Origin of the sequence: Rhodobacter lacus (assembly GCF_042683065.1) — a bacterium.
GTDB classification, from domain to species: Bacteria; Pseudomonadota; Alphaproteobacteria; order Rhodobacterales; family Rhodobacteraceae; genus Rhodobacter; species Rhodobacter lacus.
Genome location: NZ_JBHUIX010000005.1, coordinates 109,250 through 515,678, shown reverse-complemented (window position 1 = coordinate 515,678; position 406,429 = coordinate 109,250). Strand labels below are relative to the sequence as shown.

Annotated in this window: 386 protein-coding genes, 6 tRNA genes, 2 other RNA genes, 1 pseudogene and 2 riboswitches; of the genes and pseudogenes, 216 read left to right on the top strand and 179 right to left on the bottom strand. The window is 65.7% G+C overall.

Features of this window, described 5'->3' with window-relative positions; all coding sequences use genetic code 11:
• Positions 1-56 precede the first annotated feature (56 nt).
• From polA to cydX, 4 genes are all read left to right on the top strand, one after another.
• The gene (polA, locus tag ACFSM0_RS07540; protein ID WP_377388861.1) at positions 57-2,912 is read left to right on the top strand and encodes a DNA polymerase I; all 2,856 of its coding nucleotides are present in this window, start codon (positions 57-59) and stop codon (positions 2,910-2,912) included.
• 380 nt (positions 2,913-3,292) lie between these two features.
• Positions 3,293-4,876, top strand: a complete 1,584-nt coding sequence (locus ACFSM0_RS07535; protein WP_377388859.1) for a cytochrome ubiquinol oxidase subunit I — start codon at positions 3,293-3,295, stop codon at positions 4,874-4,876.
• Between the two features lie 4 nt (positions 4,877-4,880).
• Positions 4,881-6,038 carry a cytochrome d ubiquinol oxidase subunit II gene (gene cydB / locus ACFSM0_RS07530; protein ID WP_377388857.1) on the top strand — a complete coding sequence of 386 codons (1,158 nt, stop codon included), beginning with the start codon at positions 4,881-4,883 and terminating at the stop codon, positions 6,036-6,038.
• Positions 6,039-6,050: 12 nt separating this feature from the next.
• Positions 6,051-6,170: a cytochrome bd-I oxidase subunit CydX gene (gene cydX, locus ACFSM0_RS07525; RefSeq protein ID WP_377388855.1), complete on the top strand. Its 120-nt coding sequence runs from the start codon at positions 6,051-6,053 to the stop codon at positions 6,168-6,170.
• 327 nt (positions 6,171-6,497) lie between these two features.
• On the opposite strand, the gene ACFSM0_RS07520 is transcribed toward cydX, so the two are convergent.
• Positions 6,498-7,169: a glutathione S-transferase family protein gene (locus tag ACFSM0_RS07520; protein ID WP_377388853.1), complete on the bottom strand. Its 672-nt coding sequence runs from the start codon at positions 7,167-7,169 to the stop codon at positions 6,498-6,500.
• 186 nt (positions 7,170-7,355) lie between these two features.
• Between ACFSM0_RS07520 and ppk2 the strand changes: the two genes are divergently transcribed.
• The 5 genes from ppk2 to ACFSM0_RS07495 all read left to right on the top strand — a co-directional run bounded on the left by ppk2 (position 7,356) and on the right by ACFSM0_RS07495 (position 11,830).
• Positions 7,356-8,438 (top strand): polyphosphate kinase 2, encoded by a 1,083-nt coding sequence (ppk2, locus tag ACFSM0_RS07515; RefSeq protein ID WP_377388851.1) that lies wholly within the window; start codon positions 7,356-7,358, stop codon positions 8,436-8,438.
• A 74-nt stretch (positions 8,439-8,512) separates the two neighbouring features.
• Positions 8,513-9,133: an SAM-dependent methyltransferase gene (locus ACFSM0_RS07510; protein ID WP_377388849.1), complete on the top strand. Its 621-nt coding sequence runs from the start codon at positions 8,513-8,515 to the stop codon at positions 9,131-9,133.
• A 140-nt stretch (positions 9,134-9,273) separates the two neighbouring features.
• Positions 9,274-9,723, top strand: a complete 450-nt coding sequence (locus ACFSM0_RS07505) for a c-type cytochrome (RefSeq protein ID WP_377388847.1) — start codon at positions 9,274-9,276, stop codon at positions 9,721-9,723.
• 62 nt (positions 9,724-9,785) lie between these two features.
• Positions 9,786-10,373, top strand: coding sequence for a cytochrome b/b6 domain-containing protein (locus tag ACFSM0_RS07500; protein ID WP_377388845.1), 588 nt, complete (start codon positions 9,786-9,788; stop codon positions 10,371-10,373).
• A gap of 41 nt (positions 10,374-10,414) precedes the next feature.
• Entirely contained in the window at positions 10,415-11,830 is a 1,416-nt protein-coding gene (locus tag ACFSM0_RS07495; protein ID WP_377388843.1) for an MATE family efflux transporter, read from the top strand.
• Here ACFSM0_RS07495 and ACFSM0_RS07490 read toward each other — a convergent pair.
• From ACFSM0_RS07490 to ACFSM0_RS07480, 3 genes are all read right to left on the bottom strand, one after another.
• Positions 11,787-12,917: an NAD(P)/FAD-dependent oxidoreductase gene (locus ACFSM0_RS07490; protein ID WP_377388841.1), complete on the bottom strand. Its 1,131-nt coding sequence runs from the start codon at positions 12,915-12,917 to the stop codon at positions 11,787-11,789. The two genes, ACFSM0_RS07495 and ACFSM0_RS07490, sit on opposite strands and share 44 nt — an antisense overlap.
• A gap of 94 nt (positions 12,918-13,011) precedes the next feature.
• Entirely contained in the window at positions 13,012-13,437 is a 426-nt protein-coding gene (locus ACFSM0_RS07485; RefSeq protein WP_377388839.1) for a hypothetical protein, read from the bottom strand.
• 48 nt (positions 13,438-13,485) lie between these two features.
• The gene (locus ACFSM0_RS07480; protein WP_377388837.1) at positions 13,486-14,688 is read right to left on the bottom strand and encodes a pyridoxal phosphate-dependent aminotransferase; all 1,203 of its coding nucleotides are present in this window, start codon (positions 14,686-14,688) and stop codon (positions 13,486-13,488) included.
• A gap of 170 nt (positions 14,689-14,858) precedes the next feature.
• Here ACFSM0_RS07480 and ACFSM0_RS07475 point away from each other — a divergent pair, with 170 nt between their 5' ends.
• From ACFSM0_RS07475 to ACFSM0_RS07460, 4 genes are all read left to right on the top strand, one after another.
• On the top strand, positions 14,859-15,155 hold the full coding sequence (locus ACFSM0_RS07475) for an FAD assembly factor SdhE (RefSeq protein ID WP_377388835.1): 297 nt from the start codon (positions 14,859-14,861) through the stop codon (positions 15,153-15,155).
• 107 nt (positions 15,156-15,262) lie between these two features.
• Positions 15,263-15,775: a MarR family winged helix-turn-helix transcriptional regulator gene (locus ACFSM0_RS07470; protein ID WP_377388833.1), complete on the top strand. Its 513-nt coding sequence runs from the start codon at positions 15,263-15,265 to the stop codon at positions 15,773-15,775.
• Between the two features lie 128 nt (positions 15,776-15,903).
• Complete coding sequence (locus ACFSM0_RS07465) at positions 15,904-17,067, top strand: serine hydrolase domain-containing protein (protein WP_377388831.1); 1,164 nt, start codon at positions 15,904-15,906, stop codon at positions 17,065-17,067.
• A gap of 4 nt (positions 17,068-17,071) precedes the next feature.
• Positions 17,072-17,440: a DUF2237 family protein gene (locus tag ACFSM0_RS07460; RefSeq protein ID WP_377388829.1), complete on the top strand. Its 369-nt coding sequence runs from the start codon at positions 17,072-17,074 to the stop codon at positions 17,438-17,440.
• Here ACFSM0_RS07460 and epmA read toward each other — a convergent pair.
• Positions 17,428-18,477: an EF-P lysine aminoacylase EpmA gene (epmA, locus tag ACFSM0_RS07455; protein ID WP_377388941.1), complete on the bottom strand. Its 1,050-nt coding sequence runs from the start codon at positions 18,475-18,477 to the stop codon at positions 17,428-17,430. The genes ACFSM0_RS07460 and epmA overlap by 13 nt on opposite strands.
• A 100-nt stretch (positions 18,478-18,577) precedes the next feature.
• Between epmA and efp the strand changes: the two genes are divergently transcribed.
• A complete protein-coding gene (efp, locus tag ACFSM0_RS07450) occupies positions 18,578-19,147 on the top strand; it encodes an elongation factor P (protein WP_377388827.1) in 570 nt (189 codons plus the stop codon).
• Positions 19,148-19,469: 322 nt separating this feature from the next.
• Here efp and irrA read toward each other — a convergent pair whose 3' ends face one another.
• Positions 19,470-19,886, bottom strand: a complete 417-nt coding sequence (gene irrA, locus ACFSM0_RS07445; RefSeq protein ID WP_377388825.1) for an iron response transcriptional regulator IrrA — start codon at positions 19,884-19,886, stop codon at positions 19,470-19,472.
• 151 nt (positions 19,887-20,037) lie between these two features.
• On the opposite strand from irrA, the gene fabA reads away from it, so the two are divergent.
• Genes fabA through ACFSM0_RS07430 form a run of 3 tightly spaced genes read left to right on the top strand, consistent with a single transcriptional unit; the run spans position 20,038 to position 22,602 of the window.
• Positions 20,038-20,547 (top strand): bifunctional 3-hydroxydecanoyl-ACP dehydratase/trans-2-decenoyl-ACP isomerase, encoded by a 510-nt coding sequence (fabA, locus tag ACFSM0_RS07440; protein WP_377388823.1) that lies wholly within the window; start codon positions 20,038-20,040, stop codon positions 20,545-20,547.
• Positions 20,548-20,568: 21 nt separating this feature from the next.
• On the top strand, positions 20,569-21,798 hold the full coding sequence (gene fabB, locus ACFSM0_RS07435; RefSeq protein WP_377388821.1) for a beta-ketoacyl-ACP synthase I: 1,230 nt from the start codon (positions 20,569-20,571) through the stop codon (positions 21,796-21,798).
• Positions 21,799-21,813: 15 nt separating this feature from the next.
• Entirely contained in the window at positions 21,814-22,602 is a 789-nt protein-coding gene (locus ACFSM0_RS07430) for an enoyl-ACP reductase FabI (protein WP_377388819.1), read from the top strand.
• 42 nt (positions 22,603-22,644) lie between these two features.
• Here ACFSM0_RS07430 and ACFSM0_RS07425 read toward each other — a convergent pair whose 3' ends face one another.
• The 5 genes from ACFSM0_RS07425 to ACFSM0_RS07405 form a co-directional block, all read right to left on the bottom strand.
• Complete coding sequence (locus tag ACFSM0_RS07425; RefSeq protein WP_377388817.1) at positions 22,645-23,241, bottom strand: hypothetical protein; 597 nt, start codon at positions 23,239-23,241, stop codon at positions 22,645-22,647.
• An 85-nt stretch (positions 23,242-23,326) separates the two neighbouring features.
• Complete coding sequence (locus tag ACFSM0_RS07420) at positions 23,327-24,955, bottom strand: FAD-dependent oxidoreductase (RefSeq protein ID WP_377388815.1); 1,629 nt, start codon at positions 24,953-24,955, stop codon at positions 23,327-23,329.
• A gap of 113 nt (positions 24,956-25,068) precedes the next feature.
• The gene (locus ACFSM0_RS07415; RefSeq protein ID WP_377388813.1) at positions 25,069-26,562 is read right to left on the bottom strand and encodes a tripartite tricarboxylate transporter permease; all 1,494 of its coding nucleotides are present in this window, start codon (positions 26,560-26,562) and stop codon (positions 25,069-25,071) included.
• Positions 26,559-27,020 (bottom strand): tripartite tricarboxylate transporter TctB family protein, encoded by a 462-nt coding sequence (locus tag ACFSM0_RS07410; RefSeq protein WP_377388811.1) that lies wholly within the window; start codon positions 27,018-27,020, stop codon positions 26,559-26,561. The genes ACFSM0_RS07415 and ACFSM0_RS07410 overlap by 4 nt, the downstream gene beginning before the upstream one ends.
• A 3-nt stretch (positions 27,021-27,023) precedes the next feature.
• Entirely contained in the window at positions 27,024-28,007 is a 984-nt protein-coding gene (locus ACFSM0_RS07405) for a Bug family tripartite tricarboxylate transporter substrate binding protein (RefSeq protein WP_377388809.1), read from the bottom strand.
• A gap of 197 nt (positions 28,008-28,204) precedes the next feature.
• On the opposite strand from ACFSM0_RS07405, the gene mtnA reads away from it, so the two are divergent.
• Positions 28,205-29,308: an S-methyl-5-thioribose-1-phosphate isomerase gene (mtnA, locus tag ACFSM0_RS07400; RefSeq protein ID WP_377388808.1), complete on the top strand. Its 1,104-nt coding sequence runs from the start codon at positions 28,205-28,207 to the stop codon at positions 29,306-29,308.
• A gap of 28 nt (positions 29,309-29,336) precedes the next feature.
• On the opposite strand, the gene ACFSM0_RS07395 is transcribed toward mtnA, so the two are convergent.
• Positions 29,337-30,308 (bottom strand): sugar-binding transcriptional regulator, encoded by a 972-nt coding sequence (locus ACFSM0_RS07395; RefSeq protein WP_377388807.1) that lies wholly within the window; start codon positions 30,306-30,308, stop codon positions 29,337-29,339.
• Between the two features lie 85 nt (positions 30,309-30,393).
• On the opposite strand from ACFSM0_RS07395, the gene ACFSM0_RS07390 reads away from it, so the two are divergent.
• A complete protein-coding gene (locus tag ACFSM0_RS07390; RefSeq protein ID WP_377388805.1) occupies positions 30,394-32,433 on the top strand; it encodes a bifunctional aldolase/short-chain dehydrogenase in 2,040 nt (679 codons plus the stop codon).
• Between the two features lie 23 nt (positions 32,434-32,456).
• Here the strand turns inward: ACFSM0_RS07390 and ACFSM0_RS07385 are convergent, their stop codons facing one another.
• From ACFSM0_RS07385 to ACFSM0_RS07365, 5 genes are all read right to left on the bottom strand, one after another.
• The gene (locus ACFSM0_RS07385) at positions 32,457-33,266 is read right to left on the bottom strand and encodes a DeoR/GlpR family DNA-binding transcription regulator (RefSeq protein ID WP_377388803.1); all 810 of its coding nucleotides are present in this window, start codon (positions 33,264-33,266) and stop codon (positions 32,457-32,459) included.
• A gap of 98 nt (positions 33,267-33,364) precedes the next feature.
• On the bottom strand, positions 33,365-34,423 hold the full coding sequence (locus ACFSM0_RS07380) for an ABC transporter permease (RefSeq protein ID WP_377388801.1): 1,059 nt from the start codon (positions 34,421-34,423) through the stop codon (positions 33,365-33,367).
• Positions 34,420-35,955 carry a sugar ABC transporter ATP-binding protein gene (locus ACFSM0_RS07375; RefSeq protein WP_377388799.1) on the bottom strand — a complete coding sequence of 512 codons (1,536 nt, stop codon included), beginning with the start codon at positions 35,953-35,955 and terminating at the stop codon, positions 34,420-34,422. Before ACFSM0_RS07375 ends, ACFSM0_RS07380 begins: the two co-directional genes overlap by 4 nt.
• Positions 35,952-36,599 carry a DUF2291 family protein gene (locus tag ACFSM0_RS07370; RefSeq protein WP_377388797.1) on the bottom strand — a complete coding sequence of 216 codons (648 nt, stop codon included), beginning with the start codon at positions 36,597-36,599 and terminating at the stop codon, positions 35,952-35,954. Before ACFSM0_RS07370 ends, ACFSM0_RS07375 begins: the two co-directional genes overlap by 4 nt.
• 62 nt (positions 36,600-36,661) lie before the next feature.
• A complete protein-coding gene (locus ACFSM0_RS07365) occupies positions 36,662-37,603 on the bottom strand; it encodes a D-ribose ABC transporter substrate-binding protein (protein WP_377388795.1) in 942 nt (313 codons plus the stop codon).
• 352 nt (positions 37,604-37,955) lie between these two features.
• On the opposite strand from ACFSM0_RS07365, the gene ACFSM0_RS07360 reads away from it, so the two are divergent.
• From ACFSM0_RS07360 to ACFSM0_RS07350, 3 genes are read left to right on the top strand one after another with little or no spacing between them, the layout of a single operon-like run.
• Positions 37,956-39,422, top strand: coding sequence for an L-fucose/L-arabinose isomerase family protein (locus tag ACFSM0_RS07360; protein WP_377388793.1), 1,467 nt, complete (start codon positions 37,956-37,958; stop codon positions 39,420-39,422).
• A gap of 10 nt (positions 39,423-39,432) precedes the next feature.
• Positions 39,433-40,257, top strand: coding sequence for a transketolase (locus ACFSM0_RS07355; RefSeq protein WP_377388792.1), 825 nt, complete (start codon positions 39,433-39,435; stop codon positions 40,255-40,257).
• Complete coding sequence (locus ACFSM0_RS07350; RefSeq protein WP_377388790.1) at positions 40,257-41,219, top strand: transketolase family protein; 963 nt, start codon at positions 40,257-40,259, stop codon at positions 41,217-41,219. Before ACFSM0_RS07355 ends, ACFSM0_RS07350 begins: the two co-directional genes overlap by 1 nt.
• 110 nt (positions 41,220-41,329) lie before the next feature.
• On the opposite strand, the gene ACFSM0_RS07345 is transcribed toward ACFSM0_RS07350, so the two are convergent.
• The 5 genes from ACFSM0_RS07345 to ACFSM0_RS07325 all read right to left on the bottom strand — a co-directional run bounded on the left by ACFSM0_RS07345 (position 41,330) and on the right by ACFSM0_RS07325 (position 46,894).
• On the bottom strand, positions 41,330-41,767 hold the full coding sequence (locus ACFSM0_RS07345; protein ID WP_377388788.1) for an RbsD/FucU family protein: 438 nt from the start codon (positions 41,765-41,767) through the stop codon (positions 41,330-41,332).
• Positions 41,768-41,843: 76 nt separating this feature from the next.
• Complete coding sequence (locus ACFSM0_RS07340) at positions 41,844-44,177, bottom strand: nitric oxide reductase activation protein NorD (RefSeq protein ID WP_377388786.1); 2,334 nt, start codon at positions 44,175-44,177, stop codon at positions 41,844-41,846.
• On the bottom strand, positions 44,143-44,946 hold the full coding sequence (locus ACFSM0_RS07335; RefSeq protein ID WP_377388784.1) for a CbbQ/NirQ/NorQ/GpvN family protein: 804 nt from the start codon (positions 44,944-44,946) through the stop codon (positions 44,143-44,145). Before ACFSM0_RS07335 ends, ACFSM0_RS07340 begins: the two co-directional genes overlap by 35 nt.
• A 48-nt stretch (positions 44,947-44,994) precedes the next feature.
• A complete protein-coding gene (locus ACFSM0_RS07330) occupies positions 44,995-45,351 on the bottom strand; it encodes a ribulose bisphosphate carboxylase small subunit (protein WP_377388782.1) in 357 nt (118 codons plus the stop codon).
• Positions 45,352-45,463: 112 nt separating this feature from the next.
• Entirely contained in the window at positions 45,464-46,894 is a 1,431-nt protein-coding gene (locus ACFSM0_RS07325; RefSeq protein ID WP_377388939.1) for a form I ribulose bisphosphate carboxylase large subunit, read from the bottom strand.
• A 112-nt stretch (positions 46,895-47,006) separates the two neighbouring features.
• On the opposite strand from ACFSM0_RS07325, the gene ACFSM0_RS07320 reads away from it, so the two are divergent.
• From ACFSM0_RS07320 to ACFSM0_RS07295, 6 genes are all read left to right on the top strand, one after another.
• The gene (locus ACFSM0_RS07320; protein WP_377388780.1) at positions 47,007-47,894 is read left to right on the top strand and encodes a LysR family transcriptional regulator; all 888 of its coding nucleotides are present in this window, start codon (positions 47,007-47,009) and stop codon (positions 47,892-47,894) included.
• 96 nt (positions 47,895-47,990) lie between these two features.
• A complete protein-coding gene (locus tag ACFSM0_RS07315; RefSeq protein WP_377388778.1) occupies positions 47,991-49,124 on the top strand; it encodes an acetoin utilization protein AcuC in 1,134 nt (377 codons plus the stop codon).
• Positions 49,109-50,143, top strand: coding sequence for a radical SAM protein (locus ACFSM0_RS07310; RefSeq protein ID WP_377388776.1), 1,035 nt, complete (start codon positions 49,109-49,111; stop codon positions 50,141-50,143). Before ACFSM0_RS07315 ends, ACFSM0_RS07310 begins: the two co-directional genes overlap by 16 nt.
• Positions 50,140-51,261, top strand: a complete 1,122-nt coding sequence (locus ACFSM0_RS07305; protein WP_377388774.1) for a geranylgeranyl reductase family protein — start codon at positions 50,140-50,142, stop codon at positions 51,259-51,261. The genes ACFSM0_RS07310 and ACFSM0_RS07305 overlap by 4 nt, the downstream gene beginning before the upstream one ends.
• Positions 51,258-52,538 carry a radical SAM protein gene (locus ACFSM0_RS07300; RefSeq protein WP_377388772.1) on the top strand — a complete coding sequence of 427 codons (1,281 nt, stop codon included), beginning with the start codon at positions 51,258-51,260 and terminating at the stop codon, positions 52,536-52,538. Before ACFSM0_RS07305 ends, ACFSM0_RS07300 begins: the two co-directional genes overlap by 4 nt.
• Positions 52,531-53,628, top strand: a complete 1,098-nt coding sequence (locus ACFSM0_RS07295; protein WP_377388770.1) for a lipoate--protein ligase family protein — start codon at positions 52,531-52,533, stop codon at positions 53,626-53,628. The genes ACFSM0_RS07300 and ACFSM0_RS07295 overlap by 8 nt, the downstream gene beginning before the upstream one ends.
• Here ACFSM0_RS07295 and ACFSM0_RS07290 read toward each other — a convergent pair.
• On the bottom strand, positions 53,625-54,506 hold the full coding sequence (locus tag ACFSM0_RS07290; protein WP_377388768.1) for a LysR family transcriptional regulator: 882 nt from the start codon (positions 54,504-54,506) through the stop codon (positions 53,625-53,627). The two genes, ACFSM0_RS07295 and ACFSM0_RS07290, sit on opposite strands and share 4 nt — an antisense overlap.
• 9 nt (positions 54,507-54,515) lie before the next feature.
• Positions 54,516-55,499: a YeiH family protein gene (locus ACFSM0_RS07285; RefSeq protein WP_377388766.1), complete on the bottom strand. Its 984-nt coding sequence runs from the start codon at positions 55,497-55,499 to the stop codon at positions 54,516-54,518.
• A 195-nt stretch (positions 55,500-55,694) separates the two neighbouring features.
• Here ACFSM0_RS07285 and ACFSM0_RS07280 point away from each other — a divergent pair, with 195 nt between their 5' ends.
• The 12 genes from ACFSM0_RS07280 to ACFSM0_RS07225 all read left to right on the top strand — a co-directional run bounded on the left by ACFSM0_RS07280 (position 55,695) and on the right by ACFSM0_RS07225 (position 64,423).
• The gene (locus ACFSM0_RS07280; RefSeq protein WP_377388764.1) at positions 55,695-56,372 is read left to right on the top strand and encodes a type 1 glutamine amidotransferase family protein; all 678 of its coding nucleotides are present in this window, start codon (positions 55,695-55,697) and stop codon (positions 56,370-56,372) included.
• Between the two features lie 131 nt (positions 56,373-56,503).
• Positions 56,504-56,884: a DsrE family protein gene (locus ACFSM0_RS07275; protein WP_377388762.1), complete on the top strand. Its 381-nt coding sequence runs from the start codon at positions 56,504-56,506 to the stop codon at positions 56,882-56,884.
• Between the two features lie 50 nt (positions 56,885-56,934).
• A complete protein-coding gene (locus tag ACFSM0_RS07270) occupies positions 56,935-57,681 on the top strand; it encodes a 4Fe-4S dicluster domain-containing protein (RefSeq protein ID WP_377388760.1) in 747 nt (248 codons plus the stop codon).
• A 46-nt stretch (positions 57,682-57,727) separates the two neighbouring features.
• Positions 57,728-59,092, top strand: coding sequence for a heterodisulfide reductase-related iron-sulfur binding cluster (locus ACFSM0_RS07265; protein WP_377388758.1), 1,365 nt, complete (start codon positions 57,728-57,730; stop codon positions 59,090-59,092).
• 3 nt (positions 59,093-59,095) lie between these two features.
• Positions 59,096-60,151, top strand: coding sequence for an FAD-dependent oxidoreductase (locus tag ACFSM0_RS07260; RefSeq protein WP_377388756.1), 1,056 nt, complete (start codon positions 59,096-59,098; stop codon positions 60,149-60,151).
• Entirely contained in the window at positions 60,151-61,026 is an 876-nt protein-coding gene (locus tag ACFSM0_RS07255) for a hypothetical protein (protein ID WP_377388754.1), read from the top strand. Before ACFSM0_RS07260 ends, ACFSM0_RS07255 begins: the two co-directional genes overlap by 1 nt.
• Entirely contained in the window at positions 61,013-61,759 is a 747-nt protein-coding gene (locus ACFSM0_RS07250; protein ID WP_377388752.1) for a 4Fe-4S dicluster domain-containing protein, read from the top strand. The genes ACFSM0_RS07255 and ACFSM0_RS07250 overlap by 14 nt, the downstream gene beginning before the upstream one ends.
• A complete protein-coding gene (locus tag ACFSM0_RS07245; protein WP_377388750.1) occupies positions 61,759-62,700 on the top strand; it encodes a CoB--CoM heterodisulfide reductase iron-sulfur subunit B family protein in 942 nt (313 codons plus the stop codon). The genes ACFSM0_RS07250 and ACFSM0_RS07245 overlap by 1 nt, the downstream gene beginning before the upstream one ends.
• Complete coding sequence (locus ACFSM0_RS07240) at positions 62,700-63,113, top strand: hypothetical protein (RefSeq protein WP_377388748.1); 414 nt, start codon at positions 62,700-62,702, stop codon at positions 63,111-63,113. The genes ACFSM0_RS07245 and ACFSM0_RS07240 overlap by 1 nt, the downstream gene beginning before the upstream one ends.
• A 13-nt stretch (positions 63,114-63,126) precedes the next feature.
• On the top strand, positions 63,127-63,570 hold the full coding sequence (locus ACFSM0_RS07235; RefSeq protein WP_377388746.1) for a biotin/lipoyl attachment domain-containing protein: 444 nt from the start codon (positions 63,127-63,129) through the stop codon (positions 63,568-63,570).
• A gap of 125 nt (positions 63,571-63,695) precedes the next feature.
• On the top strand, positions 63,696-64,187 hold the full coding sequence (dsrE2, locus tag ACFSM0_RS07230; protein ID WP_377388743.1) for a sulfur carrier protein DsrE2: 492 nt from the start codon (positions 63,696-63,698) through the stop codon (positions 64,185-64,187).
• A gap of 11 nt (positions 64,188-64,198) precedes the next feature.
• Positions 64,199-64,423 (top strand): sulfurtransferase TusA family protein, encoded by a 225-nt coding sequence (locus tag ACFSM0_RS07225; protein WP_377388741.1) that lies wholly within the window; start codon positions 64,199-64,201, stop codon positions 64,421-64,423.
• Between the two features lie 2 nt (positions 64,424-64,425).
• On the opposite strand, the gene ACFSM0_RS07220 is transcribed toward ACFSM0_RS07225, so the two are convergent.
• Both ACFSM0_RS07220 and ACFSM0_RS07215 read right to left on the bottom strand, forming a co-directional pair.
• Positions 64,426-65,277, bottom strand: a complete 852-nt coding sequence (locus tag ACFSM0_RS07220; RefSeq protein WP_377388739.1) for a universal stress protein — start codon at positions 65,275-65,277, stop codon at positions 64,426-64,428.
• Between the two features lie 96 nt (positions 65,278-65,373).
• Positions 65,374-66,090, bottom strand: coding sequence for a GntR family transcriptional regulator (locus ACFSM0_RS07215; RefSeq protein ID WP_377388737.1), 717 nt, complete (start codon positions 66,088-66,090; stop codon positions 65,374-65,376).
• Between the two features lie 95 nt (positions 66,091-66,185).
• On the opposite strand from ACFSM0_RS07215, the gene uxaC reads away from it, so the two are divergent.
• From uxaC to ACFSM0_RS07150, 13 genes are all read left to right on the top strand, one after another.
• Positions 66,186-67,592 (top strand): glucuronate isomerase, encoded by a 1,407-nt coding sequence (gene uxaC / locus ACFSM0_RS07210; protein WP_377388735.1) that lies wholly within the window; start codon positions 66,186-66,188, stop codon positions 67,590-67,592.
• A gap of 25 nt (positions 67,593-67,617) precedes the next feature.
• On the top strand, positions 67,618-68,595 hold the full coding sequence (locus tag ACFSM0_RS07205; protein ID WP_377388733.1) for a TRAP transporter substrate-binding protein: 978 nt from the start codon (positions 67,618-67,620) through the stop codon (positions 68,593-68,595).
• Between the two features lie 142 nt (positions 68,596-68,737).
• Positions 68,738-69,283, top strand: a complete 546-nt coding sequence (locus tag ACFSM0_RS07200; protein WP_377388731.1) for a TRAP transporter small permease — start codon at positions 68,738-68,740, stop codon at positions 69,281-69,283.
• A gap of 1 nt (position 69,284) precedes the next feature.
• Entirely contained in the window at positions 69,285-70,565 is a 1,281-nt protein-coding gene (locus ACFSM0_RS07195; protein ID WP_377388729.1) for a TRAP transporter large permease, read from the top strand.
• Between the two features lie 11 nt (positions 70,566-70,576).
• Positions 70,577-70,888, top strand: a complete 312-nt coding sequence (locus ACFSM0_RS07190) for a cupin domain-containing protein (RefSeq protein ID WP_377388727.1) — start codon at positions 70,577-70,579, stop codon at positions 70,886-70,888.
• Positions 70,889-70,899: 11 nt separating this feature from the next.
• The gene (kduI, locus tag ACFSM0_RS07185) at positions 70,900-71,724 is read left to right on the top strand and encodes a 5-dehydro-4-deoxy-D-glucuronate isomerase (protein ID WP_377388725.1); all 825 of its coding nucleotides are present in this window, start codon (positions 70,900-70,902) and stop codon (positions 71,722-71,724) included.
• Positions 71,721-72,464 (top strand): 2-dehydro-3-deoxy-D-gluconate 5-dehydrogenase KduD, encoded by a 744-nt coding sequence (kduD, locus tag ACFSM0_RS07180; protein ID WP_377388723.1) that lies wholly within the window; start codon positions 71,721-71,723, stop codon positions 72,462-72,464. The genes kduI and kduD overlap by 4 nt, the downstream gene beginning before the upstream one ends.
• Complete coding sequence (locus ACFSM0_RS07175) at positions 72,442-73,890, top strand: mannitol dehydrogenase family protein (protein WP_377388937.1); 1,449 nt, start codon at positions 72,442-72,444, stop codon at positions 73,888-73,890. The genes kduD and ACFSM0_RS07175 overlap by 23 nt, the downstream gene beginning before the upstream one ends.
• Positions 73,890-75,065, top strand: coding sequence for a mannonate dehydratase (gene uxuA, locus ACFSM0_RS07170; RefSeq protein WP_377388721.1), 1,176 nt, complete (start codon positions 73,890-73,892; stop codon positions 75,063-75,065). The genes ACFSM0_RS07175 and uxuA overlap by 1 nt, the downstream gene beginning before the upstream one ends.
• On the top strand, positions 75,058-76,575 hold the full coding sequence (locus tag ACFSM0_RS07165; RefSeq protein WP_377388719.1) for a UxaA family hydrolase: 1,518 nt from the start codon (positions 75,058-75,060) through the stop codon (positions 76,573-76,575). Before uxuA ends, ACFSM0_RS07165 begins: the two co-directional genes overlap by 8 nt.
• 7 nt (positions 76,576-76,582) lie before the next feature.
• Positions 76,583-77,449 (top strand): sugar kinase, encoded by an 867-nt coding sequence (locus ACFSM0_RS07160; RefSeq protein ID WP_377388717.1) that lies wholly within the window; start codon positions 76,583-76,585, stop codon positions 77,447-77,449.
• Positions 77,450-77,516: 67 nt separating this feature from the next.
• The gene (selD, locus tag ACFSM0_RS07155) at positions 77,517-78,584 is read left to right on the top strand and encodes a selenide, water dikinase SelD (RefSeq protein ID WP_377388715.1); all 1,068 of its coding nucleotides are present in this window, start codon (positions 77,517-77,519) and stop codon (positions 78,582-78,584) included.
• A 129-nt stretch (positions 78,585-78,713) separates the two neighbouring features.
• Positions 78,714-79,889 carry an acyl-CoA dehydrogenase family protein gene (locus ACFSM0_RS07150; RefSeq protein ID WP_377388713.1) on the top strand — a complete coding sequence of 392 codons (1,176 nt, stop codon included), beginning with the start codon at positions 78,714-78,716 and terminating at the stop codon, positions 79,887-79,889.
• A 17-nt stretch (positions 79,890-79,906) separates the two neighbouring features.
• Here the strand turns inward: ACFSM0_RS07150 and ACFSM0_RS07145 are convergent, their stop codons facing one another.
• Positions 79,907-81,733, bottom strand: a complete 1,827-nt coding sequence (locus ACFSM0_RS07145) for a sugar phosphate isomerase/epimerase and 4-hydroxyphenylpyruvate domain-containing protein (RefSeq protein ID WP_377388711.1) — start codon at positions 81,731-81,733, stop codon at positions 79,907-79,909.
• Between the two features lie 224 nt (positions 81,734-81,957).
• On the opposite strand from ACFSM0_RS07145, the gene ACFSM0_RS07140 reads away from it, so the two are divergent.
• The gene (locus tag ACFSM0_RS07140; RefSeq protein WP_377388709.1) at positions 81,958-82,998 is read left to right on the top strand and encodes a LacI family DNA-binding transcriptional regulator; all 1,041 of its coding nucleotides are present in this window, start codon (positions 81,958-81,960) and stop codon (positions 82,996-82,998) included.
• Positions 82,999-83,124: 126 nt separating this feature from the next.
• Positions 83,125-84,345, top strand: a complete 1,221-nt coding sequence (locus tag ACFSM0_RS07135; protein ID WP_377388707.1) for a CaiB/BaiF CoA transferase family protein — start codon at positions 83,125-83,127, stop codon at positions 84,343-84,345.
• On the opposite strand, the gene ACFSM0_RS07130 is transcribed toward ACFSM0_RS07135, so the two are convergent.
• Both ACFSM0_RS07130 and aroQ read right to left on the bottom strand, forming a co-directional pair.
• Positions 84,342-85,256 (bottom strand): AEC family transporter, encoded by a 915-nt coding sequence (locus ACFSM0_RS07130; protein WP_377388705.1) that lies wholly within the window; start codon positions 85,254-85,256, stop codon positions 84,342-84,344. The two genes, ACFSM0_RS07135 and ACFSM0_RS07130, sit on opposite strands and share 4 nt — an antisense overlap.
• 4 nt (positions 85,257-85,260) lie before the next feature.
• Positions 85,261-85,701, bottom strand: coding sequence for a type II 3-dehydroquinate dehydratase (gene aroQ, locus ACFSM0_RS07125; protein ID WP_377388703.1), 441 nt, complete (start codon positions 85,699-85,701; stop codon positions 85,261-85,263).
• Between the two features lie 220 nt (positions 85,702-85,921).
• Between aroQ and ACFSM0_RS07120 the strand changes: the two genes are divergently transcribed.
• A complete protein-coding gene (locus ACFSM0_RS07120; protein ID WP_377388701.1) occupies positions 85,922-86,779 on the top strand; it encodes a shikimate dehydrogenase family protein in 858 nt (285 codons plus the stop codon).
• Positions 86,780-86,962: 183 nt separating this feature from the next.
• On the opposite strand, the gene ACFSM0_RS07115 is transcribed toward ACFSM0_RS07120, so the two are convergent.
• The 4 genes from ACFSM0_RS07115 to ACFSM0_RS07100 form a co-directional block, all read right to left on the bottom strand.
• Positions 86,963-88,474, bottom strand: coding sequence for a tripartite tricarboxylate transporter permease (locus tag ACFSM0_RS07115; RefSeq protein WP_377388700.1), 1,512 nt, complete (start codon positions 88,472-88,474; stop codon positions 86,963-86,965).
• On the bottom strand, positions 88,474-88,986 hold the full coding sequence (locus tag ACFSM0_RS07110) for a tripartite tricarboxylate transporter TctB family protein (protein WP_377388698.1): 513 nt from the start codon (positions 88,984-88,986) through the stop codon (positions 88,474-88,476). Before ACFSM0_RS07110 ends, ACFSM0_RS07115 begins: the two co-directional genes overlap by 1 nt.
• Before the next feature lie 66 nt (positions 88,987-89,052).
• Positions 89,053-90,051, bottom strand: coding sequence for a Bug family tripartite tricarboxylate transporter substrate binding protein (locus ACFSM0_RS07105; RefSeq protein ID WP_377388696.1), 999 nt, complete (start codon positions 90,049-90,051; stop codon positions 89,053-89,055).
• Positions 90,052-90,209: 158 nt separating this feature from the next.
• The gene (locus ACFSM0_RS07100; protein WP_377388694.1) at positions 90,210-90,674 is read right to left on the bottom strand and encodes an Lrp/AsnC family transcriptional regulator; all 465 of its coding nucleotides are present in this window, start codon (positions 90,672-90,674) and stop codon (positions 90,210-90,212) included.
• A gap of 112 nt (positions 90,675-90,786) precedes the next feature.
• On the opposite strand from ACFSM0_RS07100, the gene putA reads away from it, so the two are divergent.
• The 7 genes from putA to ACFSM0_RS07065 all read left to right on the top strand — a co-directional run bounded on the left by putA (position 90,787) and on the right by ACFSM0_RS07065 (position 99,117).
• The gene (putA, locus tag ACFSM0_RS07095; protein WP_377388692.1) at positions 90,787-94,140 is read left to right on the top strand and encodes a bifunctional proline dehydrogenase/L-glutamate gamma-semialdehyde dehydrogenase PutA; all 3,354 of its coding nucleotides are present in this window, start codon (positions 90,787-90,789) and stop codon (positions 94,138-94,140) included.
• Positions 94,141-94,252: 112 nt separating this feature from the next.
• On the top strand, positions 94,253-95,401 hold the full coding sequence (locus tag ACFSM0_RS07090; RefSeq protein WP_377388690.1) for a CaiB/BaiF CoA transferase family protein: 1,149 nt from the start codon (positions 94,253-94,255) through the stop codon (positions 95,399-95,401).
• A gap of 63 nt (positions 95,402-95,464) precedes the next feature.
• The gene (locus ACFSM0_RS07085; RefSeq protein ID WP_377388688.1) at positions 95,465-96,589 is read left to right on the top strand and encodes an aminodeoxychorismate synthase component I; all 1,125 of its coding nucleotides are present in this window, start codon (positions 95,465-95,467) and stop codon (positions 96,587-96,589) included.
• Positions 96,529-97,179 (top strand): aminotransferase class IV, encoded by a 651-nt coding sequence (locus ACFSM0_RS07080; RefSeq protein ID WP_377388686.1) that lies wholly within the window; start codon positions 96,529-96,531, stop codon positions 97,177-97,179. Before ACFSM0_RS07085 ends, ACFSM0_RS07080 begins: the two co-directional genes overlap by 61 nt.
• A 60-nt stretch (positions 97,180-97,239) precedes the next feature.
• Entirely contained in the window at positions 97,240-98,286 is a 1,047-nt protein-coding gene (locus ACFSM0_RS07075; RefSeq protein WP_377388684.1) for an aldo/keto reductase, read from the top strand.
• On the top strand, positions 98,264-98,611 hold the full coding sequence (locus ACFSM0_RS07070) for a hypothetical protein (protein WP_377388682.1): 348 nt from the start codon (positions 98,264-98,266) through the stop codon (positions 98,609-98,611). The genes ACFSM0_RS07075 and ACFSM0_RS07070 overlap by 23 nt, the downstream gene beginning before the upstream one ends.
• On the top strand, positions 98,599-99,117 hold the full coding sequence (locus tag ACFSM0_RS07065; protein WP_377388680.1) for a lipocalin: 519 nt from the start codon (positions 98,599-98,601) through the stop codon (positions 99,115-99,117). The genes ACFSM0_RS07070 and ACFSM0_RS07065 overlap by 13 nt, the downstream gene beginning before the upstream one ends.
• A 9-nt stretch (positions 99,118-99,126) precedes the next feature.
• On the opposite strand, the gene ACFSM0_RS07060 is transcribed toward ACFSM0_RS07065, so the two are convergent.
• Positions 99,127-99,804: an NUDIX hydrolase gene (locus ACFSM0_RS07060; RefSeq protein WP_377388677.1), complete on the bottom strand. Its 678-nt coding sequence runs from the start codon at positions 99,802-99,804 to the stop codon at positions 99,127-99,129.
• 173 nt (positions 99,805-99,977) lie between these two features.
• Here ACFSM0_RS07060 and ACFSM0_RS07055 point away from each other — a divergent pair, with 173 nt between their 5' ends.
• The 4 genes from ACFSM0_RS07055 to ACFSM0_RS07040 all read left to right on the top strand — a co-directional run bounded on the left by ACFSM0_RS07055 (position 99,978) and on the right by ACFSM0_RS07040 (position 102,420).
• On the top strand, positions 99,978-100,727 hold the full coding sequence (locus ACFSM0_RS07055) for an EF-hand domain-containing protein (RefSeq protein WP_377388675.1): 750 nt from the start codon (positions 99,978-99,980) through the stop codon (positions 100,725-100,727).
• An 80-nt stretch (positions 100,728-100,807) separates the two neighbouring features.
• Positions 100,808-101,392 (top strand): RNA polymerase sigma factor, encoded by a 585-nt coding sequence (locus ACFSM0_RS07050; RefSeq protein WP_377388673.1) that lies wholly within the window; start codon positions 100,808-100,810, stop codon positions 101,390-101,392.
• Positions 101,385-101,819, top strand: coding sequence for a hypothetical protein (locus ACFSM0_RS07045; protein ID WP_377388671.1), 435 nt, complete (start codon positions 101,385-101,387; stop codon positions 101,817-101,819). The genes ACFSM0_RS07050 and ACFSM0_RS07045 overlap by 8 nt, the downstream gene beginning before the upstream one ends.
• A 10-nt stretch (positions 101,820-101,829) precedes the next feature.
• Positions 101,830-102,420, top strand: a complete 591-nt coding sequence (locus ACFSM0_RS07040) for a periplasmic heavy metal sensor (RefSeq protein WP_377388669.1) — start codon at positions 101,830-101,832, stop codon at positions 102,418-102,420.
• Between the two features lie 58 nt (positions 102,421-102,478).
• On the opposite strand, the gene ACFSM0_RS07035 is transcribed toward ACFSM0_RS07040, so the two are convergent.
• Positions 102,479-103,891, bottom strand: coding sequence for a diguanylate cyclase (locus ACFSM0_RS07035; RefSeq protein ID WP_377388667.1), 1,413 nt, complete (start codon positions 103,889-103,891; stop codon positions 102,479-102,481).
• A gap of 104 nt (positions 103,892-103,995) precedes the next feature.
• Between ACFSM0_RS07035 and ACFSM0_RS07030 the strand changes: the two genes are divergently transcribed.
• The 7 genes from ACFSM0_RS07030 (at position 103,996) to dacB (ending at position 110,677) form a co-directional block, all read left to right on the top strand.
• Positions 103,996-104,262 (top strand): DUF3572 family protein, encoded by a 267-nt coding sequence (locus ACFSM0_RS07030; RefSeq protein WP_377388665.1) that lies wholly within the window; start codon positions 103,996-103,998, stop codon positions 104,260-104,262.
• A gap of 9 nt (positions 104,263-104,271) precedes the next feature.
• Positions 104,272-104,976 (top strand): HAD family hydrolase, encoded by a 705-nt coding sequence (locus ACFSM0_RS07025; protein ID WP_377388663.1) that lies wholly within the window; start codon positions 104,272-104,274, stop codon positions 104,974-104,976.
• A gap of 57 nt (positions 104,977-105,033) precedes the next feature.
• The gene (locus tag ACFSM0_RS07020) at positions 105,034-106,761 is read left to right on the top strand and encodes a hypothetical protein (RefSeq protein ID WP_377388661.1); all 1,728 of its coding nucleotides are present in this window, start codon (positions 105,034-105,036) and stop codon (positions 106,759-106,761) included.
• A 133-nt stretch (positions 106,762-106,894) separates the two neighbouring features.
• The gene (locus ACFSM0_RS07015; protein ID WP_377388659.1) at positions 106,895-107,494 is read left to right on the top strand and encodes a heme NO-binding domain-containing protein; all 600 of its coding nucleotides are present in this window, start codon (positions 106,895-106,897) and stop codon (positions 107,492-107,494) included.
• On the top strand, positions 107,481-108,515 hold the full coding sequence (locus tag ACFSM0_RS07010; RefSeq protein ID WP_377388657.1) for a GGDEF domain-containing protein: 1,035 nt from the start codon (positions 107,481-107,483) through the stop codon (positions 108,513-108,515). Before ACFSM0_RS07015 ends, ACFSM0_RS07010 begins: the two co-directional genes overlap by 14 nt.
• A gap of 81 nt (positions 108,516-108,596) precedes the next feature.
• Positions 108,597-109,202: a nicotinate-nucleotide adenylyltransferase gene (locus ACFSM0_RS07005; RefSeq protein ID WP_377388655.1), complete on the top strand. Its 606-nt coding sequence runs from the start codon at positions 108,597-108,599 to the stop codon at positions 109,200-109,202.
• Between the two features lie 26 nt (positions 109,203-109,228).
• Positions 109,229-110,677: a D-alanyl-D-alanine carboxypeptidase/D-alanyl-D-alanine endopeptidase gene (gene dacB / locus ACFSM0_RS07000; protein ID WP_377388653.1), complete on the top strand. Its 1,449-nt coding sequence runs from the start codon at positions 109,229-109,231 to the stop codon at positions 110,675-110,677.
• Between the two features lie 96 nt (positions 110,678-110,773).
• Here the strand turns inward: dacB and ACFSM0_RS06995 are convergent, their stop codons facing one another.
• Positions 110,774-111,823: an ornithine cyclodeaminase gene (locus ACFSM0_RS06995; RefSeq protein WP_377388651.1), complete on the bottom strand. Its 1,050-nt coding sequence runs from the start codon at positions 111,821-111,823 to the stop codon at positions 110,774-110,776.
• A gap of 131 nt (positions 111,824-111,954) precedes the next feature.
• Between ACFSM0_RS06995 and ACFSM0_RS06990 the strand changes: the two genes are divergently transcribed.
• Positions 111,955-112,395: an Lrp/AsnC family transcriptional regulator gene (locus tag ACFSM0_RS06990; RefSeq protein WP_377388649.1), complete on the top strand. Its 441-nt coding sequence runs from the start codon at positions 111,955-111,957 to the stop codon at positions 112,393-112,395.
• Positions 112,396-112,604: 209 nt separating this feature from the next.
• Here ACFSM0_RS06990 and ACFSM0_RS06985 read toward each other — a convergent pair whose 3' ends face one another.
• Positions 112,605-113,027, bottom strand: coding sequence for a tellurite resistance TerB family protein (locus ACFSM0_RS06985; protein WP_377388647.1), 423 nt, complete (start codon positions 113,025-113,027; stop codon positions 112,605-112,607).
• Between the two features lie 102 nt (positions 113,028-113,129).
• Between ACFSM0_RS06985 and ACFSM0_RS06980 the strand changes: the two genes are divergently transcribed.
• On the top strand, positions 113,130-114,734 hold the full coding sequence (locus tag ACFSM0_RS06980) for a lysine--tRNA ligase (protein WP_377388645.1): 1,605 nt from the start codon (positions 113,130-113,132) through the stop codon (positions 114,732-114,734).
• On the opposite strand, the gene ACFSM0_RS06975 is transcribed toward ACFSM0_RS06980, so the two are convergent.
• The gene (locus ACFSM0_RS06975; protein WP_377388643.1) at positions 114,735-115,613 is read right to left on the bottom strand and encodes a CHAD domain-containing protein; all 879 of its coding nucleotides are present in this window, start codon (positions 115,611-115,613) and stop codon (positions 114,735-114,737) included.
• Positions 115,614-115,797: 184 nt separating this feature from the next.
• On the opposite strand from ACFSM0_RS06975, the gene ACFSM0_RS06970 reads away from it, so the two are divergent.
• From ACFSM0_RS06970 to ACFSM0_RS06925, 10 genes are all read left to right on the top strand, one after another.
• Positions 115,798-118,089: a glycosyl hydrolase family 28-related protein gene (locus ACFSM0_RS06970; RefSeq protein ID WP_377388641.1), complete on the top strand. Its 2,292-nt coding sequence runs from the start codon at positions 115,798-115,800 to the stop codon at positions 118,087-118,089.
• A 99-nt stretch (positions 118,090-118,188) separates the two neighbouring features.
• On the top strand, positions 118,189-119,832 hold the full coding sequence (locus tag ACFSM0_RS06965) for a SulP family inorganic anion transporter (protein WP_377388639.1): 1,644 nt from the start codon (positions 118,189-118,191) through the stop codon (positions 119,830-119,832).
• Positions 119,833-120,167: 335 nt separating this feature from the next.
• On the top strand, positions 120,168-122,138 hold the full coding sequence (gene acs, locus ACFSM0_RS06960) for an acetate--CoA ligase (RefSeq protein ID WP_377388637.1): 1,971 nt from the start codon (positions 120,168-120,170) through the stop codon (positions 122,136-122,138).
• Between the two features lie 13 nt (positions 122,139-122,151).
• Positions 122,152-122,844: an adenylate kinase gene (locus ACFSM0_RS06955; RefSeq protein ID WP_377388635.1), complete on the top strand. Its 693-nt coding sequence runs from the start codon at positions 122,152-122,154 to the stop codon at positions 122,842-122,844.
• 63 nt (positions 122,845-122,907) lie between these two features.
• Positions 122,908-123,165: a DUF4212 domain-containing protein gene (locus ACFSM0_RS06950; RefSeq protein ID WP_097068308.1), complete on the top strand. Its 258-nt coding sequence runs from the start codon at positions 122,908-122,910 to the stop codon at positions 123,163-123,165.
• A gap of 17 nt (positions 123,166-123,182) precedes the next feature.
• Positions 123,183-125,054: a sodium:solute symporter family protein gene (locus ACFSM0_RS06945; protein WP_377388632.1), complete on the top strand. Its 1,872-nt coding sequence runs from the start codon at positions 123,183-123,185 to the stop codon at positions 125,052-125,054.
• 87 nt (positions 125,055-125,141) lie between these two features.
• Positions 125,142-126,968 (top strand): DUF294 nucleotidyltransferase-like domain-containing protein, encoded by a 1,827-nt coding sequence (locus ACFSM0_RS06940; protein WP_377388631.1) that lies wholly within the window; start codon positions 125,142-125,144, stop codon positions 126,966-126,968.
• Positions 126,969-127,475: a hypothetical protein gene (locus tag ACFSM0_RS06935; RefSeq protein WP_377388629.1), complete on the top strand. Its 507-nt coding sequence runs from the start codon at positions 126,969-126,971 to the stop codon at positions 127,473-127,475.
• Position 127,476: 1 nt separating this feature from the next.
• Positions 127,477-127,860 carry a response regulator transcription factor gene (locus ACFSM0_RS06930; RefSeq protein ID WP_377388627.1) on the top strand — a complete coding sequence of 128 codons (384 nt, stop codon included), beginning with the start codon at positions 127,477-127,479 and terminating at the stop codon, positions 127,858-127,860.
• The gene (locus tag ACFSM0_RS06925) at positions 127,860-129,959 is read left to right on the top strand and encodes a 3'-5' exonuclease (RefSeq protein ID WP_377388626.1); all 2,100 of its coding nucleotides are present in this window, start codon (positions 127,860-127,862) and stop codon (positions 129,957-129,959) included. The genes ACFSM0_RS06930 and ACFSM0_RS06925 overlap by 1 nt, the downstream gene beginning before the upstream one ends.
• Positions 129,960-130,100: 141 nt before the next feature.
• On the opposite strand, the gene ACFSM0_RS06920 is transcribed toward ACFSM0_RS06925, so the two are convergent.
• Positions 130,101-131,159, bottom strand: coding sequence for a quinone-dependent dihydroorotate dehydrogenase (locus ACFSM0_RS06920; protein ID WP_377388625.1), 1,059 nt, complete (start codon positions 131,157-131,159; stop codon positions 130,101-130,103).
• Positions 131,156-131,494 (bottom strand): DUF952 domain-containing protein, encoded by a 339-nt coding sequence (locus ACFSM0_RS06915; RefSeq protein ID WP_377388624.1) that lies wholly within the window; start codon positions 131,492-131,494, stop codon positions 131,156-131,158. Before ACFSM0_RS06915 ends, ACFSM0_RS06920 begins: the two co-directional genes overlap by 4 nt.
• A gap of 139 nt (positions 131,495-131,633) precedes the next feature.
• Here ACFSM0_RS06915 and ACFSM0_RS06910 point away from each other — a divergent pair, with 139 nt between their 5' ends.
• Positions 131,634-133,217, top strand: a complete 1,584-nt coding sequence (locus ACFSM0_RS06910) for a bifunctional metallophosphatase/5'-nucleotidase (RefSeq protein WP_377388623.1) — start codon at positions 131,634-131,636, stop codon at positions 133,215-133,217.
• Between the two features lie 52 nt (positions 133,218-133,269).
• Here the strand turns inward: ACFSM0_RS06910 and ACFSM0_RS06905 are convergent, their stop codons facing one another.
• Positions 133,270-134,100 carry a bifunctional allantoicase/(S)-ureidoglycine aminohydrolase gene (locus tag ACFSM0_RS06905; protein WP_377388621.1) on the bottom strand — a complete coding sequence of 277 codons (831 nt, stop codon included), beginning with the start codon at positions 134,098-134,100 and terminating at the stop codon, positions 133,270-133,272.
• Positions 134,097-135,512 carry an allantoinase PuuE gene (gene puuE, locus ACFSM0_RS06900; protein WP_377388619.1) on the bottom strand — a complete coding sequence of 472 codons (1,416 nt, stop codon included), beginning with the start codon at positions 135,510-135,512 and terminating at the stop codon, positions 134,097-134,099. The genes ACFSM0_RS06905 and puuE overlap by 4 nt, the downstream gene beginning before the upstream one ends.
• 124 nt (positions 135,513-135,636) lie before the next feature.
• Here puuE and uraH point away from each other — a divergent pair, with 124 nt between their 5' ends.
• A complete protein-coding gene (gene uraH, locus ACFSM0_RS06895; RefSeq protein ID WP_377388617.1) occupies positions 135,637-135,993 on the top strand; it encodes a hydroxyisourate hydrolase in 357 nt (118 codons plus the stop codon).
• Positions 135,994-135,999: 6 nt separating this feature from the next.
• On the opposite strand, the gene ACFSM0_RS06890 is transcribed toward uraH, so the two are convergent.
• Both ACFSM0_RS06890 and ACFSM0_RS06885 read right to left on the bottom strand, forming a co-directional pair.
• Positions 136,000-138,645 (bottom strand): methyl-accepting chemotaxis protein, encoded by a 2,646-nt coding sequence (locus tag ACFSM0_RS06890; RefSeq protein WP_377388616.1) that lies wholly within the window; start codon positions 138,643-138,645, stop codon positions 136,000-136,002.
• A 19-nt stretch (positions 138,646-138,664) separates the two neighbouring features.
• Positions 138,665-139,234 carry a PDC sensor domain-containing protein gene (locus ACFSM0_RS06885; protein WP_377388615.1) on the bottom strand — a complete coding sequence of 190 codons (570 nt, stop codon included), beginning with the start codon at positions 139,232-139,234 and terminating at the stop codon, positions 138,665-138,667.
• A gap of 204 nt (positions 139,235-139,438) precedes the next feature.
• Between ACFSM0_RS06885 and ACFSM0_RS06880 the strand changes: the two genes are divergently transcribed.
• The 5 genes from ACFSM0_RS06880 to ACFSM0_RS06860 all read left to right on the top strand — a co-directional run bounded on the left by ACFSM0_RS06880 (position 139,439) and on the right by ACFSM0_RS06860 (position 142,846).
• Entirely contained in the window at positions 139,439-140,068 is a 630-nt protein-coding gene (locus tag ACFSM0_RS06880; RefSeq protein WP_097068285.1) for an ATP-dependent Clp protease proteolytic subunit, read from the top strand.
• A gap of 120 nt (positions 140,069-140,188) precedes the next feature.
• Positions 140,189-141,460, top strand: coding sequence for an ATP-dependent Clp protease ATP-binding subunit ClpX (clpX, locus tag ACFSM0_RS06875; protein ID WP_377388614.1), 1,272 nt, complete (start codon positions 140,189-140,191; stop codon positions 141,458-141,460).
• Positions 141,461-141,602: 142 nt separating this feature from the next.
• On the top strand, positions 141,603-141,977 hold the full coding sequence (locus ACFSM0_RS06870; RefSeq protein WP_377388613.1) for an NADH:ubiquinone oxidoreductase subunit NDUFA12: 375 nt from the start codon (positions 141,603-141,605) through the stop codon (positions 141,975-141,977).
• Positions 141,978-141,998: 21 nt separating this feature from the next.
• A complete protein-coding gene (mlaD, locus tag ACFSM0_RS06865) occupies positions 141,999-142,481 on the top strand; it encodes an outer membrane lipid asymmetry maintenance protein MlaD (protein WP_377388612.1) in 483 nt (160 codons plus the stop codon).
• Positions 142,478-142,846 carry a DUF2155 domain-containing protein gene (locus ACFSM0_RS06860; protein ID WP_377388611.1) on the top strand — a complete coding sequence of 123 codons (369 nt, stop codon included), beginning with the start codon at positions 142,478-142,480 and terminating at the stop codon, positions 142,844-142,846. The genes mlaD and ACFSM0_RS06860 overlap by 4 nt, the downstream gene beginning before the upstream one ends.
• On the opposite strand, the gene aat is transcribed toward ACFSM0_RS06860, so the two are convergent.
• Complete coding sequence (gene aat / locus ACFSM0_RS06855) at positions 142,810-143,442, bottom strand: leucyl/phenylalanyl-tRNA--protein transferase (protein ID WP_377388935.1); 633 nt, start codon at positions 143,440-143,442, stop codon at positions 142,810-142,812. The two genes, ACFSM0_RS06860 and aat, sit on opposite strands and share 37 nt — an antisense overlap.
• A gap of 70 nt (positions 143,443-143,512) precedes the next feature.
• Between aat and ACFSM0_RS06850 the strand changes: the two genes are divergently transcribed.
• The gene (locus tag ACFSM0_RS06850; RefSeq protein WP_377388609.1) at positions 143,513-144,223 is read left to right on the top strand and encodes a class I SAM-dependent methyltransferase; all 711 of its coding nucleotides are present in this window, start codon (positions 143,513-143,515) and stop codon (positions 144,221-144,223) included.
• A gap of 31 nt (positions 144,224-144,254) precedes the next feature.
• Here the strand turns inward: ACFSM0_RS06850 and accC are convergent, their stop codons facing one another.
• The 7 genes from accC to ACFSM0_RS06815 all read right to left on the bottom strand — a co-directional run bounded on the left by accC (position 144,255) and on the right by ACFSM0_RS06815 (position 152,867).
• Positions 144,255-145,601, bottom strand: a complete 1,347-nt coding sequence (gene accC / locus ACFSM0_RS06845) for an acetyl-CoA carboxylase biotin carboxylase subunit (RefSeq protein WP_377388607.1) — start codon at positions 145,599-145,601, stop codon at positions 144,255-144,257.
• A 7-nt stretch (positions 145,602-145,608) separates the two neighbouring features.
• Positions 145,609-146,106 carry an acetyl-CoA carboxylase biotin carboxyl carrier protein gene (gene accB, locus ACFSM0_RS06840; protein ID WP_377388605.1) on the bottom strand — a complete coding sequence of 166 codons (498 nt, stop codon included), beginning with the start codon at positions 146,104-146,106 and terminating at the stop codon, positions 145,609-145,611.
• A gap of 332 nt (positions 146,107-146,438) precedes the next feature.
• On the bottom strand, positions 146,439-146,999 hold the full coding sequence (locus tag ACFSM0_RS06835) for a hypothetical protein (protein ID WP_377388603.1): 561 nt from the start codon (positions 146,997-146,999) through the stop codon (positions 146,439-146,441).
• Positions 147,000-147,127: 128 nt separating this feature from the next.
• Entirely contained in the window at positions 147,128-148,099 is a 972-nt protein-coding gene (locus tag ACFSM0_RS06830; protein ID WP_377388933.1) for an NAD(P)-dependent oxidoreductase, read from the bottom strand.
• Positions 148,006-149,124 carry an ABC transporter permease gene (locus tag ACFSM0_RS06825; RefSeq protein ID WP_377388602.1) on the bottom strand — a complete coding sequence of 373 codons (1,119 nt, stop codon included), beginning with the start codon at positions 149,122-149,124 and terminating at the stop codon, positions 148,006-148,008. The genes ACFSM0_RS06830 and ACFSM0_RS06825 overlap by 94 nt, the downstream gene beginning before the upstream one ends.
• 3 nt (positions 149,125-149,127) lie before the next feature.
• The gene (gene rbbA, locus ACFSM0_RS06820; RefSeq protein ID WP_377388601.1) at positions 149,128-151,845 is read right to left on the bottom strand and encodes a ribosome-associated ATPase/putative transporter RbbA; all 2,718 of its coding nucleotides are present in this window, start codon (positions 151,843-151,845) and stop codon (positions 149,128-149,130) included.
• A gap of 5 nt (positions 151,846-151,850) precedes the next feature.
• Positions 151,851-152,867 carry an HlyD family secretion protein gene (locus tag ACFSM0_RS06815; protein ID WP_377388599.1) on the bottom strand — a complete coding sequence of 339 codons (1,017 nt, stop codon included), beginning with the start codon at positions 152,865-152,867 and terminating at the stop codon, positions 151,851-151,853.
• A gap of 275 nt (positions 152,868-153,142) precedes the next feature.
• Between ACFSM0_RS06815 and ACFSM0_RS06810 the strand changes: the two genes are divergently transcribed.
• Genes ACFSM0_RS06810 through ACFSM0_RS06795 form a run of 4 tightly spaced genes read left to right on the top strand, consistent with a single transcriptional unit; the run spans position 153,143 to position 156,338 of the window.
• A complete protein-coding gene (locus ACFSM0_RS06810) occupies positions 153,143-153,418 on the top strand; it encodes a FeoA family protein (RefSeq protein WP_377388598.1) in 276 nt (91 codons plus the stop codon).
• On the top strand, positions 153,415-153,672 hold the full coding sequence (locus tag ACFSM0_RS06805) for a FeoA family protein (RefSeq protein WP_377388597.1): 258 nt from the start codon (positions 153,415-153,417) through the stop codon (positions 153,670-153,672). The genes ACFSM0_RS06810 and ACFSM0_RS06805 overlap by 4 nt, the downstream gene beginning before the upstream one ends.
• Positions 153,669-156,002: a Fe(2+) transporter permease subunit FeoB gene (feoB, locus tag ACFSM0_RS06800; protein WP_377388595.1), complete on the top strand. Its 2,334-nt coding sequence runs from the start codon at positions 153,669-153,671 to the stop codon at positions 156,000-156,002. Before ACFSM0_RS06805 ends, feoB begins: the two co-directional genes overlap by 4 nt.
• Before the next feature lie 9 nt (positions 156,003-156,011).
• The gene (locus ACFSM0_RS06795) at positions 156,012-156,338 is read left to right on the top strand and encodes a FeoC-like transcriptional regulator (RefSeq protein WP_377388593.1); all 327 of its coding nucleotides are present in this window, start codon (positions 156,012-156,014) and stop codon (positions 156,336-156,338) included.
• On the opposite strand, the gene ACFSM0_RS06790 is transcribed toward ACFSM0_RS06795, so the two are convergent.
• Genes ACFSM0_RS06790 through ACFSM0_RS06770 form a run of 5 tightly spaced genes read right to left on the bottom strand, consistent with a single transcriptional unit; the run spans position 156,269 to position 162,018 of the window.
• The gene (locus tag ACFSM0_RS06790) at positions 156,269-157,051 is read right to left on the bottom strand and encodes a heme ABC transporter ATP-binding protein (RefSeq protein WP_377388591.1); all 783 of its coding nucleotides are present in this window, start codon (positions 157,049-157,051) and stop codon (positions 156,269-156,271) included. The two genes, ACFSM0_RS06795 and ACFSM0_RS06790, sit on opposite strands and share 70 nt — an antisense overlap.
• Before the next feature lies 1 nt (position 157,052).
• Positions 157,053-158,147, bottom strand: coding sequence for a FecCD family ABC transporter permease (locus ACFSM0_RS06785; RefSeq protein WP_377388589.1), 1,095 nt, complete (start codon positions 158,145-158,147; stop codon positions 157,053-157,055).
• Entirely contained in the window at positions 158,119-158,955 is an 837-nt protein-coding gene (locus ACFSM0_RS06780; RefSeq protein ID WP_377388587.1) for a heme/hemin ABC transporter substrate-binding protein, read from the bottom strand. Before ACFSM0_RS06780 ends, ACFSM0_RS06785 begins: the two co-directional genes overlap by 29 nt.
• Complete coding sequence (locus ACFSM0_RS06775) at positions 158,952-160,001, bottom strand: hemin-degrading factor (protein WP_377388585.1); 1,050 nt, start codon at positions 159,999-160,001, stop codon at positions 158,952-158,954. The genes ACFSM0_RS06780 and ACFSM0_RS06775 overlap by 4 nt, the downstream gene beginning before the upstream one ends.
• 19 nt (positions 160,002-160,020) lie before the next feature.
• Complete coding sequence (locus ACFSM0_RS06770; RefSeq protein WP_377388583.1) at positions 160,021-162,018, bottom strand: TonB-dependent receptor domain-containing protein; 1,998 nt, start codon at positions 162,016-162,018, stop codon at positions 160,021-160,023.
• 210 nt (positions 162,019-162,228) lie between these two features.
• On the opposite strand from ACFSM0_RS06770, the gene hmuQ reads away from it, so the two are divergent.
• The gene (hmuQ, locus tag ACFSM0_RS06765; protein ID WP_377388581.1) at positions 162,229-162,558 is read left to right on the top strand and encodes a heme-degrading protein HmuQ; all 330 of its coding nucleotides are present in this window, start codon (positions 162,229-162,231) and stop codon (positions 162,556-162,558) included.
• Here the strand turns inward: hmuQ and ACFSM0_RS06760 are convergent.
• Both ACFSM0_RS06760 and ACFSM0_RS06755 read right to left on the bottom strand, forming a co-directional pair.
• A complete protein-coding gene (locus ACFSM0_RS06760; protein WP_377388579.1) occupies positions 162,555-162,872 on the bottom strand; it encodes a hypothetical protein in 318 nt (105 codons plus the stop codon). The two genes, hmuQ and ACFSM0_RS06760, sit on opposite strands and share 4 nt — an antisense overlap.
• On the bottom strand, positions 162,865-163,248 hold the full coding sequence (locus ACFSM0_RS06755) for a cysteine-rich small domain-containing protein (RefSeq protein ID WP_377388577.1): 384 nt from the start codon (positions 163,246-163,248) through the stop codon (positions 162,865-162,867). Before ACFSM0_RS06755 ends, ACFSM0_RS06760 begins: the two co-directional genes overlap by 8 nt.
• A 96-nt stretch (positions 163,249-163,344) precedes the next feature.
• Positions 163,345-163,536, bottom strand: a riboswitch (cobalamin riboswitch).
• Between the two features lie 87 nt (positions 163,537-163,623).
• A riboswitch (cobalamin riboswitch) is annotated at positions 163,624-163,818 on the top strand.
• A gap of 126 nt (positions 163,819-163,944) precedes the next feature.
• Between ACFSM0_RS06755 and ACFSM0_RS06750 the strand changes: the two genes are divergently transcribed.
• The 6 genes from ACFSM0_RS06750 (at position 163,945) to ACFSM0_RS06725 (ending at position 171,390) form a co-directional block, all read left to right on the top strand.
• On the top strand, positions 163,945-165,804 hold the full coding sequence (locus tag ACFSM0_RS06750) for a TonB-dependent receptor plug domain-containing protein (RefSeq protein ID WP_377388575.1): 1,860 nt from the start codon (positions 163,945-163,947) through the stop codon (positions 165,802-165,804).
• Positions 165,805-165,865: 61 nt separating this feature from the next.
• Positions 165,866-166,678: an ABC transporter substrate-binding protein gene (locus ACFSM0_RS06745; protein ID WP_377388573.1), complete on the top strand. Its 813-nt coding sequence runs from the start codon at positions 165,866-165,868 to the stop codon at positions 166,676-166,678.
• Positions 166,675-167,661: a FecCD family ABC transporter permease gene (locus ACFSM0_RS06740; RefSeq protein ID WP_377388571.1), complete on the top strand. Its 987-nt coding sequence runs from the start codon at positions 166,675-166,677 to the stop codon at positions 167,659-167,661. Before ACFSM0_RS06745 ends, ACFSM0_RS06740 begins: the two co-directional genes overlap by 4 nt.
• Positions 167,658-168,401: an ABC transporter ATP-binding protein gene (locus ACFSM0_RS06735; protein WP_377388569.1), complete on the top strand. Its 744-nt coding sequence runs from the start codon at positions 167,658-167,660 to the stop codon at positions 168,399-168,401. Before ACFSM0_RS06740 ends, ACFSM0_RS06735 begins: the two co-directional genes overlap by 4 nt.
• Before the next feature lie 85 nt (positions 168,402-168,486).
• Complete coding sequence (locus tag ACFSM0_RS06730) at positions 168,487-170,415, top strand: FUSC family protein (RefSeq protein ID WP_377388567.1); 1,929 nt, start codon at positions 168,487-168,489, stop codon at positions 170,413-170,415.
• 168 nt (positions 170,416-170,583) lie between these two features.
• The gene (locus tag ACFSM0_RS06725) at positions 170,584-171,390 is read left to right on the top strand and encodes a hypothetical protein (protein WP_377388565.1); all 807 of its coding nucleotides are present in this window, start codon (positions 170,584-170,586) and stop codon (positions 171,388-171,390) included.
• A 27-nt stretch (positions 171,391-171,417) separates the two neighbouring features.
• Here ACFSM0_RS06725 and ACFSM0_RS06720 read toward each other — a convergent pair whose 3' ends face one another.
• From ACFSM0_RS06720 to ACFSM0_RS06710, 3 genes are read right to left on the bottom strand one after another with little or no spacing between them, the layout of a single operon-like run.
• On the bottom strand, positions 171,418-172,362 hold the full coding sequence (locus ACFSM0_RS06720; protein WP_377388563.1) for an ABC transporter substrate-binding protein: 945 nt from the start codon (positions 172,360-172,362) through the stop codon (positions 171,418-171,420).
• A complete protein-coding gene (locus ACFSM0_RS06715) occupies positions 172,359-173,177 on the bottom strand; it encodes an ABC transporter ATP-binding protein (RefSeq protein ID WP_377388561.1) in 819 nt (272 codons plus the stop codon). The genes ACFSM0_RS06720 and ACFSM0_RS06715 overlap by 4 nt, the downstream gene beginning before the upstream one ends.
• 3 nt (positions 173,178-173,180) lie before the next feature.
• Complete coding sequence (locus ACFSM0_RS06710; RefSeq protein ID WP_377388559.1) at positions 173,181-173,975, bottom strand: ABC transporter permease; 795 nt, start codon at positions 173,973-173,975, stop codon at positions 173,181-173,183.
• A gap of 318 nt (positions 173,976-174,293) precedes the next feature.
• On the opposite strand from ACFSM0_RS06710, the gene ACFSM0_RS06705 reads away from it, so the two are divergent.
• From ACFSM0_RS06705 to efeO, 22 genes are all read left to right on the top strand, one after another.
• Positions 174,294-175,352, top strand: a complete 1,059-nt coding sequence (locus ACFSM0_RS06705; RefSeq protein ID WP_377388557.1) for a LacI family DNA-binding transcriptional regulator — start codon at positions 174,294-174,296, stop codon at positions 175,350-175,352.
• Positions 175,353-175,476: 124 nt separating this feature from the next.
• Positions 175,477-177,708, top strand: a complete 2,232-nt coding sequence (gene hypF / locus ACFSM0_RS06700) for a carbamoyltransferase HypF (protein ID WP_377388555.1) — start codon at positions 175,477-175,479, stop codon at positions 177,706-177,708.
• Between the two features lie 197 nt (positions 177,709-177,905).
• Positions 177,906-178,982, top strand: coding sequence for a hydrogenase small subunit (locus tag ACFSM0_RS06695; protein WP_377388553.1), 1,077 nt, complete (start codon positions 177,906-177,908; stop codon positions 178,980-178,982).
• 3 nt (positions 178,983-178,985) lie between these two features.
• Positions 178,986-180,779 carry a nickel-dependent hydrogenase large subunit gene (locus tag ACFSM0_RS06690; RefSeq protein ID WP_377388551.1) on the top strand — a complete coding sequence of 598 codons (1,794 nt, stop codon included), beginning with the start codon at positions 178,986-178,988 and terminating at the stop codon, positions 180,777-180,779.
• A 10-nt stretch (positions 180,780-180,789) separates the two neighbouring features.
• Complete coding sequence (cybH, locus tag ACFSM0_RS06685) at positions 180,790-181,578, top strand: Ni/Fe-hydrogenase, b-type cytochrome subunit (RefSeq protein ID WP_377388549.1); 789 nt, start codon at positions 180,790-180,792, stop codon at positions 181,576-181,578.
• 281 nt (positions 181,579-181,859) lie between these two features.
• Positions 181,860-182,492, top strand: coding sequence for a HyaD/HybD family hydrogenase maturation endopeptidase (locus tag ACFSM0_RS06680; protein WP_377388547.1), 633 nt, complete (start codon positions 181,860-181,862; stop codon positions 182,490-182,492).
• Positions 182,492-182,812 carry a HypC/HybG/HupF family hydrogenase formation chaperone gene (locus ACFSM0_RS06675; RefSeq protein ID WP_377388545.1) on the top strand — a complete coding sequence of 107 codons (321 nt, stop codon included), beginning with the start codon at positions 182,492-182,494 and terminating at the stop codon, positions 182,810-182,812. Before ACFSM0_RS06680 ends, ACFSM0_RS06675 begins: the two co-directional genes overlap by 1 nt.
• A 7-nt stretch (positions 182,813-182,819) precedes the next feature.
• Positions 182,820-183,236, top strand: a complete 417-nt coding sequence (locus ACFSM0_RS06670) for a thioredoxin domain-containing protein (RefSeq protein ID WP_377388543.1) — start codon at positions 182,820-182,822, stop codon at positions 183,234-183,236.
• A 3-nt stretch (positions 183,237-183,239) separates the two neighbouring features.
• Complete coding sequence (locus ACFSM0_RS06665; protein WP_377388541.1) at positions 183,240-184,070, top strand: hydrogenase expression/formation protein; 831 nt, start codon at positions 183,240-183,242, stop codon at positions 184,068-184,070.
• A complete protein-coding gene (locus tag ACFSM0_RS06660; RefSeq protein ID WP_377388539.1) occupies positions 184,067-184,918 on the top strand; it encodes a [NiFe]-hydrogenase assembly chaperone HybE in 852 nt (283 codons plus the stop codon). Before ACFSM0_RS06665 ends, ACFSM0_RS06660 begins: the two co-directional genes overlap by 4 nt.
• Complete coding sequence (locus ACFSM0_RS06655; RefSeq protein WP_377388537.1) at positions 184,915-185,799, top strand: HupK protein; 885 nt, start codon at positions 184,915-184,917, stop codon at positions 185,797-185,799. Before ACFSM0_RS06660 ends, ACFSM0_RS06655 begins: the two co-directional genes overlap by 4 nt.
• The gene (hypA, locus tag ACFSM0_RS06650; RefSeq protein ID WP_377388535.1) at positions 185,792-186,133 is read left to right on the top strand and encodes a hydrogenase maturation nickel metallochaperone HypA; all 342 of its coding nucleotides are present in this window, start codon (positions 185,792-185,794) and stop codon (positions 186,131-186,133) included. The genes ACFSM0_RS06655 and hypA overlap by 8 nt, the downstream gene beginning before the upstream one ends.
• Positions 186,133-187,182 (top strand): hydrogenase nickel incorporation protein HypB, encoded by a 1,050-nt coding sequence (gene hypB, locus ACFSM0_RS06645; RefSeq protein ID WP_377388533.1) that lies wholly within the window; start codon positions 186,133-186,135, stop codon positions 187,180-187,182. The genes hypA and hypB overlap by 1 nt, the downstream gene beginning before the upstream one ends.
• Positions 187,182-188,660, top strand: coding sequence for a sigma-54-dependent transcriptional regulator (locus ACFSM0_RS06640; protein ID WP_377388531.1), 1,479 nt, complete (start codon positions 187,182-187,184; stop codon positions 188,658-188,660). The genes hypB and ACFSM0_RS06640 overlap by 1 nt, the downstream gene beginning before the upstream one ends.
• Complete coding sequence (locus ACFSM0_RS06635) at positions 188,660-188,950, top strand: HypC/HybG/HupF family hydrogenase formation chaperone (protein WP_377388529.1); 291 nt, start codon at positions 188,660-188,662, stop codon at positions 188,948-188,950. Before ACFSM0_RS06640 ends, ACFSM0_RS06635 begins: the two co-directional genes overlap by 1 nt.
• Entirely contained in the window at positions 188,947-190,080 is a 1,134-nt protein-coding gene (gene hypD / locus ACFSM0_RS06630; protein WP_377388527.1) for a hydrogenase formation protein HypD, read from the top strand. Before ACFSM0_RS06635 ends, hypD begins: the two co-directional genes overlap by 4 nt.
• Before the next feature lie 134 nt (positions 190,081-190,214).
• Entirely contained in the window at positions 190,215-191,237 is a 1,023-nt protein-coding gene (hypE, locus tag ACFSM0_RS06625) for a hydrogenase expression/formation protein HypE (protein ID WP_377388525.1), read from the top strand.
• Positions 191,238-191,394: 157 nt separating this feature from the next.
• Complete coding sequence (locus ACFSM0_RS06620; protein ID WP_377388523.1) at positions 191,395-194,400, top strand: CheR family methyltransferase; 3,006 nt, start codon at positions 191,395-191,397, stop codon at positions 194,398-194,400.
• A 160-nt stretch (positions 194,401-194,560) separates the two neighbouring features.
• Positions 194,561-195,394, top strand: coding sequence for an iron uptake transporter permease EfeU (gene efeU / locus ACFSM0_RS06615; protein ID WP_377388521.1), 834 nt, complete (start codon positions 194,561-194,563; stop codon positions 195,392-195,394).
• 1 nt (position 195,395) lies between these two features.
• Positions 195,396-196,556, top strand: a complete 1,161-nt coding sequence (locus tag ACFSM0_RS06610; RefSeq protein WP_377388519.1) for an imelysin family protein — start codon at positions 195,396-195,398, stop codon at positions 196,554-196,556.
• Position 196,557: 1 nt separating this feature from the next.
• Positions 196,558-197,853, top strand: coding sequence for an iron uptake transporter deferrochelatase/peroxidase subunit (gene efeB, locus ACFSM0_RS06605; protein ID WP_377388517.1), 1,296 nt, complete (start codon positions 196,558-196,560; stop codon positions 197,851-197,853).
• Positions 197,854-197,868: 15 nt separating this feature from the next.
• A complete protein-coding gene (gene efeO, locus ACFSM0_RS06600; protein WP_377388515.1) occupies positions 197,869-198,672 on the top strand; it encodes an iron uptake system protein EfeO in 804 nt (267 codons plus the stop codon).
• Between the two features lie 96 nt (positions 198,673-198,768).
• Here the strand turns inward: efeO and ACFSM0_RS06595 are convergent, their stop codons facing one another.
• The 8 genes from ACFSM0_RS06595 to xdhA form a co-directional block, all read right to left on the bottom strand.
• A complete protein-coding gene (locus tag ACFSM0_RS06595) occupies positions 198,769-200,052 on the bottom strand; it encodes an NAD(P)/FAD-dependent oxidoreductase (protein ID WP_377388513.1) in 1,284 nt (427 codons plus the stop codon).
• 173 nt (positions 200,053-200,225) lie between these two features.
• Positions 200,226-201,308, bottom strand: coding sequence for a BMP family ABC transporter substrate-binding protein (locus ACFSM0_RS06590; RefSeq protein ID WP_377388511.1), 1,083 nt, complete (start codon positions 201,306-201,308; stop codon positions 200,226-200,228).
• A 68-nt stretch (positions 201,309-201,376) separates the two neighbouring features.
• Complete coding sequence (locus ACFSM0_RS06585; RefSeq protein WP_377388509.1) at positions 201,377-202,306, bottom strand: ABC transporter permease; 930 nt, start codon at positions 202,304-202,306, stop codon at positions 201,377-201,379.
• Positions 202,303-203,382, bottom strand: a complete 1,080-nt coding sequence (locus ACFSM0_RS06580; protein WP_377388507.1) for an ABC transporter permease — start codon at positions 203,380-203,382, stop codon at positions 202,303-202,305. Before ACFSM0_RS06580 ends, ACFSM0_RS06585 begins: the two co-directional genes overlap by 4 nt.
• Positions 203,379-204,899 (bottom strand): ABC transporter ATP-binding protein, encoded by a 1,521-nt coding sequence (locus ACFSM0_RS06575; protein ID WP_377388505.1) that lies wholly within the window; start codon positions 204,897-204,899, stop codon positions 203,379-203,381. The genes ACFSM0_RS06580 and ACFSM0_RS06575 overlap by 4 nt, the downstream gene beginning before the upstream one ends.
• Entirely contained in the window at positions 204,896-205,837 is a 942-nt protein-coding gene (gene xdhC / locus ACFSM0_RS06570; RefSeq protein WP_377388503.1) for a xanthine dehydrogenase accessory protein XdhC, read from the bottom strand. Before xdhC ends, ACFSM0_RS06575 begins: the two co-directional genes overlap by 4 nt.
• The gene (gene xdhB, locus ACFSM0_RS06565) at positions 205,834-208,134 is read right to left on the bottom strand and encodes a xanthine dehydrogenase molybdopterin binding subunit (protein WP_377388501.1); all 2,301 of its coding nucleotides are present in this window, start codon (positions 208,132-208,134) and stop codon (positions 205,834-205,836) included. The genes xdhC and xdhB overlap by 4 nt, the downstream gene beginning before the upstream one ends.
• Positions 208,131-209,537, bottom strand: a complete 1,407-nt coding sequence (gene xdhA, locus ACFSM0_RS06560; protein WP_377388499.1) for a xanthine dehydrogenase small subunit — start codon at positions 209,535-209,537, stop codon at positions 208,131-208,133. The genes xdhB and xdhA overlap by 4 nt, the downstream gene beginning before the upstream one ends.
• Positions 209,538-209,742: 205 nt before the next feature.
• Between xdhA and dnaE the strand changes: the two genes are divergently transcribed.
• A complete protein-coding gene (gene dnaE / locus ACFSM0_RS06555; RefSeq protein ID WP_377388497.1) occupies positions 209,743-213,252 on the top strand; it encodes a DNA polymerase III subunit alpha in 3,510 nt (1,169 codons plus the stop codon).
• A 30-nt stretch (positions 213,253-213,282) separates the two neighbouring features.
• Here dnaE and ACFSM0_RS06550 read toward each other — a convergent pair whose 3' ends face one another.
• Positions 213,283-213,489 carry a SlyX family protein gene (locus tag ACFSM0_RS06550; protein WP_377388495.1) on the bottom strand — a complete coding sequence of 69 codons (207 nt, stop codon included), beginning with the start codon at positions 213,487-213,489 and terminating at the stop codon, positions 213,283-213,285.
• 73 nt (positions 213,490-213,562) lie between these two features.
• On the opposite strand from ACFSM0_RS06550, the gene hisS reads away from it, so the two are divergent.
• Genes hisS through hisG form a run of 3 tightly spaced genes read left to right on the top strand, consistent with a single transcriptional unit; the run spans position 213,563 to position 216,839 of the window.
• Complete coding sequence (gene hisS / locus ACFSM0_RS06545; RefSeq protein WP_377388493.1) at positions 213,563-215,062, top strand: histidine--tRNA ligase; 1,500 nt, start codon at positions 213,563-213,565, stop codon at positions 215,060-215,062.
• On the top strand, positions 215,062-216,135 hold the full coding sequence (locus ACFSM0_RS06540; protein ID WP_377388491.1) for an ATP phosphoribosyltransferase regulatory subunit: 1,074 nt from the start codon (positions 215,062-215,064) through the stop codon (positions 216,133-216,135). Before hisS ends, ACFSM0_RS06540 begins: the two co-directional genes overlap by 1 nt.
• A complete protein-coding gene (gene hisG, locus ACFSM0_RS06535) occupies positions 216,132-216,839 on the top strand; it encodes an ATP phosphoribosyltransferase (RefSeq protein ID WP_377388489.1) in 708 nt (235 codons plus the stop codon). Before ACFSM0_RS06540 ends, hisG begins: the two co-directional genes overlap by 4 nt.
• Positions 216,840-216,994: 155 nt before the next feature.
• Here hisG and ACFSM0_RS06530 read toward each other — a convergent pair whose 3' ends face one another.
• From ACFSM0_RS06530 to ACFSM0_RS06490, 9 genes are all read right to left on the bottom strand, one after another.
• Positions 216,995-217,933, bottom strand: a complete 939-nt coding sequence (locus tag ACFSM0_RS06530) for a 2-hydroxyacid dehydrogenase (protein WP_377388487.1) — start codon at positions 217,931-217,933, stop codon at positions 216,995-216,997.
• A gap of 2 nt (positions 217,934-217,935) precedes the next feature.
• Complete coding sequence (gene rodA, locus ACFSM0_RS06525; protein ID WP_377388485.1) at positions 217,936-219,075, bottom strand: rod shape-determining protein RodA; 1,140 nt, start codon at positions 219,073-219,075, stop codon at positions 217,936-217,938.
• A gap of 12 nt (positions 219,076-219,087) precedes the next feature.
• Entirely contained in the window at positions 219,088-221,022 is a 1,935-nt protein-coding gene (gene mrdA / locus ACFSM0_RS06520) for a penicillin-binding protein 2 (RefSeq protein WP_377388483.1), read from the bottom strand.
• Between the two features lie 8 nt (positions 221,023-221,030).
• Positions 221,031-221,570 carry a rod shape-determining protein MreD gene (locus ACFSM0_RS06515; RefSeq protein ID WP_377388481.1) on the bottom strand — a complete coding sequence of 180 codons (540 nt, stop codon included), beginning with the start codon at positions 221,568-221,570 and terminating at the stop codon, positions 221,031-221,033.
• Positions 221,563-222,477 (bottom strand): rod shape-determining protein MreC, encoded by a 915-nt coding sequence (mreC, locus tag ACFSM0_RS06510; protein ID WP_377388479.1) that lies wholly within the window; start codon positions 222,475-222,477, stop codon positions 221,563-221,565. The genes ACFSM0_RS06515 and mreC overlap by 8 nt, the downstream gene beginning before the upstream one ends.
• Positions 222,478-222,533: 56 nt before the next feature.
• Positions 222,534-223,568, bottom strand: coding sequence for a rod shape-determining protein (locus ACFSM0_RS06505; RefSeq protein ID WP_097068199.1), 1,035 nt, complete (start codon positions 223,566-223,568; stop codon positions 222,534-222,536).
• A gap of 282 nt (positions 223,569-223,850) precedes the next feature.
• Positions 223,851-225,410 carry a 2-isopropylmalate synthase gene (locus ACFSM0_RS06500; protein ID WP_377388476.1) on the bottom strand — a complete coding sequence of 520 codons (1,560 nt, stop codon included), beginning with the start codon at positions 225,408-225,410 and terminating at the stop codon, positions 223,851-223,853.
• Positions 225,411-225,747: 337 nt separating this feature from the next.
• Positions 225,748-227,187, bottom strand: coding sequence for a sensor histidine kinase (locus ACFSM0_RS06495; RefSeq protein WP_377388474.1), 1,440 nt, complete (start codon positions 227,185-227,187; stop codon positions 225,748-225,750).
• Between the two features lie 302 nt (positions 227,188-227,489).
• Positions 227,490-228,947, bottom strand: coding sequence for an MORN repeat-containing protein (locus ACFSM0_RS06490; RefSeq protein ID WP_377388472.1), 1,458 nt, complete (start codon positions 228,945-228,947; stop codon positions 227,490-227,492).
• A 161-nt stretch (positions 228,948-229,108) separates the two neighbouring features.
• Between ACFSM0_RS06490 and ACFSM0_RS06485 the strand changes: the two genes are divergently transcribed.
• The 3 genes from ACFSM0_RS06485 (at position 229,109) to ACFSM0_RS06475 (ending at position 234,061) form a co-directional block, all read left to right on the top strand.
• The gene (locus tag ACFSM0_RS06485; protein ID WP_377388470.1) at positions 229,109-230,770 is read left to right on the top strand and encodes an NAD+ synthase; all 1,662 of its coding nucleotides are present in this window, start codon (positions 229,109-229,111) and stop codon (positions 230,768-230,770) included.
• Positions 230,771-230,883: 113 nt separating this feature from the next.
• Positions 230,884-232,851, top strand: a complete 1,968-nt coding sequence (locus ACFSM0_RS06480; protein WP_377388468.1) for a putative bifunctional diguanylate cyclase/phosphodiesterase — start codon at positions 230,884-230,886, stop codon at positions 232,849-232,851.
• A gap of 592 nt (positions 232,852-233,443) precedes the next feature.
• Positions 233,444-234,061, top strand: a complete 618-nt coding sequence (locus tag ACFSM0_RS06475; protein WP_377388466.1) for a class I SAM-dependent methyltransferase — start codon at positions 233,444-233,446, stop codon at positions 234,059-234,061.
• An 18-nt stretch (positions 234,062-234,079) separates the two neighbouring features.
• Here ACFSM0_RS06475 and ACFSM0_RS06470 read toward each other — a convergent pair whose 3' ends face one another.
• Entirely contained in the window at positions 234,080-234,274 is a 195-nt protein-coding gene (locus ACFSM0_RS06470; RefSeq protein ID WP_377388464.1) for a hypothetical protein, read from the bottom strand.
• A 403-nt stretch (positions 234,275-234,677) separates the two neighbouring features.
• Here ACFSM0_RS06470 and ACFSM0_RS06465 point away from each other — a divergent pair, with 403 nt between their 5' ends.
• On the top strand, positions 234,678-236,612 hold the full coding sequence (locus ACFSM0_RS06465; protein ID WP_377388462.1) for a methyl-accepting chemotaxis protein: 1,935 nt from the start codon (positions 234,678-234,680) through the stop codon (positions 236,610-236,612).
• A 21-nt stretch (positions 236,613-236,633) separates the two neighbouring features.
• Here the strand turns inward: ACFSM0_RS06465 and ACFSM0_RS06460 are convergent, their stop codons facing one another.
• From ACFSM0_RS06460 to ACFSM0_RS06440, 5 genes are all read right to left on the bottom strand, one after another.
• Positions 236,634-237,317, bottom strand: a complete 684-nt coding sequence (locus ACFSM0_RS06460) for an NnrU family protein (protein WP_377388460.1) — start codon at positions 237,315-237,317, stop codon at positions 236,634-236,636.
• Positions 237,318-237,472: 155 nt separating this feature from the next.
• The gene (locus ACFSM0_RS06455; RefSeq protein WP_377388458.1) at positions 237,473-238,177 is read right to left on the bottom strand and encodes a hypothetical protein; all 705 of its coding nucleotides are present in this window, start codon (positions 238,175-238,177) and stop codon (positions 237,473-237,475) included.
• A gap of 65 nt (positions 238,178-238,242) precedes the next feature.
• Positions 238,243-239,526 carry a PucC family protein gene (locus tag ACFSM0_RS06450; protein ID WP_377388456.1) on the bottom strand — a complete coding sequence of 428 codons (1,284 nt, stop codon included), beginning with the start codon at positions 239,524-239,526 and terminating at the stop codon, positions 238,243-238,245.
• A gap of 186 nt (positions 239,527-239,712) precedes the next feature.
• A complete protein-coding gene (locus ACFSM0_RS06445; protein ID WP_377388454.1) occupies positions 239,713-239,892 on the bottom strand; it encodes a light-harvesting protein in 180 nt (59 codons plus the stop codon).
• A 20-nt stretch (positions 239,893-239,912) separates the two neighbouring features.
• Positions 239,913-240,062, bottom strand: a complete 150-nt coding sequence (locus tag ACFSM0_RS06440; protein ID WP_097068188.1) for a light-harvesting protein — start codon at positions 240,060-240,062, stop codon at positions 239,913-239,915.
• 812 nt (positions 240,063-240,874) lie between these two features.
• Here ACFSM0_RS06440 and ACFSM0_RS06435 point away from each other — a divergent pair.
• From ACFSM0_RS06435 to ACFSM0_RS06425, 3 genes are all read left to right on the top strand, one after another.
• A complete protein-coding gene (locus tag ACFSM0_RS06435; protein ID WP_377388452.1) occupies positions 240,875-242,206 on the top strand; it encodes an NAD(P)-dependent oxidoreductase in 1,332 nt (443 codons plus the stop codon).
• A gap of 1 nt (position 242,207) precedes the next feature.
• Positions 242,208-243,527, top strand: a complete 1,320-nt coding sequence (gene preA / locus ACFSM0_RS06430; protein WP_377388450.1) for an NAD-dependent dihydropyrimidine dehydrogenase subunit PreA — start codon at positions 242,208-242,210, stop codon at positions 243,525-243,527.
• A 223-nt stretch (positions 243,528-243,750) separates the two neighbouring features.
• Entirely contained in the window at positions 243,751-244,917 is a 1,167-nt protein-coding gene (locus ACFSM0_RS06425; protein WP_377388448.1) for an MFS transporter, read from the top strand.
• Here the strand turns inward: ACFSM0_RS06425 and ACFSM0_RS06420 are convergent.
• Positions 244,908-246,071 carry an alpha-hydroxy acid oxidase gene (locus ACFSM0_RS06420; RefSeq protein ID WP_377388446.1) on the bottom strand — a complete coding sequence of 388 codons (1,164 nt, stop codon included), beginning with the start codon at positions 246,069-246,071 and terminating at the stop codon, positions 244,908-244,910. The genes ACFSM0_RS06425 and ACFSM0_RS06420 overlap by 10 nt on opposite strands.
• A gap of 218 nt (positions 246,072-246,289) precedes the next feature.
• Positions 246,290-247,081 (bottom strand): tryptophan synthase subunit alpha, encoded by a 792-nt coding sequence (gene trpA / locus ACFSM0_RS06415; RefSeq protein WP_377388444.1) that lies wholly within the window; start codon positions 247,079-247,081, stop codon positions 246,290-246,292.
• 137 nt (positions 247,082-247,218) lie between these two features.
• Here trpA and ychF point away from each other — a divergent pair, with 137 nt between their 5' ends.
• Complete coding sequence (gene ychF / locus ACFSM0_RS06410) at positions 247,219-248,316, top strand: redox-regulated ATPase YchF (protein WP_377388442.1); 1,098 nt, start codon at positions 247,219-247,221, stop codon at positions 248,314-248,316.
• Positions 248,317-248,319: 3 nt separating this feature from the next.
• Here the strand turns inward: ychF and ACFSM0_RS06405 are convergent, their stop codons facing one another.
• Positions 248,320-249,891, bottom strand: coding sequence for a helix-turn-helix domain-containing protein (locus ACFSM0_RS06405; RefSeq protein WP_377388440.1), 1,572 nt, complete (start codon positions 249,889-249,891; stop codon positions 248,320-248,322).
• A 132-nt stretch (positions 249,892-250,023) separates the two neighbouring features.
• Between ACFSM0_RS06405 and ACFSM0_RS06400 the strand changes: the two genes are divergently transcribed.
• Positions 250,024-250,182: a hypothetical protein gene (locus ACFSM0_RS06400; protein WP_377388438.1), complete on the top strand. Its 159-nt coding sequence runs from the start codon at positions 250,024-250,026 to the stop codon at positions 250,180-250,182.
• Positions 250,183-250,205: 23 nt separating this feature from the next.
• Here ACFSM0_RS06400 and ACFSM0_RS06395 read toward each other — a convergent pair whose 3' ends face one another.
• Positions 250,206-251,558: a hypothetical protein gene (locus tag ACFSM0_RS06395; RefSeq protein ID WP_377388436.1), complete on the bottom strand. Its 1,353-nt coding sequence runs from the start codon at positions 251,556-251,558 to the stop codon at positions 250,206-250,208.
• A gap of 237 nt (positions 251,559-251,795) precedes the next feature.
• Here ACFSM0_RS06395 and ACFSM0_RS06390 point away from each other — a divergent pair, with 237 nt between their 5' ends.
• Together ACFSM0_RS06390 and pth are read left to right on the top strand one after the other, a co-directional pair.
• A complete protein-coding gene (locus tag ACFSM0_RS06390) occupies positions 251,796-252,401 on the top strand; it encodes a 50S ribosomal protein L25/general stress protein Ctc (RefSeq protein ID WP_377388434.1) in 606 nt (201 codons plus the stop codon).
• Between the two features lie 190 nt (positions 252,402-252,591).
• Positions 252,592-253,299 (top strand): aminoacyl-tRNA hydrolase, encoded by a 708-nt coding sequence (gene pth / locus ACFSM0_RS06385; RefSeq protein ID WP_377388432.1) that lies wholly within the window; start codon positions 252,592-252,594, stop codon positions 253,297-253,299.
• A 3-nt stretch (positions 253,300-253,302) separates the two neighbouring features.
• Here pth and ACFSM0_RS06380 read toward each other — a convergent pair whose 3' ends face one another.
• From ACFSM0_RS06380 to ACFSM0_RS06370, 3 genes are read right to left on the bottom strand one after another with little or no spacing between them, the layout of a single operon-like run.
• Positions 253,303-253,731, bottom strand: a complete 429-nt coding sequence (locus ACFSM0_RS06380; RefSeq protein ID WP_377388430.1) for a VOC family protein — start codon at positions 253,729-253,731, stop codon at positions 253,303-253,305.
• A 57-nt stretch (positions 253,732-253,788) separates the two neighbouring features.
• The gene (locus ACFSM0_RS06375) at positions 253,789-255,132 is read right to left on the bottom strand and encodes a hypothetical protein (RefSeq protein WP_377388428.1); all 1,344 of its coding nucleotides are present in this window, start codon (positions 255,130-255,132) and stop codon (positions 253,789-253,791) included.
• A gap of 1 nt (position 255,133) precedes the next feature.
• The gene (locus tag ACFSM0_RS06370; protein ID WP_377388426.1) at positions 255,134-255,994 is read right to left on the bottom strand and encodes a hypothetical protein; all 861 of its coding nucleotides are present in this window, start codon (positions 255,992-255,994) and stop codon (positions 255,134-255,136) included.
• Between the two features lie 214 nt (positions 255,995-256,208).
• Between ACFSM0_RS06370 and thyX the strand changes: the two genes are divergently transcribed.
• Positions 256,209-257,123 carry an FAD-dependent thymidylate synthase gene (gene thyX, locus ACFSM0_RS06365; protein WP_377388424.1) on the top strand — a complete coding sequence of 305 codons (915 nt, stop codon included), beginning with the start codon at positions 256,209-256,211 and terminating at the stop codon, positions 257,121-257,123.
• Positions 257,120-257,815, top strand: a complete 696-nt coding sequence (locus ACFSM0_RS06360) for a hypothetical protein (RefSeq protein WP_377388422.1) — start codon at positions 257,120-257,122, stop codon at positions 257,813-257,815. The genes thyX and ACFSM0_RS06360 overlap by 4 nt, the downstream gene beginning before the upstream one ends.
• 54 nt (positions 257,816-257,869) lie before the next feature.
• Here the strand turns inward: ACFSM0_RS06360 and ACFSM0_RS06355 are convergent, their stop codons facing one another.
• Entirely contained in the window at positions 257,870-258,904 is a 1,035-nt protein-coding gene (locus tag ACFSM0_RS06355) for an NAD-dependent epimerase/dehydratase family protein (RefSeq protein WP_377388420.1), read from the bottom strand.
• Positions 258,905-259,093: 189 nt separating this feature from the next.
• On the opposite strand from ACFSM0_RS06355, the gene ACFSM0_RS06350 reads away from it, so the two are divergent.
• The 5 genes from ACFSM0_RS06350 to ACFSM0_RS06330 all read left to right on the top strand — a co-directional run bounded on the left by ACFSM0_RS06350 (position 259,094) and on the right by ACFSM0_RS06330 (position 264,423).
• On the top strand, positions 259,094-261,697 hold the full coding sequence (locus ACFSM0_RS06350) for a putative bifunctional diguanylate cyclase/phosphodiesterase (RefSeq protein WP_377388418.1): 2,604 nt from the start codon (positions 259,094-259,096) through the stop codon (positions 261,695-261,697).
• On the top strand, positions 261,694-262,686 hold the full coding sequence (locus ACFSM0_RS06345; protein WP_377388416.1) for a sugar-binding transcriptional regulator: 993 nt from the start codon (positions 261,694-261,696) through the stop codon (positions 262,684-262,686). Before ACFSM0_RS06350 ends, ACFSM0_RS06345 begins: the two co-directional genes overlap by 4 nt.
• A 130-nt stretch (positions 262,687-262,816) precedes the next feature.
• A tRNA-Asp gene (locus ACFSM0_RS06340) sits at positions 262,817-262,893 on the top strand.
• Positions 262,894-263,014: 121 nt separating this feature from the next.
• Positions 263,015-263,091: transfer RNA gene (locus ACFSM0_RS06335), tRNA-Asp, on the top strand.
• Positions 263,092-263,157: 66 nt separating this feature from the next.
• Positions 263,158-264,423, top strand: a complete 1,266-nt coding sequence (locus ACFSM0_RS06330; RefSeq protein ID WP_377388931.1) for a glutamate-5-semialdehyde dehydrogenase — start codon at positions 263,158-263,160, stop codon at positions 264,421-264,423.
• A gap of 78 nt (positions 264,424-264,501) precedes the next feature.
• Here ACFSM0_RS06330 and ACFSM0_RS06325 read toward each other — a convergent pair whose 3' ends face one another.
• Positions 264,502-265,131: a histidine phosphotransferase family protein gene (locus ACFSM0_RS06325; protein WP_377388414.1), complete on the bottom strand. Its 630-nt coding sequence runs from the start codon at positions 265,129-265,131 to the stop codon at positions 264,502-264,504.
• 25 nt (positions 265,132-265,156) lie between these two features.
• Here ACFSM0_RS06325 and ACFSM0_RS06320 point away from each other — a divergent pair, with 25 nt between their 5' ends.
• The 3 genes from ACFSM0_RS06320 (at position 265,157) to olsA (ending at position 267,125) form a co-directional block, all read left to right on the top strand.
• Positions 265,157-265,336, top strand: a complete 180-nt coding sequence (locus ACFSM0_RS06320; RefSeq protein ID WP_377388929.1) for a DUF3553 domain-containing protein — start codon at positions 265,157-265,159, stop codon at positions 265,334-265,336.
• Between the two features lie 135 nt (positions 265,337-265,471).
• Complete coding sequence (gene olsB / locus ACFSM0_RS06315; RefSeq protein ID WP_377388412.1) at positions 265,472-266,257, top strand: L-ornithine N(alpha)-acyltransferase; 786 nt, start codon at positions 265,472-265,474, stop codon at positions 266,255-266,257.
• Between the two features lie 10 nt (positions 266,258-266,267).
• Complete coding sequence (gene olsA, locus ACFSM0_RS06310; RefSeq protein ID WP_377388410.1) at positions 266,268-267,125, top strand: lyso-ornithine lipid O-acyltransferase; 858 nt, start codon at positions 266,268-266,270, stop codon at positions 267,123-267,125.
• Here the strand turns inward: olsA and ACFSM0_RS06305 are convergent.
• Complete coding sequence (locus ACFSM0_RS06305; RefSeq protein ID WP_377388408.1) at positions 267,092-267,325, bottom strand: ribbon-helix-helix domain-containing protein; 234 nt, start codon at positions 267,323-267,325, stop codon at positions 267,092-267,094. The genes olsA and ACFSM0_RS06305 overlap by 34 nt on opposite strands.
• On the bottom strand, positions 267,322-267,516 hold the full coding sequence (locus ACFSM0_RS06300; protein ID WP_377388406.1) for a DUF4169 family protein: 195 nt from the start codon (positions 267,514-267,516) through the stop codon (positions 267,322-267,324). Before ACFSM0_RS06300 ends, ACFSM0_RS06305 begins: the two co-directional genes overlap by 4 nt.
• 111 nt (positions 267,517-267,627) lie before the next feature.
• Between ACFSM0_RS06300 and ACFSM0_RS06295 the strand changes: the two genes are divergently transcribed.
• Positions 267,628-268,071, top strand: coding sequence for a GNAT family N-acetyltransferase (locus tag ACFSM0_RS06295; protein ID WP_377388404.1), 444 nt, complete (start codon positions 267,628-267,630; stop codon positions 268,069-268,071).
• Between the two features lie 207 nt (positions 268,072-268,278).
• Here the strand turns inward: ACFSM0_RS06295 and fumC are convergent, their stop codons facing one another.
• From fumC to bchF, 20 genes are all read right to left on the bottom strand, one after another.
• Complete coding sequence (fumC, locus tag ACFSM0_RS06290; RefSeq protein WP_377388403.1) at positions 268,279-269,673, bottom strand: class II fumarate hydratase; 1,395 nt, start codon at positions 269,671-269,673, stop codon at positions 268,279-268,281.
• Between the two features lie 98 nt (positions 269,674-269,771).
• On the bottom strand, positions 269,772-270,353 hold the full coding sequence (locus ACFSM0_RS06285) for a hypothetical protein (protein WP_377388401.1): 582 nt from the start codon (positions 270,351-270,353) through the stop codon (positions 269,772-269,774).
• Positions 270,354-270,377: 24 nt separating this feature from the next.
• A complete protein-coding gene (locus tag ACFSM0_RS06280; RefSeq protein WP_377388399.1) occupies positions 270,378-270,845 on the bottom strand; it encodes an SspB family protein in 468 nt (155 codons plus the stop codon).
• Between the two features lie 119 nt (positions 270,846-270,964).
• Positions 270,965-271,390: an ester cyclase gene (locus ACFSM0_RS06275; protein ID WP_377388397.1), complete on the bottom strand. Its 426-nt coding sequence runs from the start codon at positions 271,388-271,390 to the stop codon at positions 270,965-270,967.
• A gap of 63 nt (positions 271,391-271,453) precedes the next feature.
• Positions 271,454-272,206: a phytochelatin synthase family protein gene (locus tag ACFSM0_RS06270; protein WP_377388395.1), complete on the bottom strand. Its 753-nt coding sequence runs from the start codon at positions 272,204-272,206 to the stop codon at positions 271,454-271,456.
• Positions 272,207-272,315: 109 nt separating this feature from the next.
• Positions 272,316-272,669: a transfer-messenger RNA gene (gene ssrA, locus ACFSM0_RS06265) on the bottom strand.
• Positions 272,670-272,768: 99 nt separating this feature from the next.
• Positions 272,769-274,091: an ABC1 kinase family protein gene (locus ACFSM0_RS06260; RefSeq protein WP_377388393.1), complete on the bottom strand. Its 1,323-nt coding sequence runs from the start codon at positions 274,089-274,091 to the stop codon at positions 272,769-272,771.
• Between the two features lie 42 nt (positions 274,092-274,133).
• Positions 274,134-274,616, bottom strand: a complete 483-nt coding sequence (locus ACFSM0_RS06255) for a NifB/NifX family molybdenum-iron cluster-binding protein (RefSeq protein WP_377388391.1) — start codon at positions 274,614-274,616, stop codon at positions 274,134-274,136.
• A gap of 24 nt (positions 274,617-274,640) precedes the next feature.
• Positions 274,641-275,147: a lysozyme inhibitor LprI family protein gene (locus tag ACFSM0_RS06250; RefSeq protein WP_377388389.1), complete on the bottom strand. Its 507-nt coding sequence runs from the start codon at positions 275,145-275,147 to the stop codon at positions 274,641-274,643.
• A gap of 256 nt (positions 275,148-275,403) precedes the next feature.
• Entirely contained in the window at positions 275,404-276,318 is a 915-nt protein-coding gene (gene puhE / locus ACFSM0_RS06245; RefSeq protein WP_377388387.1) for a putative photosynthetic complex assembly protein PuhE, read from the bottom strand.
• A gap of 169 nt (positions 276,319-276,487) precedes the next feature.
• Entirely contained in the window at positions 276,488-276,970 is a 483-nt protein-coding gene (puhC, locus tag ACFSM0_RS06240; protein WP_377388385.1) for a photosynthetic complex assembly protein PuhC, read from the bottom strand.
• Between the two features lie 10 nt (positions 276,971-276,980).
• Positions 276,981-277,634, bottom strand: a complete 654-nt coding sequence (puhB, locus tag ACFSM0_RS06235) for a photosynthetic complex putative assembly protein PuhB (RefSeq protein ID WP_377388383.1) — start codon at positions 277,632-277,634, stop codon at positions 276,981-276,983.
• 70 nt (positions 277,635-277,704) lie between these two features.
• Positions 277,705-278,472: a photosynthetic reaction center subunit H gene (gene puhA, locus ACFSM0_RS06230; protein WP_377388381.1), complete on the bottom strand. Its 768-nt coding sequence runs from the start codon at positions 278,470-278,472 to the stop codon at positions 277,705-277,707.
• A 15-nt stretch (positions 278,473-278,487) separates the two neighbouring features.
• Positions 278,488-279,921 carry a PucC family protein gene (locus ACFSM0_RS06225; RefSeq protein ID WP_097068151.1) on the bottom strand — a complete coding sequence of 478 codons (1,434 nt, stop codon included), beginning with the start codon at positions 279,919-279,921 and terminating at the stop codon, positions 278,488-278,490.
• Positions 279,918-280,592, bottom strand: coding sequence for a magnesium protoporphyrin IX methyltransferase (gene bchM, locus ACFSM0_RS06220; protein ID WP_377388379.1), 675 nt, complete (start codon positions 280,590-280,592; stop codon positions 279,918-279,920). Before bchM ends, ACFSM0_RS06225 begins: the two co-directional genes overlap by 4 nt.
• A gap of 1 nt (position 280,593) precedes the next feature.
• Entirely contained in the window at positions 280,594-281,496 is a 903-nt protein-coding gene (gene bchL / locus ACFSM0_RS06215) for a ferredoxin:protochlorophyllide reductase (ATP-dependent) iron-sulfur ATP-binding protein (protein WP_097068827.1), read from the bottom strand.
• Between the two features lie 28 nt (positions 281,497-281,524).
• Positions 281,525-285,094 carry a magnesium chelatase subunit H gene (locus ACFSM0_RS06210; RefSeq protein WP_377388377.1) on the bottom strand — a complete coding sequence of 1,190 codons (3,570 nt, stop codon included), beginning with the start codon at positions 285,092-285,094 and terminating at the stop codon, positions 281,525-281,527.
• A 4-nt stretch (positions 285,095-285,098) separates the two neighbouring features.
• Entirely contained in the window at positions 285,099-286,664 is a 1,566-nt protein-coding gene (gene bchB, locus ACFSM0_RS06205) for a ferredoxin:protochlorophyllide reductase (ATP-dependent) subunit B (protein WP_377388375.1), read from the bottom strand.
• Entirely contained in the window at positions 286,661-287,938 is a 1,278-nt protein-coding gene (locus ACFSM0_RS06200; RefSeq protein WP_377388373.1) for a ferredoxin:protochlorophyllide reductase (ATP-dependent) subunit N, read from the bottom strand. Before ACFSM0_RS06200 ends, bchB begins: the two co-directional genes overlap by 4 nt.
• Positions 287,935-288,453 (bottom strand): 2-vinyl bacteriochlorophyllide hydratase, encoded by a 519-nt coding sequence (gene bchF / locus ACFSM0_RS06195; protein WP_377388371.1) that lies wholly within the window; start codon positions 288,451-288,453, stop codon positions 287,935-287,937. The genes ACFSM0_RS06200 and bchF overlap by 4 nt, the downstream gene beginning before the upstream one ends.
• A gap of 424 nt (positions 288,454-288,877) precedes the next feature.
• Between bchF and ACFSM0_RS06190 the strand changes: the two genes are divergently transcribed.
• The 17 genes from ACFSM0_RS06190 to ACFSM0_RS06110 all read left to right on the top strand — a co-directional run bounded on the left by ACFSM0_RS06190 (position 288,878) and on the right by ACFSM0_RS06110 (position 307,497).
• Positions 288,878-289,633, top strand: a complete 756-nt coding sequence (locus ACFSM0_RS06190; RefSeq protein WP_377388369.1) for a cobalamin B12-binding domain-containing protein — start codon at positions 288,878-288,880, stop codon at positions 289,631-289,633.
• Between the two features lie 75 nt (positions 289,634-289,708).
• Complete coding sequence (gene ppsR, locus ACFSM0_RS06185) at positions 289,709-291,118, top strand: transcriptional regulator PpsR (protein ID WP_377388367.1); 1,410 nt, start codon at positions 289,709-289,711, stop codon at positions 291,116-291,118.
• 381 nt (positions 291,119-291,499) lie between these two features.
• The gene (gene bchE / locus ACFSM0_RS06180) at positions 291,500-293,242 is read left to right on the top strand and encodes a magnesium-protoporphyrin IX monomethyl ester anaerobic oxidative cyclase (RefSeq protein ID WP_097068145.1); all 1,743 of its coding nucleotides are present in this window, start codon (positions 291,500-291,502) and stop codon (positions 293,240-293,242) included.
• A gap of 18 nt (positions 293,243-293,260) precedes the next feature.
• Complete coding sequence (gene bchJ / locus ACFSM0_RS06175) at positions 293,261-293,899, top strand: bacteriochlorophyll 4-vinyl reductase (RefSeq protein WP_377388364.1); 639 nt, start codon at positions 293,261-293,263, stop codon at positions 293,897-293,899.
• 37 nt (positions 293,900-293,936) lie between these two features.
• Positions 293,937-294,851 carry a chlorophyll synthase ChlG gene (chlG, locus tag ACFSM0_RS06170; RefSeq protein ID WP_377388362.1) on the top strand — a complete coding sequence of 305 codons (915 nt, stop codon included), beginning with the start codon at positions 293,937-293,939 and terminating at the stop codon, positions 294,849-294,851.
• Entirely contained in the window at positions 294,848-296,134 is a 1,287-nt protein-coding gene (locus tag ACFSM0_RS06165) for a BCD family MFS transporter (protein ID WP_377388360.1), read from the top strand. The genes chlG and ACFSM0_RS06165 overlap by 4 nt, the downstream gene beginning before the upstream one ends.
• A gap of 2 nt (positions 296,135-296,136) precedes the next feature.
• A complete protein-coding gene (locus ACFSM0_RS06160; protein WP_377388358.1) occupies positions 296,137-297,312 on the top strand; it encodes a geranylgeranyl diphosphate reductase in 1,176 nt (391 codons plus the stop codon).
• Between the two features lie 5 nt (positions 297,313-297,317).
• Positions 297,318-297,848, top strand: coding sequence for an isopentenyl-diphosphate Delta-isomerase (idi, locus tag ACFSM0_RS06155; protein WP_377388356.1), 531 nt, complete (start codon positions 297,318-297,320; stop codon positions 297,846-297,848).
• Between the two features lie 69 nt (positions 297,849-297,917).
• Positions 297,918-298,367: a hypothetical protein gene (locus ACFSM0_RS06150; RefSeq protein WP_377388354.1), complete on the top strand. Its 450-nt coding sequence runs from the start codon at positions 297,918-297,920 to the stop codon at positions 298,365-298,367.
• Positions 298,368-298,467: 100 nt separating this feature from the next.
• Positions 298,468-298,623 carry a hypothetical protein gene (locus tag ACFSM0_RS06145; protein WP_377388352.1) on the top strand — a complete coding sequence of 52 codons (156 nt, stop codon included), beginning with the start codon at positions 298,468-298,470 and terminating at the stop codon, positions 298,621-298,623.
• 160 nt (positions 298,624-298,783) lie between these two features.
• Positions 298,784-300,112 carry a short-chain fatty acyl-CoA regulator family protein gene (locus ACFSM0_RS06140; protein WP_377388350.1) on the top strand — a complete coding sequence of 443 codons (1,329 nt, stop codon included), beginning with the start codon at positions 298,784-298,786 and terminating at the stop codon, positions 300,110-300,112.
• 83 nt (positions 300,113-300,195) lie between these two features.
• Positions 300,196-300,591 (top strand): response regulator transcription factor, encoded by a 396-nt coding sequence (locus ACFSM0_RS06135; protein ID WP_377388348.1) that lies wholly within the window; start codon positions 300,196-300,198, stop codon positions 300,589-300,591.
• Complete coding sequence (locus ACFSM0_RS06130; protein ID WP_377388346.1) at positions 300,591-300,884, top strand: hypothetical protein; 294 nt, start codon at positions 300,591-300,593, stop codon at positions 300,882-300,884. The genes ACFSM0_RS06135 and ACFSM0_RS06130 overlap by 1 nt, the downstream gene beginning before the upstream one ends.
• A gap of 3 nt (positions 300,885-300,887) precedes the next feature.
• Positions 300,888-303,584: an ATP-binding protein gene (locus ACFSM0_RS06125; protein ID WP_377388344.1), complete on the top strand. Its 2,697-nt coding sequence runs from the start codon at positions 300,888-300,890 to the stop codon at positions 303,582-303,584.
• Positions 303,585-303,712: 128 nt separating this feature from the next.
• Positions 303,713-304,960, top strand: coding sequence for a FliM/FliN family flagellar motor switch protein (locus tag ACFSM0_RS06120; protein WP_377388342.1), 1,248 nt, complete (start codon positions 303,713-303,715; stop codon positions 304,958-304,960).
• Positions 304,961-305,047: 87 nt separating this feature from the next.
• Positions 305,048-305,401, top strand: coding sequence for a TraR/DksA family transcriptional regulator (locus tag ACFSM0_RS06115; protein ID WP_377388340.1), 354 nt, complete (start codon positions 305,048-305,050; stop codon positions 305,399-305,401).
• Positions 305,402-305,478: 77 nt separating this feature from the next.
• Positions 305,479-307,497, top strand: coding sequence for an enoyl-CoA hydratase-related protein (locus ACFSM0_RS06110; protein WP_377388338.1), 2,019 nt, complete (start codon positions 305,479-305,481; stop codon positions 307,495-307,497).
• Here the strand turns inward: ACFSM0_RS06110 and ACFSM0_RS06105 are convergent.
• The gene (locus ACFSM0_RS06105) at positions 307,484-307,699 is read right to left on the bottom strand and encodes a hypothetical protein (RefSeq protein ID WP_377388336.1); all 216 of its coding nucleotides are present in this window, start codon (positions 307,697-307,699) and stop codon (positions 307,484-307,486) included. The genes ACFSM0_RS06110 and ACFSM0_RS06105 overlap by 14 nt on opposite strands.
• Before the next feature lie 151 nt (positions 307,700-307,850).
• Here ACFSM0_RS06105 and ACFSM0_RS06100 point away from each other — a divergent pair, with 151 nt between their 5' ends.
• On the top strand, positions 307,851-308,099 hold the full coding sequence (locus tag ACFSM0_RS06100; protein ID WP_377388334.1) for a DUF2312 domain-containing protein: 249 nt from the start codon (positions 307,851-307,853) through the stop codon (positions 308,097-308,099).
• A 237-nt stretch (positions 308,100-308,336) separates the two neighbouring features.
• Here ACFSM0_RS06100 and ACFSM0_RS06095 read toward each other — a convergent pair whose 3' ends face one another.
• Positions 308,337-309,224, bottom strand: a complete 888-nt coding sequence (locus ACFSM0_RS06095; RefSeq protein ID WP_377388332.1) for a hypothetical protein — start codon at positions 309,222-309,224, stop codon at positions 308,337-308,339.
• Positions 309,225-309,338: 114 nt separating this feature from the next.
• Here ACFSM0_RS06095 and ACFSM0_RS06090 point away from each other — a divergent pair.
• Positions 309,339-309,414, top strand: a tRNA-Thr gene (locus ACFSM0_RS06090).
• A 583-nt stretch (positions 309,415-309,997) separates the two neighbouring features.
• On the opposite strand, the pseudogene ACFSM0_RS06085 reads toward ACFSM0_RS06090, so the two are convergent.
• Positions 309,998-310,231: pseudogene (locus ACFSM0_RS06085) on the bottom strand (transposase); the annotation flags it as partial.
• A gap of 78 nt (positions 310,232-310,309) precedes the next feature.
• On the opposite strand from ACFSM0_RS06085, the gene ACFSM0_RS06080 reads away from it, so the two are divergent.
• The 6 genes from ACFSM0_RS06080 (at position 310,310) to ACFSM0_RS06055 (ending at position 315,634) form a co-directional block, all read left to right on the top strand.
• Positions 310,310-310,459: a hypothetical protein gene (locus tag ACFSM0_RS06080; protein WP_377388330.1), complete on the top strand. Its 150-nt coding sequence runs from the start codon at positions 310,310-310,312 to the stop codon at positions 310,457-310,459.
• A gap of 222 nt (positions 310,460-310,681) precedes the next feature.
• Positions 310,682-310,888 (top strand): hypothetical protein, encoded by a 207-nt coding sequence (locus ACFSM0_RS06075; RefSeq protein WP_377388328.1) that lies wholly within the window; start codon positions 310,682-310,684, stop codon positions 310,886-310,888.
• 102 nt (positions 310,889-310,990) lie between these two features.
• Positions 310,991-312,289: a homoserine dehydrogenase gene (locus ACFSM0_RS06070; RefSeq protein ID WP_377388326.1), complete on the top strand. Its 1,299-nt coding sequence runs from the start codon at positions 310,991-310,993 to the stop codon at positions 312,287-312,289.
• Between the two features lie 291 nt (positions 312,290-312,580).
• Entirely contained in the window at positions 312,581-313,546 is a 966-nt protein-coding gene (glpX, locus tag ACFSM0_RS06065) for a class II fructose-bisphosphatase (protein ID WP_377388324.1), read from the top strand.
• A 115-nt stretch (positions 313,547-313,661) separates the two neighbouring features.
• The gene (gene recJ / locus ACFSM0_RS06060) at positions 313,662-315,404 is read left to right on the top strand and encodes a single-stranded-DNA-specific exonuclease RecJ (RefSeq protein ID WP_377388322.1); all 1,743 of its coding nucleotides are present in this window, start codon (positions 313,662-313,664) and stop codon (positions 315,402-315,404) included.
• A 155-nt stretch (positions 315,405-315,559) separates the two neighbouring features.
• Positions 315,560-315,634: transfer RNA gene (locus ACFSM0_RS06055), tRNA-Glu, on the top strand.
• Positions 315,635-315,639: 5 nt separating this feature from the next.
• Here ACFSM0_RS06055 and ACFSM0_RS06050 read toward each other — a convergent pair.
• The 7 genes from ACFSM0_RS06050 to ACFSM0_RS06020 all read right to left on the bottom strand — a co-directional run bounded on the left by ACFSM0_RS06050 (position 315,640) and on the right by ACFSM0_RS06020 (position 321,935).
• Entirely contained in the window at positions 315,640-316,740 is a 1,101-nt protein-coding gene (locus ACFSM0_RS06050) for a tyrosine-type recombinase/integrase (RefSeq protein ID WP_377388320.1), read from the bottom strand.
• A gap of 175 nt (positions 316,741-316,915) precedes the next feature.
• Positions 316,916-317,533 carry a hypothetical protein gene (locus ACFSM0_RS06045; protein WP_377388318.1) on the bottom strand — a complete coding sequence of 206 codons (618 nt, stop codon included), beginning with the start codon at positions 317,531-317,533 and terminating at the stop codon, positions 316,916-316,918.
• Positions 317,534-317,691: 158 nt separating this feature from the next.
• Entirely contained in the window at positions 317,692-317,907 is a 216-nt protein-coding gene (locus tag ACFSM0_RS06040) for a phage head-tail joining protein (protein ID WP_377388316.1), read from the bottom strand.
• Positions 317,907-319,646, bottom strand: a complete 1,740-nt coding sequence (locus tag ACFSM0_RS06035) for a prohead protease/major capsid protein fusion protein (protein WP_377388314.1) — start codon at positions 319,644-319,646, stop codon at positions 317,907-317,909. The genes ACFSM0_RS06040 and ACFSM0_RS06035 overlap by 1 nt, the downstream gene beginning before the upstream one ends.
• Before the next feature lie 18 nt (positions 319,647-319,664).
• Positions 319,665-319,997, bottom strand: a complete 333-nt coding sequence (locus tag ACFSM0_RS06030) for a DUF2190 family protein (RefSeq protein WP_377388312.1) — start codon at positions 319,995-319,997, stop codon at positions 319,665-319,667.
• Between the two features lies 1 nt (position 319,998).
• A complete protein-coding gene (locus tag ACFSM0_RS06025; protein WP_377388310.1) occupies positions 319,999-321,345 on the bottom strand; it encodes a phage portal protein in 1,347 nt (448 codons plus the stop codon).
• Positions 321,342-321,935: a MerR family transcriptional regulator gene (locus tag ACFSM0_RS06020; RefSeq protein ID WP_377388308.1), complete on the bottom strand. Its 594-nt coding sequence runs from the start codon at positions 321,933-321,935 to the stop codon at positions 321,342-321,344. The genes ACFSM0_RS06025 and ACFSM0_RS06020 overlap by 4 nt, the downstream gene beginning before the upstream one ends.
• 171 nt (positions 321,936-322,106) lie before the next feature.
• Here ACFSM0_RS06020 and ACFSM0_RS06015 point away from each other — a divergent pair, with 171 nt between their 5' ends.
• Together ACFSM0_RS06015 and ACFSM0_RS06010 are read left to right on the top strand one after the other, a co-directional pair.
• A complete protein-coding gene (locus ACFSM0_RS06015; protein ID WP_377388306.1) occupies positions 322,107-322,325 on the top strand; it encodes a hypothetical protein in 219 nt (72 codons plus the stop codon).
• 10 nt (positions 322,326-322,335) lie between these two features.
• Positions 322,336-322,560 (top strand): hypothetical protein, encoded by a 225-nt coding sequence (locus ACFSM0_RS06010; RefSeq protein WP_377388304.1) that lies wholly within the window; start codon positions 322,336-322,338, stop codon positions 322,558-322,560.
• Between the two features lie 3 nt (positions 322,561-322,563).
• On the opposite strand, the gene ACFSM0_RS06005 is transcribed toward ACFSM0_RS06010, so the two are convergent.
• The 7 genes from ACFSM0_RS06005 to ACFSM0_RS05975 form a co-directional block, all read right to left on the bottom strand.
• Entirely contained in the window at positions 322,564-324,342 is a 1,779-nt protein-coding gene (locus ACFSM0_RS06005; RefSeq protein WP_377388302.1) for a phage terminase large subunit family protein, read from the bottom strand.
• Positions 324,329-324,820 (bottom strand): DNA packaging protein, encoded by a 492-nt coding sequence (locus ACFSM0_RS06000; protein ID WP_377388300.1) that lies wholly within the window; start codon positions 324,818-324,820, stop codon positions 324,329-324,331. The genes ACFSM0_RS06005 and ACFSM0_RS06000 overlap by 14 nt, the downstream gene beginning before the upstream one ends.
• A 97-nt stretch (positions 324,821-324,917) precedes the next feature.
• Positions 324,918-325,190, bottom strand: a complete 273-nt coding sequence (locus tag ACFSM0_RS05995; RefSeq protein ID WP_377388298.1) for a hypothetical protein — start codon at positions 325,188-325,190, stop codon at positions 324,918-324,920.
• Positions 325,187-325,510: a hypothetical protein gene (locus tag ACFSM0_RS05990; RefSeq protein WP_377388296.1), complete on the bottom strand. Its 324-nt coding sequence runs from the start codon at positions 325,508-325,510 to the stop codon at positions 325,187-325,189. The genes ACFSM0_RS05995 and ACFSM0_RS05990 overlap by 4 nt, the downstream gene beginning before the upstream one ends.
• Positions 325,503-326,465: a helix-turn-helix domain-containing protein gene (locus tag ACFSM0_RS05985; RefSeq protein WP_377388294.1), complete on the bottom strand. Its 963-nt coding sequence runs from the start codon at positions 326,463-326,465 to the stop codon at positions 325,503-325,505. Before ACFSM0_RS05985 ends, ACFSM0_RS05990 begins: the two co-directional genes overlap by 8 nt.
• A gap of 34 nt (positions 326,466-326,499) precedes the next feature.
• Positions 326,500-326,985 carry a tyrosine-type recombinase/integrase gene (locus ACFSM0_RS05980; protein WP_377388292.1) on the bottom strand — a complete coding sequence of 162 codons (486 nt, stop codon included), beginning with the start codon at positions 326,983-326,985 and terminating at the stop codon, positions 326,500-326,502.
• The gene (locus ACFSM0_RS05975) at positions 326,985-327,809 is read right to left on the bottom strand and encodes a site-specific integrase (RefSeq protein WP_377388291.1); all 825 of its coding nucleotides are present in this window, start codon (positions 327,807-327,809) and stop codon (positions 326,985-326,987) included. Before ACFSM0_RS05975 ends, ACFSM0_RS05980 begins: the two co-directional genes overlap by 1 nt.
• Positions 327,810-327,860: 51 nt before the next feature.
• Between ACFSM0_RS05975 and ACFSM0_RS05970 the strand changes: the two genes are divergently transcribed.
• A complete protein-coding gene (locus tag ACFSM0_RS05970) occupies positions 327,861-328,448 on the top strand; it encodes a TetR/AcrR family transcriptional regulator (RefSeq protein WP_377388290.1) in 588 nt (195 codons plus the stop codon).
• A 16-nt stretch (positions 328,449-328,464) separates the two neighbouring features.
• On the opposite strand, the gene ACFSM0_RS05965 is transcribed toward ACFSM0_RS05970, so the two are convergent.
• From ACFSM0_RS05965 to ACFSM0_RS05955, 3 genes are read right to left on the bottom strand one after another with little or no spacing between them, the layout of a single operon-like run.
• Positions 328,465-329,088 (bottom strand): hypothetical protein, encoded by a 624-nt coding sequence (locus ACFSM0_RS05965; protein WP_377388289.1) that lies wholly within the window; start codon positions 329,086-329,088, stop codon positions 328,465-328,467.
• Between the two features lie 6 nt (positions 329,089-329,094).
• Complete coding sequence (locus ACFSM0_RS05960) at positions 329,095-329,619, bottom strand: hypothetical protein (protein ID WP_377388288.1); 525 nt, start codon at positions 329,617-329,619, stop codon at positions 329,095-329,097.
• 52 nt (positions 329,620-329,671) lie between these two features.
• Positions 329,672-331,348 (bottom strand): pilus assembly protein TadG-related protein, encoded by a 1,677-nt coding sequence (locus tag ACFSM0_RS05955; RefSeq protein WP_377388287.1) that lies wholly within the window; start codon positions 331,346-331,348, stop codon positions 329,672-329,674.
• A 332-nt stretch (positions 331,349-331,680) separates the two neighbouring features.
• Between ACFSM0_RS05955 and dnaG the strand changes: the two genes are divergently transcribed.
• The 4 genes from dnaG to ACFSM0_RS05935 all read left to right on the top strand — a co-directional run bounded on the left by dnaG (position 331,681) and on the right by ACFSM0_RS05935 (position 338,193).
• Positions 331,681-333,603 (top strand): DNA primase, encoded by a 1,923-nt coding sequence (gene dnaG, locus ACFSM0_RS05950; protein WP_377388286.1) that lies wholly within the window; start codon positions 331,681-331,683, stop codon positions 333,601-333,603.
• Between the two features lie 131 nt (positions 333,604-333,734).
• Complete coding sequence (gene rpoD / locus ACFSM0_RS05945; protein WP_377388285.1) at positions 333,735-335,741, top strand: RNA polymerase sigma factor RpoD; 2,007 nt, start codon at positions 333,735-333,737, stop codon at positions 335,739-335,741.
• A 131-nt stretch (positions 335,742-335,872) separates the two neighbouring features.
• Positions 335,873-336,139, top strand: a complete 267-nt coding sequence (locus ACFSM0_RS05940; protein ID WP_377388284.1) for a hypothetical protein — start codon at positions 335,873-335,875, stop codon at positions 336,137-336,139.
• A 203-nt stretch (positions 336,140-336,342) separates the two neighbouring features.
• A complete protein-coding gene (locus tag ACFSM0_RS05935) occupies positions 336,343-338,193 on the top strand; it encodes a heavy metal translocating P-type ATPase (protein ID WP_377388927.1) in 1,851 nt (616 codons plus the stop codon).
• Here ACFSM0_RS05935 and ACFSM0_RS05930 read toward each other — a convergent pair whose 3' ends face one another.
• Positions 338,194-339,672 carry an alpha/beta hydrolase gene (locus ACFSM0_RS05930; protein ID WP_377388283.1) on the bottom strand — a complete coding sequence of 493 codons (1,479 nt, stop codon included), beginning with the start codon at positions 339,670-339,672 and terminating at the stop codon, positions 338,194-338,196.
• A 162-nt stretch (positions 339,673-339,834) separates the two neighbouring features.
• Entirely contained in the window at positions 339,835-341,670 is a 1,836-nt protein-coding gene (gene ilvD / locus ACFSM0_RS05925) for a dihydroxy-acid dehydratase (RefSeq protein WP_377388282.1), read from the bottom strand.
• A 177-nt stretch (positions 341,671-341,847) separates the two neighbouring features.
• Between ilvD and ACFSM0_RS05920 the strand changes: the two genes are divergently transcribed.
• Together ACFSM0_RS05920 and ACFSM0_RS05915 are read left to right on the top strand one after the other, a co-directional pair.
• The gene (locus ACFSM0_RS05920; RefSeq protein WP_377388281.1) at positions 341,848-342,864 is read left to right on the top strand and encodes a diacylglycerol/lipid kinase family protein; all 1,017 of its coding nucleotides are present in this window, start codon (positions 341,848-341,850) and stop codon (positions 342,862-342,864) included.
• Complete coding sequence (locus tag ACFSM0_RS05915; protein WP_377388925.1) at positions 342,864-343,715, top strand: metallophosphoesterase family protein; 852 nt, start codon at positions 342,864-342,866, stop codon at positions 343,713-343,715. Before ACFSM0_RS05920 ends, ACFSM0_RS05915 begins: the two co-directional genes overlap by 1 nt.
• Here the strand turns inward: ACFSM0_RS05915 and ACFSM0_RS05910 are convergent.
• On the bottom strand, positions 343,712-344,893 hold the full coding sequence (locus tag ACFSM0_RS05910) for an acetyl-CoA C-acyltransferase (protein WP_377388280.1): 1,182 nt from the start codon (positions 344,891-344,893) through the stop codon (positions 343,712-343,714). The genes ACFSM0_RS05915 and ACFSM0_RS05910 overlap by 4 nt on opposite strands.
• A gap of 11 nt (positions 344,894-344,904) precedes the next feature.
• Entirely contained in the window at positions 344,905-345,672 is a 768-nt protein-coding gene (locus ACFSM0_RS05905) for an SDR family NAD(P)-dependent oxidoreductase (protein WP_377388923.1), read from the bottom strand.
• A gap of 149 nt (positions 345,673-345,821) precedes the next feature.
• Between ACFSM0_RS05905 and ybaK the strand changes: the two genes are divergently transcribed.
• The 3 genes from ybaK to ACFSM0_RS05890 all read left to right on the top strand — a co-directional run bounded on the left by ybaK (position 345,822) and on the right by ACFSM0_RS05890 (position 348,511).
• Complete coding sequence (gene ybaK / locus ACFSM0_RS05900; protein WP_377388278.1) at positions 345,822-346,298, top strand: Cys-tRNA(Pro) deacylase; 477 nt, start codon at positions 345,822-345,824, stop codon at positions 346,296-346,298.
• Between the two features lie 100 nt (positions 346,299-346,398).
• The gene (locus tag ACFSM0_RS05895; RefSeq protein ID WP_377388276.1) at positions 346,399-347,334 is read left to right on the top strand and encodes a lipid A-modifier LpxR family protein; all 936 of its coding nucleotides are present in this window, start codon (positions 346,399-346,401) and stop codon (positions 347,332-347,334) included.
• Between the two features lie 112 nt (positions 347,335-347,446).
• Entirely contained in the window at positions 347,447-348,511 is a 1,065-nt protein-coding gene (locus ACFSM0_RS05890; protein WP_377388274.1) for a Hint domain-containing protein, read from the top strand.
• Here the strand turns inward: ACFSM0_RS05890 and ACFSM0_RS05885 are convergent, their stop codons facing one another.
• The 3 genes from ACFSM0_RS05885 to ACFSM0_RS05875 are packed head-to-tail and all read right to left on the bottom strand — an operon-like array spanning position 348,512 to position 351,628.
• Positions 348,512-349,840 (bottom strand): peptidoglycan -binding protein, encoded by a 1,329-nt coding sequence (locus tag ACFSM0_RS05885; protein WP_377388272.1) that lies wholly within the window; start codon positions 349,838-349,840, stop codon positions 348,512-348,514.
• On the bottom strand, positions 349,841-351,034 hold the full coding sequence (locus tag ACFSM0_RS05880) for a biopolymer transporter ExbB (protein ID WP_377388270.1): 1,194 nt from the start codon (positions 351,032-351,034) through the stop codon (positions 349,841-349,843). It abuts the gene before it with no gap.
• Positions 351,035-351,094: 60 nt separating this feature from the next.
• Entirely contained in the window at positions 351,095-351,628 is a 534-nt protein-coding gene (locus tag ACFSM0_RS05875) for a gamma-glutamylcyclotransferase (RefSeq protein ID WP_377388268.1), read from the bottom strand.
• 61 nt (positions 351,629-351,689) lie between these two features.
• On the opposite strand from ACFSM0_RS05875, the gene ACFSM0_RS05870 reads away from it, so the two are divergent.
• Positions 351,690-352,676, top strand: coding sequence for a DUF2125 domain-containing protein (locus ACFSM0_RS05870; RefSeq protein WP_377388266.1), 987 nt, complete (start codon positions 351,690-351,692; stop codon positions 352,674-352,676).
• On the opposite strand, the gene ACFSM0_RS05865 is transcribed toward ACFSM0_RS05870, so the two are convergent.
• The 3 genes from ACFSM0_RS05865 to hisC are packed head-to-tail and all read right to left on the bottom strand — an operon-like array spanning position 352,673 to position 355,785.
• A complete protein-coding gene (locus ACFSM0_RS05865; protein WP_377388264.1) occupies positions 352,673-353,764 on the bottom strand; it encodes an extensin-like domain-containing protein in 1,092 nt (363 codons plus the stop codon). The genes ACFSM0_RS05870 and ACFSM0_RS05865 overlap by 4 nt on opposite strands.
• The gene (locus ACFSM0_RS05860) at positions 353,764-354,690 is read right to left on the bottom strand and encodes a prephenate/arogenate dehydrogenase family protein (protein WP_377388262.1); all 927 of its coding nucleotides are present in this window, start codon (positions 354,688-354,690) and stop codon (positions 353,764-353,766) included. Before ACFSM0_RS05860 ends, ACFSM0_RS05865 begins: the two co-directional genes overlap by 1 nt.
• Positions 354,691-354,693: 3 nt before the next feature.
• Positions 354,694-355,785 carry a histidinol-phosphate transaminase gene (hisC, locus tag ACFSM0_RS05855; RefSeq protein WP_377388260.1) on the bottom strand — a complete coding sequence of 364 codons (1,092 nt, stop codon included), beginning with the start codon at positions 355,783-355,785 and terminating at the stop codon, positions 354,694-354,696.
• A 266-nt stretch (positions 355,786-356,051) separates the two neighbouring features.
• On the opposite strand from hisC, the gene ACFSM0_RS05850 reads away from it, so the two are divergent.
• Positions 356,052-356,456 carry a hypothetical protein gene (locus tag ACFSM0_RS05850; protein WP_377388258.1) on the top strand — a complete coding sequence of 135 codons (405 nt, stop codon included), beginning with the start codon at positions 356,052-356,054 and terminating at the stop codon, positions 356,454-356,456.
• 107 nt (positions 356,457-356,563) lie between these two features.
• Here ACFSM0_RS05850 and rpsD read toward each other — a convergent pair whose 3' ends face one another.
• The 3 genes from rpsD to clpA all read right to left on the bottom strand — a co-directional run bounded on the left by rpsD (position 356,564) and on the right by clpA (position 360,722).
• Positions 356,564-357,184 carry a 30S ribosomal protein S4 gene (rpsD, locus tag ACFSM0_RS05845; protein ID WP_377388256.1) on the bottom strand — a complete coding sequence of 207 codons (621 nt, stop codon included), beginning with the start codon at positions 357,182-357,184 and terminating at the stop codon, positions 356,564-356,566.
• A 193-nt stretch (positions 357,185-357,377) separates the two neighbouring features.
• The gene (locus ACFSM0_RS05840) at positions 357,378-358,304 is read right to left on the bottom strand and encodes a M23 family metallopeptidase (RefSeq protein WP_377388254.1); all 927 of its coding nucleotides are present in this window, start codon (positions 358,302-358,304) and stop codon (positions 357,378-357,380) included.
• A gap of 99 nt (positions 358,305-358,403) precedes the next feature.
• Complete coding sequence (gene clpA, locus ACFSM0_RS05835; protein WP_377388252.1) at positions 358,404-360,722, bottom strand: ATP-dependent Clp protease ATP-binding subunit ClpA; 2,319 nt, start codon at positions 360,720-360,722, stop codon at positions 358,404-358,406.
• 269 nt (positions 360,723-360,991) lie between these two features.
• Here clpA and ACFSM0_RS05830 point away from each other — a divergent pair, with 269 nt between their 5' ends.
• Positions 360,992-362,362 (top strand): chloride channel protein, encoded by a 1,371-nt coding sequence (locus ACFSM0_RS05830; protein WP_377388250.1) that lies wholly within the window; start codon positions 360,992-360,994, stop codon positions 362,360-362,362.
• Here ACFSM0_RS05830 and gloB read toward each other — a convergent pair whose 3' ends face one another.
• Entirely contained in the window at positions 362,363-363,133 is a 771-nt protein-coding gene (gene gloB / locus ACFSM0_RS05825) for a hydroxyacylglutathione hydrolase (RefSeq protein ID WP_377388248.1), read from the bottom strand.
• 60 nt (positions 363,134-363,193) lie between these two features.
• On the opposite strand from gloB, the gene ACFSM0_RS05820 reads away from it, so the two are divergent.
• From ACFSM0_RS05820 to ACFSM0_RS05790, 7 genes are all read left to right on the top strand, one after another.
• Positions 363,194-363,952, top strand: a complete 759-nt coding sequence (locus ACFSM0_RS05820) for a class I SAM-dependent methyltransferase (RefSeq protein WP_377388246.1) — start codon at positions 363,194-363,196, stop codon at positions 363,950-363,952.
• A 315-nt stretch (positions 363,953-364,267) separates the two neighbouring features.
• Complete coding sequence (locus tag ACFSM0_RS05815) at positions 364,268-364,834, top strand: F0F1 ATP synthase subunit delta (RefSeq protein ID WP_377388921.1); 567 nt, start codon at positions 364,268-364,270, stop codon at positions 364,832-364,834.
• Positions 364,834-366,363: a F0F1 ATP synthase subunit alpha gene (gene atpA, locus ACFSM0_RS05810; protein WP_377388244.1), complete on the top strand. Its 1,530-nt coding sequence runs from the start codon at positions 364,834-364,836 to the stop codon at positions 366,361-366,363. The genes ACFSM0_RS05815 and atpA overlap by 1 nt, the downstream gene beginning before the upstream one ends.
• 20 nt (positions 366,364-366,383) lie before the next feature.
• The gene (locus ACFSM0_RS05805) at positions 366,384-367,256 is read left to right on the top strand and encodes a F0F1 ATP synthase subunit gamma (protein ID WP_377388242.1); all 873 of its coding nucleotides are present in this window, start codon (positions 366,384-366,386) and stop codon (positions 367,254-367,256) included.
• 20 nt (positions 367,257-367,276) lie between these two features.
• Positions 367,277-368,695 (top strand): F0F1 ATP synthase subunit beta, encoded by a 1,419-nt coding sequence (gene atpD, locus ACFSM0_RS05800; RefSeq protein WP_377388240.1) that lies wholly within the window; start codon positions 367,277-367,279, stop codon positions 368,693-368,695.
• A 10-nt stretch (positions 368,696-368,705) separates the two neighbouring features.
• The gene (locus ACFSM0_RS05795) at positions 368,706-369,104 is read left to right on the top strand and encodes a F0F1 ATP synthase subunit epsilon (protein WP_377388238.1); all 399 of its coding nucleotides are present in this window, start codon (positions 368,706-368,708) and stop codon (positions 369,102-369,104) included.
• Between the two features lie 117 nt (positions 369,105-369,221).
• On the top strand, positions 369,222-369,572 hold the full coding sequence (locus tag ACFSM0_RS05790; protein WP_377388236.1) for an H-type lectin domain-containing protein: 351 nt from the start codon (positions 369,222-369,224) through the stop codon (positions 369,570-369,572).
• A gap of 2 nt (positions 369,573-369,574) precedes the next feature.
• On the opposite strand, the gene ACFSM0_RS05785 is transcribed toward ACFSM0_RS05790, so the two are convergent.
• On the bottom strand, positions 369,575-370,156 hold the full coding sequence (locus tag ACFSM0_RS05785) for a response regulator transcription factor (protein WP_377388234.1): 582 nt from the start codon (positions 370,154-370,156) through the stop codon (positions 369,575-369,577).
• Complete coding sequence (locus tag ACFSM0_RS05780; protein WP_377388232.1) at positions 370,149-371,525, bottom strand: sensor histidine kinase; 1,377 nt, start codon at positions 371,523-371,525, stop codon at positions 370,149-370,151. The genes ACFSM0_RS05785 and ACFSM0_RS05780 overlap by 8 nt, the downstream gene beginning before the upstream one ends.
• Before the next feature lie 60 nt (positions 371,526-371,585).
• Here ACFSM0_RS05780 and ACFSM0_RS05775 point away from each other — a divergent pair, with 60 nt between their 5' ends.
• The 3 genes from ACFSM0_RS05775 (at position 371,586) to ribD (ending at position 373,658) form a co-directional block, all read left to right on the top strand.
• Positions 371,586-371,930: a hypothetical protein gene (locus ACFSM0_RS05775; RefSeq protein WP_377388230.1), complete on the top strand. Its 345-nt coding sequence runs from the start codon at positions 371,586-371,588 to the stop codon at positions 371,928-371,930.
• Between the two features lie 169 nt (positions 371,931-372,099).
• Complete coding sequence (gene nrdR, locus ACFSM0_RS05770) at positions 372,100-372,567, top strand: transcriptional regulator NrdR (RefSeq protein WP_377388228.1); 468 nt, start codon at positions 372,100-372,102, stop codon at positions 372,565-372,567.
• Positions 372,564-373,658, top strand: a complete 1,095-nt coding sequence (gene ribD, locus ACFSM0_RS05765) for a bifunctional diaminohydroxyphosphoribosylaminopyrimidine deaminase/5-amino-6-(5-phosphoribosylamino)uracil reductase RibD (protein WP_377388226.1) — start codon at positions 372,564-372,566, stop codon at positions 373,656-373,658. The genes nrdR and ribD overlap by 4 nt, the downstream gene beginning before the upstream one ends.
• Here ribD and ACFSM0_RS05760 read toward each other — a convergent pair.
• From ACFSM0_RS05760 to ACFSM0_RS05750, 3 genes are all read right to left on the bottom strand, one after another.
• Positions 373,655-375,694 carry a capsular polysaccharide biosynthesis protein gene (locus tag ACFSM0_RS05760; RefSeq protein WP_377388224.1) on the bottom strand — a complete coding sequence of 680 codons (2,040 nt, stop codon included), beginning with the start codon at positions 375,692-375,694 and terminating at the stop codon, positions 373,655-373,657. The genes ribD and ACFSM0_RS05760 overlap by 4 nt on opposite strands.
• Positions 375,694-376,827: a polysaccharide biosynthesis/export family protein gene (locus ACFSM0_RS05755; protein ID WP_377388222.1), complete on the bottom strand. Its 1,134-nt coding sequence runs from the start codon at positions 376,825-376,827 to the stop codon at positions 375,694-375,696. The genes ACFSM0_RS05760 and ACFSM0_RS05755 overlap by 1 nt, the downstream gene beginning before the upstream one ends.
• Before the next feature lie 89 nt (positions 376,828-376,916).
• Positions 376,917-378,197, bottom strand: a complete 1,281-nt coding sequence (locus tag ACFSM0_RS05750; RefSeq protein WP_377388220.1) for a capsule biosynthesis protein — start codon at positions 378,195-378,197, stop codon at positions 376,917-376,919.
• Positions 378,198-378,416: 219 nt separating this feature from the next.
• Between ACFSM0_RS05750 and ACFSM0_RS05745 the strand changes: the two genes are divergently transcribed.
• The 5 genes from ACFSM0_RS05745 (at position 378,417) to ACFSM0_RS05725 (ending at position 381,708) form a co-directional block, all read left to right on the top strand.
• Complete coding sequence (locus ACFSM0_RS05745; RefSeq protein ID WP_377388218.1) at positions 378,417-379,007, top strand: riboflavin synthase; 591 nt, start codon at positions 378,417-378,419, stop codon at positions 379,005-379,007.
• A complete protein-coding gene (ribB, locus tag ACFSM0_RS05740) occupies positions 379,004-380,137 on the top strand; it encodes a 3,4-dihydroxy-2-butanone-4-phosphate synthase (protein WP_377388216.1) in 1,134 nt (377 codons plus the stop codon). Before ACFSM0_RS05745 ends, ribB begins: the two co-directional genes overlap by 4 nt.
• 1 nt (position 380,138) lies before the next feature.
• Entirely contained in the window at positions 380,139-380,690 is a 552-nt protein-coding gene (locus tag ACFSM0_RS05735) for a 6,7-dimethyl-8-ribityllumazine synthase (protein WP_377388214.1), read from the top strand.
• Positions 380,687-381,187, top strand: coding sequence for a transcription antitermination factor NusB (gene nusB / locus ACFSM0_RS05730; protein WP_377388212.1), 501 nt, complete (start codon positions 380,687-380,689; stop codon positions 381,185-381,187). The genes ACFSM0_RS05735 and nusB overlap by 4 nt, the downstream gene beginning before the upstream one ends.
• A gap of 173 nt (positions 381,188-381,360) precedes the next feature.
• A complete protein-coding gene (locus ACFSM0_RS05725) occupies positions 381,361-381,708 on the top strand; it encodes a hypothetical protein (RefSeq protein ID WP_377388210.1) in 348 nt (115 codons plus the stop codon).
• A 299-nt stretch (positions 381,709-382,007) separates the two neighbouring features.
• On the opposite strand, the gene ssrS is transcribed toward ACFSM0_RS05725, so the two are convergent.
• Both ssrS and ACFSM0_RS05715 read right to left on the bottom strand, forming a co-directional pair.
• A non-coding RNA gene (gene ssrS, locus ACFSM0_RS05720) (6S RNA) lies at positions 382,008-382,165 on the bottom strand.
• A gap of 46 nt (positions 382,166-382,211) precedes the next feature.
• Positions 382,212-382,562 (bottom strand): DUF6404 family protein, encoded by a 351-nt coding sequence (locus ACFSM0_RS05715; RefSeq protein WP_377388208.1) that lies wholly within the window; start codon positions 382,560-382,562, stop codon positions 382,212-382,214.
• A 110-nt stretch (positions 382,563-382,672) separates the two neighbouring features.
• Between ACFSM0_RS05715 and ACFSM0_RS05710 the strand changes: the two genes are divergently transcribed.
• A complete protein-coding gene (locus ACFSM0_RS05710; RefSeq protein ID WP_377388206.1) occupies positions 382,673-383,116 on the top strand; it encodes an MmcB family DNA repair protein in 444 nt (147 codons plus the stop codon).
• On the opposite strand, the gene ACFSM0_RS05705 is transcribed toward ACFSM0_RS05710, so the two are convergent.
• A complete protein-coding gene (locus tag ACFSM0_RS05705) occupies positions 383,100-383,327 on the bottom strand; it encodes a DUF6324 family protein (protein ID WP_377388204.1) in 228 nt (75 codons plus the stop codon). The genes ACFSM0_RS05710 and ACFSM0_RS05705 overlap by 17 nt on opposite strands.
• 127 nt (positions 383,328-383,454) lie before the next feature.
• On the opposite strand from ACFSM0_RS05705, the gene ACFSM0_RS05700 reads away from it, so the two are divergent.
• Positions 383,455-383,531: transfer RNA gene (locus ACFSM0_RS05700), tRNA-His, on the top strand.
• 188 nt (positions 383,532-383,719) lie between these two features.
• Here the strand turns inward: ACFSM0_RS05700 and pdxY are convergent.
• Complete coding sequence (gene pdxY, locus ACFSM0_RS05695; RefSeq protein ID WP_377388202.1) at positions 383,720-384,568, bottom strand: pyridoxal kinase; 849 nt, start codon at positions 384,566-384,568, stop codon at positions 383,720-383,722.
• A 538-nt stretch (positions 384,569-385,106) separates the two neighbouring features.
• A complete protein-coding gene (locus ACFSM0_RS05690) occupies positions 385,107-386,054 on the bottom strand; it encodes a 1-phosphofructokinase family hexose kinase (protein ID WP_377388200.1) in 948 nt (315 codons plus the stop codon).
• A gap of 136 nt (positions 386,055-386,190) precedes the next feature.
• Between ACFSM0_RS05690 and ACFSM0_RS05685 the strand changes: the two genes are divergently transcribed.
• Positions 386,191-386,400, top strand: coding sequence for a hypothetical protein (locus ACFSM0_RS05685; protein WP_377388198.1), 210 nt, complete (start codon positions 386,191-386,193; stop codon positions 386,398-386,400).
• Between the two features lie 12 nt (positions 386,401-386,412).
• The gene (locus ACFSM0_RS05680) at positions 386,413-387,405 is read left to right on the top strand and encodes a DUF6976 family protein (RefSeq protein ID WP_377388197.1); all 993 of its coding nucleotides are present in this window, start codon (positions 386,413-386,415) and stop codon (positions 387,403-387,405) included.
• A 361-nt stretch (positions 387,406-387,766) separates the two neighbouring features.
• Here the strand turns inward: ACFSM0_RS05680 and ACFSM0_RS05675 are convergent.
• Positions 387,767-387,850, bottom strand: a tRNA-Tyr gene (locus tag ACFSM0_RS05675).
• Between the two features lie 124 nt (positions 387,851-387,974).
• Between ACFSM0_RS05675 and rlmB the strand changes: the two genes are divergently transcribed.
• Both rlmB and ACFSM0_RS05665 read left to right on the top strand, forming a co-directional pair.
• Positions 387,975-388,757: a 23S rRNA (guanosine(2251)-2'-O)-methyltransferase RlmB gene (gene rlmB, locus ACFSM0_RS05670; protein WP_377388195.1), complete on the top strand. Its 783-nt coding sequence runs from the start codon at positions 387,975-387,977 to the stop codon at positions 388,755-388,757.
• A 199-nt stretch (positions 388,758-388,956) separates the two neighbouring features.
• Positions 388,957-389,376 (top strand): CoA-binding protein, encoded by a 420-nt coding sequence (locus ACFSM0_RS05665; protein ID WP_377388193.1) that lies wholly within the window; start codon positions 388,957-388,959, stop codon positions 389,374-389,376.
• A 157-nt stretch (positions 389,377-389,533) separates the two neighbouring features.
• Here ACFSM0_RS05665 and ACFSM0_RS05660 read toward each other — a convergent pair whose 3' ends face one another.
• The 11 genes from ACFSM0_RS05660 to ACFSM0_RS05610 form a co-directional block, all read right to left on the bottom strand.
• A complete protein-coding gene (locus tag ACFSM0_RS05660) occupies positions 389,534-390,718 on the bottom strand; it encodes a DegT/DnrJ/EryC1/StrS family aminotransferase (protein WP_377388191.1) in 1,185 nt (394 codons plus the stop codon).
• A 92-nt stretch (positions 390,719-390,810) separates the two neighbouring features.
• Positions 390,811-392,118: an NAD(P)/FAD-dependent oxidoreductase gene (locus tag ACFSM0_RS05655; RefSeq protein WP_377388189.1), complete on the bottom strand. Its 1,308-nt coding sequence runs from the start codon at positions 392,116-392,118 to the stop codon at positions 390,811-390,813.
• A 3-nt stretch (positions 392,119-392,121) separates the two neighbouring features.
• The gene (locus ACFSM0_RS05650) at positions 392,122-393,489 is read right to left on the bottom strand and encodes a glutamine synthetase family protein (protein ID WP_377388187.1); all 1,368 of its coding nucleotides are present in this window, start codon (positions 393,487-393,489) and stop codon (positions 392,122-392,124) included.
• A gap of 36 nt (positions 393,490-393,525) precedes the next feature.
• The gene (locus ACFSM0_RS05645; protein ID WP_377388185.1) at positions 393,526-393,798 is read right to left on the bottom strand and encodes a hypothetical protein; all 273 of its coding nucleotides are present in this window, start codon (positions 393,796-393,798) and stop codon (positions 393,526-393,528) included.
• 1 nt (position 393,799) lies between these two features.
• Complete coding sequence (locus tag ACFSM0_RS05640) at positions 393,800-394,477, bottom strand: type 1 glutamine amidotransferase (RefSeq protein WP_377388183.1); 678 nt, start codon at positions 394,475-394,477, stop codon at positions 393,800-393,802.
• 175 nt (positions 394,478-394,652) lie between these two features.
• A complete protein-coding gene (locus ACFSM0_RS05635) occupies positions 394,653-395,984 on the bottom strand; it encodes a glutamine synthetase family protein (RefSeq protein WP_377388182.1) in 1,332 nt (443 codons plus the stop codon).
• Between the two features lie 3 nt (positions 395,985-395,987).
• Positions 395,988-396,821 carry an ABC transporter permease gene (locus ACFSM0_RS05630; RefSeq protein WP_377388180.1) on the bottom strand — a complete coding sequence of 278 codons (834 nt, stop codon included), beginning with the start codon at positions 396,819-396,821 and terminating at the stop codon, positions 395,988-395,990.
• Positions 396,818-397,699 (bottom strand): ABC transporter permease, encoded by an 882-nt coding sequence (locus ACFSM0_RS05625; protein ID WP_377388178.1) that lies wholly within the window; start codon positions 397,697-397,699, stop codon positions 396,818-396,820. Before ACFSM0_RS05625 ends, ACFSM0_RS05630 begins: the two co-directional genes overlap by 4 nt.
• Positions 397,700-397,759: 60 nt before the next feature.
• Complete coding sequence (locus tag ACFSM0_RS05620; protein WP_377388176.1) at positions 397,760-398,479, bottom strand: transporter substrate-binding domain-containing protein; 720 nt, start codon at positions 398,477-398,479, stop codon at positions 397,760-397,762.
• A gap of 27 nt (positions 398,480-398,506) precedes the next feature.
• Complete coding sequence (locus ACFSM0_RS05615; RefSeq protein ID WP_377388174.1) at positions 398,507-399,283, bottom strand: ABC transporter ATP-binding protein; 777 nt, start codon at positions 399,281-399,283, stop codon at positions 398,507-398,509.
• 132 nt (positions 399,284-399,415) lie between these two features.
• Positions 399,416-399,865, bottom strand: coding sequence for a tellurite resistance TerB family protein (locus ACFSM0_RS05610; protein ID WP_377388172.1), 450 nt, complete (start codon positions 399,863-399,865; stop codon positions 399,416-399,418).
• A 114-nt stretch (positions 399,866-399,979) separates the two neighbouring features.
• On the opposite strand from ACFSM0_RS05610, the gene ACFSM0_RS05605 reads away from it, so the two are divergent.
• Positions 399,980-400,618, top strand: coding sequence for a TetR/AcrR family transcriptional regulator (locus tag ACFSM0_RS05605; protein WP_377388170.1), 639 nt, complete (start codon positions 399,980-399,982; stop codon positions 400,616-400,618).
• A 136-nt stretch (positions 400,619-400,754) separates the two neighbouring features.
• On the opposite strand, the gene ACFSM0_RS05600 is transcribed toward ACFSM0_RS05605, so the two are convergent.
• From ACFSM0_RS05600 to ACFSM0_RS05580, 5 genes are all read right to left on the bottom strand, one after another.
• On the bottom strand, positions 400,755-401,594 hold the full coding sequence (locus tag ACFSM0_RS05600) for a cytochrome c1 (protein WP_377388168.1): 840 nt from the start codon (positions 401,592-401,594) through the stop codon (positions 400,755-400,757).
• 18 nt (positions 401,595-401,612) lie between these two features.
• A complete protein-coding gene (gene petB, locus ACFSM0_RS05595; RefSeq protein ID WP_377388166.1) occupies positions 401,613-402,926 on the bottom strand; it encodes a cytochrome b in 1,314 nt (437 codons plus the stop codon).
• Positions 402,927-402,937: 11 nt separating this feature from the next.
• Entirely contained in the window at positions 402,938-403,498 is a 561-nt protein-coding gene (gene petA / locus ACFSM0_RS05590) for a ubiquinol-cytochrome c reductase iron-sulfur subunit (RefSeq protein WP_377388164.1), read from the bottom strand.
• Between the two features lie 216 nt (positions 403,499-403,714).
• Positions 403,715-404,425: a response regulator gene (locus tag ACFSM0_RS05585; RefSeq protein ID WP_377388162.1), complete on the bottom strand. Its 711-nt coding sequence runs from the start codon at positions 404,423-404,425 to the stop codon at positions 403,715-403,717.
• Positions 404,422-404,922, bottom strand: coding sequence for a MarR family winged helix-turn-helix transcriptional regulator (locus ACFSM0_RS05580; protein ID WP_377388160.1), 501 nt, complete (start codon positions 404,920-404,922; stop codon positions 404,422-404,424). Before ACFSM0_RS05580 ends, ACFSM0_RS05585 begins: the two co-directional genes overlap by 4 nt.
• Positions 404,923-405,070: 148 nt before the next feature.
• Between ACFSM0_RS05580 and ACFSM0_RS05575 the strand changes: the two genes are divergently transcribed.
• Positions 405,071-405,940 (top strand): branched-chain amino acid aminotransferase, encoded by an 870-nt coding sequence (locus tag ACFSM0_RS05575; RefSeq protein ID WP_377388158.1) that lies wholly within the window; start codon positions 405,071-405,073, stop codon positions 405,938-405,940.
• A 258-nt stretch (positions 405,941-406,198) separates the two neighbouring features.
• On the opposite strand, the gene ACFSM0_RS05570 is transcribed toward ACFSM0_RS05575, so the two are convergent.
• The gene (locus tag ACFSM0_RS05570; protein ID WP_377388156.1) at positions 406,199-406,393 is read right to left on the bottom strand and encodes a hypothetical protein; all 195 of its coding nucleotides are present in this window, start codon (positions 406,391-406,393) and stop codon (positions 406,199-406,201) included.
• Positions 406,394-406,429 lie beyond the last annotated feature (36 nt).

The following is a 406,429-nucleotide window of genomic DNA, read 5'->3' as shown; positions in this document are numbered from 1 at the left end:
GTTCCGGGGCGCGGGCGGCTGTGGCACAACAAACCGGCAAGCGAGGGGAGAGGACCATGAGTTTCGGCAAGGGCTGCCATCTGCATCTGATCGACGGATCGGCCTTCATCTTCCGCGCCTATCACGCGCTGCCGCCGCTGACGCGCAAATCCGACGGGCTGCCGGTGGGCGCTGTCGCGGGCTTTGCCAACATGATTTATCGCTATATCGAAGAGGCGAAGGGGGCGGATGCGCCGACCCATGCCGCGGTGATCTTCGATTACAGCTCGAAGACCTTCCGCAACGAGATCTACCCCGCCTACAAGGAAAACCGCCCCCCCGCGCCCGAGGATCTGCGCCCGCAATTCCCGCTTACGCGCGCGGCGACCAAGGCGTTCAACCTCGCCTGTCTCGAGATCGAGGGTTATGAGGCCGATGACATCATCGCCACGCTGGCGCGGCAGGCGCGCGAGGCGGGCGGGCGCGTCACCATCATCTCCTCCGACAAGGATCTGATGCAGCTGGTGGGCAATGGCGTGAGCATGCTCGACGCGATGAAGAACCTCGCGATCGGCCCCGAAGAGGTGGAGGCCAAATTTGGCGTCCGCCCCGAGAAGGTGGTGGATGTGCAGGCGCTCGCGGGCGATTCGGTCGATAACGTGCCGGGCGCGCCGGGGATCGGGATCAAGACCGCGGCCCAGCTCATTGCCGATTACGGCGATCTGGAAACGCTGCTCGCGCGCGCGGGCGAGATCAAGCAGCCCAAACGGCGCGAGACGCTGATCAATTTCGCCGACCAGATCCGGGTCTCGAAACAGCTCGTGACGCTTTGCGATACCGTGCCGCTCGACTTTGGGCTTGAAACACTCGAGGTGAAGGAGCCCGATCCGCAAGCGCTGATGGACTTCCTCAATCAGATGGAGTTCCGCACGCTCACCAAACGCGTGGCGGACAAGTTCGGCCTGGCCGCGCCGCTTGCCACCGAGGTTGCCCGCGGCGATAGTGCCGCCGCAAAATGGGCCGATGGCGCCGCGCCGCAGCCGCGCATTGACCCGCAAGCGGTGCCGGATGCGCCGATCGACCCCGCCGCCTATGCCACCATCCGCGACGCCGAGACGCTGGAGGCCTGGCTTGCCGAGGCGCGCGCCAAGGGCGTGCTCGCCGTGGATACCGAGACCACCTCGCTGGATGAAATGCGCGCCGACCTGGTTGGCATTTCGCTTGCCACCGCGCCAGGCAAGGCCTGTTACATCCCGCTGGGCCACACCGCGGGCGGCGATGACCTCTTTGGCGGTTCGGCGCGCGTTGAAGGGCAGATGGATTTTGAGGCTGCGCTGGCGCTTCTCAAGCCCGTGCTTGAGGATGAAGCGATTCTGAAGATCGGCCAGAACATGAAATATGACTGGAAGATCTTTGCCCGCCACGGCATCCGCGTCGCGCCTTTCGACGATACGATGCTGATGAGCTATGCGCTCTTTTCCGGGCTGCACGGTCACGGCATGGATGCGCTTTCAGAGGAATACCTCGGCCATCGCCCGATCCCGATCAAGGAGCTGATCGGCGCGGGCAAAGCGCAGATCACCTTTGACAAGGTGCCGCTCGACAAGGCCACGCCCTATGCCGCCGAGGATGCCGATGTCACGCTGCGGCTCTGGCGCGCCTTCAAGCCGCAGCTGTCCCGCGCGCAGGTGACGACGGTTTACGAAACGCTCGAACGCCCGCTCGTCCCGGTGCTGGCCGAGATGGAAATGGCGGGCGTGAAGGTTGATACCTCTGTGCTCGCGCGGATGTCGAACGTGTTTGCGCAGCGCATGGCGGGGCTGGAAGACGAAATCCAGACCCTTGCCGGGCAGCCCTTCAACGTGGGCTCGCCCAAACAGTTGGGTGAGATCCTGTTTGACGGCATGGGCGTGCCGGGCGGGCAAAAGGGCAAGACGGGCGCCTATGCCACCGGCGCCGATGTGCTTGAAGACATCACCACGATGGACGATCACAAGGAGGCGGCGGCGCTTGCCGCCAAAGTGCTCGACTGGCGCCAGATCTCGAAGCTGAAATCGACCTATACAGACGCGCTGCAAACCCATCTCAACCCCGATACGGGGCGGGTGCATACCTCTTACAGCATCGCCGGCGCCAACACCGGTCGCCTCGCCTCGACCGATCCGAACCTGCAAAACATCCCCGTGCGCTCGGACGAGGGGCGCCGCATCCGCGAGGCCTTCATTGCGCCCGCGGGGCACAAGATCGTTTCGCTCGACTATTCCCAGATCGAGCTGCGCATCCTCGCCCATGTCGCCGACCTGCCCGAGATGAAGGAGGCGTTCCGGCAGGGCATCGACATTCACGCGATGACGGCGTCGGAAATGTTTGGCGTGCCGGTCGAGGGGATGGACCCGATGATCCGCCGTCAGGCGAAGGCGATCAACTTCGGCGTCATCTATGGCATTTCGGGCTTTGGCCTTGCGCGCAATCTGCGCATTCCGCGCGCCGAGGCGCAGGGCTTCATCGACCGCTATTTCGAGCGCTTTCCGGGGATCCGCGCCTATATGGAGCGCACCGTTGCCTTTGCAAAGGAGCATGGCTTCGTGCAAACGCTCTTTGGCCGCAAGATCCACACGCCCGAAATCAACGCCAAGGGGCCGGGGGCGGGCTTTGCCAAACGCGCCGCGATCAACGCGCCGATTCAGGGCGCCGCCGCCGATGTGATCCGCCGTGCGATGATCCGCATGCCCGGCGCGATTGCGGGGCTGCCCGCGCGGATGCTGCTGCAGGTGCATGACGAGCTGATTTTCGAGGTGGAAGAGGGCGCGGTCGAACCGCTCATCGCCACCGCGCGCGCCGTGATGGAGGGGGCCGCCGATCCGGCTGTGCGCCTTTCCGTGCCGCTTGTGGTCGACGCGGGGCAGGGCGCAAGCTGGGCCGAGGCGCATTGAACGCCCCTTCGGCGTGAGACTCACCTGGATGTGATCGCGCTTTGCTGGCGCGGTGCGCGGGCTTTTGCGCCCGTGCATGCGCCTCGGGAGCTGCGACAAATTGCCATCGGAAACATTTTTTTCGCCGGGCTCTGGCCGTTTTGAACCCGGCTCACGCCTTTCAAGCGACACAAAACAAAGACCTTTCAAGGGGTTCCTTCCCGAAAGTGACGCAGTCACGAATTTTGCCCTCAACCTAAGCAATTGATCGTAGTCACTTTTTCAGGTGGGACATTTTGCCCACCTGCGACAGCCGGCGCAGGCGCGACAGGCCGCCGCAGGGTTCATAGCTCGAAGAACCGCCTGCACGGGACTGGGCGGCGAACCAGTTGGAGAGAACAATGGAGTTCGGATTAGTCGAGCTATCTCGCCTGCAATTCGCAGCGACAGCTATGTACCACTTCCTCTTCGTGCCCCTGACGCTCGGGCTGTCGATCATGCTGGCCACGATGGAGACGGTCTATGTGATGACCCGTCGCCCGATCTGGCGGCAAATGACGAAGTTCTGGGGCACGCTTTTCGGCATCAACTTTGTGCTCGGGGTGTCTACCGGCATCACGATGGAATTCCAGTTCGGCATGAACTGGAGCTATTACAGCAACTACGTGGGCGATATTTTTGGCGCGCCGCTGGCGATCGAGGGGCTGATGGCCTTCTTCCTCGAGGCCACGTTTGTGGGGCTGTGGTTCTTCGGCTGGGAAAAGCTGCGCCCGCGCGCGCATATGTTTGTCGGCTGGTGCGTGGCGATCGGCTCGAACTTCTCGGCGCTCTGGATTCTCATCGCCAACGGCTGGATGCAAAACCCGGTCGGGGCGGAGTTCAACCCGATGACCATGCGCATGGAGCTGGTTGACTTCTATGCCGTGCTCTTCAACCCGGTGGCGCAGGCGAAATTCGTCCACACCGTTTCGGCGGGCTATGTGACGGCCTCGATCTTTGTCGTCGGTGTGTCCTCCTGGTATCTGCTGCGGGGCCGTCATGTCGAGCTGGCGCGCCGCTCCATCGCCATCGCCTCGGCCTTCGGCCTTGCCGCCTCGCTCTCGGTGATCGTGCTGGGCGACGAGTCGGGCTATGAAGCCACCCACAACCAGAAAATGAAGCTCGCCGCGATCGAGGGCATGTGGGACACGGAAAAGGCGCCCGCCTCCTTCAACCTGTTCGGCATCCCCGATCAGGAAGCGCGCGAGACCAAATATGCGGTCAAGATCCCCTTCGTGATGGGGATGATCGGCACCCGCTCGCTGACCGAAGAGATGCCGGGCATCAAGGATCTGGTGAAGGGCTCCGAGCGCCGCATCCGCTCCGGCCTCATCGCTTATGAGGCGCTCTTGCAAATCCGCGCGGCCAAAGGCGATGTCACCCCCGATGTGAAAGCGACCTTCGAGGAGCATTCGGGCGATCTGGGCTACGCGCTGCTGCTCTCGTCGATGGTCGAAGATCCGCTGACCGCGACCGATGCGCAGATCGAAGCCGCAGCCTGGAAAACCGTGCCCGGCGTGCTGCCGATGTTCTGGACCTTCCGGCTCATGGTGGGCTTTGGCTTCTTCATGCTGCTGATGCTGACCTACATGTTCTGGACCACCAACTTCCGCGGCGGGCGTTATCCGCAATGGGCGCTCAAGGTTTCGGTCTGGATTATCCCGATGCCCTGGCTTGCCGCCGAAATGGGCTGGTTCGTGGCCGAATTCGGTCGTCAGCCCTGGACCGTTGACGGGCTCTTGCCCACCGCGCTCTCGGCCTCGCATCTCTCGGTCTTTGATCTCGCGGTGACGTTGGGCGGCTTTGTTGCGCTCTACACCACGCTTTTGATCATCGAGATGAAGCTGATGCTCGCGGCGATCCGCAAAGGGCCGGTGCATGATGTCGAGGCGGTTGCCGCCTGGAACGCGCGCCACGCCCCGATTGCCCCCCAACCTGCGGAGTAAGATCATGATTTTGCATGAACTGCTGAGTTACGAAACCCTGCGCGTGATCTGGTGGGTGCTTCTGGGCGTGCTGCTCATCGGCCTTGCCGCTACCGACGGCTTTGACATGGGCGTGGCCGCGCTCATTCCTTTCGTGGGCAAAAGCGATACCGAGCGGCGCGTGGTGATCAACACCGTCGGCCCGGTCTGGGAGGGCAATCAGGTCTGGCTGATCCTCGGCGGCGGGGCGATCTTTGCCGCCTGGCCGATCCTTTATGCGGTCAGTTTCTCGGGATTCTATCTGGCGATGTTCATCGTGCTGGCCTCGCTGATCCTGCGCCCCGTCGGCTTCAAATATCGCAACAAGCGGGAAGGCTTTGCCTGGCGCACCCGTTGGGACTGGGCACTTGTCATCGGCGGCGCGGTGCCGGCGCTGATCTTTGGCGTGGCGGTGGGCAACGTGCTGCAAGGCGTGCCGTTCTCGCTGCAAGACAACATGATGGCGATCTATCCGGGCAACTTCCTGCTCAAGCTTCTGGGCCTTCTGAACCCGTTTGCGCTGTTTGTCGGTGTGGTCTCGCTTGCGATGCATGTCAGCCACGGCGCCTCCTGGCTGGTGCTGAAAACCGAAGGCGCGGTGCAGGCGCGCGCGCGCCGGATCGGCACCTATGCGGGGCTTCTGGCCATTGCCTGCTTCCTGCTCGCCGGTGTCTGGCTTGCCTTTGGCATCGAGGGTTACCGCTACGTGTCCGAGCCCGACCATTTCGGCCCGTCGAACCCGCTTCTGAGCGAGGTCGTGCGCGGCGGCTCGTGGATCGACGCTTACGCGACGCGGCCCTGGATCATCATCGCGCCGATCATGGGCGTGGTGGGGCTTGCCGGTCAGGTGCTGCTGATGCGGCTCTGGAGCGGTTGGTCGGTGGTGGCGGGCAAGGTGGGGATCTTCGGCATCATCTCGACCGTGGGTCTGACGATGTTCCCCTTCATCCTGCCCTCCTCGCTCAACCCCGATGCCTCGCTGACGGTCTGGGACAGCTCGTCTTCGCATATGACGCTGTTCATCATGCTGGTCTGCACGATCATCTTCCTGCCGATGATCCTTGCCTACACTTCCTGGGTCTACAAGGTGCTCTGGGGCAAGGTCACGCCGGAAGAGGTTTCCTCCAACCCGAACGCTTACTGAGAGGTCTGAACGATGTGGTATTTTGCCTGGCTTCTGGGTCTGCCGGTGGCAGTGATGTTCGGGGTGATCAACGCGATGTGGTTTGAGCTGCAGGAAGATCGCCGTCGCATCGAAGGCACGCTGGACGACTGAAGCTGATCTCCGGCGGTGGCATGGCCGCCGCGGGAAGGACAATTGCGCTTTTGGCGCAGGGCCGCCCGGGTTGTCTCGGGCGGTTCTTGTTTTTCAAGAGTGTTTTCGCCTCGGCAGAGCCGAGGCGACCCGCCGGGGGGCTTCGCCCCCCGGACCCCCCAGGATATTTCTGCAAGGAGAAAGGGGGCCAAGCTGCGGGGCAACCGGCCCGCTGTCTGGCCCCACAGGGCAGAACATTCCACTTCGACTTTGTTTAAATATCCCGGGGGTGCGGGGGCGGAGCCCCCGCCGGGGTCGCTTCGGCCTGGCCGAAGCGAAAGATCCCGCTCACACGGGCTCGGCTGCGCGGGTTTCCCACATCTCGCGGAAGGCGGGCCGCGACTGGCAGAGCTCCAGCCAGCCACTCAGCCTCGGAAAATCCGCCATAAGCGCGGCATGCGGCTGCGCATAGCGCACCACTTCCGCCATGTTGATATCCGCGATCGTGAAGCGCCCGCCGACCATGTGGCTATGCGCGGCCAGATGCGTCTCCAGCGCCTTGAAGGGGCGTTGCAGCCGGGCGCAGGCGGCGATGATCCGCGCTTCGCCCGTTTCGCTCGCCGCATCGCCCCGGGCATAGGCCTGGGAGATGTCGAGCGCCGCCTCCTCGATGGCTGTGGCGCCGTAAAGCGCCCATTGCACCATCAGCGCGTCCTCGCGCAGATCCTTGGGTGCAAGCGGGCCGCCCGCCTTGCGCGCGAGATAGAGGTTGATGGCGAGTGATTCCGAAAGCACGAGCCCGCCATCCTCCATCACCGGGATCGCCCCCGCGGGCGAGAGCTTCAGAAAATCGGGCGACCGGGTGTTGAAGGGCGCCTCCGGGTGGGTGGGCGCGATCCCCTGTGCTTCGAGCCGGTAGGCCTGAATGACCGGCTTCAGCGTCCAGGCGAGGCCAAGCTCCATCAAGGCCCAGATGTTGCGCGTCGCACGTGAGCGATACATGCCGTAAAGCGTGATCATGATCTGTTCCCTCCCGGAACCGCTGCTGCGCCGCCATCCTGCCCGATGCGCGCCGTGAAAGGAAGGGTGGGCGCGGCGGATCTCCCGCCTTCGTCCGCCCCGCAGGTCAAGGCGACGAATTGACCCGTATCAAGGTGCCGTTCACCAAACTGTGGCAGCACGGGGGCAACGATCAGGGAGGACGAGATGGAAGATCAAACCGGCGTGCCGACGCGCCCCGCCGAGCCGGAAAATGTGGCCACAGGCGCCGAGCCGGAAACGGCGGTCACTGGCGCCGAAGTCACGGCAGAACAAACCGCCACGGCCCTGCCTGTCGAGCCCGAACCCGCCCCGGGCGAGGGGGCGCTGCACGGCCCGCAGGCCTTCCCCTCCCTCGATCCGAACGCGATCCGCACCGCTTTCGAGAGCGGCAAATACCCCTATCCGCACCGGATGGCGCGCGCCACCTATGAGAAGGAAAAAGCGAAGCTTCAGGCCGAGCTTCTCAAGGTGCAGCTTTGGGCGCAGGAGACGGGCGAGAAATTCGTGATCCTGTTCGAAGGCCGCGATGCGGCGGGCAAGGGCGGCACGATCAAGCGCTATACCGAACACCTGAACCCGCGCTTCGCGCGCGTTGTCGCGCTCAACAAACCCTCGGATGAAGAGCGCGGCCAATGGTATTTCCAGCGCTATATCCGCTGGCTGCCCACCGCGGGCGAAATGGTTTTCTATGACCGCAGCTGGTATAATCGCGCCGGTGTTGAGCGGGTGATGGGCTTTTGCACGCCGACCGAATACCTTGAATTCATGCGTCAGGCCCCCGAGTTCGAGCGCATGCTGGTGCGCTCCGGCATCCGGCTTTTCAAATACTGGTTCTCTGTTACCCGAGAGGAACAACGCCGCCGCTTCACCGAGCGCGCGACAGATCCGCTCAAACGCTGGAAGCTCTCGCCCATCGACATGGCGTCGCTCGACAAATGGGAGGATTACACCGAGGCGAAGGAGGCGATGTTCTTTTACACCGACACCGCCGATGCGCCCTGGGTGATCATCAAGTCGAATGACAAGAAACGCGCGCGGCTTAACTGCATGCGGCATTTCCTGTCGTCGCTCGACTATCCCGACAAGGATCTTTCCATCGTCACTCCGCCCGATCCGTTGATCGTTGGCCATGCGCGCCATGTGGTCCATTCGGCCGAGCATATTTTGGGCGCCGCGCAGCACCCCGAAGCGCGCCGCCAGCCGCGCGCAAAGGCGCCCCGGTCGGGGCCGCCCGCAACGGCGGGTTGAAACGCGCAAGCGAAGTGCAGCTTGAATCGTCGCGCCGTTGCGGCGATTTTGCCCTCGATACGCGGGGGGATCGCATGAGCTGGGACGAGCGCTTTTCGGGGGCGGAATACTACTACGGCACCGAACCGTCGGCGTTCGTGCGCGCGCAGGCCTGGCGCTTGGCCCGGGGCAGTTCCGTGCTCTCCGTGGCCGAGGGCGAGGGGCGCAATGCTGTGTGGCTGGCCGCACAGGGGCTGTGCGTTCATGCGCTCGACGGCTCGGCCGTGGCGCTCGCCAAGGCGCAGGAACTGGCCTGCGCGCGGGGCTTGACCGTCGCCGTGGAACAGGCGGATCTTGCGCGGTATATCTGGCCGGTCGAGGCGCATGATGCGATCTTCGGCGTCTTCATCCAGTTTGCGCCGCCGCCGCTGCGACAGGCGATGTTTCGCGGCATGGCGCAGGCGCTCAAACCCGGCGGGTATTTGTTTTTGCACGGCTTTTCGCGCCGTCAATTGGGGCGTTCCTCGGGCGGGCCGCCGGTCGCGGAGCAGCTCTGGACGCTCGATGAGCTGCGCGCGGCCTTCCCCGGATGGGAGGTCGCCCATCAGGCCGACTACGAGGCCGCTCTGAGCGAAGGCGCGGGCCATGTGGGGGCGGCGGCGCTGATCGACTTCATCGCCCGAAAACCGTCCGAGGCGCCCGGAGCTGCGCGCTGATGCCGCAGCCCAAAAGCGGCCTGTGACGCTGTCACAGACATTTCATTCCCTATCTCATAGACGGAACGGCAGTAATCGTGCGTAAAGCGGCTACTCACGTTCACGATCTCACCGACCCCAGATCTTCCTAGGAGATATGCATGCGTAAAATTCTTCTCACCCTGCCGGTTGCGGCGATGGTTCTCGGCACTGCGGCTTTCGCCGATGGCATGGAAACCGTGAAAGCCCGTCAAGACTTCTTCAAGGCGCTCGGCGGCTCGATGAAGGCGATGGCCGGCGTGGCGAAAAACTTTGACGCCGAGGCCGCCAAAGCCGAAGCCGCGAAGCTCGAAACGCTGCTCACCACCGACATGGGTCCGCTTTTTGCGCCCGGCACCTCGAGCACCGATTTCCCCGGCGAGAGCGAAGCCAAGGCTTCGATCTGGACCAATATGGACGATTTCGGCGCCAAGGGCAAAGCCATGCATGAAGCCGCTGCGGTGGTGATTGCCGCTGCCAACGCGGGCGATGCCGCGGCCTTCGGGGCCGGGCTCAAGGGCCTCGGCGGCACCTGCAAGGCCTGCCACGACGATTACCGCGAAGAAGACTGATCAACGTGATGCGGGGCGGGGGGAGACCCTCGCCCCGGACCTTGATGCTGAAAGGACGCCCGATGACCGATATGACCGAGACTTCCGCCCCGAACACTCCGATCTGGGATCCGCTGGTGCGGGTCTTTCATTGGGCCCTGTTTGTGTGTGTTGTGGGCGCGTGGCTCCTGGGCGAGTTCGGCCCCTCGATCATGACGCTGCATTTCTGGCTCGGATATGCCATTGGCGGGCTTTTGGTGGTGCGCCTGTTGTGGGGGCTGATCGGCCCCAAAACGGCGCGTTTTGCCAATTTTGTCACCGGGCCGGGGCCGGTGTTGCGCTATGCGCTCACGCTGTTTTCGCGCAAGCCCAGCCACACCCATGGCCACAACCCGATGGGCGGCTGGTCCGTGGTGGTGATGCTCGCGGTGCTCGCGCTGCAGGTCGGCTCCGGGCTTTTCAGCGCCAGCTTTGATGATTTCGTGTTCGGGCCGTTCTCAGACCTTGTGTCGGAGGATGTCAGCGGATGGATGCTGGACCTCCACAAGTTTTTGGCGCCGGTGATCCTTGTGCTTGTCGCGCTGCATGTGGGCGCGATCGGCTTTTACAAGGTCTGGAAGCGCGAAGACCTTGTGACGCCCATGATCACCGGTCGGCGCCCCCGCTCCTGAGGACACTGGACGGACACACGGGCCTCAGCTAGCGTCCGGCCATGAACCAGACAGTCAAATCCCCGGCGGCGCAGCCTTCTGGCCTCGCCGCCAATCTTGTTGCAACGCTGTGGCTCGGCCTGCCGATGGTGGGCTCGAACGTCGCACAGATGCTGCTGCATGTCTCCGACACGATCATGCTCGGCTGGTATGGCGTGCCCGAACTCGCCGCGGTGGTGCTGGGCTCCTCGTTCTTCTTTTTCCTTTTTATCCTCGGATCGGGCTTTTCCTATGCGCTGATGGGCCGGATCTCGACGGCGATCGGGCGCGGCGATGCGGTGCAACTGCGCCGCGATGCGCGCATGGGGCTCTGGATCGCGATCGGCTACGGCCTGGCCGTGATGCCGATCATGGCCGCCGCCGAGCCGATTCTGCTGGCGCTTGGGCAAGACCCCGCGCTTGCGGCACTGGCGCAGGACTATCTGAGCATCGCCATGTGGGGGCTTGTGCCCGCGCTGATCGTGGCTTGCCTGCGCGCCTATCTGAGTGCGCAAGAGCGCGCGCATCTGGTGATGTGGGTGACGCTTCTGGGCGTGGCGCTCAATGTGCTCGGCAACTGGTCCTTCATCTTCGGCCATTTCGGCGCGCCGGAAATGGGCGTGCGCGGGGCGGCACTCGCCTCGGTGCTGGTGCAATTGTCCTCGGCGCTCTTGCTTGCGCTTTATGCGGCCCGGGCGCGCGGCCTGCGCCAGGTCGAGCTGTTCGCGCGTTTCTGGCGGCCGGACTGGGAGGCGCTCTGGGCAGTTTTGCGCCTTGGCCTGCCCGCCGGGCTCACCCATCTCTCGGAGGCGGGGCTGTTTCAGGCCTCGGCGCTGATGATGGGCTGGATCGGCACCACCGAGCTTGCCGCGCACGGGATCGCGCTCGAACTCGCCTCGCTCACCTTCATGATCCACATGGGGATCTCGAATGCCGCGACGGTGCGGGCCGGCCACGCTTATGGCGCGGGCGACGTGGCGCGGCTCAGATCCGGGGCGAAGGCGGCGCTGATCCTCTCGCTCGTCTTCGCGGCGCTGACGATCATCGTTTTCCTTGGCATGCCGCATCGGCTGGTGAGCCTTTTCATCGACAATTCCGACCCGATGGCCCCCGCGATTCTCGCCTTTGGCGCGCGGCTTCTTGCGGTTGCGGCGCTCTTTCAGCTCTTTGATGCGGCGCAGGTGATGGCGCTCGGGCTCTTGCGCGGCGTGCATGACACCCGCGTGCCGATGGTGGTGGCAACAATCTCCTACTGGCTGATCGGCGTGCCAACGAGCTACGTGCTCGCCTTTCCGCTCGGGCTCGGCGGGGTGGGGCTCTGGCTTGGCCTCGTGCTCGGCCTTGCCTGTGTTGGCATCACGCTGATCTTGCGGTTCTGGCGCGGGCCCTGGCTCGTTACCGGAACGCCCTCAGATAGTGGGTCTCGAACGCCCGCTTGAGCCAGTGGAGCGGTCGCATCGCGGGCAGCACAAGGTTGATATTGCCCCGGCGGAACACGATCATCCCCTTGTCGAGGCTGTCCATGATGCAGATGAGTTCGGGCACGAATTCGGTGCGCGGCGGCTTGCCCGCAAGCGCGGCGGCAATATTGGCGGCCACGGCCTGCGCCTGCAAATCGGCCTGATGCGCCTGTTTGGGCAGCCATTCCGGCCCCGGATAGGAGCCCGCGTCGCCCGCCACCCAGATCCCCTCAAAGCCCGGCACGCGGCACAGCGCATCGCCCTCGATCATCTTGCCGGGGCTGAGCGGCAGATCGGTGCCCTCGAACCATTGAAGACCTGTCATGCCGGGCTGAAACAAGATCAGATCGGCGGCAATCTCGCCCCCTTCCGTCACCACCTTGTCAGGCGCGATCCGCACCATCTTGTGGCCAAGATGGGTGGAAATGCCCCGCCGCGCCATGGCCGCAAGCACCCCGTCCACGGCCTTTTCACCGAGCCGCTGTCCGGGGCGCTTGGAGGGGGAAAAGAACACCAGTTCAAACTTCTCGCGCCGGCCCTGACGGCGCAGGAGCGTATCGAGGATGAACAGATATTCAAACATCGGCCCGCCGCGGATCGCACCGGGCTCGGCCGGGTTGGCCGCCATGCCAATGGCGATGGTGCCCCCCTCAAGCTTTTGCAGCCCCGCGGTGATCCGCTCGGCGGCGTCGATCCCCTCGCAGGGGATGATCGCATTCTCGATCCCCGGCAGCTTGCGCAAAAACCGTCCACCAGTGGCGATCACGATATGATCGGCGCGGAGCACCGCGCCGGTGTCCAGCGTCACGCTGCGGTTTGCGCCCGACATCGTCGTTACCGAGGCCTTGATGTGGCGCAGCTTGTGGCGGGCAAAGAAATTGGCGAGCGGCAGCTTCAGCCCTTCGCCGGTGCGCAGCCCTGCCGGGATCCAGATCGTCGAGGGCAGGTAATGGAGCGTATCGCGCGGCGAGACGAGGGTGATCTCGGCGGTCACGCCGCGCTTGCGCAACGCCCGCGCCGCGGTGAGGGCGGCAAAGCCCGATCCGAGAATGAGGACATGCGGCATGGCGGCTCCGATCCGGAAATACACATTCATCTAGCAGAATGTATCATAATCCCGCGCCACACCGCCGCACAAGCGCGGGGGCACGGTTGCACCATCACGCTTCGGTGTTGTCCCCCGCCGGGGCGCTCAAAAGCCGCTCGGCCTTTTTGCGCACCAGCACCGAGCGCAGGTCATGCATCGCCAAGAGCAGCGCATCGGTCACCTCGTCGAGTTGCGCGCCGGTGGCCTTGGACTGTGCCCAATGCGTTGTCAGGTTGAGATGATCGACGGTGCGCAAGATGTCATCGACCTCGCGGGCGGAGAGCTGCGCCGCCCGCTTTGCCATCCAGGCTTCGATCTCGTGCAGATCCGCGGGGGAAAGCTTGCGCTCCCCCTGCGGCTTGACCTCGCCATTGCGGATATTGACGATGGCAATCTGATCCATCTCGATGCGGCGTTGCCGGTTCTCGGTATCCACCTTGAACACGGCCGCGCCATTCTCGCGGATCCGGAAATAATATTCCGGCAGATCGCCAGCCATCCAGTTCTCCCGGGGCGCGCTCGGGCGCGCGCCTCCTCCATCTTGCCCTTATTTCAGCCCTTCGCAGAAGGCCTTGATGCGCGCGCAAGCCTCGGTCAGGGCGGCATCAGAGGTAGCGTAGCTGATGCGGAACGCGGGCGAAAGCCCGAAGGCCGCGCCAAACACCACCGCAACGCCCGCTTCCTCAAGCAGCGCATTGGCGAAAACCTCGTCATCGGTGATCGTCACGCCCGCTTTCGAGGTTTTGCCGATCAGCCCGGCGATCGAGGGATAGACGTAGAACGCGCCCTCGGGCGTCGGGCAGGTGATGCCGGGGCAGGCGTTGAGCGCGGCCACCACGAGGTCGCGGCGGCGCTCAAACGCCACGCGGCTCTCGCCGATGTAGTCCTGCGGCCCGTTCAGCGCCTCAACGGCGGCATATTGGCTGATCGAGCAGGGGTTGGAGGTGGATTGCGACTGCACCTTGCCGATCGCCTTGATCAGCGCCTCCGGCCCGCCCGCATAGCCGATCCGCCAGCCGGTCATCGCATAGGCCTTGGAGACGCCGTTGCAGGTCAGCGTGCGGTCGTAAAGGCCCGGCTCGACCTGCGCGGGGGTGACAAATTCGAAGCCGCCGAACACGAGGTGCTCATACATGTCATCCGACATCACCCAGACATGGGGATGGCGCATCAGCACATCGGTGATCGCCTTCAGCTCGTCGCGCCCATAGGCCGCACCCGAGGGGTTGGAGGGCGAGTTGAAGATGAACCATTTGGTTTTCGGGGTGATCGCGGCTTCCAGATCGGCGGCGGTGATCTTGTAGCCCGCCTCCATCTTGCCCTCGACAAAAACCGGCGTGCCGCCCGCAAGCAGCACCATGTCGGGGTAGCTCACCCAATAGGGCGCGGGGATGAGCACCTCGTCGCCCGGGTTCAGCGTGGCCACGAGCGCATTGTAAAGCACCTGCTTGCCGCCAGTGCCAACCGTGATCTGATTGGGCGCATAGTTCAGCCCGTTTTCGCGCGCGAACTTGGCGCAGATTGCCTTTTTCAGCTCGGGGATACCGTCAACGGCGGTGTATTTCGTTTTGCCCGCGGCAATCGCCGCCACCGCGGCCGCCTTGATGTTTTCGGGCGTGTCGAAATCCGGCTCGCCCGCGCCAAGGCCGATCACATCGCGCCCGGCCTCCTTGAGCTCCCGCGCCTTGTTCGTCACCGCGATGGTGGGCGAAGGTTTCACGCGCGCAAGCGTATCGGACAAAAAGGCCATGACGGGGCTCCTGTGGCTGAACTTCCTGTCCCTTACGCGCGCGCGCACAAGCCTTCAAGCGGTGTCAGGGCGCTTTCGGCGAGGCTCACCGCCCTGTCATCGCCGCGCCGGGCTTGACGTGGCGGGGCGGGAGTGCAAGGCAAAGAAAAACGGCACAGAAGGGACGTGCGATGACCGACACCACCCCCCAAACCGAAACGCCCGACGCGCGGCTCAGACGGATGCGGATGCGCAGCTGGCGGCGCGGCATCCGCGAGATGGACCTGATTCTCGGCCCTTGGGCCGATACCGAGCTTGAGCACCTCGATTCTGTCACACTCGATCTCTACGACCGGCTGCTCGAAGAGAACGATCAGGATCTTTACCCCTGGATTTCGGGGGCACTGCCTTGCCCGCCACATTATGTTGAGATCCTTGACCGGATCGGCAGCTTTGCCCGCAACCGTCATGGCGCAAAAACGTCATGAAATTTCAGCAAATCCGACGAGAGATCGCTTTGGTCGGGTTTGCTTAACTCTATCTTCGGGTTTTTCCGTCAATTTGCCTCAAGGAAGCGAGGATTGCGGAGTAAGGAATGACGTTTCAAACCCCGATGATGGCACCCCCGGCTGACGAGGGTGCTCCCCACGGCATGATGGCGTGCTACCTCGACAGCCTGTCGCTGGTCGAAAGACTGCACCGGCTGCTTCTCGACGTGATCAAGGATGAGTTCGAACGGTTGGGCATCCTCGAGATTAACCCCGTTCAGGCCCTTCTGCTGTTCAATATCGGCGAGAACGAGGTGACCGCGGGCGAGCTGAAGAGCCGCGGCTATTACCAGGGCTCCAATGTGAGCTACAATCTCAAGAAGCTGGTCGAGACCGGCTACATGCACCATCAACGCTGCGAAATCGACCGCCGCTCGGTGCGGGTGAAGCTGACGCCGAAGGGCGTGGATCTGCGCACAGCCGTCACGGCGCTGTTTGAGCGCCATGCCAAGGGCATGGATGATCGCAAGGTGATCACGCTCGACGCGATGGACGAGATGAATCGCACCCTGCGCCGGATGGAGCGTTACTGGTCCGATCAAATTCGCTACATCTACTGATCTAACGGCCGGAATCCGGCTCACTACTCCCGTCTGACGCTGCGGCAACCCGGTGCGCTCTGCCCCGGATCTTGCCCCGGCGCAGGCGGCGTGGTTGTTTTGACAATCGCGCAACGGGGGAGGGGCGGATGCGACGGGTCTTGCGGATTTTGGGGCGAGCTCTCTTCGTCCTGTTGCTTGTTGCGGGCGTTTTCGCGCTGATCAAGCGCGAGGAGATCTCCCGGTTGATGGCGGTCAACGCGCTCTTTTCCGAAGAGCGGATCGTGGCGAATTTCTCGCATATGGACCTGCTCTTTCATTTCCGCGTGCTTGACCGGGGGGCCGGGCCGGTCTCTGCGCTGCCGATGGGGGCCCCGGAGGCGCTCTCCCCCGAGGTGCAGGCGTGGATCACCGCGCGCCATGTGACCGCGCTGGTGATGATGCGCGCAGGCGCGATTGTGCATGAGAGCTATTATCTGGGCACCGGGCCGGAGGATCTGCGGATCTCCTGGTCGATGGCAAAATCGGTTCTCTCGGCGCTGTTTGGCACGCTTTACGAAGAGGGCACGATCCACGATCTGGACCGTCAGGTGACCGAATACGCGCCGACCCTGCAAGGTTCGGCCTATGAGGGGGCAACGCTCCGCGATGTGCTCACCATGTCCTCCGGCGTTGCCTTCAACGAGGATTACATGGATTTTTCAAGCGACATCAACCGGATGGGCCGGGTGCTGGCGCTCGGCGGCTCGATGGACGGCTTTGCCGCCTCGCTCAAGGCGCGGGCCACCGAACCCGGAACGCATATGCATTATGTTTCCATCGACACGCATGTTCTGGGCATGGTGATCGCGGGGGCGACCGGGCGTGACCCGGTCGATTTGATGGAGGAGCGCATCATTCAGCCGATGGGCTTTGAGGCCTCTCCCGAGATGCTGACCGACGGGGAGGGCACGGGCTTCGTGCTGGGCGGGCTCAACATGCGCACCCGCGATTATGCCCGCATCGGCCAGATGATGCTGCAACAGGGGGCATGGAACGGGCGCCAGATCGTGCCTGCGGCCTGGGTCGCCGCCTCAACCTCGCATCAGGCCGCCGATGGGGCCGGCTACGGTTTCCAATGGTGGGTGCCCAAAGACAGCGCCGCACATGGCCATGATTACATGGCGCGCGGCATCTATGGGCAGTATATTTACGTCAACCCCGCGGCGCAGGTGGTGATTGCCGTCAATGCGGCCGACCGGGGGTTTGACGCGGATGGCGTTGAGGATGCCAATCTGGCGCTGTTGCGGCGCATGGCGCGGCCCGAGGGGTGAGGCGATGAAAAAAGACACGTCTGTCAATGTGCTCGGCGGCGCGCTCCAGCCCTGTTCGGTGTCGCCGATGACCGGGTTCTTTCGTGATGGCGCCTGCAACACCTGTTGGGAAGATCACGGGCTGCACACGGTTTGCGTGGTGCTGACCGCCGAGTTTCTCGCCTGGTCGCGCTATATCGGCAATGACCTCACCACGCCGCGCCCGGATTTTGCCTTTCCGGGCCTCAAGCCCGGCGAGCGCTGGTGCCTCTGCGCGGGCCGGTTTCTTGAGGCGCATGACGAAGGCTGCGCGCCGCAGGTGGTGCTCGAATGCACGCACAAACGCACGCTCGAGGTGGTGCCCTTGGAGGTGCTTTCGTCTTACGCGATCTGATCGCTGACCGGGGTCCAGATCACATCGTCAATCCGCGGCGCCGCCGTGGCGAGCATCACGAGCCGGTCAAAGCCCAATGCGATGCCGGAGGCCGCCGGCATCTGCGCGAGGGCGGCGAGAAAATCCTCGTCGAGCGGATAGCGCTCGCCATAAATTGCCGCCTTCTCCGCCATCTCGGCCATAAAGCGGGCGCGCTGGGTCACGGCATCGGTCAATTCGCCAAAGCCGTTCGCCAGCTCGACCCCGCAGGCATAAAGCTCGAACCGCTCCGCAACGCGGGCGTCATCGGGGGCCGGGCGGGCGAGGGCCGCCTCGGCGAGCGGGTATCGGTCAAGGATCGTCGGGCGGCCATGGCCCAGATGCGGCTCCACCCGGGCCACGAGCACTTTCGAGAGCATGAGCGACCAGCTCTCGTCATCGCTCACGGCGAGCCCGGTCGCCCGGCACTGCGCGCGCAAGCCCTCGGCATCGGTCTCTCCGCCACGGCCGCAGGTCGCCAGAAGGTCGATTCCGGCATGGCGCGCGAAAGCCTCCGCGACCGAAAGCCGCTCCGGCTCGGCAAAAGGATCGCATTCACTCTCCCGAAACCGCAGTATCCGGCTTCCCGCCGCTTTCGCCGCAAGCGCGAGCATCGCCGCGCAATCCTGCATCAGCACGGTATAATCCTCGCCCACGCGATACCATTCGAGCATGGTGAACTCGGGGCTGTGGAGCGGCCCGCGCTCGCGGTTGCGCCAGACATGGGCAAAGGCGGCAATCCGCGTCTCGCCTGCGGTGAGCAGCTTTTTCATCGCGAATTCAGGCGATGTGTGCAGATACATCGGATGCGGCTGCCCGTCATTGCCGATCGCTTCGGTGGCAAAGGCGTGCAAATGCGCCTCATTGCCGGGGCTGACTTGCAGCGCCACCGGGTCGACTTCCAGAAAGCCCGCGCCCTCAAGCCAGCGCCGCAGCGCCGATTGGATGCGGGCGCGGGCCAAAAGCGCCGGTCGGCGGTCGGCGTGACGTTCGGGGCTCCACCAGGGGGTTTGGCGCATGTTCAGGGCTTTTTGCTGGAAATCGTGACGGATCTGGTTTAGGCGCTTCGCCATCCGGGCGCTAGAGCCTGCTCACGATCGTATTCAAGGGACCGCAAGAATGGCAAAAGTGATCGCTTCCTCGATCCGCAAGGGCAACGTGATCGACCTCAACGGGGTCCTGCATGTCGTCATCAACGCCGAGAACATCCACCCCGGCAAGGGAAACTCGGTGACTCAGGTCGAGATGCGGCGCATTTCCGACGGTGTGAAGGTGCAAGAACGCTGGCGCACCGTCGACAGCGTGGAAAAGGCGCATGTCGACGAGGAAGAGTTCGACTTCCTCTATGAAGACAGCGAAGGCTTCCACTTCATGAACCCGCAGACCTATGAGCAGGTCGCCGTCGGGGAAGATGTGGTGGGCGATGCCAAGGTGCACCTGCGCGACGGGATTCGGGTCTGGCTTTTGCTGCACGAAGGCGTGGCGCTCTCGATCGAGCTGCCGCAGAAGGTGACGGTCGAGGTCGAGGAGACCGAGCCGGTGGTGAAGGGGCAAACCGCCTCTTCCTCCTACAAGCCCGCGCAATGCACCGGGGGCATCCGCGTGATGGTGCCGCCGCATATCGGGGTGGGCACCAAGATCATCATCAACACCGCCGACAACGCCTATGTGGAACGCGCCAAGGAGTGATCCGGCGCAAGCCTGGGTTTTCAAGGCGCCCTCCGGGGCGCCTTTTTCATGGTCGCTCCCGTGCCTGTCTCCGGGCGGGGGGGGCGATGCCTGGGGTCTGATCTTCGCCGCCTTGGGGGTCCAGGGGGCCCGGCCCCCTGGAACAGCAGGGGGTGCGGGGGGCGGCAGCCCCCCGCCGGGTCGCGTCGGCCCTGCCGACGCGACAGTCCTGTGCTTTGGCCAAAGAAAAAGCCGGAGGTGGTCCCCCGGCTGGTCCTCTTTGCGGTGCTCTGCACTCAGATCTTGTGCAGGCAGAGACTTTGCGCAGTCAGATCTTGCGCGCTCAGATCTTGCGCAGCCGGATCACCACATCAACGCGGCTCACTTCCGTGCCCTCGGGCGCTTTCGGCACCCGCACCAGCTCCAGCTCTTCATTCGGCGCGTCGGAGATCCGGTTTTCTTCTTCCCAGAAGAAATGCGGGTGATCATCCATCCGGGTGTCAAAATAGCTGCGCCCGGCGTCAACGGTGATCTCATGCATGATCCCGGCTTCGCAAAACGCGCGCAGCGTGTTGTACACCGTGGCCAGAGAGACTTTCTCTCCGCATTCAAGCGCAGAGGCATAGAGCCCTTCCGCCGTCACATGGCGGTTGTGTCCGTCGCCCACCAGCAGCGCGGCAAGCGACATTCTCTGACGGGTTGGCCGCAAGCCCCCGGCATTGAGCCATCTGAGGCCGCGTTCCTGAGCAATCGTTTTCATCGTCACGAACCTTCGTCTCTCTGGAACTAATATAAGTCAAGGCTGGCCATAAATTCAATGGAATTCTGACGCACCCGCTTTAGGGGGGCGGCCCTTGCGCGTCAAGCTTGGGCGGTGTTAGAGGGAAGGAACTCAAGAAGGGGGAAAGCCGATGTCAGCCTATCCGACGAGCTTCGGCAAGGAAGATCTGCTCAAATGCGCGCGCGGCGAGCTGTTCGGGCCGGGCAATGCCCAGCTGCCGGCGCCGCCGATGCTGATGATGGATCGCATCACCGATATTTCGGCCGACGGGGGCTTGCATGGCAAGGGCCATGTGGTCGCGGAATTCGACATCACCCCCGAGCTGTGGTTTTTTGACTGCCACTTCCCCGGCAACCCGATCATGCCCGGCTGCCTTGGCCTTGATGGCCTGTGGCAGCTCACCGGGTTCAACCTTGGCTGGCGCGGCTGGCAAGGGCGCGGCTATGCGCTCGGCGTGGGCGAGGTGAAGCTCACCGGCATGGTCCGCCCGGACCGCAAAATGCTGACCTACAAGGTCGATTTCACCAAGGCGCTGCAAACCCGGCGGCTGACGATGGGCGTTGCCGATGGTATCGTCGAGGCCGATGGTGAAGTGATCTATGTGGTCAAGGACATGAAGGTCGCGCTCTCCGAGAGCTGACCCAACCGACAGGAGGCCCCCATGCGGCGCGTCGTCATTACCGGCCTGGGCATCGTCTCGCCCATCGGCAACAACGCCGAGGAAGTCTCGGCCAGCCTGCGCACAGGGCGCTCGGGCATCGTTTTCGCTCCCGAATATGCCGAACGCGGCTTCCGCAGTCAGGTGCATGGCCTGCCGCAGATCGTGCTTGAGGACCATATCGACAAGCGCAACCTGCGTTTCATGGGGCGCGGCGCGGCGTACAACTTCCTGGCCATGCAGCAGGCGATTGCCGATTCGGGGCTGGAAGAAAGCGACGTGTCGAACCCGCGCACCGGGCTGATCATGGGCTCGGGCGGCCCCTCGACCTCGAATTTCTTCGAAGCGCATCAGATCGTCGTGCAAAAGGGCAGCCCCAAGCGCATGGGCCCGTTCATGGTCACGCGCTGCATGTCGTCCACCAACTCGGCCTGCCTGGCGACGCCGTTCAAGATCAAGGGCGTGAACTATTCGATCACCTCCGCCTGCTCGACCTCGGCGCATTGCATCGGCAATGGCGTCGAGCAGATCCAGATGGGCAAGCAGGACGTGGTCTTTGCCGGCGGCGGCGAAGAACTGGACTGGACGCTCTCGTGCCTGTTCGACGCGATGGGCGCGATGTCGTCGAAATACAACGACACGCCGACCACCGCGAGCCGCGCCTTTGACGTGACGCGCGACGGCTTTGTCATCGCCGGCGGCGGCGGCGTGGTGGTGCTCGAAGAGCTTGAGCACGCCAAGGCGCGCGGCGCGAAGATTTACGCCGAGGTCACCGGCTATGGTGCCACCTCGGATGGCTATGACATGGTCGCCCCCTCGGGCGAGGGTGGCGAGCGCTCGATGGGTCTGGCGGTGAGCACGCTGCCCGAGGGCCGCAAGGTCTCCTATATCAACGCCCATGGCACCTCGACCGTCGCGGGCGACGTGACCGAGGTGGAGGCCGTGCGCCGCCTCTTTGGTGAGGGCAATGTGCCGCCGATTTCCTCGACGAAATCGCTCACCGGCCACTCGCTCGGCGCCACCGGCGTGCATGAAACGATCTATTGCCTGCTGATGATGCAGGGCAAATTCATCACCGGTTCGGCCAATGTGACCGAGCTGGACCCGGCGATCCGCCCCGAAGAAATCTGCACCGAAACGCGCGAGAATGTCGAATTCGACTCCGTGCTTTCGAACAGCTTCGGGTTCGGGGGCACCAATGCCTCGCTGGTGATGAGCACCTATCGCGACTGAGCTTGAAGGGCACCGATGGCGGATTTGATGAAGGGCAAGCGCGGGCTTGTCATGGGGGTTGCCAATGAGCGCTCGATCGCCTGGGGCATTGCCTCGGCGCTCGCGGCCGAAGGGGCAGAGCTGGCGTTTTCCTATCAGGGGGAGGCGTTTGGCAAGCGCGTGGAGCCGCTCGCGGCCTCGGTCGGCTCCACGCTCCTCGTCGATGTCGACGTGAATGACGATGCCTCGATGGAGGCGGCCTTCGCGCGGCTCAAGGACGAATGGGGCAGGCTCGATTTCGTCGTTCATGCCATCGCCTATTCCGACAAGACCGAGCTGACGGGGCGGTTCATCAACACCTCGCGCGAGAACTTCAAGAACTCGCTTGCGATCTCCTGCTTCAGCTTCATCGACGTGGCGCGCCGCGCGGCAGAGCTGATGCCCGAGGGCGGCGCGCTGATCACGCTCACCTATGGCGGCTCGAACCGGGTGACGCCGTTTTACAACGTGATGGGCGTGGCGAAAGCGGCGCTCGAAAGCGCCGTGCGCTACCTTGCCAACGACCTCGGCCCGCAGGGCATCCGCGTCAACGCGATCTCGCCCGGGCCGATGAAAACGCTTGCGGGCGCGGCCATCGGGGGGGCGCGCAAGACCTTCCGCCATACCGAGTCAAACAGCCCGATGCGCGCGAATGCCACGCTTGAGAGCATTGGCGGCACCGCTGTTTATCTGTGCTCGGAATATGGCGCCTGCACCACGGGCGATGTGATCATGGTCGATTGCGGCTATCACGTTCTGGGCATGCCGCAGCCGGACAATATCTGAGCTGTCAGCTCAAACGGAAACGGGCGCCTTCGGGCGCCCTTTTCATTCATCCCGATCAAGCTCGCGCAGCGCCCGGCGCAGCTTTGGCGTTTGCTCGCGGAACCCCTCGGCATCGCCGAAATCGCAAAAATTGCCGTAGTAAGGGTGCACGCCCTTCACCCGGCGCGCATGTTTGATCGGGCACCAATATTGCTCGGTGCGCGCCGCCACCTCGCGGACGTAGGAAATCACCCCGTTGCCATAGCCGCAGTAGACGCAGTTGATCTTCTGCACGAGGTTCAGATAGGCGAGCATCTGCCGGTCAATCACCACATGCTCGCGCCGCTTCACCTTCGGGATGCCGTAAACCGGAAAGCAGATCGCCTGATAAAGGCTCACGAACAGATCAAGCAGCACGAAGGGGATGAAGACGGCATAGATGAAGGGGGCGGTCAGCACGACCATTGGCCGGGTGCGGCGCAGAAATTGCCACAGCCGCACACGGGCGAGCCGGTGCGCATCGCGCACGCCCTGATCGAACTCGATCCGCCCTTGCGTGAAGCGGTAGCGCCATTGCGCCCGGCTTTGCTCCCACGCCTCTTCGACTTGCGCCTCAAGCTCGGCCAGACGCGCCTGCAACAGTTCCAGCCGGTCGGCCATGCCCTTCTCCTGCGCCGGTGGTGAGGCGCCCTTTAACGATCTGGCGCGCCGATGACCTAGACCATCGGCGGCGGTTGCGGTGCCCTCAGCCTTCGGTCTTGTCCGAGCCGCCCGGAAGCTTCACCCCGTGCTTTTCCATGTAGGGGCGGAAGTAGTCGCGGAACGGGTCGAGCCCTTCGAACAGCATCAGGAATTCCTCGCGGTTCATCACCAGCACCTTGGTGTCTTCGGCGGCGCGCACGGTGGTGTGGCGGCGCGTGGCGCCCAAGATCATCCGCTCGCCAAAATGCCCGCCCGGGCCGATGGTGCGGGTGGTCTTGGCGCCGGTTTCCGGGTCGGTCCGCTCCATCTCCACCGCGCCCGAGATCACGGTGTAGAACCCGTCTGACCGGTCTCCCGCCTCATAGATCCGGTCGCCCGCGCGGTAATAGATGTAGCGCATCGGCGGTTTTGGGTGCGAGCGGAGCTGCACGAGGCTGCGCGCGCCCAAAAGATCGAGCGTCCAGTTCACCATCACGTTGATCCGCGTGCCCCAGCCGGGCAAGAGCGCGAGATAATAGGAGCGCCAGATGAACCACGCCGGGAAGCCGGTGAAATGGCGCCCCATCACATCGGCGACGCCCCGCTTGGCACCAAGCGAGGCCAGCGCGCCGCGCGATTCATAGGCAAAGGGTTGGGTCGGCTTGCCCTTGATCGCGGCGGCGACATTTTTCGCCAACCGCTTCGCCTCGCGCACGGCAAATTGCGCGGTGGGGGGGGCAAAGTCACCCCGCGCGCTGGCGCCATCTTTCAGCGGAATGAGCGCGCAATCCCCCAGCGCCCAGACATCGGGGCGCCCCTGCACCTGCAGCGAGCGCTCGACAACGATCCGCCCCTTGTCCATCGGCAGCCCCATCCGGGTGACAACGGGCAGCGGCGCATTGCCGATCGTGGCCACCACGGTGCGGGTGTTGATCACCTCGCCATCGGTGGTGACAAGCTGACGATGGGTGCAGCTTTTCACCCCGGTTTTCAGCATCAGCTCGATATCGTGTTTCTGCAGATGCTCGCTGGCGTAATCGGCCAGCTCATCGGGCATCTCGCCCAGAATCCGCGGCGCGAATTCGATCAAAAGCACCCGCACTTCGGAAGGTTTGATCTTCGGGTAGAAGGGCAGCGAGCGGTCGATCATCTCCTTCATCTCGCCCACGGTCTCGACGCCGGAGAAGCCGCCCCCCACAACGGTGAAGGTCAACGCCCCGCGCTTGGTGTCGGGCAGCGCCGTCACCTGCGCATGTTCGAGCTGCTCGATCACATGGGCGCGCAGCCGCCGCGCATCTTCGAGCGTCTTCATTTTCAGCGCATGTTCCTCAAGCCCCGGCATGCGCGAGAAATCGGTGCCCTGGCCCAGCGCGATCACAAGGTGATCATAGGGCACCTCGGTCGGGCGGCGCTGGATGCCCTGAAAGACAATCACCACCTTGCGGTCAAAATCGACGCTGTCGACCACCGCCTTGCGCACCGAGATCCCCTTGAGGATGAAGCGCAAGGGCGTGACCGCATGGGCGGGCGTGATGGAGCCCGCGCCGACCTCTGGCAAAAGCGGCTGGAACACGAAGTAGTTCTCGGCGTTGATCACCTCGATCTCGGCCTTGCGGCCGAGCGTGCGCTTGAGTGCGCGGGCCGCATACATGCCGCCGAAACCACCCCCGAGAACAACAATCCGCTGCGTCATCTGGCTCTCCATCTGGCTGGCGCGTCCTAGCTGCCGCGCAGCATAGACGAAGCGCATCGATCTGCCAGACACTAATCCGGCATGGCCGTTCTTCGGGCGGGGCTGTGGCGCGGTTACGTCTTTTGCCGCGCCCGGCGCAGCACCCCGGCGAGCGAAAGCGCGATCAGCCCGGCGGTTGCCAGCACGAAGACCGCCGAGATCGGCCGCTCCAGAAACACCATCGGATCGCCGCGCGACACAAGGAGCGCGCGGCGCAGGTTGGTCTCGATCAGCGGCCCGAGCACGAAGCCGAGAAGCAAGAGGCCCGGGTTGAAGCGCGCCAGCGAGAGCGCATAGCCCGCAAGCCCGATCCCGGCGACGGCGAAGATGTCAAACACCGAGGCGCGCACCGAATAGACCCCGAGGCAGACAAAGATCAGGATCGCGGGGTAAAGCCAGCGGAACGGAATTCTGAGCATCGAGACCCAGATCCCGATCAGCGGCAGATTGAGAATGAGCAAGAGCAGGTTGCCGATGCCGAAGCTCGCCACGAGCCCCCAGAACATCTCCGGGCGCGCCTCAAGCATCATCGGCCCCGGTTGCACCCCGTGAATGACGAGCGCGCCCAGCATCAGCGCCATGATCGGGTCGCCCGGAATGCCGAGCGTGAGGGTGGGCACGAAGGCGGTGATCGCGGCGGCGTTGTTGGCGGCCTCGGGGGCGGCGATGCCTTCGATGGCGCCAGTGCCAAAACGCTCGGGGCTGCGGCTCACGCGGCGCTCGAAAGCATAGGAGAGGAAGGAGGAAATCGTCGAGCCGGTGCCCGGCAGCGCACCAAAAAAGCTGCCCATCGTGGCGCCGCGGAGTGCGGGGAAGGGCAGGCGGGCCAGATCTTCGCGCCGCGGCAAAAGCTCGCGCAGATGCACTTTGGGCGGCACGCCGGTGCGCTCTGCCGTGCGGATATTGCCGATCACTTCGGAAACGCCAAAGAGCCCCATGGCGAGCGCGACAAGGTTGATGCCGTCGGAAAGCTCGGTCTGCCCGAAGGTGAAACGCTGTGTGCCGGAGTTCACATCGGTGCCGATGCAGCCAAGGATCAGCCCGAGCATCACCATCGCGAGCCCTTTGGCCGGGGCCTCGGCGCCGATGGTGGAGGCGGCGACAAGGCCGAGGATCATCATCGCGGCGTAATCCGCCGCGCCAAAAGCCGTTGCGGCATGGCTCAGCACCCCCGAAAGCGCGACCAGCACGCCGATGCCGAACATCGAGCCCAAAAAGCTCGCGCTCATCGAGGTGAAGAGCGCCACGCCCGCGCGGCCCTGGCGGGCAAGCGGGTAGCCGTCAAACGTGGTCACCGCCGATTGCGGCGTGCCGGGCAGGCGCAACAGGATCGAGGCCACCGCGCCGCCATATTGCGAGCCGTAATAGACGCCCGCGAGCATGATCAGCGCCGCCTCGGGGCTGAGGTAATAGGTGATCGGCAGCAGAAGCGAGATCGTCGCCATTGCGCCGATGCCGGGCAGCACGCCCACGAAGGTGCCAAGCACCACGCCGAAGACGCAATAGACCAGCACACCCGGTTGCGTGACCGTGGCGAGCCCGTGCAGAAACCCCTCCCAGCCGGTCATTGCGCGCCCGTCCCGAAGCCCACGGGCCAGAGCGGCGCGGTCATCTTCAGCCCGAAATGGAACACAAGGACGGAAAGCGCCGTGATCACAAGCGCCAGAGCCAGCCGCCAGGCAATGCGCCGGTCCGGCGCGGCGAGCGTGGCGATGAGCACCGCGGCAAAGGTCACGGCCACAAGGCCCGCGCGCTCAAGCCCCGCGGCAAAAACCGCAATCGAGGTGAGCACGGCGAGCGCTTCTTTCCACGCGAGGGTGAGTGCGCGCGCGCCCCGGCCCCAGGCCGAGAGCGCGATCACCGCGCCCAGCCCCGCAAGCCCCACTCCCAGCACCGTGGGAAAGAACCCCGGCCCCATCCGGCGCAGCGCGCCAAGGTCATAGGTTGCAACGGCATAACCCGCCACGGCGAGGCCAATCAGCGTCAGGATCACCCCGCCGGCGAGGTCGTGCAGGTCGTGGCGCATGGCTCAGGGCTTCGCGTCGATCCGGTCGAGCACGGCGCCCCAGATGGCGGTATCCTCGGCGATCCGGGTGGCGAGCGTCTCGGGCGTGCCGCCCGCCGCCTGCCAGCCCATGTCGATCAGCTTTTGCTGCACCGCCGGATCGGCAAGGATCACGTTGATCTCGGCATTGAGTGCGCGCACCACCTCGGGGGGCGTGCCTGCGGGTGCGATGAACGCATTCCAGAGTTCGGCGCGGAAGTCTGCGGGCAGCCCCGCATGCCCGGCCATCACCGGCACCTCGGGCGTTTGCGGGAAGGGTTTTGCCGAGGTCACCCCAAGGATGCGCATCTTGCCCGCCGCCACATATTGCAGCGCCGCCGAGGGCGCCATGAAGCCCGCGTCGATCTCATGGCCGATGATCGCCGTCGTCACCTCGGAGTAGGAGGTATAGGGCACATGCAGCATCTCCACGCCCGCGCGGTCGGCGAACAGCTCCGCCGTCAGATGCGCGCCCGAGCCCTTGCCAACGGAGCCATAGGCCACCGCCTCCGGTTCCGCCTTGGCGCGCGCGATGAAGCCCGCCAGATCCGCGGCGGGGCTGTCGGCCGCCACGGCAAGAACAAGCGGCGAGGTGGCGATCAGCGCCACCGGTGCAATGTCCTTGGCCACGTCATAGCCCAGATCGGGGGTGAGCCGCGGCGCAGTGGTCAACGGCCCGTTGATCGTGGTGCCAAAAGCGACGCCCGCCGTTTTCGCATGCAGCATCTGCTGCACGCCGATCACCCCGCCGGCGCCGGGTTTGTTCTCGATCACGATCGGCTGGCCAAGCTTGGCGGCGAGCGGCTCGGTGATGATGCGCGCCAGCAGATCGGGCGAGGAGCCGGCGGGAAAGCCCACAAAAACATGCAGCGGCTGATCGGGCCAGCCCTCCGCCAGAACTGGCAGGGCAGAGGTGCCAAGGGCGAGGGCAGCGGCGCCCATCAGGGCCGCGCGACGGGTCAGGGGCATGGAGGTCCTCCGGTCTTGCTCGTTGCGCAGAACAGATACCACCGGGGCGGGGAATGCAATTGCAAAGGGGTGCATGGCAGGGATGCACCCGGACCCATCGTCGCAGTCCCCCATGTGCGGGGCGTCAAATGTCATTTCGGTTTGACATCTGGCGGCTCAGCGGAAATCTTCGGCGCGAACCCGCGCAGGAGGATGACATGAAGATCGACGGAACCCATTATCGCACGATCTGGCAAGATGCTTCCGGCGTGGTGCAGGTGATCGACCAGCGCTGGCTGCCGCATGAGTTGCGCATCGTTCCGCTTGAAAGCCGTGCCGATTTCGCCGTGGCGATCCGCGACATGTGGGTGCGCGGCGCGCCGCTCATTGGCGCGGCGGCGGCTTGGGGTGTGGCGGTGGCGATGCGCGAAGACCCCTCTGATGCCGGGCTCACCGAGACCTGGGAAGTGCTGCACGAGACCCGGCCCACGGCCATCAACCTGCGCTGGGCGCTTGATGAAATGGTGCGGGTGCTGCGCCCCCTGCCGCCCGCCGCGCGCGCCGAGGCCGCGGCCAGGCGCGCCGCCGGGATCTGCGACGAAGACGTGGAGATCAACCGCAACATCGGGCTTCACGGGCTTGAAATCATCAAGGCGATTGCCGCGAAAAAACCGGGCCAGACGGTGAACATTCTCACCCATTGCAATGCGGGCTGGCTGGCCACGGTGGATTGGGGCACCGCCACCTCGCCCATTTATCACGCCCATGAGGCGGGGATTCCGGTCCATGTGTTTGTGGATGAAACCCGCCCGCGCAATCAGGGCGCCCAGCTCACCGCGTGGGAGCTCAATCACCACGGCATCTCGCATGCGCTGGTGGTCGATAACGCGGGCGGGCATCTGATGCAGCATGGCGAGGTTGACATGGTGATCGTCGGCACCGACCGCACCACCGCGCAGGGCGATGTGTGCAACAAGATCGGCACCTATCTGAAGGCGCTCGCGGCGCGTGCCAATGGCGTGCCCTTTTATGTGGCGCTGCCCTCGCCAACGATCGACTGGCGCGTGGTGGACGGGGTGAAAGAGATCCCGATCGAGGAGCGCCCCTCCGACGAGGTGACCCTCGTGCAGGGGCGCGGTGCCGATGGCAAGATCGCGCTGGTTCAGATCTCGCCCGATGGCACGCCCGCGCGCAATCCGGCCTTTGACGTGACGCCCGCGGGGCTCGTGACCGGGCTTTTGACCGAGCGCGGGCTTTGCCCCGCCGAGGCCGGCGCGATGGGCGCGATGTTTGCCGATCTGAAAGCCGCGATGCTCGGCTGAGGCTGATCGGGCCGGGCGCTCTGCGGCGCTACCCCGCCGCGAGCAGTGCCTCCGCCACGCGTGTCGAGGTGGCGAGATGGGTGACATAGCCGCCGCGGATCGCGGCCAGGCTCGGCGCCACCTTGTCGCGCCCCGGCACCACCAAAAGCCCCATCTCGAGCCCGACAAGCCGGGGCAGTTCGATGCCGATCATCCGCGCCTCGGCCGGGCCGGGAAGCGCGCGCCCCTCGGCATCGACAAAGCGCCCGCAGATCACCCCAACCGCGCCCTGCGCCACTTGCGCCGCGAGATCCGCGCGCGAGGCGAGCCCGCTTTCGACCACATGGCTCTCTGCCGTTACCGTGCCGGCGGAGAAGAGGAGCTTGTTGACCTGACCAAGCGCCTCCAGCTGGCGCTTCAATATCGGCTCTTCGCGCAGCTCCGCGGCCAGTTCGGCCCGGCTCAGGATCGCGGGCGCATGCAGGTTGAGGCAGCGCGCCCCGAGCCGTTGCGCAAGCCGGGTCGAGCAGGCCTCGGCGGTAAAGCCGTAGGGCGTTGCCATCGAGCCCACGAGCTGCAGCACGCTCAGATCGGCAATCACCTGCGGCTCGACCAGTTCGGCAAGGTCGTAGACGGTGCGGCCCCAGGCGACGCCGAGCCGGTCGCCCGGCGCGAGGAGGTCCGGCAACCATTGCGCCGCGCCCCGCACCACGCGCGCGAAGGTGCCCTCGGCATCGCAGCCCTCGTCGGGCACGACCCAGGCGCCCGCGATCCCGAACCGGTCGCACAATTCCAGTGCGAGGCGATGCGTGGTGAAGGCCGGCGCGGCAAGGGTGATGCGGATCAACCCGGTCTCCCGCGCCTCTTGCAGATAGTTCACCACCGTGGCGCGCGAGATGCCAAGCGCCTCGGCGATCTCCTGCTGGTTGCGGCCATCGTGGTAATACATCCACGCCACCTCGATCACCGCATTCTCGCCCCGCCCGCGCCCGAGACTGCGTCGTTTCGCGCCTGCCGTCATCGTCGCCCTCCGCTTTCGCCGTTTGACAAAGATAGGTGACAAAAGTAAGGAAATCCAGCCGATATGCCGAGCCGGGAGGGAGACCATGATCCGCAACCTCTGGAACGATGCCGATGCAAAGGCCGCCGCAGGGCAGGGGCTTTTGGCCGAGCGGCTCTACAGCGCAAGGCTGATCGGCTCGGACCCGGAACTGGTGCTCCATGGCGGGGGCAACTCTTCGCTCAAGACCACAGCGCAGGACATTTTTGGCGAGACCGTCGAGGTGCTGCATGTGAAGGGCTCGGGCCATGACCTTGCCACGATCGACGCCGCAGGCATGCCCGCGGTGCGGCTTGCGCCGATGCTGCGGCTGAAGGCGCTCGAGACGCTGGAGGATGACGCGCTGGTGAAGGCGCAGCGGCTGAACTTGCTGGACCCCTGGGCGCCCAACCCCTCGGTCGAGATGCTGCTGCATGCCTGGATGCCGCATCCCTTTGTTGATCACACCCATGCCACGCCCTTTCTCGTGCTGGCGAACCTGCCCGAGGTCGAGGCGGTGCTGCGCGAGCTTTTTGGCGGCAAGATTGCGCTTGTGCCTTTTGTCAAACCGGGCTTCGGGCTGGCCAAGGCCGCCGCCGCGGCGTTTGAGGCGAACCCCTCGTGCGAGGGGCTCCTGCTCAAGAACCACGGCCATTTCACCTGGGGGCCGGATGCGAAGACGAGCTATGACCGGGTGATAGGTCACGCGAATACCGTCGCGGCTTGGCTCAAGGATCGCCGCCCGGCAAAGCTCATCCCCGCCGCCGCGCTGCCGGTGGCCGAGGTGGCGCCGGTGCTCGCCAGCCTGCGCGGTGCGCTCGCCACCGCTTTGCCCGAAAGCGCTGCGCTGCCGGTGCTGGATCTGCGCGCCGATGACGATACCCGCGCCTTCTGCGAACGCCCCGATCTGGAGCGGCTTGCTACGCTTGGCGTGGCCACGCCCGACCATGTGATCCGCACCAAGGGCGAGGTGCTGGTGCTGCGCCGCGCGGCGCAAACCCCCGAGCGGATGCGGCAGGCCGTGGCCGATTGGGGCGCGCGCTATACCGCCGCTTTCGAGGCGCACAAGGCCCGCTTTGGCGGCCCGGTCAAAATGCTCACACCGCTTCCGGGGCTGGTCTGGCTCGAAGGCATCGGTGCTGTCGGCGTGGGCACCGATGCGAAAGCGGCGCGGATCGCGGCGGACATCGGCGATCAATCGGCCCGCGTGAAGGCGGATGGCGTGGCGGTGGGGGGCTTTGCCTCCATTTCCCCCGCCGATCTCTTCGACATGGAATATTGGCCGCTTGAGCTTGCCAAACTCGGCACGGCCAAGCCCAAGCCGCTCGCGGGCCGGGTGGTGCTGGTCACGGGCGGCGCGGGCGCCATCGGCATGGCGACGGCAGAGGCCTTTGCCGCCGAAGGTGCCGCGATCTTCCTCGTCGACCGGCCCGGCGAGGTGCTCGATCAGGCGGTGGCGAAGCTTGGCCGCGATCATGGCGGGTATGGCTGCGACATCACCCGGACCGGCGCGCCCGCGCAAGCGGTTGCGGCCTGTGTGGCGCGCTTTGGCGGGCTCGACATTCTCGTTTCCAACGCGGGCGCGGCGATCAACGGCGATATTGCCACGTTGGACGATGCGGTCCTGCGCGGGAGTTTCGAGCTCAATTTCTTCTCGCATCTGGCTTTCGCGCAGGCGGCCATTGCCACCTATCGCGCGCAAACCGGCACGCGGGGGGGGCGCGGGGCCGAGCCGGGGCAGATCCTGTTCAACGTCTCGAAACAGGCGGTGAACCCGGGCAAGGGCTTTGCCGCCTACGGCCTGCCCAAGGCCACGCTTTTCTTCCTGCTGCGCCAGCTCACGCTCGAACACGGCGCGGAGGGGATCCGGGTGAATGGCATCAATGCCGATCGCATCCGCTCGGGCCTGCTCACCCCCGAGATGATCGCCGCGCGCTCGGCGGCACGGGGGCTTGATGCGGGAAGCTACATGGCGGGCAACCTGCTCAAGGCCGAGGTCGAGGCGCGCCACGTGGCCGAGGCCTTCGTGATGCTGGCAAAGGCCGAGCGCACCACGGGCCATGTGATGACGGTCGATGGCGGCAATATCGAGGCGGCGCTGCGCTGAGGCGCCTAAGCTGAGGCGGCGCCTCAGGTGGCGATCAGAAGCTCTATCCCGCGCGCCTCGAAGGCTTTGGCATCCTTGTCGGAAATGCCGTCATCGGTGATGAAGGCATGCACCACCTCAAGCGCGCCCAATCGGGTGAAGGAGCTTTTGTTGATCTTTGAGCTGTCCGCCACGAGGTAAACGCGCGAGGCGGCGCGGATCATCGCTTCTTTCAGTTGCAGATCGGCAAAGCTCGGGTAGGTGAGCCCGGCATCAAGCGCTACCCCCGCCGTGGCGAGGAAGAGCTTGCCCGCAAAGATGTTGCGGAAATATTCAACCGACTTGTCGCCAGAGAGGGAAAGCGTGGGCGCCTTGAACTGGCCGCCCGGCATATGCACCGCCGTGCCCGGCACCGAGCCGAGGATGATGGCGATGTTGAGCGCATTGGTGATCACCGTAAGATTGCGCCGCGCCGCAAGGCGGGTGGCCACCTCGGTTGTCGTCGTGCCGGCGTCAAGGATGATCGTCTCGCCGTCGCCCACAAGGCTTGCGGCCAGCGCGCCGATACGGCGTTTTTTGTCCATGTTGTCTTGATGATGCAGCACCAGCCCCTCGGCGCGGGAGGACGGCGCGTTGAGAAACGCGCCGCCATGTTCGCGGGTGATGAACCCCTCGGCCTCGAGCTTTTCCAGATCCTGCCGGATCGTGGCCTCCGAGACCTGAAAGGCGCCCGCCAGATCGCGCACCCGCGCCGAGCCCTCCTCCTCGATCCAGTCAAGGATCCGGCGCCGACGCGGTTCGGAAAGCAGGCCGGTCTTGCCGTCGTCACGCATCGGGAGGGGTTTCGGGGGCACGGTTTCGCCTATCTGTTCGGGTCTCTCTGGTCGGGGCAGTTGCTCTGGTTAAGCGCGCGCATCGCGATCGGTCAACGAGGCGTATGCGCGCGTCACTCTTACCGGCTCGCGGCCGCCTCTTGTTGCAGCGCCACACGGGCTTGCAGGCGGCTTTGTGCCTGATCAATGACCACTGCGGCAACGATCACGAGCCCTTTGATCACGGTCTGCCAGAACGACGAGACGCCCATCATCACCAGACCATCGGCAAGGATCGAGATCACGAAGGCGCCGACGATCGTGCCCGAGATCTTGCCGCGCCCGCCCGAGAGCGAGGTGCCGCCAAGCACGGCTGCGGCAATTGCGTTAAGCTCGAAGGTCTCGCCGGTTGCGGGGTGGGCGGCTTGCAGTTGCGAGGCGATGATCAGCCCCACCAGCGCGGCGCAAAAGCCCGAGAACATGTAAACGAAGATCTTCACCCGGTCGACCTTGACGCCCGAGAGCGCCGCGCCGCGTTCGTTGCCGCCCACCGCGTAAATATGGCGCCCGAGCGGGGTGCGCTTGGCGATATAGGCCGCCACGAGCCCCACCACGATCAGCATCCAGATCAGGAACGGCAGGCCGAGGAAGGTGCCCGCACCGATCAGCGGGAAGGTTTGCGAGCCATAGTCCGGGTTGCCCGAAAGGTTCGGGAAGGTGCGCCCGCCCGAGGACAGAAGCGCCGCGCCGCGGGCGATATAGAGCGTGCCGAGCGTGGCGATGAACGGGGCCACATTGAGCTTTGTGATCAATATCCCGTTGATCCACCCGACGAATATCCCCACGCACATCACGATCAGCGCCACTTCGAAGGTGTTGAACTGGATCGACCAGCCAAGGCCGGGGTCAATGCCGTAAAGGATCAGCCAGCCCGAGACCATGGCGGTGAGCCCGACGGTGGAGCCCACCGAGAGGTCGATCCCGCCGGTGATGATGACGAAGGTCATGCCGATCGCCAGAAAGGCCGTGAGCGCTGCGTGTTTGGCGACGATCACCGTATTGGCGAGCGTCATGAAGTTGGGCGCCATCAGTGCGAAATAGCCAAACACGAGGATCAGCGCGAGATAGGTGCGGGCTTGCAAGATCGTGAGCAGGATCGACGAGCCTTGTGCGTCTTTGGGGGCGGGAACGGCGGTCATTCTGCGGCTTCCTTCGGAACTTGCGCATTGGGGGTGGTGGCGGAGATCACCTTCGCGGCATCGGTGCCTGCGGGGAATTCACCGGTCACGCGGCCCTGCGCCATGACAATGATACGGTCGGAGAGGGCAAGCACCTCGTCGAGGTCGGAGGTGACGAAGAGAATGCCCAACCCCTCGGCGGCGAGGCGGCGCATGGTGCGGAACACCTCGGCCTTGGCGCCGATGTCGATGCCGCGCGAGGGCTCGTCCATCAACAGCACCTTCGGCCCGGTCATCAGCGCCTTGCCGATCACCACTTTTTGCTGGTTGCCGCCCGACAGCGACGACACCGGGTTTTCCGGGCTCGCCACCTTGATCGTGAGCCGCTTGATGAAGTCGCGCGCGGTCTGCGCCTCCTTCTTCAGGTTGAGATGGAAAAGCTTGGTGAAGGCGGGCAGCGAAGAGAGTGTCAGGTTCTCCCGGATCGCCATGATCTGAATAAGCCCGTCGCGCTTGCGGTCTTCGGGGATCAGCGCAATGCCGCGGGCGATGCGGCCGGGCACGTCGCGCTCGGTCAGAGGTTTGCCCTCGACCCAGAACTTGCCGCTGGAATGCGGGTGCTGCGCCATCACGCATTCGAGGAACTCGGAGCGTCCCGCGCCCATCAGCCCGTAAAGGCCCACAATCTCGCCTGCGCGGATCGAGAGCGAGACGTGATCGACGGTGAAGCCCCCGCCCATGCGCGGCAGGGTGATCTCTTCGGCGCGGAAGATTTCGGGGCCGAAATTGGCCACTTCGGAGCGGCCATATTCCTTCGAGCTGGAGCCGATCATCGCCTGCACGATCCAGGGGATGTCCACCCCTTCCATCGAGCGCGCGCCGGTGATCGTGCCATCGCGCAAGACGGTGATGTAATCGCCGACCCGGATCAACTCTTCGAGCCGGTGCGAGATATAGACGATGCCCACGCCCTGCGCCGTCAACTCGTCGATGACGCGGAACAACACCTCCACCTCGGCCGCCGAGAGCGCCGAGGTCGGCTCGTCGAGGATGAGGATTCGGGCATCCTGCGCAAGCGCCTTGGCGATCTCGACGATCTGCTGCTGGCCGATCCGGAGGGTGCCCAGCAGGGTGTCGGGGGTGATGTCCTGTTCCAGCCGCTCCATCAGCTTGCGGGTTTCCACGCGCTGCTTTTCGGTGTCGATGTCCACGCCGCCGCGGGTGGGCTCATGGCCGATGAAGATGTTTTCCGCCACCGAGAGGTTGGGGAACAGGTTCAGTTCCTGAAACACGATCCCGATGCCCGCCGCCACGGCATCGGCCTTGGTGCGAAAGCGCACCTCGCGGCCATCCATGGTGATGGTGCCTTCGGTCATGTCTTCAACGCCGGCGATGAGCTTCATCAGCGTCGATTTGCCGGCGCCATTCTCGCCCACCAGCACGTTCACCGCGCCCATGCGCACGTCAAAATCCACGCCCTTGAGCGCGCGGGTGCCGGGGTAGACCTTCACTCCACCCCGGATCGAAAGCCCGATCGGGTGCGCCTCGGTCATGGCAGCACCTCGATGGCAACGGGGGTGATGAGCCATTTTTCCTTGGCGGATTTCAGCGGCACGACGCCGGTGAACCCCACGGTCTTGCCCACCGGATCGCCCTCGGGGAGCGTCAGCCCCTCGGTGGCGCGGTCATTGAGCGCGCGGCCAAGCTTGGCGAATTCGATCTGGTCGCGGAACGCGGTGAAATCATAGATTTCGGGGGCAACATCGCGCAGCGCGGAGCCGCGCACCACCGGGCCAAGCTGGATCGCCAGATCGGCGGCGCCATCGGCATCGGTGTCAATGTCGAGTGTGCGCGCGCGGCTGTCGAGCTTGGCGGCAACGACCTTGCCCTGATCTTTCAGCGCAAAGTTCACCGGCGCCCCCGCCCCGGCGCCCGAGGCGCCATGCGCGGCGCTTGCCGCGGCGAAATCGGCGTCGATCTCGGCGCGCAGCGCGGCCACGGTCTGCGCCTTCTCGGCGATCCGCGGCACAAGTTTCTGGGTGTAGCTTTCCGCCAGCAAAGTGGTGATGCGCGCCGCGTCGCCACTGGCATCGGCGGCGGGGCCGGTTTCATCAGCGGCCTTGTTCGGCACGATCTTGCAACCCGAAAGTGCCATGGCCGAAGCCAGGCAAAGGGCCGTCACGGTGAGGAATTTCATGGCCTTGGTCCCGATAGACTCCGGCGCGCCAGAGGCCCTGGCGCGCCGGTCGTTTTACTCGATCACTCGGAAATCGCGAAGGTTTCGAGCTTGCTGGCGTTGTCGGCGTTGATCAGCACGCAGTCCATGAGCTGCTTTTCATCGACCCCGGTCGCACCGGTTTTGAGGAACGCATCGGCCTGCGCGACCGCCATTTGCGCTTGCGCATAGGCCGGTTGCAGCACGGTGGCCTTGATGCCGCCCTTGATGATCGAATCGCGCACGTCGTTCGAGCCGTCAAAGCCGACGACAATCACATCGGTGCGGCCCGCAGCTTCGAGCGCCGCCCAGGCGCCCATCGCCATCGTGTCGTTACCCGAGATCACGCCCTTGATCTCCGGGTGCGCCTGAAGCATCGATTCCATCACCGTGAACCCCTCGGTCTGCGACCAGTTCGCGGCTTGCTGCGCGACCAGTTTCAGATCCGGGTATTGGTCGATCACGTCGTGATAGCCCTGCGAGCGGATACCGGCATTGGTGTCGGATTCCTTGCCCAGAAGCTCGGCATAGGCGCCTTCTTCGCCCATCAGGCGGACGAATTCCTCACCACCGAGCTGCGCGCCCTGATAGTTGTTCGAAACGATCTGGCTGACCGCGATCCCGGAGGCGGTGATTTCGCGGTCGATCAGGAAGGAGGGGATGCCCGCATCCTTGGCCTTTTGCACGGCGGCAACGGTCGCATCGGCGCCCGCGTTGTCGAGCACGATCGCTTTCACGCCCGCGGCGATGGCGCTGTCGAAGAGTTCGGATTGCTTGTTGGCGTCGTCGTCATGCACGAGCACCATCGTGTCATAGCCGAGTTCCTTCGCCTTCGCGGCGGCGCCATCGGCTTCCGCCTTGAAGAAGGGGTTGTCGTGGCTCGGCGTGATGATGGCGATCGTGTCGGCTGCGGCGGCGAAGCTCGGCATGATCCCGGTCATGGCGACGGCGAAAGCCGACACCAGAAGGCGTCTTTTCACGTTCATGGGTTCCTCCTTGTCGTCGCACCCCGGCGTGGGGGCGACTCCCCGGCTCTGACTCTGCGCCTTGCTCTCGTTTGTCGTCAAGTAATTTCGTTTCGCCTGCGTTTGTTTTCGTTTTCCGGTTGTGTCGCGCGCGTTCAATCCCCTGAATGTTTGCGGTGACGCGGCGATGCAGCGGAAAATGCTGCAATTGCAGCCGATTCTGGCGCGCCCAAATCCGGCGAAGTGACGCGGGCTTTGCTTGCATCGAGAGGGCGACTCGTAGTAAAACGAAAAAGTCGAAAGTAATCGAAAATACCCGCGAAGATTGCGGGCCCCATAAGCGAATGTCGGCCCGCGGGCCAGGAGGAGAGACATGAGCCAGAATATCCGCCGTCCGGTCACCCTCGGCGTGGTCATCGGCAGCCGCGCCTTTTTCAGCCCCGCGCCCTGCAAGGCGGCGCGCGACGAGGTGTTGGCGCAACTGGAAAAAATCGGCGTCAAGGCGGTGATCCTGCCTTTCGAGGCCACGGCCAATGGCGCGGTGCAGTCGATCCCGGATGCCGAGCTTTACGCGCGCCACTTCAAGGCGCATCGCGACGAGATCGACGGGCTGGTGATCTGCCTGCCGAACTTTGGCGACGAGATCGCGGTGGCAGAGCTTGTGAACCGCGCCAAGCTGAACGTGCCGATTCTGTTGCAGGCGAGCAATGACGAGATCGACAAGGTCGATGTGCATTCGCGCCGCGATGCCTTTTGCGGCAAGTTCTCGGTGGCCAACAACTTCTGGCAATATGGCGTGCCCTTCACCGAAACCACGACCCATACCTGTGATGTAGGCGGTGCAGAATTTGGCGCCGATCTGGAGCGGTTCGCACGTGTCTGCCGCACGGTGCGGGGGCTGAAAAACGCCCGCATCGGCTCGATTGGTGCGCGCACCGCGCCGTTCCAGACCATGCGGTTTTCTGAAAAACTGCTGCAGGCGAGCGGGATGACGGTGGTGACCGCCGACCTTTCCGAGCTGCTGCAGGCGGCGGGTGCGATTGACGATGCGGACCCGGATCTGGCGACGAAGCTGGAAAAGCTGAAAGCCTATGGCAAGATTTCGGCGCATATCCAGCCCGGCCAGATCCTCAAGCAGGCAAAATGGACGCTCGCGGTGAACCGCTGGATCGAGGCGAACGGCTGCGATGCCTCTGCCATTCAGTGCTGGCGCTCGCTGCAAGACAATTTCGGCTGCGCCACCTGCGTGACGATGTCGATGATGGGCGAGGAGCTGATGCCCTCGGCCTGTGAGGTCGATGTGATCGGTGCGGTCTCGATGTATGCGCTCGCGCTTGCCTCGGGCCAGCCCTCGGCGCTGTTGGACTGGAACAACAACTACGGCTACGAGCCGAACAAATGCGTCTGCACGCATTGCGGCAACTATCCCAAGAGCTTTATCGGCGACACGCCCGAGATTGGCGAGCTTGACGTTCTGGGCGAAACCATCGGGCGCGCAAAATGCTTTGGCGCGGTCAAGGGCAAGGTGAAAGCCGGGCCAATGACCTATTTCCGGCTTTCGTCGGATGACCGGAACGGCACGCTCAAATGCTACCTCGGCGAGGGCGCCTTTACCGATGACCCGTTCGGCATGGATGGCGGCATCGCCGTGTGCGAAGTGCCAGAGCTGCGCAAACTGATGAAATTCGTGAGCTACAACGGTTTCGAGCATCATGTTGCGATGGTGCGCGGCCATGTGGCCGATGTGCTCAACGAGGCCGTGGTGCGCTACCTCGGCTGGCCGATCTACACCCACGGGGCCGAGCCTGAGCCGCAGCTCCTCACCCCGCACCGTTTCTGACGAGGACCCCATGACACCCAAACCTGAAACCGTGGATCTCATTCGCGAGAAAGCGCTCTGGATGCGCCGCACCGCGTTTTCGATGGTCCACAAGGCGCAGCTCGGCCATCCGGGCGGCGACTTCTCCGCCATCGACATTCTGGCGACGCTTTACTTTGGTGTGCTGCGCTATGATGCCAAGCGCCCCGATTGGGCCGACCGGGACCGTTTCGTGATGTCGAAAGGCCATGCCACGGGGGCGCTTTATTCGGCGCTTTGCGCGGCGGGCTACTTCCCCGAAAGCTGGCTTGCCACCTATATGCAGCCGCGCGCGATGCTCAACGGTCACCCGAACCGCAACTATGTGCCCGGCGTTGAAACCAACACCGGCCCGCTTGGCCACGGCTTCCCGGTGGCGACCGGCATCGCCATTGCCGGGCAGCTCACCGGGGCGGAGTATCGCACCTTCGTGCTCACCGGTGACGGCGAGCAGCAGGAGGGCTCGAACTGGGAAGCGGCGATGACCGCGAGCTTCCGCAAGCTCGAAAACCTGACGCTGATCATCGACCGCAACCGGCTGCAACAGGGCCAGTCGACCGATGTGACGACGGGCATGGACCCGATGGACGAAAAATACCGCGCCTTCGGCTTTGAGGTCGCGGTGGTCGACGGGCATGATCTGGGCGCGCTTTATGACGTGCTCTCGCAAAGCCCCAAGGGCCGCGGCAAGCCGCTGTGCGTGATCGCCAATACCGTGAAGGGCAAGGGCGTCTCCTTCATGGAGAACCAGGCGAAATGGCACCATGCCGTGCCCGATGACGCGCAATTCGCCCAGGCGATGAAGGAGTTGGTGTGATGGCTCACGATGGTCCGATCAAGGTTGGTCTGCAAGACTGCCGCAACGCCTGGGTGGAAACGCTCGAGGCTCTGGCCGCGGAAGATGAGCGCATCGTTGCCGTGGTGAATGACTCGACCGGCTCTTCGAAGCTTGGCGGCTTCCAGAAGAAATTCCCCGACCGGCTCATCAATGTCGGCATTGCCGAGCAGTTGATGGTTGGCGTCGGGGCGGGGCTTGCCAATGGCGGGCGGATTCCCTTCGTGTCGGCGGCCTCGTGCTTTCTCACCGGGCGCTCGCTTGAGCAGGTGAAGGCCGATGTCGCTTATGCCAATTTCAACGTGAAGCTGGTGGGGCAAAGCTCGGGCGTGGCTTACGGCGAGCTGGGCGCGACGCACCATTCGATCGAGGATTTCGCCTGGTTGCGGCCGTTGACGAATATCACCGTGATCGCGCCCGCCGATGCCTGGGAAACCGCGGAAGCGGTGAAATGGGCGGCAGCGCATCAGGGGCCGGTCTATCTGCGGCTTTCGCGTATGCCGGTGCCGGATCTGGATATTCCGGGCCGGGCCTTTACCGCCGGCAAGGCGGAGCTGGTCCGTTCGGGCAGCGATGTGACGGTGATCGCCTGCGGCACCACGGTGCATCTGGCGGCCGAAGCGGCCGATGCGCTTGCCGACAAGGGGCTCTCGGTGCGGGTGCTCAACATGGCCACGATCAACCCGCTCGACGAGAAGGCGGTATTGGCCGCGGCGCGTGAAACGGGCGCCATCGTCACGGTCGAGGAAGCCTCGGTGCGCGGGGGCCTCGGCGGGGCCGTGGCCGAACTCACCTCCGGTGAATGCCCGGTGCCGGTGGAACGGCTCGGCTTTCCGGGCTTTGTGCCGACGGGCTCGACGGAGTGGCTCTTTGAGGAGTTCGGGCTCTCGGTTGCCGGCATCAGCGCCGCGGTGCGCAAGGTGCTTGAGCGCGTGAAACGCTAAAGCGTGCGCGGGGTCTTCCCGCACACAGGGGCCTGCCCGCGACCTCTCCTCCCCAGCTGTGCAGGGCCAGCCCGCCCGCCTCCCTTCCGAGGCGGGCGGTGTCTTTTGGCTCAGGCCGCGGGGCGGATCACGCCCTTTTTCAGGATCAGGCAGCCGTAAAGCCGGGTCTCGCCCGTCGCCACGATGGCAAAGGCTTTTTTCGAGCGATCATAGAAATCGAACCGCTCGACGCGGCCCAGCTTTGCGTCCGGCCCCTCGTGCTTGGCAAGGATCTCGCGAAAATCCGCAAAAATCGGCTGTTCGGCATCGGGCGCCCCCACCACTTCCATGTGGAAGGCGGCTTCGGGCACGAAGTCATCGAGCGGCATCACCGAGAGGATCGCATCCATCACCCGCGTGGCGGTGAGGCCGGGGAGCCGGATCAGCTCCTGTGCGCAGCTCTCGGCCGGAAAGTTCGCGTCGACGATGACGATCTCGTCGCCGTGGCCCATCGCGCGCAGGGTGTAGAGCAGATCCGCCGTCAGGATCGGGTCGATGTTCTTGAGCATGGTCTTCCTCGCTTCCGGGCGCCGCTTCGGGGCTGCCCGGGCGGATCAAAGACCCGTCCTTGCGGGAATGCAAGCGCTAGCGGGTGAGCGCCGCATAGAGCCCCGGCAGCCGCTCGGGGAGGCGCTCGACCTTTTCGAGCACCTGCACCTGCGCGGCGCCAAAGATCCGCCCCGCATAGGCATCGGCGCCGGGGTCAAGCGTGAGGCAGAAGGGGGTGACGCCTGCGCGCCGCGCCGCCTCCACCGCGGCGCGGGCATCGGCCCGCAAGTAATGCGGGTCGTGCACGTCGACATCGGACGGCGCGCCATCGGTGAGCACCAAAAGGAGTTTGCGCGCGGCCTTGAGGCGGGCAAGCTCCGCCGTGGCATGGCGGAGCGCCGTGCCCATCCGGGTGGAAAGCCGCCCCTCCGCCCCGATGATCCGCGCCTTCGGCCCCGCGCCCCACGGCGTGTCGAAATCCTTCAGCCGCGTGTAAAACACATTCTCCCGCCCGTCGGATTGAAAGCCGTGGATCGCAAACCGGTCGCCCACCCGGTCAATGGCTTGGGCCAGGATCAGGCAGGCCGATTGCGTGAGCGAAAGCACCGTCTCGCCGCCCGCCACCGGGTCGTTGGTGGATTCCGAAAGGTCGAGCAACACCAAAACGGCGGTGTCGCGGCTTTTGCGCACCACCCGCATCATCACGCGCGGATCGGGCTCGCGGCCTTGGCGGAGGTCGCTTAGCGCACGGATTGCGGCCTCAAGGTCGATCTCGTCGCCGTCTTCAAGCTTGCGGATGCGGTGCGTGCCCTGCGGGCGCAACGCCTCCATCAGGTGCCGCAACCGCTCTGTCACGGGGCGGTGCCGCTCCAGAATGGCCTCCGCCGCGGCCGGATCGCCAAGGCGGGGCCGGATCTCGCGCAGGGTGGCAAAAGCCGGGCGCAGGCGCTGCAGCCGATGGTCGAATTCCTCGTAAAGCACCGGCGGCGCCAGCGCGGGCTTGCCCTCGCGTGCGTTGAAACTGGTGCCCTCATCGTCAAAGAATTCCGCCGATTGCACCCAGACCTCCTGCGCATCTGCGCCGGCGGTTTCCACCTCCACCTCGTTCACCATCTCGCTCACCGAGACAAAACGGCGCGTTTGCGCGGGGGCGGGGCCGAGGCTCTCCCAGTCGATCTCCTCGAAGGCCCAAAGAAGCCGGTTATCACAGCGATAGGGGCAGGAGGGCAGGTCGCGATGCGCCGAAAAAGCCTTTCCGCGCAGCCGGTTGGCAAGTGCCAGGCCGAGGTCGCGGCTGCCCCCGCGCGGCGCAAGCTCGAGCGCGGCGAACCGCTCGAGCACCCAGCCGGAGAGGGCATCCTCGGCCTTGCCCGTCAGCAGGGCGCGCGCGATGCGGTCGAAATCACCCGCGACCCCCTCTGCCGTGGCGCCGTGAAACCGCGCCCAGAGCGCGCGCAGGTTCGGAAAACGCCGGATCGCCAGCGCCTCGGCGCGGGCATCCTCGATCAGCCCGATGCAGGCGAGATCGAGCGCAGAGCACCCGTCCGTCGCAATTGGCGCGGTGAGGCTTGCGAGATGCGCGGCCAGATGCGCCACCTGCGCGCGGTAAAGATCGAGCCCGCCCTGCCAATCGTCGAGTGCATCGGGCAAATGCAGCATCTGCCCCTCGGCAAAGGGGCGCAGCCCGGCGCGGGCCTCGAAATCGCCCGCCGTGGGCACGAGCACGAAATCGCGCCCCCAGAGCGCGCGCAGATACATGGCAAGGCGGCGCTGCACATCGACCAGAAGCGTGCCTTTGCGTTCCGATTGCAGCGCGGCTCTTGACGCCTCGGAGGTGAGCGCAAACCACGCCTCCAGCGCGGGGGGATCGGTGCGGTGCGCCTCGATCCCGCTGTCGGCCCAGCGGCGCAGACCGCCCAGCGTGAGCACGTCGAAGATCTCGCCCAGATGATCGAGCATCGGGCGGATCGCGCGGGGGGCGCGGGCGAGCAGATGCTCGAGAAAGCGGAAGTAAGCGCGGAACAGCCCGGCATCGCCGAGCCGCCGCGCGGAGAGGGGGGCGGTGTCGAGGATGCGCGCGATCACCGCGCCGGAGGTGCGCGAGGCAAAGCCAAGGCAGGCGGTGGTGGTCTCGGCCAGAACCGCCTCGCCCAGATCGCGCGCAACCGGCACGAGAGCGCGGGTATAGGCGACGATCGGCCCCGGCCCGCGGCCCATCTGCGCCAGCGCCGAGATGCCTCTGAGCCAGGTGTCGAGCCCGCGCGGGGAGAGACGGCGCCGCGCCTCCGGCAGCATTTCTGCGAGGGCCTTCACCGCTTCGGCGGGCAGGGCAGAGGGAAGCCCTGCATGCTCGGCGGGAAGGCCCTCAAGCCCGGGGGAGGAGGGCCCGGGCAGATCAGAAGAAGGTGGCAACGGCCGCGTCGAGAGCATCGCGCATATCCATATCGTCGGTGATCGGGCGGGTGATTGCCATGGTGCAGGCGGCGATGGGGGCAACGCCGCGGGCGATCAACTGCCCGGCATGCACCAGCATGCGGGTCGAGACCCCCTCATCAAGCCCATGGCCCTTGAGATTGCGCGCCCTTGCGCCGATTGCCACAAGTTTCTCGGCGGTTGCCGTCTCGACCCCGGCTTCATGGGCGACGATCTCAACTTCGATTTCTGCCGCGGGCCAGGAGAAATCGAGCGCGCCAAAGCGCTGCTTGGTCGATTGCTTGAGGTCTTTCATCAGCGACTGGTAGCCGGGGTTGTAGCTGATCACGAGATGAAAATCGGGGTGCGCCTTGAGCAATTCCCCTTTCTTTTCAAGCGGCAGCACGCGGCGGCCATCGGTGAGCGGGTGGATCACCACGGTCGTGTCCTGCCGCGCCTCGACGATCTCATCGAGGTAGCAGATCGCACCATGCCGCGCGGCAAAGGCGAGCGGTCCATCCTGCCAGCGCGTGCCATTGGCATCGAGCAGGAACCGGCCCACGAGATCGGAGGCGGTCATGTCTTCGTTGCAGGCAACGGTGACGAGCGGCTTGCCCAATCGCCAGGCCATATGCTCGACAAAGCGGGTCTTGCCGCAGCCGGTCGGCCCCTTGAGCATCACCGGCATCCGCGCCGCATAGGCCGCCTCGAACAGCGCCACCTCCTCCGCGACCGGGCGATACCACGGCTCCGCCGTCACCCGATGATCCTCGATCATGTCTTTCATCGCTTCCTCCCTCGGGGAGACCCGCCGGGGGGGGCGGGCCCGGCATGCTCAGACGGCGGCGCCGCGATAGACGACCATGTTCGCGCCCTGGCTCTGGGTGAAATTGTCGTAGCCAATCAGCCGGACATGATGGCCGGGATTGGCCTCGTGGCAGGCCTTCAGCTCGGCAAGGATCGCATCGACATCGCTTTCGCCAAACATCGGCAGTTTCCACATGTACCAATAAGTGCCCCGCGCGAAGTCCGGCTCGGTATGCTCGATCGCCGGGTTCCAGCCGTGCTGGACGATCCAGGCGACCTGAGCGCGGATCTGCGCGTCATCCATCGGTGGCAGATAGGAAAATGTGCCCATCTTGCGGCTTTCGGGGGTGGAGAGGCGGGAGGGGTAATCCTGAACCTGGGTCATGGTCGATCCTTTCGGTCAAAGGTGCCGGGGTGCTGCTCTGTCGCCCATTGGCGCGCGGAGCCGGGGGGCGCGAAGGGGCGTCTGCCCGGATTTTTGCAGCAAGATGAAGGGGTCAACGGTGCTGCACGTCGAGCTTGTCGACGGTGTCGAATTCGAATTTGATCTCTTTCCAGGTCTCCATCGCCACCTTGAGTTCGGGGCTGTGCCGGGCGGCCTTGGTGAGGATCTCCTTGCCTTCCTGTTCAAGTTGGCGGCCTTCGTTGCGGGCCTGCACGCAGGCTTCGAGCGCAACCCGGTTGGCTGCGGCGCCCGCGGCGTTGCCCCAGGGGTGCCCGAGCGTGCCGCCGCCAAACTGCAGCACCGAGTCATTGCCGAAAATCGCCACAAGGGCGGGCATGTGCCAGACATGAATGCCCCCCGAGGCAACCGGGAACACGCCGGGCATCGAGCCCCAGTCCTGATCGAAGAAGAGGCCGCGGTCGCGGTCTTCCGCCACGAACCGGTCGCGCAAGAGGTCGATCCAGCCGAGCGTTGCGGCGCGGTCGCCCTCGAGCTTGCCCACCACGGTGCCCGAATGCAGGTGATCGCCGCCCAGAAGCCGCAGCAATTTCGCCAGCACCCGAAAGTTGATGCCGTGGTTCGGGTTGCGGTCGATCACTGCATGCATGGCGCGGTGGACATGCAGCAGCATGCCGTTTTCGCGGCACCATTTCGAGAGCGAGTTATGCGCCGCCCAGCCGAGCGTGATGTAATCCGACATGATGATCGGCGTGCCGAGTTCCTTGGCAAATTCGGCGCGGCGGAACATGTCTTCCACCGTCGGCGCGGTGACATTCATGTAATGGCCCTTGCGCTCGCCGGTCTCAGTCTCGGATTTGGTGATCGCTTCCTGACAGAACAGGAACCGGTCGCGCCAGCGCATGAAGGGCTGGGAATTGACGTTCTCGTCGTCCTTGGTGAAATCGAGCCCGCCGCGCAGGCATTCATAAACGGCGCGGCCATAGTTCTTGGCGGAGAGGCCGAGCTTGGGTTTGATCGTGCAGCCCAGAAGCGGGCGGCCGTATTTGTCCATCTTGTCGCGTTCGACCTGAATGCCGTGGGGCGGGCCAAAGCAGGTTTTGACGAACCAGATCGGGAAGCGCACGTCCTCAAGCCGGAGCGCACGCACCGCCTTGAAGCCGAACACATTGCCCACAAGCGAGGTGAAGACGTTGACGACCGAGCCTTCCTCGAAGAGGTCGGCGGGGTAGGCGATAAAGGCATAAAACGCCTCGTCATGGCCGGGCACGTCCTCCACCCGGTAGGCGCGGCCCTTGTAGTGATCAAGATCGGTCAGAAGGTCGGTCCAGACCGTGGTCCATGTGCCGGTCGAGCTTTCGGCGGCGACAGCGGCGGCGGCCTCTTCGCGGCTCACGCCCGGCTGCGGGGTCACTTTGAAAACCGCCAGAACATCGGTGTCCTTCACCGTGTAATTCGGCTCCCAGTAGGTGGCGCGGTATTCCTTGACGCCTGCGTCATAGGTTTTGCGGGGCGGGCTTGTCATCGGCGCGTTCATCTCGGGTTTCCTCCTCCCGTTGCTTGCAAGAACGCTAGCCGGTTGCGAGACTATGCAAAAATGAATAGTTTTTAAGATAAGACTTCATAAGGGAATATTCATGCAGGCGAGCCTGCGGCAGTTGCAGATCTTTGAGGCGGTGGGGCGGGAGCTTTCCTACACCCGCGCGGCGGAGGCGTTGCACCTGACCCAGCCCGCCGTTTTCACGCAGGTGCGCACGCTTGAAGAGCAGATCGGTGCAGAGCTGATCGAGCGGATCGGCAAGCGGCTCTTTCTCACCGAAGCGGGAGAAACGGTGCTCGCCTCGGCGCGCGACGTGCTGGGCGAGATGGCGCGGATGGAGGCGCGGCTGGCCGAGATCCGGGGGCTGGCGACCGGGCGGTTGCGGCTCGCGGCGGTTTCGACGGCGCAATATGATGCCCCGGCGCTTCTGGGCACCTTTTGCCGCGCGCATCCCGGTATCGAGGTGGAACTCAAGGTCGGCAACCGCAGCGAACTGTTGGCCCGGTTTGCCGCGAACGAGGATGATCTCTACATTCTGGGCACCCTGCCGGACGCGCTGGAGGCCGAGCATTTTGCCTTTGCCAAGAACCCTTTGGTGCTGATCGCGCCGCCTGATCACCGCTTGGCACGGGCGCGCGCGATTGCGCCAGACCAGCTCGGGGGCGAGCCTTTCGTGATGCGGGAAAAGGGCTCGGGCACGCGCATCGCCACCGAGCGGTTTCTCTCTGCCCACGGGCTTGCCCCAAAGGTGCGGCTCGAACTGGGGGCAAATGCGGCGATCCGCCATGCGGTGATTGCCGGGCTCGGCATCGCGGTGCTCTCGCGCTCCACCGTTGCACTGGAACTGGAGCTTGGTCGCCTTGTCGCGCTGGATGTCACCGGCTTTCCGATCGAGCGGCTCTGGCATGTGGCCTGGCCACGCGGCAAGCGGCTCTCTCCCGCCGCGCAAGCCTTTTTGGCGCAACTCCGTGCGGCTCGGCCCTGACCGGGGCCTGCACAAATTTATCTTGTCTCATGCGAATTTCTGCATGACACTTTCTGTGCGGGAGGGGAGCCCGCACAGGGAGGGAGGCCATCAGACATGACGGCCCATTTCATTACGGCCGCCTGTTTCAGGCAAACGGGATATTCTGGAAATCATCCGCTGGCGATTCCGCGCGTGGGCACGGTGGAGCGCCTGTGCGCTGCGCTGGACTGGTTCGGGCCGCGGCATTCCCCGCTCGAATGCCTGCCCGCAAGCCGCGCCGAGATCGCGCGGTTTCACACCCCCGACTACCTCGATGCGATCCGCCGCGCCGAGGCGCAGGCGGGCGCCAGCGCCGAGGACCGAGCGCGCTACCATATCGGCACGCTGGAGAACCCGGTGTTCAAGGGGCTCTGGCATCGCGCCGCCGTTTCGGTGGGCGGCGCGATTCTCGCGGCGCGGCTGGCGCATCAGGGGGCGGTTGCCTTTCACCCCGGTGGCGGCACGCATCACGGGCTGCGAGATCGCGCCAGCGGGTTCTGTTTTCTCAACGATCCGGTGTTTGCGATCCTGACATTGCTCGATCTGGGCCGCACGCGGGTGCTTTATGTCGATCTGGATGCGCATCATGGCGACGGGGTCGAGATTGCCTTTGCCGAAGACCCGCGGGTGATGACGCTCTCTTTGCACGAGACCGGGCGCTGGCCCTTTACGGGGCGGATCGGCGATCAGGGGCCGGGCCGATGCAACTTGCCGCTGCCGCCCCGGCTCAATGATTGCGAGTTCGAGGCGGTGATCCATCGCGCCGCGCTGCCCGTCGCGCGCGAGTTCGCGCCCGATGCGGTGGTGATCACGGTGGGCGCGGATGCGCTCAAAGGCGATCCGCTCTCCTCGCTCGCCGTCACCAACAGCCGGCTTTGGGCTGCGACAGAGGCATTTTGTGCGCTCGCGCCTGCGCGCGTGGTGCTTGGCGGGGGCGGCTACAATCCCTGGACGCTCGGGCGTGCCTGGGCCGGGCTCTGGGCGCGTCTGTCCGATCAGGCGATCCCGACGGGGTTGCCGCGCGAGGCGCGCGCGGTGCTGGCAAGCCTCGATTGTGATCTCGTCGAGGAGGAGGATCGCGACCCGGACTGGTTCCGAACACTGGTCGACCCGGAAAACCCCGGCCCGGTGCGGCGCGAGACCGAGGCGCTGATTGCCGCCGTTACGGGGGAGACGGCAGGGAGGAGGACGGCATGGGCAACTGGATGAACGCGCTGGGCCAGATCGAGGCGCTGGAGGATGCGGATTTCGATGCGGACCTGGTGGCGGCGATGGAGGCGCAGGCCGCCCGCGCCCGCGCCCGGGGGCTGCGCTTTTCCACCCCGACCTTCAAGGAATTCGACAGTCAGGAGATCAAGGGCTGCGGCAAGAACGCTTTTCCGGCGTTTTCGATCACCGGCGGCGCCTGTGCGCTTGAGTGCGATCATTGCCGCGCCAAGATCCTTGAACCGATGATCCCCGCCACCAGACCTGAAGAGCTCGACCGCAAGGTGCGCGATCTCGTGCTGTTGCAGGGGTTGCAGGGGTTCTTGCTTTCGGGCGGCTCGAACCGGCGCAACGAGATCCGCTACGAGCGGTTTTACCCCGTGATCGAAGGGCTGAAACGCGACTTTCCGCAGATGCGCATCGCCCTTCATACCGCGCTGACGGATGAGGCGGGCGCCAGGCGGATGGAGGCGGCCGGGGTCGATACGGCGATGATGGATGTGATCGGCGCGGCGGAGACGATCCGCGCGGTCTACCACCTCGACCGCCCGGTGGAGGATTTCGAGGCGACGCTCGCGGCGCTTTCCGCCACGCGCATGGAGGTCTGCCCCCATATCGTGATCGGGCTGCATTACGGGCAGCTCCTGGGGGAGGCGCGCGCGCTTGAGATCGTTGCGCGCTACCCGACACAGGCGCTGGTGCTGGTGGTGGTGATGCCGTTTTACGCCACGCCGGGCCGCTTTGCGACCGTGCCCGCGGCGGATGTCGGGCGGGTGTTTCTCGCCGCGCGCGACAGGCTGCCCGACCGGGATCTGCTGCTTGGCTGCGCGCGCCCGGCAGGTATGCACAAGCGGCTCACCGATGCTTACGCGGTGATGGCCGGGCTCGATGGCATCGCCTTTCCCGCCGAGGGCGCGGTGGGCGTGGCCGAAAGGATCGGGCGGCCCTGGGATCAGGCGCATGCCTGCTGCTCGATCACGCTTGGCGAGGGTGCGCGCCTGCGCGCGGGGTGTGCGGCATGAGCGGGGTGTTTGATGTTTTGATCATCGGGCTCGGCCCCGCGGGCGCCTCGGCGGCGGCGGCGGCGGCGCGCGCGGGCGCGCGGGTTTGTGCCATCGACAAGCGCCCGACGCCCGGCCTGCCGGTGCAATGCGCCGAATTTGTGCCGCACGCGCTTGGCGCCGAAACGCAGGCGCTCCGCACCGCGGCGCTGCAGGAAATTGCGGCGATGGAGACCTATCTTTCCGGCACGCATCTGCGCAGCGCGGAGTTTCGCGGCCAGATGATCGACCGCGCTGCCTTCGATGCCGCACTGGTGGCGCAGGCGCGCGCTGCCGGGGCGGAGATCGTCACCGGCGTTGCCCTTGCCGCGCTCGGCCCGCAAGGCGTGCGGCTTGCCGATGGCCGCGGGCTTGACGCGCGCGTGGTGGTGGGGGCGGATGGGCCGCAGTCGCGCACGGGCGCGGCGGTGGGGCTCAGAAATCGCGCCTTTTGCGAGGCGCGCCAGATCACCGTGCCGCTCCGCGCGCCCCATGATGCCACCGATATTTTTCTCGCGGCAGAGATCCCCGGCGGCTACGGATGGCTCTTTCCGCGCGGGGCGGAAGCAAACCTTGGCCTTGGCGTGGCGCATGAAGAACGGGCCCGGCTCAAACCTCTGCTCGCGGCGCTGCATGGCGAACTCGTGGCCGAGGGGCGGGTGGGGCGCAAGGCGCGCCGCCTCACCGGCGGCACGATCGCGGTCGGCGGGCTGACCGGCCCGCTGGGCTGGAGCGGAGATCTGCCCGTGCTTCTGGCCGGCGATGCTGCCGGGTTGACCCATCCGATCACCGGCGCGGGGATCGCCAGTGCCTGCCTGTCGGGCACAATGGCGGGGGCGGCGGCGGCGGCCATCGCGGCGGGGCAAAGACAGGCCGCCAATGACTATGCCGAGGAAATCACCGATCTCTTTGGACCGAGCCTTGCGCTGGGCGTGGCGCGCCGCACCGCCTTGATGGCGCGCTATGCCCGTGGCGCGCCGGATACGGCGGCGCTGCGCAGCGCCTGGATTGCCTATCCCGACTATCGTGAGGCGCCGCTGCCTGCGGCCTCAAGCATCGACCCTGCCGCCCCGGCGGCACGCATCGAGGAACCCGCATGAGCTGCATCAAGACCGAGAGCCCGGCGCAGGGCGCCGCCACCGGCTTCAACGCGCCCGAGATCATGGCGCCGCGTGCGCCCGCCCCGGTGCCCGAGGCGCGGCGCAACGGGGCGGCGGTAAAACAGGCGGGGCTGCGCCCGGAGGGGCTTTACCGGCCCGATTACCGGGTGATGACGCCCGCGATGCGCTCGCCCGATTATGTGCAGATGTCCACCGCGGCGGCGATCACGCTCGGCCTTGTCGAGGGGCAGATGTATAATTGCGCCTGCACGCGGTGTCTGAACCTGCTCCTGACCTACCCGGAGGGCTGCCGCGCCAATTGCGCCTATTGCGGGCTCGCGCGCCACCGCGAGGCCGAGCGCAATTATGCCGACCGCAACTTCATCCGCGTCGACTGGCCCGCGGTGCCGATGGACGAGGTGATCGAGCGCATCGCCACCACACTCGACACCACCCCGTTCCACCGCATGTGCATCTCGATGATCACGCATCCAAATTCGGATGCGGACACGATCACCGTGCTTGAGCGCTGGACCAAGCGGATCGACCCTGACCGGATTCCGGTCTCGATCCTCTCCAACCCGACCACCATGACGCGCGCCGATGTGAGGCGCCTGCGCGACATGGGAGCGGAGATTTTCACGGTTGCACTGGATGCCGCCACGCCCGCGCTCTTTGAGCGCACCCGCGGCAAGGGCGTGCAATCGCCCCATAGCTGGGCGGGCTACTGGCAGGTGCTCGACTGGGCGCGCGAGATCTTTGGGCCGCAAAAGTTCGGGGCGCATCTGATCGTTGGCATGGGCGAGACGGAAGCCGAGATGCTTTCTCTCGTGCAGCGGCTGGTGGATATGGGCGGGCACAGCCACCTGTTCAGCTTTTACCCGGAAGCAGGCTCGCTGATGGACCATCTGCCCGCCACGCCGCGCGACCAGTGGCGGCGCGTGCAGCTTGGCCGCTATCTGATCGACTATTGCGGGCTGCGGGTGGAGCAGATGCGCTTTGATGCGCAGGGCCGGGTGGACGATTTTGGCCTGCCGGGGGCGGAGCTTGATGCGATCATTGATGCGGGCATCGCCTTTCGCACCTCGGGCTGCCCCGGCAAGGTTGCCGAGGATATCTCCGCCTGTGACCGGCCCTATGGAGACAGCCCGCCCTCCGATATTGCCTCTTATCCGTTCGCGCTGCGGCCGGTGGATCTGAAGCGCGTGCGCCACCAGCTCAACCGCGCGCGGGCCAACGAGTGCTATGAACCGGGCGAGGAATTCGAACATGACTGAGCCCGGCAGCGCGAAAAAGCCGTTCCGGGTGATCGACACCGGGGTGCGCCCCGCGCGCGCGCAAATCGCCTTTGATCAGGCGCTGATCGAGGCGCACAAGGCGGGCGAGATCCCCGACACGATCCGTTTTCTGACCTTTCCGCCAACGGTGCTGGTGGGGCGCCACCAGTTGATCGGGCAAGAGCTGAACCTGCCCGCCTGCCGCGCCGCGGGGGTGTTCATCGGGCGGCGGGTCACCGGGGGCGGCGCGCTTTACCTCGATGAGGGCCAGTTTGGTTGGGAACTCGTGTTCCATCGCGCCACCCTTGGCCTGCCGAGCCTCGCGGATGTCGCGCGCGAGATCTGTGAGGCGGCGGCAGAGGGGCTGCAAAGCCTTGGCCTTCCCGCGCGCTACCGGCCCCGCAACGATATTGAGGTGGAGGGGCGCAAGATCTCCGGCACCGGCGGCTTTTTTGATGGCGACACGATCTTTTATCAGGGCACGATCCTGATGCAGATGGATGGCGCGAAGATGGCGGGGCTGTTGAACATTCCGGCCGCCAAGCTCGCACGCCATGGCGCGACCGATGCCGCCAAGCGGATCGTGACGCTGGCCGAGCTGTTTGCCGGAAATCCCCCGCCGGCCCGCGCCGTGAAGGAGGCCTTGCTCGCGGCCTTCGCGCGCCGGCTCGGCATCACCCCGGAGCGCGGCGAGATCACCCCCGCAGAAGAGGCGCTTGCGCACCGCCTGCATGAGGAAGAGATCGGCACGGATGAATTTGTGTTCGGGCTCGATGCGCCGCGCGAGGGCGCCGATGTGCGCTCGGCCACCCGCTCGGGCCCCGGGGGGGCGATCACCGCGCATCTGCGGCTAGAGGGGGCGGGGCAGGACCGGATTCGGGAAGTGCTCTTTACCGGAGATTTCTTTGTGGCGCCGCCGCGGATCGTGCCCGATCTCGAAGCGGCCTTGCGCGGCGTGGCGCTTGAGGCCGTGCCCGACACGGTTGAGGGTTTTTTTGCGCAGGCGGGCGCGGCGCTGATGTCGGCTCCGGGGGGCGATTTTGCGCGCGCACTCCTCGCCGCGGCCGGGCGCGGGGCGCCGCGGGCTTAGATCTCGGTCTCGGGCAGGGCGAGGCGCAAAAAGGTGCGGGCGGCCTCGGTCAGGTGCCGCTCGGGGTGCAGAAGCAGCCGGAATTCCCGCGTGGCGGGCGGCGCGGTGAGGCGCAGGAGCCGCCCGTCGGCAAGGTCTGCCGCAACGGCGAGATGCGAGATCAGCGTTGCCCCCCCGCCCGCGATCACCGCCGAGCGCACCGCCTCGTTGGACGGAAATTCGAGCCGACCGCCCGGTTGCGCCACGCCCATGTCGGCCAGCGCCTCATCCATCCGCGCGCGCGTGCCCGAGCCTTCCTCACGCATGATCCAGGGGCCCGCGGCAAGATCGGCGGGCGTTGGCGCGCGCTGTGCCCAAGGGTGGGTGGGGGCGACGACGAAGAAAAGCTCGTCCGCCCCGAAGGGCCGGTCGATCAGCCCTTCCTGCACCGCGCCGCCCTCGATGAAGCCAAGGTCAGCCGAAAGCGCGGCGACTTCGCGCGCGACGGTTTCGGAATTGGCGGTGAGCAGGTCCAGCGCGATCCCGGGATGGCGGGCGTGAAAGCGCACGACGAGCGGCGGCAGCCAATAGGTCGCAAGGGTCTGGCTGGCGGCGATCCGCAGCGAGCCGCGCGCAAGCCCCGCGAGATCATCCAGCACCCGCTCGGCGGCGGCGGCGCGGGCCAGCACCGCACGCGCCTCGGGCAAGAAGAGCCGCCCGGCTTCGGTAAGCTTGATGCCGCGGCCGATGCGGTCAAAGAGCTTGGTGCCATGGCGCGCCTCAAGCGACGAGATTGCCGCCGAGACGGCCGATTGCGTCAGATGCAAGGCCTCTGCCGCGCGCGTCACATGTTCGCGCTCGGCCACGGCAAGAAAGATGCGCAACTGCTCAAGGGTCATGCCTCAAGGCTAAAAGAGCCCGGCTCCGATGACCAGCACGAAGGTCAGCCCGGCGATGAAGAGCGAGGCGATGAGGCCGAGCGCAAGCGGGCGCACGCCCTTGGCGCGGAGTTTGGCGACATCGGTTTGCAGCCCCATCGCGGCCAGGCCCATCGCGAGCAACACCTGCGTGAGCGGCCCGGCGGCTTTGGTGAGGGAGGCGGGCACCCAGCCGGTGGAGGCCAGCCCCACCATGGCGACAAACCCCAGAACGAACCACGGGAAGGGCGCGCGTCCGGTCGAGCCGACATGGCGCGCCATGATCAGGATGAGCGGTGCAAGCAGGGCGACGCGGGTGAGCTTGGCGATGGTGGCAAAGGCCGTGGCTTCAGGCCCGCCCTGCGCGCCCGCGGCAACGACCTGCGCAACCTCATGGATCGAGGCCCCGGCCCAAAGCCCGTAATCATGCGCGCTCATCCCCGAACCCAGCATCGGGAACAGGACCATCGCCAGCGTGCCAAAAATGGTGACCGAGGCGATGGCATAGGCAACGTCTTCATCGCATTCGCGGCCCACGGCATTGGCGGCCAGCACCGCCGAGGCGCCGCAGATCGAGGTGCCGGTGGCAATGAGCCGGGTCAGCCCCGCCTCGACGCCCAGCCAGCGCCCGGCGGCAAGCGTGAAGAAATAGGTCGAAAAGAGCGCAATCAGGATCGTGGCGAGCCCGATGCCGCCAACCGAAACCACCTGCCCGAGCGTGAGCTGCAGGCCAAGCACAATGATGCCCGCGCGCAAGAGCCGGCGCAGCGAGAAGGCGAGGCCGGGCACGGCCCCCGCGGGCAAGCCGTAGGTGTTGCGCACAACGACCCCGATCAGGATTGCGATGATCAGCGGGCTGAACATGCCCACGCCGGGCAGAAGCCGGAGCAGGAAGGCCGCCGCCACGATCGCCGCCACCAGCGAGACCCCGGGCCAGATCGAGATATGCGGGGCGGGGCTGGCAAAAGCGGTCATGGCGGTTCCCTGCGCTGGCTTGCAACGGTGGCGTGGCGGTTGGCTCTCTCGCATCGCAATACTCTGATCCCGCCAAATCAATCTTTCAAACGAAATGAAATGAACGAAATAATCGGTAAAACAGAATGAAACCTCTGCCGTTGACTTGCTCTGCTGCCATGCTCTGATGGTTTGGTCCGGCAGGGGGAGCGGGAGATGAAAACGATCTGGGTGATCCAGCACACGCAAGCGGAATATCTGGGGCTGATCGAGGATCATCTTGAGGGGCGCAATCTGCGGTTTCGCTATTTTCGGCCTTTTGCGGCCGGGGGCATGGTGCCCGAAGCGGCGGAGGCGGATGGGCTGATCCTTCTTGGCGCAGGGCCTTACGGGGTGGTTTCGGGGCATATCCTGCCCTCGCTCGGGCCGGAATTGCGGCTCACCCGCGCCTTTCTTGCGGCCCAAAAGCCCGTGCTCGGCTTTGGTCTCGGTGCGGTGATTCTGGCCGTGGCGGGGGGCGGAGGCGCCGCGGATGCCCCGCTGCGATTCGCCGTCGAGCGCGCCGAGATCACCGGGCTCGGCCCCGCCGCGCCGCAGCAAATGCCCCTGGCATGGTATTTGCGTGACCGCCCGGTGCTGGCTCCCGGCATGGTGCCTGTGGCCACAGCGGCGGGGGGAGAGCTGCTGGGCTTCAGCCTTGGGCCAACGAGCCTTGGCCTGCTCGGCCACCCCGGCATGAAGCGCGGCATGGCCGAAGATCTGATCATGGAATTTGCCGAAACCCCGCCCGACACGGTGGCCGCGCTGGAGGCGCTGGGCCTCGCACAGCGCGCCATTGCCGAGAGCCTTGGCCCGCTCATGGTTTCGCTCATGCAGCGCACCGGCTGGATGTGACCGCCGCGGCGCGGCGGAAAATTCTTTTGACATTCCAAAAATTAAATCTGACGATTTACGCATCCAAGCGGCAATGGGAGCGCCGCACGGAACCTTCGAGCAATGTGGTCACGGCCGTTTGGGAGGGCGCCTTGGCAAGCAAGCTTATCATTCTCATGGTCAATACCGATCCGCGCAACGGCGAGGAACTGGGCGCCCCGTTCTTTCAGGCCACCGTCGCCGCGGCGATGGATTACGCGGTGGATGTGGTCTGCACCGCCACCGCCGGGCGGCTGATGAAAAAGGGCGTGGCCGAGAGCCTTGTCGTCAAGGAAGGGTCACCGAAAACGGTCTATGATTTCATCAAGGACGCGCATGAGGCGGGCGCCAAATTCTGGTTCTGCTCGCCCAATCTCGATCTCTTCGACATGACCCAGGACGACCTGATCCCGGAGTGTTCCGGCATCGTCGGCGGCGCCAAGGTGATCGAGGATATCATGGAAGACGACGACGCCAAGGTTCTGACTTACTAAGGAAATTCTAGCCAAAACAGGTTCGCGCCAGCCCGGGGGAGGGGCCAGCCATGACCGCGCATTCGAAGCTGCCACAACCTGAGGTTGCCGATCCGGTGTCGGCAAAGCCGGTGGTGGACTATGAGACGCTCGCAGCGATCTTTGACGATATCCGCGGCCATCCGCTTTACGACCACGAGATCCACGGCTGCCTCAATTGCGGCATCTGCACCGCGACCTGCCCCTCGGCGCAATATTACGACTACAGCCCCCGCGAGATCGTGCAACTGCTCTGGACCGAGAATCTCGAGGGCATCTACGACGCGATGCACGAAAAGATCTGGGCCTGCGCGCAATGCTATACCTGCGCCGCGCGCTGCCCGTTTGAAAACTCGCCGGGCGGGCTTGTGATGATCTTGCGCGAGGTGGCGATCAAGCACGAACTGCCCTCGGTAAAAGAGGTGTTGCGCCCGTTCTCGCGCGTGCTTCTCAAGGTGGTTTCCACCGGCAACCAGCTTGCGCCGAACATGATCACCCGCGAGGCCTTCCCCGATTGGGGGCCCAATGTCGCCAAGGTTGATGCGCCGCTGATGGTGCTGCGCAAGGCGATCCCGATGCCGACGATGCACACGCTCGACACCGCATGGGAGGTGAACCTGCGCACCTCGGTCGAGCTTTACACGATCTGGGAGGCGAGCGGCGTGCTCAAGCAGCTCGAACAGGTCGATGAGAACCTCTTCGACGTGGTCTCCGACGTGATGGAGGAAAAGCGCGACGAATGGGCGGAATGGCTTGAGGAGCAGGACGACGACGACTGACCGTCGCCGCCACCGATCACCGCGACTTTAGGGAGGAGTGCGGAAGATGGCCGAGGACACCGAGGGAAAGGGCGCCTACAGGGGCTTTGGCGCGGATTGGGCGCCCACGCAGCTGAGCGAGACGGAAGCGCGGCGCGCGACCGGCTGGGTTGAGGCAAAGATCGACAAGCGCTTTCTTCTGACCGGCAAGGACCGCAAGGAGGATGTGCGCGCGCTGATGTGGCAGCTTGAGCGCGAGGGCGAGATTGTCGTGCACCGGGTGGGCGCGGCCCAGGCGCCGGAAATGGCCAAAACGCTTTACGGCTGGGACAAGAAGATCCCGACCACGAACCTGTGGCATCACAAATCCTGCGGCCAATGCGGCAATATTCCGGGCTATCCGTCCTCGGTGCTCTGGATCATGAACGAGCTTGGGCTCACTTATCTCGACGAGACGGATCAGACCTCCTGCACGGCGTGGAACTACCACGGCTCGGGCATCGGCAATGTCGTCTCCCTTGCCGCCGTATTCCTGCGCAACATGCATCAGGCCTATGTTTCGGCCAGGGCGCAGGGGCTGCCGGAGGGCACCTTTTACCCGCTCATCCATTGCGGCACGAGCTTTGGCAATTACAAGGAAATCAGGGGCTTCCTGCTGCATTCGGCAGAGCTTCGGGCAGAGGTGAAAGCGATCCTCGGCAAGCTTGGCCGGCTTGTTGATGGCAAGCTCCTGATCCCCGAAGAGATCGTGCATTATTCCGAATGGCTCCATGTGATGCGGCACCGCATCAAGGCGCGCCAGCAGATCGACGTGTCCAACATCCGCACCACGGTGCATCCGGCCTGCCATGTCTACAAGATGGTGCCGGAGGACGTGATCTATGACGACACGGTTTTGAACGGTGATCGCGTCGCGGTGACGACGGGGCTGTTGCAGAGCCTCGGCACGCAGGTGATCGACTATTCGACCTGGTATGATTGCTGCGGCTTCGGCTTTCGCCACATCATCGGCGAGCGGGAATTTACCCGCTCCTATGCCATTGACCGCAAGATCAAGGTGGCGGTCGAGGAGGCGCGTTCGGATGTGATGATCGGCCACGATACCGGCTGCATCACCACGCTCGACAAGAACCAGTGGATCGGCAAGGCGGTGGGCAAGGTCTATGCGCTCCCGGTGATGGCCGATTGCCAGTTTGCCGCCCTCACCATGGGCGCCCACCCCTACAAGCTCGCGCAGCTTCATTGGCATGCGAGCCCGTTCGAGGGGCTTTTGGAGAAGATGGGGATCGACTGGGAAAAGGCGAAGGCCGAGTTCGAAACCTACCTTGGCGAGGTCAAGGAGGGCCGGATCGAAACGCTTTATGACCCGAAGCGCGCGATCACCTCCGGCCCCGGCCACGTCAAACCCCCGAAAAGCCTTCAAGGAGCGTGATGCATGCGTGACAAACCCATCCTGATCGTGGGCGGTGGCCCGGCGGGGCTTTCAGCGGCCCATGCGGTCGCGGCCTCCGGGCGGCAGGCGGTGCTGGTGGACAAGGCCGACCGGCTTGGCGGGGCACCGATTTTGCAAGGCTACGCGAAGCTCGTGCCGAGCCACGAATGGGCGAAGGATGCGATTGGCGCAATGGTGCGCCGGGTGGCGCAGAACAAATCTGTCACCGTTTACACCGGCGCGCAGGTGCAAAGCTTCACCGGCGATCCGGGCGCTTTCACGGCCACGCTGAAGGATGGCACCAGGATCGCCGCCGATGCCGCGATCCTCGCCACCGGTTTTACCCATTTTGACAGCCTCAACAAACCGGAATGGGGGTTTGGCACCTATCCCGACGTGGTGACGACGGTGCAGGTCGAGCAGATGATCTCCTCCGGCAAAGGCATCCGCTGCCCCTCTGATGGCCGGGTGCCGGAGCGGGTGGCGATCCTCCTGTGCGTCGGTTCGCGCGACCGCCAGATTGGCCGCGAATGGTGCTCAAAGATCTGCTGCACCGTTTCGGCCAATCTGGCGATGGAAATGCGGGAGCTTTCGCCCCAGACCAATGTCTATATCTATTACATGGATATCCGCACCTTCGGCCTTTACGAGGGCGAGTTCTACTGGAAAAGCCAGGAGGAGGCGCGGGTCAAATACATCAAGGCGCGCATCGCCGAGGTCACCTCGGACGGCAAAAGGCTGGTGGTGAAGGGCGAGGACACGCTCGTCAAACGGCCGATCACCATCCCCTTTGACATGGTCGTCCATGCGATCGGCATGGACCCGAATGTCGACAACATGACGCTCGCCTCGGTCTTTGGCGTGACGCTCTCGGGCTATGGCTATATCAAGAAGGCCGCCGCCTATACCACCACCGCGCAAACGAGCCGCCCCGGGGTCTATGTGGCGGGGGCTGCCGCCGGGCCGGAAACGATTGACGATTCCATCGCACAGGGGCAGGCGGCCGCGGTTGCGGCGCTTTCGCTTGCGGGTGTCGGCGTGGCCGAGGCGGCGGAGTGATGCGCGGGCGCGCAACACCACCCGGACCTGTGCTCGATCTGTCGGGCGAGCGGTTGCGCCGGGCGATGGCAGACCTTGCCGCCTCGGCGGAGCCCAGCGGCGGCGTGAGCCGCTATCTGACGGCGCTGCATCTGAAATCTGCGCTGTTCAAAGAGGTTTTGGGGCAGGGCGCGGCGGGGCTCAGCGAGACCGAGTTTCTGGATCTCGCCGCCTTCATCGCCCCGGTGCGCCGCCGTATCGGCCCGGTGATCGCGCGCCTCGGGGTTGAGGAACTGGGCCGAAGGATCGAGGCGCTTTTGCACGGCGAGGGCGAGGGGGATGCGCGTCTGGCCCGCTTCATCGCGGCTTTTCCGAGCGGCAAGGACATGCGCTGGGTGCGCGACCTCGGCGCGGAGCTATTGCACTTCACCCAGCCCTCGGTGCCGCTGATGGCGCGCTGGGTCTGGGATGCGCGGGTCTCCACCGGTGTGCTGCGCGAGATCTGGCATGCGGCGGATGTCGATATGGCCGAGATTTCCGTGCCCGATGACCTCGCCACCTTCACCACGCTCTATGCCGAGTTGGAGGGGTTTCTGGAGGGCGAGGGGGTCTGGCGCGACCGGATCTGGATGGTCGATCTGCTGATGGCGCATATTTACGCGGGTTATATCAACGACCGCGGCGGGCAATATCTGCGCTCTGATTTTACCCAGGATGTCGATCCGATGCTGCACACGCGGCGCATGCTCGGGCTTGACGGGGTTGATACCGAGACGGGCCGCACGAGGCTGCGCCTGATCGACGGCCGCGCGCATGAATTTGGCGGCGGACGTGCCGCCCGCCTGGACGTGACGACGGCCGAGGCCACCCCGGAGGACGCAAATGCCGATCCATGAAAAGACCCTGATCCGGCCCGAGAACCTTGTCACGCACGAGAGCCTCGTGATCGACGGGATGGATGTCTCGGGCCATTGGTCCACCTTCATCAAGCCGCGCACGATCACCGATTACAACGAGGCGATGCAGGAGGAGATCGCCGCGCTGCCGGGGGGCGAGAACATCCACCGCTGCTGGCAATGCGGCTCCTGCACCAATGCCTGCACGATCAACGCCGTGAACCCGGAGTTTAACCCGCGCTACTGGATTTATCTGATCCGCCAAGGCCTTGAAGAGGAACTCCTGCGCGACAAGGAGATCATCTGGCAATGCGTGAGCTGCAACAAATGCACCTATGCCTGCCCGCGCGATGTGGTGCCCGAAGCGGTGATGAAGGCAACCGCGCATTGGCTTGAACTCAAGGGCCATACCGGGGAGAGCCCCTCCTCCGTGTTTGACCGCGGCTTCACCGACAACGTGCTTGCCTCCGGCAAGATCGAGGAGGGCCATGTGCTGCGCATTTTCTTTTGGCGCACCGGCCAGCCGCTCGCACCGCCGTGGCTGCGCGATCTGATCATGGGATTGGTGAAGAAGGTCCCGGTTTTCTACCTCTTCAATCTGCTCAGAACCGCCGTGTTCCGCCCGCGCACCCGCGACTGGGGCAAGACCGGCGCTGCAATCGAGGATTACCTGCGCGAGCGCCATGCCGAACAGGCGGCAGCGCTCGGGCTTTCCGGCAAGGGGAGGCACTGATGGCGAAGGATTTTGAACCCCCAAAATCGCTCAAGAAAGTGGCCTATTATCCGGGCTGCGCGCTTGAGGGCACGGGGCATGCCTACAACCGCTCGACCAAGGAGGTCGGCAAGGCGCTCGGCCTTGACCTCGTCGAGGTGAAGGACTGGAACTGCTGCGGCGCGATGGAGGTGAAGAACATCGACCCGCAGGTGCAGACCTATCTTTCGGCGCGCAACCTGACCAAGGCCGAGGAGATGGGCTTTGATGTGGTGATGGCGCCGTGCAACGGCTGTTATCACAACCTCAAAAAGGCCGAATACGATCTGGTGCACAACCGTCAGGCGGTCGCGGCGAATGAGCGGATTGCCGGCAAGGCCGGGCATCACGCCTATCAGCCCGGCGGGGTGGAGACGATCCACGCGCTCGACTGGATCAAGCGCGCGGTGGGCGAAGCGGAGCTGGCGCGGCGCTGTGCGGGCAAGCTCAAGGGCATGAAAATCGCCAATTATTACGGCTGCATGTATACCCGCCCGCGCCACATATTCCCGCAAAACGACCGCGGGCCGGAGAGTGAATCGAGCTACAAGCCGCATTTCATGGATGATCTTCTGGCGGCAGCCGGGGCGGAAAACGTGGATTTTCCGCTCAAAACCGCCTGCTGCGGCGGTGCGCATGCGATGTCGGATGCCGATACATCCACAGAACTCGTGCTCAACATCCTGACCACGGCCGAGGCCTGCGGCGCCGAGGTGATCGCCACCGAATGCCCGACCTGCCACACCTCGCTCGAGATCCATCAATTGCGGGCCGAAAAGCTCCTTGGCCGCAAAACGGCCGTGAAGATCCTTTATTTCACTCAGCTTCTCGGCCTCGCGCTGGGGCTCTCGCAACGCAAGGTGGGGGTGCCGGAAAACATGGCCGATCCACGCGCCTTTCTCACAGAGCGGGGGCTGGGCTGATGGGCGTTTTTCCCGAGATCATCGCTCTTATCGACGCGGGCCTTGAGGATCGCGAGGAGCTGCCGGGCCTCGACCGGCTGTCGTCGATGGCCGAGGAGGTGCTTGTGGCCTGGCTTCTGGCGCAGGGCCAGCCGGTGCCGCGCGAGGAGGTGGAGGGCTCGTGGCTTTTGGGCCTGCACCGGCAGGGCGCGCGCGCCAACCCCTCTTTCAATGCCTGCCGCGAGACCTGCCGTGAAATAGTGTTTCGTCGAAACGTTGCCCTGCTTTACCCTGAAGAGGCCGCCCATGCACATCGCTTGATGGCCATGGTGGTGAAACATCTGGCCCTCTTCGTCGGCGGGAAGCTGGAGCAGACGGGGTTGGGCGAATTTTGTTGTTCTGCAAGGCCGTTACACGCGGCCGAAGTGGAGTAAAGAGGAGAACAAAATGCCTGTTGTGCGCGGATGCAGCCTGCCTGATGACCTTTTTTATGATGTTCCCAACAACCTGTGGTATCGCGCCGAGGCAGACGGCACCTATACCGTGGGGATGACGGTGATCGCCACGGCGATGGCGGGGGCGCTGGTCGCTTTTACGGCCAAGAAAGTGGGCAAAACGATCGACGCGGGCAAGTCGGTGGCCACGGTGGAAAGCGGCAAATGGGTCGGCCCGGCCAAGATCGGCTTTGCCGCGGAGATCGTTGCGGTGAATGAGGCACTCTCCGCAAGCCCGAAGCTTGCCAACATAGATACTTATGGCGCTGGCTGGATGGTGCGGGTGAAGCCCGTTGATCCGGCGGCGGCCGCGGCGGTTCTGGTGCCGGGCTCGGGCGTGGCCGCGCCCTATGAGGCCAAGATGGAAGCCGACAATTTCGCCGGCAGCGCGGCCTGAAGCATGGAATGTCCCCTCTCGGGCGGTGGGCCCGGGAGGATGTGAAACGGGGCGGGGAGGCCTTGCGTGCCGGTCGACTGTGGCGACCGGGCAGGAGAGTGTTTCTCGTGCTCAAGGGAGGGAGCATGACGGAAAATACCGCAAAATCCATGTCGATCATCGTCACCAAGGGCACGCTCGACTGGGCTTACCCGCCGTTCATCCTCGCCACGACCGCGGCGGCGATGGGGCTTGAGGTGACGATGTTCTTCACCTTTTACGGGCTGACTTTGCTCAAGAAAAAACTCGATCTGAAGATCAACCCGCTTGGCAATGCGGCGATGGAAATGCCCGTGGCCGGTATGCATATGGCGATGCCCAACATCCTCGCCGCACTGCCCGGCGCCACCGCGCTCAGCACCACCATGATGAAGGACATGCTGAAGAAAAAGGGCGTCGCCTCGATCGAGGAATTGCGCGAGATGGCGATTGAGGCGGAGGTAAAGATCATCGCCTGCCAGATGACGATGGATCTGTTTGAATACACCAGATCCGACATGATCGACGGGCTCGAACTGGGCGGCGCCGCCACCTGGGTCGATGCCGCAACGCGCTGCGACATCAATCTTTACATCTGAGGAAGAGGGACATGGCCGATCAGATAGTGGATGCGAAAGGGCTCAACTGCCCGCTCCCGATCCTGCGCACGAAAAAGGCGATCAAGGAGATGAGCGCAGGGCAGGTGCTGGAGATTCAGGCAACAGACCCGGGCTCGGTGGCGGATTTCGAAGCGTTCTGCCGCACCACCGGCAATGAAATGCTGGCGCATCGGGTGGAGAACGGCACGTATGTGTTCGAGATCAAGATCGCCTGATTTCAGCGAAACAGCAGGAACGGCACGCGGCAGGCGCGCATTGTGGCGGTGGTGGTCGAGCCGATGAACAAGGACCGGATCCGGGAGTGCCCATAGGCGCCCATCACCAGCATGTCGTACCCCTGCTCCTCCACCATCCGGCCCAGCACCGACTCGGGTTGGCCCTGAAGCAGGGTGGTTTCGGCAATTATGCCCGCCGCGGCGAGCATGGCCTTGGCGTCGGAGAGACGTTTTTCGACCGCCGGGGCCTCGATGTCGATCGCCACCAGATGCACCTCAAGCCCGGCAAAGAGCGGGCTGCGGGAGATGTGATCGACGGCCTTGAGTGCGGAGACGCCGCCGTCATGGGCAACGAGCACGCGCTTGATCGGGCGGAAGGCGCGGTTCGCCACCAGCACCGGCACCCGGCACGAACGCGAGATCCGCTCCAGATTGGCGCCCAGATGCTCCATCGCCTGATCGGCATCCTCGCCGCGCTTGCCGAGCAGGATCGCCCGCGCCTGCGGCTCATATTCGGCGACGATCGACAGCAGATCGCCCTGGCGCAGCTCGGTTGTCACATCGCTGACGCCTGCGGCCTCCAAAAGCGCCTTGGCATCCTCAAGAAGCGCGCGGCCTTGCAGCCCCATCAGCCGGGCGCGCTGGGCATCGAGCGCGGACAGCTCTTCCATCACGCCCGAGCGGCGCCCAAGCGGCGCGGGCGCGCCCACATCGGGGGGCACCACCCCATTGGCGCGCAGCACATGCACAACAACGACCGGCGCACCGGTTTCCTGCGCAATCCACGCGGCATGGTCGCACACGCTCGTGGCATAAATCGAGCCATCGACGAAAGCGATGATCTTGTTGCTCATGAGACCTCCCCGGGCCGCGTTCAGAGCCTTGTCACATTGGCGATTACACCCGTTTCGGGCGCCTCACAAGCGCGGCCATGGCGCGCAGGCACCGGCTCAGAAATCGAGCCGGGCATCGGCGGGTTCTTCGGCGAAATAATCGTGGTTTTGTTGCAAGATCCGGTCGATCTGCTCCTTGATGCGGCTCAGGTGAGCGCGCATCGCGGCGGCGGCGGCCTCGGGTTCCCGCCCGCGCAAGGCCTTGAGGATCTCGACATGGTCCTCCCAGGCGGTGCGGGAGGCAAAGGAGAGCGAGAGCATCCGCACCCGATCCATGTGCCCCTTGTTTTCGGCGATCAGCTCCCAGGTGAAGGCCAGATTCGCCCGCGCGCAGATCTCGCGGTGGAAGGCGTCGTCGAGCCGGTGAAACCCATGCCGGTCATCGGCGCAGATCGCGGCATCCTGCGCCTCGATGATCGCCGCGAGCGCGTCGAGATCGGTCTCGCAAAGGCGCGGCGCGGCGGTGCGGATCGTCTCCACCTCAAGCGCGGTGCGGATGAAGCGCGCACGCATCACGGCAGCGGCCGAGATCAATGTCACGGTCGTCGCGCGTTGCGGCCGGATCAGCAGAAAACCGTTTTTGGACAAGCGGTAAAAGGCATCGCGCACGGGCTGGCGAGAGACCCCCATCGCCTTCGCCACCTCGATCTCCGAGAGCTTCGCGCCGGGCTTGAGTTCCAGCGAAAGCACCTGCCGATAAAGCTCGGCATAAATCTGATCGGCCACCGTGTTGGGGGCGAAATCGAGCTTGGGCAGATGCAATACCTGGGTCATGTCCATCCTCATTGACGGAGCGGTTATACTAGCATATTAGTTTATCAAGGTGGTTCCGTCCACCGTTTGAATATCAAGAGAATGGGGGAGGAACCATGGCTCTGCTTGACGCTGATCGCCTGTTTCCGGTCGAGGAACGGGTGCGGGGCATGGCCCGGGCGCTGTACGAAACCGTCAAGGATGCGCCGATCGTTTCGCCCCACGGACATACCGATCCGCGCTGGTTTGCCGAGAATGCGGCCTTCCCGGACCCGGCCCAGCTCTTTGTGACGCCGGACCATTATGTGTTCCGCATGCTGCACAGCCAGGGCGTGCGCCTTGAAAGCCTTGGTGTGCCGCGTGCCGATGGCGGCCCGGTGGAAACCGATGGCCGCACCATCTGGCGCCGCTTTGCCGAGCATTTCCACCTGCTGCGCGCCACCCCCTCGCGGATCTGGCTCGACCATGCGTTCGAGACCGTGTTCGGGCTCACCGAACGGCTTTCGGCCAAGACCGCCGATGCCTCTTACGATCATATCGCCGAATGCCTTGCGCGCCCCGAGTTCCGCCCGCGGGCGCTGTTCGAGCGCTTCAACATCGACGTGATCGCCACCACCGAAAGCCCGCTCGATGACCTGAAATGGCACCGGATGATCCGCGAAAGCGGCTGGGGCGGGCGCGTGATCACGGCGTATCGCCCCGACCCGGTGGTGGACCCCGATTTTGGCGGGTTTGTGAATAATGTCGAGCAGTTCTGCGGGCTTGCCGGGGAAGACCCGGCAAGCTACGCGGGCTACCTCGCCGCGCATCGCAACCGGCGCGCCTATTTCAAGGCGTTCGGCGCCACCTCGACCGACCACGGCCACCCGACGGCCACCACTCACAACTTCAGCCCGGCGGAAGCGGCAGCGCTTTACGACCGGGTTCTGTCGGGCAAGGCCGATGCCGCGGAGCGCGAGGCGTTCCGCGGACAGATGCTGACGGAAATGGCGAAAATGTCGCTTGATGACGGGCTGGTGATGCAGATCCACCCCGGCGCCTTCCGCAACCACTCGGGCCCGGTGCTGGACCGCTTTGGCCGCGACAAGGGCTATGACATCCCCTCGCGCACCGATTACGTCACCGCGCTCAAGCCGCTTCTCGATGCGGTGGGCGAGGAAACCGGGCTGACGGTGATCCTGTTCACGCTCGATGAAACCACCTATGCGCGCGAACTCGCGCCGCTTGCGGGCGTGTATCCCTGCCTGCGGCTTGGCCCGCCGTGGTGGTTCCACGACAGTTTCGAGGGCATGTGGCGGTTCCGCCAGATGACCACGGAAACCGCGGGTCTCTACAACACCGTCGGCTTCAACGACGACACCCGCGCCTTCTGCTCGATCCCCGCGCGTCACGATGTGGCCCGCCGGGTCGATTCCGCCTTCCTCGCCACGCTGGTCGCCACCGGGCGGCTCAGCGAGGACGAAGCTTTCGAGGTCATTCCCGACCTCGCTCACCGGCTTGCCCGGCAAGCCTATCGGCTCTGAGCCAACTCATGGGAGGAGAAAAACCATGAAACATCTGACGACCCTTGCCGCGCTTCTGGCGGGCGTGGCCTTCGCGGGCTCCGCGATGGCCTGCGAGACGACGCTGCGGTCCTCCGACACCCATCCCGACGGCTATCCGACGGTGGAAGCGGTGAAGGCCATGGCCAAGGAAGTCGAAGCCAAGACCGACGGGCGGATCTGCATCGAAGTGTTCCCCTCCGCCCAGCTCGGCGAAGAAAAGGACACGATCGAGCAAACCCAGTTTGGCGTGATCGACATGGTCCGCGCCTCGTTCGGCACCTTCAACGACATCGTGCCGGAAACCCAGCTGTTCTCGCTGCCCTATCTGTTCCGCTCGACCGAACACATGCACAACGTGCTCGACGGCCCGATCGGTGATGAAGTCGCGACCGCCTTTGCCAGCCATGACCTTGTTGCGCTCGCCTATTATGATGGTGGCTCGCGCAGCTTCTACAACTCCAAGCACCCGGTGACGAAGATCGAAGACCTCTCGGGCATGAAGTTCCGCGTGATGCAGAACGACGTGTTCGTCGACATGATGTCGGCGCTGGGCGCCAATGCCACGCCGATGCCCTATGGCGAGGTTTATTCCTCGATCCAGACCGGCGTTATCGACGGTGCCGAGAACAACTGGCCGTCCTATGACAGCTCGGGCCACTTCGAAGTTGCCAAATATTACACGCTCGACCAGCACCTGATGGTGCCGGAACTGGTGGCAATGTCGCAAAAGACCTGGGACGGGCTCTCGGCCGAGGATCAGGAAGTGATCAAGGCCGCCGCGACGATGTCTGAGGCGGTGGAGCGTCAGCTTTGGGCCGATCAGGAAAAAGCCTCGGAAGAAAAGGTGAAAGCCGCCGGGTCCGAGATCGTTTCCGAGATCGACAAGGCGCCCTTCATCGAAGCGATGAAGCCGGTCTACGACAAATACGTGACCACGCCCGAAGCCAAGGATCTCGTGAAACGGATCCAGGAAACCCAATAAGGGCCCAAACCCCACAGGGGAAAGCGCGGTCCCGGCCTGAAGGCCGGGCCGCCACGGATCGAGATCTGGTCGTCCGCCCGCGCGCCCGCGGTGCGGTCGACCCCATTCACGCCTCGGGAGCCTTCCGCGAATGCGCGATTTCATGGAAAGATTGGCCCTCGCCACGGGGCTCCTGGCACGCGCCGGGCTGTGGCTTTCCGGTATTGGACTGGTGCTGATGACGGCCTTCGTCTTCGCGCAGGTCTTTTACCGCTATGTGCTCGGAACGAGCCTCTTTTGGGCCGAGCCCGCCAGCGTGATGCTGATGGGCTGGTTCATTTTCCTCGGCGCCGCCGTCGGCATCCGCGAAGGGTATCACCTGAGCTTTGACGTGCTGCTTTATGTCCTGCCCGAAAAGGCCCGGCTGGCGCTGTTCACCGTTTCTGATCTGGTGATCTGCGGGTTCGCCGTCGGCATGACGAAATACGGTTGGGAACTGGCGATGAAAACCGCCGGCAACACGATGCCGGGTCTTGGCATCTCCGGGGCCTTCAACTTCCTGCCGATCGTGGGCGGGGGCATTTTGCTCGTGCTGTTCTGCCTTGAGCGGATCTTGCGCCGCGCCGTCGGCCTGCCGACCTCGCGCTTTGGCGATGATCACGAGCCGCTGCCCACCGCGCAAGACGCCCCGGCGACGAAGGAGCGCTGACATGGAACTCTGGATTCTTTTTGGCACCTTTGTCGGGTTGTTGCTGATTGGCACGCCGGTGGCCTTCTGCCTCGGCATCGCCTCTTTCGCGACCGTGCTCTATCTCGGCCTGCCGCCGGTGATCGTGTTCCAGCGCCTCAATTCGGGCGTGTCGGTCTTTGCGCTGATGGCGATCCCGTTCTTCATCTATGCGGGCGACCTGATGGTGCGCGGCGACATCGCGCGCCGCCTCGTGGCGCTTGCAGGCGCGCTTGTGGGCCATATCCGCGGCGGGCTGGGGCAGGTGAACATTCTCGCCTCGGTGATGTTTGGCGGCGTGTCGGGCTCGGCGGCGGCCGATGCCTCAGCGGTCGGCGGGCTGATGGTGCCGCAGATGCGCGAGCGCGGGTATGGCGCGGATTACGCGGTCAATATCACCGTTGTTGGCGCGATCATCGCGCTGATGCTGCCGCCCAGCCACAACATGATCATCTATTCAATCTCGGCGGGCGGCAAAATCTCGATTGCGGATCTTTTCACCGCCGGCATCGTGCCGGGGCTGATCCTTGCGCTTTCGCTGATGGTGGCGGCATGGTTCGTGGCCAAGCGCCGCGGCTATCCGACCGAGGCTTTCCCGGGCCGCAAGGCGCTGGGGCGGCTCTTCCTCAATGCCGTGCCCGGCCTGATCATGATCCTGATCATCTTCGGCGGCGTGCGCTCGGGCATCTTCACCGCGTCGGAAAGCTCCAACATCGCGGTTGTCTATGCGCTCGTTGTGACCGTGTTCCTCTACCGCACGATGACGTTTTCGGAGTTTGTCGAGGCGACCAAGGGCGCGGTGCGCACCACGGCGATGGTGCTGATGGTGATCGGCTGCGCGGCCGCCTTCGGCTGGCTGCTCGCCTTTGAAAAGGTGCCCACGCGGCTCATTTCGGCGCTGCAGGATTTCTCGGACAATCCGATCATCATCCTGCTTTTGATCAACGTGATGCTGCTGGTGCTGGGCACGTTCATGGACATGTCGCCGCTGATCGTGATCTGCACGCCGATCTTTTTGCCGGTGGCGCAGGCTTTCGGGGTCGATCCGGTCCATTTCGGGGTGATCCTCGTGCTCAACCTCGGCATCGGGCTTTGCACCCCGCCGGTGGGGGCGGTGCTCTTTGTCGGCTGCGCGGTCGGCAAGGTGCCAATCGCGGCAGTGATGAAGTCGATCTGGCCGTTCTACCTTGCCGCCTTCGCCACGCTGATGCTCGTCACCTACATCCCGACGCTCTCGCTGTGGCTCCCGAGCGTGTTCCATTAAGGAGGTCCGCCATGACGAAGACCTATCCCATCGTCCAAACCGGCCCTGGCGCAACGCGCCAGGTGCTCAGCGAGGCGCCCGAGCTGATGGTGGTGCGCTTCGCTTTCGAGGCGGGGGCCGAGGGGCTTCTCCACAGCCATCCGCATGTTCAATCCACTTACTGCCTTTCGGGCCGGTTCCGTTTCGAGCTTTCGGGCGAGACCTTCGAGATCGGCCCGGGCGACAGCTTCACCATCCCCTCGGGGGCGGTGCATGGCTGCCTTTGCCTTGACCCGGGCACGCTGATCGACAGCTTTGCCCCCCGCCGCGACGATTTTCTCTGAAAGGGCCTGAAATGCTGACCGTCGAAACCCGCCATGCCGTGCATCAGGACCATGCCAAGACCCTCGACACCGAGGGGCTGCGCCGTCACTTTCTGGCGCAGGATCTGTTCGCCGCAGGCGAGATCCGCCTTGTCTACACCCATTACGACCGGTTTGTTCTGGGCGGCGCGGTGCCCGGCACGGGCACGCTCGTGCTCGACAAGGTCGAGGAGACCCGCACCCCGTCCTTCCTTGATCGCCGCGAGATGGGGATCGTGAATATCGGGGAAACCGGCACCGTCACCGCCGCGGGCGAGACCCATACGCTTGAGCGCGGCGATGTGCTCTATCTCGGTATGGGCTCCGGGCCGGTGAGCTTTGCCGGGGCCGGGCGGTTCTACATCACCTCCGCCCCCGCGCATCGGCGCTGCCCGAGCCGGCTGATCCGCCTGTCCGACGCCAAGGAAGTGCGCCTTGGCGAGACCGCCACCGCCAACAAGCGGGTGATCAACCAGTTCATTCATCCGCTGGTGATGGAGAGCTGCCAGCTCGTGCTCGGCTATACCACGCTTCTGGATGGGTCGGTCTGGAACACCATGCCCGCCCATGTGCATGACCGCCGGATGGAGGCCTATCTCTACTGGAACATGGATGAAAAGGCCCGCGTGCTGCATCTGCTGGGCGAGCCCACCGAAACCCGCCACCTGTTCGTGGCGAATGAAGAGGCTGCGCTCTCGCCGCCCTGGTCGATCCATGCGGGCGCGGGCACCGGGGGCTACACCTTCATCTGGGCGATGGCGGGCGACAATGTTGATTACACCGACATGGACTTCGTGCAGCCGGAGGAACTGCGGTGAGCCCCTTTTCGCTGGACGGGCGGCGCGCGCTGGTGACGGGCGCCAATACCGGCATCGGCCAGGCGATTGCGGTCTCGCTTGCCACGCAGGGCGCGCGCGTCACCTGCGCCGGGCGGCGCAATTGTGACGAAACGCTCGCCCTGATCGCCGCCGCCGGTGGCCACGCCGATTTTCTCGCGCTCGACTTTGCCGATCCGCTGGCGGGGCAGGGGGTGTTTGCGGGCGCGGGCTATTCGATCCTTGTGAACAACGCGGGCATCATCCGTCGTGCCGAGAGCCTCGATTTCACCGAGGCGGATTGGGACGCGGTGATGGATGTGAATCTGAAAGCCGTGTTCTTCACCACGCAGGCCTTTGCCAAGGCCGCGATCGCGGAGGGCAATACCCCGGCCGCCGTGGTCAACATCGCTTCGCTGCTCTCCTTCCAGGGCGGAATCCGCGTGCCCTCCTACACCGCTGCCAAACATGGCGTGGCGGGCATCACCAAGATCCTCGCCAATGAATGGGCGGCCAAGGGCGTGAACGTGAATGCGATTGCGCCGGGCTATATCGCCACCAACAACACCGAGGCGCTGCGTGCCGATGAGGCGCGCAATGCCGCGATCCTTGAGCGGATTCCGGCGGGCCGCTGGGGCGCGCCCGAAGATATCGGCGGCACCGCGGCGTTCCTCTGTTCCCCCGCCGCGCGCTACATCCATGGCGCGGTTCTCAATGTCGATGGAGGCTGGCTTGCCCGCTGACACCCCCGCACCGCGGCTTTACCGCACCACGCCCGCCCCGAAACTGGGCATCGTCCACCTTGGCCTTGGCGCCTTTTTCCGGGCCCATGGGGCGATTTTCACCGAAGAGGCGATCGCCGCCTCGGGCGGAGACTGGGGGATTTTGGGCGTCTCGCTGCAAAGTGCCGGCACGCGCGATGCGCTGGAGCCCCAAGGCGGCGCCTATATCGCGCTCGAACTCGCGCCGGAGGGCGCAAAGGCGCGCCCGGTGCAGGTGATCGCGGGCGTGCTTGTGGCGCCGGAGAACCCGGAGGCGGTGCTGGCCGCGATGGCCGATCCGGGCGTCAAGATCGTCTCGCTCACGGTGACGGAGAAGGGCTATTGCCACGAGCCCGCCACCGGCGCGTTGAACCTTGAGCACCCCGATATCGCGCATGATCTTGCGGCCGCATTGCCGCGCTCGGCGCCGGGCTTTATCGTGCGCGCGCTCGCGCGCCGCCGGGCCGCGGGCCTTGCCCCCTTCACCGTGATGAGCCTCGACAACCTGCCCCATAACGGCCAGGTGCTGCGCGGCGTGGTGCTGGCGCTTGCGCGCGCGATCGACCCGGATCTGGCCGACTGGATCGCCGCCGAAGGCCGCTTCCCGGCGACGATGGTGGACCGGATCGTGCCCGCCACCAAGCCCGAAGACATCGCCGAGGTCGAGGCGCTGATCGGCTGCCATGACGCGGCGCCGGTGATGCATGAACCGTTCCGCCAATGGGTGATCGAAGACAGTTTCGTCAATGGCGAGCGCCCCGGCTGGGGCATGGTCGGGGCGCAACTCGTCGCTGATGTGACGCCCTATGAGCATATGAAACTGCGCATGCTCAACGGCACGCATTCCTCGCTCGCCTATCTTGGCTACCTTGCCGGACATGAGACGATTGCCGCGACGATGGCCGATGCGGTCTTTGCCCGCTTTGTGGCAAAGCTCTGGAAAGACGAGATCATTCCCGCGCTGACCCCGCCGCCGGGCGAGGATCTTGGCGCCTATGCCGAGGCCCTGGCCAGGCGCTATGCCAACCCCGCGATCCGCCACCGCACCTGGCAAATTGCGATGGATGGCAGCCAGAAACTGCCGCAACGCCTTCTGGGCACGCTTGCAGAGAGCTTTGCGGCGGGCCGCCATGCGCCGGGCCTGCAACTCGCCGTTGCGGCATGGATGCGCTACGTTGGCGGCGTGGATGAAACGGGCGCCCCGATCGAGGTGAAAGACCCGCTCGCCGCGCGCCTCAAGGCGCTTTCCGACAGTGCCGAGAGCCCCGAGGGCAAGGTCGCCGCGCTTTTGGGCCTGCGCGAGGTGTTTTCTGAAGAGATGGCCGCGGCGCTTCTGGCCCCGGTCAGTGCAGCCTATGCGCGCCTTGTTGCGGTGGGCGCGCGCAAGGCGGTTGAGGAGATCCTGTAATGGAAGAATGCTGGCGCTGGTACGGCCCCGAGTTTGATCGCATTACCCTGCCCGAAATCGCGCAAACGGGCGCGACCGGCATCGTGCATGCGCTCCATGAGATCCCCTATGGCGAGATCTGGACCCGTGAGGCGATTGCCGCGCGCAAGGCCCAGATCGAAGCGGCGGGCTTTCGCTGGTCGGTGGTGGAAAGCCTGCCGATCCATGAGCGGATCAAGCGCGATGATGGCGATCTGAGCGCGCTCTTTGCCAATTACCGGCAATCGATGGCGAATCTCGCTGCCGAGGGCGTGACAACGATCTGCTACAACTTCATGCCGGTGCTCGACTGGACCCGGACCGACCTGCAGGCCCCCGTGGCCCGCGGCGGCTCGTGCCTGCGCTTTGAGGCCTACCGGATGGCCGCCTTCGAGATCCACATGCTGGGCCGCGAGGGCGCGGAGGATGACTATTCCCCCGAGGTTTGCGGGCGGGCAAAAACCTGGTTCGAGGCAAGCAGCGAGGCAGAGCGCAACGCGCTCTTGCACGCGATCATGTCGGGCCTGCCGGGCGCGTTTGACCGCTATGACATCGCCGGGCTGAAGGCGCAGCTTGCCCTATATGACGGCATTGGCCGTGAGGAAATTCGCCGCAACTACAAGCGCTTTCTGGAAGAGGTGATCCCGGCGGCGGAAGAGCTGGGCATGCGCCTTTGCGTGCATCCTGATGACCCGCCGCGCAATATTCTTGGCCTGCCGCGGGTGGTCTCCAATGCCGAAGACATCGCATGGATCTTGCAAGCGGTGGAAAGCCTCGCCAACGGGCTGACGCTTTGCACGGGCTCGCTCGGCGCCAATCCGGTGAACGACCTGCCCGCAATTGCCGAACGGTTTGCGCCGCGCATTCACTTTGCCCATCTGCGCAACGTGAAAAAAGACCCCGATGGCAGCTTTGAGGAAGCAGCGCATCTGGGCGGCGATACTGATATGGTGGCCGTGGTGAAGGTGCTGATCGCGGAAGAGGCCCGGCGCAAGGCCGAAGGCCGCGCCGATGCCGCCATTCCGATGCGGCCTGACCATGGCCATGAGCTTCTGGCCGATGTCGGGCGCGGCACCTTTCCGGGCTATCCGCTGATCGGGCGGATGCGCGGCCTTGCCGAGCTGCGCGGTGTCATGATGGCGGTGTCCCATGGCTGAGGTGCTGATCCTCAACCCCGCCGATACGGTGGCGGTGCTGACGGCGCGCGCCGCGGCGGGGGCGGATCCGCTCGGCCTTGGCGCCCCCTTGCCCGCGCCGCTTGCCGCGGGCCACAAGATCGCGCGCATCGCCATGGCACCGGGCGACCGGGTGGTGAAATTTGGCCAGATCATCGGTTTGGCGACACAGCCCATCGCCGCCGGGGAGCATGTGCATTCCCACAACTGCGCCTTTTCGGACCATGACCGCGCCTATGCGGTGGGCGCCGATCTCGCGCAGGCGGAGGCCGCGGTTCCCGAGATGGCGCCGCAAAACTTCCTGGGCTACGCCCGCGCCGATGGCCGCGTGGGCACCCGCAACATGATCGCGCTTTGCGCCACGGTGAACTGCTCGGCAACGGTGATCCGCCACGCCGCGCAGGAGCTGCTGGCGGAGGGCGCGCTTGCAGCCTTTCCCAATGTCGATGGCATTGCCGCCTTCGCGCATGGCACCGGCTGCGGCATGGCGGCCACCGGGCGCGGCGCAGACCATCTGGAGCGCGTGCTCTGGGGCACGGCGACCCACCCGAACGTGGGCGCCACGATCTTTGTCGGCCTTGGCTGCGAGGTGATGCAGCTTGCCCGGATGCAGGCCCGCTTTGGCGAGGCCGGGAGCGAGCGCTTCCACGGCCTGAGCATTCAGGAGATGGGCGGCACCCGCGCCACGATCGAGAAGATCAAGGCCGAGGTGCGCCGCCTGCTGCCGCAGGTCAACGCGATCACCCGCACGCCGTGCCCGGTTTCTGCCCTCACCATCGGGCTGCAATGCGGCGGCTCGGATGGCTTTTCGGGCATCACCGCCAACCCCGCGCTTGGCGTGGCTTCCGACATGATCGTGGCGCAGGGCGGCACGGTGATCTTGTCGGAAACGCCCGAGATCCACGGCGCCGAGCAGCTTTTGCTGCGCCGCACCACGCCCGAGGTGGCCGAGCGCCTCACCGCCTGCCTCGACTGGTGGGAAGATTACACCGCGCAGGGCGGGGGCTCGATGGACAACAACCCCTCTCCCGGCAACAAGCAGGGCGGCATCACGACGATTCTTGAAAAGTCGCTCGGGGCGGTTGCCAAGGCGGGGGCAACGCCCTTGCGCGCCTATTACGACTATGCCGAGCAGGTGACGGCCAAGGGCCTCGTCTATATGGACACGCCCGGTTATGACCCGGTCTCTGCCACCGGGCAGATTGCGGGCGGCGCGCAGCTTGTGGTCTTTACCACCGGGCGCGGCTCTGCCTTTGGCTCAAAGCCCGCGCCAACAATCAAGATCGCCACATCGGACCGGCTCTTTGCCGCAATGCCCGAGGATATGGATCTGAATGCGGGCGATGTGCTCTCGGGCGTGAGCCTCGCCGAGAAGGGCGCCGAGATCTATGCCGCGATCTTGCGCGTGGCCTCCGGCGAGGTGACAAAATCTGAGGCGCAAGGCCTTGGCGACAATGAATTCCTGCCCTGGCAGGTTGGCGCGGTGATGTGAGGCGGCCATGAGAATTGCCTGTGTCGGCGAAGCGATGATCGAGCTCAACCCGGACCGTGCTGGCGCCCAGATCGGCTATGCGGGCGATACGCTCAACACCGCAATCTATCTCGCGCGCAACTTTTCTGCGGCAGAGGTCGATTTTGTCACCGTGCTCGGGCGCGATGGCATGTCGGCGCGGATGGAGGCGTTTATCCGGGCCGAAGGCGTGGGCACCGGGCGCATCACCCATCATGCCGAGCGGCTGCCCGGCGTCTATGCGATTGCGACCGACGAAAAGGGCGAGCGCAGCTTCAGCTACTGGCGCAACCAGTCGGCGGCGCGCACCTTGTTTGACGATGGTTTTGCGCAGCTCGACGGGGTGGATGTGATCTACCTCAGCGCGATCACGCTCGCGATCTTGCCGCCTTCGGTGCGCGCGGGTCTGCTCGCTCATATCGGCGCCCATCCGGCGACGGTGGTGTTTGACAGCAATTACCGCCCGCGCCTGTGGGAAGATGCAAAGACCGCGCGCGCCGCCATCACCGCCGCCTGGCAGGTGAGCGATATCGCCTTGCCCTCCGTCGATGACGAGATGGCGCTTTGCGGGGAGGCCACGCCTGCCGAGGTGCTGGCGCGGTTTCGCGCCATGGGCTGCACGCAAGGGGCGCTCAAATGCGGGGCCGCGGGGGCTTTGCCGCTCGATCCGGGTGTGACGGCGCCCGACTTTCCGCCCGCCGCGCGCGTGCTCGACACCACGGCCGCCGGGGATAGTTTCAACGGCGCCTATCTCGCGGCCGTGCTGCAGGGCGCCTCCGAGACGGAGGCACTTGCCCGCGCCCATGCCCAGGCCTGCGCCGTGATCGCCCAACCCGGCGCGATCATCCCGCGTTAGCCTTATCAGGCTTGGCCCGGGCGGGGCGCGGCATTATAACGCTGCGTCACTTGCCCGGAGGCCCGCCATGCCCGAAGAACCTTTCACCCGCTGCGAGCCGCGGCTCACCTCTCTGTCTCATGGTGGCGGGTGTGGCTGCAAGATCGCGCCGGGTGTGTTGGAGCGGATCTTGGCCGGGAGCCTTTCGCCGCTGGTGCCGCCAGAGCTTCTGGTTGGGCTCGGCACGGCAGATGATGCCGCGGTCTGGAAGCTCAATGACACCCAGGCCCTTGTTGCAACAACCGATTTTTTCATGCCGATCGTGGATGATCCGCGCGATTTCGGGCGCATTGCGGCGACCAATGCGCTTTCGGATGTCTACGCGATGGGCGGGCGCCCGATCCTTGCGCTCGCGCTTGTCGGCATGCCGATCAAGACGATCTCCGAGGCCACGATTGGCGCAATTCTGAAAGGCGGCACCGATACCTGCACTGCCGCCGGAATCGCGGTGGCAGGCGGGCATACGATCGACTCGGTCGAGCCGATTTACGGGCTTGTTGCGCTTGGCCTCGTCCACCCCGATCAGGTCAAGACCAATGCGGGCGCGCGACCGGGCGATGTGCTCATTCTGGGCAAGCGGATCGGCGTTGGCATCCTGTCCGGGGCGATGAAAAAGGGGCAGGCCTCGGCGGCGGAAGAGGCGGCGCTGATCGCCTCGGTGACGCAGCTCAACACGCCCGGCGCCGATCTGGGCGCGCTTGAGAGCGTACATGCGATGACCGATGTGACCGGCTTCGGGCTCGGGGGGCATGCGATGGAAATGGCGCGTGGCTCCGGCTGCGATCTCGAGATTGTCTGGGCCGATGTGCCGAAATTTGCGGGCAGTCGCGATGCCGCGGCGGCGGGCCATGTCACTGGCGCCTCTGGTCGCAACTGGGAGAGCTATGGCGCAGGGGTTGATCTGCCCGAGGGCTTCGACCTTCTGGACCGGGGCCTGCTCACCGACCCGCAAACCTCGGGCGGGCTGCTCGTGGCCTGCGCCCCGGAAGCGGCAGATCAGGTGCTCGCGATTTTCCGTGCGCAGGGCTTTGACGCCGCCGCGAAAATCGGCCGGGTCGGTGCCGCGCGCCCGGCGCCGCGCCTGCGCATTCTCTGATGCATCATTTTTTATCGTGATGTGATTTTTGCCCCTCTCGCGCCCGCGCCGGGCCGCGAGGGGGGCTTCTGGCTGGACCCGGTGGCAGGGGCTCCTTAGGCAAGGGAAATCCCAGAGCCGGAGCATGCCATGGACCTGAGCCTTTCTCACGAGCAAAGCCTACTTGTGCAGACCGTGCGCGATTTCATCGCCACCGAACTCGCCCCGCTGGAGGCTGAGGTCGAGGAGACCGGGGCCCTTGCGCCCGAGCATGCCGCGCGGATTTTTGCGCAAAGCCGCGCGCTCGGCCTTTATGCGATGAACATCCCCGAACAGCACGGCGGCGGCGGGCTTTCCGCGCTCGACACGATGCTCGTGGAGGAGCAATTCGGGCGCACCTCCGATATTTTGGTTCGTCGCGCCTTTGGCAATGTTTATGAGGTGCTCCTTGCCTGCGAGGGGGAGCAGATAGAGCGCTGGCTCACCCCCACGGTGCGCGGCGAGCGGGTCTGTTCCATCGCCATCACGGAGCCCGGTGCGGGCTCGGATGCGGCCTCGATCCGCACCCGCGCGGTGGAAGATGGCGCGGGCGGCTGGCGGCTCACCGGCACCAAGCATTTCATCTCAGACGGGCTCGTGTCGGATTTCTTCGTGGTCTCCGCCGTCACCGATCCCGACAAGGGCGCCAAGGGTATCTCCCTGTTTTTGGTTGATAAAGGCGCGCCGGGCTTCACCATCGGGCGCGATCAGCCGATGATGGGGCTGCGCGGCACCTCGCATGTCGAGTTGAGCTTTGACGATGTTCCGCTCGCGCCCGTCACCATGCTTGGCGCGCGCGGCATGGGGTTTCGCATGGCGATGGGGGTGCTTGGCCGGGTGCGGCTCGCGCAGGTGGGCGCGCGCGCGATCGGCAAGGCGACCAAGGTGCTTGATCTGACGCTTGAGTACGCGCGCGAGCGGCGCCAGTTCGGCCAGCCGATTGGCGAGTTCCAGCTTGTGGCGCAGATGCTCGCCGACTCCGCGCTCGAGATCAACGCCGCACGGCTCGCGCTTTGGCAAACCGCGCTGGAAATCGACGCCGGGCGCGACCCGCGCACCCGCATCAGCCTTGTGAAGGTGCAGGCGGCCGAAACGCTTGGCCGGGTGGTGGACCGGGCGGTGCAGGTGTTCGGCGGCATGGGCTTTTGCAAGGATCTGCCGATTGAGCGCTATTACCGCGACGCCCGCATCTACCGCATTTTCGATGGCACTTCCGAGATCCACCGCACCGTGATGGGGCGGGCCTTGATGAAGGGCGAGCCGGGGCTTTACGACCCGTTTGCCTGATGCATCAGGCGCTGCCCTCAGAGCAGGTGCAGCGCCTCTTCTGCCTCGATCTCGCGCAATTGCGCCAGCATCCGCACCGGCGCATTGGCCGCGCCCATGCCGGTATAGCCGCGCCGCTCCACCACTTCGAAGAAGAAGCCGTTGATCGCGCGGGTGTAGAGCTGCAGATAGCTGCCGCCCTCGTCGCGGTCATACATCAGGTTCCCCTCGCGCAGCCGCGCGATGAAATCGGGCGCAAGGTCAAAGCGCAGCGCGAGGTCTTCATAGTAATTGGCCGGGATGGCAAGCACGTCTTGCGGGTCGAGTTTTGCCGCAAGGCCGAAGATGTCATCGCTGGCCAGCGCAATATGGTGGAACGGCGCGAAGCCCGATTTGCCAAGGAACCGCTGCGTGGTCGTGCCCGCTCCGAAGCTTGCGTTGAGCGAGAGCCGGAAGGCGGAGCTGTCGTTGGCGAGGGTGCGCGAATGCACCGTGCCATGCGGGTCGAGCACGTCGCGCAACTCTTGCGCGCGCAGATCGAACGTGGCGCGGTAAAAGAGCAGCCCGGAGAGGAACAGGTTTGGCTGCAAGGCTTGGGCAACGTGGTCGATATGGGTCAAAAGCCCCGCCGTGGGCGCTGTGCCGGTGGGGGCAAAGGCCGGGCCCGGCGCGAAGCCCGCGGGCTGCAAAAACAGCACCGAACCGCCCGGGCCGCGCAGCCGCGGCAGGCCGTAAGGCTCGGCCAGATCGACCGCCTCGCCATGAAAGAGCCCGATCCGGTCCAGCATCAGCGGCATGTCATCCACCACCAGCCCGACGCCCGAAACCGAGGCGCCCTGCACGAGGTAGATGGAATGCGGCAGCCCCTTGGTTGCAGTGTTCAGCGCAAGCGTGATCGCGCCTTGGCTCCAAAGGCTGACGGGGCCGTTTTCATGCGTTTTCACAAAGCCGAGCGCGCGAAAAAGGCGTGTGAACTCCTCTGCATCCTCGCCCTGTGCGGTGAACTCGACAAGCCCCGGTCCGCGCAGGTCCGAGCGCGGGCGGGCGGCGCGGGCGTGGGTTTCCTCGAGCAGGTGGAAGGCGCGCATCGCATCTTCCGCGATCCGTGCGGCAGGCAGCGAGCGGATCTGGTCGTTGAAGGTCTCGATCGACATCGGCCCCTCGTAGCCCTGCACCAGAAGCTGGCTGTAAAGCGCGGCCACAGGCAGCGTGCCCTGCCCCGGAAACAGCCGGAACGAGGCGGCGATCAGCGCCGGGTCGATGCGCGTGGTGGGAGTGTCGGCGAGATGGACGAGAAAGAGCTTTTGCGGGTCGATCTCGCGCAGGGTGGCGAGCGCCTCTTCGAGCGAGCCGCTGGCGGAGGCAAACAGATGCACCGTGCCGATCACGAGGCCAAAGTTATCGCGCCCGACCGCTTGCACCGCGGCATGGGCGGCGGCCACGGTGGGAATGTGGCGCGAGGAGGCCAGCGCCTCATAGCCGATCTTGAGCCCGCGCGCGGCCGCCATGTCGGCGAGCAGGCGCAGGTCTTCCAGCGCGCCCTCGGCGTGGCTGTCGGCGCGGGTGTTGGCGCACAGGATCAGCATCTCGGCGCCGATCCGCGCGGCAAGATCAAGGAATTTCTCGGCCCGCGCCAGCGCCTCGGTGCGCGCGGCGCCCGACAGCCCTTCGAAGTCGCGCAGGCTTTGCAGCGAGAGCACCGCGATCCCGGTCTCTTGCGCAAAGCGGGCGATCTCGTCCGGCGCGCCGTCAAAGCCGATGATGTCTTCGCGGAAGATCTCGATCGCTTCGAACCCGCGCGCGGCGGCGGCCTCGAGCTTGTCTTCAAGCTGGCCGGAGAAGGAAATCGAGGAAATCGCGCGCATCTGAGCCTCCGGGTCTTGCAGCCTTGCGGCAAGCGGTTGTTATTGTTGGAGCAAGGGCCTGCTGGGCCGTTCTGGCGCAGTCTAGTCGATGCCGGGCTGCCCTGGCAAACCGCAAATCGGAGAGAACGGTGAGGCCCGGCGCCGTGCGATCCGGTCTCGCTGAAAATCGCGCATCAAAAGCGGCAAGGCTGGACGGGGCAAATCTGATGCCTCACTCTAGATACATGAGTGATCATGAGTCCTTTCGTCCGCGTATTTCAGATATTGCCCTGATCGCCGGGGTCGGCACGGCCACGGTCGACCGGGTGTTGAACAACCGCCCCGGAGTGCGCGCGGCGACGGTGGAAAAGGTGCGCGCGGCAGAGCGGGAACTGGCGCTCTCGGGCATGCGGCCGCAATTGATCCAACCCGCGCCGGCGGGGCTTTTGCTGCGCGCCTTCCTTGGCGGGCCGCCGGGCTTTGCCAATGAAGTTCTCGCGCGAGAGCTGCGTGCCGTGGCACGGGCGCGCGGGGTGACGCTGCAGGTCGAATTTCCGCGCCGCACCGATCCTGCCGCGCAAGCGGCCGCGCTTCTCGCCTGTATCGAAAACGGCACCGGCGGGGTGATCGTGCAGCCCGCCGAGCATCCGCTGGTGCGCGATGCAGTGGCACGCCTGCAAGCGGCGGGGGTGCCCGTCATCTCGGTGCTGAGCACGCTGCCGGGGCTGCCCGGCCTGCCCTATGTCGGGCTCGACAACCGCGCGGCGGGGCGGCTCGCCGGGCAAATTCTGGCCAATCTGATTGGCAAAAAAGGCAAAATAGCGTACTTCTTCTCGGATGCGATCTACCGCAGCCATGAAGAACGTGAGGCTGGGTTGCGCTCGATCCTGCGCGAAGAATTCCCTGCGGTCGAAGTGGTGGAGACGCTCTCCACCAATGACTCGCCCGACCAGTGCTTCCGGCTTGGCACGGATCTTTTTGCGCGGCGGCGCGACCTTGCGGGGGTGGTGAATTTTGCCGCGGGCAACCGTGGGCTGGAACGCGCCATTGCCGATGCGGGGCTGGCGGGATCGCTCTGCTTTGTCAGCTTCAACCTCACGGCACTCTCGCGCAAGGCGCTGATCGAGCGCACCATGGCGGCGGTGGTGCATCAAGACATGGGGCAGATTGCGGCGCGCGCCGTGGCGGCCTTGATCGCGCAGCGGCGCGGGGAGACGCCGGTGCTGCGCCCGGTTCCTGCGGAGTTGATCCTGCGCGAGAACCTGCGTGATGCCGACGAGGGTTGATGCATCAATGATTGCCTGCGCCTCAAAAAGCCCCTGCCGCGGCGCGGACGGGGGGCGTGCGGCGCGGCGAAGGCTTGGGGCAGGGGGCGCAGGGCGCTAGCAAGGCGGCATCAGGAGGAGCCCGCCATGACAGAGCCCCATGCACCGCTGCCGCTTTCAGGCATCAGGGTGATTGATTACAGCCATTTTCTCGCCGGGCCGTTCCTGTCGCGCCAGCTCGCGGCGCTTGGCGCCGATGTGATCAAGGTGGAGCGCCCCCGCACGGGCGATGCGGGCCGCGCCTCGCCCACGCAGCGCGAGGGTGTCTCGGGCTATTTCCTGCAGCAAAACATGGGCAAGCGCGGGCTCTGCCTCGATCTGCGCCAGCCGGATGCGGCAGAGTTGATGCGCCGGCTTGTGGCGAGCGCCGATATCTTCGTCGAGAACTATCGCCCCGGCGCGTTGAAAAAGCTCGGCCTTGGCTATGAGGCGCTCTCGGCGCTCAATCCGCGGCTGATCTATGCCTCGGTCTCTGCCTTCGGCCATTCCGGCCCGCTGTCGGACCGGCCGGGCTTCGGGCTCATTGCCGAGGCGATGTCAGGGGCGATGTCGATCATCGGCAGCGAGGGGGCGGCGCCGCCGCTCTTCCGCATGCCGCTTGCCGATATGTATACCGGCAGTCAGGGGGCAACGGCGGTGCTGGCGGCGCTTCTGTCGCGGATGCAGACCGGGCGGGGCCAGCACATTGACCTTGCGCTTTATGATTGCATGGTCTCGATGCATGATTACGCGCTGCAGGGCTATCTGATGTCCGATGGCGCCGAGATGCCCAAGCGCTCTGGCGACAACCTGCCCGATTCAACGGTTTATGGCTGCTTTTCCGCGCCCGATGGCGATCTGGTGATCGCTGCGCAAGTGGATGAGAGCTGGCTGAAGCTTGCCACGCTGATGGGCGGCGCGGATCTTGCCGCCGACACCCGTTTTCATGGGGCCGCAAGCCGCAATGCCCATAACGCAGAGGCCATTGCGCTGGTGCGGCGGTGGTGCGCGGCGCAGCCAAGCCGGGCGGCGGCGCTTGCGGCGCTTGATGCGGCAGGCGTGCCCGCGGCCCCGATCCAGACCATCGACGAGGTGGCGAACGATCCGCAGATTGCCGCGCGCGGGATGATCCTTGAGCAGGAGCACCCCAAGCTCGGCCGGGTGAAGGTGCCAAACCTGCCGTTCCATTTTTCGGGGCTCGATCTGGGCACGCCGGAGGCCGCGCCCGCGCTTGGCGCGCACAACCGGGATCTGGCGGCAGAGCTTGGCTTCAGCGCGGCCGAGATCGCAGCGATGGAAGCGGCGGGGGCGCTGGTCTCGGAGGGCTAGACTTCGAGAAAGGCGACCAGCCCCGTCAGCGTGAAAAACGAGACCGCGGTGTTCAGGATCAGCGCGGTCGCCGCAAGCTGGGGGCGACCGTAGTTGAGGCCGAAGAGCGCAAAGCTGCTCATCATTGGCACGGCGGCATTGAGCACGCCCGCCTTTGCCAGCGTCGGGTCCACGGAGAAGAGCACCATCAGCCCCCCCACCAACGCGGGAAACACCACAAGCTTGAGCGGCACAAGCCGGACGGCGGCCCAGCCCATCGCGCCGGGATTGAGTTCGGCCACCGCCGCGCCAATCACCAAAAGCGCCACCGGAGCGGCGACCGGGTTCAGCATCTGGAAGGTGCGCGAGACGGGCTCGGGGAGGGGGAGCCCCGTGGCCGCATAGGCAAGCCCCGCGACCGAGGCGATCAGCAGCGGGTTGCGCAGGGTGGTGGCGGCGAGCCTGCCAAGGCTCACCCGCCCGCCCGCGGTTTCCATCACCCCGATGGCAAGCGGCAGGGTGACGAGGTTCTCCACCAGCAGATGCAGCGCAAAAACGCGAAACGCCGTGTCGGCGCCAAACACCATCGTCACGACCGGCAGGCCGAAATAGGCCGAGTTTGAAACCGAGGCGCCCATCGCTTCGAGCCCGGCATCGGCACGGTTGTTGCCGAGAAGGCGCGAGAGCACGAAGGTGATGCCCCAGATCCCGACCGAGCCGCCGGCATAGGCGGCAAGATAGTCGAGGCGCAGCGTTTCATGCAAAGGCGCGCTGGAGAGCGCATAAAACAGCGTCGCCGGAATGAAGACGCGCAGCACGAGGCGGCCAAGCGAGGCCATCTCGCTGCCCCCGACCCAATGCGTGCGCACCACGCCAAAGCCCATCGCCACAAGCAGATAGACCGGGAGCAGGAGGGAGAGGACCGTCAGCATGGCGTCACTTGGAGAGGAGCGAACAGGCCCGGCGCAGGCAAAGCTCGTAGCCCTCGACGCCGAAGCCCGCCATCACGCCATCGGCGCGCGCGGAGATATAGCTGTGGTGGCGGAAGGGCTCGCGCTTGTGCACATTGGAGATATGGCATTCAAACACGAGCCCCTCATAGGCGTTGAGCGCATCGAGAATGGCCACCGAGGTATGGGTGAAGGCGCCGGGGTTGATGATGATCGCCGCCGCCTTTTCGCGTGCCTCGTGGATCGTGTCGATCAGCACGCCCTCATGGTTGGACTGGAAGCAGGCGATGGTGACGCCGAGGCTTGCCGCGAGCGCGGCGCAGCGCGCCTCGACATCGGCGAGCGTCTCCGCGCCGTAGATTTCGGGCTCGCGCTTGCCGAGCAGGTTCAGGTTCGGACCGTTCAGGATGTAGATGAGTTTTGCCACGGAAGCCTCCTGCTGCACGTTCGCGCCAAGCCTAACCTTTGGCGCGCGCAAGGGCCATGCCCCTCACGAAAACCTGTCTGCGCGGCGCTGCGCAGTGCGGTTGAAAAACTGCACAGATCCGAGCGCTTGCGGCAAAAGCCATGGCCGGGCCGGGCCGGGGCGGCTAGGGTGGCCCCGCCTGCGGCCCGCGAGTCGCTTCGGCCGGAACGGAGCTCGGATCATGAACAGCTATGCAATGCCGCGCAGCCTGCGCCTTGGCCTGATCGGGGGCAATATCACCGCCACCCGCTCGCCCGCGCTCCATGTCACTTGCGGGCTCTCGCTGCGCTGCAATGTCACCTATGACCTGATCATCCCCGAAGAGCGCGGCAAGGGCTTTGCCGCGGTGCTCGCCGATTGCGCGGCGCTGGGGTTTGACGGGGTGAACGTGACCTACCCCCACAAGGAGGAGGCCGCCGCGCTGGTGCCCGCGGGCGATCCGGTGGTGGCGGCAATGGGGGCGGCGAATACGATCAAGTTCACCCCCTCGGGGCCGCGCGCCTTCAACACCGATCACTCGGGCTTCAAGGCGGCCTATCATGCGGCCTTTGGCGCGGTGCTGCCGGGGCGGGTGCTGGTGCTCGGGACCGGGGGCGTGGGCCGTGCGGTGGCCTTTGGCCTGGCCGATCTGCATGCGCGCGAGCTGGTGCTTGTCGATCATGACCCGGCGAAGGTGGAGAGCCTCGCCGCGGCGCTGGCCTGCCATGCGCCGCTTCTGAAAGTGGTCGCGGGGGATGCCGGGACGCCGGCCGATCTGGCCGGGTTCGACGGGGTGGTGAACTGCACGCCGCTTGGCATGGTGGGCCGCCCGGGGTCTGCGCTGCCCGAGGGGGTGACGGGGGCGCCCCGCTGGGCCTTTGATGCCGTTTATACGCCGCTCGAGACACCGTTCCGTGCGCAGGTCACGGCGCTTGGCGCGCAGTTCCTGAGCGGCTACGAGCTCTATTTCCATCAGGGGATCAATGCGTTCGAGATTTTCTCGGATCTGCATGTGACGGCGCCGGACTGGGTGCGCGAGATCATCCAGCGCGGGAGTTGATCTGGGGGGTGTTTCGCCTCGGCAGGGCCGAGGCGACCCGCCGGGGGCGCTGCCCCCCGGACCCCCCGGGATATTTTTCCAAAGTCGAAGGGGCGTATCGCGCCGTTGCGGCACGCCGGGCACGGGCGTCCTGGCGCGGTGTTCCAGACGGCGGAGTGTTTCGGACTGCGGAGCGATCCCCCGTTAATTGCCGGTCCGGGGGGCGCGCGTCAGGCGGCGTTTCAGCATTGGCCAGAGCGGCGTTGCGCTGAAGAAGATGGCCAGCACCGCCACGAACAGCGTCAGTGACAGCGGCGAGGTGACAATCCCGTGCATCAGCCCGCCAAGGCTCTCGCGCTCGGAGAGGATCGCGCGGCGCCAATTGTCGTCGATCAGCCGCGACAGGATCACGCCAAGGATCACCGGGCCGAGTTGATAGCCGTAAAGCTTCATGAAATAGCCCAGCACGCCAAAGCCCAGCATCCAGTAGACATCGGTCAGGGAATTGTTCACCGCAAAGGCGCCGATGATCGACAAGAGCAGGATCAGCGGAAACAGCATCGCGCGCGGCAGCTCCACCACCTTCACGAAGAGCCGGATGCCGGTGAGACCGAACAGCAGCATGAAGCCGACCGCCAGCACCAGCGCGCCGAGGATGAACCAGAACATCTCGGGGCGTTCGATCATCAGCATCGGGCCGGGGTTCAGCCCGTGGATGAACATCGCGCCGATGATGATGGCGGTGACGGAATCCCCCGGAATGCCCAGTGTCAGCATCGGGATGAAAGCGCCGCCCACGGCGGCGTTATTCGCGGTTTCGGGGGCGACGAGCCCCTCTTGCGCGCCTTTGCCAAAGGGCACTTTCGGGTTGCGGGTCACGCGTTTGGCGTGGTCGTAGGCCATCAGGGCCGCGATATCGCCGCCGGTGCCGGGCAATGCGCCAATGATCACGCCGATCGCCGAGCTTTGCAGCGAGAGCGGCAGGAATTTTACCACGGCGCGCCAGGAGGGGATCACGCGCGAGATCTTTTGCTTCACCGCGGGGGTGTCGATGTGCTGGAGCTGCATCAGCGCCTCGGAGACGCCGAAGAGACCGATCATCACCGCAACGAAGGAAATGCCGCCCCAAAGCTCGACATGGCCAAAGGTGAAGCGCTCTTCGGCGGTGAGCGGGTCAAGCCCGACGCAGCCGATGGTGAGGCCAAGCGCGCCGGCAAAGATGCCCTTGATCAGGCTCTCGCCCGAGAGCGAGCCGACCAGCAGAATGCCGAGCACCGCGAGGAGCAGGTAATCGCGCGGCTGAAAGCGGATCGCAAATTCCGAAACGGCGGGGGCCGCAAGACCGAGCACGGCGATGCCGATCAGCCCGCCCAGGGCCGACATCGTGGTCGATAGCCCGATCGCCTCGCCTGCAAGGCCTTTTTGGGCGAGCGGATAGCCGTCGAGTGCGGTGGCGATGGCGGAGGGCGCGCCGGGGATGTTGAGCAAGATCGCCGTGCGCGAGCCGCCGTAAACGCCGCCCATATAGATGCCGATCATCAGCGCGAGCGCGTCATACATCTCCCAGCCGAAGGTGAAGGAGATCAGGATCGACACCGCCATGGTGACCGATAGCCCCGGAATGGCGCCGATATAAATGCCTGCAAACGTGCCAAGCCCGACGAGGCCGAGCAGCCGCGGGTCGATCCAGCTCATGAAGAAATGCGCAAAATCCATCACTTGCTCCCGCCCGAGAAAACCGATCCGAGATAGGCCAGAATTTCGCGCTCGGGCACCACGCCCTCCGGCATCAGCACCGTGAAAACGAGCCGGAACACGACATAGACGAGCACAAGCGAAAGCGCGGCAAAGCCTGCCGCGCGCCACAGCGCGCAGCGCATCATCGCCCAGGTCGAGAGCGTGAGGAACAGGAAGGAAGTGGGCAGAAAGCCCACAGGTTTGAGCGCAAGCGCATAAAAGCCCATCAACACCGCGGTCAGGATCACGAAGCCCGGAAAGATGGCCCGCCAGCCGTGCTCGATGCTGTGCGGCAGCCGGAAGGTGCGCAGCGCAATGATCACGGCGGTGATCGCCATCACCCCGGTCGCGAAAATCGGAAAGCTGCCGGGTTCGGCAAGCCCGGCAAAGCCAGAGATCCCGGTTGCGGTGTGAAACAGGAACAGGCTCGCCGCCACCATCAGAACGGAAAAGAACCGTTCTCCGGGCAGCCTGCGGCTGGGGTCATGCATGGGGATCTCCTCGCAACAGAACACCGCCCTCGTTCAGAGGGCGGTGCCCCGGGTCTTTCTGCAACGTCACGGGCGCGGAATGCCGAACTCTTCGGGCGATTTCTTGGCGATGCCCGCATCCTGCACAAGCCAGGAGGTGACCGATTGCCATCTCGCCATATAGTCCTTGGCCGCATCGCCGGTCAGGTTGATCGGCAGATAGGCACGATTGTCGAGCAGCGCGACAAAGTCAGGGGCCTTGGCGCCCTCAAGGAAGGCGTTGGAGAGTTTGGCCACCACATCCTCGGGCGTGCCCGCCTTCACGAAGACCCCGAAGAACGGCCCCCAGGGCAGATATTTGCCATAGCCCGGAAAGGCTTCGGTGATCGGCGCAACACCGGGGATGGCCGCATTCGGGGTGGAATCGACGAGGGTGAGCACCTTCATCCGGCCGCCCTTGATGCCCTCAAGCGCGGCGCCGAGCACCGCGGGCATCACATCAATCGCGCCGCCTTGCAATGCGGTGAGGGCCGGGCCGTCGCCATCATAAGGCACGAACGTCGCGGGCAGGTCCACTTCGGCGCTCAGCATCGCGGTGATGACCGAGGGCAGGCCGCCCGGGCCGGTGGAGCCGAATTTCACCTCATCGGGGTGCGCGGCCATGTAATCGACAAGCTCGCTGAAGGTGTTGTAGGGCGCATCGGGCCGCGCCACGAGGATCGGCACGCCGCGCGCCAACAGCGCCACCGGCTCGAAATCGCTGTTATAGTCGAATTTTCCGAGCCCCATCACCTTGTAAAGCATCGGGTTTTCCGCGCCCATCAGGAGCGTGTAGCCATCCGCGGCCTGGGTCATGGTGTATTTGGTGGCAATCGCACCGACGCCGCCGGTCATGTTCTGCATCACGACCTTGCCGCCGAGGATCTCTTCGGCATGCGGGGTCACCGCGCGCATCACCGCGTCGGTCGACCCGCCGGCGCCCCACTGGATGATGCCCTGGATTTCTTTCTCCGGATATTCGGCAAGAGCCGCGCCCGCGATCACGAGCGCCGCAACGGAAACCGCCCCGAACAGCTTCAATTTCATGTCTTCTCCTCCCAGAGTCGTCTTGCCCGCAGCGGCGCGGGTGCGCGGAGAGTTTCCGATACGGCCGGGAGCGTCAAATGTTAAAATGGTCGCCATGGCGGCCGCAGTGGCAATTTCCGCCCCGCACCTGCCCAAATGGTCAGGTCGGGTGGCGGGGCTCAAAGCACCGGTGCGCTTTGCTCCACCACCGCCTCCATCGCGACATAGCTCGATGTGGCCGCAACATGTGGCAGGGTCGAAAGCTGCTCCCCCATGATGCGGCGAAAATCGGCCATGTCGCGGGAGCGGATCTTGAGCAGATAATCGAACCCGCCCGCGATCATGTAACATTCTTCCACTGCGTCGATGGCCCGCACCGCGGCGTTGAACTGCGCGAGCGCCTTTTCGCGCGTGTCGGTGAGCCGCACCTCGACAAAGGTGACGTGACTGAGCCCGAGTTTGAGCGGGGACAGGATCGCACGATAGCCGGTGATCAGCCCCATCTCCTCCATCGCCTTGATCCGTGCCGCCACCGGGGTCTTGGAAAGCCCGACCTTGCGGCCAAGCTCGGTGATGGCGATCCGCGCATTGGCGGTGAGCGCGTTCAGGATCTTGCGGTCGGTCGAATCGAGCACGTCACTCATGCCTGCCATTCCGTAAAATTATGTTCTTATCGGCTGCATTATGGCGCAAAATTGGACGCATCGTCCAGATGCTTGCCGCTAAAATCGGGTGTCTGCCCAAGGAGCGCGCCTGATGATCCACCCCGTTCTTTCCCCCCTCGGCCCGGAGGCCAAATTTGCCCCCGAACAGGAGGTTCTCGCCCGTCTGATTGCGGACTGGGGCCCGGAGGAGGCGACGCGCACGGCCTCGGTGCGCCGCGCGATTGCGCTGATCGAGCGGCTGCGGTCGGCGGGGCGGCCCGGCATGATGGAGCAGGTGCTTGCGCAATATGCGCTTTCGAGCCGGGAGGGCGTGGCGCTGATGTGCTTGGCCGAGGCGCTGCTGCGCGTGCCCGATGCCGCCACCATTGATGCGTTGATCGAAGACAAGATCGCGCCTTCGGACTGGAGCCGCCATCTGGGCGCCGCGGCCTCGCCGCTCGTCAATGCCTCGACATGGGCGCTGATGCTGACGGGCAAGGTGCTGGAAGAGGGCGAAGGCGTGGCGGGCACGCTGCGCGGCCTTGTGCGGCGTCTTGGCGAGCCGGTGATCCGCGTTGCCGTGGGGCAGGCGATGAAGGAAATGGGCCGCCAGTTCGTTTTGGGCGAGACCATCGAAAAGGCGCTTGAGCGGGCAAAATCGCGCGAGGCGCAGGGCTATACGCTGAGCTATGACATGCTGGGCGAGGCGGCGCTGACGGCGGGCGATGCGGTGCGCTACCGGGAGGCCTATTCGCGCGCCATTGCCGCCATTGGCGCCGCCGCCAAAGGCGCCACCGTGCACGACAATTCGGGCATCTCGATCAAGCTTTCGGCGCTGCATCCGCGCTATGAGGTGGCGCAGGAGGCCCGCGTGATGGCCGAGCTCGTGCCGGTGGTGCAGGCGCTCGCGCGGCAGGCGGCTGTGGCGGGCATTGCGCTTCATGTCGATGCCGAGGAGCAAGACCGGCTCGCGCTCTCGCTCAAGGTCATGGATGCGGTGATGGCCGATCCGGCCACCGTCGGCTGGGAGGGCTTTGGCGCGGTGGTGCAGGCCTATGGCAAGCGCGCTGCGGCGGCGATCGACACGCTTTATGAAAGCGCGCGCCGCCACGACCGGCGCATCAACATTCGTCTTGTGAAGGGCGCCTATTGGGACAGCGAGATGAAGCGCGCCCAGGTCGAGGGGCATCCGGGCTTCCCGCTCTTCACCTCGAAAGTGGCGACTGACGCGGCCTATATCTGCCTTGCCTCAAAACTGTTTTCGCTCTCGGATCGGGTGTTCCCGCAATTTGCCACGCATAATGCGCATACCGTGGCTGCGGTGCAGGAAATTGCCGCCGGCCGCCCGTTCGAGTTCCAGCGCCTGCATGGCATGGGGGCGCAGCTTCATGACATGGTGCTGGCCGAAACCAAGGGCCGTTGCCGGATTTATGCGCCCGTGGGCGCGCATCGCGACCTGTTGGCCTATCTTGTCCGCCGCCTGCTTGAAAACGGCGCCAACGCCTCTTTCGTGCATCAGATCGTTGACCCGAACGTGCCGCCCGCAGCGATTGCGGCCTGCCCGTTTGACCGGTTGGCAGAGGCTACGGCGCCGCGCGGCCTTGTTGCGCCCGATGCGCTGTTTGGCGCGGGGCGCAAGAACTCCCGCGGCTTCGACCTTTCCGACCCGGCGGTTCTGGCCGCGATCGAGACGGCGCGCGCGGGCGATATTCCCGATGCCGAGCCGCTGACGGCAGGCCCCGCAAGCGGCCCGCGCCGCGCCGTGATCAACCCCGCCACGGGGGCCGAGGTCGCGCAGGTGACAGAGGCGGATGCGGCAACCGTTGCCGCGGCACTCGATGCCGCGCAGGTCTGGGCCGCGCCGGCTGCCGAGCGCGCTGCGGTGCTGCGCCGTGCCGCCGATCTTTATGAGGAAAACTTCGGCCCGATCTTTGCCGTGCTGGCGCGCGAGGCGGGCAAGGCGCTTCCCGATGCGGTGGCGGAGCTGCGTGAAGCCGTTGATTTTCTGCGCTACTACGCGGCGCAGGGCGAACAGGAGACGCGCGCGCCGCGCGGCCCGATTGTGGCGATCAGCCCCTGGAACTTCCCGCTCGCGATTTTCTCCGGCCAGATTGCTGCGGCGCTGATGGCGGGGAATGCCGTGCTTGCCAAACCCGCCGAGCAGACACCGCTGATTGCCGCTTTGGCGGTGCGGCTTCTGCACTTGGCGGGCGTGCCGCGCGCTGTGCTGCAGCTTCTGCCCGGTGATGGTGCGACGGTTGGCGCCGCGCTCACCCGCGATCCGCGCGTGTCGGGCGTGGTTTTCACGGGCTCCACCGAGACCGCGCAGATCATCGCGCGCGCCATGGCCGCGCATATGGCGCCGGGCACGCCGCTCATTGCCGAAACCGGCGGCCTCAATGCGATGATCGTCGACAGCACCGCGCTGCCCGAACAAGCCGTGCGCGACATCGTCGCCTCCGCCTTCCGCTCGGCGGGCCAGCGCTGTTCGGCGCTGCGCTGCCTTTATGTGCAGGACGACATTGCGCCCCGGATCCTCGAGATGCTGAAAGGCGCGATGGACGAGCTCACGCTCGGCGACCCGTGGCAGGTGGAAACCGATATCGGCCCGGTGATCGATGCCGAGGCGCAGGCGCAGATCAAAGCATGGGTCGCCGCGCAGGAAAGCGCGCTCCTGCACCGCATCACCGCGCCCGAAACCGGCCATTTCATCGGCCCCGTGCTTCTGAACGTGCCGGGCATCGACGCGCTCGAGCGCGAGATCTTCGGCCCGGTGCTGCATTTTGCAACCTATGCCGCCGAGGATCTGCCGCAGGTGATCGAAGCGATCAACGCGCGTGGTTTTGGCCTCACTTTCGGGTTCCATTCGCGCATTGATGGCCGCGTCGAAGAAGTGGCCGAACAGGTCCGTGCGGGCAATATTTACATCAACCGCAACCAGATCGGCGCGGTGGTGGGCAGCCAGCCCTTTGGCGGCGAGGGGCTTTCAGGCACCGGGCCGAAGGCGGGCGGGCCGCTTTACCTGAACCGCTTCTTTGCGCCCGATGCGCCGGAGGCGCCGCAGACAGCGGCGGCCCCGGCCGCTCTCGAGATCGTGCTGCCCGGCCCGACCGGTGAGCTGAACCGGCTCAGCTTCCATCCGCGCGAGCCGGTGCTGTGCCTCGGCCCGGGGGTGGAATGTGAAGCGGCGCAGGCAACCGCCGTGATGGCGCTGGGCGGGCGGGCAAGACGCCCGGAGGCTCCGGTGGCGCCCGAGCAACTGACGGAGATGGCGGGCCTTTCTGCCGTGCTCTGGTGGGGCGATGCGGAGCGGGGCCGCGCCTTTGCGCAGGCGCTCGCCGCCCGGCCCGGGCCGATCGTGCCGTTGCTGATGGTGCGGCCCGATGCGGCGCATGTGCTCCATGAGCGGCATCTGTGCGTTGATACCACGGCGGCGGGCGGCAATGCGGCGCTCTTGGCCAGCTGAGCGCCGATCCATGCGTAAAACGCATGGATGCGCATGAAATCGGCGGTCGATCCGGGGCCGCCGACGCGCTAACAAGGGCCTCGGCGCGATATGTGCGCCGAGGGAGACAGAGATGACGGACGCGCCGCTCAAAGGGCTCAAGGTGGTCGAGCTGGCCCGGATTCTGGCCGGGCCATGGATCGGGCAGGTGCTGGCCGATCTGGGCGCAGAGGTCATCAAGGTGGAGGCGCCCGAAGGCGACGACACCCGCCGCTGGGGCCCGCCTTTCATCGAGCGCATCCGCGCAGACGGCACGTTTGAGACCGTTGCGGCTTATTTCCACGCCGCAAACCGCGGCAAGACCTCTGTGACCTGCGATTTTTCCGACCCGGAGGACCTGGCGCGGCTGAAGCGGCTGATTGCCGGGGCCGATGTGGTGATCGAGAACTTCAAGCGCGGCGGGTTGAAAAAGTTCGGCCTCGATTACGAGAGCCTTGCCGCCACCAACCCGGGCCTTGTCTATGTTTCGGTCACGGGTTTTGGCCAAACCGGCCCGCGCGCCGCGCAGCCGGGCTATGATTTCCTCGTGCAGGGCATGTGCGGGATCATGGATCTGACCGGGGCGGCAGGCGGCGAGCCGCAAAAGGTCGGCGTGGCGTGGATCGACATTTTTACCGGGCTTTATGGCGTGATCGGGGTGCAGGCGGCGCTCGCCGAGCGGGCGCGCTCGGGCCGTGGCCAGCAGGTGGACATGAGCCTTCTCGATTGCGGCGTCGGGGTGCTGGCCAATCAGGCAATGAACCATCTGCTCGGCGGTCTGGTGCCGCACCGGCTTGGCAATGCACATCCGAATATTGTGCCCTATCAAGTGTTTCCGGCGTCTGACGGGCATTTCATCATTGCTTGCGGCAATGACCGGCAGTTTGCCGCCCTGTGTCAGATGCTCGGTTTCCCGGAGCTGGCGCAGGCGCCCGATTATGCCACCAACCCGGCCCGCGTTGCGCATCGCGACGCCCTTTGCGCGCGCATAGCGGCAGAAACTTCGGCGCGCTCGAAAGCGGATCTGATTGCCGCGCTGGAGGCGGCGGGCGTGCCGGGCGGGCCGATCAACGATGTGGCCGAAGCTCTGGCCGAGCCGCAGGTGATTGCGCGCGGCATGCAGATCGCGCCCGAAGGGATCGCCGGGCTGCGCACGCCGATTGCCTTTTCACGCTCGGATCTGACGCTTGAGAAGGCGAGCCCGGCGCTTGGTGACGGAGATTGGCATTTTTCCGTCGGTTGAGGCGTTGCCGGAGGGCGCGCGCACCGCATATCTGGGCAAAGCGCGCGGGAACGAGTGACCAAGATGCCGATATTCGACTTCGACCGGGGGCCGGAAGGCGCCGGGCAGCGCTTCGCGCAGCCCGAGGCAGTGATCCGGGTCGAGCGGCCGGAGGAGGTCGCGCCCGCATTCACGGCGATTGCCGCGGCGCAACGGGCAGGCAAATGGCTCGCGGGGATGATGAGCTATGAGCTGGGCTATCTCTTCTCGCCCAAACTCGCGCCGCTTTTGCCGGAAAACCGGGATCTGCCGCTGATGCTGTTTGGCGTTTACGATGCGCCCGCGCCGTTGCCCCCCGAGGGGACGCCGTGCCTGGAGGCGCCCGCCTTTACCCCGATGATGTCGCAGGCAGAGTATCTGGCCGCATTTGGCCGGGTGCAGAACTATATCGCGGCGGGAGACTGCTATCAGATCAATCTGACCTTCCCGCTTGGCGCGCGTTTCAATGGTGATCCGCGCGCGCTTTATGCGCGCCTCAAGGCGGTGCAGCCGGTCGGGCATGGCGTTTTCGTCGCGGCGGAAGATTTCACGTTGCTCTCGCGCTCGCCGGAACTCTTCTTTGCCATTGATGCGGATGGCCGGGCCACGGTGCGGCCAATGAAGGGCACCGTGCCGCGCGGCAGTGACCCTGCCGCAGACCGCGCCGCGGCGGACTGGCTCCGCGCCTCGGAAAAGAACCGCGCCGAGAATTTGATGATCGTCGATCTCTTGCGCAACGATCTGAGCCGGATTTCGGCGCTGGGGTCGGTCAGGGTGCCGCGGCTCTATGAGATCGAGAGCTATCGCACGGTGCATCAGATGACCTCGACCGTCACCGCGCAAATCTTGCAAGGCACGGACTTTCGAGCCATTTGCGAGGCGCTCTTTCCCTGCGGCTCGATCACCGGCGCGCCGAAGATCCGCGCCATGCAGATCATCCGCGAACTGGAAATCACGCCTCGGGGTGCGTATTGTGGCGCCATCGGCTGGATCGCCCCCACAGGCGCGATGGCGTTCAACGTGGCGATCCGCACCATCACGCTGCGGGGCGCAGAGGCGGTGCTGAATGTCGGCGGAGGGCTGGTGCATGACAGCGAGGGAGCGGCAGAATGGGCGGAAGCGCTGAGCAAGGCCGCCTTCGTGCGCGCGCCCCTGCCGGATTGCAGCTGATCGAGACAATGCGCTGGGCGCCGGGGGTGGGGGTCGAGCTGATCCTTGGCCATATGGCACGGCTCGGCGCGGGCTGCGCGGCGCTGGAGATCGCATGCGATCTGTGGCGGGTCGAGCAGATGATTGATGCGGTCCGCGGCGAAGAGCCCTTGCGCCTGCGGCTCACGGTGGGGCTTGATGGCACGGCAGATCTCACGCAGGCGCCGCTTCCCGAGCCAAAGCCGATGTGGCGCGTGGGCGTGGCGAAGCCGCGCGTTGATGCGTCAGACCCGTTCCGGCAGATCAAATCGACCGAGCGCGCCCTTTATGACGAAACCCGCGCCGCCTTGCCCGAGGGCTGGGATGAGGCGGTGTTCCTCAACGAGAGAGACGAGCTGGTGGAGGGCACGATCAGCACGCTCTTTTTATGGGCGGACAATGCGCTCCTGACGCCGCCGCTCGCTTCGGGGGCGCTGCCGGGTGTCTTGCGCGCCGAGCTGATCCGGGCGGGCCGCGCGCGCGAGGCCCGGCTCAGCTTTGCCGACATCATGGATGCGCGCATGTATATGGGCAATGCGCTGCGCGGGCTCATTCCCGCGGTGGTGATCTGAGGGGCATTTCCATCGCGGCAGGGCTGTGGCAGGGTGCGGGCGCTAACATGAGAGGACCGAATGCGGAAAGTGGAACTGGGCCGGACCGGCGTGATGGTAACGGAAATCTGCCTTGGCACGATGACCTGGGGGACACAGAACACCGAGGCAGAGGGGCATGCGCAGATTGATTGCGCGCTCGACCGTGGCGTGAATTTCATCGACACGGCAGAGGTTTACCCGGTCAATCCGATCAGCGCCGAGACCGTCGGGCGCACCGAAGAGATTATTGGCACCTGGTTTGCCAAAACCGGGCGGCGCAAGGATGTGGTGCTCGCCACCAAGATCGCGGGCAATGGCATGAAGGCGGTGCGCGAGGGCGGGCCGATCTCGCCCAAGGAGATCCGCGCCGCGGTCGAGGGCTCGCTGAAGCGGCTGCAGACCGACCACATCGACCTTTACCAGTTCCACTGGCCGAACCGCGGTGGCTATCATTTCCGCCAGAACTGGAAATATGACGCCACGAAGCAGCCCGGAAAGGCGGAGATCGAGGCGGATATGATCGCCTGCCTTGAAACCCTCGCGGCGCTGCGCGGCGAGGGCAAGATCGGGCATTTCGGGCTTTCGAACGAAAGCGCCTGGGGCACGATGCAATTTGCCCGCCTTGCGGACGCCGGGCACGGGCCGCGCGTCGCCGCGATCCAGAACGAATATTCGCTGATGTATCGGCTCCACGATACCGATCTGGCCGAGACCTGCGTGCATGAGGGGGTGACGCTGCTCGCCTATTCGCCGCTCGCCACCGGCATGCTGAGCGGCAAATATTCGGGCGGGGCGGTGCCGGAGCGCTCGCGCCGTTCGATCAACCGCGAGCTTGGCGGGCGCTCGAACCCGCGCGCGTTTGACGTGGCCGATCTTTATGTCGGGCTTGCCCGCGAAGCGGGGCTCGACCCGGTGACGATGGCGATTGCCTGGATCATGGGGCGGCCCTTCCCGGTGGTGCCGATCATCGGCGCGACCTCGGTGGCACAGCTCGAAAAATCGCTCGATGCCGCCGGGACGGCGCTCGACAAGCCCCTCCTCGACGCGATCGACCGGGTGCATCATGCCCATCCGATGCCGTTCTGAGCTGGCTCTTCTGGGGCTTGTCGCCCTGCTTGCCGCCTGCAAACCGGGGGGCGAGCCAGAGGCGGCACTGCCCCCGGTGGGGGAAGCCGCGCTCGCGCAGCAACAGGCGCTTTGCGAAAAGGATGGCGGCCAATGGGCGCGGCTTGGCGGGGCCTTCACCTGTGTCCGGCGCCCCAAGGATGCGGGCAAGGCGTGCCACACCGCGCTTGACTGCGACGGCGCCTGCCTTGCACGCTCGATGACCTGTGCGCCTGCGCGCCCGCTTCTGGGCTGCAACGAGGTGTTGTCCGAAACCGGGATCAGGGGGACCGAATGCATCGACTGAGCACTGCCGGGGCCGGGCTTTTGATGGCAGCCGCGCTTGCGGCCTGTTCGCCGCCCCCGCCGCCCTTGGCGCCTTTGCGCAACAGCGGGGCGCGCATCTCTTCAGCGGCGCTTTTTGATCCGGCCCGCTTTGGCGGCGACTGGCTCGTGGCACAATCGGGCACGCCGGGCTGCATGCGCGCCAAACAGAGCTGGCGCTGGGATGAAAAGCACGGGCGCTACCACCTTTCGGGCATCGACTGCACCGATCGCGTGCCGCGGGTTCTGGATGGCGAGGCCGTGCTGACCGGGCCGGGCGGGCGGCTCAGCGCCGAAAAGGGCTACGGCCAAGAGGCAATCTGGGTGCTCTGGTTCGATCAGGATTACCGCGTGGCCGCGCTTGGCACGCCGTCCGGTTCGTGGGGGGTGATCTTGCTGCGTCCGGGGTATGACCGGCTTGACCTGATCAACGCCGCGCGCGAGGTGATGGAGTTCAACGGCTACGACACCAGCCGCATCGGCCCCTGAGCGCGGCTCTTAGAGCCGTGCAAAAGTGGCGCGCGGCCCGCGATTGTCAAAAAACGGAATCGTTGCGGGCTCGGCGCCCGTGGTCAGTTGCGCCTGAACCTCGGCCAGCACCACCTCGGTGATGAAGGGCAGGTTCAGCTCACGCGCAAGCGCCAGCGGCACCCATTGCAAAAAGCTCAATTCGTCGCTTGCGCGGCTGAAATCGTCCGGGTCGCAGGCGAGTGCCTCCGCCGCGACGAGAAAGAACCGCGCATCAAAGCGCCGCGGACGGCCGGGGGGCGTGATGGCGCGGAAGATGAAGCGCAGCCCCGCGGCCGAGGGCAGATGGCCGGTGGCGGCAAAACTGCGCCAGTCCTCGGGCACCGGGCCCGCCCACGCGCCGGGCAGGCCAAGGATCAGCCCGGTTTCTTCCCAAAGCTCGCGGATTGCCGCCACCGCCAGTGCCGGGGCGATGCCTGCGGGCGCATCTTGCACAAGCCGCGTGGCCGAGGCTGCGGGCAGCGGTGCGGCGAGCGGCACGCCCGCATCGCCCGGATCGAGCGCGCCACCCGGAAACACATATTTCGAGGGCATGAACGCCGCCCCGGCCCCGCGTTGGCCCATCAGCACCGCCGGCCCCTCGGGGTGATCCTTGCGCAAGATGATCAGGGTTGCGGCATCGCGCAGGGCGGATTTGTCACTGTTCATGGAGCCTCGGTCGGGCGGCGGGGGCATCGGCTTGGGAAAGACTAGCGACCGCCCCGACGGGTGAAAAGGAAAACCGCGCGTCACGCTGCCGTGAAGGCGCGACGGAATGTCCGCGCCGGGGCGTTTGGTCTGCACATACGGACGATGAGCCGTGCGCGAACAGGAGAATGAAAATGACCTCTGCTCTCACCAAAACGATGATCGCTGTGCTGGCGACGAGTGTCGCCCTGGGGGCAATGCCGGTGCTGGCACAACAGGCCGCGCCCGCCGGAGATGCCGCCAATCCGCCGGCGATGATGCCGGGCGGGGCGGGGCCGATGGGCCCGGATGGCATGGGACCGGGCGGCATGGGCCCGCAAGACGGGATGGGCCCGATGAGCGACGCCTGCGACAGCCCGATGGGGCCGATGGCGGGCGGTTGGGCAAAGCCGGATCTGACCCGCTTCGATGCGGATGGCGATGGCAAGGTGACGCTGGCCGAGATCCGGGCCAAGCGCGCCGAGATGACGAAGAGCATTGACGCGGATGGCGATGGCCTGCTCAGCGCCGATGAGTTGGTGGCCGCCGAACTGGCACGGATGAAGGAGCGGGTCGAGGCGCGCGTGAAGGCGCGGATCGCGGCGCAAGACGCCGATGGCGATGGCAAGCTGTCTGCCGCGGAACTGGCGAGCCCGCCGATGCCGGTGCGGATGTTCGAGCGGCTGGATGCCAACAACGACGGTGTGCTCAGCGCGGACGAAATCGCGAATGCACCGCAGATGATGCCGCATCGCGGCCATGGCCACGGTGGCCGTATGGGCCCGATGGGTCAGGGCCCGCAAGGCATGGGGCCTGCGGGCGATCAGGGGCCCGGCAAGGGCTGTGACCGCGCCGATCGCGGCGGGGACCGGGGTCATCGCGGCTGGTTCAACTTTGGCAACTGACGCCAGGCAGGTGCGGCCCCGGGCAACCGGGGCCGGGCCGATGATTGCGATGCGGCGCGATCCGCGCTAGCCATGAGGCGATGGAGATGGCATTCGACGCGCAGAGCGAGCTTTCCGACGAGGCCCTGCTGGTGCTTTACGGCAACGGCGACGGGGCGGCGGCGCGTGCGCTGGTGACCCGGCTTGGTCCGATTGCCTACCGGGTGGCGCTGCGGATGCTGAACGACCGCGCCGAGGCCGAAGACCTCGCGCAAGAGGCGATGCTGCGGCTGTGGCGGATCGCGCCGGACTGGCGCTCGGGCGAGGCGAAGCCCTCCACCTGGATCTATCGTGTCACCACCAACCTCGCCACGGACCGGTTGCGGCGGCGGCGGGGTGTGGGGCTCGACGAGGCGCCGGAAGTGGCCGACGGGGCGGCGTCGGCGCTGGAGACGATGATCGAGACGGATCGCGCGGCGGCGCTGGAGCTGGCCTTGGCGCAATTGCCCGCGCGGCAGCGTCAGGCGGTTGTGCTGCGCCATCTCGAGGGGCTGTCTAACCCCGAGATTGCGGCGGCAATGGAGATCGGGGTCGAGGCGGTGGAAAGCTTGACCGCGCGCGGCAAACGGGCGCTGGCGACCCTTCTGGCCGAACGGCGGGAGGACCTTGGCTATGGGCATGACTGAGATGAATGACGAAGACGACATCCGGCTCGAAGATTTCCTCTCCAGTGCACGGCGCGCGGCGCCTGACCCCGCGCCCGCGCTCTTGGCGCAGATGGCGCTTCAGGCCGAAGTGATCCTTGCCGAGCGGCAGGCTGCCGAGGCGGCAGCGCGCGATGCGGCGCGGGCCGCACAGGCGCCGCGCCCGCGCGGGCTGATGGCAACGCTGGCGGGCGCGCTCGGCGGATGGAGCACCTTGGGCGGTATGGCGGGGGGCATGGCAACGGCGACGGTTGCCGGGCTCTGGATCGGCATGGCGCAGGCTCCGTCCTGGCTGCCGACGACGGCGGCGATGGGAACGGGGGCCACGGTGGTTGCAACAACCGCAGCAGACGACGGGCAAAGTTATCTCAACGATGCCGATATTCTGGCGCTGGCGCAGGTGGATTGAGGAGAAGGCGATGAACGACGACACCCGAGCGAGCGATCCGCGCCCCGCCTCAGATCCGCGCCCCGAAAGCCGGATGCGCGGAGGCGTGAAAGTGCTGTTCATCCTTTCGCTGACGCTGAACTTTCTGGTTTTGGGGGTGGTTGCCGGGGGGGTGATCGGGCATTTCCGGCATGCGCCGCCGCCGGAGGCGATGGAACGCCGCGGTGGGCCGGATGCCTTTGCCTTCGGGCCGCTTGGCGGGGCCTTCACCCGCGAAGACCGGATGGAGATGCGCCGCGCCGCCGAAGGGGCGGGCAACGATCTGAGGGCGATGCGCACACAGATGCAGTCGGATTTCGCGCAGCTCGATGCCGCGCTCCGGGCGCAGCCCTATGACGGGGCCAGATTGCATGCGGTTCTGGGCGAGATGCGTGCGCGCACGCAGACGCGGATCGAACTGGGCGAGCAGGTGATGCTGCGCCGGATCGCCGCGATGAGCGATGCCGAACGCGCCGCCTTTGCAGACCGCATGCAACAGGGCGTGGAACGCTTCCAGCGCCGGCTGGACGATCATCGCGGTGATCGACATGAGGGCACGCACCGGGGCGGCGCCCGAAACTGAACAAGCCGTGCGGTTTCGGAGGGGCGCTTCGGGGGGGGGGCGCGGTGTGCCGCGCGGGTCAGGCCGCGCCGCGATGAAACACCGTGACCTGATTGCGGCCCTCGGCCTTTGAGCCCAGAAGCGCGCGGTCCGCCTGATGGATCAACTGCTCGATTGCCGCGGGGTCGGTGCCCGGATCGTTCAGGCCGCCGCCGATTGCAAGACCGATCGAGACCGTGATGTCGATCCGCAGCCCGCTCGGCAGCTCGAAAGGCGTTTGCTCCATCACCCGGCAGAGCCGCTCTGCCGCGTTGCGCGCCGCTTCGAGCGAGGTTTCGGGCATCGCAACCAGAAATTCCTCCCCGCCGATGCGCGCGACCAGATCCACCTGCCGCAGGTTCATCGTCAGCCGCCGGGCCACTTCGATCAAGACCGCATCGCCTGCCGGATGGCCGTAGGTGTCATTGACCGATTTGAACCGGTCGAGATCAAGCGCCATCAGCGCAAAGCTGCGCCCCGACTGGCGGGAGCGCTCGGCCAGCCGCGCCAGATGCGGCATCGCATAGCGGCGGTTGTAGAGCCCGGTGAGCGGATCGACGAGCGCGAGCCGGAGCCCGTCGGCGACCCGTTCGCGCTGCCGGTCATGGCGGCGCTTGCGCCCGATATGAGCGCGCAGGCGGAGCGCGGCCTCTTCGGCCAGCGCAGGGTCCGTCAGCCGGCCCGGCGTGACATCGGAGGCGCCGAGATCGAGCGCCACGGCAGAGGTCTCGCGCGCGGCATCGGGCACGCCGACACAGATCACGGCATGGCGCGAGCCGGTGCGCGAGCGCAGTTCGGACATCAGCCGCAGCCCCTCGCCGGGGCGGGTCAGGTCGGCGGCGATCACATAGGCGTCGAGCGGCGGGGTCTCGGCCGCGGCCGAGAGCGCGCCCTGATAGTCGAGCACGCGCAGCATGTCATGCGGCAAGAACCGCGCCATCGCGTTTTTCCAGCCGACGCAGGTTTCACGATCGGGCGCGACGAGGCCGATCCGGGCGGGCGGCTCGATTGCCGGGGCCATGGCTTCGGCAAAGCCGAGTTCCTGGCAGGTGCTTTCGCGCAGCCGCAACTCCTCGTCGGTCTCGCGCATCCGCATCAGCGCGCGCAGCCGCGCGAGCAGGGTCAGTTCCTCGAAGGGTTTGGTGATGAAATCATCCGCGCCCACGCGCAGCGCCTCGAGCCGCAGCCCCGGCGTCGGGAAGGCGGTGACGACAATCACAGGCAGATGGCGGGTGGCGGGGTCGGCTTTCAGGCGATGGCAGACATCAAGCCCGCTCATGTCGGGCAATTGCACGTCGAGCAGAACCAGATCGGGGCTCTCCTGCGCCACAAGGCGCAGAGCCTCCGCTCCGGTGCCGGCCTGGATCGTCTCGTATCGGGCGCCCGCAAGCTTGACCTTCAACACGATTCGATTGGTCGCGACATCGTCCACGATCAGGACTTTCCCCGCCATGAACTTTCTGCTCCTTCCACCTGCTTAACATGGAAGCTATCATTGCTTAGGAAAGGTTAACAAATCCTTTAACGATGCGAAGGGACAGTGGTTTGGAGCGGGATTTGGCACAAATTCTTGCGATTCGGGCCTTGGGCTGGATGGCGGGAGAAGCGCCCGTCTGGGAGGCTTTTCTGGCCGCGAGCGGGGCCGATGCCGGTCAGGTGCGGGCCGAGGCGGCGCAGCCTCACATGCAACGCGCGGCGCTGGCGCATGTGATGCGCGAGGATGACTGGGTGCGGGCCTGTGCGCAGGCGCTTGGCGTGCCCCCCGAGGAACTCGTGCTGGCCGCGGCGCGGCTGGAAGGGCGCAGCGGCGCCCATTGGACCTGAGAGGCCAAAATGACCGATATTGCCGCGATCCTGTTTGACAAGGATGGCACGCTCTTCGACTTCGAGGCGACCTGGGGCGCTTGGGCGCGCGGGCTGATTGCCGATCTCGCCGCGGGCGACAGCGGCTGCGAGGCGCGGCTGGCAGAGGCGATCGGTTATGAGCTTGGGCCGGGGCGGTTTGCGCGCAACTCGCCGGTGATTGCGGGCACGGTGGCCGAAGCGGCGGCCTTGATGCTCCCGCATCTGCCGGGGCGCGACCTTGCCGGGCTTGTCGAAACGCTCAACCTGGCCGCGCTGCGGGCGCCACAGGTGCCCGCGGTCGATCTGCCGCGCTGTCTGGGCACGCTGCGCGGGGCCGGGCTCAGGCTCGGTGTGGCGACGAATGACAGCGAGGCCTCGGCGCGCCATCAGCTTGTGCGCGCAGGGGTTGAAGACCAGTTCGATTTCGTGGCGGGGTATGACAGCGGCTTTGGCGCGAAGCCGGAGCCGGGGCCGCTGCTGGCCTTTGCCGCGCGGGTCGGCATTGCCCCCGCCCGGGTGGCGATGGTCGGCGACAGCCTGCATGACCTTGCCGCGGCGCGCGCGGCGGGCATGGTTGCGGTGGCGGTGCTCACCGGCCCGGCCGGGCGGGACATGCTCGCGCCGGCGGCCGATCTCGTGCTCGAGACGATTGACGGGCTCGCCCCCTGGATCATCGGGTCCGGCCCCGTCTGAACCCGCTGGAAAACCGGCGAGCCGGGCGTTAGCCTGCCGCATCGGCAGGAGAACATCATGACGGAACGGCTCATTTTCATCTTTATCGGCCTGCTTGGCGGGCTCGCCTTCTGGGGGCTCTCCGAGGCGCCCGAGGCGTTCCGGCAGACAGCCCTGTGGGTGCCGTTCTGTGTTGCCGCTGCGACGTTTTTCTTTGCGCTGCTCTCCTTGCTGTCCGAGATCGGGCTGCGCCGCGCAGTCGCGATGGCGGCGGGCATTGCGCTTGTTCCCGCGGCACTGTCGGCGCTGGAGCGGCTCTCCTTCGAGAGTGCCGCGCAGATGCTCGATACCGGGCACGATCTCGCTGCGCTGATCGTGCTGGCGGCGCTGCCGGTGCCCTTTGCGCTTGCCTTCGGGCGCGACGGGGCGCGCGGTCTGACCAATTACTGCGTTCTCTTTGTCGAGAGCTGGAATATCGTGGTGCGCCAACTGGCCGCCTGGCTCTTTGTGGGCGTGGTGTTTGCCGTGCTCTGGCTGATGGGCGCATTGCTGGACCTTGTCGGCGTGCGTGTTCTCAGCGCGCTGCTTGAGGAGTCTCTGGCGATCTGGCTGATCCTTGGCGGCACGCTCGGGCTTGGCCTCTCGGTGGTGACGGAAATGCCCGACATGGTCTCGCCCTATCTGCTGCTGCGCTTCTTGCGGTTGCTGACGCCGCTGGTGCTGGCGGTGGTGGCCGTGTTCATCGCGGCCTTGCCGCTGCGCGGGCTTGGCCATCTGTTCGGGGATCTTTCGGCAGGGTCTGCGCTTCTGGCCACGGCGATTGCGGTGATTGCGCTGGTCTCGGTCGTGGTGGATCAGGACGAGGTCGAGGAGACGCATGCGCTGGTGCTGACCTGGTCGGCGCGCGGACTGATGCTGCTGCTGCCGGTGCTGGCGGGGCTGGCGCTCTGGGCGCTGGCGGAGCGGGTGCGCCAATATGGCTGGACGCCCGATCGGGTGACCGCTGCCGCCGTGGCCGTGGTGGTGGCGGGCTATGCGCTGGGGTATCTGGGCGCGCTTTTCGCGGGGCGGCGCTGGATGGAAAAGCTGCGCCAGGCCAATGTGGCGATGGCCCTGGTGATGATCGGCCTTGCCGCCGCGTGGCTCACGCCGCTGATCTCGCCGGAGCGGATCGCGGCGCAGTCTCAGCTGGCCCGCTTTGCGGCGGGGACGGTGCGCGCCGACACCTTGCCGCTTTGGGAGCTTGCGCATGACTGGGGCCGCCCGGGCGCCGCCGCGCTCGCGACGCTGCGCGGGCAGGCGGCGCAGGATGGCGCGCTGGCGGCCCGTCTGGCCGAGCTTGATGCCGCGGCGGACCGGTTCAGTTTTGCCAGCACCGCGCGGGCCATTCCGCCCGCCGAATGGCCGGCGGGGCTCGCGCTCTGGCCCGCCGGGCAGGCGCTGCCCGAGGGGCTTGAGGCCGCCGTGCGCGCGGCGCTCGATGCGAAAGAACAGGCCCAATGCGCCGAGCCCGCGGCCTCCCCCGAAGCCGCGCCGCCCTGTGCGCTGGTGGTGGCGGATCTGGACCCGGCTGTGCCGGGGCCGGAGGCCGTGTTCCTGCGGGCTGAAGAATGGGGGCCGCCGAGTGTGTTCCTGAACGGGCCGCAGGGCTGGAAGCGCAGCGGGGCGCTGCTGCTCGGGCCGCTTGAGATGCCACGCGGAGAAGATCTGATCGCCGCGCTTGCGGCGGGGTCGGTGGCCCCGGTGCCGCTTGAGTTGCAGGCCCTGCAGGCGGGGGCCTGGAAGATCACCGTCCGGCCGCAGTAAAGCCCGCGCGCATGCGCCGACGGTGTGGCGCGGTGCGAAAAAAACGGTCAGAGAGGGGAAACCTTTTGCGGCCCCGGTGGTTCTTCGTGCTTTCTTAAGGGCCTGACCTCTAGGCTGCGCGCGTGGAGGTTGCATGCTCGGTGTCGTGAACAAATCGATTCAGTCCTTTCTGAGCTCCCATTACGGGGGCCATCTTTGGCGTGAAGTGGCTGAACGCAGCGGCATCGATCCGGCGGGGTTCGAGGCGATGCTGAGTTATGATGACCGGCTGACCGACAGGCTGCTCGACGCGGCGGAAGCGGTTCTGGAAACGCCGCGTGTGATGATTCTCGAAGACATCGGTGCGTGGCTCGCGATGACCGAACCGATGCGGCGGCTTTTGCGCTTTGGCGGGGCCGATTACTGGGACTTCCTGTTTTCGCTCGACGAATTGCCCGGGCGCGGGCTGATGGCGCTGCCCGGGCTCGGCTTGCCCGAGCTGATGCTCGCGGTGGAGGCGCAGGGCCGGTTCACCCTCGCGGTGAAAGGCGCGATGCCCGGATGGGGCGCGGTGATGGCGGGGCTTTTGCGCGCCATGGCCGATGATTACGGCGCGCTCGTGCTGATCGAGGCGAATGACAGATTGGGCCCGGTCGAGCGGGTCTCGGTGACGCTGCTCGACATGGCCTATACCGAGGGGCGGCATTTCGATCTGGCGATGCCGGTGGGAGCTTCGGACCATGACCTTGCTTGACCCGAAGGGCCCGGCGCTGCCCGATGTGCCGGAGCCACATCTGACGCTCACCCCGGCGGTGCTGGGGCGGATGATGCCGCTGTTTCTCTGGCTCGACCGGCGCGGCCGGATTCAGGCGATGGGACCGACGCTTGAGAAGATCGTCGGGCCGGGGGCGCTGGGCACGAGCTATGCGCGCCACTTTTCGTTGCGTCGCGCGCGCGGGCGCGATCTGGGCCCTGAATCTTTCGTTGGCCGGCGCAATATCGCGGTGACGCTGGTACGCCATCCCAGTTTCAGCCTGCGCGGCACGGCGGTGGAACTGCCGGGCGCAGATCAGCCGGGGGCGTTGCTCGTCAACCTCTCCTTTGGCATTCATCTCTCGGAAGCGGTGCGGTTTTTCGGCCTGACCGAGCAGGATTTCGCCGCCTCCGAACTGGCGATCGAATTCCTGTTTCTGGCCGAGGCGAAAACCGCGGTGCTGAATGAACTGCAGGCGCTCACGCGCCGGCTTGAGGAGGCGCGGCGCGAGGCCGAAAGCGAGGCCCTGAGCGACCCGCTGACCGGCTTGCCGAACCGGCGCGCATTTGACGCCGGGCTCGATCGGGCGGTGAAGCTGCTCGCGCGGGGCGGGCGCAGTTTTGCCCTTCTGCATCTCGATCTGGATTTCTTCAAGCAGGTCAACGACAGCCTTGGTCATCCCGCCGGCGATACGGTGCTGATCCGCGTCGCGCAGGTGCTCTCGGAGGAAACCCGCCGCGGCGATCTTGTCGCGCGGGTGGGGGGAGATGAGTTCATGTTGATCCTGCGCGGGCCGATTGATGCCCGCCGCGTCGGGGCCTTTTCTGAACGATTGATCGCGCGCCTTGAGGAGCCGATCCTTTATGAGGGCAAACCCTGCAAGATCTCGGCCTCGATCGGCGCGGTGATCGGCCACGACGGCGCCGGCGCGGTGACAGACCGTTTGCTCGCCGATGCCGATTCGGCGCTTTACCGCTCCAAGCGGGCCGGGCGCGGGCGCTGCACCGTCTGCGAGGATTGAGCCCGCATCGGCCGTCAGACCACGTCACCCGACCGTCACATGGCGGTGGCGCGGGGCGCGCTGATCGAGTAGGGCAGGGGCATGAAACAAGGCTTTCCCATTGCCACACGCGGCCAGCGCATCGGCCTTCTGGGCGGATCTTTCGATCCCGCCCATGAGGGCCATGCACATATCACCCGCGAGGCGATGCGGCGCTTCGGGCTGGATCATGTCTGGTGGCTCGTCTCGCCGGGCAATCCGCTCAAGGCGCGCGAACCCGCGCCGATGGCCACGCGGCTGGCGCGGGCGCGCCGGGTGATGCGTGATCCGAAGGTGGTGGTGAGCGGGCTCGAGGCCGAACTGGGCACCCGCCACACTGCGCAAACGCTTGCCCGGCTCGTGGCGCTTTATCCCGGGGTGCAGTTCGTCTGGCTGATGGGGGCCGACAATCTCGCACAATTCGACCGCTGGGAGGGCTGGCGGCGGATTCTGGCGCTGGTGCCGGTGGGGGTGCTGGCGCGCCCCGGTCACCGGATGGTCACAGGGCAGGCGCGCGCCGCCCGGATCTATGCGCGGGCACGACTGCGTGCGGAGAAGGCCCGGCTCTTGCCTTTCGCGCGCCGTCCTGCATGGTGCTTCGTGCAGATGCCGATGTCGGACCTTTCCTCTTCCGCGATCCGCGCGGGGGGCGGCTGGCGCGGCCGGTAGGGCAGGCGGGCAAGACGGGGGCCGAGATGGAGCTGACGCGGCGGAGCATTCTTTGCGGGGGCACGGTGGCGGGCCTCGCCGCTTTGGTCGCACCGGGGGGCGCGCGGGCACAGGCGCAGGCGATGCGCCCGCTGACCGGAGCGGAGCTTGTGGCCGCGGCCAATCTGGGCGGTGAGGTCGGCTATATCGTGGCCGACGCCCGCAGCGGGCTTGTGCTCGAGGCGATGAATGCCGATCACGCGATGGCGCCCGCTTCGACCGCGAAGACGATCACCACGCTTTATGCACTGGAAACGCTTGGCTCTTCCTATCGCTTCACGACCCGGCTTCTGGCCACCGGACCGGTGAGCGGCGGGGTTTTGCGGGGGGATCTGATCCTCGCGGGCGGGGCGGACCCGACGCTCGAGACCGACGGGCTCGCCGAGCTTGCCGCGCAACTGGTGCGGGCGGGGGTGCGGGGGGTCACCGGCAAGTTTTACACTTGGGGCGGCGCGATCCCCTATGCCGCCGAGATTGCCGCCGATCAGCCGGTGCATGTGGGCTACAACCCGTCGATCTCCGGGCTGATCCTCAATTACAACCGCGTGCATTTTCGCTGGAAGCGGGGCCAGGGCGGATATGCGCTCGCCATGGAGGCCTGGTCCGAGAAATATCAGCCCGCCGCCTACACGATCGACGCCACCCTCACCAACCGCAAGGCGCCATTGTTCGACTACCGTCAAGCCGGGGGCAAGGAGCATTGGACCGTTGCGTCGGGTGGGCTCAACAAGGCGGGAAGCCTGTGGCTGCCGGTGCGCTTGCCCGAGGCCTATGCCGGGGATGTGTTCCAGAGCCTTGCGCGGGCGCAGGGCTGTGTGCTGCCCGCCCCCGAGCCCCTGCGCAGCCTGCCGGGCGGTGCGCGCGAGCTCGCGGCGCGGCGGTCGGTCGATCTGCCGGTGATCTTGCGCTCGATGCTCAAGTATTCGACCAATATCACCGCCGAGGCCGTGGGCATGACCGCCACCGCGGCACGCGGGGTCAATGCGGCGCGGGGCGCCTCCGGCGCTGCGATGAGCGCCTGGCTGAGTGGCAAGCTGGGCGGTGCCAAGGCACGGTTTGTCGATCATTCGGGGCTGGGCGCGGAGGATCGGATTTCGCCGCTGGAGATGGTGCGGGCGGTGACGCTGCTCGGGCCGAAAGCCGGGCTGCGCGGGCTGATGAAGCCGTTCGGCTTGCGTGATGCGGCGGGGCGCACGGTGACGGTGCCGGGGCTGCGCGTCGATGCCAAGACCGGCACGCTGAACTTTGTCTCCACGCTCACCGGGTTCATCACCGCGCCCGATGGCACGGAACTGACCTTCGCGATCTTCACCGGTGATCTTGCGCGGCGCGCGCGTGCGCAAGGCGGCCAGCCCGAGGGCTCAAAGGCCTGGATCGGGCGCTCGAAGATCCTGCAAAGCCAGCTGATCACCCGCTGGGCCACGCTTTACGGCTGAAGCGGGGTGTTTCGCCGCGGCAGAGCCGCGGCGACCCGCCGGGGGCTGCCGCCCCCGGACCCCCGCCCCGGATTGCGCCGGACCCGCGTCTTGCCTTCACTGTGCGCGGGCAAGCATGCCAAAGAGATCGCGCGGATCGTCAGGATCCGCGAGCAGGTCAAGTTTTTCGCAAAAATCCGTGCCGGGGAGCTGGTCGCGCAAATAGCGCAGCGCGGAAAAATCCTCGATTGCAAAGCCCACGCCATCAAAGAGCGTGATCTGGGCCGCATCGCGCCGCCCCGGCGCGCGGCCCGCGATCACCTGCCAGATCTCGGTCACGGGGAAGTCTTCGGGCATTTGCTGGATCTCGCCTTCGATCCGGGTTTGCGGCGGATATTCGACAAAGACATCGGCGCGGGCGAGAATTGCCGGGGCGAGCTCTGTCTTGCCGGGGCAATCCCCGCCGATGGCGTTCAGATGCACCCCGGCCCCGACCATGTTCTCGCTCAGGATCGTGGCGTGGTTCTTGTCGGCGGTGCAGGTGGTGATGATGTGCGCCCCCACGATTGCCGCCTCGGCGCTCGGGCAGGCGATCATCTCGAAGCCCTGCCCCGAGAGGTTTCTCATCACCTTTTCGGTGGCGCGCGGATCAATGTCGTAGAGCCTGAGCTTGGTGATGCCGCACAGCGCCTGCAGCGCCAGCGCCTGAAACTCGGATTGTGCGCCATTGCCGATAAGCGCCATCGTATCGGCACCCTTGGGGGCAAGATGGCGCGCGACGAGGGCGGAGGTGGCGGCGGTGCGCAGCGCGGTGAGCAGGGTCATCTCGCTCAACAGCACAGGATAGCCGTTGCCAAGCTCGGCAAGCAGCCCGAAGGCGGTCACGGTCTGGCGCCCGGTCCGGGTGTTTTTCGGATGCCCGTTCACATATTTGAAGCCGTAACACCTGCCGTCGGAGACCGGCATCAGCTCGATCACGCCCTCCGGCGCATGGGCGGCGATGCGCGGGGTCTTGTCAAACGCGTCCCAGCGCAAAAAATCGGCCTCGATATATCCCGCAAGCCCGACGAGCATCTCGCGCAGCCCGATCCGGTGGATGAGCCGCATCATGTTGGCAACGCTGACAAAGGGAACGAAGGCGAGATCGGAAGGGGCAAGCGTGGGCATGGCGATCCTTGGGCTGGGAGAGAAGCCCCATGCTCCCATGGCGCAGTTTGCAACGAAAAGAGCCAAGCTGCTGGAATTATGCGCGCATGCCTCGCATATTGCAGGGCAGTTTTGTGCAATATGAGGGCTGCATGCGATCCGAGCCAAAAACCCTCCTCGATGATCTCGACCGCGCGCTGATCGCGCTTTTGCGCAAGGACGGGCGCGCGCCGGTCTCCAAACTGGCCGAGATCCTCAGTGTCTCGCGCGGCACGGTGCAAAGCCGGATCGACCGGCTCCTCGCGTCGGGCGCACTTTTGGGCTTTACCGCCAGAGTGCGTGAGGATCATGAGGCCGGGATGGTGCGCGCGGTGATGATGATCGAGGTGGAGGGGCGCGCCACGTCGCAAGTGCTCAACAAGCTCCGGGGGCTGCCGGAGCTGCAGCGGATGCATACAACAAGTGGCAAATGGGATCTGGTGGCAGAGATTGTGGTGGCAAGCCTGAGCGAGTTTGACCGGGTGCTGCGCGAGGTGCGCCTCGTTGAGGGGGTGCGCAACAGCGAAACGAGCCTCCTGCTCTCAACGATCTGAGCACCCTGGATCTGAACATCGGGCCGGGGGCTGGTTCTCCTTGCCTCAAATATCCCGGGGGTGCGGGGGCGGAGCCCCCGCCCGGGTCGCCGCGCTTGCGCGGCGAAACTGCCAGCCGCGCGCGCCGCGAATGTCCGCTCTGCCCTTGGGGGGCCGGGGGGCTGCGCCCCCCGGCGGGTCGCCTCGGCTCTGCCGAGGCGAAACAGCTTTCACAGCGTGACGTGGCGCACCCGCGCGCCCCATTCGATCGCCACCGCATGCAGCCGGTCGATCGCGAGCTCGGAGCGCACTTCCTCGAGCATGCGCAGCTCGGGCTGATGCAAAATTCCATCCGCTGCCGCCACATCGCAGGCGAGCGCATAGGCGGTCTCGAAATATTTTGCGGGCAGCGCGTCGCGCACGAGGCCAAAGAGCGCCTCGAGCCCCTCTTCTTCCTCGAACAGCGCATAAACGGTCTGCGCCACCACCGCGATGCGGTCGATGTCGTAGCTGGCAAAGATCGGCATGTGGTTGACCATGCGCTCGATCGCGATGAGTTCCGAGGTGCGGATCGTCTCGTCGGAGGCCGAAACCGCCACCATCACGGCGACGAGCGCATCTTGCGGCGAAAGCGAGGGAAGGGTGTCGGTCACGGGGTGCGTCCTTTTGCTGTGCCACCAAGAATTATTGACCTTGGCGCGCCCGTTCAATAGGTCAGGCGCGGGGCGCATGGGGCGCCCGGATGAGGACAGATCATGACCACCCTGCGCGACGCTGCGATGAACTCCAAAGCCTGGCCTTTCGAGGAAGCGCGCCGGGTGCTCAAACGCTATGAGAAAGAACCGCCGAAGAAGGGCTATGTGCTCTTTGAAACGGGCTACGGCCCTTCGGGCCTGCCCCATATCGGCACCTTCGGCGAAGTGCAGCGCACCACGATGATCCGCCGCGCCTTCGAGATGATCTCGGACATCCCGACAAAACTTTTGTGCTTCTCCGACGATATGGACGGGATGCGCAAGGTGCCCGAAAACGTGCCGGAGCAGGACCTGCTCAAGGCCAATATCCAGAAGCCGTTGACTTCGGTGCCGGACCCGTTTGGCGAATTTGCGAGCTTTGGCGACCATAACAACGCCATGCTGCGCCGCTTCCTCGACACCTTCGGGTTTGAGTATGAATTTGCGAGCGCGACCGATTACTACACCTCGGGCAAGTTTGATCACATGCTGATGCTTTGCGCCGAGCGGTATGAGCAGATCATGGCGATCATGCTGAAATCGCTGCGCGAGGAACGCCAGCAGACCTATTCCTGCTTCCTGCCGATCCACCCGGAAACAGGGCGGGTGCTTTACGTGCCGATGAAGAATGTCGATGCGAAAAACGGTGAGATCACCTTTGACGACGAAGACGGGCGCGAGTGGACCTTGCCTGTCACTGGCGGCAAGGTGAAGCTGCAATGGAAGCCCGATTTTGGCATGCGCTGGGCCGCGCTCGATGTCGATTTCGAGATGTATGGCAAGGACCACTCGACCAATACGCCGATTTACGATGGCATCTGCCGGGTGCTGGGCGGGCGCGCGCCCGAGCATTTCACCTATGAGCTTTTCCTCGACGATCAGGGCCAGAAGATCTCCAAATCGAAGGGCAACGGCCTCACCATTGATGAATGGCTGACCTATGCCGCCACCGAGAGCCTTGGATACTTCATGTATCAAAAGCCGAAAACGGCAAAACGGCTGTGGTGGGACGTGATTCCGAAAGCGGTGGATGAATACCACCAGCAATTGCGCGCCTTCCCCGACCAGCCGGTGGAAAAACAGATCGACAACCCGGTTTGGCATATCCATGGCGGCAAGCCCCCGGTCTCGAACCTCGTTGTGCCTTTTGCGATGTTGCTCAATCTCGCTTCGGTGGCCGGTGCCACCGACAAGGCCGGGCTTTGGGGCTTCATCAAGCGCTATGCGCCCGAGGCGAGCCCCGAAACCCATCCCGACCTCGATGCCGCGGCGGGCTATGCGGTGCGCTACTTCCAGGATTTTGTCGCGCCGGGCCTCACCTTCCGGCTGCCCTCCGATCAGGAGCGCGCGGCGATGGAGGATCTGCTCGCCCGTCTGGAGGCGCTGCCCGACACCGACCTGCATGCACAATTCGAAGATCCGAGCGAGGGGCTGCAAACCATCGTTTTCGCCGTGGGCACCGAACACGGGTTCGAGCCCCTGCGCAGCTGGTTCACCGCCCTTTACGAGGTGTTGCTCGGCCAATCCCAAGGGCCGCGGTTTGGCGGCTTCATCGCGCTTTACGGCCTCAAGGAAACGATTGCGCTGATGAAACGCGCGCTGGCGGGCGCGCTTGTGAAGGGCTGATCAAAGCCCGCCGCGCAGCGTTTCGGCCCGCCAGAGCGCATACCATTTGCCCCAGCGTGCCGCGAGCGCCTCAGGCGGATCGGCAAAGAGGCGCGCCCCCCGCGCAAAAGCGCGCGACTCGATTGCCGCCTTGCGGGCGGCAATCGCCGTGTCGAGGGCTTGCGCCGCCTCCGGCCCGAGCGGGCCGGGCAGAATGGCTTGCAGCACACACAGATCATGGTGGTCGCCGAGCATCTCGCCCAGAGCGTCGACGGCGAGCGCATGCGCCCCCATCACCTCGGGCCAGATCGGCGTCAGAAGCCGGGTGTGATACCAGTGATGCTTCACGCGCGAGCGCCAGGCGTGCAGGTTTTCGGGCGCTGGCCTTTTGCGCGCGGTCTTCATTCGCCGTTCGCCCTGAATCAGGGTGCGAATGAGGCCGGGGGCGATGGCCTCCCAGCCCTCGGCCTCGAACCGCCAGTGCGGCAGCCGGGCGAGCACCGCATCGACCTGAGCGGCGAATTCTGTGAGCACCTGAGGGTCGGGCCGCGTCACCGGGGCAGGAAGCGCCGCGGCGAGCAGGCGGGCTGCATCGCCCGCGGCATTCTCGCCACTGAGCCGGGCCAGCGTCAGGTGCAGAACCTCGGCATCGCGCAGCCCGGAAATGCCCTGGGCTGCCTCACGCAGGGCTCTGTTTTCGTGATCGAATTGCTCAAATACGGGCGCCACGAGCCGCAGCAGGCCGCGGGTTTTCTTGATCCGCTTGCGCAGGGAATGAAGCGGCGAGAGATCGTTTGAGGGCGCGAGCGCAAGATGGCGCGCGGCGGTCAGCTCCGCTTGGGCGAGCGCACGGATCGCGGAGCTGGCGGGCAACGAGTCTGCGGGCAGCATGAAGGTCATGACGGTTCCTTTGACGACGATGCATCTGCAGCATGGGGATGTGACGACCGTGTGACAAGCCCTGAGCGAGCGCGTGTCGCCCCAGCGCGCGGCCCTCTCAGCAGTTGTTCAGCGATCCCCGCTAGCTCTCCTCGCGAGGCTTGGGCCCCGGCGGGGCCGGGGATCGGCGCAACGGAGGAGACGGATGAACATCGCAATTACCGACGGGGTGAGCCTGATGCCGCCCGCCTTTGCAGAAGGGCTGGATCAGTGGTCGAGCGAGAATGGCACGGCAGGGTCTGCCACCTACGCGGGCGCAACCAACGCCGCGCTTGTTCCGGCAGATGCGGATTTTGGCGCCTGCCTTGAGATGACGAAGACCCAGACGACGCAAAAGCTGCGCTTCATGGGGCAGACACCGATGCGGCCGGGCACTTATTTGCAGATCTCCGTGCGGGTGAAGGCGGTAACCGGAAACCTCCCGGCGGTGCGGATCGCGGGGTATGCGATGAGCGCGGCGAATGCCCATGTGGGCGGGCTCGTCGAGGTGGGGCCGGGCGTGGCGCTGAGCGCTTATGGCAAGATCGAGACGATCACCGCCATCGTCGGCTCGGGCACGCGCGGCGGGGTCAACATGGTTTGGGGCACGGTGCCGGCTTACGGGCATTTCGGTCTGGACCTCACCGGGCAGACTGGCGGTGTGGTGCGGATCGAGGCGATCGAGATCCGCGACATCACCGAAGCCTTTCTGCGCGAGATGATGGACAGCATTGATGTGCGGGATTACGGCGCGCTGGGCGATGGCGTGACGGATGACCGTGCCGCCTTTGCTGCCGCCGATGGCGCGGCCAACGGGCGCACCATCATCGTGCCGGAGGGCACGTATCGGATTGCCACCTCGATCCTGATCGAATCGCCGATCCGTTTTACCGGCACGCTCGTCATGCCCACCGCGGCGCGGCTTGCGTTGCAGGGCAACTTTGACTTTCCCACCTATGCGCGGGCTTTTGGGGATGAGGAACTGGCGCTGAAAAAGGGGCTGCAGGCGCTGTTTGGTTATACCGATCACAACAGCTTTGATCTCTGCGGGCGCCGGGTGGAGCTTAATGGGCCGCTCGATGTGGCCGCGATCTGCCCCGATGTGACGAGCTTTGCCAACCGCAGGGTGCTGACGAACGGGCAGATCAACGTGATCGCGAACAGCGCCTGGACGAGCGCGGTGGTGAGCTCGCAGGCGACCTATGCCACGGCGCAGCCCTACCAGCTGACCGGCGTGGCGAATATTGCCAATATCCCGGTGGGCGCGCGGATCACCGGCACCGGCGTGGGCCGCGAGGTCTATGTGCGCGCCAAAAACCTTGGGGCGGGCTCTCTGACCCTCTCCGAGCCGTTCTACGGCGGCTCTGGCACGCGGACCCTTACATTCACCCGCGACCGTTACATCCTTGATTTTTCGGGCTTTGAGGCGCTTTCCCGCTTCACGCTCGACAATATCGAGTTCCTCTGCAACGGCTATGCCAGCGTGGTGATGCTGGCGCCTGCGGGCGAGAATTTCCAGATGCGCGATTGCTGGGTGGTGAAGCCGAAGGACCGGGGGATCACCTCGCCCGGGCGCGGGTGTCAAAACCTGACGGTGGACCGCTGCAACTTCCTCTCGAATGAAATGACGGTGCGGGCGCAGGATCGCAGCTCGGTTTGCCTCAACGTCAATGCCAATGACGCCAAGATCCGCGAGTCGATCTTCGTGCGGTTCGGCCTGACCATGATCTTCAACGGTTCGGGGCATCTGATCGTCGGCAATCACTGGTTTCAGGGCGATGATGAAAGCGCCGCTACGCGCATGCCCGGCCTCGTCTTTTGCCAGACCAATGTGCAATCGGCGGTGACGGGGAATTACATCGACGACAACATCATCGAATGGACGAATGAATATGCACCGGACCCGGATCTGGGCACCGGCTACTCCTTCGGCGGGCTGAGCGTGACGGGCAACACCTTCGTGCATATCAACTGCGCCGCCTGGGTCACCTGGTTCTCGATCAAGCCCTATGGCGCCGGGCATTACGTTCACGGGCTGAGCGTGACGGGCAATGTGTTCAAATCGCTCAATGGCGCGATCAACCGGATCGAAAAGGTCGATACTACCTTTGCCGCGCTCGACAATTCCCGCATGCGCAACATTGTTTTTGAAAACAACATGTTCAATGCGGTCAACCAGATCACGGTGAACCCGGTGCTGGTGCAGGCCACGGTGTCGAGCGCGCAAACGGTCTGGACGGTGGATGGCGCCGCCTATCTGCCCTTTGGCGGCTGGGCGCGCACTGTCGAGAGCCTTGTTGCGGTGGGGGCGATCACCAATGGCGCGGGGGGCAAGGTCACGACCATGCCCTTTGTCACGGTCGAGCAGGGCGCGCAGAAAGACAAGGTCAGCGTGACCTGGCCGGAGACGGCGAAGGGCAAGATCACCGTGAAGCTGCGTATGGACAGCCCGACCTGACGGGGCGTGGCGGCGGGTGCGCCCGATCTGCCCGCCGCCGCTTGACAACCGCCGGTTGGAGGCGTTCTGGTGCCGGATATTTCTGATCCGGAGGGTATCATGCCCATGTCACGCCTGCCCGAAGGGGGCGGAGCCGAGCCCCTTTTGCCGATGTCTGTCACGGCTTTTGCCGAGGGCTACGGGCTGGCGCAGCTTCGTGCCGATCTGGTGGCGGGGCTCACCGTGGCGATTGTGGCCTTGCCGCTTTCGATGGCGATTGCGATTGCCTCCGGGGTCGGGCCGGAGCGCGGGCTTTACACGGCGATTGTCGGGGGCTTTCTGGTCTCGGCGCTCGGCGGCTCGCGGTTTCAGATCGGCGGGCCTGCGGGCGCGTTCATCGTTCTGGTGGCGGCCTGCGTGCAGCAAACGGGCGTGGCGGGGCTGGCGCTGGCCACGTTTCTTTCGGGCGCGATGCTCGCCGTGCTGGGGCTGCTGCGGCTTGGCCAGACCATCCGCTACATGCCCTATCCCGTGACCGTTGGCTTTACCGCGGGCATTGGTGTGATCATCTTTGCAAGCCAGATCAAGGATATGATGGGGCTTCAGCTGAGCTCGGCAGAGCCCGGCCCGATTGTGGACAAGCTCGCGGCGCTTTGGGCGGCGCGCGACACATTCACCCCCGCAGCGATCGGCGTGGCCCTTGCGACGGTGGTGGTGATCGAGGCGCTCAAACGCTTCGCGCCGCGACTGCCGAGCCTGCTTTTGGGCATTACGGTGATCACCGCGCTCGCGACCCTGCTCCATGTGCCGGTGGAAACGATCCAGTCGCGCTTTGGCGCGCTGCCAAGGCTCCTGCCTGCGCCGAGCGTGCCGAACCTCAGCCTTGATGCGATCCGCGCGGCGCTCCCCTGGGCCTTGAGCTTCACGCTCCTCGGCGCGATTGAATCGCTTCTTTCCGCGATGGTGGCCGATGGCATGTCGGGCCGCCAGCACCGCTCCAACACCGAACTTGTGGCGCAGGGCGTGGCCAATATGGGCGCGGCGCTCTTTGGCGGGTTTTGCGTGACGGGCACGATTGCCCGCACCGCGACCAACGTCCGCGCGGGCGCGCATGGGCCGGTGGCGGGGATGTTCCACGCGGCTTTCGTGCTCGCCTTCCTGCTCGTTGCCGCACCGCTCGCGGGCTACATTCCGCTGGCCGCGCTTGCGGGGCTTTTGGGCATCGTCGCATGGAACATGATCGAGCGGCACGAGATGGCGGCGCTGATCCGCGCCTCGCGCAGCGATGCGCTGGTGCTGATCGTCACCTTCCTCGTTGTCACCTTCCGTGACCTTGCCGAGGGCATCGTCATCGGCTTTGCGCTGGGCGGGCTCGTCTTCATCCGCCGCATGGCCGAGATGACCCGGCTTGCCCCCGGCGCTCCGGTCGAGGCGGCGGGCGAGCAGCGTGCCGATGTGGTCACCTACCATCTGCGCGGGGCGGTGTTCTTTGGCTCGGTCGCGCGGCTCGGCTCTGTGCTCGATCATATCGTGCAGAGCCCCCGCGCGATTTTGCTCGATGTCTCCGAAGTGGGCTTTGTCGATTCCACCGGCGCGCGGATGATCTTGCAACTCGCGCAGAAGATGACGCGCAAGGGCGGGCGGCTGATCGTTGTCGGCGCGACCGCGCCGCTTGAGGCGGCGATGCGCGCGCAGGGGCTCACCCCCCCGGCGCTGACCTATTGCGCCGATACCGCCGCGGCGTTGGCCAGCCTCGACGCCTGAGGCTCGAATCACCTCATTTCGCTGCTTTGCAGCATGAAGGCGGGGCGGGTGCGGTGCGCTGCCGCAGTCGGGCAGGCCGTCGCGCCTGATGGCGCTAACGCACCTCCTGGGCGAATCCCAAGCAATTGAAACCATGCGCCAAATCCCCTTCCTTGACAGGAAATTTACAATGTTATCGCTTTGCGAGTGAATTAATTTACAAAAAAATCCATTACAAATAGGGGGTTATCAGGTGCCTCACAATTGGTTTACACTGTCTTTGGGGTAGAGTGCTGCGGGAGTGATTTCGCGGCGAGAGGCGGCCGGGAGCCGCGATGATCTTGGGAGGAGAGGCCATGAACACCCAGTCGCAACCTGTTGCCGCACCGGAAATGCGTGACGTGCCCGCGGGCTTTGAAAACGCACATGCGAACGGCCAGAAATATCTGGAGATGTATCGGGAATCGATCGAGAACCCCGATGCCTTCTGGGGCCGCGAGGGCAAGCGTCTGGACTGGATGACCCCTTACACCAAGGTCAAGAACACCGATTTCACTTTTGGCAAGGTGTCGATCAAGTGGTTCGAGGATGGCGTGCTCAACGCCTCGGTCAATTGCATCGACCGGCACCTGCGCGACCGTGCGCTGCAAACCGCGATCATCTTCGAGCCCGATGATCCGAGCGAACCCGCCCAGCACATCACCTACAAGGAGCTCTCCGAGAAGGTGAACCGGATGGCGAACGTGCTGCTCAGCCAGGGCATCATGCGCGGCGACCGGGTGGTGATCTACCTGCCGATGATCCCGGAAGCCGCCTATGCGATGCTCGCCTGTGCCCGCATCGGGGCGATCCATTCCATCGTTTTTGCCGGTTTCTCGCCCGACGCGCTCGCCAACCGCATCAATGACTGCGGCGCGAAGCTTGTCATCACCGCCGATACCGCGCCGCGCGGTGGCCGCCGCACGCCGTTGAAAGCGAATACCGATGCCGCGCTTCTGCACTGCTCGGACAAGGTGCGCTGCCTCGTCGTCAAGCGCACCGGCGACCAGATCTCCTGGGTGCATGGCCGCGACGTCGACCTTTTGTATCTCATGGAGCACGTGTCGCCCGAATGCCCGCCGCGCCCGATGAACGCGGAAGATCCGCTCTTCATCCTCTACACCTCGGGCTCGACCGGCAAACCGAAGGGCGTGGTGCATACCACCGGCGGCTATCTCTGCTACGCGGCGATGACGCATCAATACACCTTCGACTATCAGGACGGCGATGTGTTCTGGTGCACCGCCGACGTGGGTTGGGTCACGGGCCACAGCTACATCATCTACGGTCCGCTGGCCAACGGCGCGACCACGCTGATGTTCGAGGGCGTGCCGACCTACCCGGATGCGGGCCGGTTCTGGGCCGTGTGTGAAAAGCACAAGGTCAACCAGTTCTACACCGCCCCCACGGCAATTCGCGCGCTGATGGGGCAGGGCACCGAATGGGTCGAGAAATACGATCTCTCGAGCCTCAAGGTGCTCGGTTCTGTGGGGGAACCGATCAACCCCGAGGCCTGGGTCTGGTATGACAAGCATATCGGCAAGGGCAAATGCCCGATCGTCGACACGTTCTGGCAAACCGAGACCGGCGGCCACATGATCACGCCACTGCCCGGCGCCACGCCCACCAAGCCCGGTTCGGCCACCAACCCGTTCTTCGGCGTCAAGCCCGTCGTGCTCGACCCGCAAACCGCGGTCCGCATCGGCGAGGTGGAATGCGAGGGGGTGCTGTGCATCTCCGACAGCTGGCCGGGCCAGATGCGCACCGTCTGGGGCGACCATGACCGCTTCCAGGAGACCTATTTCGGCCAGTATCGCGGCTATTACTTCACCGGTGACGGCTGCCGCCGCGACAAGGACGGCTACTACTGGATCACCGGCCGCGTCGATGACGTGATCAACGTCTCGGGGCACCGCATGGGCACGGCGGAAGTGGAAAGCGCGCTTGTCGCGCATCAGCAGGTGGCCGAGGCCGCCGTGGTGGGCTACCCGCACGACATCAAGGGGCAGGGCATCTACGCCTATGTCACGCTGATGAACGGGGTCGAGCCCAGCGAGGATCTGCGCAAGGATCTTGTCAAATGGGTCCGCACCGAAATTGGCCCGATTGCCTCGCCCGACCTGATCCAATGGGCGCCGGGCCTGCCGAAAACCCGCTCGGGCAAGATCATGCGCCGCATTCTGCGCAAGATCGCCGAAAACGATTACGGCGCGCTGGGCGACATCTCCACGCTCGCCGACCCCTCGGTGGTGCAGGAGCTGATCGACAACCGCATGAACCGGGGCTGACGCGATGGAGGCCATGGCTGAACGTAGTCAAGCGGCCACCACCACCCCTGCCGTGCTGATCCTGCTCGGGCCTCCGGGTGCGGGCAAGGGCACACAGGCGCGGATGCTGGAAGAGCGCTTTGGTCTGATCCAGCTCTCCACCGGCGATCTGCTGCGCGCGGCGGTGGCCGCGGGCAGCGCCGCGGGGCGCGCGGCAAAAGCGGTGATGGAGGCGGGCGGGCTCGTCTCTGACGAGATCGTGCTGGCGATCCTGAAAGACCGCATGGCCGCGCCCGATGTCAAAGCGGGTGTCATCCTTGACGGCTTTCCGCGCACCGCAGGCCAGGCCTCTGCGCTGGATGCGCTTCTGGCCGAAGCGGGCCAGCGCGTCACCGCCGCGATCAGCCTTGAGGTCGATGACCTCGCGATGATCGCGCGCGTCGCGGGCCGCTACACCTGCGCCGACTGCGGCGAGGGCTATCACGATGCTTTCAAGCTGCCCGAAACCTCGGGCACTTGCGACAAATGTGGCGGCACGGCCTTCAAGCGCCGCGCCGACGACACTGCCGATACCGCGCGGGCCAGGTTGGAGGCCTACCACGCGCAGACGGCGCCGCTGATTGCCCATTATCGGGCGCTCGGCGTTTTGGAGACGGTCGACGCGATGGCTTCCATCGATGCGGTCGCTTCGGATCTCGGGTCGATCGTCTCGCGCGTCTCGGCCTGAAGGGGAGGAACGGGCCTCTGGAGGGGGGCCCGTTCGGAGAAAAACAAACAGGGAGTAACGCTCATGGCGGACAATTCTTCGTCCAACGCCTATTGGAAAGCGAACATCCAGACGATCCTGATCTTTCTCGTGATCTGGTTTGTCTGCTCGTTCGGTTTCGGCATCTTGCTGCGTCCGATGCTGGCTGGCATCGGCATCGGCGGCACCGATCTCGGCTTCTGGTTCGCCCAGCAAGGGTCGATCCTCGTCTTTCTCGTGCTGATCTTCGCTTATGCGTTCCGCATGAACAAACTCGACCGTGAACACGGCGTGGATGAGTAAGGGAGGTTATTGAAAAAATGGATCAATTTACCCTCAACCTGATCGTTGTGGGCGCCACTTTCGCGCTCTACTTCGGCATCGCGATCTGGGCCCGGGCGGGCTCGACCGCAGAGTTCTATGCCGCGGGCGGTGGCGTGCACCCCGTTCTCAACGGCATGGCCACCGGCGCGGACTGGATGTCGGCGGCCTCGTTCATCTCGATGGCCGGGATCATCGCCTTCGGCGGTTATGACACCTCGGCCTATCTCATGGGCTGGACCGGCGGCTATGTGCTCCTTGCCATGCTTCTTGCCCCCTATCTGCGCAAGTTCGGCAAGTTCACCGTGCCGGAATTCATCGGGGACCGCTTCTACTCGGGCACCGCGCGCGTGATCGCGGTGATCGCGCTCCTGATCATCTCGATCACCTATGTGATCGGGCAGATGTCGGGTGTGGGCGTGGCCTTCTCGCGCTTCCTTGAGGTGAAAGCCTCGACCGGCCTCTATATCGGCGCGGCGATCGTGTTCGCCTATGCCGTGCTCGGCGGCATGAAGGGCATCACCTATACCCAGGTCGCCCAATATGTCGTGCTGATCATCGCCTATACGATCCCGGCGATCTTCATCTCGCTCAACCTGACCGGCAACCCGATCCCCCCGCTCGGTCTTTTCTCCGACGCGACCGCGACCGGCACGCCGCTCCTGGAAACGCTCAATGGCCTGCTCGCCGATCTGGGCTTCAAATCCTACACCGCGCAATCTGACAACACGCTGAACCTGTTCCTGTTCACCGTCTCGCTGATGATCGGCACCGCCGGTCTGCCGCATGTGATCGTGCGCTTCTTCACCGTGCCGAAAGTGGCGGATGCCCGGTCCTCGGCCGGCTGGGCGCTCGTGTTCATCGCGCTTCTCTACCTCACCGCGCCTGCGGTGGCGGCGATGGCGCGCGTGAACCTGATCAACACCTTCTTCCCGAACGGCCCGCAAAACGCGCCGCTCGCGATGGCGGACACGCCGGAATGGGTGGACAACTGGACCAAGACCGGGCTGCTGAAGGTCACTGACCTGAACGGCGACGGCCTGATCCAGTATTACAACGACGGTGCGACCAAGCAGGCGACTGCTTTGGCCGATGCGACGAAAGCCGGGGATGAAGCCGCGATTGCTGCCGCGCAGGCCGCGTTCGACGAGGCGGCTGCCGCTGGCGCCGCGAAACTTGCCGCCACCAACCCGCAAGCCGCGAGCTGGAAAGGCAGCGAGCTGACCGTGAACAACGACATCATGGTGCTTGCGAACCCCGAAATCGCGCAGCTTCCGGGCTGGGTGATCGCGCTTGTCGCCGCCGGTGGTCTGGCCGCCGCGCTCTCGACCGCTGCGGGCCTTCTGATGGCGATCTCGTCCGCGGTGTCGCACGACCTGATCAAGGGTCAGATCAACCCCTCCATCTCGGAAAAAGGCGAGCTGATGGCCGCCCGGATCTCGATGGCGGTGGCGATCGCGGTGGCGACCTGGCTCGGCCTCAACCCGCCCGGCTTTGCCGCGCAAACCGTGGCGCTCGCCTTCGGTCTGGCCGCCTCGTCGATCTTCCCGGCGCTGATGATGGGCATCTTCTCGAAAAAGGTGAACTCGGCCGGTGCGATCGCGGGCATGCTCGCGGGTCTGATCGCGACGGTGGTCTACATCTTCCTGCACAAGGGCTGGTTCTTCGTCGCCTCGACCGCGTCGTTCTCGGACTCGGCGCCGCTCTTCCTTGGCATCAAGTCGACCGCCTTCGGGGCCGTGGGCGCGCTGATCAACTTCGCCGTGGCCTTCGCGGTGACCGCCATCACCAAGCCGGTGCCGGCGAGCGTTGTCTCCCTCGTCGAGTCGATCCGTGTGCCGAAAGGTGCCGGTGCGGCGACCGGCCACTGAGGCAAACCCTGAAAACCGCGGGCGGGGATCTTTCCCGCCCGCACCCCGCCCGCTACAGCTGCGGGGATCCCTTGCGAGGAGATTGTCATGGAAACCGATCGTCAGGCCATCATCGCCTTTCTGGAAACGGTGCACCCCTACGACACCCTGCCGCGTGACGAGCTGGCCGATGTGGCCAGTTCCTTCCGCCGCATGGAATTTCGCCCCGAGGCGCTGATCTATGTCTATCAGACCCCGATCGGGGGCCTTTACCTGATCAAGCAGGGCGCGGTGGAAATCACCGATGGCAATGGCGGGCTCGTTTCCCTCCTCGGTCCGCGCAACTCCTTTGGCGAACGCGGGATTTTGCGCGACGGGCTGGCCGCCACCCAGGCGAAGGCGAGCGAGCAGACGATCTGCCTCGTGCTGCCCACGCCCACCTTCAAGCGGCTGATCGAGACCTATCCGTCGTTCGAGCGCTTCTTCAACCGCAAGCGCGGCGAGAAGGTCTCCAACGATATCGCCACCCAGAAAGTGGCGGATCTGATTGCCCGCAAGCCCCTGTTCTGCGGGCCGGAAACCTCCGTGGTGAACGCTGCGAAGATGATGCGCGATGCGCATGTCTCCTCGCTCGGCGTGGTGGCAGAGGCAGAGCGGCTCTTGGGCATCATCACGGTGCGCGATCTGGCGAACAAGGTGCTCGCCTCCGAGATGCCCGGCACCACCCCGGTGGCCGAGGTAATGACCGCCGATCCGGTGAGCCTGCCGCCCACCGCGCTTGGCTCGGATATCTTGCACATCATGCTTGAGCGGCGCATCGGCCATCTGCCGATCACCGAACAGGGCCGCTTTGTCGGCATGATCACCCAGACCGATCTGACGCGCTTTCAGGCGGTCTCCTCGGCGGTGCTGATCCGCGACGTGGTGAGCGCCGAGACCGTGGCGGAGATGGCTGCCGTGACCGCGCGGATCCCGCAGCTGCTCACGCAACTGGTGGGCGGGCACCACAGCCATGAGGTGATCACGCGCCTGATCACCGATATCGCCGATGCGGTCACCCGCCGCCTTCTGGTGATGGCAGAGCGCGAACTGGGCGCGCCGCCCGTGCCCTATCTCTGGCTCGCCTGCGGTTCGCAGGGGCGGCAGGAACAGACCGGCGTTTCCGATCAGGACAATTGCCTGATTTTTGAGGATGCCGCGACACCGGAAGACATGGCCTATTTTCAGGCGCTGGCGAAGATCGTCTGCGACGGTCTTAATGAATGCGGCTACGTCTATTGCCCGGGCGAGATGATGGCGATGAGCCCGCGCTGGTGCCAGCCCGCGCGCGTCTGGCGCGACTATTTTGCCGGTTGGATCAACACGCCCAACCCCGAGGCGCAGATGCTGGCCTCGGTGATGTTCGACCTGCGCCCGATCGGCGGCGGCGGCATTGCCATGTTCGAGGCGCTCCATGCCGAGACCCTCGCCATGGCTGCGAAAAACTCGATCTTCGTCGCGCATATGATCTCGAATTCGCTCAAGCACACGCCGCCTCTGGGCCTCATACGCGGCTTTGCCACGATCCGTTCGGGCGAGCACCGCAACCATATCGACCTGAAGATGAACGGCGTGGTGCCGGTGGCCGATCTGGCCCGCATCTACGCGCTGCAAGGCAAGCTGCCGCCCGCCAATACCCGCGCCCGGCTGAAGGCGGCCGAAGAGGCGGGGGTGGTCTCTGCGTCCGGCGCGCGCGATCTGATCGAGGCTTATGACCTCATTGCCACGATGCGGCTTGAAAATCAGGCCACGCTGATCCGCGCGGGCCGCAAGCCAGACAATTTCCTCGCCCCCTCCGATCTGAGCGATTTCGAGCGCTCGCATCTGCGCGATGCCTTTGTTGTCGTGCGCACGATGCAATCGGCGGTCGGGCACAACAAGGCGGTGGTGAGCTGAATGGTCAATGATTTCATCACGATGATCGCGGCGGGCCTGTTGGCCGGGCTGATGGTCTTCGTGGTTCGTCACGCGACACGCAAACTCTCGGGGCGCGCATTGCCGAAATGGCTGATGCCCGCGGCGGCCGGGTTTGCGATGCTCGGGGTCACGATCTGGGCCGAATACGCCTGGTTTGCGGATGCAAGGGCGCGCCTGCCCGAGGGCGCCGTGGTGGTGCAAAGCAATGCCGATACCGCCGTCTGGCGCCCCTGGACCTATCTTTGGCCGGTGACCACGCGCTTTGTTGCCATCGACACGCGCGCCGCCACGCGGCCAGAGCCCGACATTGTCGCCGTCAATCTTTACCTCGTGGCGCGCTGGCAGCCGGTGCAGCCGGTCTCAGTCGCCTATGATTGCGCGGGCCAACGGCAGGCGATCCTTGGAGCGGGGGGGCTTGCCGGCGCAAACTGGATGGCGGCAGGCGCGGATGATCCCGGGCGTCAGGCCGCCTGTGCGGGAGGCTGAGATGAGCAAGAAGCGGCGCGTGCTGATCATCGAGGACGAGGACAATATCGCCATCGCGCTCGACTATCTGATGAGCCGCGAAGGGTTTGACCATGAGCGCCTTGCCACCGGGCGCGGCGCGCTTGACCGGATCCGCGCCGAACAGCCCGACCTTGTGCTTCTGGATGTGATGCTGCCCGAGGTCTCGGGCTACGAGATCTGTCAGGAAGTGCGCGCCGACCATGGCCTTTCCGAGGTCAAGATCCTGATGATGACGGCGCGCGGCTCGGCGATGGAGCGGCGCAAGGGGCTCGCGCTCGGGGCCGATGGCTTCATTGCCAAGCCCTTTGAATTGAAGGAATTGCGCGACGAGGTGCACCGGCTGCTCGACGCGGGAGGGGCGTGATGCGCCTTGCCCGCCTCAGCCTGCGCCTGCGTGTGTTCCTGTTTTTCGCGGCGCTCGCTCTGGGCAATATGGCGGCGCTGGTGGCGGGGCTTGTGTTCGGCTTTGAAAAGCTGGGCGAGCCCGAGGCGCTGGATGGCTTCATCATCGGCGGCGTTGTCGCGGGCTTCGTCATCACCGGGTTGATCACGGCGGTCTGGTTTCTCTTTGATGAAAATGTGGCCAAGCCGATCGAGCGGCTTGCGGGCGGCATTCGCGCGCGCACGCATTCCCAGATCGAAACCGATCTCGACGCCGAGGCGGGGCGCTATCTGGGCGATCTTGCCCCCGCCGCGGCCGCGATCACCCGGCATCTGAACGAGACCCGCTCCGCGCTCACCGAATCCGTGCAGCGCGAGACCACGCGGCTTGCCCAGGAAAAAGACCGGCTCGAAACGCTTCTGTCCGATGTGCCGGTGGGCGTTTTGCTCTGCACCGCCTCGCATCAACTGGTGTTCTACAACGGACAGGCGACGGACCTTCTGGGCGGCGCGCATGCGCCGGGGCTTGACCGGCGCGTGTTCGACTATTTGCACGCTGCGCCGATCCTGCACGCTTATGCGCGGCTTCTGGAGACCGATGACCCGGATGCCGCCTCCGACCTTTTGTGCGCCACCACCGCCGATGGCAAAACGCTCGCGGCGCGGATGCGGCTGATCTCCGAAGGCGAAGATCATCACGTTACCCGCCGCGCGGGCTATGTGCTCACGCTGCGCGACGTTTCCGCCGATATGCGCGCCCACACCCGGCGCGAGGCGCTGATGGATGAGCTGTTCGACCGCATCCGCCGCCCGGCGGCGGCGCTGCAATCGCTCACAGGCGTGCTGATCGCCGATGATGGTCCGTCCGAGCCCGCGGCCCGCGCCCGCCTGCGGGAAGCGGCACGGGCAGAGGCCGCCAATCTGGGTGCGGCGATCCACACGCTGTTTGAGCGCCATGAGGCGATGCGCACGGATTGGGGCGCGCTCTCGATGGTGCGCGCCTCCGATCTGGGCGAGGCGGTGCGGGCGCGGCTTGCGGCATCGGGCGAGGCGCTGACCCCGGTCACCGCGCCGCTGATCCTGCGCATCGAGGGTTTCGAGATGGTCTCGCTGCTTGCGCTCCTTGGTCGGGCGCTCGGCCCCGAGCGGCGCGACAAACGGCTCGAAATCATCGAGGAGGGGGCGGGGGCGCTGATCGCGCTCGAATGGCAGGGGGAACGGGTGCCGATCGCGCTGCTTGAGCGCTGGCTCGATGAACCGCTCGAGCCGGGCATGGCAGATGTGACCGGGCGGCGGGTGATCGCCGCGCATGCCTCCGAGATCTGGCCCGAAGATCTGGCGCCGGGGCGCGGGCGGATCTGCATCCCGCTGCGCGAGGCGCGCCGGGCCTCGAAGCGCCCGCTGCCAGTGCCGCGCGCGGTGGTCTATGATTTTGACCTGCTGGGCCGCGCGCGCGAGGGCGAGGTGGCGCAAACCCCGCTCGACCGGCTCACCTTCGTGGTGTTTGACACCGAGACGACCGGCCTGCTGCCCTCGGAGGGCGATGAGATCGTGCAGATCGCGGCGGTGCGCATCGTCAATGGCCGCCGCGTCGAGACCGAAGTGTTTGACACGCTGGTGAACCCGGGCCGCCCGATCCCCGCCGCCTCGACCGCGGTGCACGGGATCTCGGAGGCGATGGTGGCCGAGGCGCCCGATATTGTCGCGGTCGGGCGGCGGTTTCACAAATTTGCCGAAGGGGCGGTGCTTGTGGCGCATAACGCGCCCTTCGACATGGAATTTCTGCGCCGCAAGGAAGGGGCGATCGGGCTCAGTTTTGACAATCCGGTGCTCGATACGGTGCTGCTCTCCGCGGTGGTCTTTGGGCAATCCGAAGGGCACAGCCTTGATGCGCTCACGCATCGGCTCGGCATCACGATCCCCGAAGAGGCGCGCCATACCGCGATTGGCGACACGGTGGCGACCGCGGATGCCTTCCTGAAGCTTTTGCCGGCGCTGAAAGCGCGCGGCCTCGTCACCTTTGGCGATGTTGTGGCAGAGGTGCGCCAACACGGGCGGCTGCTCAAGGATCTGAACGGGTAGGGGGCGCTGCCCCCGCGCGGCTTTGCCGCGCTCCCCCGGGATATTTTTACAAAGTCGAAGGGCCAGCGGGGTTGTCTTCGACTTTGCTTAAATATCCCACGGGGGTGCGGGGGTGTGAAACCCCCGCGCGCGCGGCCGGGCTCAGAGCCAGCGGTCGCGGCCGGTGCCCACTGCCTCGGAGATATTGGCAAAGCCGTCGCGCGCGGCGAGCGCGTCAAGGCCGCGGGCAATATCAGCGGCAAGGCTGAGGCCCTTGTAGACCATCGCCGAATAGATCTGCACCGCCGCGGCGCCCGCACGGATCTTTTCATAGGCCTCCGCGGGAGAGGAAATGCCGCCCACGCCGATCAGCGGCAGCTTGCCCTCTGTCACCTTCGAGAGCTGCGCGAGGACGCGGGTCGATTTTTCGAACAGCGGCGCGCCGGAAAGGCCGCCGGGCTGGGTGGCATTGACGCTTTTGAGCCCGTCACGCGAGAGCGTCGTATTGGTCGCGATCAGGCCGTCGAGCCGCGCCTCGAGCGCCACCTCGGCCACGTCTTCAAGCTCGGCGGGGCTCAGATCGGGGGCGATTTTCAAAAACACCGGGATCGGTTTGGCAAGCCCCGCGCGCGCCTCCATCACACCGGCGAGGAGCGCGGCAAGCGCGGCCTTGCCCTGCAGGTCGCGCAGCTTTTCGGTGTTGGGAGAGCTTACGTTGACGGTTGCAAACTCGATCGCGGCGCCCGCACGGGTGAGCACTTTCGCAAAATCGGCGGCGCGGTCGGCGCTGTCCTTGTTGGCACCGAGGTTGAGCCCGACCGGAACGCCCGCGGGCCGCGCCGCGAGCCGCGCGACGATCGGGTCAACGCCTTCGTTATTGAAGCCGAAGCGGTTGATCACGGCGCGGTCTTCGCTCAGCCGCCAGAGCCGGGGCCGGGGGTTGCCCTGCTGCGCGCGGGGCGTGGCCGCCCCCACCTCAAGAAAGCCAAAGCCCGCGCGCATCAGCGCCGGCAGCGCCACGGCATTTTTGTCAAACCCCGCCGCGAGCCCCACCGGGTTTGGCAGGTCGAGCCCGGCAAGCCGGGTGGTCAGCCGCGCGCCGGTGACCGGGCCGGGGAGCGGCACGAGCCCCATGCGCAGCCCCGAGAGCGCCAGACCATGCGCGCGCTCGGGGTCGATTTGATGGAAGATCCTGAGGCCGAGCGACTCGAGCAGGTTCACAGCAGACCCTCCGGGAAGATATGGCCCGAGACGCCGAGCGGCAGCGCCTTGTCCCACACCACGTCAGCGCGGCGCAGCGGCCTGTAAAGATGCGGAAAGAGCGCGTCACCGCGCGAGACTTCCCATTTCAGATCAGCCCCGAGCGGGTCGATAGCGACAGCGACGAGCACGAGGTCGCTTTCATTGGCGAAGTGCTTTGCCGCCGTCTCCACCACCTGCGCGGCAGTGGAAAAATGAATGAACCCATCGGCAAGGTCGACCGGTGCCCCCGCGGTTTCACCCGCGGCGCAAAGCGCATCCCATTCGGGGCGGCGAAAGATCTTGTAGATCAGCATGGCCTGTTCATGCCTCGGGGTCGGGGGCGCGTCAATCCCGCCCGTGCAAATCCCGGCCCTGCGCGCGGCGCCGATCGGTTTTGACAGGCGCGCGGCTTCAGGCCACACTTGCCCTGTTTCGCCTGCTCTGGAGGATTGCATGACCGCGCCCTATTTCCCCGCCCGCCTGCTTTTGACCACCGCAGCGCTTGCCCTTGCCGCGGGCAGCGCCCAGGCTGATTACACGCTCCATGTGCTGCACACCAATGACCTGCACAGCCGCATCGAATCGATCAACAAATATGACAGCACCTGCTCGGCGGAGGAGGAGACCGAGGGCAAGTGTTTTGGCGGCATCGCGCGGGTCGCCGCCGAGGTGGCAAAGCTGCGCGCCGATCTGGCCGGGCAAAACGTGATCTTGCTCGATGCGGGCGACCAGTTTCAGGGCTCGCTTTTCTACACGACCTACAAGGGCCGCGACACCGCCGAGTTCATGACCGCGATCGGCTATGATGCGATGGCGGTCGGCAACCACGAGTTTGACGACGGGCCGGGGGCGCTTGCCGCCTTCATCGGCGCGGTGCCGTTTCCGCTGGTGTCCGGCAACCTCGATGTGAGCCGCTCGCCGGAGTTGAACGGCAAGCTCCATGGCACGGTGGTGCTGACGGTGGGTGCCGAGAAGATCGGCATCGTCTCGGCGCTGGCGACCGATACGGTGGAGACCTCTTCGCCGGGGCCCAATGTGCTCTTTCAGGACGAGATCGAGAGCCTGAAAGCGGATGTGGCCGCGCTTGAGGCGGAGGGGGTCACCAAGATCATCGCGCTGCCGCATACCGGGTTTGTCAAGGATCAGGAGATTGCCGCCGCCGTGCCGGGGCTGGATGCGGTGGTGGGCGGGCACAGCCACACGCTTTTTGGCGAGGGCGGTGCGGCCTATCCGACCATGGTGGGCGCTGTGCCGGTTGTTTCGGCCTATGCCTATTCGAAATATCTTGGCCATCTGGTGCTGACCTTCGACGATGCGGGCCATCTGAAATCGGCCACGGGCGCGCCCATTCTGCTCGATGCTTCAGTGACGCCCGATCCGGCGATTGCCGCGCGCGTGGCGGCTCTGGCCGCACCGCTCGCGGAGGTGCGCGAAAAGGTGGTGGCCGAGACCGCGGCCGAGATCGACGGCGCCCGCGAGACCTGTCGGCAGCAGGAATGCGCGATGGGGGATCTTGTGGCCGATGCGATGCTGGCGCGGGTGCAAGATCAGGGTGTGCGCATTGCCATCACCAACGGCGGGGGCCTGCGCGCCTCGATCGACGCGGGGCCGGTGACGATGGGTGAGGTTTATACCGTGCTGCCGTTCCAGAACACGCTTTCGACCTTTGAGGCCACGGGCGCGGTGATCGTGAGCGCGCTCGAAAACGGGGTGAGCCAGATCGAGGAGGGGGCGGGGCGGTTTCCGCAGGTGGCGGGGCTGATGTTCAGCTTTGATCCGGCGGCTGCGCCGGGGGCACGGGTGAGCGATGTCAAGGTGGCGGCGGGCGCGGACTGGGTGCCGATCGACCCCGCCGCGACCTATGGCGTGGTGACCAACAACTACATGCGCGGCGGTGGCGACGGGTACAAGATCTTCGCGACCGAGGGCCGGAACGCCTATGATTTCGGCCCCGATCTGGCCGATGTGCTGGCCGATTACCTCGCTGCCCATGCGCCCTATGCGCCCGCGACCGATGGGCGGATCACGCGCAAATAAGGGCCGCGCCGGGAGATGAAGCGGCCCGGGCACGCCGCCCGGGCCGATCTGGTCAGCGCCCCAGCACGCCGCCGAGCCGGGCGTGGCGGTTCACGTCCTTATATAGCAGATAGCGGAACGGCCCCGGCCCCGCCGCGTAGCAGGCCTGCGGGCAATAGGCGCGCAACCACATGAAATCACCCGCTTCCACCTCGACCCAGTCACGGTTGAGCTTGTAGACGGCCTTGCCTTCGAGCACGTAAAGCCCGTGCTCCATCACATGCGTCTCTTCAAACGGGATCAGCCCGCCGGGCTGGAAGGTGACGATGTTGACATGCATGTCGTGGCGCAGATCGGCAGGGTCGACAAAGCGCGTGGTGGCCCAGCGGCCCTGCGTTTCCGGCATGGCCACCGGGGCGATCTCGCGCTCGTTCGTCACAAAGGCCTCGGGCAGGGCGATCCCCGGCGCGGGCTCGTAGCGCTTGCGGAGCCAGTGAAAGCGCAAAGCCGTATCCGCCCCGTTTTTCACCCGCCACTCGCAGCCCACGGGGATATAGGCATAGCCGCCCGCCGCCAGTTCATGCTCCTGCCCGTCGAGCGAGAGCCACATCGCGCCCTCGGTGACAAAAAGCACATGCTCGACGCCTTTTTCCGTTTCTGGCGCATCCGAGCCGCCATCGGCGCCGACCTCCATCACATATTGGCTGAAGGTCTCGGAAAAGCCGCTCATCGGCCGGGCGATCAGCCACAATTTCGTGGCCTCCCACCCCGGCAGATAGCTCGTCACGATATCGGAAAAGCAGCCCTTCGGGATCACCGCATAGGCCTCGGTGAAGACCGCGCGGCCCGTCATCAGCGCCGATTGCGGCGGCAGCCCGCCGGGGGGTGTGTAATAGCCGCTCATGCGAACACCTCCTTCAGGCGCAGCCATGCGATCCGTTCAACCTGCGCGCAGGCCTCGGCAAATTCCGCCTCGGGGCCTTGTTCCTGACGCCGGTAGAAGGCTTCGAGGATCGCGGCCTTGTCATGGTCGCGCACGGCGATGATGAAGGGGAAGCCGAATTTCGCCGTATAGGCGGTGTTGAGCGCGCTGAAGGTCTCGCGCTCGACATCGGTGAGCGCATCGAGCCCGGCGGAAGCCTGCTCGGCGGTGCTTTCGGCGGTGAGCCGCCTGGCCTGTGCGAGCTTTCCGGCAAGGTCGGGGTGCGCCTTCAGCACCGCGCGCCGTTCAGCCTCGGAGGCCGCGCGGAAGGCGCGCGCGAGCGCGCTCGCCACGCCCTCATGGCAATCATGCGCGGGGCCAAGCTCCAGCGCCCAGGCGCGCTCGGCAACCCAGGGGCTATGCTCGTAAATGCCGCCAAAGGCGGCGACGAAGGCCTCTTGCGTCATTTCGCTGGGCCGGGGGAGCGCTTGGGGCGGATGCGTGGCGGCCCAATGCGCGGCGATCTCGCCCCGGGTGGCAAACCACACGCCCTCAAAGCCCCTGGCATAGTCCAGAAAGCGTTTGAGCCCGGCAATCTTGCCGGGGCGCCCGATCAGGCGGCAATGCAGGCCGACCGAGAACATCTTGGCCGCGCCCGCCGCCCCTTCGGCATAAAGCGTGTCGAAGGCGTCCTTGAGGTAGGTGAAGAACTGCTCGCCCTCGATATAGCCCGGCGCGGTGGCAAAGCGCATGTCATTGGCTTCGAGCGTGTAGGGGATGATCAGCTGATCGCGCGCGCCCACCCGCTTCCAATAGGGCAGGTCGTCGTCATACGTGTCCGAGATCCAGTCAAAACCGCCCTCTTCGGCGGTGAGGCGCACGGTGTTGAACGAGCAGCGCCCCGTATACCAGCCGCGCGGGCGCTCCCCCACAACCTCGGTATGAAGCCGGATCGCCTCGGCAATCTGGCGGCGCTCCTCATCCTCGGGCATGTCGCGGTGTTCGACCCATTTGAGCCCGTGGCTCGCAATCTCCCAGCCGGCCGCTTTCATCGCCGCCACCTGCTCGGGGCTGCGCGCCAGCGCCGTGGCCACGCCGTAAATGGTGATCGGAATGGTCATCGCGGTGAACAGCCGATGCAGCCGCCAGAACCCGGCGCGCGCGCCGTATTCATAAATCGATTCCATGTTCCAGTGGCGCTGGCCGGGCCATTGCGCTGCCCCGGCCACATCGCTCAGAAACGCCTCGGATGCGGCATCGCCATGGGCGATGCAATTCTCGCCGCCTTCCTCGTAATTGAGCACAAGCGAGATCGCCACTTTCGCGCCCCCCGGCCAGCGCGCATCGGGGGGCGTCGCGCCATGGCCGCGCATGTCTCTGTCGTACCGTTTCATCTTTTCTTCTCCCGGCCCCGGCGCCTGTGTCGGGCCTTCTTCTTGCTCCGGGAAGGATTTCAGGTTTTTCTCGGAAAGGAAATCAACAGTTTCGCGCGCCCGGGGCGGTGCGGCAGGAGGACAAATGGCCGGATATCTGACGACGCATGTGCTGGATACCGCGCGGGGGGCGCCTGCGGCGGGCTTGCGCATCGTGCTCGCGCGGATCACGCCGGAGGGGGCGGAGCAGCTCGCGGAGATGACCACCAATGCAGATGGCCGCACCGACAGCCCGATCCTGCCCGCCGAGCGTTTTGCCTGTGGCAGCTATGAGCTGACATTCCATGCGGGCGATTATCTGCGCGCGACCGGGCAGGCGGGGGAGGCGCCGCTGTTTCTCGACGCCGTGCCGATCCGCTTTGGCATCAATGATGCAGGGGCACATTTTCATGTGCCCCTGCTTTTGTCGCCTTACGGCTATTCCACCTATCGCGGGAGCTGACCGGGATCAGAAATCTTCCCAGTCATCATGCGAGGGCGCGGCCTTGAGCGCGGCGGCCGTGAGCCCGCCGCCACCGGCGCGGCGCGCCGGCGCGGGCGCGGGGGCCTTGCTCACCGGAGCGGGAGCCGGAGCTTTCGGGGCGGGCGCGGGCGCCGCTGCCGCCGCTTTCGGCGCCGGGGCGGGCGCGGGCTTCGGCGCGGCAACCGGGGCCGGCTTCGCCACGCTCGTGGGCCGTGCCGTGGCCGCACCGAGCCGGAACCGCGCCATCGTCGCGGCCAGGCCATCGGCCTCGCGCACCAGCGACTGGCTCGCGGCCGAGGTTTCCTCGAACATCGCGGCGTTGTGCTGGGTCACCTGATCGAGTTGCAAGATCGCGGTGTTCACCTCGCTCAGACCGGTCGATTGCTCGGTGGTCGAGGCGGTGATGTCGGACATGAAGGTCACGATCTGGCCGACCGAGCCCTGAATGCCTTCGAGCGCGCTGCCGGCCTGCCCCACGAGTTCCACGCCGCGGTTCACCTGCGCCGAGCTGTCGGAGATGAGGCCAGCGATTTCGCGTGCGGCTTCGGAGGAGCGTTGCGCCAGCGCTCGCACCTCGGAGGCGACCACGGCAAAGCCGCGACCGGCTTCGCCCGCACGGGCCGCCTCGACCCCGGCGTTGAGCGCCAGAAGGTTGGTCTGGAAGGAGATTTCCTCGATCACCGAGGTGATGCGGGAGATCTTGTTGGAGCTGTCGGCAATCTCGCCCATCGCCTGCACCGCTTCGCGCACCACCTGGCCGCTGGCTTCGGTGTTGCGCCGCGCGGTCGTGACCATGTCATTGGCCTTGAGCGTGCGCTCGGCAGCCGATTTCACCGAAGCGGTGAGCTCGTTGAGCGCGGCGGCGGTTTCCTCGAGCGTCGCGGCCTGTTGTTCGGTGCGGCGCGACAGATCCTCGGCGGCGCGCGAAATGCCGCCCGACTCGGTGTGGATCGTCTCGGAGTTTTCGAGCACCATTTGCATCGCCTCCCGCAGCTTCACGGTGGCATTGTTGTAGTCGGCGCGCAGGGTCTCGTAATCGCCCGGGAAGGGCTGGACGATGGTCTGGGTGAGATCCCCCTCGGCGAGCGCACTGAGCGCGGCCCTCAGGGCATCGACCACCTGGCGCTGTTCGGTCGCGGCACGGTCACGTTCCGCGCGCGACCGGGCTTCGCGCGCCTCGATCTCGCTCACGTCGGAGGCGATCATCACCACACGTTGCACCTTGCCGTTGCGGTCGCGCACCGGCGACATCGCCCCGGTCAGCAGCAGCGAGTGCCCCTCGAACACCATAATCATGCGGCCGATCATGTTCTCGCCGCGGGCAATCGCCGCAAAGCAGGACTCGCCATTCGCCTCTGCGGTGATCGCGCCGGAGAAGTCCCGCCCGATGAGCGCGGTTTCCTCGGTGCCGAGCGTCAGCGCCATTGCCATGTTGACCGTGGTGACACGGCCATCCGGGGTGAATTCGGCGCGCAGCTGGGTGGCGTCGATCGCTTCGGTCACCGCCGAGTTGCGCTTGTCGGCCGTGACATTCTTCCATTCCACCGCATAGCCCAGCACGCCGCCATCGCCATCGGGGATCGCACTCATCGACAGCGCATAGAAGCCCGTGCCGATCTGGAACTCGCCCGACATCGGCATCCGTTCGGGCCGGAGTATGGCATGTTGCCTCGAGCCTTCGGGATGGAAATAGCTGAACGGGCGGCCCACCAGCGAATCCGGGTCGAAGTCGCGCTTCACGGCGCGGAAATCTTCGAGGTTTTCCGCAAAAAGCTTCTCAAGCGAGGGGTTCACGGCTTTCACCGCGCCATCGGCGGCCAGCAGCATCATCGCGGCGGACGAGGAATCATAGGCGGCGCCGCGGAACAGGCCTTCGCGGCTGGCGATTTCAGATTGCTCCAGCTGGTCGCGGAACGACTCAAGCGCTTTCGCGATCATGCCGATCTCGTCCTTGCCATCGGTCTCGGGAACGTCGGTCTGCAACGCGCCGCCCGCGATCGAGGCCATTGCCCCGCTGATGTGGCTCAGTCGCTGGGCGATCATCGCGCGGAACACGAGCGAGGTGATCACCATCGCCACAAGCAGGATCGACACCGCAACGATCAGGCTCTTGCGGCTCGAGGCGGAGATCTCGGCCACGGTCTGGTCATCCGACCACGTGGAGGCGAAATAGCCGACGACAGTTCCGTTCGGCATTTTGACCGGCGCAGCCAGCGTCAGCCGGTCTTCGGAAAACGCCTCTTCGCCGGTTTCCATCGCCTGCTTGATCAGCGCGTGCATCGGTGCCAGATCGGAGTCGTGGATCACGTAATTGGTGAGTTCCTTGCCCGAGGCATCGGTCGCAATCACACCGTTGGCCGGGTTCGAGGGATCGTCGATGATCTTCTTGAACATGGCATTGATGCGCTCGCTGTCACTGAAGCGGATCGGCGCGATCAATTGATTGACGATGATCCCGTTCGAGCCATGCGCCTGATCTTGCAGTTGCTGCAGCGCCAACTCTCTGGCGGAGCGCATGTTCATTACCGTGAGGGCGGCCACGATGGTGGACGCCGAGAGCAGCACCAGAAGGGCTGCCTTGAAGAAACTCGAGTGGAAGAAATGGACGGATCCGGTCGATTTGGCGCTCATCACTGGCCTCTGTTACTGATTATTCGATCATTTCGGCATTGAGGCCGACAGTCATCGCGCCGATGGGGGCGCCGGTTTCGGGGTCGTTGACGGTGAAGGAGGCCTGCACCTGATACGTGTCCGAGGATTCGTCGAATTCGACCTCGCTCACATGCACGGCATCCGGTCCCTTCGGGTAGGTTTCCTGGAATTTCGCCTCGTCGCCCTGCCAATAGTCCGAGGTCGCACGGGCCTGGGCGACGTTGAGCCCATGCTCATCCATCACGAAAACTTCGGAGACCATCCCCCGCGACCGCTCGACCTTATCAAGCAATGCCCGCGATTGCGGGAGCGCGAGGATCGCCTCGATCGTCGGCTGCGTCGCGGTTTCGGTTTCTGCACGCCACGCCTTGTCGAGCGCGTCGATTTGGTCTTGAGTGATATCGGCATGCGCGGCATTGGCGGCTTTGACCGCGTCGATCAGCGCCGGATCAGTGCCCCAGGCACGCAGTTCGCTTTCGACTTTCGCCGTCACCTGGGCAGTAAAATCCTCTGCCTGCGCCGGGAGGGCAGCAAGGGCGAGACACAGGACCGAGTGGTGCAATCTCATGCAGGAGCTCCGGTTGGGGGAGAGACTCCCCGTGACGATTTGCCCGCAGACTAACCTTGAACTCTTTACGTGCCGTGAATCGCCAAGAATCGTTCCAAGACGCTTTTGCCCCGCGCCGCCCTTGCAGGGGGGGCTGCGCGACACTAAGACTCACGTAAGCACCTCGCGTTTAGGCTGTGCGGAACTCACCAGGAGAGGCAGCAGATGAAAGATCCGGTCGACCTTTACATGAACACGCTTGTGCCGATGGTGGTCGAGCAGACCTCCCGCGGCGAGCGCGCCTATGACATTTACTCACGCCTTCTGAAGGAACGGATCATCTTTCTGGCCGGCCCGTTCCACGACGGCATGTCGAGCCTGATCTGCGCGCAGCTGCTGTTCCTTGAGGCGGAGAACCCCTCGAAAGAGATTTCGATGTATATCAACAGCCCCGGCGGTGTCGTCACCTCGGGCCTCGCGATCTATGACACGATGCAATACATTCGCCCGAAAGTGTCGACGCTGGTGATCGGTCAGGCCGCCTCGATGGGCTCGGTGATTGCCTGTGCGGGCGAAAAGGGGATGCGCTTCTCGCTGCCGAACTCGCGGATCATGGTGCACCAGCCCTCCGGCGGGTTCCAGGGTCAGGCGACCGACATCATGATCCACGCGCGCGAAACCGAAAAGATTCGTCAGCGCCTCTACGAGATCTACGTGAAGCATACCGGCCGCAGCATCGAGGAAGTGGCCGAGGCGCTGGAGCGCGATCGCTTCATGTCGCCCGAAGAGGCGCTCGAATGGGGCCATATCGACGAAATTCTGAGCGCACGGCCCGGTCTCGACGGCGACAAGTAACATCCGCATGCCCCCCTTAACCGGAAAGGGGAATTTGCGATTGAGATGGACCCGGTGCTGCCCTAGACTTTGGTCCGGGACAGCCCACCACCGCCCAAAAGGGGCATTTTGAGGATGACGATGGCGAACAATTCAGGCTCCGACAGCAAGAACACGCTCTACTGCTCGTTCTGCGGCAAGAGCCAGCATGAGGTGCGCAAACTCATCGCCGGCCCGACAGTGTTCATCTGCGACGAATGCGTCGAGCTGTGCATGGACATCATCCGCGAGGAAACCAAGACCACGGGGCTCAAGGCCACCGATGGCGTGCCGACCCCGCGCGACATCTCGAAGGTGCTCGACGATTACGTGATCGGTCAGATGCATGCCAAGCGCGTGCTCGCTGTTGCCGTGCACAACCACTACAAGCGCCTCAACCACGCCTCCAAGCAGGATGTGGAACTGGCGAAGTCGAACATTTTGCTGATCGGCCCCACGGGCTGCGGCAAGACCCTGCTTGCGCAGACGCTGGCGCGCATTCTCGATGTGCCTTTCACCATGGCCGATGCGACCACGCTGACCGAGGCCGGTTACGTGGGCGAGGATGTGGAAAACATCATCCTGAAGCTGTTGCAGGCCTCGGAATACAACGTCGAGCGGGCGCAACGCGGCATTGTCTACATCGACGAGGTCGACAAGATCACCCGCAAGTCGGACAACCCCTCGATCACCCGCGACGTGTCGGGCGAGGGCGTGCAGCAGGCGCTGCTCAAGATCATGGAGGGCACGGTCGCCTCGGTGCCGCCGCAAGGCGGGCGCAAGCATCCGCAGCAGGAATTCCTGCAGGTGGACACGACCAACATCCTCTTCATCTGTGGCGGCGCCTTTGCCGGGCTGGACCGGATCATCGCGCAGCGCGGCAAGGGCTCGGCCATGGGCTTTGGCGCCGATGTGAAAGACCCCGATGCCCGTGGCGCGGGCGAGCTCTTCAAGGAGCTTGAGCCGGAAGATCTGCTGAAATTCGGTCTGATTCCCGAATTCGTCGGCCGTCTGCCGGTGATCGCCACGCTCGAGGATCTGGACGAGCCGGCGCTGGTGACGATTCTCACCGAGCCGAAGAACGCGCTTGTGAAGCAATACCAGCGCCTCTTCGACATCGAGGGTGTGAAGCTCACCTTCACCCCCGATGCGCTCCACGCCATCGCCGCGCGCGCGATCAAGCGCAAGACCGGTGCGCGGGGCCTGCGCTCGATCATGGAAGACATCCTGCTCGACACGATGTTTGAACTGCCCGGCATGGAAAATGTCCGTGAGGTGGTGGTGAACGACGAGGCGGTCGAGGCGGGAACGGCGGCCAAGCCGCTCTTGATCTACGCCGAAGAGGCCAAGAAAGAGCCGAAATCGGCGGGCTGATCCCCGTTTGAGGGCAAAAGGGCGGGGAAACCCGCCCTTTGATTTTGCGCGCCGTGCCCCTTGGGGGGGGGGGCGTTTCGCGCGAAACACTGGACCTTATTGTCGCACCCGCTATAAGGGGATGACTGCTGGGAGAGATAAGATGAGATTCCTGCTGCGCCTGCTGACCTGGTGGAATGACCAGACGCTTGGCACCCAGATCTACACCGCCCGTTACGGTGTGAAGGTCGGCGAAGATGCCGAAGGCAACCGCTATTTTCAGAGCAAGGACGGCAAGCGCCGTTGGGTGGTCTATAACGGCGAATGCCAGGCGAGCCGGATTCCGCCGGATTGGCATGGCTGGATTCATCACACCTGGGATGAGCCGCCGACCACGCAGCCGCTGCCGCACAAGTCCTGGGAGCTTCCGCATCAGGAAAACCAGACCGGGCTGGCCACCGCCTATATTCCGCCGGGGTCGCAACGCCGCCTTGCGCCCGTCGAGCGGCGCGATTACGAGGCCTGGCAGCCGGAATGATCCGGTCTGGCGAGGGATGACATGAGCGAGAATCGCGTCGAAGTGCTCACCGGGGCGGCCGTTCTGGCCGTGGCCGTGGGCTTTTTTGTTTGGGCAGGGCAGGGGCACGGGCTCTCGACCGGCACCGCCAGCTATCCGCTGAAAGCCTCTTTCCGTTCGGTGGAAGGGGTGAGTCTGGGCACGGATGTGCGCATGGCCGGGGTGAAGATCGGCACCGTGACCGAGGTGGCGCTGAACCCCAAGACCTTCTTTGCCGATACCACGGTGACAGTGCGCGAGGGGATCGAGATCCCCGAGGATTCGCAGATCATCGTTGCCTCCGAGGGGCTTCTGGGCGGCGCCTTCATCGAGATCCTGCCCGGCGGCAGCCTCGACAACCTCGCCGCCGGCGATGAAATCCTCGACACGCAGGGCGCGGTCTCGACGCTGGGGCTGCTGATGAAATTCGCCGGTGGCGGTGACAGCAAGCCGAGCAGCACAAGCGGGTCGGAGACCGGCGAATGATCCGCAAGGCGCTGGCGTTGCTTGTCTTCTCGACCAGTCTCGCGGGCGCTCAAGAGGCGCCCGAAGGGCTTGCAAAAGCGCCCGGTGCCTATTTGCGTGGTCTCGACAAGATCGCTGCGGCCTCAAGCGATCTGACGCTCGCGGTGGGCGAGGCCGCGCGCTACGGCTCGCTTTCGGTCCGGCTCGATGAATGCCGCTACCCGGCAGACGACCCGGCCGCGAACGCCTATGCCTTCCTCGAAATCACCGACACCTCGGTCAACAAGATGGTGTTTCGCGGTTGGATGATCGCCCAGAACCCCGCGCTTTCGGCGCTGGATCACCAGCGCTATGACGTCTGGGTTCTGCGCTGCAAGATCGACTGAGCGGGCGGGATCTCGGGCGCGCTGAAATCAGCCCGCACCCGCAACGCCTCTTCCAGCCGTTTGCGGTAGACATGCCGCGGGATCTCGACCCCGCCGAGGCTCTTGAGGTGGTCTGTCAGATATTGCGTGTCAAAGAGCACGAAGCCCGCGCGGAGGAGCCGGTCCACCGTATAGGCGAGCGCGATTTTCGAGGCATTCGGGCGGCGTGAGAACATGCTTTCGCCAAAGAATGCACCGCCAAGCGTGACGCCGAAGATCCCGCCCACCAGCGCCTCGCCCTCCCAGACCTCAAGCGCATGGGCCGCGCCCATCGCGAAAAGCGCGTCATAAAGATCGAAAAGCGCGTCGTTGATCCAGGTTTCGGGCCGTGCGGCGCAGCCCTCGACCACGGCACGAAACGCGGTATCGGTGCGGATCGTCACCTTTTCTCGCCGGATTTCGCGCGCGAGCGAGCGCGAAATGTGGAAATTCTGCAAGGGGATGACGCCGCGCAAACGCGGTTCAAACCAGTGAAGCTCTGTGGCATCGCGCGTGGCGGCCATCGGAAAGATGCCCTGCGCATAGGCCGAGAGCAGCAGGTCCGGGCTCAGCTTCACCGCCATTTGTTGCCAATCGCCACTATTGCTCCTAGTCTTCCCGAGATAGACAGGAAAATGCGGCAATGCCATGGGATTTTTCGATTTTCTGCAAGGGCTGGAGCGCTACGCCGAGGATGGCTCGGGGATTGCGCGGCTCAATCTGCGCCATGATTTTCTGATTGCACCGCTGCGCGATGCGCTTGCAGGGGCGCGTGTGCTCGACCTTGCCGCGCATGACGGGCGCTGGTCTTATGCCTTTGCCGAGGCGGGCGCGTGCGAGGTGGTGGGCATCGAGGGGCGCCCGCATCTGGTCGAGCGCTTTCAGCAATTCCCCGACGGGCCCGCGAAGGACCGGGTGACGCTGCGCGTCGGCGATATTTTCGAAGGTATGGAAGAGGCGCTCAAACGCGGCGAGCGCTATGATGTTGTGGGGGTGCTGGGCATCTTCTACCACATCATGGATCACTTCCGGCTGATGCAGCTTGTGACCCGCTTCGAGCCGAAGCTGATCGTGATCGACAGCGAATTTGCCCTGCGCCCCGGCCAGGTGATCATGCTGGTGCGGGAAGATCCGAGCAAAGATCTCAATGCGCTGCCCCAGACCGAAGGGCAGCAAAAGGCGCTGATCGGCATTCCGAGTGCTGCCGCGCTGGAGGCCATGGCCGACGTGCTCGGCTATGATGTCACCTGGGCGGATTGGGAGCAGGTGCCGCGCGGCAAGCGCGGCTCGGTGGGGGATTATTTCCGCGCCGAAACGAAGCGGCGCGCCACTGCTTACCTTACGCCAAAGCTCTGGTGAGATGAAAACGCCCCCTCGCGGGGGCGTTTGCTCAGCCGTAGGTGCGGGCGAGCCACTTTTCGAGCCAGTGGATCGAATAGTCCCCGCGCTGGATGTCGTAATCCTCGAGCAGGTCGCGGAACAGCGGAATCGTGGTGTCCACGCCATCGACGATCAGCTCGCCAAGCGCGCGGTTGAGCCGCGCCAGCGCCTCTTGCCGGTCGCGCCCGTGCACGATCAGCTTGCCGATCAGGCTGTCGTAATAAGGCGGGATCTTGTAGCCGTCATAAAGCGCCGAATCGATCCGCACGCCAAGGCCGCCGGGCGCATGGTATTGCGTGATCTTGCCGGGGCAGGGGGCAAAGTTCGGCAGCCGCTCGGCATTGATGCGCACCTCGATCGCATGGCCGCGGATTTTCAGGTCTTCCTGACGGAATTCCATCTCCTCGCCTGCCGCGACGCGGATCTGCTCGCGCACGAGGTCAACGCCGAAGATGCCCTCGGTCACCGGATGTTCCACCTGCAGGCGGGTGTTCATCTCGATGAAGTAGAACTCGCCATCCTCATAGAGAAATTCGATCGTGCCAGCGCCGGAGTAGCCAAGCTCGGCCATCGCATTCGCACAGATGCCCCCGATTTTCGCGCGTTGCTCGGGCGTGATGCAGGGGCCGGGGGCCTCCTCGAACACTTTCTGGTGGCGGCGTTGCAGCGAGCAATCCCGCTCGCCCAGATGCACCGCACGGCCCCGCCCGTCGCCAAACACCTGCACCTCGATGTGACGCGGCCGCTGGAGATATTTCTCCATATAGACCTCGTCATTGCCGAAGGCGGCCTTGGCCTCCGAACGCGCGGTGCGGAAGGCAATTTCCAGCTCATCCTCGGATTGCGCAACTTTCATGCCGCGCCCGCCGCCGCCCGCGGTGGCCTTGATGATCACCGGATAGCCCATCTCGGCGGCGGCTTTCTTGGCCGAAGCAAAGTCCGGCACCCCGCCATCCGAGCCCGGCACCACCGGGATGCCAAGTTTTTTCGCCGTGTCCTTGGCGGTGATCTTGTCGCCCATGATGCGGATGTGTTCCGCCTTCGGGCCGATGAAGGTGATGCCGTGATCTTCGAGCACCTGCACGAAGGTCGCGTTTTCGCTCAGGAAGCCATAGCCCGGATGGATCGCTTGTGCGCCGGTGATCTCGCAGGCGGCAACGATCGCGGGGATCGAGAGATAGCTCTCGGAAGAGGGGTTCGGGCCGATGCAGACGCTTTCATCGGCCATGCGCACATGCATGGCATCGGCATCGGCGACGGAATGCACCGCGACCGAGGCGATCCCCATCTCGCGGCAGGCCCGGATCACGCGCAGCGCGATCTCGCCCCGGTTGGCGATCAGGATCTTGTCGAACATCTGACCCTCACTCGACGATCATCAGGGGCGCACCGAATTCGACCGGGGTGCCGTCGTCGATCAGGATGCGTTTCACCGTGCCCGAGCGCGGCGCGGGAATGTGGTTCATGGTCTTCATCGCCTCGACGATCAGCAGCGTCTGGCCTTCCTTCACCGCATCGCCGATCTTCACGAAGGCAGAGGCGCCCGGCTCGGGGGCGAGATAGGCCGTGCCCACCATCGGCGAGGTGACGGCGCCCGGATGGCTCGCCGGATCGGCATCGGCGGCAGCGGTCGGGGCCGCGGTCGGCGCCGCCATCGCCATGGGGGCGGCCATCGGCGCTGCGGCATAAACGGGCGCGGGGGCCGCGGCCACCACGGTCGCCTGCTTCACCACCCGCACCTCAAGGCTGTCATCCTCGCCATATTCCCGCACCACGGCGATCTCAGTCAGGTCGTTCTGGTTCAGAAGCTCCGCCAGCGCCTGAATGAAGGCGACGTCGTTCTCGTGCGATTGTTTGGTCATGCGGTCCTCGAGGTCTCTCGGTAAGCCACGCGGGCAGGCCGGCGGCAATCTTATCCTGGCTGCTTATACGCGAGCCCGGCGGGCGAGGAAAGCGTGAACGGATGACGCAGGGGAACTCCCGATCCGCCACGACTCCGGGCCGCGCGATCCGGGATCGGCGGCAAAAGCGCGCATGCCACGCGCATGACAACAGATCCGCACCCCGTCGAACGGGGGCAGGCCGGGCGGGACCGGGCATGACCCTGATCTCTCCCGCCCGCACAGGCTGCGCGGCGGGGTGGTCGGGTCGGGCCAATCCGAAAAAAGGCGCCAGGGCGGGGCTGCCGCCGTGGCTATCGGGTGACGTCGAGGCTCGGGACAGCGCTTTCGCTGCTGGCTTGCCAGGATTGCGCGCTCGGCGCCGGTGTCGGCGCAGGTGCCGGTGCAGGCGCTTCCGGTTCTGCCTCGGCTTTGGTTTCAGCCACGGGTTCACGCGCTTCGGCCGCCTCAGCAGGCTCGGCGGGTTCTTCCGGCGCGACAGGCGTGGTGGCCTCTTCGGTCGCAGCAGGCTCGGTCCGGTTTTGACGCACCGGGTTGCGCAACTCTGCCGCACGCGCCTCGAGCGGCGTCACGTCGAAGGTCGGCGGCGGGCCGGTGGGCGCATCCGGGTCCGGTGCGGCCTGACTGCGGCTTTGCGCGAGCACCGCCGTTTCCACGGTCACGTTGCGGCGTGCCTGAAGCTGGACGATCCGATCTTGCTGGGTCTTCGCATCCGTCTCGGCGCCAAGGCCGGAATTGGTGTTCGCTGCCGTCGACGCCGGTTCAACGGTCGTCGCCGGTGCTGTTTTCGGGGCCGCCGGGCTAAACAATGGCGACCATCCGGTTTGAGGCATAAGCCCTGATATAAGGTCCATTCCCCACTCTCCTCACTAATAAAGACACCCCCATGGTCGAAGATGCGCGCACGAGGTTACCCAAGCGTTACGATCCGAGGGTTTCGGGGGGCAGGGTTAACGGGGGGCAGGATTAACGGGGCGGGCGTTCAGCCCCCGGCGGGGGGCGCATAGGCGAGCCGGACAAGGGCAGCGAGATCCGCCTCCCAAAGATCGGCCGCTTGCGCGCCGGGCGCCAGGGCGGCAAAACGCTCCAGCGTTGGGGCGGGCTGGCCATAACTTGCGAGGATGGCGCGAAAGAGCGCGTTGTCCTTCATGACCCCGCTCACCGGAAAGCCCACGCCCGGGTCGGTGCCGAGGATTTTCGGAAGCCGGTCCTTCAGCATCGGCATGCCTGCGGGGCCGCCTGCAAGGATCGTCAACACGGTTTCGAGCGGCAGGCCCGCGGCCTGGGCAACCGGCAGAAGGTCTGCAAGGCCGCTGAAATAGGCTTGCAACATCCCGTTGTTGATCACTTTCATCACCAATCCGGTGCCCAGCGGCCCGGTGTGGAAAACGCGCCCCGAGAGCATCGCCATCAGCTCCCGCGCCTGCGCCGCGGCCTCCGGCGCGCCGCCGATGAAAACGCCGCAGGCGCCCGCGCGCACCAGGTCCGGCCCGCCCGAGATCGGCGCATCGACGATCCTTGCGCCTTTTGCGGCAAAATCCGCGGCGCGGGCGCAGATCAGATGCGGATCTGCGGTCGAGGTGTCGGCGACAAGACGGCCGGAGAGATCGCAGGCGAGCAGCGCATCGAGCATGGCCCCCACGGCGGCATCGTCCAGAAGGCTCAGCACGATCCCTTCGCTTTGCGCCACAAGCGCGCCAATGTCGGGTGCACTTTCGATGCCGGGAACGGCGCGGCCCGAACGGGTCCAGCCGCAAACCTGCGCGCCCTGCGCGGCAAAGCGTTCGGCAATCGCCGCCCCCATCCGCCCCAGCCCGATCACCCCGATGCGTGTCATGGTTTTTTCCCTTCTTTTCGCTTCTAGCTCAGAAGCTTGCGAAACCGCAGCAGCACCAGCGCAAGCGCGAGCCCGGACATCGCCGCCATGGCCGCCATCTCGCCCAGCACGAGCCAGACCCCCGCGCCACGGTAAAGCACGGCCTGCGCAAAGGCGACAAAATGCGACGTCGGGCTGATCAGAAGCATCACGACCCGGAGCCAGTCGGGCATCGATTCCATCGGCGTCATGCCGCCAGAAAGGAGCAGCATCAGGATCATCACCGGGATCACGAGAAGCCCGTATTGCCCCATGTTGCGGGTGTAGCTTGCCATCAAAAGCCCGAGCGAGGCGACCGCGATCACATAGATCGCCGCGCCGCTCACATAGAGCGGCAGTGCCCCCGCAATCGGCACGCCCATCGCGCCTTTCACCACAAAAACGAGGCTCAGCACCGAGGCAAGCAAGATCACCCCGCCCGTTGCGAAGATTTTCGAGAGCACCACCTCATGCGGGCGCACCGGCATCACCAGCACATGCTCGATTGTGCCGCGCTCGCGCTCGCGCAGCAGCGAGGCGCCCGAGAGGATCAGCATCAGGATTGTGACGTTGTTGATCAGTTGCATCACCGCCGTGAACCATGTGGCGGTGAGATTGGGGTTGAAACGATTGCGCACCACCACATCGAGCCCGCTTTCGCTGCTCACGCCGGGAGAAAGGTAATCGGCCGCGGCCTGCGCCAAAGCCTCGCCGATGTAACGCGTGCCATTGCCCGCGAAGGCCACTGCGGTGGCATCGACAAGCACCATCACGTTGCCGCCCCGGCCTGCACGCAGGTCTTTTTCCAGATTGGGCGGGATCGAGACGACAAGCACCTCCTCCCCCGCGATCTGGGCGCGCTCGGCCTCCGGGGGAGAAAGGAGTTGCGGCGGGCGGAACAGCGGCGGGCGGATCGCCTCGATCATCCGCGCCGAGAGTTGTGAGCGGTCATCATCGACCACGGCAACCGTGAGGTCGCGCACCTCGGTCGAGCCGCCTTGCGAGACGAGCCAGATTGCGGCGGTGAAGACGTAGAGGATCAGCACCAGCATCACCACGTCGCCGCGCACGGCGCGCAACTCCTTCAGTGTCAGATTGGCGATGTTGCGCAGGCTGTGGAGCATTTCTCAGGCCTCCTGCTTGCGCAGCGCAAGGGCCGCGAGCGCCACGTACCCCACCGCAAAGGCGCCGAGGATGAGAAGCTGAGGCGCCACATCGCTTAGCCCGAAGCCCTTGAGGAACACCCCCACCGTGATCGGCTGGAACCACGCCGCCGGAAAGGCCTCGCCAAAAAACCGCGCGCTGTCGGCAAGGATCGAGACCGGCACGATCAGCCCGGAAAAGTTCACTGTCGGGATCACCGCAATCACGGCGGTGGCAAAAACGGCAGAGACCTGCGTGCGGGTGAAGGCGGAGAGAAACAGCCCGAAGGCGGTGGTTGCGGTCACATAGAGCAGCCCCGCAAGCGCCAGAACCGGCAAGCTGCCGGTGAGGGTGAGGCCAAACACCAGAAAGGCCAGCGCGAGCAACAGCCAGAAGGCGATGAACGAGAGACCAAGATAGGGCAGTTGCTTGCCGATCAGAAATTCGAGCTTTCTCACCGGTGTGGCGTGAAAGTTTGCAATCGTGCCCGCCTCCTTCTCGCGCACCACGCTCACCGCCGACATGATCGCCGGGATCAGCATCAAAATCAGCATCAGCATTGAGGGCACCATCGCATCGGCGGAGCGGAACGCCTGATTGAACAGGAACCGAGGCGTGAGGGTGAGCCCGGTGGCGGCGCTGGGCGTGAGGTCTTCTTCCAGCCCCGAGATCACGCCGAGCGCATAGCCACGCGCCGTTTCGGCGCGAAACGGCATCGCGCCGTCGAGCCAGAGCGAGACCTCGGGCGGGCGGAGGCCGCGATGGATGTCGCGCCCGAACCCTTCGGGGATCTCGATCGCGAGCGTCGGCGTGCCGCGTTCCATGCGGTGGTTGAGCGCGTCGGGCCCGGTAAAATCCGCCTCGCGTTCAAATTGCGGGATCGCCGAGAACGAGTCGATCAGCCAGCGGCTTTCGGGCGTGCGGTCCTGATCGTTGACCGCAAAGCGCAGCCGGTCGACATCAAAGGAGATGCCAAAGCCCATTGTCAAAAGCAGGATCACGGGCCCCATCAGCGCGAAAAAGAGCCGGATCGGGTCGCGCCGCAATTCCAGCGTTTCGCGGGCGCTGTAAGCAAAGCCGCGCCCAAACGCACGGCGGAGCGCGGACGGGCGGCGGGCTTTGGGTGTTGGGGGGAGGGGGGCGGCCCCGGGCTCGGGTTCGGGGGGGAGTTCCGCCTCCAGGCAGCGGATGAAGGCCTGCTCAAGCGTGTCCGCGTCGTGGCGCCTGGTGATCTCCGCGGGCGCGCCCACATCGAGCACGCGGCCGGCATGCATGAGCGAGATCCGGTCGCAGCGCTCCGCCTCGTTCATGAAATGGGTGGAGATGAAAATCGTCACGCCGCGGTCGCGCGAGAGCGAGATCAGCTTGCGCCAGAACGCGTCGCGGGCGAGCGGGTCGACGCCCGAGGTGGGCTCGTCGAGGATCAGGATCGGCGGCTCGTGAATGAGCGCAACGGCAAGCTGCAGCCGCTGGCGGATGCCGAGCGGCAGGCTTTCGGGCATGGCATCGGCCACTTCAGCCAGCTCGAACTCCTCAAGCACCTCGGCCACGCGGGGGGCGCGTCGCGCGGGTGGCACGGCATAAAGCCGGGCATGCAGATCAAGGTTTTGACGCACCGTCAGCTCGCTATAGAGCGAGAAGCTCTGCGACATGTAGCCGATATGCATGCGCGCGGCCATGTCGCTGCGGCCAAGCGGCTCGCCAAAAAGCTCCGAGCGCCCCGAGCTTGGTTCGATGAGCCCGGTGAGCATCTTCATGGTGGTGGACTTGCCGCAGCCGTTCGAGCCGAGAAAGCCGAAGATCTCGCCCTCGGGAATGGTGAAGCTCACGTGATCAACGGCGGTAAAATCGCCAAAGCGCTTGGTCAGCCCCTCGGCGAGGATCGCGGGGACGGCGTCGGGGTGCGCGGCGCGCGGGCGCAACGCCACCCCGGTTGCGCGTTCGGAGCCGGGCAGCAGGCGGATGAAGGCCTCCTCAAGCGTGGCGGCGCCGGTGTCTGCCCGGATCGTTTCGGGCGCGCCGGTGGCGATGATCTTGCCGTCATTCATCGCGGCAAGCCAGTCGAAGCGCTCCGCCTCCTCCATATAGGCGGTGGCGACGAGCACGCTCATGCGCCCGGTCGTGCCGCGCAGCCGGTCGATCAAATCCCAGAACTGGCGCCGCGAGAGCGGGTCAACGCCGGTGGTGGGCTCGTCGAGAATGAGCAGTTCGGGGTCGTGGATCAGCGCGGCGCAAAGGCCGAGTTTTTGTTTCATCCCGCCCGAAAGCTGGCCTGCGGGGCGGTCCGGGAAGGGGGCGAGGCCGGTCGCTTCAAGGAGCATCGCGATCCGTTCCTTGCGTTCCTGCGCGCCTTGGCCAAACAGCCGCCCAAAGAACTCAAGGTTTTCGCGCACGCTGAGCGTTGGGTAAAGGTTGCGCCCAAGCCCTTGGGGCATATAGGCAATTCGTGCGCCAAGGGCGGTGCGCTCGCGGCTGGAGCTGATGTCATGGCCCAGCACCTCAAGCGTGCCGCTTTGCAATTTGCGCACGCCCGAGATCAGCCCGAGCAGGGTTGATTTGCCAACGCCATCGGGGCCGATCAGCCCGACCATCGAGCCCGCCGGGATCGCGAGCGTCACATCCTCAAGCGCAGCAATCTTGCCGTAGCGATGCGTCAGCCCTGCGATCTGCGCGGCCATCCGCGCCGGTGTCGCCTCTGCCATGGCGCTCACTCGGGCAGGGTGACGGTGAGCCGCTCGGGCCAGGGCGTGGTGGTGCGGGTGCGCACATAGCCGATGCCGCGCACCCCGGATTTGATCTGCGCCTCGAATTGCCGCAGCAATGCGCGCGGCACGCTCAGCTTGACGCGGAACACCAGCTCCTCGCGCTGCTCGGCGGTTTCCACGTTTTTCGGCGTGAACTGCGATTGCGGCGAGACAAAAGTGACCCGTGCCGGGATCACGTAATCCGGGACCGGGTCGAGGATCATCCGCGCCTCGTCGCCCACGGTGAGCGTGCCCACCACCGAGGCGGGCAGGTAAACGTTCATGTAGACATTGGAGAGGTCGAGCATCGTCAGAATCGGCGTGCCCGCGGCGATCACCTCGCCCGGTTCACGCAGGCGGTAAAGCACCCGGCCCCTGAGCGGCGCGGTGATCGTGAGGTCATCAAGCGCAAGCTGCACCTGCTCCTGATCGGCTTCGGCTGCGGCAATCATGGCCACCGCGTCAGCAATTTGCGCCTGCGCCATCGCAACCGAGGCCTTGGCGCTGTTGAGTGCATTGGTCGCATCATCAAGCGTGCTTTGCGAAGAGGTGCCGCTCTGGTTCAGCTTCACGGTGCGGTCGTAAGTCGTCTGCGCCATGTCACGCGCGCTTTGCGCCTGCATCAGCGTCGCCTCGGCCACGGCCTTGGCCGCCTCTGCGCGCATCACCGAGGCTTTGGCGGCTGTGAGCTGGGCCTTGGCATCGGCGGTGTCGATCTGCGCAACGGGCGCGCCGGTGGCAAGCAGATCGCCCTCTTCGGCGCGGACCTCGGTAATCCGCCCGGCATATTTGCTGGCCACATCAACCGTTTGCGCCTCAATCCGCCCGTTTGAGCCATAGATCCCGTTCTCTTCCGGGCTGTGGCGCAGCCGGTCAAGCAAGGCGGTAAAGCTGGTGTCCGCAAGCGCTGGCGCCGCGAGGGGCGGCAGGAGCACGAGCGCAAGGGCTGCGAGCGGGGCAAGGCGACGAAGGGCAGGCATGCGGGCTCCCGGAGCTGTGGCAATTCGAACGACTCGGTTCAGGCTAACCCTATTTCGGGCGGCGAGGCTACCCGGTTCGATCAACAGATCGTGTGCCGGGTCTCTGCCGGGTCTCGTCTGGGGGCGGGGGGGCAAAATTCCAAGGCGCGGCAGGTCTGTGTGGCGTCTTGACACATACTAAAACAATCAGGAATGGCCGAATAGTTGACGTCAATAGTCAGAATATGGCTCCAGCCAACTCCATCGCCAAAACCGAGAGGCGCAAGACCATGAACATGCCATTCCAACCTGATCCTCAAACCTCACATCTGCAGGCTTTGCCTCTGGCCCTCGCGCCGCTGGGCGTGCTGCTTGAAGTGCGCCAGCTGGTGGGCGGGCAGGCCTTCGCGCAGCGGATGCTGGCGATGGGGCTCGGTCCGGGGCGGCAGATCCGGCTGATGCAGCGCGAGGGCAACCATGTGGTGCTGGCGATCGGCGCAACGCGGTTCGGCATCGGGCGTGGCGTGGCGCAAAAGATCCTCGTGGCCGAGGCCGGGGAGGGCCGGGCATGACGCAAGAGCCAGCCAGCCTCAAGGAGATGAAAGTGGGCGAGCGCGGCCGGGTGCTGGGGCTGCAGGCGGGCGCGGGCAGCTACCGCAAGAAGCTTCTGTCGATGGGGCTGACGCCGGGGGCGGTGTTCACGGTGCAACGGATGGCGCCGATGGGCGACCCGGTCGAGATTGCGCTGCGCGGTTTCCGCCTCACCCTGCGCAAGGCCGAGGCCGATGCGCTCGCGATTGAACCCCTTCGGGAGGACGCACAATGACAAAGCGGATCATCGGCGTTGTCGGCAACCCCAACTGCGGCAAGACCACGCTTTTCAACGCGTTGACGGGGGCACGCCAGCAGGTTGGCAACTGGCCCGGCGTCACGGTCGAGCGCAAGGTGGGGCGGTTCCGGCACGGCGCGGTCGAGATTGAGCTTGTCGACCTGCCCGGCACCTATTCGCTGGATGCCGCAGAGGGTGACCTTTCGCTCGATGAGCAGATCGCGCGCGATTTTGTCGCCGGCAACGAGGCGGAAATCGTTCTCAACATTGTTGATGCCTCAAACCTTGAGCGCAATCTTTACCTCACCGCGCAGCTTCTGGAGATGAAGGTGCCGGTGGTGCTCGCCGTCAACATGCTCGACATTGCCGAGAGCCGCGGGCTGAAGCTCGATCTTGGCGCGCTGGCCGAAACCCTTGGCTGCCCGGTCTTTGGCATCGTTGCCGCCGAGGGGCGTGGGGTGGCGGATCTCAAGGCGGCCCTTGCTGCGCCCGAGGTGTTGCCGGTGCCGCGCCGGGCCTCCTTTCATGTGCCGCAGGTGCTGGCGGCCGCCGAAAAGCTGCGCCCCGCCATCGAGAGCCTTGCCGCTGCGCGCCATGCCGATCCGGGCTGGGCGGCGCTCTCGCTCCTTGAGAGCGACAGCCTCCTCGGGCCGCGCCCCGATCCGGCCCTGCGCGCCGAAATCACCACGCTCCGCGCGCGCCTCACCGAAGCGCTTGAAGAAGATATCGACATTGCGCTGGCCGATGCGCGTTACAGCTTCATCGGCACTGTGATGGCGCGGGTGCAGCGCGATGCCCGCCGGGTCTCGGAAACCACCTCGGACCGGATCGACCGGGTGGTGCTGAACCGCGTCTTCGGGGTGCCGATCTTCCTGCTTCTGATGTATCTGATGTTCCTCTTCACCATCGACCTTGGCGGCGCGCTGATCGACTTTTTCGATCTCGCGGCGGGGGCGATCTTCGTGGATGGCTTGGGCACCTTGATGGCGAGCCTTGGCAGCCCGGACTGGGCGCGCGAGCTGTTTGCCACCGGCCTTGGCGGCGGGGTGCAGACGGTCGCCACCTTCATTCCGATCGTGGTGTTTCTGTTCCTGTTCCTCTCGGCGCTGGAAGATTCGGGCTATATGGCGCGGGCGGCCTTTGTGATGGACCGGGCGATGCGCGCCATTGGCCTGCCGGGCAAGGCTTTCGTGCCGCTGATCGTCGGCTTTGGCTGCAACGTGCCCGCGATCATGGCGGCGCGCACCATCGAGCGGCACCGCGACCGGATCCTGACCATCGTCATGGCGCCGTTCATGTCGTGCGGGGCGCGGCTGCCGGTCTATGCGCTCTTTGCCGCCGTGTTCTTCCCGGTTGAGGGCGGTCTGATCGTGTTCAGCCTTTATCTTGCGGGGCTTGCGGTGGCGATCCTCTCCGGGCTTGCGCTCAAGTCAACGCTGCTTTCGGGCCCCGTCACCCCCTTCGTGATGGAATTGCCGCCCTACCACCTGCCGACGCTGAAAGGCGTGGCGATCCGCACCTGGGAAAAGACCCGCGGCTTCACCACACAGGCGGCCAAGATCATCGTGCCGATGGTGATGGTGCTCAATGTGCTCAACTCGCTTGGCACGGATGGCAGCTTTGGCAATGCCGACAGCCGCAATTCGGTGCTGAGCGAAATTGGCCGCACCATCACGCCGGTGTTCGCGCCGATGGGGATGACGGAAGAGAACTGGCCCGCCGCCGTGGGGGTGTTCACCGGCGTCTTGGCGAAAGAGGCCGTGGTGGGCACGCTCGATGCGCTTTACGAAGAGGCCGGGCGCGCCGATGCTGCCGATGCGGCACTGGCGGCGGGCGAAGAGGTCGCGGCCGAGGAGGAAGCCCCCTTCGCGCTTGCGCCTGCGCTGCTGGAGGCGTTCGCGACGATCCCGGCCAATGTCGGCGATGCGCTGGCCAACTGGGCAGACCCGCTTGGCCTTGGCGCGATTGACGAAGAGGCGGGGGCCGATGCCACGCCCACCGGTCAGGCCATGCTGGCGCGCTTTGACGGGGCGGCGGGCGCCTATGCCTATCTGATGTTCATCCTGCTCTATTTCCCCTGCACCGCCGCGCTTGCCGCGATCTGGCGCGAGGCGGGGCCGGGCTGGGCGGTGTTCATCGCCGGTTGGGCAACGGCCATCGGCTGGGGCTTTGCTACGGCGATCTATCAGGGCGCGCGCTTCAGCCTGCATCCGGCAAGCTCGGCAAGCTGGCTCGTCGGTCTCGTCATTGCCGCGGTGGCGATGTTTGGCGGGCTGCGGCTCTGGGGGCGCTGGCAGGACCGGCGCGCTCAGGCCCTTGCGGCATAGGAGGCGGTGATGGCTCTGCGTGAGATCGAGGAATATGTCGCCCGCCGGGGCAAGGTGAGCCTGCGCGACATGGCGCTGCATTTTGACCGCGACCCGGAGGCGATGCGCGCGATGGCGGCGCGGCTGGTGCACAAGGGGCGGCTGGAGCTGCGCCTTGGCGCGCCGGGCTGCACCGCCTGCGCCGCCAAGGGGGGCTGCATGAATGCCGACACCTATTGCCTGCCGGGCATGCTGGCCGAGGCGCCCGCGCCGGGGGGCGGCAGCGCTCAAAGCGCCGAGGCGGCCTGCGGCAGCAGCCAGATCCCCTCGTTTGGCGCGGTGTTGAGGCACAGCTGACAGCGATAGGCACGTGACAGGATCGGGGCGGTCATCACTTCGGAAGGCCGCCCCGCGGCGGTGATCCGTCCCGCCTCCATCAGCACCATGCGCGCGGCATTCATCGCGGTGAGGTTGAGGTCATGCATCACTGCAATCACCCCGCCGCCCGCCTTGGCAAAGCGGCGCAGCACCCCCATCACCTGCAACTGATGGCCGATGTCGAGCGCGGCGACGGGCTCATCCACAAATAGCCACGCCGGGCGGCCCTCGGCATCCTTCGGCGCCCAGACCTGCGCGCGCACCCGTGCAAGATGCCCGCGCGCCTGCTCCCCGCCCGAAAGACGCTGAAAGGGTTGATCGGCCTTCGCGCGCAGGTCGACCTCGGCCAGCGCGTCTTCCACCACGCCGGGCAGATGCGCGGCGGCGCCCGCCTGATGGCCCATCGCCACCACTTCGCGCAGCGTGAACGGAAAGCCCACCGCCGTTGCCTGCGGCAGCACCGCGCGGCGCTGGGCAAGCTGATGGGGCGCGAGACGGGAGAGCGCATCGCCCTCAAAGGTGATCGTGCCGGGGCCGGGGAGGTCACCAGTCAGGCGGCGCAAAAGCGTTGTCTTGCCCGAGCCGTTGGGGCCGACGATGGCGGTGATCTCGCCGGGGCGGGCCGCAAAATCAACGCCCTCAAACACCCAGCGCCCGCCAAGTTTTGCACCAAGCCCGGTGGCTTCAAGCATCTCAGACCTCCAGATCGGCGCGCCGCGCCAGCAAGATCCACAAAAACACCGGCGCGCCGATCAGCGCCATGATGATGCCGATGGGAAGTTCTGCCGGGGCCACGACAAGGCGCGCAATCGTGTCGGCGCCAACCAGGAGCGCGGCACCGAAAAGCGCCGAGAGCGGCAAGAGCAACCGATGCCCGGGGCCGATCGCGAGGCGCAGGATATGCGGCACGACGATGCCGAGAAAGCCGATCCCGCCCGAAACGGCGACTGCCGCGCCGGTCATCGCCGCAACCGCAAGGATCGCGGCGCGCTTGATCCGCTCGACCGGCTGGCCAAGATGGCGCGCAACGGCCTCCCCCAGGGCCATGGCGTCAAGCCCGTGCGCGAGGAAGGGGGTGAGCGCCATGCCGGCAAGGATGATCGGCGCGGCGGCGAAGACTTTGGTCCAACTTGCCCCCGCGAGCGAGCCCAGCCCCCAGAAGGTGAGGTCGCGCAGCTGCGCATCATCCGCCAGAAAGATCAGGATGCCGGTGAGCGCGCCCGCCAGCGCACCGAGCACGATCCCGGCGAGCAGGAGCGTGGCAATCGAGGTCTGGCCGCGCAAATGCGCGACCCGGTGCAGGATCAACACCGCCACCCAGCCGCCCAAAAAGGCCGAGAGCGGCACCAGATGCGGCCCGAGCGCGGCTTGCAGGCCAAGCGGCAAGAGGGAGCCGAGCACGATGGCGCCCACCGCGCCAAGCCCCGCCCCCGCGCCCACGCCCACAAGCCCCGGATCCGCCAGCGGGTTGCGAAACAGCCCCTGCATCAGCGCGCCGGACATCGCCAGCCCGGCCCCGACAAGGAGGCCAAGCGCAAGGCGCGGCAGGCGGATGTCGATCAGGATCGCGCGCTCGGAAAGGGTGAGCTCGCGCGCCCAGATCTCCCATGGCCGGAGCCCGGAGGCGCCAAGGCTGAGGCTCGCCAGCGCGCTCAGGATCAAGATCACGAGAAGCACCGCCGTTACCGCGCTGGCGGGAAGCCGGTGGTGCGGGCGCGGCGCGCGCGCGGGGGCTGAGGGGGCGAGTTGCGCGGTCACATCAGCCCTCGTCCGGGTAAAGCGCGCCATGAAGCGCGGTGATCGCCTCTGCGGTGCGGGGGCCGAAGCCGAGCAGGAACATTCCCTCCATTTCCACCAGCCGGCCCGCGCGGCCCGCCGGGGTGGCGGCGAGTGCCGGATGGGCAAGATAGGCGGCGCCTTCGGAGGGGGCATCGCCATGGCGCGCCATCACCAAAAGCACATCGGGCGCGGCGGCGGCAATCGCTTCATCGCCAAGCGCCTTGAAGCCCGAAACGCCCGCAAGCGCGTTCTCGCCGCCCGCAAGCGCGATCATCGCATCGGCCGAGGTGTCTGCGCCCGCGCCGGTGAGCCGCCCGCCCGCGCCCGAGAGAATAAAGAGCACCCGCGGTTTTGGCCCCGCACTCTGGGCGGCGGCCGTTGCGGCGGCAATCTCGGCCTCCAGCTTCGCGGCGAGGGCGGCGCCCGCCTCCGGGCGCCCCAGCGCTTGCGCGATCACCGTGACCTTGCGGGCGACCGTGGCGCCGTCATGGCCCTCGGGCACCTGCACCACCGCGATTCCTGCCGTTTCCAGCGCTTGCAGGGTTTCGGGCGGGCCCGCGCCCGCGCTCAGCACGATCAGATCGGGGTTGAGCGACAACAGCCCCTCGGGAGAGAGCGCGCGCATGTAGCCCACATCGGGCAGCGCGGTGAGCGCGGGCGGATAGGTCGTTGTGGTGTCGCGCCCCACCAGCCGGTCGGCGGCGCCAAGGGCTGCCACGATTTCGCTCGCCGCACCGCCGATCGAGAGAACGCGCTCTTGCGCGGGCGCGCTCACGGGCGCGAGCGCCAGCAATGCCGCAAAGAGGAGCCGCGTCATTCCGCGGCCTCCATCTGCTCGGCATCGGGGAGATCGGCCACAAGCGCATTCCACCCCGCGACAGCCTCCGCCCCCGCCCGCAGCACGCCAAAGATCTGCGCGATGAGCAGCCCGTTTGCGTCGAAGCATTCGACCGAATGCGCCGGGCCCCGGGCCGTGTTTTTCACCACGGCAAAGGTCTCGGCGATCTGGTCACGGCGCAGATGCAGATCGAAGCCGGGGTCGAGCACGTTGATCCAGGGCCCGGTCTCGAGCACGCGTGCAATCGGCCCGGTATGGATCTCGATGCAGCCCATATTGCCGACAAAGACCATGATCGGCACGTCGGACCCGGCGGCACGGTTGAGCAATGTTTCGACCGCGCCGGGGGCGAGCGGGCGCACGAAGGGCGCCCCCGCGAGCCGGTAGGCGCCCAGCCGGTTCATTTTCAGCTTGGCGCAGAGCCGCAGGAATTGATGCGTATCCTCAAGCGCGTTCCAGCCTTCGCGCAGGGCGTCGCGCCGTTCCGGCACGATGCGGGCGGGCTCGGGCGGGCGGCGCGGGCTGAGCGCGAGATCGGGCGCCTGATCCTCAAGGCGGAGCAGCCCCAGAAGCGGCTCCCAATGCTCGGCCTTGCTGTCGAGGCGCAGGTGGATCTTGTGCACCGCGTCCCCGGCCGCATCGAAAAACTGCAAGGAGCGCTTGACGCCCCGCGCGGTCTCTTCCTCCAGCGCAAACCCATGCACCCAATGGCTCGGGAAAATCCGCAAATCGATCGCCTCATTCACCACAAGCGCCGCATGCGGGCCGGGGCGGTAGCCATCATAGACACCGGTTTTTTCGATCACGCAGGCTTCGTTGCGGGTCAGCGCGAGGAGCGGCCCGAAGGCTTTGAGCCGGGGCAGAACCGCATCGGGATGGGCGGCGATGCGGGTGGCGCCTTGGCCAAGGAGGGCGGCACAAAGCTCCGCCTCGGCAAGGCCGAGCCGCTCGGCCAGATCGCGGGCATGCAGGCGCGGGTTTTCGGCGCGGGCGCTGCGGATGTCTTCGGGGCTGGGCAGGGGCATGGGGGGTCCTTTCTGGGGCTCAGAAGCGCAAGGTGGTGCCGATGTGGAAGGTGCGGCCGCGGCCGTTCTCGCTGGCGGAGGCGGAGAGCCAGGGCGCATAGACCTCGTCGAAGACGTTGGTCACCTTGGCGTAGAGCACGGCATTCTCGGTCAGATCGTAGCTCGCGAAGAGATCGACCAGCTCGTAGCCGTCGTCTTTCTGGTAGGGCGTCGTGGTGTAGGTGTCGGTGAACAGCCCGCCGGAAACATAGGTATATTGCGCGCCAAGGGTCAGCCGATCCGCGAGGAAATCGCGCGAGAGCCGCAGCGAGAGCGTGTCATCGGGCAGATACTGGCCCGCGCCAAGCCCCGGCATCTGGCTCGGCAGATGCGAGTCGTTATGGGTGTAGCTCAGCCCGAGATCGAACTCGGGATGCGCATAGGTGAGCTCGATCTCCACCCCCTCGGTGCGCGAGTGGCCCGGCACATTGACGAAGGCATAGCCCGTCTGGCCCCAGGCATTGGTGACGAATTGCGAGGTGACGTAGTTTTCCACGTCCATATGGTAGTAGTTCACCCGCCCGGTGAGCCGGTCGCCGCCGGTAAAGAGCCCGTCGCGGCTCAGGTTGAAGCCGATCTCGTAGCCCTCTTCGGTTTCCGGCTCGAGGTCCGGGTTGGCGATCATGCCGACCCCGCCGCCCGGATGGGTGCCGCCGAGCATCGTTTCTTGCAATGTCGGCGCACGCATGCCGCGCGACAGCGTGACATAGGGCTGGACCCAGTCGGTGAGTTGATAGGCCAGCGTCAGCTTTGGATCGATCGACTGGTCAGACACGTCGATCCTGCCCTGCGAGGCTTCGCCGTCAAGGCTGTAGCTGTTGGCGCGCAGCCCGGCGGTGATTTCCCATTTGCCCTGCGTGAACACGTTTTCAGAGAAGAGCGCCGCCCGTTTGGCCTTGCCGGTGGTGGGGTTGACGCCGCCGGAGGTGCCGCCGAGCCGGTCTTGCGAAAGCTCGATCCCGTTCGCGCTGGTGAGCGACCAGGCGCCAAGGTCGAACTGCGAGGTATTGGTGAGGTCAAAACCGGTGGTGCGGGTGGAGAGGGAGCGCCCGACATAGGCCCCGGTGCCGGAAACCCAGTCGGTTTCGGTCTTGCCGGTGTAAAGATTGGCGCGCAGGTCGATGAGCGCAGACCCCGGCGCATAGCGCAGCCCGAGTTTGGCGATGTCATTGGTGAGCTCCTGGCCGTAGCTCGTGGCAAAGAAATCGCTTTCGTAATGCATCAACGAGAAGGTGACCCGCGTGCTCTCGGTCAGGTCGTAGCCCGCCTTGAACAGCTGGGAGGAGATGTTTTCATAGGTGTCGGGCACCATCGCGCCATCGCCATCGGCGTAATCATCGCCGGTATGGCGCGAGGCGGCGAACAGCAGGTCAAACCGGTTGGTGCGCAGCGCCGCCGCGGCCATGCCGGAGCTGGTGTGGCCGTTGTCGGTTTGCTCAAGGCGCAGCATGCCGCCCTGGTTCGCCGCGCCGGTCAGCACGTCGCCCACGTCGAGCGTGCGGAAATCCGCCGCACCGGCAAAGCCGGAGCCGCCCAGCGCAGTCACCGGGCCGCGTGTGATATCGACCCCGGAGAGCAGGTTTTCATCTACGAAAACATAGCCTTGCGCGGCATGGCCCGAGAGGCGGTAGGTTTGCGGCACGCCATCGACCGACATCGCCACCCGCCCCGATCCCTCAAAGCCACGAATATTGACCGACACGCCGGGGTTGCCCGGATCCTTCTGGGTGAACACGGAGGTCTGCTGGCGCAGGAGCCCGTCAAGATCGGTGGTGGAAGTGGCGCCGCGCAGATCCTGCTCGCCCAGATGGGTGGCGTTCTCGCCCGCAAAAATCGGTGTGCCATCCTCGGCATAACCGATCACGATCTGGCCGAGGTAGAGCGGCGCATCAAGGTTTTGCGCCTGTGCAGGTGCAGCCGGCAAGGTGAGGGCAGTGCAAACGAGAAGGGCGGCCCGAAGCCGCGGCGCATGGCGCATGGAGATCTCCCAGATCAAGCGTTCTGTGCTCGCTGGCAGGCTGCTGGCATGCGGTTGCCGCAGATGTTCAATAGATGAGTGAATAAGTCAAGATTTGAAATGCACTTTGCCGGAGGGATTTGATCTCTTGCCGGGCGGTGGGCCTGCGCTAAGCTCTGGGGACAGCCCGCCTTGCGCCAGCCTTCCCCCTCTCAGATATGGAACGCCCTGATGTTTCTTGCCATGAACCGATTCACTGTGCCGCTTGAGAATGCCGAAGCCTTCGAGGCGCTTTGGCTGGGGCGCGAAAGCCGCCTCAACGAGCTGCCCGGCTTTGTTGCCTTCCACATGCTGCGCGGCCCCGAGGCGGAAGACGGCACCCGGCTTTATGCCTCGCATACGGTTTGGGAAAGCGAGGAACACTTCCGCAACTGGACCACGTCGGAGCAGTTCCGGGCCGCGCATGCGGGCGCGGGCCAGAGCCGCAAGCTCCATAGCGGAGCGCCGCGATTCGAGGGGTTCACCGCGATCCAGAGCCTTGAGGCCGGCGCGGCGCGCTAGTTCAGCGCCTGCGCCCGCGTTTCCAGCACGACCGGCACCGCGGGGGTCTCCGCGCTTTCGACCCGGCAGAAGCTTTGCCCGGCGTGCCAGATCACCGGGCAAAGCCGGTCGGCGCAGCGCAATTCCGCCTTGCCCGAGATCTCGAAATCCTCGGGCAAGGCGCCACTCGCCGCCACCGCATCGAGCGCGCGGGCGAGGTGGCGCAGAAAGGCGAGGCCGGGCGCGCAGGGGCCGCCGCAAAGCGCACAGGGGCGCGCCTCAACGAGCCGCTGCGGCTGCGGCGGGGCGCAGCGATGGGGGGCGCCGTCAGCCATCATCCTCAACCTTGATATGGCCCGGAACCGCGGCGGCTGCGGCGGCGGGCTGCGGCGGGCGGGGCCGTGGCGTGGGCGGATCGCTCTGCGGCTGGCCGGACCAGACCTGCGGATATTCGAGCCATTTCTGGATGAAGTTCCAGGATTGCTCATAGCCGTCATGGGGCAGGGTGCAGGCCGAACAATCCTTGCGCGTCAGCCCGTTGCGGTCCGTATACGTCTGGTAGGGGCCGGGGCATTCATAGGCGATGAGGGGGCAATAGCAAAACAGGCAGTTGAAGGCGCGTTTCACCCCCGGATGACAGGGCAGGAACGGGCACGCCTCATTGGTGAAGCCCTTGAAGGCCGTGTTGGTGGTGGTGTCTTTCGGCTCCATGGCTCTCTCCTGCGGGCGCCTGCTCGGGCCGGAAAGCGGACAGGGGCAGGGCGTGCACAGGCGCGCACGCATCCATGCCTCCGGGCCCGCCGCCCGGGATGGTCTTGTGGCCCGGCAGGTCTCCTGGCTTGCGGCTCACGCGCCTTTTTGCCCCTTCCCGGCCCGAGAGGGCCAGTGGTTTGGCAGAAGGCTCGCCGCTTACAGTTGCGGGGGCAGCGCCGGAGTTGCACCGGCTTCCCTCTTGCGCCTGCGGAACGCTCCGCAGGGCCTGGGCCCCGAAACCATGGGCGTGCCGGCGGGTCCTGTCAACCGCCTTGGTGTCGCTCGCGGCCAATCTGACGCGGCAGGCGCGCTTGACGCCCGCGCCGATTTCCTCTTCATTGGCGCCGTTCAAGTTCCGGTGAGAGCCGGATGAAAAGGGAATGCGGAACGGCCCTCGGGCCCAAGCCGCAGCTGCCCCCGCAACTGTGAGCGGTGAGCGACGTCGACATGCCACTGGGCCAAAGCCCGGGAAGGCCGACCGAGCGAAGACCCGCGAGCCAGGAGACCTGCTTGAGCGTTCACCCTTTCCGGGCGCGGGGCGTGCCATGGAAGCGGCCCGATCCGCAGTGGTGACATGTCGCCGTTTGCGGAGGGCCTATGCCTTTCCGCGACATCGCTCATTCCGGGCTTTGGCCCGACCGGAAAGGAAGACCCATGCCGCATCTGATGCGCCCCACCGCCGTCACCCTTGCACTTTTGGCCTGCACAGCCCCCGCTTTGGCCGAAGACGCGGGCGTGACCGAGCTTGACGCCATCACCGTCACCGTCACCGCCGCCTCCGAGCCCCTGCGGCTGAGCCAGACCGGCGCTTCCGTCACGGTGCTTACCGCGCCCGATCTGGAGGCCGCGCCGCTCTCTTTTGCGAGCCTGCTCGCCACCGCGCCGGGCCTTTCGCTCAGCGCGAACGGGGGCCTCGGCACGCAGACCGCGCTGCGCGTGCGCGGCCTGCCCGCCTATTACCTCGGCACCCGGATCGACGGGCTTGATGTGACCGACCCTTCTTCCACGCAGCTTTCCTACAACTTCGGTCCGCTGCTCACGACCGGCCTCTCTCGGGTGGAGATCCTGCGCGGTGCGCAATCGGCGCTTTACGGCTCCGAGGCCGCGGCGGGGGTGGTCGATGTCACCACCTGGCGGCCGGAGACGGAGGGCCGGTCCGGGGCTCTGGCCGTGGAGGCCGGAACCTACGGCACCTATGCGGGCACGGCCTCGGTCGGCTACCGGGACGCGCGCACCGAGCTTGCGCTCAGCTTTGGCCGCGCGGTGAGCGAGGGCTTTTCCGCCCATGCCGCAGGCCGCGAAAAAGATGGCTTCCGCGGCAGCCAGATCAGCGCCTCCGCGCGGCACGCGCTGAGCGAAACGCTCACATTGGGGGCCACGGTGCTGGCGCAGGACAGCTTGACCGATTTTGACGCGAGCACGGGCGATGCCGACAACTGGACCGACAGCCAGCTGCGCGGCGCGCGTGTCTTTGCCGAGCTCACCACCGGCACGGTGCGGCATGAACTTTCCTATGCCCGGGTCGATGTGCGCCGCGATGTGTATGAATATGCGAGCCACACCTATTTTGACGCCACCCGCGAGACCCTCGCCTATGACGGGCGTTGGGATGCGGGCGGCCCGTTCCGGCTGAGCTGGGGCGCGGCGCACAAGACGGAGGATTTCTCCGTCGCATCCGCATGGTCGACCACGGTAGGCGACATCACCACCGATGCGGTTTACGCCGAGGCGCTCTGGGCCCCGCGCGATGATCTCGATCTCGCGCTCGCGTTGCGCCATGATGACCACGAAATGTTCGGGGCCGAAACCACCGCGCGGCTTGCGCTCGCATGGCGCCCGGATGCAGACTGGATCTTGCGCGCCGTGGCCGCCAAAGGCTTCCGCGCGCCCTCGCCCTATGAGCTTTGGAGCAGCTACGGCAACCCCGGCTTCCAACCCGAAGAAAGCCGCAGTTTCGAGCTTGGCGCCGAGCGGGTCTTTGCCGCGGGGAGCCTGCGGGCGACGGTCTTTGACACCAAGGTTGAGGATCAGATCCTGTTCGACAGCAACACCTTCCTTTACTATCAGGTGGATGGCTCCAGCCGCTCAAAAGGGCTGGAGCTTGCGGGCACGATGGATCTGGCCCGCGGCTGGTCGCTTTTTGGCGCCTATACCTACACCGATGCCACCGTCGATGATGGCGCCGATACGCGCCCGGCGGCGCGCGCGCCCCGCCACAACCTGACGCTTGGTGCCGAGGGGCCACTGGCAGACCGGCTCTCGGCGCGGCTGAGCCTCACCCATGTTGCCGATCTGCGCGACGAATATGTGGATTATGCGAGCTTCCCCTATGCCACGACGCAGGTGAAGCTTGACGATTACACCCTTGCCAACCTCGCGCTGCGGTATGAGCTGACCGAAACCGCGCAGGCGTGGCTGCGCATCGAGAACCTGTTTGACACCGACTATCAGACCGCGCGCAATTATGCCCAGCCGGGCCGCGTGGTCTCGCTCGGCGTCGGGCTGCGGTTCTGAGCCGATGCGGCCCTGCGAGAACAAGAGCCGCCGCCGCGCCCGCTGCCTCTTGGGGCTGGCGGTGGCCCTCTTCTTTGCGGGGCCGGGGCTCGCCGCGCCGCAGCGCGTGGTCTCGATCAACCTGTGCACCGATCAGATGGCGCTGATGCTCGCCGCGCCGGGGCAATTGCGCACGCTCACCCGGCTCGCGCAAGACCCGGCAAGCTCGGTGATGGCGGCGCGCGCACGCAGCTACAAAGCCAATCACGCCCGTGCCGAGGAGATCTATCTCGACAAGCCCGATCTGGTGCTGGCCGGGCGCTACACGGCGCCCGCCACCGTGGCGATGCTGCGCGGCCTCGGGCTCCGGGTCGAGACTTTCGCCCCCGCCGAAAGCTTTGCCGATCTGCGCGCGAGCCTTTTGCGCATGGGCGCGCTTTTGGGGCGCGAGGCGGAGGCGGCGCGGGTGGAGCGCCGGTTTGCCGCGCGGCTCGCACAGCTTGATCGGAACGCGCCCGCAACGCGCCCGGTTGCGGCCACATGGTCGGCGCATGGCTATATGGCGGGGGGCGAGAGCCTGACGGGCGAGATCATCACCGCGGCGGGCTTCACGCCGCTTGCGCAGATCCTTGGCCGGGCCGCGGGCGGCTTCGTGCCGCTGGAGGCTCTGGTGATGGCGGACCCGGATCTGGTCATTCTCTCGCGCGCCGACCCGGCGCCCGCGCAATCAGAGGCGGTGCTTGATCATCCGGCCTTGACGCGCCTCACCGGCCGCGCCGCGGTGATGCAGGATCGAGACTGGGTCTGCGGTCTGCCCGCGGTGCTGGGCGCGGTGGAGCGGCTGACGCAAGAGCGCCCGGCTGCAAACCACCGCGCTGCGAGGGCCGACGAATGAGACTTGCGCGGCTTTCCCTTCTGCTTGGCGCCCTCGTTGGCGGGCTTTTTGTCGCCTCGCTGCTCACCGGCGTGGCCGCGGTTGACCCCGTCACGGCGCTGCGCGCGCTGCTCACCGGCGGCGAGGGGCCGGTGGGGATTGTGATGCGCGAGATCCGTCTGCCGCGCGCAATTCTGGCGGCGATGGTGGGGGCGTCGCTCGGTCTTTCGGGGGCGGCGCTGCAGGGGCTTTTGCGCAACCCGATGGCGGAGCCGGGGGTGATCGGCATTTCTGCCGCGGCGGGGCTTGGCGCGGTGCTCGCGCTCCACTCCGGCTTGGCCGCGGCCTTTGCCTTCGCCCTGCCCGCTGCGGCGCTTGCAGGCGCGCTGATGGGAGTGGGGGCGATCCTGTTTCTGGCCGGGGCGGGCGGCGGCACGCTGGCGCTGATCCTCGCCGGGGTTGCGCTTTCGGCGCTGTGCTCGGCGGTGACGGCGCTGGTGTTGAACCTCTCTCCCAACCCGTTTGCGGCGCAGGATATCGTGTTCTGGATGATGGGATCGCTTGCCGATGTCTCCTTTTCGCATGTTTTGCTGGCGGCGCCGCTGATGGCGGTGGGGGGCGTGCTTTTGTGGCGCGCGGGGCCGGGGCTTGAGGCGCTGACCCTGGGCGAGGAGGCGGCCGCCTCGATGGGGGTGAGCCTTGCCCGGCTCCGGCTTTCGGTCGTGCTCGGCACCGCCGCAGCGGTCGGGGCTGCGACGGCGGTGGCGGGCACGGTGGGCTTTGTCGGCCTTGTCGTGCCGCATGTGCTGCGCCCGCTTGTGGGGGCGCATCCGGCGCGGCTTCTGCCCGCGTCGGCGCTGGGTGGGGCGGCGCTGGTGCTGGCCGCCGATATTGCCGTGCGGCTGGTGCTGCCGGGGCAGGATCTCAAGCTCGGTGTCCTGCTTGCGCTTGTGGGCGCGCCGGTCTTTTTGCATCTGATCTGGCGCTTGCGGGGCACGCCATGACGGCGCTGGTGCTGGAGCATCTAAGCGTTGCCCGCGGCGCGCAGCAGCCGCTGCAAGACGCTTGCCTCCGCGTAGACCCCGGCGAATGTGTGGGCCTCATCGGCCCCAATGGCGCGGGAAAATCAACGCTTTTGCGCGCGGCGCTCGGCCTTTTGCCGGCTGCCGGGCGCTCCTCATTGGCCGCGCTCTCGCCCGCTGCGCGCGCGCGCGCCGCAGCCTTCCTGCCGCAGGGCCGCGAGATCGCCTGGCCGATGCCGGTGATCGACCTTGTCGCACTGGCGCAGGGCGGGCGGCGCGATGCCCCCGAGGTGGCCGCGGCGATGGCGCGGATGGATGTCACGGCCCTTGGCCCTCGCCCCGCCACCGCGCTTTCGGGGGGCGAGCAGGCGCGGGTGCTGATCGCGCGGGCGCTGGCGCAAAACACCCCCCTGCTGCTTGCCGACGAGCCGATTGCCGGGCTCGACCCCGCGCATCAAATCGCCTGCATGCGGCTCTTTGCCGATCTGGCCGCGGAGGGGCGCTCGGTGGTGGTGGCGCTGCATGACCTTGCGCTTGCGGCACGCCATTGCACCCGGATCGTGGTGCTCTCGGGCGGGCGGATCGTGGCCGATGGCGCGCCGCGCGCGGTGCTCACGGCGGCGCTGCTTGAGACGGTTTTCGGCATCCGGTGCCATCTGGACGAGATCGAGGGCGCGCCGGTGGTGGTGCCGCTCGCACCGGTGCCGCGCGCGAAGGCTTGAGGCGGCGGGCACTGGAAACTTGTCCGATGGGGCGCTAACAGGGCGCGTCGCGCATTCCGGCGCGCCCGTTGAGGAGACCCGGATCATGTCCCGCCATGCCGCCCGTCTGGTCAAATTCGGTTTCGAGCCGCGCCAACTCTCTTACGCCGGGCGCACTGCGCTCGCCGCTTGCGCCGCGCTGAGCCTCGCGTGGTGGGCCGGGCTCGAACATCCGCAATGGGCGGCGATGACGGTCTGGGCGGCCTCGCAACCCACGCGCGGGCAATTGCTCGAAAAAGGGTTTTTTCGAATTGCGGGCACGATCAGCGGCTCCGTGGCCGGGGTCTTGCTGGTGCTGGCCGGGGCGATTTCGCCTTGGCTTCTTGTCACGGGCCTCGCGCTTTGGGTGGCGGCCTGCACCGGCATCGGCAACCTGCAACGCGGCTATGTCTCTTATGGCACGGTGCTGGCGGGCTATACTGCGGCGATGGTGGCGCTTTTGGATGCAAGCCATCCCGAACAGGTTCTGGGCCTTGGCGCCGATCGGCTGGCAACGGTGCTGACCGGGGTGCTGGTGGCGATGCTCTTTGGCTATGTGTTCGCCCCGCCAACCGCCAACCCGGAATTGCGGCGGCGCACCGCCGGGCTGATTGCCGATAGTCTCGAGGTGCTGGCGGCGCGCTTGCAGGGGGAGACGACGCGGCCCGGTCAAGGCGGCGTGTTTCTGGCCGAGATCGCCGGGATCGAGGAGGCGCTTGAGCCGCAGGCGGCGGGGTCGATCCGCTCGCGCCGGGTGGTGCGCTCGACACGGGCGCTTCTGGGCGAGGGGCTCTCGCTGGTGCTCTGGCTGCGCCGCCACCGCGACGAGGCCACAGCGCCCGATTTGTCTGCGCCGCTTGCGGCGGCGGTTGCGGCCTTGCGCGCGGGCGAAGCGGTGCATGCGCGCACCGAACTGGCGGCCGCCGCGGCGGCACTCGGGGGCGCGGAGCCGCGGCTGAAGCAGATCCTGACCGATCTCGGCGCGGCCCTCCTTGCCTGGCATGATCCGGGCCGCGCCGCGACCGAGCGGCCCTTGCCCGTGGTGGTCTCGCGCGACTGGATCGGCGCGCGCGAGGCAAGCCTTCGGGCCGGCGGCGCGATCTTGCTTTTCGGTGCGGTCTGGCAATTGACACAATGGCAGGCCGGGCCGTTCCTGCTGCTCGGCCTGTCGATCATGATCTCGCTGTTCTCCACCTTCGAGAACCCGCGCGCGATGATGCGCAACGTGTTCTGGGGCTCGCTGTTCGGAGCGCTGGGGGCGCTGGCCTGTCGCTGGCTTGTCTGGCCATGGGCGGCGGCGGACTGGCAACTGATCGCATTGTGCTTCCCCTTCATCCTGTTTGGGCCATTTCTGGTCGGGCATCGGCGCACCACGGCGATGAGCTTCGATTACAACATGACGCTGATGCTGATGCTGCAGCCGGCATGGCCGCTTGCGGGCGCTTTCGGCGCGTCGCTGGAGGTTGGGCTTGCAATCCTTGCGGCGCCGCTCGCGGCCTATCTGGCCTATCGGCTGATTTATCCGGCGGGGTTGCGGCGACGGCAACGCATGCAGCTTGTGATGATGCTGCACGATCTTGCCGCGCTTGCGGGCGATGACCGCGCGCTTGCGCATCGACCGGTTTGGCGGGCGCGGCTCTATCATCGTTGCTTGCGGCTGGTGCGGCTGTCGCAAAAGGCTGTGCGGAGCGAGGATTGGGGCGCGCGCGTCGGCTTTGCCATGATGGATCTGGGGCATGCGGTGCTGCGGGCCAAGGAATTGCAGCGCACGCCGGGGCTTGATGCCACGCAGGCGCGCGTGCTCGCGGGGTTCATGGCGCGGATCGGGCAGCTTCCAGAGCGGCCGGAGCGCTGCCTTGCGGCGCTCGAACGTCTGGCGCGGCGGATGGCTCCGCAGGACCGCCGCCCGTTTCGGCGTGCCGCCGATGAGCTGGCGCTCTTGATCGAAGAGATCTCCGACATCGGCGCGCAGCGGCCTGTGGCGGGGCAGAGCTGAGCGAAGCCCTTCTGCCACAGGCTCTTTGACGTCACGGGCGGGCCCAGTTCGGATATAGACCTTGATGCACCTGCGTGGCTAAATGACGCGGGACGATGGCTGCGCACCCGGGAAGGGGCGGGACGGGCAGGCACATCGGCGGGACGGCAACCGAAAAGGGAAAGCTGCATGAAGGCTATTTCTGTCGCGGCGCGGCGGGGCGCGGTTGCACTGCGCGTTGCGGCGCTCATTGCGGGGGGGATCAGCGCGCTGCCCGGAAGCGCTGTGGCCGAGGTCCCCAACGCGGAATTTTGCCGCCAATACGCCGCCAATACCGCCAGCGTTGTTGGCGCCGGGCTGCGTTACAACCCGAGCTGCCTCGATGAGGGGCGCGGCGTGCATGACGATTACCAGATGCATTACAACTGGTGCATGCGCAATTCTGCCGAAACCGTGCGCGGGGCCGAGGCGCATATTCGCGACCTCGTTTTCGAATGCACGAGTGGGGCGGTGGGCGGCCAACCCGCGATGGCGCCGCCGGTGTTCGCGCCGCCGGCACAGATCCCCGGCGCGGCGCCAGGGCTCACCGGGCAGAGCTTTGCGATGCCGATGCAGACCCCGGTTCCCGTTCCGCTGCCGATCCCGGTGCCCGTGCCGATCCCGGTGCCGGCGGCCCCGGGCGGCGGGCAGCCCTATGTGATCTATGGCACCTGCTCGTTGCAGGTCGATGGCCAGATGTTGGTGAACCTGCAGGGCACCTGCCCGATCTGGATGGCCAATGATGGCACGGGCGGGTTCTGGGTCAATGCCGATCGCAACAGCTATCTGGGCGATTACTTTGCGCAACTGGAGCCCTCGGGCAACGGCTTCGCCTCCGGGCACTGGAACGGTGCGCGCGGCGCCACCCATGCGCAGGGCTGGCTTGGAGATGACTTCCGCATGGGCTCCGGCGGCTGCTGGTCGAACGCGCGCGCCACGATCTGCGCCGCGCGCTGAGCCTGCCGTAAGGTCGGGGCGCGGCGGTTAGCGCGCCGCGGCCTGCAGCGCTTTGGGCGTGATATACCCCGCCACCGTCTCGGCACTCGGCACGGGGCCGCGGATCACCCCTTGATCGACAATCCACTCCGCCTCGGCGCGGATCAGGGTGGTCAGGCTCGGATCAAGGGCAAGCCCGATCTCCACATCGCGCCAGAGCGCGGCGACCTGCTCGGCACGGATCGTCCCGCCCATGGCCTTTGAAACCACGCTTTGCGCGGCGACCGGATCGGCCTTCAAATCCGCCTCGGCGCGGGCCAGGGCCCCCAGAAAGGCGCTGATCCGCGCGGTTTCGGCCTGTTCGGGCGTGGTGACGAGGATATAATGCACCGCATAGCCGCCCGGACGCAGCTCGCGATACGCCTCCCCGAGCGTTGCCGCGGCAGCGGCATAAAAGCTCGGGAAGGGCGCGATGGCCTCAACATCGCCGCGCGCCAGCGCGGGAACGAGATCTGCGGGGGCCGCCGAGACGATCTCGGCGCTGACCCCTGCCTGACCAAGCGCCCGGTCGAGGAAATAATGCACATTGGTGCCGATCGTGGTGCCGATCCGCCGCCCCTGCAGGTCTTCCATCCGCGTCAGTGGCCCGGCAGTGGCCGTGCCGATGATGCGCGAGCCGGAATAGCGGGCGAGATCGGCGATGATGGCAAAGCGCTGCCCGGTCAAAATGCCCGTCGCGGCGGGAAATTCCGCCATGAAGGCCAGATCGGCTTGACCGCCCAGAAGCGCCTCGAACGCCTCGCGCCCGGAGGCGAAGGGCACGATCTCCACCTCAAGCCCGGCCGCCGCGAAATAGCCCGCTGCCCGGGCGAGCTCGATCTGGGGCGCCTGCGGTGTCGGGCTCCAAGCGAAGGTGAGGGGCTCGGCCTGAACCGCGGCGCTGCCAAGAAAGAGCCCAAGCCCGAGGGCGGCGAGGCGGGGCAGCAGGGTCATGGCAGGCTCCTTTCAGGGGCGGGCGCGGCATCGGCGGGCGCGTCGAGGGGCGCGCTGAAGGGGTGCAGCCGGGCAAGGATATCTTCGCGGAGCGCGAGCAGCGCGCCCCCATCCTGCGTCAGGCGGCGCGGGCGCGGCTGCGGCAGCAGATATTCTCCGATCAGCCGCCCCGGCGCCGCACTCATCAAGAGCACCCGGTCCGCCAGCAGCAACGCTTCATCGACATCGTGGGTGACGAGGAGCACGGTGGCGCTGTGGCGCGCCCAGACCGCGAGCATAAGCTCCTGCATGCCGCGCCGGGTCTGGGCATCGAGCGCGGCGAAGGGTTCATCCAGAAGCAGCACCTCCGGGGCGCAGGCAAAGGTTCGGGCAATTGCCACACGTTGCCTCATGCCGCCGGAGAGCTGCTGCGGAAACTTTCGCGCATGCGCCCCAAGCCCGACCTCGTCCAGTGCGGCGCGGGCGCGGGCGATCTCTTCGGCGCGCGAGAGGGGGAACCGGCGCAGCGCAAAGCGCACATTGCCGAGCGCGGTAAACCACGGAAACAGCGCATAATGCTGGAAGATCACGCCGATCCGCGCAGAGGGGCCGGTGACCGGCGCCCCATCGAGCAAGATCCTGCCCGAGGTTGGCGCGACAAAGCCCGCAATCGCATTGAGCAGGCTCGACTTGCCACAGCCCGAGGGGCCGATCACCGCGGTGAAGCTGCCCGGTGCAAGGTGCAGCCGCGGGAGCGCAAGCGCGTGAACCTGCCCCTTCCGGGCCGGATAGGTGATGGTGACATCCTCGATGCGCAGATCCCCCGGCCCGGTCATCGCTTACTCCCGATGCCAGTGCACGAGGCGCCGCCCGATCCGCCCGAGGATCAGATCCGCGGTGGCGCCAAGCCCGCCCAGAAGGATCAACAGCGCAAAGATCCGGTCGGTGCGGATGTATTGGCGCGCTTCCTGCAGCCGGAAGCCGAGCCCCGCGGAAGCGCCCGACAGTTCGGCGGCAACGAGGCTGAGGAAGGCGAGCGCGATGCCGAGCCGCAGCCCCGCGAGGATATGGGGGGCGGCGGCGGGGATGATCACGGTGAGAAACTCGCGGCGCCGCGAGGCGCCAAGCGCGCGCGCCGCGCGCAGGTAGATCTCGGGCACGAATTCCATGCCGTGATGGGTGTTGAACCAGACGGTGAGAAAGACGGTGTAGCCGATGACAAACTGTTTGGAGCCTTCGCCGATGCCGAACCAGACAATCGCCAGCGGCACGAGCGCAATCGCCGGGATCGGGCGCAAAAGCATCAGGGGCGGGCCAAGGAGCCAGCGCAGCACCGCCACGCGCCCGGACAAAAGCCCGAGCGCGATGCCGAGGCTGGCCCCGAGCGCAAAGCCCGTTGCCGCGCGGCGGAGCGATACCGCCAGATCCTGCGCGAGAAGGCCGCTGTCCCACATTTCGCGCGCGGCGGCCCAGACAGCCCACGGCGCAGGCAAAATCGTCTCTGGCAGCGCCTGTGCAAGAGCCGCCAGCGCCCAGAGCGTGAGCGCCAGCGCAAAGGCGAAGAGCGGCCCGCTGAACCCGGCCGTGAGCCGCATCAGCTGCGCGGCGCGGGAAAGGGTCTCGTTCAAAGCCATGACACCTGCCTGCCGGTCGTCGAGGGGCGGCGACTGTGCAACTCAAGGTAGTTCTGCCGCCCGGCTCTTGGCAACTGCCCATATGGTCAAAAAGCGGCCTGCGGGCCTCATTTTGCCGCCGCGCCGCCTGATCCGCCCCCGCGTCGGGGAGCGTTTTGACTGCTTCGGAACCGTTTGATCTCTTTGGCCCTTGCTTGAAGACACCGAAAACGGTTTGATGATGGTCAGGCAGGGCGGGGCCCTTCCGAACGGAGTGTGACGCCGCGGCGTTCCCCATTCGCAAGGGCGCAGGAGGCGCCACGCCGGATCGGAGCGAATATGGATCACCCCGAGAGCGATCAACCAGAGCGTGATCGTGGCGCAAAACCGGGCAGGCGACGGGCGACGGTGGTTGATGTGGCACGGCTTGCGGGCGTGTCGGCGGGCACGGTCTCGAATGCGATCAACGGCAAGCGCCGGGTCGACCCGGAAACGCGCGCGCGGGTCGAGGCGGCGATTGATGCGCTGGCCTATCGGCCCAACATCGCGGCGCGCGGCATTCGCACCGGGCGGGCCAATACGATTGCGCTGGTCTCCTCGATGGCGGCGGGGGTGGCGGCGGGGCCCTCCCGGCTGGGGTTTTTGATGGAAATCGCCGGGGCGGCGGCCCTTGCTGCGCTGGAGCGCAATGTTGCGCTTGTGCTGGTGCCGCCGATCCCCGACCCGGAGACAGCGCTGCGCGCGGTGCCGCTTGATGGCGCGCTGTTGGTGGAGCCCGCGCGCAATGACCCGTTCTTGCCGTTTCTGGCCGTGCGCGGCATTCCGACAGTGTCGATCGGGGCGGCTTACGGGGTGGTGTCGGCGCAGGTGGACCTCAATTACGACAAGACGGTCGATCTGCTCATGGACCATCTGATCGAGACCGGTGCGCGCGATTTTCCGCTGCTGATCGGCACCAGTGCGCGGCGCTATTACGAGGTGTTCGAGGCGCGGTATCGGGCGCGGGCGGCGCAGATCGGCATGGTGCCGCAGGTGTTGCGGATCGACGAACGGCTGGGGGAGCAAGCGGCGGCGCAGGTGGTGGCGCGGCATCTGCGCACGCGGCCCGGGCTCGATGGTGTGCTGGCGCCGGTCGATGCGCTGGCAACGGGCGCGATGATGGCGCTGCGCGAGGCGCGCAAGGCGGTGCCGGCGGAGGTCCGGGTGGTGACCCGGTATGACGGGCTGCGCGCGCGCTCCGAAACGCCTCAGCTCACCGCCGTCGATTTGCATCTGGAGACTGTGGCGCGCACCGCCGCGATTGCGCTTCTGGAGCTGATCGAGGGGCGGTCGGTGGCGCCCATTCTGCCCGGACCGATGCCGCAACTTGTGATGCGTGCCTCTTCTCGGCGCAACTGAGGTGGTGCTGCGCGCGCGGTGGGATCGCGCGCTTGACTTCGCGCTGCGCGCGCGCCCTGATACGGCGGCTCCCAGTGGGAAGGCCCGGTGTCAGCGCATCGGATGGGGGGCCGGGGGAGGGGGCATGAAGCAACAGGGCTGGCAGATCCGGGTGCGCGGGCAGGTGCAGGGGGTGGGCTTTCGTCCCTTCGTCTGGCAGCTCGCGCAGGCGCGCGGCTTGCGCGGAACCGTGTGCAACGATGCCGAGGGGGTGCTGATCCGCTTTCTCGGCGATCCGGGCGATCTGGTCACGGCGCTGCGGACAGAGGCGCCGCCGCTCGCGCGCGTGGATGCGGTCGAGCTGTCGGTCGCCGTGTTCGAGGCGCCCCCGAAAGGCTTCGAGATCGCGGTATCGGGCGGGCCGGGGGCGCAGACGCGCGTGACCCCGGATGCCGCGACCTGCCCGGACTGCCTGTCCGAGGTCCACGACTTCGGCCGCCGGCAGGGCTATGCCTTCACCAATTGCACCCATTGCGGGCCGCGCTTCACCATTCTTGAGAGCCTGCCCTATGACCGCGCGCGCACCACGATGGCGCCTTTCGAGATGTGCCCGTCCTGCCGCGCCGAATATGAAGACCCGCACGACCGGCGTTTTCATGCCCAGCCCATCGCCTGCCCCGTTTGCGGGCCGCGGCTCTGGCTTGAAGTCGGGGGCGCAGAGGTGCCCGGCGATGCGATCGCTCTGGCCGCGGCGCGGCTGAAGGCCGGAGAAATCGTTGCAATCAAGGGGCTTGGCGGCTTCCATCTGGCCTGTGATGCGACCAATCGCTTTGCCGTTTCCGAATTGCGCGCCCGCAAGGGCCGCCCCTCCAAACCGCTCGCGCTGATGGCGCGGGAGGCGGATCTGGAGAAGATCGTCACGGTCTCCGCCGCCGCGCTGGCGGCGCTGCGGGAGCCATCGGCGCCGATCGTGTTGATGCCCTCGCGCGGTGCTTTGCCGGCAAGCGTTGCGCCGGGCATGGTCGAGCTGGGCGTGATGTTGCCTTACACGCCGCTCCATCACCTGCTGATCGAGGCGTTCGGCGGTGTGCTGGTGATGACCTCGGGCAATCTCTCCGGCGAGCCGCAGGTGATCGACAATGCCGAGGCGCGTGAAAAGCTCGCCCCCTTTGCCGAGGCCTTCGTGATGCATGACCGCGCCATCGCGCGGCGGCTCGATGACTCGGTGGTGCGGGCCGATCCGCCTGCCGTGCTGCGCCGGGCGCGCGGGCAGGTGCCCGGCACGCTGCCGCTGCCGCCGGGGTTCGAGCGTGCGCCGGAAGTGCTGGCCTGCGGCGGGCAGATGAAGGCCGCCCAATGCCTGATCAAGAACGGGCAGGCGCTCCTTGGTCATCATCTGGGCGAGCTTGACGATGCGCTCACATGGGAAGCCTATCTCAAGGCCGATGCGGATTATGCCGCGCTCTTTGATCACCATCCAAAGGCCGTCGCCGTTGATCTGCACCCCGATTTTCGTGCCACGCGCCATGGCGGCGAGCGGGCGGCACGGGAGGGGCTCAAGCTCGTTGCCGTGCAGCACCATCACGCCCATCTCGCGGCCTGCCTGGGCGAGAATCTCTGGCCGCTCGATGGTGGCAAAGTGGTCGGGATCGTGCTCGACGGGCTCGGCCTTGGCCCCGATGGCGCGGTGTGGGGCGGCGAGGTGTTGCTGGGCGATTACAAAGGGTTCCGGCGTCACGCATGGCTGAAGCCCGCGGCGCTGATCGGCGGAGACCGGGCGCAGATGGAGCCTTGGCGCAATGCGCTGGTGCGGCTCGATGCGGCGGGGCTTGGCGCTTTGGCAAATGGCCTCTTTCCGGCCGCGCCGCGCGACATTGCCCGCCAGATGGCGGCCAAAGGGGTCAATGCGCCGCTCTCTTCGAGTGCCGGGCGGCTTTTTGATGCGGTGGCGGCCTGCCTTGGGCTTTGCGCGGTGAAGCAAAGCTACGAGGGCGAGGCGGCGATGCGGCTTGAGGCGCTCGCGCGCAGGGCCAAGGCCGCGCCGGAGGTGCATCTGGAGGACGATGGCGCCGAGATCGACCCCGCGCCGCTCTTTCGCGCGATTGCGCGCGGCAGCGATCCGGCGGGGCTGGCGCTTGCCGCCCATGTGGCGCTTGCCGAGGCGTTTGCGGCGCGCGCGCGCGCGCTCGTCGAGAGCGGTGCGGCACATGCCGTGGCCCTCACCGGCGGGGTGTTTCAAAACGCGCTTCTGGCGCGCCTGACGGTTGAAAAACTCGATGGCTGCCGCGTGCTCCAACACCGCAAGATTCCGGCAAATGACGGCTCGCTCGCCTTTGGTCAGGCGCTCGTGGCAGCGGCAAAATTGGAAAGATTGTAATCACATTGGAAAGTGAATCGGTTAAAAACCTTTCGTAATTTTCCCGTGACAAAATCACACACCATTGTTTTTAAACAATAAAATTATATGCGACATTCTGTCAGTTCGCAGTGGTCCCCGCAGGGCTGATCGGCACAATCAAAGACATACCAAGGGCGCGCCTGGGAAATGGCCGGCTCCAGGCATGGGAGGGACAAGTGTCGAAAGTTGAAACCTTTTACGACGTGATGCGGCGTCAGGGCATCACGCGCCGCAGCTTCATGAAATATTGTTCGCTGACAGCGGCTGCGCTGGGGCTCGGGCCGAGCTTCGTGCCGGAGATCGCCCATGCGATGGAAACGAAGCCGCGCACGCCGGTGATCTGGGTGCATGGTCTGGAATGCACCTGCTGCTCGGAGAGCTTCATCCGGTCTGCCCACCCTCTGGCCAAGGATGTCGTGCTCAGCATGATCTCCCTTGATTACGACGACACGCTGATGGCGGCTGCCGGCCATGCCGCCGAGGCCGCGCTCGAAGACACGATCGAGAAATACAAGGGCAACTACATCCTCGCCGTGGAGGGCAACCCGCCGCTCAACGAAGACGGGATGTTCTGCATTATCGGCGGCAAGCCCTTTGTGGAACAGCTCCGCCACGCCGCCGAACACGCGAAAGCGATCATTTCCTGGGGGGCCTGCGCCTCTTACGGCTGCGTGCAGGCCGCCGCGCCCAACCCGACCCGCGCCACGCCGGTGCACAAGGTCATCACCGACAAGCCGATCATCAAAGTGCCCGGCTGCCCGCCGATTGCCGAGGTGATGACCGGGGTGATCACCTATATGCTCACCTTCGACCGGATGCCGGAGCTGGACCGTCAGGGCCGCCCGGCGATGTTCTACTCGCAGCGCATCCACGACAAATGCTACCGCCGCCCGCATTTTGATGCTGGCCAGTTCGTCGAGCATTGGGACGACGATGCCGCGCGCAAGGGCTATTGCCTCTACAAGATGGGCTGCAAGGGCCCGACCACTTACAACGCCTGTTCGACGGTGCGCTGGAACGAAGGCGTGAGCTTCCCGATCCAGTCCGGCCACGGCTGCATCGGCTGCTCCGAAGACGGGTTCTGGGATCAGCACGGCTTTTATCAGCGCGTGACCGGCATCAAGCAGTTCGGCATCGAGGCGACGGCGGACCAGATCGGCCTTGCCACCACCGCCGTGGTCGGCGGCTCGGTGGCGATCCATGCCGCCGCCTCCGCGCTCAAGCGCGCCCAGAAAAAGAACGAGGAGGCGTAAGCCATGACCACGCAAACCCCGAACGGCTTTACCCTCGACAATACCGGCAAGCGCATCGTTGTTGATCCGGTCACCCGGATCGAAGGCCATATGCGCTGCGAAGTGAACGTGAACGAAGAGGGCATCATCACCAATGCCGTCTCCACCGGGACGATGTGGCGCGGGCTTGAGGTGATCTTGAAGGGCCGCGACCCGCGCGACGCCTGGGCTTTCACCGAGCGGATCTGCGGCGTGTGCACCGGCACCCATGCGCTGACCTCGGTGCGCGCGGTGGAAGATGCGCTCGGCATCTCCATCCCCGAGAACGCGAACTCGATCCGCAACATGATGCAGCTCGCGTTGCAGATCCACGACCATATCGTGCACTTCTACCATCTGCATGCGCTTGACTGGGTGAACCCGGTCAATGCGCTGCGCGCCGACCCCAAGGCGACGTCGGAGCTGCAGCAGATGGTGAGCCCGAGCCATCCGCTGTCCTCCCCCGGCTATTTCCGCGACGTTCAGAACCGTCTGAAGAAATTCGTCGAAAGTGGGCAGCTTGGGCTCTTCAAGAACGGCTACTGGGATAACCCGGCTTACTTGCTGCCGCCCGAAGCCGATTTGATGGCGACGACGCACTACCTTGAAGCGCTTGATCTGCAAAAGGAAGTGGTCAAGATCCACACGATCTTCGGCGGCAAGAACCCGCATCCGAACTGGCTTGTCGGCGGCGTTCCCTGCGCGATCAACGTCGATGGCGTGGGCGCTGTGGGCGCGATCAACATGGAGCGGCTCAACCTCGTCTCCTCGATCATCGACCAGTGCATGGAGTTTACCCGCAACGTCTATCTGCCTGACGTGGTGGCGATTGGCGGCTTTTACAAAAATTGGCTCTACGGCGGCGGGCTCTCCTCGCAGGCGTGCCTTGCCTATGGCGACATTCCCGAGCATCCGAACGATTTCAGCCCTGAGCAACTCCATCTGCCGCGCGGCGCGATCATCAATGGCAACCTCAACGAGGTGCATGACGTTGATGTGCGCGACCCCGAGCAGGTGCAGGAATTCGTCGATCACTCGTGGTATGAATATGGCGAGCCCGGCAAGGGGCTGCACCCCTGGGATGGCGAAACCCGGCCGAAATACGAGCTTGGGCCGAATGCCAAGGGCACCCGCACCAATATTCAAGAGCTGGATGAAGGCGCGAAATATTCCTGGATCAAGGCGCCGCGCTGGAAAGGCCATGCGATGGAGGTGGGGCCGCTGGCGCGCTACATCATCGGCTATGCCAAGGGCCATGAAGACATCAAGAACCAGGTCGATGGCCTGCTCGGCACGATGAACCTGCCGGTCACGGCGCTGTTCTCGACGCTCGGGCGCACCGCCGCCCGCGCGCTTGAGGCGGAATATTGCTGCCGTCTGCAACGGCACTTCTTCGACAAGCTGATCACCAACATCAAAAACGGTGACAGCGCGACCGCCAATGTCGAGAAATGGGAGCCGAAAACCTGGCCGAAGGAGTCGAAAGGCGTCGGCATGACCGAGGCGCCGCGCGGTGCGCTGGGCCACTGGGTGCGCATCAAGGATGGCCGGATCGAGAACTATCAATGCGTTGTGCCGACCACCTGGAACGGCTCGCCGCGCGACAGTCAGGGCAATATCGGCGCGTTTGAGGCCTCGCTGATGAACACCAAGATGGAGCGGCCCGAAGAGCCGGTCGAGATCTTGCGCACGCTGCACAGCTTCGACCCGTGCCTCGCCTGCTCGACCCATGTGATGTCGCCCGACGGGGCGCCGTTGACCACCGTCAAGGTGCGCTGAGGGGGGCATCATGCGCAAGATCACCGACGAAAGGATCTATGAGCCGCGGGTCGAGCCGCATGAGATCTTCGAGGCCTCCCGGCTGACCGGGGACGCCACGCTCGAAGATCTCGAAAGCATCCGCCGCCGCACATCGGTCTATGTCTACGAGGCGCCGGTGCGGATCTGGCACTGGATGAATGCGCTTTGCATCACCATCCTGTGCATCACCGGCTACCTGATCGGGGCGCCGCTGCCGAGCATGGATTTCAGCGAGGCAACGAACCAGTTTGTCATGGGCTATATCCGCTTTGCCCATTTCGGCGCGGGCACGGTGCTCTCGATCGGCTTCCTCGCGCGCATCTACTGGGCCTTTGTGGGCAACCGCCATGCCTGGCAGATGTTCTACATCCCGATTTTCAACCTGCGCTACTACAAGGAATTCCTGTTCGAGCTGCGCTGGTATCTGTTCCTTGAGGAAGAGCCGAAGAAATACGTGGGCCATAACCCGCTTGCGCATGCGGCAATGTTCTTCTTCATCACGCTCGGCATCACCTTCATGATGATCACCGGCTGGGCGCTTTACGGCGAAGGCGCGGGGCAGGGCAGCTTGCCGGACACGCTCTTTGGCTGGGTGCTCGGGATCGCGCAGAACAGCCAGCGCATCCACACCCTGCATCACCTCGGCATGTGGGCGATCGTGGTCTTCGCGATCATCCATATCTACGCCGCGGTGCGCGAAGATGTGATGAGCCGTCAATCCATGGTCTCGACCATGATCTCCGGCTTCCGAACCTTCAAAGACGACCGTATCGAGTAAAATTGGTAGAAGGAGATGCCGGGCGCAGACTGTCTGCGCCCGGTTATTTTGTGGAAGTCTTGCTTCCAAAGGCGGCCTTTGGGTGGTAAGAAGGTTTTCGAAACGGGCTTTTGCCCGACTCGTCCTCGCCGCCAATACGGCCCTTTCTTCAATGGGATGCGAGAACAGCTCCGGTCTGACGCTTTGTGACAGCGTGTCAGGCGCACTGGACATAGTCTTCGTGACGGGCGGCCTGTCCGCCCTTTGCGCAACCGCTCCGCAACCGCTCCAGGGAGGATTTCATGCAGGCAGTCAGACCCGAACGGGTTCTTGTTCTCGGCATTGGCAATGTGCTCTGGGCCGATGAAGGCTTTGGGGTGCGCTGCGTCGAGACCATGGCGCAGACCCACGCGCTGCCGGAGGGGGTGAAGCTGCTCGACGGCGGCACGCAGGGGCTCTACCTTCTGCCCTTCCTCGAAGAGGCGGATGCGCTGATCGTTTTTGATGCCATCGACTTCGGGCTTGAGCCCGGCACTTTGGTGACGATGCGCGACAGTGATGTGCCCGCCTTCATGGGGGCCAAAAAGATGAGCCTGCATCAGACCGGGTTTCAGGATGTGCTCGCAACCGCGCAACTGATCGGCAACTGCCCGGCGCGGATGACGCTGATCGGGTGTCAGCCGGTCGAGCTGGAAGATTACGGCGGCAGCCTGCGCCCGGCGGTGGCAGACCAGATCCCGCGTGCGCTTGAAGAGGCCGTGCGCGAATTGGCGAGCTGGGGCATCCAGGTCGCGCCCGGTGTCACGCTCTGCGATGATCTTGTTGACCCGTCACTTGCACGCGATGCCTATGAGCATGGCCGCCCTTCGGAAGAAGAGGCCTGCCGGAGCGGCGATCATCGCTTCTTTCCCTCCGCGGCAAAGGTGCGCGCCTGATGTGTGTCGGAATTCCGGTGCAGATTGTGGCGGTTGACGGCATCCGCGGCGATGTGATCGAGGAGGGCAGGCCCGCGGTGGTCGATCTTTCGCTCACCCCCGAGGCGCAGCCCGGCGATTGGGTGCTCGCGTTTCTTGGCGCGGCGCGCGCGGTGATTTCTGCCGAGGAGGCGCAGAAGATTTCTGCCGCCCTCGGCGGGTTGCGCGCGCTGATGCAGGGCGGCGATCTGGGCGATGCCTTCGCCGATCTGGACGCCCGCGCGCCCCAGCTCCCCCCCCATCTGCAAGCCGCGCTTGAGGCCGGCAAGACCACGGCCTGAGGATTTCATGCACGATCACGCCCCGAATGACACACTCCCCCGCACTGGCCAGATACACCCGCTGGTGGCGCGCCTGAGCACCGAATTTGGCTGGCCGCGGCTCGAAAACGCTTCGGATCTTGCCGAATTCACCCACCGGCCCGGCGTGCATTGCCTGTTTGTGCCGGGCGATGCGGCGCGCAATCTTGAAACCCCCGATGCCGCCGTGGTGCTGCCGGAGTTGCGGCAGGCGTTCCAGAACGGGTTTGACTGCGCCGTCGTTGGCGATGCGATCGAGACGGGCTTGCGCGAGCAGACCCGTGTGCTGAAGACCCCCTCCTTCCTGTTTTACCGCGACGGTGCCTTTCTCGGCGGGATCGAAAAGATCCGCGACTGGGATGATTATCTTGCCCGCATCCCCCATATTCTCGCCGTGAAAGGCTGATCCATGGTCTCGAACTTCCATCTGCCGCCCGTCGGCTTCGGTCCCGGCTCGCAACCCGATGAGGAGGGCGAAGAGCTGGGCTACATGCAGCTTCCCTCGGGCATGCGCACCTATGAAAGCCATTTGCCCGAAGTGGATGACAGCACGCTGGTTGCCCCCGCGCTCGCGCTGATGGCGCGGGTGGCCGAGGCGGCGGCGGAGTGCGCGGCGTCTGGGCGCGCGAGCTTCGATCTGAGCGGGCTCGATGCGCAAAACCGCGCGCTGATCGCCGAGACAATGGGAACGGGCGAGGTCGCGATGAAGATCCGCGGCATCCCGGCGCTGATGGTGCAGGAATCGGTTTTTGCCGGGGTCTGGTGCGTTGCCGGTGCGGGCGTTGACCAGATCGAGGTGGCCCCGGTGCCCGCCGCCGCGATCAGCCGCGCCTTCGAGCCCTTCCGCCGCGCGGCCGGGGCGGGGCTTGCGGTCGGGCAAGGGGTGGTGAACGCCCCCGCGCTTCTGGCTGAGCTGCTTGACAAATCTGCCGCTTACGAGGGCGGCTTGGCGCATGTGATCAACCTCACGCTCTTGCCGCACACCGAGGAAGACCTCGCCTGGCTCGGCGAGGCGCTGGGCGAGGGGGCGGTCACGGTGCTGTCGCGCGGCTATGGCAATTGCCGCATCACGGCCACCGCCACGCCCCATGTCTGGCGGGTGCAGTTCTTCAATTCGACGGATGCGCTGATCCTCGACACATTCGAGGTGACGACCATGCCAGAGGTGGTGCTGGCCGCGCGCGAAGATCTGGAAGACAGCGCAGAGCGGCTGCGCGAGGTGCTGGAGGCGATCCGATGAACGGTCCGATCACGGGTTTCGAGGGCAGCTATCTGGGCGCGCACGACCGCATCTCCGATCAGGCGATCATGGAATGCAAGATCTGCTGGACGCCCTATGACCCCGCGCAGGGGGATGATTTCCGTCAGGTTCTGCCCGGCACGCCGTTCCGCGCGCTGCCCGAAGACTGGCATTGCCCCAATTGCGATGCGCCGCGCGATGCCTTCATCGTGCAGGTGGACCCGGGCGCGCCGGAGCTTTTGGAACAACAGCGGATCGAGGCGCAAGTCGCCGCGCTCACCGCCGATTTCCGCGAGATCTGGCATGCGAAAATGCGCGACGTGCCCTTGGTGAACAAGGCGCTGGCGATCGAGGCGGTGGGCTTTCGCAGCCACGAAGGGCGCGGGCTGGGCGTGCTTGTTTCGCCGTGGTTCATGAACCTTGTGGTGCTGCCGGGCGCCGGGGAGGATTGGTCCGCCCTTGTGCCGGGCGAAAAGGAAGACATGCATTTCCCCTCCGGGATCTATGAGTTCATCCACAACCGGCGCGAGATGGTGGGCGGCTACAAGGCCTGCGCGCTGTTTTCCTCGATGGGCGATTTCCAGAGCCAGATGCAGGCGCGCGATGTCGCCCGCGCGGTGATGGGCGAGCTGTTCAAGCCGGAAAACCGCGCCGAGACGACGCGGGGCGCAGAGATCCGCGCCAGCCGCGAGGCCGAGATCGAGGCGCAGAACGCGGCCGAGGCCGCCGCCGCAGAGACCGCCGCAGAGGCTGCGGCGCGCAGCGAAGCGCTTGCGCAACCAAGCCGCCGGACGCTGATCTCGGGCGGGCTCGCGGGCTCTGACGGTGCGGAGGGGGGCGCGGCGTGAGCGCCGAACTCGGCATTCTGCTCCGCCCCGAAGGCCTGAGACTGACGGTCGAGATCACGCCGCCCGACCCCATGCCGCTGGCGCGCATGCTGCTGGGGCGGCCCACGGTCGAGGTGGCGGAACTCTTGCCACGGCTCTTCAACCTGTGCGGTGCCGCGCAGGGGCAGGCGGCGCGTCTGGCGCTTGGTCTGCCCGCGCCCGCATTGCCCGCACAACACGAGATCCTGCGCGACCATCTGGCGAAGCTGTGCCTGATCTGGCCGAAGCATCTGGGCTTGCCGCCGCGCCCGCTGCCCGCGGCTTGGGCCGAGGGGGGCGTGGCGCTTCAGGACTGGCTTTGGGGGGGCGCGCTGCCCGAGCGGCTCACCACCTTCATCGCGAGCGGGGCCGGGGTCGCCCCGCTGCTGGCTGAGCTTGCCAAGCATTTCTCGCCGGGGGAGGCGGTCGCGGATCTGCCCGCGCTCACCAACCCGATGGCCCTGACGGCTCAGGAGAATTCTCCTGCCGGGCGGGTTGCAGAGGCGGCGCTGATGACGCAGGCGGAAGCGCTTTGGGGGCGCGGCCCGCTGTGGCGCGCGCTTGGCCGCATGATCGACCTGCACCGGCTTGCCGCCGCCCCGTATCCGCCCGAGTTGCGCCCCGATGGCACTGCCGTGGTGGCGGCGGCGCGCGGCGCTTATGCGCTTTCGGCCCATGCCGAGGCCGGGCGCGTGACGGCCCTTACCCGCGTCACGCCGACCGATCACCTGCTTGCCCCCGGTGGCGCGCTGGAGCTGAGCCTCGCCACGCTGCCGGCGGAAAAGGCTGATCTTGCCGCGCTGGTGGTCGATATTCTCGACCCCTGCGTGCCGGTGGCCTTGGAGGTGCGCGCCAATGCATGAGATGTCGATTGTCGAGGGCATTCGCAGCGTGATCGAAGAGGCGGGCCATGCGCAGGGCTTTGCGCGCGTCACCAAGGTGCGCCTTGAGATCGGCCGCATGGCGGGGGTGGAGCGCGCGGCGCTCGAATTCGCCTTCGATGTGGTGATGAACGGCTCGATTGCCGAAGGGGCGACGCTCGAAATCATTGATATACCGGGAAAAGCCCTGTGCTTTGACTGTGAGAAAACGGTAGAGATTGACCATCGCCTCGATGGCTGCCCGCTCTGTGGCGGGGCGCGCCTGCTGGTGCAGGGGGGCGAGGAAATGCGGATCAAGGATCTGGAGGTGCTCTGATGTGCACGGTATGCGGGTGCGGCGGCCATAGCGTCGAAGAGGCGTTCAAGGACCACCTGAAAAAGACGGGTCAGGAGGGGGGCGCGCACAAGCCTGCGCCCTTCGCGGTGCTGGCAGAGCCGGCGCAGGGCGCGGTGCACAGCCACAGCCACTCGCATTGGCACACCCATGCCGATGGCACGAGCCACAACCATCCGCACAGCCATCGCCACAGCCACAGCACCGGGCATGGCGCCGAGGCCGAGGCAGAGCACCCGCACGGGCATGGCCATGACCACGACCATGCGCACGGCCATGATCACGCCCATCATCACGCCCATGGGGCCGCTTGCGGGCATGATCTTCATCTGGGCCACGGGCTCGCGGGCACGGAGGTGCCCGGCATGAGCCAGGCGCGGCTTGTCGAGATCGAGACGGACATTCTCTCGAAGAACAACGCCTATGCCGCGCGCAACCGCAAGTTTTTGGCACAAAAGGGAATTTTTGCGACCAATCTGGTCTCCTCCCCCGGCTCGGGCAAGACAACGCTTTTGGTGAAAACGATCGAGATGCTCGGCGGCGCGCCCTTGGGCGTGATCGAGGGCGATCAGCAGACGACGAATGATGCCGACCGCATCCGCGCCACCGGCGCCCCCGCGCTGCAGGTCAACACCGGCAAGGGCTGCCACCTTGATGGCGCGATGATCGAGCAGGCGCTGGCGCGTCTGCCGCTGCCCGACCATGCGCTGTTGTTCATCGAAAACGTCGGCAACCTTGTTTGCCCGGCCGCCTTTGACCTGGGCGAAGATGCGAAAGTGGCGATCCTTTCCGTCACCGAGGGCGAAGACAAGCCGCTCAAATACCCCGACATGTTTGCCGCCGCGGGGCTTGCGATCCTCAACAAGGTGGATCTTGCGCCGCATTGCGACGTGGATCTGGACCTTTACGAGGCCAATATCCGCCGCGTGAACCCGAATATCGCGGTGCTGCGCGTCTCCGCCCGCACCGGCGAGGGCATGCAGGCCTGGCTGGACTGGCTCGCCACCGGGCGCGCCCGCAAGGCGGTCTGATGTCGGCCTCGGCCCCCGCGATCCTGCTCGTCGACGACGAGCCCCATTCGCTCAGCGCGATGAAACTCGCGCTGGAGGATGATTTCGACATCCTCACCGCCAAGGGGGCGGCAGAGGCGCTGGCGATCCTCGAAGAGGAATGGGTGCAGGTGATCATCTGCGATCAGCGCATGCCGGGGCGCACGGGGGTCGATTTTCTCACCGAGGTGCGCGAGCGCTGGCCGGAGACGGTGCGGATCATCCTCACCGGCTACACCGACAGCGCCTCGATGATGACGGCGATCAACGAGGCGGGGATCCACCAGTTCCTCACCAAGCCGTGGCATCCCGAGCAATTGCTCGCCTCGGCGCGGAACGCCGCGCGGATGTTTGCGCTGGCGCGCGAGAACGACCGGCTCTCGCTGGAGATGCGGCTTTTGAACTCGACGCAGGAGAGCCGGGTTGAAAAGCGCCGCCGCGCCCTGCGCGAGGGGATGGGGTTCGAGACGATCCTGCGCACGCCCAATTCGGCGATGAATGGCGCGGTGGCGACGGCGCGGCAGTTTGCGAGCTTTGACGTGCCGGTTCTGGTGCGCGGCGAGCCGGGCTCGGGGCGGGCGCAGATGGCGCGGGCGATGCATTACGTCTCGTTGCGCTCCGACAAGCCGTTTTACGAGCTCAACCTTGCGGGCATGCCCGAAGAGCTGGCGATGATCGAGCTGTTCGGGGCGCGCCGGGGCATTTTGCCCGGCGGCGTCGCAAAGATTGGCCTGGCGCAGAAGGCAGACCGGGGCACGCTGTTTCTGGCCGGGATCGAGACCGCGACGCCGGCCTTGCAGCTTGCGCTGATCCGCATGCTGACCGAGGGGGCGATCACGCCCCTCGGCGGGCAGGAGACGGCAAGCACGAACCTGCGGCTGATCACGGCGGCGGCGAGCGATCTGCGCGCGCTGGTGGCCGAGGGCATGTTCCGCTCGGACCTTTATTACGCGCTCTCGACCGGCGAGGTGGCGTTGCCGCCCTTGCGGGCCCGGCGGGGCGATGTGGCGATTTTGGCGCAGAACTTTTTGGCCGAGGCGGCGGCGCGGCACGGCAAGCCGGTGCTGGGCTTTGACGGCACGGCGCTCGATTTCCTCGAAAACTACGACTGGCCGGGCAACCTGCGCGAGCTTTCGAACGAGGTGACGCGGATGCTGATGTTCGCGCAGTCAAACACGCTCGGCGCGGATCTGATTTCGCGTCACATTTTGCAGGCGGCGCCTTCGGAAGAGGGCGCGGACCGCTCTGCCGAAGAGGTGATGACCGCCGCGGGCACGCTGAAGGATCGCGTCGAGCTGATCGAGATGCGGATTCTGCGCGAAACGCTGACGCGCAATCGCTGGAACAAGAGCCGGGCGGCGGCAGAGCTGGGGCTCAGCCGGGTCGGCCTGCGGGCAAAGCTTGAACGGTATGGCATCATCGACCCTTCGGGGCGGGTGTCGGAAGAGGAGGAGAGCTGATGTGTCTGGGGATTCCGGGGCAGATCATCGCCATCACGGATGCGGAGCGGATGGCCGCGCTTGCCGAAGTGTCGGGCGTGCGGCGCGAGGTCAATGTGGCCTGCGTGGCCGAGGGGCCGCTTGAGGCGCTTGTCGGGCAGTGGGTGCTCATTCACGTCGGCTTTGCGATGAGCCGGATCGACGAGGTGGAGGCGGCCAGGACGCTTGAGGCGCTGCGCGATCTGGGCGAGGCGCAGGAGGCGCTGGAGCAGATGGCGGCGGGTGATGCGGCGCTGGAGGGGCGGGCATGAAATTCGCCTCCGAATTCCGCGATCCGGCGCTGGCAAAGGCGCTCTTGGCCGAGATTGCACGGACCGCCGACGAGATTGGCGCGACGAAGCAAAAGCCCGTCAGCATCATGGAGATCTGCGGCGGGCATACGCATTCGATCTTTCGCTACGGGCTCGACCGGCTGATCCATGACGGGATCGAATTCATCCACGGGCCGGGCTGCCCGGTCTGCGTGCTGCCGCGCGCGCGGGTCGATGAATGTATCGAGATTGCGCAAAAGCCGGGCGTGGTGTTTTGCACCTTTGGCGATGCGATGCGGGTGCCGGGCTCAACGCTCAGCCTGTTGCAGGCGAAGGCTGCGGGGGCGGATGTGCGCATGGTCTACAGCCCGCTCGACGCGCTTGAGATCGCGCGGCGCAGCCCCGAGAAGGAGGTTGTGTTCTTCGGCCTCGGTTTCGAGACCACGACGCCCTCGACCGCGCTCGCGATCACGCAGGCCGCGCGCGAGGGGCTGACGAATTTCACCGTGTTTTGCAACCACATCACCGTGCCAGAGCCGATCAAGGCGTTGCTCGATGATCCGCATATGTGCCTTGACGGCTTTATCGGGCCGGGCCATGTCTCGATGGTGATTGGCATTCATCCCTATGATTTCATTGCCGAGGATTATGGCAAGCCGATCGTTGTCGCGGGGTTTGAGCCGACCGATCTGTTGCAATCGGTGCTGATGGTGCTGCGCCAGATTGCCCGGGGCGTGGCGCGGGTGGAGAACCAATATGCCCGCGTCGTGCCCGAACATGGCAACACGGTGAGCCTTGCGGCGATGGCGGAGGTTTATGAAAAGCGGCCCTCCTTCGAATGGCGGGGGCTGGGCGAGATCGACGCCTCGGGGCTGCGGATTCGCGATAAATACCGCGCCTTTGATGCCGAGGAGAAATTCGGGATCGGATATGCCGGCGTGCGGGCCGTGGTTGAGGAGGCGGAAGGCTGCGCCTGCGGTGCGGTGATGACGGGGCGGATGAAGCCGCCTGCCTGCCCGCAATTTGGCAAGGGCTGCACCCCGGAGATGCCGCTTGGCGCGTTGATGGTGAGTTCCGAGGGCGCTTGTGCGGCCTATTGGCAATATGGGGGCGCGCGGGCGGCGGAGTGATGTCGCCTCGGCCAAGCCGAGGCGACCCGGCGGGGGGCTTGCAGCCCCCCGCACCCCCCGCCCGGGGGCGGTGCGACCGCCCCCGGACCCCCCGCCCCCCCGGGCAGCCCCGGTGAGACTGGAGTGAGACGAGAATGGCTTTGAGAGACGCGCGGGTGACCTTGGCGCATGGCGGTGGCGGGCGCGCGATGCGCGACCTGATCGAAGAGGTGTTCACCTCCGTTTTTGCGCCGCCCGGGATGGAGGATCAGGCGCGGTTGAGTGCGGCCGCGCTCGCCGCGCCCGGCGCGCGGCTCGCATTCACCACCGACAGCTATGTGGTGACGCCAATCGAATTTCCGGGCGGCGACATTGGCAAGATCGCCGTTTGCGGCACGGTGAATGACCTTGCTGTGGGGGGGGCAACGCCGCTCTGGCTCTCGGCGGCCTTCATCATCGAGGAGGGCACCGAGATCGCGCTTTTGCGCCGGATCGTGGCGACGATGGCGCGCGAGGCCGAGGCGGCCGGCGTGCGGATTGTCACCGGCGATACCAAGGTCGTGGGGCGGGGCGCCTGCGACGGTGTTTTTGTCACCACCGCGGGGGTGGGCGTGATCGCGCCCGGCTGCGAGATGGCCGCGGCATGCGTGCGGCCCGGGGATGTGGCGATTGTGAACGGTGTGCTGGGCGATCATGGTGCCACGATCCTTGCGGCGCGCGGCGATCTGGCGCTTGCGACGGAGCTGGAGAGTGATTGCGCCGCGCTCGGGCATCTGATGGCGGATCTGCGCGCGGCGGCGCCCGGCACGCGGGCGGCGCGCGACCTGACCCGCGGCGGGCTTGCCTCGGCGCTCAACGAGATTGCGGGGGCTGCGGGCTGCGGGATCGTGATCGAGGAGGCGGCGCTGCCGCTGCGCGCCGAGGTGGTGGGGATGTGCGAGATCCTTGGCCTCGATCCGCTTTACCTCGCCAATGAGGGGCGGCTCGTGGCCTTTGTGCCCGAGGCGGAGGCGGAGGCCGCGCTTGCGGCGCTGCGCGCGCGCCCCGAGGGGGCGGGGGCTTGCATCGTCGGGCGCGCGGTGGCAGAGCACGCCGGGCAGGTGCGCATGCGCACCGCCTTTGGCGGCAGCCGGATCGTTGACATGCTGGTGGGGGAACAGTTGCCGCGGATCTGCTGACCCGGCAGGTCTGATATAACGGTTGACACAAGGCCGGATCGCACCGTCTGCTAAGTGCGGAATACCCGGCAAAAATGACTTTCTCAGCCCGTTGGGGCGCTATTTGAGCAGCCGGAGGGCGTGATGCCCGCCGCCAAAACCCGGAAAGACGAGGCGCATGGACGGCCCGAGCGACGACAACAAGGACGCGGATCTGACCACCGAAGAGCCGCCAGTGGTGCTGGAGGATCTGGGGGCCCCGCAAGTGGTGGTGGCGATTGGCGCCTCTGCCGGGGGGCTTGACGCGCTGGAGCGGTTGTTCGGGGCGCTGCCCGCCAATACCGGCGCGGCCTATGTGGTGATCCAGCACCTTTCGCCCGATCACAAGTCGATCATGGCGTCGCTGCTTGCGCGGCACACCAGGATGCCGGTGGTGACGGTGGAAGACGAGATGGCGCTGGCGCCGAACTCGGTTTTTCTGATCCCGCCCGCCACGATCATGACGCTCGAGGGCCGGCACCTGCGGCTTGTGCCAAAGGATCGCCGCGTGCTCTCTTTGCCGATTGACGCGTTTTTTACTTCGATGGCGGCGGGCTATGGCAGCCGTGCTCTGGCCGTTGTGCTCTCTGGCACCGGCTCGGATGGCACCCGCGGCGTGTCTGCCGTGCATGCGGCGGGGGGCGTTGCGATTGCGCAAGACCCGCGCGACGCCCGCTTTGACGGCATGCCGCGCTCGGCCATTGCCACGGGCTTCATCGATTCCACCCTGACCATTGACCGCATCGGCCCGTGGATCGCGGATTACCTCGTGCGCCGCCCGGCACTGGTGGCCGCTGCCGCCGGGGGCGCCACCGACGATGGCGTGACCGAGCGCATGGTGCTGCCGCGCCAGTTCGAGGGGCTCGAACCGCAAGAGGCGCTGGGCCGGATCATCGAAATCCTCTCGCTCTCGGGCGAAGTGAACTTTACCGATTACAAAACCGGCACCGTGCAACGGCGCATCGAGCGGCGCATGGGCGTGCGTCAGGTCACCGAGCTGTCCTCCTATCTTGAGCTGCTCACGCAAGACCGCGCCGAGCTTGCCACGCTTCGGCGCGAGATGCTGATCCCGGTCACCTCCTTCTTCCGCGACCCGGAAGCCTTTGCCGAGCTTTCCGAACGGGCGATCGACACGCTTGTGGCCGAGGCGGCGGTGGGCTCAACGCTGCGCGTCTGGTCCGCGGGCTGTGCCACGGGCGAAGAGGCCTATACGCTGGCGATGCTGTTTTTCGACGCGTTCGAGCGGGCCGGGCGCTGGCCGACGCTGAAGATCTTTGCCACCGATGTGGAGCCGGTGAACATCGAACAGGCGGCGACGGGCTTTTATCCCGAGACCATCGCGGCCGATTTGCCGGGCACTTTCCTTGAACGCTTCTTCACCCCGCGGGGCGGGCAGTTCGTGGTGCGCCCGGAGCTGCGCCAATCCATCGTTTTCGCGCGTCACAACATCCTCTCGGACCCGCCGTTCACGCGGATGGACCTTGTCAGTTGCCGCAACACGCTGATTTATCTGCGCCCCGAAGCGCAGGAACGCGCGTTGCAACGGATGCATTACGCCTTGCGTCCGGGGGGATACCTGTTCCTCGGCGGCTCCGAGGCGCTTGTCCATGTGCAAGACGATTTCTCCGTGCTCTCCGCGCGGCACCGGATCTGGCAGGCGCAACGCTCCGGCTCCGCGCCGCTCACCGACCGCAAGGCCGGGCTTTACGTCAACCCGCGCCCGCCGCGCCGGCGCGCCGAGGGCGGGCCGCAAACGGCGATGGAGCGCGGCCTTGCGGCGTTGCAAAAAACCTATGCGCCTCCGCCCTCGCTTTTGGTGAACGGGCGCCACGAAATCCTGCATTCCTATGGCGATCTGAGCCGGTTCATGCAGATCCGCGAGGGGGTCGCAACGCTTGAAATCGGGCGGCTTTTGATTGAGCCCTTGCTGCCCGTGGCCTCGGCGCTTTTGTTCAAGGCGGCGCGGCTCGGTGAGGAGGCAACCTCCGATCCGCTACATCTGGCCGAGGGTGTGGCCGGGCCCGAGGCGCAATGGGTGCGCCTCAAGGTCATGCCGATCGCCTCGGCGCAGGAGGCGGTGCCCGATGAGGTGCGCCTTTATCTGCTTGTTTTTGAAAGCGTTGCCTCAGATGAGGATGATGTGCCCGTGGTCGATATCGACCGCGAGGTGGGCGCGCGGATCGAGATGCTGGAGGCCGAACTCGCGATGACGCGCGAGAGCCTGCAGGCGATGATCGAAGAGCTTGAGACCTCGAACGAGGAGCTGCAGGCCACCAACGAAGAGATGATGGCCTCGAACGAAGAGCTGCAATCGGCGAACGAGGAGCTGCAATCGGTGAACGAGGAGCTGAACTCGGTCAACGCCGAGTATCAGGAGAAGATCGACCTTCTCAACCGCTCCAACGCCGATCTCGACAGCCTGACCCGGATCATGGCGATGGGGGCGATTTTCGTCGATGCCGATCTGCGCGTGACCCGGTTCAGCCCCGATGCGGTCGAGCTGTTCCGCATTCGCGATGTGGATATTGGCCGCCCCTTGGGCGATATCACGCATCGGCTCGATTACGCGGCCCTGCTCGATGATCTGCGCCGCACATTGCGCGCGCAAAGCCGCCATGAGCGCGAGGTGACGGGGCTCAACGGGCGCCATTATCTTGTGCGGATGCTGCCTTACAAGGTGCCGTCCTCGGCGGCGCAGGGGGTGGTGCTGACCTTCGTGGACATCACGCAAACCCGCAACCTGCAGCTTTTGCAATCGGTGATCGACGGGCTCGCGGAACATGTCGCCGTGCTCGACGGCAAGGGTGACATCATGCTTGTCAATGCCGCCTGGACCCGATTTGCAACCGATAACGGCGATCCGGGCGCGGCCCATACCGGGGTCGGCGTGAATTATGTTGGCCATTGTGACACCGGCATTGCCGCGATCGACGGCGGTTATGCCAAGCGCGCGGTGGAGGGGATCCGCGCCGTCCTGACCGGCAAACAGGACCAGTTCTCGCTGGAATATCCGTGCGATGCACCCGACTGCCCGCGCTGGTTCGTGATGCATGTGCGCCCGCTCGCCAACCCGATTCAGGGCGCCGTGGTCAGCCATATCGAGATCACGCGCTGGCGCGAGGAGGCGGTGACCGCGCTGCGCTAACGCCTCGGCGCGCTGCAGAATCGCTTTGCAAAGGCCCCGGCTTCCGGGGCCTTTTTCATGCGGCCTTGAAATGACGAGGCTCACATTGCGAGATAAATCTTGACAGTTTTTCTCTCCAAAAGTATCCGACAGGAAAGCTAAGGATTAAAGGAGACCAGCCATGCTCGCCCCGCTCCTGATCATGCTGCGCGAAGGGCTTGAGGCGGCTCTCGTGGTCGCGATCATCGCCACCTATCTCAAGCGCACCGGCCGTGCGGCATGGATTGGGGCGATCTGGGTGGGGGTGCTGTTTGCCATCGCGCTGTCGCTCTTTGTTGGCGCAGGGCTGCAGGCGCTGCATGCAGAGTTTCCGCAGCGCGCGCAGGAGGGCTTTGAGGCTGCGGTTGCGCTGATCGCCGTGGGCGTGCTGGTCTGGATGGTGTTCTGGATGCGCAATGCCGCGCGCTCGATCCGCGCGACGCTGGAAACCAACGTTGATGCCGCCTTTGCCGCGCAGGGGCCGGGGCAGGGCACGGTCTGGGCGCTGATCGCCATGTCGTTTCTGGCGGTGGCCCGCGAAGGGCTCGAATCGGTGTTCTTCCTGCTGGCGATCTTCCAGCAAGCGCCGGGGCCCGAGGCGCCCTTGGCCGCGCTCATGGGCATCCTGGTCTCCATCCTGCTCGGCTGGGGGATTTACGCAGGCGGGCTGCGGCTCAATCTGCGGCTCTTCTTCCGGGCTTCGGGGCTGTTCATCCTGTTTGTGGCCGCCGGGCTCTTTTCGGCGGCGCTGCGCTCGCTGCATGAGGCGGGGCTGTGGAACCTCTTGCTCTCCCCGGCGTGGGATCTGAGCCAGAGCCTGCCGCTTTCCTCCGTGACCGGTGCAGTTCTTTCGGCGCTTTTCGGCTATCATGAGAGCCCGAGCGTGGGCGAAGTGCTCGCCTGGGCGCTGTTCCTTGCCTGCACTCTGCCCCTTTTCCTGCGTCCCGCACCCATTGCCAAACCGCAAGAGGCCTGAGATGACGACGCCTGACCCCGTTCAAAAAGCCCCGCCGCCGAAAGCGCCTCCGGGGCGGCTCATCAACTACCTGATCGCCATTGGCGTGGCGCTGACCGCTGGCGGGATCGAACTGTTCTGGTCGGTCTCCTCGCGCAACAATGTGATGACGATGGACGCCGTCACCATCACCGTCGACGGGCGCGCCTGTGCGCCGATGGCGCTGGAGATGCCCGCGGGCAAGGCAACCTTCAAGATCGTCAACGCCTCCGACCGCCCGCTTGAATGGGAGATCCTCGACGGGGTGATGGTGCTGGCAGAGCGCGAGAATATCGCGCCCGGCTTCTCTTCGAGCCTCACCGAAACGCTGAAGCCCGGAAGCTACGAGATCACCTGCGGGCTGCTTTCAAACCCGCGCGGCACGCTCAAGGTGCTGCCCACCGCGGCCAGCGAGGCGGCCCGCACCGCGCCGCCGGTGGCGGAATTCGTCGGGCCCTTGGCGGAGCGGCAGGTGCAACTGATGCGCGCGGCCTCCAAATTCGAGAAATCGGCCACGGCCTTGCAGGCGGCGCTCGGCGCTGAGGATCTCGCGGCGGCCAAAGCGGCCTGGCAACAGGCAGCAGAAGACTGGGCGCGGCTTGGCCCGGTCAGCCTGCGGGCCTCGGATCTGCTCAACCGCATCGCCCCCCAACCCGAATGGCTGGCCGGGCGAGAGGCGGACCCGGCCTTCACCGGCCTCACCCGGATCGAATATGCGCTCTTTGCGCAGGGGAGCATGACGGGGCTTGAGCCGGTTGCAGACCAACTCGTGGCCGATGCCGCGGCGCTGCAGGGCCGCGTCAAGGCGCTCAAGGCCGCGCCGGATGACATTGCCGCGGATGCCGCCCGCCATGCCCGCGCGCTGGCAGAGGGTCAGATCACCGCCGGTCTCTCGCGCCATGGCGGGGCGGAGGCGGCGCTTTTGACCGCCGCGCTTGACGGGCTGCGCCGCTCGATGGCGGCGGAACTGCCGCTGATTGCGGCGGCCGATCCGGCGCTTGCATCCCGCATCGAGGCGGCCTTCGGCGCGGCAGAGGCTGCAGCACGCGCCGCCCCCTACGACCCCGCCGCCGCGGCTGAGGCCATGTCCGGCCTTGCCGAAGCGCTCGGGTCCATCAACAAGAGCCTGTCTCTGGAGAGTTGAAATGTCTCAGATGAATGAAAGCCGCCGAGCCCTGCTCAAGGGGCTGGGCCTGGGTCTTGCAACCTGTCCCTTCGCGCTTGGTGCCGCGCGCGCCGAGGCGCCCGCGCAGGCATCGGCCCTGACCGCGGCGCCGCAGGCGGGCGTTGCCTCCTCAAGCGACCGGATCGTGCCTTTCGGGGCGCACCAGCCCGGCATTGCCACGCCGCGCCCCGCCTGGGGCATGGTGGCGAGCTTCGATGCGATCGTTGATACGCCCGCCGATCTGGAGCGGCTGTTGCGCAGGCTCACGGAGCGCATCCGCTTTCTCACCAGCGGGGGCGCGGTGCCGCAGGTCGACCCGAAGCTGCCGCCGCTCGACAGTGGCATCCTTGGCCCGGTGTTGCGCCCCGATGCGCTCACCGTCACGATCGGCCTCGGCGCCTCGCTGTTTGAGCGCCACGACTGGCTCGCCCCGCATCGCCCGGCGCAGCTTGCCCGGATGACCTCCTTCCCCAATGACGCGCTCGACGCCGATCAATGCCATGGCGATATTGCGCTGCAGTTTTGCGCCAATACGCAGGACACGATCATCCACGCCCTTCGCGATGTGCTGAAAAACCTGCCCGATCAACTGGTTCTGCGCTGGAAGCAGGAGGGCAACGTGCCCGTGATCCCGCCGCAGCCCCCGGGGGTGGTGGAATCGGCGCGCAACTTCCTGGGCTTCCGCGATGGCTCCGCCAACCCGGATGCGAGCGATGCGGCGCTGATGGATCGCGTGCTCTGGGTGCAGGGGCCGGATTGGAGCGCGGGCGGAAGTTACATGGCGGTGCGGATCATCCGCAATTTCGTCGAACGCTGGGACCGCACGCCGCTTTCCGAGCAGGAGCGGGTCTTTGGCCGCACCAAGATCACTGGCGCGCCGCTGGACCAGCGCGCGGGCAGCGAGGCCGATGTGCCTGATTACGCCGCTGACCCCGATGGCGAGAAAGTGGCGCTCGACAGCCATATCCGGCTGGCCAACCCGCGCGACGAAGCCGGCGAGCGCCATCTGATGCTGCGCCGCCCCTTCAACTATTCAAACGGCGTGACCCGCTCGGGCCAGCTCGATCAGGGGCTTTTGTTCATTGCCTGGCAGGCGAGCCTTGAAGATGGCTTTATCGCCGCGCAAACCCGCCTGAATGGCGAACCGCTTGAAGAATATATCAAACCCGTCGGCGGCGGCTATTTCTTCGCGCCGCCCGGCTTCTCTGAGGCCGCTGACGATTACCTTGGCCGCCAGCTGATCGACGCCATTGGCCGCACCCCGCGCAAAACCTGAGAAAGGATGCATCCGATGAAAACCCTTCCCCTCGCAGCGTTGCTGCTGGCCACCACCGCCCCCGCCTTTGCCGAGCAGGCGGCGCTCGATCTGGTCGCGCCGATTGCCGAATACAAGCTCTATGTCACGGAAAACACCGAGACCCTTGTGGAAGAAACCCGCGCCTTCACCGAAGCCGTGAAGGCGGGCGATGTGGAAAAAGCGAAGGCGCTCTTTGCGCCGACCCGGCTCAGCTATGAGCGGATCGAGCCGGTGGCGGAGCTTTTCGCCGACCTCGATGCGCCGATCGACGCGCGCGCGGATGATTATGAACAGGCCGAGGCAGACCCGGAGTTCACCGGCTTTCACCGGCTCGAATATGCGCTCTGGGTCGAGGGCAAGACCGATCATGTGACCGCCATCGCCGACAAGCTGCAATCGGATGTCGAGGAGCTGGCCAAGCGGATCGACGGGCTGACCTTCCCGCCCGCGGTGGTGGTGGGCGGCGCCTCGGTGCTGATGGATGAAGTGGCCGCCACCAAGATCTCGGGCGAGGAAGACCGCTATTCCCGCACCGATCTGTGGGATTTCCATGGCAACTTCGATGGCGCTTACAAGATTGTCGAGCTTTTCGGCCCGCATGTCGAAGACAAGGATTTCCTCGCCTCGGTCGAGGGCAATTTCGCCAAGGCGAATGAAACGCTCGACAAATACCGCGAGGGTGATGGCTTTGTGAGCTACGAAAAACTCACCGACGAAGACCGCCGCCGCCTCTCGGCGCTGGTGAACACGCTGGCGGAAGATCTGGCCACGCTGCGCGGCCGACTCGGTCTGGGCTGAGTGCTGAATGCGAAAGGCGGGCCCCGAAGGCCCGCCTTTTCTCCGCCGCGGCGGAGATGCGCCAGCAGGCCTTCGGGGGCCTGCCTCCTCTGACGCCTAGCCTTTTTTGACCGCCTTGAGCTTGTCGATGCCGAGGATCTTCATCCCCGCCTTCTCGTAGAAGGTCTCCGAGGTGCCGCGGCGCAGCTTGTGCATGAAATAGCGCTCAAAGCCCTCTTTCGCCCAATGCACCCATTTGCCCTGCGCCGACCAGTTCACGTTGCGCGGCGGGATCTGCGGTTGCGCGACAAAGGCGATGCCCTGATCGCCGAAATCGGCCAGACAGACGGCGTTCCAGGTGCCGACCTCATCGGCCTCCTGGCCGCGCACGATCCGGCCCATGTTATGCGCCGTTGCCGTGACCATGCTTTCGATCATGAAGCCCGTTTTCGGCACGCCGCAGGGCACCGGCGTTGGCACCACCGGCGGGATCGCCACGCAAACGCCCACAGCAAAGACGTTCTTGTATTTCGGGTTTTGCTGGTGCTGGTCGACGATCACGAAGCCGCGCGGGTTGACGAGCCCCTCGATCCCCATCAGCGCCTTGATGCCGCGGAAGGCGGGCAGCATCATCGCATAGCCAAAGGGCATTTCCTTCTCGGCCTTGACCGAGCCGTCATCGGCGATTTCCTCGACGATCATCTTGCCGTCTTCGACTTTTTTCACCCGGCACGAGGTCATCCATTTGATGTGCTTGTCGCGCATGTTGCCTTCAAGCAGGCCCTTGGTGTCGCCCACGCCGTCAAGGCCGAGGTGGCCGACATAGGGCTCTGAGGTGATGAAGGTCATCGGCACCTTGTCGCGGATTTTCATTTTCCGCAGGGCGGTGTCGAGGATGAAGGTGAATTCATAGGCCGGGCCGTAGCAGCTTGCGCCCTGCACCGCGCCGATGATGATCGGGCCGGGGGTTTCGCAAAAGCGCTCAAAGGCGATGCGGGCATCCTCGGCATGGTCGATATGGCAGATCGACTGGGTGTAGCCCTCGGGGCCAAAGCCTTCGATCTCGTCAAACGCCAGTTCCGGGCCGGTGGCGATGACGATGTAATCGTAGCTCACCGACTGGCCGTTTTCGAGTTCGACCCGGTTTTCCTCCGGGTGCAGCCGCGCGGCGGCGACCGGAATGAACTCGATGTTCTTCTTTCTCATTGTCGGCGCGAGATCGACGGTGATCTCCTTGCGCGAGCGCCAGCCCACCGCAACCCAGGGGTTTGACGGCACGAAATGGTATTGCGGGTCCTTCGTGATGACGGTGATCTTGTCTTCCTTGCGCACCTGTTCGCGCAACTCGTAAGCCATGATGGCGCCGCCAAGACCGGCGCCCAGAACCACGATATGAGCCATTCGTCCCTCCCCTGAACTGGCTTCGGGCAGATGCCCGTTGCATGCACATCTCTGAATATGAGGCGCGCGGCTGTCAAGTGCGAACTGAGAAGATCTACCGCATTGCCTTCATCGGAAATAAAAAAGGGCGGGCCGGAGCCCACCCTTAAACGTTACCACGAATTTCCCTCAGGTCACTTCGGCATTTCCGCCGAAACCCCCTCGACGAAGAAGTTCAGCCCGGCGAGCTGACCGTCATCGGGGGTTGCGCCCTCGGCCAGCCAGAGGCTGCCGTCTTGCTTGTTGAGCGGGCCGGTGAAGGGGTGGTAGGCGCCCGAACCGATCATCTCGATCAGTTTCTCGGCCTCGGCCTTCACCTCGGCGGGCACCGCATCGGTGATCTCGCCGATCTTCACCATGCCCGAACCGATGCCGCCCCAGGTCGCATCGGCGGCCCAGCTGCCGTCGAGCATCGCCTTGGTGCGCGCAATGTAATAGGGCGCCCAGTTGTCGATCGTCGAGGCCACGCGCGGGGTGGGTTTGAAGGCTTCCATGTCGGAGGCCTGGCCGAAGGTGTAGACGTTGCCCGCCTCTTGCGCCTTCGCTTGCGGTGCGGTCGAGTCGGTGTGCTGGAGGATGAAGTCGCAGCCCTCGGCGATCAGCGCGGCGGCGGCATCGGCTTCTTTTGCCGGGTCGAACCAGGTGTAGGCCCAGACCACCTTGATCTCGACATCCGGGTTCACCTTCTTGGCGTGGATGAAGGCGGCGTTGATGCCTTGGATCACCTCGGGGATCGGGAAGGAGCCGATGTAACCGATCTTGTTGGTTTTCGTCATGCGGCCGGCAATGGTGCCCTGAATGGCGCGGCCTTCATAGAAGCGCGCGTCATAGGTGCCGAGGTTGTCGGCGCGCTTGTAGCCGGTGGCATGCTCGAATTTCACGTTCGGGAATTTCGAGGCGACGTTGACAGCCGCATCCATGAAGCCGAACGAGGTGGCAAAAATGATCTGGTTGCCTTCGAGCGCAAGCTGGGTCAGCGCGCGTTCGGCATCCGGGCCTTCCGGCACGTTTTCGATGAAGGTGGTGATGACCTTGTCACCGAATTCCGCCTCGATCGCGCGGCGGCCAACATCGTGCTGATAGGACCAGCCCATGTCGCCCACGGGGCCAACATAGATGAAGCCGATTTTCAGCGGGTCGTCGGCGCGGGCGGGCAGGCCCAGCGTGGCGAGCGTTGCGGTGGCAGCGGTGGTTTTCAGAAAGGATCTGCGGTCCATGGGATATTCCCTTGTTGTGGGCCTCCGGCCCGGGTTGGAGGCCCCGCGTGCGGGGCGTCATATGTGCCTCAGCTCGAGGCGTGGAACGACCGCCCCAGCGCCGCCGGCGCGGCCGGGGCTCCGTGACGGTGGGTTGCGGAGAGGATCACCAGCACGAGCACGGTGATCACGTAAGGCGCCATCGAGAGAAGATGCACCGGAATGGCGTAGCCTGCCGCCTGAAGCTGGAGCTGCAGCGCGGTGATGCCGCCAAAGAGATAGGCGCCGATCAATACCCGCTCGGGCTTCCAGCTCGCAAAGACAACGATCGCCAGCGCGATCCAGCCCGCGCCTGCGGTCATCCCCTCGGTCCATTGCGGCACCCGCACGAGGCTCAGATAAGCGCCCCCGAGCCCTGCCAGCGCGCCGCCAAAGGCAAGCGCGGCAAAGCGCACGGCGATGACACGGTAGCCCAGCGCATGGGCGGCGTCGTCATTCTCGCCCACGGCGCGCAGGATCAGCCCGGCGCGCGCATATTTGAGAAAGGCCCATGTGGCGAGCACCAGCGCGAGCGAGAGATAGACCATCCAGTCATGATGAAAGAGGATCGGGCCCAGCACGGGCAGATCCGACAGCGGGCCAAACTCGAGCTTGGGCGTGGGCGGAGGGCGCACGCCCTCAAACCCCTTGCCGAAAAGCGCCGAAAGACCAAGGCCGAAGAGGGTCAGCGCAAGGCCGGTCGCGGTCTGGTTCGAGAGCAGGATCTGGGTCAGCACGGCAAAGAGGCTTGCCAGAACCGCCCCCGCGAGCGCGCCGCCCAAAAAGCCCAGAACCGGGCTGCCGGTGGTGACCGCAGTGGCAAAGCCCGCCACCGCGCCAAGGATCATCATCCCCTCGACGCCGAGGTTCAGAACGCCCGCCTTTTCCGCCACAAGTTCGCCCGTCGCCGCCAGCAGAACCGGCGTCGATGCGGCCATCAGCGCCGCGACAAGGGTGACGATGTCGATGCCGCCGATCATGCGCGCGCCCTCCCGAGGCGGAAACGGTAATGGGTGAGCAGGTCGAATCCCAAGAGGAAAAACAGAAGCATCCCCTGAAACACCTGAATCGCCGCCGTGGGCAGGCCGAGCATGAGCTGCGCCATGTCCCCGCCGATATAGGTGAGCGCCATCAAAAGCCCTGCGAGCAGGATGCCAATCGCATTGAGGCGGCCAAGGAAGGCGACGATGATCGCGGTGAAGCCATAGCCTGCGTTGAAGCTGTCGGTGATCTGGCCATTCGGCCCGGCCACTTCAAAAAGCCCCGCCAGCCCCGCCAGCGCCCCCGAGAGCCCAAGGCAGAACATCACCAGCCGCGCGGGCAGAACGCCCGCAAAGCGCGCCGCCCGCGGGGCCTCGCCCGCCACACGAATGCGAAAGCCGAGGATGTGGCGTTGCATCAGCACGTAAGTGGCGATCACGGCGATCAGCGCCGCGACCACGCCCCAATGCATTCCCGAGCCGGCGATCAGCTCGGGGTTATGGGCGGAGGGGTATTGCTGCAGGTTGCGCGAGCCCGGAAAGCCGAAGCCCTCGGGGTTTTTCAGCGGGCCGAAGGCGGCATAGGCCAAAAAGTTCTGCGCAACATAGACAAGCATCAACGAGACAAGGATCTCCGATGTGCCAAAGAGCACCTTGAGCACCGCCGGGATCATCCCCCAGATCCAGCCGCCAAGCGCCCCGGCGATCACCATCGCGGGGAACAAAAGGTGGCTCTCGGCGGGGTAGGCGGCAAGCGCCACCGAGGCGCCCGCAAGCGCGCCCATGATATATTGCCCCTCCGCACCTATGTTCCAGATCCCGGCGCGAAAGCCCACCGCAAGCCCCGAGGCGATCAGGATCAGCGGGCCCGCTTTCACGAGGAGCTGGCCCCGGAAATAGGCGGCGTTGGGGCCAAGGAGCGGATCCCAGAAGATCACCTTGATCGCGGCGACCGGGTCCTTGCCAAGCGCGGCAAACAAAAACCCGCCCGCGATCATGGTGGCAAGCACCGCCAGCACCGGCGTGGCAAAGGCCCAGCCCCGCGAGGGCGTGGGGCGTTTGATGAGCGTGATCATGGGGCGACCACCTCCTGCATGCCATGCGCGCCGCCGAGCATCAGCCCGATCTCTTCCATGTTCAGCCCCTCGGTGCGCCGTGGCGGGCTCAGCCTGCCCTCGTTGAGCGCGCAGAACCGGTCCGAGATTTCCATGAGCTCATCCAGATCCTGAGAGATCACGATCACCGCCGCGCCTTTGGTCGCGAGATCAAGAAGCGATTGCCGGATCGCCGCCGCCGCCGCCGCATCGACGCCCCATGTCGGCTGGTTCACCACCAGCACCTCAGGCGCCTGCAGCACCTCCCGGCCGATCACGAATTTCTGCAGATTGCCGCCCGAGAGCGCGCGCGCGGCAACATGGGGGCCGGGGGTGCGCACATCAAAGCCCAGAATGATTTCCTCCGCGAAGCGCTTCGCCGCGCCGATATTGAGAAAACCGTTCCGGGTGAGGGGGCGGCGCACCGTGCCCGTCAGGATCGCGTTTTCCGTGAGGCTGAGGTTTGGCACGGCGGCATGGCCCAGCCGCTCTTCGGGCGCCGCCAAAAGGCCGAGGCGGCGGCGGTCATTCGGCCCGAGGTCGGAAATATCCTGCCCGTGCAGGTTCACCGTGCCAACGCCTGAGGGCCGCTCGCCCGAGAGCGTGGCAATCAGCTCTTCCTGCCCGTTCCCGGCGACCCCGCCAATGCCGAGCACCTCGCCTGCCGAAAGCGAGAAGGTGATCCCTTTCAGCGCCGGGCCGAATTGCGACATTGGCGTGAGCGAGAGGTTCGAGACCTCGAGAATCGTCGCACCATGTTTGCGCGCGGCGCGTTCGGTGGCGGCAAATTCGCCCCCCACCATCATCTCGGCCAGCTCGCGCGCGGATTTTTCGCGCGGCGCGCAGGAGCCCACAACCTTGCCCCCGCGCAGGATCGTGGCGCCATCGCACAGGCTGCGGATCTCTTCGAGCTTGTGCGAGATGTAAAGGATCGCCGTGCCCTCGGCGGCAAGTTTGCGCAGCGTGCGAAACAGGATCTCCACCTCTTGCGGCGTCAGCACCGAGGTGGGTTCATCCATGATCAGAAGCTTCGGGTCCTGCAGCAGGCAGCGGATGATCTCCACGCGCTGCCGCTCCCCCGCCGAGAGGTCGCCCACGGTGCGGGTCGGGTCCAGCGGCAGGCCGTAAGCGCTGGAAATCTCCCGGATGCGAGAGGCCAGCGCGCGCATCGGCGGCGGGTTCTCCATGCCGAGCGCCACGTTCTCGGCAACGCTGAGCGCCTCGAACAGCGAGAAATGCTGGAACACCATCGCCACACCGGCGGCGCGTGCGGCGCGCGGCTCGGCGGGCGTGTAGGGCGCGCCTTCAAACGCCATCGTGCCCTTGTCGGGTTTGACGAGGCCGTAAATCATCTTCACGAGGGTCGATTTGCCCGCGCCATTCTCGCCCAGCAGCGCATGAACCTCGCCGGGGCGGACCTCGAAGCCGACCCCGTCATTGGCCACGACACCCGGATAGGCTTTCGTCAGCCCCTCGATCTTGAGCAATGCTCCGGTCACGCCGTGCATCCTTCTTTTGTTGCGGCCGTTCCGGCTCTTTCAATGCGCTCCCTCAGTAGCGCGGCGGCGACAGAAATCGCAATGGCTTGCGGTGCTTTCCCAAGCGAAGGGTCGCCTATCGGGCAGGCAATGCGCGAAATTTGAGCGGGGGAATGACCGAGTTCCGTCAGGCGACGCTGAAATCTTGACCATTTGGTTTGTGAGCCGATGAGCCCGCAGGCCGAGAATCCCCGCCCGAGCAGCCGGTGGCAAAGTTCGAAATCGAGCGCATGGGAGAAGGTGAGGATCAGATGCCGCGCCGAGGGCGGTGCGAGCGAGACAAGGTCTGCCGGGTTTTCGGCGATGAGCCGGGTGACGCCTTGCGGGAGCGTGTCGGGGAATCGCGCGGCATCGGTATCGGCCCAGCGGATCGCCCAGTCCGGCAGCGGCGCGATGACATTGACGATGGCGCGCCCGACATGGCCCGCCCCCCAGACCCAGAGCTGTTCGGGGTCGGGGGCGAGCGTTTCGACCAGCCAGCCCGCGCATAAAAGCGGCGGTTGCGTGCCGGCGCGGCGCGCCTCGGCGCGCGCGCGTGTCACCGCGAGCGGCATTTCAGACGGCGCGCCCAAGGGGCGTGCGAAAACAGTGCCCTCGATGTGCGCGAGGCTCTGCGCGTCCATCGGTTCAAACGCGAGGCTCACCGCCCCACCGCAGCATTGCCCCATGTCCGGCCCCAGCGCGAAGCGCTCCAGCCTGGCCCCCTGGCACGATCGCGCGCGCGCAATCGCCTCGAATTCGAGCGCACCGCCGCCGATAGTGCCCTCGACATGGTCGGGCCAGACCAGCATTTCGGCCCCGGGCTCGCGGGGCGCCGAGCCCTTCACCTCCGCCACCAGCACCCGCACGAAGGGGCCGCGCGCGGCGGCGGCCAGAAGCGCCTCCCGCCGCAGGCTCATGCTGTGCCCTCAGCGCGGTGCACCGCCGCGAGCACCGCCTCGGGTGTTGCGGGGGCCTGAAGGTCGGGCCAGTTCGGCCCGCAGGCCGCGCAGGCGGCGTTCAGCGCCAGAAAGGCGGAGATGCCGAGCATGAAGGGGGGCTCGCCCACCGCCTTGGAGCGAAAAATCGTTTCTTCGCGGTTTGGCGCCTCCCAGAGCGCCACGTTGAAGATCTTCGGGCGGTCCGAGCAGGCGGGGATCTTGTAGGTCGAGGGGGCATGGGTCATCAGCCGCCCCTTGTCGTCCCAGACGAGCTCTTCGGTGGTGAGCCAGCCCGCGCCCTGCACATAACCGCCCTCGATCTGGCCGATGTCGAGGGCCGGGTTCAGGCTGGTGCCCGCATCATGCAAGATATCGGCGCGCAGGATGCGGTTCTCGCCGGTGAGCGTGTCGATCACCACTTCGCTCACCGCCGCGCCATAGGCGAAGTAGAGGAAGGGGCGGCCCTGGCCCTTTATCCGGTCCCACGAGATTTTGGGCGTTGCGTAAAACCCTGTGGCCGAAAGGGAAACCCGCGCCTCATAGGCGGCCTTTGCGATCTCGGCAAACGGCCAGCCGCGTCCCGCCACCTGCACCATGCCCTCCGCAAAGCGCACCTCGGCGGCGGTGCAGCCCTCACGCGCGGCAAGAAATTCGGCCATCCGCCCGCGCAGCGTCTCGCAGGCCTGCTTGACCGCCATCCCGTTCATGTCGGCCCCGGAAGAGGCCGCCGTGGCCGAGGTATTGGGCACTTTGGAGGTATCGGTGGCGGTGATGCGCACCGTTTCGGGCGCGATGCCGAGCACCAGGCTTGCGACCTGACACATCTTGCGATGCAGCCCCTGGCCCATCTCTGTGCCCCCGTGGTTGAGCGCCACCGAGCCATCTGCATAGATCTGCACCAGCGCGCCCGCCTGATTGAGATGGGTGAGCGTGAACGAGATCCCGAACTTGACCGGGGAGAGCGCGATCCCGCGCTTCAATGTTCGATTTTTGCTATTCCATGCGGCAATTTCGGCCTTCCGCTCCGCATAATTGGCAGATTTCTGCAAGGCCGCGACCATCTCATGCAGCAGGAAATCTTCGACCTCCTGGCCGTAATGCGTGCTCTGGCGCGGTTCGTCGGACGGGGGTTCCGCTGCGGGCGCATAGAAGTTGCGCCGGCGCAGCTCGGCGGGGTCGATCCCGATCTCATGGGCAAGCGCCTCCATCGCGCGCTCCATGCCCAGCATGCCTTGCGGGCCGCCAAAGCCGCGGTATGCCGTTGCCGACTGGGTGTTGGTGCGCAGCCGGTGGCTCTCGATGCGGAGCGCGGGCACGAAATAGGCGCTGTCCGCATGCAGCATCGCCCGGTCACAGACCGGCAGGCTGAGGTCGGCAGACCAGCCGCAGCGCGCCCAATGGATGAAATCGGCCCCCACAAGCCGCCCCGCGGCATCGGCGCCGATCCGGTAACGGATGCGGAAATCGTGGCGCTTGCCGGTGATGATCATGTCATCATCGCGGTCGTAGCGCATCTTGCAGGGCCGCCCGGTGGCGGCGGCGGCCACTGCGCAGGCGATGGCAAGCGGGTTGCCCTGGCTCTCCTTGCCGCCAAACCCGCCGCCCATCCGCCGCATCTCGACGCGCACGTCATGGAAGGCGAGGCCCAGCGCATGCGCGACCTTGTGCTGGATTTCCGACGGGTGCTGGGTCGAGCACTGCACCACCATCCCGCCTTCGCCCGGCAGCGCGAGCGCGGCTTGGCCCTCAAGGTAAAAATGCTCCTGCCCGCCGATCTCGAATTCGCCTTCGACGAGATAGAGAGCGCTTTTGAGCGCCGTGTCCACATCGCCGCGCGCCCAGGTGACGGCGCCGCCCTCAAACCGGCTTCCCGCGGCAATCGCCTGATCAATGCTGATGATCGCGGGGCGTGGGGCGTAAACGATCTGCGCCTTGCGGGCCGCGATCCGCGCCGCGCGGTGGCTCGTGGCGGCCACGAGGAAGATCGGCTGGCCGATGTAATGCACCGCGCCCGTGGCCAGAACCGGCTCGGGGTCGGGCGCGGGCGAGGCATCATTGGCATGCGGCAAATCGGTGGCGGTGAAGACCGCGACGACACCGGGCGAGGCTTTGACGGGGGCCAGATCAAGCGCGGTGATCACGGCCGAGGCCTCGGTCGAGAGGCCGAAGGCAAGATGCAGCGTGCCCGCAGGGCAGGGGATGTCATCGAGATAGCGCGCGGCCCCTGTCACATGAAGCTGCGCGGATTCATGCGGGAGAGGCTTGCCGACGCTCATGCCAAGACCTCCAGCACCGAAACCACCTCACCGGTGCGCGCGCGGATGTAGCGCAGCGCCATGGCTTGGGCGGCGTTCATGCGATAGGCGGCAGAGGCGCGCATGTCGCTCAGGGGCGTGAAATCGCGCCCGAGCGCGGGCAGCGCGGCGGCAAATGTCGCTTCGGTAAAAGGTTGGCCCAGCAATGCGGCTTCCAATGCCACGGCCCGTTTCGGCACCCCGGCCATGCCGCCGAAGGCGATGCGTGCAGTTTCAATAATCGAACCTTTCAGGGTGATATTGAAGCAGCCACAGACAGAAGAAATATCCTGATCGAACCTTTTGGATAGCTTGTAGCAGGCGAGATCGGGCGCCGTTTTGGGCAGGGTAACGCTTTCGACAAACTCGCCGGGGGCCCGGTCTTGCTTGCGATAGTCGAGAAAGAAATCCTCCAGCGCGATGGTGCGCCGGGTCGCGCCGCGCCGGAGTGTGAGGCGCGACCCCATCGCGATCAGGGCGGGCGGGCCATCGCCGATCGGCGAGCCATTGGCGATATTGCCGCCGATCGTCGCCACGTGGCGCACCTGCTCGGAGGCGAAACGGCGCAACAGGTCCGCCAGCGCCGGATGCGGCCCCTCGGCCCAGGCGCGCAGCCGGGCGATGGTGACGCCTGCGCCGATCTCATAGGCTTGCGCTGTTTCGCGTATTTGCGCGAGCTCGTCGCAGTGGCTCAGGAAGGCGACCTCGGGCAGGTCGCGCAATTGCTTGGTGACCCAAAGCGCAACATCGGTGCCGCCGGCGATCAGCGTGGCCGCGGGGTGGGCGAGATACCATTCGGCCAGCGCGTCGGTGGTTTGCGGCAGAAAGGGGGGCTGTCTGCCCCCCTCCGGGCCTGCGGCCCGTTCACCCCCCGAGGATATTTGCGCAAAGTCGAAGGCCAGATCGCTCTGCATCCAGTCAGGCACCGGGGCCTCGGCGGCGGCCTCGGCGGCGCGCAGGATCGGCGCATAGCCGGTGCAGCGGCAGAGGTTGCCGGCGAGGAGGTCGTCGTAATCGCTGCGCCGGTTCGTATGCGCCGCGGCGAGCGATGCGATGAAGCCCGGGGTGCAAAACCCGCATTGACTGCCGTGATGGTCGACCATTGCCTGTTGCACCGGATGGAGCTGGCCTTGCGGGCCGGCAATGCCCTCCACCGTGCGCAGTGCCTTGCCCGCAAGCTGGGGCAGCATCATCAGGCAGGCATTGACCGCGCGGGGGCCGGCGTCATCGGTCACGATCACCGTGCAGGCGCCGCAATCGCCCTCGTTGCAGCCCTCCTTGGTGCCGGTCAGCCCCTCGGCGCGCAGCCAGTCGAGCACGCTTGTCAGCGGGCTCTCCAGCCGGACTCGCCGAGTTTCTCCATTGAGAAGAAACGCAATTTCCATGGCATGTTCCGCCGCGATACCGTTTTTTGCCATCCCCGCCCGATGCGGCGTAGAGCGGGGCGCGCTCCCATCGGGCCAGTTTTGCCGACGCCCCCTCTGCTGGCAAGTCTCGGCGGGGGCTGCCCGGGGAGAATTGCACCGGATGGTCGAAAATTGGGCAAGGCGGGGCCTTCCGCTCGCCCCGGCCTGCCCGTAATCTGCCGCCATGACCCAGCCCCGATTCATTCATCTGCGCGTGCACAGCCAATATTCGCTGCTCGAAGGCGCGGTGCCCGTGAAGACCTTGATCAAGATGTGCGACGGCATGGCGATGCCTGCCGTGGCTGTCACCGATACCAATGTGATGTTTTCGGCGCTCGAGTTTTCGGTGCTCGCACAGGGTGCGGGGCTGCAACCGATTGTGGGCTGTCAGGTTTCGGTCACGTATGACCCCGCCGCGCCGGGCGAAAAGCCGCGCTTGCCTGCGCCGGTGGTGCTGCTGGCGCAGACCGAGGCGGGCTACATGAACCTGATGAAGCTCTCCTCCTGCCTTTACGTCGACAAGCACGGGCAGTTGCCGCAGGTGACGGTTGAGGATCTTGAGGCCCATGCCGAGGGGCTGATTTGTCTGAGCGGCGGGGCGGATGGCCCGGTGGGAAAGTTCCTTCAGGCGGGGCAGGCGGGCAAGGCGCGGCTGCTGCTGGAGCGGCTCGCGCGCGCCTATCCGAACCGGCTCTATGTCGAGTTGCAGCGCCATCCGGGCGAGGGCGGGCAACTGACCGAGGGCGAGCGGCGCACCGAGCGGCCCTTCCTTGAAATGGCCTATGACATGGGCCTGCCGATCGTTGCGACGAACGATGTCTATTTTCCGAAGGCGGGCATGTATGAGGCGCATGATGCGATGATCTGCATCGCCGAGGGCGCCTATGTGGACCAAAGCGAGCCGCGCCGCCGCCTGACGCCGCAGCATTACTTCAAATCCGAGGCGGAGATGGCGGCGTTGTTTGCCGACCTGCCCGAAGCGCTGGAAAACACGGTGGAAATCGCGCGGCGCTGCGCCTTTGCCACCTACAAGCGCAAGCCCATCCTGCCGCGCTTCGCCGATGATGAGGTGGAGGAGTTGCGCCGTCAGGCCTGGGAGGGGCTGCGCGCCCGGCTGGAGGTGATCCCGCATGCGGTGCCGGTCGAGGATTATGAGGCGCGGCTCAAGTTCGAGCTTGGCATCATCGAGCAGATGGGCTTTCCGGGCTACTTCCTGATCGTGGCCGACTTCATCAAATGGGGCAAGGCGCAGGGCATTCCCGTCGGGCCGGGGCGGGGCTCGGGGGCGGGCTCGCTCGTGGCCTATGCGCTCACCATCACCGACCTTGACCCGTTGCGCTATTCGCTTCTGTTCGAACGGTTTTTGAACCCCGAACGGGTCTCGATGCCGGACTTTGACATCGACTTTTGCATGGATCGCCGCGAAGAGGTGATCCGCTATGTGCAGGGCAAATATGGCCGCGACAAGGTGGGGCAGATCATCACCTTTGGTGCGCTTTTGTCGAAGGCGGCGGTGCGCGACGTGGGCCGCGTGCTGCAAATGTCTTACGGGCAGGTCGACAAGCTCTCGAAGATGATCCCCGTCGAAGGGGTGAAGCCGGTCTCGATCGAAAAGGCGCTGGCGGACGAGCCGCGGCTGCGCGAGGCGGCGAAATCCGAGGAGGTGGTGGCGCGGCTTTTGAATTACGCGCAGGCGATCGAGGGGCTGTTGCGCAATGCCTCGACCCATGCCGCGGGCGTGGTGATCGGCGACCGGCCTCTGGATGAGCTGGTGCCGCTTTATCAAGACCCCCGCTCGGACATGCCCGCGACCCAGTTCAACATGAAATGGGTCGAACAGGCCGGGCTGGTGAAATTTGACTTTCTTGGCCTGAAAACGCTCACCGTGATTCAGAACGCGGTCAACCTGATCCTGAAATCGGGCCGCCCGCTGCATGTGAGTGCTGCAGGCGAGACGCTCTATACCCCCGCCGAGGGGGCCGAGAACGAGATCAACCTGATCCCGATTGATGACGCGAAAACCTATGAGCTTTACGCCGGGGCGAAGACAGTCGCCGTGTTCCAGGTGGAATCGACGGGGATGATGGATGCGCTGCGGCGCATGAAGCCTACCTGCATCGAAGATATTGTCGCGCTGGTGGCGCTTTACCGCCCCGGCCCGATGGAGAACATTCCCACCTATTGCGAGGTCAAGCACGGGCTGCGCCCGCTTGAGAGCCTGCACCCCACCATTGACCCGATCCTGAAGGAAACGCAGGGCATCATCGTCTATCAGGAACAGGTGATGCAGATCGCGCAGGTGATGGGGGGCTACAGCCTCGGCGGCGCCGACCTTCTGCGCCGCGCCATGGGCAAGAAGATTGCCGAGGAAATGGCGAAGGAGCGCCCGAAATTCATCGAGGGCGCCAAGGCCACCCATAACATTGATGCGAAAAAAGCGGGCGAGGTCTTCGACCTGCTCGAGAAATTCGCGAACTACGGCTTCAACAAATCGCACGCGGCCGCCTATGCGATTGTGAGCTACCAGACTGCCTGGCTGAAAGCGAACCACCCTGTCGAATTCATGGCGGGGGTGATGAACTGCGATATCCACCTTACCGACAAGCTCGCGATCTACACCGCCGAGACGCGCCGCGGCCTTGGTATCGAGGTGGTGCCGCCCTGCGTGAACCGCTCGCTCGCCACCTTTGACGTGGTCGATCAAAAGCTGATCTATGCGCTCGGCGCGTTGAAAAACGTGGGCGTCGAGGCGATGAAGCTGATCGTCGAGGCGCGGGAGAACACGCCGTTCCGCACCCTTGAAGATTTTGCCCGGCGCTGCGATCTGAAGCGGATCGGCAAGCGGCCCTTGGAGATGCTGGCGCGCGCGGGCGCTTTTGACCGGCTCGACCCGAACCGCAAGCGCGTGTTCGAAAGCCTTGAGGGGCTGATGGCCTGGTCTGGCGCGGTGGCGGAGGCAAAGGCCTCGGCGCAGGTCTCGCTTTTTGGCGAGGCGGGCGATGATCTGCCGCCGCCGCGGCTGGCCGATACCGATGACTGGTTGCCGGGCGAGCGGCTTGCCGAGGAACACAAGGCGATCGGCTTTTATCTTTCGGGCCACCCGCTTGATGACTATCTGCCCGCGCTCAAACGCAAAAAGGTGATGACGCTCGCCGATGTGACGGCGAAGGCGATCAACACCGGGCCCTTTGTCGGCAAGATCGCGGGGCAGGTCGCCGCGCGCTCGGAGCGCAAGTCCGCCAAGGGCAACCGCTTCGCCTTTGTCTCGCTCTCTGACCCGACCGGGCCTTACGAGGTGACAGTTTTCTCCGACACGCTGGAGGCTTGCCGCGCCCATCTGGAGCCGGGGCAGGCGGTGGTGCTGACGGTGAAGGTCGATGTCGAGGGCGAGACGGTCAAGATGCTGTGCAACGCCGCCACGCCGATTGATCAGGTCGCGGCGGAATCCGATGGACACGCCGGGCTTTTGATCCATATCGAGACGCCCGAGGCGGTGAGTTCGGTTGCTGCACTTTTCGAACGTATTACAGCCGAAGGCCGGGTGAAATCGCGTGGTCCGGTGACATTTTCCGTGTTCGACCCGGAAAAGCGCTGCCGCTATCAGATCTCCGCCGGGCGGCCGCTGCCGGTCAACCCGCAGGTCAAGGGCGCGCTGCGCAGCCTGCGCGGCGTGGTGCAGGTGGAGGAAGTCTGAGCGCTTGCGACGCGATGCCGCAAGCGCGCCTCACCAATGCGGCGGCTTCTGATCGGCCAGCGGAATCGCGCCGCCGGAGGCATATTCGCGCTCGGCTTCACGCTCCATCAGGAGCCGCAGCAACCGCGCCATCCGGTCCAGCTCGCGCCCCTGGGTGGCCACCACGTCGCTCAGCTCATCCACAGCGCGGCGCAGATGCGCCAGTTCTTCCTCTGCGCGCTCGATCCTGTCGCTCATTTTCCCTCTCGTGCTTGCCGCCATGGCCCCCATCCGCTACACCCTCGCGCGAGAAACGATCGGGTGCAAGACCATGGCCAAGGATACCAAACCCCGCCGCCCCCGCGCCGAAACGCCGAAAGGCTTTCGCGATTACTTCGGCGCCGAGGTGACTGAGCGGGCGGAGATGCTTTCCACTATTGCCGGGGTCTACCGCGCGCATGGGTTCGAGGCGCTCGAAACATCGGCTGTCGAAACGGTCGAGGCGCTGGGCAAGTTCCTGCCCGATGTCGACCGCCCGAACGAGGGTGTGTTCGCCTGGCAAGACGAGGGCGGCGACTGGCTCGCGCTGCGCTATGACATGACAGCCCCCCTCGCGCGGGTGGCGGCGCAGTTCCGCAACGATCTGCCCTCACCCTACCGGCGCTATACGATGGGCCCGGTCTGGCGCAACGAAAAGCCCGGTCCGGGGCGGTTCCGTCAGTTCTATCAATGCGATGCCGATACGGTGGGCGCGCCCTCCGTGGCGGCGGATGCCGAAATCTGCGGCATGCTCTCGGATGCGCTCGAGGCGGTGGGGATCGAGCGCGGCGATTACATCGTGCGGGTCAACAACCGCAAGGTGCTCAACGGTGTGATGGAAGTGGCGGGCGTGCTCGACCCGAGCGACCCCGACCGTTTTGCCGAGGAGCGCGGCATCGTGCTGCGCGCGATCGACAAGTTCGACAAGTTCGGCGAGGCGGGCGTGCGCGCGCTGATGGGCAAGGGGCGGCTCGATGCCTCGGGCGATTTCACCAAGGGCGCGGGGCTCTCTGATGCCCAGGCCGATGTGGTGATGGGCTTCATGGAGGCCAAACGCGACACCGGCGCGGCCACGGCGGCCCGGCTGCGCGAGCTTGTGACCGGCTCGGCGCTTGGCGCGGCGGGCGTTGATGAGCTTGAATATATGGCGCAAATTCTGGAGGCGCAGGGCTATGGCCCGGACCGGATCGTGATCGACCCCTCGGTCGTGCGTGGGCTTGGCTATTACACCGGCCCGGTGTTCGAGGCGGAACTGACCTTCGAGATCCTCGACGAGAAGGGCCGCAAGCGCTCCTTTGGCTCGGTCGCGGGGGGCGGGCGCTATGACGATCTGGTGAAGCGCTTCACCGGGCAGGAAGTGCCGGCGACCGGCGTTTCCATCGGCGTGGATCGGCTGCTGGCGGCGCTGCGCGCCAAGGGCAAGATTGGCAGCGCGGGGCAGGGGCCGGTGGTCGTGACGGTGATGGACCGCGACCGCATGGGCGATTATCTCGCCATGGCGGCGGAGTTGCGCCGCGCGGGCATCCGCGCCGAGGTCTATTTGGGCAACCCGAAAAACTTTGGCAACCAGCTCAAATATGCCGACAAACGGCAAAGCCCGGTGGCCGTGATCCTGGGCGGAGACGAGGCTGCGCGCGGTGTTGTGCAGATCAAGGATCTGGTGCTTGGCGCAAAGATCGCCGCCTCCGCTTCTGTTGAAGAATGGAAATCCCAACCGGCGCAATTCGAAGTTTCCCGCGAGGAAATGGTTGCAAAAGTGCAAGAGCTTCTTGCGCGGAACGGGGCGCTCTGATGGCCGGGAAGGCACAGTCCCGGGCCATTGGCGCGCAGCTTCTGGCGGCGTTCGAGGCGGCGGGCGCGCTTGAGGTCACCCCCGACATCCTGCAACCCGCCGAGGCGCTTTTGGACCTTTACGGCGAGGATATTCGCGCGCGCGCCTATGTCACCGCAGACCCGCTCCGCGGAGAACTGATGCTGCGGCCCGACTTTACCGTGCCGGTGGTGCAGGCCCATATGGCCGAGGGCGCCGAGCCCGCGCGCTACGCCTATATGGGGGAGGTGTTCCGCAAGCAGGACCACCGCGGCACGGCGCGGGTGGCCGAGTATTTTCAGGCGGGCTACGAGATCTTTGATCGCGAAGACCCCGAGGCCGCCGATGCCGAGGTCTTTGCGCTGTTTGCCGGGCTGTTGAAACCGCTCGATCTGAGCGCCACGATTGGCGATATCGGCCTTTTGCGCGCGGCCGTCGCCGGGCTGGAGACCCTGCCCGCGCGCAAGGCGGCGCTTTCGCGCCATATCTGGCGCCCGAAGCGCTTCCACAAGCTGCTGCAACGCTACGCGGGCCAGACGCCGATGCCCGAGAGCCGCGCCGCGCTTCTTGCGGGGCGGGGGGCGAGCGATGCGCCCTGGATCGGCCTGCGCTCCCCTGAGGAGATGGCCGCCCGGATCGAGACGCTCCGCGCCGATGCGGCGACGGCGCCGATCCCCGCCGAGGATGTCGCCCGGCTCGATGCGCTCTTTGCGCTGCGCTGCACCGCGGACCGTGCGCCCGCACAACTCGCCGATCTGGGGATCGCCGCCCTTGCCCCGGCAATTGCGCGGCTTGAGCGCCGCCTTGCCGCGCTTGACGCAAAGGGCATCGATCTGACCGCGCTGGCCTTCGAGGCGAGCCATGGCCGCGCGACGATGGAATATTACGACGGTTTCGTTTTCAGCTTCGAGGCCGCCGATCCCGGTTTTCCGCCGGTCGCCTCGGGCGGGCGCTATGATGCGCTCACGCGGGTGCTCGGCGGCGGGCGCGAAATTCCGGCCGTGGGCGGCGTGATCCGCCCCGGCCTCGTCGCCGATCTCGGGGGGCTCGCATGAGCGCGATCAAGCTGGGCGTGCCCTCCAAGGGGCGGCTGATGGAGCAGACGTTTGACTGGTTTGCCGCGCGGGGCCTCACGCTGCGCCGCACCGGTTCGGAGCGGGAATATGCCGGCGCCGTCGAGGGGGCGGAGGCGGTGGAACTGGTCTTGCTGTCTGCAGGCGAAATCCCGCGCGAACTGGCGGCAGGGCGTATCCACCTGGGCGTCACCGGTTCCGATCTCGTGCGCGAAAAGCTCGCCGACTGGCAGGGGCAGGTTGCGGACCTCGCGCCGATGGGCTTTGGCCATGCCGATCTGATCATCGCCGTGCCCGCCTGCTGGGACGATGTCGACACGCTCGAAGATCTGGATGCCGCGGCGCATGTTTTCCGCGCGGCCCATGGGCAGAGATTGCGCATCGCCACGAAATACCACCGGCTTTTGCGCGAGTTTCTGGCGCAGGAGGGGGTGGCGGATTGGCAATCGGTCGACAGTCAGGGCGCGACCGAGGGCACGGTGAAGAACCTCACCGCGGAGGCGGTGGCGGACATCACCTCTTCGGGCGAGACCCTGCGCGCTAACCACCTGAAGATCCTCTCCGATGGGCTCATCCATCAAAGCCAGGCGACGCTGTTTGCCGCGCGCGCGGCGGATTGGTCGGGCCTTGCGGCGCCTTTCGCGGCGCTTTGCGCGCAGCTTGGCGTGCCGGTGCCCCGGCTCTGAGCGGGCAGGGGGGCGCTGCCCCCCTCTTTGCCTTTGGCAAATTCACCCCCCGGGATATTTGCGCAAAGTCGAAGGCCAACAGATCTTTGCTTCGACTTTGTGAAAATATCCCGGGGGGGGCTGCGCAGCAGCGGGGGGCAGCGCCCCCCTCGCCCTCAATAGCCTCGTGCGCGGTCCACAAGATGGAGCGGCGCTTCTCCCGCCTCAAACCGGCGGATGTTCTCGGCAATTACCCGCGCCGCCGAAGCGGGGCGGGTTTCGGCGGCAATATGGGGCGTGACCGTCACCTTCGGATGCGCCCAGTAAGGGTGTTCGGGCGGCAGCGGTTCGATGCGGAACACATCGAGCGTGGCATGGGCAATCTGGCCGCTCTCGAGCGCTGCGAGCAGGGCCTCGTCGTCGATGAGAGTGCCGCGGCCTGGGTTGAGGATCACCGCGCCCTGCGGCATCAGCGCGAGCGTCTCGCGATTTAGCAGATCCGTCGTTTCGGGGGTGTTGGGCAGCACGGTGACGAGGATCTGGGCGCGACCGAGCGCTGCGCGCAGCCCCTCGGGGCCGGAGAGGCAGGTAACACCTGCAAGCGTTTTGGGGCTGCGGCTCCAGCCGGTGACGGCAAAGCCAAGCGAGGCGAGCGTGCTGGCGCAGGCCCCGCCGAGCGCGCCGAGGCCGAGCACCACCACCGACCGGTCGCGTGCCAGGGGCGGCACATGGCCCGCCTGCCGCCAGACCCCATCCTGATGGGCAAGGAAAAAGTCGATGTCGAGATGGGCGCGCAGGACATGGCCCGTCACCCATTCCACCATGCCGCGCTCAAGCCCCTCATCGACCATGCGGCAGAGCGGCTGGGTGAGGGTCTCGTTGCCCACCACCCGCTCCACCCCGGCCCAGAGGTTCAACACCGCCTTCGTGCGCGTGTAGGCGGTGAAATCCTGCACCGGGCCGCGCGGGGAATAGACGATATAATCGATCTTCGCGGGATCGGCGGGGGGCAGCAAGAGCTTGGCCTCGATCCCGGCGGCGGCGAAGGCCGCTGTCAAGGCGGGCTCATAGGCGGGCCAGTTTTCGATCCGGTCGGCGAAAAGGATGTTCAGCATCATTACCTCGGGCGGTGGACATGGGCGCTTTGCACGAGCCCGAAGGCGGCAAGCAGGATCATCATCGCCGTGCCGCCATAGCTGACAAGCGGCAACGGCACGCCGACGACGGGCATCAGCCCCATCACCATCGCCATGTTGATGGCGAAGAAGAAGAAGAACGTTCCCGCCACCCCCAGCGAGACGAGCGAGGCGAAGCGGTCTTTCGTGGCGAGCGCGGTATAGGTGGCAAAGGCGATGATGCCGACATAAAGCACCAAAAGCCCGAAGGCGCCGATAAAGCCAAATTCCTCGGCGAGCGTGGTGAAGATGAAGTCCGTGTGCTTCTCGGGCAGGAAGTTCAGATGGCTCTGCGTGCCCTGCATGAAGCCGCGCCCCGACCAGCCGCCCGAGCCGAGCGCGATTTGCGCCTGCATGATGTTATAGCCCGCGCCCAGCGGGTCTGCGGCGGGGTCGAGAAAGGTGTCGATGCGCTTGAACTGATATTCGTGCAAAAGCTGCCATGTGGTGCCGCGGCTCTCCATCACCGTGAAGACAAGCCCCACGACCATCGCGATCACCGTGCCGAAATACCACAGGCTCACGCCCGCGGCGAACATCACGAAGCCGCCGCCCAGAACCAGCATCACCGCGGTGCCAAGGTCGGGCTGGGTGAGCACGAGGAAGGTGGGCAACAAGATCAGCACCACCGGAACCAACACCCACAGCGGATGCGAGACCTTGTTGACCGGCAGCCAGTCGTAATAGGCGGCGAGCAGCATCACGATGGCGATTTTCATCAACTCGGAGGGCTGAATGCGCAGCGGGCCGATTTCGAGCCAGCGCTGCGCCCCCATGCCGATGGCGCCGAAAAATTCCACCGCGAGCAGCAGGAGCAGCGCGATCACATAGGCCAAGGCAGAGATGTTGCGCCAAAACCAGATTGGCGTCATCCCCACGGCGAGCATCGCCGCCATGCCGATGCCGAAGCGCTTCATTTGCGGCTCGGCCCAGGTCTCCAGATTGCCGCCCGCAACAGAGTAGAGCATCAAGAACCCCGCGCAGGCGACGGCGGTCAACAGGATGATCAGCGGCCAGTTGAGGTAGAGCACCTTTGCGGGGCCCGCGGGCACCGTTTTCAGATTGCTTTCAAGATAAGACATCGCGGCGCCTCCTTATGCCCGGCTGCGCGTGGGCGGCGGCGCGATCGTGGCCGGGTCGATCAGGTCGAGCCCGTCGAACCGCGCGCGGATCTGCTCGCGCTGCCCCGAGGGGTAGGCGGCGAGGGGCGGCAGCCCTCCGGCAAGCGCAAACAGCAGCACGTCGCGCGCGATCGGCGCTGCGGTGGCCCCGCCCCCGCCGCCATGCTCGACAATCACCGAGACGGCGTATTTCGGGTTGTCGACCGGGGCATAGCAGACAAAAAGCGCGTGGTCGCGCTGGATCCAGGGCACGGCGGCATTGTTCACCACGGTCGAGCGCACCTGCGCGGTGCCGCTCTTGCCCGCCATTTCCCATTCCGCCATAGACACCATGGCGCGGCGCGCCGTGCCATGCGATCCGTTCACCACCGCCCACATGCCCTTGCGCGCGAGCGCCAGATGGGCATCGTCAAGGCCCAGTTCGGGCGCTTCGGCCACCGGCACCTCGACCCCGTCGCGCGCGCGCACAAGCCGTGGCGCGACGGCGCGGCCGGTCGCAACGCGGGAGGTCATCACCGCAAGATGCAAGGGCGAGGCGAGCACATAGCCCTGCCCGATCGAGGCGTTGATCGTATCGCCGATCTGCCAGTCCTTGCCGAAGCGGGCCACCTTCCAGTCTTTCGTGGGCGCATTGCCTTCGGCGACCGCCGACATCGGCAGATCGTGGCGCACGCCGATGCCGAGCCGCCGCGCCATCGCCGAGATCGCGTCGATGCCGACCTTCTGGGAGACCTCGTAAAAGTAGACGTCGCAGCTTTGCTCAAGGCTTTGCCATGAGTTGAGCCGCCCATGCCCGCCGCGTTTCCAGCAATTGAAGCGCCGCCCGCCAACTTCGATATAACCCGGGCAGCGCACCGTTTCCTCGGGGGAGATCACGCCCGCCTCGAGCGCGGCCAGAAGCGTCACCATTTTGAAGGTGGAGCCGGGCGGGTAAAGGCCCTGCACCGTCTTGTCGGCAAGCGGGCGGTGGTCATTCTCCATCAGCGCCTTGTAATCCTTGCCAGAAATACCGCGCACGAAGAGGTTTGGATCAAACGAGGGGGCCGAGGCAATGGCGAGGATGTCGCCGTTTGTCACATCCATCACCACGGTCGCGGCGCTCTCGCCGCCCAGCCGGGCGAGGGCGAAGTTCTGCAGCCGCGTGTCGAGCGTGAGTTGCAGCGCCGTGCCCGGCTCGCCTTCGCGCCGGTCGAGTTCGCGCATCTCGCGCCCCGCCGAGTTCACCTCGACCCGGCGCTGCCCGGCGCGCCCGCGCAACTCGTCTTCCAGCTTCACCTCGATCCCGGATTTGCCAAGCTGGAAGCGCGGAATGCGCAACAGCGGATCGGGGTTTTCCAGTTTCGAGAGATCGTAATCCGACACCGGGCCGACATAGCCCAGCACATGCGCGAAATCAGGCCCGTGCGGGTAGTAGCGCGAGAGCCCGACCTCGGGCGAAACGCCGGCCAGCGCGGGCGCATTCACCGCCACGCGGGAAAACTCCTGCCAGCTCAGCCGGTCGGCGAGCGTGATCGGGGCATTGGGCGGGCGGCGCTTGAGCTCGCCCAGAAGCTCCTCGGCATCGGCGTCGCTGATCGGGATCAGGCGGCGCAGATCGGCCAGTTCGCGCTCCACATCCTCGGCATCCTCGCGCGTCATCGTCACGCGGTAATTTTGCTCATTGCCCGCGATCAACACGCCGTTGCGGTCATAAATGAGCCCGCGCGCCGGGGGGATCAGGCGGATCTTGACGGAGTTGCCCTCCGCCAGCAGGCGATATTCGTCGGCCTGCTCAAGCTGCATGTGGCGCATGCGCAGCCCGAGCGTGGCCACCACGGCGGCTTGCGCAACGCCAAGGAACAAGCCGCGCCGGGTGATGGTGGTGCGGCTGGCCTGTTGTGCGGCGGTGGTGCGGTGACGAAGTGCCATGGGCCCCCTCAGATCGGTCGGCCGAAGTCATCCACCTCGCCGGTGGCGGCGCGGCGCAGCCCGAAGGCCAGAAGTGAAAGCGCGACGACGAAGGGATAGGCGATCAGCGTCATCATGAGGCGCAGAAGCTCGCGGCCAAGGGGCGGTTGCTCGACCATCAAAAGGCCGAGCACGAACCGGTCGAGCACCTGCATCGCCACCATCACGCCCCCCACAAGCAGCATCTCGAGCGCGAAGGGCAAATCGCGCGAGGCTTCCTCGCGGGCGCGCAGAAATTCGGTGCCCAGGAGCACGATCAGGGTCCAAAGGCCGATCGGGCGCCAATACATGAAATCTTCAAGCAGGAAGACCGCAACGATCAGCACCGCGGGCAGGTAATCGGGGCGGCGCATCACCCAGGCGAGGGTGAGGGCCAGCGTCAGATCCGGGCCGGGGATGCCGGTCGAGACCGGGTTGATCGGCAGCATGCGCAAGAACATGACGATCAGCACGAGCCCGGTATAAAGCCCCATGTGCAGAACGCGGCGTGAGGTGATCGGGTCAACCATCGCTGCCCCCCGCGGCCTCGGGGGCATCATCGCTCTCGGCCGGCAGCGGCGTTTCGGAGGGGGCGACGAGGGGGCCGATATCGGTGATTTTCTCGGCCGGATGCGAGCGCAGCACGCGCAGGAAATCGAGCCGCTCGTAATCGGCGGCGAGCATCACGCGCAGCCGCCGGTCCTGCCCCTGCACGACCTGCCCGACCAGAAGCCCAGCCGGAAACACCCCGCCATCGCCCGAGCTCACCACTCGGTCGCCCGGGCGCACGAGGTCGGGGTTTTCAAGGAAATCGAGCGGCGGCAGCATCGAATTGTCGCCCGTGAGCATGGCGCGCTGGCCAGACGGCTGGATCGTCACCGGCACGCGCGAGGCGGTATCGGTGAGCAGCACCACCCGGCAGGTGGATTTGCCCACGCCGGAAATGCGGCCCACCAGGCCGAGCCCGTCCATCGTCGCCCAGCCGTCCATGATGCCATCGCGTGCGCCCACGTTGAGCAGCACCGATTGCCGGAACGGCGAGCCGGAATCGGCCAGCACCACGCCGGAAACGGAGGTCAGCTTGGGGTCGAGCCGCACCTGGTTTTGCGCCAGCAGCTTGGCGTTTTGCTGCTCCAGCTGGACCGCGGCTTCCTTCCACGCCTTCATCTGCTGAAGCTCGCGGCGCAGTTCCTGATTTTGCTCGTAGATCCGCGCGTAGCTCTGGAAGCCCTCGATCATGCTGAGGGTCTTTGTAACGGGCACCATGGCCCAGTCGAAAGTCGGCACGAACCGGTCGATGAAAGACGCCCGCAAACGTTCCACCCGCACGCTGTCGATGCGCCAGGCAAGGAAGATCACGGCCAGCAGAAGGGCCAGCACCGCAATCAGGATGCGGCGCAGCGGTCCGGCATAGTCTTCGTCACGGTCTTTCGCCACGGAAACCTCCGGTCACGTCTCGACGGCAGGTGCGGGTCGGCAGCAGGCGCGGGGCGTCAGCTGTCGTAGTCGATCACATGACGCAGTTGCTTTTCGTATTCCAGCGCCTTGCCGGTGCCCAAAGCAACACAATTGAGCGACTGATCGGCAATCGAGATCGAAAGGCCGGTCTGCTCGCGCAAGCTCAGATCCAGCTCGCCCAGAAGCGCGCCGCCGCCGGTGAGCATCACGCCCCGGTCGACGATATCGGCTGCGAGGTCGGGCGGCGTGGTCTCCAGCGCCTGCATCACCGCATCGCAGATTTGCTGCACCGGCTCGGCGAGCGCTTCGGCGACTTGCGCCCCGTTGATCTCGATTTCCTTCGGCACGCCGTTGAGCAGGTCGCGGCCCCGCACCAGAAGCGAGGCGCCGCGGCCATCGTCGGGCATGCGCGCGGTGCCGATCGTGGTCTTGATCCGCTCGGCGGTGGATTCGCCGATCAGCAGGTTCATGTTGCGGCGCAGGTAGGAGATGATCGCCTCATCCATGCGGTCACCGCCAACGCGGACCGAGCGCGCATAGACGATATCGCCAAGCGAGAGCACCGCGACTTCGGTGGTGCCGCCGCCGATATCGACGACCATGTTGCCGGTGGGGTCGGTGATCGGCATGCCCGCACCGATGGCGGCCGCGATCGGCTCGGCCACAAGGCCCGCGCGGCGGGCGCCTGCGGAGAGCACCGATTGCCGGATCGCGCGTTTTTCCACCGGCGTCGCGCCATGGGGCACGCAAACGAGGATCTTCGGCTTGGAGAAGGTGGTGTGCTTGTGCACCTTGCGGATGAAATGCTTGATCATCTCTTCCGCGCTGTCAAAATCGGCAATCACACCGTCGCGCATCGGGCGGATCGCCTCGATCGAGCCCGGCGTCCGGCCAAGCATCAGCTTCGCGTCTTCGCCGACCGCGAGCACCTGCTTCTTGCCGTCCTTGACGTGATAGGCGACCACCGAGGGCTCGTTGAGCACGATGCCCTTGCCCTTGATGTAGACAAGCGTGTTTGCCGTGCCGAGGTCGATTGCCATATCGGACGAAAAGATGCCGCCAAGGCCCATAGATCCGTTCCCAGTGTGATTGCTCCGCGACTCGCCGCCCGAGTCCGGTTCGAGCCCATATATTCAAAGCCGCGCTTTGGGGAAAGACGATTCCCGAAAGCGCCGCGCAGGGGTGGCGGCAATCCGCGAAGGGCCTGCAAATCGACAATCTTTGCCGACGGATTCAGTGCCCGAGAGCCAGAAAAATATCAGTTTTGCAACATTTCACGAGTTCGTGTGCGGTTTCTCGTGTCCGCAGTGCCGGGCGCCCCCGCAGGCGCGCCCGGACCGATTTGCACCAGATCAGAGCTTGTAGCTGATCGATTTCACATCCGCATCGGGGGCGGTTTTCTGGCTGCGCACGCGCAGCCGGTTGAGCGCGCCGACATAGGCCTTGACCGAGGCGAGGATGGTGTCGGTATCTGCCGCAGAGCCGGTGACGATGCGCCCGTCTTCCTCGAGCCGCACCGAAACGGTGGCCTGCGCATCGGTGCCCTCGGTCACGGCATGGACCTGATAGAGCTTCAGATGCGCGCGGGTCGGGTAGATCGCCTTGACTGCCTTGAAGCAGGCATCCACCGGCCCGTCGCCCGGCACGCGCGCGGATTTCTCCGCCCCGTCGACGAGCAGTTTCAGCTCCGCTTCCTGCCCGTCCGAGCCACAGGTCACGCGCAGCCATTTTACCTGCAGATAATCGCTGTCGGTATTGGCGGCGCTGTCGGTCATCAGCGCGATCAGGTCATCGTCATAGATTTCTTTCTTGCGGTCGGCGAGCGCCTTGAACCGCACGAACACATCGTTGAGCTGGTTGTCGGCGAGATCAAAGCCCAGATCGCGCAGCTTGGTGCGCAGCGCGGCGCGCCCCGAATGCTTGCCCATCGCGATATTGGTCTCGGTGATGCCGATATCGGCAGGCCGCATGATCTCGAAGGTTTCGACGTTTTTCAGCACGCCATCCTGATGGATGCCCGACTCGTGCAAGAAGGCGTTCTTGCCGACGATCGCCTTGTTGAACTGCACCGGGAAGCCCGAAACCTGCGCCACGCGGCGCGACAGGTGCATGATCTTGGTGGTGTCGATGCCGGTCTGATAGGGCATCAGATCCTTGCGCACCTTGAGTGCCATCACCACTTCTTCGAGCGCGGTATTGCCCGCGCGCTCGCCCAAGCCATTGATCGTGCATTCGATCTGGCGCGCGCCCGCGGAAACGGCAGCGAGCGCATTCGCCGTCGCCATGCCGAGGTCGTTGTGGCAATGGGTGGCGAAGACCACCTCATCCGCGCCCGGCACCTTTTCGAGCAGCATGGCGATGATATCGGCGCTTTCCGAGGGCAGGGTGTAGCCCACCGTGTCGGGAATGTTGATCGTGGTGGCGCCCGCCTTGATCGCGCATTCGACGACGCGGCAGAGGTAATCGCGCTCGGTGCGGATCGCATCCATCGCCGACCATTGCACGTTGTCGCACAGGTTGCGGGCATGGGTGACGGTGTCATGGATGCGGGTCAGCATTTCCTCGGGGTCGAGATTGGTGATGCCCCGGTGCAGCGGCGAGGTGCCGATAAAAGTGTGGATGCGCGGTTGCGCGGCGTGTTTCACCGCCTCCCAGCAGCGGTCGATATCTTTGTAATTGGCGCGCGAGAGCCCGGCGATGACGGAATTCTTCGACGCCTTGGCAATGTCGGAAACCGCCTCGAAATCGCCTTCAGACGCAATCGGGAAGCCGGCTTCGATGATATCCACCCCCATCTCGTCGAGCAGCATCGCGATTTCGAGCTTTTCGTCATGGGTCATGGTGGCGCCGGGGGATTGCTCGCCGTCGCGCAGGGTGGTGTCAAAAATCAGAACGCGGGATTTGTCGGTCATGGCTCGGTCTCGGTCTCGTGGGATAGGTGTGTCTTAGCTTCCGTTGGCCCCGAATGCCAGCCTCTCGCCATTTCGTGTGGGCTCTTGCCACATGGCCGGGGCTTGGGTCGGGTCGGGCGCTGTTACCTCTGAGCGGTCGCGCCCGTGGGCACGCTCAGAGCAGGCTCAGAAGAAGGAGACCGGACACGGGAAGCGAGAGCGCGAAAGCGCTCTTGGAGCAGGTCAGGCTGATCGGCGTCCGTGTCATGGCAAAACTATGCCGGGGCGCGGCGCAAATGAAAAGCCCCAAAAGGCCGCAGGCCGGCAGCGGTGTGCAGATTGCATCAGAGCCGGGGCATCAGGCGATGTGGCGCATGCCGGCCGGAAGGTTGCGCTGTTTGTCGCCCGCAGCCGGGTGCCCCGGCGCGGGCAGGGCGCCCGTGAGCGCGGGGGCGGGCATGTCCCCCAAGGTTTGCAGATCTGTGGGGGCGGCGTGCAACGCTTCGTCCGAGGCGGCAATCGGCAGCAGCAGGTGCATTGCCGTGCCCTCCTCGGAGGAATCGATCGAAAGCATGCCCCCCGACTGGCGCACGAAGCCCTCGACCATGCTCAGGCCGAGCCCCGAGCCTTGCCCCACGGCCTTGGTGGTAAAGAAAGGCTCGGTGACGCGGCGCAGGATCTCGGGCGGGATGCCGGTGCCGGTATCGGCGACCGTCACCTCGGCGTAATCGCCGGCCGGCAGCACGCTGCCATCGGGTTGTGGATCGTCGGTGAACAGATGCACGGGCCGCGTGGTCACCCGGAGCGTGCCGCCATCGGGCATCGCATCGCGGGCATTGACGACAAGGTTGACAAGCGCGGTGAGGAACTGGCTTTCGTCGAGCGCCACCCAGAGCGGGTCGCGCGGGGCCTCGAAGCTTTGCGAGATGGTTGCGGGCAGCAGCCGCCGGGTCAGCACCTGCAATTGCTCGATCAGCGCGCCCACGTCGCGCCGCGCCACCTGCATCGGCGAGCGCCGCGCATAGGCAAGGAGTTGCTGCACCAAATCGGCCGCACGCGAGGCGGCCACGCGGGCCTCGCGCACCACCGCCTCCTGCTCGGCCGGGTCGGTGATGTCGTCATAAAGATCGAGGTTGCCGATCACCGCCGTCAGGATGTTGTTGAAATCATGCGCGACGCCGCCTGCAAGCTGGCCGATCGCCTCCATCTTCTGCGCCTGAATCGACCGTTGCGCGGCGCGTTCGGCATCAATGCGGATGCGGCGGTTGGTGAACATGGTGACGGCAAAATAGCACCACAGCCCGCCCCCGGTGAGCGCAACCCCGATCTGGGCGCTCGGGTCGGCGACAGCGGCAAGGGTCTCGTTCAAGATCCAGACCACAGCGACGCCAACGACGGCAATTTCCCCCACCATCACGTGCAGAACCCGGTCGGCACGATGGATCAAGAACACCAGCAGCGCCCCGATCCCGGCGGCGCCCGCGATGCGCAGGGCGTGATCGTCTTGCACGATCATCCAGGCCGGAAGCCAGATGAACGCGGCGATGATGGCCCAGAACGTTGCGCCGGCAAACATCACCTCCCGAAAGCTGCAACTGCTCTTGCGGGTGCGCAAAAAGGTGAAGTTGAGCAGATGCAGCGTTGTTTGGCCGCCGATCCACCACAGGGTGTGGTCTGCGCCGGTGTAGAAATAAAGCGATACACCGCCTGCAATGAGCAGCAAAAAGCGGAACGCCGCGTCCAGCCTGCGCCCGTATTCGATCTCATAGAGGCGCTCGACTTCCTTGCGGTAGTCCATGCCGTCTCTATCGCAGTTCTGCGTGCTCACGTTTCCACCGAACTCGAAAAAAGAAATAGTGCGGTCGAGCAGCAAAGAGAAAACGAATCAGTCGGCCTCGATACCGCTATCAGTTGTCCAAGATTGCCATATTTTCTACCGCGAGTTCCTTAACGTCAGCGGCTTCGCAACCAAGAGTTGGCGTTTTGGGCGGGCTTTTCACAAAAAAGTGCGAAATTTTTGATGTTGATGCATCAAGCGCGGTTTTCTCATCATTGTGACTGCGCTGTCGGCGCCGCGTGGCGCCGGTTTGCCGATATGGCTCAGGGAGATACGGTCGGCGTGCCCGCGCTGGCAGGGGCGCTTCCGGGCGGGGGCGGGGGCAGCGCCTCGGCGGGACGGGTGAGGCGGTCTTCCTCCCAGTCGCCGCCCGCAACCGTGCCGGTGGCATAGCGCATCACGCCCTTGCCCTGACGGCGCCCGCGCACGAACATGCCCTCATAGACATCGCCATTCGCGTAGGTGGCCTTGCCCTGACCGTCGATCTCGCCATCGACCCAGTTGCCCTCATAGGTGAAGCCGTCGGGCATCACGAGCTTGCCAAAGCCCGAGCGCTGCCCGGCCTCGAAGCCGCCTTTATAGAGCGTGCCATCGGGGTGCAGCGCCGTGCCCTGGCCCTGGCGTTGGCCATCTGCCCAGTCGCCCTCATAAGTGTAGCCGTCGGGATAGGTCATCTTGCCCTTGCCATGCTGTCGCGCGGCGAGAAAATCTCCCTCGTAGACGAGCCCGTTGGCATAGCGCGCCCGGCCATGGCCCTCGATCACCCCGCCGGCCCAGTCGCCCTCATAGGTGGCGCCATCGGGGTAGGTGATGCGGCCCTTGCCCTCGGGCAGGTCGTTGTGGAACTGGCCCTCATAGATCGAGCCATCGGGGAATTCGGCGCGGCCTTCGCCCTCGATCCGGCCCTCGACCCAGTCGCCGGTATAAACATAGCCGTCGGCGCCGCGGAACGTGCCGCGCCCGTTCGGCTTGTCGGCGGCAAAGGCGCCCTCGTAGCTGTCACCATTGGCGTAAGTGACCTTGCCCCGGCCCGCGCGCTTGCCGGCCAGCATGCCGCCCTCGTAACGGTCGCCATTGGGCTGGACAAGCACGCCGGTGCCCTCCATCCGGCCCGCGACCCAGTCGCCCTCGTAGCTGACCCCCGAGGCGAGTGCGAGCCGGCCCTTGCCCTGCCGCTGACCCGCCACCATGTCGCCCTCGTAGCGCGCGCCATCGGGGTAGGTGATAATGCCTTGGCCGGATTTTTCGCCCGCGACCCAGTCGCCCTCGTAGCGGTATCCATCGGGGCCGGTGAGCACACCCTTGCCCTGATGGAGCGCGTTGCGGAACCCGCCTTCGTAGCTGGTGCCATTGGCATAATGGGCCACCCCGGCGCCGGTGATCTGGCCCGCGATCCAGTCGCCCTCATAGGTGCCGCCATCGGCAAAGGTGATCTTGCCCTTGCCGTCGGGCTTGCCGCGGGCAAAATGCCCCTCGTAAATCGAGCCGTCGGGGAAGCGTGCCCGGCCTTGGCCGACGATTTCGCCCGCCTTCCAGGCGCCGGTGTATTCATAGCCCGAGGGCAGCCGGTAGGTGCCGGTGCCATCTTGCTTGCCGTCCCGGAACGTGCCTTCGTAGATGCCGCCATCGTCGTATTGCTTGGTCAGCACCTGATCGGCCGCGGCCGGTGCGGCGATGAGCGCGAGTGCCAGTGCCAGCCCGATAGGACGTGCCATCCCCATGCCCTTGTGCCCCGTGTCGATCCCTGAGCCGTCAACCTAATCTGCCGGGGGAGGCGAGACAAGCGGTTCGGGCGCGGTGACCGGGGGAGTTTTCCGCGGGAGCAAGGCTTTTCTCCGCGCCGCAGCGGAGCTAAATGGAGAGAAACCATCGCAGGATGCCCATGACCGACCGCTTCCGCCTCACGCTCGCCCAGCTCAACGCCACCGTGGGGGCGCTCGACGCCAATGCCGAGAAGGCCTTCGCCGCATGGCAGGAGGGGCGCGCCGCCGGGGCGGATCTGGTGATGCTGCCCGAGATGTTCCTGACCGGCTATCAGACGCAGGATCTGGTGCTCAAACCCGCCTTTTTGCGCGATGCGATGGCGGCGATGGAGGCACTTGCCGCGCGGCTCGGGCCCGGCCCGATGCTTGGCATTGGCGGCCCCTTCACCGATGCTTCGGGCACTTATAACGCCTATTGGCTGCTTGCCGAGGGCAAGGTCGCGGGCCGGCTCTTCAAGCGCGAATTGCCGCATGAAGACGTGTTTGACGAGATGCGGCTCTTTGATCCCGGTCCGCTGCCTGCGCCGGTGCAGGTGGGGCCCGCGCGGATCGGATTTCCTGTTTGTGAAGATGCCTGGCACAGCCCGGTGGCGCAAGCGCTCGCCGCTGCGGGGGCGGAGCTTTTGTTCGTGCCAAACGGCTCCCCTTATCGCCGCGCGAAGCTTGAACACCTGCGCCTCCCCGTCACCCGTGCCCGCGTTGCCGAGACCGGGCTGCCGCTCGTTTACCTCAACATGGTGGGCGGGCAGGATGACCAGCTTTTTGACGGCGCAAGCTTCGTGCTCGATGCCACGGGCGCGGTGATGGCGCAGCTTCCCGCTTTCGAGGAAGCCCTCGTGCAGGTCGATTTCGAGAAGGGCGCGTCGGGCTGGGCCCCGTGCCCCGGCCCGATCACAGCCCAACCCGGCGATATCGAGCAAGATTACCACGCCATGGTGCTTGGTCTTGCCGATTACCTTGGCAAATCGGGCTTCAAAAAGGCCGTGCTCGGGCTTTCGGGCGGGGTCGATTCGGCGCTCGTTGCCGCGATTGCGGCGGATGCCCTGGGCCCGGAGAATGTGCATTGCGTGATGCTGCCCTCCCGCCACACCTCTCAGGCCTCGCTCGACGATGCCGAAAGCGCGGCGCATGCCCTTGGCTGCCGCCTCGATACCGTGCGGATCGAGGAGAGCCGCCACGCGGTCGAGGGCGCGCTTGCGCATGTGTTTGCGGGCACCTCCGCCGATGTGACGGAGGAGAACATCCAGTCGCGCCTGCGTGGCGTGATGCTGATGGCGATCTCCAACAAATTCGGCGCGATGTTGCTCACCACCGGCAACAAATCGGAGGTGGCGGTGGGCTATTGCACCATCTACGGCGATATGGCGGGCGGCTATAACCCGCTGAAGGATCTCTACAAGACCCGCGTTTTCGAGACCTGCCGCTGGCGCAACGCAAACCACCGCCTCTGGATGAAAGGCCCGGCCGGGGAGGTTGTGCCGGTTGCGATCATTGACAAGCCGCCCTCGGCCGAGCTGCGCGACAACCAGAAGGACGAGGACAGCCTCCCGCCCTATGAGGTGCTTGATGCGATCCTTGAGCGGCTGGTGGAAGGGGATCAGTCCGTGGCGGAGATTGTGGCCGCCGGGTTTGACCGGGCCACGGTGGCGCGGGTCGAGCATCTGCTCTACATCTCGGAATGGAAACGCTTCCAGTCCGCGCCCGGGCCGCGGCTGAGCACCCGCGCCTTCTGGCTCGACCGGCGTTACCCGATGGTGAACCGTTGGCGCGACAGGCGTTGAGCGCCGCGGCCCGGGGCAGATCCCCCGCTTTTTACCAAAAGGCGTGCGGCGGCTAAGCTTCTGAAAACTTTTTCATGCGAGAACGACCGGGTGTGCAGCAAAGATCGCGACCCGTGTCAAACATCCTCCGTTCCCTGCTTTCGCCTCTTCGCACGGTGCTGACCAAGCACCCGAGCCCGGAGGATGTGTCGAGCGTCGTCAAGGGCACAGGCTTCGGGGCTTTTATCGCCGTTCTCAACGCGCTGATCTATGTGGTCGGGGCTTATGAACGTCATTCAGGGCTGTTTTTGGGGATCTGGCTCGGTGTGGTGGCGCTGCTCGGGCTCGGCCTGACCCGCATGTCCGCGCGGGTCCGCAACCGCGAGGTGACGCGCGTTTCGCCGCGCGCCGCGCGCCGGTTGATCCTCACCTCGGTCCTTCTTGCCCTGCCTTGGGCGCTTTTGCCGATTCAGGTGCTTGCCCTGCGTGCCGAGGGAGATCCGCTCGTTGTGCTGATGGTGTGCACCGGCATGGTGGCGGGTGGCGTGTTCATGCTCCATCGAGCCTTGACCGCGGCCATCGCCTATATGGCCACCATCCTTGTTGCGGTCGCCGTCTCCGTGCATTGGGGCGGCTGGGATCAGGCGTTGCCGGTGACGGCCTATTGCTTCCTGTTCGGGATGTTTCTGTCTTACTTCGCGTTGATCGCCGGGGAGACGGCGCGGCAACGCGATGCCTCGGTGCAGGCCCTGTCGCGGGCGGTTTCCGGCCTGCGCGCGGCGCGCGACGAAAACTACCTGCTCGCCAATATCGACGACACCACGGGGCTGCTCAATCGCAAGGCGTTCAATGCCCGCCTCGCCGAAGCGGTGATGGCGCAGCGCGATGCGGGCGGCGCCTTTTCGCTGCTGCTGATGGACCTTGACCGGTTCAAGAACGTCAATGATCTGTTCGGTCATGGCGTGGGCGATGAACTGCTCGCCGAGGTGGCGCGGCGGCTCCGCGCCAACCTGCATGAGGGGGATGTGATCGGCCGCATCGGGGGGGATGAATTCTGCATCATCCTGCGCGAAGCGCGTACCGAGGCGCAGATCCGCACCGTGGCCGGGCGGCTTTTGAGCGCGCTCAACCAGCCCGCGCGGCTCGTTGGGCGGCAGTTGCATCCGGGCGCTTCGATTGGCGCGGTGATCTGCCCCGAGGATGCCGCCGAACCGGTCGAGCTTTTCCTCAAGGCCGATCTGGCGCTCAACCGCGCCAAGGAAAGCGGCCGCGGCCAATGCGTGAAATTTGACGATCATCTGCGCCAGCAGGTGATCGCCGAAGATCAGATCGAGGCCGGTTTGCGCGAGGCGCTGAAGGACAACCTGCTTTATGTGCAGTACCAGCCGAAGATAAACCTGCGCGACGGCACGCCGATTGGGGCGGAGGCTCTGGTGCGCTGGAAGATGCATGACGGCGAGAAGGTGCCGCCCGACCATTTCCTGTCGATCGCGGCGGAACGGGGGCTTCTGCCCGCGCTCTCGCGCCATATCGCGGAAGCTGTTGCAGGGCATATTCTGGATTGGCGTTCCGCCGGGCTGACGCCGGGCAAGATTGCGCTCAACCTGCACCCCGATGACATCAAATCGCCCGAACTGCTGATGGAAACGATCCACATGTTCGAGGATCGCGGCATCACCGGAAAAGATCTGCTGCTCGAAATCACCGAAGGCTGCCTGATCGGGCGCGGCACCGACATGGTGAGCCGGTTGCTCGATGCGCTCGATGAGCGCGGCTATGACCTCTCCCTGGATGACTTTGGCACCGGCCACGCCGCTTTGGCGCATCTGAAAAAGATCCCCGTGGCCGAGATCAAGATCGACCGCAGCTTCGTCTCCGGCCTCGAATACCGCCGCGACGATCGCGCCATCGTGGCCGCCATCGTCGAGATCGCGCGCGGGCTTGGCATCCGCTCGGTGGCGGAAGGGGTCGAGACCGAGGCACAGCGCAAGATCTTGCTCGACCTGGGCGTCGATGCGGGGCAGGGCTACCTGTGGTCGCGCCCGATCTGCGCCGACACGTTTGCCGCATTTCTCCAAGCGCAGCACCGCGCTGCGAGCTGACCATTCCGTGCCGGGGGCCGGCTGCGCTGCGCCGCCCGGTCATGAAAAGGTGCGCCGTCCGTGGGCGAGGCTTCCACCCTGCCTCCGAGGAAACAGTCGCCACCGAAGTGACGGGACGGCGCGGGGCACTCATACTCAAACGGCCTCGCAAACGGGGTAACCTGGGCCGCCCCGAAAGGGGACGGCTGCGCCGGTGTGGTGTCTTGCCGGATGAACGTCACGCCCGCCAGGGGGGCGACGTGACCGGTCCCGATAGGCCGGGCCTGCTTCCCAAGTGTCTTACGCCAAGGCCGCCCACGATGCCGACTCTGGCAAAAATATCCCGCGGCGGGGGCCGGGGTGTCGCGGGCAAGGAGCGCCGAAACAAGGGAAACGATCATCTTGCAAAGGGCTTTGAAACTAGGTTCCCAATCCTTTCCCGAAAACCGTGCGGCGATCAAGCCCCTTGTTGATGCAATCTGCGGTTGCGATGCATTTTGCGACTCCGTGCCACATCGTCCCGGTCTCTGATCGGGGCTTTGACGCGGCCCGGCGCGACGTTAGGGTCGCGCCAAGCCGCGAGAGCACGGCCAGGCGCGCAGGAGGGCCGGAGATGGGCGAGGATCAGGGACAGTTCTGGGACCGGGTGGCAGAGCGCTATGCGGCGCGCCCGCTGAAGGACCCGGCCGCCTATGAGGAAATGCTGGTCGAAGTCGGCGGCTGGTTGCAGCCCGGCGACCGGGTGCTGGAGATCGGCTGCGGCACCGGCTCGACGGCGGTGCGGTTGGGCGGCACTGTGGAGCGCTGGCTCGGCACGGACTTTTCTGCCGAAATGGTGCGCATTGCACAGGCCAAGGAGGCGCCCGAAGGGGTCAGCTTTATGCAGGCCTCCGCCGAGACGGAGCATGACGAAGCCCCGTTCGATGCGATCTGCGCCTTCCACATCCTGCATCTTCTGCCGGATGCGCCCGCAACCCTTGCCGCGCTGCGCCGCCAGCTTGTGCCGGGGGGGCTGCTGATTTCGAAAACCTGGTGCTTGCGAGACTTCAACCCGCTGATGCGGATGATCTTTCCGATCTTGCGGGCCCGGGGCTACATGCCGGAGATCCGCCAGATCCGGGCGCGGGAGCTGCGCGCGATGCTCACCGATGCGGGCTTCGTGCTGCAGGGCGAGCGCCATTTCGGCACCCACCGCCACAGCCGCTTCATCGTGGCACGCCGGGCCGAGTGAGCCTGCTGTCGGGCAGGCTCAGGGCTTTCCGGCCGGGGGCGTGTATTTGTAAAGCAGGTGGTAGCCCGCATAGCCGCCCGCGGCGGCAAAGATCGCGGCCCAGAGGAAGCTCTTTGTGGTGAACACCTCAAACCCGGCCCAAAGGAAGCAAAAGGCCACGAGCGCAATGCGCACCCACAGCGGTTTGAACATCGGATGATCGAAGCTCGCCATCGCATATCCCTCCTGCGCCCCGTCTTCTGACGGTTCGGCGCTTAGTCACCCGCAAACCGGGCCCTTGAGCGGACCACGCGGGCTTGCCGCGCGCCGCGAACACGCCGCGGCATCCACCGCGAAGCGGCGGTCCGCCTCACGCAAACCGCAGCGTCACCATCGCCGGATGGGCCGCAAAGTCAATGCCGCGCCGGGGGGGGATCTGGCGCTGCGGCGCCCGGTCGCGGCGGTAAGCTTGCGTTAAGCCTGCTGTCGATCTGTCCTTTGCGGAATGAGAATTCTTCAAAACAGAAAGCAGTTCTTGACTCTTTGGTGGAACACTGAAGCCCAACCGACCAGTTTTGCCTGTTCCATGTTTGCGAGTGCCTGGTCCCCTCCTTCCACAAGCCTGACAGGTTCTGCCTTGACTCGACTGACCGGAATTTCCGCCCGCATCTATGGCATCGTGGCCGTTGCCGCGCTTGCTCTCGTAATCCTTTCTGAAACGCTCTTGAATTTTGCGTCGAACAACGCCTTCGAGATGCGCGAGCAACATTTGAGCGATGTCACCGATACGGCTGTCAGCGTGCTGCGCGAATTGCAGGACCAGGTTGAGGCCGGCACCATGACCGCCGAACAAGCCCGCATCGAGGGTGCGAAACGCCTCACCGGGCTGAAGTTCGACAAGACCGGCTATTTCTTCGCCTTCGACATGCAAGGGGTGATGCAGGCACATGCCACGATGCCGAACTGGATCGGCACATCGCAGCTCGGCTATGAAGATGCCTATGGCTCCAAGATCTTCGTTGAAATGCTGAATATTGCCAAGGATCAGGGCCGCGGCCATCTGAACTATTATTTCCGCAAGCCTGACAGCGATGTGGCTGAAGAGAAGATCGGCTATGTGGCGACCTTCGAGCCTTGGGGCTGGGTTGTCGGCACCGGCTCCTATGTTTCCGATATCGAGGCCGCGCTGGGCGCGTTGCGCACGATCTCGATGATCGCGATGGGCGTTGCGCTGCTGGCGCTGCTCGGCGTTGCCACGGTGCTTGCGCGCTCGGTGACCAAGCCTTTCGCGCTGGTTCATCGCCGCATGGAGGCGATGACGGCGGGCGATACGGAAAGCGTTGTTCCCTGTCAGAAAAATGGCAGCGAAGTGGGCGATATGGCGCGCGCGCTTGAGCATTTCCGGGAATCGATTGCGGAGAAAAACGCTCTGGAGGCGCAGCAACGCGCGCAAGAGCAAGAATTGGCGCGTGCCGCAGAAGAGGCCCGACAGCGCGATGCCGAACTGCAGCAGCGCGAGGCCGCTGCCGCAGAGGAGCGGGCCCGCGAAGACGCCCGCCGGGCGGCCGAACGCGCCGAGCAAGAGGCGCTGCTCGCTGCGGAGCGCGAGCAGCAACTCAAGGAGCAATCGCTGATCGTCACGGCGCTGGCGGATGGTCTTCGGGCGATGTCGGAAGGGGATCTGACGGCGCGAATCGAGGCCACTTTCCCGCCCGCCTATGCCGAGCTGCGCCATAACTTCAACGCCGCGATGAGCAAGATGGCGAATCTGATCGCCTCGATCGTGCAGACCACGAATGCCGTCGAGGAAGGGGCGGGGCAACTCTCGATCGCTTCGGCGGAACTCGGGCGGCGCACCGAGACCCAGGCCGCCTCGCTTGAGGAGACGGCGGCGGCGATGAACGAGATGGCCTCCTCGGTCGAGCAATCGGTGACCGGCGCGCGCACTGCGGCGCAAGCCGTGACCCGCACCCGCGAGACCACGGCGACGGGCCTTGGCGTGGTGCGCGAAACGGCGGCGGCGATGAACGATATCGCGCGCAGTTCCGAGCAGATCTCGCGCATCACCAGCGTTATCGACGATATTGCCTTCCAGACCAATCTTCTGGCGCTGAATGCCGGCGTCGAGGCGGCGCGGGCAGGCGAGACCGGGCGCGGCTTTGCGGTGGTGGCCTCGGAAGTGCGCGCCCTGGCGCAGCGCTCCTCGGAAGCCGCCAAGGAGATCGCCGAGCTGATCGAGACCTCGTCGCGTCAGGTCCATTCGGGCGTGCAGCTCGCGGCGCGATCGGATACGGCGCTTGGCCAGATCGACAAGCTTGTGACCGAGCTTGACGAGCTGCTGACCAATATCAGCAGCGCGGCGACCGAGCAGAATGCGGGTATCTCTGAAGTGACGGCCGCGGTGAACCAGCTCGATCAGGTGACACAGCATAACGCCGCGATGTTCGAGGAGAATTCGGCGGCAACGCAGGGGCTCTTGGGCGAAGCGCGCACGCTGAAATCGCTCAGCGCCGTGTTCCGCATCGACGTCTCCGCGCAGGGCGAGGCAGAAGCGATGCGCTACGCTTCCTGAGGCGGGGCGCTCCCGGGCCGCTCAAGGCCCGGGCCAGAGCCCGATCAGCGGGGCGTGCAGATGCCAAAGGCACGCCCAGGCAACAAGCGCGAGCGCGCCGCGCCGCCAGGAGGGCAGGGCCCGCGGCCGCCAACGCCCCGAGATGAGCGCGGCAAAGGGAATGAGAGCCGTTTGCGCCGTCAGATCTTGCCAGAGCGCCACGCCCATTGCGCGGCGCTTTCGGCGTTCCACCACCGGCATGCCAATGACTGCGAGCAGCAGGAACGGGCCGAACAGCAGCACATGCGCCAGATCGCCATTGGCGATCAGATGCGCGCCCGACCAGAGCGCGAGCGCCCACAGAAGCGGCTGGCGGGTGAGCCCGGCGATTCCGGGGCGGGTGGGGTCAAACCCCGCGGCGCGCCCCTCAAAGGCGAACGGGTTGGGCGCGAGCACGCCATAGGCGCTCAGGGTGATCGCCACCGGCATCACGAGATTGACAAGCCAGCGCTGCCAGATCTGGGGCTCCCAGAGCGGTACGAAGGGGGCCCGCCCGGCGGCGAGAATCGCCCAGTAGAGCAGCGCCAGCGACACCAGCGAAAAGGCGGCCATGTAAAGCGGCCCGCCGAGTTTGCGCAGCAGCACCGCCTTGACCCCGAGCGCAGCGGGCAGGCGGTGCGATATCAGAAAAAGGCCCATGGCGAGGGCGAATTCGATCCAGTCCATCGCGGCACACTGCCCTGTTGGCGCAGCGGCCGCCAGCCTGATCTTGCGCAGGCATGGAAACGCCCGCTCTTCGGCCCCTTCCGGTGGGAAGGTTGGAAGAGCGGGCGCCAACCCGAAGAGGTGCGGGTGGTCAGCCCACCCGCAGCCGCGTGGTCTTATTCAGGACGACGCGAGATGGTCGCGAAGCCGAACGTTTGCGAGAACGGCAGGAAGTCGCCCGGGATCACGTTCGATTGACGCGGGCTGTCTTTGAGCAGCGGCGCTTTCCAGAACATTTGCGATTTCGGGGCGGCGTCGCGCGGGCAGAGGTTGTCTTTGCGCGGCGTGTCTTTGACAAGCGGCGTCGGCCAGAAGCTGGCGGACATGAAGTTGTCGCCTTCATAGACGTTTTTCTTGCGCGGCGTGTCTTTCAGCAGCGGCCAGCCGAAGCGAGCGGAGAACTCGCCAGCGGGCTCCGCTTTCACGGGCGCGTTCAGGAAGATGTGCCGATGGTCTTTCATGATGTTGTCGGTGGTCATTTTCGTCTTTTCCTCGCAGGTGAACTCTTCAGTGACGTTTTCAAGCGCAACAGCATCCGCGCGAGCGGAGATGGTACGCACGAGTTTCGCCGCGCCAAGCGGCTTGTGGCTGACTTTCGCGACGAGCGCGGCGGCACCGCCAGCGAGCCGCTCTGCATAACCGGCAACGGCACTTTCGTGCACGCCGGCGGTTTTGAGTGCTTCGACAAGGGCGGCACGCTTGCGACCGTCAGCAGTGACGACCGTGACCGCACCGGGTTTGATCCCTTCTCGCGTGAGTTGGCGTGCAATGTCGCCCGCCGTATCTGCATCGGCATATAGCCGCGTAATTGCCGTCGTCATGCGTCCTCCTCGGGTTCAAGGGCATTCCAAAAGTCTAAACCTCGCCGCGCAAAAGCGCTCCGCGGTCACTTGTCACGGCTCAGCGCTAACGGCACGGCAAAGCCGATCGCAATGAGCAGAAGAAAGGCTTCGATAGTAAAAACCATGTTGTAGGGCGCGGCTGCGGTGTCGCCAAACACGCCCGGCATCGCCATCAGACCGTCGCGCACCACACCCGCAAGCGCCACCCCGAGCCCGGCCGCCGTGGCCTGCACCGCGCCCCAGGCGCCAAGCGCAAGGCCAACACGGTCCGCCGGCGCCGCGCGCATGGTTGCGGTGAGCGTGGCATGACCGAAGAGGCCGATTCCGAAGCCCACGACATAGGTGCCGATCACGAACAGAAGGAACATCGGCAGAAGCGAAGAATAGATGATCGCGGCAAAGCCCGGCACGCCGAGAATCGCACCGACAAGGCCGAGTCGCATCGGTTTCATGCCCTTCCCGAGCACGCGTGATGCAAGGCCAAAGCCGGTCAGGGTGCCAAAGGCGAAGAGCGCGGAGAGCTTGGTCGTTTCGCCCACGGTGAGCCCGAGGGCCTGACCGCCATAGGGCTCCAGCAGCACATCGGCCATGCCATAGGCGAATGTGCCAAGCGCGATCACCGACAGCAGCGGCAGCATGCCCTTGCGCGCCATCAGCTCGTTGAAGGCGTGGCGGAAGGTGGGGTGAACCGCCACTTCCATCTCGCGGGCGCGTTCACGGCTGAAACTTTCCTGCCGCCACAGCGCCACCATGTTGAGCGTGGCCGAGACGAGCGCGGTGCCCTGAATCACCTGAATCAGGCGGCCCGGCGTGTAATTTGCCAGCAAGAACCCGTAGGTCAGCGAGGCGACAACGCTGCCCACAAGCAGCATCACATACATCAGGCCGACAACCTTCGGGTGGTCTTCTTCCTTCACGAGATCGGTGGCAAGCGCGAGCCCCGCGGTTTGCACGATATGTGCCCCCGCGCCAACGAGCAGGAAGGCGAGCGCGGCGGCCGAAATGCCGATCCAGCGCGGGGCATCATAGGATTCGCCAAAGCCCGAGAGCACCAGAAGCGCGAAGGGCATGATCGCGAAGCCGCCGAACTGGTAGATCGTGCCTTTCCAGATCCACGGCACGCGCTTGAGACCAAGCGCGGATTTGTGCGTGTCGGATTTGAAGCCGATCAGCGTGCGGAAGGGCGCGAACAGGAGCGGCATCGCCAGCATGATCGAGACGACCGAGGCATGCACGCCGAGTTCGACAATCATCACCCGGTTGAGCGTGCCGGCCAGCAGCACCAGCGTCATGCCCACGGTGACCTGAAACAGGGAAAGCCGGAGCAAACGGGAGAGGGGAACCTCTTCCGTGGCAACGTCGGCGAAGGGGAGATACCTGGGACCGAAACGCGCCAGATTTTTCAGAGCGAAGTCACGGTAGCCCATGGGTGCCGCCCGAGTAGAGAGGGGTATTAGGGGCGGGGGCCCCGGACGGAATGAGCCCACCGATTTGCACCGGTGGGCTCAGACAGATTATTGGGCCACGACCACGGTCGGGGCGGTCATCGGCTTGCCATTCCAGTAGGCCGAGAACCAGTCGGTGTTCGCCATCAGGCCGCCATGCAGCACGAGAGCGGTCACGGCGACGGCGCCGAGGAACAGCGGGATACCGGTCGAGGGTTTAACGACGGTCCAAACTTTGGCGTTGTTCATGGTATAACTCCTCTACCCGATTAGCCGAGCCACGGCGTGGCGATCGCCGAGAGGATGTGCGCAACGAGCGCCATCGCCCCGAACACACGGGTGCCATCGATCAGATAGCTGTGGATTTCTTCAGCTTCTTTCAGCGTCAGGCCGCTCGGCCCAGCTTTGTCGTCAGTCATGTCCCGAATCCTCCAAAAAACTGGGATCTCTCGAAGGCTTTCCCAAGTCTTCGCACCTTCAGATGCGAGCCTCAGCTTTTGCCTCCCCGCTACCACATCCGGACTGACGTGGCATCGTGGGGTCACTATGGGATCGGGAAGGGGGTCAGTTCAAGTGTAAAGTGCGGCTTACACTGCGGCAAATTCGGCACGTTTTGCCCGTCTCTGGCGTCGCCAAAAAGCGCCTTTTGGACACATCTTTTATAGCGCTTGACGGTGCAATGGCCCGCTCTGCAGTGGTGCCGAAGTATCGCCCGGGACTCGCGACTTTATCAAGGAAAAAAGGGGGATGATGCGGGGCAGCAGCGCTTTGAGGGGAGTGCCAGCAATGTGCCCTGCGCAGGGGCGCGCGTGAAGTGTAACGTCAGATATACATTTTTCTGCGCCCAGCTGTCGCAGCTTTGGCCCTTGGCGGGTGGCGGCGGCGCTTTCGCGGCGCTTTGCGGGCGCAAAAATTCTGGGTCGAATTGTCGCGTTCAAAAAACTTCGAGCCGAGGGGTTGAAAGCCCATAACCCGCTCCCCACCTCGCAATCATAAGCTGTCGTCAGCTTTGAAAGCCGATTCAGTCACCGAATCCTCCAAAGATGCGCCCAGGTGACAGAATCTCGCGGCTCTCCTCGCCGGACACGGGGAGAGCCGCACACAAAATCAGCAGATGCCGAGAATCACTTCATCCTGAGGGCGCTTCTGCCTCTCGCGCTGAATTTTACCCATTGATAAAATTTTGATCCATGGCAGCGTTGGTCAAGCAACAGCCAGGGAGGGTCCAGCCGTGACCTCAAGCCAGTTCCAGCCCGGGATCGTGCCCGGGCGTCTTCCGGCGGAAGACTATTGCCATGCCTTCGCCGATACCGCACCACCCCTGACCGATCACGCGGCGCGCGTTGCGGCAGACCGGTGCTATTTCTGTTATGACGCGCCCTGCACCACGGCCTGCCCCTCGGGGATCGACGTGCCGCTTTTCATCCGCCAGATCGCGACCGGCCAGCCGGAGGCGGCGGCGGTGACGATCCTGTCGCAAAACATTTTTGGCGGCCTCTGTGCCCGCGTCTGCCCGACCGAAACCCTTTGCGAAGGCGCCTGCGTGCGCGAGGTGGCAGAGGGCAAGCCGGTGGAGATCGGCCTTTTGCAGCGCCATGCGACCGACAAGCTGCAGGCGGCGGGCGTCCATCCGTTCTCCCGCGCCGAACGCACCGATTATTCGGTCGCGGTGGTGGGGGCGGGCCCTGCCGGGCTTGCCTGCGCGCACCGCCTTGCGATGAAGGGGCACGAGGTCACTATATATGATGCGCGGCTGAAACCGGGCGGGCTCAATGAATATGGGATCGCGGCCTACAAGGCGCCGGGCGGCTTTGCGGCGAAAGAAGTGGCGTGGCTTTTGCAAATCGGCGGCATCACTCTTCTTGAGAACTGGGCGCTTGGCCGCAATGGCACGCTTGCCGATCTGCTCGACGACCATGATGCCGTGTTTCTTGGCATGGGGCTCGCGGGGGTGAATGCGCTGACGATCCCCGGCGCGGACCATGCGACCCCCGCCACCGATTTCATTGCCCATCTGCGCCAAAGCGAGGATCTGGCCAAGCTGCCGATCGGGCGGCGGGTCGTGGTGATTGGCGGCGGCATGACGGCGGTGGATGCGGCGGTGCAGGCGAAACTCCTCGGTGCCGAGACCTCGACCATCGTCTACCGCCGCTCGCAACCCGAGATGCCCGCCTCGCTCCATGAGCAAGACCATGCGCAGACCCATGGCGTGCGGATCGTGCCCAATGCAACGCCGGTGGCGATCCGCAAGGATGAGGTGGGGTTTGAGGTCGAGTTTGCCCGCACCGCCACCCGCGACGGCACCATGACGGTGCTGGAGGACACGTTGCGGATCAAGGCCGATCAGGTCTTCATCGCGATCGGCCAGACGCTCGGCCCGGTGCCCGAGGGGCTGACGATCACCGGCGGCAAGATCGCGACTGACGCGGCAGGCCGCACCGGCCTTGCCAAGGTCTGGGCGGGGGGCGATTGCGCCACCGGCGGCGAAGATCTGACCGTGACGGCATCGGCGCAAGGCCGCGATGCCGCCGAAGACATCCACGCGTTTCTGATGGGGGCCTGAGATGGCGAACCTTTCTTCCGAATTCATCGGCATCAAGTCGCCCAATCCGTTCTGGCTCGCCTCGGCGCCGCCGACCGACAAGGAATATAATGTGCGCCGCGCCTATGAGGCGGGCTGGGGCGGGGTGGTCTGGAAGACCTTGGGCATGGATGGCCCGCCCGTCGTCAACGTCTCGGGGCCGCGCTACGGCGCGATTTACGGGCCGGACCGCACGCTTCTGGGGCTGAACAACATCGAATTGATCACCGACCGCCCGCTTGAGGTGAACCTGCGCGAGATCAAGACGGTGAAACGCGACTACCCGGACCGGGCGCTGGTCGTCTCCCTTATGGTGCCCTGTGACGAGGAGAGCTGGAAGTTCATCCTGCGCGAGGTCGAGGACACCGGCGCGGACGGGGTGGAACTCAATTTCGGCTGCCCGCATGGCATGGCCGAACGCGGCATGGGCGCGGCGGTGGGGCAGGTGCCCGAATATATCGAAATGGTCACGCGCTGGGTGAAGACCCATTCGCGCATGCCCTGCATCGTCAAGCTGACGCCGAATATCACCGATATTCGCAAGCCCGCCGAGGCGGCGCAACGCGGTGGCGCCGATGCGGTGAGCCTGATCAACACGATCAATTCGATCACCTCGGTCGATCTCGACCTTTTTGCCCCCGAGCCGACGATTGACGGCATGGGCACGCATGGCGGCTATTGCGGCCCCGCGGTCAAGCCGATCGCGCTCAACATGGTGGCCGAAATTGCCCGCAACGCGGAAACCCGCAAGCTGCCGATCTCCGGCATCGGCGGCGTGACCACCTGGCGCGATGCCGCCGAGTTCATGGCGCTCGGCGCCTCGAATGTGCAGGTCTGCACCGCGGTGATGACCTATGGCTTCCGCATCGTCGAGGAGATGATCGCGGGGCTGAGCGCCTTCATGGATCAAAAGGGCTTCACCGCGACGTCTGAACTTGTCGGCCTTGCGGTGCCGAAGGTGACCGACTGGCAATATCTGAACCTCAATTACACCACCAAGGCCGTGATCGAGCAGGAAGACTGCATCAAATGCGGCCGCTGCCATGTGGTCTGCGAAGATACCTCGCATCAGGCGATCGCCATGGCCGCTGACCGCACGGTGACGGTGAAGGATGAGGAGTGTGTCGCCTGCAACCTCTGTGTCGATGTCTGCCCGACGGGCTGCATCTCGATGCAGGAATTGCCCGTGGGCACGCTGGACCCGCGCACCGGGCGCGCGGTCGGCACGCCTTTGAACTGGACCGAGCACCCGAACAACCCCTCCGGTTCGGCCGCGGCCTGCGCGCGGGAACCGGCGGAATAAGGGTTTCGCCGCGCCAGGCGCGGCGACCCGGCGGGGGGCTGCCGCCCCCCGCACCCCCCGCTGGCCTCTGATTTACGGCAGCGCAGGATGATCACGCATTCAGGATGATCACGCATTGATGTCAGCCCCGGCGAAACCCTGCCGAAGGGCGGTTTGGGCTGTCATGGTGCCGCGCGGTCCCCCGTGCTAGCGCAGTGGAAACGGGGTGTCGGAGGCCGGGGCCATGGGGATTGATGCGGTGATGCGGGCGAGCCGGAGAACCGGGCCCGCGCTTTTCGGGCTTGGCACCTTCTGGGGCGCCTTCGCGGCCTTTATCCCGGAATACAAACTGCGCGCCGGTGTGGAGGATGGGCTCTTCGGCGCGATGCTCCTTGCCTCCGCGCTCGGGGGCGTGGTGGCGATGGCGCTGGTGGCGCGGATCACGGCGCGGCTCGGGGCGCGGGCGCTGTCGGTGCTCGCCGTCGCGCTGGCGCTCGCCGCGCTGGCGCCGCTTGCCATCGGCTCCGCCGTAACGCTCGCGCTGGCGCTTTTCGTCATGGGGGCGGCGATGTCGGCGCTTGATATCGCCACCAATGTCGAGATTTCCGAGGCGGAGCACGATACCGGCCTGCCGTTGATGAACGGCAATCATGCGCTGTTCTCCTTCGGGCTTGGCGGCGCGGCGCTGCTGGTGGGGGCCTGGCGCAGTGCCGGGGGCGCGCCCGAAACGGTGCTGCCGCTTTTGGCGCTGGGGCTGCTCGCGCTCGCCTGGAGGCTGCGCGCCGGGAGCGCCGCGCCGATGCCTGGGGGGCAAGAGGCCCCGGGCGGGCGCATGGGCGCGCCTTGGCGGGTGGTGTTGCCTGCGGCGGTGATCCTGTTTGCGGCCTTTGTCACCGAAAACACCACCGAGACATGGTCGGCCCTCTACCTTGAGCGCGGGTTGGGGGCGGCCTTGGGGGCCGGGGCGCTTGGGCCGGCGGTGTTCGGGCTGGTGATGGGGCTGTTCCGGCTGGGCGGTCAGATGCTCGCCAGCCGGCTCGGCGAGGCACGGCTTGTGGCGCTTTCCGCGGCGCTGGGTGCGCTTGGCGCAGTGCTCGCGGCGCTCGCGCAAACGCTGCCGCTGGCCGTGCTCGGCCTTGGGCTGATTGGCATCGGCGCGGCGGTGGCCGTGCCCTCGACCAATGCGCTGCTGGGCCAGCGCGTGACGCGGGCCGAGCGCGCGCGCGCACTTTCGCGTGCCTGGATGATCGGTTTTTCGGGCTTTTTCATCGGCCCCGTCGTGATGGGGGCGCTTGCCGAAGGGATCGGCCTGCGCGGGATCTTCCTGTCGCTCGCGCTGGTGCTTGCGATGATCGGGCCGGGGCTTGCCGCCTTGCTGCGGGTGCCCCGGCGCCGTCTCCCTCAGGCGTAACTGTCGAAAAACCCGTTCGGGATCAAAAGATTGTCGCGGCTCAGATCCTGCACCCGCTTCTCGCCGCACAGCGCCATCGAGATGTCGAGTTCCTTTTGCATCACCTCGAGCGCGCGGGTCACGCCTGCCTCACCCATCGCGCCCAGCCCGTAAACATAAGCGCGCCCGGCCATGGCCCCCTTGGCCCCGAGCGCCAGCGCCTTGAGAATGTCCTGGCCCGAGCGGATGCCGGAGTCGAGCCAGACCTCCGTCTTGCCGTCCACCGCCTTGAGGATCTCGGGCAGCATGCGGATCGAAGAGAGCGCGCCGTCGAGCTGGCGCCCGCCATGGTTCGAGACGATGATCGCATCGGCGCCGAAATCGGCGGCCGCGCGGGCATCCTCGGCATCGAGCACGCCCTTGAGGATGAACTTGCCGCCCCATTGGTCGCGGATGCGGGCGATCTTCGACCAATCGAGGCAGGGGTCGAACTGCTCCGCGGTCCAGCTGAAAAGCGAGGAGGCATCGGTCACGCCCTTGGCATGGCCGACGATATTGCCAAAAAAGCGCCGCTTGGTGCCGAGCATCTCAAGACCCCATCGGGTCTTTGTCGCCATGTTCAAAAGGTTGCGCGGCGTGAGCTTGGGCGGCGCGGAGAGGCCGTTTTTCAGATCCTTGTGGCGCTGGCCGAGAATTTGCAGATCGAGCGTCAGCACCAGCGCCGAGCAGCCCGCGCGTTTGGCCCGCGCAAGGATCGCGTCGACGAAGTCTTCGTCGCGCATGACGTAAAGCTGAAACCAGAATGGCGCGGGCGAATGGGCGGCCACATCTTCGATCGAACAGATCGACATGGTCGAAAGCGTGAAAGGCACGCCGAACCTTGCTGCCGCCCGCGCCGCCTTGATCTCGCCATCGGCGCGCTGCATGCCCAAAAGACCCACCGGCGAAAGCGCAAGCGGCATCGTCACCGGCTGTCCGGCCATGGTGGAGGCCGTCGAACGGCCCGACATGTCGACGGCCACTTTCTGACGTAACCGGATTTGCGCGAAATCGGACACGTTCTCGCGGAAAGTCTGCTCGGTGTAGGAACCGCTTTCGCAATAATCAAAGAACATCTTTGGTGTGCGCTTGCGGTGCAATGCCTTCAAATCGTCGATGCAGGTAATGACTGTCATGGCCCCCTCCAACTGGTCAGGCAAACTTACCAATTGTCGCGCGGATTGCAAGGGTGGGGCAGGAGGGGGCGCTGCCCCCTCGCGCGGGCCGCGCTCACCCCCGGGATATTTAAGCAAAGTCGAAGCAGAGCAGAGTTTGGTCTTCGACTTTGCGCAAATATCCCGGGGGGTGAATTGGCGCGTCAGCGCCAAGAGGGGGGCAGCGCCCCCTTGCGCGCTCAGGCCGAATGCGCGCCCGCCGCCAGTGCGGCGACGGTTTCGAGCACCTCTGCCGGGCTCTTGCCCGCGCCGATTTCCTTCACGATCGCCGAGCCGATCACGCAGCCGTCGGCCACTGCGGCGATGGTGCGCGCGGCCTCGGGCGTGGAGATGCCAAAGCCGACGATCAACGGCAGATCGGTTGCCGCCTTGATCCGCGCCACTTCCGGCGCGACATCGGCCACCTGCGCCGCCTGGCTTCCGGTGATGCCGGTCACCGAGACATAATAGACAAAGCCCGAGGTATTCTGCAGCACTTTGGGCAGGCGCTTTTCATCGGTCGTGGGTGTGGCGAGGCGGATGAAGTTGATCCCCACCTCCGCCGCGGGCAGGCACAGTTCCTCGTCTTCCTCGGGCGGCAGGTCGACGACGATCAGCCCGTCGATCCCGGCCGCCTTCGCATCGGCGAGGAATTTCGGCACGCCGCGGTTATAGATCGGGTTGTAATAGCCCATCATCACGATCGGCGTGGTGTCATCGCTCTTGCGGAACTCCGCCACCATGTCGAGGGTCTTTTGCAGGGTTTGCCCGCCATCAAGCGCGCGTTGGCCGGCAAGCTGGATCGTCGGGCCATCCGCCATCGGATCGGTGAAGGGAAGGCCCAGCTCGATCACATCAACCCCCGCCGCGGGCATGCCGCGCAAGATCTCCATCGAGGTCTCACGGTCCGGGTCGCCTGCCATGATATAGGCGACAAAGGCTTTCTTGCCCTCGGCCTTCAGCGCGGCGAATTTGGCGTCGATACGAGTCATGGTCTTCCCCCGGAAATGCTCCTCGCGGTTTGAGCGAAGCGTGCGGGAAAATCAATGGCGAAAGGGCCGCGCTTGCGTTGCCGCGCGCCCCCGCGTATGAGGCCGCAAGCAATCAGGGCAAGCAACAGGAGAGTGTCATGGGCTTTCGCATGGGGATCGTGGGCTTGCCGAACGTGGGCAAGTCGACGCTGTTCAACGCATTGACGAAAACCGCCGCGGCGCAGGCGGCGAACTTCCCCTTTTGCACCATCGAGCCCAATGTGGGCGAGGTGGCGGTGCCCGACCCGCGCCTTGACACGCTCGCCGAGATCGCGGGCTCCAAGCAGATCATCCCGACGCGGATGACCTTTGTCGATATTGCGGGCCTTGTGAAAGGCGCCTCCAAGGGCGAGGGTCTGGGCAACCAGTTTCTGGCCAATATCCGCGAGACCGATGCCATCGCCCATGTGCTGCGCTGTTTCGAAGACGGCGATGTGACGCATGTGGAGGGCCGGGTCGATCCGCTCGCCGATGCCGAGACGATCGAGACCGAGCTGATGATCGCGGACCTTGAAAGCCTCGAAAAGCGGCTTGCGAACATCGCGCGCAAGATCAATGCGGGCGACAAGCAGGCCAAGGAAGATGCGCGGCTGATGCTCGCCGCGAAAGAGGCGCTTGAGGCCGGGCGCCCGGCGCGCACGGTGAAGGTGGCCGATGACGACCGCAAGGCCTGGGGCATGCTGCAACTGCTCACCGCCAAGCCCGTGCTTTACGTTTGCAACGTCGAGGAAGAAAACGCCGCCAAAGGCAATGCGCAATCCGAGCGCGTGGCGGCGATGGCGCGCGAGAGCGGTGCGGCGAGCGTGGTGATTTCGGCCAAGATCGAGGAGGAGATTTCCCAGCTTGAGGCCGAGGAAGCGGCGATGTTCCTTGAAGAGTTGGGCCTGCACGAGGCGGGGCTCGATCGGCTCATCCGCGCCGGGCATGACCTTTTGGGCCTGCAGACCTATTTCACCGTCGGCCCGAAAGAGGCCCGCGCCTGGACGATCCGCAAAGGCACCCTTGCCCCTGCTGCCGCGGGCGTGATCCACGGCGATTTCGAGCGTGGCTTCATCCGCGCCGAGACGGTGGCCTATGAGGATTACGTCAAATACCGCGGCGAGAGCGGCGCGAAAGAGGCGGGCAAGTTCCGGGTCGAGGGCAAGACCTATGAGGTGCAAGACGGCGACGTGCTGCACTTCCTGTTCAACGCCTAAGGCTCAGGCGAGAAGCGCGCGGGCATCGGCGATGGCCGCGTCGCATTTGGCGAGGTGGTAGGGCGAGGCTTCGGCATAAACCTCACGCGCCGCCAAAAGCCGCTCCAGCGCCTGCTGTGGCAGGGCGGGATCGGCGGTAAGGGCGAACAGTTTGAGCTCGGTCAGGGCGATGTTCTCGAATGTCTGCGCCCAACTGAACGGCACCACCTCCCGTCGCAGTTCCTGCAGCGCCAAGTCATAGGCGGCAAGGGCCTCGGCAAAGCGGGTCGGGTCTTGTTCCCGTTTGGCAAGCTCGCTCAGCGTAGCGCCCATATTGGTCAGCGTCATCGCCCAGTCCAGCGGCACAACCTCGCGCCGCCACTCCTGCAGCGCAAGGCGATAGGCCGTCACCGCCTCGGTCAACCGTTCGGTCCCCGTTTCGCGCTGGCCGAGCACTGTCAATGCAGTGCCCAGATTGTTCTGCGTCATCGCCCAGTTCTGCGGCACAATCTCGCGCCGCCATTCCTGCAGCGCAAGGCGATAGGCCGCCACCGCCTCGATCAGTCGTTCGGTGCCCGTTTCGCGCACGCCGAGCTCGGCGAGCGCATTGCCCAGATTGTTCTGCGTCATCGCCCAGTTCAACGGCTCAGCCTTTCGCGGAGCATCCTGCAGCGCAAGGCGATAAGCCGCCACTGCCTCGGTCAACCGCTCGTTGCCGGTCTCGCGACTGCCCAGAACCGCTAAGGCCATGCCCAGATCGTTCTGCGCTGCGCCGCGCTGAGTGGCGGTGCGGGCAAGGGCAAGGCCATCGCGGGCCAGCCGGATCGCCACCTCCAGATCGAAGCTCAGCCCCTTGTCGCGCCCGCGTTCATACCATTCTTTGAACGTCTCCCCCAACGCCTCAAACAAATCTTCCGGCCCCTCCAGCCGCAGCCGTGCCAGCACCCTTTGCGCCGCCGCTTCTGGCTTGTTACGGACCCGGTCCTGCTGCAACGCGGCGTGATAGAGCGCCTCTGCCTCGGCCTGATTGCGCAAGATCGCCTGTTCCAGAACCTCTGCCGCTTCCTCGCGCTGATCCTCGTCGTTCAACGCGCTGACCCGTTGCAAGATCATCTGCAATTGATCGCTGGTGTTCGATGGCAACTGCCCCATGGCCTTGAGACTGGCCGCCTCGTCCAGAAATGACTTCAATTCGTGGTAGGCCGCAAGCGGATCGGAGAAGTGCTTTGCGGACACATCGGCGGCAAGCCCGATCAGCAAGGCTTCGGCGGTGGGCGGCGCGGTCGCATCGGCCGCGACCTGCGCAAGCAGGGTCTCGGTTGCCCGGTCCTGCGGGGTGATCTCGTCCTCGGGGCTGACATCTTCGAGCAAGAAACGGTCAATCCAGACCTCGTCCAGTTTCAGTGCGGCAATCAGCTTGCCCACAGTGACGGGGCTGATCGAGCGGTGGCCCTTTTCGACGTTTGACAGGAAGGATTTGCCGGGACTTGGGGTGATCTCGTTTGCCAATCGGTCGAGCGTCCAGCCTTTCAAGCTGCGCGCACGTTTCACCGCCCTGCCAAACTCGACCCGCACATCCTGTGCAACTTTAGGCAACTTTTCCCAACCCTTCGCAACCTGCGTGCAACCCCGTGCAATCGAGGAAACCGGCCCGCGGGGGCATATTATCCCTGTCATGACAACGTCTTGAACCAAGGCGGGCCCGCCGCAACATAAGGATGCTATCCGATGTTCCGGCTTTTCCAAACTACCCTTGCATGGGCCAAATCCGCGCGGGGAAGCAACGTTCTCTTCGCGGCGCTCGCCCTTGCAGGCGCGCTGGGGGCGCCTGCCCTTTGGGTGGGGCTGGTGAGCGCGATGCTTTTCGTGCTGTTGGCCAGCGATTGATGCGGGGAGGCGGTTTTGCCGCCTCACCCTTTCTGTGCGGCCATCGCCTCCCGCAGGGCGTCGCAGTCCCTCCGTGCGGCGCTCGCGGGCTCTGCCGCGAAGGCGGCCTCCGCCGTGGTGAGCGCGGCCTCCGCCCCGGCCAGATCTCCGCGCGCAAGCGCGATGCGGGCGAGGCCGATATGGTTTGCGCCTGCGCGGTAATCGGCAAAGTCCCGGCTGCCCAAGGCGAGGGCGGCCTCAAAATCCGCCTGTGCGGCGCCGAGATCCTTGAGCGCCAGATGCGTGAGCGCGCGGGCCTGCAGCAGACGCGCGCGGGGGCCGGGGGCGGGGGTGTCTTCCAGCGCCGCGGCCAAATCTTCGAGCACCGTGCGCAAAAGGGCGGCGTCTTCGGTCACCTCGCCCAAATGGCGGTTGGCCATCGCAAGGTTGGCGCGGGCGCTGGCGCGATCTTGCGCGCAATCTTCGCCCTTGAGGGCGTCAAACACATCGTCGAACATCGCGACCGCTTCCGCGATCTGGACATGGTCTTGCGCCATGCGGCCCAGGGCAGCCTTCACAGTGGCAAGCGCGCTCGTGGCACTGGCCCATTCAACGGGGTTGCCCTGCGCGTTGAACACTTCAAGCACGTTGCCATAGGCTTTTGCGGCCTTTTTCAGCATCGCACCATCCTGGTGGCGCAGGCCGATCAATTCCTGAATGCCGCCCAGATTGTGCTGCGCATAGGCCCAGTTCTCGGGCTGTTTGGTGCGGGAGGCGGCCTTGGCGGCGGCGGCAAAGAGATCGGCGGCGAGGTCGAGATGCTTGCGACCGGGGCGGAACTGGCCGATCACCTGATGGCAATTGGCAAGGCTCGTTTGCGCCTGACCAAGATCGCGGCCCTTGGCGCGTTTCATCAGCGCTTTCGCGATCTCCAGCGCGACGAGCAGCCGCCAGGGGTCATTTTCGGCCTCGCCCGCCTCAAGCTCGGCATAAAGCCGCTCCACCGCGGCGCGGATCACGCCGCCCGCCGGCGCGGCCTCCTTGAGCGCGTCGAGATGGCGCGCGGCAGCGCGCTCGGGGGCGTTGCAGATCCGGTCTTGCCGGAACGCGGCTGCGCTGAGCGTCTCGCCCGCCGCGGCAAGCCGCGCTGCGGCCTCGTCGCGCGCGCCCTGATCGTTGAGCGCGGCCACCTCGGCCAGCACCGCGCCGCCTTCGGCCTTGGTTTCGGCGGCGGCTGCCAGCGCGCCGCGCAGCGCATTGGCCGCGAGGTCGGGCGCAGAGAATCGCCCGGAGGCCAGATCTGCGGCGAGTGCCGCAACAAGCGCCGCCGCGCCCCCGGCCTCGGCCCCGACCGCCATCAACTCCGCCTTCAGCGCCTCTTCCGCCCCAGATGCCACGGCCCGCTCCCGTCTCGATTGTCCATTTCCGTCAGCGGCTTCGCGCTCGCCCACGCGCGGCGAGACTAGCGCAAGGCGCGCGCCCTTGATACCGCCGATCCATGGGTGATTTCGGCGCAGCCCCGCGCCGCCTGCGCGGCCTGTTTTGCCTTGCCAAAACGGGGTTGTGGCGTTATGGGCAAGCCCTCACGGGCCCACACCCTTGGAGGGGGCCCCTTTTCATATTGGAGATACCAAATGGCCAAAGAGATCGAAACTCTCGAAGCCGAGGTGCGCACGGGGACGGGCAAGGGGGCCGCTCGCGCAGCACGTCGTGAGGGCAAGGTGCCCGGCATCGTTTATGGCGATGGCAAGGAACCGCTCGCGATCAATCTTGACTACAACAAGCTGCTCACCCGCCTGCGCAAGGGCCGCTTCCTGTCGACGCTGTTCAACCTGCACATCGACGGGCAGGAAGATGTGCGCGTGATCTGCCGCGGCGTGCAAAAAGACGTGGTGAAGGATCTGCCGACCCACATCGACTTCATGCGCACCCACCGCGCCTCGCGCATCAACCTGTTCATCCACGTGAACTTTGACAATGCCGAAGCGAGCCCCGGCCTGAAGCGTGGCGGCACGCTGACGATCGTGCGCCCCGAGGTGGAGCTTGAAGTGATGGCCGGCGATATCCCGGATCACATCACCGTGGACCTGGGCGGCCGTCAGATCGGCGAAGTCATCCACATCAATGACATCCCGCTGCCGGAAGGCTGCAAGCCGACGATCGACCGCAACTTCGTCGTGGCCAATATCACGGCGCCCTCGGGCCTCGTGTCTTCGGACAACGAAGAAGCCGAAGCCTGATCGGGGCCTCGGAGACATGTTGCAAAACGCCGGGCCTGAGGTCCGGCGTTTTCGTTTGCAGCGCCCCCGCCCAGGGCCCTTTTGCCTTCGACTTTGGGCAAATATCCCGGGGGTGAATTCGGCGCAGCCGAAGAGGGGGCTGGCCCCCTGCGCCCCGCATCGCTAAAACCACGGCCAAAGGAGAGACGCGATGCAGCTTTGGGTCGGCCTTGGCAATCCCGGTGCGAAATATGCCGCAAACCGGCACAATATCGGCTTCATGGCGGTGGACCGGATCGCCGCAGACCACGGCTTTGCACCCTGGAAAAAGGCGTTTCAGGGGCAGGTGAGCGAGGGCCGGTTCGGCGCGGCGCGGGTGCTGCTGCTCAAGCCAGAGACCTTCATGAACCTGTCGGGCCAGTCGGTGCGCGCGGCGGCGGATTTCTACAAGGTGCCGGTCGAGGCGATCACCGTCTTTCACGACGAGCTTGATCTCGCGCCGGGCAAATGCCGGCTCAAGACCGGCGGCGGGCATGCGGGCCACAACGGGCTGCGCTCGATCCATCAGCATATGGGCGAGGCCTATGCGCGGGTGCGACTTGGCATTGGCCATCCGGGCGACAAGGCCCGGGTGGCGGGCTATGTGCTCTCCGATTTCGCCAAGGCGGAGGCGGACTGGCTCGATGATCTGATGCGCGGGATCTCGGACGGCGCTCCGGCGCTCGCGGCGGGGGAGGGCGCAAAATTCCTCAATGCCGTGGCGCTGAGGATGGCGCCGCCGCGCGCCTCCACCGGCACGCGCCCCGATGCGGGGCGGGCAAAACCAGAGCCGAAAGAGGGGCCCGCGCCGAAGCCCGACCTTCCGGCCGAGGAGACCCGGTCGGCGCTTGAAAAGCTCGCCGACCGGTTCAGGCGCTGAGCCTTACCAATGCCCGGTATTGGGCATCGAGAGCCAGGGCTCGGCCGGCGCGCGCGGCGCGCCCTGTTGCAAAAGCTCGATCGAGGCATTGTCGGGGCTGCGCACAAAGGCCATGCGGCCATCGCGCGGCGGGCGGTTGATCGTGACGCCATTGGCCTGCAGATGCGCGCAGGTCGCGTAAATGTCTTCGACCTCATAGGCGAGATGGCCGAAATGGCGGCTGTCGGACGGCAGGCCCGTGTCGCCATCCCAATTGTAAGTCAACTCGACCGGGCATTCCTCCTGGCCTTCGGGCGCCATGAAGACGAGCGTGAACCGGCCCGCCTCGCTCTCGATGCGGCGCGTCTCGCGCAGGCCCAAAAGGGCAAAGAATGCGATCGAGCGCTCCAGGTCGAGCACCCGCAACATCGTGTGCAGGTAACGGATCTGCATCGGTTTTCTCCTTATGTCGGTGGCGCGAGTGTAGTCCCATGCGCCCCGGCGGCAAGCTCAGAACACCGATTTTACCCCGAGCGTGAGGCCGAATTCGCGGCTGTCATAAAGCAGGTGGTTGGAGCGGTTGCGGCTGAAGCTGGCGCCGATCTCGGGGGCAAAGCCCATATATTGCACGCGCGGCAGCACCGCCGAGACACCAAGATCGAGCTTGCGATCTTCCCGGCCGGAGTCGTAATCGCGCGTCTCAAGCCCGAGATCGAAGCGGAACGCCGCGCCAAAAAGCGGGCGCGCAAGGTCATAGCCAAGCCCGATCCGCCCGCCGGTATAGGCGCTTGCCTCGGCCGACGAGAGCATCTGGATTGCCTGCCCCGAAAGCCGCAACCGCCCCGGCGCGCCGGCATGGGCATAGCTGAGCCCGAGGCTTTGTGCCGTGCCCGAGCGTTCGGGCGCATCAAGCCGGTGCTGCCGCTCCACGCCAACCTCGGCGCGCAGGGCATCGCGCGGGGCAAGGCGAAAATCCTTGGCGAGGCCGAGCCCGAGCCGGTTGGTGAGCGCCGCCCCGCCATAAGTGTCGTGGCGCGCGCTCACCCAGCCCTCCCACGGCGCGCGCCAGCCTTCGGGCAGGCCCCGGTAAATCAGCGCGGTGTTGAGGGTCCAGAAGTCGTAATCCGACCCGTTCACGCCGGGCGCATGCTCTTTCGCACTGCCTGAAAGGCGGTTCACCGTGCCGTCGAGCCCGGCGGCAAGGGTCCATTGGCTGCGGGCCGTTTCCGCAAAGCGGTAACTCAGATCGGCGCCAAGCCGCGTTTGCAGCCCCGAAAGGGCCTGCAATTCGGCGGGCATCGGCAGGGTGTAGGGGCCAAAGCTGATGCTTTCGGTCAGCGTGCCGCCATTGATGTTGGAGACGGGCCGCACCGAGAAAGAGAGCGACCAGCGCAGCTTCTGCATCGGTTCGAGCCCGTGCAGCGCGCGCAGGGCGAGGCGCTGATGCGCCGCATCGGGGGCAAAATAGGCGGCGCGGCGCAGCCAGCCCCGCGCGGCGCCGATCTGTTCGCGCTTGAACGCGCTTTCGGCGGCGATCATCGCCGCATCATGGCGCGCGGGGCCGCGGGGCGCATCGCGATAGGCGCGCCGGGCATCGGCGCCCGCGGCGGCAAAATCGCCCGAGGCGTATTCCGCCGCGGCAAGGATCATCCGCGCCACGGCATCCTCCGGGTCGCGCTGCAAGAGCGCGCGGGCCAATCCGCTCGCGAGCGGCCCATCCTTGGCGCGATGCGCGGCCAGCGCCAGCGCGCGCGCCTGTGCCGGGCTCAGCCCCTCTTGCGCGGACAGGGGCGGGGCCGCGAGCGCAAGCAGGCCCGCGAGAGCCGCCGAGCAAAGGCGCAGCCTGCCGGGCATCTCAGGGCCGGATCAACGAGACCTGGTCGATCACGAAAGCGCCGGTCTCGCGCACCCGCACATCGGCATCGAGCGCATCAGGCCCTTCGAGCACAAGCACCCCGGCAACCTGATCGCCATTCTCGCCGCCAAAAATCCCCGCCAGCGTGCCGCTGGCGCCGGTGGCCGTGTCGCCATAGCCTTCACTGATCGGGGTGGCCTGAATCACCCCGTCGCTGTGCTGGGTGTCGCCGACCACAAGGCCCGGCAGCGTCCCGATCGCGGCACCGCTGGCATCATAGGCCACACGGTTGCCGATCGAGGTCGAGATCAGCCCGGTATTGTCGAAATCTTCGAAGTCGACGACCATCTTCACGGTGCCGCTCGAGAAGCCATGCGCGCCGCCGGTCTCGTAGATGCGGATGCCCTGATAGGTGCCTTCATAGGTGGCCTGGGCATCGGTGGGCAGGTCGATATCGCCGGTGCCGCGGAACATCGTGCCGGAATAGCCGTAGTCGATATAGCTGTCGGTCGCGGCAACGCTCGCGGCGGTGAGCGGGTTGGAGCCCTGCACATAGAGCGCGTAGTAATTCCGCGCCCCGTCGGCGTTGCGATAGACCTGCTGGCCGTCAACCGTCAGCCCGTCCACCTTCTGATAGGTGCCGTCGAGGTCGAAGGGCAGGTTGTTGATGTGGATCTCATCCTTGGTGGCGTCGTAGGTGAAGGAATTGGCCTCGTCCATGCAGACGATGGTGGTGCCGTCACACACGCCGCCCGAAGGCGTGTTCGAGCTGTCGTCGCCGCCTGCCGGTCCGGTGATCGCCGCACCGTCACAGGCTGCCAACCCCAGCAAAGCCACGAAGGGCAAAGCCTGTCTGATCATTTTATATCTTTCGTTTATCGCTCGATTTGCTCCCAACCTGCCGAAATGGGCCTGAAAAGTCAATTTCGTTCAAATTTTCTGGACCTTCCGGCGGGAGCCGTGCCCCGGGCGCGACACCCCTTCCCGCGCCTTCGGGCGGCGCCACACGATCTCGCGGTTCCGTGAGACGGCCCGGCCAGATATAGTCTGCCCGATTCTGTCTCTGGAGGCCCCCATGTCGCTCACCCCCGAACAACGCGCCGAGATCGCCGCGCAACGCGAAGCTGCCACGCCCACGCTGCGCGCCACCTCCCCCGGCATGGAGGCGCGGCTCTACACCGCGCATGACGTGCTCGACCACGGGCTGATCCGCGTGATCGACTATATGGGCGACGATGCCGCGATCTGTCAGGCGGCGCGGGTCAGCTACGGGCGCGGCACCAAGGCGGTGTCGGATGACCGCGGGCTGATCCGCTATCTGATGCGGCACTGGCATTCGACGCCCTTCGAGATGTGCGAGATCAAGGTGCATGTGAAGCTGCCGGTGTTCGTGGCGCGGCAATGGATCCGCCACCGCACCGCCAATGTGAACGAATATTCCGCACGCTATTCGATCTTGGACCGCGAGTTCTACATCCCCGCGCCCGACCAGCTTGCCGCGCAATCGGTGGTGAACAATCAGGGCCGCGGCCAGCTTCTTGAGGGGGCGGAGGCGGCGCGCGTGCTCGATTTGCTGCGCGAGGATGCGATGCGCGCCTATGACCATTACGAAGACATGCTGACGCCCGACGCAGACACCGGCAAGCTTGGCCTTGCGCGCGAACTGGCGCGGATGAACCTGCCTGCGAACATCTACACGCAATGGTATTGGAAGATCGACCTGCACAACCTGTTCCACTTCCTGCGCCTGCGGGCCGATGTGCATGCGCAATACGAGATCCGGGTCTATGCGCAGGTGCTGTGCGAGATCGTGAAGGATTGGGTGCCGCAGGCCTATGAGGCGTTCGAGGATTATCGCCTCGGCGCGGTGAGCGTGTCCTCCAAGGCGAAAGAGGTGCTGAAGCGGCGCCTTGCGGGCGAAGCGGTGACACAGGAAACCTCCGGCCTGTCGAAAGGCGAATGGCGCGAGTTTGTGGAGGAGTGGGGGTGAACGGCTTCGGCTTTCCAATCGAGACGACGCTTCCGTATTTGCAAGTTTTTGCAGATTCACTGCAGTGGGTTGCTTGGCCCTTTGCGACTTATTTTGGTGCCCGGCTCTTTCGAGAACCTTTGGCAAAATTGTTGGAAAATCTTCGGAGTGTTTCACATGGCGAAAGCTCTGCCGTGTTCTCGCCTCCGGAGCAAGACCATCTTAGGCCTCTAAAAAACGATATTATGGACAAGCCGGTAAGTGGAAGTGAAGCTCCGCCCTCTATTTTAAATTGCGATTCAGGGGGCTTGACTGAGGCGCAAAAGATGATTCGTGAGAAGGTAAAGGAAGAGTTCGAAAGTATCCCGGATAACGTTGTGAGGGATAGAATTATTGACGCCTTGGCGATTGAGCGGATTCAGCGTCATTTTGCGTTCGCTTATGCGGATATTTTTGGGAGTCAAATCGAGGCCCTTGAGTTTCTCAACCAGAATCGTGGCTCTCTAGATATTTCAGTCGCGCGGAGGAAATTTGCCGATCTGCAAGAGAAATTGGCTCCGTTGCGTGCGTGGCGCTTTGAGCAGTATGTAAAGTATTTGGAAGATTTTAAATTAATTGAAGTCCTGCCTGACAGCGTTAAGCTGACGCCTTTAGGGAAGGAATTTATTGTGTGGATTGATTGGCTTGGCCTGTCAAAAAATAGAAATCTTTAGATTTTTTCGTCCCCGCTGCCCTTGGACTGATGCGGGCCTGTGGCGCCAGCGTCGTCACACTCCGTAATAGTCGCGATACCAGTCCACAAAGGCCTGCACCCCTTCGGGGACGCGGGTTTTGGGGGTGTAGCCGGTGAGGCGCTCAAGCAGCGTCGTGTCGGCCCAGGTGGCGGGCACGTCGCCGGGCTGCATGTCCATCAGGTTGCGCGTGGCCCGCTTGCCCGTCGCCGCTTCGATTGCCGCGATGTAATCGACAAGCTGCACCGGCTCCGAATTCCCGATATTCACCACCCGGAACGGCGCCACCGGGGAGAGGCTGTCGCCGTCTGCCACCACGCCCGCTTCGGGGCGCACCGGCACTGCCTCGATCAGCAGCATGATTGCGGCCACGAGATCGGTGACATAGGTAAAGTCGCGCTTCATGTCGCCGTGGTTATACACGTCGATCGCGCGGCCCTCGAGGATCGCCTTGGTGAACTTGAACAGCGCCATGTCGGGCCGGCCCCAGGGCCCGTAAACTGTGAAGAAGCGGAACATCGTCACCGGCAGGCCAAACAGATGTGCATAGGAATGCGCCATCGATTCGGTCGCCTTTTTGGTGGCGGCGTAAAAGCTCATCTGATGGTCGGCCTTTGCCGTCTCGGCATAGGGCATCACGGTATTGGCGCCGTAGGCCGAGGAGGTGGAGGCCAAAAGCATATGCGCGGGCGGAAAGGCGCGCGCGGCTTCCAGGATCTCGAAGGTGCCGGTGATATTGCTCTCCAGGTAGGAGCGCGGGTTCTCGATCGAGTAGCGCACGCCCGCCTGCGCCGCGAGATGGATCACCACATCGGGGCGATGCGCCTCAAACAGCCCCATCATCCGGCCGGGCGCCTCGATCCCGTCATTGAGGATGGTAAAGCCCGGATTTTGCAGCAGCATTGCCTGACGGCGCTGCTTCAGCCGGACATCGTAATAATCGTTGAGATTGTCGATCCCGACCACGCGCCAGCCCGCTGCCAGAAGCGCCTGCGCGAGGTGATAGCCGATGAAACCTGCCGCGCCGGTGACCAGCGCGGTGCGGGCGGGTTGGGCGGTGGGCTGGGTCATCGGGCGCTCCCTGGCTGGCTCCCCCGCTTCTCCGCCAGTTTCAGCCCGGATGCAAGCCGGGGCACCGGGGCGGAGAGGGGGGCAACTTCAGGTTTATTGACGCGGCGTTTACTGTCGCTTGCCGGGTGAAAACTTGGTATCCTGACAGCGTAAAGACCTTTTTGTGACAGAGTAACGATTGGAGAGAGCGTGGGAACGCACAACCGCCCTCGTGATCTGGTGCCGCGCGCCTGCGCAAGATCGGGCTCCGATCTGCTCGGCTGGCAGCTTTGCACGGGGCCCGAGGGGCTCTCGGTGATCCTGCAAGGCGCCGCCGACGAGCCGCCGATGCCGCTTTCTGCCTTTGCCGAGGCTTTCGTGCCAGCGGATCAGCCGCGGGTGATCACCTTTTTGGCCGCGCAGGCGGCGCGGGTGCCGCAGTTGGCGCACTGGCCCCTGGGCGGGGGCGGCGCGCGCGCTGGCGCGGTGCGGCGCGGCCCGCTTTCGGGGCTTCCGGGGGCGAGCCTGCAAGGGCGCATGCGCTGGGCACCGGACGATTCCGAGGTGATTTTGACCAGCCTTGAGGTGGGCGCCGCCGATCCGCCCGGCTCTGGCTGGCTCTTGCGGCTCGATACGGCTTTTGCCGTGGCGCGCGGCGCGCTGGAACGGGTTGCGGTAACGCCCGCTCAATGCTGGAGCCTCACCTACCCGGACCGCCGGCTGGAGGTGTCTGCGCTGTGGAAGGCCCGTATCGGCTATGCGGCGGACGAGCTTGAAAATTTCTCGCTTGAGGAATGGGCGCAACTGAGCCACCCCGACGATATTGCCGCGTTTGACCGCGCCGATGTGCAGGCGCGGTTGCGCGCGGGAGAAGCGGTGCAGATCCTGTCGCGGTTGCGGCATCGCAATGGCGAATGGATCAGCGTGCTCTCGCACAGCCGGGCGGTGCGCTGGCGCCTCACCGGCGAGGTCAGCCGGGTGGTTGGCTGCGACATCGAGATTTCCGCCGTGTCGTTGCTGGAAGATGTGTCGCTTGAGGCCTCCCTCGCGCAGGAGCGCGAGCGTCTGGCGCATCTTCTGGACGTGTTGCCCTCTGGCAAGATCGTGCTCGACAGCGCGGGGCAGGTGGTCTTTTGCAACCCCGAGGCGGGCACACTGCTGGGGCTTGGTCTGAAGGAGAGTGTCGGCTGGCCGGTCGTCGCTTTGCTGGCGCCCGAGGAGGGGCGAGAGGAGCTGGAGGAGGCGCTCGCGGATTCCGAGAGCTTCAGCCAGCTGCGTTTGCACCGGCGCCGCGCAGGCAAGCGGCAAGTGCTGCAAGTTGATATTGCTCCGCTGCCCGACCCGAGCTTCCGGGCGCGCCAGCTTGTGTCACTGAGCGATGTCACCCAGCTCTTTGATTTGCAGCGCCAGCTTGAATATTCGATCGAAAATGCCCGCTTCATTGCCACGCATGACTTGATGACCGGCCTGCCGGACCGGTTCTTGTTGATGCGTCGGCTGGAGGAAACCCTGCGGCGCGCGCGCGTGCTGGATGGGGCGGTTGCGGTGCTGGCGATCGAATTTGACAATTACCGGCTCATCCATGACACGCTCGGCCATGAAACTGCGGGGCAGGTGATCAAGCTTGCGGCCAAGCGGCTCGAGACCGGCCTGCCAGAGGGGGCGGTGCTGGCGCGGGTGAACGAGGGGCAGTTCGTGATTCTGCTGCCCGGGGTTGGGGCGCGTGCCGCGGAGGCGCGCGGCTGGGAAATTGTGCGCGCCTTTGCGCGGCCTTTGCATCTGCCGCAACGGCAGTTTTTCCTGACCGCTTCGATCGGGGTGAGCCTTTCGCCTTGCGGTGGGGAAAGCGCAGAGAGGCTGCTGCGGACCGCCGATATGGCGATGCACCAGTCTCAGGCGCGCGGGCGCAATACCGTCACGCGGTTCTCCGCCGAACTCGGCTCCGTGTTCGAGCGGCGCAGCGCGGTGGCCCAATCTTTGCACCGCGCGCTGGAGGCGGGGCGGTTCGAGCTGTTCTTGCAACCAAAGTTCGAAGTCGTCCCCGAACCGACCGCGCGACACTGGAGGGTGGCGGGGGTAGCGGTGCGGCTTGCGGGGGCAGAGGCGTTGCTGCGGCTCACGGATGCCGAGCTTGGTCCGGTCTCGCCGGGCGAGTTCATCCCGGTGGCGGAGGTGGACGGGCTCGTTTGTGCGATCGACCGGGATGTGATGCGGCTTGCAGGTGCCATGCTGGCGGGCTGGGCGGCGCGCGGCATCACCCTCCCTGTTGCGGTCAACCTCAATGCTGCCACGCTCGATGATCCGCATCGCGCCGATCTGGCCGAAGAACTGGCGCAGGCGGGGCTGCTGCCGCAGCAGGTGATGATCGAGCTGACCGAAACCGGGATCGCCCAGCCCGTGGCAGCGCGCCAGCGCAACCTGCGCCGGCTGGAAGCGGCGGGATATCGCATTTCTGTCGATGATTTCGGCACCGGTCAGTCTGCGCTGGGCGCGCTTCAGGATCTGCCTGTCACCGAGTTGAAGATTGACCGCTCCTTCGTCTGCGCGCTCGATGGCCCCGCGCCCGAGCGTGCGCTGGCGATCGTGCGGGCGATTTTGGCGATGGCGCGGGCGCTTGGGCTGAAGGCGATTGCCGAAGGGGTGGAAACCGAGGCGCAATTCGAAATCCTCCGCGCCGAGGGATGCACGATGATGCAGGGCTTTTTGCTGGGGCGCCCGGTTGATCGGGCCCAGTTCGAGGCGCTTTACCTGTCGGAGGGTGCCGCCCTGGCGCCGCGTTCCGCGCCCGACATTTGCAGGGAGGGCCTCGCATGACCTCCCCCCCGCATCGACTCGGCCGCCCCGACACGCCCGAATCGCGGGCGCGCTGGCTTTATGAAACCGGCGGGCTCAGCGCGGAAGAGATCGGTTGGCGGCTTGGGCTGTCCGTGGTGCGGGTGAACGCGCTTCTTGAAGCCGGAATGGCGCAGGCGGTGGCACTGCCGGGGGGCGCGAACGGGGCGCGGCTGATGCGCCAGCTCTCGCAAGAGTTGCGCGATACGTTCGGGTTGCGCGCGGTGCATCTGGCGCCGCTTGGCCCCGGGGAAGGCGATCCGCGGCCCGCCCTCGCCGCCACGGCGGCGCGCTGGCTCACCCGGCTCGTGCAATCCCACGCGGCGCCGAAAATCGTGGGGCTGACGCATGGGCGCACCCTTGCCGCGATGGCGCGGCAACTGCCCGAGATCCGGGCGCCGGGCTTGCGTTTCGTTTCCCTTGCCGGAGATTTGACGCCCGCCCATACCGCATATCCACATGCGGTGATGAACCATCTGGCGCAGCGTTTTGGTGCGCAGGCCTTTCCGTTGCCCGTAACGCTTTATGTGTCGAGCCCCGAGGAGCGCGCCGAGTTGATGGCGCTGCCGATGGTGGCCCGGGTGATCGCGCTGATGCAGGAGGCGGATCTGTGGGTCGTGGGCATTGGCGGCGTCTCCGCCGAGCATCAGCTGATCAGAACCGGCATGCTGCCGCAGAGCGGGCTTGAGGAGCTTGCCGGGCTTGGCGCCGAATGTGAGGTGCTGGGGCGGTTCTTTGACGGGGAAGGGCGGGAGCTTGAGACCCGGCTGGCCCGGTGCACGCTGTCGCCTGAACCGAAGGAGTTTTCCCGTCACCGGCTGGTTGCCCTGGCCGGCGGGGCGGCGAAAGTCGGCCCGATCCGCGCCGCGCTGCGCGGGGGACTGGTGCAGGAGCTGATCACCGACAGCCACACCGCCGTGGCCCTTCTCGCCCCCGAGGCCCGGGGGAAATACGCGCTCTTGATCGAGTGAGCGCGTGCGCCGGAGACAACGCCGGACAGGGGCGCAGGAAATCGCACGATTTCGTGCTTCTGTGCTTGACGGGGGCGCACGGGATGCGTAGAAGCCAGCGCACGCCCGGGCCACGGTCCGGGAGAAATGCGCGGTTGTAGCTCAGTTGGTTAGAGTACCGGCCTGTCACGCCGGGGGTCGCGGGTTCGAGCCCCGTCAACCGCGCCACTTTCCAAGGCCCCTGCCTCACGGCGGGGGCCTTTGGTTTTGCCCCGTGGGGGGGGCGGCGCGGTATTTTGGTTTCGCGCTTGACGGCTTCTCTGCCAGCCGCTAATCAGCCCGTCATCGCGCGGTTGTAGCTCAGTTGGTTAGAGTACCGGCCTGTCACGCCGGGGGTCGCGGGTTCGAGCCCCGTCAACCGCGCCACTTTCTCATCCCTGCTGGACGCATTCGCCCCGCTCGCGTATCACGCGAGGCGACGGAGGGCTGATGATGCTTGATGAGACGGATGCAAAAACCCTGATCGACCGGATGGGCGTGGCGGCACGCGACGCGGCGGCGGAGCTTGCCTATGCGCCGCCAGCCCGCAAAGAGGCGGCGCTCTTGGCGGCCGCCGATGCGGTTTTGGCGCAGCAGGCGGAGATCCTTGCCGCCAATGCCGAAGATCTCGCCTTTGGCCGTGACAAGGGGCTCAGCCCCGCCATGATGGACCGGCTCAAGCTCGATGAAAGCCGCATTGCGGGGATTGTGGAGAGCCTGCGCGCGGTGGCTGCGCAGCGTGATCCGGTGGGGGAAGTGATCGCCGAATGGGATCGCCCGACCGGGCTCCATATCCAGCGCGTGCGCACGCCTCTCGGGGTGATTGGCGTGATCTACGAATCGCGTCCCAATGTGACGGCGGATGCGGGCGCGCTGTGCCTGAAAGCGGGCAATGCCGTGATCTTGCGCGGCGGCTCGGAGAGCTTTCATTCCTCGCGTGCGATCCATGCCTGCATGGTGGCGGGGCTCAAGGCGACCGGCCTGCCGGAGGCCGCGATCCAGCTTGTGCCGACGCGTGAGCGCGCGGCGGTGGCAGAGATGCTGCGCGCGGTGGCCCATATCGACGTGATCGTGCCGAGGGGCGGCAAAGGGCTTGTGGGCCTTGTGCAGGCCGAGGCGCGGGTGCCGGTTTTTGCCCATCTCGAAGGGATCTGCCATATCTACGCCGATGGCGCCGCCGATCTTGAGAAGGCGCGCGCCGTGGTGCTGAACGCCAAGACCCGGCGCACGGGGATTTGCGGCGCGATGGAATGCCTGCTGATCGACCGGGCGTTTTATGCCCAATATGGCGCGGTGCTGGTGGAAGATCTGCGCGATGCGGGCGTGGAGATGCGGGTGAGCGCGGATCTGGCCCATGTTCCGGGCACGGTGCGCGCGCAACCCGACGATTTCGGGCGCGAATTCCTCGACATGATCTGTGCGGCAAAGCTTGTCGACGGGGTGGATGGCGCGATCGCGCATATCCGCCGCTATGGCTCAAGCCACACCGAATCGATTCTGACCGAGGATGATGCCACCGCGGCACGGTTCTTCGAGCGGCTCGATTCGGCGATTCTGATGCGCAACGCCTCGACGCAATTTGCCGATGGCGGGGAGTTCGGCATGGGCGCAGAGATCGGCATCGCCACCGGCAAGCTGCATGCGCGCGGCCCGGTGGGCGCCGAACAGCTCACCTCCTTCAAGTATATCGTGCGCGGCAACGGCACGATTCGCTCCTGATGAAGGGCCGTTCCTGAAGGGGCCCTTGGCGGGCCAAAAGGGCGGGGGCGGCAGCCCCCGCTTCCCGCGCCGGGGCGGTCAGAACAGGATCTGGGCGCTCGTTTCGGCCACATCCCAGCTGATGCGGCGGCCCTGGTGGCCCGCTTCGCGCGGCAAAAGCGCAAATTGCACCTGTGCCGGGCTCACCGTGACAAGGCTGCCCGAGAGCCGCGACCAGAGCTCGGCATCGGGTTTGGTGCGCTTCGTTTCTGCCAGAAGCCGCCACTCGCCGCCCTCTTCGCGGATCACCACCTCGCCGCCCCAGGGGAGCGCGGGTTCGAGGCACAAAAGCCCGAGGAACACCAGTTTCACCAGCCGGCGCGGATGATCGCCCGCGGCAAGCCAGTGATATTTGAGCCGCCCGCCGCGCGACATTTCGTCGAGCACGGAGAGGATCTCGGGCGTGCCGAGGCGCTGATCCGCCGAGGCCTGACCAAAAGCGATGCGGAAGAATTTGATGCGCGCATTTGCCGCCGCAACGGCCTCGGAAATCAGCTGCACCTCCGGGCTTGCGGCCATCCCCGACATTGAAAGCAGCTCCACCCCGTTGCCGATCGCCCCCAAAGGGCTGATAAGATCATGGCAGAGTCGCGAGCCGACCAGCGCCACGAGATCGGCCTCGAGGCTGGTGGTGTCGATGGAGACGGTCAACGAAGTGTCGTGGGGCATTTCAGATTTCCCGATTGGGGGCAGGATGAACGAATTTCTCGAACCGGGGATGATGGTCCGCAATCCGCAGGCCCCCGACTGGGGCCTTGGGCAGGTGCAGTCGCGCATTGGCGACAAGGTGACGGTCAATTTTGAGCATGCGGGCAAGCAGGTGATCGACGGGCGGCGGGTTCAGTTGTCTCTCGTTATCGAAGGGCAAGGTTGACAAAAGGTTAACAGGTTGAGGCAGGGTTAACAGGCCCGGCATGCTGGCGCGACGACGAAAGCGCGCGGGCGGCCATCGGGCATTGATCGTGCGCGCCGGGCCGCTTAAATCGGCGCAAACAGAAAGGCGGACAAGATGGCGGTTGCCCCGCTAGCCTATGAAACCCGAATTACGCGCGACGCGTCCGATATCCGCGCCTCGCAGCGGCTGCGCTATCAGGTCTTCGTGGAGGAGCTTGGCGGCTCCGGCCCGCTTGTGGATCATGAAAACCGGCTCGAAACGGATGAATTCGACCCGCTTTACGATCATCTCGTGCTGCTCGACCCGAACAAGGAAGAGGGCGATCTGGCGCGGGTGGTGGGGGCTTACCGGCTTTTGCGCTCGGATCGCGCCGCAGAGATCGGGCGGTTTTATTGCGATGCGGAATATGATCTGAGCCCGCTGCGCGCCTGTGGGCGGCGGCTTTTGGAGCTGGGCCGCTCCTGTGTGCATCCCGACCATCGCGGCGGTGCGGCAATGCTGATGCTGTGGAACGCGCTCGCCGATTACGTGATTGCGCATGACATCGAGATCCTGTTTGGCGTGGCCTCCTTTCACGGCACCGATGTCGCGGCGCTGAAAGAGCCGCTGGCGTGGCTGCACCATCACCATCTCGCGCCCGAAGGGCTGCGCCCGCGCGCCTGCGCCGAACATTTTCAAAGTATGGATCTGGTGCCCGAGGTGGACCTTGATCGCCGCGCGGCGATGGAGCAGATGCCGAACCTGATCAAGGCCTATCTGCGGCTGGGGGGCTTTGTGGGCGAGGGCGCCTATGTCGACCGGCCCTTCAACACCACCGATGTGCTCCTTTTGATGGACACGCAGGCGATGTCGGAAAAGCACCGCGAGTTTTATACGCGTCGCGCCGAGGGGCGCGGATGAGGGGGCGGGCATGAGCGACCCCGCAGGCCCGGTCTGGATCGGCGATGAGCCGCCACAGATGCCGCCGCTTTCAAGCGCGGGGGGGCTTCGGCTCGTGCTGCGCGGGGCGGCGATGGTCGCGGTGTTGCTCCTCGGGCTCGGGCTCTTGCTGGCGCTGCGGCTGATCGAGCGCCCGCTCCATGGCGCCGCGCGCCCCTGGACGCCCGCGATCACCACCGCCGTTTGCCGGATGTGCCTCGCGCTCATGGGCATCCGCTACCGCGTGCAGGGGCGGCCGATGCGCCATATCGGCGCGGTGGTGGCGAACCACTCGTCCTGGCTTGATATTTTCGCGCTCAACGCCTGCCAGCAGGTCTATTTTGTCTCCAAGGCAGAGGTGGCGCGCTGGCCCTTCATCGGCTGGCTGGCGCAGGCGACGGGCACGGTTTTCATCCGCCGCGATCCGCGCGAGGCAAAGGCGCAGCAGGCGCTGTTCGAGGGGCGGCTGCGGGCGGGGCATCATCTGCTGTTCTTCCCGGAAGGCACCTCGACCGATGGCCGCCGCCTGCTGCCGTTCAAGACGACGCTGTTTCAGGCTTTCTACACCCACGGGCTCGACAAGGTGATGCAGATCCAGCCGGTGAGCGTGGTCTACCACGCGCCCGCAGGCGAGGACCCGCGCTATTACGGCTGGTGGCGGGACATGGGCTTTGGCCCGCATCTGGTGAAGGTTCTGGCGGCGCCGCGGCAGGGCGCGATCGAGGTGGTGTTCCACGATCCGCTCGATGTCGCGGCCTTTCCGTCGCGCAAGGAGCTTGCGGCGGCCTGTGAGCGCCAGGTGCGGGCCGGGCTCGATCAGGCGCTCGCGCGCGCAGAGCCGTCGCGGTAAAAGGCCAGAACGGCGAGACGGATCGCCGTGGCGAGCCCGGTTTCCTGCCCGCGGGCGGCGTCGATCTCGCTTGCAAGCGCGTTGATGCCGAGCCCGCGCGCCTCGGCCATCTCCTTGAAGCCTTTCCAGAATTCATCCTCGAGCGAAACCGAGGTGCGGTGGCCGCCAAGCGTCAGCGAATGCTTGCGGGGCGGGCTCATTCCGGGGGGCGGTCAGGGGTGTCGCGCCGCGCCCCCTCCAGCGTGGTGCGCGCCCGTTCGGCCTGCGCCTCCTCAAGTTTTTTCTGCGCCTTGGTGCGGCCGAATTTGGCGGCATTGGCATCGGCCGCGGCCCGGGCCTCGGCCTTGGCGGCGCTCTTGCGGAAACGGTTGAGGTTGACGATCTCTGCCATAGGCACAGCATCGCACGGCGCGCCAAGCTGTGCAATCCGCGCAGCGGGTGTCCGCTTTGCGCGCTTGTCTGTGCCGCTCGCCTGCGGTTCGATGGCACAAAGGAGCGCGCCATGACCCTGACCATTTCCCCCGTGACCGAGGCGGATCGCGAAGACTGGGAGGCGCTGTTTCGCGCCTATGCCGATTTTTACCACACCGATGCCCGCGCCGCCGAGCCGCAGGTCTGGGACTGGATTCGCTCTGATCCCGAGCCCTACTGGGCCGATCTTGCACGCGACGGGGCGGGACGGGCGCTCGGGCTCGTGCATTATTCGCTGATGCACCGCGCGCTTTCAGGCGCGATGGTGGTCTATCTGAGCGATCTCTACACCGTGCCCGAGGCGCGCGGGCAGGGGGTGGGGCGGGCCCTCATCGACCATGTGCGCGCCTTCGCCAGGGCGCGCGGGTTCGATTCTGTGCGCTGGCTCACCGCCGAGACCAATGCGCCCGCGCGCAGGCTTTATGACAGCTACGCCCCCGCCTCGGGGTTCATCCTTTATGCCGTGGCGCCCTGAGGTGCGCGGGCCGGGGGGCTGTCTGCCCCCCTCTGCGGCTGCGCCGCATTCACCCCCCGAGGATATTTGCACAAAGTCGAAGGCCAGACCTCTTTGCCTTCGACTTTGCGCAAATATCCCGGGGGGAGCGTAGCGGGGGGCAGAGCCCCCCTCGCGCGCAGGCACAGGGCGGCCCGAAAGCCGCCCTTGCGAGACATGCGGGTCAGATCAGCCTTTGGGGCCGATCATGTCTTCCGGGCGCACGATGCGGTCGAAGGTTTCGCCATCGACATAGCCGAGCGCGATCGCCTCTTCGCGCAGCGTCGTGCCGTTCTTGTGCGCGGTCTTTGCCACCTTGGTCGCGGCATCGTAGCCGATGGTCGGGGCGAGTGCTGTGACCAGCATCAGGCTCTCCTTCATCAGCTTGTCGATGCGCGCGGTATTGGCCTTGGTGCCCACCACCATGTTGTCGGTGAAGGCCGAGGCCGAGTCGCCCAGAAGCTGCATCGATTGCAGCACATTGTAGCTCATCATCGGGTTGTAGACGTTGAGCTCGAAATGGCCCTGGCTGCCGGCAAAGCCCACCGCCGCGTCATTGCCCATCACATGCGCGCAGACCATGGTGAGAGCCTCTGCCTGCGTCGGGTTGACCTTGCCGGGCATGATCGAGGAGCCGGGCTCGTTTTCGGGCAGGATCAGCTCGCCCAGCCCCGAGCGCGGGCCCGAGCCCAGAAGCCGCATGTCATTGGCGATCTTGAAGAGGCTCGCGGCCACGGTTTTCAGCGCGCCCGAGAAGAACACCATCGCATCATGCGCGGCGAGCGCCTCGAATTTGTTCGGCGCGGTGACGAAGGGCAGCCCGGTGATCTCGGCGATCTGCGCGGCGATGCGTTTGTCCCAGCCCACCTTGGTGTTCAGCCCGGTGCCGACCGCGGTGCCGCCTTGGGCAAGTTCATAAATATGGGTGAGGGCGAGCTTCACCCGTTCGATGCCGCGGTCCACCTGCGTCGCATAGCCCGAGAATTCCTGCCCGAGCGTGAGCGGCGTGGCATCTTGCGTATGGGTCCGGCCGATCTTGATGATGTCCTTGAACTCTTCGGACTTGGCCCAGAGCGCTTTGGAGAGCTTTTCGAGGCCCGGGATCAGCACATCGCGTGCATGACAAGCAATCGCCACATGCATCGCGGTGGGGAAGGTGTCGTTTGACGATTGCCCCATGTTGCAATGGTCGTTCGGGTGGACGGGCTTTTTCGAGCCCATCTGGCCGCCCAGCATCTCGATGGCGCGGTTCGAGATCACCTCGTTTGCGTTCATGTTCGATTGCGTGCCGGAGCCGGTTTGCCACACGACAAGCGGGAAGTTGTCATCAAACTTGCCCTCGATCACCTCGGTCGCGGCGGCAACGATGGCATCGGCGATCTCGGGCGTCATGTCGCCCTGCGCCTTGTTGACGAGGGCGGCGGCCTTCTTGATCACGCCAAGCGCGCGGATGATCGGCACCGGCTGGCGCTCCCAGCCGATCGGAAAATTCATGATCGAGCGCTGCGTTTGTGCGCCCCAGTATTTGTCGGCGGGAACTTCGAGCGGACCGAAGCTGTCGGTCTCGGTTCTGGTGGCAGTCATGTGGGCCTCCCTGATGCGAAATCTCCCGCGGTTCTAGAACCGCGGGAGGGATTTGGCAATTGGTATGCGGAGGTATACCGCCAGAACGGGGGCCCTGCTCAGGCGGCGAGCCGGAACACGCGCGCATTGGCGCACAGCGGGTGGTCGGTCAGCAGTTCGGCCAGCGCCGCTTCCACATTGCGCACCGCGCGGCAGTGGAAATAAAGCTCGGTGGTCTTGTCAAAGGCGCGTTCGCCCATGAAGCGCCCGCCCGAGCTGATCTTGTGCTTGATCCGCTCCAGAAGCTCGTCGGTCGAATGTGCGGCCTTCACGGCGGGGTCGAGCCCGGCGGTGTCCAGCTCAAGCACCAGCACCTCGGTCGAGCCGAAGCGGCGCAGCTCTTTGCCCGTCGTGTCGGCAAACCACGAGCCCTTCGGCGCTCCGAGCGACTCGAAATGCGGCACCAGCCGGTCGAGGAGCTTTTTGTCGAGCCCCTTGATCTCCATTTCGAGGGTGCAGCCCGTCACCCGCCCGGTGCCATCCATCTGCGAGGCGCCTGCGGTTACGCGGCCCACGCCCCAGGAGGCGAGCGCCTCCTGCACCGGGGCATCATAGCGTGCGGCGCGCTCCTCGGGGGTCAGGCAGGTGGGAAGATGTGCGGTGACGGCGACAGTCTGGTGTGGTTTGAGGAAATTGAACATCGGTTTGGCCGTTGTTTTGGAAGGTTATTTGCGAAACTTGTCGAGGCTGACCACCTCCGCCTCGGGGCGCGGCTTGTCGGCGCTCTCCTCGGTGATCTCGAATGCCTCCTCGGCTTCCTCCTCATCGTCTTCGTCGCTGTCTTGCGATTCGAAGCGCAGGCCGAATTCCACCGAAGGGTCGACGAAAGTGTGCACCGCATCGAAGGGAATCCAGAGCGGTTCGGGCTGGTTGCCGAAGTTGAGCGTGATGCCGAATCCCTCGCTCGTGACGGTGAGATTCTCGAACCAGTGCTGGATCACAATGGTCATCTCTTCGGGGTAGCGAGATTTCAGCCAATCCGCGATTTCCACCTTCGGCGCGCGGGTGTCGAAGGTGATGAAGAAGTGATGCGCGCCGGGCAGGCCATGCTCGGCCACCTCGTTCAGCACGGTCTGGATGAGGCCGCGCATCGCGCGATGCATGAGAGTGCCGTAGTCAATCGTACGCGTCATGGGGACCCTTTCCTTTGCGCACAGCATAGGGGATTTGCCGGGCAAGGAAAGGGGGAACGCGGCAGGCTTGGGGGGCTGCGGCAAGTGCGTCCGCGCCGGGCGGGGCGGACGCCCAAGGTTCAGCGCAATTGCTCTCCCATCAGGCAAAGCGCGGTCGCCTGCTCGGGGAGCGCGCCGATCTGCTCGAAGAACGTGATCATGTCGGTCATGTTGTAGGCTTCGGCAAAACGGCCGCCGGCAAAGCGCACCGCGACATGCGAGGCCACGTCGATCGGCTGAGCGCTGCGCCGCGTGGTGCCATGAAAGCGCAACAGCGCCCAGAGCCATTCATCGGTCTCGGCGTGGCGCAGCACGTCATAGCGCAGATCGGTGACCAGACTGCGCATCAAGGGGATGAATTCGGCGAAATCGCGCGGTGCGAGCGAGAGGCCGGGCATGATGCCATCGGCCTCTGCGTCGCGAGGAAAGAAGTCGCTGATCGCATTCAGATCGCCAGCGATCCATACGCGATCATACCAATCGCGCAGGATATCGAGCTTGCCCATTTTGTCGTCTCCGTGAGGTCGCTCCAGTTTCTGCGCGAAGCCTTGAGACGCGGTTAACGAGGCTCAGCGCGACAGCCGCACCAGACCGCCGGTCTGGCCCTTGAGCACGCCCTGATCGTCCGGCGCGGGGCGGGTGATCGCGGTGAGCAGGACCGGCACCGGGGTCCAGTAGGGGATATACCACTCCTGATCGACCTCGAGAATCAGAACCCGGTCGCGGCGCGCATCATAGGCGCCGATCAGCGAGACATGCGGCCCGTCCCAGTCGCCGGTGACAACGCCCTGATTGAAATAGACCATCGTCACATCGTTGGCCGAGGCTTCATTGGCGGCAAGGCGGGCCCGGAGCTCCGTGAGCGCTGCCGCCTCGGGCATTGCACCGGGCGCGCCGGGGTGGAAGCTGTCAATCGTCACCTTGAGGCCCATCGCCTCGGCGGCCTTGCCGGCATAGAGCGAAAGCTCGTCGAACATGATCCCGTCGCCCTCCTCGGCGGAGATCGCGGTCCAATGTGCATCGCCGACCTTTTCGAGCAGCTCGGGCTGGCGGATCACCGTGTCCTCGGCATGCGGCGGCAGGCCGGCGAGTGCGGTGACGGCGGCGGTGATCGAGGCGACGCCGCAGGCCGAAGAGGTGAACTGGGGCTTCACGAAGGGGAAAATGGCCCAGAAATCGGGCGCCGGTGCCTCGGTCAGATAGGCGTGATCGACGCTGATCGGCACGGCATTGGGGCCAAGCTTCGGCAAGGGGGTATCTTCGGCAAGGGCGGGGGCAGCGGCGACAAGGGCGGTGGCAAAGGCGAGAGCGTATTTCATCATGATCTCCGATCGTTCTGCGGCAGGGTGGGGGCGGGGCATGGGGAGCGCAAGCGCAAAGCGGCCGCGCCATGCCGCAGGCTTGGGGAGATCGGGAGAACTGCCTGAGAAAGGTGCAGGTTTCTGTTGCCAGGCACCTGCGAGCCCCGCCTAAAGCGGCTAAGCGTTAGGACTTTAGGTTTCGGTTACCCGAGCTGCTTACGCAGCCAGAGCGACCGGAGCACGGTTGTCGTTGGCAACTGTACAATTTGCACCGATAACGGTGGTAGCTCACCGGGACAAAGCAATCACCTTTACACGTTCGTCGATCCTGTTTCGGCCCCAGATGCCCCCAACGAGGGATTTGGTGGAGCCGCCGGGTACCGCCCCCGGGTCCGATCCGCTTATTCCGTGCGCGTTTATGCCCATAGTCCGGGTTGCCCCGGACAGCATCAAGATAGGGCGGGGGGGGCGCGGCTGCAAGGGGGCTGTTTCGCCCCGGCAGGGCAGGGACGACCCGCCGGGGGGCGCTGCCCCCCGGACCCCCCGGGATATTTTTTCAAAGTCGAAGGGGGGCGGGGGAGAGTCAGAGATGGGGCTCGATCAGCGCGCGCAGGTTGACGCGGGCGCGCATTTTGGTGGCCAGCAGATAGACGCCGCCAAATTTGCGTTGCAAAAACAGCGTGTCCATCGGCGGGATGCGCATATGCGCGCGCTGCTCCGACATCGCCATGCCGGCATCGCGCATCCTGAGCGCCAGATCATTCGCGCCGAAGTCGAAGTCGCCCGCGTGGCGCAGGGGTTCGAGTGACATCAGGAACATGCCGAGCATCGCCTCTTCCAGCGCCGCGGGCATGCCGTCGCTGAGAAAGCCGATCTCGCGCGCCGCCCTGCGGATGCCGGTGTGATCGCCCGCGAGCCCGGCGCGCAGCAGCGCGCGGTAGCGCTCGGCAAAGGCGGTGTCGAAGGCGCGGGTGGCGCCGAAATCGAGCAAGATGATGCGGCCCGTCGCCCGATCGTAGCGGAAATTAGCGAAATTCGGGTCGGTTTGCATCAGCTGGAAAGTGAAGAGCTCGGAGAAAATCAGCTCGATGATCAGCCGCATCACCCGGTCGCGCTCGTCTTGCGGCGCCGCTTCGAGCACCTCGATCGGCTGGCCCTCAAGGAAGCTCATCGCCAGCACTTCGCGGGTGGTGAGATCGGCATGCAGCTCCGGCACGCGGAACTCGGGACGATCTGCGAGCAGCTGGCCGAAGAGGTCGAGATATTTGCCCTCGCGCTCGTAATCGGCCTCTTCATGCAACTGGCGCTTTGCCTCTGCGATCATCGGCGCGATGTCGATCTCCTTTGGCACCATGCCCGCGAGCCGCATCAGCCCGGCGACATTGTCGACATCGCTGTCGATCGAGCGGCGCACGCCCGGATATTGCACCTTGATCGCGAGGTCGCGCCCGTCGCGGGTTTGCGCGCGGTGCACCTGCCCGATCGAGGCGGCGGCAATCGGGCGCACCTCGAATTTCTGGAACCGGTTGAGCCAGTCCGGGCCCCATGCGGCGGTGAGCACCTTCTTGAGCTGCGGCCCCGGCATGTGATGCGCCTCGGCGCGCAGGCGGGCGAGAATATCGGCGAGTTCGGGCGGCAGCATGTCGCCCGCATCCATCGACATCAACTGCCCCACCTTCATCGCGGCGCCGCGCATCTGCGCCAGCTTGTCGGCCACCTTGCGGGCATTGGCGGGCGTCATCAGAAGCTCGCTCATGTTGGGCTTTGCGCCGCGCGCAAGTTGCCGCGCGCCCCCCGCCGCGACCGAGCCCGCGAGCGTGGCGCCAAGGCCGCCCAGTTTTGCCAGCCGCGACAGCCGCGAGGAGGGCACGGCAAGCGCCCGGGATTCGAACTTGCGCTCGGTCATCTTGCGTCCTTCAGAGGTATTTTGGCTCAGATAGGGGCGGGATCAGTGGTTGCAAGAGCAGCCGCCATGCCCCTGTGCCGGCGTGTGGTCATTGTCGTCGTGACTGCAGCCGCACCCGCCCGCCCCGTGATCGTGATCGCGGGGATGGTGGTGGTGATGCGCGGGAGCGTTGCCGCGCAGATCGGGCATCTGCGGCAGGTCTTCCCTCCGCGCGAACCGCTCGACCAGCGCCGCCACCGCGGTGCGCGGGTCGGGTTCTTCGGTGACGACCGCGAGCACCCCGCGCGACGCCATCCGGGCGGTAAAGCCTTGGCCCGCGGAGCCCGCGATCACCGCTGTCATCGCATCGAGCGGATGGGCGCCTGCGCCCTGAAATTCATGGATCGACATTTCCTTCGGCAGATCGAGCCGATCCACCTCGGTGATCGGCTGGCCCGGCCCGGCCTCATAAACGAGAAAGCGGCGGGTCTTGCCGGCGTGGCCGGTGATGGTGCGGAAGTTTTGCGAGGCAACAGCAATACGCATGGTTGTTCCTAGAATTCCTGAGGGTCAGCGTGCGGCAGAGGTTTCGAGCAGGATCACCTGCTTGGCGGTCTCGCGCAGATGGCATTCCTGCGCATTCACCATGCGCTTGGGCGAAGAGCGGTAGAACATCGAGTCGAAGTTGCAGCGCATCTGCTCCCAGCTGTTCCAGGCGGCGATCATCTTGTCGAGATCGTCGGTCATCCGCGCGGCCCCGGCCGCGATCTGCTTTTCATAGGGTTTGTCGCGCTCTGCGGCGCGGGTGTGCATCGCCTCTTCCGCCGTCTTGAGCCGGGCGCGCCACCACGAGATTTCCTCGTTCATGCACATCGCCAGATCGGTGACTTGCGGGCTGCGCAGGCGCTTGCGGCACTGGGTGGAGCTCAGCCCGATGCAGGCGGCGCGCTCGGCCTCGGTGCTGGCGGCGGCATAACAATCGGCGGTCGGGTCGGCACTGCCGGCCTGCGCCGCGGGCGCAAAGGGGAGAACGGGCGCGATCAGGAGCGCCGCAAGGGCAACGGGTTTCGCAGGCATCGTCGGGTCCTTGGCCGAGTGACAGACAGGAATGGCCCGGGCAGCAGGAACGCGGCCCCGGAGCCATTCGGGGGAGGCCCGGCGCGCAACGCGACTCATGCGGGGGAGGCGGCGATCCGGGCAGGGGGACCATGGACCCGAGCGGCCGCGGGGTCTGTGATCTTATCACGTAGCCGCTGCGGCGCTTTGGCACCGTTTCGCTCACGTTCTCGTGGCGAGACGCGGGGCAGGAGCGGCGACGCGCAGAAGAGAGAGCTTATTTGCCGCCGCGGGGGGGGCGCCGCAGGATCGGCACGGCGGTGGCCGCCGAGGCGCCGGCAACGGCAATCGTGCCGGAAAGCGGGCCGGATTTTTCGCGCTCGGCGCGCCGGGCGGCACGGGCACGGGCGCGGTTGCGCTCGGTGACGGCGGTGGGCAGCATCCAGGTCCAGAGCTTTTGATCCGGGAGCGGCAGCACCATGAACCAGTGCTCCAGCAGCGCCAGGAGCGTCAGCACCGCAATCAGCACATGGCCGATGAAGCCGGCATCGCTTTCCGCCGAGATCGCGCGTTCGAGAAAGCAGCCGGCGGCAAAGGTGAGCACCGTGACCGAGACCGGGAACAGGAAGTTCATCCGCGCCAGCTTGAAGTGGCTGGCAAGGTGCGCGAGCGGCGAGGGCAGAAACTGCACATTGATCCGCGGCACGCCGAGGAACAGGTTCAGCTTGGCCGAGATCCGCGCGGTGTAAAGAATGCCGAAGGTCAGAAGGCCGATCCGGTTCTCGTTGTCGGAGACGATCACCGTGCAGGCGATCATTGCCGCCAGCAGGGCGAGCTCGTGCCACAGGATCGTGCCGGTGGCGCGCACGAACCGCTCGCTCATCGAGGCGCCTTCGGGGCAGGGCAGCCGATTCGGCCCGGCCACGACGCCGGAGAGGAAGGCAAGCTCAAACCAGCCCCAGACCGAGAGCGCCGCAAGAAAGGCGATATGGGCGCCCTGCACCGTGGTGTCATCCGAGGAGCGGTGCAGATAGAGGAACCCGAAAATCAGAAGCGGCAGGCCAAGCACGACCGAAAGCTGATGCGCGCCCCGGCCCTCAAGGTCGGCGCGGCGCACCCGCCACAGGATCGCGCCGGTGGAAAACCACCAGATGAACACGGTCGAAAGCGTAACGAGCCACGGATTGGTCATGCGCGGCACCCCCCGTTAAGGGGGCGCCGCGCGGGACCGGGGGACGCGCCCATCACCCCGATCCAAACCGCCTCGGGGGCGGTAGCCTGGTGCCCGCGCGCAGACCCATTGGCCGCAGCGCGGGAGAAAAGCCGAGAAGAACCCTTGCTGGACATCTTCCCGGCCCTCCTCAGTTCATGTCGAGCAGGCGCTCGAAAGCGGCCTTGCTGTCGGGGCCGAAGGCATAAAGCTCGGCAGACCAGCCCGTGGCGGGATCTTCGGCGGAAATCCGGCCGTTCTCATAGCGCACGATGCGAATCGGCGGGTTGCCCGCGATCCGTTGCACCACGCGGGTGCGTTTGACCGCCGCGCCAACCACATTGACAAAGCCGCCGTCGGGCATGTCGACGAGCACGGAGCCATCGGGGTTGCGCACGATCACATGCTGCGAATTGACGTCTTCAAGGATCACCGAGCGCTCCGCGAGCACTTTGGCAGTATCGGGCACGCCCACATGCGGGCGCCCGGTGGCGACCGAATATCCGACGATGGCGAGCGACAAGAGCGCCGCGCCAATCATCGCACGCACCATCGCAAGGGGGATCATCTCCTTGCTTTTCTCTGTGTCCTTGCCCGGCGTGCCGGGGCGGGCGGAAACGGGATGTTGTGCCATTATCAGCGCCTCATTCTGCCGGTGCCAGACCGGCTGCCGCACCCGCCACGGGGGTGCGGGTCAGCTCGGGTTCGTTCAGCTTTGCCTGTGCCGCCTCGGCAAGGATGCGGGCGACACGCTCCGCCTCGGGAATGCAGCGGAACGCGGGCTGCGGGTGACGGATGTGCCAGGGCCGCGCAGAGGGCCAGAGCACGGTATAAGAGAGCCGCATGTCATCGGGCACTTGCAGCGCAAGCGTGCCGATGCCTTGCTTCGAGCGCTTTTGCAGGCCCAGCGCGGCCACTTCGATGATCTTGTAGGGCACGGTGAATGTCACCTGCAAGGCAGCGCCGACCCGCAGGATCGCACGTGCCGAGGTGAGGGTGTAGATCGTCGCGCGGGCCTGCACATAGGCCAGAAGCAGCACCAGCAGATAGGTGCCCACCGCAAACATCAGATACAGAACAAGCGTCGGCAGTGCCTTGGCCAGACCGCTCTCGGTCCAGATCACAAACGCCCGCCACAGCGCCAGCGCCACCATGTACCCGGTGACCCAGCGGATCTTGAAGGCCTCGCGGGCCAGGGCCCACATCTCGGGCTTGCCCTGCCAGAGGATTTCCTCGCCCTCGGGCAGAGGGGCCGGGATCCCCGGCTGTGGTTCAAAGTCGAAATCATGGTCTGACATCTCAGACCCTCCGTCCAGCAGTCAGGCGGAACGGCGCGGGCGCGCGCCGTTCCCGTAAGCACGCCTCAGATCAGATCGCGAAAGGCTGACGGCCCTTGGCATACATGTAGCCGCCGGCAACGTAAGCGCAGATCTTTTCTTCTTCGAGCTTGGTGACTTGGTCGAACGACTTCACATCCGGGATGCCGTCGAACAGGTCAGAGGTAATCGCGTTCACGCGAACGCGGTCCGACCAGATGCGCAGAAGCGTCATCGGGATCAGTTTCTTCTTGCCCGAGTTCAGTTCGATCTCGAGATAGCGGCCGAGTTGTTCGGGCACGTCGACCCACATCTCGGTGACCTTGCCGACCACTTCGGTATCGCCCGCTTGCACCGGAAGACCGCGCGGATCACGGCCAGCCGAAACCATCATGCCGGCAACATTGCGCATCGGCTTGATTTTCGGTTCGCCATGGGCGTCCATTTCCGGCTCGTCGCGCCGCGGCACCCAGGAGGCCGGGCCCACGCCGTCTTTCATCGGGTCGCCCGTCGGGCGGAAGGGGTAGCCTTCGTTGGCCGAGGTGCGTTCCAGCGCCAGATCGGTGCGGCGGTGGGCTTCCTCGTTCTCGACCGAGGGAACCGTCACGGTGGTGCCGTTGGCGAGCAGGAAGGTTTTCGGCGAGGGCACCGGGAACGGGCCCTGGTTCACGGCAACGGCCCCGTCGTCGTTCTCGAGCGGGTAGCCTTCACGCATGTTTTCGGTCTGGAGGTAGTAGATCAGGTAGGCGAGAAACGCCCAGAACGACCAGATCGCGAGACTGGCGAGATCGAAATCTCCGAAGAAATTGACACCGACCATGATGGTCCTCCTTTGTCAGGTTGGAAATTCGGCAAGGCCGATCCGCGCCTCGCCGGTCTCCGGTTTCTTGGGGAACAGGCTGCCGGGGCGGGCCAGCGGCCCGAGCACGGCAAGAGTAGTGAAGAGAAGTCCGATTTCGATGGCATAGACCACCGAATAGCCGAGCGCCGGGCTGTCGAGCGCCCCGAGGTAGCCCGCCGAGGCGGCGTGCGCAACGAGGTCGCGCAGCGCCCCGCCAAAGAACACCGCAAGCCCCGCCGCCGTGGCCTGCGCCGCACCCCAGGCCCCGAGCGCGATGCCGGAGGCACCCCGCACGATGACCATCATCGCCACGGTCAGCGTGGCAATTCCGAATGTGCCGCTGCCCAAGCCAATGCCCCAGGCGGCAGCAAAGAACATGATCTTGCTTTCGAACAGCGCCGAGAACAGCACCGCGGTAAAGGCCACGATGCCGATCAGGATGCCGCGCGCGGCAAGACGGTGCGCCGTCGCCCCTTGCGAGAGGCGCCGGGCAGACCAGATGAATCCGATCAGCGCACCGAAGCTCCAGCTTGCGGTGAGCAAGGTCGTCATGCTGACGGGCAGTCCAAGCACCTGTCCACCATAGGGTTCAAGCAACACATCTTGCATATTGAACCCAAGTGTCCCGATCATCACCACGGCAAGAAGCCGCATCGCGCCACTTTCGGCCGCCAGAAGGCCCCAGGCTTCGCGGAAGGTTTGCCGCGGCGCCTCCCTTTCCGCCTTTGTCATCGGGCGGATAACCTCTTGCTTCCAAAGCGCGATGACGTTCAGAACCAGCGTCATTGCGCCGCAGGCCTGCACCACGCGAATAAGCGTCATCTGGTCGAAATCGCGCAAAAAGAAGCCCACGACGATCGCCGAGATGCCCATGCCGACGAGGAACATGACATAAAGCAGCGCCACCACGCGCGGGCGCGTCTCTTCGGTGGCGCGGTCGGCGGCAAGCGCGAGGCCCGCCGTCTGCGTCATATGCATGCCGAGCCCCGCCATCAGGAAGGCGATGGCCGCGAAGACCTCGCCCGCCCAGTCCGGGCCCATGGTCTGATCGCCCGAGAGCAGAATCAGCGCAAAAGGCATCAGCGCGAGCCCGCCCATCTGCCACAGCGAGCCAAACCAGAGGTAGGGCACGCGCTTCCAGCCGATCGCCGAGCGGTGCGTGTCCGAGCGGTGGCCGAGCACGGCCCGGAACGGCGCGACGAGCACCGGGATCGAGATCATCAGCGCCACGACCAGCGCCGGAACCCCCATCTCGACGATCATCACCCGGTTCAGCGTGCCGAGCAAAAGCACCTGCGCCATGCCGACCGAGATCTGAAAAAGCGAGAGCCGCATGAGTTGCTTGAGCGGAAGCTCCGCCGAGGCCGCCTCGGCAAAGGGCATCCAGGTTTTGGCAAGCGAACCGATCATGCGGCGGCTGAGGATCATGGCCGATACTCCAGGCACTCGGAAATGTAGAAGCCCTTCACCACGCGGTCGATTTTCATCAGGCTGTCGCCGGCGTGGCGTTGCAGCTTGTCGAGCGCATGCGGGATCATCACCGGCGAGCGGTTCGAGCGCGGGAAAAGCTTGCCCACGCCCCAGAACGCCATCAGGAACGGCGTTTTTGGCGCCACGGTGAAGACGATCGCACTTTGGGTGCGCGCGCCGAGGTTGGTGAGGATCGCGCCGATGTCGGGGGCGCGGTAATAGATCAGGCTGTCCATCGCCACGACGTAATCGAACTGGCCCAGGGCCGGGTCGGTCATGTCGCCCGCCATGAAGGTGACCTTTTCGCGCAGCGCCGGGTCGAGCCGGTCTTGCGCCACCGAAATGAGCTGCGGCGAGATATCGACCGCCACCACCTCGGCGCCGCGTTTGGCAAGCTCTGCCGTCATCAGCCCGGTGCCACAGCCCGCGTCGAGCACGCGGCAGCCGTTCAGATCTTCGGGGAGCCGCGAGAGCATGATCGCGCGCATCCGGTCGCGTCCCTCGCGCACGGTCTGGCGCACCTTGGAGACCTTCGCATCCGATTGCGTCAGTCTCTCCCATGCGCGCGTCGCGGTCCGGTCGAAATAGTGTTCGACGCGGTCGCGGATGGCTGCGTAGTCGTTGGCCATGTCAGTCAAATCCCAGCAGTTCGAAGATATGGCGGTCCGTCAGCGGCTCGGGGGTCAGTCCGGGCTCATCGACCGAGCGCAACAGCGTCTCGGCGAGGCGGATATATTCGGCGCGCGCCTGCACCACGTCCTCGGCATCGTCCATCTCGAAAAGCGTGCGCTTTTTGAGCCGCGAGCGGCGGATCGAGTCGAGGTCCGGCATGTGGGCGATGCGTTTGAAATTGGCGGCCTCGCAATAGCGGTCCACCTCGTTCGTCTCGCGCGAGCGGTTGGCGATGCAGCCCGCAAGCCGCACCTTGTAGTTGACCGATTTCGCCTGCACCGCGGCGATGATGCGGTTCATCGCGTAGATGCTGTCGAAATCGTTCGCCGTGACGATCAGCGCGCGGTCGGCGTGTTGCAGGGGCGCGGCAAAACCGCCGCAGACCACATCGCCCAGCACGTCGAACACCACCACATCGGTATCTTCGAGCATATGGTGCTGGCGGAGCAGTTTCACCGTCTGGCCAACGACATAGCCGCCGCAGCCGGTGCCCGCGGGCGGGCCGCCCGCCTCCACGCACATCACCCCGTTGAAGCCCTCGGTGACGAAATCCTCGGGGCGCAGTTCTTCCGGGTGGAAGTTCACCGACTTGAGGATGTCGATCACCGTTTCCTGCAGCCGGCCGGTGAGCGTGAAGGTGCTGTCATGCTTCGGGTCGCAGCCGATCTGCAGCACGCGTTTGCCCAGAAGCGAGAACGCCGCCGAGAGGTTCGAGGAGGTGGTCGACTTGCCGATCCCCCCCTTGCCATAGACCGAAAAGACCTTCGCGCCGCCAACATCGAGGTTTTCGTTTTCATGCACCTGCACGGAGCCTTCGCCATCAAGGCCGGTGAGGTCGGGTATGTCGTCGCGCGGGCTCATGCGGCCCTCCTTTTCGTAATCGTCCATGTCACTCGGCCGCCACGCCTTCCATCCGGTCCTCAAGCTCGTCGGCGGCAGCCTGCAGCGCGGCGAGGGTTTCAGGATCGGGTTGCCAGTAGTTGCGGTCGGAGGCCTCCAGAAGCCGCTGCGCCATCCGGCTCGAGGCGGCGGAGTTCAGATCGGCGAGGCGCTTGCGCATCTCCTCGTCGAGCACGAAGGTTTCCGAGAGCCGTTGGTAGACCCAGGGGTCGACCTTGCCGGTGGTCGCCGACCAGCCCAGCGTGTTGGTCACCTGCGCCTCGATCTGGCGCACGCCCTCCGCGCCGTGCTTGAGCAGGCCCTCGTAGAACTTCGGGTTGAGCGAGCGCGCGCGGGTTTCGAGCGCGATCTGGTCTTGCAGCGTGCGCACCGTGCCCGCGCCGCGGGTCTGGTCGCCGATGTAAACCGCCGTATCCTTGCCGCCCTGCGCGCGTTTGGTGGCGCGCGCAATGCCGCCCAGCGTGTCGAAATAATGGTCGACGGTGGTGACACCGAGTTCCACGGATTCGAGGTTCTGATAGGCCAGATCGACCTTGCCGAGCACGTTTTGCAGCAAGTTCACCTGTTTGGTGGATTTGCCATCGCGGCCATAGGCAAAGGACTTGCGCGCCTCATAGGCATCGGCCAGCTCGTCTTCGTCGCCAAAGCCCGCAGAGCCCACGAGCGTGTTGACGTTCGAGCCGTAAGCCCCTTCGGCGTTCGAGAACACCCGCAGCGCCGCAGTGTCGAAATCCATCCCGGTGTCTTGCATCGTGGCGAGCACATGGGCGCGGATGAAGTTCTGCGCGAGCGGTTCGTCTTCGGCACTGGCGCAAAGCCATGCGGCCTCGGCCAGAAGCTTGGTTTGCAACGGCAGCAGGTCGCGGAAGATGCCCGAAAGGGTCATCACCACATCGATCCGCGGGCGCCCAAGCTCATGGAGCGGGATGAGATCGGCCCCGGCAAGCCGCCCGTAAGTGTCAAACCGCGGTTTCGCGCCCATCAGCGCCAAAGCCTGCGCGATCGGCCCGCCGTCGGATTTGATGTTGTCCGAGCCCCAGAGCACCAGCGCCACGGAACGGGGCAGGGTGGGGTGGGTGGCCAGAAGCCGCGCCGCCTGCGCCGCGCCATCGCGCAGCGCAAAGGCGGTGGGCATGCGGAACGGGTCAAACGCGTGGATGTTGCGCCCGGTCGGCAGAATCTCCGGCGCGCGCACAAGGTCGCCCCCCGGCACCGGCTCGATATAGCGCCCGCCCAAAGCGCGCAGCAGCGCCTTGATCTCGTGCTCTTCGCGCAGGAACTTGTCGGCGCGGGCCCGGTCTGCCGTTTCCGGCATCAGGTCCAGCATTTCAGCGCGGTGTTCCGCCGTCATCGGCTTGCCGAGGACGTGGAGCCCCTCGGTGATCAGCGCGCCCTCGGTCTCAAGGAGTTTTTCCCAAAGCGTCGAGAGATCGGAGGCGTCCATGTCGACGCCCTTCGCCTGTTCGCGCACGAGCTCCGACAGGTCTTCCGCCTCGGGCGAGCCGGGCGGCAGCGCACGCAGCCGTCCAAGGCTTTCCTTGAGTTCCGAGAGCCCCTTGTAGAGCCCCGATTGCGCCAAGGGCGGCGTGAGGTGGCTCACGATCACCGCATTCGAGCGGCGCTTGGCAAGCGTGGCCTCAGAGGGGTTGTTGGCGGCGTAAAGATAGACGTTCGGCAGGTTCCCGATCATCCGGTCCGGCCAGCACTCCTCGCACATGCCCGCCTGTTTGCCGGGCATGAACTCCAGCGCGCCATGCATGCCGAAGTGAAGCAGCGTATCGGCCGCGAAATCTTCGCGCAGCCAGCGATAGAAGGCGGCGAAGGCATGGGTCGGAGCAAAGCCTTTTTCAAAGAGCAGCCGCATCGGGTCGCCCTCATAGCCAAAGACCGGCTGCAGGCCGACGAAGACATGGCCGAATTGGCGCCCGAGCACGAAGAGATCGCGCCCGTCGGTCTGGTGCTTGCCGGGTGCCGCGCCCCAGACAGCCTCGATCTCCTTGAGCCATTTCGTGCGCGCCACCACCTCGGCGGCGGGGAGCCGCGCGGCGATCTGCGCGGGCTGGCCATGCGTGGCCTCGGGGCCGCAAAGGACCGCCGCGCGCAGGTCATCGACCGAGGCGGGCAGCTCGCCGGTTTGATAGCCCTCGGCCTTCATCGCATGGAGGAAGTTGAAGAGGCTCTCAAACACAGCAAGATAGGCGGCGGTGCCCGCGGCACCCGCATTCGGCGGGAAGCCGTAGAGCACAATGCCGACTTTGCGCTTTTGCACTTCGGAGCGGCGCAGTTTCGCAAGGCGGAGCACCTTGTCGACCAGCACATCGACCCGTTCGGGGCAGGCGGCCATGGCATGGCTTTCGGCTTCCGGGTCGGGTTTGCAGCCATGCGGGCAGGTCGCGCAGCCCGCCGGATCGTGGCGCCCGCCAAACACGGTCGGGTTCGTGGCCCCGTCGATCTCGGGCAGCGCGATCAGCATCGTCGTTTCCACCGGGCCAAGCCCGCCGCCCGAGGCGCGCCATTGCCCCAGCGTCTGGAATTCAAGCGGTTGCGCCGAAACATAGGGAACGTCGAGTTCCTTGAGCGCGGTCACCGCGGCATCGCTGTCGTTATAGGCGGGCCCGCCCACAAGCGAGAAGCCCGAGAGCGACAGCAGCGTGTCGACCTTGCCCTTGAGGAATTCGTCAATCGCCGGGCGCCCGTCGAGCCCGCCCGCAAAAGCGGGCAGTACCGCCAGCCCCTTGGCCTGCAGGCCACGGATGACAGCATCGTAATGCGCGGTATCCTTGGCAAGGATGTAGGAGCGCAGCATCAGCACGCCCACCGTCGCCACCGGGTTGGCCGGTTGCGGCAGCTTCGCCGGATCGGTGGTGATGCGGCCCGCCATGTCGGGGTGATAAAGCCCGACCTCGGGGTAATCGACCGGGGCCGCAACCTTCGCGCCGCGCCAATCGACATTGTCGGAGTAGCGGCTGACGAGGTAGCGCACCATCGACTCGATATTGTCTTCCGAGCCGCCAAGCCAGTATTGCATGCAGATGAACCAGGCGCGCAGATCCTGCGCCTTGCCCGGAATGAACTTCAGCATCTTCGGGATGCGGCGCAGCATCGTCATCTGCTTTTCGGCAGAGCCCGCGCCCGGCTCGTTTTTCCCGCGCAGCTTCTTGAGAAGCGCCATCGGCCCGGAGGCCGGTTTCGTCATGTCGAGATCGCCCATCTTTGTCAGGCGCACGATCTGCGGATCGGCCACCATGCCGACAAAGGCATCGAGCCGGTCCCGCACCGCGGTCATCTCGGGCAGGATCGATTGCAGATGCTCGTCGATGAACAGAAGGTTCGCGACGATGATATTCGCCTCAAGCACCGCAGCTTTCGCGGCGGCGAGCTTGGCGGGGCTTTCGGCCCATTCGGCGGCGGCGTGAACGGTGATGTGCAGGTCGGGGAAGTCGTGTTGCAGCCGGGGCAGGGCGCGGGCGGCAGGGCCCGCGGCATGCGCATCCAGAGTAACGATCACGACGTTATAGCCGCCCGGACGGTGCGGCGGCAGCGGCATGGTTCCGCTCATCGACTCATCGTGCATAGTGGGCCTTGGCCTCGTAGAGGGTTTCGACGGTGATGTCGCGCACACCCTTGTGCGCGGCAAAAAGCTCGGTGTTGCGCTTTGCTCTGCCCCGCACGAAGAACGGGATCTTTTTCAGCTCGCGCTCGGCTTCGGGCATCCAGCGGATGTCGCCCGAGGGCTCGACTACCGGCACGGCCGGGGTGTCGACTTGCGTTTGCGGGGCCGCTTGCGCGGCCGGTTCGGGCGCTTCGGCCCGCTCGACGTGCTTGCCGCCATGATGGCTGGCGCCGGCTGCGTCGTGGAATTCAAAGTCCTCGCGGAACATCGTCAGCAGGTGTTCCTCCAGCCCCATCACGAGCGGATGGATCCAGCTGTCAAAGAGCACATTGGCGCCCTCAAACCCCATCACCGGGGCGTAGCGGGCGGGGAAATCCTGCACATGGACCGGCGCCGAGATCACCGCGCAGGGGATGCCCAGCTTCTTGCCGATGTTGCGCTCCATCTGCGTGCCGAGGATCAGCTCCGGCGCCGCCGCCTCGATCGCCTTTTCGACCTCAAGGTAATCATCGGTGATCAGCGGCTCGACGCCGTATTCGGCGGCGGCAGTGCGCAGCGCCCGCGCCATTTCGCGGTTGTAGCAGCCCATGCCAACGACCTCGAAGCCCACTTCCTTCGCGGCGATCCGCGCGGCGGCGATCACATGGGTGCCGTCGCCAAACAGGAACACCCGCTTGCCGGTGAGATAGGTCGAGTCGACCGAGGCGCTCCACCACGGCTGGCGCAGCGTGCGCTCATCGGCCTTGACGGGCAGGCCGGTGAGCTTGCTCACCTCGGCCAGAAAGTCGCGCGTGGCGCCCACGCCCATCGGCACGGTCTTGGTGAAGGGCTGCTTGCAGGTCCGCTCCAGATGCCGGGCCGCGCTCTCCCCGGTTTCGGGGTAGAGGAGCACGTTGAAATGCGCCTGACCGAGCTTGCGCAGGTCATCGGGCGTGGCGCCCATGGGCGCGACGACATTGACCGTCACGCCCATGCCTTCAAGGAGTTTTGTCACCTCGACCACGTCGTCGCGGTGGCGGAAGCCAAGCGCATTGGGGCCAAGGATGTTGCAGCTCACCTCGGGGGTGCGCTCCATCGGCTTGGCGAGCGCGCGCACCAGCGCACGGAAGGTCTCGTCGGCGCCGAAGTTCTCCTTGCGCGAATAGCTCGGCAGTTCGAGCGGCACCACCGGAATGGGGAGCGCAAGCGCGCGCGCGATCCCCTCGGGGTCGTCTTGCAAAAGCTCGGCGGTGCAGGTGAGCGCCACCGCCATCGCCTGCGGCTGATAGCGCTCCTGCGTCGCCTTGATCGTCTCTTTCAGCAAAAGCCCGGTATCGGCGCCCATATCGGCGGCCTGAAAGGTCGAAAACGCCACCGGCGGGCGGGCATTGCGCCGCTCGATCATCGTGAAGAGAAGATCGGCATAGGTGTCGCCCTGCGGCCCATGCAACACCAGATGCATGTCCTTCATCGAGGTGGCAACGCGCATCGCGCCGACATGCGGCGGGCCTTCATATGTCCAAAGCGTCAGTTTCATGCGGCGCTCCCCCCCGCAAGCAGCGCACGGCGGCGCAGCGGGCGCGAGAACAGCCCCGCGAGATCGCCTGCCTGCTCGTAGAAATGGATCGGCGTGAAGACGAGTTCGATTGCCCACTTCGTCGCATGGCCCTGCGCCTCGAGCGGGTTGGCAAGCCCAAGCCCGCAAACGGTGAGGTCTGGGTTGATCGCGGCGTGGCGCTCAAGCTGCGCTTCGAGATCCTGGCCCTCGGTGAGGCTGGCGCCCGCGGGCAGAAGCGCGAGTTCCGGCGCCATGATCGCGCGGTGCAGGAAGGGCGTGCCCACTTCCGTCGGCACCATGCCGCATTCGCGGGCGAGAAAGCGCGCGAGCGGGATCTCAAGCTGGCTGTCGGGGAAGAGGAAGAGCGAGCGCCCCTCCAGCGTGCCGCGATGCGCGGCGAGCGCCTTTTTCGCCCGCGCCCGCGGCGCGGCGGTAACGGCCTCGAAGGTCTCTGCGCTCACACCATAAACATCCGCAACGGCCTTGAGCCAGAGCGTCGTGCCCTCTTCGCCAAAGGGGAAGGGGGCGGCGATGCGCTTGGCGCCGCGGCGTTCAAGCGCCGCGGCGGTGTCGCCCAAAAACGGCTGCGCGAGGATGAACCGGGTGTTCGGCCCCACGGCGGGCGCCGCATCCGAGCGCCGCGCGGGCAGGAAGCGCACCGAGGGGAGGCCAAGTTGTGCGAGCAGCGACGCGCATTGATCCTCCACCACATCGGGGAGCGCGCCCACCACCAGAAGCTCCGCGGTTTCGGCGGGCTTCAGCGTCGGCACCATCGCGGCAAGGCAGGTGTCTTCGCCCTGCGTGAAGGTCGTGTCGAGCCCCGAGCCCGAATAGGCATAGACCCGCACATGCGGCGCATGATGGGCGTTGAGCCGCTCGGCCGCGCGTTCGAGATCAAGCTTGATCACTTCCGACGGGCAGGAGCCCACAAGGAAAAGCTGGCGGATGTCGGGGCGGCGCTCCAGAAGGCGCGCAACCTCGCGGTCCAGCTCGGCATTGGCATCGGCGAGCCCGGCAAGATCCTGCTCTTCGAGCACGGCAGTGCCAAAGCGCGGCTCGGCGAAGATCATCACCCCCGCGGCAGCTTGCAGCAAATGGGCGCAGGTGCGCGAGCCGACCACGAGGAAGAAGGCGTCCTGCATCTTGCGGTGCAACCAGACGATGCCGGTGAGGCCACAGAAAACGGCTTTCTGGCCGCGCTCATGCCGCACCGGAGAATCGGTGCAGCCCAGTTTCGGCGAATCGAGGGTCATGGCGTGCCTTGCTCCATCGCGAGCGTGCCCGTGGGGGCCGACTCACTTGCGGCCTGAAGCCGGGCCTGGCGCAGTTTCCACAGGAACTGTCCGGCGTTGATGACATAGGTGGTGTAGGCGGCGAGCGCGATGAACATCTGCAGATTGTGCGACTGGCCGGTGAACAGCGCCCAGAGGTAGCCCGTATGCAGCGCGATCACCGCGAAGGAGAACACGTCTTCCCAGAAGAAAGCGGGGGCAAAAAGATATTGCCCGAACACCACCTTCTCCCAGATCGCCCCGGTGACCATGATCGTGTAGAGGATCAAGGTCTTGATCAGGATGGAAACTGTGGCCGCAGTATAGCCATCTCCGGTGAACAGGTAGCGCAGCACCAGCCCGAGCGAGACTGCAAAGACGAAAAATTGCAACGGCGCCAGAACCGCCTGCACGATGGTCCACGGCGTGGCATCGCGGCGGGCACGTTCCTCCGGCGTATAGAGAGACTTCGACGATGGACGGGGGGTGTGTGGCATAGTGGCAGACAGCCTTTCTTCGTGGGCGCGCAGTAGCCGTCAGGTTAGGCAATGGCCCCGAAGTGTCAACGAAAACTTACACTCTTGCGCCGCGCCCAAACGCCGCTGGCGGGGCGGAAGGGGCCGTATGGGGCCGCGACATGACCCTGCCGTGACGTCCGGTCAACGCCCTCTTGCAACCTGCGACCAGTTGCCGCAAGATGCTGCCGTGAAAAGGCATTTTTGAGGGTGAGCCCGGCATTTCGTGACCGTTGTCACAGTGCCATGCGGCGCTTTGTGTGGCGGTGTCGCACCTTGTCAATTTTGGTGGACATTGGTGTCTTGTTGATGTCGAATAACGCCGGGGGAGCGATCCCCATCTTTTATGTTCCGCTCGCGGAGGGTGGGGAAGACCCGCCGCGATCGTTGGGTTTCGGGGACTCTGATGCGGGATATCAGTTTTGAAGTCGAGCGGGCCAACGGCAGCCTTGATGGGTTCGTTGGGCTCGCTCTTGAGGCGATTGGGCGGCTTGCCGCGCGTCGTCGTGATGGAGTGGGAGAGCTGCGGACCGCGCTTGTGAACCGGTTGGTCGAGCTTGCCACAGGGCCAGAGCTTGGTGCGATGGACCTGTGTCTCGATGATTTTCGGGGCGCGTTTGTCGCCTCGGAAGACATTGCTTCCAAATACGTGCCCGCCGCGGCCCGACAGATCGGGCTGGCCTGGGAGGCTGACCAGCTCAGCTTCGCTCAGGTCACGGTCGGGATCGCCCGCTTGCAGGAACTCCTTCATTCTCTGCAATCGGACTTTACGGCGGATTCGTCAAATCCGGCGAATACGTCGACGGTTTTGGTCATCGTTCCTCCCGGCGAGCAGCATACGCTTGGCGCGCTGGTGGTGGCGATGGGCCTGCGCCGGAAAGGTATCTCGGTGCGCCTCCTGTTCGCGCCCGGGTTGAGTGATCTGTCGCGTCTGATGTCCACAAATCGGTTTGATGCGGCGCTGATTACGGTTGGCAGCATGGAGAGGGTTGAAATCTCCGCAAAACTGGTCAAAACGCTGTCCAGCCTGACTAAGGGCCGAATGCGGGTTGCGATTGGCGGGGCGATTGTCGCGCAGCGCGCAGAGGCTCTCGCCAAGACCGGCGCCGATCTGGTGACCAACGATCTTTCGGTGGTAATATCCGAGTTCGCGCTGGCGTGACAGGGAACGGGTCGGGGTTGAGAATGACAGGGGAAGGCTGAGGGAAGAGACACGGGTTCAGGAAAGGTTTCGGCCGTGACATCTGATGGCAGCTTCTTGGTGCGACGGGAGGCCCTGCAACGGGTTCCTCCCGCGCTCTTGGCCGACATTGTCACGTCGGCCTGCGATATCGCCCTGGTGGTCGCGCCGGACGGTGTCGTCAATCTCGTATTTGCCAGCCCTCAACTTGGCCCGCCGGATCGGTTCTCGCAATGGCAGGGCCAACGCCTCGCCGATCTGTTCAGCCCGGAAAGCTACGAAAAGCTGCAGCGCCGGCTTGAGGCCGAGCTGGATCCGAACCGCGCCCTGGTGCTTGAACTCACCCATCTGTGCGACGCGATCCAGTTTCCAATCCGCTACACGCTGACCCGCTCCGGTGCCGAGGGCACGATTTTGATGATCGGGCGCGACATGCGCCCGATTGCCGAGGTGCAGCAGCAGCTTGTGAAGGCGCAGCTCGCGCTGGAACGCGATTACGAGGCGCAGCGCGAGCTTGAAACGCGCTATCGGGTGCTGCTTGAGGCCAATCCGGCACCGCTTTTGATTGTTTCGCTCGCCAACGGGCGCATCGTTGATCTGAACGGCGCCGCAACGGCGCTGATTGGCGCGACCCGGGCCGAACTGCTGGGCGCGCCCGCCTCCAACGAGCTTGAGGGGCGGCGGCGGGGCGAGTTTCTTGAGGCGCTGGCGAAGGTGGCGGGCAATGACCCGCTCGGCTCGCTCGATCTGACGATCCGCCGCTCGAAGCGCAAGGTGGCGGTCTCCGCCACGCTGTTCCGCGCGGCCGGGGACCGGCTTTTGCTGTGCCGTCTCGGGGTGGCCGAAGTGGCGCGCCCCCGCGCCGATGACATCGGCGATCTTTCCGAGCGGCTTTTCCTCAAGGGCATCGATGCGATGGTGTTTCTTGAGGCCGATGGCACGATCCGCGCCGCCAATGACGCCTTCCTCTACCTGACCGATGCAGGCTCGGCGGCGATGGTGCAGGGGCGCTCTTTTGCCGAGTTCCTCTCGCGCGGGACGATCGACCTCAACGTGATGCTTGATAACGTCAAGCGCATTGGCCATCTGCGCCATTACGTGACGCGGCTGAACACCGATTTCTCGGGGCAGGTGGCGGTCGAGCTGTCGGCGACGCTGTTTTCCGAACGCGCCAATCCGACGATTGCGCTTGTCATCCGCGATTCGAACCTTGCCGATGCCACGCGCATCCTGCCCGGCGCAGCCAGCAATGAGGGCCTGCGCAATGTGATGCAGATGGTCGGCTATGCGACGCTGCGCGACATCGTGGCCGAGACCACCGAGATCATCGAGAAGATGTGCATCGAGACCGCGCTTGAACTCACCGGCAACAACCGCGTGGCTGCGGCGGAACTCCTCAGCCTGTCGCGCCAGTCGCTTTATGTGAAGCTGCGCAAGTTCGGTCTTCTGAGCAAGGAAATCGACTGAGCCGGGCAGGCGCCCGCGAGGGGGCTGAGTCGGGGTGCGGGCCCGCGTGGCCGGGCGCGCCTGCGGCCTGAAAACACCCCTCCCGCTGATTCATCTTTTGCCAATCTGGCTAGACGCTTTGTCGCAGTTTGCGCCTCTTGAATTCTGGTGCACACTGTCAGGCGTGGCGCAACACCGCCGCTGTCGCACTGCGCCACCCCGTCGCAGGCGGGCGTCGCGCCCGGTGTCTCTTGGATAAAACATTTCTGTTACAATGACTTGAGGCGCGGGGCCGGGCCCTTCCAGAGGGGTGCGGCAATTTTCTGCATTTGACCTGTGCCAATTAATATGGTTGGGATTGTTGTCAACTGAGGTTTACACCTACGCCCTGGAGGGTCAGCCATGCGCATCCTTTTCGTCCACCCCAATTACCACTCCGGCGGGGCCGAGATCGCGGGGAACTGGCCCCCGGCTTGGGTCGCCTATCTGGCCGGTCACCTGAAAGAAGCGGGGTTTGACGACGTTCATTTCATCGACGCGATGACGCTGAACGTGCCGCATGACGAGCTGAAAAAGCGCATCGCCGCGCTGCAGCCCGACATCGTCGGCGTCACCTCGATCACCCCCTCGATCTACGAGGCGGAAGAAACGCTGAAAATCGCCAAGGAAGCGGCGCCGCATACGGTCGGCCTGCTCGGCGGCGTGCACGCCACCTTCATGTTCCGTCAGGTGCTGTCGGAAGCGCCCTGGATCGACGCGATCGTGCGCGGTGAAGGCGAAGAGATCATGGTCGAGGTGGCGAAATGCGTCGCCGAGGGCCGCTGGCCGGAAGACCGCAAGTCGATCAAGGGCCTTGCCTTCCATGAAGGCGACGAGATCGTGGCAACGCAAGCCGCGCCGACCGTGAAAGACATCGACAGCCTGAAACCCGACTGGTCGATGATCGAGTGGAAACACTACATCTATATCCCGCTCGGCGTGAAGGTCGCGATCCCGAACATGGCGCGGGGCTGCCCCTTCACCTGCTCGTTCTGCTCGCAATGGAAATTCTGGCGCGACTATCGCGTGCGCTCGCCCAAAGCGGTGGTCGACGAGATCGAGGATCTGGTGGAAAACCACGGCGTCGGCTTCTTCATCCTCGCCGACGAGGAACCGACGATCAACAAGAAGAAATTCGTCGAATTCTGTCAGGAGATGATCGACCGCGGGCTGAACCACAAGATCAAGTGGGGCATCAACACCCGCGTGACCGACATCTACCGCGACCGCGATCTGCTCAAGTTCTACCGTGAGGCGGGCCTTGTGCACATTTCGCTTGGCACCGAGGCGGCCGCCCAGCTCAAGCTCGACATGTTCAACAAGGAGACCACGGTCGCCGAGAACAAGGAGGCGATCCGCCTTCTGCGCGAGGCCGACATCTTCACCGAGGCGCAATTCATCGTCGGTCTCGACAACGAGACCAAGGAGACGCTGGAAGAAACCTACCAGATGGCGTGGGACTGGCAGCCGGACCTTGCCAACTGGTCGATGTATACGCCCTGGCCGTTCACGCCGCTGTTCCAGGAACTGCGCGATCAGGTCGAGGTCTTCGACTTCTCGAAATACAACTTCGTGACGCCGATCATGAAGCCCAAGGCGCTGACCCGGGGCGAGTTGCTCGACGGCGTGATGAACAACTACCGCCGCTTCTACATCAAGAAGGCGCTGTTCCACTATCCGTGGCGCGGCACGGGCTTCCGCCGCCGTTACCTGCTGGGCTGCCTCAAGGCCTTCCTCAAGGCCGGGGTGGGGCGCACCTTCTATGACCTTGGCAAGGCGGGCTACTGGGGCCCGCAGTCGAAAGAGAAGGTGGACTGGCATTTCGACGATACCCGCCAGATCGCCGATGCGCAGGTGGCTGACTGGGAAGCCGCGGCCGAGCGTTCGCGCAAGCACAAGGAACGCCAGGAGGCGGTGCGCGCGCAGATGAAGGAACGCGCGACCGAACGCAACAGCGCCAACTTCGTGCTGCCGGAAGGCGCCGAGGACGAATTCGACCTCTCGCCCGAAACGCATGAGGCGCGCTCTGCCGAGCACGCCGGGGAAACCACCGCGCCGATGGCCTGCGGGGGCGGCAAGACGCAGATGGTCGACGCCGCGGAATAACGAAAAGGAGGGCGTGCCATGGTCGGGGCGCCACATGAGACGCAGGATGAGCCCCGGATCGGGCCCAACGCAATCCTGCAAACGATCGGTGTGCTCGACCGTCATCTGGGCCGCGCCGAGCGTGATCGGATCATGAAGCTGGCCGGGGTGCCTGTCCCCCCGGCCGACAGCGGCATGCTGCCGGAGAGCCAGTGTTTTGCGGTGCATCAGGCGTTGCGCGTCGATCAGGGCGAGGAAGCCGAGGGCCTTTTGTGGCTCTCGGGGCTTGCCACGGGCGACTATATCCTCGCCAATCGCATTCCCGGCTTTGCGAAAACGCTGATCAAGCTGCTGCCGCCCGCGCTTGGCGCGCGACTGCTGGCGGGGGCGATCACCAAACACGCCTGGACCTTCGTTGGCTCCGGGCAATTCCGGGTCGAGGGGTTCAAGCCGCTCACCTTCCGTATCGACGGCAACCCCTTGCGCGCGGAAAGCGCCGATCACCCCTCCTGCCACTGGCATGCGGCGGTGTTTCAGCGCCTTTTCTCCACGCTCGTCTGGCCCGATTGCACGGTGGAGGAGGTCTCCTGCGCCTCGGTCGGCCCCGGGCCTTGCCGCTTCGTCCTGAACCCGCAAGGCGGCACGCAGCCGCACCTTGCGCCTGTCCACTCGGGCTGAGCTTCGCGCTCGCCCGCCAAACCGGTTCGATCGACCCATGAGCGCCCCAGACAGTCTGACGACCCAACGCACCCTTCCCGAGCCGCGCGCGATGCTGCGGCTGATCAAGCCCGTGACATGGTTCCCGCCGATGTGGGCTTACCTGTGCGGTGCGGTTTCCTCGGGCGTGGCGATCTGGTCGCATTGGGGGCTTGTGCTTCTGGGCATCGTGCTCGCCGGGCCGATCGTCTGCGGCATGTCGCAGGCGGCGAATGACTGGTGTGACCGGCATGTGGACGCGATCAACGAGCCGGACCGGCCGATCCCCTCGGGGCGGATTCCGGGCTATTGGGGCCTTTACATCGCGCTCGCGATGTCGGCGCTTTCGCTCGTTGTCGGCTGGCAGCTCGGCAGCTGGGGCTTTGGCGCCACCGTGGTTGGCGTGCTCGCGGCTTGGGCCTATTCGGTCGAGCCGGTGCGGCTCAAGCGCTCGGGCTGGTGGGGGCCGGGGCTTGTTGGCATCGCCTATGAGGGGCTGCCGTGGATCACCGGCGCCGCAGTGCTGCTCGCCACCGTGGGCGCCGCGCCCACCTATCCGATCGTCGCCATGGCCACGCTTTACGCGCTTGGTGCACACGGCATCATGACGATCAACGATTTCAAGGCGATCGAGGGGGACCGCAAGCTCGGCATCCGCTCGCTGCCCGCGGTCTACGGGCCCGAAGTGGCCGCCAAGATTGCCTGCACCGTGATGGGGCTGGCGCAGGCGCTGGTCATCACCATGCTCTTCCTCTTCGGCAAGCCGTTCCATGCGGGCGCGGTCCTCGTGCTGCTTTTCGGCCAATTCTGGGCCATGTCGGTCTGGATGCGCGACCCGGAAGGCAAGGCGCCGTGGTATAACGGCACCGGCGTCGTGATGTATGTCTCGGGCATGATGATCACCGCCTTCGCGATCCGGGGCATGGTGATATGACCCTTGGCTGGCTCCAGATCTTCCGGCTGGGGCTGGTGCAGCTGTGCATCGGCGCGGTGGTGGTGCTGACCACTTCCACCTTCAACCGCCTGATGGTGGTGGAGCTGGCGCTGCCCGCGCTGTTGCCGGGCCTGCTGGTCGGGCTTCATTATGCGCTGCAGATCACCCGCCCCGCCTGGGGGCTGCGCTCCGATACCAAGGGCAACCGCACCGTCTTCGTGATCGGCGGCATGGCGGTTCTGGGTCTGGGCGCCTTTCTCGGCGCCGTGGCCATTGCCGTTCTGGCGATGAGCTTCTGGGCCGGGCTCGCGGTCGCGCTGCTGGCCTATACGCTCATCGGCTTTGGCGTCGGTGCCTCGGGCACGTCGCTGCTTGCGCTGCTGGCCTCGGCCACCGAGCCGCGCCGCCGCGCCGCCGCCGCCACCATCACTTGGCTGATGATGATCTTCGGCATTGCCGCCACCGCGGGCACGGTCGGGCACCTGCTCGACCCCTATTCGGTGGAGCGGCTCCTGTGGATCGTGGGCGCCGTCACCGCGGGGGCGCTGGTGGTCACCGCGCTCGCGGTCTGGGGGATCGAACGGCGGGTGCCCCACCCCGAACCGGAAGAGCGCCCGACCTCGCTGCGCGCGGGCCTGCGCGAGGTCTGGTCCGAGCCGCAGGCGCGCGCCTTCACGTTTTTCCTCTGCCTCTCGATGACCGCCTATTTCCTGCAAGAGCTGATCCTTGAGCCCTATGCGGGCCTCGTGTTCGGGCTCACCGCGGGCGAGACGACGAAGCTCTCGGGGGTGCAGAACGGCGGCGTTTTCGTCGGCATGCTCACCGTCGGCATCGCGCTCTCGGGTCTCAAGCTCGGCACGCTGCGGGGCTGGGTGGTGGGCGGTTGCCTTGGCTCGGCAGCGGCGATCCTCGCCGTTGCCGCGGTGGGCCAGATGCCCGGCGCGCCGATCGTGCCCGCGGTGGTGGGGCTTGGCTTTTTCAATGGCATTTTCGCCGTGGCGGCCATCGGCGCGATGATGTCGCTTGCCGGTGAGGGCCGCGCGGCGCGCGAAGGCACGCGGATGGGCCTTTGGGGCGCGGCGCAGGCCATTGCCGCGGGCTTTGGCGGCCTGCTTGGTGCGGGCGCAGCCGATGTGATGCGCCTGATCCTCCCCGAAGCCACAGCCTTCGGGATCGTTTTTGGAGCCGAAGCGCTCCTTTTCCTTGTCGCGGCCGGTATGGCGACCAATGTGGTCGCCTCCCGGGGCGCGGCGCATGTGCCCACTGTGATTGCGGGAGAATGATAATGGAATACGATGCTTTCGTGGTCGGGGGCGGTCCTTCGGGCTCCACGGCGGCCTGGGATCTGGCCCGGGCGGGTTACAAGGTGGCGCTTCTGGACCGGGCCGGGCGCATCAAGCCCTGTGGCGGCGCGATCCCGCCGCGGCTGATCCGCGATTTTGACATTCCCGACCATCTGCTGGTGGCGAAAATCACCTCGGCGCGGATGATCGCGCCCTCGGGGCGGTTTGTCGACATTCCGATCGAGAATGGCTTTGTCGGCATGGTCGACCGCGAGGATTATGACGAATGGCTGCGCGAACGCGCCCGGCAGGCGGGGGCGGAACGGCTCACCGGCACCTGGCTGCGGATCGAGCGCGACACCGGCAAAACCATCGTCGTCTACCGCGACAAGGAAAGCGGCGAAGAGCGCAAGGTGGGCGCGCGCGTGGTGATTGGTGCCGATGGCGCCAACTCGCAGGTGCGCGCGGAAGTGCCCGCGAAAAAGATCCCGCTCGTCTTTGCCTACCACGAGATCATCAAGGCCCCGACCACGGTGGCAAATTATGATCCGACGCGCTGCGACGTCTATTATGACGGGCGCATCAGCCCCGATTTTTATGGCTGGGTGTTCCCGCACGGCAAAACCGCCTCGATCGGTATGGGCACCGAGCTTCCCGATGTCAGCCTGAAGGATTGCACCGCGCTTTTGCGCGATATGTCCGGCCTTGCCGGGGAAGAAACGATCCGCAAGGAAGGCGCGCCGATCCCGCTGGAACCGCTCGATGTCTGGGACAATGGCAAGGATGTGGTGCTGGCGGGCGATGCGGCGGGGGTGGTTGCCCCCTCCTCGGGCGAGGGCATCTATTACGCCCATGCCGGTGGCCGCTTTGCCGCCGAAGCGGCGATGGCGTTTCTGAAATCGGGCAAGGCCTCGGAGCTGAAACTGGCGCGCGCGCATTTCATGAAAGAGCACGCCACCGTCTTCAAGGTGTTGCGGATGATGCAGGACAAGTATTACCACACCGACGAACGGCGCGAGCGCTTTGTGAGCCTGTGCCACGATGTTGATGTGCAGCGCATGACCTTCGAGAGCTACATGAACAAGAAGCTCACCTCGTTCCAGCCGATGAAGAACCTCAAGATCGGCTTCAAGAACCTCGCCCATCTCTCGGGCCTCGTGCCGCCGCAATGGGTGTGACGGCGATGGCGGAAGAGATGATCCCGGCCTGGGTCGATGGCGCGCTGACCCCGGTCGAAAAGATGGAAGTGCACCGCAAGGGGCTGCGCCACCTCGCCATCTCCGCCTTTGTGACGCGGGGCGACAAGGTGCTTTTGCAACAGCGCGCGCTGAGCAAATACCACACGCCGGGGCTCTGGGCGAACACCTGCTGCACCCATCCCTATTGGGGCGAGGGGGCGGCAGATTGCACCGCGCGTCGGCTGGAGCAGGAACTGGGGCTCAAGGCGCTGGATCTGCGCCATGTGGGGCAGGTCGAATATCGCGCCGATGTCGGCCCGGAGATGATCGAGCATGAGGTGGTGGAGATCTTCACCGCCGAGGCGCCCGAAGGGGTCGAGCCGGTGCCGAACCCCGATGAGGTGGCCACCACCGAATGGGTGCCGATCGACACGCTCGCCGCCCGCATCGCCGCAAACCCCGAGCGCTATACGCCGTGGCTGCAGATTTACATCGAGCGCCACCGCGAGATGATCTTTGCCCCGACCGCGGCCTGAGCGCCGCTCCCGAGCGCGTTTAACGAAAGCTTGAGCCTTCGCGCCTAAACTGGGCGCGGAGGATTTTTCATGCCCGCATCGCGTCGCTACCGGCCCCGGGTCAACCCGGAGGAAGAGTTCTCGCCGCTCCTGATCTGGGGCGGCGGCGTTGCGCTGGTGGCGGTGCTCGGGGTGCTGTTCTGGCTGCTCTGGAAGAGCCAGTTCACCGCGCCTGTCAGCTATCTTTTTGATACGCCTGACCCCGGCGCCGAGGCGGGCTATTGCCTCACCGTGGCGCAGGCGGTGGTGCCCACGGGCGCGCCGGAGGGCAGCTTGTACGACGAGGCCGCGCAATTCTGGATCAAGCGCCTGCGCGCGCTCGATATGGACATGGGCGCCGCGATTGCCCGCGGGCGCGCCAAGCTCGCGCGCGACAGCACGGCGGTGGGGGACCGCACCCCGCAATGGCGTCTCGCGGCGATGGAGCGTTGCGCGCGCCGTGCTCTCAACTACGGGGCCCGCTTCCGCGCTTTCGAGTGACGCTGCGAGAATCTTGACCCAGATCAGGGCGCGTGCGAGACTTCTGAACTATATAGTTCACAGGTCTTGAGAACAGACCACGACGCTTGGAGGAAACGTCATGAGCCGTCCCTTTACCCCCGCCCTGCCCATCACCCTGACGGCCCTGCTGCTGTGTGTGACTCTGGCCGGTTGCGCCGAAAAAATTGGCCAGTGTGAAGGCGGGGTCGATGATCTTTCGACGATGTCGAACGTGGTCGTCGATAACCCCTGCTGAGCCAAGCCCGGCGGGAAGGGCCGTGTGCCGGGGTGCCCCTTGGCACACGGTCCTTTCTGCTTTGCGCGGGGCCGCGCGAGCGCGCGTAAAGCGGCTGTAAAAGGCTTTTGTTCTCCGTAATCTGGTTGTAAATTCTCTGCAGGCAGCCGGGGGAGGGGGCATGGCGCGTTCGGCACTGACCGGCACGCGGATCCGGGAGCGTCGGCTGGCGCTGAAGCTGCGGCAGGCGGAGCTTGCGCGCCGCGTTTGCATTTCTGCTGCCTATCTCAACCTGATCGAACACAATCGCCGCCGCGTCGGCGAGGTGTTGCTTGAGAGTTTTGCCGCCGCGCTTGAGGTCGCGCCGGAGGCGCTCTCTGAAGGGGCGGAGACCGCGCTTTTCGAAGCGCTGAGAGAGGCGGCAACGGGCAGTTCCGGCGCCGAGGTGCCGGGGCCAGACGATCTGGCGGAACTGGAGCGGATCGAGGAATTCGTGGGCCGCTTTCCCGCTTGGGCGCGGGTGCTGGCGGCGCGGCAGGCGCGGGTCACGGCGCTTGAGCGCGTGGTCGAGACCTATTCCGAGCGTATGGCGCAAGACCCCTTCCTGCTTGACGGGCTCCATGAGGTGCTTTCTGCCGTGACCTCGCTGCGTTCGAGCGCTGCCATCCTTGTCGAAACGCCCGATATCGAGCCGGAATGGCAGGCGCGCTTTCTGGCCACGATCGCCGAGGAGAGCCTGCGCCTTTCCGGGGCGGCGGAAGGGCTGGTGGCCTATCTTGATGGCATCGAGACAGAAGAGGCGGGGCCTGCCGCACCGCAAGAGCAGCTTGAGGCATGGCTCGCGGGGCAAAACTGGCATCTGGCCGAGTTCGAACGCCCCGATCCGCCCGCAGCCGAGGCGGTGATCGCGCGTGCGCCCGAACTTGCCGCTTCGGCGGCGCGCGAGCTGGCCCGCGCCTATCTGGCGCAATTGCTTGCCGACACCCGCGCGCTTCCGCTCAAGCCGTTTCTTGCCGCGCTTGCGGAGCTTGGCGCAGAACCGGGGCGGCTGGCCGAGCGGCTCAACCAGCCGCTGCCGGTGGTGTTTCGCCGTCTGGCCACGTTGCCCGAGGGGCTTGCGGGCGTGCCCCCCTTCGGGCTTGTGGTGTGCGATGCCTCGGGCACGCTGATCCTGCGCCGCCCCGTTCCGGGCTTTGCGCTGCCGCGTTCTTCCGCGGGCTGCCCGCTCTGGCCGCTTTACGAGGCGTTGACCCGACCGATGCAGCCGATCCGTGCCACGCTGGATATGGCGGGCCGGTTGCCGCAACGCTTTTTGACCTACGCTTTTGCCGCGCCGCGCATGCGGAGCAGTTTTGAGGGGCCGGTGCTGATGGAGGCGATGATGCTGATCACCCCGGCCAAGGCGCAAACCCCGGGCGAGAGCCTGCGTGCGGTGGGCACCTCCTGCCGGGTCTGCCCGCGCGCGGCCTGCCCCGGGCGGCGGGAACCCTCGCTGATGGCGCTGCGCTGAAACGCCCCTTTCCGGCGGCCCCGCGCCGGATTTGACAGCGCGGGGGCAAGCGTGAATAGAATGGGCCCGGGGGAGGCGGAGCGATGACACAAAGGCAAGTGCTGCTGGTGGAGGACGAGCCGAACATCGCGGAGGCGATCCGGTTCATTCTGACGCGCGCGGGCTGGACGGTGGCGGTGGAGCCCTCCGGGCACCGGGCGATGGCGCGGATCTCGGAGGACCGCCCGAATGCGGTGATCCTCGATCTGATGCTGCCGGGCCGCTCGGGGCTTGAAATCCTTGCGGAGTTGCGCGCCGATGCCGGGCTTGCGGCGACGCCGGTGCTGATGCTCACCGCGCGCGGTCAGGGCCGCGACCGGGAGGCGGCGACCGCCGCGGGCGCCACCGCCTTTCTGGCCAAGCCCTTCGCCAATGCCGATCTGCTCGCCGCGCTGGAGGCGATGGCCGGGGCTGAGCCTGTCAGCGGGCCGCGCGGCTGATGGCGCGCAAGGCCACGCCGCTGTTTCTGGCGCGCCGCTCCTACCGGCGCCATCGGCTGATGGATGCCGCGCGGCTGTTGCCGATCCTTGGTCTGGTGCTGATCTTCCTGCCGGGGCTCTGGCATCCGCATGGCGCGGGCCGCGCGGAAACCGCCTCGGCGCTGATCTACCTTTTTGGCACCTGGGCGGTGCTGATCGCGCTCGCCGCGGCGCTCGCCCGCGGGCTGGCGCCCGCGCTCGATGCCGAGGATGAAGCCGAGGGCAGCGTGCCCCGGGACGAAGGGACCAGCTAGGCGATGCCCTTCAACACGCTCGTCGCGGTCTCGCTCGTCTATGTGCTGTTTCTCTTCCTCGTCGCCTTCATCGCCGAGCGTCGCGCCCGCCGGGGCCGGTTGCGCTTTCTCTACAGCCCCTGGGTCTATACACTCTCGCTGTCGATCTATTGCACCGCGTGGACCTTTTATGGTGCGGTGGGCTCGGCGGCGCGTTCGGGGCTGGAGTTCCTCACCATCTACCTTGGGCCAACGCTGGTGTTCATCGGCTGGTGGTGGGTGCTGCGCAAACTGGTGCGGATCGGGCGGACCCAGCGCGTCACCTCGATTGCGGATCTGATTTCAAGCCGTTACGGCAAATCCAACCTGCTTGGCGTGATCGTTACGCTGATGTCGGTTGCCGCCGCCACGCCCTATATCGCGCTGCAACTGCAATCGGTGACGCTGAGTTTTGGCGTTTTTGCCGCCGATACGCCGCAATTCTGGGAACAGCCGAGCCAATCCGCCGCGGCGCTCTGGATCGCGGGGGGGCTGGCGCTGTTCACCATCCTTTTCGGCACCCGCAACCTTGATGCGAACGAGCGCCATCATGGGGTCGTCACCGCCGTTGCGCTCGAAGCAATCGTCAAGCTTGTGGCGTTGGTCGCGGTGGGCATCTGGGTGGTCTGGGGGCTGGCCGATGGCGTGGGGGATATGCTCGCGCGGATCGATGCCTCCGCGCTCGCCACGTGGCAACTGGAACCGGGCCGCTTTGCCGGGCTCACCTTCGTCTCTGCCGCTGCCGTGCTCACCTTGCCGCGCATGTTTCAGGTGCTGGTGGTGGAAAATACCGACGAGCGCCACCTTGTCACCGCAAGCTGGGCCTTTCCGGCCTATCTGCTGCTGATGAGCCTCTTTGTCGTGCCGATTGCGGTGATCGGGCTCGAGCGTGCGGTGCCGGGCGCAAACCCCGATCTCTTCGTGCTGACGCTGCCGCTCTCGGAAGGCTGGGGGCGGCTCGCCCTTCTGGCCTTTCTGGGCGGCTTTTCTTCCGCCACCTCGATGGTGATTGTCGCCGCGATTGCGCTCTCCACCATGGTCTCGAACCATATCGTCACGCCGCTCTGGCTCGCGCTCTCGCGCGGCCCGGCCGAGCGCGGCGATGTGCGCGGCCTTGTCTTGATGAGCCGGCGCCTCTCCATCGCCGCGGTGCTGGCGATGGGCTATGGTTATTACCGGCTTTCGGGCGGCTCCGAGGCGCTGGCGGCGATCGGGTTCATCGCCTTTATCGGGGCCGCGCAGGTTTTGCCCGCGCTGATCGGCGGCATCTTCTGGCGCGGGGCCACCCATACCGGTGCGGCGGCGGGGTTGATCATCGGCTTTGCGATCTGGCTCTATGCGCTTTTCCTGCCCTCGGTGGGCGAAACCGGGCTGATTTCGGCCAAGCTGATGGCCGAAGGGCCGTTTGGTCTGGGCTGGCTGCGCCCGCAGGCTTTGTTCGGCATTGAGGGGCTCGACCCGCTGATTCATGCGCTGGTCTGGAGCCTCATGCTCAACACCTTGGCGTTTTTGGTCTTTTCGATGCTTTCCTTCCCCGGCCCGGTGGAACGGCTGCAGGGCGTGGCCTTTGTCAACGTGTTCGAGGGGCGCTCGGGCGCGCGCGGCTGGTCGCGCGGGCAGGCGGAGGCGGAAGACCTGCTGTCGATGGCGCAGCGCATCCTTGGCGCGCAGGAGGCGCAGCTCTTCTTTCAGGCGCAGGCGGCAGGGCAGGGGATGCGCGGCTTCCTGCCCGAGCCCTCGCCCGACTTTCTGGCCGCGCTTGAGCGCAAGCTTGCGGGCTCGGTCGGCGCCGCCACCGCCCATGCGATGATCTCTCAACTCATCGGCGGCGCGGCGGTGAGCGTTGAAGATCTGATCGCGGTGGCAAGCGAAGCCCAAGAGATCAAGGAATATTCCGCCCAGCTTGAAGCGCAGTCGGACGAGCTGGCGCGCACCGCCCGCGCGCTGCGCGCCGCAAACGAAAAGCTCACCTCGCTTTCGGTGCAAAAGGACGCCTTTCTGGGCCAGATCAGCCATGAGCTGCGCACCCCCATGACCTCGATCCGCGCCTTTTCCGAGATCTTGATGGAGCCCGATCTGCCCGAGCCCGTGCGCGCCCAATATGCCGAGATCATCCACGAAGAGGCGCGGCGGCTGACCCGGCTTCTGGATGATCTGATCGACCTCGCCGTGCTGGAAAACCGCAAGGTCAACCTCAATATCTCGGTTGCGAACCTGCATGATCTGATCAACCGCGCCGTCCATGCCGCCTCCTCCACCCGGCCGGAACGCGCCTTCCGCTACGAGCGCGACTTTCCGACCGAGCATATGGCGGTGTTCACCGATACCGATCGGCTGGTGCAGGTTTTCATCAACCTGATCGCCAATGCGCGGAAATATTGCGATGCCGAGGCGGCGGTTTTGCGTATCGAGGTGAAGCGGCGCATGAACCGGGTGCAGATCGACTTCATCGACAATGGCGCGGGCATCGCGAAGCCGCAGCAGGGGCTGATCTTCGAGAAATTCGCGCGCCTGACGGACACATCCAAGGCCGGGGGCGCCGGGCTCGGCCTTGCGATCTGCCGCGAGATCATGGCCAATCTGGGCGGCACGATCGACTATTTGCCGGGGCAGGGGGGGGCGGCCTTCCGCATTGTCTTGCCGCTGCGGCGACGCGAGGGCGACCCGGGCGACGCCGCGTGAGCACCTGAAAAGAGTGAAGAATTTCCTGCCCGTCTCAACCATTTGTAAACCTTGATCTGCGATTCCTTGACCGTTGGATCGGGCAAGGGCAGCTTTAAGGTATGACGGAAGAACGGCTTCAGACAGTGATGCGACGCAAGGCGGAGGCGGGGCGGCCCGCGTCCGACGGCTCTCCGCTGACGGCCGAACGGGCGATTGTCCAGGCGGTCTCGAAAGTCGCGCAGGATATGTTTACCCTTCCTGTTCAAACCCTTGGCATTACGGAGAGCCGTCGCACGCTCGCCGATCTGCCCGAGGCGCTCGAACCGCTTTCGCTGATCGCCATCATCGAAGGCCCCGATGAAGGGCTGGGAATCATCGCGCTCCCGCCCGAGACGCTTTCGGTTCTCATCGAGATGCAGACGATGGGCAGCCTTGCAAAAACCGCGCCGCCCGCGCGCAAGCCCACCCGGATTGATGCCTCGATGGTGGTGGATTACCTCGATACGGTTCTGGCCATGATCGAGGAAACGCTCGCCGAGACCGAGGCGGTGATCTGGGCCGGGGGGTTCCGTTATGCCTCCTATCTGGATGATCCGCGCCCGCTGGGCCTGTTGCTGGAGGATGTGGGCTACCGGCTGTGGCAGGTCGAGCTTGGCTTTGGACCCGGGTTCGAGCGCAAGGGCAAGCTGCTCTGGGCGGTTCCGGTCAACGGGCGCGGCCATGCGCTGCGCCGTCTGCCCGGAAGCGATGCCGAAGAGGGGGCCGTCATGACCCCGGCGGATGGCGAGGCAGAATGGCACACGCGGCTCGAAACCTCCGTGCTTGGCGCCTCGGCCGTGATCGAGGCGGTGCTGCATCGTGTTACCCTGCCGCTTTCGGCGGTGATGCAACTGCGCCCGGGCATGAGCCTCCCGGTTCCGACCGATGCGCTGGAAAACCTCACGCTCGAAGGCGTGGGCAAACGCCGCCTGTCGGCGGCACGCCTTGGCCAGCATCGCGGCATGCGTGCGGTGCGCCTGAGCGAAGAAGAAAACAGCGGCATGTTTGATCTCGACACCAGCACGCCCAAGGTGCGCCGCGTGGTGCCGCAGCCCTTCGAGCCGGGCGAGAGCCCGTTTGCGGGCAAGCCCGCGGCGGCCGCGCCGCTCGGTCCGCTCGACCGGATCGACTCCCCCGCCTATGACCCCGAGCCCGGGGCAGAGGGTCTTGGCGGCTTTGGCGGGTTTGACGGCGGTGCTGATCTGGGCGGTCTGGGTGGCCTTGACGGTCTGGGCGGCCTTGGGGGCGAAACCGGTGATCTGGGCGGGCTCGGAGGTCTGGGTGGCCTTGGCGGGCTCGATCCCGAGGGCGAAACCGGTGGCCTGCCGCCGCTGAAAATCGGGTCGAGCATGTAACGCGCCACGGCGCTCTCCCGATGGTTGACCTGTATCAAGGCGCTGCGGCGCCTTTGGTGTTTTCATGCACCGATCCGGGAGCGCGCCATGACCTCTGCCGCCGCAACATCTCTCGAGGCCCGCCGGGCAGAGCTTCTGGCCCGCAAGGCGCAGCTTGCTGCACGGCTTGACCAGATTTCCGGCGAGTTCGAGGACCATGACGCGCGCGACTGGGAAGAGATGGCGACCGAGCGCGAGACGGATGAAGTGCTTGAAGATCTTGGTGCCGCCGCGGAGCGCGAGTTGCGCATGATCGAGGCGGCGCTCGCGCGGATTGAGGCGGGCGACTATGGCTATTGCGTTCAATGCGGCGAAAAGATCTCTGAGGAGCGGCTCGACCTGATCCCGGCGACGCCTTTCTGTGCCGCCCACGCAGACCCGCGAAACACCCGAAAATCCTGATCTTGCAGCAGTTTTGCCAAGGGTTTCCCTTGCGGCCTCGGGGCCTGCCCGCGTAAGTTGTGCAAAACGGAGGCGGTATGGCGCGAAAGGTTGGGGTGCAGCGGCAGGAGGGCGTGGCCATCGTCCACCTGGGCGGTCTGGCGCCGCAGGAGAGGGCTGCGCCGCCATCGGGCTTTGAGGCCGAGTTGCGGGCCGCGCTCGACACCACGCTGACCAAGGTCTTTGCGCTGCCCGATCTCAAGGCCGTGGTGCTGCGCGGCTGGCCTGTGGCTGCCGATCCGGCGCTCGATTACGCGCCCGCATCCGCAGGCGTGCCCAGTCTGGCCGATTTGAGCGCGCGCATCGCTGCCGCGCCGGTGCCGGTGGTGGCGGTGCTCACCGGGCAGATTTCGGGCGGGGCGCTCGCGCTTTCGCAGGCGGCGGGGCTGAGGCTTGCGCTGCCGTCCACACAATTCCTCTTTCCCGAACCGGCTTTGGGCCTGATCCCGGCGGCGGGTGGCACGGTGCGGCTTGCGCGGCGCGCGGGCGGTGCTGCGGTGCTTGAGGCGCTGCTGTCGCCGCGCCCGTTGACGGCAGAGGCGGCGATGCGGCTTGGCCTTTGTGATGCGCTGGTCTCGGAAGGCGCCATCGAGAGCACGGCGCTCGCCGAGGCCCTGCGGGTGGCCGAACAGGCCACGCCGTTCCGGCCACAGGAGGCGGCGTTCGAGGCCTCGGGGCCCGCGCTTGATGCGTTGACCGCGGCGCGGGGGCGGCTTGCGTCAGGGCAACCGGCGGATTGGCTGGCACGCCTCGTCGAGGTGCTGGAGGCGGCGCTGTTGTTGCCTTTGCCCGCCGCGCTTGATGTCGAGGCGGTCGCCTATGACGATCTCTGCGCAAGCCCGGCCTCGGCGGCGCTGCGCCATCTGGCGCGGGCGCGCCGACTGGCGCAGGGGCTTGCGGGGCCGGGGGCAGAGGTCACGCCGGTGCGGCGCGTGTCGCGGCTCGCGCTCTGGAACCCCTCCGAGCGGCAGTTGCTGGCGCTGGTCGGGCGTGGGCTCGAAGTGCAGTTTGGGGCCTCCAGCGCGCCCCGGCTGGAGGCCTTGCTGACCGCGGTGGCGCAGGCGCAGGAGGCCGCGCTCGCCTCCGGGCGGATTGATGCGGCGCGGCGCGAGGCGGATTGGGCGCGGCTTGAGCCGGTGGCGGCGCCGGAAGATTTCGAGCCCGCCGATCTTCTGATCGCGGTGCCCTCGGAGGCCTCGGAACTGGTCGCCTTGCGCGGCGCGCGCAATCCGGCGGTGCCGCTGGTGCTGGCCGGGGCGATGCCGGGGCCAACGGAAATCGGGCTTGATCGCGCGCCGGGGCTTGCGATCCTGTGGCCGGGCGGGCCGGAGCAGATTGGCGAGCTGCCGCGCCTTGCGGCGGTTTTGCGCGCCGATGGCACGCTTGTGGTGGCGGGCACGGCGCTGGCGCTGCGGCTTGAGGCGGCCTGGATCGCGGCGGCAGAGCGCGCTGTGCTCGCGGGCGCAAGTCCGGCCGAGGTTGACGGAGCGTTGAAAGCGTGGGGCTTTGCCGAGGGCCCCTTCGCCCGGGTCGATGCGCTCGGGATTGCCACGGTGCAGGCGCGGCTTGCGGTGGCCGGGCGCCAGGGACGGGCACTGATGGCCGCGCTTGCGGATACCGGTCGCACGGGCCGCGCGGCGGGGGCGGGTGTTTTCGATTATGCCGCGGGCGGTGTGGCGCAACCGCGTGCCGGCGAGGCAAACTGGCTTGCTGCGCTTCGCCTTGCGGAGGGGATCACCGCCGTGCGGCTCTCGGCGGCAGAGATCGTTGCGCGGGTGCTGGCAGAGCTGGCGGGCGAGGGGGCTGCGGCGCTCCAGACCGGGCGCGCTTACCGGGCCGAGGATATCGACCTTGTCGCGGTGGCGGCGCTTGGCATTGCGCCGGTGCGGGGCGGGCCGATGTTCGAGGCCGACCGGATCGGCGCGCTCGCGCTGCGCAAGCGGTTGCGCGCGCTCATTGCAGAGGGCGCGCCCCTGCCCTCGCCGCTGCTGGATCTGTTGATCCGGGACGGGCGCGGCTTCATCGCGCCGCAGGCGCCGTCCGTCACTGCAAGGTGATGCCGAGCACCACCATCATCAATCCGATCGCCGAGACGAACAGCGCACCGAGGTTGAGGGCCACCACCCGGCGCAGCCGCTCGCGCAGCGCGGCATCGTCAAGTCCCGCGCCCTTTGCCTTGGCGATCAGCGTCGCGCAATAGAGGATCCCCACGAGACCCACGAGCGACACAACCGCCCCGATCCAGATCAGTATCTCCATCCCGTCCTCCGCTTTCGTCCGGGCTACAGGCAAGCGCCGGGCTTGGCAAGCCCGCCGGTTGTCCCATCCCGCCCGGCCTCGCGCCCCGTGCAAAGCTTGAAGGCGGCGGGGGGCTGCGTTAGGGAGGGGCTTCACCGCCAGCGAGGATCCCATGCCCAACGACGCCTATAATGTTGCCGCCGATGAGCTGCGCCAGTTCATCGAGCAATACGAGCATCTCGAAGCCGAGAAGAAGGACATCACCGAGCAACAGAAAGACGTGATGAGCGAGGCTAAGGCGCGCGGCTATGACACCAAGGTGATGAAAAAGATCATCGCCATGCGCAAGCGCGACAAGAACGATATCGCCGAGGAAGAGGCGATCATGGACATTTACAAGGCCGCGCTCGGCATGGTTTGAGCCGGCCCGCGATAATGTTGCAAAAAGATAGTTTCGGGGCGTGTGACTGGCCCCGAAACCAGTCTTATGTTGAAGAATTGAAAGCCGCTTTGGCGGCGACAGGCGCTCCGCGACGTCTTTGGTTCTCCCGCACTCAGGCCCCTGAGGGGGCATGGCGCCGCGCGCAATGTTCGATATACGAAATTGAGGCCGCGCCATAAGGTCGAGAGCCGGGGCAAATGTTGCAAAAGGGAGGGCTCAGGGGCGCAGCACAGTCACCCCGGGCATCTGCGCGATCAGGGCAACGTCTTCCTCATAGGCGGCGCCGATCCGGGCCACCAGCGCTTCGGTCCAGCCCGGCAGCGGCAGATCCGCTTCCATCGCCTCGGGCCGGGCGAATTTCTCGAGAAAGGCGCGCAGAACCTTGCGCCGCTGTTCTGCCGAGAGCGGCGGATGGTTCGCCACATAGGCGCGCAGCCGCTTCACCCCTTCGAGCTCCATCAGGTCTTCCACCAGCGCCAGTTCTCCGGCCAGCACCGCTTCCTCGGGCAGGTCCGCAAGGCTCCGCAAAAGCTCGGGAAAGAGCAGCGGCAGGTCTTCGTTGCACCAGAGCGTCAGCGTGGCGCCGCAGCGCCCCGCCACTTCGGCCATGCGCGCGATCACCGGCCCCCAGCGCAGCGCCTCGGGGGCATGCCCGGCGAGCATGTCATCAAGATCGCGTCCGGGCTGGCGGGCATGGAGCGCGGCAATCAGAACCGCCGGGTTGATCAGCCCGAGATGGAACGCGACGGTCTCGCCCGGAAACAGATTGGCCAGCGGCGCGAGCTTGTCGGCCGCCGCAGGATAGAGCCCGGCAGGCCCGATCGCGCGATCGGGAAGGGCAAGGAAATTCTCGTAGCTGAACACCAGCCGCGCGACCGGGCCCGGAGCGCCGGTGGTGCAGGCGTCGCGCAGGGTCTTTTGCGTCTCCGGGTCGGCCGGGCGCCCCTTGAGGGCGATCAATGCCTCGCGCAGCGCCTTGCGATAGGCGCCGGGGGCGGGGGCATGGGAGGCGGCGCTGGCCATTGCCTCGGGATTGGCCGCGAGCGTGCGGATCAACCGCTCCTCGTCAGTGGCGTGAGCGCCAAGATGAAACACCAGATGCATGATGCGGCCTCCTCGCGCAACCATAGCGAGGGGCCCTGACGGAGGCAAACCGGTTGTGGCGTCATGCGTCTCGGGCTTGCGCGGCCCGATGGGGGAGGGTATTTCAACGACGGGGCCGGCGTAGCTCAGCTGGTAGAGCGTCTGATTTGTAATCAGGGGGTCGGGGGTTCGAGTCCCTCTGTCGGCACCAAAATACCAAACATTTTCAGCCTCTTGCAGGCGGCGTTCCGATCTTCGGAAGTGGCGAGGAAGCCGTATGCAAAGGCGTTTCAGCGACTCATGTAAGCCGACAAAATACCCGGGTACGACCGAGGTAATCCGGGAACAGCTGGGAAAAGCCGGGAGCAGGCGATAAGTGACGGAAATTGCAGCGCTTTTCCGGTGCGGCGACGGGGCAGGCGCCGCTGAACTTTGCACTCGTGACGGGCAGCAGGTCTCCCACAATAACCGTTCTGGGCCCGATCCCGCGCGCGCAGGTGCTTCTGCAACGCCTCATGAAACACGGTAAAAGGCCGATTTTCCGGGCATTTTGCGGTTCAGCGGCGCGTTGGCCTTGCGGGTACCTTTGCACTTTTTGCGGCTATCGCGAATGATGTGTAAAGTTGCTCTAAATCAATATGTTGAGCCATTATCGCAAGTGCCCTGGGCAGACCTTCCGCGATCCGGCCAGGCGAAGCGGGTAGAACACCGCGCCGCCATCGACTGGCTGGCCGCGCCAATGGCTGCCGTTTCGGATCGGTCGCACCGGGTTCCAGATTTCCGCTGTGGCGAGCCATCATGATCCGCGCGAAGACGCCATTGTCACTCCAGCGCTTCCAGCGGTTGTTGAGGGGCTTGGCCGGGCCGTATTCGTTGGGCGCATCACACCAGCGCAAGCCATTGCTATTGATGAAGATTGTGCCGCTCAAAACGCGCGGATCATCGACGCGGGGCTTGCCATGGCTCTTCGGAAAGAACGGCTTCAGACGCTCCATTTGCGCCTCGGTCAGCCAGTAAAGATTGCTCATAGATCAGGTCTCCTTGCGCAGCCTGAATCACGCCAAAGCCCTGAAATCAATGGGTCTGGAGCCTAACAAGGAGTTCCTATGAAGAACGCGACACAGACCAAGATCATCTTTCGGACCTCGTGCGCGTTGCGCGACCGTCGCAAGGCCGTTGCCCGTGCGAACGGTCGCACCATGACGGGCGAGCTGAACCACATGCTACGCCGCGCTGTTGGTTCGGAGCGCGAATGATGGAAACGAACGCAGCCGATCCGGGGGCTTCGCCCGGCCCCACGAAAGCCCCTGACATGAAGGACAGCTTTAGTTGGGCCAAAAAACTGATCAGGGAAGCCCCAAAACCCAAGGGGTTCTCTGTAACCGCCGCGAAGCGGGCAAGGCGACGCGGCCAGAGCGCTCTGGCGCCCGCGCGCCCGCGCGCTTATGGTGGTGCAACCGCAACTGACCGGAGGCCCCATGCGCCGCCAGAGCCCGTTTCTTCTGCTCGTGCTGCTCCTGCTGACCGCCTGCGGGAGCGGCGGGCAAGAGGCCTATCCGGCGCTTGTGCCCGCCGACACGCTCCTGATCGAGGAACCGCTCACCCCTTCGCCCGCCCCGGTGCTTGAGGCGCGTGCCGCCGCACTGCGCGCCCGTGCCGCGGCGCTGCGCGCCGAAACGCCCTGAGCCCCGCAGCGCGAAGACCGGACCGCCCGGCCACGGGCGCGTTGCAAGCCCGCAGCCAAACGGCTAACAGGGCGGAAAGCACATCAGACGCACGAGGTTCCCATGTCCGCCCCCGACGCATCCCCGCTCCGCCTCGGCATCGCCGGGCTCGGCACCGTCGGCATCGGCGTGGTGAAGATCGTGCAGCGCCACGCCGAGATGCTGGAGGCCCGCACCGGCCGCAAGGTGGTGATCACCGCGGTGAGCGCCCGCGATCGCACCAAGAACCGCGATGCGGATCTTTCGGGCTACGCCTGGGAGGTTGATCCGGTCACGCTGGCCACGCGCGACGACATCGACGTGTTCGTCGAGCTGATGGGCGGGCATGAAGGCGCGGCGAAAGACGCAACGATGGCCGCGCTGAAGGCTGGCAAGGATGTGGTCACCGCCAACAAGGCGCTGCTCGCCCATCACGGGCAAGCCTTGGCCGAACAGGCGGAGAATGCGGGCCGGGTGATCCGCTATGAGGCCGCCGTCGCGGGGGGCATCCCGGTGATCAAGGCGCTCACCGAAGGCCTCGCGGGCAATCAGATCCGCCGCGTCATGGGCGTGATGAACGGCACCTGCAACTATATCCTGACCCGGATGGAGACCGCGGGCCTGCCCTATGAGACCGTGTTCGAAGAGGCGCGGCAACTGGGCTATCTCGAAGCCGATCCGCAGCTCGACGTGGGCGGCATCGACGCGGGCCACAAGCTCTCGATTCTCGCCGCCATTGCCTTTGGCACCAAGGTGAGTTTCGAGCATGTCGTGCTTGAGGGCATCGGCTGCATTTCCATCGACGACATCCGCCGCGCCGCCGACATGGGCTACAAGATCAAGCTTCTGGGCGTGGCGCAGATGACCGGCCGCGGCCTTGAGCAACGCATGACGCCCTGCCTTGTGCCCGCCGCCTCACCGCTCGGCCAGCTTCAGGGCGGCACCAACATGGTGGTGATCGAGGGCGACTCGGTGGGCCAGATCGTGTTGCGCGGCGCAGGCGCGGGCGAGGGCCCGACCGCCTCCGCCGTGATGGGCGACGTGCTCGACATTGCGCGCGGCACCCGGCTTGCGACCTTTGGCCAACCCGCCGCGCGGCTTGCCGATCCGATCCCCGCCGCGGTCTCGGCCCCCGCGCCCTTCTACCTTCGCCTGCAACTGATCGACAAACCGGGCGCGCTGGCCAAGGTCGCCGCCGCACTGGGCGATGCGGGCGTGTCGATCTCGCGGATGCGCCAATATGGCCATGCCGACACCTCGGCCCCGGTGCTGATCGTCACCCACAAGACCACCCGTGACGCGATCGACGTGGCGATCGCGGCGCTGCCCGCAACCGGCGTGGTGGATGGCGCCCCGGTCGCGCTGCGGATCGAGGAAGTCTGAGCCCGCGCGCAAACGGGCATCGGCGCAGTCCTGTGCCCCCGCCGGACCGACGCCGACTCTGACCGCACCGAAGCCAAAGACCGGACAAAAGACCGGGCGCGCGCAGGGCGAACAGACCCGCGCGCGCGGCCTTGCCCTGCGCGCGCGCACCGATCTTCTCTCTGCGCCACCCTTTTGCGCTGCATTTCGCCATTCACACGAAACCGGGATTTCGCGTTAGCGTTCACAGGGTTGTCACCCGGGGATGCGACGGATTAGCTGGGCGCGGCCCAACAATGAACAGGACAAGCCATGAGCACCCCGACCGATTTCAATGACCGACTGCTTTCTCTGGGCCTCGCCCGCGTTTCCGAAGCCGCAGCGCATGCCTCTGCCCGGCTGATCGGCCATGGCGACGAGAAGGCCGCGGACCAGGCCGCCGTGAACGCGATGCGCGAACAGCTCAATGCGCTCGATATCAAGGGCGTCGTGGTGATCGGCGAGGGCGAACGCGACGAGGCGCCGATGCTTTATATCGGCGAGGAAGTCGGCACCGGCGAGGGCCCGGCGGTGGATATCGCGCTCGACCCGCTCGAAGGCACGACCCTGACCGCGAAAGACATGCCCAACGCGCTCACCGTGATCGCGATGGCGCCGCGCGGCACCATGCTGCATGCGCCCGACGTCTATATGGACAAGCTGGCGATCGGCCCGGGCTATGCCACCGATGTGGTCAGCCTTGAGATGACGCCGACCGAACGCATCGCGGCGCTGGCGAAGGCGAAGGGCTGCAGCAATCAAGACATCACCTGCTGCATCCTTGAACGCCCGCGCCATGAGGCCCTGATCGAGGAAGTGCGCGCCACCGGCGCCGCGATCCGGCTGATCACCGATGGCGATGTGGCGGGCGTGATCCACTGCGCCGAACCCGATGTGACCGGGATCGACATCTACATGGGGTCGGGCGGCGCGCCCGAGGGGGTGCTCGCGGCCTCCGCGCTCAAATGCATGGGCGGTCAGATGTGGGGGCGGCTTCTGTTCCGCAACGACGACGAACGCGGCCGGGCGCGCAAGGCAGGCATCACCGATCTCGACAAGATCTATGCGCGCGACGACATGGTGCGCGCCGATGTGATCTTTGCCGCGACCGGGGTGACGAACGGCTCGATCCTGCGCGGCGTGAAGCGCAACCCGAAGTTCATCGAGACCGAAACGATCCTGATGCGCTCGAAAACCGGCTCGGTGCGCCACGTGATCTATCGCAACCCCATTCGCTAAGGGAGACGCGGGGGCTGCCGCCCCCCGCACCCCCCGCTTTTTCGTGGGGGCCATGCCCCCACACCCCCCGCCTGCCCCTCTGGCGGGCGTTTCTTTTTTTCGATACTCCGGGTGCATGAGTGCTTTTCTGACTGTCGAGGCATCGCTGACCGGGCGCCGCTGGGTTGGCCCGACGATCGAAGCGGACCGGCTGGCCGAGGCGATGGCCCAGGCCACCCGCCTGCCCTTGCCGCTTGCCCGCGTTCTGGTGGCGCGCGGCGTGACGCCCGAGGATGCCGCAGGTTTTTTGGAACCGACCCTGCGCGAGCTTTTGCCGGACCCGCACCGGCTCAAAGACATGCAAAAGGCCGCCGCGCGGGTTTTGCACGCGCTGGAACGGCGCGAGAAGATCGCCGTTTTTGCCGATTACGATGTGGACGGCGGCGCCTCTGCGGCGCTCCTCATGATCTGGCTGCGCGCCTTCGGGCAGCCCGCCACGCTTTATATTCCCGACCGGATCGACGAGGGCTACGGGCCCAATGTGCCAGCTATGGAAGCGCTTGGGCGCGATCATTCGCTGATCGTCTGCGTTGATTGCGGCACGCTTTCGCATGAGCCCGTGGCCGCGGCCAAACCCGCGGATGTGGTGATCCTCGACCATCACCTTGGCGGGGAGACCCTGCCCCCCGCGCTGGCCTGCGTGAACCCGAACCGGCAGGACGAAACCGGCGATCTGGGGCATCTCTGCGCGGCCTCGGTGGTGTTTTTGATGCTGGTCGAGGCGAACCGGCAATTGCGGGCCAAAAACGTCAAGGGCCCGGATCTGATGGCGCTTCTGGATCTCGTGGCGCTCGCCACCGTGGCCGATGTGGCACCGCTTGTGGGCGTGAACCGGGCGCTGGTGCGGCAGGGGCTGAAGGTGATGGCGCGGCGCGAGCGCCCCGGCCTTGTGGCGCTGTCCGATGTGGCGCGGATCGACCGTCCGCCCACCGCCTACCACCTTGGCTTCCTGCTCGGGCCGCGCGTCAATGCGGGCGGGCGGATCGGCGCGGCCGACCTTGGCGCCCGGCTTCTCGCCACCGAAAACCCGGCCGAGGCTACAGCCCTTGCGGAACGGCTCGACCGGCTCAATGCGGAGCGCCGCGAGATCGAGAACCGGGTGCGCGATGCCGCGCTCGCCCAGGCCGAGGCGCGCGGGCTCGACGGCCCGCTCGTCTGGGCGGCCGGGGAGGGCTGGCATCCGGGCGTGGTCGGCATCGTCGCGGCCCGGCTGAAAGAGGCGACAAACCGCCCCGCGGTGGTGATCGGGCTCGACGGCGGCATCGGCAAGGGCTCGGCGCGCTCCGTCGCGGGAGTCGATCTTGGGGCGGCGGTGCAGCGCGTGGCGGCCGACGGGCTTCTTGTGAAGGGCGGCGGGCACCGCATGGCGGCCGGGCTGACGGTGGAGGAAGGGCAGATCGAGGCGGCGATGGCGCGGCTCTCGGACTTGCTCGCGCGGCAAGGCGCGGGCACGGGCGGCCCTGCCGATCTGCGCCTCGACGGCTTGATGATGCCCGGCGCCGCAACGCCCGCGCTTGTCGAAGACCTCGAGCGCGCGGGCCCCTTCGGGCAGGGCGCCCCCGCGCCGCGGTTTGCCTTTGCCGAAATGGCGATTTCGGGCGCGCGACGGATCGGCGAGAGCCATTTGCGGTTCTCCTTTGGCGATGGCATGGGCGCCAAGCTTGACGCCGTGGCCTTTGGCGCCTTTGACGGCCCGCTTGGGCCGGTGCTCTCGGCGGGCGGCGCGGGGCGGTTTCATCTCGCGGGCAAGCTCGAGATCAACAGCTGGGGCGGGCGCAACCGGGTGCAGCTCCGCCTCGACGATGCGGCCCGCGCCTGAGCCCTCCGTTAACCCTTGTTTTTGCGTGTTTTTCGGGAATTTTACGGGATCGCAAAGAAAGTTTGGGAAAACTGCAAAAACCCTCTTGCGCCTCACGCGCGGCTGGCCTAAACACCGCTCCACGCCGCACAGGAACGCACTGAAGCGGCAACGGTGGCCCGTTCGTCTATCGGTTAGGACGTCAGGTTTTCAACCTGAAAAGAGGGGTTCGACTCCCCTACGGGCTGCCACTTACTCATTTTTTCGCTTTCCTTTCAATAGGTTGGGACATGATCGTGTCCAACCTTACGGGAAGGTTGGACAACTTTTGTTCCGCTTCTGTGCTGGACAGCCCGACAAACCCGCTATCTGCAAGCCGCGAACGATCCGCCTTCTTGGTGTAGGTCGCGCCTTCCTTGTTGGTCTTGTGAGCCATCACGGCGCGGATTTCGTCGGGTGACTTGCCCGCGTTCGCCATCAGGGTTGCAAGCGACTTTCGCAGGCCATGCGCCGAACAGAGCGGGTTGCCTGCGGCCTTGCACTGGTCCTTGAACCAGTTGCCCAGAGTCGTCGGCTTATAGGCCAAGCCGTTGCCATGCGTGACGAACAGAAACTGGTCGCGCGGCACATGGGCCAGTTCGGCGGCAAGTTCTTCATGGATCGGCAGATCGGCCCCGATCCCCGTCTTGCCGCGCCTGTAGGTGATCCGATCACCTTTCACGTTGCGCCAGCCCATAGCCGCCACGTCTTGCCGCGACGCGCCCGTCCAGAGGAACAGCATCATCGCCAGCCGGGCCTTGCTGCCCGTCGGGTGGTGTTCCTTGAATCGGGCAATCTCCTGATCGGTCCAAGTGTGATAGCCGTCCGCGTTTTCCTTGCGCCTGTCGGCATATCGGGCAGGGTTGAACGTCACGCCCATTTCCCGCTTGATCGCAAAATTGAACAGCATGGAAAGGTTCTTCTTGACGGTGTTCGCAGCGGTCGGGCCAGACTTCCTGCCCATAAGCGCCTCGACGTGGCGGGTTCCGAATTTCGCAAAAGGCAGATCGCCCGCGACGCCGCGCAACCAGTCCAGTTCGCCCCGGATGCTGCGCTTGCGGCTTTCCGACAGGTTCCGATACTTCGGGCTGGCCAGATACTGTTCAATCAGCCAAGCCAAGGTGCCTTGGGGCGTTGTGCTACGGTTGGGGGCCTTCGCCCCTTCAATCGCCGCGTCATAGGCAGCGCGGAATGCCACAGACCCATAAGGGCCGGGCAGATAGCCCGTGAAGCCCTTGCTGCGGAACCGGAAGCGGGTCTTGCCGTGCTGATCGACGATCCGGGTCACGCCGGGAAACGGGTTCTTGCGCGCGGTCATTTCAACAACCTATCACAAGGGTTTGCCCCGCTTGCAGGGTCAGAGTTCCCGGCGAAAATGACGTGGGTTCCGTCCGGTTTGACTTCGATCCTGCCTTCATCGAAGCCAGCCGCCTTCATCGCCTTAAGATAGCGAGTCAGGTCAGCTTGCTTCAGAAGGGCAGGACGGTTTGCCATCAGGGCGTTACCCTGTCTGCGGCACGGGCAAGGGCCGCGATGGTCGAAGCGGACAGCCGTGCATGGATTTGCAGATCGCCCCGGAAGAATTCTTCGGGCGGACCATACTCGATCAACACGTCCAGAACGGACTTGGGCAGCGGTGTGAATTCTTCCGTCTGAAGGTGGATTTCGCCGCTGAAGCGGCGCTGGTCGATGCTAATCCAAGTCCAGCGGAAGGTTTCTTCAAAAGCCGCCGGACCCTTCCGGGCCATGCCGAAAAGGGCTGCAACTGCATCGGTGAAGGTATGTTCTTGGTCAAGGAACGCAGTCAGGGGCGCACCGATCGTTTCGAGTTCGGCCCTGCTTTGCACAATGTGTTTGTGGTCGCCGTAGGACACCGAAGCGTCAGCCAAGCGAAGAACGGCAACGTGCGCCTTCTGGGGTGGAAGCCCACTCAACAAGGCAATCAGCAGGTTCGCAAGCGCGGCATCGCTGATCGTGGGAAGTTCCTTGGCGCGCGGCAGTTTGGGAAACTGGTCGTTTTCCCGGATGCGGCGCAAGTATTCATAGACTTCCTTGAAGGGAAGCCCCGTCGCCTTTGCAAGCGCGTCTGTGATTTCGTCCGTGAGGCTCACCAGATTCACCCTTTTGGAATTTCTCACAACGTAACTTGGATAGCGTCACCTTGCAAGTGGGAAAACTCCCAAAACAGCCGGGGGAACGCCTTGCTGCCTTGGTTTGCGGGGTGCAGCCGAACGGTTGCCCGGCTGCGCCCTTTGTCAGTTCTTCCACCTCACACACCCTTCGATGTGGCGAAGCTGATGCTGCCGGGCCGGGGGGTGCTGGCGCGGCGGATGCGGCTTTCCAGATCGGCAATGGCATTGGCCATTTCCGCATCGGTGCCATACTCCACCCGACGGCCATCCATCATCACCACGCGGGTTGCAGCGGCGCGCGCCCTGATCAGGGCGTCGCGCAGGGTTTCCAGTTCGGTCGGGTCGATAGCCATCAGCCGTTCCGATACCAACCGCGATGGTCGATCCATGCTGCGCCAAAGTCCAACCGGACCTTGATCATCATGGCGTCAACCTCGAAGGCGACGGTCGTTTCCACCTGCGGGCCGGGTGCGCCTTCAAGATAGGCGTATTCCAGACCGTCGATGTTCGCCGGGTCCGCCGCCAGATACCATTGCGTCGCATTGGTCAGGCGCGGCTCCACCAGAAGCGACAGCTTGGCGAAGGGGTTCACGTCGTTGACAGCCGTCGCGTTCAGCGTGGTCAGCAACTGTTCCCCGATGGTTTCGTATTCCGGCGGCACGATCAGATAACGGGGCGCGGCGTTGACCGGCATCCCGTTCGCCGAAGTCTGTTTCCGCATCCGCACCCGCCCGGCGTTCAGACTGGTGACGCTCGGCGCGGAAGCCGCGTCCACGTTGTTGTGCCCCGCGACAAACACCGCCAGCCCGTCGCCCATGATCGGGTTGCTGGTCAGGGCGGTGACAAGCTGCGTGTTCTCGAATTCACGCGCAGCGATGCCCATGCGGCGGCTGAAGTCCGCCAGCGCCCCCAGATCGTCGTTGATCCACATCTGGCGCGTGTAGGGGATCATGCTGCCGAAGGTCTGCAAGGTGTTCGTGTTGGCCGACTCGGCAACGGACCCCATCGGGTATTCGCCGCCTTCCAGAACCCGGCGCAGGGGCGGAGCATCGCCCAGCATGTATTTCGTCTGCACCTTGAAGTTCGGATACTGCGTCTGGCGCGCAGCGGGGCGCAAACCAGACGGGGCAGCATCATAGGCGGTGCGAAGGCTGCGCCCGGCGCTATCGCCAAGGATGCCCGCCAGATCGCCCGTGACCATGCTGCCCGCGCGGGTGAACACCTGCGCGTCGGACACACCCTGCACCGTCTGGCCATGCCGCTTCATGACTTCCCGCACCACGTCGGGCAGGCGCATGTTCGCATACTGGCGCGCGGGGGCGGACAGTTCATGCGCCGGGTTCATCCGGGCATGGATCGCCTCGCCCATGCGGGCGGTGAACACCGCCGGGTCGTTGTGGTCGAACGTGATCTGCGCCGTGGTGCGGGTCCGGGTCTGCGCCTGACGCTGCGCCATTGCGGCGAAGGCGAGTTCCCGCGCCGCTTCCGGCGTCGCCTCGGCGTCGATCTGCGCGTCGGTCCAAGCCCGGTCCAGCCCCGCCAGTTCGGCGATGCTGCGAATCTCGGTGTTCATTTCAGCGCGGGTTTGCACCTGCACTTCTTCTTCGGTGGTCGGCATGGTGACTTCTCCATTTCTGAAATGTGCGCCGGGATCGGCGGGAACGGGAACGATGGACACTTCAATCGGCGTCCATTTGGTCGCGGTGCGAACCCGCTTGGTGCCGTCTTTGGCTTCGCGGGTCTGTTCGATGGTGTAGCCAATCGACAGCCCGCGAAGGGTGCCATTGGCAACGTCGGTCATCACGGCTTGCGCCGGGGTGGATTCGCGGAACCGGATCACCACAAGCAAGCCTTCGGGCGTCATGCGCGCCGCCTCGATCACGCCCAACTGATCGCGGGTCGTGTCGCGGCGGTGCCCGTCCAGCACCGGGGCACCGACAAGCCGCGCCAGATCGACGCCACGCAGGTCCAGAACCTCGGTATAGCCGGGCCGGGCAACCGCTGCCCCGGTCGAAACGATTGCCTCAATCGTCCGGGCTTCCGCGTTGAAAGTGGCGGGACGCATGTTCGCCGCCCGAAGATGAATGGTCATGGCTTCGGTTCCCGGTTGTCAGCGGATCGTGCCGTCAAGCAGCACCTGCCCCACAGTGTCCGCCGCAAGGGCAGCGGCAAAGGCGGCACCGATCATCTTGTTCGTGCCAACCGTGGTGGTCACGGCGCGGGTGGCATTGTCCCAGTAAAGGTTCTGGCCGATGGTCCACGCCTGCGCGGCGGTCTTGGTCAGGGTGAAAACGCCCTGGCGCACAAGCACCACGTCGGCACCGGACGCGGCGGCACCTTGGGCCACGCCGATGATCGAACCGACTTGCGCCACTTGCCCCGAAGTCAGGGCATAGGGCGCGGGCAGCGTGACGTTGTTGCCCGAATAGAGGGAATTTCGCATTTCAGACTCCTGTGGGTTTGGTTGCGCGGGCGAAGGTGTCCGCCGCGATTTCTTCGTCCAGTTCTTCGATATCGCGGCCACGGCCTGCGACCACTTCGGCGCGGGATTTCAAGCCCGCTTCAATGGCTCGGATATCGGAATTCGCTTCCTTCAGCGGGTCCACCCATTGCCAGCCGGGGGCAACGAATTTGACGGCGCGATAATCGGCCAATTCGGCTTCGCTGGCGCCGATTTCACCCGCCAATGCCTTGGCGTCGATCCAGCGCCGCCACAGCGGGCGCAGCAACTGCGCTTCGATCAAGGTCCGTTGCAGCATTTCGGCGCGACGGCGGAATTCCAGCAATCCGACACGGGCACTTGAATAGTTGGTGCCCGACAGATCGCCCGTCACCTGTTCATAGGTCAGCCCGACACCGACGGCGATTTCGCGTTGCTGGCCCTTTACGAATTCGACGGCCTGCGACAGACCCTGACCGGGCTGCGAGAATTCAACCTCTGCACCGAAGGGCAGAACGCGCATCGCGCCCGGTTCTAGGCTCACGTTCAAGCTACCGTCGGTCGACTCGAACCCCGCCGTGCCGCCTTCGGCGTCGCGCACAAAGCCCGTCATCAGGCTTTGCACCTTCAGCGTCATCAGCATGGCGTCGGACGCGGCGTCGAAGTCCGCCAGTTTCAGCAGCACCGGGGCAAGCCAAGAAATGCCGCGCACCTGACCGGGGAAAAGCTGGTCAAAGACGTGCAGCACTTCCCGCGCCGGAACCCGCACCGCCTGCCCCACCATCCCGAACGGGGTTCCGGGGGCATCGGGCAGAATGTGATAGGCGACGATCCGGTCGCTTGCGTCAAACTCCACCCCGGCAACGATCCGCGCGCCGTTGCCCAGATCGCGGGTCAACGACGGGTCGATTTGGTCGGCGGGCAGCGCCAAGGAACCAAACGCTGCCCGTCCTGATCCGTCGGCGTCGCCGCCACCAACGGATGTTCTGATAAACGCCTCACCGTCGCGCACCAAGGCGCGCACCGCGACGGGCAGAAGGGCCAGCATCTGCCCTTCAAACTCATTGTTCAGCGCCCGCCGCGTTGCCGGGTCCGGGTGCTGCGAAAGCGCCTGCCAGCCCTTGCCCGCGAGTGCCGCAAGCCACGTTTCCACGATCCGCGCCGCCGTCGGGTTGTTCATGGACAGCGCCGCCGCACGGGCCTTGGCTGGCGCGCGGGCCGCAAGGATCGACGCTTGCGGGGCGTTCATCATGGGCGAACCCTGCCAGCGTCGCCCACCGCCGCCAGCTTCGATCTGGCGCTTCTGGGTCGGCCCCGTCATGCGGTCGAAAAGGCGGGCAAGGAAACTCATTCTGCCCCGCTATCCACGCGGTGCATGGTCACGACATGGGTTTCAAGGGGCAGCTTCGCGCGGCTGTGAACCAGTTTGGCGACGGCCTCAAGGTCGATCAGAAGCCCATGGAACACGCCTTCCTGATCGACCAATTCGTGAAGGTCGGACAGGTCCGCGCGCAGGTATTGCGCGATGCGCCCTTCCAGATCGTCGCGTTCGGGCAAGGGCCAGAACACATAGCGAACCTTGCTATGCGTTGCCCAGCTTTCGATGCGCCGCCGTTCTTCGGCTTCAGCTTCAGGCGAGTCAGCCTTGATTGCGACGGAACCGGGCAAGCCCATCAGCTTTGCGGTCGCGTGATGCGCTGCAAGCCCAGAGAACGCCTGCAAGCCCTTGATGCTGATTCCGCCTTCGGTCAGCCGCTGCATGATCGTCATGCGAACCACTTCGCTGATCGAAAATCGCGCGTTCCGCTCACCTTCGATCTGGGGCAGCAAGCCGCGCTTGCGCCAGTGCCGTTGCAGGACCGGGTTCACGCCGGAAATGTCAGCAGCTTCGCCCGCGCTGAATTCTGCCTGATCGGTGTATTCGATGTGATTGTTCGACACGGCGCGCCCTCACGATGTGGTTTCGTCAGAGCGTGAAGCATGATCGGCATAGTGTCAACTATCACCATGCTTGCTTAAGTCGTTTCATGCTTGCTTGACGGGGTGCAATCGGCACAAAATCTGGTAGCGGGCAGACCCTGCGCCCCGAACCCTACACCTGAAAGCCGAATCATGAAGAAAGACGAACAAAGCCTGAAGGCGCTTCAATCGCTGGTTTTCGGCCATCCGACTGACCCTGACACTATTACCGGGGTGAGCATGACCACGCTGAAAGAATTGGCGGGAATGAAGCTGATCGAATTCTTGCCGCCACTTGATAGCGGCAAGCAACTGGTCAGGATCACAAGTGACGGAAAGCGGGTGTTGGATTGGGCAAAGCAAGGCAGGTAGGGGTGACATTGTGAAGAAAGACGAAGCGGAGCAGGGCATCCGGCACCTTTGCGGCCTTTGGGCCAAGGAAAAGGGATATCGGCAAACGTCCGATGAAATGCCAAGTTTCAGCGAATTCGCCGGTTGGGTGCGTGATCGCTATCCGCAATACTTGGATTTTCGCAGCCGCATGGGCGCGATGTATGACGCCGAAGCGTGGTTCGACGAGGAATTCAGGCAGACTTGGCGGCGCTGATCTTCAACGCTGCATCCAGCTTGACGCCAGCACCGGGGCGCGCTTCGGCGCTGGCGCGGCTTCGGTCGAAAGGTCTGCGCGGCGCTGGTCATAGTCCAGATTGAGCAACGCCCGCGCGGCGAAGGCATAGACCACACAGTCAAGCGCCTCTGCCCGCCGCCCCGGTATCCGAACGAAGCTGCGCGTCGGCTGGCCACGGGTGTAGCGCACCACAGACCGTTCGGACGCCAGTTGTTCAAACCAGACCGGGGGCAGATCGGCCGAAAACCGGAAGCTGCCTGCCTGCGCCAGCCGCCCGAACAGTTGCAGTTTCACCGTGTCCACACCGATTATCCACAAGCGCGCGCCCGTCTTGGTGGTCGATCCTGCCCGTTCGATCATCGGACGGTTGCCGGGCGCGCCCTTGATCGCCAGCACCTTGCGCCGCGTCCGGGGCGTGGCAAAGGCGGTGACGTGGTGCATGGAAACCCCGTCGCCCGCGTCAATCGCGCAGGCGTCCACCCCGATCTTGCCGCCAAGCGCATGGGGAAAGCGGGCACCGATCAGCCCGTCCAGTTCGACCCACGTTTCTTCGGCGTCATACTGCCCCCAGATCACCCGATGCCCCAGCACAAGGGCCACGCCGCCTTCGGTCCAGCCCAGATAGGTGACTTCTAGGCGGTCGTGTTGCACGTCCACCCCAACCGTAACCGCCAACACTTCGGCGGGAACGGCGGCAAGCCCGAAGGGTTCGGCGCGCGCCATCAGCTCATCTTCGGCCAGCTCATCCCCGGCGCTGCGCCAGCCTTGGCCAAGGATCGTGTTGACGAAGGTTTGCAGCGTGGTCGGATCGTCCTTCGCCTGGACGAATTCCGCCGCCAACTTGCCCCATGCCGCGTTCGAGTGCAGCGATATCAGGGCATTCATGCGGAACCCGGCATGGCCCCGGATTTCTGGCCTTGTGGCGCGCCACTGGCCAGCCGCGACCATATCCGGCTTGTGCCGTTCCGATACCTCTGCGGCGCAATGCGGGCAGCGCCAGCGGGCCGTTTCGGGCGCGCCTGCATCCCAGACGATATCGGGCCAAAGTAGTTCGCTCATGGCCCCACATTCGGGGCATGGCACTTCATAGATTCGGGCGTCGGATTGGGCATAGGCGCGCAAAACATGGCTGGTTTCGTCGTGAACCGGGGTGCTGCCCAGAACGATCTTGCGGTCGGGAAAGGACATGGTGCGGCGTTCGGCCAGAAGGATCGGCGACCCTTCAGCGGTCGACTCCATGCCGTCGGCTTCGTCCATGAACAGAACCCGGACGTTGTGACGGCGCAGGTTGCGGGGTGCCTTTGCCGCCACCACTTTCAACGATCCGCCGGGGAAACGGCGGGACAGAAGCGTGTTGCGCCCGGACTCGTCCTGTTCATCAGACAGGGCAGCGGCAAGCGCCGGGGAAGCCCCGAAGATCGGTTCGATATCTGACACCATGTAGTCGCGGCAATCGGCTTCAGCGGGCAGAAGGCAAAGGATCGGCGCGGGTTCATTGGCGACGAAGGACGCAAGGGCGCTGGTAAGAAGCGTGGTAAACCCCACCCGGACGGGCTTCACCAGAGTCACCCTTTCGATTTCAGCGTCGCCTATTGCGTCGGCAATCTCGCGCTGAAACGGCCAAAGGCGAACCGGGCCGGGCAAGGCGGACACCCCGTCGGGCAGAACGATTTCCCGTTCGATCCATTCCGACAGGCGCAGGCGCGGCGGGGGGATCAGGGCGCGCAGCGCCTGCTTCGTGATCTGGTCAAGCGTCGGCATTGCCAAGTTCCTGCAAGGCGTCGCGCAATTCGCGGTCGATCATCGTCACGTCGCTGGTGGTCAGGTGCTGCATGGACTGGCGCAGCCGGGAAGGCACCGCCAGAAGCCGGGATCGAAGGGCGCGCAGGGTATCGGACCACGCCCGTTCCACGTCGCTCGCCGGGACGTATTCGCCGCGCAGGACGGCGTTCTTCAGGGCCTGCGCGTCGGCCTGTTCCCGTGCCAGCCGCGCCCGTTCGCTGGTCAGGTTCAGCACCTGTTCTTCGCCGCCGCGCCCGCTTGCCGTCTCGCGCAGGCTGGCGATGTAGCGGCGGGTGCTTTCTTCAAGGTCATAGGCATCATGGCCAAGACGGACCACGATATCGCGCTTGCCAAGGGTGGTCAGCATCCCCGGCGTAATGCCGAACAGGTCGCAAAGGTCGGAACCGCCAATACGATGGACGGGCTTGTCGCCCCCCAGCCCCGGCAGTTCCGACATGATCCGCATCTTTTAACCCCTTGTAAATTCTTGCATAGCTTCAAGCATCGCGCCTCTGCCCCCCGTATAGGTCAGGGCCGGGAAGGACCCGCGAAGGTCACGCGCTGCCCGCTGGTCTGGCGCTGGCAAGCGCGTGATCTGCCGCCGAAGGCAGGGTGCAGACCCGTTCGGCGGCGCTCGTGCAGCAATGCGCCGCCATCTGCCCGCCGAAGGTCAGCGTCATGGCGCTGACCACTTCGGCATGGGCACCTGCGATGATGCTATCCCAAGGCATCCCGCTTTCGCGCATCAGCGCCATGCACTCGCGGATGCAGGCTGCGGCTTGGTCCGCAGCCGCCTGCTTCAGTTCAAGGCGTTCTTGGTCGGTCATGTCGCTGGTCCTTGTTCGGTTTGGGCAGCGCCGGGAAAGGGCAGGACGGCGCAGCGTTCGGTCAGGATGATGCACGGCGGATCGCCGCGCTTGGGGCGGTCTGGCATGGTGAGCCATCCCGCATGGGCCAACTGATCCAGCGCACGGCGCGCGGTGCGCTGCGATGTGCAGATCGCCTTGGCGAAAGCGTCGGTATCCGGGGCACGGGCCGTCCCGAGGAAGTCGGCAATCAGGACGGTTGCCAGCGCCCGCGCTGCCGGGGACAGGCCCCGGTCGTGCATCACGGCGCGCAGCCATCGGTCATGGGCTTGTTCACGCATTGGCGCGCCCCTTGGCCTTCAGGGTGAACACCCGCGCCCATTTCTCGGACAGCATGGCTTCGATGCTTCCGGCTTCAGACGGGGGGCGACGGAAGGGCAATCCCCATTCCCCAGCATTCTTCGGCGCAATCTGCGCGACGTTCGGATGCCCATGCTTGGCAAGCCAGCGGTTCCAATCGTCCACCGCGTCGCTGTCGGGCTTGATCGGGAACAGGGGGCGGTCCCACTTTTCCGAAGTCATTGCCCGGTCAAAGTTGGTGAAGTCCATTCGGCTTGAAGGGCGCTGCGAATTCAGCGTTTCGGACGGCTGGCCAGCCCTTTGGATATTCTTTGGGTCAGCCTTTATATAGGAAGGTGCAGATTTGCCCCCTTTTCCGCGCATATCTGCCCCCTTTTTCGGTGCCCCTTCATGATCCGCAAGGGGTGCAGGATTGCCCCCTTTTCCGGGCTTCTTGGTTGATGCTTGCGCCGCTTTCGGGCGATCATGGCCAGACGCTTCCGGTCCCTTCGGACAGATCAACGGCACCACGTTGTTGCCGCCCAGAAAGAAGATTTCAGACCGATTCCCGCGCCCGCGTCCTTCGGTCCTGATCAGCCATCCCGCCGCCGCCAGATCGCGCAGGGCGCGCTTGATGGTATCGACAGACGTTGCAAGGGCTTCGGCAAGCGTGTCCGTGCCTGGCGCGCAATGGGCGGTCTCGTGATGCGAAAACTGCGTGGCGAGAACGTGGGCGAGAAGCCGGGCCATCGGCGACAGATCAGCGTCACCCGTGATCGCTTTGAGCCATCCCCAGCGGGCGCGGTTCCAGTTGCCGTTCTGATCGACGCGCCTTGCAGCGGCGGGCGTGTCGGTGTAATCTTCTGGCTGAAGCTGCAATGCTTTGACGTTCGCCCCGGATGCGCCCGCCAGCGCGCCGGGGTTTTCGTTTTCGACACCCGCGAAACGGTTGGACAAATGCCGAATTTCGCCATTGTTTTCAATGGGGCAGTCAGAGTGGGTTGGACAAGCCAAGTCCCTTGATATTGCTAGAGAAGTGCCCTTCCCTACGGGCTGCCACTTCCCGCCTTAAGTTATTGTGTCGCATGGAGATTTTCCTTGTGCTTGCTAACCTTTCAAAGGGGTTAGCAGATTTCGGGGTGTTGGCGGTGTCGCGCAGCTTCTCGAACGCGCTTTGAGCGAGCAGAACTTGGTCGGCTTTCGCCGTGTAGCGACGCACTTCTGCATCGGTCTTGTGGCCGGTGATCGACTTGATTTCGTGAGGGGGGCAACCCGCCTCGGCCAAGCGCCGGGCACAAGCCTTGCGCAGGCCATGGGATGAGCAGTTGGACAGCCCCGCCTCGTCGCAGCGATCCCGCATCCAGTTTCCGAAGCCAGCCGCCGAGCAGGGACGGCCGTACTCCGTCAGCAGACAGGTGGGGGCGTTCTTGGGCAAGTCGGCCAGCGAGGATTGCAGCGCCGGGGTGATGGGGATCATCAACGGGGGGGGCGGTCTTTTGCTGACCGACCCGGATCATTCCGTTGGCAACTCCCCCCCCATCCGAACAACATCTGACCACCGCTGCCCGGTCTGAGCATCAGCATTAGGGCCAAACGCGCCTTGGTTCCGGGCTGGTGGCGCGCCTCGAACTGCGCGATCTCTTCCTCGGTCCAGTCGTGATAGCCTTCTCCATCGGACTTGTAGCCCTTCATCCCCGCCATCGGGTTCGAGGGGATCATGCCGATATCCACGGCGAAGTTCAGAAGCAGGCGTAGCCGCTTCATCAACGTGTTGGCCGCTTCTGGCGTGGCGCTGAGCTTGGCCAGAATGGCGGAGGCGTGCTTGCGCGAGAACTGCGACACGGGCAAGTTGCCGTTTTTCGCGCAGAACTTTTCAAGGATGACCCGGTAGTTGCGCTTCGACCTTGGGCTGAGCTTCGAATAGAGAGCCGACCCGAGGTGGAGCTGCAGCAAGTCGCGGAAGGTGTCTTTTGCAGTCGGCATTTTAGCTTTGGCCCGCTCCAGCTTCTCCCCCTCCACCGCCTTTGCATAGGCAAGCAAGAACTCGGGGGGGCCGACCGGCAGCGGCAGAGCTATGCCCTTGCCGCCGTGCGGCTTGTAATCGGCGCGGGTCTTACCGTGGCGATCCTTGTAGACGTGCAGATGCACGAATGAGACTTCACGTTTGCCCATGTCATACCACTTTGTCGCAAGGATATTCAGAAAGCGAAGGACTGGCCTTGCCGCCTGCACCAGTTCGATGGTGAAGCTCCCATCAGGTTCGACTTTTAGCGCGGCGGGTTCCTTTTCCTGCCCTGCCACCAGTTGCCTTTGCGGTTGAAGCCCGGCGCCGCGTTCCGCTACTTTGGGCCCATGGCACGCAAGACCGGCTCCCATTCCGAAATCACCGGCCCGCGCATCCGCGCCGAGGCCTCGCGGCTTTTTGCCCGGCACGGCTTTGCCGCGGTCTCGATGCGCCAGATCGCGGCGGCGGTGGGGGTGCAGGCGGGCGCGCTCTATCTCTACACGCCCGACAAGGAGGCGCTGCTTTTTGATCTCTTGAAGACGCATATGGAGGAGTTGCTGGCCGCATGGGCGGAGGCGCCGCGCGGCGCCGGGGCGCTCGGGGCGCTGGAAACCTTTGTGCGGTTTCACATCCGGTTCAACCTGATGCGGGCGGAGGCGGTGTTTTTGAGCTACATGGAACTGCGCAACCTCAATGCCGCGAATTTTGCGGTCATCGAGGCGCTGCGGGGCCGCTACGAGGGCGAGCTTGAGGCGATTTTGAAGGCCGGGCAGGCCGAAGGCGCGCTGGCGCTGCCCGATACCAAGCTGGCGACGATGGCGATCATCGCCATGCTCACCGGGGTCACGACATGGTATCGTGAGGGCGGGCGGCTCGACCGCGAAACCGTCGAGACGATTTACTGGGATATGGTGCGCAAGGCCGTGGCGGCCTGAGCAGGCAGCTCAGGCGTTACTTGTCGGCATTCCAGAGCGTTTGCGGGCCGCGCGGCCGGGTCACGACGAAATTGGAAAAACGCAATTTCGAGCTCAGGCCCTGTTGGGTCCAGGTCTTGCCGTCGAGCAAAAGGGCCTTGTCGCCGATGTCAAAGATCGGAAAGTAAGGAAAGGAGCTTTCCAGCACCACCGCCATGTCGCCCGGAGCCAGCAGCGGAATGCGGTCATGTTCGGCATTGATCGACGTGGCGGTTTGCAGGTCAACCCCCGTGGTGGCGGTGGTGTAGGAGTTCGTCAGGGTGAAATCCTTGCTCACGCCATCGCAATTGTCTGTGGTCTTGGCGCTGCACGAGATCAGCGTGACCCTGAGCCAGGTGCCATCGGCGTCGCGCGTGTCAGAGATGTAGTCAAAGACCTTTTTGAGCCCGGTCACATAGGTCGGGCCAATGGCATTGCGCTCCCGCGAGATCAGATCGGCGACGGTATAGGAGGCGCGCAGCACCTGGGCGCGCATGCGGAACACGTCATAAAACTGGAACGCGACCGCATACCAACCGAGCAGCAAGAGGCTGCCAAAGAGCCCTTCGAACGCCACCACGCCATCGGTCTTGCGCCAGAATCTGCGAAGAAAACGCATCATGTCTGATCAGCTCCCCGGACGCGGTTCGTTGACGAAAGCGGTCATCGACACAAGCGCCACCTGTCCCCCCGCGTCGCGGGTCAGCGCGGAGGCCAACGGGTTCACCTCCATCATCGTGTCGATTTTCAGGCAGGCGCGCAGGATCATCATCTGGTTCGGCTCGCCCGCCTGAAGCTGCGGCGAGAGCGCTGCCGCCGAGGTGGAATCGGTGCACATCACCTCGGAGGCGCCGGTGCTGGTCCAGGTGGTGGTGTCGATCGGAAACACCTCGATCGCGAGCCGGTCCATGCAATTGCCGATAAAGCCCATATTCTCGCACACCGAGCGCTTGAGCGTGTCGTGATCGGGCAGATCGTCGATGCCAAGCCGCAAAATCCGCGTTGTCATATCCACGCCGCGGTCGAGCAGCGTCTGCTTCACCGTCAGCATTTCCAGCTCGACGCTTGCGGTCATCAGCCCGATGAAAAACACCAGCCACATGAGCGCCGGGATCGTGACGGCCCCCTCCTCGGCACGCAGGCGCACAACCATCCGGTTTGTTTCGAGGCGAGGCCGAGGCGGCGTTTGGCGCATCGCGGCCCCCTCAGTTGGTCAGCCGCAGCGCGTTCACCGCCGCGGCGATGGAGGCGAAGGCGTCGTCGATCTGGTCGGTGTCGATGTCATAGGCATAGGTTTCGGCGGTGGCGCAAGACGCGAGCAGTTCGATACTCGAGCTGGGGGCATCCACGGCCATGGTGAAGATCGTGATGTTCTGGTCTTTCGCCGCCGTGCACAGCGCATCGAGGGAGACGTCTTTGTCGCCCGAGGCCGACTGGATCGCCATCAGATTATAGATCTTGCTGTAGGCCGTGGAGCTGCTCCAGCCTTTCCAGCTTGCAATCGGCGGCACAAGGAAGGTCGAGATGATCGTGTAGAGCTTGTCGTTGTAATTCCAGACCGTTTGCCAGGTGATCGGGTGGATCGTGCCTGACAGGTTCGAGGACCAGGTCTTGTTCCTCATGCTGTAATAGGGGGCGCTTTTGCCGGGCACATAATAATAGAGATAGTTCCAGTAGGAGGAATTGCTCGACGAGGCAAAAGCCGTCGCGCTCTTGGTGGAGACAAAATACCCCGAATAGACCCCGGCATTGCCGGTGCGGTAATCTGCCCCGGTTGAATAAGCAGAGGTGTTCTGGCCGTCGGTCATCAGGACCATCACCTTGAGGGCGATATCGTCGATGTCCTGGCTGCCGTCGTCATAGGAAAAAGGCCGCCCGTCGAGGTCAGAGCTTGCCTTGCCTTTCGCGATCATCGCATCAAGGATCGGTCGCGCGGCCGGGTCGAGCAGCGCAAGCCCCCACCGCGCGCCGAAGTCAATCGAGGTGTTGCCGCCCGCGCTCAGGCCCGCAATCTTTGATTTGAGCGCCGCTTCGCTGTTGGAAAACGCAATGATCTCGGACTTGCTGTTCTCGACGCAGTTCGACAGGCTGCCGGAGTTGGGATAGCTGTCGCCATGCATGGTGCGCAGCAGCGGCGTTGTATCCGAGATCTGGAAATCGCCTTCTGACAGCAGTTCCACATCGGCGCAGGTGTTTTCCGTGTGATCGGTGGAGAGATTCAACAGCGAGGCAAAATCGCTGCCCAGCACCACCTGCTGGTTATAGGGGATGATCGACATCGACAACCGGCCCGGGGGGGCGCCCTCGGGCTGCACCGTGTCGAACATGGTGTTCACGAAATTGCTGGCGGCATTGCGCAAACGGCTGATCTTCGTGCCGCTCATGGAGCCGGAAATATCGAGCACCAGCGAGATTTCCACGTTGCCCACGGATTCGAGCGCCTGGCTGTGACCCGCGGTCGAGAGCGCCTCCATCCCCACCAGCGGCCCGAAGATCGTCGGCATCTTGTCGGTCGTGGTGACCGTGACGCGGCGCCATTCGTCGAAATTGCCTTTTTCGACGGTGGTGGTGACTTTCAGCGCCCCGAGGCCGGCTTTTTCGAGGTAGTCCTGCACCACCAGTTCGGGATCGAGGTTTTGCGAGAGCGAGGCGGCGGCGAGGGCGGCGCGATCAAGCGTGTTCTGGATCACCGCGCGGCGCTCCTCGACCCGCACGAAGTCGATCGCGACCCCGGTGCAGATCATCATCACGACAAAAAGCTGAAGCGAGAGGATCAGCAATCCGCCCTCTTCGTCGCGCAGGATGCGGGTGATCCGGCGCCGCAGGGAACGGGGCAGGAGAGCCTGAGGCATGCGGAACTTGCGCGGTTGATGCGCGGTCATGACGTCACACTCCGGTTCGGCGCGACTCGTAATACGGCGCGCGGAAACAATTTCACCCTCTCTTATCGAGGGGGAACGGGGCGGAAATGAGGCGTCATGAAGGCCGCTCCGCCCGATTGAGTGCCAAAGCCGCAACCGTCCGGGGCGCAGGGGCCGCGGGTTTCCCCGCGCGCCACAATCGGCCACAGGACTTTCCCGTCTCTTACCCGTTTCGTAACGACATCAACCTTACCAAATTCCTGATTCGTCCGGGGCAGGGGCGGAACCGGGCGGATTCAGGCGGGTGCCGCGCCCCTCTCGACTCTGGCGGCGTCAGGCCCGATATTGGCGCCATGTCACTACCCCCCGGTTTCCTTGATGAGCTGCGCACGCGCGTAACCCTGTCCGATGTCGTCGGGCGCAAAGTCATGTGGGATCAGCGCAAGTCAAACCGGGCCAAGGGGGATTACTGGGCGCCGTGCCCGTTCCATCAGGAAAAGTCGGCCTCGTTCCACGTCGATGACCGCAAGGGCTTCTATTACTGCTTTGGCTGCCACGCGAAGGGCGATGCGCTCGGCTTCATCAAGGAGACGGAAAACGTCTCCTTCATGGAGGCGGTGGAGATCTTGGCGCGTGAGGCGGGACTGCCGATGCCCGCGCGCGACCCAAAAGCCACCGAGCGCGCCGACCGGCGCACGGAGCTCACGCAGGTGATGGAGGAGGCGGTAAAATTCTACCGCCTGCAGCTCAACACCCAGGCGGGGGCGGGGGCGCGCGACTATCTGGCCCGGCGCCGCCTTGGGGCCTCGGCGCTTGAGCGCTTCGAGATCGGTTTCGCGCCCGACACCCGCCACGGCCTGTTTCAGGCGCTCACCGGCAAGGGGATTGCGCCCGATCTGATCGTCGAGGCCGGGCTCTGCATCCGCCCGGAGGATGGCGGCGCACCCTATGACCGGTTCCGGGGCCGGGTGATCTTTCCGATCCGCGACGCGCGGGGCCGCGCGATCAGCCTTGGCGGGCGGGCGATGGACCCGAACGCGCGGGCGAAATATCTCAACGGCCCCGAGACGCCGCTTTTTGACAAGGGCCGCAACCTTTACAACATCGGCCCCGCGCGCACCGCTTGCGGGCGCGGGCAAAAGCTGATCGTGGCCGAGGGCTATGTCGATGTGATCGCGCTGGTCGAGGCGGGGTTCGAGGGGGCGGTGGCGCCTTTGGGCACCGCGATCACCGAAGATCAGTTGCGGCTGATGTGGCGGATCGCGGATGAGCCGGTGATCGCGCTCGATGGAGACGCGGCAGGGCTGCGCGCGGGGATGCGGCTTGTCGATCTGGCGCTGCCGATGCTGGAGGCGGGCAAGGGGCTGCGGTTTGCGCTTTTGCCCGGCGGGCAAGACCCGGATGACCTTATTCGCGCCGAGGGGCGCGGCGCGATGGAAAAGGTGCTCGAAGGCGCGCGGCCGATGGTGGATCTGCTCTGGCGGCGCGAGACCGAGGGCAAGGTGTTTGACAGCCCCGAGCGCCGCGCGGGGCTCGACAAGATCCTGCGCGCGGTGCTTTTGCGCATCACCGATCTTTCGCTGCGCGCTCATTACGGGGCGGAAATCAAACGGTTGCGCGAAGAGCTGTTTGGCACTGCGAGCCAGTGGCAACCGCCCCGCGCCCGCGGCGCCTGGAAGCCCGGCAAGGGCCCGGCGCTGCCGCTGCCCTCCACCCGCTCGACGCTTCTGGCCGCGGCCACCACCGATGCGGTGGCCGAGCAGCTTCGCGAGACGATGTGCCTTGCCATTCTGTGCGCCCACCCGGCTCTGGTGGCCGAATTCGAGAGCCAGCTTGAGCGCATGGAAATCTCTGACCCGGATCTGGAGGCGGCGCGCGCGCTGATGCTGGCGCATGCCGCCGCCCCGCCTGCCGCGCTTGCCGAAACCCTTGCCGCCGAGGCCGCCCCCGCCCTTGAAAAGCTGCGCAATCACCCCCATGTGCGCACTGCCCCCCCCGTGTTGCGCCGTGACGACACCGCCTTTGCCCGCATGTGTCTGGCAGAGGAACTGGCGAAGCTCTCGGCTGCGCGCGCGGTGAAGGCGGAAATCGAGGAAGCCATGGAAGCGCTCGAAGGCCTGGCCGACGAGGGCGTGACATGGCGCATTACGCAGGCGACGAAGGCTTATCACCATGCCGAAAAGTCGAAAATCAACGATACCGCCGACCTGGGGGAGGATCGCGCGGCGATGTCGCAATTCCTCCAATCCCTGCTCGATAAACATTCGGGCAGATAACGCTTGGTGACTTGATTCGCCCTGTGATTCGCCGTTCTGATTCGATACAACGGCGGGAAACGATTCGATTCCGGTGCGCGAGGCCCCGCGCAGCGATGATTTGCCCGATGAAGCCCGATCAAGGAGCGCCCATGGCCGCCAAGGACATCGACGACACCAAACCCGAGACTGCTGCCGACGAGGATACCTCCTTCGACATGAGCCAGGCCGCGGTAAAGCGGATGATCGCCGAAGCGAAGGAACGGGGCTACATCACGATTGATCAGCTCAATGCCGTGATGCCGCCCGAACAGGTCTCGGGCGACCAGATCGAGGACGTGATGTCGATGCTCTCGGAGATGGGCATCAACGTCGTCGAGGGCGAGGAAGCCGAAGAGAGCGAGGGTGGCGAGGTGGTTGCCACCGGCTCCGGCTCGCGCGAGATCGCTGTGGCGGGCACCACTGCGGAAACGCTCGACCGCACCGATGACCCGGTGCGGATGTATCTGCGCGAGATGGGCTCGGTGGAACTGCTTTCGCGCGAGGGCGAGATCGCCATCGCCAAGCGCATCGAGGCGGGCCGCAACACGATGATCGCGGGGCTCTGCGAGAGCCCGCTGACCTTTCAGGCGATCACCATCTGGCGCGACGAACTTCTCTCCGAAGAGATCTTGCTGCGCGACGTGATTGACCTTGATGCCACCTTCGGCCGTTCGATCGATGGCGAAGAGGACGAGCTGGGCGAGGGCCCGGTTGACGGGCTCGAGATGGAAGGCGGCGAAGCCGGCACGCAACAGCCGCGCCCGGCCTCGAACGAGCCCGAATTCGATGCGGACGGCAACCCGATCTCGCGCGTCGAGGAGGATGACGACGAGGATGACGGCTCCAGCATGTCGCTTGCCGCGATGGAAGCCGCCCTCAAGCCGAAAGTGCTCGAAACGCTCGACCAGATCGCCGATGATTACGCGCGCCTTGCCGAGATGCAGGACCAGCGCATGTCTGCGACGCTGAACGAGGATGGCACCTTCTCGGTGGCGGAAGAGGCCGCCTATCAGAAGCTGCGCTCGGAGATCGTTTTGCTCGTGAACGAGCTGCATCTGCACAACAACCGGATCGAAGCGCTGATCGACCAGCTTTACGGCATCAACCGCAAGATCATGTCGATCGACAGCGGCATGGTGAAGCTGGCCGACAATGCGCGCATTCCGCGCCGCGAGTTCATCGACGAATACCGCGGCTACGAGCTTGATCCGACCTGGATGGATCGGATGACCGCGAAGCCGGGCCGCGCCTGGGCCACGCTGATGGAAAAGAGCCGCGACAAGCTGGAGGATCTGCGCTACGAGATGGCGCAGGTGGGCCAGTATGTCGGCGTTGATATTTCCGAATTCCGCCGCATCGTGAACCAGGTGCAGAAGGGCGAAAAGGAAGCCCGTCAGGCCAAGAAAGAGATGGTCGAGGCGAACCTGCGCCTCGTGATCTCGATCGCGAAAAAATACACCAACCGCGGCCTGCAATTCCTCGACCTCATTCAGGAAGGCAACATCGGCCTGATGAAGGCGGTCGATAAATTCGAATACCGCCGCGGCTACAAGTTCTCGACCTATGCGACCTGGTGGATCCGTCAGGCGATCACCCGCTCCATCGCGGACCAGGCGCGCACGATCCGCATTCCGGTGCACATGATCGAGACGATCAACAAGCTGGTGCGCACGGGCCGGCAAATGCTCCACGAGATCGGCCGCGAGCCGACGCCAGAGGAGCTGGCCGAGAAGCTGCAGATGCCGCTTGAGAAGGTCCGCAAGGTGATGAAAATCGCCAAGGAGCCGATCAGCCTCGAAACCCCGATTGGCGACGAGGAAGACAGCCAGCTGGGCGATTTCATCGAGGACAAGAACGCGATCCTGCCGCTGGATTCCGCGATTCAGGAAAACCTGAAGGAAACCACGACCCGGGTTCTCGCCTCGCTCACGCCCCGCGAAGAGCGGGTGCTGCGGATGCGCTTTGGCATCGGCATGAACACCGACCACACGCTCGAAGAGGTCGGCCAGCAGTTCTCGGTCACGCGCGAACGGATCCGCCAGATCGAGGCGAAGGCGCTGCGCAAGCTCAAGCACCCGTCGCGCTCGCGCAAGCTGCGCTCCTTCCTCGACCAGTAAGAGATCGCCAGATCCTGCAGCGCCCCCGAAGTTCGGGGGCGTTTGCTTTTGGGCGCATCGGTCGCAGGCGGGCGTTGCAAAAGCGTCATCCTCGCGGCGCATGATCGGGCCACCCCTCTGGAAACCCGCTGATGAACCTGTTTTTCCCCTCTCTCTTCTCCGCTCTGCTCGCGCTGGCCCCGGCGGCTTTTGCGCTGCCGATTCCCGATGGCGCGGGGCTCACTGTCGTGCGCAAGGAATGCACCCGCTGCCATTCGCTGATGAAAATCGCCAACAGCGACGGCAAGACCCGCGCGGGCTGGGTCAAACATGTCGAGCGCATGACCGATATCGAGCGCCGCCCCGAGGCGATGAAAGCGGTGGTCGATTACCTCACCGAGCATTTTCCGCCAGACTGACCCCGGCGGTTCGTCCTGTCAGCTTGCCGTAAGGTCGTGGCGCTAGCGGCGGGGGCGATGCGCCGCCTGTCTTGCCGTTGCGAAACCCGTTAAAACGGGTCACGCCGCGCTGCACCTGAGGCGCCGCGGATGGACGACGGAAGGGGACGGATGTGCGTGAAGAGCTGCAACGGCTGCTGCTGACCTGGGTCACGATCACCAGCATGGCGATCGCGGCGGCCTGCCACCGGTTTTTGCCCGGCTTCGAAGGAGGCTGGGCCGAGGTCGCGGCGCTGCTGATCGTGTTTGTTGCCGGTGGCGTGCCCGCAGCGCTGCGCGCGGGCGAGGCGCTTGTGAAAGAGCGCACCCTCGACATCGACCTTCTGATGGTGATCGCGGCGCTGGCCGCCGCCGCCGTTGGCGCCGCGCTCGAAGGGGCGGTGTTGCTCACCCTCTTCAGCCTCTCAACCACGCTTGAGCATCGCGCCATGGGCCGCACCCGCCGCGCCATCGAGGCGCTGATGGAGTTGCGCCCGGACCGTGCCTTCAAGCGCGGGAGCGACGGCGGCGTCGAAGAGGTGCCGGTCGAGAGCCTGCAACCCGGCGATGTGGTGATGCTGCGCCCCGGCGCGCGGGTGCCGGTGGATGGCCGCGTGGTCGAGGGCGAGGGCTCGGTCGATGAATCCACCATCACCGGGGAATCGGTACCGGTGCACAAGGCCCCCGGCGCGCAGGTGTTCGAGGCGACGGTGAACCTGCATGGCGTGCTCGCCGTCGAGGTCGCCCGCCCGTTGACCGAAAGCACCGTGGCGCGGATGATCGCGCTGGTCACCGAGGCGCAGGCCGAGCGCGCGCCCTCCGAGCGCTTCTCCGAATGGTTCGGTCAGCGCTACACCATCGCCGTTCTCGTGGGCGCGATCCTTGCGTTCGGGGCGTTTTTCGCGCTGGGCCATGATTGGCAGGTTTCCCTTTACAAGGCGGCCACGCTGCTGGTGGCGGCGAGCCCCTGCGCCATCGTGATTTCGGTTCCGGCGGCGATCCTCTCCGCGCTGGCGGCAGCGGCGCGGGGCGGGGTGCTCTTCAAGGGCGGGGCCGCGCTCGAAACCCTCGCCAAGGTCGAGACCTTCGCCTTTGACAAGACCGGCACGCTGACCACCGGCCAGCAGGAACTGGTCGAGATTCACGCGACCTGCGACGAGGCCGATTTTCTCGCGCGTCTCGCCGGTCTCGAGGCCCATTCCGAGCATCCGATTGCCGCCGCGATCCGGCGCGCCGCCGAGGCGCGCGGGCTCGCCCCCGTGGCGGTGCGCGAGGCGCGCGCGGTGCCGGGCGAGGGCATGGTCGGCGTTGACGAGACCGGCGTGATCTGGGCGGGCAACCTGCGGCTTGCCACCCGCATGGGCGCGAAGGCCGAGGCCGATGCCGCGAGCCAGGTGCCCGAAGGGCTTCATGCCGCGCCGCGCACGCTGGTATTGCTGGGCCGCGGCGCGCAGCTTTTGGGTGTTGCCGGGTTCGAGGACCGGCCGCGGGCCTCCACGCCGCACGGGCTTGGGGCGCTGCGTGCGGGCGGCGTGGGCGAGATCCTGATGCTGACGGGGGATCGGCGCGCGGTGGCCGAGAAGGTGGGGGCGGAGCTGCGCATCGCCCCCGCGGCAATCCACGCCGATCTGCGCCCCGAGGACAAGCTGCGCCTTGTGGGGGAGCTCGCAGGCAAGGGCCGGGTCGCCTTTGTGGGCGACGGGGTGAACGATGCCGCAGCGCTTGCGCGCGCCGATGTGGGCATTGCCATGGGGGCTGCGGGCTCGGAAGTGGCGCTTCAGGCTGCCGATGTGGCGCTTCTTTCCGAAGACATCGGCCGTCTTGCCGAGGCGCACCGGCTCGCCCGCCGCACCGCGACGATCATCCGCCAGAACCTGATTTTTGCGATGACGGCGATGCTCGTTCTGGTGATCTCGGGGCTTTTCTTCGCCTTGCCGCTGCCGATTGCGGTGATCGGCCATGAGGGGGGCACGGTGCTCGTCGTGCTCAACGGGCTGAGGCTCCTTGCTGACCCGATCCGCAAGGCGCGCGCCTGATCAGGCGGCCAGAAGCGGCAGCGTGACGCCCATCACCCAGGCAAGGGCCAGACCAAGCCCGAGCCCGGCGGCGCTGGCGCCCGTGCGCCGCGCCAGCCAGCGGCCAATCAGCCCCTGCCCGAGCCAGAACGCCAGCAGCACCGGGATCGCCATCACCACAAAGAGCCGGTCCTGATCGCCCAGCGCCACCGCGCCGGCCAGTGAGGCAAGGGCCGCCAGCCGCGCCAGCGCCCGGCGCCAGAAGGCGGCGTTCCCCGCCTCGGTGAGCGCGGCATCGGCGAGCATGAAGGGCAGGGTGCCGCACAGCATGAGGGCGATCAGCCCGGCGCGCTCGGGCGAGGGCCAGAAGTTGATGAAATAGCGATCCATCGCGAAGCCGAAAACGCCAAGCCCCCAGATCAGGAAGAACGCGACGGCCTTCCCGTGCAGCCGCTTCAGCCCCGCGCCGCGCAGGAGCGCAAGTTGCAGCCCGCCGTAAAGCGCGAGATGGATGGTGAGATAAAAGACCGCCGTCACCCCGAGCGGGTTGACGCGCAGCGCCGCCAGCGCAAGCGGCGTGACGAGCGCGGGGGCGAGCGTGGCGATCAGAAAGCGGCGCCGGGGCAGGGGAACGAAGCCCGGCCCCTTTTTCAACAGCGCGATCAGCGGGCGCGCCAGCACCACGATGCCGGCGAAAAGCGTGACGAGCCAGACCCCCATCCGGTCCACCGGGGCCGTGCTCTCGCGCCCGAAGGCGCGGTCAAACCAGGCGCGGGCGGCGGTGATGGCGGCGGGGCTGTAGAGCACGCCCACATGCCCCACATGCGGCGCCACCACCGTTTGCCGTTCCACGCCATCGGCGGCAACCAGCGTGCCCTCTTGCGCCTCGGGCACCACCTGTGCGGCCGCCTTGCGCGCAAAGCCGCGCAGCATCCCCTCCCATTCGCCCGAGATGATCTCGAGCCGGGGCGGGAAATCGGGGGTAATCGCCTCCGAGAACGACGAGATTGCCACCACAGCCGCCACCGGCGTGCCCGCCTCCGCCTCTTCCTTGGCGGCGCGGATGATGATGTCGGTCGCCATCGAATGGCCCAGAAGCGCCACCTCCGGCGCGCCCGGCAGCGCGCGGGCGGCGGCGATCACCCGCCGCGTCTCGGCCATCAGATAAACCGTTGTCCCCTCGATCTTCGTCACATCGCCGCGCATCGGCACCGGGTTGCGGCCCTGCCCCTCGAAGTCAAACGCAAGGACGCGGTAGCCCGCCTGCGCAAGCCGGAAGGAATAGCCCTGCATGATCTGGCGCGAGCCCGCAAAGCCATGCGCGATGACCACCGCCGGGCCAGTGGCGCCGGGCTGCTGGTAAAGCGTGACCGGTGTGGGGCCGAGCGGAACGGGCCGGATCTCGAGCCCGGCGCGCTCCCGTTCCAGCAGGAACACCGAAACGACGATCAGGCCGAGGGCAAAAAGACCAAGGGCAGCATGGCGGAGCGGATGTCTCACGGGCGCGTCTCTGGTTGGGTGACGGGATCTTGGGTGGCGGGGGCGGCCCCAGTCTGACCGAAAGCGCGCGTGGTGCAAGCGGGCGCAAGCGCGCGGTGCTGGAGGTTGCGCAAGAAAAAGCCCCCGCGCGGGGGGCTTTTCGCTTTGTGCTGGCGCCGGGGCTTATTTCGGCAAGATCCGCACGCCGCCCTTGGCCGCCGAGGAGGCCAGAAGCGCATAGGCCTTGAGCGCGGTCGAAACGGCGCGGGTGCGCGGCGCGGCCGGGGTCCAGGGCAGCGGCCCCTTGGCGGCGCGGCGCGCTTCGAGCACATCCTCGGCCACGGCAAGGTGGATGGTGCGGTTCGGGATGTCGATCTCGATCACGTCGCCGGTTTCCACCAGCCCGATCAGCCCGCCTTCCTCCGCCTCGGGCGAGACGTGCCCGATCGAAAGCCCCGAGGTGCCGCCCGAGAACCTGCCATCGGTCAGCAGCGCGCATTTCTTGCCCAGCCCCTTCGATTTCAGATAGCTCGTCGGATAGAGCATTTCCTGCATGCCGGGGCCGCCGCGCGGCCCCTCGAAGCGGATCACCACCACCTCGCCCTCGGTGACCTTGCCGGTGAGGATGCCCGAAACCGCATCATCCTGGCTTTCGAACACTTTCGCCGGGCCGGAGAATTTCAGGATCGACTCGTCCACGCCCGCGGTCTTCACGATGCAGCCGTTGAGCGCGATATTGCCAAAGAGCACCGCCAGACCGCCATCTTTGGAATAGGCATATTCTGCGGCGCGGATCACGCCCGTCTCGCGGTTGCGATCCACTTCCTTGTAGCGGTTCTGGGTCGAAAACGCCTCGGTCGTGCGCACGCCCCCCGGCGCGGCGCGGTAGAACGTGTCCACCGCCGGGTCATTCGCCGTCATCACGTCCCATTTCGCGATCGCCTCGCCGATGGTGGCGGAATGGACGGTGCCGCAATCGCCGTGCAAAAGCCCCGCGCGGTGCATTTCGCCCAAGATCCCCATGATGCCGCCGGCGCGGTGCACGTCTTCCATATGCACATGCGAGACGGCGGGAGCGACCTTGCACAGCACCGGCACCTTGCGGCTCAGACGGTCAATGTCATCCATGGTGAAATCGACCTCGCCCTCATAGGCGATGGCCAGAAGGTGCAGCACCGTGTTGGTCGAGCCGCCCATCGCGATATCGAGGCTCATCGCGTTTTCAAACGCCGCATGGGTGGCGATGTCGCGCGGCAGAAGGCCCTTTTCCTCGCCCTCGTAATGGCGCTTGGTGATCTCGACGATGCGGCGGCCCGCCTCAAGGAAGATCTCCTTGCGGTCGGCATGGGTGGCGAGCATCGAGCCGTTGCCCGGCAGCGCAAGGCCCAGCGCCTCGGCCAGGCAGTTCATCGAGTTGGCGGTGAACATGCCCGAGCAGGAGCCGCAGGTCGGGCAGGCGGCGCGCTCGATCTCGGCCACCTGATCATCGGTGTATTTATCATCTGCCGCGGCCACCATCGCGTCGATCAGGTCGATGTCATGGGACATGATCGAGGGGTCGATCTTGCCCGCCTCCATCGGCCCGCCGGAGACGAAGATCACCGGAATGTTGAGCCGCATCGCCGCCATCAGCATGCCGGGGGTGATCTTGTCACAGTTGGAAATGCAGACCATCGCATCGGCGCAATGGGCATTGACCATGTATTCGACCGAATCGGCGATCACTTCGCGCGAGGGCAGCGAGTAAAGCATGCCGTCATGGCCCATCGCGATCCCGTCATCGACGGCGATGGTGTTGAACTCTTTGGCAACACCGCCCGCCGCCTCGATCTCGCGGGCGACCATCTGGCCAAGGTCTTTCAGATGCACATGGCCCGGAACGAATTGCGTGAAGGAGTTGACGACCGCAATGATCGGCTTGCCGAAATCACCGTCCTGCATGCCGGTGGCCCGCCACAGGCCACGGGCACCGGCCATGTTGCGGCCATGGGTGGATTTGCGGGAACGATAATACGGCATGGGCTTTCTCCGGTTCTGGCGGCGACTCCCCGAGGGGGCGCAGGCTCGGCTTCTCTTAACGCAGCAGGCGGGTGAATGCCAATTGCGAAAGCCGGGCCGGGCGGGCGCGGAACGATGCCGGGGCCGCGGCGTTTCTCTCTCATCGCCCGGGGGGCCGGGCCTGCAACGGAGTGCGCCATGACCCTGCATCGTCCCGACCCGCCGCTTGCGGCGCCCGTGCCTGCGCCCGATGCGCGGCTGTGCGTGATCGTCAACTCCGGCTCCGGGGCCGGGGCCGAGGCGCGGCTGGAGCGGTTGCGGGCGGCCTTCGCAACCTATTTTCCGCAAGGCGGCTGGAGCATCGCGGCGGGCGGGCCAGAGCAGATCCTGCCCCATACGCGGCGCGCGCTTGCGCGGGGCATCGGCACGGTGGTCGCCTGTGGCGGCGATGGCACGATTGCCGCCGTGGCCGAGGAAGTGCGCGGTGCCGGGGCGCGGTTTGGCGTGATCCCGACCGGCACGTTCAACTTTTTTGCCCGCGGGCTCGGCATCCCCGAAGAGATCGAGGCGGCGGTGGCGGTTCTCGCCGGCGGGCTCGCGCGCCCGGTGCAGGTGGGCACGGTGAACGGGCGGCTCTTTCTCAACAATGCCTCGATCGGGCTTTATCCGCGCATCCTGCGCGAGCGCGAGGAAATTTATCGCCGCTGGGGCCGTTCGCGGATCGCCGCGCATTGGTCGGTTTTGCGCACGATGGTGACGATGCCGGGCGGCATGGATATGGAGATCACTTCGGCCACCGGCACGCACCACGTCCATTCCCCGCTCGCCTTCGTGATGAACAATCCCTACCAGCTTGACTTCCTTGGCATCGAGGGGGCGGAGCGGCTGCGCGGGGGCGAGCTTGCGCTCCTGCTCGCGCCCGCCAAAAGCGTCGGCGCGATGCTCTCGGGCGCGGTCAAGCTTGGCCTTGGCATGGCGGAGCGGAAGGTGGATTATCACATCTCTTTCGCGCCCGGCTTCACCATCACGCCGGCGCGCCGCCACCTGCTTACCGCGCGCGATGGCGAGCGCGGCACGATGCGCGCGCCGCTCGTGTTCCGGGCCGAGCCCGATGCGCTCGTGGTGATCGGCCCCGAGGCGGCAGACCGCTCCGGGGCTGCGCCAACACCTGCCAGCGCGGCGATGGGCGCGATCACCGCCGGGGTGCCCGCGTGATGCGGCTCGTGCATCTCTCCGATCTGCATTTCGGGCGCGCGCATCCCGAGCTTGTCGCGCCGCTCCTTGCCAGCGTGTCGGCACTCGCCCCCGATCTGGTCGTGATTTCAGGGGATTTCACCCAGCGCGCGCGGGAGAGCCAGTTTGCTCAGGCGCGCGCTTTTCTGGACCGGCTGGAGGCGCCCTGGCTCGCCGTGCCCGGCAATCACGACATTCCGCTCGACCGCCCCCTGTCGCGGTTCCTGCGCCCCTTCGCGGGCTATCGCCGTGCGATCTGCCGCGATCTGGAGCCGGTCTGTGATCTGCAAGGCCTCACGGTTTTGGGCTTCAACACCGCCTCGCCGCGGCATTGGCAGGCCGGGCATATCCGGCGTGCCCGCTTTGCCGGGCTGCTCGCGCGCGCGCGAAAGGCGGCGGCCGCGGGCCGGCAGGTGGCGGTGGTGGCGCATCACCCCTTCACCCAGCCCGACGGGAGCGACAAGGCGCTGATCGGCGGTGCGGCCGAGGCGCTTGAGGCGATGGCTTGCGCGGGGGTGGGGCTCATTCTCACCGGCCATCTGCATCTGTGGCGCACCGCGCCCTTTGTGACGCAAGACGGCAGGGCGCGGATCTTGCAGATTCAGGCGGGCACCGGGCTCTCTACGCGTGAGCGCGGCGAGCCCAATGATTTCGGGCTGATCGAGGTCGGGGTGGCTCGCACCGGGATCACGCGCTACCAGATCGCGCCCACGGGCGGTTTCGGCCCGGCGGGGCAGGTGGCCTTTCGCCGCACGCGCGGGGGCTGGGTGGCCGAGGCGCCGCCCGCCGCCCTGGTGCAAGACCGCCCGATGCTGCACGAGATGGCGGATTAGACCATCCGCTCCACCGCCAGCGCCGTGGCCTCGCCGCCGCCGATGCAAAGCGTCGCGACCCCGGTTTTGAGGCCATGCGTTTCCAGCGCGGCCAGAAGCGTGACCAGAACCCGCGCGCCCGAGGCGCCGATCGGATGGCCAAGCGCACAGGCGCCGCCGTGGATATTGACCTTGTCATGCGGCAGATCGAGCGCGGCCATCGCCGCCATGGCCACGACCGCGAAAGCCTCGTTCACTTCGAAAAGATCGACCGTTCGCAGATCCATGCCGAGCTTCTCCGAAAGCGTCCTCAGCGCACCGATGGGCGCGGTGGGAAAGAGGTTCGGTTTGTCGGCATGGGTCGCATGGCCAAGAATGCGGGCGAGGGGGGCAAGCCCGCGTCGCTCTGCCTCCGAGGCGCGCATCAGCACCAGCGCGGCGGCCCCATCGGAGATGGACGAGGCATTCGCCGCCGTCACCGTGCCGCCCGCCCGAAACGCCGGTTTGAGGCTCGGGATCTTGTCGCGCTGCGCCTTGCCGGGCTGCTCGTCGATCTCCACCACCGTCTCACCCTTGCGGCCCGCAAGGCGGACCGGAGCGATTTCGCCCGCAAACCGCCCCTCCGAGATCGCCGCCTGCGCGCGGGTGAGCGAGGCGATGGCATAGTCATCCTGCGCGGCGCGGCCAAAGCCGAAGCTCTCGGCGCAATCCTCGGCAAAGGTGCCCATCAACCGGCCCTTGTCATAGGCATCCTCAAGCCCGTCGAGGAACATGTGGTCGATCACCTGCCCATGCCCGAGCCGGTAGCCGCCCCGGGCCTTGGCGAGCAGATAGGGCGCGTTCGTCATGCTCTCCATGCCGCCCGCAACCACCACCTGCGCCGAGCCCGCAAGGAGCAGGTCATGGCCGAACATCGCGGCCTTCATGCCCGAGCCGCACATCTTGTTCACCGTCGTCGCCCCGGTGGCAAGCGGCAGCCCCGCGCCAAGTGCCGCCTGCCGTGCGGGCGCCTGACCCTGCCCCGCGGGCAGCACGCAGCCCATGATCACCTCGTCCACCGCCTCGGGCGCGAGCCCGGCGCGCGCCACCGCCGCTTTGATCGCCACGGCGCCCAGATCGGCGGCGCTGGCGGTGGCGAGATCGCCCTGAAAACCGCCCATCGGCGTGCGGGCGCTGCCCACGATCACAACCGGATCCATCGGCTCCCCCCTCATTTTGCCGCCATCCGAAGCGCGCCGTCGAGCCGGATCACCTCGCCGTTCAGCATCTGGTTTTCAACGATATGGCGCACGAGCGCGGCATATTCCGCAGGCTGGCCCAGCCGCGGCGGGAACGGCACAGAGGCGCCAAGGCTCGCCTGCACCTCCTCGGGCAGCCCCGCCATCATCGGTGTATGAAAGATGCCGGGCGCCACGGTGACGACGCGGATGCCGTGGCGGGCAAGCTCGCGCGCAGCAGGCAGGGTGAGCGCCGCCACACCGCCTTTTGACGCCGCATAGGCGGCTTGCCCGATCTGCCCGTCAAAGGCCGCAATCGAGGCGGTGTTGACGATCACGCCGCGCTCGCCCCCCGGGCCGGGCGCGTTCGCCGCCATGGCCGCAGCGCCAAGGCGCAGCATGTTGAACGTGCCGACAAGGTTGATCGAGATCGCGCGGGCAAAGCTTTCCAGCCGGTGCGGCCCCTCGCGGCCCAGGATCTTCTCGCCCGGCGCCACGCCCGCGCAATTGACAAGCCCGTCGAGCTGGCCAAAGGCCGCGCAGGCCAGATCCACCGCCGCCTTGCCCTCTGCCTCGCTTGTCACATCGGTGCGCGCAAACCGGGCCCGGCGGCCAAGCTCCTCGGCCATCGCCATCCCGGCCTCGGCATTCACATCAACGAGCACCACCGCGCCGCCCGCCGCGGTGATCATCCGCGCCACGGCCGCCCCAAGCCCCGAGCCGCCGCCGGTGACGGCGAAGACCTTGCCTTCGATCTGCATCATGTCCTCCCTGGGCTCTCCCTGCCCCTGCGTCAAACTCTGGCCGGGGCAGGGCGATCCCGCAACGCCCAAGCGGGAAAGCGACGTAACGGAATTTCGGCGTTGACGGGGCAGGGCGGGGCGGCGAGAACGACGCAAAGGAGAGCGCGATGAGCAGTGCAACCCCCGCCACCCGGGCCCTTGAGGCCGCGAAAGTGGCCTTTGAGCGGATCGAATATGCCTATGTGCCGGGGCAGGACAAGATCGGGCTGCATGCCGCCGAGGCGATTGGTGCGGACCCGCGCGCGGTGCTGAAAACGCTGATGGTCGAGGTGGATGGCAAGCCCGCCTGTGCGGTGATCCCCTCCGATGGTTCGCTTTCGATGAAGAAGGTGGCGGCGGCCTTTGGTGGCAAGGCGGCGGCGATGATGCCGCCCGACAAGGCCGAGCGGCTCACCGGCTTTCACACCGGCGGGATCTCGCCCTTCGGGCAGAAAAAGCGCGTGCCGGTGGCGTTTGAGGAAACCGCGCTGGCGCAGGCTCTGGTGGTGATCAATGGTGGTCAGCGCGGGTTGATGGTGCGGCTCGCCCCCGCCGATGCGCTGGCGGCTTCGGGCGGGCTGGCGCGCCCGCTTCTGGCGGGCTGAGGCGGCCAAAGTCTGGCCGTATCGGGCGCCGAGAGATGCACCAACGGGCCCCGCGCGGCCCCCTCTGTCAGGAGAGCGGAAACTGTCAGGAGAGCGGAAGATGAGAGTGCTTGCCCGTTTTGCCCGTGGCCTTGCGGCTGCAACCCTCGCCCTCGGGCTGGGAGGGCTTCCCGCGATGGCCGAGCCCGGCGCGCGCATCACCCTTGGCTATGGCCATTTCTTTGACAATGACGTGTTCGGCGATGGCAAGGACCGCTGGCAGACCGGGGCTTACAGCTTTTCGGTGCTGCGCGGCCCGCGCTGGGCGGGCACGCTCCCGGCGCGGCCCTTCGAGATTTTTGAATACCGCCTCGGCGGGGCGGTGGTCGCGCCTGCACGGTTGCGCGCCCCCGCGCCGTGGGACCGGCGCTACGTTGCCAAGGCCACGGCGATGGTGCAGACCTATTTTGCGCCGCGCCCGGAACTTGAGGCCTCGCTCGGGCTCGGGCTCGTCTGGACTGGCCCGGCCAACCGGATCTCCGAGATGCAGGAATGGCTGCACCGGGTGGTTTCCGAGCCGCGCCCGGTGGTGGCGCAAGATCAGTTCCCGAACCATCTTTATCCGGTCTTTGCCGCCGAACTGGCGCGGCCATATGATCTCGGCGGCGCGGAGTTGCGCCCCTTTGCCGAGGGGCGTGCGGGGGATGAGAGCTTCGTGCGCGTTGGCGCCGATCTGGCGTTCGGGGCGCGTGAGCGGGGCGCGCTGTGGCTGCGCGACGATATGACGGGGCAGCGCTATCGCGGCATCGCCGGGGCGGAGCCGGGCGGCACGAGTTTCGTGATCGGCGCCGACATCGCGCATATTTTTGACAGCGTCTATTTTCCGACCGCGGCGGGGGGCGATGCGCTGGCGAGCCGCAAACGGCTGCGGCTCGGGGTGCACAGCCACCTTGGCGATCTGGGCGTGTTTTACGGCGTCACATGGCTTTCAAAGGAATTCGAGGGCCAGCCCGAGGGGCAGGCCGTTGGCTCGCTGCGGTTCAGCAAGCGCTTTTGAGCGCGAAATGCGCGGCGTGAACAAAGGGGATTCACAAGCCGAATCACCCATGCTAATTTGACGTTAATCAAGGACCAAAAGGTCCATACTGCGGGCACGGGACATACAGGCAATGACTCCGGGGGATCTCGGAACCTTCGTCATTTCATGGGAGCAGACGGAAATTGACGGCGCGACGGGCGCGGCCCCCGAGGCGCTGACGCGCGGCGCCACATGGCGCTGGCGGGGAGAGGCCTTCTGCATCGACGGGCCCTCGGCGCCGCTTTTGCTCACCGGCGCGCTTGGCGCGGCAGAGTTGCGCGCACGCGCAGCGCGATCCGTGCGCCGGATCGTCGGGCCTGCACGCACAAAGCCGGGCGCGGCGGGCGATGTGCCCGAGCGCGCGCTGCCGGTGCTTGCCGATCCCGGCTTCACCCTCACCGATGGCCCTTCGGCCTATCGCGTCGGCTTTCTCGAGACCGCGCGCGGGCCGCTTTTGCTTTTTTCCGGGCCGATCCCGCCGCGCGACACCGATTTGTGGGTGGTCGAGACCACGCTCGCCCCGCGCCCGGTGGCGCGACCCTCCCCCGAGCCGGGGGTGATCTGCTTCACGCCGGGCACCTTGATTGCCACGCCCGCGGGCGCCCGCCCGGTGGAGGCGTTGCGGCCCGGTGAGACGGTGTTGACCCGCGATGACGGCGCGCAGCCGATCCTTTGGATCGGGGCGCAGCGGATGAGCGGGGCGCGGCTTCATGCGCTGCCGGGGCTTTGCCCGGTGCGGATTTCGGCGGGCGCTTTCGGCATGGATTGCCCCGAGCGGGATCTGCTCGTCTCGCCGCACCACCGGATGCTGGTCAAAGGGCGTGCGGTGCGCGCGCTCTTTGATGCGCCCGAGGTGCTGGTGCGGGCGGTTGATCTTGTCGATGGCGGCGCGGTGCGCGGTGCCCGCTCCGTGCCCGAAGTGCTTTATATTCATGTGATGCTGGCCCGGCATGCGGTGCTCTGGGCCAATGGCGTGGGCTGCGAGAGTTTTCATCCCGCCTCTGCAAATCTTGACGGGCTCACGCACAAGGCGCGGGCGGGGCTGCTTGCGGCCTGCCCGGATCTGGCCCAGAACCCGGAGGCCTATGGCGGATTTGCGCGCCGGGTGCTGAGCGCGCCCGAGGCGGTGATCTTGCGCCATGATCGGGCGGCCTGATCAGCGCTCGGTCAGCTTCAGCTCGATGCGGCGGTTTTGCGCGCGTGCTTCGGGGCTCGTGCCCGCGGCCACCGGGCGAAACTCGCCAAAGCCCGCCGCGGCAAGGCGCTTGGGGTCAAACCCCTGCGCGTCGATCAGGTAGCGCACCACCGAAAGCGCGCGGGCCTGGCTCAGCTCCCAGTTGTCCTTGAACGCGCCCTGACCGGAAAGCGGCGTGTCATCGGTGAAGCCGTCGACCTCCAGCACCCAGTCGATTTCCGGCGGGATCTCGGAGGCCAGCGCGCGGAAGGTCTCGGCCACGCGCGCGATCTGCGCCTGCCCCTCGGGGGCGAGATCGGCCGCACCGGGCTGGAACAGCACTTCGGAGGAAAACACGAACCGGTCGCCCACCACGCGCACGCCCTGCCGCCCTTCCAGCAGCTGCGACATCCGCCCGAAAAACTCGGAGCGGTAGCGGGCGAGGTCTTTTGCCTCTGCCTCGGCGCGTTTGCGGGCCTCTTCCTCCAGTGCCGCGCGGCGCTTTTGCTCTGCCGCGACCTGCGCGAGCGCCGCATTGAGCTGGGAGCCGAGCGCCTCGACCTGCACCTTGGCGGCATCGTCCTTGGCCTTGGCCTGATCAAGCACCGCCTGCAGATCGGCAAGCTGGCCGCGCAGGGCCGCGATCTGCTGGTTCAGAAGCGCCACCTGCTCGGCATTGCGGTCCGCCTCGGCGCGGGTCTCGGTGAGGGTCTTCTCGGCCAGCGCCTTGAGGGCCGCCTGTTTTTCGGCCTCGGTCATCTGCGTGTCGAGCCGGCCTTGCAAATCCTGCTTCGCGGCCTCTGCCGCGGCAAGGAGGGTGAGCGTTTCCTCTGCTTTCTTGCGCGCCTGCTCAAGGTCGAGCCGGGCCGCGGAAAGGGCGCTCTCCGAGGCCCGCAAATCTGCCTGAAGCCCGGCGATCTGGGTTGCCCGCCCCTCAAGATCGGCGCCCTGCGCCGCGATCGTGGCATCTTGCGCGGTGATCCGGTTGCGCGCAGCCTCGGCATCGGCCAAGAGCCCCGCCACCTGCGCCTCGAAAGCGGAGATCTTTTCGCCTGCCGCGGTGAGCCGCCCGGTCAGCGCAGTGTTTTGCGCCTCTTGCAGGGAGAGCGCCTGCGCCAGCCCCGCCACCTGCGCGGCAAGGGCATCAAGCTCTTGATCCTTCGTCGTGATGGTGTCGCGCAGCATGGATTGCACGATCAGGAAGATCGAGATCACGAAGAACAGCACCATCAAAAGCGCGGCCATCGCATCGACGAAGCCGGGCCAGACATTGGTGGAAAAGCGCGCGCTGCGCCGCGCAGAAAGTGCCATTTAGCCCTCCGTGCGCACGCGGGTGAGCACCGCGCGGGTGAGGGCGGCAAAGTCGTTGTGCAGCTCGGCAAGGCTCTCCTGTCGCCCGGCGGCCATCTCTTCGAGAAGCCGCGAGATTTGCAGGTCGATCGAGCGCATCCGCATCCGCATCTCGCCATCGACCTCGGCATCTTGCGCCGCCTCGGCGCGCGCGCTCAAGGCTTCGAGCGCGCCGATCAGCCGCTCCTGACCCGCCGCCATCCGGCCAATCGCCTCGGCCTGCGCTGCGCGCGCGGCGAGCTCCGGCGCCATCTGCCCGGCAAATTCGGTGAAGGCTTGCGACAGCCGCGCCAGTTGCACCTCGGTCTGCCCGCGCGCATGTTCGGCGCGGGTAAAGAGCGTTTGCAGCGCATCCATCTGCTCGGCCATATGGTCGAGGATCTCCGCAACGGCCGAATTCTCCCCGCCCTCGCCCTCTCCGGCGGCAAAGCTGAGCCGCGTGATCGAGGAGATCCATTCCTCCAGCTCGCGGTAAAAGCGGTTCTGGCCATGGGTGACAAAGAGTTCGAGCAAGCCCACCACGAGAGAGCCCGCCAGCCCCAGAAGCGAGGAGGAAAAGGCCGTGCCCATGCCGCCAAGCTGGCTCTCCAGCCCGGCCATCAGCCGGTCAAAGACCGCGGTGGCGGTCTCGCCCGGCGCGGGGGCGAGCGCGCGGATCGTGTCCACCACCCCCGGAACGGTTGTGGCGAGCCCGTAAAACGTGCCCAGAAGACCAAGGAAGATCAAGAGGTTGGAGAGATAGCGCGTGATGTCGCGCGCCTCGTCGATGCGGGTGCCGACCGATTCAAGGATCGAGCGCGCGGCAGAGGTGGCGATGGAGCGGCTTGAGCCGCGGGCCCCAAGGAGCGCGGCCAGCGGCGCAAGCATCTGCGGCGGGCGGTATTGCGGGCGGCCCGGGCGGTCTGCGGCGAAGCTCTCGATCCAGACCACGGCTTTGGCGAGTTGCGCCACTTGCCAGAAGCAGCCAAGCATGCCCAGCACGAAGACGGCGAGGATCAGCCCGTTCAGCCATGGGCTCGCCTCGAAGATCGAGAACACCCGGCCATAAGCGAACCAGCCGCCCAACCCCACGAGGGCGAGCACCGCAAGCATCGAGATCACTTGCCGGACGGGTTGCGAGAATTGCGGGGCCTGAGGGCGGGCCGGTGCGCGCATGGAGTGCCTCTCGTCTTCGTTTCCGCAAAGACTAGGGCGCGGGCGGCGCGCTCACAAGGGTCAAGCCGTGAGCGCACGCACCCGTGTGGCCAGTGTGGCGAGCGCGTCATCCTCCAGCCCCCATTCGGCAAGATGCGCAGCGGTGTTGAAGAGGTAATCACGGTTCGGCCCGCGCGATCCGACGGCGGTGGCGATGATCACGGCCTCTTCTTCGGGCGTCAGGCGGCAGTATTGCGGGCCCTCGGGGTCAACCACATAGGTGATCGCGCTGACCTCGCGCCCGTCTTCGAGGGTGAGCGGCACGCTGCGCTCAAGATAAGCGTTCGAAATCAGCTCGCGCGCGCGGGTCTCGGCCAGCACCCGGTCCCGGTCTGCCTCCGGCACGCGCAGCGCAAGGCCACGGCACCGGGCGCCCGGGGCGGCATCGAGCGCGAGCACCAGCCCCGGCGCCTCCGCCGTGCCGCGAAAATGGATCGAGCGCATGCAAAAGCTGCGGGCCCAGCCATCGAGCCGGGCGCGGACCGCCTCTGCGGGCGCAAAGCCCGGATCCCAGATCAGCGATCCGTAGCCGAAGATCCAGAGTGCGTTGGTCATCCGCTGGCCCTCCCTTGCGGCGCGGCATAGAGTGTGGCGCAGGGTTTGGAAAGGGGGCGCGATGCGGGGCTGGATCGGGGCAGGGCTTTTTGTGGCGGCGCTGGGCGCAGCAAGCTGGGGCGCGGGCCTGGCGCTGGAGCGGGGGGCCGTGGCGGGTTTTGCGGCGCTTTCGGCGCGCGGGCAAGGCGGGCTCGAAGCGGCGCGGGCCGTGGGCTTTCCGGCGCGGATCGGTGTGGATCTGCAAGGGGTTGCGCTGCGCGATCCGGCCCGCGGGATCGACTGGCAGATCCCCGCGGCCAAGGTTGCGGCGCCGCTCTGGGCGCCCTGGTCCTGGCGCGCCGATCTGGCACTGCCGCAAAAGCTCACGCTCGGCGGGCAAAGCTTCACGCTCACCGGCGCTCAGGCGCAGGGCGCGATGCGGCTCGGTTTCGGGGCGGATCTGCCGCTGCGCGCCCTCGGGGCGGATCTGCAGGCGATCCGCCTGGCTCATGACGCATCGCAAACCCCGTCGCTCGCACTGCAAGATCTGACGTTTGCCCTTGAAAGCGCCGACTCTGCGGGGGGGTATCTTCTGCGGGCGCGGGCGCGCGATGTGACCTTGCCGCCGCGGCTTGTTGCGGCATTCGCGCCACAGGCGCGCTTCCCCGACCAGATCGAAACACTGTCGCTTGACGCGAAGCTGACCTTCGCCGCGCCGTTTGGGCTTTTGCAACACCGCCCGCCGCGGCTCACCGGTGTTGAGATCGATGCCGCCGAACTGGTCTGGGGCGGGCATGCGCTGGCGGTCACCGGAGCGTTTGCGATCAGCCCCGAAGGCTGGCCGGAAGGCTCGGTGACGCTCGCCGTTTCCGATTGGGACGCCTGGCTCACGCTTGCCAGGGGCGCGGGGGTCGTGCCCGCCGACAAAATGCCGATGCTCTCGGCGCTGGGGCAGGGGCTTGCGCGCCAAAGTGCTGACGGGCGCGTGCATCTGCCGCTCTCGTTCCAGAACGGGATGACCTATTTTGCCGGGCTGCCGCTTGGCCCGGCGCCGCGGCTGGGGCTTTAGCGGCAGTAGTTGCCGGAGCGATACCGCGCGGTGTCAACATGGATGTGGTTGAGGTGGAACCGGTCCGACTTTGGCCCGAGCACGGTACCGAAGGGCCCGCAGGCTGCGGCATGGATCGCGCGCAAGATCCGCGGCTCGCGGTTCCAGCCGGTGAGCACGTCGATCACCGTGCCGTTGCGCAGCGTCACGCCGCCAAAATCGACGGCGCGGCCCCGCCCGTGTTCGGAGATTTTTGCACCGCGCTGATTGTTGCGCGGGCGGCAGGTGTAGCTGGCCAGCACCTCGATCCGCGCGATGCCGCCGCCCTTGCGGCCAACGGCGGGCACGATGCCGCGATCAATCCATGTTTTCATCGCTTGGGCCGTGGCGCAGTCGATCGTGAGCGGCTCGGAGAAGGGGATGCCCGAGATCGCCGTGACCCTGACGCCCTCGCTGAGCCCGCAGCCCTGAATCTGGCCCGCAATCGCCGCGATCGGGGCGCCTTCGATGCCGCGCGTGCCGCACAGCGCGCCGCGCTGTGGCGCCACGGGGGGCGGCGCCGGGTCGGGCGCGGCAGCGCGTGGCACGACGGGCGCGATGGCGCCGGGCGCCGCAGGGGCCGCGGGCCGCGGCAGTGGCCGCGGCGCAGTTTGCAGGCCGGGGCGGAACAGGCTTCCGGGCATGGCCGCAGGAGGTGCCGGCGCGGCCGTCACCGCGTCTTCGGATGCGCTCGGGGGGGCGCTTGGGGGCGCAGCGGGCGCCAAGGCCCCGGGGCGCGGCGCGGGCCGGGGCGAGCGGGAGAGCGGGGCCGCATCAGGGCCGGGTGTTGCGATCGGGTCAGGGGGCGAGGGCGCAAGGGCGGGCGCCTCGGGCGGCGGTTCCGCCGCGGCCGGGGCGCGCGGAAAGAGCGACGCGCCCGCCGCCGCGGCGCCCGGGCGCGGGGCGGGCGGCTCGACCGTGGCCTCTGGCGGCACGGCCTCTGGCGGCACGGCCGCAGCGGGGGCAGGATGGGGACGGGGGCGGGGCGAGGTCTCGAGGATGCGGGCGCCCGCCAGCGCCGGAGCGAGCGCGAGGCCCAGCACCAGCGCAAGCGCGGCGGCCCGGCGCATCACTTGCGCTCGGCAGGCGGCGGGGCGCGACCGAAATCGGGGGCGGCGGTATCCTGCCCGGCCTCGATGATGCTGCGCCGGATCGCCCGGGTCTTGGTGAAATAGTCAAACAGCATCTCGCCGTCGCCCATTCGGATCGCGCGCTGCAGCATGAAGAGTTCCTCGGTGAACCGGCCGAGGATGTCGAGCGTGGCATCCTTGTTGGTCAGGAACACGTCGCGCCACATCGTCGGGTCCGAGGCCGCGATGCGGGTAAAATCACGAAACCCCGAGGCGGAATACTTGATCACCTCGTCATGGGTGACGCGGCGCAGATGGTCGGCCACGCCCACCATCGTATAGGCGATGAGGTGGGGGGTGTGCGAGACGACAGAGAGCACAAGGTCGTGCCGTGTCACCTCCATCTCGTCGACATTGGCGCCCATCGCCGCGAGGAAGCCCTTGAGCCGCGCGACGGCGGCCGGGTCATTGCCCTCAAGCGGCGTGATCAGCCACCAGCGGTTGACAAAAAGCGTGGCAAAACCCGAACGCGGCCCCGAATGCTCGGTGCCCGCGAGCGGGTGGCCGGGGATGAACGTGACATTTTCGGGCATATGCGGCGCCACCGCCTCGACCACGGCCTGCTTGACCGAGCCGACATCGGTGACGGTCGCGCCGGGCGCGAGATGGGGGGCGATTTCCGCGGCAATCGCCGCCATCGCACCCACCGGCACGCAAAGCACCACCAGATCGGCGCCTGCAACGGCCTCGGCGGCGGTCTCATAGACCCGATCGACAAGGCCGATCTCAAGCGCGGTCGCGCGCGTCTCCGCCGAGCGCGCATGGCCGATGATCTCGCCCGCAAGCCCGCCCTGGCGGATCGCATGCGCCATCGAGGAGGCAATGAGCCCCAGCCCGATCAGCGCGACCCGGTCATAGTGTTTCATGGCTCAGACCGTGCCGCCAGCCTTGAACACGCCGATCAGATGCGCCACGCGGCGGCAGGAGGGCTCGTCTCCCACCGTGATGCGCAGGCAATGCGGCAGACCGTAACCTGCCACGCGGCGTACGATCAGCCCGTCTTTTTTCAGGAATTCATCGCAGGCCACGGCCTCGGCCTCGGAGCCGAACCGGGCGAGCACGAAATTCGCCATCGAGGTATCGTTGGGCACGCCACGCTCGGCGAGCGCTTCGGAGAGCCAGTGGCGCAGCCGCGTGTTCTCGCCCCGGCAATGGGTGATCCAGTCCTGATCACGCACCGCCGCCTCGGCGGTTTCAAGCTGCGCGGTCGAGAGGTTGAACGGGTCGCGAATGCGGTTGAGCACGTCAATGATCGCCTGCGGCCCGTAGGCCCAGCCGATGCGCAGCCCGCCCAGACCGTAAATTTTCGAAAACGTCCGCGTCATCACCACATTGGGCAGCCGGTGCGCCAGTTCGGCGCCGCCGTCATAGCCGTCGACATATTCGGCATAGGCGCTGTCGATCACCAAAATCGCCTGTTTCGGCATGCCCATGGCCAGCCGCTCAAGCTCGGCCAGCCCCACCATCGTGCCGGTCGGGTTGTTCGGGTTGGCGATGAAGACAAGCCTTGTCTTCTTGGTGCAGGCTTTCAGGATCGCATCGACATCAATCGTGCGTTCGCGCTCGGGCACCGAAACCGGGGTCGCCCCCGCGCCCTTCGCCGCAATCGAATACATCAAGAAGCCGTGCTCGGTGTGGAGCACCTCGTCCTTGGGGCCGGCATAGGCATTGGTGAGCATGCGGATCAGCTCATCCGAGCCGACACCACAGATCACGCGGCCCGCATCGAGCCCGTGCACCTCGGCAATGGCCTGACGCAGCCCGGCATGATCGGTCGAAGGGTAGCGGTGCAGCTTGTGCATGCAGCGCTGAAACGCTTCTTTCGCCTTGTCGGAGGGCCCGTGCGGGTTCTCGTTGGAGCTGAGCTTGATCGCATCGCTCACTCCGGCCACATGCGCAGCACCGCCTTCGTAAAGCGCGATGTCGAGAATGCCGGGTTGCGGGCGGATAGGGTCGGTCATGGCAGCCTTTCCTCGTACGTGCCGCCTCAATAGCGGGCAAGTTCGCGCTTTGGAAGCCTTGTTTGGAACCCACGCCGACGGGGCGCAAAACCGTGGCGCGCTTGCCCGCTTTCTGCGCGCGATAATGTGGGTGATTTTTACGAAAAATGCACCCGATTGCGCGAGGAAGGAAGTGGCACCGGGCTTCGTTTGTCGGGCGTTGGCGCCGCCAGTCTCAAGACCAAAGGTTTGCCATGCCCTTCATGCCTTCTCTTCGCCCGGCGTTCTTGAGCGCTGCCCTGTTCTGCCTTGGTGCCGCGATGCCCGGCGTCGCCTGTGCCGATGCGCTGGCCGCAAGTTATCGAAGCCTGAGCGAAGCCGACCGGATCGCCGTGCAACGCGAGCTGCGCCGGGCCGATCTGTTTCTGGGCAATACCGACGGGCGCTGGACCGGCTCGACCGAGCGCGCGCTGCGCCGTTCGGTCGAGAAGATCGCACAGATCTCGCAAGAGCGGCTACACCCGCGGATCGGGACCGAAAGCGAGGCGGTGCAGTATCTGGGCGATCTGGGGGCGGGCAGCTACCGCCGGATTTTGTATGGCGGCAGCCTGTTTGAGCGCATCCTCTACATCGACCGCGATCCGGTGATGATGGTGCAACGCGCTCTGGCCGAACGCGCCGCAAAAAAGTGAGCCCTCAGAGGCCGGGGCCGGCGTCTTTTTGCCCCCCCAAAAAAGCGATCCCAAAGGAAAAGGGCCGCCCATCGGGCGGCCCTTTCGGTTTGGCGGCGAAGAACCGATCAGTTCTTCGCGTAGAATTCGACCACGAGGTTCGGTTCCATTTGCACCGGGTAGGGCACGTCGCCCAGCGCCGGGGTGCGCACGAAGGTCGCGGTCATCTTGTTGTGGTCGACTTCGAGATAGTCGGGCACGTCACGCTCGCCCGATTGCACGGCTTCGAGCACGAGCGCGAGTTGCTTGGAGCGATCGCGCACCGCGATCACGTCGCCTTCCTTCACGCGGTAGGAGGCGATGTTGACGCGCTTGCCGTTCACGGTGACGTGGCCGTGGTTCACGAATTGACGCGCGGCGAAGACGGTCGGCACGAATTTGGCACGGTAGATCACCGCGTCGAGGCGGCGCTCGAGCAGGCCGATCAGGTTTTCACCGGTGTCGCCCTTCACACGCTCGGCTTCGGCGTAGATGCGGCGGAATTGTTTTTCGGTCAGATCGCCGTAGTAGCCCTTGAGCTTTTGCTTGGCGCGGAGCTGGGTCCCGAAGTCCGACAGCTTGGCCTTGCGGCGCTGGCCGTGCTGGCCCGGACCGTAATCGCGCTTGTTGAGCGGCGATTTCGAGCGGCCCCAGATGTTCTCGCCCATGCGGCGGTCGATTTTGTACTTGGCAGCGGTGCGTTTGGTCATCGCTGATCTCCTTCTGTGTTACGAAGGGCGTTGTCCTTTCCCTCTGCCCCATCCGCGAGGCTTCGGGCGACAGGTTTCCCCTTGCGGGGTCCACCAACACCAATGAAAGGCCCGGCAGCCTTGGCCACCGGGATGGGCGGCTTATACAGGCCCGCGCCCGGGAGTCAACGGAGCGATGCGGAAAATCCCGCGTTCAGCGGGAAATCTCGACGCCAAGCTGGCGGCGCCCGATTTCGCGCCCTTCCCGGGTGAGCACGACCTCCGCGCTATAAGGCCCGGGCGCAAGCCCGCCTGCGGGGGCGCGCTTGCCGCCATAGCGATAAAACAGCGCTTGTGGTTTTTCCAGACGGGTCTGATGGTCGAAGACGAAACCGCCGGGGCCGGTGATGCGCAGCGTGAGCAGATCGCCTGCGCGGCTCTCATAGCCATAGGCCCAAAGAAGAAGCGGGGCGTTGGCCGGAAGGGTCGCGGGGGCGGCGAGGCCCGCTTTCACCGCGTCAAAATCTGGCGGCGCAGCCGCCAGGCCCGCCTGCAACAGCCCGCCGCCAACATAGGGCAGGGGCGCGCGCCAGAGCCCGTCTGCGGGAGCGGTGTCGCAGCTGGGCGCCGCGCCGGGATGGAACGGGTCGATCTCGTGGCCATCCTTGCGCACGGTCAGATGAAGATGGGGAAATTCTGCCGCGCCAGAAAGGCCGATCAGCCCGAGCCGGGCCCCGGCTGCGATCTGCTCTCCCGGTTTCACCGCGACCGAGCCGCGTTTGAGGTGGCAATACTGGGTCTGATAGCCCTCGGCATGGTCGATCACCACGCCATTGCCACATTCCTTGCCCGCGACGCTCTCGCCCGAGAGCAGCGCGCCATCCGCCTCACCATCGCGCACCGCGCGCACCCGGCCCGGTGCCGCGGCGAGGACCGCCACGCCTGTGGCCATTGCCGCGCGCGTGGGGAGCGCGAAATCGGTGCCGTCATGGCCCGCATAGGTGGCTGAGCCGCAGCCGTAATCGACGATGCCCGGCCCCGGGTCTCGGTCGAGGTAATGCTGGATGTAGCAGCTCTCGCCGAGCGTGCAGGCGACGGGCAGATCGAGCGTGAGCGCCGCCCCCGCGCCGGGCAGGAGCATGCTGAGAGCCAAAGCAAAAAAACCCCGCCCCGGCAAAGCAGGGCGAGGGAGGAAGAAGCTCTTGGGGGCAGGGCCCCCGGGGGCCCGGAGCCGCATCGCTCAGCCGGCGGGCAGGAGCCGCGGCTTGGTGCCCGAGAGGCGCGGCTTGCCGGGCTCTTCGACTTCGAGGGCGATCGCGTCGTCCTTCACCGTCACCCGCACCACGCCGCCTTTCATCAACCGGCCGAACAGCAGTTCCTCGGCGAGCGGCTTTTTGATGTGCTCCTGGATCACGCGGCCCAGCGGGCGGGCGCCCATCTTGTCGTCGTAGCCCTTCTCGGCGAGCCAGCCCGCGGCCTCGGGGGTCAGCTCGATATGCACGTTGCGGTCGATGAGCTGGGCTTCGAGCTGAAGCACGAACTTGTCGACCACCTGCAAGATGACCTCCCGCGGCAGCGGCGCGAAGCTCACCACCGCATCGAGGCGGTTGCGGAACTCCGGCGTGAAGGTGCGCTCGATGGCGGCGGTATCCTCGCCCTCGCGGCGCTCACGGCCAAAGCCGATCGCGGCTTTCGCCATGTCGGAGGCCCCGGCGTTCGAGGTCATGATCAGGATCACATTGCGGAAATCCACCTGACGGCCATTGTGGTCGGTCAGCTTGCCGTGGTCCATCACCTGCAGCAGGATGTTGAACACATCGGGGTGCGCCTTCTCGATCTCGTCAAGCAGCAGCACGCAATGCGGATGCTGGTCAACGCCATCGGTCAGAAGCCCGCCCTGATCAAAGCCGACATAGCCCGGAGGCGCGCCGATGAGGCGGGAGACCGCGTGTTTCTCCATGTATTCCGACATGTCGAAGCGCAGCAGCTCCACGCCGAGCGTGTTCGCAAGCTGGTTGGCCACCTCGGTCTTGCCGACGCCGGTGGGGCCGGCAAAGAGGTAGTTGCCAATCGGCTTTTCGGGCTCGCGCAGACCGGCGCGGGAGAGCTTGATCGCCGAAGCGAGCGCCTCGATCGCCTTGTCCTGACCAAACACCACGCGCTTGAGCGTTTTCTCCAGATCGCGCAGCACCTGAGCATCGTCTTTGGAGACGTTTTTCGGGGGAATGCGGGCGATCTTTGCCACCACGGCCTCGATCTCTTTCGCGCCGAGGGTCTTGCGCTTCTTGCTCTCGGGCAGAAGGTGCTGGGCCGCGCCCGCCTCGTCGATCACGTCGATCGCCTTGTCGGGAAGCTTGCGGTCATGGATGTAGCGCGCCGAAAGCTCGACCGCCGCCTTGATCGCGTCATTGGTGTAGCGCACCTCGTGGTGCTCTTCGAAATAGGGTTTGAGCCCCATCAGGATCTTGATGCTGTCGGGCACAGAGGGCTCGTTCACGTCGATCTTCTGGAACCGGCGCGAGAGCGCGCGGTCCTTTTCGAAGTGCTGACGGAATTCCTTGTAGGTGGTCGAGCCCATGCAGCGCAGCTTGCCGCCCTGCAGCGCGGGCTTGAGCAGGTTGGAGGCATCCATCGCGCCGCCCGAGGTGGCCCCGGCACCGATCACGGTGTGGATCTCGTCGATGAAGAGGATCGCGTCGGGATGATCTTCGAGCTCTTTCACGACCGCTTTCAGCCGCTCTTCAAAGTCACCGCGGTAGCGGGTGCCCGCCAGAAGCGCGCCCATGTCGAGCGAGTAGATCGTGGCATGGGCCAGAATTTCCGGCGTCTCGCCGCGGGTGATCTTGAGCGCGAGGCCCTCGGCGATGGCGGTTTTGCCCACGCCCGGATCGCCCACCAGAAGCGGGTTGTTCTTGCGGCGGCGGCACAGCACCTGAATGCAGCGCTCGACCTCTTCGGCGCGCCCGATCAGCGGGTCGATATCGCCTTTTTGCGATTTCTGGTTCAGGTTCACGCAGTATTTGCCAAGCGCGGATTCCTTTGCCTCGCCGGGCTGCGCGGCCTCGGATTTCGTCTCTTCCTCGGCGCCGACAACCGGACGGGCCTCGCCAAATTCCGGGTCTTTTGCCACGCCATGGGCGATGAAGTTCACCGCGTCATAGCGGGTCATGTCCTGCTCTTGCAGGAAGAAGGCGGCGTTGCTCTCGCGCTCGGCAAAGATCGCGACGAGCACATTCGCCCCCGTCACCTCGGTGCGGCCCGAGCTTTGCACATGGATCGCGGCGCGCTGGATCACCCGCTGGAAGGCGGCGGTGGGAACGGCTTCGGAGCCTTCCACCTCGGTGATCAGCGTCGAGAGATCGTCGTCGATGAATTCGGTCAGGGTCTGGCGGAGTTCCTCCAGATCCACGCCACAAGCCCGCATCACACGGCTGGCATCCGGTTCGTCGAGCAGCGCCAGAAGCAGGTGTTCAAGCGTCGCCAGTTCGTGTTTGCGCGTATTGGCAAGGGCCAAGGCCGCGTGAATTGCTTGTTCGAGCGTGGTCGAGAACGAGGGCATCCGGCGCTCCTTTCATGGGGTAATCAGATCCTGGCGTCACAAGGTTAAAGTTCGGTGGATTTCGCTCCGCTTCAAGCCCCGATGTCGAAATTTCGTCACACAAGCTGATCGTGCCTCAAAAGTGAACGCTTTGCCCGGCGGACGTTCAAAGCCGCGCCAGCATCGGGGCGGGGGCGCCCGGCTGTGGGCCAAATGCCACAAAAGAAGGGGCGCGCGGGTTGCATCGCTCGGGCGAGCGGTCCAAGAGGGGGCATCCCCGGAGGCAAGACATGCGGACTATGAGGATCTCGCGCTCCGCGATGTGGCGGCGGTCGCGCGCAATGGTGAATTCGCGGCGTTTGTGGAAAACGCGGCTGGTGTTCTGGCTCGGCGCGCTGGCGATCGGGGCGATTGGCGCGGGTTTCGCGATTGCCGCCGACTATGCGCAGGAGTTCTTTGCGCGCTATGTGCTGCCGGGCGCCGGGGGCTGGCTGGTGCTTGCCGTCGCCCCGCTTGGCTTTGCGCTGAGTGCGCTGATCGTGAACCTCTGGTTTCCGGGGGCGCAGGGTTCGGGCATTCCGCAGGCGATTGCCGCGCGCCATCTGCGCGACGACCCGCGGCGCGGCGGGCTTTTGACCCTGCGCATCATCTTTGGCAAGATCTTCCTCACCGTTTTCGGGCTGGCCTGTGGCGCCTCGATCGGGCGCGAGGGGCCAACGGTGCAGGTCGGCGCCTCGATCATGGCGCAGGCGGCGCGGATCGGCAATCTTGCGCATCGGCGCGGGCTGATCCTCGCGGGCTCGGCCGCCGGGATCGCCGCCGCGTTCAACACGCCGCTGGCCGGGATCGTCTTTGCGATCGAAGAGATGAGCCGGGCCTATCAGGCGCGCACCAACGGGCTGGTGCTCTCGACCGTGATCATCGCGGGCCTCTCGTCGCTCGGCATCCTCGGCTCCTACACCTATTACGGGATCTCCAAGGAAGTCGCGCATCTGCCCGCCGACCTGCCGCTGGTGCTGGTGTGCGGGCTGGGGGGCGGGGTCTTCGGGGCGCTGTTCTCGCGGCTCGTGATCTCGACCACACGGCGGATCCGGCGCTTCAAGGGGATGGGCCCGCGTCGGCGCGCGATGATCATCGCGGGCACGGCGGGGCTTGTTACCGCGCTTGTCGGTCTGGCCTGCGGCGGCGAGGTGTTTGGCACCGGCTACGCGCAGGCGCGCGCCGCAGTGGAGGGCGAAACGCTTTCGATCAGCTTCTTCATCGGCAAGTTCGTGACCACCCTTGCCGCCACCGTCTCCGGTATTCCGGGCGGGCTCTTCGCGCCCTCGCTCTCGGTCGGTGCGGGGCTTGGTGCGGCGCTTGGCGCGCTTCTCGGCTCCTCGATCGGTCTTGCGGCGATCCTCGGCATGGCGGGGTATTTTGCGGGCGTGACACAAGCGCCGATGACCGCCTTCGTGATCATCTTCGAGATGACCGGCAACCATGACGACGTGATCGCGATCATGGCGGCGGCGATGCTCGGCTATGGCACCTCGCGCATCATCCAGCCCGAGCCGCTTTACCACGCGCTCTCGCGGCTTTTCATCGCCGATGCGCTGCGCGCGCGCCGCGCGGCGGCGCAACCGCCCAAACCGCGGGAAGAGGCGCCGCCTTCCGCGTGATCAGAACCGGTCCTTGCGGGCGCGCGCTTCGGTGAACACATCGAGCGCACGCGCGCCCTCTCCAAGCCCAAGCGCCGCGCGCAGGCCCGGATCGCTGCCGCGCAGGAACGGGTTTGTCGCAAGCTCAAGCGAGAGCGGCACCGGGAGGGTGGGCCGGCCCTCTTGCCGTGCCGCCTCTGCCGCCGCCATGCGGGCCTTCAGCGCCGGGGCATCGGGTTCGAGGCTCAGCGCAAAGCGACCGTTGGCGAGCGTATATTCGTGGCCCGAGCAGACCAGCGTTTCGGCGGGCAGCGCCGCGAGGCGGGTGAGTGTGTCGTGCATCTGCGCGGGCGTGCCCTCAAAGAGCCGCCCACAGCCCCAGCTCATCAGGCTGTCGCCTGAAAAGAGGAGCCCGGCGCCGGGCAGATAATAGGCGATATGGCCGAGTGTGTGGCCATCGGCGGCGAGCACCTGCACCTCCTCCACGCCGACCGGCAGCACCTCGCCGGGCGCAAGCGGATGATCGAGCGGGGGGAGCCGGGCAGCATCCGCCGCCGCGCCCGCCACCTTTGCGCCCGTCGCCTGCGCCAGGGCCTCGGCCCCCGCGATATGGTCGTTGTGGTGATGGGTGAGCAGGATGTGATGAAGCTGCCAGTCGCGTTCGGCAAGCACCCGCATCAGCGGCGCGGCCTCCGGAACGTCGACGGCAACGGTGGTATCGGTGGCCGTGTCATGCCACAGATAGGCATAATTGTCGGTCAGACAGGGAATGGTGAGCAGTTCGAGGGTCATGGCGTTTTGAACTTCTTGCACTATCCTGACCAAGCTATGCCGAAGGAAGGCGGAACTGCAATGCATCTCGACGTGCTCGACCTGCGCGAATTTTATTATCGCACCCAGCTGGGCCGCACGGCGCAAAAATCGGTGCGCGACCGGGTGGAGGCGCTCTGGCCCGCGACCGGGGGCGAGATGACCGGGCTGACCGTGGCGGGCTTTGGCTTTGCGGTGCCGCTGTTGCGGCCCTATCTGGGGGTGGCGCGCCGCGTGATCGGGCTGATGCCGGCGCCGCAGGGCGTGATGCCATGGCCCGCGGGCGAGCCCAATGTCTCGGTGCTGTGCGACGAGACCCGCTGGCCGCTTGAGACGGGCCGGGTCGACCGGCTGATCGTGCTTCATGGCCTTGAGGTCTCCGACCACCCCGATGCGCTTTTGGAAGAATGCTGGCGCGTGCTCGGCCCCGGAGGGCGGGCGCTGTTCATCGTGCCCAACCGCGCCGGGCTCTGGGCGCCGCGGGAAACAACGCCCTTTGGCTTTGGCCGACCCTACACGCCCGGCCAGCTTGATGCGCAGGCGCGCCGCGCGGGCTTTGTGCCGGAGCGGCAGGCGGCGGCGCTGTACATCCCGCCCTCGCAGCGCCGGTTCTGGCTGCGCTCGGCGGAGATGTGGGAGCGGGTGGGCACGCGCGCGGCGGGGGTGCTTGCGGCGGGGGTGCTGATCCTCGAGGTCTCCAAGCAGGTGCATGTGCCGCGCCGCTCGGGGCTGGGCGCGGCGGTGCGCAAACCGCTTTCGATCCTCGAAGGCACACCAAAGCCCGTCGCGGGCCGGGTGTGATCACGCTGCGGTGCGGAAAGAGAATCGCTGCCGCGCAGCTTGTGCTGTTGGCCGCGCGATTTTCCCCTATCGCCGCCAGAGGTTGCGCGCTGTGCTGAAAGCGGCGGCAAGGCTCAGCGCTAACATCGTGGGCTTGGCCTGAAATGTGCCCCGGACATTCACATTCCGTATGCCAAGATGGTTGCGAGGGTCACATTGCTCTGTTACTAGCAGCCCCGAATGCGGCGCGTGCATGGGAGACTTGCGCGTTCCAGGGGGGCCTCTGCCCCGATCGCGGCGGTGTCGATCGGGGTGCGGAGGCAAAGCATCGGAAGGGTGGACGTGTCCGAACCAGCTTCGATTTCTGCAGCCATTGCCGGGCGCTATGCCACGGCCATTTTCGACCTTGCGAAGGATGCCGGCGGGCTCGATGCGCTTTCGGCGGATGTCGACGCGCTGCGTGCCGCGGTGAACGGCTCGCCCGAGCTGCGCGAATTGATCGGCTCGCCGATCTACAGCCGCGCCGACCAGGAAGCCGCGATCGCCGCGCTTGCGACGAAGATGGGGCTCTCGGCGCCGCTCGCCAACGGGCTCAAGCTGATGGCTTCGAAGCGCCGCCTGTTCGCGCTGCCGCAACTGCTCAAGGGCCTGGCCGAGGCGATTGCCGAGGCCAAGGGCGAGATGACCGCCGATGTCACCTCCGCCACCGCGCTGAGCGATGCGCAGACCGAGAAACTGGCTGCTGCACTCGCCAAGAAGACGGGCAAGACCGTCAAACTGAACGTCGCCGTCGATGAGAGCCTCATCGGTGGCATGATCGTCAAGCTGGGTTCGCGCATGATCGACTCCACGGTCAAAGCCAAACTCGCTTCCCTCCAGAACGCCATGAAAGAGGTTGGATAATGGGCATCCAGGCTGCTGAAATCTCTGCGATCCTCAAGGAGCAGATCAAGAACTTCGGGCAGGATGCCCAAGTCGCCGAAGTGGGCCGCGTGCTCTCGGTGGGCGACGGTATCGCGCGCGTCTACGGGCTCGACAACGTCCAGGCGGGCGAGATGGTCGAATTCCCCGGTGGCATCCGCGGGATGGCGCTCAACCTCGAAGTCGATAACGTCGGTATCGTTATCTTCGGTTCCGACCGCGACATCAAGGAAGGCGACACCGTCAAGCGCACCAACGCCATCGTGGACGTTCCTGCCGGCAAGGGCCTGCTTGGCCGCGTCGTCGACGCGCTGGGCAACCCGATCGACGGCAAGGGCCCGATCGAAGCCGCCGAGCGCCGCATCGCCGACGTGAAAGCCCCGGGCATCATCCCGCGCAAATCGGTGCACGAGCCGATGGCGACCGGCCTCAAGTCGGTCGACGCGATGATCCCGATCGGTCGCGGCCAGCGCGAGCTGATCATCGGTGACCGTCAAACCGGTAAAACCGCGATCGCGCTCGACACGATCCTGAACCAGAAGTCCTACAACGACGCCAACCCGAACAACAAGCTGCACTGCTTCTATGTTGCGATCGGCCAAAAGCGTTCGACCGTGGCGCAGCTGGTGAAAAAGCTCGAAGAAGCCGGCGCGATGGAATACACCACCGTTGTCGCCGCGACCGCCTCGGACCCGGCGCCGATGCAGTTCCTCGCCCCCTATTCGGCGACCGCGATGGCGGAATACTTCCGCGACAACGGCATGCACGGCCTGATCATCTATGATGACCTCTCCAAGCAAGCCGTCGCCTACCGTCAGATGTCGCTCCTGCTGCGCCGTCCGCCGGGGCGTGAAGCCTATCCGGGCGACGTGTTCTACCTCCACTCGCGCCTGCTCGAGCGTTCGGCCAAGCTGAACGAAGACTTCGGCGCCGGTTCGCTGACCGCCCTGCCGGTCATCGAAACCCAAGGTGGCGACGTGTCGGCCTTCATTCCGACCAACGTGATCTCGATCACCGACGGTCAGATCTTCCTTGAAACCGAACTCTTCTACCAAGGCATCCGCCCGGCCGTGAACACCGGTCTGTCGGTGTCGCGCGTGGGCTCCTCGGCGCAGACCAACTCGATGAAATCGGTGGCCGGCCCGGTGAAACTGGAACTCGCCCAATACCGCGAGATGGCCGCCTTTGCGCAGTTCGGCTCGGACCTCGACGCCGCCACGCAAAAGCTGCTCAACCGCGGCGCCCGCCTGACCGAGCTGATGAAGCAACCGCAATATTCGCCGCTGACCAACGCGGAAATCGTTGCGGTGATCTTTGCCGGCACCAAGGGCTTCCTCGACGCGATCCCGGTGAAAGAAGTCGGCCGGTTCGAGAAGGGCCTGCTCGCCTACCTGCGCTCTTCGCGCAAGGACATCCTCGACTGGCTCACCAACGAGGATCCGAAGATCAAGGGCGATGCCGAAACCAAGCTGAAGTCCGCGATCGAAGAATTCGCCAAGACTTTCGCGTGACGGCCTGAAAGGACAGGGAGATGCCCAGCCTTAAGGACCTCAAAAACCGGATCGTGAGTGTCAAGAACACTCGCAAGATCACGAAAGCGATGCAGATGGTCGCGGCGGCGAAACTTCGCCGCGCCCAGGAAAGCGCGGAAGCTGCCCGCCCCTACGCCGAACAGATGTCGGCGGTTCTGTCGAGCCTTGCCACTGCGGTGGGCTCGAACGAGGGGGCGCCGCGGCTTCTGGCCGGCACCGGCTCCGAGCAGGTTCAGCTTCTGGTCGTGATGACCGGCGAGCGCGGCCTGTGCGGCGGCTTCAACGCCAACATCGCCAAGCTCGCGCGGACGCGGGCCCATGAGCTGATCGCCCAAGGCAAGACGGTGAAAATTCTCACCGTCGGCAAAAAGGGCCGCGACGCGCTGCGCCGCGACCTGGGCGACTATTTCATCGGCCATGTCGATCTGAGCGAAGTGAAGAAGCTCACCTACGCCACCGCGCAGGGGATCGCCGACGACATTCTCGCCCGCTTCGAAGCTGGCGAATTCGATGTTGCCACGATCTTCTACTCGACCTTCCAGAGCGTGATCAGCCAGACGCCGACGGCGCAGCAGATCGTGCCCGCGCAGATCGAAGCGGCGGAAACCGGGGCCTCGACGGTCTATGACTACGAGCCCGGCGATCAGGAGATCCTCACGGCGCTCCTGCCGCGCGGCGTGGCAACGGCGATCTTCGCCGCTCTGCTCGAAAACAACGCGTCCTTCAACGGCGCCCAGATGACGGCCATGGACAACGCCACCCGCAACGCGGGCGACATGATCGACCGTCTGACGATCGAGTTTAACCGCTCGCGTCAGGCCGCCATCACCAAAGAGCTTATCGAAATCATCTCGGGCGCCGAGGCGCTCTGACGGAACCGGAGATAGAAACAATGGCAAGCAAAGGCAAAGTGACCCAGGTCATCGGCGCCGTCGTCGACGTTCAGTTCGAAGGCGGTCTCCCGGCGATTCTGAACGCCCTTGAAACCACCAACAACGGCAAGCGCCTCGTGCTCGAAGTCGCCCAGCACCTCGGCGAAAACACCGTGCGCACGATCGCCATGGACGCCTCGGAAGGCCTCGTGCGCGGTGCCGTCGTGACCGACACCGGCGCGCCGATCACCGTTCCGGTGGGCAACGCGACGCTCGGCCGTATCCTCAACGTCATCGGCGAGCCGGTGGACGAGCGCGGCGACGTGGCGAAAACCGAGGCCCGGGCGATCCACCAGCCCGCCCCGGACTTTGCGGCGCAATCGACCGAAAGCCAGATCCTCGTGACCGGCATCAAGGTGATCGACCTGCTCGCCCCCTATTCGAAGGGCGGCAAAATCGGTCTCTTCGGCGGCGCCGGCGTGGGCAAGACCGTGCTCATCATGGAACTGATCAACAACATCGCCAAAGTGCACTCGGGCTTTTCCGTGTTCGCGGGCGTTGGCGAACGGACCCGTGAAGGCAACGACCTTTACCACGAGATGATCGAATCGGGCGTTATCAACCTCGACAACCTCGAAGAGTCGAAGGTGGCGCTGGTTTACGGTCAGATGAACGAGCCTCCGGGGGCCCGTGCCCGCGTCGCGCTGACCGGCCTGACGCTGGCCGAGCAGTTCCGCGACCAGTCCGGGACCGACGTGCTGTTCTTCGTCGACAACATCTTCCGCTTCACCCAAGCGGGTTCGGAAGTGTCGGCGCTTCTCGGCCGTATTCCTTCGGCCGTGGGCTATCAGCCGACGCTCGCCACCGACATGGGCGCGCTGCAAGAACGCATCACCTCGACCAAAGCGGGCTCGATCACCTCGGTGCAGGCGATCTACGTGCCGGCCGACGACCTGACCGACCCTGCGCCGGCCACCTCGTTCGCCCACCTCGACGCCACGACCGTGTTGAGCCGTGCGATCTCGGAACTCGGCATCTACCCGGCGGTGGACCCGCTCGACTCGACCTCGCGGATCCTCGACCCGCAAGTCGTGGGTGAAGAGCACTACCAAGTGGCGCGTGACGTGCAGGGCATGCTGCAGCGTTACAAATCGCTGCAAGACATCATCGCCATCCTCGGCATGGACGAACTGAGCGAAGAAGACAAACTGACCGTGGCCCGCGCCCGGAAGATCCAGCGCTTCCTCTCCCAGCCGTTCGACGTGGCGAAAGTGTTCACCGGCTCGGACGGGGTGCAGGTTCCGCTCGAAGACACCATCAAGTCGTTCAAGGCTGTGGTGGCGGGCGAATACGACCACCTGCCGGAAGCGGCCTTCTACATGGTCGGCGGCATTGACGACGTGATCGCGAAAGCCCAGCGCCTCGCCGCTGCGGCGTAAGGGGGGCATGATGGCCGATACCATGCAGTTCGACCTCGTCTCGCCCGAACGGAAGCTTGCTTCCGTTCAGGCCCGCGAGGTGCTCCTTCCCGGCGTGGAAGGCGACCTGACGGCGATGCCGGGCCATGCGCCCGTCATCCTGGCGCTGCGGCCGGGCATTCTGACCGTGGTCAGCGCCGAGGGCACTTCTGAATACGCCGTCACCGGCGGCTTCGCGGAAGTCTCGGGCGAGAAAGTCACGGTGCTGGCCGAACGCGGTCTGACCAAGCCGGAACTGACCGCCGCGATCCATGCGGAGATGATGGCCGAGGCGAAAAAAGTGCTCGACGCGGCGCCGCCCTCGGTGGCGGATGCTGCGGCGAAGATGCTCGCCGATATGGAAGCGCTCGGCACTCACATCAACCTGTGAGCGCAGCCCCTTGCACACTCAGAGAACCCCGGCTTTGCCGGGGTTTTTTGTTTAGGGCTTTTTTCTCGTTCCCGGCCATACTAAGAGCGGAAGGAACTGGAAAAACGAGCGGACCGCATGCAGAAACTCTCCTCGACGCGGATCGGGATCGCACAGGGCTCAATCGTGCTCTTTTCCGATTTTCAGGATGGCGGTGTGATGTGGACGGGCGAAGGCCCGCGTGAATTGCGCCGCGCTGTGGTGTTTGACGAGCCGTTCCGCGCGCTTCCCGCCGTGCAGGTCTCGCTCTCGATGTGGGACATCGACCAGAAGCATAACCCGCGCATGGATATTTCGGCCGATATGATCACGCTTGAAGGGTTTGTGATCGTGTTCCGCACCTGGGGTGATACGCGGGTTGCCCGTGTGCGCGCCGATTGGCTCGCCATTGGTGGCTGCGCGCATGAGGATGACTGGGAGATCCTCTGAGCTCAGAGATCGGCGTCGTCTTTCATCTCTCCCCCCTCGGTCGCGGCGCGATGGGCGGCAAGTTTGCGCGCCAGCGTGCGCCGGTGCATGCCGAGCCGCCGCGCGGTTTCGGAAATGTTGAACCCGGTCTCGGCAAGGGTGCGCTGGATCAGCTCCCATTCCTGCGCCTTCACGCCGATTTGCGGCGCCTCGATCTCGGGCATCGCCATGCCCGCCCGATGCCCAAAGGCGGCCTCGATCTCGCGCGCCGTGGCGGGCTTGGCAAGATATTGTGTTGCGCCAAGCTTGATCGCCTCCACCGCCGTGGAAATCGAGGCAAAGCCCGTCAGCACCACGGTTGCGGGCGGATCATCCTTTTCGCCCAAGGCCTTCACGACCCCGAGCCCGGAGCCTTCGGCGAGCTTCAGATCGACAATCGCATGGGTGAAATCATACCGCCCGGCGAGCCCGATCGCCGCCTCTTCGCGCGTTGCGGCATGCACCTCATAGCCGCGCCGCGCAAAGGCCCCGGCAAGGGTTTCGGCCAGATGCGGATCATCTTCGACGATCAGCAGGCAACGCGGGTCGATGGCGGGGTCAGTCACGGCGGATCTCCTCGGAGGGGGCGCGGTCGAGCACGGGCAGACAGAGCTGGACCTCGGCCCCCGTCGGTGTATTGCGCAAATCCATCCGGCCGCCCAGCCGGTCGATGGCATTGCGCGCAAGAAAAAGGCCGAGGCCGCGCCCCGGCATGCCCGAGCCGGAGAGGAAGGGCGCGCCCGGATGTGCGAGCACGCTTTCCGGAAAGCCCGGCCCCCGGTCTGCGAGGGTCAGCATCAGCCTTTGGCCCTCGGTTTCGAGGCGTGCCGAGAGCGTGCCCGGGGCCGCGCTTTCGGCATTGTCGAGCAGGTTGACGAGCGCGGCCTCGAAAATCGGCGCGGTCAGGATACGCGCGCCGCGCAGCGTGGCGCTGGCGGTGAGCGGCACGCGGGCGCGCCCGCGCGAGCCGCTCCACATGGCAAGGATGCGGCGGATCTCGGCTTCCGCAGCCACATCCGCCGCCGCCTCAAGCCGCTCACGCCCCGCCGCCTGAAGCGTGCGCGAGACGATGGCGCGGCAGCGGTGGAGTTGCGCGATCATCCGGTTCAGCTCGGGCTTCATCGCGGCACCTTCGGGCGGGCCGATCTCGGCCCAGTCGTCGAGGGTGACGGCAAGGGTGGTGAGCGGCGTGCCAAGTTCATGCGCCATGCCGGAGGCGAGAAGCCCAAGCCCGACGAGTTGATCTGCCTCCGCCTTGGCGCGGCGCAACTCCTCGATCGCCGCCTCCCGCGCGGCCATGTTGAGCCGCAGCCGAAGCACAAACCAGACCATCAGCGTGGAGGTGAGCACGAAGGCCAGAAACAGCCCCGTCGGCGCGGCTGCGGTGGCCTCTGCCGCGAGGGCCGAGCGGGTGACGAGCCATGACATCGCGGCATTGCTCAGAAGGTAGATCGGAAGCGCCGAGAAGGGTGCGCAAAGCGAAACCGCAAGGAGCGGGGGCACCACCAGCAGCATCAGAAACGGGCTTGAGGCCCCGCCCGAAAGCGCGAGCAAGGCCGTCAACGCCCCGGTGTCAAACGCGAGCTGCAGGACGATGATCCAGTCTGGCAGCTTGGTGAAGCGTTGCACCGAGACCGCGGTGACGAGGTTGTAAAAAACCAAAAGCACCACCACCACCGCGATCTGTTCGACCGGGAGCGCAATGCCAAGGACGCGCACCGCATAAGTGGTGGCGGCGATCAGGCTCACAAGCGCCACCCAGCGAATTTGCACAAGCAACCAGGCCGTCTCGCCATGCCGGGGGGGCGGGGCGGCGGGGGCTGGCGCGGCGGGGGCGGGCATCTGCATCGGGTCTCGCAGGGTTGCGGCGGATTGCGGGGCGACAATGCCGTAACGCCGCCGCAGGGGCAACCGCATGCGGTGGCGCGGCTGCATTGGCCCTTGCTCCAGCGGCGCAGGCTGCTACCGTTGCGCAAGGTTCTTCAAGAGGTTTCGATGCCGCGTTTCGCTCTCGCCCCCGCCCTGATCCTGCTTTTGCCGCTGGCGCTCTCCGCCTGCGTCGAGGGGATGGTCGCCGACCCCAAATCCCCCAAAATCAGCCAGCGCGGGACCTGCTTTGCCTATGTCGCCACCGAGGCAGACGGGCAATTCTCCCTGATCACCGGCAAAGGGGATGGCACGCGCGCCCCGGCGGGGCAGAAGGTTGGACCGATGTCCGCCGAGAAGGTCGATGCCGCGCTCGCGCATGAAATCGAGGTGATGCAGGTGATGCCTGAATGCCTTGCGGTTTATTCCCGCGGCCGGGCCGAGGCGCGGCCTGCGCCCGCGCCGGCGGGGTGATCGGCCAGCGGTCAGGGGCGGTGCCTGAGTCCGCGCCGCCACACCCCGGCCCCAGCATCTGGTAGCGTCACATTTTCGCTACCCGAGCTGTCGGTTCCCTCCTATAGTCTGTGGATAACCGGGGCGTCAGACCCCAACATGAGGCGGGAACAGGAAGAAAGGGGACGCGATGCGCTGCCCATTTTGCGGGAATGTCGATACTCAGGTGAAAGATAGCCGCCCGGCGGAGGATCACGTGGCGATCCGGCGGCGGCGGTTTTGTCCGGCCTGCGGGGGCCGGTTCACCACCTATGAGCGGGTGCAATTGCGTGATCTCGTGGTGATCAAAAGCTCCGGGCGGCGCGAGGATTTCGACCGCGACAAGCTTGAGCGCTCGATCCGCATCGCCATGCAGAAGCGCCCGATCGACCCGGAGCGGATCGACCAGATGATCTCCGGTATCGTGCGGCGGCTGGAATCCTCGGGCGAGACGGATATCCCCTCGCGCTCCATCGGCGAGATCGTGATGGAGACGCTGGCGCGGATCGACACCGTGGCCTATGTGCGCTTTGCCAGCGTTTACAAGAACTTCCAGGCGGCTGACGATTTCGACAAATTCGTCTCCGAGCTGCGCCCGCAAGGCGGAGAAGCCGAGTGAACGAGGCCGACGGCCGCTTCATGCGGCTGGCGCTGAGCCTTGCCGCGCGCGGGCTCGGCACTGTCTGGCCCAATCCGGCGGTGGGCTGCGTGATCGTGCGCGCGGGCCGGATCGTCGGGCGCGGCTGGACCCAGCCGGGCGGGCGGCCCCATGCGGAACGCCGCGCGCTCGATCAGGCCGGGGCGGCGGCGCGGGGCGCCACGGCCTATGTCACGCTTGAGCCCTGCGCGCATTTTGGCCACACGCCGCCCTGCGCTCTGGGGCTGATCGAGGCGGGCATCACGCGGGTGGTTTCGGCCTTCGAAGACCCGGATCCGCGGGTGGCGGGCAAGGGGCATGCGATGCTGCGCGCGGCGGGCATCGCGGTTGTCACCGGCGTGATGGAGGCCGAGGCGCGCGCGCTTCAGGCAGGGTTCCTGAGCCGGATTTCTCATAATCGTCCGTGGCTTGCGCTGAAGCTCGGGGCCAGCTTCGATGGCCGGATTGCGCTGGCGAATGGCGAGAGCCAATGGATCACCGGCCCGGAAGCCCGCGCCCGCGTGCAGGCTTTGCGCGCGCGCTTCGATGCGGTTTTGGTCGGGGGCGGCACGGCGCGCGCCGATGATCCGCTGCTCACCGTGCGTGCCTTCACGCCGCTGCGCGCGCCGGTTCGGGTGATTGCGGCGCGCAGGCTCGATCTGCCGCGTGACCGGCTGGCAAGCTCCCTTTCTGCCGCGCCGCTCTGGCTTGCGCATGGCGCCGAAGCGCCCGTCGAGGCGCGTGCCTATTGGGCGGATCTGGGCGCCGAGATGATCGAACTTCCCGAGACACCTGCCGGGCTCGACCCTGCCGCGCTGATGACGGCGCTGGCCGGGCGCGGGCTCACGCGCGTCTTTTGTGAGGGGGGCGGCCAGTTTGCCGCGGCCCTCATGGCGGCGGGGCTGGTGGATGAGCTGATCGGTTTTACTGCGGGCCTTGTGCTCGGCGCGGATGCGCGGCCCGGCCTTGGCGCGCTGGGGCTTGAGCGGCTGGCAGAGGCGCCGCGCTACCGGCTTGCGGAGGTGCAGCTGATCGGCGGGGATGTGTTGGCGCGCTGGCGCCGCGACGACTAACGCCAGAGCCCGGCGTGGCTCGCAAGCAGGCCCTGCAGCTTGGCCAGCAGCCGATTGATCCCTCCGGGCCGGGGCAGGGGCCCCTTGACGAGCCGTTCGAGCACCACCTCGGGCGGGCAGGGGCGCCGCGAGACCGGATCGTAATAGCGTGGATAGGCGATGAGCGCGGCATGGGCGAGCTGCTCAAGGCTGACCTTCGCGCCGCGGCGCGCCGGGATCTCCCCAAGATCGCGGGTGAGCCCCCATCCGGCATAGAAGGGCGCGCCGGTGGTGGTGACGGGCGTGCCGCGCACCAGCGCCTCGAAACCCAGAAGCGAGGTCATCGTCCAGACCTCATCGACCGCCGCGATCAGCGCGATCGGGTTTGATTTCTGCAAGATTGCGTCAGCGTAGCGCAGCGCTTCTTGCTCTGGAATGGCGCCGGGGCGCAGCCCCGCCTCGACATCCGGGTGAGGTTTGAAAAGAACAAGTGATTGCGGGTTATGGCGGCGCACAAGCTCTAAAAGTGCAAGGTTTGTGCAAGTTCTGCCGGCACCGAGGCGGATCGAGGCATCGTCTTCCACCTGCCCGGGCACCAAAATCCGGTGCCCTTGGGGCAGATCGGGCAGATCGCCCCCAAGGTTGTATTTCGACAAGCCTGCCCGGCGCAGCGCCGCCATCAGCCGCTTTGTGCGCGGTGCGGCTCCGGGCGGCAGCGGCGCGGCAATGAGGGCTTCCAGATCGGAGGGCCGGGTCGGGTCATAATAGATCCCGCGCCGATCGGTGACGAGCGAGAGCGGCGGCACCAGATCGGCGCCGAGCCCTTTCGAGCGCAAAAACCCGTCTTCGACGCGGCGCGCGGGGGCGCTGAACCCCTTGGGCTCCTTGCCTGCCCAGATCAGGAGCCCGCGCCCGCTCTGCTGAGCGCTTCTGGCGGCGCGCTGGGGCGGGTCGATGAACTGCAGCCGCTGTTCGCGCCCGAAGAACGCCTGCAGCGCGCCGCGTTTCCACAGCCGCATGCCGGAGGCGACATGGCCAAACCGGTCTTCCCGGAACGCACGGACCTCGGCTTCGAGCTGATCCACCGCCTCCTCAAACGAACAGGCCCGCGCGCGGCAGGGGTCATACCAGCTTGGCGCGAGGATATGGCTCACGGCAAAAAGTTGCGCGCGGGTGAGGCGGCGGTGGCGGCGGGCGACCGGATTTTCGTCCTGCGTCAGCCCCCAGCCCGCATAGAAGGGCTGGCCGAAAACGCGCGGCTTGTGGCCCGCAAGGATCGCCTCATAGCCCATCTGCGAGGAGACGGTATAGACTGCCACTGCGCCTTCCAGCAAAGCCCAGGGCGAGACGGGGGCGTCGTAAAGCCGGGTGCGCGCATCTTCATGGGCAGGCGTGTAGTGGCCGGGGCGCAGCCCGGCGCGGCTTTCGGGATGGGTGCGGATGAGAATCCGCGCGCCCGGATTCTCGATCTGCGCGACGGCGAGCATTTCGCGGAATGTGGCGGGGGTCGCGCCCCCAAACCGCACCGAGGCATCGCCCGCGATCTGGTCGATCACCAGCACATAGCCCGGAGGCGGCGGGGCGAGATCCGGGTCGAAGTCGTTGTATTTCGAAAGGTTGGACGCGCGCAGCCGGGCGATGCCATCGCGGGCGCGGTCCAGAAGCGCGGTGTCATCAAGGGGGGCGCGGGCGGCAAGGCGCTCGAGCATCGAGGGGCAGGAGGCGTCGAAATGCACCCCCTCCGGGTCGATCAGCAGCCCGAGCGGGCCGCCGGAGCCGCGGGCGCGGCCCGGATGGACAGAGCGCAGGAACGCATCTTCCACGCGCACAAGCCCGGTGCCAAGGCGCGCCGCCACCCGCTCGCCGCGCGCGGCATAGGGGGAGCGGCCCCAGACCACAACCCGGTCCTCGGGGCCGGGGCGGCCGAGATGGAGCGTGTAGCCCGAGGCGCGCAAGATCGCCGCGATGCGCGGATCGCGCCAGAAGCCGAGGGTATAGGAAAAGAGCCGCCGCGGGGGGCTTCCCGCAGCGGCCGCATGCCCCCTCGCCTCCGGCATCAATTTCCGGCGAGCGTAGAGATGGAGTTCGCGCTGGCGGCCGAGCCGGTGATCGCGGAGAGCGCTTTTTGCCACTGCACATAGGGCGCTTCGGTCACATAGACGGTGTCGTCGTCACGGATCACGAAGTCACGTGCCATGAACATGCCGTTCGGCTCGGTCAGGTTGAGCACATAGATCATGCGCTGATCGCCCACGAGATCATTGCGGCCGAGCACCACCGAGGCGATCTCGACGGGCTCGTTGCGCAGAACGAACACGCCCGTCGGATCGGCGAGGTTGGTTTGCAGCCCGCCGACAATGGCGAGGGCTTCGAGCGCGGAGAGGGTCTGGGTTTCAAACGGCACGCGCGCCTGCGCACCGGTCGCGCCGAGCGAGGTGAAGGCGCGGGTGTCTTCTTCCACCAAGATCACGTCGCCGGGGCGCAGCGCAATATCCATGCGCGGGTTCTTGTAAAGATCGGTGAGCCAGGCCGTGCCCTGCTTGCCGCCCCGCTTGACCGTGATCTTGGCGATCTCGGGCTTGATCGTGACGCCGCCGGCGCGCGCGATCATCGCGGAAAGGGTGCGGGTGGGGCGCTCGATCGCATAGACGCCCTGACCGCCGACCGAGCCCATGATCGAAACGGTCGCGCCATCGCCTGCGGCGCGGGTCACGAGCACCTGCGGGTCCGGGGTCTGGGCATCGAGCTTTTCGGTGATGATCTTGCGCAGCGCGTCGGGCGAGTTGCCCGCCGCCTTGATCTTGCCCGCGTAAGGCACGAAAATATTGCCCGCGCCATCCACCTGCACTTCGGAGAGCTGGGTGGCAGAGGCACCCTGCGGCGCCAGAAGCCCGTTGTCGACGTTTTCCCAGATCGTCAGCATCAGCGTGTCGCCGGGGTTGATCGTATCCGAGCCGATCACGCCCGCGCGCTGGAACTCAGAGGAAAAGCCAAGCGCAGGCTGCACCGCGGTGGCGCGTGCAACATGGTCATTGACAGAGACGACGAAGGCATCGCCCTGCCGCATCACGGAGCCGGAAAAGATCTCGCGCTTGTTCGGCCCGGAGCGCGGCAGGCCACAGGAAGCCGTCCCCAGAACGGCCGCCGAAAGGCCCAGCACAAGGGCCCTGCGGGGGAGTTTTGTCGTCACTGCTCGGGCTCCTCTTCGGGATTGCCGTTTTGTTTCACGCAAAGGTAGCGTGAGAATGCCGAAAAATCCATCGTTATCCGCGCCCTCGATCAGGTCACCAAGCGCAACTGTTGCCGCGGTGCCGCGTTTCCGGTGACGAGCGCCTCATAGGGGTCTTCCGGGGCGAGCATCATGTCCACCACCTGACGCATCAGGATGCGCCGACCGCGCGCGGAATAAAATCCCCCCGGAATTTGCGAGGTTTCCAGCAAATAGTGGCGGTAATCGCGGTAGCCGCGTGTGTCCGGGCGGGCCGGGGCGGCAAAGAAGGCGGCGAGCGGCTGGGCGGAGACGAATTCGGGTTTGTCATAAACGGCGCGGCCGAAGATCTTGAGCGGCAGCCCGCGCCAGAGCACCTGTTGCCCGGCGGTCGAATTGATGGTGACGGCAGAGCGGGCCTGCGCGAGCAACGCCGCGAGCTTGCCGCCACCGATGAAATGCACCCGCCCGGTGAGCCCGTGATGCGCGGCGGCGGCATGGATCCGCTCGGCCAGCGGCGCGCGTCCGTCTTCCAGCGGGTGGGCCTTGAACACAAGGTGGTGATGGCGGGGCGCGCCTTCGGCAAAGCCTGCGGTGACCAGGTCGATGAATTCGGCCTGCGTGCGGAAGGGCGAATGCATCTGCATCGAGGCATCATGCTCAAGCTGCAACAGCACAAGATGGATCGGATGCCCGGTCAGCCGCACCCGCGCCGTGGCAATGCTGCGCTCAAGCGCCTGAAACGGCATGCCGATCAGACGTTTGAAGTAAAGCCGGGTCTCGGCCAGCACCGAGACCCCGCGGTGCGGCGCAAAGCCCGGATAGGCGCGGTTCATCGCCAGCACGAAGAAATGATAGAGCGCACCGTAAAAGATATGCTGGCGCGTGTCGCCCCAGCGCGGCGGCGCATCGGGAAAGTCGATCTGGCTTTGCGCCAGCGCCGCGCGCATCTGCGCAAGGCTCGTGTGCATCAAGCGCGAATGGCCGTTGGCGCCGCCGCGCTCATAGGTGATCCAGTAGGGGCGCAGATAGCCCTCTTCAAACACATGCACGCTCAGCCCGCGCGCCTGGGCTGCCGCAATCGCCTGCGCATGCACGGGCCTTGTGTCGCCATAAAGCACGAGATCGGTGATGGCTTTGTCGGCAAGGATCGTTTCCAGCGCTGCGGGCCAGTCTGCGAGCGTGCCGGTGAAGGGCAGGTAATGCGCCTTGTCGGGCCAGAACGCCTGATCGCCGCGGTTGAAGCCGACGCGCCAGACCGCGCCCCCCGCCGCCTGCAGCATCCGCCCGAGCCGCGCGAAAAACGGCCCGTGCGGGCCTTGCAGCATCAAAAACGTGCGGGGGGCAGTCATCGCGGGCGGGTCTTTCAGTCTGGTTCCCTCTTGTGGCGCGGCCGCGGGGCGCTGTCACGCCGAAATGATGGCGCGCCGGGGGCAGAGGGGGGAAACCGGGGCAAACGCGACGCTCGGACGCATTTCTGCGCCGGTCCTGTGCACTCATGCGTCGGGCGCAAGCCTTGCGTGCGGGGCGCGTGCGAGCTAGGCAGAAGCAAATCAGGCAGAGGAAAAGCCATGTTCACCGGAATCGTGACCGATCTGGGCGAGATCGTCAGTCTTGAGAAAACGGGCGACCTGCGGGCCCGCATCCGTTCGGGCTATGACATGAGCAGCGTCGAGATCGGCGCCTCCATCGCCCATGCGGGGGTGTGCCTCACCGTGATCGCCACCGGGGCGGACTGGTATGATGTGCAGATCTCCGGTGAGACGGTCTCCAAAACCAATATCGGCGCCTGGACGCTCGGCGGCCGGATCAACCTCGAACGCGCGCTGAAAGTGGGCGACGAGCTTGGCGGTCACATCGTGTCGGGCCATGTCGATGGCGTGGCCGAGATCATCGCCATGAAGGACGAGGGCGAAAGCACCCGGTTTTCTTTCCGCGCGCCGGACACGCTCGCCAAATACATCGCGCCGAAAGGCTCCGTCGCGCTTGACGGGTGCTCGCTCACCGTCAACGAAGTGGATGGCAGCACTTTCGGCATCAACATCATTCCCCATACCAAGTCCGTGACAACCTTTGGCACGGCGCAGGTGGGCGACATGGTCAACCTGGAAATTGATACGCTCGCGCGGTACGTTGCGCGGCTGACGGAGTGGAAGGCATGACGAACCCGGTGGACAAGTCCGGCGCACACGACAAACCCGGCCCGGTGGAGCAAAGCTATCACGATGCGATCTCGACCATCGACGAGATCATCGAAGATGCGCGCAACGGCAAGATGTTCATTCTCGTGGACCATGAGGATCGCGAGAACGAGGGGGATCTGATCATCCCCGCGCAGATGGCCACACCCAATGCGATCAACTTCATGGCCAAGCATGGCCGCGGCCTCGTCTGCCTTGCGCTGACCGCAGACCGCATCGAGTCTCTCGGCCTGCCGCTGATGGCCTCGGCCAATTCCTCGCGCCACGAAACGGCCTTCACCGTCTCGATCGAGGCGCGCGAAGGGATCTCCACCGGCATCTCGGCGCATGATCGCGCCCGCACCGTTGCGGTGGCGATCGACCCGACCAAGGGGCCCAAAGACATTGCCACCCCGGGCCACCTGTTCCCGCTGCGCGCCCGCGAGGGCGGCGTGCTGGTGCGCGCGGGCCATACCGAGGCGGCGGTTGACATCTCGCGCCTTGCGGGGCTGAACCCCTCGGGCGTGATCTGCGAAGTGATGAACGAAGACGGCACGATGGCGCGGCTCCCCGACCTGATCGCCTTCGCGCAGATGCACAACATCAAGATCGGCACGATCTCGGACCTGATCGCCTATCGCCGCCGCCATGACAGCCTTGTGCGGGAAAGCGCGCAGCGCCCGGTGCATTCGGTGCATGGTGGCGACTGGTCGATGCGTGTGTTCACCGACCAGACCGAGGGCGCGGAACATATCATCCTGACCAAGGGCGACATTTCGACGCCTGAGCCGGTGCTGGTGCGGATGCATGCGCTTGACCCGCTCGCCGATGTGCTTGGCCTCCATGCCTCGAAAGTGGGGGATCTGGGCCGCGCGATGGAGGCGATTGCCGCCGAAGGCCGGGGCGTTGTGGTGCTCTTGCGCGAAACCTCCGCGAAGATGGTGATGCCGGGCGAGGCCTCGCCCCAGACGCTGCGCCAATACGGGCTCGGCGCGCAGATCCTGCTTGCGCTCGGGGTCACGCATCTGAAGCTGCTCACCAATTCGCCGAAACCAAAGCTTGTTGGCATCGAAGGCTACGGGCTCATCATCGAAGAAACGCGGGGCTATTGAGATGGCCGCGACCGAGAGCCATTACGTTTTGCCGTTGCCCGCGTTTGACAGGCCGGTGAAGCTCCTGATCGTTGTTGCCCCCTATTACCGGGACATCGCCGACAACATGATCACGGGCGCGAAAGCCACCGCCGAAAAGGTGGGGGCGAGTGTCGATATCATCGAGGTGCCCGGCGCGCTGGAGATCCCGACCGCGATCGGCATGGCCGAGCGGATGGCCGATTATGATGGTTATGTCGCGCTTGGCTGCGTGATCCGGGGCGAGACCACGCATTATGACACGGTCTGCAATGACAGCTCGCGCGGCCTCACGCTTCTTGGCCTGCAGGGGCTGTGCATCGGCAACGGCATCCTGACGGTGGAAAACCGCCCCCAGGCCGAAGTCCGCGCCGACCCGGCGGATCAGGACAAAGGCGGTGGGGCCGCTGCTGCGGCCTTGCATCTTGTCGCGCTCTCGCGCAAATGGGCCACCCGGACGAAGGGAATCGGCTTCCGCCCCGCAGGCGAAGAGATCCGCATCGCCGGTGAGACCGAAGGACCGAGCCGCGCATGACCGACACCGCCCCCGAGACCCCGAAAAAGCTCTCTGCCGAGGAAAAGCGCCGCATGCGCTCTGCCGCGCGGCTTTATGCCGTGCAGGCGCTCTTTCAGATGGAGGCTGCGGGGCAGGGGGTGGACCGGGTCGCGCGCGAGTTCGAGGATTTCCGCTTCGGCATGATCACCGAAGATGAGGGGGAAGAGCTTTCCGAGGCCGATCCTTCGCTGTTTCGCCGCCTTCTCGACGATGCGGTGATGTGGCAGGCGCGGGTGGACCAGGCCACCGACCGCGCATTGGTGGCCACCTGGCCGATCGACCGGATCGACCCGGTCTTGCGGGCGCTCTTTCGGGCTGCGGGGGCCGAGATGGTCAACCCCGCAACGCCGATCAAGGTGGTGATCACCGAGTTTGTCGAGGTCGCGCGCGCGTTTTTCCCCGCGGGGCGCGAGCCGAAATTCGTCAATGCGGTGCTCGACCACATGGCGCGCGAGATCCGGCCCGAGGCGTTCTGAGATCGGGCTGAGATCTGGCTGAGATCGGGCTGGGCGTTGCTGCGGGCGGGGGCATTCGGCGCAAACATGCCAGTTTCGCGATCTTCTGTGACAGGCCTGCGGCAAAATGCCAAAATTTCGGTAGGAATCTTCCAATTTCGCGCTAGACTGATTCCAAAGCTGGAGGAATCGACATGCCGGAGCTGGTGCGTCTCTACATCCGCAACGTGATCTTTGGGGCGCTTCTGTCTGCCGCCTTTGTGGGGATGTTGCTTGGCTTCAATGTCGCGAATTTGCGGCACCTGATTTTGACCTCCGACATCGGCTATATCGCGATCGCGCTTCTTTTCGTGTTCAACACGCTGGTGTTTGCGGGGGTGCAATTTGGCATCTCGGTGATGGCGATGGCCGATAAGGAGCCGCCGCGCGGTGGTGGCAAGCGCGACGCCATTGCGCGCTTTGACATGCCCCTCGACATGGTCGCCATTCCGGTGCCGGTCGAGCAGAAATCCAAGCGTAAGATCGTCAAGAAACTGTACTGAACCCTCCGGACACGAAAGCCCCTCGCCTCGGCGGGGGGTTTTTCGTTTTGCGGAGAAGACGGGTTTCGTCTCGGCAGGGCCGAGACGACCCGCCGGGGGGCGTTGCCCCCCGGACCCCCCAGGATATTTGAGCAAAGTCGAAGGCAGGGGCGACGATGAAAGACATGGGGGCGCCCGATGCCCGGGGGCTTGCGGCGTCATCTGCCACGTTCGGCCAGGGAGGCGCTGTTTCGGGCCCTGCGCGCGCGAGGCCTGCTTCAAGACGGCGCGACGAGGTGGGGAGCTTTGGGGAGGTGGTGGCGGAAACCGCAGCGACCGTAGGGGCGAGATTTCCCGAGAGCCTGACAAGTCAGGTGGGCGCCAGGTACCCAGGCCAGGGCCAGGGCAGAGCCAGCTCCCTCAGGAATGGTTATCGGCCACTGGAAAAAGGCCCCGTTTACGCGAAGAGCAGTAACCGCCACGGCTCACATAGGATGGGGCCGCCCTCGCGGCAAGGGGGGGCGTTACAATTCCTCCCAGCGGCTCAACCCTTTGCGGCACCAGCGCTGCTGCTCGATCAGCCCCATCAGCAGGGTGTAGATGGGAATGCCGAGCAGTGTCGAGGTCAGAAAAATCGTTGGATCGTCGAGGATGCCGCGCCAGCCGAACACGATATTCACGACAATCCAGACCAGACCGAAGGGCAGACCATAGGCGATGAGCCGCAGGTGCAGCGGCAGGTAGGGCCAGGGGCGCGGCTCTTCTCCGACCATCTGCATCAGCCGGATGGCGGCATGACTCAACGGCCGCGCCGAAAGGCCTGCGGCTTTCATTTCGGCTTGCGCGGCCGCAAGACGGCGTTCGTGCTCGGACATGGCCTAACCTTTGAGATCTTTACCCTCTTAGCCTCGCGCTCTGCCTGCGCGGCGTCAAATGCCGCAATGACGCACTCGACAAATGTTCTCTCTTCGTTCATGGTTGCGCCATGGCAAAGGACCTCGCACCCGGTCAACTTCTTGCGCGCGGCGTGATGCGCTGTTTGATGGAGCACGGCTTTGCCTGCCTGCCGGAGGTGGTGCCAAAGCCGGGGCTGCGCGTTGATGTGATGGCGCTCGGGCGCAAGGGCGAGATCTGGGTGGTCGAGTGTAAATCCTCGCGCGCCGATTTCACCTCGGACCGCAAATGGCAGGGGTATCTGGCCTATGCGGATCGGTTCTTCTGGGCGGTGGAGAGCGATTTTCCGACCGAGATCCTGCCCGTGGAGACCGGGGTGATCCTGGCGGATCGTTTTGGCGGAGAGATCCTTCGCATGGCACCGGAAACAAAGCTTGCGGCCGCGCGCCGCAAGCTTGTCACGCAGGGATTCGCCCGCACCGCGGCCCTGCGCCTTGCCGGGCAAGATCCTTCCGGGCTCAGCGTTTTCCTTTAGGCTTGGCGCCTTTCGGTTTTGCGCCGGCGGCGATCTCGCGCGCAGCCTCCGCCGCGGCAACCAGTTCCTCGGCGATTTCCTCGGCCTCTTCGGGGTCAAAATCGAAAGGAAGTTCAAACCCTTCGCCCGATACGAAGATCCGCACCATGCCTTGATCGGTGGGCCCGATCTGCAGATCGCCCGCCATCTCGTTTTCGTCGTTGATCCCCATTTGCGCCTCCGTTGCGGCTTCTCGTCCCGGCCTAGCCAAAGCGGGGCGGCGGGGCAAGCGCTTCGATGATTTATGCGGCGGCTTCCCTCTTGCATTCCCCCGCGCCAGAAGCTAAACGCCCCTCAGTGCCGCCTTAGCTCAGTTGGTTAGAGCGCTGGATTGTGGATCCAGAGGTCCCCCGTTCGAGCCGGGGAGGCGGTACCACTCCCCCCGACAGTCGCACAGTTTCGCCCTGGCAATGCAACGCCCGGCTAGGCATCGAACGCCCGCAGCTTGGAGCCGACGCCTCGCCCGAGAAGGGCGGTCATGTTTTGCCGGGCCAGGCCTTGCGCCGCTTTCGTGCAACGCAAACGGATGGGCGGGCAGATTCGCGGCGGGCAGATTCGCGCCAGTCAGCTTGCCTCGAGGCTGAGGAGGGCGCGGCGGAAGCCCGGTTCGGTCAGCACCACCTCGCCCGCGCCGAGCCTGGCGGCATGGGCGAGCGCCCGCGCGGTCAGATCCTGTGCAAATTCGACCGCCTGCGGGAGCCCGCGTCCCCGGCCGAGGGCCGCAAGGATCAGCCCGGCAAACAGATCCCCCGTTCCGGGAAGCGCGATCGGCAGATGTCGGGTTGGATGCCGGCTCACCCCGTCGGGGCCGATCAGAAGGCTTTCGATCTGGCCCGGGGGCGTATCGTCCAGCGCGCAGCCCGTGGTGAGCAGCGTCGCCGAGGGGGCGAGCGAAAGGGCGGCTTTTGCGGCCTTGATGTTCTCGAGCGTGGCAACCGGAAGGCCGGTCAGCCAGCCCAGTTCAAATGGATTGGGGGTGGCAAGGTCTGCCTGCGGCAGCAGCCGGTCACGCATCACGCCTGCAATCGCCTCGGGCACATAGAGACCGGGGCCCGAATCGCCCAAAACGGGATCGCAGAGATAGAGGAGCTGCGGGTTCGCGGCCTTCGCTTGGGCAACGTAATCGGCAATCATTTCCGCCACCTCGACCGAGCCGATATAGCCCGTGAGGATATAATCGGCGCGCTCCGCCAGCCCGCGTTCGCGCGCGCCGTGCAATAGGTCAGAGAAGAACTCGGGGGGCATCGCGCGCCCGCGCAGGGTCGGATAGTCGGGGGTGTTGGAAAACACCACGGTCGGGATTGCCGCCACTTCGAGCCCGGCGGCCTGCATTGCGAACAGGGCGGCGGAATTGCCGACATGGCCGAACACGACCTGGCTCTGGATCGAGATCACGAACGGAGGGGGGGTCATTTGCCGCGCGGTCCTTTGCACCGGTTCTTGCCCGGGCCGGGAACGGTCGCGGGGCCCGGGGGCTCGGCGCGCGGCGGGGCGATAACGTCACATAAGGCCCCTTGGCGCCCCGATGCAAGGCCCGCAGGCCGGTTCTGCCTCGGGCGAGGCTCCGCCGGACGCAGAGGGGCATCGCGGCGGGGCGCCCGCATCTGCTCCGTGCCCGATCGAGAATGGCCTCGAAGGCGGCGGGGCAACAGATCCGGGGCGGACATGGGGGAGGGCGCGCAGGTGTCGCCCATTTCTCGGTGGCGAAGAGACGATGGCATATGGCATGCCGCGCCGCGATGCGGAACGTGACCGAAGGCGCCAGATCCCGCTGGGTCTCGTCGAGGTTGCGCCCAAGCCCGCGACGGGGCGCCCACAGCACGCCAGCGCCAGCAGAATGGTTGCAAAGCAACTACGGGGCCGGCGCGAACGCCGAACCCCGCCCTGAACGCATCACGCCGCAGGCGCCACCTCCGCCCCGATGATCCCGCGGGATCTGGAGGCGGGGCGGTCAGAGCGGCGCGAGCGTGGAGCTGCGCAAGAGCCGTTTCACGTCGCGTTCGGTGCACAGATCCGTGGCGGGCGTCATCACCGCCGCCGCCGCCGCCGCCGCGCCCCAGCGCAGCGCCTCCGGGAGCGCAAGCCCGCGCCCGAGGCTGAGCGTGAAGGCCGCCACGAAGCTGTCGCCGGCACCGACCTTGGAGATCACTTGCTCCGGCACCGCCTGCGCGACCCAGCGCTCGGTCTCGGTGGCGAGCACGTTGCCATCGGCGCCGCGCGCCACCACCACCGCGCGCGCGATCCCCCTGTGCACCAGCTCCTGCGCAAAATCGGCACTGTCGCTGCGCGTGGGGAGGGCCCGCCCGGCCAGGTCTTCCGCCTCAAGGTCGTCCATGCGCAGCACATCGACCGGCTGCGCCCCCGCGACAAGGAGCTGATGCAGCGCCTTGCCGGAGGTGTCGAGAAAGAACCGTGCCCGCGTGCGCGCGATTTTCGTTGCGAGCCGGGCGGGAAAATCATCCGGCACGCCGGGCGGCTGGCTGCCCGAAAGCACGACAATGCCGTTCTCGGGGGCCGCTTTCGCGATTCGGTCGAGCACCTTGCGAACATCGGTGGCGCTCCATTCCGGCCCCGGCATCACGAAGCGATATTGCGCCCCGGTCGCGGCATCGGTGACGGTGAGGCTCTGGCGCGTCTCGCCCGGCGCGGGGAAGGGGGCAAGGCCGATTCCCTGCTCGGCGAGCAGATGCATCACCTTGTCGCCGATCGGCCCGCCAAGGGCCACAAAGGCGGTCGAATGGCCCCCAAGGGCAGAGATCGCCCGGCTCACATTGAGCCCGCCGCCGCCGGGATCTGTGTCGGGCCGGGTGCAGCGCAATTTGCGCTCGGGCGCGACGGTATCGGCAAAAATGGAAAGATCGACAGTTGGGTTAAGGGTGACGGTGAGAATCGCTGTCATGCCTTGCCTTTCCGGTGAGCTTTGGCCCGGGGAGTCTTTAGCGCCAACATTGCAGGTTCGCCCCGCCGGGGGAAGGGCCGAAACCGGTTATTAAGATCTAGATGTTTATTTATTCTAGGAAGTTTTGGAGGTCTGGATGATTCCTGATGTGTCCGATCCGCGTTGGAAGCGGGTCCTTACGAGTAACTCTGATCTGTCGGCGGCGTCGTTGGCGACGCGGATCCTGATTTCGCGGCTGCGTCGTGAAGTGGCCGATGTGCCCGGCGCGCTGGCCACAAAAGTGAGCGAGCTGCGCGATTTCGTCACGAAGAATCCCTTTGCCGTCGCCGATGTGGCGAAGTTCTGACCGGAGAAAACGATGAAAAACGAAATGTTGACCGTTTCCGAGGTCTCGAGCCGAATCGAAGCCGGCGATGTGATGGTGATCGCGGGCGATGAAACGCTGCTCGCGCAATTGCCCAAGGGCGCCTGGATCGGCGGCACCACGGTCTATTTCGTCACCGAAACCGGTGGCGCGGTGGTGCGTGACCGCCTGTTTTGCACCACGATCGATGCCGCTGTCGGCGCCACGCCGCGCCATGTTGATGTGAAGGGTCTTCCGGGCATTTCCGCGGGCTACAAGCCGGGCGGCGTGACGATGATCATGATCCCCGCGTTTTCCGTGGCGCATTCGCAATTCGCCGTGGATGGCCAGACCTATCCGGGCCTTTTCGACCAGCCGCTCGCGGGCTGGATCACCGGCGTCCATCTTGACGAGATCGGCAAGCGCGCGCCCAAGGTGTTCGACGGCACCACCGGCATCAGCCATGACGAGGGCGCGGTGCTGCTGCATGTCGCGCTGCCCGAAGGTGCCTCGATCGACCTCGACATCCTCAATATCTTCGCGCAGGGCGACGACGCGAAACTGAGCTTCGTGTTTGACGAAAGCGGCTTTGCGGCCCGGACCGCGATGGTCAACGGCACCAAGGTGCAGCTTGCCGATTACATCAGCGACGCCAAGATCGATACCCGCCTGCCGCTCGTTGCGAATTACGCGGGCGCGCTTGTCAACGTATCGATCCAGTCGGTCGATACCACGACGGGCGAGGTCAAGTTCTATGCGCCCGTGGTCGCAGGCGTCGAATACCGCATGGCCAATGCGCTCGGTTCGTATTCGCAAGCCTTTGCGCAGGGCGCGGGGGATGCGGGCGAAGGCCAGTATTCGTGCAACTGCATCCTGAACTATCTCTACGGCGAACTGGAAGGTCAGCGCACCGGCGGGTTCACTGGCCCGGTCACTTTCGGCGAAATCGCCTATATCCTGCTCAACCAGACTCTGGTGCGCATGGACATCAACGACACCGCCGCCTGACCGCGGCCCGCGCGGCTTGCCCGTGCGGACGCTCAAGTGGCTTCGGGGGGCGGCGTACCGCACCCCGGCCATCGGACAAGGTCTCTTTCCGGGGCCTGCCCCGGCGCGACGGCTCAGGCCCTTGCGCCGGGATTTGTTTTGCCGCGCGCCTCGAACCGCCAGACCTGCGTGCGTGCTGCCCGTCACAGTAGCGCCCGTCGCATCGGTGCATGGCGCGCCGCCGCAGGCGCGATCCGGTCGACGGTCACAAACATCAGCTGCCGCCAGGTCGCAGGTTTCAAGGATCAGGGAGATGGCAAAGCCTCTGTCGCGGTTCCACCACCACCTCTGGAAGCCTTGATCTTGGCCATGAATGAGGCGGTGGTGGGTGACCCTGGAATCGAACCAGGCGTGGGTCTCCCCGGCGGAGTTACAGTCCGCTGCCGCACCTTGCAGCTCGTCACCCGACGAGGGCGGGGTGTAGCGAAGGGGCCGGGGGGCGTCAAGCAGGTTTTTCACCTGTGCGCGGCTGCGGCTGCGCTTGCCAAAATCGGCCCGGCAGCGCACAGAGAGCGAAACAGGAGCATGCGATGAAAAAACCGTCCTGGGTGATCGACAAGGAACGCGCCAAGCGCGCGGCGGCGGCCGAGACGCTGTGGCTGTTTGGCCTGCATGCGGTGCGTGACGCGCTGATGAACCCCGCGCGCGAAAAGCTGCGCCTTGTTCTGACGAAGAATGCCGCCGACAAGCTGGGCGCGGCGATTGCGGCGGGCGGTCTCGCGCCCGAGATCATCGACCCGCGCAAGTTCGATTCCCAGGTGCCGCTCGGCCCCGATCAGGTGCATCAGGGCGCCGCGCTCGAAGTGAAGCCGCTCGATTGGGGCAAGATTGGCGATGTTGCCCTCGAAGGCGCGGGGGCGCCGCTTGTGGTGCTTCTGGACCGGGTGACCGACCCGCATAACGTTGGCGCGATCCTGCGCTCGGCAGAGGTGTTTGGCGCGCGCGCCGTGGTCGCGCCGCACCGCCATTCCGCCCCCGAAACCGGAGCTTTGGCCAAAACCGCCTCTGGTGCCCTTGAGCGCCAGCCCTATCTGCGGGTGGTGAATCTCTCGGATGCTATGCGCGAGCTGCAAGAGATGGGCTACGTGCTTATGGGCCTTGCCGGTGAGGCGCAGATGACATTGGCGGAAGGGCTCGCGCAGGCCGGCTCGCGGCCCGTGGGGCTCGTGCTCGGCGCCGAAGGGCCGGGGCTGCGCGAAAAGACCCGCGACACCTGTGACATGCTCGTGCGCATCCCCTTTGCCTCCGATTTCGGCTCGCTCAACGTCTCCAATGCGGCGGCGATTGCGCTTTATGCGGCGGCCGCGCGCTGACGGGCGCCTCCGCGAGGTTCACGATCAGGCGATTGCGCGCCTTTTGCGCGCCGCGACCCTTTAACGCGGGTTTTACAAACCTATGTCTCACTCATGCCGCGCAGCTTCGGAACCGCTGCGCGCCAAGTCACTGTCCCTCGTTCCACACTTTCACGCCCGGACCCTTGTGGTTCGGGCGTTTTTTCCGCCGGAGGGTGCCATGAGCGATGATGATCTGCGCGAGATCTTCACAGAAACCAGAACCATCGCCGTGGTGGGCTTTTCGGCCCGGCCGGACCGCCCTTCGCACGAAGTCGCGGCGTTCTTGCAGAGCCACGGCTATCGGGTGATTCCCGTCAATCCCGGTCTTGCCGGGCAGGAGCATCTGGGCGAGCGGGTTTATGCAGATCTGAAAGAGATCCCGCGCGAGATCGCGGTGGATATGGTCGATATCTTCCGCGCCCCGGAAGCGGTGCCCGCGCTCGTGGCCGAGATCCTCGCGCATCGCGGCGAGGTGCGCACGATCTGGATGCAACTCGGCGTGGTGCATGAGGGCGCAGCGGTGGCCGCCCGGGCGGTGGGAAAGCGTGTGGTCATGGACCGCTGCCCGAAAATCGAGCGGCCGCGGCTCGGAATGTGAGCGCGCTAGGGGGGCGCTGCCCCCCTCTTTGGCTGCGCCAAATTCACCCCCCGGGATATTTGGACAAAGTCGAAGGCAAAAGCCTCGTCTTCGACTTTGCCTAAATATCCCGGGGGGAGTCGCGGCACGCGACGGGGGGCAGCGCCCCCCGCCCCGGTCAGCCCTTCACCGCGGCGGCCGCCTCGATGATCGCTTCGGCGATGAATTCAAGCTCGGGGCGGGTGAGGCGCGCGGGGAGCCGCGTGTCGCAGGCGCGCATCAGCATCGCGCGGGTCTTCGGCAGATCGGGGAGATCGCCGAGGAACTGCCAGTTCCAGTAGGCGCGGGCATTGTCTTGCGAGAGGCCAAACACCTGCACGCCGATCCCGCGCGCCTTTGCCTCGTCTTGCAGCCGCAGCGCTTCGGCATCGCTCCAGTCTCCGACCAGATTGAACTGCAGGCTGTCGGGCGCGCGGGTCTCGGGGCCAAGCGGCGGGGGCACGTCGAGCCAGGGGCTCTCGTTGAGTTTTGTGGCAACGTAATCATGGTTCGCCAGCCCGTCGCGCACGCGGCGCGGCACCTCGGCAAGCTGCGGGCGGATCACCGCCGCCGAGAGGTTTTGCATCCGCGTGTTGTAGAGCGGCAGCTTGTTTTGCCAGTGATGGAAGCTGTTTTGCAGCCCCGGATGTTTCTTCCAGTTATGCTCATAGGCGCCCGACATGATGATCGCGCGCGCGGCAAGCTCGGGGTCATCCGTCACCAGCACGCCGCCTTCGCCCGCATTCACAAGCTTGTAGCTCTGAAAGCTGAAACAGCCGATCTTGCCGATGGTGCCGATTTTCTGCCCGTGCCAGAGCGTGCCGAGGCTGTGCGCGGCATCCTCGATCACCGGCACGCCCCTTGCATTCGCAAGCGCCATGATCGCATCCATATCCGAGGTATGGCCGCGCATGTGGCTGATCATCACCGCCGCGATCGTGTCGTCGAATTTGGCGCGGAAATCCTCAAGGTCGATGCGGAAATTCTCGCCCACTTCCACCAGCACCGGCGTGCAATCGGCGTGCAGGATGGCAGAGGGCACGGCGGCGAAGGTGAAGGCAGGCACGAGCACGCGCGCACCGCGCGGCAGGTCGAGCGCCTTCAGCGAGAGGAACAGGGCGGCCGAGCAGGAGGCCACGCAAACCGCGTAGCGCACGCCCATCATTTCGGCAAATTCGGCCTCAAGCTGCGAGACCGGCGCATTTTCGGAGGTATAGCGGAAAAGGTCGCCCGAAGAGAGCAGCCGCTCGATCTCGGCGCGAGCGGCCTCGGGGATCGGTTCGGCGTCGTAGCAGTTGGGGGCGGTCAGTCCATCACGGGGCATGTTCAGCTTTCCTGAATGTGACATTCGGGAAAGCTTTAGGCCCGCGGGAGAGGAAGGCCAAGTGAAACTTTGGCGACGCGACCGAGCGCCGCTCAGAGCCCGATCCGGTCGCGCAGCGAAAACCAGCCCATCCCGGCGACGAGCAGCGGCCAGCGCAGCCGCGTTCCCCCCGGAAAGGCGGGCTGGGGCAGGCAGGCCATCACGTCAAAGCCATCGCCCGTGGCGGTGGTCGCCTCGGCCATCAGCCGCCCGGCGTGAATGGCGAGCGCCACGCCATGCCCCGAGAAGCCCGAGGCCGAGAGGCAATTGGGCGCGGGGCGGCGGAAGCAGGGCATCCGGTTCACGGTGATCGCGAGCGTGCCGCCCCAGGCATGGGTCAGGCGCACGCCCTTGAGCTGCGGATAGATCTCTTCGAGCGGTTTGCGCACCTTGGCGGCAATATCGCGCGGGAAGCGGTAGCTCACTGTTTCGCCGCCGCCAAAAATCAGCCGATCCTCATGCAGGCGCCAGTAATTGACCACGAATTTCAGATCATGCGCGGCGATGTCACGGGTGAAGACCTCTTGCGCCCGCGCGCCCAAAGGCTCGGTCGCGACGATGTAATTGTTGATCGGCATCACGCGGGCGGCGATCTCGGGCTCAAGCCGGTCGAGGTAGCCGTTCGCGGCCAGAATCACCTGATCCGCGATCACATGGCCCGCAGCCGTTTCCACCCGGCTCGGGGCGTTGGCGGTTGCCCCATGCGCGATCTGGGTGACGGGCGACATCTCGTAAAGCACCGCGCCCGCGGCCTCCGCCAGCCGTGCGAGGCCGAGGCAAAGGTTGAGCGGATGCACATGGCCCGCATCGCGGTCAAAATCGGCGCCGATAAAGCGCGGCGAGGGGATCAGCGCTTGCGTGGCGGCGCGGTCGAGAAGGTCGATCTTGTCGTAGCCGTAATGGGTGGCGAGATGCTCGGCCTCTTCGGTGAGCCAGCGCAGCTCAGAGGCCTTGCGCGCGGTATGGGCAATGCCGCGATGGGTTGGCACGCCCGCCTCGGCGGCAAGCGCATAGGTGAGCACCTTCGCTTCCTCGGCCATGTCCCACAGCCGGCAGGCAACCGCCCGCCCCATCATCTTTTCGAGCGTGATCATGTCGAGCCGCTGGCCCGAGCCGATCTGCCCGCCATTGCGCCCGGAGGCACCAAAGCCCGCGCGATGCGCCTCAAGCACAACGACGCGCCGGCCCGCGCGCGCCAGATGCAGCGCGGCAGAAAGCCCGGTGTAGCCCGCGCCCACCACGCAGACATCGGCGCGGATCTCGCCCTTGAGGGCCGGGCGTGCGGGCGCGGCATCGCGTGTGTCGGCATAAAAGCTCGCCGGGTAATACCCCGGACGGTCATTGGCAAAGAGCAGGTTCATGCGTCACACGTTGAGCAGCAGGTGTTCACGTTCCCAGGGGCTGATGACCTGGAGAAACTCCTTGTATTCGTTGCGCTTCACCGCCTCATAGACGGTGCAGAACTCGATCCCCAGCACCTCGCGCACAGGCCCGCTGTCGGAGAAGATGTCGAGCGCGTCGCCGAGGTTGTAGGGCAGGTCGGTGTCGCTCATATAGGCGTCGCCGATGCATTCGGGGCGCGGCATGCGCTTTTCTTTCAGCCCCAGATAGCCGCAGGCCATGGAGGCGGCGAGGCCGAGATAGGGGTTGCAGTCCATCCCCGCGAGGCGGTTTTCAAGCCGCCGCGCCGCCGCGCCAGAGATCGGCACGCGCAGCCCCGTGGTGCGGTTGTCGCGGCCCCATTCAAGGTTGATCGGGGCGGCAAAATCCGGGACGTAGCGGCGGTAGCTGTTCACGTAGGGCGCAAGCAGCGCCACCACCGCGGGCAGGTGCGTCTGCATCCCCGCAATGAAATACATGAACTCGGCGCTTTCCGCGCCATCGGGTTCGGAAAAGATGTTCTGGCCGGTTTTGACGTCGATCACCGATTGGTGGATATGCATCGCCGAACCCGGCTCGCCCTCGATCGGCTTGGCCATGAAGGTGGCAAAGCAATCGTGGCGCAAAGCCGCCTCGCGGATCAGCCGCTTGAAGAAAAAGATCTGGTCGGCGAGCGCCACAGGGTCGCCATGCGCAAGGTTGATCTCTACCTGACCCGCGCCGCCTTCCTGCAAGATGCCGTCGATCTCGAAGCCCTGCGCCTCGGCGAAATCATAGATGTCGTCGATCACCTTGCCGTATTCGTCGACCGCCGACATCGAATAGGCCTGTTTGCCCGCGGCGCGCCGCCCCGACCGCCCCATCGGCGGGATGATCGGCTGGTTCGGGTCGAGGTTGCGCGCAACGAGAAAGAACTCCATCTCGGGCGCCACGATCGGCTTCCAGCCCTCGGCCTCATAAAGGCTGACAATGCGCTTGAGCACGTTGCGCGGCGCCACCGGCACCGGGTTGCCCTGCTGGTCATTCACATCATGGATCACCTGCAGCGTGATATCGGCGGTCCAGGGCGCGGCGGAGGCGGTGGCCCAGTCCGGCGTCAGGATCATGTCGGGCTCGGTGAAGGCGCCCATCGGGTTATCGGTCCATTCCCCGGTGATGGTTTGCAAAAAGATCGAATTGGGCAGGAAGAACCGGTCCTGATAGGCGAATTTGGAGGCGGGCATGGCCTTGCCGCGGGCAACGCCGGCAATATCGCCGACGATGCATTCCACCTCATCGAGGCGGCGGCCGGCAATGTAATCCTGCGCGGCCTTGGGGATCAGATCAGTCCATGAACGGGTTTTGTGAGGCATGACATTCGCTTTCCGAAAAAGGGGGGAGGGGCTCGGTCAGGCGAAAGGGTCGGGCATCAGCCGCGCCAGCGGCTCGCCTTCGGCGATCATTCCGGCGCGCACACCCGCGCGGTCCGGTTTGGCGCGGTTTTGCGAAAGTTTCAGCTTGCCTTCCATCGACTGCACGTCGATTTCCAGCCCGGTGATGGCGCGCAGCTGCGCCATGATCGCGCCCGGGCGGGCGCTGGTCAGCAGCCCCGGCGGAGGCGCGGCAATCAGCGCGCCGAGCGTGGCACCATCCTTTTCGGCAAAGGCGGGCAGCCGATACATGCTACCCCCGCCTGAGGAAGAAATCGGCGATGCGCCGGGCAATGCGGCCCGAATCATTGCCCTGCCCAAGCTTTTCGCGCGCAGCCGCCATCAGCGGGTCGGGCACAACACCGGGGCCGCGGGTGGTGATCAGCCCCTCGACGAACGCATCGCGAAATTCGGGATGCGCCTGAATCGTCAAGGCGGTCTCGCCATAGACGAGCGCGGCATTGGCGCAAAACTCATTGCAGGCGATCACGCGCGCGCCCTCGGGGCGGCGCGTCACCTGATCGCGGTGCCAGGCGTTGAGGGTGACGGGCTCGCCCTCGAAATCATAGGTCTGCGGGCCAACCGCCCAGCCGCCCTCGTAGCGCTCCACCTTGCCGCCCATCGCCTGGGCGATGATCTGATGGCCAAAACAAATCCCCACCATCGGCACGCCCGCGTCGATGGACTTGCGGATGAAATCCTCAAGCGGGGGAATGAAGGCGTGATCTTCATAGGCGCCATGGCGCGAGCCGGTGATCAGCCAGCCGTCGCACTCATGCACATCGGCAGGAAACTGCATGTGCTCGACATCATAGCGCTGAAAGCTCAGCTCCGGGTGTGCGAGCAGCACGGTGAACATGTCGGGGTAATCGCCCGCTTCCTCCCGCAGGGGTTCGGGAGATTGGCCTGTTTGCAGGATGCCGATGCGCATGGACGTCTCTTGATTGGATAAGTCAGGGTAGACCTCGCGGCGGCGAGGAGCAAGGGCCGCTGCCGCCCCGCGCCGCCCCCCCTCCCGGATATGTGAAGCCGGCAAAAGCGCGGTGGCTTCGACTTTGTCCAAATATCCCGGGGGGGGGCCCGAAGGGCGGGGGGCAGCGCCCCCCTCAGACGGTGTCGAGATAAAGCTCGGTCTGCTCTTCTTCCGAAAGCTCCGCCATGTAATGGATCTCCTGACGCTTCGTCATCAGGAAGTTCTCGATCAGCTCTTTTTCAAAGATGCGCCGGATGAACGGGCAATTGTCGAAATTGTTGATCGCCATGTTCCATGTGGCGGGCAATTGCGCGAGCCCCTGGGCATAGGCATTGCCGATGATCGGATCGTCGGGCGTCATCTTGTCCTCAATGCCGACCAGCGCGGCGCCAAGGATCGCGGCAATCATCAGATAGGGGTTCACATCGCCCCCCGCGACGCGGTGCTCGATGCGCCGCGCCGCCGGGCCGGAGGCGGGAATGCGCAGCGCGGCAGTGCGGTTTTCATAGGCCCAGCCAATGCCGGTCGGCGCATGGGCATTGGGCACGAGCCGGGTGTAGCTGTTTTGATGCGGCGCAAAGATCAGCGTCGAGCCCGGCAGCGCCGCCATGCAGCCCGCCACCGCTTGCCGCAGCGCATCGGAGCCCTTTTCGGAGCCATCGTTGAAGATGTTGTTGCCCGTCTCGTCAAGGATCGAGAAATGCGTGTGCATGCCGTTGCCCGACCACATGTCATAGGGTTTGGCCATGAAGCTCGCGGCAAAGCCGTGCTGGCGCGCGAGCCCTTTCACCAATTGCTTGAAGAACCAGGCATCATCGGCGGCTTTCAGCGGGTCGGGCTGGTGCACCAGGTTGAGTTCGAACTGCCCCGGCCCGGCTTCCGAGATCGCCGTGTCGGCGGGAATGTCCATCGCCTCGCAGGCCTCGTAGAGCGCGGTGAAAAAGGCATCAAAGGCATCGAGCGCGCGCAGCGAGAGCGTCTCGCCCCCGGTGCGACGCTTGCCCGAGCGGGGGCTTGGCGGCACGCGCAGGGTTTTGCCGGAATCGTCGATCAGGAAGAATTCGAGCTCGGTCGCCACCACCGGCGTCAGCCCCTGTGCGGTGTAGCGATCCTTCACCCGCGCAAGCGCCTGGCGCGGGTCGCCCGCATAGGGGCGGCCATCCATGTGGAACATCCAGATCGGCAAAAGCGCGGTTGGCGCCTCCAGCCAGGGCATCGGCAAAAACCCGCGCTCGGTGGGCAGCAAAAGCCCGTCGCAATCGCCGGTTTCGAACACCAGCGGGCTTTCCTCGATGTCCTCGCCCCAGATGTCGAGGTTCATTACCGAGAAGGGAAACCGGGTTCCCTCGGTAAAGACCTTGGGCGCAAACCGCGCGGGGATCCGTTTGCCCCGCGCCACCCCGTTCAAATCAGCCGCTGCCACGCGAATGGTGCGCACCTCGGGGTGTTCTTTCAGCCAGTCCATATCTCACCTGATGATTTGCGGCCTGATCCTCAGCTTGGGGCGGGTTTGCCCGGGCAGATGCCGGTTCAGGCGGCGGTTGATCATCCCGAAGAGCCCGATCACCGTCAACGTGACAAGGATGAAATAGAAGGCCGTGATCGGGTAGGGGATGAAGGGGTTGAATGTCTTGTCAGCGAAGAATTTCGCGTAATAGAGCGCATCGCCGCGTTGTTGATAGGCCGGAAAGCCCGAGAAGAACACGAGCGTCGTCGCATGAAAGAGGAAGATCGCCTCGTTCGTATAGGCGGGCCAGGCAAGCCGCAGCATGGTGGGCCAGAGCACGCGGCGGAACTTCGCAAAGCCGGAGAGCCCATAGGCGTCCGCGGCCTCGATATCGCCCTTGGGCACGGCCATCAGCGCGCCGTGGAAGATCTCGGCCGAATAGGCGGAGGTGTTCAAAAACAGCACAAACAGCGCCCCCGCCCAGGCCGAGGTGGTCCAGGAGGTCTCGATGGTGAGGCCGAACACATTGATCCCCGCTTTGGGCAGCATCACCAGCAGCTCATAGGTGAGGAAGAACTGGATGAAGAGCGGCGAGCCGCGGAACAGGAAGATGAACCATTCCGACGGGCGGCGCAGCCAGCCCCGGGGCGAGGCCTTGGCGAGCGCGAGGGCTGTGGCAAAGAAAAAGCCGAAGGCCACGGCCAGCACGCCAAAATAGATGTTCCAGATCAGCCCCGAGCCGATCAGCGTGAACTCATGGCACAGCGTGAAATCGCTTCGCGGCAGCACCCGCTCGCCAAAGCCGAGCGAGCGGAAGGCGTAATCGGCGATGATCTGGGGGCAACTGTCGCTCATGCCGCGGCCTTCCGTTGCTGCTCTCCCGCCATCGTCGCCTGACCGCGCGAGAGTCGCGCGGAAATCCGGCCCAGCACGATCTCGGAGACCTTGGTCATGGAGAGGTAGAACACCAGCAGCACCAGCACATACCAGAACCGCCAGTCCGGGTGCGGATAGTCGTAGAGTTGCGATTTCGTCGCCCCCAGCTCGCGCGCCCAGTAGACGACATCCTCGACCCCCAGAAGGAACAGCAGCGGTGTCGCCTTGACGAGGATCAGCCAGAGGTTCGAAAGGCCCGGCAGCGCATAGGTCCACATCTGCGGAATGAGCACACGGCGGCGCACCTGCGCGGGCGACATGCCATAGGCCTCGGCCGTTTCAAGCTGCGCGCGCGGCACCGCATTCATCGCCCCGTAAAGCACATTGGCGGCAAAGGCGCCGAACACGACCGCAAAGGCGATCACGGCCAGCGAAAAGCCGTAAACCTCATGCCAGATCTGCGGGGTGGAGGAGAGCGGCAGCTTCGCCGCGGCACAGACGGTGAATTCGTTGTTGGCCCAGACGGGGGTGCCGTCATGCGGGCATTTGTAGAGATAGCGCAGATATTCGAGCCCCTGGTCCATGGCGACGGGCACGAACAGGAAAAACACGATATCCGGGATGCCGCGCACCATTGAGGTGTAGAGCTTGCCGAACCAGCGGAGCGGGGCAAAGGGCGAGCGCGCGGCAATCGCGCCGCCAAAGCCGAAGGCGAGGGCGACGGGCGCCACAATCACCATCAGCGCGATCACCACGAAGAACGAGCCATAAAACATCATGTGCTTGCCTGTGGTCAGGTAGCACAGCAGCCAAGAGAGGCCTTCGAGGGTTTTCGGATCGGCGCAGGTGTCGAACATCGGGAAAATCGCCGCAAGGAAAGGGCGCGGGGGCAGGCCCCGCGCCCGGATCAGGTCACATCAGAACAGCGCGGCTTCGTCGCCGAACCACTTTTTGATCATCGTGTTGAGCGAGCCATCGGCTTTCATCTCGGTGATCACGGCGTCGAACTTCGCTTTCAGCTCGGTGTCGGATTTGCGCATGCCGATGCCGATGCCGCCGCCAAGCGGCACGTCGTCGCCGTCCCAGACAAGTTCGCCGCCTTCGGTGACGAAGGGCGCGAGCGCGTCCTTGTCGGCAAAGACCGCATCGGCCTCACCGTTCTTCACCGCGGCCACGGTGTCGTCGAGCGTGGAGAACTCAAGCAGCGTCGCGCCCGATTTTGCAACGTGATCGGCCTGAATCGTGCCGACCTGCGCCGCGACCACGCCCTTGATGTCGGCATCGGCGGTTTTCGCCGCATAGGCCGAGGCCGCCGGCGGGTAATAGTTCTGGCTGAACATGATCGTTTCTTCGCGCTCGGGCGTGATGCTCATGCCGGCGATGATCGTGTCATAGTTGCCCGAGAGCAGGTTCGGGATGATGCTGTCCCAGTCGTTGGTGACCCATTCACAGGTCAGCCCGGCCTTGGTGCACAGCGTGTCGCCCAGTTCGCGCTCGAACCCGTCGACTTCACCCTTGTCGTTGATGAAGTTGTAGGGAGGGTAGGCGCCCTCGGTGCCCATGCGCACGACATCGGCGGCAAGGGCGGTGCCGGCGCTCAGTGCGAGCACGGCGGCGGTCAGGATCAGCTTTCTCATGGCTCTCTCCACTTTTGGGGTCGTCAGTCAGGTCGGCGCGGAGGCCGACAGGAATTGTTGCAGGCGTTCCGATTTTGGCGCGCCAAAAAGCGTCGCGGGCGGGCCCTCTTCCTCGATCCGGCCCTGGTGCAGAAACACCACATGGTCGGAGACCTCGGCCGCGAGCCGCATATCATGGGTGACAAGGATCATCGTGCGGTGCTCGCCCGCGAGATCCTTGATCACTTTCACCACCTCCTGTTGCAGCTCGGGATCGAGCGCAGAGGTGGGTTCATCGAACAAAAGCGCCTCGGGCTGCATGCACAGCGCCCGCGCGATCGCCGCGCGTTGCTGCTGGCCGCCCGAAAGCTGCGCGGGCCAGTTTTCGGCCTTGTCGCCGATGCCGACCTTGGCCAAAAGCGCGCGCGCGAGCGGCTCCACTTCGGCGGGCTTGCGCCCAAGCACGGTGACCGGGGCCTCCATCACGTTTTGCAACACCGTCATGTGGCTCCACAGGTTGAACTGCTGGAACACCATGGAAAGATTGGTGCGAAAGCGCGTCACCTGCGCGCGGTCGGCGGGGCGGCGGGCAAGGCCGGAGCCCTGCCATTTCACCGCTTCGCCCGCGAAGATCACTTCGCCCTGCTGGCTGTCTTCAAGCAGGTTGCAGCATCGCAAAAGGGTGGATTTGCCCGATCCCGAAGAGCCGATCAGCGACACCACATGGCCCTTCTCGGCCCGGATGGATACGCCCTTGAGCACCTCAAGGGTGCCATAGCTCTTGTGCAGGTTTCGGATCTCGATGACGGGTGCAGTCTCTGTCACGTTTCGGCTTCTCTTTGTCCGGTCGGTCAACTTGGCGCGATTTTCGGGCAGATTGCAACGGCCTCTTGGTCAGAAATCCGCTCAGGCGCCAAAAGGACAGGCAGCCGCACAGCGTTTGAGCAACTGCCCGGTTCAGCCGCGCTGCGCCGCCACCCGTTTGCGCGCCAGGCCCGAATCGCGGTCGCTGACGCCGAGCAGGTTTGCCGCAAGCCGGATCAGCGCATCTTCCTCGGGGGCGCGGGCATTGTCGGCCAGTGCCACCTGCCACATCGCCTCGATCACGCCGATGCGGTCCTCATAGGCGATCTTGTCTTTCAGCGCGCGGGTGAAACGCACGGTATCGGGCGCCTCCGCCTCGACCGTCTCGGCCTCCATCCGCAGCGTTTGCGCCTCGGCCGGGCTCAGCCCGGCGCGCATCGCCAGCACGCGCTCGATATGCGCGCGCTCGGCATCGCCGTAATGATCATCAGAGCGCGCCAGGCGCACAAGAAGCGCTGCCAGCGCCATCTCGGCATCGTCAGCGGTCAACGGATCGGGGTGCGGGGCCGGATCGCCCAGAAGGCCGGCAAGAAATTTGAACATGCCTCCACTCTAGCGCCGCGCGTGGCGGGGGCAAGCCCGTGACGGTGCGTTGCCGTCTCGCGGGCACTTGAACGAACCGGTCTAGCGAGGATATGGTTCCCTCAGGGGGACATGATGAGCCAGGTGACACAAACGAGCCGTACCGAGATCCGGCGCGGTCGAAAATTCGATCAGGTGATCGAGGGCGCGCGCAAAGTGTTTTTGCGCGACGGGTTCGAGGGCGCTTCTGTCGATGACATCGCCCGCGAGGCGGGGGTGTCGAAGGCGACGCTCTACAGCTATTTCCCTGACAAGCGGCTTTTGTTCATGGCGATCGCCAGCGGCGAATGCGAGCGGCAGGCGAATGAGGCGGTAGAGTTCATCTATGCCGGAGAAAAACCGGTCGATGAGGTGTTGCGCTACGCCGCAAAAGTGCTGATTGACTATCTGACCTCCGATTTCGGGCGCCAGACCTATCGTCTTTGCGTGGCGGAGAGCGACCGGTTTCCCGCGCTCGGCGAGCAGTTCTATGCCTCGGGCCCGCTTCTGGTGCGCCAGCGGCTCACCGAATATCTGCGCAGGGCAGCGGCCAAGGGCGAGGTGGTGATCGAGGATTACGATCTGGCCGCCGATCAGTTTGCCGAGCTTTGCAAGGTGGACATCCTCGCCGGGTTGATGTGCGGGGTGATGGGCACGCTCACCCCGGAGCGGCGCAAACGCATCATCGACGGCGCGGTGGAGATGTTCCTCGCCCGCTATGGTGCCAAGCGCTGAAACGCCAAAACATTGCGAGAACGGCCCGCCGCACGGCGGGCTTTTTTATGTCCGCCACATCTTTGAGACGAGGGGCGGGCGATAAAATGAAAACGCGCCCCAAGGGGCGCGTTTCCGTTCGGTCGGGAGAGAAGGCTCAGTGCTTGCCTTTGTAAGGCGCCCAGAGCCGCTTGTTGGTCAGATAGAGCAGCACGGAGAGCAGGCCGAGCAGCACCACGGCCACCATGCCCATCTGTTTGCGCGCCATCATCTTCGGTTCCGCCGCCCAGGTCAGGAAGGCCGCCACGTCATAGGCCATCTGATCCACGGTCGCCTTGGTGCCGTCTTCATATTCGACCTGATCCTCGACGAGCGGAGGCGGCATTTGCGCCCAGCTGCCGTGGGTGATCTTCACACCATTGGCGTCCTTGCAGCTGTCCGGCACGCCGCCGGGCTGGAAGGTCTTGTTGTAGTAATAGCCGTCGATCCCGTCCGGCGCACAGGGCGGGTTTTCTTCAAAGCCGATGACGTAGTTGTAGATGTATTCCGGGCCACCGATGCCCTTGAAGAGCTGGTTCATGCCGGTGCCGTTCGGGCCCGAGAAGCCCTTGCGCGCTTTCGCCATCACCGAAAGGTCCGGGCCCATGCCGTCGCCGGTGCGGGTCGGGAAGAAGTCGGTTTCCTTGCGGTCACGTTCCTCGCCGGTGTCTGCGTCGACAACCTGATCGAGGCCAGCGGCGTATTCACGCACGAAAGCCGGGTCGAACTGCGGCCCGCCGTCATCCGCGAGCGTGCGGATCGGCACGAATTTCATGCCGTGGCAGGAGGAGCAGACCTCGTTGTAGACTTGGAAGCCACGACGCAGCTGGGCCACGTCATAGGTTCCGAACGGGCCTTCGAAGCTGAAGGCGACGTCGGGCACGTTGTCGCCCGAGGCCATCGCCCCACCGGCGCTGATCACCAGCGCGGAAGCGGCAGAGATGAGAAGCTTTTTCATGATGACTGTCCTCTTCTCTCACTCGGCCGGATTGCCGTAATGGCTGTTGAAGTCTTCCTCGATCGTCGCCGGCATCGGCAGCGGTTTCTCGGTCGCGCCGAGGAGCGGCAGGATCACGAGGAAGTAGGCGAACCAGTAGGTGGCCCCGATCAGCGAGATGGTCGCATAGGGCTCTTCGGCCGGCATCGCACCCACCCAGGCGAGGACGATGAAGTCGACGACGAGCAGCCAGAACCACAGCTTGAACTTCGGACGGTAAACGCCCGAGCGCACTTTCGAGGTGTCGAGCCACGGCACCAGCGCCATCGCGATGATCGCGCCGAACATGGCAAGCACGCCGAAGAGTTTCGCATCAACGATGCCGAAGGTCAGGCCGTCCACCAGAGCCACCGCCCAGACGTCGGCGGTGAAGGCACGCAAGATCGCGTAGAACGGCAGGAAGTACCATTCCGGCACGATATGCGCGGGCGTTTGTAGCGGGTTCGCCTGGATGTAGTTGTCGGGCTCGCCGAGGAAGTTCGGCATGTAGGCGACGACAGCAAAGAACACGAGCACCACGACGGCCAGCGCGAACAGATCCTTGATCACGAAATAGGGCCAGAAGGGCAGGGTGTCCTTTTCCACTTCCGCTTTCGAGCTGCGACGCACTTCAACACCGGTCGGGTTGTTGTTGCCCGTGGTGTGGAACGCCCAGATGTGGATGGCGACGAGGGCCGCGATCACGAAGGGCAGCAGGTAGTGCAGCGAGAAGAAGCGGTTGAGCGTGGCGTTGTCGACCGCCGGGCCACCGAGGAGCCATTCCTGCACCGCCGGACCAAAGCCCGGGAAGGCGCCGAAGAGGCCGGTGATCACGGTCGCGCCCCAGAAGGACATTTGCCCCCACGGAAGCACGTAGCCCATGAACGCGGTGCCCATCATCAGCAGATAGATGATCATGCCGATGATCCAGGTCACTTCGCGCGGCGCCTTGTACGAGCCGTAGTAAAGGCCGCGGAAGATGTGGATGTAAACGGCAAGGAAGAACAGCGAGGCGCCGTTCGCGTGAATGTAGCGCAGCGCCCAGCCGCCGTTCACGTCGCGCATGATGTGCTCGACCGAGGCGAAGGCCATATCGATATGGGGCGTGTAATGCATCGCCAGCACAACGCCGGTGACGATCTGCAGCACCAGCGTGAAGGCCAGAACGATCCCCCAGATCCACCACCAGTTGAGGTTTTTCGGGGTGGGGATCATGATCGTGTCGTAAATCAGGCTGACGATCGGCAGGCGATCATGCAGCCACTTCTCGATGCCCGTTCTGGGCTCGTAATGGTCGTGCGGAATTCCGGACATGTGTCTTCCCCTCAGCCCAGCTTGATCGTGGAGTCGTCGACGAAAGCGGCGACCGGGATATCGAGGTTGCGCGGCGCAGGGCCCTTGCGGATGCGGCCCGCGGAATCGTAGTGCGAGCCGTGGCAGGGGCAGAACCAGCCGCCGAAATCACCCGCCGCGCCGCCCATCGGCACGCAGCCGAGGTGGGTGCAAACCCCGAGCATCACCAGCCACTCGCCGGCTTCGTCCAGCGTGCGGTTCTGGTCGGTCGCCTCGGCGCCGGGCTTGTTGGCGTTTTCCGCCGATTTGTCGCGCAGCGCGTCCAGCGGCACCGACCGCGCAAGGTCGATATCTTTTTGGTCACGGCGGCGGATGAACACCGGTTTGCCGCGCCATTTCACCGTCAGCTGCGTGCCCACCTCGACGCTGGAGATGTCAACGAAAATCGAGGACAACGCCTTGACGTCGGCCGAAGCGTTCATCTGGTTGATCAGCGGCCAGACGGCCGCACCTGCCGCCACGACCCCGGTCGCGGCGGTGGCATGGTAGAGGAAATCCCTCCGAGTGCCTTCGTAGTCTTCTGCGTGGGACACGTGTCTTCTCCCTTCCCGAACTTGAATGACAAGCCGATGCGCCATTGCAGGCCGCACGGGGTGCGGCCAAACATGGCTTTCCGTTTAACGCCGCGGCCCTTGTCAGTCCAGCAGACAATCACAATGGGGTGAGGCGAAATGCCGCAAGATCGGGCGAGTCGCGCTTTTATGTCGCTGCCTCATGGGCTTGGCTGCGCTAACAGCGTGCCAAGGTGCTTAATCCGGCGCCAGCATGTAACCCGCGCCACGCACCGTCTGGAGATAGCGCGGCTCGCGCGGGTCGGGCTCGATCTTGCGGCGCAACCGGGTGATCTGGACATCGACCGCACGGTCGCCCGCCGCCTCTTCCCCGCCTGCCGAGCGGTCCCGGCCAAGCTCCTCGATCAGGTCGGTGCGCCCGATCACCTCGCCCGGGCGCGCGGCAAAGATCCGCATCAGCGCGGCCTCGGTCGCGGTCAGGCGCACCAGCGCATCGCCCTGCCACAGCTCGCCGCGCTCGATCTCATAGCGCAGCGGGCCAAGGCTGATGAATTTCGGCCCGCGCGCCACCGCCTCTGGCACACGCCGCAAGATCGCATTGATGCGCAACAAAAGCTCTTTGGGTTCAAAGGGTTTGGGCAGGTAGTCATCGGCCCCGGCCTCAAGCCCCTCGATCCGGTCACGGGTCTCGCCGCGCGCGGTCAAAAGCAGGATCGGGGTCGTGAGTTTGCTGCGCAGATCGCGGGTGAGCGACAGCCCGTCTTCGCCGGGCATCATCACGTCCAGCACGATCAGGTTGAACTCGAGCCCGGCCAGCAGCTTGCGGGCATGTGCGGCGTCGCGCGCGGCGGTGACAAGAAAACCGCTTCGAATCAAGAACTTCTGCAAAAGCCCCCGAATCCGTTCATCATCATCGACAATCAGCAGATGTGGCGCGGCGGCACTCATGCGTCATCCTTCAACATCTGGTAATGGCGGCGCAGGTCCGGGTCCATCATCGCCTCGAGCACCTGCCGGAAGCCCGCCACCGCTTGCGGACCGGCGGCGCGATAGGCCGCGCGCATCCGCGCCCGCTGCGCCTCGGTGAGCGCGCGCTCCAGCGTCTCGCCGGCCTCGGTGAGGTAAAGATGGCGCTCGCGCTTGTCGCGCTTGCCCACCCGGCTCTCGACCAGCCCATCTTCGATCAGCGTCCGCAGCACCCGGTTCAGGCTTTGCTTGGTGACCCCCAGAACCGAGATCAGCGTGGTCACGGTGAGCCCCGGTTCGCGGTTGATGAAGTGGATCGCGCGGTGATGGGCGCGGCCATAATCGTGCTTGGCCAGGATCCGGTCGGGATCGGCGGTGAAGCCCCGATAGGCAAAGAACATCGCTTCGATGCCCTTGCGCAATTGCTCGTCGGTCAGAAACAGGAGCGTCTCGCCCCCGGGTGCCCCGGTATCGGCCATGTGATCCTCACTTTTCGCCTTTTTAGGGCAGCCTTGTTGACTTTCCAAGAATCAATTGTTACCGAGGCGCGGAAATTGCGCAACTTTATGTCCGAGGTGGCCCTAATCTGCGCAATTTGTGAAAATCGAGGCTCGATAGGAGGGCAGGATGACCGGTGCATATGATGATCGTGACGGCAAGATCTGGATGGATGGCAAGCTGATCGAATGGCGCGATGCGAAGGTTCACATCCTGACTCATGCGCTGCATTACGCCTCTGCCGTGTTCGAGGGCGAACGCTGCTATGACGGCAAGATCTTCAAGGGCGTGGAGCATTCGCAGCGGTTGCGGCATTCGGCGGAGCTGCTGGACATGGAAGTGCCCTATTCGGTCGAGGAGATCGAGGCCGCGAAATACGCGATGCTGAAGGCGAATGGCTGGACCAATGCCTATGTGCGCGTGCTGGCCTGGCGCGGCGCGGGCGACGACATGGGGGTCTCGGCGCGGCGCAACCCGGTGCGGATGGCGGTCGCGGGCTGGGAATGGGGCAACTATTACGGTGATGCGAAGATGAAGGGCGCAAAGCTCGACATCTCGAAATGGCGCCGCCCCGATCCGCTGACGATCCCCTCGGCGGCGAAAGCCTCGGGGCTCTACATGATCTGCACCATGTCCAAGCACGCCGCCGAGGCAAAGGGCTGCTCGGACGCGCTGATGATGGATTATCGCGGCTATGTCGCCGAGGCGACCGGGGCGAACGTGTTCTTCGTCAAGGATGGCGAGGTGCATACGCCGCTGCCGGATTGCTTCCTCAACGGCATCACCCGGCAGACCGTGATTGCGATGATGCGCGAGAAGGGCATCACCGTGCATGAGCGCCACATCGAGCCGGTGGAACTGGCGGGCTTCGAGCAATGCTGGCTCACCGGCACGGCCGCCGAAGTGACGCCGGTGGGGCAGATCGGCGAGTTCCGCTTTGAGGTGGGCGCGCTCACCCGCGACGTGGCGCAAAGCTACGAAAAGCTCGTGCGTGCCTGAAACGACATCGCCTGCCGACCCCGGGGCCGACAGGCGACGCACGTCACATCCCCGGCCCGAAGGCCGGGGGTCGAGGAAAAAGGCTGGGCCGAACACTCCAGGGGCGCGTCGATGACGTGCCCTTTTCCTTGCCAAGGCCCATCGCCTGCCCCCGGTCTGGCGGCAGGGTTGCACAAATGGCCCAAGATCGGCGCCGATGGCACGCCTGAGCGCTACCGGCGCCGGGTCTGCCCCGGCGGGGTTGGATCGTCTTCGGGCTCAGCCTTCCGCCTTGGCGTCTTCGCGGTCAATGCGCAGGAACTCCCGCACCTTCGCCGCCCCGCGCTCGGCGGGCCGTTGCGCAAGGGTTTCCACGGCGGGATGCACGCCCTCCTTGCGGTCGATGTCGAGGAATTGCTGCGTGCGGCTGCCTTCGGCCTGCGGCGCGGCATGGTCGATGATGTGACGGGTCATGTCTGCCTCCTCCAACTTCATCGCTTGCACCCTAGC

What these genes read in the sequence shown, in the direction of transcription:
- polA (WP_377388861.1), top strand. Translation starts at nt 57, where the DNA reads ATGAGTTTCGGCAAGGGCTGCCATCTGCATCTGATCGACGGATCGGCC.
- ACFSM0_RS07535 (WP_377388859.1), top strand. Translation starts at nt 3,293, where the DNA reads ATGGAGTTCGGATTAGTCGAGCTATCTCGCCTGCAATTCGCAGCGACA.
- cydB (WP_377388857.1), top strand. Translation starts at nt 4,881, where the DNA reads ATGATTTTGCATGAACTGCTGAGTTACGAAACCCTGCGCGTGATCTGG.
- cydX (WP_377388855.1), top strand. Translation starts at nt 6,051, where the DNA reads ATGTGGTATTTTGCCTGGCTTCTGGGTCTGCCGGTGGCAGTGATGTTC.
- ACFSM0_RS07520 (WP_377388853.1), bottom strand. Translation starts at nt 7,169, where the DNA reads ATGATCACGCTTTACGGCATGTATCGCTCACGTGCGACGCGCAACATC.
- ppk2 (WP_377388851.1), top strand. Translation starts at nt 7,356, where the DNA reads ATGGAAGATCAAACCGGCGTGCCGACGCGCCCCGCCGAGCCGGAAAAT.
- ACFSM0_RS07510 (WP_377388849.1), top strand. Translation starts at nt 8,513, where the DNA reads ATGAGCTGGGACGAGCGCTTTTCGGGGGCGGAATACTACTACGGCACC.
- ACFSM0_RS07505 (WP_377388847.1), top strand. Translation starts at nt 9,274, where the DNA reads ATGCGTAAAATTCTTCTCACCCTGCCGGTTGCGGCGATGGTTCTCGGC.
- ACFSM0_RS07500 (WP_377388845.1), top strand. Translation starts at nt 9,786, where the DNA reads ATGACCGATATGACCGAGACTTCCGCCCCGAACACTCCGATCTGGGAT.
- ACFSM0_RS07495 (WP_377388843.1), top strand. Translation starts at nt 10,415, where the DNA reads ATGAACCAGACAGTCAAATCCCCGGCGGCGCAGCCTTCTGGCCTCGCC.
- ACFSM0_RS07490 (WP_377388841.1), bottom strand. Translation starts at nt 12,917, where the DNA reads ATGCCGCATGTCCTCATTCTCGGATCGGGCTTTGCCGCCCTCACCGCG.
- ACFSM0_RS07485 (WP_377388839.1), bottom strand. Translation starts at nt 13,437, where the DNA reads ATGGCTGGCGATCTGCCGGAATATTATTTCCGGATCCGCGAGAATGGC.
- ACFSM0_RS07480 (WP_377388837.1), bottom strand. Translation starts at nt 14,688, where the DNA reads ATGGCCTTTTTGTCCGATACGCTTGCGCGCGTGAAACCTTCGCCCACC.
- ACFSM0_RS07475 (WP_377388835.1), top strand. Translation starts at nt 14,859, where the DNA reads ATGACCGACACCACCCCCCAAACCGAAACGCCCGACGCGCGGCTCAGA.
- ACFSM0_RS07470 (WP_377388833.1), top strand. Translation starts at nt 15,263, where the DNA reads ATGACGTTTCAAACCCCGATGATGGCACCCCCGGCTGACGAGGGTGCT.
- ACFSM0_RS07465 (WP_377388831.1), top strand. Translation starts at nt 15,904, where the DNA reads ATGCGACGGGTCTTGCGGATTTTGGGGCGAGCTCTCTTCGTCCTGTTG.
- ACFSM0_RS07460 (WP_377388829.1), top strand. Translation starts at nt 17,072, where the DNA reads ATGAAAAAAGACACGTCTGTCAATGTGCTCGGCGGCGCGCTCCAGCCC.
- epmA (WP_377388941.1), bottom strand. Translation starts at nt 18,477, where the DNA reads ATGCGCCAAACCCCCTGGTGGAGCCCCGAACGTCACGCCGACCGCCGA.
- efp (WP_377388827.1), top strand. Translation starts at nt 18,578, where the DNA reads ATGGCAAAAGTGATCGCTTCCTCGATCCGCAAGGGCAACGTGATCGAC.
- irrA (WP_377388825.1), bottom strand. Translation starts at nt 19,886, where the DNA reads ATGAAAACGATTGCTCAGGAACGCGGCCTCAGATGGCTCAATGCCGGG.
- fabA (WP_377388823.1), top strand. Translation starts at nt 20,038, where the DNA reads ATGTCAGCCTATCCGACGAGCTTCGGCAAGGAAGATCTGCTCAAATGC.
- fabB (WP_377388821.1), top strand. Translation starts at nt 20,569, where the DNA reads ATGCGGCGCGTCGTCATTACCGGCCTGGGCATCGTCTCGCCCATCGGC.
- ACFSM0_RS07430 (WP_377388819.1), top strand. Translation starts at nt 21,814, where the DNA reads ATGGCGGATTTGATGAAGGGCAAGCGCGGGCTTGTCATGGGGGTTGCC.
- ACFSM0_RS07425 (WP_377388817.1), bottom strand. Translation starts at nt 23,241, where the DNA reads ATGGCCGACCGGCTGGAACTGTTGCAGGCGCGTCTGGCCGAGCTTGAG.
- ACFSM0_RS07420 (WP_377388815.1), bottom strand. Translation starts at nt 24,955, where the DNA reads ATGACGCAGCGGATTGTTGTTCTCGGGGGTGGTTTCGGCGGCATGTAT.
- ACFSM0_RS07415 (WP_377388813.1), bottom strand. Translation starts at nt 26,562, where the DNA reads ATGACCGGCTGGGAGGGGTTTCTGCACGGGCTCGCCACGGTCACGCAA.
- ACFSM0_RS07410 (WP_377388811.1), bottom strand. Translation starts at nt 27,020, where the DNA reads ATGCGCCACGACCTGCACGACCTCGCCGGCGGGGTGATCCTGACGCTG.
- ACFSM0_RS07405 (WP_377388809.1), bottom strand. Translation starts at nt 28,007, where the DNA reads ATGCCCCTGACCCGTCGCGCGGCCCTGATGGGCGCCGCTGCCCTCGCC.
- mtnA (WP_377388808.1), top strand. Translation starts at nt 28,205, where the DNA reads ATGAAGATCGACGGAACCCATTATCGCACGATCTGGCAAGATGCTTCC.
- ACFSM0_RS07395 (WP_377388807.1), bottom strand. Translation starts at nt 30,308, where the DNA reads ATGACGGCAGGCGCGAAACGACGCAGTCTCGGGCGCGGGCGGGGCGAG.
- ACFSM0_RS07390 (WP_377388805.1), top strand. Translation starts at nt 30,394, where the DNA reads ATGATCCGCAACCTCTGGAACGATGCCGATGCAAAGGCCGCCGCAGGG.
- ACFSM0_RS07380 (WP_377388801.1), bottom strand. Translation starts at nt 34,423, where the DNA reads ATGACCGCCGTTCCCGCCCCCAAAGACGCACAAGGCTCGTCGATCCTG.
- ACFSM0_RS07375 (WP_377388799.1), bottom strand. Translation starts at nt 35,955, where the DNA reads ATGACCGAGGCGCACCCGATCGGGCTTTCGATCCGGGGTGGAGTGAAG.
- ACFSM0_RS07370 (WP_377388797.1), bottom strand. Translation starts at nt 36,599, where the DNA reads ATGAAATTCCTCACCGTGACGGCCCTTTGCCTGGCTTCGGCCATGGCA.
- ACFSM0_RS07365 (WP_377388795.1), bottom strand. Translation starts at nt 37,603, where the DNA reads ATGAACGTGAAAAGACGCCTTCTGGTGTCGGCTTTCGCCGTCGCCATG.
- ACFSM0_RS07360 (WP_377388793.1), top strand. Translation starts at nt 37,956, where the DNA reads ATGAGCCAGAATATCCGCCGTCCGGTCACCCTCGGCGTGGTCATCGGC.
- ACFSM0_RS07355 (WP_377388792.1), top strand. Translation starts at nt 39,433, where the DNA reads ATGACACCCAAACCTGAAACCGTGGATCTCATTCGCGAGAAAGCGCTC.
- ACFSM0_RS07350 (WP_377388790.1), top strand. Translation starts at nt 40,257, where the DNA reads ATGGCTCACGATGGTCCGATCAAGGTTGGTCTGCAAGACTGCCGCAAC.
- ACFSM0_RS07345 (WP_377388788.1), bottom strand. Translation starts at nt 41,767, where the DNA reads ATGCTCAAGAACATCGACCCGATCCTGACGGCGGATCTGCTCTACACC.
- ACFSM0_RS07340 (WP_377388786.1), bottom strand. Translation starts at nt 44,177, where the DNA reads ATGCTCTCGACGCGGCCGTTGCCACCTTCTTCTGATCTGCCCGGGCCC.
- ACFSM0_RS07335 (WP_377388784.1), bottom strand. Translation starts at nt 44,946, where the DNA reads ATGAAAGACATGATCGAGGATCATCGGGTGACGGCGGAGCCGTGGTAT.
- ACFSM0_RS07330 (WP_377388782.1), bottom strand. Translation starts at nt 45,351, where the DNA reads ATGACCCAGGTTCAGGATTACCCCTCCCGCCTCTCCACCCCCGAAAGC.
- ACFSM0_RS07325 (WP_377388939.1), bottom strand. Translation starts at nt 46,894, where the DNA reads ATGACAAGCCCGCCCCGCAAAACCTATGACGCAGGCGTCAAGGAATAC.
- ACFSM0_RS07320 (WP_377388780.1), top strand. Translation starts at nt 47,007, where the DNA reads ATGCAGGCGAGCCTGCGGCAGTTGCAGATCTTTGAGGCGGTGGGGCGG.
- ACFSM0_RS07315 (WP_377388778.1), top strand. Translation starts at nt 47,991, where the DNA reads ATGACGGCCCATTTCATTACGGCCGCCTGTTTCAGGCAAACGGGATAT.
- ACFSM0_RS07310 (WP_377388776.1), top strand. Translation starts at nt 49,109, where the DNA reads ATGGGCAACTGGATGAACGCGCTGGGCCAGATCGAGGCGCTGGAGGAT.
- ACFSM0_RS07305 (WP_377388774.1), top strand. Translation starts at nt 50,140, where the DNA reads ATGAGCGGGGTGTTTGATGTTTTGATCATCGGGCTCGGCCCCGCGGGC.
- ACFSM0_RS07300 (WP_377388772.1), top strand. Translation starts at nt 51,258, where the DNA reads ATGAGCTGCATCAAGACCGAGAGCCCGGCGCAGGGCGCCGCCACCGGC.
- ACFSM0_RS07295 (WP_377388770.1), top strand. Translation starts at nt 52,531, where the DNA reads ATGACTGAGCCCGGCAGCGCGAAAAAGCCGTTCCGGGTGATCGACACC.
- ACFSM0_RS07290 (WP_377388768.1), bottom strand. Translation starts at nt 54,506, where the DNA reads ATGACCCTTGAGCAGTTGCGCATCTTTCTTGCCGTGGCCGAGCGCGAA.
- ACFSM0_RS07285 (WP_377388766.1), bottom strand. Translation starts at nt 55,499, where the DNA reads ATGACCGCTTTTGCCAGCCCCGCCCCGCATATCTCGATCTGGCCCGGG.
- ACFSM0_RS07280 (WP_377388764.1), top strand. Translation starts at nt 55,695, where the DNA reads ATGAAAACGATCTGGGTGATCCAGCACACGCAAGCGGAATATCTGGGG.
- ACFSM0_RS07270 (WP_377388760.1), top strand. Translation starts at nt 56,935, where the DNA reads ATGACCGCGCATTCGAAGCTGCCACAACCTGAGGTTGCCGATCCGGTG.
- ACFSM0_RS07265 (WP_377388758.1), top strand. Translation starts at nt 57,728, where the DNA reads ATGGCCGAGGACACCGAGGGAAAGGGCGCCTACAGGGGCTTTGGCGCG.
- ACFSM0_RS07260 (WP_377388756.1), top strand. Translation starts at nt 59,096, where the DNA reads ATGCGTGACAAACCCATCCTGATCGTGGGCGGTGGCCCGGCGGGGCTT.
- ACFSM0_RS07255 (WP_377388754.1), top strand. Translation starts at nt 60,151, where the DNA reads ATGCGCGGGCGCGCAACACCACCCGGACCTGTGCTCGATCTGTCGGGC.
- ACFSM0_RS07250 (WP_377388752.1), top strand. Translation starts at nt 61,013, where the DNA reads ATGCCGATCCATGAAAAGACCCTGATCCGGCCCGAGAACCTTGTCACG.
- ACFSM0_RS07245 (WP_377388750.1), top strand. Translation starts at nt 61,759, where the DNA reads ATGGCGAAGGATTTTGAACCCCCAAAATCGCTCAAGAAAGTGGCCTAT.
- ACFSM0_RS07240 (WP_377388748.1), top strand. Translation starts at nt 62,700, where the DNA reads ATGGGCGTTTTTCCCGAGATCATCGCTCTTATCGACGCGGGCCTTGAG.
- ACFSM0_RS07235 (WP_377388746.1), top strand. Translation starts at nt 63,127, where the DNA reads ATGCCTGTTGTGCGCGGATGCAGCCTGCCTGATGACCTTTTTTATGAT.
- dsrE2 (WP_377388743.1), top strand. Translation starts at nt 63,696, where the DNA reads ATGACGGAAAATACCGCAAAATCCATGTCGATCATCGTCACCAAGGGC.
- ACFSM0_RS07225 (WP_377388741.1), top strand. Translation starts at nt 64,199, where the DNA reads ATGGCCGATCAGATAGTGGATGCGAAAGGGCTCAACTGCCCGCTCCCG.
- ACFSM0_RS07220 (WP_377388739.1), bottom strand. Translation starts at nt 65,277, where the DNA reads ATGAGCAACAAGATCATCGCTTTCGTCGATGGCTCGATTTATGCCACG.
- ACFSM0_RS07215 (WP_377388737.1), bottom strand. Translation starts at nt 66,090, where the DNA reads ATGACCCAGGTATTGCATCTGCCCAAGCTCGATTTCGCCCCCAACACG.
- uxaC (WP_377388735.1), top strand. Translation starts at nt 66,186, where the DNA reads ATGGCTCTGCTTGACGCTGATCGCCTGTTTCCGGTCGAGGAACGGGTG.
- ACFSM0_RS07205 (WP_377388733.1), top strand. Translation starts at nt 67,618, where the DNA reads ATGAAACATCTGACGACCCTTGCCGCGCTTCTGGCGGGCGTGGCCTTC.
- ACFSM0_RS07200 (WP_377388731.1), top strand. Translation starts at nt 68,738, where the DNA reads ATGGAAAGATTGGCCCTCGCCACGGGGCTCCTGGCACGCGCCGGGCTG.
- ACFSM0_RS07195 (WP_377388729.1), top strand. Translation starts at nt 69,285, where the DNA reads ATGGAACTCTGGATTCTTTTTGGCACCTTTGTCGGGTTGTTGCTGATT.
- ACFSM0_RS07190 (WP_377388727.1), top strand. Translation starts at nt 70,577, where the DNA reads ATGACGAAGACCTATCCCATCGTCCAAACCGGCCCTGGCGCAACGCGC.
- kduI (WP_377388725.1), top strand. Translation starts at nt 70,900, where the DNA reads ATGCTGACCGTCGAAACCCGCCATGCCGTGCATCAGGACCATGCCAAG.
- ACFSM0_RS07175 (WP_377388937.1), top strand. Translation starts at nt 72,442, where the DNA reads ATGGAGGCTGGCTTGCCCGCTGACACCCCCGCACCGCGGCTTTACCGC.
- uxuA (WP_377388721.1), top strand. Translation starts at nt 73,890, where the DNA reads ATGGAAGAATGCTGGCGCTGGTACGGCCCCGAGTTTGATCGCATTACC.
- ACFSM0_RS07165 (WP_377388719.1), top strand. Translation starts at nt 75,058, where the DNA reads ATGGCTGAGGTGCTGATCCTCAACCCCGCCGATACGGTGGCGGTGCTG.
- ACFSM0_RS07160 (WP_377388717.1), top strand. Translation starts at nt 76,583, where the DNA reads ATGAGAATTGCCTGTGTCGGCGAAGCGATGATCGAGCTCAACCCGGAC.
- selD (WP_377388715.1), top strand. Translation starts at nt 77,517, where the DNA reads ATGCCCGAAGAACCTTTCACCCGCTGCGAGCCGCGGCTCACCTCTCTG.
- ACFSM0_RS07150 (WP_377388713.1), top strand. Translation starts at nt 78,714, where the DNA reads ATGGACCTGAGCCTTTCTCACGAGCAAAGCCTACTTGTGCAGACCGTG.
- ACFSM0_RS07145 (WP_377388711.1), bottom strand. Translation starts at nt 81,733, where the DNA reads ATGCGCGCGATTTCCTCGATTTCCTTCTCCGGCCAGCTTGAAGACAAG.
- ACFSM0_RS07140 (WP_377388709.1), top strand. Translation starts at nt 81,958, where the DNA reads ATGAGTGATCATGAGTCCTTTCGTCCGCGTATTTCAGATATTGCCCTG.
- ACFSM0_RS07135 (WP_377388707.1), top strand. Translation starts at nt 83,125, where the DNA reads ATGACAGAGCCCCATGCACCGCTGCCGCTTTCAGGCATCAGGGTGATT.
- ACFSM0_RS07130 (WP_377388705.1), bottom strand. Translation starts at nt 85,256, where the DNA reads ATGCTGACGGTCCTCTCCCTCCTGCTCCCGGTCTATCTGCTTGTGGCG.
- ACFSM0_RS07120 (WP_377388701.1), top strand. Translation starts at nt 85,922, where the DNA reads ATGAACAGCTATGCAATGCCGCGCAGCCTGCGCCTTGGCCTGATCGGG.
- ACFSM0_RS07115 (WP_377388700.1), bottom strand. Translation starts at nt 88,474, where the DNA reads ATGGATTTTGCGCATTTCTTCATGAGCTGGATCGACCCGCGGCTGCTC.
- ACFSM0_RS07110 (WP_377388698.1), bottom strand. Translation starts at nt 88,986, where the DNA reads ATGCATGACCCCAGCCGCAGGCTGCCCGGAGAACGGTTCTTTTCCGTT.
- ACFSM0_RS07105 (WP_377388696.1), bottom strand. Translation starts at nt 90,051, where the DNA reads ATGAAATTGAAGCTGTTCGGGGCGGTTTCCGTTGCGGCGCTCGTGATC.
- ACFSM0_RS07100 (WP_377388694.1), bottom strand. Translation starts at nt 90,674, where the DNA reads ATGAGTGACGTGCTCGATTCGACCGACCGCAAGATCCTGAACGCGCTC.
- putA (WP_377388692.1), top strand. Translation starts at nt 90,787, where the DNA reads ATGATCCACCCCGTTCTTTCCCCCCTCGGCCCGGAGGCCAAATTTGCC.
- ACFSM0_RS07090 (WP_377388690.1), top strand. Translation starts at nt 94,253, where the DNA reads ATGACGGACGCGCCGCTCAAAGGGCTCAAGGTGGTCGAGCTGGCCCGG.
- ACFSM0_RS07085 (WP_377388688.1), top strand. Translation starts at nt 95,465, where the DNA reads ATGCCGATATTCGACTTCGACCGGGGGCCGGAAGGCGCCGGGCAGCGC.
- ACFSM0_RS07080 (WP_377388686.1), top strand. Translation starts at nt 96,529, where the DNA reads ATGGGCGGAAGCGCTGAGCAAGGCCGCCTTCGTGCGCGCGCCCCTGCC.
- ACFSM0_RS07075 (WP_377388684.1), top strand. Translation starts at nt 97,240, where the DNA reads ATGCGGAAAGTGGAACTGGGCCGGACCGGCGTGATGGTAACGGAAATC.
- ACFSM0_RS07070 (WP_377388682.1), top strand. Translation starts at nt 98,264, where the DNA reads ATGCCCATCCGATGCCGTTCTGAGCTGGCTCTTCTGGGGCTTGTCGCC.
- ACFSM0_RS07065 (WP_377388680.1), top strand. Translation starts at nt 98,599, where the DNA reads ATGCATCGACTGAGCACTGCCGGGGCCGGGCTTTTGATGGCAGCCGCG.
- ACFSM0_RS07060 (WP_377388677.1), bottom strand. Translation starts at nt 99,804, where the DNA reads ATGAACAGTGACAAATCCGCCCTGCGCGATGCCGCAACCCTGATCATC.
- ACFSM0_RS07055 (WP_377388675.1), top strand. Translation starts at nt 99,978, where the DNA reads ATGACCTCTGCTCTCACCAAAACGATGATCGCTGTGCTGGCGACGAGT.
- ACFSM0_RS07050 (WP_377388673.1), top strand. Translation starts at nt 100,808, where the DNA reads ATGGAGATGGCATTCGACGCGCAGAGCGAGCTTTCCGACGAGGCCCTG.
- ACFSM0_RS07045 (WP_377388671.1), top strand. Translation starts at nt 101,385, where the DNA reads ATGACTGAGATGAATGACGAAGACGACATCCGGCTCGAAGATTTCCTC.
- ACFSM0_RS07040 (WP_377388669.1), top strand. Translation starts at nt 101,830, where the DNA reads ATGAACGACGACACCCGAGCGAGCGATCCGCGCCCCGCCTCAGATCCG.
- ACFSM0_RS07035 (WP_377388667.1), bottom strand. Translation starts at nt 103,891, where the DNA reads ATGGCGGGGAAAGTCCTGATCGTGGACGATGTCGCGACCAATCGAATC.
- ACFSM0_RS07025 (WP_377388663.1), top strand. Translation starts at nt 104,272, where the DNA reads ATGACCGATATTGCCGCGATCCTGTTTGACAAGGATGGCACGCTCTTC.
- ACFSM0_RS07020 (WP_377388661.1), top strand. Translation starts at nt 105,034, where the DNA reads ATGACGGAACGGCTCATTTTCATCTTTATCGGCCTGCTTGGCGGGCTC.
- ACFSM0_RS07015 (WP_377388659.1), top strand. Translation starts at nt 106,895, where the DNA reads ATGCTCGGTGTCGTGAACAAATCGATTCAGTCCTTTCTGAGCTCCCAT.
- ACFSM0_RS07010 (WP_377388657.1), top strand. Translation starts at nt 107,481, where the DNA reads ATGACCTTGCTTGACCCGAAGGGCCCGGCGCTGCCCGATGTGCCGGAG.
- ACFSM0_RS07005 (WP_377388655.1), top strand. Translation starts at nt 108,597, where the DNA reads ATGAAACAAGGCTTTCCCATTGCCACACGCGGCCAGCGCATCGGCCTT.
- dacB (WP_377388653.1), top strand. Translation starts at nt 109,229, where the DNA reads ATGGAGCTGACGCGGCGGAGCATTCTTTGCGGGGGCACGGTGGCGGGC.
- ACFSM0_RS06995 (WP_377388651.1), bottom strand. Translation starts at nt 111,823, where the DNA reads ATGCCCACGCTTGCCCCTTCCGATCTCGCCTTCGTTCCCTTTGTCAGC.
- ACFSM0_RS06990 (WP_377388649.1), top strand. Translation starts at nt 111,955, where the DNA reads ATGCGATCCGAGCCAAAAACCCTCCTCGATGATCTCGACCGCGCGCTG.
- ACFSM0_RS06980 (WP_377388645.1), top strand. Translation starts at nt 113,130, where the DNA reads ATGACCACCCTGCGCGACGCTGCGATGAACTCCAAAGCCTGGCCTTTC.
- ACFSM0_RS06975 (WP_377388643.1), bottom strand. Translation starts at nt 115,613, where the DNA reads ATGACCTTCATGCTGCCCGCAGACTCGTTGCCCGCCAGCTCCGCGATC.
- ACFSM0_RS06970 (WP_377388641.1), top strand. Translation starts at nt 115,798, where the DNA reads ATGAACATCGCAATTACCGACGGGGTGAGCCTGATGCCGCCCGCCTTT.
- ACFSM0_RS06965 (WP_377388639.1), top strand. Translation starts at nt 118,189, where the DNA reads ATGCCCATGTCACGCCTGCCCGAAGGGGGCGGAGCCGAGCCCCTTTTG.
- acs (WP_377388637.1), top strand. Translation starts at nt 120,168, where the DNA reads ATGAACACCCAGTCGCAACCTGTTGCCGCACCGGAAATGCGTGACGTG.
- ACFSM0_RS06955 (WP_377388635.1), top strand. Translation starts at nt 122,152, where the DNA reads ATGGCTGAACGTAGTCAAGCGGCCACCACCACCCCTGCCGTGCTGATC.
- ACFSM0_RS06950 (WP_097068308.1), top strand. Translation starts at nt 122,908, where the DNA reads ATGGCGGACAATTCTTCGTCCAACGCCTATTGGAAAGCGAACATCCAG.
- ACFSM0_RS06945 (WP_377388632.1), top strand. Translation starts at nt 123,183, where the DNA reads ATGGATCAATTTACCCTCAACCTGATCGTTGTGGGCGCCACTTTCGCG.
- ACFSM0_RS06940 (WP_377388631.1), top strand. Translation starts at nt 125,142, where the DNA reads ATGGAAACCGATCGTCAGGCCATCATCGCCTTTCTGGAAACGGTGCAC.
- ACFSM0_RS06935 (WP_377388629.1), top strand. Translation starts at nt 126,969, where the DNA reads ATGGTCAATGATTTCATCACGATGATCGCGGCGGGCCTGTTGGCCGGG.
- ACFSM0_RS06930 (WP_377388627.1), top strand. Translation starts at nt 127,477, where the DNA reads ATGAGCAAGAAGCGGCGCGTGCTGATCATCGAGGACGAGGACAATATC.
- ACFSM0_RS06925 (WP_377388626.1), top strand. Translation starts at nt 127,860, where the DNA reads ATGCGCCTTGCCCGCCTCAGCCTGCGCCTGCGTGTGTTCCTGTTTTTC.
- ACFSM0_RS06915 (WP_377388624.1), bottom strand. Translation starts at nt 131,494, where the DNA reads ATGCTGATCTACAAGATCTTTCGCCGCCCCGAATGGGATGCGCTTTGC.
- ACFSM0_RS06910 (WP_377388623.1), top strand. Translation starts at nt 131,634, where the DNA reads ATGACCGCGCCCTATTTCCCCGCCCGCCTGCTTTTGACCACCGCAGCG.
- ACFSM0_RS06905 (WP_377388621.1), bottom strand. Translation starts at nt 134,100, where the DNA reads ATGAGCGGCTATTACACACCCCCCGGCGGGCTGCCGCCGCAATCGGCG.
- puuE (WP_377388619.1), bottom strand. Translation starts at nt 135,512, where the DNA reads ATGAAACGGTACGACAGAGACATGCGCGGCCATGGCGCGACGCCCCCC.
- uraH (WP_377388617.1), top strand. Translation starts at nt 135,637, where the DNA reads ATGGCCGGATATCTGACGACGCATGTGCTGGATACCGCGCGGGGGGCG.
- ACFSM0_RS06890 (WP_377388616.1), bottom strand. Translation starts at nt 138,645, where the DNA reads ATGAGCGCCAAATCGACCGGATCCGTCCATTTCTTCCACTCGAGTTTC.
- ACFSM0_RS06885 (WP_377388615.1), bottom strand. Translation starts at nt 139,234, where the DNA reads ATGAGATTGCACCACTCGGTCCTGTGTCTCGCCCTTGCTGCCCTCCCG.
- ACFSM0_RS06880 (WP_097068285.1), top strand. Translation starts at nt 139,439, where the DNA reads ATGAAAGATCCGGTCGACCTTTACATGAACACGCTTGTGCCGATGGTG.
- clpX (WP_377388614.1), top strand. Translation starts at nt 140,189, where the DNA reads ATGGCGAACAATTCAGGCTCCGACAGCAAGAACACGCTCTACTGCTCG.
- ACFSM0_RS06870 (WP_377388613.1), top strand. Translation starts at nt 141,603, where the DNA reads ATGAGATTCCTGCTGCGCCTGCTGACCTGGTGGAATGACCAGACGCTT.
- mlaD (WP_377388612.1), top strand. Translation starts at nt 141,999, where the DNA reads ATGAGCGAGAATCGCGTCGAAGTGCTCACCGGGGCGGCCGTTCTGGCC.
- ACFSM0_RS06860 (WP_377388611.1), top strand. Translation starts at nt 142,478, where the DNA reads ATGATCCGCAAGGCGCTGGCGTTGCTTGTCTTCTCGACCAGTCTCGCG.
- ACFSM0_RS06850 (WP_377388609.1), top strand. Translation starts at nt 143,513, where the DNA reads ATGGGATTTTTCGATTTTCTGCAAGGGCTGGAGCGCTACGCCGAGGAT.
- accC (WP_377388607.1), bottom strand. Translation starts at nt 145,601, where the DNA reads ATGTTCGACAAGATCCTGATCGCCAACCGGGGCGAGATCGCGCTGCGC.
- accB (WP_377388605.1), bottom strand. Translation starts at nt 146,106, where the DNA reads ATGACCAAACAATCGCACGAGAACGACGTCGCCTTCATTCAGGCGCTG.
- ACFSM0_RS06835 (WP_377388603.1), bottom strand. Translation starts at nt 146,999, where the DNA reads ATGGACCTTATATCAGGGCTTATGCCTCAAACCGGATGGTCGCCATTG.
- ACFSM0_RS06825 (WP_377388602.1), bottom strand. Translation starts at nt 149,124, where the DNA reads ATGCTCCACAGCCTGCGCAACATCGCCAATCTGACACTGAAGGAGTTG.
- rbbA (WP_377388601.1), bottom strand. Translation starts at nt 151,845, where the DNA reads ATGGCAGAGGCGACACCGGCGCGGATGGCCGCGCAGATCGCAGGGCTG.
- ACFSM0_RS06815 (WP_377388599.1), bottom strand. Translation starts at nt 152,867, where the DNA reads ATGCCTGCCCTTCGTCGCCTTGCCCCGCTCGCAGCCCTTGCGCTCGTG.
- ACFSM0_RS06810 (WP_377388598.1), top strand. Translation starts at nt 153,143, where the DNA reads ATGCCATTCCAACCTGATCCTCAAACCTCACATCTGCAGGCTTTGCCT.
- ACFSM0_RS06805 (WP_377388597.1), top strand. Translation starts at nt 153,415, where the DNA reads ATGACGCAAGAGCCAGCCAGCCTCAAGGAGATGAAAGTGGGCGAGCGC.
- feoB (WP_377388595.1), top strand. Translation starts at nt 153,669, where the DNA reads ATGACAAAGCGGATCATCGGCGTTGTCGGCAACCCCAACTGCGGCAAG.
- ACFSM0_RS06795 (WP_377388593.1), top strand. Translation starts at nt 156,012, where the DNA reads ATGGCTCTGCGTGAGATCGAGGAATATGTCGCCCGCCGGGGCAAGGTG.
- ACFSM0_RS06790 (WP_377388591.1), bottom strand. Translation starts at nt 157,051, where the DNA reads ATGCTTGAAGCCACCGGGCTTGGTGCAAAACTTGGCGGGCGCTGGGTG.
- ACFSM0_RS06785 (WP_377388589.1), bottom strand. Translation starts at nt 158,147, where the DNA reads ATGGCGCGCTTTACCCGGACGAGGGCTGATGTGACCGCGCAACTCGCC.
- ACFSM0_RS06780 (WP_377388587.1), bottom strand. Translation starts at nt 158,955, where the DNA reads ATGACGCGGCTCCTCTTTGCGGCATTGCTGGCGCTCGCGCCCGTGAGC.
- ACFSM0_RS06775 (WP_377388585.1), bottom strand. Translation starts at nt 160,001, where the DNA reads ATGCCCCTGCCCAGCCCCGAAGACATCCGCAGCGCCCGCGCCGAAAAC.
- ACFSM0_RS06770 (WP_377388583.1), bottom strand. Translation starts at nt 162,018, where the DNA reads ATGCGCCATGCGCCGCGGCTTCGGGCCGCCCTTCTCGTTTGCACTGCC.
- hmuQ (WP_377388581.1), top strand. Translation starts at nt 162,229, where the DNA reads ATGTTTCTTGCCATGAACCGATTCACTGTGCCGCTTGAGAATGCCGAA.
- ACFSM0_RS06760 (WP_377388579.1), bottom strand. Translation starts at nt 162,872, where the DNA reads ATGGCTGACGGCGCCCCCCATCGCTGCGCCCCGCCGCAGCCGCAGCGG.
- ACFSM0_RS06755 (WP_377388577.1), bottom strand. Translation starts at nt 163,248, where the DNA reads ATGGAGCCGAAAGACACCACCACCAACACGGCCTTCAAGGGCTTCACC.
- ACFSM0_RS06750 (WP_377388575.1), top strand. Translation starts at nt 163,945, where the DNA reads ATGCCGCATCTGATGCGCCCCACCGCCGTCACCCTTGCACTTTTGGCC.
- ACFSM0_RS06740 (WP_377388571.1), top strand. Translation starts at nt 166,675, where the DNA reads ATGAGACTTGCGCGGCTTTCCCTTCTGCTTGGCGCCCTCGTTGGCGGG.
- ACFSM0_RS06735 (WP_377388569.1), top strand. Translation starts at nt 167,658, where the DNA reads ATGACGGCGCTGGTGCTGGAGCATCTAAGCGTTGCCCGCGGCGCGCAG.
- ACFSM0_RS06730 (WP_377388567.1), top strand. Translation starts at nt 168,487, where the DNA reads ATGTCCCGCCATGCCGCCCGTCTGGTCAAATTCGGTTTCGAGCCGCGC.
- ACFSM0_RS06725 (WP_377388565.1), top strand. Translation starts at nt 170,584, where the DNA reads ATGAAGGCTATTTCTGTCGCGGCGCGGCGGGGCGCGGTTGCACTGCGC.
- ACFSM0_RS06720 (WP_377388563.1), bottom strand. Translation starts at nt 172,362, where the DNA reads ATGACCCTGCTGCCCCGCCTCGCCGCCCTCGGGCTTGGGCTCTTTCTT.
- ACFSM0_RS06715 (WP_377388561.1), bottom strand. Translation starts at nt 173,177, where the DNA reads ATGACCGGGCCGGGGGATCTGCGCATCGAGGATGTCACCATCACCTAT.
- ACFSM0_RS06710 (WP_377388559.1), bottom strand. Translation starts at nt 173,975, where the DNA reads ATGGCTTTGAACGAGACCCTTTCCCGCGCCGCGCAGCTGATGCGGCTC.
- ACFSM0_RS06705 (WP_377388557.1), top strand. Translation starts at nt 174,294, where the DNA reads ATGGATCACCCCGAGAGCGATCAACCAGAGCGTGATCGTGGCGCAAAA.
- hypF (WP_377388555.1), top strand. Translation starts at nt 175,477, where the DNA reads ATGAAGCAACAGGGCTGGCAGATCCGGGTGCGCGGGCAGGTGCAGGGG.
- ACFSM0_RS06690 (WP_377388551.1), top strand. Translation starts at nt 178,986, where the DNA reads ATGACCACGCAAACCCCGAACGGCTTTACCCTCGACAATACCGGCAAG.
- cybH (WP_377388549.1), top strand. Translation starts at nt 180,790, where the DNA reads ATGCGCAAGATCACCGACGAAAGGATCTATGAGCCGCGGGTCGAGCCG.
- ACFSM0_RS06680 (WP_377388547.1), top strand. Translation starts at nt 181,860, where the DNA reads ATGCAGGCAGTCAGACCCGAACGGGTTCTTGTTCTCGGCATTGGCAAT.
- ACFSM0_RS06675 (WP_377388545.1), top strand. Translation starts at nt 182,492, where the DNA reads ATGTGTGTCGGAATTCCGGTGCAGATTGTGGCGGTTGACGGCATCCGC.
- ACFSM0_RS06670 (WP_377388543.1), top strand. Translation starts at nt 182,820, where the DNA reads ATGCACGATCACGCCCCGAATGACACACTCCCCCGCACTGGCCAGATA.
- ACFSM0_RS06665 (WP_377388541.1), top strand. Translation starts at nt 183,240, where the DNA reads ATGGTCTCGAACTTCCATCTGCCGCCCGTCGGCTTCGGTCCCGGCTCG.
- ACFSM0_RS06660 (WP_377388539.1), top strand. Translation starts at nt 184,067, where the DNA reads ATGAACGGTCCGATCACGGGTTTCGAGGGCAGCTATCTGGGCGCGCAC.
- hypA (WP_377388535.1), top strand. Translation starts at nt 185,792, where the DNA reads ATGCATGAGATGTCGATTGTCGAGGGCATTCGCAGCGTGATCGAAGAG.
- hypB (WP_377388533.1), top strand. Translation starts at nt 186,133, where the DNA reads ATGTGCACGGTATGCGGGTGCGGCGGCCATAGCGTCGAAGAGGCGTTC.
- ACFSM0_RS06640 (WP_377388531.1), top strand. Translation starts at nt 187,182, where the DNA reads ATGTCGGCCTCGGCCCCCGCGATCCTGCTCGTCGACGACGAGCCCCAT.
- ACFSM0_RS06635 (WP_377388529.1), top strand. Translation starts at nt 188,660, where the DNA reads ATGTGTCTGGGGATTCCGGGGCAGATCATCGCCATCACGGATGCGGAG.
- hypD (WP_377388527.1), top strand. Translation starts at nt 188,947, where the DNA reads ATGAAATTCGCCTCCGAATTCCGCGATCCGGCGCTGGCAAAGGCGCTC.
- hypE (WP_377388525.1), top strand. Translation starts at nt 190,215, where the DNA reads ATGGCTTTGAGAGACGCGCGGGTGACCTTGGCGCATGGCGGTGGCGGG.
- ACFSM0_RS06620 (WP_377388523.1), top strand. Translation starts at nt 191,395, where the DNA reads ATGGACGGCCCGAGCGACGACAACAAGGACGCGGATCTGACCACCGAA.
- efeU (WP_377388521.1), top strand. Translation starts at nt 194,561, where the DNA reads ATGCTCGCCCCGCTCCTGATCATGCTGCGCGAAGGGCTTGAGGCGGCT.
- ACFSM0_RS06610 (WP_377388519.1), top strand. Translation starts at nt 195,396, where the DNA reads ATGACGACGCCTGACCCCGTTCAAAAAGCCCCGCCGCCGAAAGCGCCT.
- efeB (WP_377388517.1), top strand. Translation starts at nt 196,558, where the DNA reads ATGTCTCAGATGAATGAAAGCCGCCGAGCCCTGCTCAAGGGGCTGGGC.
- efeO (WP_377388515.1), top strand. Translation starts at nt 197,869, where the DNA reads ATGAAAACCCTTCCCCTCGCAGCGTTGCTGCTGGCCACCACCGCCCCC.
- ACFSM0_RS06595 (WP_377388513.1), bottom strand. Translation starts at nt 200,052, where the DNA reads ATGGCTCATATCGTGGTTCTGGGCGCCGGTCTTGGCGGCGCCATCATG.
- ACFSM0_RS06590 (WP_377388511.1), bottom strand. Translation starts at nt 201,308, where the DNA reads ATGGACCGCAGATCCTTTCTGAAAACCACCGCTGCCACCGCAACGCTC.
- ACFSM0_RS06585 (WP_377388509.1), bottom strand. Translation starts at nt 202,306, where the DNA reads ATGATCGGCGGCATCGACATCGTCACCCTTGTCGCGGCGCTGATGGCC.
- ACFSM0_RS06580 (WP_377388507.1), bottom strand. Translation starts at nt 203,382, where the DNA reads ATGATCACGCTCATCAAACGCCCCACGCCCTCGCGGGGCTGGGCCTTT.
- xdhC (WP_377388503.1), bottom strand. Translation starts at nt 205,837, where the DNA reads ATGAGCCTGCGGCGGGAGGCGCTTCTGGCCGCCGCCGCGCGCGGCCCC.
- xdhB (WP_377388501.1), bottom strand. Translation starts at nt 208,134, where the DNA reads ATGAGCGTCGGCAAGCCTCTCCCGCATGAATCCGCGCAGCTTCATGTG.
- xdhA (WP_377388499.1), bottom strand. Translation starts at nt 209,537, where the DNA reads ATGGAAATTGCGTTTCTTCTCAATGGAGAAACTCGGCGAGTCCGGCTG.
- dnaE (WP_377388497.1), top strand. Translation starts at nt 209,743, where the DNA reads ATGACCCAGCCCCGATTCATTCATCTGCGCGTGCACAGCCAATATTCG.
- ACFSM0_RS06550 (WP_377388495.1), bottom strand. Translation starts at nt 213,489, where the DNA reads ATGAGCGACAGGATCGAGCGCGCAGAGGAAGAACTGGCGCATCTGCGC.
- hisS (WP_377388493.1), top strand. Translation starts at nt 213,563, where the DNA reads ATGGCCAAGGATACCAAACCCCGCCGCCCCCGCGCCGAAACGCCGAAA.
- ACFSM0_RS06540 (WP_377388491.1), top strand. Translation starts at nt 215,062, where the DNA reads ATGGCCGGGAAGGCACAGTCCCGGGCCATTGGCGCGCAGCTTCTGGCG.
- hisG (WP_377388489.1), top strand. Translation starts at nt 216,132, where the DNA reads ATGAGCGCGATCAAGCTGGGCGTGCCCTCCAAGGGGCGGCTGATGGAG.
- ACFSM0_RS06530 (WP_377388487.1), bottom strand. Translation starts at nt 217,933, where the DNA reads ATGCTGAACATCCTTTTCGCCGACCGGATCGAAAACTGGCCCGCCTAT.
- rodA (WP_377388485.1), bottom strand. Translation starts at nt 219,075, where the DNA reads ATGTCTTATCTTGAAAGCAATCTGAAAACGGTGCCCGCGGGCCCCGCA.
- mrdA (WP_377388483.1), bottom strand. Translation starts at nt 221,022, where the DNA reads ATGGCACTTCGTCACCGCACCACCGCCGCACAACAGGCCAGCCGCACC.
- ACFSM0_RS06515 (WP_377388481.1), bottom strand. Translation starts at nt 221,570, where the DNA reads ATGGTTGACCCGATCACCTCACGCCGCGTTCTGCACATGGGGCTTTAT.
- ACFSM0_RS06505 (WP_097068199.1), bottom strand. Translation starts at nt 223,568, where the DNA reads ATGGGCCTTGGCGGCATCTTTTCGTCCGATATGGCAATCGACCTCGGC.
- ACFSM0_RS06500 (WP_377388476.1), bottom strand. Translation starts at nt 225,410, where the DNA reads ATGACCGACAAATCCCGCGTTCTGATTTTTGACACCACCCTGCGCGAC.
- ACFSM0_RS06495 (WP_377388474.1), bottom strand. Translation starts at nt 227,187, where the DNA reads ATGGACTACCGCAAGGAAGTCGAGCGCCTCTATGAGATCGAATACGGG.
- ACFSM0_RS06490 (WP_377388472.1), bottom strand. Translation starts at nt 228,947, where the DNA reads ATGGGGATGGCACGTCCTATCGGGCTGGCACTGGCACTCGCGCTCATC.
- ACFSM0_RS06485 (WP_377388470.1), top strand. Translation starts at nt 229,109, where the DNA reads ATGACCGACCGCTTCCGCCTCACGCTCGCCCAGCTCAACGCCACCGTG.
- ACFSM0_RS06475 (WP_377388466.1), top strand. Translation starts at nt 233,444, where the DNA reads ATGGGCGAGGATCAGGGACAGTTCTGGGACCGGGTGGCAGAGCGCTAT.
- ACFSM0_RS06470 (WP_377388464.1), bottom strand. Translation starts at nt 234,274, where the DNA reads ATGGCGAGCTTCGATCATCCGATGTTCAAACCGCTGTGGGTGCGCATT.
- ACFSM0_RS06460 (WP_377388460.1), bottom strand. Translation starts at nt 237,317, where the DNA reads ATGGACTGGATCGAATTCGCCCTCGCCATGGGCCTTTTTCTGATATCG.
- ACFSM0_RS06455 (WP_377388458.1), bottom strand. Translation starts at nt 238,177, where the DNA reads ATGACGACGGCAATTACGCGGCTATATGCCGATGCAGATACGGCGGGC.
- ACFSM0_RS06445 (WP_377388454.1), bottom strand. Translation starts at nt 239,892, where the DNA reads ATGAACAACGCCAAAGTTTGGACCGTCGTTAAACCCTCGACCGGTATC.
- ACFSM0_RS06440 (WP_097068188.1), bottom strand. Translation starts at nt 240,062, where the DNA reads ATGACTGACGACAAAGCTGGGCCGAGCGGCCTGACGCTGAAAGAAGCT.
- preA (WP_377388450.1), top strand. Translation starts at nt 242,208, where the DNA reads ATGGCGAACCTTTCTTCCGAATTCATCGGCATCAAGTCGCCCAATCCG.
- ACFSM0_RS06425 (WP_377388448.1), top strand. Translation starts at nt 243,751, where the DNA reads ATGGGGATTGATGCGGTGATGCGGGCGAGCCGGAGAACCGGGCCCGCG.
- ACFSM0_RS06420 (WP_377388446.1), bottom strand. Translation starts at nt 246,071, where the DNA reads ATGACAGTCATTACCTGCATCGACGATTTGAAGGCATTGCACCGCAAG.
- trpA (WP_377388444.1), bottom strand. Translation starts at nt 247,081, where the DNA reads ATGACTCGTATCGACGCCAAATTCGCCGCGCTGAAGGCCGAGGGCAAG.
- ychF (WP_377388442.1), top strand. Translation starts at nt 247,219, where the DNA reads ATGGGCTTTCGCATGGGGATCGTGGGCTTGCCGAACGTGGGCAAGTCG.
- ACFSM0_RS06400 (WP_377388438.1), top strand. Translation starts at nt 250,024, where the DNA reads ATGTTCCGGCTTTTCCAAACTACCCTTGCATGGGCCAAATCCGCGCGG.
- ACFSM0_RS06390 (WP_377388434.1), top strand. Translation starts at nt 251,796, where the DNA reads ATGGCCAAAGAGATCGAAACTCTCGAAGCCGAGGTGCGCACGGGGACG.
- pth (WP_377388432.1), top strand. Translation starts at nt 252,592, where the DNA reads ATGCAGCTTTGGGTCGGCCTTGGCAATCCCGGTGCGAAATATGCCGCA.
- ACFSM0_RS06380 (WP_377388430.1), bottom strand. Translation starts at nt 253,731, where the DNA reads ATGCAGATCCGTTACCTGCACACGATGTTGCGGGTGCTCGACCTGGAG.
- ACFSM0_RS06375 (WP_377388428.1), bottom strand. Translation starts at nt 255,132, where the DNA reads ATGCCCGGCAGGCTGCGCCTTTGCTCGGCGGCTCTCGCGGGCCTGCTT.
- ACFSM0_RS06370 (WP_377388426.1), bottom strand. Translation starts at nt 255,994, where the DNA reads ATGATCAGACAGGCTTTGCCCTTCGTGGCTTTGCTGGGGTTGGCAGCC.
- thyX (WP_377388424.1), top strand. Translation starts at nt 256,209, where the DNA reads ATGTCGCTCACCCCCGAACAACGCGCCGAGATCGCCGCGCAACGCGAA.
- ACFSM0_RS06355 (WP_377388420.1), bottom strand. Translation starts at nt 258,904, where the DNA reads ATGACCCAGCCCACCGCCCAACCCGCCCGCACCGCGCTGGTCACCGGC.
- ACFSM0_RS06345 (WP_377388416.1), top strand. Translation starts at nt 261,694, where the DNA reads ATGACCTCCCCCCCGCATCGACTCGGCCGCCCCGACACGCCCGAATCG.
- ACFSM0_RS06330 (WP_377388931.1), top strand. Translation starts at nt 263,158, where the DNA reads ATGCTTGATGAGACGGATGCAAAAACCCTGATCGACCGGATGGGCGTG.
- ACFSM0_RS06325 (WP_377388414.1), bottom strand. Translation starts at nt 265,131, where the DNA reads ATGCCCCACGACACTTCGTTGACCGTCTCCATCGACACCACCAGCCTC.
- ACFSM0_RS06320 (WP_377388929.1), top strand. Translation starts at nt 265,157, where the DNA reads ATGAACGAATTTCTCGAACCGGGGATGATGGTCCGCAATCCGCAGGCC.
- olsB (WP_377388412.1), top strand. Translation starts at nt 265,472, where the DNA reads ATGGCGGTTGCCCCGCTAGCCTATGAAACCCGAATTACGCGCGACGCG.
- olsA (WP_377388410.1), top strand. Translation starts at nt 266,268, where the DNA reads ATGAGCGACCCCGCAGGCCCGGTCTGGATCGGCGATGAGCCGCCACAG.
- ACFSM0_RS06305 (WP_377388408.1), bottom strand. Translation starts at nt 267,325, where the DNA reads ATGAGCCCGCCCCGCAAGCATTCGCTGACGCTTGGCGGCCACCGCACC.
- ACFSM0_RS06300 (WP_377388406.1), bottom strand. Translation starts at nt 267,516, where the DNA reads ATGGCAGAGATCGTCAACCTCAACCGTTTCCGCAAGAGCGCCGCCAAG.
- ACFSM0_RS06295 (WP_377388404.1), top strand. Translation starts at nt 267,628, where the DNA reads ATGACCCTGACCATTTCCCCCGTGACCGAGGCGGATCGCGAAGACTGG.
- fumC (WP_377388403.1), bottom strand. Translation starts at nt 269,673, where the DNA reads ATGACTGCCACCAGAACCGAGACCGACAGCTTCGGTCCGCTCGAAGTT.
- ACFSM0_RS06285 (WP_377388401.1), bottom strand. Translation starts at nt 270,353, where the DNA reads ATGTTCAATTTCCTCAAACCACACCAGACTGTCGCCGTCACCGCACAT.
- ACFSM0_RS06280 (WP_377388399.1), bottom strand. Translation starts at nt 270,845, where the DNA reads ATGACGCGTACGATTGACTACGGCACTCTCATGCATCGCGCGATGCGC.
- ACFSM0_RS06275 (WP_377388397.1), bottom strand. Translation starts at nt 271,390, where the DNA reads ATGGGCAAGCTCGATATCCTGCGCGATTGGTATGATCGCGTATGGATC.
- ACFSM0_RS06270 (WP_377388395.1), bottom strand. Translation starts at nt 272,206, where the DNA reads ATGATGAAATACGCTCTCGCCTTTGCCACCGCCCTTGTCGCCGCTGCC.
- ACFSM0_RS06260 (WP_377388393.1), bottom strand. Translation starts at nt 274,091, where the DNA reads ATGACCGAGCGCAAGTTCGAATCCCGGGCGCTTGCCGTGCCCTCCTCG.
- ACFSM0_RS06255 (WP_377388391.1), bottom strand. Translation starts at nt 274,616, where the DNA reads ATGCGTATTGCTGTTGCCTCGCAAAACTTCCGCACCATCACCGGCCAC.
- ACFSM0_RS06250 (WP_377388389.1), bottom strand. Translation starts at nt 275,147, where the DNA reads ATGCCTGCGAAACCCGTTGCCCTTGCGGCGCTCCTGATCGCGCCCGTT.
- puhE (WP_377388387.1), bottom strand. Translation starts at nt 276,318, where the DNA reads ATGACCAATCCGTGGCTCGTTACGCTTTCGACCGTGTTCATCTGGTGG.
- puhC (WP_377388385.1), bottom strand. Translation starts at nt 276,970, where the DNA reads ATGGCACAACATCCCGTTTCCGCCCGCCCCGGCACGCCGGGCAAGGAC.
- puhB (WP_377388383.1), bottom strand. Translation starts at nt 277,634, where the DNA reads ATGTCAGACCATGATTTCGACTTTGAACCACAGCCGGGGATCCCGGCC.
- puhA (WP_377388381.1), bottom strand. Translation starts at nt 278,472, where the DNA reads ATGGTCGGTGTCAATTTCTTCGGAGATTTCGATCTCGCCAGTCTCGCG.
- ACFSM0_RS06225 (WP_097068151.1), bottom strand. Translation starts at nt 279,921, where the DNA reads ATGATCCTCAGCCGCCGCATGATCGGTTCGCTTGCCAAAACCTGGATG.
- bchM (WP_377388379.1), bottom strand. Translation starts at nt 280,592, where the DNA reads ATGGCCAACGACTACGCAGCCATCCGCGACCGCGTCGAACACTATTTC.
- bchL (WP_097068827.1), bottom strand. Translation starts at nt 281,496, where the DNA reads ATGAGCCCGCGCGACGACATACCCGACCTCACCGGCCTTGATGGCGAA.
- ACFSM0_RS06210 (WP_377388377.1), bottom strand. Translation starts at nt 285,094, where the DNA reads ATGAGCGGAACCATGCCGCTGCCGCCGCACCGTCCGGGCGGCTATAAC.
- bchB (WP_377388375.1), bottom strand. Translation starts at nt 286,664, where the DNA reads ATGAAACTGACGCTTTGGACATATGAAGGCCCGCCGCATGTCGGCGCG.
- ACFSM0_RS06200 (WP_377388373.1), bottom strand. Translation starts at nt 287,938, where the DNA reads ATGACCCTCGATTCGCCGAAACTGGGCTGCACCGATTCTCCGGTGCGG.
- bchF (WP_377388371.1), bottom strand. Translation starts at nt 288,453, where the DNA reads ATGCCACACACCCCCCGTCCATCGTCGAAGTCTCTCTATACGCCGGAG.
- ACFSM0_RS06190 (WP_377388369.1), top strand. Translation starts at nt 288,878, where the DNA reads ATGCGGGATATCAGTTTTGAAGTCGAGCGGGCCAACGGCAGCCTTGAT.
- bchE (WP_097068145.1), top strand. Translation starts at nt 291,500, where the DNA reads ATGCGCATCCTTTTCGTCCACCCCAATTACCACTCCGGCGGGGCCGAG.
- bchJ (WP_377388364.1), top strand. Translation starts at nt 293,261, where the DNA reads ATGGTCGGGGCGCCACATGAGACGCAGGATGAGCCCCGGATCGGGCCC.
- chlG (WP_377388362.1), top strand. Translation starts at nt 293,937, where the DNA reads ATGAGCGCCCCAGACAGTCTGACGACCCAACGCACCCTTCCCGAGCCG.
- ACFSM0_RS06165 (WP_377388360.1), top strand. Translation starts at nt 294,848, where the DNA reads ATGACCCTTGGCTGGCTCCAGATCTTCCGGCTGGGGCTGGTGCAGCTG.
- ACFSM0_RS06160 (WP_377388358.1), top strand. Translation starts at nt 296,137, where the DNA reads ATGGAATACGATGCTTTCGTGGTCGGGGGCGGTCCTTCGGGCTCCACG.
- idi (WP_377388356.1), top strand. Translation starts at nt 297,318, where the DNA reads ATGGCGGAAGAGATGATCCCGGCCTGGGTCGATGGCGCGCTGACCCCG.
- ACFSM0_RS06150 (WP_377388354.1), top strand. Translation starts at nt 297,918, where the DNA reads ATGCCCGCATCGCGTCGCTACCGGCCCCGGGTCAACCCGGAGGAAGAG.
- ACFSM0_RS06145 (WP_377388352.1), top strand. Translation starts at nt 298,468, where the DNA reads ATGAGCCGTCCCTTTACCCCCGCCCTGCCCATCACCCTGACGGCCCTG.
- ACFSM0_RS06140 (WP_377388350.1), top strand. Translation starts at nt 298,784, where the DNA reads ATGGCGCGTTCGGCACTGACCGGCACGCGGATCCGGGAGCGTCGGCTG.
- ACFSM0_RS06135 (WP_377388348.1), top strand. Translation starts at nt 300,196, where the DNA reads ATGACACAAAGGCAAGTGCTGCTGGTGGAGGACGAGCCGAACATCGCG.
- ACFSM0_RS06130 (WP_377388346.1), top strand. Translation starts at nt 300,591, where the DNA reads ATGGCGCGCAAGGCCACGCCGCTGTTTCTGGCGCGCCGCTCCTACCGG.
- ACFSM0_RS06125 (WP_377388344.1), top strand. Translation starts at nt 300,888, where the DNA reads ATGCCCTTCAACACGCTCGTCGCGGTCTCGCTCGTCTATGTGCTGTTT.
- ACFSM0_RS06120 (WP_377388342.1), top strand. Translation starts at nt 303,713, where the DNA reads ATGCGACGCAAGGCGGAGGCGGGGCGGCCCGCGTCCGACGGCTCTCCG.
- ACFSM0_RS06115 (WP_377388340.1), top strand. Translation starts at nt 305,048, where the DNA reads ATGACCTCTGCCGCCGCAACATCTCTCGAGGCCCGCCGGGCAGAGCTT.
- ACFSM0_RS06110 (WP_377388338.1), top strand. Translation starts at nt 305,479, where the DNA reads ATGGCGCGAAAGGTTGGGGTGCAGCGGCAGGAGGGCGTGGCCATCGTC.
- ACFSM0_RS06105 (WP_377388336.1), bottom strand. Translation starts at nt 307,699, where the DNA reads ATGGAGATACTGATCTGGATCGGGGCGGTTGTGTCGCTCGTGGGTCTC.
- ACFSM0_RS06100 (WP_377388334.1), top strand. Translation starts at nt 307,851, where the DNA reads ATGCCCAACGACGCCTATAATGTTGCCGCCGATGAGCTGCGCCAGTTC.
- ACFSM0_RS06095 (WP_377388332.1), bottom strand. Translation starts at nt 309,224, where the DNA reads ATGCATCTGGTGTTTCATCTTGGCGCTCACGCCACTGACGAGGAGCGG.
- ACFSM0_RS06080 (WP_377388330.1), top strand. Translation starts at nt 310,310, where the DNA reads ATGAAGAACGCGACACAGACCAAGATCATCTTTCGGACCTCGTGCGCG.
- ACFSM0_RS06075 (WP_377388328.1), top strand. Translation starts at nt 310,682, where the DNA reads ATGCGCCGCCAGAGCCCGTTTCTTCTGCTCGTGCTGCTCCTGCTGACC.
- ACFSM0_RS06070 (WP_377388326.1), top strand. Translation starts at nt 310,991, where the DNA reads ATGTCCGCCCCCGACGCATCCCCGCTCCGCCTCGGCATCGCCGGGCTC.
- glpX (WP_377388324.1), top strand. Translation starts at nt 312,581, where the DNA reads ATGAGCACCCCGACCGATTTCAATGACCGACTGCTTTCTCTGGGCCTC.
- recJ (WP_377388322.1), top strand. Translation starts at nt 313,662, where the DNA reads ATGAGTGCTTTTCTGACTGTCGAGGCATCGCTGACCGGGCGCCGCTGG.
- ACFSM0_RS06050 (WP_377388320.1), bottom strand. Translation starts at nt 316,740, where the DNA reads ATGACCGCGCGCAAGAACCCGTTTCCCGGCGTGACCCGGATCGTCGAT.
- ACFSM0_RS06040 (WP_377388316.1), bottom strand. Translation starts at nt 317,907, where the DNA reads ATGGCTATCGACCCGACCGAACTGGAAACCCTGCGCGACGCCCTGATC.
- ACFSM0_RS06035 (WP_377388314.1), bottom strand. Translation starts at nt 319,646, where the DNA reads ATGACCATTCATCTTCGGGCGGCGAACATGCGTCCCGCCACTTTCAAC.
- ACFSM0_RS06030 (WP_377388312.1), bottom strand. Translation starts at nt 319,997, where the DNA reads ATGCGAAATTCCCTCTATTCGGGCAACAACGTCACGCTGCCCGCGCCC.
- ACFSM0_RS06025 (WP_377388310.1), bottom strand. Translation starts at nt 321,345, where the DNA reads ATGAGTTTCCTTGCCCGCCTTTTCGACCGCATGACGGGGCCGACCCAG.
- ACFSM0_RS06015 (WP_377388306.1), top strand. Translation starts at nt 322,107, where the DNA reads ATGAAGAAAGACGAACAAAGCCTGAAGGCGCTTCAATCGCTGGTTTTC.
- ACFSM0_RS06005 (WP_377388302.1), bottom strand. Translation starts at nt 324,342, where the DNA reads ATGCCGACGCTTGACCAGATCACGAAGCAGGCGCTGCGCGCCCTGATC.
- ACFSM0_RS06000 (WP_377388300.1), bottom strand. Translation starts at nt 324,820, where the DNA reads ATGTCGGAACTGCCGGGGCTGGGGGGCGACAAGCCCGTCCATCGTATT.
- ACFSM0_RS05995 (WP_377388298.1), bottom strand. Translation starts at nt 325,190, where the DNA reads ATGACCGACCAAGAACGCCTTGAACTGAAGCAGGCGGCTGCGGACCAA.
- ACFSM0_RS05990 (WP_377388296.1), bottom strand. Translation starts at nt 325,510, where the DNA reads ATGCGTGAACAAGCCCATGACCGATGGCTGCGCGCCGTGATGCACGAC.
- ACFSM0_RS05980 (WP_377388292.1), bottom strand. Translation starts at nt 326,985, where the DNA reads ATGATCCCCATCACCCCGGCGCTGCAATCCTCGCTGGCCGACTTGCCC.
- ACFSM0_RS05970 (WP_377388290.1), top strand. Translation starts at nt 327,861, where the DNA reads ATGGCACGCAAGACCGGCTCCCATTCCGAAATCACCGGCCCGCGCATC.
- ACFSM0_RS05965 (WP_377388289.1), bottom strand. Translation starts at nt 329,088, where the DNA reads ATGATGCGTTTTCTTCGCAGATTCTGGCGCAAGACCGATGGCGTGGTG.
- ACFSM0_RS05960 (WP_377388288.1), bottom strand. Translation starts at nt 329,619, where the DNA reads ATGGTTGTGCGCCTGCGTGCCGAGGAGGGGGCCGTCACGATCCCGGCG.
- ACFSM0_RS05955 (WP_377388287.1), bottom strand. Translation starts at nt 331,348, where the DNA reads ATGACCGCGCATCAACCGCGCAAGTTCCGCATGCCTCAGGCTCTCCTG.
- dnaG (WP_377388286.1), top strand. Translation starts at nt 331,681, where the DNA reads ATGTCACTACCCCCCGGTTTCCTTGATGAGCTGCGCACGCGCGTAACC.
- rpoD (WP_377388285.1), top strand. Translation starts at nt 333,735, where the DNA reads ATGGCCGCCAAGGACATCGACGACACCAAACCCGAGACTGCTGCCGAC.
- ACFSM0_RS05940 (WP_377388284.1), top strand. Translation starts at nt 335,873, where the DNA reads ATGAACCTGTTTTTCCCCTCTCTCTTCTCCGCTCTGCTCGCGCTGGCC.
- ACFSM0_RS05935 (WP_377388927.1), top strand. Translation starts at nt 336,343, where the DNA reads ATGGCGATCGCGGCGGCCTGCCACCGGTTTTTGCCCGGCTTCGAAGGA.
- ilvD (WP_377388282.1), bottom strand. Translation starts at nt 341,670, where the DNA reads ATGCCGTATTATCGTTCCCGCAAATCCACCCATGGCCGCAACATGGCC.
- ACFSM0_RS05920 (WP_377388281.1), top strand. Translation starts at nt 341,848, where the DNA reads ATGACCCTGCATCGTCCCGACCCGCCGCTTGCGGCGCCCGTGCCTGCG.
- ACFSM0_RS05915 (WP_377388925.1), top strand. Translation starts at nt 342,864, where the DNA reads ATGCGGCTCGTGCATCTCTCCGATCTGCATTTCGGGCGCGCGCATCCC.
- ACFSM0_RS05910 (WP_377388280.1), bottom strand. Translation starts at nt 344,893, where the DNA reads ATGGATCCGGTTGTGATCGTGGGCAGCGCCCGCACGCCGATGGGCGGT.
- ACFSM0_RS05905 (WP_377388923.1), bottom strand. Translation starts at nt 345,672, where the DNA reads ATGCAGATCGAAGGCAAGGTCTTCGCCGTCACCGGCGGCGGCTCGGGG.
- ybaK (WP_377388278.1), top strand. Translation starts at nt 345,822, where the DNA reads ATGAGCAGTGCAACCCCCGCCACCCGGGCCCTTGAGGCCGCGAAAGTG.
- ACFSM0_RS05895 (WP_377388276.1), top strand. Translation starts at nt 346,399, where the DNA reads ATGAGAGTGCTTGCCCGTTTTGCCCGTGGCCTTGCGGCTGCAACCCTC.
- ACFSM0_RS05890 (WP_377388274.1), top strand. Translation starts at nt 347,447, where the DNA reads ATGACTCCGGGGGATCTCGGAACCTTCGTCATTTCATGGGAGCAGACG.
- ACFSM0_RS05885 (WP_377388272.1), bottom strand. Translation starts at nt 349,840, where the DNA reads ATGGCACTTTCTGCGCGGCGCAGCGCGCGCTTTTCCACCAATGTCTGG.
- ACFSM0_RS05880 (WP_377388270.1), bottom strand. Translation starts at nt 351,034, where the DNA reads ATGCGCGCACCGGCCCGCCCTCAGGCCCCGCAATTCTCGCAACCCGTC.
- ACFSM0_RS05875 (WP_377388268.1), bottom strand. Translation starts at nt 351,628, where the DNA reads ATGACCAACGCACTCTGGATCTTCGGCTACGGATCGCTGATCTGGGAT.
- ACFSM0_RS05870 (WP_377388266.1), top strand. Translation starts at nt 351,690, where the DNA reads ATGCGGGGCTGGATCGGGGCAGGGCTTTTTGTGGCGGCGCTGGGCGCA.
- ACFSM0_RS05865 (WP_377388264.1), bottom strand. Translation starts at nt 353,764, where the DNA reads ATGCGCCGGGCCGCCGCGCTTGCGCTGGTGCTGGGCCTCGCGCTCGCT.
- ACFSM0_RS05860 (WP_377388262.1), bottom strand. Translation starts at nt 354,690, where the DNA reads ATGAAACACTATGACCGGGTCGCGCTGATCGGGCTGGGGCTCATTGCC.
- hisC (WP_377388260.1), bottom strand. Translation starts at nt 355,785, where the DNA reads ATGACCGACCCTATCCGCCCGCAACCCGGCATTCTCGACATCGCGCTT.
- rpsD (WP_377388256.1), bottom strand. Translation starts at nt 357,184, where the DNA reads ATGACCAAACGCACCGCTGCCAAGTACAAAATCGACCGCCGCATGGGC.
- ACFSM0_RS05840 (WP_377388254.1), bottom strand. Translation starts at nt 358,304, where the DNA reads ATGCTCCTGCCCGGCGCGGGGGCGGCGCTCACGCTCGATCTGCCCGTC.
- clpA (WP_377388252.1), bottom strand. Translation starts at nt 360,722, where the DNA reads ATGCCCTCGTTCTCGACCACGCTCGAACAAGCAATTCACGCGGCCTTG.
- ACFSM0_RS05830 (WP_377388250.1), top strand. Translation starts at nt 360,992, where the DNA reads ATGCGGACTATGAGGATCTCGCGCTCCGCGATGTGGCGGCGGTCGCGC.
- gloB (WP_377388248.1), bottom strand. Translation starts at nt 363,133, where the DNA reads ATGACCCTCGAACTGCTCACCATTCCCTGTCTGACCGACAATTATGCC.
- ACFSM0_RS05820 (WP_377388246.1), top strand. Translation starts at nt 363,194, where the DNA reads ATGCATCTCGACGTGCTCGACCTGCGCGAATTTTATTATCGCACCCAG.
- atpA (WP_377388244.1), top strand. Translation starts at nt 364,834, where the DNA reads ATGGGCATCCAGGCTGCTGAAATCTCTGCGATCCTCAAGGAGCAGATC.
- ACFSM0_RS05805 (WP_377388242.1), top strand. Translation starts at nt 366,384, where the DNA reads ATGCCCAGCCTTAAGGACCTCAAAAACCGGATCGTGAGTGTCAAGAAC.
- atpD (WP_377388240.1), top strand. Translation starts at nt 367,277, where the DNA reads ATGGCAAGCAAAGGCAAAGTGACCCAGGTCATCGGCGCCGTCGTCGAC.
- ACFSM0_RS05795 (WP_377388238.1), top strand. Translation starts at nt 368,706, where the DNA reads ATGGCCGATACCATGCAGTTCGACCTCGTCTCGCCCGAACGGAAGCTT.
- ACFSM0_RS05790 (WP_377388236.1), top strand. Translation starts at nt 369,222, where the DNA reads ATGCAGAAACTCTCCTCGACGCGGATCGGGATCGCACAGGGCTCAATC.
- ACFSM0_RS05780 (WP_377388232.1), bottom strand. Translation starts at nt 371,525, where the DNA reads ATGCAGCCGCGCCACCGCATGCGGTTGCCCCTGCGGCGGCGTTACGGC.
- ACFSM0_RS05775 (WP_377388230.1), top strand. Translation starts at nt 371,586, where the DNA reads ATGCCGCGTTTCGCTCTCGCCCCCGCCCTGATCCTGCTTTTGCCGCTG.
- nrdR (WP_377388228.1), top strand. Translation starts at nt 372,100, where the DNA reads ATGCGCTGCCCATTTTGCGGGAATGTCGATACTCAGGTGAAAGATAGC.
- ACFSM0_RS05760 (WP_377388224.1), bottom strand. Translation starts at nt 375,694, where the DNA reads ATGCCGGAGGCGAGGGGGCATGCGGCCGCTGCGGGAAGCCCCCCGCGG.
- ACFSM0_RS05750 (WP_377388220.1), bottom strand. Translation starts at nt 378,197, where the DNA reads ATGACTGCCCCCCGCACGTTTTTGATGCTGCAAGGCCCGCACGGGCCG.
- ACFSM0_RS05745 (WP_377388218.1), top strand. Translation starts at nt 378,417, where the DNA reads ATGTTCACCGGAATCGTGACCGATCTGGGCGAGATCGTCAGTCTTGAG.
- ribB (WP_377388216.1), top strand. Translation starts at nt 379,004, where the DNA reads ATGACGAACCCGGTGGACAAGTCCGGCGCACACGACAAACCCGGCCCG.
- ACFSM0_RS05735 (WP_377388214.1), top strand. Translation starts at nt 380,139, where the DNA reads ATGGCCGCGACCGAGAGCCATTACGTTTTGCCGTTGCCCGCGTTTGAC.
- nusB (WP_377388212.1), top strand. Translation starts at nt 380,687, where the DNA reads ATGACCGACACCGCCCCCGAGACCCCGAAAAAGCTCTCTGCCGAGGAA.
- ACFSM0_RS05725 (WP_377388210.1), top strand. Translation starts at nt 381,361, where the DNA reads ATGCCGGAGCTGGTGCGTCTCTACATCCGCAACGTGATCTTTGGGGCG.
- ACFSM0_RS05715 (WP_377388208.1), bottom strand. Translation starts at nt 382,562, where the DNA reads ATGTCCGAGCACGAACGCCGTCTTGCGGCCGCGCAAGCCGAAATGAAA.
- ACFSM0_RS05710 (WP_377388206.1), top strand. Translation starts at nt 382,673, where the DNA reads ATGGCAAAGGACCTCGCACCCGGTCAACTTCTTGCGCGCGGCGTGATG.
- ACFSM0_RS05705 (WP_377388204.1), bottom strand. Translation starts at nt 383,327, where the DNA reads ATGGGGATCAACGACGAAAACGAGATGGCGGGCGATCTGCAGATCGGG.
- pdxY (WP_377388202.1), bottom strand. Translation starts at nt 384,568, where the DNA reads ATGACCCCCCCTCCGTTCGTGATCTCGATCCAGAGCCAGGTCGTGTTC.
- ACFSM0_RS05690 (WP_377388200.1), bottom strand. Translation starts at nt 386,054, where the DNA reads ATGACAGCGATTCTCACCGTCACCCTTAACCCAACTGTCGATCTTTCC.
- ACFSM0_RS05685 (WP_377388198.1), top strand. Translation starts at nt 386,191, where the DNA reads ATGATTCCTGATGTGTCCGATCCGCGTTGGAAGCGGGTCCTTACGAGT.
- ACFSM0_RS05680 (WP_377388197.1), top strand. Translation starts at nt 386,413, where the DNA reads ATGAAAAACGAAATGTTGACCGTTTCCGAGGTCTCGAGCCGAATCGAA.
- rlmB (WP_377388195.1), top strand. Translation starts at nt 387,975, where the DNA reads ATGAAAAAACCGTCCTGGGTGATCGACAAGGAACGCGCCAAGCGCGCG.
- ACFSM0_RS05665 (WP_377388193.1), top strand. Translation starts at nt 388,957, where the DNA reads ATGAGCGATGATGATCTGCGCGAGATCTTCACAGAAACCAGAACCATC.
- ACFSM0_RS05660 (WP_377388191.1), bottom strand. Translation starts at nt 390,718, where the DNA reads ATGCCCCGTGATGGACTGACCGCCCCCAACTGCTACGACGCCGAACCG.
- ACFSM0_RS05655 (WP_377388189.1), bottom strand. Translation starts at nt 392,118, where the DNA reads ATGAACCTGCTCTTTGCCAATGACCGTCCGGGGTATTACCCGGCGAGC.
- ACFSM0_RS05650 (WP_377388187.1), bottom strand. Translation starts at nt 393,489, where the DNA reads ATGCCTCACAAAACCCGTTCATGGACTGATCTGATCCCCAAGGCCGCG.
- ACFSM0_RS05645 (WP_377388185.1), bottom strand. Translation starts at nt 393,798, where the DNA reads ATGTATCGGCTGCCCGCCTTTGCCGAAAAGGATGGTGCCACGCTCGGC.
- ACFSM0_RS05640 (WP_377388183.1), bottom strand. Translation starts at nt 394,477, where the DNA reads ATGCGCATCGGCATCCTGCAAACAGGCCAATCTCCCGAACCCCTGCGG.
- ACFSM0_RS05635 (WP_377388182.1), bottom strand. Translation starts at nt 395,984, where the DNA reads ATGGACTGGCTGAAAGAACACCCCGAGGTGCGCACCATTCGCGTGGCA.
- ACFSM0_RS05630 (WP_377388180.1), bottom strand. Translation starts at nt 396,821, where the DNA reads ATGAGCGACAGTTGCCCCCAGATCATCGCCGATTACGCCTTCCGCTCG.
- ACFSM0_RS05625 (WP_377388178.1), bottom strand. Translation starts at nt 397,699, where the DNA reads ATGTTCGACACCTGCGCCGATCCGAAAACCCTCGAAGGCCTCTCTTGG.
- ACFSM0_RS05620 (WP_377388176.1), bottom strand. Translation starts at nt 398,479, where the DNA reads ATGAGAAAGCTGATCCTGACCGCCGCCGTGCTCGCACTGAGCGCCGGC.
- ACFSM0_RS05610 (WP_377388172.1), bottom strand. Translation starts at nt 399,865, where the DNA reads ATGTTCAAATTTCTTGCCGGCCTTCTGGGCGATCCGGCCCCGCACCCC.
- ACFSM0_RS05605 (WP_377388170.1), top strand. Translation starts at nt 399,980, where the DNA reads ATGAGCCAGGTGACACAAACGAGCCGTACCGAGATCCGGCGCGGTCGA.
- ACFSM0_RS05600 (WP_377388168.1), bottom strand. Translation starts at nt 401,594, where the DNA reads ATGAAAAAGCTTCTCATCTCTGCCGCTTCCGCGCTGGTGATCAGCGCC.
- petB (WP_377388166.1), bottom strand. Translation starts at nt 402,926, where the DNA reads ATGTCCGGAATTCCGCACGACCATTACGAGCCCAGAACGGGCATCGAG.
- ACFSM0_RS05585 (WP_377388162.1), bottom strand. Translation starts at nt 404,425, where the DNA reads ATGAGTGCCGCCGCGCCACATCTGCTGATTGTCGATGATGATGAACGG.
- ACFSM0_RS05580 (WP_377388160.1), bottom strand. Translation starts at nt 404,922, where the DNA reads ATGGCCGATACCGGGGCACCCGGGGGCGAGACGCTCCTGTTTCTGACC.
- ACFSM0_RS05575 (WP_377388158.1), top strand. Translation starts at nt 405,071, where the DNA reads ATGACCGGTGCATATGATGATCGTGACGGCAAGATCTGGATGGATGGC.
- ACFSM0_RS05570 (WP_377388156.1), bottom strand. Translation starts at nt 406,393, where the DNA reads ATGACCCGTCACATCATCGACCATGCCGCGCCGCAGGCCGAAGGCAGC.